At 71.9% G+C, this 448259-nt stretch carries 426 protein-coding genes, 17 tRNA genes, 1 other RNA gene and 1 riboswitch (2 of these 445 running past the window's edge); of the genes, 230 read left to right on the top strand and 214 right to left on the bottom strand.

The window, feature by feature from the left end; all coding sequences use genetic code 11:
- The 3 genes from gcvT to gcvP all read left to right on the top strand — a co-directional run.
- Window positions 1–155, top strand: partial view of a glycine cleavage system aminomethyltransferase GcvT gene (gene gcvT / locus M1D46_RS12600; protein WP_456285690.1) — the 3' end only. It extends 976 nt beyond the left edge of the window; 155 of the gene's 1131 nt are visible here — the last part of the coding sequence; the start codon falls outside the window, past its left edge; the stop codon is at window positions 153–155.
- A complete protein-coding gene (gene gcvH, locus M1D46_RS12595; protein ID WP_271173689.1) occupies window positions 152–532 on the top strand; it encodes a glycine cleavage system protein GcvH in 381 nt (126 codons plus the stop codon). The genes gcvT and gcvH overlap by 4 nt, the downstream gene beginning before the upstream one ends.
- 65 nt (window positions 533–597) lie before the next feature.
- Window positions 598–3378, top strand: a complete 2781-nt coding sequence (gcvP, locus tag M1D46_RS12590; protein WP_456287168.1) for an aminomethyl-transferring glycine dehydrogenase — start codon at window positions 598–600, stop codon at window positions 3376–3378.
- Between the two features lie 119 nt (window positions 3379–3497).
- On the opposite strand, the gene M1D46_RS12585 is transcribed toward gcvP, so the two are convergent.
- The gene (locus M1D46_RS12585) at window positions 3498–3977 is read right to left on the bottom strand and encodes an NUDIX hydrolase (RefSeq protein ID WP_271172171.1); all 480 of its coding nucleotides are present in this window, start codon (window positions 3975–3977) and stop codon (window positions 3498–3500) included.
- Between the two features lie 49 nt (window positions 3978–4026).
- Between M1D46_RS12585 and M1D46_RS12580 the strand changes: the two genes are divergently transcribed.
- From M1D46_RS12580 to M1D46_RS12565, 4 genes are all read left to right on the top strand, one after another.
- Entirely contained in the window at window positions 4027–4635 is a 609-nt protein-coding gene (locus tag M1D46_RS12580; RefSeq protein WP_456285689.1) for a GNAT family N-acetyltransferase, read from the top strand.
- Window positions 4632–5099 carry a GNAT family N-acetyltransferase gene (locus tag M1D46_RS12575; protein WP_456285688.1) on the top strand — a complete coding sequence of 156 codons (468 nt, stop codon included), beginning with the start codon at window positions 4632–4634 and terminating at the stop codon, window positions 5097–5099. The genes M1D46_RS12580 and M1D46_RS12575 overlap by 4 nt, the downstream gene beginning before the upstream one ends.
- Entirely contained in the window at window positions 5096–5515 is a 420-nt protein-coding gene (locus M1D46_RS12570) for a GNAT family acetyltransferase (protein WP_456283436.1), read from the top strand. The genes M1D46_RS12575 and M1D46_RS12570 overlap by 4 nt, the downstream gene beginning before the upstream one ends.
- 212 nt (window positions 5516–5727) lie before the next feature.
- Entirely contained in the window at window positions 5728–6567 is an 840-nt protein-coding gene (locus tag M1D46_RS12565; protein ID WP_456285687.1) for a hypothetical protein, read from the top strand.
- A 23-nt stretch (window positions 6568–6590) separates the two neighbouring features.
- On the opposite strand, the gene M1D46_RS12560 is transcribed toward M1D46_RS12565, so the two are convergent.
- Complete coding sequence (locus tag M1D46_RS12560) at window positions 6591–7352, bottom strand: CPBP family intramembrane glutamic endopeptidase (protein WP_456285686.1); 762 nt, start codon at window positions 7350–7352, stop codon at window positions 6591–6593.
- A 243-nt stretch (window positions 7353–7595) separates the two neighbouring features.
- Here M1D46_RS12560 and M1D46_RS12555 point away from each other — a divergent pair, with 243 nt between their 5' ends.
- The 11 genes from M1D46_RS12555 to M1D46_RS12505 all read left to right on the top strand — a co-directional run bounded on the left by M1D46_RS12555 (window position 7596) and on the right by M1D46_RS12505 (window position 19412).
- The gene (locus tag M1D46_RS12555; protein ID WP_421074504.1) at window positions 7596–9218 is read left to right on the top strand and encodes an ABC transporter substrate-binding protein; all 1623 of its coding nucleotides are present in this window, start codon (window positions 7596–7598) and stop codon (window positions 9216–9218) included.
- 185 nt (window positions 9219–9403) lie between these two features.
- Window positions 9404–10333: an ABC transporter permease gene (locus M1D46_RS12550; protein ID WP_421074505.1), complete on the top strand. Its 930-nt coding sequence runs from the start codon at window positions 9404–9406 to the stop codon at window positions 10331–10333.
- Entirely contained in the window at window positions 10323–11276 is a 954-nt protein-coding gene (locus M1D46_RS12545) for an ABC transporter permease (protein WP_421074506.1), read from the top strand. Before M1D46_RS12550 ends, M1D46_RS12545 begins: the two co-directional genes overlap by 11 nt.
- A gap of 23 nt (window positions 11277–11299) precedes the next feature.
- Entirely contained in the window at window positions 11300–12958 is a 1659-nt protein-coding gene (locus M1D46_RS12540) for a dipeptide ABC transporter ATP-binding protein (RefSeq protein WP_456285685.1), read from the top strand.
- A complete protein-coding gene (locus tag M1D46_RS12535) occupies window positions 12955–13500 on the top strand; it encodes a PH domain-containing protein (RefSeq protein ID WP_456285684.1) in 546 nt (181 codons plus the stop codon). The genes M1D46_RS12540 and M1D46_RS12535 overlap by 4 nt, the downstream gene beginning before the upstream one ends.
- Window positions 13497–14045 (top strand): PH domain-containing protein, encoded by a 549-nt coding sequence (locus tag M1D46_RS12530; RefSeq protein WP_456285683.1) that lies wholly within the window; start codon window positions 13497–13499, stop codon window positions 14043–14045. Before M1D46_RS12535 ends, M1D46_RS12530 begins: the two co-directional genes overlap by 4 nt.
- A 100-nt stretch (window positions 14046–14145) precedes the next feature.
- Complete coding sequence (gene typA, locus M1D46_RS12525) at window positions 14146–16050, top strand: translational GTPase TypA (RefSeq protein WP_282978040.1); 1905 nt, start codon at window positions 14146–14148, stop codon at window positions 16048–16050.
- A gap of 2 nt (window positions 16051–16052) precedes the next feature.
- Window positions 16053–16451 carry a histidinol dehydrogenase gene (locus M1D46_RS12520; protein WP_282978038.1) on the top strand — a complete coding sequence of 133 codons (399 nt, stop codon included), beginning with the start codon at window positions 16053–16055 and terminating at the stop codon, window positions 16449–16451.
- A 47-nt stretch (window positions 16452–16498) separates the two neighbouring features.
- A complete protein-coding gene (gene fdxA / locus M1D46_RS12515; RefSeq protein ID WP_271172157.1) occupies window positions 16499–16819 on the top strand; it encodes a ferredoxin in 321 nt (106 codons plus the stop codon).
- 4 nt (window positions 16820–16823) lie between these two features.
- Window positions 16824–17936 (top strand): succinyldiaminopimelate transaminase, encoded by a 1113-nt coding sequence (gene dapC / locus M1D46_RS12510; protein WP_324014485.1) that lies wholly within the window; start codon window positions 16824–16826, stop codon window positions 17934–17936.
- Window positions 17937–18116: 180 nt separating this feature from the next.
- Entirely contained in the window at window positions 18117–19412 is a 1296-nt protein-coding gene (locus tag M1D46_RS12505; RefSeq protein WP_271172155.1) for a citrate synthase, read from the top strand.
- A gap of 66 nt (window positions 19413–19478) precedes the next feature.
- Here the strand turns inward: M1D46_RS12505 and dapD are convergent, their stop codons facing one another.
- Window positions 19479–20432 carry a 2,3,4,5-tetrahydropyridine-2,6-dicarboxylate N-succinyltransferase gene (gene dapD / locus M1D46_RS12500; protein ID WP_421074510.1) on the bottom strand — a complete coding sequence of 318 codons (954 nt, stop codon included), beginning with the start codon at window positions 20430–20432 and terminating at the stop codon, window positions 19479–19481.
- 79 nt (window positions 20433–20511) lie between these two features.
- Between dapD and dapE the strand changes: the two genes are divergently transcribed.
- The 3 genes from dapE to M1D46_RS12485 all read left to right on the top strand — a co-directional run bounded on the left by dapE (window position 20512) and on the right by M1D46_RS12485 (window position 23077).
- Complete coding sequence (gene dapE, locus M1D46_RS12495; protein ID WP_282978035.1) at window positions 20512–21588, top strand: succinyl-diaminopimelate desuccinylase; 1077 nt, start codon at window positions 20512–20514, stop codon at window positions 21586–21588.
- Window positions 21585–22811, top strand: a complete 1227-nt coding sequence (locus M1D46_RS12490; protein ID WP_456285682.1) for a hypothetical protein — start codon at window positions 21585–21587, stop codon at window positions 22809–22811. The genes dapE and M1D46_RS12490 overlap by 4 nt, the downstream gene beginning before the upstream one ends.
- 95 nt (window positions 22812–22906) lie before the next feature.
- The gene (locus M1D46_RS12485) at window positions 22907–23077 is read left to right on the top strand and encodes a DUF3117 domain-containing protein (RefSeq protein ID WP_156240919.1); all 171 of its coding nucleotides are present in this window, start codon (window positions 22907–22909) and stop codon (window positions 23075–23077) included.
- A 77-nt stretch (window positions 23078–23154) separates the two neighbouring features.
- Here the strand turns inward: M1D46_RS12485 and M1D46_RS12480 are convergent, their stop codons facing one another.
- Window positions 23155–23790: an O-methyltransferase gene (locus tag M1D46_RS12480; RefSeq protein ID WP_324014492.1), complete on the bottom strand. Its 636-nt coding sequence runs from the start codon at window positions 23788–23790 to the stop codon at window positions 23155–23157.
- A 79-nt stretch (window positions 23791–23869) separates the two neighbouring features.
- On the opposite strand from M1D46_RS12480, the gene M1D46_RS12475 reads away from it, so the two are divergent.
- On the top strand, window positions 23870–24265 hold the full coding sequence (locus M1D46_RS12475; protein ID WP_271172150.1) for a Sec-independent protein translocase family protein: 396 nt from the start codon (window positions 23870–23872) through the stop codon (window positions 24263–24265).
- Between the two features lie 6 nt (window positions 24266–24271).
- On the opposite strand, the gene M1D46_RS12470 is transcribed toward M1D46_RS12475, so the two are convergent.
- Genes M1D46_RS12470 through M1D46_RS12460 form a run of 3 tightly spaced genes read right to left on the bottom strand, consistent with a single transcriptional unit; the run spans window position 24272 to window position 27242 of the window.
- Complete coding sequence (locus tag M1D46_RS12470; RefSeq protein WP_324014495.1) at window positions 24272–25414, bottom strand: Mrp/NBP35 family ATP-binding protein; 1143 nt, start codon at window positions 25412–25414, stop codon at window positions 24272–24274.
- Complete coding sequence (locus M1D46_RS12465) at window positions 25411–25953, bottom strand: DUF1003 domain-containing protein (protein WP_374727773.1); 543 nt, start codon at window positions 25951–25953, stop codon at window positions 25411–25413. The genes M1D46_RS12470 and M1D46_RS12465 overlap by 4 nt, the downstream gene beginning before the upstream one ends.
- Window positions 25953–27242 carry a magnesium transporter gene (locus M1D46_RS12460; RefSeq protein ID WP_271172148.1) on the bottom strand — a complete coding sequence of 430 codons (1290 nt, stop codon included), beginning with the start codon at window positions 27240–27242 and terminating at the stop codon, window positions 25953–25955. The genes M1D46_RS12465 and M1D46_RS12460 overlap by 1 nt, the downstream gene beginning before the upstream one ends.
- A 131-nt stretch (window positions 27243–27373) precedes the next feature.
- Here M1D46_RS12460 and M1D46_RS12455 point away from each other — a divergent pair, with 131 nt between their 5' ends.
- Window positions 27374–28057 carry a general stress protein gene (locus M1D46_RS12455; protein ID WP_456285681.1) on the top strand — a complete coding sequence of 228 codons (684 nt, stop codon included), beginning with the start codon at window positions 27374–27376 and terminating at the stop codon, window positions 28055–28057.
- Complete coding sequence (locus M1D46_RS12450; RefSeq protein WP_456285680.1) at window positions 28054–28734, top strand: alpha/beta hydrolase family protein; 681 nt, start codon at window positions 28054–28056, stop codon at window positions 28732–28734. The genes M1D46_RS12455 and M1D46_RS12450 overlap by 4 nt, the downstream gene beginning before the upstream one ends.
- A 9-nt stretch (window positions 28735–28743) precedes the next feature.
- Here M1D46_RS12450 and M1D46_RS12445 read toward each other — a convergent pair whose 3' ends face one another.
- Window positions 28744–30156 (bottom strand): aminopeptidase P family protein, encoded by a 1413-nt coding sequence (locus M1D46_RS12445; protein WP_456285679.1) that lies wholly within the window; start codon window positions 30154–30156, stop codon window positions 28744–28746.
- 53 nt (window positions 30157–30209) lie between these two features.
- Between M1D46_RS12445 and M1D46_RS12440 the strand changes: the two genes are divergently transcribed.
- The gene (locus tag M1D46_RS12440; protein ID WP_456285678.1) at window positions 30210–30605 is read left to right on the top strand and encodes a DUF3054 domain-containing protein; all 396 of its coding nucleotides are present in this window, start codon (window positions 30210–30212) and stop codon (window positions 30603–30605) included.
- 1 nt (window position 30606) lies between these two features.
- Here M1D46_RS12440 and M1D46_RS12435 read toward each other — a convergent pair whose 3' ends face one another.
- Entirely contained in the window at window positions 30607–31635 is a 1029-nt protein-coding gene (locus M1D46_RS12435; protein ID WP_271172143.1) for an endonuclease/exonuclease/phosphatase family protein, read from the bottom strand.
- 94 nt (window positions 31636–31729) lie between these two features.
- Between M1D46_RS12435 and M1D46_RS12430 the strand changes: the two genes are divergently transcribed.
- Window positions 31730–32605, top strand: coding sequence for a PHP domain-containing protein (locus tag M1D46_RS12430; RefSeq protein WP_324014501.1), 876 nt, complete (start codon window positions 31730–31732; stop codon window positions 32603–32605).
- A 4-nt stretch (window positions 32606–32609) separates the two neighbouring features.
- On the opposite strand, the gene M1D46_RS12425 is transcribed toward M1D46_RS12430, so the two are convergent.
- Window positions 32610–34028 carry a DEAD/DEAH box helicase gene (locus M1D46_RS12425; protein ID WP_324014503.1) on the bottom strand — a complete coding sequence of 473 codons (1419 nt, stop codon included), beginning with the start codon at window positions 34026–34028 and terminating at the stop codon, window positions 32610–32612.
- A 201-nt stretch (window positions 34029–34229) separates the two neighbouring features.
- On the opposite strand from M1D46_RS12425, the gene M1D46_RS12420 reads away from it, so the two are divergent.
- Window positions 34230–34964, top strand: coding sequence for a ferritin-like fold-containing protein (locus M1D46_RS12420; RefSeq protein WP_271172140.1), 735 nt, complete (start codon window positions 34230–34232; stop codon window positions 34962–34964).
- Between the two features lie 22 nt (window positions 34965–34986).
- Here M1D46_RS12420 and M1D46_RS12415 read toward each other — a convergent pair whose 3' ends face one another.
- Both M1D46_RS12415 and M1D46_RS12410 read right to left on the bottom strand, forming a co-directional pair.
- Entirely contained in the window at window positions 34987–35277 is a 291-nt protein-coding gene (locus tag M1D46_RS12415; protein WP_271172139.1) for a hypothetical protein, read from the bottom strand.
- 17 nt (window positions 35278–35294) lie between these two features.
- The gene (locus M1D46_RS12410) at window positions 35295–35519 is read right to left on the bottom strand and encodes a DUF3107 domain-containing protein (protein WP_271172138.1); all 225 of its coding nucleotides are present in this window, start codon (window positions 35517–35519) and stop codon (window positions 35295–35297) included.
- Between the two features lie 137 nt (window positions 35520–35656).
- Between M1D46_RS12410 and M1D46_RS12405 the strand changes: the two genes are divergently transcribed.
- Window positions 35657–38890: an ATP-dependent helicase gene (locus M1D46_RS12405; protein WP_456285677.1), complete on the top strand. Its 3234-nt coding sequence runs from the start codon at window positions 35657–35659 to the stop codon at window positions 38888–38890.
- 2 nt (window positions 38891–38892) lie between these two features.
- Window positions 38893–42387 carry a UvrD-helicase domain-containing protein gene (locus M1D46_RS12400; protein ID WP_456287167.1) on the top strand — a complete coding sequence of 1165 codons (3495 nt, stop codon included), beginning with the start codon at window positions 38893–38895 and terminating at the stop codon, window positions 42385–42387.
- 6 nt (window positions 42388–42393) lie between these two features.
- On the opposite strand, the gene M1D46_RS12395 is transcribed toward M1D46_RS12400, so the two are convergent.
- Window positions 42394–43641: a phosphotransferase gene (locus M1D46_RS12395; protein WP_456285676.1), complete on the bottom strand. Its 1248-nt coding sequence runs from the start codon at window positions 43639–43641 to the stop codon at window positions 42394–42396.
- 64 nt (window positions 43642–43705) lie between these two features.
- On the opposite strand from M1D46_RS12395, the gene nudC reads away from it, so the two are divergent.
- Together nudC and M1D46_RS12385 are read left to right on the top strand one after the other, a co-directional pair.
- The gene (nudC, locus tag M1D46_RS12390; protein ID WP_282978012.1) at window positions 43706–44596 is read left to right on the top strand and encodes an NAD(+) diphosphatase; all 891 of its coding nucleotides are present in this window, start codon (window positions 43706–43708) and stop codon (window positions 44594–44596) included.
- Window positions 44593–46302 carry an ATP-dependent helicase gene (locus M1D46_RS12385; RefSeq protein ID WP_456283412.1) on the top strand — a complete coding sequence of 570 codons (1710 nt, stop codon included), beginning with the start codon at window positions 44593–44595 and terminating at the stop codon, window positions 46300–46302. Before nudC ends, M1D46_RS12385 begins: the two co-directional genes overlap by 4 nt.
- Before the next feature lie 788 nt (window positions 46303–47090).
- On the opposite strand, the gene M1D46_RS12380 is transcribed toward M1D46_RS12385, so the two are convergent.
- Entirely contained in the window at window positions 47091–48506 is a 1416-nt protein-coding gene (locus M1D46_RS12380; RefSeq protein WP_271172132.1) for a zinc-dependent metalloprotease, read from the bottom strand.
- A gap of 121 nt (window positions 48507–48627) precedes the next feature.
- Between M1D46_RS12380 and M1D46_RS12375 the strand changes: the two genes are divergently transcribed.
- Window positions 48628–49755, top strand: a complete 1128-nt coding sequence (locus M1D46_RS12375) for a YlbL family protein (RefSeq protein ID WP_374727735.1) — start codon at window positions 48628–48630, stop codon at window positions 49753–49755.
- A gap of 49 nt (window positions 49756–49804) precedes the next feature.
- Window positions 49805–52747 carry a UPF0182 family membrane protein gene (locus tag M1D46_RS12370; RefSeq protein WP_324014512.1) on the top strand — a complete coding sequence of 981 codons (2943 nt, stop codon included), beginning with the start codon at window positions 49805–49807 and terminating at the stop codon, window positions 52745–52747.
- Between the two features lie 244 nt (window positions 52748–52991).
- On the opposite strand, the gene M1D46_RS12365 is transcribed toward M1D46_RS12370, so the two are convergent.
- Window positions 52992–53068, bottom strand: a tRNA-Met gene (locus tag M1D46_RS12365).
- Between the two features lie 89 nt (window positions 53069–53157).
- On the opposite strand from M1D46_RS12365, the gene M1D46_RS12360 reads away from it, so the two are divergent.
- Both M1D46_RS12360 and M1D46_RS12355 read left to right on the top strand, forming a co-directional pair.
- On the top strand, window positions 53158–53697 hold the full coding sequence (locus tag M1D46_RS12360) for a DUF6328 family protein (protein WP_282978004.1): 540 nt from the start codon (window positions 53158–53160) through the stop codon (window positions 53695–53697).
- Window positions 53698–53706: 9 nt separating this feature from the next.
- Window positions 53707–54513, top strand: coding sequence for a carbon-nitrogen hydrolase family protein (locus M1D46_RS12355; RefSeq protein WP_324014517.1), 807 nt, complete (start codon window positions 53707–53709; stop codon window positions 54511–54513).
- A 3-nt stretch (window positions 54514–54516) separates the two neighbouring features.
- Here M1D46_RS12355 and M1D46_RS12350 read toward each other — a convergent pair whose 3' ends face one another.
- A complete protein-coding gene (locus M1D46_RS12350) occupies window positions 54517–55719 on the bottom strand; it encodes an aminotransferase class I/II-fold pyridoxal phosphate-dependent enzyme (RefSeq protein WP_456285675.1) in 1203 nt (400 codons plus the stop codon).
- Window positions 55720–55826: 107 nt separating this feature from the next.
- Here M1D46_RS12350 and M1D46_RS12345 point away from each other — a divergent pair, with 107 nt between their 5' ends.
- The 3 genes from M1D46_RS12345 to M1D46_RS12335 all read left to right on the top strand — a co-directional run bounded on the left by M1D46_RS12345 (window position 55827) and on the right by M1D46_RS12335 (window position 60073).
- Complete coding sequence (locus M1D46_RS12345; protein ID WP_456285674.1) at window positions 55827–57320, top strand: S1C family serine protease; 1494 nt, start codon at window positions 55827–55829, stop codon at window positions 57318–57320.
- A 63-nt stretch (window positions 57321–57383) separates the two neighbouring features.
- Complete coding sequence (locus tag M1D46_RS12340) at window positions 57384–58646, top strand: CDP-glycerol glycerophosphotransferase family protein (RefSeq protein ID WP_456285673.1); 1263 nt, start codon at window positions 57384–57386, stop codon at window positions 58644–58646.
- Window positions 58643–60073: a CDP-glycerol glycerophosphotransferase family protein gene (locus M1D46_RS12335; protein ID WP_456285672.1), complete on the top strand. Its 1431-nt coding sequence runs from the start codon at window positions 58643–58645 to the stop codon at window positions 60071–60073. The genes M1D46_RS12340 and M1D46_RS12335 overlap by 4 nt, the downstream gene beginning before the upstream one ends.
- A 4-nt stretch (window positions 60074–60077) precedes the next feature.
- Here the strand turns inward: M1D46_RS12335 and M1D46_RS12330 are convergent, their stop codons facing one another.
- The gene (locus M1D46_RS12330) at window positions 60078–61109 is read right to left on the bottom strand and encodes a glycosyltransferase family 2 protein (protein ID WP_456287166.1); all 1032 of its coding nucleotides are present in this window, start codon (window positions 61107–61109) and stop codon (window positions 60078–60080) included.
- 136 nt (window positions 61110–61245) lie between these two features.
- Between M1D46_RS12330 and M1D46_RS12325 the strand changes: the two genes are divergently transcribed.
- Window positions 61246–62475 carry a CDP-glycerol glycerophosphotransferase family protein gene (locus tag M1D46_RS12325; RefSeq protein ID WP_282977997.1) on the top strand — a complete coding sequence of 410 codons (1230 nt, stop codon included), beginning with the start codon at window positions 61246–61248 and terminating at the stop codon, window positions 62473–62475.
- A 3-nt stretch (window positions 62476–62478) separates the two neighbouring features.
- Here the strand turns inward: M1D46_RS12325 and M1D46_RS12320 are convergent, their stop codons facing one another.
- Window positions 62479–63249 carry a 3'-5' exonuclease gene (locus M1D46_RS12320; protein WP_324014529.1) on the bottom strand — a complete coding sequence of 257 codons (771 nt, stop codon included), beginning with the start codon at window positions 63247–63249 and terminating at the stop codon, window positions 62479–62481.
- Between the two features lie 67 nt (window positions 63250–63316).
- Here M1D46_RS12320 and M1D46_RS12315 point away from each other — a divergent pair, with 67 nt between their 5' ends.
- The gene (locus tag M1D46_RS12315) at window positions 63317–64192 is read left to right on the top strand and encodes an alpha/beta fold hydrolase (protein ID WP_456285671.1); all 876 of its coding nucleotides are present in this window, start codon (window positions 63317–63319) and stop codon (window positions 64190–64192) included.
- A 7-nt stretch (window positions 64193–64199) separates the two neighbouring features.
- On the opposite strand, the gene M1D46_RS12310 is transcribed toward M1D46_RS12315, so the two are convergent.
- Window positions 64200–64673 (bottom strand): Lrp/AsnC family transcriptional regulator, encoded by a 474-nt coding sequence (locus tag M1D46_RS12310; protein ID WP_271172121.1) that lies wholly within the window; start codon window positions 64671–64673, stop codon window positions 64200–64202.
- 135 nt (window positions 64674–64808) lie between these two features.
- Here M1D46_RS12310 and M1D46_RS12305 point away from each other — a divergent pair, with 135 nt between their 5' ends.
- Window positions 64809–65918, top strand: a complete 1110-nt coding sequence (locus M1D46_RS12305; protein ID WP_456285670.1) for a polysaccharide deacetylase family protein — start codon at window positions 64809–64811, stop codon at window positions 65916–65918.
- A 46-nt stretch (window positions 65919–65964) separates the two neighbouring features.
- Here M1D46_RS12305 and M1D46_RS12300 read toward each other — a convergent pair whose 3' ends face one another.
- Window positions 65965–66540 (bottom strand): histidine phosphatase family protein, encoded by a 576-nt coding sequence (locus M1D46_RS12300; RefSeq protein ID WP_456285669.1) that lies wholly within the window; start codon window positions 66538–66540, stop codon window positions 65965–65967.
- A 24-nt stretch (window positions 66541–66564) separates the two neighbouring features.
- A complete protein-coding gene (locus M1D46_RS12295; protein ID WP_271172118.1) occupies window positions 66565–67431 on the bottom strand; it encodes a Sir2 family NAD-dependent protein deacetylase in 867 nt (288 codons plus the stop codon).
- Between the two features lie 88 nt (window positions 67432–67519).
- Here M1D46_RS12295 and M1D46_RS12290 point away from each other — a divergent pair, with 88 nt between their 5' ends.
- Window positions 67520–68347, top strand: a complete 828-nt coding sequence (locus M1D46_RS12290; protein ID WP_324014539.1) for a TrmH family RNA methyltransferase — start codon at window positions 67520–67522, stop codon at window positions 68345–68347.
- Window positions 68348–68350: 3 nt separating this feature from the next.
- Here M1D46_RS12290 and M1D46_RS12285 read toward each other — a convergent pair whose 3' ends face one another.
- Window positions 68351–69175 carry an SGNH/GDSL hydrolase family protein gene (locus M1D46_RS12285; protein ID WP_282977987.1) on the bottom strand — a complete coding sequence of 275 codons (825 nt, stop codon included), beginning with the start codon at window positions 69173–69175 and terminating at the stop codon, window positions 68351–68353.
- Between the two features lie 138 nt (window positions 69176–69313).
- Between M1D46_RS12285 and M1D46_RS12280 the strand changes: the two genes are divergently transcribed.
- From M1D46_RS12280 to M1D46_RS12255, 6 genes are all read left to right on the top strand, one after another.
- Window positions 69314–71071, top strand: coding sequence for a DEAD/DEAH box helicase (locus M1D46_RS12280; RefSeq protein WP_374727734.1), 1758 nt, complete (start codon window positions 69314–69316; stop codon window positions 71069–71071).
- A 112-nt stretch (window positions 71072–71183) separates the two neighbouring features.
- Window positions 71184–72272, top strand: coding sequence for a VIT1/CCC1 transporter family protein (locus tag M1D46_RS12275; protein ID WP_456285668.1), 1089 nt, complete (start codon window positions 71184–71186; stop codon window positions 72270–72272).
- Window positions 72273–72379: 107 nt separating this feature from the next.
- Window positions 72380–72465, top strand: a tRNA-Leu gene (locus tag M1D46_RS12270).
- 60 nt (window positions 72466–72525) lie between these two features.
- The gene (locus M1D46_RS12265; RefSeq protein WP_456285667.1) at window positions 72526–73821 is read left to right on the top strand and encodes a M20/M25/M40 family metallo-hydrolase; all 1296 of its coding nucleotides are present in this window, start codon (window positions 72526–72528) and stop codon (window positions 73819–73821) included.
- Between the two features lie 62 nt (window positions 73822–73883).
- Window positions 73884–74996 carry an AAA family ATPase gene (locus tag M1D46_RS12260; protein WP_456285666.1) on the top strand — a complete coding sequence of 371 codons (1113 nt, stop codon included), beginning with the start codon at window positions 73884–73886 and terminating at the stop codon, window positions 74994–74996.
- A gap of 74 nt (window positions 74997–75070) precedes the next feature.
- Complete coding sequence (locus M1D46_RS12255) at window positions 75071–75904, top strand: undecaprenyl-diphosphate phosphatase (protein WP_271172112.1); 834 nt, start codon at window positions 75071–75073, stop codon at window positions 75902–75904.
- A 36-nt stretch (window positions 75905–75940) separates the two neighbouring features.
- Here the strand turns inward: M1D46_RS12255 and M1D46_RS12250 are convergent, their stop codons facing one another.
- On the bottom strand, window positions 75941–76792 hold the full coding sequence (locus M1D46_RS12250) for a PAC2 family protein (protein WP_271172111.1): 852 nt from the start codon (window positions 76790–76792) through the stop codon (window positions 75941–75943).
- A 108-nt stretch (window positions 76793–76900) separates the two neighbouring features.
- Between M1D46_RS12250 and M1D46_RS12245 the strand changes: the two genes are divergently transcribed.
- The 12 genes from M1D46_RS12245 (at window position 76901) to M1D46_RS12190 (ending at window position 91484) form a co-directional block, all read left to right on the top strand.
- Window positions 76901–77533, top strand: coding sequence for an HAD family hydrolase (locus M1D46_RS12245; protein ID WP_456287165.1), 633 nt, complete (start codon window positions 76901–76903; stop codon window positions 77531–77533).
- A gap of 23 nt (window positions 77534–77556) precedes the next feature.
- Entirely contained in the window at window positions 77557–78564 is a 1008-nt protein-coding gene (locus M1D46_RS12240) for a tRNA (adenine-N1)-methyltransferase (protein WP_456285665.1), read from the top strand.
- A 10-nt stretch (window positions 78565–78574) separates the two neighbouring features.
- Complete coding sequence (locus tag M1D46_RS12235; RefSeq protein WP_456285664.1) at window positions 78575–79558, top strand: FKBP-type peptidyl-prolyl cis-trans isomerase; 984 nt, start codon at window positions 78575–78577, stop codon at window positions 79556–79558.
- A gap of 34 nt (window positions 79559–79592) precedes the next feature.
- On the top strand, window positions 79593–80582 hold the full coding sequence (locus M1D46_RS12230) for a helix-turn-helix transcriptional regulator (RefSeq protein WP_374727732.1): 990 nt from the start codon (window positions 79593–79595) through the stop codon (window positions 80580–80582).
- The gene (locus M1D46_RS12225) at window positions 80579–81553 is read left to right on the top strand and encodes a helix-turn-helix transcriptional regulator (protein WP_456285663.1); all 975 of its coding nucleotides are present in this window, start codon (window positions 80579–80581) and stop codon (window positions 81551–81553) included. Before M1D46_RS12230 ends, M1D46_RS12225 begins: the two co-directional genes overlap by 4 nt.
- A gap of 106 nt (window positions 81554–81659) precedes the next feature.
- Window positions 81660–81920: a Sec-independent protein translocase subunit TatA gene (tatA, locus tag M1D46_RS12220; RefSeq protein WP_271172106.1), complete on the top strand. Its 261-nt coding sequence runs from the start codon at window positions 81660–81662 to the stop codon at window positions 81918–81920.
- Between the two features lie 6 nt (window positions 81921–81926).
- Window positions 81927–82742, top strand: a complete 816-nt coding sequence (gene tatC, locus M1D46_RS12215; protein ID WP_271172105.1) for a twin-arginine translocase subunit TatC — start codon at window positions 81927–81929, stop codon at window positions 82740–82742.
- Window positions 82743–82778: 36 nt separating this feature from the next.
- Complete coding sequence (locus tag M1D46_RS12210) at window positions 82779–85220, top strand: DEAD/DEAH box helicase (protein ID WP_456285662.1); 2442 nt, start codon at window positions 82779–82781, stop codon at window positions 85218–85220.
- A gap of 57 nt (window positions 85221–85277) precedes the next feature.
- Window positions 85278–86840 (top strand): apolipoprotein N-acyltransferase, encoded by a 1563-nt coding sequence (lnt, locus tag M1D46_RS12205; protein WP_456285661.1) that lies wholly within the window; start codon window positions 85278–85280, stop codon window positions 86838–86840.
- 9 nt (window positions 86841–86849) lie between these two features.
- The gene (locus M1D46_RS12200) at window positions 86850–87077 is read left to right on the top strand and encodes an SPOR domain-containing protein (protein ID WP_271172102.1); all 228 of its coding nucleotides are present in this window, start codon (window positions 86850–86852) and stop codon (window positions 87075–87077) included.
- 48 nt (window positions 87078–87125) lie between these two features.
- Window positions 87126–88463 (top strand): glutamine synthetase family protein, encoded by a 1338-nt coding sequence (locus M1D46_RS12195; RefSeq protein ID WP_271172101.1) that lies wholly within the window; start codon window positions 87126–87128, stop codon window positions 88461–88463.
- Between the two features lie 15 nt (window positions 88464–88478).
- Entirely contained in the window at window positions 88479–91484 is a 3006-nt protein-coding gene (locus tag M1D46_RS12190) for a bifunctional [glutamine synthetase] adenylyltransferase/[glutamine synthetase]-adenylyl-L-tyrosine phosphorylase (RefSeq protein ID WP_456285660.1), read from the top strand.
- Window positions 91485–91506: 22 nt separating this feature from the next.
- Here the strand turns inward: M1D46_RS12190 and M1D46_RS12185 are convergent, their stop codons facing one another.
- Together M1D46_RS12185 and glnA are read right to left on the bottom strand one after the other, a co-directional pair.
- On the bottom strand, window positions 91507–92250 hold the full coding sequence (locus M1D46_RS12185) for a ParA family protein (RefSeq protein ID WP_456285659.1): 744 nt from the start codon (window positions 92248–92250) through the stop codon (window positions 91507–91509).
- Between the two features lie 78 nt (window positions 92251–92328).
- On the bottom strand, window positions 92329–93753 hold the full coding sequence (glnA, locus tag M1D46_RS12180; protein WP_324014568.1) for a type I glutamate--ammonia ligase: 1425 nt from the start codon (window positions 93751–93753) through the stop codon (window positions 92329–92331).
- A gap of 138 nt (window positions 93754–93891) precedes the next feature.
- Between glnA and M1D46_RS12175 the strand changes: the two genes are divergently transcribed.
- Window positions 93892–94323: an RDD family protein gene (locus M1D46_RS12175; protein ID WP_282977963.1), complete on the top strand. Its 432-nt coding sequence runs from the start codon at window positions 93892–93894 to the stop codon at window positions 94321–94323.
- A gap of 57 nt (window positions 94324–94380) precedes the next feature.
- Here M1D46_RS12175 and M1D46_RS12170 read toward each other — a convergent pair whose 3' ends face one another.
- Window positions 94381–95085, bottom strand: a complete 705-nt coding sequence (locus M1D46_RS12170; protein ID WP_271172096.1) for a DUF4191 family protein — start codon at window positions 95083–95085, stop codon at window positions 94381–94383.
- 143 nt (window positions 95086–95228) lie between these two features.
- On the opposite strand from M1D46_RS12170, the gene M1D46_RS12165 reads away from it, so the two are divergent.
- Window positions 95229–96479, top strand: coding sequence for a hypothetical protein (locus M1D46_RS12165; protein WP_456285658.1), 1251 nt, complete (start codon window positions 95229–95231; stop codon window positions 96477–96479).
- A 45-nt stretch (window positions 96480–96524) separates the two neighbouring features.
- Here the strand turns inward: M1D46_RS12165 and sucB are convergent, their stop codons facing one another.
- The 3 genes from sucB to M1D46_RS12150 form a co-directional block, all read right to left on the bottom strand.
- Complete coding sequence (sucB, locus tag M1D46_RS12160) at window positions 96525–98273, bottom strand: 2-oxoglutarate dehydrogenase, E2 component, dihydrolipoamide succinyltransferase (RefSeq protein ID WP_456285657.1); 1749 nt, start codon at window positions 98271–98273, stop codon at window positions 96525–96527.
- Between the two features lie 67 nt (window positions 98274–98340).
- Window positions 98341–99714, bottom strand: coding sequence for a dihydrolipoyl dehydrogenase (gene lpdA, locus M1D46_RS12155; RefSeq protein ID WP_324014572.1), 1374 nt, complete (start codon window positions 99712–99714; stop codon window positions 98341–98343).
- Window positions 99711–101204, bottom strand: coding sequence for a leucyl aminopeptidase (locus M1D46_RS12150; RefSeq protein ID WP_456285656.1), 1494 nt, complete (start codon window positions 101202–101204; stop codon window positions 99711–99713). Before M1D46_RS12150 ends, lpdA begins: the two co-directional genes overlap by 4 nt.
- Before the next feature lie 75 nt (window positions 101205–101279).
- On the opposite strand from M1D46_RS12150, the gene M1D46_RS12145 reads away from it, so the two are divergent.
- From M1D46_RS12145 to M1D46_RS12135, 3 genes are all read left to right on the top strand, one after another.
- Window positions 101280–102215 carry a proteasome assembly chaperone family protein gene (locus M1D46_RS12145; RefSeq protein WP_456285655.1) on the top strand — a complete coding sequence of 312 codons (936 nt, stop codon included), beginning with the start codon at window positions 101280–101282 and terminating at the stop codon, window positions 102213–102215.
- Between the two features lie 210 nt (window positions 102216–102425).
- Window positions 102426–103733, top strand: a complete 1308-nt coding sequence (locus M1D46_RS12140; RefSeq protein WP_282977951.1) for an RNA polymerase sigma factor — start codon at window positions 102426–102428, stop codon at window positions 103731–103733.
- The gene (locus M1D46_RS12135; protein WP_271172089.1) at window positions 103733–104446 is read left to right on the top strand and encodes a coenzyme F420-0:L-glutamate ligase; all 714 of its coding nucleotides are present in this window, start codon (window positions 103733–103735) and stop codon (window positions 104444–104446) included. Before M1D46_RS12140 ends, M1D46_RS12135 begins: the two co-directional genes overlap by 1 nt.
- Before the next feature lie 55 nt (window positions 104447–104501).
- Here the strand turns inward: M1D46_RS12135 and M1D46_RS12130 are convergent, their stop codons facing one another.
- Complete coding sequence (locus tag M1D46_RS12130) at window positions 104502–105524, bottom strand: sugar-transfer associated ATP-grasp domain-containing protein (RefSeq protein ID WP_324014577.1); 1023 nt, start codon at window positions 105522–105524, stop codon at window positions 104502–104504.
- A gap of 49 nt (window positions 105525–105573) precedes the next feature.
- Between M1D46_RS12130 and M1D46_RS12125 the strand changes: the two genes are divergently transcribed.
- The gene (locus M1D46_RS12125) at window positions 105574–106257 is read left to right on the top strand and encodes an alanine racemase (RefSeq protein WP_455970174.1); all 684 of its coding nucleotides are present in this window, start codon (window positions 105574–105576) and stop codon (window positions 106255–106257) included.
- Window positions 106254–107288: an alanine racemase gene (locus M1D46_RS12120; RefSeq protein ID WP_456285654.1), complete on the top strand. Its 1035-nt coding sequence runs from the start codon at window positions 106254–106256 to the stop codon at window positions 107286–107288. Before M1D46_RS12125 ends, M1D46_RS12120 begins: the two co-directional genes overlap by 4 nt.
- A gap of 60 nt (window positions 107289–107348) precedes the next feature.
- Here M1D46_RS12120 and M1D46_RS12115 read toward each other — a convergent pair whose 3' ends face one another.
- A complete protein-coding gene (locus tag M1D46_RS12115; RefSeq protein WP_271172085.1) occupies window positions 107349–107564 on the bottom strand; it encodes a DUF7455 domain-containing protein in 216 nt (71 codons plus the stop codon).
- Between the two features lie 214 nt (window positions 107565–107778).
- On the opposite strand from M1D46_RS12115, the gene M1D46_RS12110 reads away from it, so the two are divergent.
- The gene (locus tag M1D46_RS12110; protein ID WP_421076221.1) at window positions 107779–109860 is read left to right on the top strand and encodes a DNA gyrase/topoisomerase IV subunit B; all 2082 of its coding nucleotides are present in this window, start codon (window positions 107779–107781) and stop codon (window positions 109858–109860) included.
- Between the two features lie 26 nt (window positions 109861–109886).
- Here the strand turns inward: M1D46_RS12110 and M1D46_RS12105 are convergent, their stop codons facing one another.
- Complete coding sequence (locus M1D46_RS12105; protein ID WP_456285653.1) at window positions 109887–112334, bottom strand: DNA gyrase/topoisomerase IV subunit A; 2448 nt, start codon at window positions 112332–112334, stop codon at window positions 109887–109889.
- Between the two features lie 99 nt (window positions 112335–112433).
- On the opposite strand from M1D46_RS12105, the gene M1D46_RS12100 reads away from it, so the two are divergent.
- Window positions 112434–113558 carry an alkaline phosphatase family protein gene (locus M1D46_RS12100; protein ID WP_324014583.1) on the top strand — a complete coding sequence of 375 codons (1125 nt, stop codon included), beginning with the start codon at window positions 112434–112436 and terminating at the stop codon, window positions 113556–113558.
- A 3-nt stretch (window positions 113559–113561) separates the two neighbouring features.
- On the opposite strand, the gene sepH is transcribed toward M1D46_RS12100, so the two are convergent.
- Window positions 113562–114599 (bottom strand): septation protein SepH, encoded by a 1038-nt coding sequence (sepH, locus tag M1D46_RS12095; RefSeq protein ID WP_324014585.1) that lies wholly within the window; start codon window positions 114597–114599, stop codon window positions 113562–113564.
- A 231-nt stretch (window positions 114600–114830) separates the two neighbouring features.
- Here sepH and M1D46_RS12090 point away from each other — a divergent pair, with 231 nt between their 5' ends.
- A complete protein-coding gene (locus M1D46_RS12090; protein ID WP_271172080.1) occupies window positions 114831–115124 on the top strand; it encodes a DUF4193 domain-containing protein in 294 nt (97 codons plus the stop codon).
- Here the strand turns inward: M1D46_RS12090 and M1D46_RS12085 are convergent.
- A complete protein-coding gene (locus tag M1D46_RS12085) occupies window positions 115099–115608 on the bottom strand; it encodes a DUF3093 family protein (RefSeq protein WP_271172079.1) in 510 nt (169 codons plus the stop codon). The two genes, M1D46_RS12090 and M1D46_RS12085, sit on opposite strands and share 26 nt — an antisense overlap.
- Before the next feature lie 12 nt (window positions 115609–115620).
- Between M1D46_RS12085 and dut the strand changes: the two genes are divergently transcribed.
- The 5 genes from dut (at window position 115621) to dxs (ending at window position 122546) form a co-directional block, all read left to right on the top strand.
- Window positions 115621–116070 (top strand): dUTP diphosphatase, encoded by a 450-nt coding sequence (gene dut, locus M1D46_RS12080; protein WP_282977938.1) that lies wholly within the window; start codon window positions 115621–115623, stop codon window positions 116068–116070.
- Entirely contained in the window at window positions 116067–116690 is a 624-nt protein-coding gene (locus tag M1D46_RS12075) for a DUF3710 domain-containing protein (protein ID WP_271172077.1), read from the top strand. Before dut ends, M1D46_RS12075 begins: the two co-directional genes overlap by 4 nt.
- On the top strand, window positions 116687–117412 hold the full coding sequence (locus tag M1D46_RS12070; RefSeq protein ID WP_456285652.1) for a DUF3159 domain-containing protein: 726 nt from the start codon (window positions 116687–116689) through the stop codon (window positions 117410–117412). The genes M1D46_RS12075 and M1D46_RS12070 overlap by 4 nt, the downstream gene beginning before the upstream one ends.
- Window positions 117413–117595: 183 nt before the next feature.
- Window positions 117596–120478 carry an aconitate hydratase gene (locus M1D46_RS12065; RefSeq protein WP_271172075.1) on the top strand — a complete coding sequence of 961 codons (2883 nt, stop codon included), beginning with the start codon at window positions 117596–117598 and terminating at the stop codon, window positions 120476–120478.
- Window positions 120479–120584: 106 nt separating this feature from the next.
- The gene (dxs, locus tag M1D46_RS12060) at window positions 120585–122546 is read left to right on the top strand and encodes a 1-deoxy-D-xylulose-5-phosphate synthase (RefSeq protein WP_324014590.1); all 1962 of its coding nucleotides are present in this window, start codon (window positions 120585–120587) and stop codon (window positions 122544–122546) included.
- A 60-nt stretch (window positions 122547–122606) separates the two neighbouring features.
- On the opposite strand, the gene M1D46_RS12055 is transcribed toward dxs, so the two are convergent.
- The 4 genes from M1D46_RS12055 to M1D46_RS12040 all read right to left on the bottom strand — a co-directional run bounded on the left by M1D46_RS12055 (window position 122607) and on the right by M1D46_RS12040 (window position 127819).
- Complete coding sequence (locus M1D46_RS12055; RefSeq protein ID WP_324014862.1) at window positions 122607–124745, bottom strand: 3-hydroxyacyl-CoA dehydrogenase NAD-binding domain-containing protein; 2139 nt, start codon at window positions 124743–124745, stop codon at window positions 122607–122609.
- A 5-nt stretch (window positions 124746–124750) separates the two neighbouring features.
- Window positions 124751–125959 (bottom strand): thiolase family protein, encoded by a 1209-nt coding sequence (locus M1D46_RS12050; RefSeq protein WP_271172073.1) that lies wholly within the window; start codon window positions 125957–125959, stop codon window positions 124751–124753.
- 73 nt (window positions 125960–126032) lie between these two features.
- Complete coding sequence (locus M1D46_RS12045; protein WP_456285651.1) at window positions 126033–127247, bottom strand: ribonuclease D; 1215 nt, start codon at window positions 127245–127247, stop codon at window positions 126033–126035.
- Window positions 127244–127819 carry a DUF3000 domain-containing protein gene (locus M1D46_RS12040; protein ID WP_456285650.1) on the bottom strand — a complete coding sequence of 192 codons (576 nt, stop codon included), beginning with the start codon at window positions 127817–127819 and terminating at the stop codon, window positions 127244–127246. Before M1D46_RS12040 ends, M1D46_RS12045 begins: the two co-directional genes overlap by 4 nt.
- A 25-nt stretch (window positions 127820–127844) precedes the next feature.
- Here M1D46_RS12040 and M1D46_RS12035 point away from each other — a divergent pair, with 25 nt between their 5' ends.
- The gene (locus M1D46_RS12035; protein WP_456285649.1) at window positions 127845–129050 is read left to right on the top strand and encodes an alpha/beta hydrolase family protein; all 1206 of its coding nucleotides are present in this window, start codon (window positions 127845–127847) and stop codon (window positions 129048–129050) included.
- A 6-nt stretch (window positions 129051–129056) separates the two neighbouring features.
- Here M1D46_RS12035 and M1D46_RS12030 read toward each other — a convergent pair whose 3' ends face one another.
- Both M1D46_RS12030 and M1D46_RS12025 read right to left on the bottom strand, forming a co-directional pair.
- Window positions 129057–129494 (bottom strand): SufE family protein, encoded by a 438-nt coding sequence (locus tag M1D46_RS12030; RefSeq protein ID WP_271172069.1) that lies wholly within the window; start codon window positions 129492–129494, stop codon window positions 129057–129059.
- A 10-nt stretch (window positions 129495–129504) separates the two neighbouring features.
- Window positions 129505–130410, bottom strand: a complete 906-nt coding sequence (locus M1D46_RS12025) for a sulfurtransferase (RefSeq protein ID WP_456285648.1) — start codon at window positions 130408–130410, stop codon at window positions 129505–129507.
- Between the two features lie 111 nt (window positions 130411–130521).
- Here M1D46_RS12025 and zapE point away from each other — a divergent pair, with 111 nt between their 5' ends.
- The 3 genes from zapE (at window position 130522) to M1D46_RS12010 (ending at window position 133682) form a co-directional block, all read left to right on the top strand.
- Entirely contained in the window at window positions 130522–131544 is a 1023-nt protein-coding gene (gene zapE / locus M1D46_RS12020; RefSeq protein ID WP_324014597.1) for a cell division protein ZapE, read from the top strand.
- A gap of 192 nt (window positions 131545–131736) precedes the next feature.
- The gene (locus M1D46_RS12015) at window positions 131737–132999 is read left to right on the top strand and encodes an ammonium transporter (RefSeq protein ID WP_324014598.1); all 1263 of its coding nucleotides are present in this window, start codon (window positions 131737–131739) and stop codon (window positions 132997–132999) included.
- A gap of 77 nt (window positions 133000–133076) precedes the next feature.
- Entirely contained in the window at window positions 133077–133682 is a 606-nt protein-coding gene (locus tag M1D46_RS12010; RefSeq protein WP_456285647.1) for a type II toxin-antitoxin system PemK/MazF family toxin, read from the top strand.
- Here the strand turns inward: M1D46_RS12010 and M1D46_RS12005 are convergent.
- From M1D46_RS12005 to M1D46_RS11995, 3 genes are all read right to left on the bottom strand, one after another.
- Window positions 133658–133861, bottom strand: coding sequence for a DUF2180 family protein (locus M1D46_RS12005; protein WP_419775752.1), 204 nt, complete (start codon window positions 133859–133861; stop codon window positions 133658–133660). The genes M1D46_RS12010 and M1D46_RS12005 overlap by 25 nt on opposite strands.
- The gene (locus M1D46_RS12000; protein ID WP_456285646.1) at window positions 133848–134507 is read right to left on the bottom strand and encodes a sugar O-acetyltransferase; all 660 of its coding nucleotides are present in this window, start codon (window positions 134505–134507) and stop codon (window positions 133848–133850) included. The genes M1D46_RS12005 and M1D46_RS12000 overlap by 14 nt, the downstream gene beginning before the upstream one ends.
- 166 nt (window positions 134508–134673) lie before the next feature.
- Window positions 134674–134749: transfer RNA gene (locus M1D46_RS11995), tRNA-Val, on the bottom strand.
- 197 nt (window positions 134750–134946) lie between these two features.
- Here M1D46_RS11995 and M1D46_RS11990 point away from each other — a divergent pair.
- From M1D46_RS11990 to M1D46_RS11960, 7 genes are all read left to right on the top strand, one after another.
- Window positions 134947–135019 (top strand) — tRNA-Gly (locus M1D46_RS11990).
- 50 nt (window positions 135020–135069) lie between these two features.
- Window positions 135070–135140 (top strand) — tRNA-Cys (locus M1D46_RS11985).
- Window positions 135141–135168: 28 nt separating this feature from the next.
- Window positions 135169–135240, top strand: a tRNA-Val gene (locus M1D46_RS11980).
- Window position 135241: 1 nt separating this feature from the next.
- A tRNA-Gly gene (locus M1D46_RS11975) sits at window positions 135242–135314 on the top strand.
- A 36-nt stretch (window positions 135315–135350) separates the two neighbouring features.
- Window positions 135351–135422: transfer RNA gene (locus tag M1D46_RS11970), tRNA-Val, on the top strand.
- Between the two features lie 135 nt (window positions 135423–135557).
- A complete protein-coding gene (gene thrS / locus M1D46_RS11965; protein WP_271172192.1) occupies window positions 135558–137486 on the top strand; it encodes a threonine--tRNA ligase in 1929 nt (642 codons plus the stop codon).
- A 1-nt stretch (window position 137487) separates the two neighbouring features.
- Window positions 137488–138060: an HIT family protein gene (locus M1D46_RS11960; RefSeq protein ID WP_271172064.1), complete on the top strand. Its 573-nt coding sequence runs from the start codon at window positions 137488–137490 to the stop codon at window positions 138058–138060.
- 381 nt (window positions 138061–138441) lie between these two features.
- Here the strand turns inward: M1D46_RS11960 and M1D46_RS11955 are convergent, their stop codons facing one another.
- Complete coding sequence (locus tag M1D46_RS11955) at window positions 138442–139770, bottom strand: aminotransferase class I/II-fold pyridoxal phosphate-dependent enzyme (RefSeq protein ID WP_282977925.1); 1329 nt, start codon at window positions 139768–139770, stop codon at window positions 138442–138444.
- A 102-nt stretch (window positions 139771–139872) separates the two neighbouring features.
- On the opposite strand from M1D46_RS11955, the gene pdxS reads away from it, so the two are divergent.
- Both pdxS and pdxT read left to right on the top strand, forming a co-directional pair.
- Complete coding sequence (gene pdxS / locus M1D46_RS11950; RefSeq protein ID WP_271172062.1) at window positions 139873–140763, top strand: pyridoxal 5'-phosphate synthase lyase subunit PdxS; 891 nt, start codon at window positions 139873–139875, stop codon at window positions 140761–140763.
- Window positions 140764–140765: 2 nt separating this feature from the next.
- The gene (pdxT, locus tag M1D46_RS11945; protein WP_456285645.1) at window positions 140766–141362 is read left to right on the top strand and encodes a pyridoxal 5'-phosphate synthase glutaminase subunit PdxT; all 597 of its coding nucleotides are present in this window, start codon (window positions 140766–140768) and stop codon (window positions 141360–141362) included.
- A 40-nt stretch (window positions 141363–141402) separates the two neighbouring features.
- Here the strand turns inward: pdxT and pdxY are convergent, their stop codons facing one another.
- On the bottom strand, window positions 141403–142254 hold the full coding sequence (gene pdxY, locus M1D46_RS11940; protein WP_456285644.1) for a pyridoxal kinase PdxY: 852 nt from the start codon (window positions 142252–142254) through the stop codon (window positions 141403–141405).
- A 72-nt stretch (window positions 142255–142326) separates the two neighbouring features.
- On the opposite strand from pdxY, the gene M1D46_RS11935 reads away from it, so the two are divergent.
- From M1D46_RS11935 to M1D46_RS11910, 6 genes are all read left to right on the top strand, one after another.
- Entirely contained in the window at window positions 142327–143229 is a 903-nt protein-coding gene (locus M1D46_RS11935) for a L,D-transpeptidase (protein WP_456285643.1), read from the top strand.
- A gap of 102 nt (window positions 143230–143331) precedes the next feature.
- Window positions 143332–144093 (top strand): YebC/PmpR family DNA-binding transcriptional regulator, encoded by a 762-nt coding sequence (locus M1D46_RS11930; RefSeq protein WP_271172058.1) that lies wholly within the window; start codon window positions 143332–143334, stop codon window positions 144091–144093.
- 92 nt (window positions 144094–144185) lie between these two features.
- The gene (dinB, locus tag M1D46_RS11925; RefSeq protein WP_456285642.1) at window positions 144186–145448 is read left to right on the top strand and encodes a DNA polymerase IV; all 1263 of its coding nucleotides are present in this window, start codon (window positions 144186–144188) and stop codon (window positions 145446–145448) included.
- Between the two features lie 32 nt (window positions 145449–145480).
- A complete protein-coding gene (locus tag M1D46_RS11920) occupies window positions 145481–145801 on the top strand; it encodes a hypothetical protein (protein ID WP_456285641.1) in 321 nt (106 codons plus the stop codon).
- Window positions 145785–146354: a hypothetical protein gene (locus tag M1D46_RS11915; RefSeq protein ID WP_456285640.1), complete on the top strand. Its 570-nt coding sequence runs from the start codon at window positions 145785–145787 to the stop codon at window positions 146352–146354. The genes M1D46_RS11920 and M1D46_RS11915 overlap by 17 nt, the downstream gene beginning before the upstream one ends.
- 54 nt (window positions 146355–146408) lie before the next feature.
- On the top strand, window positions 146409–147959 hold the full coding sequence (locus M1D46_RS11910; RefSeq protein ID WP_456285639.1) for a DUF222 domain-containing protein: 1551 nt from the start codon (window positions 146409–146411) through the stop codon (window positions 147957–147959).
- A 66-nt stretch (window positions 147960–148025) separates the two neighbouring features.
- On the opposite strand, the gene M1D46_RS11905 is transcribed toward M1D46_RS11910, so the two are convergent.
- From M1D46_RS11905 to M1D46_RS11880, 6 genes are all read right to left on the bottom strand, one after another.
- Window positions 148026–148502 carry a DUF2017 family protein gene (locus M1D46_RS11905; protein ID WP_324014618.1) on the bottom strand — a complete coding sequence of 159 codons (477 nt, stop codon included), beginning with the start codon at window positions 148500–148502 and terminating at the stop codon, window positions 148026–148028.
- A 14-nt stretch (window positions 148503–148516) separates the two neighbouring features.
- On the bottom strand, window positions 148517–148828 hold the full coding sequence (gene clpS / locus M1D46_RS11900) for an ATP-dependent Clp protease adapter ClpS (protein WP_282977914.1): 312 nt from the start codon (window positions 148826–148828) through the stop codon (window positions 148517–148519).
- Window positions 148825–149172, bottom strand: a complete 348-nt coding sequence (locus M1D46_RS11895; protein ID WP_271172052.1) for a metallopeptidase family protein — start codon at window positions 149170–149172, stop codon at window positions 148825–148827. The genes clpS and M1D46_RS11895 overlap by 4 nt, the downstream gene beginning before the upstream one ends.
- Before the next feature lie 101 nt (window positions 149173–149273).
- Window positions 149274–149349: transfer RNA gene (locus M1D46_RS11890), tRNA-His, on the bottom strand.
- Between the two features lie 39 nt (window positions 149350–149388).
- The gene (gene orn, locus M1D46_RS11885) at window positions 149389–150015 is read right to left on the bottom strand and encodes an oligoribonuclease (protein WP_456285638.1); all 627 of its coding nucleotides are present in this window, start codon (window positions 150013–150015) and stop codon (window positions 149389–149391) included.
- Between the two features lie 40 nt (window positions 150016–150055).
- Window positions 150056–150128, bottom strand: a tRNA-Arg gene (locus M1D46_RS11880).
- A 145-nt stretch (window positions 150129–150273) separates the two neighbouring features.
- Here M1D46_RS11880 and M1D46_RS11875 point away from each other — a divergent pair.
- The gene (locus M1D46_RS11875) at window positions 150274–150477 is read left to right on the top strand and encodes a methyltransferase (RefSeq protein WP_309299956.1); all 204 of its coding nucleotides are present in this window, start codon (window positions 150274–150276) and stop codon (window positions 150475–150477) included.
- Between the two features lie 9 nt (window positions 150478–150486).
- Here the strand turns inward: M1D46_RS11875 and yczE are convergent, their stop codons facing one another.
- Complete coding sequence (yczE, locus tag M1D46_RS11870) at window positions 150487–151137, bottom strand: membrane protein YczE (RefSeq protein WP_456285637.1); 651 nt, start codon at window positions 151135–151137, stop codon at window positions 150487–150489.
- A 66-nt stretch (window positions 151138–151203) separates the two neighbouring features.
- Here yczE and yczR point away from each other — a divergent pair, with 66 nt between their 5' ends.
- Window positions 151204–152637: a MocR-like transcription factor YczR gene (gene yczR, locus M1D46_RS11865; RefSeq protein WP_456287164.1), complete on the top strand. Its 1434-nt coding sequence runs from the start codon at window positions 151204–151206 to the stop codon at window positions 152635–152637.
- Window positions 152638–152640: 3 nt separating this feature from the next.
- Here yczR and M1D46_RS11860 read toward each other — a convergent pair whose 3' ends face one another.
- The gene (locus M1D46_RS11860; protein WP_271172049.1) at window positions 152641–152907 is read right to left on the bottom strand and encodes a hypothetical protein; all 267 of its coding nucleotides are present in this window, start codon (window positions 152905–152907) and stop codon (window positions 152641–152643) included.
- A 67-nt stretch (window positions 152908–152974) separates the two neighbouring features.
- On the opposite strand from M1D46_RS11860, the gene msrA reads away from it, so the two are divergent.
- A complete protein-coding gene (msrA, locus tag M1D46_RS11855) occupies window positions 152975–153520 on the top strand; it encodes a peptide-methionine (S)-S-oxide reductase MsrA (RefSeq protein ID WP_271172048.1) in 546 nt (181 codons plus the stop codon).
- A gap of 145 nt (window positions 153521–153665) precedes the next feature.
- On the top strand, window positions 153666–154148 hold the full coding sequence (gene ssb, locus M1D46_RS11850; RefSeq protein WP_324014625.1) for a single-stranded DNA-binding protein: 483 nt from the start codon (window positions 153666–153668) through the stop codon (window positions 154146–154148).
- A 3-nt stretch (window positions 154149–154151) separates the two neighbouring features.
- Here the strand turns inward: ssb and M1D46_RS11845 are convergent, their stop codons facing one another.
- On the bottom strand, window positions 154152–155015 hold the full coding sequence (locus M1D46_RS11845; RefSeq protein WP_456285636.1) for a hypothetical protein: 864 nt from the start codon (window positions 155013–155015) through the stop codon (window positions 154152–154154).
- A 127-nt stretch (window positions 155016–155142) separates the two neighbouring features.
- Here M1D46_RS11845 and ettA point away from each other — a divergent pair, with 127 nt between their 5' ends.
- Window positions 155143–156822 carry an energy-dependent translational throttle protein EttA gene (ettA, locus tag M1D46_RS11840; protein ID WP_456285635.1) on the top strand — a complete coding sequence of 560 codons (1680 nt, stop codon included), beginning with the start codon at window positions 155143–155145 and terminating at the stop codon, window positions 156820–156822.
- Between the two features lie 67 nt (window positions 156823–156889).
- On the opposite strand, the gene M1D46_RS11835 is transcribed toward ettA, so the two are convergent.
- The 3 genes from M1D46_RS11835 to M1D46_RS11825 form a co-directional block, all read right to left on the bottom strand.
- Window positions 156890–157798 carry a glycine betaine ABC transporter substrate-binding protein gene (locus tag M1D46_RS11835; RefSeq protein WP_282977909.1) on the bottom strand — a complete coding sequence of 303 codons (909 nt, stop codon included), beginning with the start codon at window positions 157796–157798 and terminating at the stop codon, window positions 156890–156892.
- A gap of 65 nt (window positions 157799–157863) precedes the next feature.
- A complete protein-coding gene (locus M1D46_RS11830; RefSeq protein WP_456285634.1) occupies window positions 157864–158811 on the bottom strand; it encodes an ABC transporter permease in 948 nt (315 codons plus the stop codon).
- Complete coding sequence (locus M1D46_RS11825; RefSeq protein WP_324014629.1) at window positions 158811–160118, bottom strand: quaternary amine ABC transporter ATP-binding protein; 1308 nt, start codon at window positions 160116–160118, stop codon at window positions 158811–158813. Before M1D46_RS11825 ends, M1D46_RS11830 begins: the two co-directional genes overlap by 1 nt.
- A 420-nt stretch (window positions 160119–160538) precedes the next feature.
- Between M1D46_RS11825 and M1D46_RS11820 the strand changes: the two genes are divergently transcribed.
- From M1D46_RS11820 to sufU, 3 genes are all read left to right on the top strand, one after another.
- On the top strand, window positions 160539–161021 hold the full coding sequence (locus tag M1D46_RS11820) for an acyl-CoA thioesterase (RefSeq protein ID WP_271172041.1): 483 nt from the start codon (window positions 160539–160541) through the stop codon (window positions 161019–161021).
- A gap of 68 nt (window positions 161022–161089) precedes the next feature.
- Entirely contained in the window at window positions 161090–162355 is a 1266-nt protein-coding gene (locus M1D46_RS11815) for a SufS family cysteine desulfurase (protein WP_456285633.1), read from the top strand.
- Window positions 162352–162789 (top strand): Fe-S cluster assembly sulfur transfer protein SufU, encoded by a 438-nt coding sequence (gene sufU, locus M1D46_RS11810; protein ID WP_324014633.1) that lies wholly within the window; start codon window positions 162352–162354, stop codon window positions 162787–162789. The genes M1D46_RS11815 and sufU overlap by 4 nt, the downstream gene beginning before the upstream one ends.
- Here the strand turns inward: sufU and M1D46_RS11805 are convergent.
- Window positions 162773–163633, bottom strand: a complete 861-nt coding sequence (locus tag M1D46_RS11805; protein ID WP_456285224.1) for an acyl-CoA thioesterase — start codon at window positions 163631–163633, stop codon at window positions 162773–162775. The two genes, sufU and M1D46_RS11805, sit on opposite strands and share 17 nt — an antisense overlap.
- 121 nt (window positions 163634–163754) lie before the next feature.
- Between M1D46_RS11805 and M1D46_RS11800 the strand changes: the two genes are divergently transcribed.
- Window positions 163755–164417, top strand: a complete 663-nt coding sequence (locus M1D46_RS11800) for a hypothetical protein (protein ID WP_456285632.1) — start codon at window positions 163755–163757, stop codon at window positions 164415–164417.
- 18 nt (window positions 164418–164435) lie between these two features.
- Here the strand turns inward: M1D46_RS11800 and M1D46_RS11795 are convergent, their stop codons facing one another.
- The 3 genes from M1D46_RS11795 to pepN all read right to left on the bottom strand — a co-directional run bounded on the left by M1D46_RS11795 (window position 164436) and on the right by pepN (window position 168559).
- On the bottom strand, window positions 164436–164858 hold the full coding sequence (locus M1D46_RS11795; protein ID WP_456285631.1) for a globin: 423 nt from the start codon (window positions 164856–164858) through the stop codon (window positions 164436–164438).
- Window positions 164855–165940, bottom strand: a complete 1086-nt coding sequence (locus tag M1D46_RS11790; RefSeq protein WP_324014636.1) for a mechanosensitive ion channel family protein — start codon at window positions 165938–165940, stop codon at window positions 164855–164857. The genes M1D46_RS11795 and M1D46_RS11790 overlap by 4 nt, the downstream gene beginning before the upstream one ends.
- A 69-nt stretch (window positions 165941–166009) precedes the next feature.
- Window positions 166010–168559 carry an aminopeptidase N gene (pepN, locus tag M1D46_RS11785; protein WP_324014637.1) on the bottom strand — a complete coding sequence of 850 codons (2550 nt, stop codon included), beginning with the start codon at window positions 168557–168559 and terminating at the stop codon, window positions 166010–166012.
- A 183-nt stretch (window positions 168560–168742) separates the two neighbouring features.
- Between pepN and M1D46_RS11780 the strand changes: the two genes are divergently transcribed.
- The 4 genes from M1D46_RS11780 to M1D46_RS11765 are packed head-to-tail and all read left to right on the top strand — an operon-like array spanning window position 168743 to window position 173012.
- Complete coding sequence (locus tag M1D46_RS11780) at window positions 168743–169945, top strand: ferrochelatase (RefSeq protein ID WP_456285630.1); 1203 nt, start codon at window positions 168743–168745, stop codon at window positions 169943–169945.
- A gap of 41 nt (window positions 169946–169986) precedes the next feature.
- Window positions 169987–170484 carry a ribose-5-phosphate isomerase gene (locus M1D46_RS11775; protein ID WP_271172033.1) on the top strand — a complete coding sequence of 166 codons (498 nt, stop codon included), beginning with the start codon at window positions 169987–169989 and terminating at the stop codon, window positions 170482–170484.
- 3 nt (window positions 170485–170487) lie between these two features.
- The gene (locus M1D46_RS11770) at window positions 170488–171510 is read left to right on the top strand and encodes an Fpg/Nei family DNA glycosylase (protein WP_456285629.1); all 1023 of its coding nucleotides are present in this window, start codon (window positions 170488–170490) and stop codon (window positions 171508–171510) included.
- Window positions 171498–173012 (top strand): amidohydrolase, encoded by a 1515-nt coding sequence (locus M1D46_RS11765; RefSeq protein ID WP_456287163.1) that lies wholly within the window; start codon window positions 171498–171500, stop codon window positions 173010–173012. Before M1D46_RS11770 ends, M1D46_RS11765 begins: the two co-directional genes overlap by 13 nt.
- 82 nt (window positions 173013–173094) lie before the next feature.
- Here M1D46_RS11765 and M1D46_RS11760 read toward each other — a convergent pair whose 3' ends face one another.
- Complete coding sequence (locus tag M1D46_RS11760; protein WP_271172031.1) at window positions 173095–173580, bottom strand: Dps family protein; 486 nt, start codon at window positions 173578–173580, stop codon at window positions 173095–173097.
- A 183-nt stretch (window positions 173581–173763) separates the two neighbouring features.
- Between M1D46_RS11760 and M1D46_RS11755 the strand changes: the two genes are divergently transcribed.
- Window positions 173764–174303: a gamma carbonic anhydrase family protein gene (locus tag M1D46_RS11755; RefSeq protein ID WP_456285628.1), complete on the top strand. Its 540-nt coding sequence runs from the start codon at window positions 173764–173766 to the stop codon at window positions 174301–174303.
- Here the strand turns inward: M1D46_RS11755 and M1D46_RS11750 are convergent, their stop codons facing one another.
- Together M1D46_RS11750 and M1D46_RS11745 are read right to left on the bottom strand one after the other, a co-directional pair.
- A complete protein-coding gene (locus tag M1D46_RS11750) occupies window positions 174304–177168 on the bottom strand; it encodes a helix-turn-helix transcriptional regulator (RefSeq protein WP_456285627.1) in 2865 nt (954 codons plus the stop codon).
- A 47-nt stretch (window positions 177169–177215) separates the two neighbouring features.
- Window positions 177216–177398, bottom strand: a complete 183-nt coding sequence (locus tag M1D46_RS11745; protein ID WP_271172028.1) for a hypothetical protein — start codon at window positions 177396–177398, stop codon at window positions 177216–177218.
- Window positions 177399–177551: 153 nt separating this feature from the next.
- Between M1D46_RS11745 and M1D46_RS11740 the strand changes: the two genes are divergently transcribed.
- The 3 genes from M1D46_RS11740 to tig all read left to right on the top strand — a co-directional run bounded on the left by M1D46_RS11740 (window position 177552) and on the right by tig (window position 179315).
- Window positions 177552–177625: transfer RNA gene (locus M1D46_RS11740), tRNA-Gly, on the top strand.
- Window positions 177626–177719: 94 nt separating this feature from the next.
- Window positions 177720–177796: transfer RNA gene (locus tag M1D46_RS11735), tRNA-Pro, on the top strand.
- A gap of 70 nt (window positions 177797–177866) precedes the next feature.
- On the top strand, window positions 177867–179315 hold the full coding sequence (gene tig / locus M1D46_RS11730; RefSeq protein ID WP_456285626.1) for a trigger factor: 1449 nt from the start codon (window positions 177867–177869) through the stop codon (window positions 179313–179315).
- Between the two features lie 60 nt (window positions 179316–179375).
- On the opposite strand, the gene treZ is transcribed toward tig, so the two are convergent.
- From treZ to glgX, 3 genes are read right to left on the bottom strand one after another with little or no spacing between them, the layout of a single operon-like run.
- Window positions 179376–181100, bottom strand: coding sequence for a malto-oligosyltrehalose trehalohydrolase (treZ, locus tag M1D46_RS11725; protein ID WP_456285625.1), 1725 nt, complete (start codon window positions 181098–181100; stop codon window positions 179376–179378).
- Window positions 181097–183400, bottom strand: a complete 2304-nt coding sequence (treY, locus tag M1D46_RS11720; RefSeq protein WP_456285624.1) for a malto-oligosyltrehalose synthase — start codon at window positions 183398–183400, stop codon at window positions 181097–181099. Before treY ends, treZ begins: the two co-directional genes overlap by 4 nt.
- A complete protein-coding gene (gene glgX / locus M1D46_RS11715) occupies window positions 183397–185580 on the bottom strand; it encodes a glycogen debranching protein GlgX (RefSeq protein ID WP_324014653.1) in 2184 nt (727 codons plus the stop codon). The genes treY and glgX overlap by 4 nt, the downstream gene beginning before the upstream one ends.
- Before the next feature lie 222 nt (window positions 185581–185802).
- Here glgX and M1D46_RS11710 point away from each other — a divergent pair, with 222 nt between their 5' ends.
- From M1D46_RS11710 to clpX, 3 genes are all read left to right on the top strand, one after another.
- Entirely contained in the window at window positions 185803–186396 is a 594-nt protein-coding gene (locus tag M1D46_RS11710; protein ID WP_271172023.1) for an ATP-dependent Clp protease proteolytic subunit, read from the top strand.
- 23 nt (window positions 186397–186419) lie between these two features.
- Window positions 186420–187085: an ATP-dependent Clp protease proteolytic subunit gene (locus M1D46_RS11705; protein WP_271172022.1), complete on the top strand. Its 666-nt coding sequence runs from the start codon at window positions 186420–186422 to the stop codon at window positions 187083–187085.
- Between the two features lie 147 nt (window positions 187086–187232).
- Complete coding sequence (gene clpX / locus M1D46_RS11700) at window positions 187233–188504, top strand: ATP-dependent Clp protease ATP-binding subunit ClpX (protein ID WP_271172021.1); 1272 nt, start codon at window positions 187233–187235, stop codon at window positions 188502–188504.
- A gap of 51 nt (window positions 188505–188555) precedes the next feature.
- Here the strand turns inward: clpX and M1D46_RS11695 are convergent, their stop codons facing one another.
- The gene (locus M1D46_RS11695; RefSeq protein WP_456285222.1) at window positions 188556–190370 is read right to left on the bottom strand and encodes an amino acid transporter; all 1815 of its coding nucleotides are present in this window, start codon (window positions 190368–190370) and stop codon (window positions 188556–188558) included.
- 238 nt (window positions 190371–190608) lie between these two features.
- On the opposite strand from M1D46_RS11695, the gene M1D46_RS11690 reads away from it, so the two are divergent.
- Entirely contained in the window at window positions 190609–191697 is a 1089-nt protein-coding gene (locus tag M1D46_RS11690; RefSeq protein ID WP_456283320.1) for a sensor histidine kinase, read from the top strand.
- Window positions 191694–192368 carry a response regulator gene (locus tag M1D46_RS11685; RefSeq protein WP_282977890.1) on the top strand — a complete coding sequence of 225 codons (675 nt, stop codon included), beginning with the start codon at window positions 191694–191696 and terminating at the stop codon, window positions 192366–192368. Before M1D46_RS11690 ends, M1D46_RS11685 begins: the two co-directional genes overlap by 4 nt.
- Window positions 192369–192372: 4 nt before the next feature.
- On the opposite strand, the gene M1D46_RS11680 is transcribed toward M1D46_RS11685, so the two are convergent.
- Window positions 192373–194433: a M3 family metallopeptidase gene (locus M1D46_RS11680; RefSeq protein ID WP_456285623.1), complete on the bottom strand. Its 2061-nt coding sequence runs from the start codon at window positions 194431–194433 to the stop codon at window positions 192373–192375.
- Window positions 194434–194532: 99 nt separating this feature from the next.
- Here M1D46_RS11680 and M1D46_RS11675 point away from each other — a divergent pair, with 99 nt between their 5' ends.
- A complete protein-coding gene (locus tag M1D46_RS11675; protein WP_271172017.1) occupies window positions 194533–195141 on the top strand; it encodes a winged helix-turn-helix domain-containing protein in 609 nt (202 codons plus the stop codon).
- On the top strand, window positions 195138–195383 hold the full coding sequence (locus tag M1D46_RS11670; protein ID WP_421076326.1) for a hypothetical protein: 246 nt from the start codon (window positions 195138–195140) through the stop codon (window positions 195381–195383). The genes M1D46_RS11675 and M1D46_RS11670 overlap by 4 nt, the downstream gene beginning before the upstream one ends.
- A 29-nt stretch (window positions 195384–195412) precedes the next feature.
- On the opposite strand, the gene M1D46_RS11665 is transcribed toward M1D46_RS11670, so the two are convergent.
- A complete protein-coding gene (locus M1D46_RS11665) occupies window positions 195413–195640 on the bottom strand; it encodes a hypothetical protein (protein ID WP_271172015.1) in 228 nt (75 codons plus the stop codon).
- Window positions 195640–198204: a valine--tRNA ligase gene (gene valS, locus M1D46_RS11660; protein WP_456285622.1), complete on the bottom strand. Its 2565-nt coding sequence runs from the start codon at window positions 198202–198204 to the stop codon at window positions 195640–195642. The genes M1D46_RS11665 and valS overlap by 1 nt, the downstream gene beginning before the upstream one ends.
- A gap of 474 nt (window positions 198205–198678) precedes the next feature.
- Here valS and M1D46_RS11655 point away from each other — a divergent pair, with 474 nt between their 5' ends.
- The gene (locus M1D46_RS11655; RefSeq protein WP_456285621.1) at window positions 198679–199509 is read left to right on the top strand and encodes a DUF559 domain-containing protein; all 831 of its coding nucleotides are present in this window, start codon (window positions 198679–198681) and stop codon (window positions 199507–199509) included.
- 20 nt (window positions 199510–199529) lie between these two features.
- Here the strand turns inward: M1D46_RS11655 and M1D46_RS11650 are convergent, their stop codons facing one another.
- On the bottom strand, window positions 199530–200186 hold the full coding sequence (locus M1D46_RS11650) for a pentapeptide repeat-containing protein (RefSeq protein WP_456285620.1): 657 nt from the start codon (window positions 200184–200186) through the stop codon (window positions 199530–199532).
- Window positions 200187–200455: 269 nt separating this feature from the next.
- Here M1D46_RS11650 and ileS point away from each other — a divergent pair, with 269 nt between their 5' ends.
- Genes ileS through ndk form a run of 4 tightly spaced genes read left to right on the top strand, consistent with a single transcriptional unit; the run spans window position 200456 to window position 205989 of the window.
- The gene (gene ileS / locus M1D46_RS11645) at window positions 200456–203782 is read left to right on the top strand and encodes an isoleucine--tRNA ligase (protein WP_456285619.1); all 3327 of its coding nucleotides are present in this window, start codon (window positions 200456–200458) and stop codon (window positions 203780–203782) included.
- On the top strand, window positions 203779–205137 hold the full coding sequence (locus tag M1D46_RS11640; protein ID WP_456283306.1) for a bifunctional folylpolyglutamate synthase/dihydrofolate synthase: 1359 nt from the start codon (window positions 203779–203781) through the stop codon (window positions 205135–205137). The genes ileS and M1D46_RS11640 overlap by 4 nt, the downstream gene beginning before the upstream one ends.
- Complete coding sequence (locus tag M1D46_RS11635; protein WP_456285618.1) at window positions 205113–205535, top strand: DUF4233 domain-containing protein; 423 nt, start codon at window positions 205113–205115, stop codon at window positions 205533–205535. The genes M1D46_RS11640 and M1D46_RS11635 overlap by 25 nt, the downstream gene beginning before the upstream one ends.
- Before the next feature lie 40 nt (window positions 205536–205575).
- Window positions 205576–205989: a nucleoside-diphosphate kinase gene (gene ndk, locus M1D46_RS11630; protein WP_271172008.1), complete on the top strand. Its 414-nt coding sequence runs from the start codon at window positions 205576–205578 to the stop codon at window positions 205987–205989.
- 126 nt (window positions 205990–206115) lie between these two features.
- On the opposite strand, the gene M1D46_RS11625 is transcribed toward ndk, so the two are convergent.
- Window positions 206116–206712 carry a vitamin K epoxide reductase family protein gene (locus M1D46_RS11625; RefSeq protein WP_271172007.1) on the bottom strand — a complete coding sequence of 199 codons (597 nt, stop codon included), beginning with the start codon at window positions 206710–206712 and terminating at the stop codon, window positions 206116–206118.
- A 285-nt stretch (window positions 206713–206997) separates the two neighbouring features.
- Here M1D46_RS11625 and M1D46_RS11620 point away from each other — a divergent pair, with 285 nt between their 5' ends.
- Window positions 206998–209436, top strand: coding sequence for an Rne/Rng family ribonuclease (locus M1D46_RS11620; RefSeq protein WP_456285617.1), 2439 nt, complete (start codon window positions 206998–207000; stop codon window positions 209434–209436).
- Window positions 209437–209456: 20 nt separating this feature from the next.
- Here the strand turns inward: M1D46_RS11620 and M1D46_RS11615 are convergent, their stop codons facing one another.
- Window positions 209457–209723 (bottom strand): DUF4031 domain-containing protein, encoded by a 267-nt coding sequence (locus tag M1D46_RS11615; RefSeq protein ID WP_456285616.1) that lies wholly within the window; start codon window positions 209721–209723, stop codon window positions 209457–209459.
- 235 nt (window positions 209724–209958) lie between these two features.
- On the opposite strand from M1D46_RS11615, the gene rplU reads away from it, so the two are divergent.
- The 10 genes from rplU to M1D46_RS11565 all read left to right on the top strand — a co-directional run bounded on the left by rplU (window position 209959) and on the right by M1D46_RS11565 (window position 216827).
- The gene (gene rplU, locus M1D46_RS11610; protein ID WP_271172186.1) at window positions 209959–210267 is read left to right on the top strand and encodes a 50S ribosomal protein L21; all 309 of its coding nucleotides are present in this window, start codon (window positions 209959–209961) and stop codon (window positions 210265–210267) included.
- 18 nt (window positions 210268–210285) lie between these two features.
- Window positions 210286–210540, top strand: coding sequence for a 50S ribosomal protein L27 (gene rpmA / locus M1D46_RS11605; RefSeq protein WP_271172004.1), 255 nt, complete (start codon window positions 210286–210288; stop codon window positions 210538–210540).
- Window positions 210541–210643: 103 nt separating this feature from the next.
- Complete coding sequence (gene obgE / locus M1D46_RS11600) at window positions 210644–212152, top strand: GTPase ObgE (protein WP_456285615.1); 1509 nt, start codon at window positions 210644–210646, stop codon at window positions 212150–212152.
- Window positions 212149–212973 (top strand): glutamate 5-kinase, encoded by an 825-nt coding sequence (proB, locus tag M1D46_RS11595; protein ID WP_271172002.1) that lies wholly within the window; start codon window positions 212149–212151, stop codon window positions 212971–212973. Before obgE ends, proB begins: the two co-directional genes overlap by 4 nt.
- Window positions 212970–214256, top strand: coding sequence for a glutamate-5-semialdehyde dehydrogenase (locus tag M1D46_RS11590; RefSeq protein ID WP_271172001.1), 1287 nt, complete (start codon window positions 212970–212972; stop codon window positions 214254–214256). Before proB ends, M1D46_RS11590 begins: the two co-directional genes overlap by 4 nt.
- A gap of 43 nt (window positions 214257–214299) precedes the next feature.
- Window positions 214300–214500: a hypothetical protein gene (locus M1D46_RS11585; protein WP_271172000.1), complete on the top strand. Its 201-nt coding sequence runs from the start codon at window positions 214300–214302 to the stop codon at window positions 214498–214500.
- A 46-nt stretch (window positions 214501–214546) separates the two neighbouring features.
- Window positions 214547–215110 (top strand): nicotinate-nucleotide adenylyltransferase, encoded by a 564-nt coding sequence (nadD, locus tag M1D46_RS11580; protein ID WP_456285221.1) that lies wholly within the window; start codon window positions 214547–214549, stop codon window positions 215108–215110.
- Window positions 215107–216306 carry a hypothetical protein gene (locus tag M1D46_RS11575; protein WP_456285614.1) on the top strand — a complete coding sequence of 400 codons (1200 nt, stop codon included), beginning with the start codon at window positions 215107–215109 and terminating at the stop codon, window positions 216304–216306. The genes nadD and M1D46_RS11575 overlap by 4 nt, the downstream gene beginning before the upstream one ends.
- A complete protein-coding gene (rsfS, locus tag M1D46_RS11570; RefSeq protein WP_374727730.1) occupies window positions 216306–216680 on the top strand; it encodes a ribosome silencing factor in 375 nt (124 codons plus the stop codon). Before M1D46_RS11575 ends, rsfS begins: the two co-directional genes overlap by 1 nt.
- Before the next feature lie 71 nt (window positions 216681–216751).
- Window positions 216752–216827: transfer RNA gene (locus tag M1D46_RS11565), tRNA-Ala, on the top strand.
- Between the two features lie 62 nt (window positions 216828–216889).
- Here M1D46_RS11565 and M1D46_RS11560 read toward each other — a convergent pair.
- Window positions 216890–218455: an MFS transporter gene (locus M1D46_RS11560; RefSeq protein ID WP_456285613.1), complete on the bottom strand. Its 1566-nt coding sequence runs from the start codon at window positions 218453–218455 to the stop codon at window positions 216890–216892.
- A gap of 18 nt (window positions 218456–218473) precedes the next feature.
- A complete protein-coding gene (locus M1D46_RS11555; protein WP_456285612.1) occupies window positions 218474–219094 on the bottom strand; it encodes a class I SAM-dependent methyltransferase in 621 nt (206 codons plus the stop codon).
- A 100-nt stretch (window positions 219095–219194) separates the two neighbouring features.
- On the opposite strand from M1D46_RS11555, the gene M1D46_RS11550 reads away from it, so the two are divergent.
- From M1D46_RS11550 to M1D46_RS11535, 4 genes are all read left to right on the top strand, one after another.
- Window positions 219195–219782, top strand: coding sequence for a helix-turn-helix domain-containing protein (locus tag M1D46_RS11550; RefSeq protein ID WP_456285611.1), 588 nt, complete (start codon window positions 219195–219197; stop codon window positions 219780–219782).
- Window positions 219783–219812: 30 nt separating this feature from the next.
- Window positions 219813–220100 (top strand): SelT/SelW/SelH family protein, encoded by a 288-nt coding sequence (locus M1D46_RS11545; protein ID WP_271171994.1) that lies wholly within the window; start codon window positions 219813–219815, stop codon window positions 220098–220100.
- A gap of 94 nt (window positions 220101–220194) precedes the next feature.
- Complete coding sequence (gene msuE / locus M1D46_RS11540) at window positions 220195–220776, top strand: FMN reductase (RefSeq protein ID WP_456285610.1); 582 nt, start codon at window positions 220195–220197, stop codon at window positions 220774–220776.
- Window positions 220777–220855: 79 nt separating this feature from the next.
- On the top strand, window positions 220856–221734 hold the full coding sequence (locus tag M1D46_RS11535) for a sulfurtransferase (protein WP_282977869.1): 879 nt from the start codon (window positions 220856–220858) through the stop codon (window positions 221732–221734).
- A 1-nt stretch (window position 221735) separates the two neighbouring features.
- On the opposite strand, the gene M1D46_RS11530 is transcribed toward M1D46_RS11535, so the two are convergent.
- Entirely contained in the window at window positions 221736–222653 is a 918-nt protein-coding gene (locus M1D46_RS11530; protein ID WP_456285609.1) for a LysR family transcriptional regulator, read from the bottom strand.
- Between the two features lie 88 nt (window positions 222654–222741).
- Here M1D46_RS11530 and M1D46_RS11525 point away from each other — a divergent pair, with 88 nt between their 5' ends.
- A complete protein-coding gene (locus M1D46_RS11525; RefSeq protein ID WP_456285608.1) occupies window positions 222742–223758 on the top strand; it encodes a YeiH family protein in 1017 nt (338 codons plus the stop codon).
- Between the two features lie 63 nt (window positions 223759–223821).
- Here M1D46_RS11525 and M1D46_RS11520 read toward each other — a convergent pair whose 3' ends face one another.
- The 3 genes from M1D46_RS11520 to M1D46_RS11510 form a co-directional block, all read right to left on the bottom strand.
- The gene (locus tag M1D46_RS11520; RefSeq protein ID WP_271171989.1) at window positions 223822–224121 is read right to left on the bottom strand and encodes a hypothetical protein; all 300 of its coding nucleotides are present in this window, start codon (window positions 224119–224121) and stop codon (window positions 223822–223824) included.
- Window positions 224122–224240: 119 nt separating this feature from the next.
- Window positions 224241–224972, bottom strand: a complete 732-nt coding sequence (locus M1D46_RS11515; protein ID WP_456285607.1) for a ThuA domain-containing protein — start codon at window positions 224970–224972, stop codon at window positions 224241–224243.
- Window positions 224969–226096 (bottom strand): Gfo/Idh/MocA family protein, encoded by a 1128-nt coding sequence (locus tag M1D46_RS11510; RefSeq protein WP_456285606.1) that lies wholly within the window; start codon window positions 226094–226096, stop codon window positions 224969–224971. The genes M1D46_RS11515 and M1D46_RS11510 overlap by 4 nt, the downstream gene beginning before the upstream one ends.
- Window positions 226097–226295: 199 nt before the next feature.
- On the opposite strand from M1D46_RS11510, the gene M1D46_RS11505 reads away from it, so the two are divergent.
- Together M1D46_RS11505 and M1D46_RS11500 are read left to right on the top strand one after the other, a co-directional pair.
- Complete coding sequence (locus M1D46_RS11505; RefSeq protein WP_456285605.1) at window positions 226296–227021, top strand: B3/B4 domain-containing protein; 726 nt, start codon at window positions 226296–226298, stop codon at window positions 227019–227021.
- Window positions 227022–227129: 108 nt separating this feature from the next.
- Window positions 227130–227414: a DUF2188 domain-containing protein gene (locus tag M1D46_RS11500; protein ID WP_456285604.1), complete on the top strand. Its 285-nt coding sequence runs from the start codon at window positions 227130–227132 to the stop codon at window positions 227412–227414.
- A 31-nt stretch (window positions 227415–227445) separates the two neighbouring features.
- Here M1D46_RS11500 and M1D46_RS11495 read toward each other — a convergent pair whose 3' ends face one another.
- The 7 genes from M1D46_RS11495 to M1D46_RS11465 form a co-directional block, all read right to left on the bottom strand.
- The gene (locus M1D46_RS11495; protein ID WP_456285603.1) at window positions 227446–228414 is read right to left on the bottom strand and encodes a TIGR03557 family F420-dependent LLM class oxidoreductase; all 969 of its coding nucleotides are present in this window, start codon (window positions 228412–228414) and stop codon (window positions 227446–227448) included.
- A 103-nt stretch (window positions 228415–228517) separates the two neighbouring features.
- Window positions 228518–228928 carry an arsenate reductase ArsC gene (locus tag M1D46_RS11490; protein WP_456285602.1) on the bottom strand — a complete coding sequence of 137 codons (411 nt, stop codon included), beginning with the start codon at window positions 228926–228928 and terminating at the stop codon, window positions 228518–228520.
- A 41-nt stretch (window positions 228929–228969) separates the two neighbouring features.
- Window positions 228970–229854, bottom strand: coding sequence for a metalloregulator ArsR/SmtB family transcription factor (locus M1D46_RS11485; RefSeq protein ID WP_456285601.1), 885 nt, complete (start codon window positions 229852–229854; stop codon window positions 228970–228972).
- Window positions 229855–229923: 69 nt separating this feature from the next.
- Complete coding sequence (locus M1D46_RS11480) at window positions 229924–230094, bottom strand: DUF2795 domain-containing protein (RefSeq protein WP_282978073.1); 171 nt, start codon at window positions 230092–230094, stop codon at window positions 229924–229926.
- Window positions 230012–231034 (bottom strand): glycosyltransferase family A protein, encoded by a 1023-nt coding sequence (locus M1D46_RS11475; RefSeq protein WP_456285600.1) that lies wholly within the window; start codon window positions 231032–231034, stop codon window positions 230012–230014. The genes M1D46_RS11480 and M1D46_RS11475 overlap by 83 nt, the downstream gene beginning before the upstream one ends.
- The gene (gene rfaE2 / locus M1D46_RS11470) at window positions 231034–232515 is read right to left on the bottom strand and encodes a D-glycero-beta-D-manno-heptose 1-phosphate adenylyltransferase (RefSeq protein ID WP_456285599.1); all 1482 of its coding nucleotides are present in this window, start codon (window positions 232513–232515) and stop codon (window positions 231034–231036) included. Before rfaE2 (M1D46_RS11470) ends, M1D46_RS11475 begins: the two co-directional genes overlap by 1 nt.
- Window positions 232512–233888 carry an aldehyde dehydrogenase family protein gene (locus tag M1D46_RS11465; protein WP_456285598.1) on the bottom strand — a complete coding sequence of 459 codons (1377 nt, stop codon included), beginning with the start codon at window positions 233886–233888 and terminating at the stop codon, window positions 232512–232514. The genes rfaE2 (M1D46_RS11470) and M1D46_RS11465 overlap by 4 nt, the downstream gene beginning before the upstream one ends.
- 147 nt (window positions 233889–234035) lie before the next feature.
- Here M1D46_RS11465 and M1D46_RS11460 point away from each other — a divergent pair, with 147 nt between their 5' ends.
- Complete coding sequence (locus M1D46_RS11460; protein ID WP_456285597.1) at window positions 234036–235205, top strand: glycosyltransferase family 9 protein; 1170 nt, start codon at window positions 234036–234038, stop codon at window positions 235203–235205.
- A gap of 48 nt (window positions 235206–235253) precedes the next feature.
- On the opposite strand, the gene M1D46_RS11455 is transcribed toward M1D46_RS11460, so the two are convergent.
- The 7 genes from M1D46_RS11455 to M1D46_RS11425 are packed head-to-tail and all read right to left on the bottom strand — an operon-like array spanning window position 235254 to window position 241875.
- Window positions 235254–235961, bottom strand: a complete 708-nt coding sequence (locus M1D46_RS11455; RefSeq protein ID WP_456285596.1) for an SDR family oxidoreductase — start codon at window positions 235959–235961, stop codon at window positions 235254–235256.
- Window positions 235962–236003: 42 nt separating this feature from the next.
- Window positions 236004–237344, bottom strand: a complete 1341-nt coding sequence (rfaE2, locus tag M1D46_RS11450) for a D-glycero-beta-D-manno-heptose 1-phosphate adenylyltransferase (protein ID WP_456285595.1) — start codon at window positions 237342–237344, stop codon at window positions 236004–236006.
- On the bottom strand, window positions 237341–237970 hold the full coding sequence (locus tag M1D46_RS11445; protein ID WP_282977846.1) for a D-sedoheptulose-7-phosphate isomerase: 630 nt from the start codon (window positions 237968–237970) through the stop codon (window positions 237341–237343). Before M1D46_RS11445 ends, rfaE2 (M1D46_RS11450) begins: the two co-directional genes overlap by 4 nt.
- Complete coding sequence (locus M1D46_RS11440; RefSeq protein ID WP_456285594.1) at window positions 237967–239217, bottom strand: glycosyltransferase; 1251 nt, start codon at window positions 239215–239217, stop codon at window positions 237967–237969. Before M1D46_RS11440 ends, M1D46_RS11445 begins: the two co-directional genes overlap by 4 nt.
- Window positions 239214–240248, bottom strand: a complete 1035-nt coding sequence (locus M1D46_RS11435) for a glycosyltransferase (protein WP_456285593.1) — start codon at window positions 240246–240248, stop codon at window positions 239214–239216. Before M1D46_RS11435 ends, M1D46_RS11440 begins: the two co-directional genes overlap by 4 nt.
- Entirely contained in the window at window positions 240245–241321 is a 1077-nt protein-coding gene (locus M1D46_RS11430; RefSeq protein ID WP_456285592.1) for a glycosyltransferase family 9 protein, read from the bottom strand. Before M1D46_RS11430 ends, M1D46_RS11435 begins: the two co-directional genes overlap by 4 nt.
- A complete protein-coding gene (locus M1D46_RS11425) occupies window positions 241318–241875 on the bottom strand; it encodes a D-glycero-alpha-D-manno-heptose-1,7-bisphosphate 7-phosphatase (protein WP_456285591.1) in 558 nt (185 codons plus the stop codon). Before M1D46_RS11425 ends, M1D46_RS11430 begins: the two co-directional genes overlap by 4 nt.
- 108 nt (window positions 241876–241983) lie before the next feature.
- Between M1D46_RS11425 and M1D46_RS11420 the strand changes: the two genes are divergently transcribed.
- Entirely contained in the window at window positions 241984–242961 is a 978-nt protein-coding gene (locus M1D46_RS11420; protein WP_456285590.1) for a glycosyltransferase family 9 protein, read from the top strand.
- 35 nt (window positions 242962–242996) lie between these two features.
- Here M1D46_RS11420 and M1D46_RS11415 read toward each other — a convergent pair whose 3' ends face one another.
- Window positions 242997–243821 (bottom strand): sigma-70 family RNA polymerase sigma factor, encoded by an 825-nt coding sequence (locus tag M1D46_RS11415; RefSeq protein WP_456285589.1) that lies wholly within the window; start codon window positions 243819–243821, stop codon window positions 242997–242999.
- 319 nt (window positions 243822–244140) lie between these two features.
- Here M1D46_RS11415 and M1D46_RS11410 point away from each other — a divergent pair, with 319 nt between their 5' ends.
- A complete protein-coding gene (locus M1D46_RS11410; RefSeq protein ID WP_271171968.1) occupies window positions 244141–245022 on the top strand; it encodes a manganese catalase family protein in 882 nt (293 codons plus the stop codon).
- Window positions 245023–245026: 4 nt separating this feature from the next.
- Here the strand turns inward: M1D46_RS11410 and M1D46_RS11405 are convergent, their stop codons facing one another.
- Both M1D46_RS11405 and M1D46_RS11400 read right to left on the bottom strand, forming a co-directional pair.
- Window positions 245027–245707 carry an esterase/lipase family protein gene (locus M1D46_RS11405; RefSeq protein WP_271171967.1) on the bottom strand — a complete coding sequence of 227 codons (681 nt, stop codon included), beginning with the start codon at window positions 245705–245707 and terminating at the stop codon, window positions 245027–245029.
- Window positions 245704–246486: an alpha/beta fold hydrolase gene (locus tag M1D46_RS11400; RefSeq protein ID WP_456285588.1), complete on the bottom strand. Its 783-nt coding sequence runs from the start codon at window positions 246484–246486 to the stop codon at window positions 245704–245706. Before M1D46_RS11400 ends, M1D46_RS11405 begins: the two co-directional genes overlap by 4 nt.
- Before the next feature lie 191 nt (window positions 246487–246677).
- Between M1D46_RS11400 and M1D46_RS11395 the strand changes: the two genes are divergently transcribed.
- The 3 genes from M1D46_RS11395 to M1D46_RS11385 are packed head-to-tail and all read left to right on the top strand — an operon-like array spanning window position 246678 to window position 248432.
- Entirely contained in the window at window positions 246678–247463 is a 786-nt protein-coding gene (locus M1D46_RS11395) for a hypothetical protein (protein ID WP_456285587.1), read from the top strand.
- The gene (locus tag M1D46_RS11390) at window positions 247453–247872 is read left to right on the top strand and encodes a phage holin family protein (protein WP_456285586.1); all 420 of its coding nucleotides are present in this window, start codon (window positions 247453–247455) and stop codon (window positions 247870–247872) included. Before M1D46_RS11395 ends, M1D46_RS11390 begins: the two co-directional genes overlap by 11 nt.
- On the top strand, window positions 247869–248432 hold the full coding sequence (locus M1D46_RS11385; RefSeq protein ID WP_456285585.1) for a DUF3618 domain-containing protein: 564 nt from the start codon (window positions 247869–247871) through the stop codon (window positions 248430–248432). Before M1D46_RS11390 ends, M1D46_RS11385 begins: the two co-directional genes overlap by 4 nt.
- Window positions 248433–248482: 50 nt before the next feature.
- Here the strand turns inward: M1D46_RS11385 and M1D46_RS11380 are convergent, their stop codons facing one another.
- Entirely contained in the window at window positions 248483–249118 is a 636-nt protein-coding gene (locus tag M1D46_RS11380) for a hypothetical protein (protein WP_455968391.1), read from the bottom strand.
- Between the two features lie 165 nt (window positions 249119–249283).
- Here M1D46_RS11380 and M1D46_RS11375 point away from each other — a divergent pair, with 165 nt between their 5' ends.
- A complete protein-coding gene (locus M1D46_RS11375; protein WP_271171961.1) occupies window positions 249284–249736 on the top strand; it encodes an SRPBCC family protein in 453 nt (150 codons plus the stop codon).
- A 59-nt stretch (window positions 249737–249795) separates the two neighbouring features.
- Here M1D46_RS11375 and M1D46_RS11370 read toward each other — a convergent pair whose 3' ends face one another.
- Window positions 249796–250113, bottom strand: coding sequence for a DUF7882 family protein (locus M1D46_RS11370; RefSeq protein ID WP_282977830.1), 318 nt, complete (start codon window positions 250111–250113; stop codon window positions 249796–249798).
- Between the two features lie 291 nt (window positions 250114–250404).
- Between M1D46_RS11370 and M1D46_RS11365 the strand changes: the two genes are divergently transcribed.
- The gene (locus tag M1D46_RS11365; protein ID WP_456285584.1) at window positions 250405–251211 is read left to right on the top strand and encodes a helix-turn-helix domain-containing protein; all 807 of its coding nucleotides are present in this window, start codon (window positions 250405–250407) and stop codon (window positions 251209–251211) included.
- On the opposite strand, the gene M1D46_RS11360 is transcribed toward M1D46_RS11365, so the two are convergent.
- Together M1D46_RS11360 and M1D46_RS11355 are read right to left on the bottom strand one after the other, a co-directional pair.
- The gene (locus M1D46_RS11360) at window positions 251198–251956 is read right to left on the bottom strand and encodes a helix-turn-helix domain-containing protein (protein WP_271171958.1); all 759 of its coding nucleotides are present in this window, start codon (window positions 251954–251956) and stop codon (window positions 251198–251200) included. The two genes, M1D46_RS11365 and M1D46_RS11360, sit on opposite strands and share 14 nt — an antisense overlap.
- A gap of 40 nt (window positions 251957–251996) precedes the next feature.
- Window positions 251997–252524, bottom strand: coding sequence for a MarR family winged helix-turn-helix transcriptional regulator (locus M1D46_RS11355; RefSeq protein WP_271171957.1), 528 nt, complete (start codon window positions 252522–252524; stop codon window positions 251997–251999).
- 164 nt (window positions 252525–252688) lie between these two features.
- Here M1D46_RS11355 and nagE point away from each other — a divergent pair, with 164 nt between their 5' ends.
- The 5 genes from nagE (at window position 252689) to M1D46_RS11330 (ending at window position 258533) form a co-directional block, all read left to right on the top strand.
- Window positions 252689–254611 (top strand): N-acetylglucosamine-specific PTS transporter subunit IIBC, encoded by a 1923-nt coding sequence (gene nagE, locus M1D46_RS11350; protein WP_421075860.1) that lies wholly within the window; start codon window positions 252689–252691, stop codon window positions 254609–254611.
- A gap of 232 nt (window positions 254612–254843) precedes the next feature.
- A complete protein-coding gene (locus tag M1D46_RS11345) occupies window positions 254844–256133 on the top strand; it encodes an ABC transporter substrate-binding protein (protein ID WP_271171955.1) in 1290 nt (429 codons plus the stop codon).
- Between the two features lie 2 nt (window positions 256134–256135).
- A complete protein-coding gene (locus M1D46_RS11340) occupies window positions 256136–257107 on the top strand; it encodes a carbohydrate ABC transporter permease (protein WP_456285583.1) in 972 nt (323 codons plus the stop codon).
- Window positions 257104–258018 (top strand): carbohydrate ABC transporter permease, encoded by a 915-nt coding sequence (locus M1D46_RS11335; protein ID WP_282977825.1) that lies wholly within the window; start codon window positions 257104–257106, stop codon window positions 258016–258018. Before M1D46_RS11340 ends, M1D46_RS11335 begins: the two co-directional genes overlap by 4 nt.
- Window positions 258019–258122: 104 nt before the next feature.
- Window positions 258123–258533 carry a hypothetical protein gene (locus M1D46_RS11330; RefSeq protein ID WP_456285582.1) on the top strand — a complete coding sequence of 137 codons (411 nt, stop codon included), beginning with the start codon at window positions 258123–258125 and terminating at the stop codon, window positions 258531–258533.
- Between the two features lie 31 nt (window positions 258534–258564).
- Here the strand turns inward: M1D46_RS11330 and M1D46_RS11325 are convergent, their stop codons facing one another.
- Window positions 258565–258906, bottom strand: coding sequence for a hypothetical protein (locus tag M1D46_RS11325; protein WP_456285581.1), 342 nt, complete (start codon window positions 258904–258906; stop codon window positions 258565–258567).
- A gap of 110 nt (window positions 258907–259016) precedes the next feature.
- On the opposite strand from M1D46_RS11325, the gene M1D46_RS11320 reads away from it, so the two are divergent.
- The 5 genes from M1D46_RS11320 to M1D46_RS11300 all read left to right on the top strand — a co-directional run bounded on the left by M1D46_RS11320 (window position 259017) and on the right by M1D46_RS11300 (window position 263907).
- Complete coding sequence (locus M1D46_RS11320; RefSeq protein ID WP_456285580.1) at window positions 259017–261320, top strand: FdhF/YdeP family oxidoreductase; 2304 nt, start codon at window positions 259017–259019, stop codon at window positions 261318–261320.
- A gap of 2 nt (window positions 261321–261322) precedes the next feature.
- Complete coding sequence (gene fdhD / locus M1D46_RS11315; protein WP_456285579.1) at window positions 261323–262219, top strand: formate dehydrogenase accessory sulfurtransferase FdhD; 897 nt, start codon at window positions 261323–261325, stop codon at window positions 262217–262219.
- Window positions 262220–262300: 81 nt separating this feature from the next.
- Window positions 262301–262747, top strand: coding sequence for a hypothetical protein (locus tag M1D46_RS11310; protein WP_456285578.1), 447 nt, complete (start codon window positions 262301–262303; stop codon window positions 262745–262747).
- 108 nt (window positions 262748–262855) lie between these two features.
- Window positions 262856–263503 carry an SDR family oxidoreductase gene (locus M1D46_RS11305; protein WP_456285577.1) on the top strand — a complete coding sequence of 216 codons (648 nt, stop codon included), beginning with the start codon at window positions 262856–262858 and terminating at the stop codon, window positions 263501–263503.
- Window positions 263500–263907, top strand: a complete 408-nt coding sequence (locus tag M1D46_RS11300; RefSeq protein WP_456285576.1) for a ribosomal maturation YjgA family protein — start codon at window positions 263500–263502, stop codon at window positions 263905–263907. The genes M1D46_RS11305 and M1D46_RS11300 overlap by 4 nt, the downstream gene beginning before the upstream one ends.
- Here M1D46_RS11300 and M1D46_RS11295 read toward each other — a convergent pair.
- From M1D46_RS11295 to M1D46_RS11280, 4 genes are read right to left on the bottom strand one after another with little or no spacing between them, the layout of a single operon-like run.
- The gene (locus tag M1D46_RS11295) at window positions 263861–265420 is read right to left on the bottom strand and encodes a deoxyguanosinetriphosphate triphosphohydrolase family protein (protein WP_271171945.1); all 1560 of its coding nucleotides are present in this window, start codon (window positions 265418–265420) and stop codon (window positions 263861–263863) included. The two genes, M1D46_RS11300 and M1D46_RS11295, sit on opposite strands and share 47 nt — an antisense overlap.
- A 30-nt stretch (window positions 265421–265450) precedes the next feature.
- Window positions 265451–266044: a DnaJ family domain-containing protein gene (locus M1D46_RS11290; RefSeq protein ID WP_456285575.1), complete on the bottom strand. Its 594-nt coding sequence runs from the start codon at window positions 266042–266044 to the stop codon at window positions 265451–265453.
- Between the two features lie 52 nt (window positions 266045–266096).
- The gene (locus tag M1D46_RS11285; RefSeq protein ID WP_456285574.1) at window positions 266097–266930 is read right to left on the bottom strand and encodes a hypothetical protein; all 834 of its coding nucleotides are present in this window, start codon (window positions 266928–266930) and stop codon (window positions 266097–266099) included.
- A 25-nt stretch (window positions 266931–266955) separates the two neighbouring features.
- Window positions 266956–267678 carry an NUDIX hydrolase gene (locus M1D46_RS11280; RefSeq protein WP_456285573.1) on the bottom strand — a complete coding sequence of 241 codons (723 nt, stop codon included), beginning with the start codon at window positions 267676–267678 and terminating at the stop codon, window positions 266956–266958.
- A 47-nt stretch (window positions 267679–267725) separates the two neighbouring features.
- On the opposite strand from M1D46_RS11280, the gene M1D46_RS11275 reads away from it, so the two are divergent.
- Both M1D46_RS11275 and M1D46_RS11270 read left to right on the top strand, forming a co-directional pair.
- Window positions 267726–268220: a MogA/MoaB family molybdenum cofactor biosynthesis protein gene (locus tag M1D46_RS11275; RefSeq protein WP_271171941.1), complete on the top strand. Its 495-nt coding sequence runs from the start codon at window positions 267726–267728 to the stop codon at window positions 268218–268220.
- Window positions 268217–268654, top strand: a complete 438-nt coding sequence (locus M1D46_RS11270) for a molybdenum cofactor biosynthesis protein MoaE (RefSeq protein ID WP_324014752.1) — start codon at window positions 268217–268219, stop codon at window positions 268652–268654. The genes M1D46_RS11275 and M1D46_RS11270 overlap by 4 nt, the downstream gene beginning before the upstream one ends.
- A 3-nt stretch (window positions 268655–268657) precedes the next feature.
- Here M1D46_RS11270 and M1D46_RS11265 read toward each other — a convergent pair whose 3' ends face one another.
- The 4 genes from M1D46_RS11265 to M1D46_RS11250 are packed head-to-tail and all read right to left on the bottom strand — an operon-like array spanning window position 268658 to window position 271747.
- On the bottom strand, window positions 268658–268891 hold the full coding sequence (locus tag M1D46_RS11265) for a MoaD/ThiS family protein (RefSeq protein WP_282977811.1): 234 nt from the start codon (window positions 268889–268891) through the stop codon (window positions 268658–268660).
- On the bottom strand, window positions 268888–269370 hold the full coding sequence (moaC, locus tag M1D46_RS11260) for a cyclic pyranopterin monophosphate synthase MoaC (protein WP_271171938.1): 483 nt from the start codon (window positions 269368–269370) through the stop codon (window positions 268888–268890). Before moaC ends, M1D46_RS11265 begins: the two co-directional genes overlap by 4 nt.
- Complete coding sequence (locus M1D46_RS11255) at window positions 269367–270605, bottom strand: molybdopterin molybdotransferase MoeA (RefSeq protein WP_456285572.1); 1239 nt, start codon at window positions 270603–270605, stop codon at window positions 269367–269369. The genes moaC and M1D46_RS11255 overlap by 4 nt, the downstream gene beginning before the upstream one ends.
- Entirely contained in the window at window positions 270602–271747 is a 1146-nt protein-coding gene (locus tag M1D46_RS11250; protein ID WP_456285571.1) for a ThiF family adenylyltransferase, read from the bottom strand. Before M1D46_RS11250 ends, M1D46_RS11255 begins: the two co-directional genes overlap by 4 nt.
- 97 nt (window positions 271748–271844) lie before the next feature.
- On the opposite strand from M1D46_RS11250, the gene M1D46_RS11245 reads away from it, so the two are divergent.
- Entirely contained in the window at window positions 271845–273023 is a 1179-nt protein-coding gene (locus M1D46_RS11245) for an ATP-binding cassette domain-containing protein (RefSeq protein WP_456285570.1), read from the top strand.
- A gap of 47 nt (window positions 273024–273070) precedes the next feature.
- Entirely contained in the window at window positions 273071–274087 is a 1017-nt protein-coding gene (moaA, locus tag M1D46_RS11240; RefSeq protein WP_282977804.1) for a GTP 3',8-cyclase MoaA, read from the top strand.
- A 39-nt stretch (window positions 274088–274126) separates the two neighbouring features.
- Here moaA and M1D46_RS11235 read toward each other — a convergent pair whose 3' ends face one another.
- The 4 genes from M1D46_RS11235 to M1D46_RS11220 all read right to left on the bottom strand — a co-directional run bounded on the left by M1D46_RS11235 (window position 274127) and on the right by M1D46_RS11220 (window position 279520).
- Complete coding sequence (locus M1D46_RS11235; protein WP_324014759.1) at window positions 274127–275776, bottom strand: ABC transporter ATP-binding protein; 1650 nt, start codon at window positions 275774–275776, stop codon at window positions 274127–274129.
- A complete protein-coding gene (locus M1D46_RS11230) occupies window positions 275773–276735 on the bottom strand; it encodes an ABC transporter permease (RefSeq protein WP_456285569.1) in 963 nt (320 codons plus the stop codon). Before M1D46_RS11230 ends, M1D46_RS11235 begins: the two co-directional genes overlap by 4 nt.
- Before the next feature lies 1 nt (window position 276736).
- Complete coding sequence (locus M1D46_RS11225) at window positions 276737–277819, bottom strand: ABC transporter permease (protein WP_282977801.1); 1083 nt, start codon at window positions 277817–277819, stop codon at window positions 276737–276739.
- A gap of 66 nt (window positions 277820–277885) precedes the next feature.
- Entirely contained in the window at window positions 277886–279520 is a 1635-nt protein-coding gene (locus tag M1D46_RS11220; RefSeq protein WP_421075844.1) for an ABC transporter substrate-binding protein, read from the bottom strand.
- 173 nt (window positions 279521–279693) lie between these two features.
- On the opposite strand from M1D46_RS11220, the gene M1D46_RS11215 reads away from it, so the two are divergent.
- The gene (locus tag M1D46_RS11215; protein WP_456285568.1) at window positions 279694–281049 is read left to right on the top strand and encodes a glycoside hydrolase family 3 N-terminal domain-containing protein; all 1356 of its coding nucleotides are present in this window, start codon (window positions 279694–279696) and stop codon (window positions 281047–281049) included.
- Here the strand turns inward: M1D46_RS11215 and M1D46_RS11210 are convergent.
- Genes M1D46_RS11210 through M1D46_RS11190 form a run of 5 tightly spaced genes read right to left on the bottom strand, consistent with a single transcriptional unit; the run spans window position 281040 to window position 285723 of the window.
- Window positions 281040–281939: a 3-methyladenine DNA glycosylase gene (locus M1D46_RS11210; RefSeq protein ID WP_456285567.1), complete on the bottom strand. Its 900-nt coding sequence runs from the start codon at window positions 281937–281939 to the stop codon at window positions 281040–281042. The two genes, M1D46_RS11215 and M1D46_RS11210, sit on opposite strands and share 10 nt — an antisense overlap.
- A gap of 1 nt (window position 281940) precedes the next feature.
- A complete protein-coding gene (locus tag M1D46_RS11205) occupies window positions 281941–283221 on the bottom strand; it encodes a M18 family aminopeptidase (protein ID WP_456285566.1) in 1281 nt (426 codons plus the stop codon).
- A 37-nt stretch (window positions 283222–283258) separates the two neighbouring features.
- The gene (locus tag M1D46_RS11200; RefSeq protein WP_282977794.1) at window positions 283259–283969 is read right to left on the bottom strand and encodes an SOS response-associated peptidase; all 711 of its coding nucleotides are present in this window, start codon (window positions 283967–283969) and stop codon (window positions 283259–283261) included.
- Window positions 283970–283978: 9 nt separating this feature from the next.
- A complete protein-coding gene (locus tag M1D46_RS11195) occupies window positions 283979–285010 on the bottom strand; it encodes an App1 family protein (RefSeq protein ID WP_271171925.1) in 1032 nt (343 codons plus the stop codon).
- A gap of 5 nt (window positions 285011–285015) precedes the next feature.
- Complete coding sequence (locus M1D46_RS11190) at window positions 285016–285723, bottom strand: DedA family protein (protein ID WP_456287162.1); 708 nt, start codon at window positions 285721–285723, stop codon at window positions 285016–285018.
- Window positions 285724–285833: 110 nt separating this feature from the next.
- On the opposite strand from M1D46_RS11190, the gene leuS reads away from it, so the two are divergent.
- From leuS to M1D46_RS11170, 4 genes are all read left to right on the top strand, one after another.
- A complete protein-coding gene (leuS, locus tag M1D46_RS11185; RefSeq protein WP_456285565.1) occupies window positions 285834–288386 on the top strand; it encodes a leucine--tRNA ligase in 2553 nt (850 codons plus the stop codon).
- 135 nt (window positions 288387–288521) lie between these two features.
- Window positions 288522–289136: a helix-hairpin-helix domain-containing protein gene (locus tag M1D46_RS11180; RefSeq protein ID WP_456285564.1), complete on the top strand. Its 615-nt coding sequence runs from the start codon at window positions 288522–288524 to the stop codon at window positions 289134–289136.
- A complete protein-coding gene (locus M1D46_RS11175; protein ID WP_456285563.1) occupies window positions 289133–291508 on the top strand; it encodes a ComEC/Rec2 family competence protein in 2376 nt (791 codons plus the stop codon). Before M1D46_RS11180 ends, M1D46_RS11175 begins: the two co-directional genes overlap by 4 nt.
- Complete coding sequence (locus tag M1D46_RS11170; RefSeq protein ID WP_456285562.1) at window positions 291508–292167, top strand: NUDIX hydrolase; 660 nt, start codon at window positions 291508–291510, stop codon at window positions 292165–292167. Before M1D46_RS11175 ends, M1D46_RS11170 begins: the two co-directional genes overlap by 1 nt.
- A gap of 18 nt (window positions 292168–292185) precedes the next feature.
- Here M1D46_RS11170 and M1D46_RS11165 read toward each other — a convergent pair whose 3' ends face one another.
- Both M1D46_RS11165 and M1D46_RS11160 read right to left on the bottom strand, forming a co-directional pair.
- Entirely contained in the window at window positions 292186–292521 is a 336-nt protein-coding gene (locus M1D46_RS11165; protein ID WP_456285561.1) for a hypothetical protein, read from the bottom strand.
- A gap of 96 nt (window positions 292522–292617) precedes the next feature.
- The gene (locus M1D46_RS11160; protein WP_271171919.1) at window positions 292618–293034 is read right to left on the bottom strand and encodes a YccF domain-containing protein; all 417 of its coding nucleotides are present in this window, start codon (window positions 293032–293034) and stop codon (window positions 292618–292620) included.
- 75 nt (window positions 293035–293109) lie between these two features.
- Between M1D46_RS11160 and M1D46_RS11155 the strand changes: the two genes are divergently transcribed.
- Both M1D46_RS11155 and holA read left to right on the top strand, forming a co-directional pair.
- The gene (locus M1D46_RS11155) at window positions 293110–293982 is read left to right on the top strand and encodes a transposase (RefSeq protein ID WP_456285560.1); all 873 of its coding nucleotides are present in this window, start codon (window positions 293110–293112) and stop codon (window positions 293980–293982) included.
- 46 nt (window positions 293983–294028) lie between these two features.
- Window positions 294029–295069, top strand: coding sequence for a DNA polymerase III subunit delta (gene holA, locus M1D46_RS11150; protein WP_456285559.1), 1041 nt, complete (start codon window positions 294029–294031; stop codon window positions 295067–295069).
- A gap of 69 nt (window positions 295070–295138) precedes the next feature.
- On the opposite strand, the gene rpsT is transcribed toward holA, so the two are convergent.
- The 7 genes from rpsT to M1D46_RS11115 all read right to left on the bottom strand — a co-directional run bounded on the left by rpsT (window position 295139) and on the right by M1D46_RS11115 (window position 305162).
- Entirely contained in the window at window positions 295139–295399 is a 261-nt protein-coding gene (gene rpsT / locus M1D46_RS11145) for a 30S ribosomal protein S20 (RefSeq protein WP_271171916.1), read from the bottom strand.
- 145 nt (window positions 295400–295544) lie between these two features.
- Entirely contained in the window at window positions 295545–296279 is a 735-nt protein-coding gene (locus M1D46_RS11140; RefSeq protein WP_456285558.1) for an alpha/beta fold hydrolase, read from the bottom strand.
- A gap of 78 nt (window positions 296280–296357) precedes the next feature.
- Window positions 296358–298085 carry an ABC transporter family substrate-binding protein gene (locus M1D46_RS11135; protein WP_324014784.1) on the bottom strand — a complete coding sequence of 576 codons (1728 nt, stop codon included), beginning with the start codon at window positions 298083–298085 and terminating at the stop codon, window positions 296358–296360.
- 173 nt (window positions 298086–298258) lie between these two features.
- Window positions 298259–300184, bottom strand: coding sequence for an ABC transporter ATP-binding protein (locus M1D46_RS11130; protein ID WP_456285557.1), 1926 nt, complete (start codon window positions 300182–300184; stop codon window positions 298259–298261).
- Window positions 300181–301125, bottom strand: a complete 945-nt coding sequence (locus M1D46_RS11125; RefSeq protein WP_456285556.1) for an ABC transporter permease — start codon at window positions 301123–301125, stop codon at window positions 300181–300183. The genes M1D46_RS11130 and M1D46_RS11125 overlap by 4 nt, the downstream gene beginning before the upstream one ends.
- 1 nt (window position 301126) lies before the next feature.
- Complete coding sequence (locus tag M1D46_RS11120) at window positions 301127–302110, bottom strand: ABC transporter permease (protein WP_271171911.1); 984 nt, start codon at window positions 302108–302110, stop codon at window positions 301127–301129.
- Window positions 302111–302351: 241 nt separating this feature from the next.
- A complete protein-coding gene (locus M1D46_RS11115) occupies window positions 302352–305162 on the bottom strand; it encodes an ExeM/NucH family extracellular endonuclease (protein ID WP_456285555.1) in 2811 nt (936 codons plus the stop codon).
- Between the two features lie 171 nt (window positions 305163–305333).
- Between M1D46_RS11115 and lepA the strand changes: the two genes are divergently transcribed.
- The 11 genes from lepA (at window position 305334) to era (ending at window position 316388) form a co-directional block, all read left to right on the top strand.
- On the top strand, window positions 305334–307184 hold the full coding sequence (lepA, locus tag M1D46_RS11110; RefSeq protein WP_282977780.1) for a translation elongation factor 4: 1851 nt from the start codon (window positions 305334–305336) through the stop codon (window positions 307182–307184).
- Window positions 307185–307211: 27 nt separating this feature from the next.
- A complete protein-coding gene (locus M1D46_RS11105; RefSeq protein ID WP_324014789.1) occupies window positions 307212–307862 on the top strand; it encodes a DUF1990 family protein in 651 nt (216 codons plus the stop codon).
- Entirely contained in the window at window positions 307862–309079 is a 1218-nt protein-coding gene (gene hemW, locus M1D46_RS11100) for a radical SAM family heme chaperone HemW (RefSeq protein WP_456285554.1), read from the top strand. The genes M1D46_RS11105 and hemW overlap by 1 nt, the downstream gene beginning before the upstream one ends.
- 102 nt (window positions 309080–309181) lie before the next feature.
- Window positions 309182–310222, top strand: coding sequence for a heat-inducible transcriptional repressor HrcA (gene hrcA / locus M1D46_RS11095; RefSeq protein WP_271171906.1), 1041 nt, complete (start codon window positions 309182–309184; stop codon window positions 310220–310222).
- Window positions 310223–310276: 54 nt separating this feature from the next.
- Window positions 310277–311383, top strand: coding sequence for a molecular chaperone DnaJ (gene dnaJ, locus M1D46_RS11090; RefSeq protein WP_324014794.1), 1107 nt, complete (start codon window positions 310277–310279; stop codon window positions 311381–311383).
- 5 nt (window positions 311384–311388) lie between these two features.
- Entirely contained in the window at window positions 311389–312120 is a 732-nt protein-coding gene (locus M1D46_RS11085; protein ID WP_421075832.1) for a 16S rRNA (uracil(1498)-N(3))-methyltransferase, read from the top strand.
- A 23-nt stretch (window positions 312121–312143) separates the two neighbouring features.
- Window positions 312144–312494 carry an HIT domain-containing protein gene (locus M1D46_RS11080; RefSeq protein WP_271171903.1) on the top strand — a complete coding sequence of 117 codons (351 nt, stop codon included), beginning with the start codon at window positions 312144–312146 and terminating at the stop codon, window positions 312492–312494.
- 4 nt (window positions 312495–312498) lie between these two features.
- Window positions 312499–313587, top strand: coding sequence for a PhoH family protein (locus M1D46_RS11075; RefSeq protein WP_271172182.1), 1089 nt, complete (start codon window positions 312499–312501; stop codon window positions 313585–313587).
- A complete protein-coding gene (gene ybeY / locus M1D46_RS11070) occupies window positions 313584–314051 on the top strand; it encodes an rRNA maturation RNase YbeY (RefSeq protein WP_271171902.1) in 468 nt (155 codons plus the stop codon). The genes M1D46_RS11075 and ybeY overlap by 4 nt, the downstream gene beginning before the upstream one ends.
- Entirely contained in the window at window positions 314048–315484 is a 1437-nt protein-coding gene (locus M1D46_RS11065; protein WP_456285553.1) for a hemolysin family protein, read from the top strand. Before ybeY ends, M1D46_RS11065 begins: the two co-directional genes overlap by 4 nt.
- Entirely contained in the window at window positions 315477–316388 is a 912-nt protein-coding gene (era, locus tag M1D46_RS11060; protein WP_456285552.1) for a GTPase Era, read from the top strand. The genes M1D46_RS11065 and era overlap by 8 nt, the downstream gene beginning before the upstream one ends.
- An 8-nt stretch (window positions 316389–316396) precedes the next feature.
- On the opposite strand, the gene M1D46_RS11055 is transcribed toward era, so the two are convergent.
- Together M1D46_RS11055 and M1D46_RS11050 are read right to left on the bottom strand one after the other, a co-directional pair.
- The gene (locus M1D46_RS11055) at window positions 316397–317035 is read right to left on the bottom strand and encodes a response regulator (RefSeq protein ID WP_456285550.1); all 639 of its coding nucleotides are present in this window, start codon (window positions 317033–317035) and stop codon (window positions 316397–316399) included.
- Entirely contained in the window at window positions 317032–318231 is a 1200-nt protein-coding gene (locus tag M1D46_RS11050; protein WP_456285549.1) for a sensor histidine kinase, read from the bottom strand. Before M1D46_RS11050 ends, M1D46_RS11055 begins: the two co-directional genes overlap by 4 nt.
- 117 nt (window positions 318232–318348) lie before the next feature.
- On the opposite strand from M1D46_RS11050, the gene M1D46_RS11045 reads away from it, so the two are divergent.
- Together M1D46_RS11045 and leuA are read left to right on the top strand one after the other, a co-directional pair.
- Window positions 318349–319086, top strand: a complete 738-nt coding sequence (locus M1D46_RS11045; RefSeq protein ID WP_456285548.1) for a GAP family protein — start codon at window positions 318349–318351, stop codon at window positions 319084–319086.
- Between the two features lie 225 nt (window positions 319087–319311).
- Window positions 319312–321066, top strand: a complete 1755-nt coding sequence (gene leuA, locus M1D46_RS11040) for a 2-isopropylmalate synthase (RefSeq protein ID WP_456285547.1) — start codon at window positions 319312–319314, stop codon at window positions 321064–321066.
- A gap of 60 nt (window positions 321067–321126) precedes the next feature.
- On the opposite strand, the gene M1D46_RS11035 is transcribed toward leuA, so the two are convergent.
- Window positions 321127–321897: a trimeric intracellular cation channel family protein gene (locus tag M1D46_RS11035; protein WP_271171895.1), complete on the bottom strand. Its 771-nt coding sequence runs from the start codon at window positions 321895–321897 to the stop codon at window positions 321127–321129.
- A gap of 36 nt (window positions 321898–321933) precedes the next feature.
- On the opposite strand from M1D46_RS11035, the gene recO reads away from it, so the two are divergent.
- From recO to M1D46_RS11020, 3 genes are read left to right on the top strand one after another with little or no spacing between them, the layout of a single operon-like run.
- Window positions 321934–322662: a DNA repair protein RecO gene (gene recO, locus M1D46_RS11030; protein WP_271171894.1), complete on the top strand. Its 729-nt coding sequence runs from the start codon at window positions 321934–321936 to the stop codon at window positions 322660–322662.
- Window positions 322663–322681: 19 nt separating this feature from the next.
- Complete coding sequence (locus M1D46_RS11025; RefSeq protein WP_282977770.1) at window positions 322682–323482, top strand: isoprenyl transferase; 801 nt, start codon at window positions 322682–322684, stop codon at window positions 323480–323482.
- Between the two features lie 37 nt (window positions 323483–323519).
- Window positions 323520–324200 (top strand): DsbA family oxidoreductase, encoded by a 681-nt coding sequence (locus M1D46_RS11020; RefSeq protein WP_456285546.1) that lies wholly within the window; start codon window positions 323520–323522, stop codon window positions 324198–324200.
- On the opposite strand, the gene M1D46_RS11015 is transcribed toward M1D46_RS11020, so the two are convergent.
- Entirely contained in the window at window positions 324201–324698 is a 498-nt protein-coding gene (locus tag M1D46_RS11015; protein ID WP_324014813.1) for a glutathione peroxidase, read from the bottom strand.
- Between the two features lie 66 nt (window positions 324699–324764).
- On the opposite strand from M1D46_RS11015, the gene dusB reads away from it, so the two are divergent.
- From dusB to M1D46_RS10980, 7 genes are all read left to right on the top strand, one after another.
- Window positions 324765–326033: a tRNA dihydrouridine synthase DusB gene (gene dusB, locus M1D46_RS11010; protein ID WP_456285545.1), complete on the top strand. Its 1269-nt coding sequence runs from the start codon at window positions 324765–324767 to the stop codon at window positions 326031–326033.
- Window positions 326023–327399: a deoxyguanosinetriphosphate triphosphohydrolase gene (locus M1D46_RS11005; protein ID WP_271171889.1), complete on the top strand. Its 1377-nt coding sequence runs from the start codon at window positions 326023–326025 to the stop codon at window positions 327397–327399. Before dusB ends, M1D46_RS11005 begins: the two co-directional genes overlap by 11 nt.
- Window positions 327399–329264 (top strand): DNA primase, encoded by a 1866-nt coding sequence (dnaG, locus tag M1D46_RS11000; protein ID WP_456285544.1) that lies wholly within the window; start codon window positions 327399–327401, stop codon window positions 329262–329264. Before M1D46_RS11005 ends, dnaG begins: the two co-directional genes overlap by 1 nt.
- A gap of 21 nt (window positions 329265–329285) precedes the next feature.
- The gene (locus M1D46_RS10995; protein ID WP_456285543.1) at window positions 329286–330068 is read left to right on the top strand and encodes an ATP-binding cassette domain-containing protein; all 783 of its coding nucleotides are present in this window, start codon (window positions 329286–329288) and stop codon (window positions 330066–330068) included.
- 86 nt (window positions 330069–330154) lie between these two features.
- Window positions 330155–330227 (top strand) — tRNA-Asn (locus M1D46_RS10990).
- A 359-nt stretch (window positions 330228–330586) separates the two neighbouring features.
- Window positions 330587–333067, top strand: coding sequence for a family 43 glycosylhydrolase (locus M1D46_RS10985; protein ID WP_456285542.1), 2481 nt, complete (start codon window positions 330587–330589; stop codon window positions 333065–333067).
- Between the two features lie 247 nt (window positions 333068–333314).
- Window positions 333315–334679, top strand: coding sequence for a glucose-6-phosphate dehydrogenase (locus M1D46_RS10980; RefSeq protein WP_456285541.1), 1365 nt, complete (start codon window positions 333315–333317; stop codon window positions 334677–334679).
- Window positions 334680–334683: 4 nt separating this feature from the next.
- On the opposite strand, the gene M1D46_RS10975 is transcribed toward M1D46_RS10980, so the two are convergent.
- From M1D46_RS10975 to def, 3 genes are all read right to left on the bottom strand, one after another.
- Window positions 334684–336636, bottom strand: coding sequence for a glycoside hydrolase family 15 protein (locus M1D46_RS10975; protein WP_456285540.1), 1953 nt, complete (start codon window positions 336634–336636; stop codon window positions 334684–334686).
- Window positions 336637–336683: 47 nt separating this feature from the next.
- Window positions 336684–337205, bottom strand: coding sequence for a septum formation family protein (locus tag M1D46_RS10970; RefSeq protein WP_271171883.1), 522 nt, complete (start codon window positions 337203–337205; stop codon window positions 336684–336686).
- Between the two features lie 133 nt (window positions 337206–337338).
- Window positions 337339–337905 (bottom strand): peptide deformylase, encoded by a 567-nt coding sequence (def, locus tag M1D46_RS10965; protein ID WP_456285539.1) that lies wholly within the window; start codon window positions 337903–337905, stop codon window positions 337339–337341.
- A 66-nt stretch (window positions 337906–337971) separates the two neighbouring features.
- Between def and M1D46_RS10960 the strand changes: the two genes are divergently transcribed.
- Entirely contained in the window at window positions 337972–339075 is a 1104-nt protein-coding gene (locus M1D46_RS10960; protein ID WP_271172181.1) for a DMT family transporter, read from the top strand.
- A gap of 15 nt (window positions 339076–339090) precedes the next feature.
- Window positions 339091–339164: transfer RNA gene (locus tag M1D46_RS10955), tRNA-Ile, on the top strand.
- A gap of 52 nt (window positions 339165–339216) precedes the next feature.
- Here M1D46_RS10955 and M1D46_RS10950 read toward each other — a convergent pair.
- A complete protein-coding gene (locus M1D46_RS10950; RefSeq protein WP_456285537.1) occupies window positions 339217–340419 on the bottom strand; it encodes an NAD(P)/FAD-dependent oxidoreductase in 1203 nt (400 codons plus the stop codon).
- A gap of 108 nt (window positions 340420–340527) precedes the next feature.
- Here M1D46_RS10950 and M1D46_RS10945 point away from each other — a divergent pair, with 108 nt between their 5' ends.
- Window positions 340528–341028: a low molecular weight protein-tyrosine-phosphatase gene (locus M1D46_RS10945; RefSeq protein WP_456285536.1), complete on the top strand. Its 501-nt coding sequence runs from the start codon at window positions 340528–340530 to the stop codon at window positions 341026–341028.
- Here the strand turns inward: M1D46_RS10945 and M1D46_RS10940 are convergent, their stop codons facing one another.
- On the bottom strand, window positions 341029–342375 hold the full coding sequence (locus M1D46_RS10940) for a pyridoxal phosphate-dependent decarboxylase family protein (protein WP_456287161.1): 1347 nt from the start codon (window positions 342373–342375) through the stop codon (window positions 341029–341031).
- A 77-nt stretch (window positions 342376–342452) separates the two neighbouring features.
- On the opposite strand from M1D46_RS10940, the gene M1D46_RS10935 reads away from it, so the two are divergent.
- A complete protein-coding gene (locus M1D46_RS10935) occupies window positions 342453–343058 on the top strand; it encodes a helix-turn-helix domain-containing protein (protein ID WP_282977759.1) in 606 nt (201 codons plus the stop codon).
- A 1-nt stretch (window position 343059) separates the two neighbouring features.
- Here the strand turns inward: M1D46_RS10935 and M1D46_RS10930 are convergent, their stop codons facing one another.
- Entirely contained in the window at window positions 343060–344577 is a 1518-nt protein-coding gene (locus M1D46_RS10930) for an APC family permease (RefSeq protein WP_456285535.1), read from the bottom strand.
- 237 nt (window positions 344578–344814) lie between these two features.
- Here M1D46_RS10930 and M1D46_RS10925 point away from each other — a divergent pair, with 237 nt between their 5' ends.
- Entirely contained in the window at window positions 344815–345318 is a 504-nt protein-coding gene (locus M1D46_RS10925) for a DUF3145 domain-containing protein (protein ID WP_455968499.1), read from the top strand.
- An 88-nt stretch (window positions 345319–345406) separates the two neighbouring features.
- Here the strand turns inward: M1D46_RS10925 and M1D46_RS10920 are convergent, their stop codons facing one another.
- The 6 genes from M1D46_RS10920 to aceE form a co-directional block, all read right to left on the bottom strand.
- Complete coding sequence (locus tag M1D46_RS10920) at window positions 345407–346648, bottom strand: beta-ketoacyl-[acyl-carrier-protein] synthase family protein (RefSeq protein WP_456285534.1); 1242 nt, start codon at window positions 346646–346648, stop codon at window positions 345407–345409.
- An 84-nt stretch (window positions 346649–346732) separates the two neighbouring features.
- Window positions 346733–346978, bottom strand: a complete 246-nt coding sequence (locus M1D46_RS10915; RefSeq protein ID WP_271171876.1) for an acyl carrier protein — start codon at window positions 346976–346978, stop codon at window positions 346733–346735.
- Window positions 346979–347068: 90 nt separating this feature from the next.
- Entirely contained in the window at window positions 347069–348073 is a 1005-nt protein-coding gene (locus M1D46_RS10910) for a beta-ketoacyl-ACP synthase III (protein ID WP_324011240.1), read from the bottom strand.
- A gap of 20 nt (window positions 348074–348093) precedes the next feature.
- Entirely contained in the window at window positions 348094–349002 is a 909-nt protein-coding gene (locus M1D46_RS10905; protein WP_271171874.1) for an ACP S-malonyltransferase, read from the bottom strand.
- Between the two features lie 91 nt (window positions 349003–349093).
- A complete protein-coding gene (locus M1D46_RS10900) occupies window positions 349094–350299 on the bottom strand; it encodes a PucR family transcriptional regulator (RefSeq protein ID WP_271171873.1) in 1206 nt (401 codons plus the stop codon).
- Between the two features lie 80 nt (window positions 350300–350379).
- The gene (aceE, locus tag M1D46_RS10895; protein ID WP_282977756.1) at window positions 350380–353106 is read right to left on the bottom strand and encodes a pyruvate dehydrogenase (acetyl-transferring), homodimeric type; all 2727 of its coding nucleotides are present in this window, start codon (window positions 353104–353106) and stop codon (window positions 350380–350382) included.
- 200 nt (window positions 353107–353306) lie between these two features.
- Between aceE and M1D46_RS10890 the strand changes: the two genes are divergently transcribed.
- Entirely contained in the window at window positions 353307–354107 is an 801-nt protein-coding gene (locus M1D46_RS10890; protein ID WP_456285533.1) for an MOSC domain-containing protein, read from the top strand.
- An 18-nt stretch (window positions 354108–354125) separates the two neighbouring features.
- Here M1D46_RS10890 and M1D46_RS10885 read toward each other — a convergent pair whose 3' ends face one another.
- From M1D46_RS10885 to M1D46_RS10870, 4 genes are all read right to left on the bottom strand, one after another.
- Window positions 354126–354401, bottom strand: coding sequence for a hypothetical protein (locus M1D46_RS10885; RefSeq protein WP_271171870.1), 276 nt, complete (start codon window positions 354399–354401; stop codon window positions 354126–354128).
- A gap of 66 nt (window positions 354402–354467) precedes the next feature.
- Window positions 354468–354650 (bottom strand): hypothetical protein, encoded by a 183-nt coding sequence (locus M1D46_RS10880; RefSeq protein WP_324011246.1) that lies wholly within the window; start codon window positions 354648–354650, stop codon window positions 354468–354470.
- A gap of 86 nt (window positions 354651–354736) precedes the next feature.
- Window positions 354737–355108 carry an HNH endonuclease gene (locus M1D46_RS10875; protein WP_456285532.1) on the bottom strand — a complete coding sequence of 124 codons (372 nt, stop codon included), beginning with the start codon at window positions 355106–355108 and terminating at the stop codon, window positions 354737–354739.
- 48 nt (window positions 355109–355156) lie between these two features.
- Window positions 355157–355229: transfer RNA gene (locus M1D46_RS10870), tRNA-Val, on the bottom strand.
- Between the two features lie 54 nt (window positions 355230–355283).
- On the opposite strand from M1D46_RS10870, the gene M1D46_RS10865 reads away from it, so the two are divergent.
- The 3 genes from M1D46_RS10865 (at window position 355284) to rnpB (ending at window position 358126) form a co-directional block, all read left to right on the top strand.
- Window positions 355284–356018 (top strand): zinc ribbon domain-containing protein, encoded by a 735-nt coding sequence (locus M1D46_RS10865; RefSeq protein ID WP_282977753.1) that lies wholly within the window; start codon window positions 355284–355286, stop codon window positions 356016–356018.
- Complete coding sequence (locus M1D46_RS10860; RefSeq protein ID WP_456285531.1) at window positions 355976–357724, top strand: bifunctional 3'-5' exonuclease/DNA polymerase; 1749 nt, start codon at window positions 355976–355978, stop codon at window positions 357722–357724. Before M1D46_RS10865 ends, M1D46_RS10860 begins: the two co-directional genes overlap by 43 nt.
- Window positions 357725–357757: 33 nt before the next feature.
- Window positions 357758–358126: RNase P RNA component class A (rnpB, locus tag M1D46_RS10855), an RNA gene on the top strand.
- A 58-nt stretch (window positions 358127–358184) separates the two neighbouring features.
- Here the strand turns inward: rnpB and ppgK are convergent.
- From ppgK to M1D46_RS10830, 5 genes are all read right to left on the bottom strand, one after another.
- On the bottom strand, window positions 358185–358940 hold the full coding sequence (gene ppgK / locus M1D46_RS10850) for a polyphosphate--glucose phosphotransferase (RefSeq protein ID WP_271171866.1): 756 nt from the start codon (window positions 358938–358940) through the stop codon (window positions 358185–358187).
- Window positions 358941–359026: 86 nt separating this feature from the next.
- The gene (locus M1D46_RS10845) at window positions 359027–359407 is read right to left on the bottom strand and encodes an RNA polymerase-binding protein RbpA (protein WP_271171865.1); all 381 of its coding nucleotides are present in this window, start codon (window positions 359405–359407) and stop codon (window positions 359027–359029) included.
- Window positions 359408–359501: 94 nt separating this feature from the next.
- Window positions 359502–360269, bottom strand: a complete 768-nt coding sequence (locus M1D46_RS10840; RefSeq protein WP_456285530.1) for a glycerophosphodiester phosphodiesterase family protein — start codon at window positions 360267–360269, stop codon at window positions 359502–359504.
- Window positions 360266–361195, bottom strand: coding sequence for an SPFH domain-containing protein (locus M1D46_RS10835; RefSeq protein ID WP_271171863.1), 930 nt, complete (start codon window positions 361193–361195; stop codon window positions 360266–360268). Before M1D46_RS10835 ends, M1D46_RS10840 begins: the two co-directional genes overlap by 4 nt.
- Window position 361196: 1 nt before the next feature.
- A complete protein-coding gene (locus M1D46_RS10830; RefSeq protein WP_271171862.1) occupies window positions 361197–361658 on the bottom strand; it encodes an NfeD family protein in 462 nt (153 codons plus the stop codon).
- A gap of 145 nt (window positions 361659–361803) precedes the next feature.
- Between M1D46_RS10830 and M1D46_RS10825 the strand changes: the two genes are divergently transcribed.
- From M1D46_RS10825 to M1D46_RS10810, 4 genes are all read left to right on the top strand, one after another.
- On the top strand, window positions 361804–362571 hold the full coding sequence (locus M1D46_RS10825; RefSeq protein WP_456285529.1) for an SDR family oxidoreductase: 768 nt from the start codon (window positions 361804–361806) through the stop codon (window positions 362569–362571).
- Window positions 362568–363746, top strand: a complete 1179-nt coding sequence (locus tag M1D46_RS10820; RefSeq protein WP_456285528.1) for a sensor histidine kinase — start codon at window positions 362568–362570, stop codon at window positions 363744–363746. The genes M1D46_RS10825 and M1D46_RS10820 overlap by 4 nt, the downstream gene beginning before the upstream one ends.
- The gene (locus M1D46_RS10815; RefSeq protein ID WP_271171859.1) at window positions 363743–364411 is read left to right on the top strand and encodes a response regulator; all 669 of its coding nucleotides are present in this window, start codon (window positions 363743–363745) and stop codon (window positions 364409–364411) included. The genes M1D46_RS10820 and M1D46_RS10815 overlap by 4 nt, the downstream gene beginning before the upstream one ends.
- A gap of 117 nt (window positions 364412–364528) precedes the next feature.
- On the top strand, window positions 364529–365917 hold the full coding sequence (locus M1D46_RS10810; RefSeq protein ID WP_456285527.1) for an acyltransferase family protein: 1389 nt from the start codon (window positions 364529–364531) through the stop codon (window positions 365915–365917).
- Here M1D46_RS10810 and M1D46_RS10805 read toward each other — a convergent pair.
- Window positions 365820–366155 carry a MerR family transcriptional regulator gene (locus M1D46_RS10805; protein WP_271171857.1) on the bottom strand — a complete coding sequence of 112 codons (336 nt, stop codon included), beginning with the start codon at window positions 366153–366155 and terminating at the stop codon, window positions 365820–365822. The two genes, M1D46_RS10810 and M1D46_RS10805, sit on opposite strands and share 98 nt — an antisense overlap.
- Entirely contained in the window at window positions 366152–368323 is a 2172-nt protein-coding gene (locus M1D46_RS10800) for an amylo-alpha-1,6-glucosidase (protein ID WP_456285526.1), read from the bottom strand. Before M1D46_RS10800 ends, M1D46_RS10805 begins: the two co-directional genes overlap by 4 nt.
- Window positions 368324–368462: 139 nt before the next feature.
- Between M1D46_RS10800 and M1D46_RS10795 the strand changes: the two genes are divergently transcribed.
- Together M1D46_RS10795 and M1D46_RS10790 are read left to right on the top strand one after the other, a co-directional pair.
- Complete coding sequence (locus M1D46_RS10795; RefSeq protein WP_456285525.1) at window positions 368463–369581, top strand: glycosyltransferase family 4 protein; 1119 nt, start codon at window positions 368463–368465, stop codon at window positions 369579–369581.
- A gap of 149 nt (window positions 369582–369730) precedes the next feature.
- Entirely contained in the window at window positions 369731–370390 is a 660-nt protein-coding gene (locus M1D46_RS10790; RefSeq protein WP_456285524.1) for a DedA family protein, read from the top strand.
- On the opposite strand, the gene M1D46_RS10785 is transcribed toward M1D46_RS10790, so the two are convergent.
- Window positions 370335–371255: an AEC family transporter gene (locus tag M1D46_RS10785; protein WP_282977739.1), complete on the bottom strand. Its 921-nt coding sequence runs from the start codon at window positions 371253–371255 to the stop codon at window positions 370335–370337. The genes M1D46_RS10790 and M1D46_RS10785 overlap by 56 nt on opposite strands.
- Window positions 371256–371327: 72 nt before the next feature.
- On the opposite strand from M1D46_RS10785, the gene M1D46_RS10780 reads away from it, so the two are divergent.
- Genes M1D46_RS10780 through M1D46_RS10760 form a run of 5 tightly spaced genes read left to right on the top strand, consistent with a single transcriptional unit; the run spans window position 371328 to window position 375713 of the window.
- Window positions 371328–371918: an LOG family protein gene (locus M1D46_RS10780; protein ID WP_456285523.1), complete on the top strand. Its 591-nt coding sequence runs from the start codon at window positions 371328–371330 to the stop codon at window positions 371916–371918.
- Window positions 371919–371955: 37 nt separating this feature from the next.
- Complete coding sequence (locus M1D46_RS10775) at window positions 371956–372405, top strand: helix-turn-helix transcriptional regulator (protein ID WP_282977737.1); 450 nt, start codon at window positions 371956–371958, stop codon at window positions 372403–372405.
- Window positions 372406–372410: 5 nt separating this feature from the next.
- Window positions 372411–372821, top strand: a complete 411-nt coding sequence (locus tag M1D46_RS10770; RefSeq protein ID WP_416383266.1) for a VOC family protein — start codon at window positions 372411–372413, stop codon at window positions 372819–372821.
- Window positions 372822–372856: 35 nt separating this feature from the next.
- Window positions 372857–375250, top strand: coding sequence for an ATP-binding cassette domain-containing protein (locus M1D46_RS10765; protein WP_456285522.1), 2394 nt, complete (start codon window positions 372857–372859; stop codon window positions 375248–375250).
- A 4-nt stretch (window positions 375251–375254) separates the two neighbouring features.
- Window positions 375255–375713, top strand: coding sequence for a pyridoxamine 5'-phosphate oxidase family protein (locus tag M1D46_RS10760; protein WP_282977734.1), 459 nt, complete (start codon window positions 375255–375257; stop codon window positions 375711–375713).
- 92 nt (window positions 375714–375805) lie between these two features.
- Here the strand turns inward: M1D46_RS10760 and M1D46_RS10755 are convergent, their stop codons facing one another.
- Together M1D46_RS10755 and M1D46_RS10750 are read right to left on the bottom strand one after the other, a co-directional pair.
- Window positions 375806–376462, bottom strand: a complete 657-nt coding sequence (locus M1D46_RS10755) for a response regulator (RefSeq protein WP_456285521.1) — start codon at window positions 376460–376462, stop codon at window positions 375806–375808.
- Window positions 376459–377856: a histidine kinase gene (locus M1D46_RS10750; RefSeq protein ID WP_456285520.1), complete on the bottom strand. Its 1398-nt coding sequence runs from the start codon at window positions 377854–377856 to the stop codon at window positions 376459–376461. Before M1D46_RS10750 ends, M1D46_RS10755 begins: the two co-directional genes overlap by 4 nt.
- A 107-nt stretch (window positions 377857–377963) precedes the next feature.
- Between M1D46_RS10750 and M1D46_RS10745 the strand changes: the two genes are divergently transcribed.
- From M1D46_RS10745 to M1D46_RS10725, 5 genes are all read left to right on the top strand, one after another.
- On the top strand, window positions 377964–378623 hold the full coding sequence (locus M1D46_RS10745; RefSeq protein ID WP_456285519.1) for a DedA family protein: 660 nt from the start codon (window positions 377964–377966) through the stop codon (window positions 378621–378623).
- Window positions 378624–378729: 106 nt separating this feature from the next.
- Window positions 378730–379074: a VOC family protein gene (locus M1D46_RS10740; protein WP_456285518.1), complete on the top strand. Its 345-nt coding sequence runs from the start codon at window positions 378730–378732 to the stop codon at window positions 379072–379074.
- A 33-nt stretch (window positions 379075–379107) separates the two neighbouring features.
- Window positions 379108–379614 (top strand): HIT family protein, encoded by a 507-nt coding sequence (locus M1D46_RS10735; RefSeq protein ID WP_456285517.1) that lies wholly within the window; start codon window positions 379108–379110, stop codon window positions 379612–379614.
- Window positions 379615–379627: 13 nt separating this feature from the next.
- Window positions 379628–380245, top strand: a complete 618-nt coding sequence (locus M1D46_RS10730) for a dihydrofolate reductase family protein (protein WP_456285178.1) — start codon at window positions 379628–379630, stop codon at window positions 380243–380245.
- Window positions 380246–380373: 128 nt separating this feature from the next.
- Entirely contained in the window at window positions 380374–381963 is a 1590-nt protein-coding gene (locus M1D46_RS10725; protein WP_456285516.1) for a DUF222 domain-containing protein, read from the top strand.
- A 52-nt stretch (window positions 381964–382015) separates the two neighbouring features.
- Here the strand turns inward: M1D46_RS10725 and M1D46_RS10720 are convergent, their stop codons facing one another.
- The 3 genes from M1D46_RS10720 to M1D46_RS10710 are packed head-to-tail and all read right to left on the bottom strand — an operon-like array spanning window position 382016 to window position 383889.
- Entirely contained in the window at window positions 382016–383098 is a 1083-nt protein-coding gene (locus M1D46_RS10720; RefSeq protein ID WP_456285515.1) for a DNA polymerase IV, read from the bottom strand.
- Window positions 383099–383129: 31 nt separating this feature from the next.
- Window positions 383130–383639: a GNAT family N-acetyltransferase gene (locus M1D46_RS10715; RefSeq protein ID WP_421075523.1), complete on the bottom strand. Its 510-nt coding sequence runs from the start codon at window positions 383637–383639 to the stop codon at window positions 383130–383132.
- Between the two features lie 16 nt (window positions 383640–383655).
- Entirely contained in the window at window positions 383656–383889 is a 234-nt protein-coding gene (locus tag M1D46_RS10710) for a PLDc N-terminal domain-containing protein (protein ID WP_456285514.1), read from the bottom strand.
- Between the two features lie 60 nt (window positions 383890–383949).
- Between M1D46_RS10710 and M1D46_RS10705 the strand changes: the two genes are divergently transcribed.
- Window positions 383950–384471: an RES domain-containing protein gene (locus tag M1D46_RS10705; RefSeq protein WP_456285513.1), complete on the top strand. Its 522-nt coding sequence runs from the start codon at window positions 383950–383952 to the stop codon at window positions 384469–384471.
- Window positions 384472–384495: 24 nt separating this feature from the next.
- On the opposite strand, the gene M1D46_RS10700 is transcribed toward M1D46_RS10705, so the two are convergent.
- Complete coding sequence (locus M1D46_RS10700) at window positions 384496–385161, bottom strand: HAD family hydrolase (RefSeq protein ID WP_455969655.1); 666 nt, start codon at window positions 385159–385161, stop codon at window positions 384496–384498.
- Between the two features lie 114 nt (window positions 385162–385275).
- Here M1D46_RS10700 and M1D46_RS10695 point away from each other — a divergent pair, with 114 nt between their 5' ends.
- Both M1D46_RS10695 and M1D46_RS10690 read left to right on the top strand, forming a co-directional pair.
- On the top strand, window positions 385276–386028 hold the full coding sequence (locus M1D46_RS10695) for a class I SAM-dependent methyltransferase (RefSeq protein WP_456285512.1): 753 nt from the start codon (window positions 385276–385278) through the stop codon (window positions 386026–386028).
- Complete coding sequence (locus M1D46_RS10690) at window positions 386025–386780, top strand: phosphotransferase (RefSeq protein ID WP_456285511.1); 756 nt, start codon at window positions 386025–386027, stop codon at window positions 386778–386780. Before M1D46_RS10695 ends, M1D46_RS10690 begins: the two co-directional genes overlap by 4 nt.
- A 50-nt stretch (window positions 386781–386830) precedes the next feature.
- Here the strand turns inward: M1D46_RS10690 and M1D46_RS10685 are convergent, their stop codons facing one another.
- Both M1D46_RS10685 and M1D46_RS10680 read right to left on the bottom strand, forming a co-directional pair.
- The gene (locus tag M1D46_RS10685; RefSeq protein WP_456285510.1) at window positions 386831–387544 is read right to left on the bottom strand and encodes a transglycosylase family protein; all 714 of its coding nucleotides are present in this window, start codon (window positions 387542–387544) and stop codon (window positions 386831–386833) included.
- 232 nt (window positions 387545–387776) lie between these two features.
- The gene (locus M1D46_RS10680) at window positions 387777–388253 is read right to left on the bottom strand and encodes a GNAT family N-acetyltransferase (protein ID WP_456285509.1); all 477 of its coding nucleotides are present in this window, start codon (window positions 388251–388253) and stop codon (window positions 387777–387779) included.
- Between the two features lie 62 nt (window positions 388254–388315).
- On the opposite strand from M1D46_RS10680, the gene M1D46_RS10675 reads away from it, so the two are divergent.
- Window positions 388316–388783, top strand: a complete 468-nt coding sequence (locus tag M1D46_RS10675) for an ASCH domain-containing protein (protein ID WP_456285508.1) — start codon at window positions 388316–388318, stop codon at window positions 388781–388783.
- 3 nt (window positions 388784–388786) lie between these two features.
- On the opposite strand, the gene M1D46_RS10670 is transcribed toward M1D46_RS10675, so the two are convergent.
- Window positions 388787–389362, bottom strand: coding sequence for a TetR/AcrR family transcriptional regulator (locus M1D46_RS10670; RefSeq protein ID WP_456285507.1), 576 nt, complete (start codon window positions 389360–389362; stop codon window positions 388787–388789).
- A 73-nt stretch (window positions 389363–389435) separates the two neighbouring features.
- Between M1D46_RS10670 and M1D46_RS10665 the strand changes: the two genes are divergently transcribed.
- The gene (locus M1D46_RS10665) at window positions 389436–389834 is read left to right on the top strand and encodes a VOC family protein (RefSeq protein ID WP_456285506.1); all 399 of its coding nucleotides are present in this window, start codon (window positions 389436–389438) and stop codon (window positions 389832–389834) included.
- Window positions 389835–389845: 11 nt separating this feature from the next.
- Here M1D46_RS10665 and M1D46_RS10660 read toward each other — a convergent pair whose 3' ends face one another.
- Window positions 389846–390682 carry a phosphotransferase gene (locus tag M1D46_RS10660; protein WP_456285505.1) on the bottom strand — a complete coding sequence of 279 codons (837 nt, stop codon included), beginning with the start codon at window positions 390680–390682 and terminating at the stop codon, window positions 389846–389848.
- A 162-nt stretch (window positions 390683–390844) separates the two neighbouring features.
- On the opposite strand from M1D46_RS10660, the gene M1D46_RS10655 reads away from it, so the two are divergent.
- Both M1D46_RS10655 and M1D46_RS10650 read left to right on the top strand, forming a co-directional pair.
- A complete protein-coding gene (locus tag M1D46_RS10655; protein ID WP_456285504.1) occupies window positions 390845–391408 on the top strand; it encodes a dihydrofolate reductase family protein in 564 nt (187 codons plus the stop codon).
- A gap of 32 nt (window positions 391409–391440) precedes the next feature.
- On the top strand, window positions 391441–392352 hold the full coding sequence (locus tag M1D46_RS10650) for a hypothetical protein (RefSeq protein WP_456285503.1): 912 nt from the start codon (window positions 391441–391443) through the stop codon (window positions 392350–392352).
- 2 nt (window positions 392353–392354) lie between these two features.
- Here M1D46_RS10650 and M1D46_RS10645 read toward each other — a convergent pair whose 3' ends face one another.
- Both M1D46_RS10645 and M1D46_RS10640 read right to left on the bottom strand, forming a co-directional pair.
- Window positions 392355–393083: a formylglycine-generating enzyme family protein gene (locus M1D46_RS10645; protein ID WP_456287160.1), complete on the bottom strand. Its 729-nt coding sequence runs from the start codon at window positions 393081–393083 to the stop codon at window positions 392355–392357.
- A 40-nt stretch (window positions 393084–393123) separates the two neighbouring features.
- The gene (locus M1D46_RS10640) at window positions 393124–393798 is read right to left on the bottom strand and encodes a GOLPH3/VPS74 family protein (protein ID WP_456285502.1); all 675 of its coding nucleotides are present in this window, start codon (window positions 393796–393798) and stop codon (window positions 393124–393126) included.
- Between the two features lie 111 nt (window positions 393799–393909).
- A riboswitch (guanidine-III (ykkC-III) riboswitch) is annotated at window positions 393910–393974 on the top strand.
- A gap of 10 nt (window positions 393975–393984) precedes the next feature.
- On the opposite strand from M1D46_RS10640, the gene M1D46_RS10635 reads away from it, so the two are divergent.
- From M1D46_RS10635 to M1D46_RS10625, 3 genes are read left to right on the top strand one after another with little or no spacing between them, the layout of a single operon-like run.
- A complete protein-coding gene (locus tag M1D46_RS10635; RefSeq protein WP_456285164.1) occupies window positions 393985–394299 on the top strand; it encodes a DMT family transporter in 315 nt (104 codons plus the stop codon).
- A 1-nt stretch (window position 394300) separates the two neighbouring features.
- Window positions 394301–394642 carry a DMT family transporter gene (locus tag M1D46_RS10630; RefSeq protein WP_456285501.1) on the top strand — a complete coding sequence of 114 codons (342 nt, stop codon included), beginning with the start codon at window positions 394301–394303 and terminating at the stop codon, window positions 394640–394642.
- Window positions 394643–394652: 10 nt separating this feature from the next.
- Window positions 394653–395381, top strand: coding sequence for an SDR family NAD(P)-dependent oxidoreductase (locus tag M1D46_RS10625; protein WP_456285500.1), 729 nt, complete (start codon window positions 394653–394655; stop codon window positions 395379–395381).
- A 3-nt stretch (window positions 395382–395384) separates the two neighbouring features.
- On the opposite strand, the gene M1D46_RS10620 is transcribed toward M1D46_RS10625, so the two are convergent.
- From M1D46_RS10620 to M1D46_RS10605, 4 genes are read right to left on the bottom strand one after another with little or no spacing between them, the layout of a single operon-like run.
- The gene (locus M1D46_RS10620) at window positions 395385–395672 is read right to left on the bottom strand and encodes a hypothetical protein (protein ID WP_271171823.1); all 288 of its coding nucleotides are present in this window, start codon (window positions 395670–395672) and stop codon (window positions 395385–395387) included.
- Between the two features lie 19 nt (window positions 395673–395691).
- Window positions 395692–396714, bottom strand: a complete 1023-nt coding sequence (locus tag M1D46_RS10615) for an LLM class flavin-dependent oxidoreductase (RefSeq protein ID WP_456285499.1) — start codon at window positions 396712–396714, stop codon at window positions 395692–395694.
- A 47-nt stretch (window positions 396715–396761) separates the two neighbouring features.
- On the bottom strand, window positions 396762–397517 hold the full coding sequence (locus M1D46_RS10610) for an SGNH/GDSL hydrolase family protein (RefSeq protein WP_271171821.1): 756 nt from the start codon (window positions 397515–397517) through the stop codon (window positions 396762–396764).
- A 9-nt stretch (window positions 397518–397526) separates the two neighbouring features.
- Entirely contained in the window at window positions 397527–398876 is a 1350-nt protein-coding gene (locus M1D46_RS10605) for an MFS transporter (RefSeq protein WP_324011312.1), read from the bottom strand.
- Window positions 398877–398998: 122 nt separating this feature from the next.
- Between M1D46_RS10605 and M1D46_RS10600 the strand changes: the two genes are divergently transcribed.
- Entirely contained in the window at window positions 398999–400282 is a 1284-nt protein-coding gene (locus M1D46_RS10600) for an MFS transporter (protein WP_324014881.1), read from the top strand.
- A gap of 3 nt (window positions 400283–400285) precedes the next feature.
- On the opposite strand, the gene M1D46_RS10595 is transcribed toward M1D46_RS10600, so the two are convergent.
- Genes M1D46_RS10595 through polA form a run of 3 tightly spaced genes read right to left on the bottom strand, consistent with a single transcriptional unit; the run spans window position 400286 to window position 405695 of the window.
- Window positions 400286–401320, bottom strand: coding sequence for an LLM class flavin-dependent oxidoreductase (locus M1D46_RS10595; RefSeq protein WP_456285498.1), 1035 nt, complete (start codon window positions 401318–401320; stop codon window positions 400286–400288).
- Between the two features lie 54 nt (window positions 401321–401374).
- Window positions 401375–403048, bottom strand: coding sequence for a DUF885 domain-containing protein (locus M1D46_RS10590; RefSeq protein WP_456285497.1), 1674 nt, complete (start codon window positions 403046–403048; stop codon window positions 401375–401377).
- A 16-nt stretch (window positions 403049–403064) separates the two neighbouring features.
- On the bottom strand, window positions 403065–405695 hold the full coding sequence (gene polA, locus M1D46_RS10585; protein WP_456285496.1) for a DNA polymerase I: 2631 nt from the start codon (window positions 405693–405695) through the stop codon (window positions 403065–403067).
- A 47-nt stretch (window positions 405696–405742) separates the two neighbouring features.
- On the opposite strand from polA, the gene M1D46_RS10580 reads away from it, so the two are divergent.
- The gene (locus M1D46_RS10580) at window positions 405743–406153 is read left to right on the top strand and encodes a hotdog fold thioesterase (RefSeq protein WP_271171816.1); all 411 of its coding nucleotides are present in this window, start codon (window positions 405743–405745) and stop codon (window positions 406151–406153) included.
- A gap of 134 nt (window positions 406154–406287) precedes the next feature.
- Here the strand turns inward: M1D46_RS10580 and M1D46_RS10575 are convergent, their stop codons facing one another.
- From M1D46_RS10575 to M1D46_RS10385, 39 genes are all read right to left on the bottom strand, one after another.
- A complete protein-coding gene (locus tag M1D46_RS10575) occupies window positions 406288–406905 on the bottom strand; it encodes an ANTAR domain-containing response regulator (RefSeq protein WP_271171815.1) in 618 nt (205 codons plus the stop codon).
- Between the two features lie 35 nt (window positions 406906–406940).
- A tRNA-Leu gene (locus tag M1D46_RS10570) sits at window positions 406941–407023 on the bottom strand.
- A gap of 67 nt (window positions 407024–407090) precedes the next feature.
- Entirely contained in the window at window positions 407091–408536 is a 1446-nt protein-coding gene (pyk, locus tag M1D46_RS10565; RefSeq protein WP_271171814.1) for a pyruvate kinase, read from the bottom strand.
- A gap of 201 nt (window positions 408537–408737) precedes the next feature.
- Window positions 408738–410195, bottom strand: coding sequence for a glutamate synthase subunit beta (locus M1D46_RS10560; protein WP_282977696.1), 1458 nt, complete (start codon window positions 410193–410195; stop codon window positions 408738–408740).
- The gene (gene gltB, locus M1D46_RS10555; RefSeq protein ID WP_324011323.1) at window positions 410188–414762 is read right to left on the bottom strand and encodes a glutamate synthase large subunit; all 4575 of its coding nucleotides are present in this window, start codon (window positions 414760–414762) and stop codon (window positions 410188–410190) included. The genes M1D46_RS10560 and gltB overlap by 8 nt, the downstream gene beginning before the upstream one ends.
- 123 nt (window positions 414763–414885) lie before the next feature.
- Window positions 414886–415860, bottom strand: a complete 975-nt coding sequence (lgt, locus tag M1D46_RS10550; protein WP_271171811.1) for a prolipoprotein diacylglyceryl transferase — start codon at window positions 415858–415860, stop codon at window positions 414886–414888.
- A gap of 10 nt (window positions 415861–415870) precedes the next feature.
- Entirely contained in the window at window positions 415871–416677 is an 807-nt protein-coding gene (trpA, locus tag M1D46_RS10545; protein WP_421075502.1) for a tryptophan synthase subunit alpha, read from the bottom strand.
- Window positions 416674–417882, bottom strand: a complete 1209-nt coding sequence (gene trpB / locus M1D46_RS10540) for a tryptophan synthase subunit beta (protein ID WP_282977692.1) — start codon at window positions 417880–417882, stop codon at window positions 416674–416676. The genes trpA and trpB overlap by 4 nt, the downstream gene beginning before the upstream one ends.
- Window positions 417879–418685, bottom strand: a complete 807-nt coding sequence (trpC, locus tag M1D46_RS10535) for an indole-3-glycerol phosphate synthase TrpC (protein WP_324011326.1) — start codon at window positions 418683–418685, stop codon at window positions 417879–417881. The genes trpB and trpC overlap by 4 nt, the downstream gene beginning before the upstream one ends.
- Entirely contained in the window at window positions 418685–418915 is a 231-nt protein-coding gene (locus M1D46_RS10530; RefSeq protein WP_271171807.1) for a DUF6704 family protein, read from the bottom strand. Before M1D46_RS10530 ends, trpC begins: the two co-directional genes overlap by 1 nt.
- A 71-nt stretch (window positions 418916–418986) precedes the next feature.
- On the bottom strand, window positions 418987–419610 hold the full coding sequence (locus M1D46_RS10525; protein WP_282977690.1) for a Trp biosynthesis-associated membrane protein: 624 nt from the start codon (window positions 419608–419610) through the stop codon (window positions 418987–418989).
- Window positions 419607–419981 carry a phosphoribosyl-AMP cyclohydrolase gene (hisI, locus tag M1D46_RS10520; RefSeq protein WP_271171805.1) on the bottom strand — a complete coding sequence of 125 codons (375 nt, stop codon included), beginning with the start codon at window positions 419979–419981 and terminating at the stop codon, window positions 419607–419609. Before hisI ends, M1D46_RS10525 begins: the two co-directional genes overlap by 4 nt.
- Window positions 419978–420739, bottom strand: a complete 762-nt coding sequence (gene hisF / locus M1D46_RS10515) for an imidazole glycerol phosphate synthase subunit HisF (protein WP_456285495.1) — start codon at window positions 420737–420739, stop codon at window positions 419978–419980. The genes hisI and hisF overlap by 4 nt, the downstream gene beginning before the upstream one ends.
- Window positions 420739–421578: an ATP phosphoribosyltransferase gene (gene hisG, locus M1D46_RS10510; protein ID WP_271171803.1), complete on the bottom strand. Its 840-nt coding sequence runs from the start codon at window positions 421576–421578 to the stop codon at window positions 420739–420741. Before hisG ends, hisF begins: the two co-directional genes overlap by 1 nt.
- A 44-nt stretch (window positions 421579–421622) precedes the next feature.
- A complete protein-coding gene (locus M1D46_RS10505) occupies window positions 421623–421886 on the bottom strand; it encodes a phosphoribosyl-ATP diphosphatase (RefSeq protein ID WP_271171802.1) in 264 nt (87 codons plus the stop codon).
- Between the two features lie 9 nt (window positions 421887–421895).
- Window positions 421896–422519, bottom strand: a complete 624-nt coding sequence (gene rpe / locus M1D46_RS10500) for a ribulose-phosphate 3-epimerase (RefSeq protein WP_456287159.1) — start codon at window positions 422517–422519, stop codon at window positions 421896–421898.
- Window positions 422520–422606: 87 nt separating this feature from the next.
- Window positions 422607–424007, bottom strand: coding sequence for an RsmB/NOP family class I SAM-dependent RNA methyltransferase (locus M1D46_RS10495; RefSeq protein WP_324011332.1), 1401 nt, complete (start codon window positions 424005–424007; stop codon window positions 422607–422609).
- On the bottom strand, window positions 424004–424939 hold the full coding sequence (gene fmt / locus M1D46_RS10490) for a methionyl-tRNA formyltransferase (protein ID WP_456285494.1): 936 nt from the start codon (window positions 424937–424939) through the stop codon (window positions 424004–424006). The genes M1D46_RS10495 and fmt overlap by 4 nt, the downstream gene beginning before the upstream one ends.
- 13 nt (window positions 424940–424952) lie before the next feature.
- Window positions 424953–426929, bottom strand: coding sequence for a primosomal protein N' family DNA-binding protein (locus M1D46_RS10485; protein ID WP_456285493.1), 1977 nt, complete (start codon window positions 426927–426929; stop codon window positions 424953–424955).
- 16 nt (window positions 426930–426945) lie between these two features.
- Entirely contained in the window at window positions 426946–428136 is a 1191-nt protein-coding gene (gene metK / locus M1D46_RS10480; RefSeq protein WP_271171797.1) for a methionine adenosyltransferase, read from the bottom strand.
- Window positions 428137–428253: 117 nt separating this feature from the next.
- The gene (gene rpoZ, locus M1D46_RS10475; protein WP_156241330.1) at window positions 428254–428508 is read right to left on the bottom strand and encodes a DNA-directed RNA polymerase subunit omega; all 255 of its coding nucleotides are present in this window, start codon (window positions 428506–428508) and stop codon (window positions 428254–428256) included.
- A gap of 64 nt (window positions 428509–428572) precedes the next feature.
- Entirely contained in the window at window positions 428573–429496 is a 924-nt protein-coding gene (gene gmk, locus M1D46_RS10470) for a guanylate kinase (protein ID WP_271171796.1), read from the bottom strand.
- Window positions 429489–430340 (bottom strand): orotidine-5'-phosphate decarboxylase, encoded by an 852-nt coding sequence (gene pyrF / locus M1D46_RS10465; protein ID WP_421075496.1) that lies wholly within the window; start codon window positions 430338–430340, stop codon window positions 429489–429491. Before pyrF ends, gmk begins: the two co-directional genes overlap by 8 nt.
- Complete coding sequence (gene carB, locus M1D46_RS10460) at window positions 430340–433642, bottom strand: carbamoyl-phosphate synthase large subunit (protein WP_456285492.1); 3303 nt, start codon at window positions 433640–433642, stop codon at window positions 430340–430342. The genes pyrF and carB overlap by 1 nt, the downstream gene beginning before the upstream one ends.
- A complete protein-coding gene (carA, locus tag M1D46_RS10455) occupies window positions 433635–434816 on the bottom strand; it encodes a glutamine-hydrolyzing carbamoyl-phosphate synthase small subunit (RefSeq protein WP_282977680.1) in 1182 nt (393 codons plus the stop codon). Before carA ends, carB begins: the two co-directional genes overlap by 8 nt.
- Window positions 434813–435322 carry a PH-like domain-containing protein gene (locus M1D46_RS10450; protein ID WP_282977679.1) on the bottom strand — a complete coding sequence of 170 codons (510 nt, stop codon included), beginning with the start codon at window positions 435320–435322 and terminating at the stop codon, window positions 434813–434815. The genes carA and M1D46_RS10450 overlap by 4 nt, the downstream gene beginning before the upstream one ends.
- Complete coding sequence (locus M1D46_RS10445) at window positions 435319–436629, bottom strand: dihydroorotase (protein WP_282977678.1); 1311 nt, start codon at window positions 436627–436629, stop codon at window positions 435319–435321. Before M1D46_RS10445 ends, M1D46_RS10450 begins: the two co-directional genes overlap by 4 nt.
- Window positions 436626–437585, bottom strand: a complete 960-nt coding sequence (locus M1D46_RS10440) for an aspartate carbamoyltransferase catalytic subunit (protein ID WP_271171790.1) — start codon at window positions 437583–437585, stop codon at window positions 436626–436628. Before M1D46_RS10440 ends, M1D46_RS10445 begins: the two co-directional genes overlap by 4 nt.
- Window positions 437585–438121, bottom strand: a complete 537-nt coding sequence (pyrR, locus tag M1D46_RS10435) for a bifunctional pyr operon transcriptional regulator/uracil phosphoribosyltransferase PyrR (RefSeq protein WP_456285491.1) — start codon at window positions 438119–438121, stop codon at window positions 437585–437587. The genes M1D46_RS10440 and pyrR overlap by 1 nt, the downstream gene beginning before the upstream one ends.
- Before the next feature lie 70 nt (window positions 438122–438191).
- A complete protein-coding gene (locus M1D46_RS10430; protein WP_456285490.1) occupies window positions 438192–441479 on the bottom strand; it encodes a DEAD/DEAH box helicase in 3288 nt (1095 codons plus the stop codon).
- A 16-nt stretch (window positions 441480–441495) separates the two neighbouring features.
- Window positions 441496–441906: a transcription antitermination factor NusB gene (gene nusB / locus M1D46_RS10425; RefSeq protein ID WP_271171787.1), complete on the bottom strand. Its 411-nt coding sequence runs from the start codon at window positions 441904–441906 to the stop codon at window positions 441496–441498.
- A gap of 10 nt (window positions 441907–441916) precedes the next feature.
- A complete protein-coding gene (gene efp, locus M1D46_RS10420) occupies window positions 441917–442477 on the bottom strand; it encodes an elongation factor P (protein ID WP_271171786.1) in 561 nt (186 codons plus the stop codon).
- A gap of 71 nt (window positions 442478–442548) precedes the next feature.
- Window positions 442549–443328 carry an amino acid ABC transporter ATP-binding protein gene (locus tag M1D46_RS10415; protein ID WP_456285489.1) on the bottom strand — a complete coding sequence of 260 codons (780 nt, stop codon included), beginning with the start codon at window positions 443326–443328 and terminating at the stop codon, window positions 442549–442551.
- Window positions 443329–443345: 17 nt separating this feature from the next.
- Complete coding sequence (locus M1D46_RS10410; RefSeq protein WP_324011349.1) at window positions 443346–444140, bottom strand: amino acid ABC transporter permease; 795 nt, start codon at window positions 444138–444140, stop codon at window positions 443346–443348.
- A gap of 12 nt (window positions 444141–444152) precedes the next feature.
- A complete protein-coding gene (locus M1D46_RS10405) occupies window positions 444153–444944 on the bottom strand; it encodes an ABC transporter substrate-binding protein (RefSeq protein ID WP_309299952.1) in 792 nt (263 codons plus the stop codon).
- 55 nt (window positions 444945–444999) lie between these two features.
- Window positions 445000–446121, bottom strand: coding sequence for a 3-dehydroquinate synthase (gene aroB, locus M1D46_RS10400; protein ID WP_456285488.1), 1122 nt, complete (start codon window positions 446119–446121; stop codon window positions 445000–445002).
- Entirely contained in the window at window positions 446118–446699 is a 582-nt protein-coding gene (locus M1D46_RS10395) for a shikimate kinase (protein ID WP_324011354.1), read from the bottom strand. Before M1D46_RS10395 ends, aroB begins: the two co-directional genes overlap by 4 nt.
- Window positions 446683–447894, bottom strand: a complete 1212-nt coding sequence (gene aroC, locus M1D46_RS10390; RefSeq protein WP_282977672.1) for a chorismate synthase — start codon at window positions 447892–447894, stop codon at window positions 446683–446685. Before aroC ends, M1D46_RS10395 begins: the two co-directional genes overlap by 17 nt.
- Window positions 447895–447899: 5 nt before the next feature.
- Window positions 447900–448259, bottom strand: partial view of a shikimate dehydrogenase family protein gene (locus tag M1D46_RS10385; RefSeq protein ID WP_456285487.1) — the 3' portion only. The gene runs 498 nt beyond the window's last position; the window shows 360 of its 858 coding nt (coding positions 499–858); its start codon lies beyond the right edge, outside the window; the stop codon is at window positions 447900–447902.

Raw genomic sequence — 448259 nt, 5'->3', positions numbered from 1 at the left:
CGAGCGGCGCGCTCAGCCCGACCCTCGGCCATCCGATCGCCCTCGCGTACGTCGACCAGGAGGCCAGGGACGCCGACGACCTGACCGTCGACGTCCGCGGCACCCGCATCCCCGCCACCCCGACCACCCCGCCCTTCTACCGGAGGAAGAAATGACCGACCTCAACGCGCTGCTCTACACCGCCGAGCACGAGTGGATCCGCATCGACGGCGACATCGCCACGATCGGCGTCACCGACTACGCCGCCGAGCAGCTCGGCGACGTCGTCTTCGTTGACCTGCCCGCCGCCGACGCGTCCGTCGCCTCGGGCCAGGTCATGGGCGAGATCGAGTCCACCAAGTCCGTGTCCGAGCTGTACGCGCCCGTCGACGGGACGGTCGTCGAGGTCAACAGCGCGGTCGACGAGAACCCCGGGCTCGTGAACGAGTCGCCGTTCGAGGACGCGTGGCTCGTCCGCGTCCGCGTGACCGGCGACGTCGACGGCCTCCTCGATCGCGCCGCCTACGCCGCGCTCACGGGTGCCGAGGCGTGAGCGCCGCAGGCTTCGGAGCGTATGCCGCGCGCCACATCGGCACGACCGGCGCCGACCAGGAGCGGATGGCGGAGGTCATCGGCTTCGACGGCAGGGTCGACGCCGTCCTGTCGGCGGCCGTGCCCGCGGTCATCCGCGATCTCGGCTCCGCGGGCTCGGCCATCCCGCGCGAGGGCGTGTCGGAGGCGGCGGCGCTCGCCGAGCTCCGCTCGCTCGCCGCGCGCAACCGGGTGCTGGCCCCCATGATCGGGCTCGGCTACAGCGACACCCTCACGCCGTCGGTCATCCAGCGGAACGTGCTCGAGAACCCGTCCTGGTACACGGCGTACACGCCCTACCAGCCCGAGATCTCGCAGGGGCGCCTCGAGGCGCTGCTCAACTTCCAGACGATGGTCGCCGACCTCGCGGGGCTCCCGGTCGCGAACGCGTCGATGCTCGACGAGGCGACCGCCGCCGTCGAGGGCATGCTCGTGGCGCGCCGCGCGGTGCGCGGCGGCTCCGACGTGTTCGTCGTCGACGCCGACGCGCTCCCGCAGACGAAGGACGTGCTCCGCGTGCGCGCCGAGGCCGTGGGCATCGAGCTCGTGGAGCTCGACCTCGCGGGCGGCGCGGCGCTGCCCGAGTCGGTCTTCGGCGCCCTCATTCAGTACCCGGGCGCGTCGGGTCGCATCTGGAACCCGCAGGGCGTCATCGACGCCGTGCACGTCGCGGGCGGCCAGGCCGTCGTCGCGGCCGACCTGCTCGCGCTCACCCTCATCGCGTCGCCGGGCTCGCTCGGCGCCGACATCGTCGTGGGGTCGTCGCAGCGCTTCGGCGTGCCGCTCGGGTTCGGCGGCCCGCACGCAGGATTCATGGTCGTGCGCCAGGGCCTCGAGCGCCAGCTCCCTGGCCGGCTCGTGGGCGTCTCGAAGGACGCGGACGGGCAGCTCGCGTACCGGCTCGCCCTCCAGACGCGCGAGCAGCACATCCGCCGTGAGAAGGCGACGAGCAACATCTGCACCGCGCAGGTGCTCCTCGCCGTCATGGCGGCGATGTACGCCGTCTACCACGGGCCTGACGGCCTCCGGGAGATCGCGACCCGCGTGCATGAGAAGGCCGCCCAGCTGCGCGGATGGCTCGAGGACGCGGGCGCCGACGTGGTCGACGGCGCGTTCTTCGACACGCTCCGCGTGCGCGTGCCGGGCCGCGCGGACGCCGTCGTGGCGGCGGCGCACGACGCCGGCGTGCTCCTGCACCGCGTCGACGCCGACACCGTCGGCATCTCGGTCGGCGAGGCGACGACGTCGACGGAGCTCGCCGCGGTCGCGGGCGCCTTCGGGGGCGCGCGCGGCGAGGGGGCGGGCGCCGTCGCGATCCCGCAGGAGCTCGTCCGGACGGAGCCGTTCCTCACGCACCCCGTGTTCTCGAGCCACCGCTCCGAGACGGCGATGATGCGCTACCTCAAGCGCCTCGCCGACAAGGACTACGCGCTCGACCGCGGCATGATCCCGCTCGGCTCGTGCACGATGAAGCTCAATGCCGCGACCGCCATGGCCGCGATCACGTGGCCGGAGTTCGGGCGCATCCACCCGTTCGCGCCGCGGGAGGACGTGACCGGCTACCTCGAGCTCATCGATCAGCTCGAGGGCTGGCTCGCCGATCTCACCGGGTACGACGCCGTCTCGCTCCAGCCGAACGCCGGGTCCCAGGGCGAGCTCGCCGGCCTCCTCGCCATCCGCGGGTACCACCGCTCGCGTGGCGATGTGCACCGCGACGTGTGCCTCATCCCGTCCTCCGCGCACGGCACGAACGCGGCGTCCGCCGTGCTCGCGGGCATGCGCGTGGTCGTCGTCGCGTGCGACGAGGCCGGCAACGTCGACCTCGACGACCTGCGCGCGAAGATCGCGCAGCACGCCGATGCGCTCGCCGCGCTCATGATCACGTACCCGTCGACGCACGGGGTGTACGAGCACGACGTGCTCGAGATCACCGCGGCCGTCCACGATGCGGGCGGCCAGGTCTACATCGACGGCGCGAACCTGAACGCGCTGCTCGGGCACGCGCGGTTCGGCGACCTCGGCGGCGACGTCTCGCACCTCAACCTGCACAAGACGTTCGCGATCCCGCACGGCGGCGGCGGGCCGGGCGTCGGCCCGGTCGCGGCGAAGGCGCATCTCGCGCCGTTCCTGCCCTCGCACGCCCTCGCGCAGGGCGACGGCGACACCGAGGGGATCGGCCCCGTGTCGGCCGCGCCGTACGGGTCGGCCGGCATCCTGCCGATCTCGTGGGCGTACGTGCGCATGATGGGCCTCGAGGGGCTCACGCAGGCCACCGACGCGGCGGTCGTGGCGGCGAACTACGTCGCCGCGCGCCTCGCCGACCACTATCCCGTGCTCTACACGGGCGAGCAGGGCCGCGTCGCGCACGAGTGCATCCTCGACCTCCGGCCGCTCAAGGCCGAGACCGGGGTGAGCGTGGACGACGTGGCCAAGCGCCTCATCGACTACGGCTTCCATGCGCCCACCATGTCGTTCCCGGTGGCGGGCACGCTCATGGTCGAGCCGACCGAGTCGGAGGACCTCGCCGAGCTCGACCGCTTCGTCGACGCGATGATCGCGATCCGCGCCGAGGCGCAGCGCGTGGGCGCGGGGGAGTGGCCCGTGGAGGACAACCCGCTCGTGAACGCCCCGCACACCGCCGCGGCCGCGATCGCCGGCGAGTGGGACCATCCGTACACGCGTGAGACCGCGGTCTACCCCGCGGGAGTCGGCTCGGCGAAGTACTGGCCGCCCGTGCGCCGCATCGACCAGGCCTACGGCGACCGCAACCTCGTGTGCGCGTGCCCGCCGATCGAGGCGTTCGCCTAGGAGCACCGGTCGTCGAGACTAGTGCCCGTCGTCGAGGCTAGCGCTCCCCGCGCCGGTCTCGACGACGGGCGCTAGTCCGACGGATGGGACGGGACGGGGCGGGCCAGGGCGGGGCGGGATCAGGTCTCGAAGCGCGCGTGGGGATGGCCGGCGGCGGCCATCCGGATCCGCTCGCGCATCTCGGCGTCGACGTCGCCCAGATCGTCGAGTCGGCGCCACATCGCCTCGGTGTTCTCGCCGTCTTCCGGGTGCGGCTCGCCGGAGACGTAGCGGCAGCGGAAGACGAGGTCGAGGTACTGCGCCTGGTCGCCGTTCGCGTACGTCATCGGCCGCGTCGCGTGGACCCACGCGAGCGACTCGGCCTCGGCGACGACGGCGGCCTCCTCGAGCACCTCGCGCACGGCCGACACCGCGGGCTCCTCCCCGGGATCGACGATGCCCGTGACCGGCGTGAGGCGCGCGTTGTCCGCGCGCCGGACGAGCAGCACCTCGCGCTCTGCGCCGTCGCCGCGCAGCACGACCGCGGTCACGCCCGTGAGCCACAGGGGGTCGGTCCCGATCCTCTCGCGCAGTCGCAGGATGAAGTCGGGGGTCGCCATGAGGCGATCCTATGCGGGCGGATGTCGCGGCGACCGATAGCGTGGATCGGTGGACTTCGCTGCGAACCCCGTGCTCGAGAACGACATCGTCCGTCTGGAGCCGCTGAGCTCCGCGCATCACGACGACCTGACGGCGGCTGTCGCGGAGGGCGACCTCTGGCGGACCTGGTACACGCGCATCCCCTCGCCCGACGGGGTCGCCGCGGAGATCGACCGGCGGCTCGGGGAGCAGGCGGCCGGGCGGATGGCGCCCTGGGCCGTCGTGGATGCCCGGACGGGGCGCGCGCTCGGCATGACGACCTACTGCAACATCGACGCGCCGAACCGCCGCGTCGAGATCGGGTACACGTGGCTCGCGCGCTCGGCGCAGGGGACCGGCGTGAATCCAGCCGCGAAGCTGCTGCTGCTCGAGCGCGCGTTCGACGAGCTCGACTGCGTGTGCGTGCAGTTCTGCACCCACTGGCACAACCAGCAGTCGCGCGCCGCCATCGCCCGTCTCGGCGCCCGCCAGGACGGCGTGCTGCGGGCCCACGCGATCTTCCCCGACGGGCACGTGCGCGACACCGTGGTCTTCTCGATCCTGCCGCACGAGTGGGCGGCCGTGCGGCTCGGCCTCGAGGCGCGACTCGAGCGGCACCGGGAGGCGGCTCGCGCATGACCGCTCTCGTCCCGATGGCGGCCGCCGACTCGGGCGACGTCGAGGCGTTCCTGCGCCTGGTCGACCTCACGACGAGCGGCCTCGACGCTCCGTCGGTGCGCCTCTGGTTGCGTCGCGACGCCGCCGGCCGCATCGTCGAGACGACCGGCTACGAGGCGAGCGCCGACGGCCGCCACGCGCTCATCCGCAGCGTCGCCGTGCATCCGGATGGCCGCGCGGCCGGCACGGGGACGTCTCTCGCGCGCTTCGCGCTCGCGCGGGCGGCGGAGGCGGGTGCCACGACGGCGTGGCTGTTCTCCCGCCGGTCCGGGCCGTTCTGGCGGAAGCTCGGGTTCGTCCCGGCCGATCGGGAGGAGCTGGCAGCGGCCCTTGCCGACACGCACCAGGTGCGCCTCTTCCGCGAGACGGGGCAGCTCGATCGCGAGGTGGCCTGGTCGCGGTCGCTCGCGGAGCTCGCATCGTGAGCATCGCCATCCGCCCGCTCGTGGATGCGGACGTCGAGCCGGTCGTGGCGCTGTGGACGGCGGCCGGGCTCACTCGGCCCTGGAACGACCCGCGCAAGGACATCCGCCGCGCTCGGGAGGTCTGGCCGGAGCTGCTTCTCGTGGCAGACGACGACGGCGCGGTCGTCGGCACGGTGATGGCGGGCTACGACGGGCACCGCGGCTGGCTCTCGTACCTCGCGAGCGCCCGTCGCGGCGAGGGGATCGGCCGCGCGCTCGTGGCGGAGGCCGAGCGACGGCTCCTCGCGCTCGGATGCCCCAAGGTCATGCTGATGGTCCGTGCGGAGAACCGCGGCGTCATCGACTACTACGCGGAGCTCGAGTACGCCCGCGACGACGTCGCCGTCCTCGGCAAGCGCCTGATCCCGGACGTGTAGCGGCGCCCGGCGCGTCCCCTCACTCGTGAGACTAGCTCTCGTCGCCCAGACTGCTGCCCGGAGCACCGGTCTCGACGACCGGCGCTAGTCCCAAGGCGGCAGGGGGGCGGAGCGCGGCGACGGTGCGTGCACAGGCCGACCTGTTCCGCGTGTCTGCTCCAGAAGACGATCGACGTCGCACGCTCGTGGAGCCGCTTCGCGAGGCTGGAGCCATGGCCGACCGCGACGAGCTGCATAGGACTGGGCGCGACGCCAGCCTGCGGGCACTGCGCCGGCAGGTGGGGCAGACCGTGCCGATGCGACGCGGGCTGCACGTCGCGGCCGACGACTGGACGCGGCTCGCCCCGTATGAGCGGTATGCGCGGAGGGTCAGCGCGGCCGTCTCGGCGTTGCGCGATCCCGTGCTGTGCTTCGAGTCGGCTGCCGTGCGACATGCCCTCCCTGTGTTCGGCGAGCCGCGCGACATCCATCTGCTGCATATGGGCCGAGGGCATTCGTATCGACGGGGAGACGTTCTCGCCCACACGAGCATGGCGGAGCGGGAGATCGTCCGGGTCGACGGCGTGCGGATGACGTCGAAGCTCGAGACCGCGATCGACCTCGCGCGCGTGCTGCCTCTCGCGTTCGGCGTTGCGGTCGTCGACGCCGCGCTACGGTCAGGACTGACGTCGGACGACCTCGAGCGGCGCATCCGCGAGCTGCCGAACCGGCGCGGCGCTCGCCTCGGCCGCGCTGCCCTGAAGGCGGCCGACGCGAGATCGGAGTCGGTCCTCGAGAGCGTCAGCCGCGTGGTCCTGGAGCTCCTCGGGTTCGAGTCGCCCGAACCGCAGGTCGAGTTCGTCGTCAACGGGAGAGTTCGCCGGGTCGACGCGTGGTGGAGGTCCGTCCGGGTCATCGGCGAAGCCGACGGGCGCGCGAAGTACGCGCAGCCGACGGACTCGTCGACCGCGCTCGTGCTGCGTGAGGAACGGCGCCGGGAGAACGCGCTCCAGATCGCGGCAGGGCGGGTGATCCGATGGGAATGGTCAGACGTCGTGCGCGACGGGCACTAGTCTCACCGAGGCCGGGTGGGCACCTACGGGAGGTACGGGGCGACGAGCGGATAGCCGACGAACGCGATGACGTCGATGAGCGCGTGCGCGATGACGAGGGGCATGACCCGCCCCCAGCGGCGGTAGCACCAGACGAACACGACGCCCATCGCGAAGTTCCCGACGATCCCGCCGAACCCCTGATAGGCGTGGTAGGCAGCGCGCAGGCCCGCCACGGCGAGGATGACCGACCAGGGACGCCAGCCCAGGCGCGCGAGCCGGTCGACGAGATATCCGTTCAGGATGACCTCCTCGAGGAGCCCCGCGCGCACCGCGGACAGTACGAGGATCGGCACGAGCCATCCCTCGACGCCCGACGACGCCTGCACGTCGACGTTGAGGCCGAGCGCGCGGGCGCCGAGATAGAGCGCGAGGCCCGGCACGCCGATGACCACGAGCAGGATGGCTGCACGGCCGAGATCCCGGGGGATGGCGCGCAGATCGAGCCCGATGCGCCGCAGGGCGCTCCGCCCCGGCTCCCAGAGCAGGTACACCACCAGGGCGACGAGGGCGAGGTCGAAGAAGACGTCGAGGATCCGGTAGACCGCGTCCCACAGCGGCTCCTCGGCGCGCGCGGGATTCAGAGCCGCCGACTGGTCGGCGAGCGCGACCGGCCGCAGGAGAGCGCGCACGAGCGAGAGCACCGAGTAGAGCGCCGACTGCCCGAGGGTCAGGGCGAGGACGATCGCGACCTCCCAGGCGAGGCGACGTCGCGAAGGCCGCGCGGCGAGGAGGGAAGCGCTCATACCACGAGACTCGCACAGCGCGGGGATGCGACCGTGCGAAACGCCGTCGATGCATGTGCATGAAGTCGACGGCGCGTTGGCGCAGATTGCCAAATCGAGAGCCCCTCCAGTAAAGGGTCTGTAACGGTTCCGCTGAAGGTTTGTCACAGACCGCATCCGAGCCTAGATTTCACTCATCGCATTCACGGAGACTCCCGAGGCTTCGTGAAGGCACCTACAACCCCTTCCATCGGAGGAAACACTGTGAAGCGCAACAAGATCGCCCTCGCGGGGCTCGCGCTGCTCTCGGTCGGCGGCATCACGCTCGCCGGCTGCAGCTCGAGCGCGCCCACGGGCGAGGAGACGTCGGCGAGCTCGGACCTCGAGTTCGGAATCGCATACAACGCCGACGGCGGCCACCAGGCCTGGGCCGACGCCGTTGCCAACTCCCTGTCGAACACGCTCGGCATCAACGCGGTCGGCGTCCCGTATCCCGACTTCGCCACGCTGCGCGAAGAGGTCACCAACCGCACGATCAAGAGCGCGTTCCGGACGGGCTGGCAGGCCGACTACCCCGGGCTCTACAACTTCCTCGGCCCGCTCTACGCGACGGGCGCCGGCTCCAACGACGGCGACTACTCGAGCGAGGAGTTCGACTCGCTGCTCGCCGAGGGCATCAGCGAGACCGACCCCGAGGCAGCGAACGCCCTCTTCCAGCAGGCGCAGGAGGTTCTCCTCCAGGACCTGCCGGCGATCCCGCTCTGGTACTCGAACGTCGTCGGCGGCTGGAGCGAGAACGTCGAGAACGTCCAGTTCGACTGGCACTCGGTGCCGATCTTCCACGAGATCACGAAGGCCGATGACACGGTCGTCACGGTCAACGGATCCGAGCCTCAGAACCCGCTCATCCCGACGAATACGAACGAGACCGGCGGCGGCAAGATCCTCGACGCGATCTTCGCGGGACTCATCCACTACCAGGCGGATGGCTCGGTCGAGAATGACGTCGCGGAGTCGATCACGGTCGACTCGCCCACGCAGCTGACCGTCAAGATCCGCCCGGGTCTCACGTTCACGAACGGCGAAGAGGTCACCGCCGACAACTTCATCAAGGCGTGGAACTACGGCGCGAAGCTCTCCAACGAGCAGCTCTCCAGCTACTTCTTCGAGGACATCGAGGGCTTCAGCTGGGACGAGGACTCGGAGCTCACCGGCCTCAAGCAGATCGACGACCACACGTTCACGATCACGCTCAACAAGCCGGCCGCCGACTTCGCTCAGCGTCTGGGCTACTCGGCCTACTACCCGCTCCCGGACGTGGCGTTCGAGGACATGGAGGCCTTCGGCGAGAACCCGATCGGCAACGGCCCGTACAAGCTCGCGAGCGAGGGCGCGTGGCAGCACGACGTCCAGATCGACCTCGCGGTGAACGAGGACTACGACGGTCCGCGCACGCCGCAGAACTCGGGACTCTCGATCATCTTCTACGCCACGCAGGACGCGGCGTACTCGGACCTGCTCGCGAACGAGCTCGACGTGCTCGACGCGATCCCGGACTCGGCGTTCGAGACCTACCAGGATGAGCTCGGCGACCGCTGGGTCAACGACCCCGCGGCGATCTTCCAGTCCTTCACGATCGGCCAGTACCAGGAGCACTTCGACGGTGAGGAGGGCGCTCTGCGCCGCGCCGCGATCTCGATGGCGATCAACCGCGAGGAGATCACCGACGTGATCTTCCAGGGGACTCGCACGCCGGCGAGCGACTTCACCTCGCCCGTCATCGACGGCTGGAGTGACTCGCTCGAGGGCGCTGACGTGCTCGAGTACAACCCGGAGCGCGCGGTCGAGCTCTGGGAGCAGGCCAACGAGATCAGCCCCTGGGAGTGATCCTTCACGACTGACCTCTGATCGCGAGGCGGTGGCTCACGTCACCGCCTCGCGACGTGTCCTGCCCCGGGGCTGCTGTCAGCTGCATGCGTGAGAATGCACGGCGGCCCTGTGCGGCGGGCCTCTGCGCGCGTCAACCCGAATCGCGCCCGCTCAGTCTTCGACCTCCTGAAGGGAAGTGAACCGTGGGGAGCTACATCCTCAGACGGATCCTGCAGGTCATCCCGGTGTTCTTCGGCGCCACCCTGCTGATCTACTACATGGTCTTCGCCATGCCCGGCGACCCGATCGCCGCGCTCTTCGGCGATCGACCGCCGAACCCCGCTCTGCTCGAGCAGATCCGGGCGCAGTATCACCTCGACGAGCCGTTCGTCGTGCAGTACTTCCACTACATCGTCGGTGTCCTGCAGTTCGACTTCGGCACGAGCTTCTCCGGGCAGCCGGTCGGCGAGGTGCTCGTCCGCACCTTCCCGGTCACGCTGCGACTGGCGATCCTCGCGATCGCGATGTCCTTCGTCCTCGCGATCGGCATCGGCCTCTTCTCGGCGCTGTTCAAGGGCAAGCTGTTCGACCAGCTGTCCCTCATCGTGTCGCTCATCTTCGTCTCCGTTCCCGTCTTCGTCGTGTGCTTCATCGCGCAGTTCTTCCTGGGCGTGCAGCTCGGATGGTTCAGCCCGACCGTCGGATCCGACAACGACTGGGGTGGGCTCCTCCTGCCAGCGATGACGCTGGCTGTGAGCATCTACGCGACGAGCATGCGTCTCACCCGCTCGTCGACCATCGAGACGCTGGGCCAGGACTGGGTCCGCACGGCGTACGGGAAGGGCCTCTCGCGAGGCCGAGTGATCCCGGTACACGTCCTGCGCAACTCGCTCATCCCGATGGTCACCGACTCGGCGACGAACTTCGGCATCCTCATGGTCGGCGCGACCGTGACGGAGGGCATCTTCAACGTGCCCGGCGTCGGGAACACGCTGTACCAGGCGATCATCCGGCACGAGGCCCCCACCGTGGTCTCGTTCGTGACCGTCTTCGTCGTGGTGTACGTGTTCGTGAACCTGTTCATCGACCTGCTCTACGGTCTGCTCGACCCGAGGATCCGCTATGTCAAGTAATGTCCCGTCGCGCAAGCACTACGTCGCGCCCGTCACGAGCGCCCAGGTCACGGTCGACGCCATCCGGATCGACGAGAAGCCGAGCAACCTGTGGCTGGACGCATGGCGCGATCTCCGTCGTCGTCCGATGTTCTGGATCTCGTCGGCATTCGTCGTGCTGCTGGTCGTCGTCGCGGTCGCGCCGACCCTGTTCTCGTCCTTCCCTCCGGCCGGACCGCAGGCCTGCAACCTGTCGCTCAGCAACGCGGGCCCCCAGCCCGGACACCCGCTCGGCTTCACGCGTCAGGGCTGCGACGTCTGGTCGCGCATCGTGTGGGGAACCCGCACGTCGCTCACCGTCGGCCTGCTCGCGACGGCGATCGGAACCGTGATCGGTGTGATCATGGGCGCTCTCGCCGCCTTCTACGGTGGATGGCTCGACTCGCTGCTGTCGCGGATCGGCGACATCTTCTTCACGATCCCGTACATCATCGCGGCGGTCGTGGTCATGACGGTGCTCAGCGACTTCCGAAACGAGCTGACACTCGCTTTCGCGATCGGCGGGTTCTCGTGGGCGTCGACGGCGCGCATCATGCGCGCGGAGGTGCTCCGCGTGAAGCAGGCGGACTATGTGATGGGCTCCATCGCGCTCGGCCTGTCGCGGTTCAAGACGCTCGTCGTGCACGTCCTCCCGAACGCGATGGCCCCGGTGATCGTCGTCTCGACCATCGCCCTCGGCCTCGCCATCGTCGCGGAGGCGACGCTGTCGTTCCTCGGCGTCGGACTGGGATCGAGCGTCATGTCGTGGGGCAACGACATCAGCCAGGCGCAGACGACGATCCGCACGGCTCCGCTCACGCTCATCTATCCCTCGATCGCGCTCACCGTCACGGTGCTCGCGTTCATCACGCTCGGCGAGCTGCTGCGCGACGCGCTCGACCCGAAGGCGAGGGCGCAGCGATGACCGATCTCACGAAGGGCACACCCATGACCGAGCCTCTCCTGCGCGTGCGCGGGCTGAAGGTCGCGTTCGGCACCGGAAAGAAGCAGCGCGAGGTCGTCCACGGCGTGGATCTCGACATCCACCGCGGCGAGACCGTCGCGATCGTGGGCGAGTCGGGGTCGGGCAAGTCGACGACCGCGACGGCGATCATCGACCTCCTCCCCGGCACCGGGAAGGTCACCGCCGGCTCGATCGAGCTGGAGGGCGTCGACCTCGCCAAGGTCGGGCGCCGCGAGATGGAGGACATCCGCGGACGCCGCATCGGCTACGTCCCGCAGGACCCGATGTCGAACCTCAACCCGGTCTGGTCGATCGGCTTCCAGGTGAAGGAGGCGATCCGCGCGAACGGCATCGCCACCGGCCGCAAGGAGGTCGAGCAGCGCGCGATCGAGGTGCTGAAGCAGGCGGGACTCGCGGACGCCGAGCGGCGCCTGCACCAGTTCCCGCATCAGTTCTCGGGCGGCATGCGCCAGCGAGCGCTCATCGGAATCGGCCTCGCGGCCGACCCCGCGCTCCTCATCGCCGATGAGCCGACGAGCGCGCTCGACGTCACGGTGCAGCGGGTCATCCTCGACCACCTCGCCTCGCTCACGCGCGAGAAGGGGACCTCGGTCCTCTTCATCACGCACGACCTCGGCCTCGCCGCCGATCGCGCCGACACCATCGTCGTGATGAACCAGGGCGAGATCGTCGAGTCGGGGCCGAGCCGCGAGATCCTCGAGGACCCGCAGCACCCGTACACGCAGCGTCTCGTCGCCGCGGCTCCGAGCCTCGCGTCGCAGCGCATCCAGGCGAGCGTCGAGGACCGGGGCATCGAGACGACGACCCAGGTGCTGCACGCCGCGGCGCCCGTCGTCGAGGTGCGCGATCTCGTGAAGGACTACCGCATCCGGCGCGGCGGCTTCCGCAGCGAGCCGTTCCGGGCCGTCGACAGCGTCTCGTTCCAGATCCCCAAGGGGAAGACGCTCGCCCTCGTCGGCGAGTCGGGATCGGGCAAGTCGACCGTCGCCAAGATGGTGCTCCAGCTCGAGCAGGCGACGAGCGGGCACATCCTCATCGACGGGGTGGACGCGACGACGCTGTCCTCGCGCGAGATCTTCTCGCTGCGCGGCCGGATGCAGCCGGTGTTCCAGGACCCGTATGGGTCGCTCGACCCCCTGCGCTCGATCGGCGCGCTCATCTCTGAGCCGCTGAGCGTGCACAAGGTGGGCGACGCCGCGTCGCGCAGGGACCGCGTGTTCGAGCTGCTCGAGCAGGTCGCCCTGCCGCGCGAGCTCGCATGGCGGTACCCCAACGAGCTGTCCGGCGGCCAGCGTCAGCGTGTCGCGATCGCGCGCGCCCTCGCGCTCAAGCCCGACATCGTCGTGCTCGACGAGGCGGTCTCGGCGCTCGACGTGCTCGTGCAGGATCAGATCCTGAAGCTGCTCGCCGAGTTGCAGTCGGAGCTGGGGCTCACGTACCTGTTCATCACCCACGACCTCGCGGTCGTGCGCGTGGCGGCCGATCTCGTGTGCGTCATGGAGCACGGGCGGGTCGTCGAGCAGGGCGCCGTGGACCAGATCTTCGCCGACCCGCAGCAGGAGTACACGCGTCGCCTCCTCGACGCGATCCCCGGCCAGACCGTCGAGCTCGGCGGCCGATGACGCCTCCCGAGCAGAGGAGCCGGACGATCCGCGGCAGCGCCGGGATCGTCTGGCTCCTCGCCACGTCGGCGGTGGTCGTGTTCCTGCTGGGCGACGTCGTCGTCCGCGGGAGCGCGGTCGACGCCGTGCTCATCGCGCCCTGGCTGCTCCTGCCGGTCTGGTTCGTCTGGACGTTCCTCTTCGCGCCGAGCGTCCACGCCGACGAGGACGGCGTCGTCGTGCGCAACCCGCTGCGCACGACGCGCGCGCCCTGGAGCGCGGTGCGCGACATCGTGCTGCGCTGGCAGATCGCGTTCGTCCTCGCGGATGGCCGCGACCTGCAGGCGTGGGCAGCCGCCGCGAAGCGCCCGAGCGGCAGGGCCCACACCCCGCAGCCCGCCGAGCGCGAGCTCGAGATCCTCCGCGAGCTGCGCGAGACCGCGGCGGATGGCGCGGCGCCGGCAGACGGGGGAGACGTGCGCACCTCCTGGAACGCGCGCGAGATCGGCCTGCTCGCGGCCATCCTCATCTGGGCGGCCGTGTCGGTCGCGGTGACCCGATGAGCGGCTCGAGCGACTCGGAGTACCGCGTCTCGTTCCGGCGCCCGTCGGGCTGGGTCGCCTTCGCGTGCGCCGCCCTGCTGACGGTGCTCCTCCTCGGCGACGCGGTCCTGCGGGGGCGGCCCTTCGACGCGCTCCTCGTGGCGCCGTGGCTCCTCGCGCTCTGCTGGGGCGTCTACGTGCTCCTCGCCGCCCCGAGCGTCACCGCGACCGACGATCTCCTTCGCGTGCGCGGCGGCCTGAGGGTGGTCGAGATCCCGTGGTCGCGCGTACGGGACATCCGGATGCGCTGGCAGCTCGAGATCGCGCTCGACGACGGAACGGTCGTCGCGGCGACCGGCGCGGCCAGCCGCCACCTGCACATCAACCGCCGCGAGCAGCCCGGCGACGACCAGGCCGCGACGCTCGAGCTCTTCCGGGAGCGGGCGCGGCTGACCGATCTCCCTGTCCGCCGCGGATGGCACATCCCGACGCTGCTGATCCTCGCCGGGATCGCGGCGTGGGCGGCCTGGTCGCTCAGCGTCACGGGCGGGATCGTCACCGGCTGACAGGCCGCCTCCGAGCAGCCTGAGCGCCCGCTCGCGAGCGCGCTATAGGATGGAACGCCCCGCTTTCGGGGCGGAACCCCCACATCAGAAGGATCCCTTCATGGCGCTCGCCCACCGTTCCGATCTCCGCAACGTCGCGATCGTCGCGCACGTCGACCACGGCAAGACGACCCTCGTGGACGCCATGCTGCGCCAGACCGGCTCGTTCGGCGAGCACGCGCACGTGGAAGAGCGCGCGATGGACTCGAACGACCTCGAGCGCGAGAAGGGCATCACGATCCTCGCCAAGAACACGGCGATCACCTACAACGGGGCGCACACCGACGTGCCCGTGACGATCAACGTCATCGACACCCCGGGCCACGCCGACTTCGGCGGCGAGGTCGAGCGCGGCCTGTCGATGGTCGACGGCGTCGTCCTCCTCGTCGACGCGTCGGAGGGTCCCCTTCCGCAGACCCGCTTCGTGCTGCGGAAGGCGCTCGAGGCGAAGCTCCCCGTCATCCTCCTCGTGAACAAGACCGACCGCCCCGACGCGCGCATCGCGGCGGTCGAGGAGGAGGCGCACGACCTCCTGCTCGGGCTCGCGAGCGACCTCCAGGACGACGTCCCCGACCTCGACGTCGACGCGCTCCTCGATGTCCCGGTCGTCTACGCCTCGGGCCGTGCCGGCGCCGCGTCGCGCAACCGCCCCGCCGACGGCTCGCTGCCCGACAACGCCGACCTCGAGCCGCTGTTCGAGGCGATCCTCGAGCACGTGCCGGCTCCGTCGTACGACGACGAGGCGCCCCTGCAGGCGTGGGTCACGAACCTCGACTCGTCGGCGTTCCTCGGCCGCCTCGCGCTGCTGCGCGTGTTCAACGGCACCCTCAAGAAGGGCCAGACCGTCGCCTGGGTGCGCCAGGACGGCACGACGCAGAACGCGCGCATCACCGAGCTGCTCATGACGAAGGCCCTCGACCGGTACCCGGCCGAGGAGGCCGGCCCCGGCGACATCGCGGTCATCGCGGGCTTCCCCGACATCATGATCGGCGAGACGATCGCCGACCCGGAGGACGTGCGCCCGCTGCCGCAGATCACGGTCGACGAGCCCTCGATCTCGATGACCATCGGCACGAACACCTCGCCGCTCGTCGGCAAGGTCAAGGGCCACAAGCTCACCGCGCGCATGGTCAAGGACCGCCTGGACCGCGAGCTCATCGGCAACGTGTCGATCCGCGTGCTCGACATCGGCAAGCCCGACGCCTGGGAGGTGCAGGGCCGCGGCGAGCTGCAGCTCGCCATCCTCGTCGAGAACATGCGCCGCGAGGGCTTCGAGCTCACGGTCGGCAAGCCCCAGGTCGTCACGCGCAAGGGCGCGGACGGCAAGGTCGAGGAGCCCTACGAGCACCTCACGATCGACGTCCCCGAAGAGCACCTCGGCGCCGTGACGCAGCTCATGGCGAACCGCAAGGGCCGCATGGACAACATGATCAACCACGGCACCGGCTGGATCCGCATGGAGTTCATCGTGCCGTCGCGCGGCCTCATCGGCTTCCGCACCGAGTTCCTCTCGATCACCCGTGGAACCGGCATCGCCAACGCGATCTCGCACGGCTACGGCGAATGGGCCGGGCAGATCGTCGCGCGTCAGAACGGCTCGATCGTGGCCGACCGCGCGGGTGTCGCGACGCCGTTCGCGATGATCGCGCTGCAGGAGCGCATGACGTTCTTCGTCAAGCCGACCGATGAGGTGTACGAGGGCATGGTCGTGGGCGAGAACTCGCGCGCCGACGACATGGACGTGAACATCACCAAGGAGAAGAAGCTCACCAACATGCGCTCCTCCACGGCCGACTCGTTCGAGTCCATGACGCCCCCGCGTCTGCTCTCGCTCGAGGAGTCGCTCGAGTTCGCGCGCGAGGACGAGTGCGTCGAGGTGACGCCCGAGGCCGTCCGCATCCGCAAGGTGATCCTCGACGCCACCGAGCGCGCCCGCGCCGCCTCGCGCCTCAAGCGCCAGGGCTGAGCATGAGGGGCGATCGTCTCGCGCACGTCGTCACGTGGCTCGTCGCGCTCTGCGCGGGCGCGGTGTTCGGCGTCGCGAGCACGATCGCCCATTCCTTCACGTGGGGCGCCGTGCCCGTCGGGATGGTGCTGGCCGCGATCGCGTGCGGCGGGCTGCTCACGTCGCTGCGGCTCCTGACGGATGATCGGTGGTCGGCTCTCGCGGCGGGCATCGGCATGCTCGGAGCGCTCACGATCTACTCGGGGCGAGGCCCCGGCGGCTCCGTCGTCGTCCCGATGCCGGCGGAGGGGGAGTTCCCCTTCGGCTATGTGTGGACCTTCCTCCTCGCCGGGATCGTCCTCGTCGCTGTCGCGTGGCCCGACATGGCGAAGCTGCGCCGGATGGCGTCCGGCTCGGCTTAGGCTCGCCTTCCGGGCGACGGGCCTCGCGCGCGCGTAGGATTGAGGGCGTGACTTACGTGATCGCCCTTCCCTGCGTGGACGTCAAGGACCGCGCCTGCATCGATGAGTGCCCGGTCGACTGCATCTACGAGGGCGAGCGGTCGCTGTACATCCATCCGGACGAGTGCGTCGACTGCGGTGCGTGCGAGCCGGTGTGCCCGGTCGAGGCGATCTACTACGAGGACGACCTGCCCGATGAGTGGCAGGACTACTACAAGGCGAACGTGGAGTTCTTCGACGACATCGGGTCGCCCGGCGGCGCGTCGAAGGTCGGCGTGATCGAGAAGGACCACCCGCTCATCGCCGCCCTCCCGCCCCAGGGCGAGTAAGCGGATGGGCGTCCGCGACCTCGACGACTACCCCTGGGACGCCGTGGTCCCGTATCGTGAGCGGGCTGCCGCTCACCCCGACGGGCTCGTCGACCTCTCGATCGGCTCGCCCGTCGACCCGACCCCCGCGATCGTCCGCGACGCGCTCGCGGAGGCCACCGATGCGCACGCGTACCCGCAGACCGTGGGCACCCCCGCGCTGCGCGAGGCGATCGTCGAGTGGTACGCGCGCCGCCGCGGCGTGCCCGACCTCGCACCCCGCAACGTCCTGCCGACGATCGGGTCGAAGGAGCTCGTGGCGCTCCTGCCGACGCTGCTCGGCCTCGGCGAGGGCGACATCGTCGTGCATCCGCGCGCCGCGTACCCGACGTACGAGGTCGGCGCGCGCGTCGCGAACGCGACGCCGGTCGCCGTCGACGACCCCGCCGAATGGCCGGAGGGCGCGAAGCTCATCTGGATCAACACCCCGGGCAACCCCGACGGGCGCACGTGGACCGTGGACGAGCTCGCGGCTGCCGTGCGTCGCGCCCGCGAGATCGGCGCCGTGCTCGCGAGCGACGAGTGCTACGCCGAGCTCGGCTGGGACGGCCCGTGGGCGAGCGAGCCCGTGCCGTCGGTCCTCGACCCCCGGGTCACGGGCGGCAGCCGCGCCGGTCTGCTCAGCGTGTACTCGCTGAGCAAGCAGTCGAACCTCGCCGGCTACCGCGCGGCCTTCATCGCCGGGTGCGGGCGCATCGTGGGCGAGCTCCTCACCGCGCGCAAGCACCTCGGGCTGATGCCGCCCGCGCCTGTGCAGCACGCGATGGCCGTCGCGCTCCGCGACGACGCGCACGTCGAGGAGCAGAAGGCGCGCTACCGCTCCCGTCGCGACATCCTCCGCCCCGCCGTCGAGGCGGCCGGCTTCCGGATCGACCGCAGCGAGGCCGGGCTCTACCTCTGGGCGACCGAGGGGCGCGACGCGTGGGAGTCGATCGGCCGGCTGGCGGATCTCGGCATCCTCGCGGGCCCCGGCGTCTTCTACGGCCCGCACTTCCCGCAGCACGTCCGGTTCTCGCTCACGGCGAGCGACGAGCGCATCGCCGCCGCGGCGCGTCGTCTCACCCGCGCGTCTTCGTAGGAATCCTCCACGCATCGCCCGGCCGTTTGGGAGTTTTCACAGGTAGGCGGGACGACCGATAGGCTGTAGAAGCACAGGGCTCGCGCACTCGACCGAGCATGTGCCGTGCCGCCTGACCGGCGGCCGACCGAGATCCAAGGCGACCGAAGAAGTCGCGAAGACGATCCGCCAGGAGGCGCTGTGAGCGACGCGGGAATCCCGGCCGACAAGGCCACCCTCACGATCGGTGACAAGACGGCGGAGTTCCCGGTCCTGCAGGGCAGGTCCGGACTCCCGAGCATCGACATCTCGACGCTCATGCGTCAGACGGGACACACGACCCTCGACTACGGGTTCGTCAACACCGCCTCGACCGCGTCTGCCATCACGTACATCGACGGAGACCAGGGGATCCTGCGCTACCGGGGCTACCCGATCGAGCAGATCGCGAAGAACTCGAGCTTCCTCGAGGTGGCCTGGCTGCTCATCTACGGCGAGCTGCCGTCGGCGTCCGAGCTGGCCGACTTCGACGACCGCATCCGCCGTCACACGCTCCTCCACGAGGACCTCAAGCGCTTCTTCTCGGCGCTGCCCGACGGCGCCCACCCGATGGCCGTCCTCTCGTCGGCGGTCTCGGCCCTCTCGACCTACTACGAGCACCAGTCCGACCCGGCGAACCCCGAGCACGTCGAGCTCAACATCATCCGCCTGCTCGCGAAGCTCCCCGTCATCGCGGCCTACGCGCACAAGAAGTCGATCGGGCAGGCGTTCCTGTACCCGGACAACTCGCTGAGCTTCGTCGACAACTTCCTCCGTCTGAACTTCGGCGTCATGAGCGAGCCGTACGAGGTGAACCCGGTCATGTCGCGGGCTCTCGAGCGCCTGCTCATCCTGCACGAGGACCACGAGCAGAACGCGTCGACGTCGACCGTGCGCCTGGTCGGCTCGACGGGCGCCGACCAGTTCGCGTCGGTGTCGGCCGGCATCCACGCCCTCTCGGGGCCGCTCCACGGCGGCGCGAACGAGGCCGTGCTCAAGATGCTCGCGCAGATCCGCGACTCCGGTCAGAGCGTGCAGCGCTTCGTCGAGCGCGTCAAGAACAAGGAAGACGGCGTGAAGCTCATGGGCTTCGGTCACCGCGTCTACAAGAACTACGACCCGCGCGCGAAGCTCGTCAAGGAGTCGGCGGACGAGGTCCTCACGGCGCTGGGCGTGACCGATCCGCTCCTCGACCTCGCGAAGGAGCTCGAGGAGATCGCCCTCAACGACGACTACTTCAAGGAGCGCCGCCTCTACCCGAACGTCGACTTCTACACCGGCGTCATCTACAAGGCGATGGGCTTCCCGACGCGGATGTTCACGGTGCTGTTCGCGATCGGGCGACTGCCGGGCTGGCTCGCCCACTGGCGCGAGCTCACGCTCGACCCGAAGACGAAGATCGGCCGCCCCCAGCAGCTCTTCACGGGCTCGCCCGAGCGGCAGTACCCGACCGCGTAGCGGAACGCGAAGAGGGCCGGACGTCGTGCGACGTCCGGCCCTCTTCGCGTTCCGGCGAGGCCCCGCTCAGGCGTGCAGGGCCTCGTTGAGCGTCACGCCGACGCCCTTGCGACGTCGGGCCTCGATCGCCCCGGTCGTCGAGTTCCGGAGGAAGAGGATGCCGTCGGCTCCGTGCAGCGTCGCGGCCTTCACGACACGGGGCGTGCCGTCGGCGGCGGGCGGCTCGTCGACGAGCAGCACCTTCGTGCCCGCCGTGACGTAGAGGCCCGCCTCGACGACGCAGTCGTCGCCGAGCGAGATGCCGATGCCGGCGTTCGCGCCGAGCAGCGTGCGCCGGCCGATCGACACGCGGTGCGTGCCTCCGCCCGACAGCGTCCCCATGATCGAGGAGCCGCCGCCGACGTCGCTGCCGTCGCCGACCACGACACCCTGGGAGATGCGGCCCTCCACCATCGAGGCGCCGAGCGTGCCGGCGTTGAAGTTCACGAATCCCTCGTGCATCACCGTCGTCCCCGGCGACAGGTGCGCGCCGAGGCGCACGCGCGAGGTGTCCGCGATGCGCACGCCGGGCGGGAGGACGTAGTCGGTCAGACGCGGGAACTTGTCGAGGGACTGCACCTGGATGGCCGCGCGCTGGAGCGCGGGACGCAGCCGGGTGAGGTCGTCCGGATGCATGGGGCCTGCGGTCGTCCATGCGACGTTCGGGAGGTGCGCGAAGATCCCGTCGAGGTTCAGCTCGTTGGGCTTCACGAGGCGGTGAGAGAGGGCGTGCAGGCGGAGGTACGCGTCCGATGTGGACGCGGGCGCCTCGTCGAGGTCGATCTCGACGCGCACGGCGTCGACGGTCACGTTGCGGCGCTCGTCGGGGCCCGCCGAGGCGGCCACGCGCTCGAGGGCGGTCGCGACCGCGGCCTCGTCGGCCGCGCCCGTGCCCAGCTCGCCGTACCAGGTGTCCAGAACCGTGCCATCGCCGGCGGTGGTCGCGAGGCCGACGCCCCAGACCTTTCGTTCATCGCTCATGCACACCAGGCTATCGGGCGAGCGGGACCGGCCTCCCCGGACGGAGGGCCGCGCGGACGCGCTCGATAGACTCGACGGCATGCCGACGCTCGACCTGTCCCTGTCCGCCGCCGACATCACCCGCGCGATCTGCGACATCCCGAGCGTCTCCGACGACGAGCGCATGCTCGCCGACGCGATCGAGGCCGCCATCCGCCCGCTCCCGCACCTCGAGGTGCATCGCGACGGCGACACGATCGTCGCGCGCACGGCGCTCGGGCGCGCGCAGCGCGTCGTGATCGCGGGCCACATCGACACGGTCCCGCTCAACGGCAACCTCCCCACGCGCGACATCGAGATCGACGGCGAGCCCTTCATCTGGGGGCGGGGAACGGTGGACATGAAGGCGGGCACGGCGGTGCAGCTGAAGCTCGCCGCCGAGCTGTCGGACCCGGTCGTCGACATCACGTGGATCTGGTACGACCACGAGGAGGTGGAGGCGTCGCGCAGCGGGCTCACGCGCCTCGCCGCGACTCGGCCCGATCTCTTCGAGGGCGACTTCGCGATCCTCGGAGAGCCGTCCAACGGGCAGGTGGAGGGCGGCTGCAACGGGACGCTCCGGGCAGTCGTCCGCACGCACGGCCGGCGCTCGCACTCCGCACGCGCGTGGATGGGTGTCAACGCGATCCACGCCGCGGCGCCCGTGCTCGCCCGCCTCGCGGCGTACGAGCCCCAGGAGATCGTCGTCGACGGCCTCGCCTACCGCGAGGGCCTGAACGCGGTGCGGGTCTCGGGCGGAGTCGCGGGCAACGTCATCCCCGACCTGTGCGAGGTCGAGGTCAACTTCCGGTTCGCGCCGAGCCGATCCGCCGCCGAGGCCGCCGATCACGTGCGCGAGGTCTTCGACGGCTTCGAGGTCGAGGTGACCGACCTCGCGCAGGGCGCGCGCCCCGGGCTCGACTCGCCGATCGCCCAGGACTTCGTGCGGGCGGTGGGCGCGGTCCCGCAGCCGAAGTACGGATGGACCGACGTGGCTCGCTTCTCGGCGCTCGGGGTTCCTGCGGTCAACTACGGGCCGGGCGACCCGAGCCTCGCGCACCACGACGAGGAGCGCGTCGCGGTCGCCCAGATCGAGAGCTGCGAGCGGAGCCTGCGCGCATGGCTCACGGCGGGGTGACCGAAACCGCCCCCGCGGCAGGCTGGCGCGCATGGCCCGCACCCGCGCGGGTGGCCGCGGTCTATCTCGCGGCGCGGCTCGTGACGACGGCGCTCATGCTGCTGACGGCGCAGCAGTCGCCGTCCTCCTCGCGGCACGGGCCCGACCCGACGCTCGTCGACTACATCCTCGGATGGGACGCCCAGTGGTACTGGACGGTCGCCGTGAGCGGCTACCCGGCGGAGCTGCCGCTCACCGAGACCGGTGAGGTCGCGCAGAACGCGTGGGCGTTCATGCCGGTCTACGCCCACCTCGCGCGCCTGGCCGGCAACGTCTTCGGGGCGGGAGCCTGGTGGGTGGGCGCCCTCCTCGTCTCGCTCGCCGCGGGATACGGCGCGTGCGTCGCGCTCCACACGCTCCTCAGGGAGCGCCTCGACGAGGATCAGGCGATGTGGGGCGTCGTCCTGCTCGCCTCCGGCCCGCTCGCCGCGCTGTTCCAGGTCGGCTACGCCGAGTCGCTGTTCCTCCTGCTCCTCATCGCCTCGCTGCTGTGCGTCGTCCGGCGGCAGTGGCGCGGCCTGTACCTGCTCGTGCCGCTGATGGGGTTCACGCGCCCCGGCGTCCTCGCCTTCGCGCTGTTCCTCGGCCTCTACGGCCTCTGGCGACTCGCGCCCGAGCGGCGGCGCACGCTCGGGGGACCGACGCGCTGGGAGGTCGTGCACATCATCGCCCTGGGGGCGATCGCGACCGCGGTCGGCTTCTCCTGGCAGCACATCGCGGGCGTCGTGACGGGCGACCCGGGCGCGTACCTCGCGACCGAGCTCGCGTGGCGACGGTCGTGGACGGGGGACTCCGGCGGGTTCATCCCGTTCGAGGGGTGGCCGCAGGCCGCGGCCGTGTGGGCGGGCATCTGGGGGATCCCGGCCTGGGCCGGCTACGCCCTGCTCGTCGTCCTCGTCGTGGGCGCCGTCGCGGCCATCCTGCTCGCGCCGCAGGCGCGCCGCGCGGGCGGCGAGCTGCAGCTGTGGGCGCTCAGCTACCTCGTCTACCTCCTCGCGGTGTTCTTCCCGCAGTCGAGCGTCTTCCGCCTGCTCCTGCCGCTTGCACCGCTCGCCTGCGCGGCGCTGGCGGTTCCGCGCGGCCGCGGGTACCGGTTCGCCTCCCTCGCGCTCTGCCTCGCGGGGCAGTGGGCCTGGATCCACGGCATGTACGGCCTCGGGAACACCTTCTGGCTCATCCCGTGACGCGATCTGCGCGCGACATCGCGCGTCTCGCGTGTCGGTGGGCGTGCAGTCGACCGATAAACTGGACATCTGACCACAACGGAAAGGATGCCGCGATGGCAGCGATGAAGCCGAGAACCGGAGACGGACCCATGGAGGCCGTGAAGGAGGGGCGCCTCATCATCGTGCGCGTGCCGCTCGAGGGGGGCGGGCGCCTGGTCGTCTCCGTCAATGACGAGGAGGCTCGGGAGCTGTACGGCGTCCTGGGCGACGTCGTGAACGCCTAGCGATCACGACCGTCACAGAGCGGATGGTCGGAGTCGGTAACGACTCCGGCCATCCGCTCTTCTCATGTGCGGACGCGTCAGAGGCGAGGTGAGACGTGCAGCTGCAGGAGGCCCTCGTTCACGGTCGAGAGGGCGGCGATCACGGCGTTCGACGCCTGCGTCTCCTGGAGGAGCGTGCGGTACGTGCGCGTGATCTCGTCGCGCTGCACGGGGTCGGCGACCCTGCCGCCGTGGAGCACGCGCGGCACGAGCACGGTCCCGCCCGGTCGGGCGAGGCGCAGGCCGTGCTCGACGTAGTCGATGACGCCCTTCGCGTCGGCGTCGATGAGGACGATGTCGTATGCCGCATCGTTCATACGGGGCAGGACATCGGCCGCCCGCCCCGTGATGAGGCGCGTGCGGGCGACGGGGAGCCGCGCGCTCTGGAAGGCGGTGCGCGCGGCGGAGAGGTGCTCGGGCTCGCTGTCGATCGTGGTCAGGGTCGCGTGCGGGGCGCCGTGCAGGAGCCACAGGGCGGACACGCCGGCCCCGGTGCCGATCTCGATGATCGACCGGGCGCCCGTCGCGGCCGCGATGACGGCGCACTGCGCTCCGATCGAGGGACTGATCGGAGCGGCGCCGAGCTCGAGGGCGTGCTGACGGGCGCGAGCGATGTGATCGGGTTCGACGACGGTCTCTCGGGCGAAGCGCGCGACGGCGTCCAGTTCGCTCATGGGTTCCTCCTGACGATCTCTCCAGCCTAAGCCGCCGCCCGTGCCGGGACCGCACGACGAGGCCCGGTACCCTGAGATCATGTTCTTCGGCCTGACGATCGAGAAGGTGATGCTGATCGGCGTCATCGCGGCGCTCATCATCGGGCCCGAGCGCCTTCCGCGCTACGCCGAGACCCTCGCGCAGTTCACGCGCCGCACCCGCGAGTGGGTGCAGGGGGCGCGCACGCGCATGAAGGAGGAGATGGGCGACGAGCTCGACGACGTCGACTGGCGCAAGCTCGACCCGCGGCAGTACGACCCGCGCCGGATCATCCGCGAGGCCCTCCTCGAGGACGCGCCCGTCGCGCCGGCGTCACCCGCACCATCCGCGTCGTCGGCTCCGCAGGCGCCCGTCCGGCAGCCGCGGACGACGCCGCTCGCGCGCCGCACCTTCACGGCGGAGACGCCGCCCCCGTTCGACTCCGAGGCGACCTGACCCGCGTCAGGCCAGCGAGACCGGCAGCTTCCGCCCCGCGAGGCGGCGCGGCTCGGTCGCGAGGCGGGCAGCGACCGCTGCGATCGCGTGCGCCGCGGGATCCTCGGGGTGCGACACCACGACCGGGTCGCCGGCATCGCCGCCCGCGCGCAGGGCGGGGCTGAGCGGCACCGACGCGAGCAGCGGCACCTCGTGCCCATCTGCCGACAGCGCCGCGGCCACCGCGGCGCCGCCGCCTTCGCCGAAGAGCGCGAGCGACGTTCCGTCGGGCAGGGTCAGGGCGGCCATGTTCTCGATCACGCCGATGACCCGCTGCCCGGTCTGCCGTGCGACGAGGCCGCTGCGCACGGCGACGTCGGAGGCCGCGGCCTGCGGCGTCGTCACGACGAGGACGTCGGCGTGGGGGAGCAGCTGGCCCACCGAGATCGCGATGTCGCCCGTGCCGGGCGGCATGTCGATGAGGAGGACGTCGAGGTCGCCGAAGAACACGTCGGTGAGGAACTGCTGCACCGTGCGGTGGAGCATGGGCCCCCGCCACGCGACGACCTCCTCGCCGCTGCGCAGGAACATCCCGATCGAGATCGCCTTCACGCCGTGCGCGACGGGCGGCAGGATGAGGTCGCCCACCTGGGTGGGGGACGGCGCGACGCCGCCCTCGACGAGCCCCAGGAGCGCGGGGATCGAGAAGCCGTGCACGTCGGCATCGATCAGGCCGACCTTGAGCCCTCGGGCGGCGAGAGCCACCGCGAGGTTGGCCGTGACGGTCGACTTGCCGACGCCGCCCTTGCCGCTCGTCACGGCGATCACGCGCGTGAGCGAGTCGGGGCCGAACGGCATGACGCGGGCCGCTCCGCCGCGCAGGCGCTCCGTGAGGGCCTTGCGCTGGGCGGGCGACATCACGCCGATCTCGAGCACGATGGCGGCGCCCTGCGCTGCGCTCTCGGCCGCCCGCCGCACGTCGCGCTCGATGCGGTCGGCCGCGGGGCATCCGACGATCGTGAGGTCGATCTCGACGCGCACGGCATCGCCGTCGGCACGCACGTCGCGCACCATGTCGAGGTCGGCGAGCGGCCGCCGCAGCTCGGGGTCGCTGACGGCGCCGACGGCCGAGCGGACCGCGTCGACGACCTCGGCGGGCAGGCCGGTCATGCGTCGCCCGCCGTCGCTCGCGGCTCGCCGCCGCGCTCGCCGCCGCGCTCGGCGTCGCGCTCGTCGAGGCGCTCGAGCAGGGCCCGCAGCTCCTCGCGCAGGGCGTCGCGGGAGACGATCCGCTCCTCGACCTCGGTCAGCGCCATCCGGAGTGCGACGATCTCGCGTGCGAGGTACTCGGTGTCGGCGAGGTTTCGCTCGGCGCGCTGGCGGTCCTGCTCCATCGCGACGCGGTCGCGGTCGTCCTGGCGGTTCTGCGCGAGGAGGATGAGCGGGGCCGCGTACGAGGCCTGCAGCGACAGCATGAGGGTGAGCGCCGTGAACCCGAGGGCGGCGGAGTCGAAGCGCCACTGCTCGGGCATGAGCGAGTTCCATGCCATCCACGCGACGCAGAACAGCGTGAGCCCGATGAGGAACCACGGCGTCCCCATGGCACGCGCGATCCACTCGGTCGCGCGCCCGAACCGGTCGCGATCGCGCGCCCCGCCCGCGGTGTCCATCCGCGGCCGCCGACCGCGCAGCTCCGAGGCGCGGGCCATCATCCGCGCACCGTCCGGATCGCGCCCGTCGTGGGATCGCGCGGGATCTCCTCATCCGCGTCCTGCGAGCGCCAGTCCTCGGGGAGCAGGTAGTCGAGCACGTCGTCGATCGTCACGGCGCCGACGAGACGGTGCGCCGCGTCGGTCACGGGCAGGGCGACGAGGTCGTAGCTCGCGAGCCGGCGCGCCACCTCCGAGGCCGAGCCCGTCACGGGGACCGGCTCGATGGTCTCGTCGATGATCGCGCCGATCCGCTCGTGGGGCGGGTAGCGCAGCATGCGCTGGAAGTGCACGGCGCCGAGGAAGCGGCCCGTGGGCGTCTCGTAGGGCGGCAGCGTCACGTACACGCTCGCGGCGAGGGCGGGATGCAGCTCGTGCCGGCGGATGAGCGCGAGCGCCTCCGCGATCGTCGCGTCGGCGGGGAGGATGATCGGCTCGGTGGTCATCAGGCCGCCCGCCGTGTCGGCGCCGTAGCGGAGGAGCATGCGGACGTCCTCGGCCTCCTCGGGCTCCATGAGGTCGAGGAGCTCCTCGCTGCGCTGCGGCGCGAGCTCGGCGAGGAGGTCGGCGGCGTCGTCGGGATCCATCGCGTCGAGGACGTCCGCCGCTCGCTCGTCGCCCAGGCGCTCGAGGATGTGGACCTGGTCCTCTTCGGGCATCTCCTCGAGGGCGTCGGCGAGGCGGTCGTCGGAGAGCTCGCCGGCGACCTGGATCATCCGCTCCTCCGGGAGGTCGAGGAGCGTGTTCGCGAGGTCGGCCGCGCGCAGCTCGGCGTAGCTCGCGGCGAGGTGCTCGGCCGACTGCGCCTCGCCCGGAGCGCGGTGCTCGCGCACCTGGCTCCAGGTCGCGAACGTCGTCGGCCCCTTCGCGAAGGGGGAGGCGCTCGTCTTCGGCTTGCGGAGGAACAGCTGCCCGACGGCCCACTCGCCGATGCGGTTCGGCTCGATCGCGACGTCCTCGATCACGGCCGACCCGGAGCCGTCCTTGAAGTCGACGCGGCGCCCGACGAGCTCGGCCATGACGCGCACCTCGTCGGCGCGGGGCTGGAAGCGGCGCACGTTGATGAGACCGGTCGTGATGACCTGGCCCTGGGCGATCGAGGTGATGCGTCCGATCGCGACGAACACGTGGCGACGGCCCGGGATCTCGCAGACGAGGCCGATGACGCGCGGGGCCGCGGTACTTCGGTACACGACGACGACGTCGCGGACCCTGCCGAGACGGTCGCCCGTGGGGTCGAACACGGGGCAGCCGGCCAGGCGCGCCACGAAAACCCTCTGCGTACTCACCCACCCAGCGTAATGCGCGCGCTCCTCCCGCGACGCGGGCGTCACGCGATGTTCAGGGGAGCCGCGCCCTCACAGGCGGCGCATCGCCAGGGCACAGGCTGAGGCGCGCGGCCGCATGGGAGAATGCCGACATGAGCATGTGGAGCGGGCGGGGCCGAGCCCCCGAGGTCGGCGAGACGGTCGCGAGCTTCCGCGACTACGACGGCGCGCTGAAGGCGGTGTCGAAGCTGATCGCCGCGGAGGTCCCGGCGCGCGACATCGCGATCGTCGGCACGGCGCTGCGCTCGATCGAGAAGGTCACGGGTCGACTCGGCTGGGCGCAGGCCGCGTGGGCCGGCGCCCTCAACGGCGTGCTCCTCGGCCTGCTCCTCGGGGCGATGGTCGTCATCTGGACGCCGGCCCTCCCGATGGGCGCGTTCGTCGGCATGCTCCTGCTCGGCGTCGCGATGGGCATGGTCTTCGGCCTCGTCAACTACATGATCGTGCGCCGCCGCCGCGACTTCGCGAGCGTCATGCAGGTGACCGCCGACCACTACGAGGTCGCGGTCGAGCGCGCGAGCGTCGCGAAGGCGCGCCAGGTGCTCGGCACCGCGCCGACGCGGACCGAGCGGATCGACCCGGTCTCGCTCACGGAGCCGCCGCGGTTCGGCGTCCGCATCGACCCGCGCACGGGCGCGCCGGTCGCGCCGGCATCCGCCGACGCCGCGTCGCCCGCGCCGGCCTCCGCCGAGCCGGCGCCGCCGGCTGATGCGGCGTCCTCCGAGCCGCAGAGCGCGGAGCCGGACCGGCCCGCGCATCCCGACGAGCGCGCGTGACCGAGGAGCGCGCCGCCGCCATCCGCGTCGAGCTGCCCGCGGGGGCCGTCGAGCTGCCCGCCGCCGTCGGCGCCCTCGACGGAGCCTGGGCGACGCTCGCGATCGCGCACGGCGCCGGAGCGGGCAAGGACCATCCGTTCCTCGTCGGATTCGCCGCCGCGGTCCGCGACGCCGGCATCGCCACCGTGCGGTTCGACTTCCCGTACATCGTCGCGGGTCGGCGGATGCCAGGGCCCGCCGCCCACGCGATCGCCGCGTGGCGCGCCGTGGCGGGCTTCGCCGCGGCGAGCCTGCCCGCGCCCCTGTGGGCCTGCGGCAAGTCGTACGGCGGGCGGATGGCGTCGATGGCGGCCGCGGAGGGCGCGTTCGACGTCGCGGGGCTCGTGTACCTCGCGTACCCGCTCCACCCGCCGGGCAGGCCCGAGAAGCCGCGCGCGGAGCATCTGCCCGCTGTCGCACCGCCGCAGCTGTTCGTCGAGGGCGAGAACGACCCGTTCATCCAGCCCCGCGCGCAGTTCGACGACGCCGTCGCCTCCTGTCAGGACGCGGCCGTGGAGTGGATCGCGGGCGGCACCCACGCCTTCGAGGTCAAGGGCCGGCGGCGGCCCGCCGACGAGATCGGCGCATCGCTCGCCGACCCCGTCGTGCGGTTCATCCGGCAGCGCTCGCGCGGCTGACCGCTCGGCTCAGCCGCGCAGACGCGCGATCCAGGCCTCGACCTCGTCGGCGGTGCGGGGGATGCCCGCCGAGAGGTTGACCGGGCCGTCCTCGGTCATGAGGATGTCGTCCTCGATCCGCACGCCGATCCCGCGGTACTCCTCCGGCACCGTGAGGTCGTCGATCTGGAAGTAGAGCCCGGGCTCGATCGTGAACACCATGCCCGGTGCGAGCTCTCCGTCGTAGTACATCTCGCGGCGCGCGTGCGCGCAGTCGTGCACGTCGATGCCCAGGTGGTGGCTCGTGCCGTGCACCATGTAGCGGCGCTGCTGGCCGCCGCGGTCGGCGTCGAGCGCCTCCTCCGCCGACACCGGCAGCAGCCCCCACTCGGCCGTGCGCGCGGCGATGACCTCCATCGCGGCCTCGTGCACGGCGCGGAAGCGCACGCCGGGGCGCGCGGCCGCGAACGCCGCGTCGGCCGCCTCGCGCACGGCCTCGTAGATCTTCCGCTGGATGTCGGTGAACGTCCCGCTCACGGGCAGAGTGCGCGTGATGTCGGCGGTGTAGAGGCTGTCGACCTCGACCCCCGCGTCGATGAGGATGAGATCTCCCGGGACGACCGCGCCGTCGTTGCGCGTCCAGTGCAGGTAGCAGGCGTGCGGGCCCGACGCCGCGATGGTGTCGTAGCCCTCCCAGTTGCCGTCGCTGCGGGCGCGCTGGTGGAAGACGCCCTCGACCACGCGCTCCCCGCGCGGGTGCTCGACGATGCGGGGCAGCTCCCGGACGATGTCGTCGAATCCCGCGGCCGTCACCTCGACCGCGAGTCGCATCTGATCGATCTCGTACGCGTCCTTCACGAGGCGCAGCTCGGAGACGAAGCGCGTGAGCTCCTCGTCCTCCTCGAGCACGAGGTCCTCGTCGGAGCGCGCGAACGCGTCGACGTGGGCGGTGCGGATGCCGAGGTCGGCGGACACCTGCGCGAGCGAGGGGCGCGGACCCACCCAGAACTCGCCGATCGTCGCGTCCCGGTAGAACTCGGGCGTCTCCCGCGTGGCACGATCGCGGAGGTAGAGCGTGACGTCGTGGCCGTCGCCCGCCGGCTCGAACACGAGCACGGAGTCGGGCACGGCGTCCACCGCCCAGCCCGTGAGGTGCGCGAAGGCCGAGTGCGCACGGAACGGGTAGTCGGTGTCGTTGCTGCGCTGCTTGAACGAGCCGGCGGGGATGACGAGGCGCTTCCCGGGGAACGCGGCCGAGACGGCGTCGCGCCGTCGCGCCGCGAACGGCGCCTGGGCGCGCGGCTCCGGCAGGGGCTCGGGGCGCTCGGCCCATCCGCTCGAGATCACGTCGAGGAAGCCCTGGGGGTAGGGCTGGCGACGGTTGGTGTTGGAGTCGGCGGCCTTCTGGGCCTCTGCCTGGGTGTTCGTCTCGCCGGTGGTCATGGCACCAGTCTCTCACCGCGGCTCGGCGGAGGAGGCCCGTAGGGTGGATGACCATGGCCCGCTCGACGTCCTCCTCCGCCCCTGCCGCCCTCGCCGCCGACATCGTGCTCGTGATCGTGTTCGCGGCGCTCGGGCTGGCCAGCCACGAGGGCGCCGTGGACCCCGCCGGCCTCGTGCGCGTCGCGTGGCCGTTCGCGGTCGCGCTCCTCGCCGGATGGCTCGCGCTGCGCGTCTGGACGGATCCCTCTGCTCCCATGCGGAAGGGCCTCCCGCTGTGGGCGACGACGGCGCTCGGCGGCCTCGCGCTGCGCGTGATCACAGGCGGCGGCGCGGCGATCCCGTTCGTCGTCGTGACGGCGATCGTGCTGCTCGTCTTCCTCGTCGGCTGGCGCCTCGCCGTGCACGCCCTGCGCTCGGCGCGCGCCCGGAGGCGCCCGTCAGCGCAGTGAGTCAGCCGGCGGGCTCGAGCTGCACGACGAGCGGCCGGTGATCGCTGCCGGCGTCGTCGAGGTTCGTGAGCACGAGGGAGCCGGTCGCCTTCCAGGACGCCGAGTGCATGACGTGGTCGATCGGCGCGGACAGGAGGGCCGGGATGTCGGTCGGCCACGTGCCCACCGCGCCGTTCCCGGTGGTCGCCGCGGCGTCTGAGCAGTAGCCCAGGTCGGCGCCGTCGACCCCGAGCGAGGCCATGTGGTCGATCGTGGCGTTGAAGTCGCCCGCGAGGATGACGTTGCCGTCGACGCACTGGTCAGAGACCCAGCGCAGGTCGTCGGCCCACTCGTCCATGTACTCCGGCTGCGGAGACACGGCGTGCACGGCGACGACGATCGGGCCCTGGCCGTCGACGGGCATCGCGACGACGCTCGGCACGACCTCGGTGTTGCTCGTGAGGTCGCTCGACGCCTCGATCACGGAGTAGTCGCCGAGCTCGGGCGAGATGAGCAGCGTGGTCTGCCACGCCTGCGGCCCGTCCTCGACGTCGGGCCGCAGCGCGACGTGATGCACCCACATGGGGCTGCCGAGGTCGCGCATCGCGACGGCGACCTCCTCGCCGACGAAGTCCGCGGTCTCGGGGAGCGCCACGATGTCGACGCCCATGGCAACGGCGGTCTCCGCGATCTCGTCGGCGCCCATGGCGTTGCCCGCCGTGTTCCAGGTCATCACGCGCACGCTCGTGTCGGTCGCCGCGGGGAGGGCGTCCGTGCCGTAGCCGCGCATGCCGAGGACGACGCCGCCCGAGATCGCGCCGATGGCTGAGACGAGCGCCATCGAGAGCGCGAAACCGCGCATCGGGCGGATGAAGGCGACGAGCAGGAAGAGGATCGTGATGATCGCGAGAGCGACGACGACGAGCCCCCGGAGGGCGGCGAGCTGAGCGATCGGGAAGGTCTGCTCGAGGCGGAAGAAGCCGGGCCACGTGAGGACGGCCGTCGCGATCGCGAACAGCACGGTCACGAGGATCCCGAGCAAGCGCAGCACGGATCCGACCCTAGGCGCACCCGCTGGGAAAGCGTCGCGAGCACGCGCCGTGGGGGCCGAGAGCGACCTCCGTGCACGCCGTACGATGAGGTCCATGGATGTCTCGGGTGCGCGCCGCGTGGAGGAGCCGGCCGACCTGCACCTCCACTCGAACCGATCGGATGGGACGGAGCCGCCCGCCGAGGTCGTCCGCTCGGCGCACGCGCACGGCGTGCGCACTCTCGCGCTGACCGACCACGACACGACGGCGGGGTGGGCCGAGGCGGCCGACGCGGCGGTGTCGCTCGGGATGACGTTCCTGCCGGGAGCCGAGCTCTCCACGCGCCTCGACTGGCGCAGCGTGCACCTGCTCGCCTACCTCTTCGATCCCGACGACCCGGCGCTGCGGGCGCAGATGGAGGAGGTGCGCGGCGATCGCATGGGCCGTGCCGAGCGGATCGTCGCGAACATCTCGCGCGACTACGACCTCGTCTGGGACGACGTCGTCGCGCAGACCCAGACGGGCGCGACGGTCGGGCGCCCGCACATCGCCGACGCGCTCGTCGCCCGGGGGATCGTGGCCGACCGCGGAGAGGCCTTCGACGGCATCCTCCACCCGCGCGAGGGCTACTACGTTCCGCACTACGCGCCCGACACGTTCCGCGCGATCGAGATCGTGCGCGCGGCCGGCGGCGTCCCCGTGATCGCGCACCCCGCGACATCCGGGCGGTCGGGGATGATCCCCCTGCGCACGCTGCACGATCTCGTCGACGCCGGGCTCGCCGGCTTCGAGGTGGACCACCGCGAGAACACCGCCGACGGCAGGGAGGTGCTCCAGCGGCTCGTGGCCGAGCGCGACCTCATCGCGACGGGCTCGAGCGACTACCACGGGCTCGGCAAGCCCAACCTCCCTGGCGAGAACACGACGCCGGCCGCGATGGTCGAGCGGATCATCGCGGCCGGCGTCGGCTCCCGTCCTGTGCGGGCCTGAGCGCTCAGGCTCCCTGCTGCGGCTGACCTGACGCGCGGCGTCGGCGACGGCGGCGCGCAGGAGCGGGCTTGCCGTCGTGATGCTCCTTGCCGGCTCCGTCGTGCGTGCCGCGACCCTCGCCGGCCTCGTGCGCCGCGCCCTCGCGCGGTGCGTCGCCCTCGGCGCGCCGGCGGCGACGCGGGCGCGATGCGCCCTCGCCGTCGGCCTTGGCGGTGCGGACGGCGCCCGTGGCGGGCGCCTTCGTCAGGCGGCCCTTCGTGCCGGCGGGGATGTCGAGGTCCGTGTAGAGGTGCGGGCTCGACGAGTACGTCTCGGTGGGCTCGGGCTGCCCGAAGTCGAGTGCCCGGTTGATGAGCGCCCACTTGTGCAGGTCGTCCCAGTCGACGAACGTCACAGCGATGCCCGTGCGGCCGGCGCGGCCTGTGCGCCCCACGCGGTGGAGATAGGCCTTCTCGTCCTCGGGGATCGTGTGGTTGATCACGTGCGTGACGTCGTCGACGTCGATGCCGCGCGCGGCGACATCCGTCGCGATGAGCACGTCCTTCTTGCCCGTCTTGAACGAGGCCATCGAGCGCTCGCGCTGCTCCTGCCCCATGTCGCCGTGGACGGCCGCGGCGTTGAAGCCGCGGTCGTTCAGCTCGTCGACGAGCTTCTGCGCCGCGCGCTTCGTGCGGGTGAAGATGACGGTCTTGCCGCGCCCTTCGGCCTGCAGGATGCGCGCGACGATCTCGACCTTGTCCAGCGCGTGCGCGCGGTAGACGATGTGGCGGATGTTGGCCTGCGTGAGGCCCTCGTCGGGGTCGGTCGCGCGGATGTGGATGGGGTTCACCATGAAGCGGCGCGCGAGCGCGATGATCGGGCCCGGCATCGTCGCGCTGAAGAGCTGCGTGTGGCGCTTGGCCGGCACGCGCTGGAAGATCTTCTCGATGTCGGGGAGGAAGCCGAGGTCGAGCATCTTGTCGGCCTCGTCGAGCACGACCTCGGTCGCGTGCGAGAGGTCGAGCAGGCGCTGCCCCGCGAGGTCGATGAGGCGGCCCGGCGTGCCGACGACGATCTGCGCGCCCGCCTTGAGCTGCTCGATCTGGCCCTCGTAGGCCTTTCCGCCGTAGATCGCGACGACGTTCGTGGAGCGGCCGGACGTGAGCAGGTCCATGTCCTCGTAGACCTGCACGGCGAGCTCGCGCGTCGGCACGACGATGAGGGCCTTGACTCCGGGCTCGGGGTCGAGGCCCAGCCGCTGGACGACGGGGATCCCGAAGCCGAAGGTCTTGCCCGTTCCCGTCTTGGCCTGGCCGATCACGTCCTGACCCGGGAGGGACAGGGGGATCGTCTGCTCCTGGATGGGGAAGGTGTCGACGATGCCCTTGGCGGCCAGCGCGTCGACGATGTCCTGGTCGATGCCGAGTTCGGCGAATGACGTCATGGAGTTGTGTGCCTGTCTCGGCGGGCCGGTCGGCGGATGCCGGACGGGGCCGCGCCGCTGGATGCGTCCACGCCCTTCTCAGCCACAGGCGCGGTGCCCCGAGCCGTCGTCGGGGCCGTCTCCACCTTAGCGCCAGCGGCTCCGCGGCGCGTGGAGGCGAGGATGGCGGCGGGGCAGGGGAGCAGGACGTAGGCTTTCGGCGTGGTGAACTGGCAGTTCTGGAAGCGGCCCACGCCCGCGCGGATCCTCCGCCTGCGACCGCGCGGAGAGCTCTCCGACGCGGTGCGCGTCGACTTCCAGGAGCTGGCGCCCGATGTGCGCACGTTCCTCGGCCAGGCGGCCTACCTCCAGCTCGGCTACTTCGAGACGCTCACGCGGCTCATCCGGGCGACGCCCGATCTGCACGAGAAGGAGGCGCTCTCGCTGGCCGCGGGCGCGGCGCTGCGCAAGCACCTCGGCCTCGTCGACATCATCCGAGAGGGCGGCGACGACCCCACCGCGCTCATGGCGCCGTTCCAGGAGCCTCTCGACGCCTTCCGGCGCGAGACGCTCGGGGCCCGGCCTCGCGAGACCATGCTGACCGTGCACATCACCGCCGGCATGCTCGACGACTTCTACCTCGCGCTCGCCTCGAGCTACGGCGAGCGCGGGCGCAGGGTCGCGAAGGTGCTCCGCGCCGACCACGACCGCCAGCAGATCGCCGAGCTCCTCGTGCGCACGATCGAGAGCGACGACGAGTGGCGGGCTCTGCTGTCGATGTGGGCGCGCCGCCTCGTCGGCGACACGCTGCTCGTGGCCCGGAGTGCGCTGCGGGGCGGGATGGCCGACGCGCAGGCCCGCGGGGGCGAGGACGTCGAGAAGGTCGTCGAGCCCGTCTTCACCGCGCTCATGGCCGCGCACGCGCGGCGCATGGACGCGCTGGGCCTCGCGGCCTGAGCGGGAGTGCCGCGGCGCGCGGTCAGCGGATCCCGGCTGCCGCGGCAGCCGCCGCGTCGGACCGGGCGCGGATGCGCGTGGATGCGAGCGCCGTCGCGACGGCGGCGACCGCCCCGGCCGCGAGCACGGCGATCCACAGCCAGGGGCTGGCCTCGCCGGGCCCGGCCCAGGTCAGGATCGCGTAGAGAGCGGCGGCGACGGCCGTTCCCACCGCCGGGACCAGCGCGACGCCGCGCAGCTCCCGGTGCGGGAGCGCGTAGTGCGCCGCGACGCCGATCGCCGCGGCGGCGATGATCGCGAGCAGGATGTACACGGCCGTCCCGCCCGGGCTCAGCCGACGAAGCCGACGCGACGCGTCTCGCCGGTGCCGATCTCCACGAACGCGAGGTTCGCCGACGGGACGAAGTACGAGTTGCCCTTGACGTCGGTGAAGGAGAGGTGGCTCGCGCCCTCGTCGAGGGCCGCGGCGACGGCCGACTTCACGGCGTCCGCGCTCTCGGTCGTCTCGAAGGTCAGCTCGCGGCCGGAATTCGTGATGCCGATTCGGATCTCCACGGTGACTGCCTTTCGTCTGCGGTTCGTTGCATCGAAAGCCTACGGCACGGCGGGATGCGCCCGGCCGCGCGAACGCTCAGGGCGAACGCCCGCGCCTCCGACCGGGGATGTCGGCGGCGCTGGGTACCGTGGAGTCCATGCCGAGCACGGGATGGGATGACGCGCAGCGCGCTGTCGTGGAGCTGCCCCACGGCGCATCGGGCACGGTCGTCGGGGCGCCCGGCACCGGCAAGACGGCGGTGCTCGTCGGCAGGGTCGCCGCCCTCGTCGCGGCCGGCGTCGCGCCGGACGAGCTCGTCGTCCTGACGCCCACGCGCGCGTCGGCGACGCGTCTGCGGGACGAGCTCGGGCTCCGCGTCGACGTCGCGAGCCCCGGGCCGCTCGCGCGCTCGGTGGGATCGTTCGCGTACCAGGTCGTCAGAGCCGACGCCGTGCGGCGGGGCGGGGAGCCGCCCAAGCTCCTCACCGGCGCCGACCAGGACCGCATCATCGCCGACATCCTGCTCGGCGACGAGGAGGACGAGCGCGACGGAGCATCGCGGTGGCCCGCGCATCTCGGCGCGCCCGTGCGCGCGACGAAGGGGTTCCGCTCGGAGCTGCGCGCGTTCATCGCCGAGATGACCGAACTCGGGACGACGCCCGCCGAGCTGGCGCGGCTCGGCGTCGATGCGTGGACGGCGGTGGCCGGGTTCCTCCGCGACTACCGGGCTGTCCTCGATCGCATGCGCTCTCCGCATCGCGACGTCTCGGAGCTGTACGCGGAGGCCGCGGCCGCCGTGCGCGACGGCGCGCGCGTGCCCGGGCTCGAGCGCCTGCGGGTCGTCCTGGTCGACGACGCGCAGGAGCTCACGCGCGGCGGCGTCGCCCTCGTCGAGGCCCTGCACGCGCAGGGCGCAGCGGTGCTCGCGTTCGGCGATCCCGATATCGGCTCCGGGGCGTTCCGCGGCGCGACGCCCGAGCTGTTCGCGCGCCTCGCGGCGTCGCTGGGCCCGCGTCACGTCCTCGACGAGGCGCATCGGGGCACGACGGCGCTGACGCGGCTCGCGCGCAGCGTGACCCAGGCCATCGGGGCGGCCGGCGTGATCGACCACCGCAGGCCGCCCGGCCCCGAGGAGCCGTCCGGCGGGACGGTGGAGACCTGCCATGCGGCGTCGCCGTACGAGGAGGCCGACCGCATCGCGCGTGCGCTGCGGGAGTGGCACCTCGTCGAGGGCGTGCCGTGGGAGCGGATGGCCGTCATCGCGCATGACACGCGGCAGATCACGTCGCTCGAGGCCGAGCTCGCGGCGCGCGAGGTGCCCACGCGCGCGGCCGGGGTGCAGCGCCCGCTCGGCGCCGAGGCGGTCGTCCGCGACATCGTCGAGATCGTCCGCCTCGGCCTGCAGGAGGCGCAGGACCGCGATGATGACAAGCTGCTCGAGGCGCTGCGCTCGCCGTTCGGCGGTCTCGACGGCGTGGGGCTGCGTCGGCTGCGCGCGCGTCTGCGTCACGCCGAGCTCTCGGAGGGGGGCAGTCGGCCGGCGCGCGTTCTCCTGCGGGAGGCACTCGCGCAGCCCGTGCTGCTCGACCTCCTCGACACCCCGGAGGGGCGCACCGCCGCCCGCTTCGCGCGCACGCTCTCGATCGTGCACGACGAGGGCGCGCGCGGCGCGACCGTGCACGAGCTCCTGTGGACCGTGTGGGACCGCGCGCGCACGGGCGACGGACGCCGGCTCGACCGCGCGTGGCGCGACGTCGCGCTCGGACAGGGCCCTCTCGCGGCGGAGGCGGGGCGCGCGCTCGACGGCCTCGTCGCGCTGTTCGACGCGGCCAAGCGGGCGATCGAGCGCAACCCGCAGGAGGGGCCGCTGCCCTTCATCCGCGAGATCCTCGACAGCGACGTCCCGGAGGACACCCTCTCGGCCCCCGAGCGCGACGACGCCGTCACCCTGCTCACGCCGGCGAACGCGCTCGGCGCAGAGTTCGACGCGGTCGTGGTGGCGGGCGTCCAGGACGGGGTGTGGCCGAACGTGCGGCTGCGCGGCGGGCTCCTCGACACGTGGCGGCTGGCGGAGGCGGTCGAGGCGCACCGCGCCGGGCGCGCCCGCGCGGATGCGCTCGGGGTGCTCGACCGGCGGCGCGCGGCACTGCACGACGAGCTGCGCCTGTTCGTCCGCGCGATCTCGCGCGCCCGGCGTCGTCTGCTCATGACCGCCGTCGACGACGACGATACGGGGCCGAGCGCGCTGTTCTCCTTCCTCCCTCCGCCGCGCGACGACGACGGCGAGCGCGCGGAGCACCCGCTCACGCTGAGGGGTCTCGTCGCCCGGCATCGGCGGACGCTCACCGACGATGCCGACGAGGCCGCCCGCGCGGCGGCGGCCGGGCAGCTCAGGGTGCTCGCGGAAGCCGGCGTCCCGGGCGCCGACCCGCACGAGTGGTACGGCATGCTCGCCCCCTCGACGGATGCGCCGCTGCGCGATCTCGCGGCCGGCCCCGCGCGGGTCTCGCCCTCGCGCGTCGAGGCGTTCGAGGAGTGCGGTCTCGGCTGGGTGATCGCGGCCCTCGGCGGCGACACCGTCGCGCCCCCGTCGGCGGGCATCGGGACGATCCTGCACGAGGCGATGGAGCGCGCGCCCGACGGCGACCTCGCCGTGCTGCGCGCCGTCGTCGAGGAGCACTGGCCCGAGCTCGACTTCGAGACCCCCTGGATTGCGGCGAAGGAGCGGCGCCGTGCCGACCTCTACGTGGACCGCCTCCACGCCTACCTGCGCGGGGTGCGCGCGGACGGGGGAGACGTCATCGCGTCCGAGGCCCCGTTCCGCTTCGCGGTCGAGACGTCGCCGCGCGCGGCGGACGACGCGCCCGCCGTGCACGTGGGCGAGGACATCGCGGCGCCGCATCGCGCGGTCGTGAGCGGCGTCATCGACCGTGTGGAGTCCTACCCGCCCGGAGCGGGCGAGCATGCCCCGGCGCGCGCCCGAGGCTGGGAGCCCATGCGCCAGGCCGCGTCCGAGCGCAGCGTCGTCGTGGTCGATCTCAAGACCGGCAAGAGCGAGAAGCCGTCGGACTCGGCTGTCGTGGAGCACGCGCAGCTCGCGGCCTACCAGATCGCGGTGCAGGAGGGGCTCGTCGACGGCGCCCCTGCGGACGCCCTCGGCGGAGCTCGGCTCGTGATCGTGTCCCAGACGCTCGCGAAGAGTGACTACCGGGTCGCGCATCAGCACGCACTGGGACCCGAGACGCGCGCGGCGTTCCTCCGCCGGGTCGCCGAGGCGGCGCGCGGCATGTCGGCCGCGAGCTTCACCGCCCAGGTCGAGGCGCACTGCGCCGATACCCAGCAGCGCGTGCATCCGTGCCGCATCCACACGATCGAGGCGGTGAGCTCATGACGATGGGCGTCGAGACCCTGCACGCCGACGACACCCGCCGGGCCGGCGGATGGCCGGGCGGGCACGGCATCAGCGCGACCGACATCGCGGCGGCGCTCGGACAGCCGACGCCGACGCCGGCCCAGCAGCGGGTCATCGAGGCGCCGCAGACGCCGGCGCTCGTCGTCGCAGGCGCGGGCAGCGGCAAGACCGAGACGATGGCCGCGCGCGTGGTCTGGCTCGTCGCGAACGGCCACGTGCGCCGCGACGAGATCCTCGGGCTCACCTTCACGCGGAAGGCGGCCGGCGAGCTGGCGGAGCGGATCGCGGCGCGCCTGGCCGTGATCGACGAGTTCGGCCGCAGGGGGCTGCTGCCGCACCTGCCGCGCATCGTCGCCGAGGGAGCGCTCGCGCGCGTCGAGACGGCCGTCGCGCCGCGCCAGCGCGAGACGATCCGGCGGCAGGTGCTCGACGAGCTCGCGGCGCGCTTCGCCACCGGCTGGGATCCGTCCGCGCCCCGCACGGCGGACGACCTCATGATCCGGCCCCGGGTCGCGACGTACAACGCGTTCGCCGACTCCATCGTCCGCGAGCACGCCGCGCGCATCGGCCGCGATCCCGACGCCGCGATGCTCAGCCAGTCGGCGTCGTGGCTCATCGCGCGGGCGGTCGTGCTGCGTGCCGACATCGGCGGCCTCGAGGACATCGACAAGGCGCTCTCGACGCTCATCGACGCCGTGCAGCGCCTCGCCGCCGACGTGCTCGACCACCGGGTCGATCTCGACGAGCTCGAGCGCATGTGCGCGGCGGAGGAGGCGGCGATCGCGCCGTACGTCGACGACGCGAAGGACCGCGACATCGAGAAGGCGTGGCGGCATCTGCACGCCATGCCCGTGCTCGTGCAGCTCGTCAGGGCGTACATGGCCGAGAAGACGCGCCGAGGCGTGCTGGACTTCGCCGACCAGGTGGGCGGTGCGTACGACATCGTCGAGGGAGCCCCCGACGTGCGCGCGCAGCTGCGCGAGCAGTACCGCGTCGTCCTCCTCGACGAGTACCAGGACACCTCGGTCATCCAGACCCGGTTCCTCGCCGAGCTCTTCCGCGACACCGCGGTGATGGCCGTCGGCGACCCGCACCAGTCGATCTACGGATGGCGCGGCGCGAGCGCGGACAACCTGTACGCGTTCGCGCGCGCGTTCGCGCGCGAGAGCGCGGCCACGTCGTACAGCCTCATGACGAGCTGGCGCAACGACCGTCGCATCCTCGACGCCGCGAACCGCGTGCTCCGCCCGCTGCAGGGCGCAAGGGCGTTCGCGGTGCCGGCGCTCGAGGCGCGGCCCGGTGCCGGTGAGGGCCGCGTCGGCGTGCGGTTCGCCCAGACCGTCGACGACGAGGCCGACGAGGTGGCCGCCTGGTTCGACGCGGTGCGCGCCGAGCACGCCGCGTCGGGAGCAGATCGCCCGCACACGGGGGCCATCCTCTTCCGGTCCAAGCGGCACATGCAGACGTTCGCGTCCGCGCTGGGCCGTCGCGGCATCCCGCACCGCATCCTCGGGCTCGGCGGACTGCTGTCCACACCGGAGGTCACCGACGTCGTCTCGGTGCTGCGGGTCATCCACGACCCGACATCGGGCTCCCCGCTCATCCGGCTGCTCGTCGGCCCGCGCTTCGCGGTCGGCGTCGCCGACATGGCGGCGCTCCACGACCTCGCGACCGCGCTCGCGCAGCGGGACGGCTCGCTGAATCCGCTGCCGGACGACGTCCGCGATCGGCTTCGGGCGTCGCGCGGGGCCGACGAGGCGGTGTCGATCGTCGACGCGGTCGAGTTCATCCGCACGGCCCGCGACGACTACCGCCTGCTCGAGGGCATCAGCCCCGAAGGGCGCGCGCGGCTCCGCGCGGCCGGGGAGATGCTCGAGCGACTCCGTCGCGCCGCGGGCCAGCCGATCCCCGAGCTCATCCGCCTCATCGAGCTCGAGCTGCGTCTCGACATCGAGCTCGCCGCGAACGAGTCGCGCGGACCGGCGCGCGTCGCGGCCACCCAGCTGCGCGCCTTCGGCGACGAGGTGCGCGCGTTCCTCTCCGCCGACGAGCGGGGCACGATCGGGAGCCTTCTCGCCTGGCTCGACAAGGCCGAGCGCACGGACGAGCTCGTGCCGCGGCCGGAGCCGCCAGAGCCCGGGGTCGTGCAGCTGCTGACGATCCACGGCTCGAAGGGTCTCGAGTGGGACGCGGTGGCCGTCGTGCGCCTCGTGAAGGACGAGCTGCCCAGCCGCGTGACCGACGCCTCCGGATGGCTCGGCTTCGGCGTGCTGCCGTTCGCCCTGCGCGGCGACCGGACGGCGCTTCCGCAGCTCGCCTGGGATCCTCAGGCCGCGATGGAGTCAGCGGGCGACGACCCCGCCAAGCGGTTCAGGGCCGCCGAGAAGGCGCTCGCGACGGCGATCACCGCGTTCAAGAGAGCCAACGGAGACTATCAGCGCGAGGAGGAGCGGCGCCTGGCGTACGTGGCGATCACGCGCGCACGCGGCGACCTGCTGCTGACCGGCTCGCACTGGGCGGGTCAGAAGACGCCGCGGACGCCGAGCGACTACCTGCTCGAGATCATCGACGAGCAGGGCCTCGACCCGATCGGCGACGTCGATCCGGACGACAACCCGTACGAGGGCGCGTCGATGACCAGGACCTGGCCCATGGATCCGCTCGGCTCGCGGAGGGGACGGGTCGCGGCGGCCGCGGCGGCCGTGGCCGCGGCGACGAGCGCCGAGCCCTCGGACGAGCTCGCCCTGCTGCTGGCCGAGCGCGCCGAGCGGGAGCGCGGGCGCCGGTTCGGCGTGCCCACGCGCGTGCCGGCGTCGCGGTTCAAGGACTACGTGTCCGATTTCTCGGGGACGGTGTCGCAGATCGCGCGGCCCATGCCCGAGCGGCCGTACCAGCAGACCCGCATCGGGACGCTGTTCCATCAGTGGGTCGAGGCGCGCTCCGGTGCGGCCGGCGCCGGATCGTCCGTCGACGACGCCCTCTGGGAGAGCGACGAGGAGCTGTGGAGCGATCACGACGCGGTGGGCACCGAGGTGTCCGCCGAGGACGAGGCGGCGCTCGAGCGACTCCGGGAGACGTTCCTGCGCAGCGAGTGGGCGTCGCTGCGCCCCCTCGAGGTCGAGACGGAGATCGACTTCCCCCTTCCCGCCCTCGGCACCGCGCCGCAGCACATCGTGATCTGCAAGCTCGACGCGGTCTACCGCCGGGAGGATCGCGGGGGGCGGATCGAGATCGTCGACTGGAAGACCGGACGAGCCCCGCAGACGGCGGCCGAGCGCGACGAGCGGATGCTGCAGCTCGCGCTCTACCGGCTCGCCTACCACCGGCGGCACGGAGTGCCCCTGGAGGAGATCGACGTGGCGCTGTACTACGTCGCCGACGACCTCGTCCTGCGGGGCGACCGCGTGTACACCGCCGAGGAGCTCGCGGCCCGCTGGCAGGAGACTCAAAGGCGCACGGCGGCGCGCGTCGGCTAGCGCTGGTCAGTCGCCGCGCTGCTCGCGCTCCTGGGCGATATACGCCTCCATGTCGAGCGGCACCGTCGCGCCCGACGGATCGTCCGCCGGCTGCGCCGTCGGGAGGCGCACCTCGGGGACGGTGTCGGTCGTGATCCGGGCGTCGGCGGCGTCCGCGTCGTCCCACCGCTCGCCCCAGTGGCCGTCTCCGTCGAGGGAGAGCTGAGCGGGGTCGTACGCGTCGGTCTGCATCGAGGTGTCGACCGCCGCCGGGGTCGTCTCGGGCACTCGGCCGATCGCCGCGAGGGCGTCGTCGACGTCCGACGAGGCGGCGCCGAGGCCCGCGAGCAGGCGGTCGTCGCGCACGCCGTCCGACAGCGACTCGAGCAGGGCCGCCGCGTCGTCGACGACGTCCGGACGGTGCGCCTCGAGGCCGTGCACGAGCCATCGGGCGAACTCGAGCTCGGCGTGCAGTCGGGCGCGCACCCGCAGCGCGGCGTCGGGCGCGCGGTGCGCGGCCGCCGCGTACGCCTCGTGGATGTCCTCGGCGGCGTCGGGCGCGGACGCCACCCAGCGCAGGTCGACGGCGGGGTCGTCGATCGACAGTCCGTGCCAGTCGAGCACGCCTGCGACGCGCGGGACGCCCGCGACGTCGTCGGTCAGCACGAACGAGGTGGACTGCGTTCCGCCGAGGCACACGGACGACTCGAACGCCCAGAGCCGGTCGTCCTCGACCGCCTCGCGCCAGCGCACCATGAGGCGGACGGGCACGCGCCCGCTCGCGCCCGCGGCGTCGAGCACCCGCTCGATGTCGGCGCGCGACTGGTCCGGCGTGCGCACCGGGAGCCCGGCCGACCGGACGACCGAGCCGGGCAGCGCGTGCAGGACGGCCATCGCGCGGCCGAGCGACTCCGCGACCCCGCGCCCGGGCGGGATCTCGCTCGCCTCGACCTGGTAGCCGCGCACGTAGCCCGTGACCACCGCGCTCGTCCCGTCGAACGGCACGGCGCCGTGGAACTCGGGGGCGTCGAAGGCGAGGAGCTCGCGCACGCCAGACGTGAGCGCGCGCAGCGCCACGATCTCGGCCGAGATCTCGCGCTCGGCCGCCTCGTCGACGGGCACGCGGACGACGAGCTCGCGCCCGTCGGCGAGCGTCGCGACCGCCGCGTCGAAGCGGCCGGCGCCGCCGGCCGTGAGGGACCTGACGCCCGTGACCTCCGCACCGGGCACGGCGGCCGTCGCGGCCGCGGCTAGAGTGAGGAGTGAGCGTGGCATGGGTACCAGGTTAGGTCGCCGCCGTGCTCGTCCCACCGCGCCACGCCCGCGAGAGAGGTACCGGATGCCCGTCCATTCCGCCCCTGCGAGGATCGACAGGAGCGCGGAGGAGCGCGACGCGCCCGGCCTGCTCGAGACGGCGATCGCCGATCCCGCGACGCGCGTCCTCGCCGTCCGCGGCGACGCGGCCCCGGTCGCGGCGGACCCCGCGCCTGCGCTCGCGCTCGTCGAGCCGGGCGACGTCCGCGACGGCGCGACCTGGGCCTTCCTCGGGCGCGATGCGTCGGGCGCGGCGGTGCTCCTGGCCGCGTTCCCGCAGGACGCTGACGCCCTGCTCGTGGACGCGGAGTGGAGCACCATCCGGACGTCCGGCGCGCTCCTTCCCGCCGGGCAGCTCGACGTCCTCGTCGTCGCGGTCGCCCTCGGCCGCTGGCTCGTGGACGCGCCGTTCTGCCCGGCCTGCGGCTCGCGCACGGAGGTGCGTCAGGCCGGATGGTCGCGGCTGTGCCCCGGCTGCGGCCGCGAGCACTTCCCGCGCACCGACCCCGCGGTGATCGTCGCGATCACGAGCGCCGACGGAGAGCGCCTCCTGCTCGGCGCGAACGCCTCGTGGCAGGGGCGGATGTACTCCTGCTTCGCGGGGTTCGTCGAGGCGGGGGAGTCGCTCGAGACGACGATCCACCGGGAGATCCGCGAGGAGGCCGGCGTCCGCGTCGACGGCATCCGCTACCTCGGCTCGCAGCCGTGGCCGTATCCGCGCTCCCTCATGCTCGGGTTCCACGCGGCCGCCGTCGATGACGCCGAGGCGCGCGCCGACGGCACCGAGATCCTCGATGTCCGCTGGTTCACCCGCGAGGAGATCGGCGAGGGCCTGGCCGGGCGCGGCCCCGTCGCTCTGCCCGGCGCGGTCTCGATCGCGCACCGCCTCATCCGAGCCTGGTACGAGGCCGCGTGAGCGCACTCGACGCCCTCGACGAGCAGCAGCGCAGGGCAGCGTCGATCCTGCGCGGCCCCGTCGCCGTGCTCGCAGGAGCCGGCGCCGGGAAGACGCGCGTCATCACGCACCGGATCGCGCACGGGGTCGACACGGGCGCGTACACGCCGCAGCGCGTCATGGCGCTCACCTTCACGGCCAAGGCGGCCGGCGAGCTGCGCGGGCGGCTGCGGGCGCTCGGCGTCGAGGGCGTGCAGGCCAAAACCTTCCACGCGGCGGCGCTCGCGCAGCTGAACTTCTTCTGGCCCACCGTGACGGGCGACGTCGCCCCGACCATCGTGGACAACAAGGTGCGCCTGCTCGCGCACGCCGCCGACGAGCTGCGCCTGCGTCCGGACAAGGCGACGCTGCGCGACATCGCGGCGCAGATCGAGTGGCGCAAGGTCACGATGCGCTCGATCGAGCAGTACGCGACCCTGCAGCGCTCCGTCGGCAGCATCCGCCCGTCGGCACTCGTCGACCTCATGCGCGCGTATGAGAAGCTCAAGGACTCCCGGCGGCAGCTCGACTTCGAGGACGTCCTGCTCGCGTGCGCGGGCATGCTCGAGGCGGAGCCGCAGGTGACGCGGGCCGTGCGGGAGCAGTACCGCCACTTCACGGTCGACGAGTACCAGGACGTGTCGCCGCTGCAGAACCGGCTCCTCGAACTGTGGCTCGGCGATCGCCGCGACATCTGCGTCGTGGGCGACGCGAGCCAGACGATCTACTCGTTCACGGGCGCCGAGGCGCGCTTCCTGCTCGACTTCGAGCGCCGGTACCCGGATGCGACGGTCGTGCGGCTCGAGCGCAACTACCGCTCGACGCCGGCGATCGTGGATGTCGCGAACGCGCTCATGCGCGGTCGTCCCGGTGCGCTCCGGCTCGAGGCGTCCGCCGCGGCGACATCCGGTGAGATGCCGGTCGTCACGGGCTACCACGACGAGCACTTCGAGGCCGAGGGCGTGGCCGACGCCATCGCCCGTCAGCTCGAGTCGGTGCCGCCGGCCGACATCGCCGTGCTCTACCGCTCGCACGCCCAGTCCGCCGAGATCCAGGACGCGCTCGCGCGGCGGGGGATCCCGACGACCGTCCTCGGCGGGCGGCGGTTCTTCGACATGCCCGAGGTGCGCCAGGCGCTGCTCGCCCTCCGCGGGGCGTCGGTCGCGCCGACCGATCAGGGCTTCGCCGACCTCGTGCGCGACGTGCTGCGCAGCCTCGGCCACGCCGAGGAGCCGCCGGCCGCGGGCGGTGCCCTGCGCGACGCGTGGGAGGCGCGCGCCGCCATCCTGCGCCTCGCCGAGGAGGCCCCGCCGGGCACGACCCTCCGCGCGTTCACGGAGGGGCTTCTCGCCCGCGCGAAGGACCAGCACGAGCCCACGCTGCAGACGGTGACCCTCTCGACCCTGCACGCCGCCAAGGGCCTGGAGTGGCCGCACGTGCATCTCCTGGGACTCGCCGAGGGGCTCCTGCCGATCTCGTACGCGACGTCGCTCGACGGGGTCGACGAGGAGAGGCGCCTCGCGTACGTCGGCATCACGCGCGCAGGGCGATCGCTGTCGCTGTCGTGGCCTCGCGCGTCGGCGTCGGGTCGGCTGCAGCGAGAGCCGTCGCGCTTCCTCGCGGAGATCGGCACAGGCACTCTGCGTGGTGCCGGTGGCTCCGCCACTGCCGGCGCCCGTCGCCGCTGACGCGCGCGGACCGCGCGGCGTCGTCGCCCGCCGGGGCGCGCAGGAGCTCGGTCAGGAGCGTCGCCGTCGCCGCGACGAGGGGCGACGGCGTCTCGGGCGGGCGGCGCGCGAGCAGCTGCAGCGCGAGCACGGGCCAGGCCGGGTCGCGCTCGCGCTCATGCGCTGCGAGGCAGCCGAGGCAGGGCGTCGCGCCGGGGCGGACGAGCGGCCCCACCTCGGCGCTCTCGCGGGCGAAGACGATCGGCGCATGGACGACGTCGTCGCGCACGAGCGGCACCCACGCACTTGGCGCGACGGCGTGATGCGCGACGAGCGCGACGGGGACGTGCGCGCTCACGGCCGCGAGCGTGACCCACTCCGGCGCCCATCCGCACGCGGCGAGGGCGTCGCACAGCGCCGTGATCGTCGCCGCGGAGACGCCGTCGGCGGTGAGGATGTGCAGGAGCCCGGGGTCCTCCTCGCGCCGCAGCGCGGGGGCGATGTGCGCGAGGAACGTCCGCAGGCGCACCTCGTCGACGCCGACCGCACCCGCGAGGTCGTCGTGCTCGTCGACGCCGTCCGCGAGCCGGACGAGGAGGCGCTCCTGCCAGGGCGCCGGCTCGCGGATGCGGACGCCGCCGTCGAGTCCGAGCTGGATCGTCGCGGCGTCGCGCCAGAGCGGGAGCCGCGCGGGGTCGAGGCTGAGGTGCGCCATAGCGCGATTCTGCTCCGCGCGACGCCGGCGCGAGCGGACTGTCCACAGGCGGCCCGACCCGCGCGCGCAGGTCGGGCCGCCTGTGGAGGAGACGTCACACGGGCTGGTCGCCCTCGGGCCGCGGATGGCCCTCGTCGTCGTCGGACGGCGACGCCGGCGCATCGCGGTCGGCCTCGCCCTCGGTGCGCTCGGCCTCCTCGGCGAGCAGGCGCGCGAGCGCGTCGTCCATGTCGTCGGCCTCCGGCTGCTCGCCGCGGGCCTGCGCCTCGAGCCTCGCGATGAGACCGGCCGGATCGTCGATGTCCTCCGAGGTGGGCATGAGGTCGGGGTAGTCCCACAGGCTGTCGCGCGCGGCGATGCCCACGGCGTCCCCGACGGCGCGCCACATGGCGGCCGCCTCGCGCAGTCGCCGGGGACGCAGGCGCAGCCCGACGAGCGCGCCGAGCGCGTCCTCGGCCGGCCCGCCCTCGGCGCGGCGGCGGCGGATGGCCTCGGCGATGCGCTCGAGATGCGGCACGCGCGCGGTCGCGTCGGCGGTCACGACGTCGATCCAGCCCTCGACGAGCGCGAGGAGGTTCTCGAGGCGGGCGAGGGCGAGCTTCTGCGCCTCGGACTGCTGGGGGAGCAGAGCGCCGCTCTCGAGCGCCTGGCGGAGCTCCTCCGGATTCGAGGGATCCAGGCGCGACGCCATCTCCTCGAGCGCGTCCGTGTCGACGCTGATGCCGCGCGCGTAGTCGTCGATCTGGGAGAGGATGTGCAGGCGCAGCCACTTCGCGTGCCGGAACAGGCGCGCCGAGGCGAGCTCTCGGGCCGCGATGTAGAGCGCGAGCTGATCCTCCGGGATCTCGAGGCCGGCCCCCAGCTCCGCGAAGTTCTGCGGAAGGAGCACGGCGCTGCCGGCCGGGATCACCGGGATCCCCACATCCGCGCCACTCACGACCTCGAGGGAGAGCTTGCCGACGACCTGGCCGAGCTGCGTCGCGAACAGCGTGCCGCCGACCCCGCGCATGAGGCGCCCCGCGCTCTGCACGATGTCCTGCATCTCCTCGGGCACCTGCGAGCGCAGGGCCTCCGTGAGCGCGTCCGCGATGCTCGTCGCGACCGGCTCCGCCACCTCCTGCCACACGGGCAGCGTCTGCTCGACCCACTGGCCGCGCGTGATCGCGCGCGGCAGCTCGGCGGTCGGCGAGAGGGTCGTCACCTCGCTGAGCCACAGCCCGGCGAGAGCGAAGGCCTGGTCGAGGTCGGTGCGCTGCCCGTCCGTCACGCCGAGACCGTCCTGGTTGGCGATGTGGAGCGCCTGGCGCTTCGTCGCGTCCCACGAGATCGAGCCGTCCTGCGCGCCGGCGAACATGCCCTGGAACTGCTGCATCATCTGCGACAGCGTCGCCGGGTCGACGGGCATGCCCGCCATGCGCGACAGCTGCTCGGGGTCGATCGCGCCGCCGTTCATGAGGCGGCGCAGGAGCTCCTGCAGGTCGTCGTCGGGAGTCCTGTCGTCGTCAGCCACGTCAGCCGCCTTTCAGCCGGTCTCGGTCCGTGCGATCTAGGCTAATCGCGCCGGTCCGTGCTCCTCCCGCAGTGAGGCGGATGCGCTTACGCCACCCGCGAACGACGGCGGAAGGATCCCCGTGACACTCATCGACGCCCCGCACTCCCGGTCTGCCCGCACGCCGTCCTCGCCCGCGTCGCGGCGCACCGTCGCGGGCATCTGGGCGCTCGTGGTCGCCCTCGTCGCCCTCGTCGCGATCACGTTCCTGCCGACGTCGTACGTCATCCAGCAGCCGGGGCCCGTGTACGACACGATCGGGACGGCGCCCGACCACGACGGCGAGGAGAAGCCGCTCATCTCGGTCGAGGGGGCGCAGACGTACGAGACGTCGGGATCGCTCGACCTCACGACCGTGCAGGTCGTCGGCAACCGCGAGCGCACGCCGTCGTGGTTCGAGCTCGCACTCGCGTGGCTCGACGGGTCGCGCGCCGTGGTGCCGATCGACGCGGTGTTCCCCGAGGGGCAGACGAGCGAGCAGCGCGAGGAGCAGAACGCCGCGCTCATGGTCGACTCGCAGGCCGAGGCGACGGCCGCCGCGCTCTCGCAGTTGGGCTACGACGTCGGCGCCCGCCTCGAGGTCGTGCGGCCCACGAGCGACGACTCGCCCGCGAGCGGCGTCGTCGAGGAGGGCGACGTGATCGTCGCCGCGAACGGCGAGGACGTGGCCGACATCGATCGGCTCAAGGAGATCGTCGCGGAGGGCGAGGGCGCTCCCGTGACGCTCACCGTCCAGCGCGACGGCGCGGAGGAGGACCTCGAGATCACGCCGGAGGAGGGCGAGGTCGACGGCCGGACGACGTGGCTGATCGGCGTCTACCTCACGACGACGTTCGACTTCCCGATCGACGTCACGATCCAGCTCGACGACGTCGGCGGCCCGAGCGCCGGCACGATGTTCGCGCTGGGCATCATCGACACCCTCACGCCCGGCTCGCTGACCGGCGGCGAGGAGATCGCCGGCACCGGCACGATCGACGCGGCGGGGACGGTCGGCCCGATCGGCGGGATCCGGCAGAAGCTCTACGGGGCGCGCGGCGCGGGCGCCGACTTCTTCCTCGCGCCGGCGTCGAACTGCGACGAGGTCGTGGGACATGTCCCGGCGGGTCTCGAGGTCTTCTCGATCGAGACGCTCGACGACGCCATGACGGCCGTCGAGGCGATCGCGCAGGGGGAGACGGGCGACCTGCCCACGTGCACGGCCGGCTGAGCATTCCCCATGACCGGGCGATGCGCGTGATGCGCATGCCTAGGATGGAATGGTGACCTCGACCTCAGCGCCGACTCCGGCCACGACCCCGTCTCCGTTCCGAAGAATCGTCACGATCTCGCTCGCGGTCATCGCTGCGCTCGTCGTCGCCTTCTTCGTGTTCGCATCGCTCTACACCGACTTCCTCTGGTTCGATCAGCTCGGCTTCGAGTCGGTGCTGCTGACGCAGTGGACGGCTCGGGTCGTGATGTTCGTCGTGGGCTTCGCGGGGATGGCGGTGCCGGTCTGGCTCGCGATCTTCCTCGCCTACCGCCTGCGCCCGGTCTATGCGCGCCTGAGCTCGCAGCTCGACCGGTACCAGGAGGTCGTCGAGCCGCTCCGCCGCCTCGCGATGTGGGGCATCCCGGTGTTCTTCGGCTTCTTCGCGGGCTTCGCGGCCTCGTCGCAGTGGGAGACCGCCTGGCTGTGGGCCAACGGCACGCCGACGAGCGACGCCGACCCGCTGTTCGGGCTCGACACGGGCTTCTACATGTTCGCGATGCCGTTCTACGCCGGCGTCGTCGGGTTCGCATCGGCGACCGTCCTCATCAGCCTCCTCGTCACCGCGCTCGTGGCCTACCTCTACGGGTCGGTCCGCATCGGGCAGGGCGAGCTGCGCATCTCGAAGCCCGCGCGGATCCAGCTCGCGATCACGGCCGGCGTCTACCTCCTCGTGCAGGCGGCCAGCCTCTGGCTCGACCGCTACTTCACGATGGTCGAGCAGGGCAGCCGCATCACGGGCCCGGGCTACGCGGGCGTCAACGCCGTGATCCCCGCGCAGACGATCCTCTCGATCGTCGCGGCGCTCGTGGCCATCCTCTTCTTCGTGACCGCGGTCATCGGCCGCTGGCGCTACCCGCTCATCGCGACCGCCCTGCTCATCGTGACCTCGCTCGTGATCGGCGTCGGCTACCCGTGGGCCGTGACGACCTTCCAGGTCCGCCCCAACGAGCAGGCGCTCGAGATGGACTACTACCAGCGCAACGTCGACGCCACCCGCGCCGCGTACGGCCTCGACGGCATCGAGAAGGTGCCGTTCGCGGCCGAGACCGACGCGGCCGCCGGTCAGCTGCGCGACGACGCAGACACGACGGCGTCCATCCGCCTCATGGACCCGGCGATCATCGGCCCGACCGTCCAGCAGCTGCAGCAGTACCGCGCGTACTACGGCTTCGAGGACACGCTCGATGTCGACCGCTACGAGGTCGACGGCGAGACGCAGGACACCGTGGTCGCGGTGCGCGAGCTCGACATGGACGAGCTCGACGCCGACGCGCGCACCTGGAACAACACGACCCTCGTCTACACGCACGGCTACGGCATGGTCGCCGCCAAGGGCAACGAGCGCACGAACGAGGGCGAGCCGGTCTTCATCGAGGGCGGCATCCCGTCCAGCGGCGCGCTGAGCGACCTCGAGTACGAGCCGCGCGTGTACTTCGGCGAGAACAACCCGGAGTACTCGATCGTCGGAGCGCCCGAGGGCGCCGACCCCGTCGAGCTCGACTACCCCGCCGGCGAGGAGGGCGCGTCGCAGACGAACACGACGTTCTCCGGCGACGGCGGCCCGAGCGTCGGCAGCTTCTTCAACCGCGTGCTGTACGCGCTCAAGTTCCAGTCCGAGCAGATCCTCTTCTCGGACTACGTGAACGAGGAGTCGCAGATCCTCTACGACCGCGATCCGCTCACGCGCGTGCAGAAGGCCGCGCCGTACCTCACCCTCGACAACGACCCGTACCCGAGCGTCGTCGACGGCCGGATCGTGTGGATCGTGGACGGCTACACGACGAGCGCGACATACCCCTACTCGTCGCAGGTCAGCCTGTCGCAGGCGATCAGCGACTCGACCAACCCGACGCCGAACCTGCTGATCGACGAGATCAACTACATCCGCAACTCGGTCAAGGCCACGGTCGACGCCTACGACGGCAGCGTCACGCTGTACGCGTGGGACGAGGAGGACCCAGTCCTCGAGACCTGGCAGAAGATCTACCCGAACACGATCAAGCCGATCGACGAGATGTCGGGCGAGCTCATGAGCCACGTGCGCTACCCGACGGACCTCTTCAAGGTCCAGCGCGCGATGCTCGGCACGTACCACGTCGACAACGCCCGGGCGTTCTACCAGCGCGACAACGCCTGGACGACGCCGAACGACCCGACCAGCGACCAGCAGCTGCAGCCGCCGTACTACCTGTCGATGCGGATGCCGGGGCAGGACGAGGCCACGTTCTCGATGTTCACGACGTTCATCCCCGACGGCGGCACGCGCAACGTGCTCATGGGCTACCTCGCGGTCGACTCCGACGCGGGCGCCGACGCCGGCAGCGTACGCGAGGACTACGGCAAGCTGACGATGCTCGAGATCTCGGCCGACACGACCGTGCCGGGGCCGGGTCAGGTGCAGAACTCGTTCAACTCGGACTCGCAGATCGCGAACGAGATGAACATCCTCACCATCGGCGCGTCGGATGTGAGCCTCGGCAACCTGCTGACACTGCCCGTCGGCGGCGGCTTGCTCTACGTGCAGCCCGTCTACGTGCAGTCGACCGGCGGCACGTCGTACCCGTTGCTGCGCAAGGTGCTCGTCGCGTTCGGCGACCAGCTCGCCTTCGAGGACACCCTCGCCGAGGCGCTCGACGAGCTGTTCGGCGGCGACTCGGGTGCCGACACGGGCGATGAGGATGTCACGCCCGTCGACCCGGAGACCGAGCAGCCGACCGAGCCCGAGCCCGAGCAGCCGGAGGAGCCGACGCAGCCGACGCCCCCGTCGAGCGACACCTACGAGCAGGCTCTCGCCGATGCGCAGACGGCGATCGAGGCCAAGAAGGCCGCGCTCGAGGAGGGCGACATGGTCGCGTACGCGGAGGCCGACGCCGACCTCACCGAGGCCGTCGAGCGCCTGCTCGCGTTCCTCGATGACACGGGTGCGGCCGAGGAGGCCCCGGCCGAGTAAGCCGGCGCAGCGCGCACGCACGCGGCCCCGCAGGAGCGATCCTGCGGGGCCGCTCCGCGTCTCCGGTCGTGTGCGCCGCCCGCAGCAGGAGAATCGGATGGCTGCAGGACGGCGGCGGGGATCGGCGTCCTGCAGCGGGCGGATCCTCCTGCGCTCGCGTGACGAGAAGGATGGCCAGCGCCGGGCAGGCAGCGTATGCAGAAAAGGCAGAAGGCCCGGATCCTCTCGGATCCGGGCCTTCACTTGGTTGCGGGGGCAGGATTTGAACCTACGACCTCTGGGTTATGAGCCCAGCGAGCTACCGAACTGCTCCACCCCGCGGCACATGAACAGCCTAACACGGCGTCGCGGAGAGGGCGAATCGAGCGGCCCCCTTTGCGCGGCCCGGGCGTGGCGCGAATGATGGGGGCATGACGGCTGACACGGCACGGGCGGCGGGACTGCGTCCGGGGGAGAGCGCGGCGGAGCGCTTCGACCGCAACTGGAACGAGGTGCTCCAGGAACTGCGCGTCCTGCAGACCGGCACCCAGATCATCACGGGCTTCCTCCTCGCCCTCGCGTTCCAGCCGGCCTTCGCCGACCTCACCGGCGGCCAGCGGGTGTTCTACCTCGTGCTCGTCGTGCTCTCCGCGGTGAGCGCCGTGATCGCGCTGGCGCCCGTCGCGCTGCACCGCGTGCTCTTCCGCGAGGGGAGGAAGGGGCTCACCGTGCGCTTCGGGCACATCGCGCTCCTGTCGGCGCTCGTCGTCGTCTCCGTCCTCCTCGTCGGCGTGGTCGGCTTCATCTTCGACGTCGTCGTGAGCGATCAGGCCGCCTGGCTCGCGGGAGGGATCCTCGGCGGCGTGATGCTGGTCCTCTGGGTCGCGCTGCCGCTCCTGCTGCGCACGCGCCCTCCGCGACCGGGGGAGAGCGGCGCACCCGCCGACGCCGCCCCGCGACCGGCGCAATAGGCTGGCGGCATGTCGGAGCACGCCGTCGGAGTCGCCGTCGCCCAGTTCTCGCCGGGCGCCGAGCCCCGCGCCAACCGCGAGGACATCGCGGCGCTCGCCGAGCGCGCCGCCGAGCGAGGGGCGAGAGTGGTCCTCTTCCCCGAGTATGCGAGCAGCTTCATCCACCCCTTCGACGAGACGCTCGTCGAGCGCGCGGAGACGCTCGACGGCCCGTTCGCGCAGCACCTCGCCCGCGTCGCCGCCGACCACGGCCTCGTGATCGTGGCGGGGCTCCTCGAGCGCGCCGACGACCCGCGTCGCGTGCGCAACACGGTCGTCGCGGTCGACGCGGATGGCGTGCGCGCGACGTACCGCAAGGCCCACCTCTACGACGCGTTCGGTCAGCGCGAGTCCGACTGGGTGGAGCCGGGCGCGCTGACGGAGCCCGAGACGTTCGAGGTCGACGGCCTCGTGTGCGGCCTCATGACCTGCTATGACCTGCGCTTCCCCGAGTCGGCGCGCGTCCTCGCGGATGCGGGTGTCGACGTCGCGCTCGTTCCCGCGCAGTGGGTGCGCGGTCCGCTCAAGGAGCATCACTGGCGGACGCTCGTCACCGCGCGCGCGATCGAGAACACGATGTACGTCGCCGCGGCCGACCACACGCCTCCGCTCGCGGTCGGCAGCTCGCTCATCGTCGACCCGCAGGGGACGGCGGTCGCGAGCGTGGGCACGACGACCGACGTCGCGGTGGCATTCGCCGAGCGATCGGCGATCGACAACGTGCGGCGGGTCAACCCGGCGCTCGCGCTCCGGCGCTACCGCGTGGCCCCGCGCTGAGCCTCAGCTCCGCAGCGCGCTCAGGCGGGTCGCCGCGTCCTGGAGGACCTCGTCCCGCTTGCAGGCGGCGAAGCGCACGAGCGTGCGGTACTCGTCGCGCCGCTCCCGCGTCGCGAACGCGGTGAGGGGGATCGCGACGACGCCCGCGCGCTCGGGGAGCGCTCGGCAGAACTCCGCCGCGTCGCTCGCGCCCAGAGCCGCGGCATCCGCGACGGTGAAGTACGAGCCGGCCGGGGTCGAGACGTCGAAGCCCGCCGCGCGCAGCCCTTCGCCGAGGATCTCGCTCTTGCGTCGCATGTCGGCGGACACCCCGCGGAAGAACGCGTCGGGCAGGCCGAGCCCGACCGCGATGGCGGGCTGGAACGGCGAGCCGTTGACGTACGTGAGGAACTGCTTGACGGCGAGAACCGCGTCCACGAGCTCGGCCGGCCCCGAGACCCAGCCGATCTTCCACCCGGTCGTCCGGAAGGTCTTGCCCGCAGACGAGATGGTGAGCGTGCGCGCTGCGGCGCCGGGCAGCGTCGCGATGGGCACATGCGGACCGCGGTGCACGAGGTGCTCGTACACCTCGTCGGTGACGATGACGGCGTCATGGCGGTCCGCCAGCGCCACGATCCGCTCGAGTGCCTCCCGCGAGAACACCGCCCCCGTGGGGTTGTGCGGATCGTTCACGAGGATGATCCGGGTGCGGTCGGTGACGGCCGCCTCGAGCTCGTCGAGGTCCGGCTGGAAGTCGGGCCAGCGCAGCGGCACGGTGCGCAGGCGGGCTCCGGACAGCGCGACGCACGCGGCGTAGGAGTCGTAGTGCGGCTCGAAGACGACGACCTCGTCGTCGGGCCCGTCCACGAGCGCCAGCAGCGTCGCGGCGAGCGCCTCGGTCGCGCCCGCCGTCACGAGCACCTCCCGCGCGGGATCGAGCTCCAGCCCGTAGAAGCGGCGCTGGTGCTCGGCGATCGCCTCGAGCAGCTCGGGCACGCCGCGCCCCGGCGGGTACTGGTTGCGGCCTCCGGCGATGGCCGCGCGCGCCGCGTCGAGCACCTCGGCGGGTCCATCCTCGTCGGGGAAGCCCTGCCCGAGGTTGAGGGCGCCCGTGGCGGTCGCGAGCGCCGACATCTCGGCGAAGATCGTGGGGGCGGGCGAGCCGTCGGCTCCGAGCAGCCCGGCTCCTGCGGCGGTGCGCCTCCAGGCGCCGCTGACGTGTCGCATCCGCTCAGGCTACCCGCGCGCGAAGTCACGCCCGCGGCATACGCGCATCATAGGAAGCACACAGACTGCGGGATCACCCTGAAGAGGACGTGGAAGAAGGAGCACCCATGGACGAGCAGCGTTCCGAAGACACCCCTCTGAACATCCCGCCGCGGCCGGCGCCGCCGACGGGCTACGGGCGGCCGCAGGAGGCTCCCGCGCAGCCGACGCCGCCGCACGCCGCCCCGCCGCACGCCGCTCCCGGTCACCCGGGGGCTCCCTACCGCGCGCAGAGCGCGTACGAGGCGCATCGCGAGGGCCAGGGCGCGGCGTTCGGCGCGACGCAGCCCACGCAGCCGCTTCCGCACGACGGCGCGCCGCAGGCCGTGTGGGCGCCGCAGCCGCGCGCGGAGGAGCGGAAGTCGAAGGGCGGCGGCCGCGTGGCCGCGGCCATCCTCGTGGCCGCTCTCGTCGGCGGCGGCGCGGGCTTCGGCGGCGGCTGGGTCTCGAACTCCCTGACGGCCGGCGGCGGATCGGTCGCGGAGTCGGGCAGCGCGCCGTCGAACATCACGGTGAACAACCCCGGGTCGGTCAACGAGGCCACGGCGGTCGCGACCGAGGTGCTGCCGAGCGTCGTCACGATCGAGGTGGCCGGCGGGCAGTCGTCGGGCAGCGGATCGGGCGTCGTCATCAGCGAGGACGGCTACGTCGTCACGAACACGCACGTCGTGACCCTCGGCGGCACGGCGGCCGACGCGACCGTGCGTGTCACGGCGAGCGACGGCCGCATCTACGACGCCACGATCGTCGGCACCGACCCGACGTACGACCTCGCGGTGATCAAGCTCGAGGGCGCGTCCGGTCTCACGCCGATCGAGTTCGCCGACTCGTCGAAGCTCAACGTGGGCGCCACGACGGTCGCCGTCGGCGCGCCCCTCGGACTCGCCAACACGGTCACCACCGGCATCGTGAGCGCGCTCAACCGCAGCATCGAGATCGCGTCGGCCGCGGCGCCCGAGGGCGACAGCGTCGAGGGCGAGGACGAGGGGCAGGGAGAGGGATCGAGTCCCTGGTTCTTCGACATCCCCGGCCAGGAGGACCAGCAGGCGCAGGCGAGCGAGTCCATCGCGATCTCGGTCATCCAGACCGACGCCGCGATCAACCCTGGCAACTCCGGCGGCGCGCTCGTCGACAGCGAGGGCAAGCTCATCGGCGTGAACGTCGCGATCGCGACGGCCGATCAGAGCTCGTCGGAGTCCGGATCGATCGGCGTCGGCTTCGCGATCCCGTCGAACGTCGTCGAGCGGGTGGCGAACGAGATCATCGACAACGGCACCGCGACGCACGGCCTCCTCGGCGCGAGCGTGCAGCCCTCGAGCCAGGTCGAGGGCGCGACCATCACGGGCGCGTACATCGCCGAGGTCGTCGAGGGCGGTGCCGCCGAGGCCGCCGGACTGCAGGAGGGCGACATCGTCACGCGGTTCAACGGCGCCAAGATCAACGACGCCGTCGACCTCACCGCCCAGGTCCGCGCGGCCGCCGGCGGCAGCGAGGCAGAGGTGGTCTACGTCCGCGACGGCGAGGAGCACACCGCGACGGTCGAGCTCGGCACCCTCGAGTGACGACCCCGCGCCCGTGAGAGCGGGCTGACCGGAAGGACGCCGCCCCACCAGTACGCTCGTGGGGTGGCGTCCTTCTCGTTCGGTGCGGGCAACGCGGCGAAGCTCCTGCGCCTGCCCCTGTATGCGCTGGGGAGGATCGCGACGCTCGCGATCCCGCGCGGCGACCGCTGGGTCTTCGGATGCGGCGCGGGCGTCGGCGACGGGCCGCTCGCGCTGTGGGAGGTGGCGGCCGCCGAGGGTCACCGTGCCGTGTGGCTGACGTCGGACTCGCGCGAGGCGGAGGAGGCGGCCGCGCGGGGCATCCCGACCCTCCCGAAGCTCTCCTGGCGCGGGTTCTGGGCGACCGCGCGTGGCGGCGTCCTCGTCGTGTCGTACGGCACGGGCGATGTGAACCCGTATGCCGTGTCGGGCGGATTCCTCGTGCAGCTCTGGCACGGCATCCCGCTCAAGCGCATCGGCCTCGACTCGCCCGAGACAGTCCGCTCGGCGCTGCTGCCCGACTCGACGCTCGTCCGCGGGCTGCTGGCCCGGCTGTACCGGGGAGCGCAGCGCCGGATCCGGCTGCTCCCTGCCGCGTCGCACCTCGTGCGGGGGCGCCTCGAGTCGGCGTTCGCGCTGCCGGATGACCGGGTGGCGGTGACGGGGGAGCCCCGGGTCGACGTGCTGAGCACGGGCACCGCGCACGAGCGCAGGGCTCGCGCGCGGCAGCTCCTGCGTGCGGCGGTCGGCGATCTTCCCGACGGCGCGCGTCTCGTGCTCTACGCCCCGACCTGGCGCGACGGCGAGCCCGACCCGGCCGTTCCCACGGCTGAGGAGTGGCGCGAGATCGTGGACGCGCTCGCCGCGGCCGACCTCGTGCTGCTCGTCCGCTCGCACCGCCTGGGGGCGGGCGCGTACGTGCCGCCTTTCCCGACGGACCGGGTGCGCGACCTCGGCTCCGATCGGCTGCGCGACGTCACCGCGGCGCTCCCCGGACTGGATCTCCTCGTGACGGACTACTCGTCGCTCGCGTACGACGCGGGCCTCGTGCCCCTGCCCGTGCTGTACCTTGCCCCCGATCTGGAGGCATACCGCGCGCGCCGGGGCTTCTACGGCCGATACGAGGACGTCGCCGGCGAGGACTACGCGACCGGCTGGCCCGGCCTCGTCGCGCAGCTGACGGAGGTCGCCTCCGACCCCGCGGCGCTCGCAGATCGCACCGCGCGGTCTGCGAGACTGAGCGAGCGCGTGCACGCGTTCCGCGACGGCGGCAGCGCTCGCCGTGTGCACGATGCGATCGTCGCTCGACGCGCGCGGGCCAGGGGCCCGAGGAGAGGAAACCGATGACGACCGCCCGGTTCGAGCAGGACGGCCCCGCCCTCGTCGTCGAGGGAGAGGGCGACGCGCCCGCCTCGGCGCGCCTCGAGGGCTCGCGCGCGGCGGTCGAGGGCGCGGTCTCCGCGAGCGGGGGCGGATGGTCGGTGCGCTTCGCGCTCGTCGCTGCACGCTGGGGCGGGCCCGAGCGACCGCTCCCGTCCGGACGCTATCGCGTGGCCGTCGCCGGCGCCGAGCTCGATGCGACGCTGCCGGTCGAGATGCTGGGCACGCTGCGCGCGCAGCTCGACGGCGACACGGTGCTCGTCGGCCCGCCCGTCGACCCCGTGTACGACGGCGGAGAGGCGCAGGGCTCGCTCGAGCGCCGCTACCTCTCGCACACCGCGCCGCTCGAGGACGCGGTCTTCTTCGAGAGCTTCTACGGGCGCAGCGCGAGCTGCAACCCGCTCGCGCTCGACCGGGAGATCGCGCTCCGCGCCCCGGGGGTCACCCGCTACTGGAGCGTGGTCGATCTCTCCGTGGCGGTCCCGGATGGCGCGGTCGCGGTCGTCGAGGGGAGCCCCGAGTGGTGGCGCGCCCGGAGCGTCGCGAAGCTCGTGATCGTCAACGACTGGCTCCGCCGCGCGTTCGCCCGCCGTGATGGCCAGCGCGTGCTGCAGACCTGGCACGGCACGCCGCTCAAGCGCCTCGCCCTCCACCGCAAGGGGTTCGCGCCGCGCCGATGGGGAGCGGTCATCAAGGAGTCGCGCCGGTGGGACGTGCTCCTCGCGCAGAATCCGTACGCCGCGAGGATCCTCGCGCGCGCCTACGCCTTCTTCCGCAAGCCCGTCTGGGTCGAGGGCTACCCGCGCAACGACGCGCTCGTCACGGGCGACCCGCTCGCCGTGCGCGAGCGCCTCGGCATCGAGCCGGGGGAGCGCGTGCTGCTGTACGCGCCGACCTGGCGCGACGACCGCGACGAGATCGTGGCGTTCATCGACCCGGCGCGACTCGCGGTCGAGGCGGACGCCGTCGTGCTCGTCCGCGGGCACTCGCGCACCCTCATCCCCGGGCGCGACGTCGCGGGTCCGCGTGTCGTCGACGTCACGGCGTACCCCGACACGTCAGAGCTCCTCCTCGCCGCCGATGCGCTCATCACCGACTACTCGTCGGTGATGTTCGACTTCAGCGTCACGGGGAAGCCCATGTACTTCCTCGTGCCCGATCTCGCCCACTACCGGGGCGCTCTGCGCGGGTTCTACTTCGACCTCGCCGCGCGCGCCCCCGGCCCGCTCGTGCAGGAAATGGACGGCCTCCTCGCCGCGCTCGCGGCGGATCCCGCGGAGTACGCCGAGCGCTACGCGGCGTGGCGACGCGCCTTCAATGCGCGCGAGGACGGCCGTGCCGCCGAGCGCGTGGTCGCGCGCCTCATCGACCAGGGGCTCCTGCCGGTCGGCTGACCCGCTACGGCAGCGGCGTGTTGCGCCCGGAGAGGCGCGAGGTGTCGACGGTGTCGTGCGCGCCGCGCACGGCGCCCGTGAGGAACCCCGTTCCCCACGACAGGTGCATGGTCGGCAGCACCGCGAGCAGCCATGCCCGCTCCCGCCATCCGAACGGCCCGGGCGCCCGCGCGCCGATCGCGACCGCCGCGACGAGCGCGGCGTAGGCGACGAGCGGTGCGCACAGGGCCCACGTCGCGACGGCGAGACCGGGAACGGGCACGCCGGCGAGCTGCAGCGCCCCGCTGATCGCGGCGAGCGCCACGAGGATCACGAGCGCGGGCGGCGCGAAGTACTTGAGCGAGTTGCGGCGTCCGTAGCGGCGGAAGAGCTCACCGCGCCAGCGGCCGGTGGCGAGGAACTGCTGCGCGAGGCGCGTCCACCGCTCGCGCGGCCAGTAGGTCACCGACAGCGCGGGATCGAACCAGACGCGGTAGTCCGCCGTGCGGATGCGCAGATTGAGCTCCCAGTCCTCGCCGCGGCGGATGGTCTCGTCGAAGAGCCCGACCTCCTCGAGAACGGCGCGTCGCATGACGCCGAGGTACGCCGACTCGGCCTCGCCCTCGCGCGACCCTCCGTGGTACGCGCCGCCGCCGAGCCCCACGGGGGAGTTGTACGCCCAGGCGGCTGCGCGCTGGAACGGCGTCCGTCCGTCTGCCCGCATGACGCCGCCGACGTTGCCCGCGCGGGTGCGAGCGAGCGTCTCCAGAGCGCGGGCCGCGTAGCCCGGCGTGAGCTCCGAGTGGGCGTCGACGCGGATGATCGTGGGGTGCGTGCTCGCGCGGATGGCCGCGTTGAGCCCGACCGGGATGTCGGCGGCGGGGTTGTCGACGAGGACGATGCGCTCATCCTCCTCCGCGAGAGCGCGCGCGAGCTCGGTCGTGCCGTCGGACGAGGGTCCGAGCGCGAGGACGAGCTCGACGGGCCCGGGGATCTCCTGCGCGAGGGTCGACTCGACCGCGCGGCGCAGGTACGGGGCCTCGTTGAGAACCGGCATCACGAACGACACACCCGCGTCGAGCGGGACCGACGGCGCGTCCCTCCGAGGCGCGCGGGGGCCCGGCAGGGGATCGTTACGCATTCGACGATCATCCCATGACGGCCGCCGGGAAAGCCCCCGGTAGCCTGGTCGGGTGGGTGTGACGCGCGATGTGAAGAAGGCGATCAAGCTCCTCCGGAAGGCCGTCGCGACGCGGAACGCACACAGGACGGTGCGCCGCACGCTCGCCACGCGGCCCCCGCTCACCCCGCGGAGGTTCCGGATCGCGGTGTACTTCGCCGACGGCGCGGTCAACATGTACCAGATGCGCCAGTGGTACCGACCGCTGCAGGAGCTCGCCGAGCGCTGGCCGGTCGTCGTCATGGCGCGCAACTCGCTCGGGGCGCAGGCGCTTCTCGACGACGGCGCGCTGCCGGTGGCGTTCACCCCGAGCGTGACGAGCATCGAGCGGTTCCTCGAGGCGCAGGACATCCGCATCGTGCTCTACGTGAACCAGAACACGCGCAACTTCCAGATGTTCCGGTACGGCGAGCGCTGGCACGTGTTCATCAACCACGGCGAGTCCGACAAGATGTACATGACGACCAATCAGTACAAGGCCTACGACCGTGCTCTCGTCGCGGGCCAGGCCGCGCGCGACCGCCTCTCCCGCGTGCTGTGGGACTACGACGTCGATGCGCGCACGATCGAGATCGGCCGCCCGCAGGCCGATCACTACTCGGGCGAGCTGCCCTACACGCCCGACGAGCGCACGGTCGTGCTCTACGCGCCGACCTGGGAGGGCGACCGCCCCGCCGCGCGCTACGGCTCGGTGGCGTCGCACGGGGAGGCGCTCGTCGCGGCGCTGCTCGCGACCGGCCGCCACCGCGTCATCTACCGTCCGCATCCGCGCAGCGGTGTCGTGAACGCGGCGTTCGGGGAGGCGAACGAGCGGATCATCCAGGCCATCCGCGCGGCCAACCAGAAGGACCCGTCCGCGCAGCACGTCTACGACGATCGGCCGGAGCTCGGATGGCAGCTCGCGGCGGCCGATGTCGCGATCGTCGACATCTCGGCGATGGTCTACGACCGGCTCGCGGTCGGCAAGCCCCTGCTCATCACGAGGCCCGCCGACCCCGCTGCGGAGATCGACGAGGGCGGCTACCTGTCGGCGTGCGAATGGCTCGAGCCGGCCGACGCCCCGGACATCGTCGCGCACGTCGAGCGCGTGCGCGAGGACCCTGAGGCAGCACAGCGCCTCGCGCACTGGGTCGCTCACTACTTCGGCGACACGACGCCGGGGGTCGCCACGGCTAAGTTCCACGCCGCCATCGAGCAGCTCATGGCGAGCTGGGAGGAGTGGCGCGCGCGCTCGTCGTCCTGATCCTCAGCGGATCGGCCAGCTGCCGTCGAGCGCGTCGGCGGGGTCGAGCCGGCCGATCTTCACGAAGTACTCGGTGAGACTCTCCGCCTGCTCGCGCGCCCAGCCGATCTGCCGGTCGTGCAGCTCCGCGACATCCTCCGGGAGCATCCCCGCGTAGCGCTCGACGAGCGCGAAGGCGAGCCGCCCCGCGGCCACGGCGTCGGCCGACGCGTCGTGCGCGGCCTCGAGGACCACATCGTAGTGCGCCGCGACGGTCGCGAGCGTGCGCTTGCCGCGGCGATACCGGTCGCACGTCTTGTCGACGACGAGCGGATCGAGCACGGGGGTGGGCGACGCGATCGGCTCGACGCCGTGGCGCAGGGCCTCGTGCTTGAGCAGGGAGAAGTCGAAGGGCGCGTTGTACGCGACGATCGGCACGCCCTCGGCGAAGATCGCGCGGAGCGCCGACACGACCTCGGCGACGACCTCGGCTGCCGGCCGCCCCTCCGCGCGCGCCCGCTCGGTCGTGATGCCGTGGACCGCGGTCGCTCCCTCGGGGATGTCGATGCCCGGGTCGGCCATCCAGTGACGCGACCGCAGGACCGTGCCGTCGGCCGAGAGGAGTCCGACGTAGGCCGTGACGATGCGGTCGGACTCGACGTCGACGCCCGTCGTCTCGAGGTCGAACACCCCGAGGCGATCCAGGCGCCCGCCGGGCGCGGCGAACCAGGTGGGGCGCTCGCCCGCGTCGTCGAGCTCGAACAGGGGCGGCGGATCCGGCCATGATGTCGCCATAGGGAGAATGTAGGGCGCAGCGGGGACAAACCCGCGTATGCCACCCCGGCGAACGTAGACTCGTGCGGTGCCCGTCGCCTCCCCGTACGCGTCCCGCCTCGCCCGCATCCCCGTCCGCCGCGCGGAGGTCGAGATCCTGGGCACGCGGACGGCCTACTGGGTGTACGGGCCCGACGACGCCGAGACGAGCATCCTGGCGGTGCACGGGTTCCGCGGAGACCACCACGGGCTCGAGCCGGTCGTCGCGCATCTGCCCGGCGTGCGCGTCGTCATGCCCGACCTGCCGGGCTTCGGCGAGACGCCGCCCGTGCCGGGCCGGCCCCTCGACCTGGATGCGTTCGTCGCGTGGCTCACCGCCTTCGCCGCCGAGGTCGCGCCGGGCGCCGTCGTGCTCGGGCACTCGTTCGGATCGATCGTCGCGTCCGCGGCCGTCGCCCGCGGACTGCCGACACCGCGGCTCATCCTCGTGAACCCGATCGGCGCGCCCGCGCTCGAGGGGCCCCGGGGCGTGCTGACGCGCCTGGCGGTGCTCTACTACGCGGCGGGCGCTCGGCTGCCCGATCCCGTCGGCACGTGGCTCCTGCGCTGGCCGGTGATCGTGCGGATCATGAGCATCGCGATGGCGAAGACGCGCGACAGGGCCCTGCGCCGCTGGATCCACGACCAGCATGATCGCTTCTTCTCGGGGTTCTCCGACCGGCAGGCGCTGCGCGAGGCGTTCGTCACGAGCGTGTCGCACGATGTGCGCGCGTTCGCCCCGCGCATCGCCCAGCCCACGCTGCTCATCGCCGCCGACCGCGACGACATCACGCCGATCGAGGCCGAGCGCGCGCTGCGCGGGCTGTTCCCCGATGCGCGGCTCGTCGAGCTGGCCGACGTCGGCCACCTCATCCACTACGAGAGGCCCGCGGAAGCGGCCGAGGCCATCCGCTCGTTCGTGTGAGGCGCGCTCAGCGCTCGCGGCGCGCGAGCTCCATGAGGCCGCTCACACGGTAGGGGATGGCCTCGCTCATCACGAGGGACGTCTCGGTGCGCTCGACACCCGAGACGGACAGGATGCGGGCGTCGACGTCGAAGAGGTGGCGCGCGTCGCGGCACGCCACGAGCGCGAGCAGGTCGACCTGCCCGCTCACGCCGTAGACCTGGATGACCTCGGGGATGCGCCGCAGCTCGTCCGTGATCGCAGGGAGCTCGGGCTGGCGCACGCCGATCGACAGGAACGCCTGGAGCGGGAAGCCCAGGCCCTCGGTCGAGATCGCGCGCTCGAACGAGTGGAACACGCCCGCGCGCTCGAGGCGCGCCATGCGGGCCTGGACGGTGTTGCGGGAGAGGCGAAGGCGCTCCGCGAGCGCGACGACCGTCGCCCGCGGGTCCTCGGAGAGCGCGGCGAGGAGCTCGAGATCGACGTGATCGAGGGAGGCCATAGAGAGAGACGGTAGCACCCAGGCCGTCGCGCGATTGCGCATCCTGCTCAGTCGTTATCGGATCGATTGCGCGTGCTGGTCCGGAACCCCGGCCGACACGGCCGTGACTGCGCGAGCGGCTATCCTGACCGGGATATGAGAGCTTCCCGCCGCCGCCTCCTCGCGCTTCCCGTCGTCGCCGCGGCAGCGGTCCTCGTGCTCTCGTGCGCGCCATCCGCGCCGTCCTCGTCCTCGCCATCCGCGCTCGGTGCATCCGCCCCCGGTGCATCGGCACCGTCGAGCCCGACCGCAGCGCCCGATGCGGCCGCCGCGCTGCTCGAGGAGGCCGGCGACCCTGCCGCGTGCGCTGTCACCTTCGCGGGGGAGGGCATCGCGCTCGATCCCGTTCTCGCCACCGAGGGCGCGCACGTCGCCGAGCTGCCGCTGCCGGAGCGCGAGGGCGCGGTGTTCGCCGGCTGGTACCTCGACGCCGAGGCGGCGGCGGCCCTCGACGTCGCGCAGCGCGTGAACATCGCCGACGTCGTCTCATGCGACGAGGACCGGAGGCTCCCGCTGCACGCCGCGTGGACGACCCCCGAGGAGACGGCAGCCGCCGACGTCGGGGTGCCGATCCTCATGTACCACCAGTTCACCGCCGACCCCGCCGGCGTCGACGACCCCCTCCGGCTCAACTGGGCGTATGCGGGCGACTTCGAGCAGCACATGGCCTATCTCGCCGACGAGGGCTACTACCTGCCGAGCTGGCGCGAGCTGTCGGCGTTCATCGACGGGCGGCTGCGGCTGCCCGAGCGCTCGGTCATCGTCACGGACGACGATGCGCACGCGTCGTGGTTCGACCTCGCGGTGCCCGTGCTCGACGAGCACGGCGTGCTCGCGACGTCGTTCGTCATCACGAAGTGGCGTTCGGAGCCGACGCCGTCGCCGTACGTGCTGCAGCGCTCGCACACGCACGACATGCACGATCCGGGTGCGGACGGGCGCGGACGGATGGTCAACTGGACCCCCGAGGAGATCGCCGCGGATCTGCGCACGTCGGCGGACATCCTCGGGGCGGCGGAGGTCGTCGCCTACCCGTTCGGCCATTACGACGAGCGGAGCAAGCAGGGCGTCGCCGACGCGGGCTTCGAGATGGCGGCGACGATCGAGCCGGGGTTCGTCCGTCCCGGCGCCGACAAGCTCGCCCTCCCGCGCGTGCGGATCGACTACGGGATGGGGCTCGAGGCCTTCATCGACGCCGTGAGCTGAGACACCAGATCGGCGTGTCTCGGTTGGCGCGGGAGAGACGCGTGCGTCAGTCGGCAGGGACAGCGGAGTACGACAGGAGCGAGAGGCCCTCGTCGTCCAGGCGGAACGCGTGCTGCGACCCGTTCTCGACGCGCTCGCCGGGGCGGGGGAACTCGCCGTCCGAAGCGAGGGCGATGAGAACTCGGATGAGCGACCCGTGCGCGACCGCGATGAGCGGTCCGTCGACATCCGCGTGCGCCGCAGCGGCGTCGCGCAGCGCGGCCACGGCCCTGGTCGCAACCGCCTCGTCGCTCTCGGCGTCAGGACCCATGGCGCGGCGCTGGAGCTTCCAGAGGTCCTCCGAGGTCATGCCCTCGGCCGAGGCGTAGTCGCGCTCGACGAGCCCGTCGTACAGGGCGGGCCCCGGCACCCCCAGGACGCCGGCGATGATCTCGGCGGTCTCTCGTGCGCGGCTCAGCGGGCTCGACACGACCGCTGCGTATCCGCCGTGGCGCAGCGCCTCAGCGGCCTCGCGCGCCTGAGCGCGTCCGGTGTCGTTGAGCGGGATGTCGGTGCGGCCCTGCACGCGGCCGAGCATGTTCCAGTCGGTCTGCCCATGGCGGACGAGGGTGATGACGGTCACCCCTCGAGCCTAGGGGCACGTGCCTCAGAGAGCGCCGGATCCTCGAAGGGCCGGCAGCTCGTCGGCCAGCGCGGCGAGCACCTCGCTCGTGCCCGCGTCGACCTTCACCGTCGCGCGCCGGTCGGCGCGGGTCTCCCCGCGGTTGACGATCACGACGGGGATCCGACGACGCCGTGCGCGCTCGACGAGACGGATGCCCGAGTTCACGACGAGCGAGGAGCCCGCCACGAGCAGGGCCCCGCTCGTGGCCACGAGCTGCTCGGCCTCCCGGAACTTCTCCGCGGGGATGAACTCGCCGAAGAACACGACCTCGGGCTTCAGGACGCCTCCGCACACCGTGCAGTCCGGGACGACGAAGCCCTCCGACGACGCGGGGAGGACATCGCCGTCCGGCCCGAGCTGCACGCGGTCCGGCACCGTGATCCACGGGTTCTCCCGTTCGAGGCGCTCGCCGACGTCGCGGCGGTCGAACACCTGCCCGCAGTGCGTGCAGAGAACCCGGCGCATCGTGCCGTGCAGCTCGACGACCCTGCGCGATCCCGCGCGCAGGTGGAGCCCGTCGACGTTCTGGGTGACGACGCCCGTGGCGACGCCCGTGCGCTCGAGGGCGGCGATCGCGGCGTGCCCCGCGTTGGGCTCGGCGGCCGCGAACGCCTTCCAGCCGAGGTGCGATCCGACCCAGTAGCGCCGCCGCGCCGCCTCGTCGGAGAGGAACGTCTGCGCCGTCATCGGCGTGCGGCGGGGCGCACCCTCGCCTCGGTAGTCGGGGATGCCGGAGTCCGTCGACACGCCGGCACCGGTCAGCACGGCGATGCGGCGCCCCGCGAGCACCTCGATCGCCTGCCGGACGCCGGCGGCCGCGCCCGCGTCGATCCGCTCGGTGAGAACCATGGAGCCTCCTCGTGGCCGAGTCTAGGCGCGCTGTCTTTCGCGGAGGTTACGGACGGCTCATCCCGCGCCCGGATGGGACGATGGACGGATGATCCTGCACCCGATCGACGACCCCGCCGACGAGCGCCTCGCCGACTACCGCGACCTCACCGACGTGGCGCTGCGCCGCGTCAGCGAGCCCGAGCGCGGCCTCTACATGGCCGAGTCCGCGAAGGTGCTCGGCCGTGCGCTCGCCGCGGGCCACGCGCCGCGGTCGGTGCTCACGGCGCGCAAGTGGCTTCCGGACGTCGAGCGGCTCGTGGGCGATCGGGATGTCCCGGTGTACGTCGTCCCCGACGAGGTCGCCGAGCAGGTGACGGGGTTCGCGGTGCACCGGGGCATGCTCGCGGCCATGCAGCGTCCTGAGCCGCCCGCGGTCGCGGACGTGCTCGCTCACGCGAGGACAGTGCTCGTGCTCGAGGACATCGTCGACCACACCAACGTGGGCGCCGCCTTCCGCGCGGCCGCGGGTCTCGGCGCGGACGCCGTGCTCGTGACGCCGCGGTGCGCGGACCCCCTCTACCGTCGCAGCGTGCGGGTGAGCATGGGAACGGTGTTCCAGGTGCCCTGGACGCGGCTGCCGGAGTGGGCGCCTCGGGAGGGCGTGGGCGCGCGCGAGCTGCTCACCGCGTCGGGCTTCCACCTGGCCGCCATGGCGCTCGCCGACGACGCGGTGCCGCTCGATGCCTTCGCCGCCCGCCGCCCGGAGCGGGTCGCGTTCGCGATGGGCTCCGAGGGCGACGGGCTCAGCCGTCGCGCGCTCGCCGCGGCCGACACCGTCGTGACGATCCCCATGGCGGGCGGCGTCGACTCGCTCAACGTCGCGTCGGCGGCCGCGGTGGCGCTGTGGGCGCTGCAGCACCCGCCCGCAGGCTGACGGTCAGTCCTCCGCGATCGAGACCGGGCCCGGCTGCGGGCGCTTCGCCGAGACGAAGTCTCCCGAGGACTGATGGCGGAGCCGCCGCAGCACCCACGGGACGAGGTGGCTGCGGGCCCACACGAGATCGTTCTGCCGCGCAGCCCGCCAGGAGGTCGCGGGCCGCGGGTCGGGCTGGAGCGGCTGCAGATCGTTCGGGACGTTGAGCGCGCGCAGCACCATGCGGGCGACCTCGTGGTGCCCGAGCGGGTTCATGTGCAGCCGGTCGGCCGCGAAGAAGCGCGGATCCTGGATCTCCTTGAGCGCCCACTGGTCGGCGACGACGCAGTCGTGGCGGTCGGCGATCGCCCGGATGTTCTCGTTGTAGATCGCGATCTTGCCGCGGAACGGGCGGAAGACCGGCGTCCAGGCGACGTCGATCCCGGTGAAGACGACGATCGTCGCGCCCTGAGAGCCCAGGCGCTCGACGGCTGCCTCGAACTGGGCGGCGATCGCGTCGGGATCGGTGCCGGGGCGGATGACGTCGTTGCCGCCCGCGCAGAACGTCACGAGGTCGGGGCGCAGCGCGATCGCCGGCTCGACCTGCTCGTCGACGATCTGGCCGATGAGGCGCCCGCGCACGGCGAGGTTGGCGTAGGCGAAGTCGTCGACCTGCGTCGCGAGCACCTCGGCGACGCGATCCGCCCATCCGCGATGGCCGCCCGGCGCCGCAGGATCCGGGTCGCCGATCCCCTCGGTGAACGAGTCGCCGAGAGCGACATAGCGCCGCCAGGGGTGGACTCCCTCGTTGTCGGCCGCCGCCATCCGCGTCTCGTCGCCCGTCGCCATGGTCCCTCGCCTCCGTGCCTCGTCCGCGCCTATCGAGACTAGTCCCGGTCGTCGAGACCAGCGCACCCCGCACCGGTTTCGGCGCCCGGGGCTAGTCTCGACGAACGCTGGAGATCGTGTCCGCGGCACCGTCTAGGGTTGATCCCCGTGCTGAGTCCGTCCTATCCGCAGAGAGCTCCCTGGGGGACGGCGGGCAAGCTGCGCGCGTGGCAGCAGGAGGCGCTCGACATCTACTTCGCGCAGCCCGACCGCCGTGACTTCCTCGTCGCCGCCACCCCCGGCGCCGGCAAGACGACCTTCGCGCTGACCCTCGCGAACGAGCTGCGCCATCGCGGCGAGGTCGATCGGATCATCGTCGTGTGCCCGACCGAGCACCTCAAGACGCAGTGGGCCGACGCCGCGGCGCGCGTGAGCATCCGCCTCGATCCCGAGTTCAAGAACAGCCACTGGCAGCCCGCGCGCCACTATCACGGGGTCGTCGTGACCTATGCGCAGGTCGCGATGAAGCCCGAGGTGCATCGCGAGCTCACGAAGAGCGCGCGCACGCTCGTCATCCTCGACGAGGTGCATCACGGCGGTGACGCTCTCAGCTGGGGCGACGGCATCCGCGAGGCGTACACGCCCGCGGTCCGGCGCCTCTCCCTCAGCGGAACGCCGTTCCGCAGCGACGAGGCGCCCATCCCGTTCGTCGAGTACGCGCCCGACGCGCAGGGCCTGCGCACCTCGATCACCGACTACAGCTACGGATACGGCCGCGCGCTCGCCGACGGCGTCGTGCGCCCCGTGCTCTTCCACGTCTACTCGGGCCACATGACCTGGCGCACGAAAGCCGGAGACGAGCTCGAGGCGCACCTGGGCCAGGACAACACGAAGGACATCACGTCGCAGGCGTGGCGGACGGCGCTCGATCCGAACGGCGACTGGATGCCCGCTGTCCTGCGCTCCGCGGACAAGCGGCTCACCGAGATCCGGCACCACGTGCCCGATGCCGGCGGCCTCGTCATCGCCACCGACCAGACGAACGCCCGCGCGTACGCGAAGATCCTGCACGAGATCACGGGCCAGCGCCCGACGGTCGTGCTCTCCGACGAGGCCGAGGCATCGAGCCGCATCGAGCAGTTCTCCGCGAACACCACGCGCTGGATGGTCGCGGTCCGGATGGTGTCGGAGGGCGTCGACGTGCCGCGGCTCGCGGTCGGGGTCTACGCGACGTCGTCGTCGACCCCGCTGTTCTTCGCGCAGGCGATCGGGCGCTTCGTGCGCGCTCGCCGCAGGGGGGAGGCCGCGAGCGTCTTCCTGCCGAACATCCCCGTGCTCATGGCCCTCGCGACCGAGATGGAGCGGCAGCGCGACCACGTCCTCGATCGCGGCGAGAAGGACGAGGACGGGCTCGACGACGCGCTGCTCGAGGCGGCGGAGCGCGGCGACAAGGCGTCCGACGCGCTCACGCAGGAGTTCGAGTTCCAGTCGCTCGGCTCCGTCGCGCACTTCGACAGCGTCGTGTTCGAGGGGCAGCAGTTCGGCCAGCTCGCGGAACCGGGAACCGACGAGGAGCTCGAGTTCATCGGGCTGCCCGGGCTGCTCGAGCCCGAGCACGTGCACGAGCTGCTCATGCAGCGGCAGAGCCGCCAGTCGAAGCACCGGGAGGCGCGCGAGGCGCGCACGCAGTCGACGGGGGAGGAGACGACCCTCCCCGCTCCGCTGCACCGCACCCTCAAGGAGCAGCGCCAGCTGCTGAACAGCCTCGTGGGCGTCTACGCGCGTCAGTCCGGCGAGCCGCATGGCGCGATCCACGCCTGGCTCCGGAAGACGTGCGGGGGTCCGGCCGTCGCGCAGGCGACCGTCGCGCAGCTGCAGAAGCGCATCGACACGCTCCGCCGGCGCGTGCACAGCTGAGGCTCGTTCGGCGCTCCGAAATGCTGTCAATCCGCGTCCTGACGCGGTGACGCGGCGGGCCGCGGACTAGCGTGGAGGCATCCCCCTCACCTCTCCACGAAGGAGCCCGACGTTGGCCGTGCCCTCCGACCATCCGCTCGCCCCGACCCCCGCAGACCGCCGCAGGTGGGCGCAGTACCTCGTCGACGAGCGTGCGGAGGCCGCCGTCTACGAGCAGCTCGCGCGGCGGCGCTCGGGTGAGGAGAGGGAGATCCTCCTCGCCCTCGCGGAGGCCGAGGGGCGCCATGAGGCGCACTGGGTCGAGCTGCTGGGCGGCGAGCCGGCGAAGCTGCCGTCCGCGAGCGTGCGCACGCGCCTGCTCGGGTGGATGGCCGGGCGCTTCGGCTCGGTGTTCGTCCTCGCCCTCGCGCAGAACGCCGAGGCGCGCTCGCCCTACGACAGCGAGCCGTCGGCGACCGCGGCGATGCGCGCCGACGAGAAGATCCACCACGAGGTCGTGCGCGGCCTCGCCGCGAAGGGGCGCCGTCGGCTGTCCGGCACGTTCCGCGCGGCCGTCTTCGGCGCCAACGACGGGCTCGTCAGCAACTTCGCCCTGGTCCTCGGCATCGGAGCGGCAGGGGTCGCCCCCGAGTTCGTGCTGCTGAGCGGCATCGCGGGGCTCCTCGCGGGGGCGCTCTCGATGGGCGCCGGCGAGTTCGTGTCGGTCCGCTCGCAGCGCGAGCTGCTCGAGTCGACGGAGCCGAGCGGCTACGCCGACGGAGGGCTGCCCGATCTCGACCTCGAGGCGAACGAGCTCGCGCTCGTCTACCGGGCGCGCGGCCTCGGGGAGCAGGAGGCGCTCGAGCGCGCGCGCACCGTCATCGAGGATGCGAAGCGCGGCAGCATGCCCGCCCGCGCGCGGCACGGCGACGCCCACGAGGTCGTCGGCGGCGCGTGGCGGGCCGCGCTCTCGAGCTTCCTCTTCTTCGCGTCGGGTGCGATCGTCCCGGTCCTGCCGTGGCTGCTCGGGCTCGGCGGACTGCCCGCGGTGCTGCTCGCCCTCGTGCTCGTCGGGATCGCGCTCATGCTGACCGGTGCGACGGTCGGCCTGCTGTCCGGGGGATCGCCGCTGCGGCGCGGCCTGCGGCAGCTCGGCATCGGCTTCGGGGCTGCCGCCGTGACGTATCTGCTCGGTCTCCTGTTCGGCGTGTCGCTCGGGTGACGCGCCCGGGGTGCACCCCGGTTCGTCGGGGTCCCGGAGGGGTGGTAATGTTGTCTCTCGGTTCGGGAAACGGAATGAGAAGCTCCGGAGAACGGATCACACCCAATGCGCGGGTGGCGGAATAGGTAGACGCGCTAGCTTGAGGTGCTAGTGCCCGTATTAGGGCGTGGGGGTTCAAGTCCCCCCTCGCGCACAGCGGAAGGCCCCGGTCGAGAGACCGGGGCCTTCGCCGTTTCCGGGTAGCGTGGAGCGCATGCCCGAAGCCGAGATCCCCGAAGTCGCCCGCATCGCCGCCGATCTCATCCGGATCGACACGACGAACTTCGGCGGCGGCGACGCGAGGGGCGAGCGCGAGGCGGCCGAGTACGTGGGCGCCTACCTCGAGGGCCTCGGCCTCGAGACCGCGTACCACGAGCCGATCCCGCGCCGCACGAACGTCTGCGCGCGCGTGCGGGGGCGCAATCCCGACAAGCCGGCGCTCGTGCTGCACGGGCACCTCGACGTCGTGCCGGCGATGGCCGACGACTGGTCGGTCGATCCGTTCGCGGGCGAGATCCGCGACGGCATGCTCTGGGGTCGCGGCGCGGTCGACATGAAGAACATGGACGCGATGATCCTCACGTCGGTCGCCGAGCTGCTGCGCGCGGGGGAGCAGCCCGAGCGCGACCTCGTGCTCGCGTTCTTCGCCGACGAGGAGAACGGCGGCGTCGAGGGGTCCCAGCTCGTCGTGCGCGACCGCCCCGAGTGGTTCGACGGCGCCACGGAGGCGATCAGCGAGGTCGGCGGGTACTCGATCCCCGTGGGTGACCGCAGCGCCTATCTCCTGCAGGTCGGCGAGAAGGCCCTCATGTGGGTCACGCTGGTCGCCCGCGGACGCGCAGGGCACGGCAGCAGGTTCCACCCCGAGAACGCCGTCACGCGGCTGGCCGAGGCCGTCGCGGCCCTCGGGGCGCGCACCTGGCCGGTCGAGCTCACCGAGACGACCCGCCGCCTGCTCGAGGGGATCGGGGAGATCACGGGCGACCCCACGCGCGACCCCGACGCGCTCGCTGCGCACACAGGGCCGGCCGAGGCCTTCGTGAAGTCGACGTTCCGCACGGTCGCCAACCCCACGGGGCTCACCGCCGGGTACAAGCACAACGTGATCCCCGACGCGGCCTCCGCGACCGTGGACATCCGCGTCCTCCCCGGATCGGAGGACGCCGTCCTCGCGGAGGTCCAGCGCATCGTCGGCCCCGACATCGAGATCCGGATGTTCCTGCGCGACATCGGCATGGAGATCCCGTTCGAGGGCCCCCTCGTCGAGGCCATGGTCGGCGCCCTCGGGCGGCACGATCCCGGCGTCCCCGTGCTGCCGTACCTGCTCGGCGCGGGCACGGACAACAAGGCGCTCTCGACGATCGGCATCGCCGGCTACGGCTTCGCCCCGCTGCGGCTGCCGCGCGACCTCGACTTCACGGGGATGTTCCACGGGGTCGACGAGCGCGTCCCGGTCGACGCCCTGGAGTTTGGCCAGCGGGTGCTGACCGACCTCATCCGCACGTACTAGCCCGTGCTCCGTCGCCACCGGTGGTCCTCCAGCCGTCGGTCTGACCTGCTAGCTTCGCCGATATGCTTCCGCTGCTCTGGCTGTGCGGCACATCGGGTGTCGGGAAGTCCACTGTCGGATGGCTTCTCCAACGAGCACTGCGTCAGCGGGGGATCGACGCTGCGTTCATCGACGCCGACCAGCTGCGCAACGCGTCGGGAGTCGACGCAACCGAGGACGACTTCATCGCGGACGGGCTCCGCTCCGTGGAACCCGGGTTCCTGGCTGCGGGAGCATCCCTCCTCATCGTCGCCGGTGTCGTCGACGACCCGGAGCACCTCGAGCGCCTTCTTCCAGGACGGGAGCGCCGGCAGGCCCGCGTCGTGTATCTCCGCGCGTCGGACGGGGAGGTCCTCTCGCGCGTGGAGCGACGCGGGTGGAATGTCGAGCTCGGCCCGGAGTCCGTCGCATACGCTCGTCGGTTCGACACACGCTGGGTCGAAGCCGTCGTGGACACGACGAGCCGAGACGCGGCCGACGTCGCGGAGGAGCTCGCAGGCATGGACCTCATCGCGGCTCCGCCCCCGGAGACGGATGGCCGGAGCCCGCGCGAGGCGGGCGAGCCGCCGCGGATGACCGTGCTCACCGGTCCCGGCGGCGTCGGCCTCTCGACGAGCGGGTTCCTCGCCTACCTGAGACTCGCATGGGCAGGCGCCGCCGTCGGGTACATCGACAGCCATCAGCTCGGCTTCCTCGGCGAGAGCGCGCATCCGCCCGCCGGGTCGGCGCTGCGTGCGACGAACGCGGTGCGGCTTGCGTCGTCGATGGCGCGGCGAGGGATCCGCCACGTCGTGATGACCGCTGATCCGCGGACTGCCCACGAGGTGGCCGCCCTGACCTCGGGAGTGCGGGTCGTCTGGCTCGATGCCTCCGACCGGGCTCTCGCGTCGCGGCATCACGCGCGGGCGCGTGGGGAAGGGCCTCCTCTGGTGGGTGATCATCGCCGCGGACTGGGCGCCGCAGCGATCCGGGATGGCGTGGAGAGGGCGATCCGCGAATCGCGCGATCCGTCGGCGAGGCCGGCGGGAGCGGAGATGATCGACACGACCGAGCTTCGGGCCGAGGAGGTCGCCGACCGGATCGCCGACCTCATCCGCACGGAGGAGCCCGCGCTCCCCGGTCATCCGGGAGTCTGACGCGATCATCAGCAGCCGTCGCCTAAAGTCGTGACGTCGCGCGCTCCGCCGCGGCATCGCGAGAGAAAGACCCCATGTCGTTCATCGAAGCCATCATCCTCGGGCTCGTGCAGGGCCTGACCGAGTTCCTCCCGATCTCCTCGAGCGCGCACATCCGCGTCGTCGGCGAGTTCCTGCCGTCCGCATCGGACCCGGGAGCGACCTTCACCGCGATCACCCAGATCGGCACCGAGCTCGCGGTGCTCGTGTACTTCTGGAAGAAGATCGTCCACATCGTGAAGCAGTGGGCCCTGTCCCTGTCCGGACGCGTGCCGCGCAACGACCCGGACGCGCGGATGGGATGGCTCGTCATCATCGGCACGCTCCCGATCGGCGTGCTCGGCTTCCTCTTCCAGGACGTCATCCGCGACGTCTTCCGCAACCTCTGGCTCGTCGCGACCGTGCTCATCGTCTTCGGCATCATCCTCGGTCTCGCCGACCGCTACGGGCGTCGCGAGCGCGACATGGCGCACATCACCTATCCGCACGGGCTCACGCTCGGCGTCGCGCAGGCGCTCGCGCTCATCCCCGGCGTGTCGCGTTCGGGGGCCACGACGACCGCCGCTCGCGCGCTCGGCTACAACCGCACGGCGGCCGCCGAGTTCTCCTTCCTGCTCGCCGTCCCCGCGGTCTTCGGCAGCGGCCTCTACGAGCTCATGCACGCGCTCACCGAGCCCGGCGAGCAGGGCTACGGGATGGCCGAGACGCTCGTCGCGACGGTGATCGCGTTCGTCGTGGGCTGGATCGTCATCGCGTACCTCATGCGGTACCTCAAGCGCGGCAGCTTCCTGCCGTTCGTGCTGTACCGCGTGGGCCTCGGCCTCGTGCTGTTCGCCCTGCTCGCGACCGGCGTCCTCACCGCGTACTGATCGGGAAGGGGCGCCCAGGTGCAGCGCCCCTTCCGCTCAGCGGCGGCCGTCGCGTCCGTCGCGCGGGTCGTCGCGGTGGAGGTACCGCTCGAACGCCTTCGCGATCGCGTCGCCCGATGCGTCGGGCGAGTCCACGGTGTCGCGCGTCTGCTCGAGCTGGCGGATGTACTCGCTCATCTCCTCGTCGTCCGCGGCCGCCGCGTCGATCGTGGCCTCCCAGGCGGCGGCGTCGGTCGCGAGGGTCCCCTTGGGGACGATCGCGCCCGTGAGCTCCTCGAGTCGCGTGAGCAGTGCGAGCGTCGCCTTGGGCGACGGCGTCGCGCCCGCGACGTAGTGCGGCACGCTCGCCCACAGCGACAGCGTCGGGATGCCCGCGCGCTCGGCGGCGTCGCCGAGCACGGTCAGAATGCCGACCGGCCCCTCGTACGTCGAGCGCTCGAGGCCCAGCTGCGCCCGGACCTCGGCGTTCTCGCTGCTCGCGAACACCGAGATCGGCCGCGTGTGCGGCACATCCGACATCATCGATCCGAGCGTCACGAGGCCCGTGATGCCCTCCGTGAGCGCGCGGTCGACGAACTCGCTCGCGAACGAGCGCCACGCGCGGGCCGGCTCGCTTCCCGTGATCGTCCAGAACCACACGTCGCCGGTGCCCTGCTCGGGGCGGTGCAGCGTCGCCTCGGGCCAGCGGAGGCTGCGGCCGCCCTCCCCGTCGGACTCGATCTGCGGCCGCGTGTACTGGTAGTCGAAGTAGAGCTCGGGGTCGACCGAGAACGCGGGTCTGAGGTCGGCCTCCTCGCGCAGCTGCCGCACGGCTCCCGTGGCGGCTTCTCCGGCGTCGTTCCAGCCGTCGAAGGCGGCGACGATGATCCTGCGTCCGAGTGTCTGCACCGGGTTCCCTCCTCCCGCAGCGCGGGTGTCCGTCCAGGTTAGTCCCGGATGCCGCCCCAGTAGGCTGAACCGGTGACAGTGAAGCAGCCCCACGCCGTGCTCTGGGACATGGATGGCACCCTCATCGACTCCGAGCCGTACTGGATGGCCGCGGAGACGCCGCTCGTGGAGAGCTTCGGCGGCACCTGGGACCACGAGCAGGCTCTGCAGCTCGTGGGCCTCGGCCTGCACGACGCCGCGCGCGTCCTGCAGGGAGCGGGCGTGCGGATGGACGTCGACGCGATCGTCGAGCACCTCACCGACGACGTGCTGCGCCAGATGGGCGAGCTCGGCGTCCCGTTCCGCCCTGGCGCGCAGGAGCTCCTGCGCGAGCTGCGCGCGGCCGGTGTGAAGACCGCGCTCGTCACGATGTCGATGCACCGCATGGCGGCCGCGATCGTCGAGCTGCTTGAGTTCGACGCCTTCGACCTCGTGCTCGGCGGAGACGACGTGCCGATGCCGAAGCCGCACCCCGACCCGTACCTGCGCGCCGCCGAGCTGCTCGACGTCGACATCGCCCACACGGTCGCGATCGAGGACTCGCCGAACGGCCTGCGCGCCGCCGTCTCGTCGGGCGCCGTGTCGCTCGGCGTGCCGCACTTCGTCGGTCTCGACGGCGTCGGCGCACACGAGCTGTGGCCGACCCTCGAGGGCCGCGGCATCGCCGACATCACCGCGCTGTACAGCGCCCACCGCTCCTGACCCCCATCTCCCGGAGGACACCCATGACCGCGCCTCGCGGCCCCTTCCGCTTCGGCGACCGTGTGCAGCTCACCGGCCCGAAGGGCAAGATGCACACCATCACGCTCCGCGAACGCGGCGAGCTCCACACCCATCACGGCGTGCTCCGGCACGAGCAGCTCGTCGGCCAGCCCGACGGCTCGGTCGTGGAGAACTCGAGCGGACACGAGTACCTCGCGCTGCGGCCCCTGCTCCGCGACTTCGTGATGTCGATGCCGCGCGGCGCCGCGATCGTCTACCCCAAGGACGCGGCGGCGATCGTCGCGCAGGCCGACATCTTCCCCGGCGCGGTCGTCGTCGAGGCCGGCGTCGGCTCGGGAGCGCTGTCGCTGTCGCTGCTGCGTGCGGTGGGAGCGTCCGGACGGCTCATCTCGTTCGAACGGCGCATGGAGTTCGCCGAGGTCGCGATGGCGAACGTCGAGACCTTCTTCGGCGAGCGCCCTGCGCACTGGTCGGTCGTCGAGGGCGATCTCGCCGAGGCGCTCCCCGGCGCGGTCGAGCCGGGCAGCGTCGACCGCGTCGTGCTCGACATGCTCGCACCGTGGGAGGTGCTCGAGCCGGTCGCCGACGCGCTCGCTCCCGGCGGCGTCGTCATCTGCTACGTCGCGACCGCGACGCAGCTGTCGCGCGTGGCCGAGTTCCTGCGCGTGCTGGGCTGCTTCACGGAGCCGGAGGCGAGCGAGACGATGGTGCGCGGATGGCACGTCGACGGGCTCGCGGTGCGACCGGATCACCGCATGGTCGCGCACACGGGCTTCCTCATCACGGCGCGCCGCCTCGCCCCGGGCGTCGTGCCCCCCGAGGTGAAGCGCAGGGCGTCGAAGAAGAGCTACACCGACGAGGACCTCGAGATCTGGACCCCCGGCGCCGTCGGGGACCGCGACATCACCGACAAGAACCTCCGCAAGCGGGTGCGCGAGGCGCAGCGCGCGGCGGAGGGCGCTCGCCTCGCGGCCGGTGCGGTGTCGGGGGAGGGCGAGCAGGGTGCTTAGACTGATGCCCGTGCGCAAGACCCCCGCTCTCCTCTCCGTCGCCGCCCTGACCACGCTCGCCCTGGCCGGCTGCAGCCCCGTCGGAGGATCCGGCGCATCGTCGTGCGACCGTGCAGAGGGCGCCGACCCGACGCTTCCCGACCTCGTCCAGGTCGACGGAGCACTCGACGAGGCGCCGCAGGTCGACATGCGGTCGCCGTTCCACGTCGACGAGACGGCATATGCCGACGTCGAGGTGGGCGACGGCCCCGCCATCGCGACGATGGACCAGGCCGGTGTGCTCGACATGACCCTCTACGACGGCACGACCGGCGAGATGATCATCGGCACGTCGTACTCGGGCGACCTCTCGAGCGTCGGCGCCCTGTCGCAGTGGACCACGCAGTTCCCGGGCCTCGAGGACGCGCTCGAATGCGCGACCGAGGGCTCGCGCGTGATCGCCGCGCTCGCCGAGGACGACGTGGCCCCCGAGGCGCGGCAGACGTACGCCCAGGCGGGCTTCCCGCAGGAGGGCTCGATCGTCGCGGTGGTCGACGTGCGCAAGGTCTACCCGGCAGCCGCCTCGGGGACGCTCCAGTACAACGACGGGTTCGGCCTGCCGAGCGTCGTGCGCGATCCCGACGGACGCCCGGGCATCGTCGTCCCCGACGCGCCCGCGCCCGAGGAGCTCGTCGTCCAGGCGCTCATCAAGGGCGACGGCGAGAAGCTGACCGCCGACGACACGCCGCTCGTGCACTACACGGGCGTCCTGTGGGACGAGAAGACGGTCTTCGACTCGTCGTGGGAGAACGGATCGCCCGTCCCGTTCCCGCTCGACGGCGTCATCGAGGGCTTCACGAAGGGCCTCGTGGGCCAGACGATCGGCTCGCAGGTCATGATCGTCGTGCCCCCGGAGCTCGGATACGGCGACGAGGGCCAGGGCACGATCCCCGGCGGCGCGACGCTCGTGTTCGTCGTGGACATCCTCGGCGTGCAGGACGCGCCCACCCCGTAGCGGGTGCGCCCCTCGCCCCGCGGGGATCCCTAGGATGGCTCTCGTGGCCGAGCGGATCCCAGCGGAAGAGCGACTGATGAATCTCGTGGTCGCCCTCGTGGCGACTGAGATCGGCCTCACGAAGCAGCAGATCCTCGACAGCGTGTCGGGGTACCGGCAGCGCGCTGGCGCGCGGTCCGACGCGCTCGACAAGATGTTCGAGCGCGACAAGGACGACCTCCGCGCGCTCGGGGTGCCCCTCGAGACCATCCCCTCGAGCACCGACCCGAACGACCTCCGCGACGCCCGGTACCGCATCCCGAAGTCGGAGTACCACCTCCCCGAGGACATCTCGTTCTCGCCGTCGGAGCTCGCCGTGCTGAGCCTCGCCGGCGAGGTGTGGAGCTCGGGATCGCTGTCGGCGGAGGCGCGCTCCGGGCTGCGGAAGATCCGCGCGCTCGGCATCGACGTGGATGAGCCGATCCTCGGCTTCGCGCCACGGCTCACGGCGCACGAGCCGGCGTTCGCGCCGCTCCAGTCGGCCATCGAGGCATCCCGCGTCGTGACGTTCGCGTACCTCAAGCCGGGGGAGGAGCGCGCACGCCGTCGGCGGCTGGCACCCCTCGCGCTCGTCGAGTACGAGGGGCGCTGGCACGTCTACGGCCGCGACCTCGACGCGGACGCGGACCGGACGTTCCTCCTCAGCCGCATCACGGGCGACGTCGAGACGACGGCGGAGACCTTCGACCGATCCGCACGCGAGGGAGCGGGCGAGCGCGCCCTGTCCGGGCTCGAGGAGGTCGCGGCGAGGCAGCGCGCTCTCGTCGAGGTCACGCCGGGCAGCGAGGGCGCCCTCCGCCTGCTGCGCCGCGCGGAGCCCGCCGTGCAGGGCTACCGCGTCCCCTACGTCGACCGGCACATCTTCGCCGACGAGCTCGCCTCGTACGGTCCCGAGGTGCGCGTCGTGGAGCCCGCGGACCTGCGCGAGGCCGTCATCGAGCGCCTGCGCGCGGTCGCCGCGCTGCACGAGGGGGAGGCACGATGACCGTCCAGCGACCGAACCTCCTCGCGAGCGACCAGGTCCGCATCCTCCTGACGCTCGTGCCGTTCCTGTTCGAGCGCGGCGAGGTGTCCGTCGACGACGCGGCGGCCGAGTTCGACGTGACGCCGGCGCAGATGCGCCGGCTCGTGCGGCGCCTGCCGCTCATCGGACTCCCCGGCGAGGACGGCTGGTACCAGATGCCGAACGAGATGTTCGACATCGACTGGGACCTCCTCGAGGAGCACGACGTCATCCTCATCAAGGAGAAGGTCGCCCTCGACCGCGCGCCGCGGCTCACCGCGCGCGAGGCCGCCGCGCTGCTCGCGGGTCTGCAGCTCGCTCGCGGCATCCCCGGGGTCGCCGACACCGAGGTGTACGCCCGCCTCGTCGAGAAGCTCGCGCGCGGTGCGTCGGGAGCGCCCGCCGAGCTCGTCGTCGCGCCCGAGCCGGTCGACGAGGTGCGATCGCTCGTCTCGCGCGCGCTCACGGCGCGGGTCGCGCTGTCGTTCACCTACCGCGCACCCGACGCCGGGCCGACGACGCGCACCGTCGACCCCATGAGCGTCCTCATCACGAACGGGCAGTGGTACCTCCAGGGGTGGTGCCACCTGCGGCGCGCGGTGCGGACGTTCCATCTCGACCGGGTGAGCGAGGCGCGCCTGACCGACATCCCGATCGAGCATCGCGACGAGCGCGCGGGGGAGGCGGGCTTCGGGCAGGTCGACGGCGAACAGATCGCGGTCGTGCGATACCCCGCGGATGCCGCTGCGCTCCTCGGCGACTACCTCAGGCACGCCGAGGTGTCCGAGGAGGGCGGCACCGCGACCGCCCGCATCCGCATCGCGGACGCGCAGACGCTGCGCCGACTCGCCGCCCGGCTCGGCGGGCGGCTCGAGATCGTGTCGCCGCCGCAGGCGCGCCGCGCGGCGGCCGAGTGGGCCCGCGCGGGGCTCGCGCTGTACGAAGTCAGCTGAGCGTCCTCGAGGAAAACAGTTTCCGATCGCCGGGCCGACCTCGGCGCGTCGGGTCGACGGGCTAGAATCGCCTCGAACCCAGACTTCCGATCGATGGAGACCCCTCATGCTCGGCAATCTCAACGGCTGGCACCTGCTCATCCTGCTGGCCGTCATCCTCCTCCTCTTCGGCGCGGCACGTCTCCCTGCCCTCGCCAAGAGCGTCGGCCAGTCGGCGCGCGTCTTCAAGGGCGAGATGAAGCAGATGAAGGAGGAGAGCGGGGAGGACGACACGAAGAAGGCCGCCGAGCCGGGGTACACGCTGAACGGCGAGACCGTCGAGCGGCCGAAGGCGGATGGCTCCGCCGGCAGCACGCCGCAGAGCTAGCCGCGCATGGCGACGACCGACACGGAGGTCGCCATGCCGGAGGACGGGCCGTACCGCGACCGCAAGATGACCCTCGCGGCGCATCTGCTCGAGCTGCGCAAGCGGCTCATGATCGCGGCCGCCGCGCTCGTCGTCGGCATGGTGGTGGCCTTCCTCATCACCGATCCCGTCATCCACCTCCTCACACAGCCGATCGCGCTGGTCGCCGAGAGGCGGGGAGACGACTTCGCGCAGCTGAACTTCGACTCCGTCACGGCGGGGTTCGACATGCGCATGCGCATCGCGTTCGCGCTCGGTCTGCTCATGTCGGCGCCGGTCTGGCTGTGGCAGATCTGGGCGTTCATCATGCCGGGCCTCACGCGCAAGGAGGTCCGCTACACGGTCGGCTTCATGGCCACGGCGATCCCGCTCTTCTTCGCGGGCTGCTACGTGGGCCTCGTCATCATGCCCCACATCATCGAGCTGATGGCGTCGTTCGTGCCCGAGGCGGGTGCGCAGTTCTACAAGTACGACTACTACTACGACTTCGTCTTCAAGCTCCTGCTCGTCCTGGGCGTCGCGTTCGTGAGCCCCGTGTTCCTCGTGGCGCTCAATCTCGCGGGCATCATCACGGGCAAGGCCATCCTCAAGGGATGGCGGGTCGCGGTGGTCGTGGCGACCGCGTTCGCCGCGATCTCGACGCCCGCGGCCGACATCACGTCCATGCTCCTGCTCGCGGGCATCCTCATCGTCCTGTACGTGCTCGCGGGGCTCCTGTCGATGCTGTTCGACCGGCGCAAGCGCAAGCGCCATCCGGAGATGTTCGTCGACCCCGAGGTGTGAGCGGCGCCGGCCGCATGCGCGCGATAGTCTTCGAGCATGAGCGGCCTGAGCCCATCCGAAAGCTACGCCGCAGCCCGCGAGAGCCGTCGGCACCCGATCACGACGGCCTTCGCCGAGGCGCAGCGCTTCGAGCTCGACCCGTTCCAGGTGGCGGGCTGCCAGGCGCTCGAAGACGGGCGCAGCGTGCTGGTCGCCGCGCCCACGGGCGCGGGCAAGACCATCGTCGGCGAGTTCGCCGTGCACCTCGCGATGCGGACGCCGGGGGAGAAGGCCTTCTACACGACGCCCATGAAGGCGCTGTCGAACCAGAAGTTCCGCGAGCTGCAGCAGGTCTACGGCGAGGACGAGGTCGGCCTGCTCACGGGCGACACGAACATCAACGCGCACGCGCGCGTGGTCGTGATGACGACCGAGGTGCTCCGCAACATGATCTACGCCGGCTCCTCGGCGCTGCGCGGGCTCCGCTACGTCGTGATGGACGAGGTGCACTACCTCGCCGACCGGTTCCGCGGCGCGGTGTGGGAGGAGGTCATCATCCACCTCCCGCAGGGCGTGCGACTCGTCTCCCTCAGCGCGACCGTGTCGAACGCCGAGGAGTTCGGCGACTGGCTCGACACCGTGCGCGGCGACACCGAGGTCATCGTGTCCGAGACGCGGCCCGTTCCGCTCGAGCAGCACGTCCTCGTGCGCGGCGACCTCCTGCCGCTGTTCGACGAGAGGGCGGGTGCCGCGGCCGCGCAGGTCAACCAGGAGCTCATGCGGGTGCGCTCGTCGTTCGCGCAGAGCCATCGGGCCAACGAGGACTTCTTCGACAAGCGGCGCCGCGGTCGGCGGCCGTCGTACCGGCGGCCGGGGCCCGCCGGGCGCATGGAGCGGATCGACCGGCCGCAGGTGATCGAGCTGCTCGGGCGCCAGAACCTGCTCCCCGCCATCTTCTTCATCTTCAGCCGGATGGGCTGCGACCAGGCGGTGCAGCAGGTGCGCCGATCGGGCGTGCGGCTCACGACGCAGGACGAGCGCGCCGAGATCCGGCGCATCGTGGACAAGCGGATGGCCAGCCTGCCCGACGAGGACCTCGGGGTCCTCGGGTTCTGGGAGTGGCGCGAGGATCTCGAGCGCGGGGTCGCGGCGCACCACGCGGGCCTCCTGCCGGCCTTCAAGGAGGTCGTCGAGGAGCTCTTCCAGCGCAAGCTCGTGAAGGCCGTCTTCGCGACGGAGACGCTCGCGCTCGGCATCAACATGCCCGCGCGCACGGTCGTGCTCGAGAAGCTCGAGAAGTTCAACGGCGAGGCCCGCGTGCCGATCACGTCGGGGGAGTACACCCAGCTGACGGGCAGGGCGGGCCGCCGCGGGATCGATGTGGAGGGCCACGCGGTCGTGCAGTGGACCGACGGACTCGACCCGCAGGCGGTGGCGTCGCTCGCGTCGCGGCGCACGTATCCGCTTAACTCGAGCTTCCGCCCCACGTACAACATGGCGGTCAACCTCATCGACCAGTTCGGCAAGGAGCGCGCACGGGAGATCCTGGAGTCGTCCTTCGCTCAGTTCCAGGCCGACCGCGCCGTCGTGGGCCTCGCACGGCAGGTCAAGGAGGCCGAGGAGTCCCTCGCCGGATACGAGAAGGCCATGGCGTGCGATCGCGGCGACTTCGCCGAGTACGCGGGGATCCGGCGCGAGCTCAGCGACCTCGAGAAGGCCGACCGCAAGGACGTGAGCGCGTCGCGCGCTCGGCGTCAGCAGCGCCTGGACCGCATCCAGAGTCTGCGCAAGCGCATGCAGCGGCACCCCTGCCACCAGTGCCCCGACCGGGAGAAGCACGCGCGCTGGGGCGAGCGGTTCTGGCGACTGCGTCGCGACGTCACGAAGCTCCGTCGTCAGATCGAGGGGCGCACGGGGAGCGTCGCGCGCCAGTTCGACCGCATCCTCGACGTGCTCGCGGAGCTCGAGTACGTCGAGCCGGGCGAGACCGGCCTCGCGCTGACCGCCGCCGGCCGCAGGATGCGGCGGATCTACGGCGAGCGCGACCTGCTCGTGGCGGAGTCGCTCCGGCAGGGGCTCTGGAGCCGGCTCGACGCCGCGGGCCTCGCGTCCCTCGCCTGTGCGCTCGTCTACGAGCCGCGGCGCGACGAGGCGCCCGAGGCGCACGGCCTGCCACGGGGAGCCTTCCGGGAGGCCCTCGCCGCGACCGAGGAGCTCTGGAGCCGCCTCGACGACCTCGAGCGCGATCACGGGCTGCCGGGATCGAACCCGCCCGCGACCGCGCTTGCTACCGCCATGCACATGTGGGCGCGCGGCCAGGCCCTCGATCGGGTGCTGACGGCCGCCGACATGGCGGCAGGCGACTTCGTGCGCTGGGCCAAGCAGACGATCGACCTGCTCGACCAGCTGTCGATCGTCGCGGAGGGCGATCTCGCGCGCACTGCGCGGACCGCGCTCGACGCCGTGCGACGGGGCATCGTGGCCTACAGCTCCGTGTGAGCGCGGGAGGCGCCTCGTCCAGGCAGTCGCCGAGGCGCGGGCAATAGGCTGTCGCCTATGCCCGAACGCCCCCTGCTGCCGCTGTGGGCGGCGGCCGTCGCGGCGGCCGCGGGCGGGCTCACCCTCGACGCCGCCTTCCCCGCGCTCGGGATCTGGCCGCTCGCGTTCCCCGCCGTCGCCCTGTCGCTCGCGTCCCTCGTCGGACGCCGCATCGCCTCGGCGCTGCTCGTGGGCTTCGTCTTCGCGCTCGCGTTCTACCTGCCGCACGTCTCGTGGGCCGCGGGGTTCCTCGGCGACAACCCGTTCGCCTGGGTGCCGTGGGTCGCGCTCGCCGTCGTGGAGGCCGCGCTCATGGCGATCGGCGCCATCCCGCTCGCCCTCGCCTACCGGTGGCTCCCGCGCGCGTCGCGCGCCGGGGCCGTCCGCCTCGTCGTGCTGCCCGTCGCCGTCGCCATGCTGTGGACGTGGCGCGAGGCGACCCTCGGCTCGTGGCCGTACGGGGGATTCGCGTGGGGGCGCGTCGGCATGAGCCAGTCCGAGAGCCCGCTCGCGCCGCTGTCGTCGTGGATCGGCGTGAGCGGGATCACCTTCGTCATCGTCCTCGTGTGCGCCCTCGCGATCGAGGCCGTGCGGATGGCGCGCTCGGCTCATCGCGCGGGCCGGCGCGTGCTGGCCCTCGTCGCGCCCGCTGCGCTGCTCGGTGTGCTCATGCTCGTCCCGCCGTTCCCGACCGCGCCCGCGGGGGAGATCTCGGTCGGGGCCGTGCAGGGGAACGGCCCGGCCGCCTATCTCGACGCACGGGAGCCGTATGACGTGCTGAACGCGCAGATCACGGCGTCGGAGCCGCTGCGGGACGCCGATGTCGACGTCGTGCTGTGGCCCGAGGGCGGCGTCGACAGCGACCCCCTCTACAACGAGACGACCGCGCTCTATCTCGACACCGTCGTGGGTGCGCTCGATGCGCCGCTGCTCATGAACGCCGCGTCGGCCCGCGGGGGAGATCCCACCTCGGGCGACGACCCGATCTACAACACGTCGATGCTGTGGACCGAGGATGGCGCGACGCAGCTACACTCCAAGCGCCATCCGGTGCCGTTCGGGGAGTACGTGCCCGACCGACCGCTCTTCGAGGCCCTCGCCCCCGACCTCATCGGGCTCATCCAGCGGGAGTACACCCCCGGTGACGACTCGCCGGTGTTCGACGTCGGCGGCGTGGGCATCGGCCTCGCGATCTGCTTCGACGTGATCTCGGACTCCCTCATCGCGGAGGGCATCGCAGACGGCGCCGAGGTGTTCATGTTCCAGACGAACAACGCCGACTTCCGGGGGACCGACGAGAATCTGCAGCAGCTCGCGTTCGCGCGCATGCGCGCGATCGAGACGGGCCGGAGCGTCGTGAACCTGTCGACGACGGGCACGAGCCAGATCATCGCGGCCGACGGCTCGGTGGTCGACGCGCTGCCGATCGACGAGGCGGGGGCGATGATCGCCGATGTCGAGCTGCGCGAGGGCACGACGGCCGGCGTCGTCGTGGGGCCGTGGGTCCAGGGCGCCATGGCGTTCGGGCTCGTCCTCGTCGCCGCGGCCGGGCTCCTGGCCCGCCGTCGCCGACGTGCCTAGGATCGGGACATGAGCTTCGACGACGACCCCGAGAAGAAGTACTGGTACAACCTGCGCACGGGCGAGGTGGAGTTCGGCCTCGTCTCGCCGGCCGTCGACCGGGCAGGCCCGTTCGACACCGCCGAGGAGGCAGCGAAGGCTCCCGAGGTGCTCGAAGCGCGCTCGCGCGCATGGGCCGAGGAGGACGCGCGCGAGGACGACTGGTCGGCGCGTCGAGACGGCTCGGCGGACCAGTAGTCTGAGAACGCGCCGCGCGAGCGGACGTCAGGTCGCAGAGAGGATCCGATGGACAAGCAGAGGGACTTCGTGCTCCGCACGATCGAGGAGCGCGGCGTCAAGTTCGTGCGCCTGTGGTTCACCGATGTGCTCGGCACCCTGAAGTCGGTCGCGATCGCGCCGGCCGAGGTGGAGGGCGCCTTCCGGGAGGGCATCGGCTTCGACGGCTCCGCGATCGAGGGCCTGACCCGCTCGTACGAGTCGGATCTCCTCGCGTTCCCGGATCCGTCGACGTTCCAGATCCTGCCGTGGCGCGGCGAGGTCGACCCGACGGCGCGCATGTTCTGCGACATCACGACGCCCGACGGCCAGCCCGCTCCCGCTGAGCCGCGCAACGTCCTGAAGCGCACGCTCGCGAAGGCGGCCGATGCGGGCTTCACGTTCTACACGCACCCGGAGATCGAGTTCTACCTCCTCAAGTCGAGCAGCTTCGGCGCCGAGGGCCCCGAGCCCGTCGACCGGGCCGGCTACTTCGACAACGTGCCCGGCGGCACGGCGCACGACTTCCGCCGCCGTGCGGTGCGCATGCTCGAGGACCTCGGGATCTCGGTCGAGTACAGCCACCACGAGGTCGGCCCCGGGCAGAACGAGATCGACCTGCGCTACGCCGACGCGCTGACGATGGCGGACAACATCATGACCTTCCGCACGGTCGTCAAGGAGGTCGCGATCGAGGAGGGCGTGCACGCGACCTTCATGCCCAAGCCGCTCGCGGGCGAGCCGGGCAGCGGCATGCACACCCACATGTCGCTCTTCGAGGGCGACGTGAACGCGTTCTTCGAGGAGGGCGCGCAGTACCAGCTCTCCCGGGTCGGGCGACAGTTCATCGCGGGTCTCATGCGCCACGCGAACGAGATCGCTCTCGTCACGAACCAGTTCGTCAACTCGTACAAGCGCCTGTGGGGCGGGGACGAGGCGCCGAGCTACGTCACGTGGGGGCACAACAACCGGTCGGCGCTCATCCGCGTGCCGCTCTACAAGCCCGGCAAGGGCGGCTCGGCGCGCGTCGAGTACCGCGCGATCGACTCCGCGGCGAACCCGTACCTCGCGTACTCGCTCATGCTCGCCGCGGGCCTCAAGGGCATCCAGGAGGAGTACGAGCTCGCTCCCGAGGCCGAGGACAACGTGGGCGCGCTCTCGAGCGCCGAGCGCCGCGCCCTCGGGTACCAGTCGCTCCCGACGAGCATGTACGACGCGATCAAGCTCATGGAGGACAGCGAGCTCGTCGCGGAGACGCTCGGCGAGCAGGTGTTCCGCTACGTGCTCGCGAACAAGCGCCGCGAGTACGACGCGTACCGCGCGCAGGTGACGCAGTACGAGCTGAAGTCGACGCTCGACGTCATCTGACGCGGGCGCATCGCGATGACGACGGGCAGCCGCGCCACCGGTCTGACCGGGCTCGCGCGGATGGGGTTCAGCCGTCTCGAGCGCGCCGACGCGGAGATCTCGGAGCTGTCGCAGCTCGCAGGCCTGCCGCGTGAGGCGCTGCTCGAGCACGCGGGCGGCGCAGCCGATCCGGACGAGGCGCTGGACGGCCTCCTCCGGATCGCCCGTCGAGCACCCGAGGAGGTCGCCGCCACGCTCGCGGATCCGCGCGGCAGGGCCGTCGCGTGGCGTCTGCTCGGGGCGTCCCGCGGCTTCGCCGACTTCTACCTGCGACGGCCCGGATCGTTCCCGGCGCTCGTCGACGCGGGCGACGTGCTCCCGGACGATGCCGCGCTGCGCGGCGCCCTGCTCGGCGCGGTCGGCGCGGAGGACGGCTTCGCCGCGACCGCCGACGAGTCGGCGTGGGTGGCGCTGCGCGTCGCCTACCGCGAGCAGCTCGCGCGCATCGCGGCCTACGATCTGCTCTCCGAGGACCCGGTCGACGCCGTGAGGGATGTCTCGGCGGCGCTCGCCGACGCCGCGGGCGCCGCTCTCGAGGCGTCTCTCGCGGTCGCGCGTGCGCGCGCGGCGACGGGCGCGGCCGGGGCAGGTCTCTTCCCGCGCGGCGAGGTCGCGCAGACGCGCCTGGCCGTGATCGGGATGGGGAAGGCGGGGGCGCGCGAGCTCAACTACGTCTCCGACGTCGACGTCATCTTCGTCGGGGGAGTCGCCGACGACGCCGAGATCACGGAGGCGCGAGCCCTCGACATCGCGCACCGCCTCGCGGTCCAGACGATGCGCGGGATCTCGGAGATGGAGGTCGAGCCCCCGCTGTGGGAGGTCGACGCGAATCTCCGCCCCGAGGGCAAGCAGGGCGCGCTCGTGCGCAGCCTCGCCTCGCACCTCGCCTACTACGACCGATGGGCGCACTCGTGGGAGTTCCAGGCCCTCCTCAAGGCGCGGCCGCTCGCGGGAGACCGCGACCTGGGCGCCGCGTACGTCGCGGGGACGCAGCCCAAGGTCTGGGCGAGCGCGGGGCGGGAGAACTTCGTCGACAGCGTGCAGGGGATGCGCGAGCGCGTCATGGAGCACATCCCGCCCGCTGACGTCCCCTACCAGCTGAAGCTCGGCCCCGGCGGCATCCGGGACGTCGAGTTCACGGTCCAGCTCATCCAGCTCGTCCACGGTGTCGCCGACACGACGATCCGCATCGCGGGAACGCTCGACGCCCTCGACGCGCTGGTCGCCGAGGGGTACATCGGGCGACAGGACGCCGCGACGTTCGCGCGCGACTACCGCATGCTCCGGCTGCTCGAGCACCGCCTCCAGCTGATCGGCCTCACGCGCACGCACCTCATGCCGCGCACGGACGAGGGCCTGCGCGTGCTCGCGCGCGCGAGCGGACTCGCCGACACGGGGGAGGGGGTCCAGCGCCTCTGGGAGCGCATCAAGCGCGAGGTGCGCGACGTGCACGTGCGCCTGTTCTACCGCCCGCTGCTGTCCGCGGTCGCGGCGCTCCCCGAGGATCAGCGCAGCCTCACGGCCGACGAGGCGCACGCCCGCCTCGCCGCGATCGGCCTCCGCGACCCGGGCGGCGCGCTGCGGCACATCCGCGCGCTCACCGCGGGTCTCAGCCGGAAGGCGACCATCCAGCGCCACCTCATGCCGGTCATGCTCCGCTGGTTCGCGGACGGCGTCGACCCCGACCACGGCCTCGTCTCGTACCGGCGCATCAGCGAGCGCCTCGGCGACACCCCGTGGTTCCTGCGCATGCTCCGCGACTCGACGGGTGCCGCCGAGGGGCTCACGAAGATGCTGTCGGGGTCGCGGTACATCGGCGATCTCATGGAGTGGATCCCCGAGTCGGTCGCGTGGCTCGACGATCAGGAGCGCCTCCGCCCGCGAGCCGGCGACGTCCTGCGGGCGGAGGCGCGCGCCATCCAGGACCGTCATGCGGGGCTCGAGGAGGCGATGGCCGCCGTGCGCGCCCTCCGCCGTCGCGAGATGCTGCGAACCGCCATGGGCGCGGTGCTCGGCGCGATCACGATCGAGGAGCTGGGCGACGCGCTGACCACCATCACGGAGGTCACGATCCAGGCGACGCTGCGTGCCGTGCGGCGGGACGTCGTGCCGCCGGAGGACGACTCGCTCGACTTCGCGATCATCGGGATGGGCCGCTTCGGCGGAGCCGAGCTCGGGTTCGGATCGGACGCGGACGTGCTCTACGTGTACCGGCCTGAGCAGGTCGATCCCACGCGCGCGCACGACCTCGCCGCGCGGATCGTGTCGGAGCTGCGTCGCGTGTCGGAGGACTTCCGGCTGCCGCTCGATCTCGACGCGGAGCTGCGCCCCGAGGGCAGGAGCGGCCCCATCGTGCGCTCGCTCGACGCGTACGCCGAGTACTACCGGCGCTGGTCGCTCTCGTGGGAGGCGCAGGCGCTGCTCCGCGCGCGCGGCGTGGCCGGCTCAGCGAAGCTCATCGGCGACTTCATGGCGATGGCCGACGAGATCCGGTACCCCGAGCGCATCGACCTCGCCTCGACGCGGGAGATCAAGCGGATCAAGGCCCGTGTCGAGAACGAGCGCATGCCGCAGCGGATCGACCGCACCCGGCACCTCAAGCTCGGTCCGGGCGGCCTGAGCGACGTCGAGTGGCTGGTCCAGCTGCTGCAGCTCGAGCACGGCCACGCGCGCCCCGAGCTGCGGACGACGTCCACGATCGCGGGGCTCACGGCGGCCAGGGAGGCAGGCCTCGTGTCGGAGGCCGACGCCTCGCAGCTGGCGGCGGCGTGGCGGCTCGCCGCCCGCCTGCGCTCGGCGAACACGCTGTACTCCGGCAACACGAGCGACGTGCTGCCGACGGACCGTCGCGCGCTCGACGGCATCGGACGCATCCTCGAGTACCCGCCGTACTCGGCGAACGACGTCGAGGAGGACTGGCTGCGCGCGTCGCGACGGTCGCGGAAGGTGTTCGAGCGCCTCTTCTACGGCGATCCCGCCTAGCGGCCGAGGGGCGGAGGGCCCGTCACGCGCGCGCGACCCGGTGCCACAGCGCCGCGTAGGCCTTCGCGGCCTCTGAGCGCGGAGCGAAGGCGCCGATCGCCGCGTGCTTCTCGCCCATGCGCTCCGCGACGACCGTGAACGGCACGACGATGTCGGTGATCTCGGCGACGCGCGACGGCAGCTCGTCAGCGGCGTCGCGATGGCTGCGCTTGCGCCGGTCGACCATCGTGAGGAACGCCACGAGCGCGGCGTCGCGCCCGTCCTCGGCGAGCAGGTCGCGCACCTGGTCGAAGGACCGTAGCGAGAGCAGCGACGGCGCGAGCGGCGCGAGCACGACGTCGGCCGCACGCAGGGCGTTCTCGGCGACGAGCGATGCGCCTGGCGGGCAGTCGAGGATCACGACGTCGTAGTCGTCGCGCAGCGGCTTCAGGACGCGCGCGAGGCGCGACCCCGACTTCTTCGTCGCGTCCAGGGCGATGTCGAGGTCGCGGTAGGAGGCGTCGGCGGGCAGGACGTCCACCCCCTCGACCGACGTCTCCCGGATGGCCTTGGCGGCCGAGCGCTCGCCCGAGAGGACCGCCTCCGCGCCGCCGCGCAGCTTCTGGCGCACACCGAGCAGCCACGTCGCGGCCGCCTGCGGATCGAGGTCCCACAGGAGGACGCGATGCCCGTCCGCTGTGGCCTGCCAGGCGAGGTTCACGGCGGTCGTCGTCTTCCCGACGCCGCCCTTCGTGCTGAAGACGGCGATCACGCGCGAGTCGCTCATGGCGCCATCCTTCCACGGACGCGGGAGCGCCCCGGGGAACAGGTCCCCGGGGCGCTCCTCAGCATCGCTGTGCGCGGCTCAGACGCCGAAGTACAGCTCGTACTCGAAGGGGTGAGGACGCTGCGCGAGCGGCTTGATCTCGTTCTCCTCCTTGTACTCGATCCAGGTGTCGATGAGCTCCTGCGTGAACACGCCGCCCTCGAGGAGGAACGCGTGGTCCTCGCGGAGCGCGTCGAGCGAGTCCTGCAGCGAGTTCGGGACCTGGGGGATGCCCTTGGCCTCCTCGGCGGGGAGCTCGTACAGGTCCTTGTCGACCGGCTCGTGCGGCTCGATGCGGTTCTTGATGCCGTCGAGGCCGGCCATGAGCTGCGCGGCGAACGCGAGGTACGGGTTGCCCGACGCGTCGGGGGCGCGGAACTCGATGCGCTTGGCCTTCGGGTTCGAGCCGGTGATCGGGATGCGGATGGCCGCGGAGCGGTTGCCGGCGGAGTAGACGAGGTTCACGGGAGCCTCGAAGCCCTTGACGAGACGGTGGTAGCTGTTCAGCGTCGGGTTCGTGAACGCGAGGACCGCGGGAGCGTGCGCGAGGATGCCGCCGATGTACCAGCGGGCGATGTCGCTCAGGCCGCCGTAGCCGGTCTCGTCGTAGAAGAGGGGCTTGCCGTCGGCCCACAGCGACTGGTGCGTGTGCATGCCGGAGCCGTTGTCGCCGAAGAGCGGCTTGGGCATGAAGGTCGCGACCTTGCCCCACTCCTCGGCCGTGTTCTTGACGATGTACTTGAACTTCAGGATGTCGTCGGCCGCGTGCACCATGGTGTCGAAGCGGTAGTTGATCTCCTGCTGGCCGCCCGTGCCCACCTCGTGGTGCGCGCGCTCGAGCTCGAGGCCGGCCTCGATGAGCTTGAGGCTGATGTCGTCGCGGAGGTCAGCCGTCTTGTCGACGGGGGACACCGGGAAGTAGCCGCCCTTGTACGGGGTCTTGTTGGCCAGGTTGCCGCCCTCTTCGGCGCGGCCCGTGTTCCACGCGCCCTCCTCGGAGTCCACCGAGTAGAAGCTCGCGTTCTGCTTCACCTCGTAGCGCACGTCGTCGAAGATGTAGAACTCGGCCTCGGGAGCGAAGTACGCGGTGTCGGCGATGCCGGTGGAGGCGAGGTACTTCTCGGCCTTCTTGGCGACCTGGCGCGGGTCCTTCGCGTAGATCTCGCCGTTGCGCGGGTTGTAGATGTCGAAGACCATCACGAGCGTCTTCGCCTCGCGGAACGGGTCGAGGTATGCCGTCGACACGTCGGGGATGAGCTGCATGTCCGACTCGTGGATGTTCGCGAACCCGCGGATCGAGGAGCCGTCGAAGAGCTGGCCGACCGTGAAGAACTCCTCGTCCACGGTGGAAGCCGGGATGTTGAAGTGCTGCTGGACGCCGGGAAGGTCCGTGAAGCGGATGTCGAGGAACTTGACGTCCTCGTCCTTGATGAACTTCAGGACCTCGGAGGAATCTTTGAACATTGAGGCTCCAGTTGTGGGATCTCGGGTGGGGCAATCCGTGGAACGGACGACGCGGCAAACCTACGGCTCCGGCGTTGCCTCGTCATGTCCCTTATGTTTCCGGCATGTTACACAGCCCGGTTCCTCTAGGCTCGTCGGGTGACATCCCCCACCCACGCCGACCACCCGGGGGCCAGCCTGGGCCTGCCGGCATCGGGCGCCGGCTCGATCGCCCGTCCTGGCCGCCGCATCGCCGCGCTCGCGATCGACTACGCGGCGGCGACCCTCATCGCATCCGCCTTCTTCGGGTACGACCAGTTCGCTCTGCCCAGCGAGGCCGGTCTCACGATGTTCACGCCGCTCATGGTGTTCGCGGCGCTGCAGGTGCTCTTCATCCCCATGCTCGGCGGGAGCCCAGGGCACCGGCTCGTCGGGATGCGCCTGGTCCGAGCGGATGGCGCGTGGACGGGCGTCTGGCGGCCGATCGTGCGCACCGCGCTCCTCATGCTCGTGATCCCGGCCGTCGTGTGGGACCAGGACCAGCGGGGCCTGCATGACAAGGCCGCCGGGACGGTCCTCCTGCGCGCGTGACGCCTCTGACATGACGATGCCCTCGCCGCGCGGCGAGGGCATCGTCATGTCAGAGGATCAGCGCGGCCGCTGCGAGCGGACCTTCGTCGGGTCGATGCCCTTCGGGATGGGCAGCGACGTGATCGACTGCGACACCGACTCGATGCGCTGCAGCACGGCGCCCATCGTGGCGCGGTCGATCGCCTTCGGCAGGGCCTTGATCGTCTTCGCGAGCTGGTCGATCGGCACCTCGCCCTCGCCGTGGCCGACGTAGAACTCGTGGACCGGGACCCCCGACGCCACACGCTGGGCGCGCATCCGCTCGTCGCGCATGAGGCGCGTGAGCCGGCCCTTGGAGCCCTCTCCGACGACGACGATGCCGCCGCGGCCCACGGCGCGGTAGACCGCCTCCTGCGTCTTGGGGTTGATGCCGACCGGCATCTCCTCGCCGCGCCAGTTGCGGCCGAGCATGTTCGAGAGGACGTGGCCGCTGGCGCCGGGCATGCCGTCGAGCTTGCGGTACATCGCGCGCGTCGAGAAGCGCGTCATGGTCATCATGGCAGCGAGCGCGCCCACCATGAGTCCGGTGATGCCCCAGAGGAGGATGCCCCACCACTGCGGCTGCAGCAGGAAGCCGACGACGACGCCGAGGGCGACGCCGAGCACCACGATCCCGGCGAGCAGCCAGCCGAGCCAGGGGAAGGCCTCACGGGTGAACGTGAACAGTGACCTGATCTGCGAGAAGAAGCCGGGTCGCTTCTCGGCGGAAGTGCTGCGTGCCATGGGACAAGCCTACCGGCGCGCGGGTGCGCCCGAGTGCCGCTGAGCGGCCGACGACGCGTGCACAGGCGCCTCCGGACGGCGCGTCGGGCGCGTCGGCGCGATCCGCCGCGCGGCTCCCGGCTCCTGCGGGCGAGAGTGGGCGCATGGGGTGGGACGACGTGATCTCGGGGGAGCCGGGCATCTCCGAGGGGACAGGCGCGTATCGGCTGATCCGACACGTGGCTCCACCCGGTGCGCCGCTCGCGGGCGAGCTCGCGGCTGCGGGCGACGATGTGGTCCAGCTCGTGCGGACCGAAGCGGCGGAAGGATGGGACGGATGGCGTGCCGCCGGCGCGCAGCACGTGCTCGCTCCCGTCGACATCGTGAGGCTTCCGGATGGCCACGCGCTCGCGCTGCCGTGGTGCGTCGCGCGCCTGGAGACCTGGCTCGCCGGACGGCTCGCACGCGGGCCGGCGCTCGCGGGCGGGGAGATCGTGACGCTTGCGGTGAGCGTCCTCCGCGGCGTGCAGGAGGCCTGGGCGGGCCGCGCGGGGGACGAGCACGGGCCGAGCGGCGAGTGGTGGCTCACCGACGAGGCGCGCCCGGTGCTCGCTCTCGGGGCCGGGGATGCCGCCGAGGCCTCCGCACGGCGCGTGCTGGCGACCGTGAGCGAGGCATCGGGCGACCGCGTCGTGCGGCGCGCGCTCGACGAGTGCGCGACCGCGCTCGAGCGCCCGCGCGGGCTCCACCGCGCGCTCCCCGAGCTCGAGTCGCGGCTCTTCGACGCCTGCGCGCCGCGACCTCTGCTCCGAGCGGACGACGGCGCCGAGAGCTCGGACGCGGCAGCGACGCCCGAACGGCGTCAGGGCGCGGACCAGCCGGACCGCGCGGCGATGCCAGCCTGGAGCGACTGGATCGACCGGCACGTCGATGCGGGCGTGGGGATGCTGGCGACGCGTGCGTGGGAGGGGCTGCGCGAGGGGGCGGCGCTCATCCGAGCCCGTCTGCGGCCGCGCGGCGCGCGCACGGGCTCGCGTCGCGCTCCGCTTCTCGTCGGAGGCGCATGCGCGGCCGCGGTCCTCCTCGCCGGAGCCCTGTGGCCGTCGGACGCGTCGCCCGGCGCGGGCGCCGCAGAGGAGCCGGCCGCGGCTGCCGAGCCGGCGGATGCCGCGGGCGCGCCCGAGAGCGAGCACGGCCCCGAGGCGGAAGGGGCCGACGACGAGACGCCCGAGCAGGCGACGGCGCGGCTCGTCGAGGGGGCGGATGACGCCACCGTGGCCCTTCTCGACGACTTCGGGGATGTCGCCGTCACCCGCGCCGTGGTGGACGGCGAGACCCGGCACGTCGTGCTCGAGCGGGTCGACGGCGCATGGCGCCTGCGCCAGGTCTACGACACGGCGAAGGGGGCCGGATGAACGCGGTGCGTCCAGCCGGCCCCCTTCGCGCGGGGCGCGTCGACCTCAGATGCCGAGGTCGCCCGCGAAGTCCGCCGCCTCGAGGCGCGCCTTGACCGCCGACAGGAAGCGGGCGGCGTCCGCGCCGTCGATCGTGCGGTGGTCGTACGAGAGCGCGAGGTACACGTACGAGCGGATGCCGATGGCCTCGACCCCGTCGACCTTCACGACGCCGGGGCGCTTGAAGACGACGCCCGTGCCGAGGATCGCCGACTGCGGCAGGAACACGACCGGCGTGTCGAACAGCGCGCCGCGCGATCCGGTGTTCGTCAGGGTGAAGGTGCCGCCCGAGAGCTCGTCCGGCTTCAGCTTGTTGTCGCGCGTGCGCGCGGCGAGGTCGGCGATCTCGTGGGCGATCTGCGCGAGATTCTTCGACCCGGCGTCGCGGACGACCGGGGTGAGGAGACCGCGCTCGGTGTCGACCGCGATGGAGAGGTTCTCCGTCGGCGGGTAGACGATGTTGTTCTCGCCGTCGACCGTCGCGTTGACGATCGGGTACGCCTGCAGCGCCTCGGCGGCGGCGAGGGCGAAGAACGGCAGGAACGACAGCTTGTCGCCGGTCTTCTCGAGGAACGTGCCCTTGACCTCGTCGCGGAAGGCGGCGAGCTTCGTGACGTCGACCTCGACGACCGTGGTCAGCTGAGCGGTCTTCTGCATCGACTCGACGGCGCGCGACGCCAGCACCTTGCGCAGGCGCGACATCGGGGCGGTCGTGCCGCGCAGCGGCGACGGCTCGGGCTTGACCGCCGCAGCGGCTGCCGGCGCGGCTGCCGGAGCGGCGGCAGCGCCCTCCGCGGCCTTGAGGACGTCCTCCTTGCGGATGCGGCCGCCGACGCCCGTGCCCTTGACCGTGGACAGGTCGACGTTGTTCTGCGCCGCGAGACGGCGCACGAGCGGCGTCACGTAGAGCTTCTCGTCCTCGCCGGCGGGCGCGGCCGGCGCCGCAGGGGCGGCGGGAGCAGCCGGAGCAGCCGGGGCGGCGGGCGCAGCGGCCGGAGCGGGAGCAGCCGGGGCGGCGGGAGCAGCCGGGGCCGCAGCAGCCGGCGCCGGAGCGGCGGGGGCGGGGGCCGCGGGCGCCTCGGCCTCGGCGGGGGCCGCGGGGGCGGCAGCCGGGGCGGCGGGTGCAGCCGGGGCTCCGCTGCCGACGCGAGCGAGCACCGACCCGACCTCGACCGTCTCGTCCTCCTGGACGAGGATCTCCTGGACCGTGCCGGCGACCGGCGACGGGATCTCGGTGTCGACCTTGTCCGTGGAGATCTCCAGCAGCGGCTCGTCGACCTCGACGGAGTCGCCGACCTGCTTGAGCCAGCGGGTGACGGTGCCCTCGGTCACGCTCTCGCCCAGCTCGGGGAGCACGACGTCGGAGGAGTCGCCGCTCGCGGCGGGCGCGGCCGCGGGAGCCTCCGCGGCAGGCGCAGCCTGGGCGGCGGGAGCCTCCGCGGGGGCAGCCTGGGCGGGGGCGGCCTCGGCGGGCGCCGCCTCGGCGGCCGGTGCCGCGGGAGCCTCGGCCGCGCCGGAGCCGTCGCCGACACGGGCGAGCTCAGCACCGACCTCGACCGTCTCGTCCTCCTGCACGAGGATGGTCTCCAGGACGCCGCTCACCGGCGAGGGGATCTCGGTGTCGACCTTGTCGGTCGACACCTCGAGAAGCGGCTCGTCCGCTGCGACGGTGTCACCGACCTGCTTCAGCCAGCGGGTGACCGTACCCTCGGTCACGCTCTCTCCGAGAGCGGGGAGGACGACGGAAGTGCTCATGTCAGGAGTCTCCTTCGGAATGTCGAATTCTTGTCTAGCTTAGTGTTGTTGGGGTCCGGGGGCGGCGTCACAGCGCGTGGAGCGGCTTGCCCGCGAGCGCCAGGAAGGCCTCGCCGAGCGCTTCGCTCTGCGTCGGATGCGCATGGATGAGGGGCGCCAGGTCGTCGGGGTGGGCTTCCCACGCGACGGCCAGCTGGCCCTCCGTGATGAGCTCGCCGACGCGGTCGCCGATGAGGTGCACGCCGAGGACGGGGCCGTCCTTGCGGCGCACGACCTTCACGAGTCCGCCGGTCCCGATGATCTCGCTCTTCGCGTTGCCCGCGAGATTGAACTCGGCGGTCTCGATCCCGTCGACGCCGTGCTGCGCGATCGCCTGCGCCTCGGTCGCGCCGACCGAGGCGAGCTCGGGGTGGGAGTAGGTCACGCGGGGGAGCTGGGCATCGGGAACCGGGGCGCTCGCGAGACCCGCGATGCGCTCGGCGACGGCGATGCCCTGCTGGAAGCTGCGGTGCGCGAGCTGCAGGCCCGGCACGATGTCGCCCACGGCCCACACGCCGCGTGCGCTCGTGCGCAGCTCGTCGTCGACGACGACGAAGCCGCGATCCCGCCGGACGCCGGCCTCGTCGAGACCGAGGCCGTCGGTCGCGGGGCCGCGACCGACGGCCACGAGCAGCACATCGGCCGTGTGCGTCTCGCCGTTCTCGAGCGTCACGGTGACGGCGTCGGCGGTCTGCGACGCCGACGCGAAGCGGACGCCGAGCGAGGTGCGGATGCCGCGACGGCGGTAGGCGCGCTCGAGACCCTTGCTGAGCGCGATGTCCTCGTTGGGCGCGAGATGCTCGAGGGCCTCCACGATCGTCACTTCGGCGCCGAAAGACCGCCAGACGCTCGCGAACTCGACGCCGATCACCCCGCCGCCGAGGATGATCGCGCTCGACGGGATCTCATCCAGGGCGAGGGCGCCCTCGCTCGCCATGATCCTGCCCCCGAGCTCGAGCCCGGGCAGCGTCCGGCTGTACGAGCCCGTCGCGAGGACGACGTCCTGCGCACGCAGGAGATCGTCGCCGACGCGGACGGCCGGGCCCGCCTCGAGACGCCCCTCGCCGGCGACGACCGTGATGCCGCGCGCCTTGATGAGGCCCTCGAGGCCCTTGTGCTTCTTCGCCACGATGCCGTCGCGGTAGGCAGCCACCTGCGCGGCGTCGATGCCCGAGAGCTCGGCGGTCACGCCGAACTCGGCCGCGCCGCGCACGGTGTCGGCGACCTCCGCCGCGTGCAGCAGCGCCTTCGTGGGGATGCACCCCCGATGCAGGCACGTGCCGCCGACCTTGTCCTTCTCCACGATCGCCACGCGCTTGCCGAGCTCGGCGGCGCGCAGCGCGGCGGCGTAGCCGCCGCTGCCGCCGCCGAGGACGACGACGTCGAAGACCTGCTCGGTCATCGCACCTCACCGCCCGCCGCGACGAAGTCGATGAGCGCGCGGACGGTGGCGCCGGTCGGACCCTTGTCCGTGAAGCCGAAGGCGCTGCCGGTGCTCATCGACGAGCCCGCGATGTCGAGGTGCACCCACGGGATGCGCGGGGCGTCGTCTCCCTCGCCGGTCCGGCCCACGAAGCGCTGCAGGAACAGCCCCGCGAAGAGCGCGCCGCCCGCGCGGTTCCCGACGTTCGCGTTGCGCATGTCGGCCACACGCGAGTCGAGCTCCTCGGCGATGTGCTCGGGCAGGGGGAGCGCCCACGCGAGCTCGCCGGTCCGATCGGCGGAGCGGAGGAACGCGTCGACCGCGTCGCCGTGCCCCATCACGCCCGTGTGGCGCGTGCCGAGCGCGACGATCATCGCCCCGGTGAGGGTCGCGACGTCGACGATGACATCGGGGTTCTCCCTGCTCGCGGCGATGAGGCCGTCGGCGAGCACGAGCCGCCCCTCCGCGTCGGTGTTGGTCACCTCGACGGTCGTGCCGTCGGCCATCACGAGCACGTCGCCGGGGCGTGTCGCGCGACCGGACGGCATGTTGTCCGCGATGCACATCCACGCCGTCACCCGCACGGGAAGCTCGAGCTGGGCGGCGGCGCGGACGACCGCGAGCACCTCGGCGGCGCCCGTCATGTCCTCCTGCATGCCGACCATCGACGCCGCGGGCTTGAGCGAGAGCCCGCCCGTGTCGAAGGTGATGCCCTTGCCGACGAGCGCGATGTGGCGCTCCGCGCCGGCCGGGGCGTAGTCGAGGCGGACGAGGCGCGGCGGCCGGTCGGATCCCTTCCCGACGCCGAGGATGCCGCCGAAGCCGGCCTCCGCGAGAGCGCTCTCGTCCCACACGGTGACGTCGATCGGCAGACCCTGCGTCGTCTCGACCGCCGTGTCGGCCAGCTGCGCCGGGCTCTGCCACTCGGCGGGCGTCGACACGAGGTCCTTCACGAGGGCGACGGCCTCGGCTCCTGCGCGCACCGCGGCGAGGGCCGCGTCGTCCGCGCCTTCCGGCGCGTGCACGACGACGCGCGACGCCCGACGGCGCTTGTCCTTCTTGTCCTGCGAGTCGGACTTGTATCCCGCGAACGCGTATCCGCCGAGCGCCGCGCCCTCGGCGGCCGCGCGCCATCCGTCCTCCACCTCGGCGGCGACGGAGACGGCGATCGTGTCGAAGCCCGTGAGCGAGCGGATGGCCGTCCCCACGGCGTCGCGGACGGCGTCCGCATCGGGGCGCCGTCCGAGGCCGACCACCGCGAGCGGGGCATCCGAGAAGCCCGGCGCGTAGACCCGCGCGAACGCGTTGCGGGCCCCCGTGAAGCCGATGGCATCGAGCGCGGGGAGGAGGTCGGCGAGCCCGGCCGGCCCCGGCCCTTCGCCCGTCAGATCGGGGATCGCGATCACGAGGGCATCGGCGCCCTCTGCGGGGAACGTGGCTGCGGACAGCTCGATCTCGGGGTGAGGCATTCCTCCATCCTAGGTTCGCGCTCGCCCGACCCCGACGACCGCCCGCGCGGGCCGTGCGACTCGTAGCATGGAGGAATGCCCGCTCATCGAGATCTCTTCGAACGACTCGCCGACGCCCCCGTGGTTCCCGGTGGCCTGCCGCTCGTCGTGCTCCTGACCGGGTTCACCGACGCCGGCGGCGCCGTGTCGGGCGCGATCGACTACATGCGGGAGGACCTCGATCCGTACGTCATCGCGGTGTTCTCGAACGACGTGCTCCTCGACTACCGGGCGCGTCGCCCGATCGTCACCTTCGACAAGGACCACCTGACCGAGTTCCGCCCGCCGCGCCTCGAGCTCTCCCTCGTCCACGACGCGCTCGGCCAGCCCTTCCTCCTCCTGTCCGGGTACGAGCCCGACTTCGTGTGGGACGCGTTCGCCGAGACGGTGATCGCCTTCGCGCGGGAGTTCGACGTGTCGGGGCTCACCTGGGTGCACGCGATCGCGATGCCGGTCCCGCACACCCGCGAGCTGGGCGTCACCGTGAGCGGCAACCGCACCGAGCTGATCGCCGCGCAGTCGATCTGGCAGCCCCGCACGCAGGTGCCGGCGACCGCGGGGCACCTCCTGGAGTACCGCGCGTCGGCCGCCGGGCTGCTCGTGGCCGGGTTCGTCCTCCTCGTGCCGCACTACCTCGCCGAGACCGACTACCCTGCGGCGACGCTGTCGGCGATCGACCGGATCGCGTCGTCGACGGGGCGCGTGTTCGATCTCGACGGACTCCGCGACGACAACCTCGAGTACCTCGCGAAGGTCGAGGAGCAGATCCACGGCAACGACGAGCTCGCGCGGATGGTGACGGGGCTCGAGGAGCGATACGACGCCTACATGGCCAATCTGTCGGACGGCGGAGCGCCGAGCTCGGCCGGCCTCATCCACGAGAGCGACATCCCGAGCGCCGACGAGCTCGCCGCCGAGCTCGAGCGGTACCTCGCCTCCCGTCCGAACGGCGACGAGGACAAGCCGAACTGACCCCGCCGGGAATGTGGGCGGGGGCCGGGCTGTTTCCCTCATCGGAGCGGATCGAGCCGCGGCGGAGGACGCGGCTCAGGTATGAGAGAATGAGTGCACGACCCGTTGTCGAGTCCGTGCTGTCGAGGCGCGGGACTTGACAAGGGTCTTACTAGTGCCCGAAGACACCCGGGGGCGACGCGCGCAGCGCCGTCGGTGAAAGGCGAGAACGTGACAACTGCCACGAAGGCTTCGCGGAGTACCGCGAAGAAGGACGAAGCCGCCGCGGAAGAGGTCGTCGAGGAGACGGCTCAGGGCTCCACGGCGAAGAAGACGACCAAGAAGACCGCAGCGAAGACCGCGTCGACGAAGAAGACGAAGGCGGCCAAGAGCACAGCGAAGAAGGGGTCCGACGAGGACGCCGAGATCGAGGAGGACGTCGACGTCGAGGACATCGACGTGGACGCCGACGCGGAGACCGACGCCGACGAGGTGAAGGACGACGCCAAGGGCGACGAGAAGGACGAGAAGAAGCCGGCCGTCGAGCCGCTTCCGACCGGCGCGATCGTCATCAGCTCGAGCGACGAGGAGGACGTTCCCGTCTACTCGACGCAGATCACCGGCGCGACGGCCGACCCCGTCAAGGACTACCTGAAGCAGATCGGCAAGGTGCCCCTCCTCAACGCGGCGGAGGAGGTCGACCTCGCGATGCGCATCGAGGCCGGTCTGTTCGCCGAGGAGAAGCTCTCCAAGATGTCGGCCGCCGAGAAGTCGAGCCAGCTCGGCCTCGACCTCCAGTGGGTCGCGCGCGACGGCCAGCGGGCGAAGAGCCACCTGCTCGGCGCCAACCTGCGCCTCGTCGTCTCGCTCGCGAAGCGCTACACGGGCCGCGGCATGCAGTTCCTGGACCTCATCCAGGAGGGCAACCTCGGTCTCATCCGCGCGGTCGAGAAGTTCGACTACACCAAGGGCTTCAAGTTCTCGACCTACGCGACGTGGTGGATCCGCCAGGCGATCACGCGCGCGATGGCCGACCAGGCGCGCACCATCCGCATCCCGGTCCACATGGTCGAGGTCATCAACAAGCTCGCCCGCGTCCAGCGGCAGATGCTGCAGGACCTCGGTCGCGAGCCCACGCCCGAGGAGCTCTCCAAGGAGCTCGACATGACCCCCGAGAAGGTCATCGAGGTCCAGAAGTACGGTCGCGAGCCCATCTCGCTGCACACGCCCCTCGGCGAGGACGGCGACAGCGAGTTCGGCGACCTCATCGAGGACACCGAGGCCGTGGTCCCCGCGGACGCGGTGGGCTTCACGATGCTGCAGCGTCAGCTCGAGAGCCTGCTCGACTCGCTCTCCGAGCGCGAGGCGGGCGTCATCCGCATGCGCTTCGGTCTCGGCGACGGGCAGCCCAAGACGCTCGACCAGATCGGCGACACCTTCGGCGTGACGCGCGAGCGCATCCGCCAGATCGAGTCGAAGACCATGGCGAAGCTGCGCCACCCGAGCCGCTCGCAGTCGCTCCGGGACTACCTCGAGTGATGGCGGAGGCGAACGAGGGCAAGCACCTCGAGGTCGAGGTCGACGGCGTCCGCTACGCGCGCATCCCCCTGCGCACGAAGGTGGTCATGCCGGATGACGAGATCGACGCGATCATCGCGGAGTACGCGAAGGACGCCGTCGAGCCGGGAGACCTCCTGTTCGTGACGGAGAAGATCGTCGCGATCACGCAGGGCCGCTCGTACATGATGGACGAGATCCGGCCGCGGAAGCTGGCGACCTTCCTCTCGAAGTACGTCACGAAGACCGCGTACGGCATCGGCCTGGGCATCCCCGAGACGATGGAGATGGCGCTGCGCGAGGTCGGCACGCCGCGCATCCTCTTCGCGGCCGCCGTGTCGGCCGTGACGAAGCTCCTCGGCCGCCGCGGCGACTTCTACCGCATCGCGGGAGACAAGGCGCGCGCGATCGACGGGCCGACCCCCGGCACGATCCCGCCGTACAACCGGGCGGTCGTGCTCGGCCCCGAGCGTCCGCGCGAGGTCGCCGAGCACGTGCGCTCGCTGCTCGGGGTGGACGCCGACGTCGCCGTGGTCGACATCAACGACATCGGCGGGAACATCCTCGGCTCGACGCTCGACAAGGCCGGCGAGAAGCGCCTCGTGCGCATCCTCGGCGACAACCCGCTGGGGCAGGGCCACCAGTCGACCCCGCTCGGCATCATCCGGAAGGTCACCGCGCCGGCCGGTCGCTGATCAGACGCGCGAGAACGGGCCGGACCCCTCGGGGTCCGGCCCGTTCTGCGTTCCGTCAGAAGCCGATCGCCGCGCGGTAGCGGGGCTTGTGCCCCGTGCGGATGCCCGTCACGGACGGCTTGTTCTCGTAGACGCCGGCGCCCCAGTTGCCCTCGACGAGCACGGGGCCGTCGGGGGAGACGACGACGTCCCAGCCCACGTACTGCACCTGCGGCACGATGCGCGCGACCTGGTCGATGAACGCGCGCACCTCCTCCATGAACGGCAGCTGGAACTGCGCGATCGGGAAGCCCGTGTCGGGGTGCTTCTCGTGGACGTGGCCGTGGGAGTCGTACCCCGCGCCGATCGCGTGCCCCGCGTCGTCGAGCATCGTGTAGAAGCCGCCGAACGACATCTGGTCGCTCACCGCTCCGCGGCCGAACTTCTGCGCGATCGCGAGGATGTGCACGTCGCTTCCGTCGTTGAACGCCGTGATGCGCGTCGTGTTGACCGTTCCGGGGCAGACAGCGGCGAGGTCGGGATGCTGCACGATGACCTCCTCGAGGAGGATCTCGTCGCGCTCGAGGAGACCGCGGTGGAACGCGGCCCAGTCCTGTACCTCCTCGGCGTGGTAGCGGTGCACTCCGAGCCCCATGTGGCTCACGGGCACCTTGGCGACGATCGTGCCGTGCTTCTCGACGAACGCGCGGACCGCGTCCGCGTTCCCCGCCTCGACGACGAGCCACTCGCGCCGCAGGAAGCGGTCGAAGCGCCGGTTGAACTCGATCTTGTTCTCGAAGAGGACGCGGTGGTCGGGGTGCGCGTACTTCGCGGCGAGCTGCATCGACACCGGGTGGGTCATGAACGTCGCCCGCTCCTCGCGCGTGAGGATCGCGAAGTCGTAGTCGACGTAGTCCTGGAACGCGACGTCGCGCCGTGCGGCGGACCACAGCATGTCGGCGACGACGAGCGGGACCGCCTTGCCGTGCTGCTCGTGCACCTCCTTGGCGCGTTCGATCACCGACCCGACGTCGATGCGGCGCGCGCGCTCCACGAGGTAGCGGAGCTTGGGGCCGAGGCTCAGGCCGGTCGAGGGCATACGGGCGTCCTCCAGGTCGCTTGCGATGGGCCTGGCTAGTCTAGATCGGGTGACTTCGCAGCGCCTTCGGACGTCCGCGCCCCGCGCGCGCGTGTCGGCAGCGGCCCTGGCCGCGAACCTGCGTGACACGCCGCCCGACGCGATCGGCGACGTCCGGCGCGATGCGTGGGGCCACGGCCTCGTGACCGTGGCGCGCGCCCTGCACGCGGCGGGTGTCCGGGCGGTGCGCGCGGACGCGCCGGATGTCGCGATCGTCGAGGATCTCGGCCTCGTCGCGACCGCCGACGAGCCGACGCTGCCCATGGCCCGCGTCCTGGGCCTTCCCGGCTCCGGCGGACAGCCGGTCCTGTCGCTCGCATCGCGCGTCCTGTCGACGAAGCCGCTCCTCGCGGGCGAGGGCGTGTCGTACGGCTTCGTCCACCGCGCGCCCGCCGACACGCAGATCGCGCTCGTCCCCGGCGGGTACGCGCAGGGCGTCGTGCGCGCGCTCGGCAGCCGCGCGCACGTCGACATCCGCGGACGCCGCTGCGCGATCGTCGGGCGCGTCGCGATGGACGTGTGCGTCGTGGACGTCGGCGGGGCGGATGGCGCGGAGCCGGGCGACGAGGTCGTCTTCTTCGGATCGGGCGCCGTGCGCGACGAGATCGCCGAGTGGACGACGGTGACGGGTCTGACGGCCGCCGAGCTGGTGGCGCGGGTCGGCCTCGGCGTGGAGAGGGAGGTCGTCGCGTGAGCGCCCTGCGGATCGATCTGGGCCGGTTCCGGGAGAACGTGCGCGCCGTCAGGGCCCGCGTCGCGCCGGCCGACCTCATGGTCGTCGTCAAGGACGACGCCTACGCCCACGGCGTGGAGGCCATCGCGGACGCGGCCGCCGCGGAGGGCGTGCGCTGGCTCGGCGCATTCGACATCGCGACCGGCATGCGCGCCAAGGCCGTGACCGGCGACCGCGCGCGGGTGTTCTCGTGGCTGACCGTCGACGAGGGCGAGATCGCGGAGGCTCTCGAGGCGGGCGTCGAGCTCGGCGTGGGCGACGCGGGCTATCTCGAGCGCGTCGGCCGCGTGGCCGCCGCCCGCGGCGAGACCGCGGTCGTCCACCTCAAGATCGACACGGGCCTGCACCGCAACGGCGTGCGCGTCGAGGCGTGGCCGGCGTTCGCGGCCCGCGCGGCCGCGCTCGAGGCGGAGAACGCGGTGCGGGTCGCCGGGATCTGGAGCCACATCGCCGAGGCGAGCGACGAGGAGGACGACGCCGCGCGCGCTCTCTTCGACGAGGCGGTCGCGGCGGCGCGAGCGGCCGGCCTGCGGCCCGAGGTGCGCCACCTCGCGGCCAGCGCGGCCGCGTGGCATCGCGCGGAGTTCCGGTGCGACCTCGTCCGGGTCGGCGCCTTCTGCTACGGCATCCGCTCGGCCGAGGGGCCGGAGATCCCCGGCACCGCGCCATCCGCCTCCCTCGTGAGCGAGGTGACCGCCGTGCACGGCGACACGGTCGAGGTGGGCATCGGCTCGCTCGACGGCCTGTTCTCCACGCTCGCCGGGCGGATGTCGGTGGGCACGCCCGCGGGCGCGCGTCGGCTGCGCGCGGTGCGCGAGACGACGTCGACGATCGACGGGTGGGACGGCGCGGCTGTCGGCGACGAGGTCGTGCTGTTCGGCGCGGGCGATCGCGGCGAGAGCACGTCGACGACCATCGCCGAGGCGATCGGCACGGTCGGCGAGGAGCCCCTCCTGCGCGTGTCGCCCCTCATCCCGCGCGTGTACGTCTGAGGAGCGGGAACGGCGAAGCGCCCGCCCCCTCGCGGGGACGGGCGCCTCGGAAGCCTGGTGTCAGTCCGTCTCGGCGAGACGGGCCGTCTCGTCGAGCCACGAGGTCGCCACGGCGCGCAGCTTCTCCTCGTACTTGCGACCGTGGTGGGCGCAGTAGAGCAGCTGGCTGCCGTTGACCTCGGCGGCGATGTACGCCTGCGCCCCGCAGCTGTCGCAGCGGTCGGCCGCGGTGAGACGGTACGAGACAGGGGCTTCGGGTGTGGATGTCGCGGTCATGGTCTGCCTCCCTGTTCGAACCTGTCGATCTCGGTCTCGACTCTTCCGATTCACTGTATGAAACCACGGGGACCTCGGAATCATGCCCGCATGGCCGCATGTTTCGCTCTGCGCGTACGGGCTGGACGCGAGCGCGCCGGATGTCCTCGTGGGAGCGCGCATCGGGGGAGTGTCGCAGGCTCTTCCGGGCACGTCGAAAGTATGATCGAAGATCGTGACCTCCGAGTACTCCGCTCATCATCTCCAGGTGCTGGAAGGCCTCGAGGCCGTCCGCAAGCGCCCCGGCATGTACATCGGGTCGAACGGATCGCCCGGCCTCATGCACTGCCTGTGGGAGATCATCGACAACGCCGTGGACGAGGCGGTCGCCGGCAACGGCACGCGCATCGACGTCATCCTGCACGGCGACGGCAGCGTCGAGGTCCAGGACCGCGGCCGCGGCGTGCCGGTCGACGTCGAGCCCCGCACGGGCCTGTCCGGCGTCGAGGTCGTCTACACGAAGCTCCACGCGGGCGGGAAGTTCGGCGGCGGCTCGTACGCCGCCTCCGGCGGGCTCCACGGCGTCGGCGCGTCGGTCGTGAACGCCCTGTCCGAGCGCCTCGACGTCGAGGTCGACCGCGACGGCAAGACCTGGGCGATGTCGTTCCACCGCGGCGAGCCCGGGCGCTTCGCGGACACCGGCGAGCCGACGCCCGAGGCGCCGTTCACGCCCTTCGAGGAGCGCAGCGAGCTGCGCGTCGTCGGCAAGGTCGCCAAGGGCGTCACCGGCACGCGTGTGCGGTACTGGGCCGACCGGCAGATCTTCACGAAGGATGCGGCGTTCCAGGTCGACGAGCTCGTCACGCGCGCGCGGCAGACGGCGTTCCTCGTGCCGGGGCTCGAGATCGTGATCCGCGACGAGCGCGGAGACGAGCCGACGGAGACGTCGTACCGCTTCGACGGCGGCATCTCCGAGTTCGTGCACTTCCTCGCGACCGACGCGCCCGTGACCGACGACTGGCGCTTCCAGGGCTCCGGCACGTACACCGAGACGGTGCCGATGCTGCAGCCCGACGGATCGATGCGATCCACGGATGTCCAGCGCGAGTGCAGCGTCGACATCGCGCTGCGCTGGGGCACGGGGTACGACACGATCATCCGCTCGTTCGTCAACATCATCTCCACGCCCAAGGGCGGCACGCACCAGCAGGGCTTCGAGCAGGAGCTGCTCAAGCAGCTGCGCGCGGAGGTCGAGAAGAACGCACGGCGTCTCAAGGTCGGCCAGAACGACCGCATCGAGAAGGACGACGTGCTGGCCGGTCTCACGGCGGTCCTCACGGTGTCGGTGCCGGAGCCGCAGTTCGAGGGCCAGACGAAGGAGGTGCTCGGGACGCCCGCCGTCCGCGCGATCGTCGCGAAGGTCGTCCGCGAGGGCCTCAAGGAGCGCTTCACCTCGACGCGCCGCGACGACAAGAACCAGACGTCGATGCTCCTCGACAAGGTCGTCGCCGAGATGAAGGCGCGCGTGTCGGCGCGCGCCCACAAGGAGACGCAGCGCCGCAAGAACGCGCTCGAGAGCTCGTCGCTCCCGGCCAAGCTCATCGACTGCCGCTCGAGCGACGTGTCGAACTCCGAGCTGTTCATCGTCGAGGGCGATTCGGCGCTCGGCACGGCCCGCCGCGCTCGCGACAGCGAGTTCCAGGCCCTTCTGCCCATCCGCGGGAAGATCCTCAACACGCAGAAGGCCTCGATCGGCGACATGCTCTCGAACGCCGAGTGCGCCTCGATCATCCAGGTCGTGGGCGCAGGCTCCGGGCGGACGTTCGACATCGACGCCGCGCGTTACGGCAAGGTCATCATGATGAGCGACGCCGACGTCGACGGCGCGCACATCCGCACCCTGCTGCTGACCCTCTTCTACCGGTACCTCCGGCCCCTCATCGAGCACGGCAGGGTGTACGCGGCCGTTCCGCCGCTGCACCGCGTGATCGTCATGAACCCGGGCTCGAAGCCCAACGAGACGATCTACACCTACAGCGACGCCGAGCTCACGCGCCTCCTCGCGCGGCTGCAGAAGCAGGGCAAGCGCTGGCAGGAGCCCATCCAGCGCTACAAGGGACTCGGCGAGATGGACGCGGACCAGCTCGCGGAGACGACGATGCAGCGCGACGGCCGACTCCTGCGCCGCGTGCGCATGGAGGACGCCGAGGCCGCGGGCCGCGTGTTCGAGATGCTCATGGGCAACGAGGTCGCCCCGCGCCGCGAGTTCATCATCGACTCCGCCGACCGCCTGGACCGCGAGTCGATCGACGTCTAGGACGGGCGCTCGGCCGAGCGCCCGTCCTAGACGAGCGTCCGGCCGATCGAGGCGACGACGGATTCGAGCGGCTGCCCCGACGCGTCGCGCTTCGAGAGGGTCTGCGGGAGCTTCCGCACCGACCCGTTCGCGTCCACCGCGAGGGCGGGGTCGGGGCCGACCCACGCGAGCGTCAGCCGGTCCTCGCCCCGGAGGAAGGCGTGCGCGCGGACGCCGCCCGTCGCGCGGCCCTTGCCGGGGAACTCCGAGAAGTCCGAGATCTTCGCCCGCCCCGTGTCGGCGCCCGCGAGCATCCCCTCGGCGCCCGACACCGTGACGACGACCGTGTCGTCGCCGGTCGCCGCGCCGAAGAAGAGCACGGCGCCCTTCGCGCTGAGCTTGATCCCGGCCATGCCGCCTGCCGCGGCCCCCTGGGGGCGCACCGAGGAGGCGGCGAAGCGCAGCAGCTGCGCGTCGGTCGTGATGAAGACGAGCTCGGCGTCGTCGGGTGCCGACGCCGCGCCCACGACCTCGTCGCCGGGCTTGAGCGCGATGACCTCGAGCTCGGGCTTCGCCGGCAGCGCGGACGGGACGATCCGCTTCACGACGCCCTGCGCGGTGCCGATGGCGACCGGAGCGTCGTCGTCGAGCTTCACGAGCGCGAGGATCCGCTCGCTCCGGTCGGCGAGCCCGATGTAGTCGTGCAGCTTGACGCCCACGCCCAGCTGCACCGCGTTCGGCGGCACCGACGGCAGGTCGACGGGGTGGAACCGCACGATGCGCCCGCGGTTCGTGAGCGCTCCGGCCTCGCCGCGGACGGTCGTCTGGACCGTCGAGAGGATCGCATCGTGCTTGCTCCGCCTCGACGGCGCCGCGAGCTGCTGGCCCTCCGGGACCTCGACGCGCACCGCGCGCCCCGTCGTCGACAGCGCCACGAGCGTGGGGCCATCCGCGATCTGGAGGTCGACATCCGAGGTCTGCCGCGTGCGCGCCGCGGCGGGCTTCGCGTTCATGAGGAGCGTGCGCCGCGGCGTGCCGTACTTGTCGACGACCGCGTCCAGCTCCGCCGCCACCTGCCTGCGCAGCAGCGCATCGGAGCCCAGGAGCTCCTCGAGGTGCGCGATCTCGGCGAGCAGCTCGTCGCGCTCCTTCTCGAGCTCGATGCGCGAGAACTTCGTGAGGCGGCGCAGGCGCAGCTCGAGGATGTACTCGGCCTGCACGTCGTCGAGATCGAACACCTGGCACAGGCGCGTGCGGGCCTGCTCGGAGTCGTCGGACGTGCGGATGACCTGGATGACCTCGTCGATGTCGAGGATGGCCACGAGTAGGCCGCGCACGAGGTGCAGGCGCTCCTGACGCCGCGCGAGGCGGAAGCGGCTGCGGCGCGTGACCACCTGCAGGCGGTGTTCGACGTAGACCCGCAGGAGCTCGACGAGGCCGAGCGTGTGCGGCCGCCCGCCGACGAGGGCGACGTTGTTGAAGTTGAAGGAGTCCTCGAGCGGTGTGAGGCGGTAGAGCCGCTCGAGCACGGCCTGCGGGTCGAAGCCCGTCTTCACCCCGATGACGATGCGCAGCCCGTTGTTGCGGTCGGTGAGGTCGGTGACATCGCTGATGCCCTGGAGCTTCTTGGACTGGACGGCGTCCTTGAGCTTCTCGATCACGCGCTCGGGCCCGACCATGTAGGGCAGCTCCGTGACGACGATGCCCGTGCGGCGCGGGCCGATCTGCTCGATCGACACCTTCCCCCGCACCTTGATCGCGCCGCGGCCCGTCTCGTACGCGTCTCGGATCCCGTCGAGGCCGACGACGATGCCGCCCGAGGGGAAGTCCGGCCCCGGGACGAACTCCATGAGCTGGTCGAGGGTCGCGTCGGGGTTCTCGAGGAGGAAGTTGGCGGCCGCGACGACCTCGGTGAGGTTGTGCGGCGCCATGTTCGTCGCCATGCCGACGGCGATCCCCGTCGTGCCGTTCACGAGGAGGTTCGGGTAGGCGGCCGGCAGGACGTCGGGCTGCTGGAACTGCCCGTCGTAGTTGGGGATGAAGTCGACGACATCCTCGTCGAGGTTCTCGGTCATCGCCATGGCGGCGGCCGCGAGGCGCGCCTCGGTGTACCGGGCCGCCGCGGGGCCGTCGTCGAGCGAGCCGAAGTTGCCGTGCCCGTCGACGAGCGGCACGCGCAGCGCGAAGTCCTGCGCGAGGCGCACGAGGGCGTCGTAGATGGCGGTGTCGCCGTGCGGGTGGAGCTTTCCCATCACCTCGCCGACGACGCGCGCGCTCTTCACATGGCCGCGGTCGGGGCGCAGCCCCATCTCGGCCATCTGGTAGAGGATGCGGCGCTGCACGGGCTTGAGGCCGTCGCGCGCATCCGGCAGGGCGCGCGAGTAGATGACGGAGTAGGCGTACTCGAGGTACGACCCCTGCATCTCCGACTCGAGGTCGATGTCCTCGATGCGCTCCTCGACCGGCGTGGCGTCGGATGCCTGCTTGCGCGCCATTCAGCCCTCTCCTCGGGTGGGACGGATCCCGGGCCGTGCGGCGCGCGCCCGCGGGCGGAGGGCGACGGCGCGCAGCTCCGCTGTGGGAGACTGGCCCGGATGTCCCTCATCGTACCGGCGGGCCCCCTGAACGCCCGGAGCCTCACCGAGGTCGCGCAGGAGTCCCTGCGATCGCTCGACGGAGGAGGGGAGTGGCTGCCCGCCGCGACCTCCGCGGTCATCGTCGTCGTCGACGGCCTCGGATCGATCCAGCTGCGCGCCCATGCCGGGCACGCGCGACGTCTCGCGGGCGCCATGGCCAAGAAGGATGTCGCGCGCAGCGTGTTCCCGTCGACGACGGCCGCGGCGCTCACGAGCACGCTCACCGGCGCCTGGCCGGGAGAGCACGGACTCGTCGGCTACCGCGTCCTCGACCCCGCGCAGGGAGTGCTCGCCAACCAGCTGAACGGCTACGAGCGCGACGGCCTCGACCCCGTCACGTGGCAGCGCGCGACGACCGTCTTCGAGCGCGCGCACGCCGACGGCCGCGCGGCGTTCGCGGTCGGGCTCGCCGAGTTCGCGGGCAGCGGCTTCACCGCGGCCGTCCTGCGCGGCGCGCGCTACATCGCGGAGGACGGCGTCCGGGCGCGCCTCGCGACCGCGTACGGGCTCGCGAGCGCTCACCCCGGCTCGGTCGTCTACTGCTACCTGCCCGAGGTCGACAAGGCCGGCCACCGGCACGGCGTCGCCTCGGACGCGTGGGTCGCCGCCCTGGAGGACGTCGACGCCGCGTTCGCCGCGCCCGTCCCCGCGGGCGTCGGCGTCGTCGTGACCGCCGACCACGGGATGATCGACGTGCCCCGGCACCGGCACATCCTCCTCCGCGACGGAGACCCGCGACTCGACGGGGTGGCGCTCGTCGGCGGCGAGCCGCGGCTGCTGCATCTCTACCTCGAGGACGACGCGCGGGCCGACGAGGTCGCGGACGTCTGGCGCCGCGCAGACGAGGGGACCGCCGACATCGCCACGCGCGCGGAGGCGATCGCCTCCGGTCTCTTCGGCGACGTCCATCCGGATGTCGAGGCGCGCATCGGCGACGTGCTCGTCGCGGCGCGCGGGACGTGGGCGTTCTACGACGACCGCCTGGACGACAAGCGTCCGCAGGACATGGTGGGTCAGCACGGGTCGACGACCCCCGAGGAGATGACCGTGCCGCTGATCCGCCTCGGCTCCTACGCGCGCTGAGGCTCAGTCGTCCGCACGGGCTCCGAAGACGATCTCGTCCCACGAGGGCATGGACGCGCGCCCTCGACGACGCGGGGTCTCCGGCTCGGGCTGCGGTGCGGGCTGCTCCGGCTCCGACTCCGAGCGGTAGCCCGGCTCGAGCGCATCGAAGAGCGCGACGGGAGCGGGCCCGTGATCCTCGCCATCGGCCTCGGCCGGCGGCGTCTCCTCCATCTCGAGGACGGGAGCGCTCTCGCGCTGGCCCCGACGGCGGCGCAGCGCCTCGAGGAGGTCGGCGGTCTCGGAGCTCGGCCCCTCCGCGCTGGGCGCGCGCTTCGTCGCGGCCTCGCGCACTGACGGGATCGACCGGGTCATGCCGTCGGTCGCCGCGTCCTGCTCGGGGAGCCTGCGAGGCCCGAAGGCGCCGGAGTCGAAGCGATCCTCGTCGGCCGTCTCGACGACCTCGAGCGCGCGCAGGCGGGGGATGAGCCCCTCCGGCAGCGGGCCCTGACGCGAGAGCTGCGTGGCGTCGCCGTTGAGGGGAGCGAGGGCGCTGCGCCGCGGGTCGAAGCTCCACCGGGCGTCGTGGTCGACCTCCGCGGCCGAGAACTCGAGCTTGACGATCCAGCCGGTCTCGTCCTTCCAGCTCGTCCAGCGCTCGCCCGAGGCGTCGAGGTCCGCGAGCTTCGAGCGGATGGCCTCGCCGAAGGTCGGATTCTGGTCGCCGGCGAGGTCGACCCCCATGAGCACGGGAACGGCGAGGGCACGGCCAACGATGTGCTCGCGCTCGGCGAGCACGGGGCCCTCGAAGCGGCGGACGTCCTCGACGCGCGCGCCGAGGAGATCCGCGACCTGCTCGGCCGTGAGTCCCGCGCGGATGTGCTGCTGGATGTCGCGAGGGCTCGCGGTCGGCGCGTGGGACTCCTCGCGATGCGCCGCGCGGTCGATCCGGCGCAGCTCGGAACGCAGCAGGTCGTCCACGGGGAGCGTGAAGCGCTGCCCCGACTCGTTCGCCAGGACGAGCTTGCCGTCCTCGGTCCCCACGATCGTGAGCTGATCCATGCTCTTGCTCCTCACACGATGACAATCGGTGTCCCGACATGGTTTCACGCGCGGTGGCTCGCAGGCGGGAATACCGCGGGCGCGCCGCGAGTTTCATCGCGAGCACGGACGGACGCCCGACGGCGACGCGCTGAGCATTTGCGAAAGCCGCGGGCGTCGTGCAAACTATCGCCGCCCCGCCCGATGGCGGGGATGTGCAACACCCGATGACGAAAGAAGTGACGCCCTCCGATGGCAACCGACTACGACGCCCCACGCAAGAGCGAAGACGACAACAACGAGTCGATCGAGGCGCTCAAGGCGCGCCGCCCCGATAACGCGGGATCCATCGACTCGGAGGACGCGGACAACCCGTCGAGCTTCGACCTGCCGGGCGCCGACCTGTCCAATGTCGAGCTCGATGTCGTCGTGCTCCCGCCGCAGGAGGATGAGTTCACCTGCATGAGCTGCTTCCTCGTGAAGCACCGCTCGCAGCTCGACCACGACGGCGCCGACGGGCCTATCTGCCGCGACTGCGCTGCGTGATCTGCGCGCGCACCACGGCCGCCGCGAGGCGGTCGGGGGTGCGCGTGGAGATCGTCCACGACGAGACGGGATCGTCCGGGTCGATGACCGGGACCACGACGACCGGGTCGATCCCGCCTCGCACGAGATACCACCCGCGCGGGTCGAGCCCGGCTCCCCGCGCCGCCTTCGCCTCGTCGCCCGTGAGCGCCGCCGGCTCGCCGAGGAGCTCCACTTCGATGCGCGCCCGTCCTGCGCGCAGCATGCCGTCGCGCACCTCCACGACGGGCGACGATGCGATGAGCAGGGCGATGACGCCGACGGCCACGATCGCCCCCAGTGCGAGGGCGATCGACGGATCGAGGCGCACGAAGACGAGCGACACCATGGGCGCGGCGATCGCGGCCGACGCGAGCAGCCAGAGCGACGGGGAGAGCCGCTCGCGGTAGACGGCGGCGGCGCCCGCGGCCGACGCGCTGTTCGGGGACGACACTGTGTTCTGCATTACCCTCGTTGCGTGACCGATATCGTTGACGTCCCCATTGTCGCATCAGAGGCTCCCGCGTACGCGCACCCCGGCGACGCCGGGGCGGACCTCGTCGCGAGCGAGTCGGTGCTCCTCGAGCCGGGAGAGCGTGCGCTCGTCGGCACCGGCGTGCGCATCGCGCTGCCCGAGGGCTACGCCGCGTTCGTCGTCCCGCGCAGCGGGCTCGCGGCCAAGCACGGCATCACGATCGTGAACGCGCCGGGCACGATCGATGCGGGCTACCGGGGCGAGATCAAGGTCGCCCTCCTGAACACCGACGCCCGAGAGGCGTACCAGATCACCGCGGGGGACCGCATCGCTCAGCTCATCCTGATGCCCGTCCCGCGCGCCCGATTCATCCCGGTCGACGAGCTGCCCGACTCCGTGCGCGGGGTCGGCGGATTCGGCTCGACCGGCTACGAGACACGAGGAGTGGCATGAGCGACGAGAGCGCGCCGCAGAACGACGAGATCGCCGTCCCCGAGGGCGAGGCCGCGCCCGCGACGACCCGCAATCGCGCCGAGGAGGGGCCGTTCGACGAGAGCGAGGCCAACCCGGTCCGCCCGTACATCGATCTCGGCGGCATCAAGATCCTGCCGCGCGAGGGCCTCAACCTCCGGCTCGAGGTCGAGGAGCAGTCCAAGCGCATCGTCGCGGTCGGGCTCGACTACGCCGAGTCCACGCTCCAGGTCCAGCCGTTCGCGGCGCCGCGGTCCAGCGGACTGTGGGATGAGACGCGAGACCAGATCCGCGACCAGGTGCGTCAGCAGGGCGGGCGGGTCGAGGAGCGCGAGGGACCCCTCGGCCCCGAGCTCCTCGCCGAGGTGCCGGTCGTCGCGGGTGGCGGCAGCGCGGAGAAGCGCCTCGCCCGCTTCATCGGAGTGGACGGCCCGCGCTGGTTCCTGCGCGGCGTCGTGGGCGGGCGCGCGACGAGCGACCCCGAGGCGGCGGAGCGGATCGAGGACCTCTTCCGCTCGATCGTCGTCGTGCGCGGCGGCGCTCCCATGCCGCCGCGCGACCTCATCCCGCTCAAGATGCCGCAGACGCCGGGCGCGGCGTGACCGGACAGGACGACCGGGGGGACGAGACGCCCCTCGAGCCGCCGCGCGCGTCCGACGCACTCGGAGCGGCACTCGGCGACGCCGCGCGCCGCATGGGGCTGGACCCCGCTGAGGAGCGGAGCACCGGCCACGTCGTCTGGAAGGCGATGGGCGGCTGGCGCGGCGTGCTCGAGTCGGTGCTGCCGAGCCTCGCCTTCGTCGTCCTCTTCACGCTGCGGCCCGACGCCCTCGCTCTCGCGCTCGGGGTCTCGGTCGGCGTCGCGGCGGTGTTCACGGTCGTGCGTCTCGTCCAGAAGTCGCCCCCTTCCGCCGCGATCGGAGGCCTCGTCGCGGCCGCCGCCGCGGCGGCGCTCGCGCTGTGGACGGGGCGCGGCGAGGACAACTTCGTCCCGGGGTTCCTGACGAACGGCCTCTACGGCACGGCGCTGCTCGTCTCGGCGCTCGTCGGCTGGTCGCTCATCGGCCTCGCGGCCGGCTTCCTGATGGGCGAGGGGACGGCGTGGCGCGCCGACCGGCGCAAGCGGCGGGTGTTCTTCTGGCTGGGCATCGCATGGGCCGCGCTCTTCTTCGCGCGGCTCGCCGTGCAGCTGCCGCTCTACTTCGCGGGCGACGTCACGGCCCTCGGCACCCTCAAGATCGTCATGGGGCTGCCGCTGTTCGCGCCCATGGTCGCCGTCACCTGGCTCGCCGTGCGCGCGCTGTACGGCCGAAGCGAAGGCTGAGCGCGGCGCGACGGGGACCGGCCGCGGGCGCGTGGTAGATTTATCTTGACATCGAGATAAATTGCGCACTTCGGGGAACCTGTCGCCCGGCCGCGGCCGGTAAGGTCCGCCTTCCTAGCCGACGCGCTCAGCGGCGAGCATGATGGGGGCGTAAGTGCGCGGTCGACCAGGAGGAGACAGCCCGTGTCCACGGTGAACAGCTTCGGTGCGAAGAGCACCCTGACGGTCGGCAGCACCGACTACGAGATCTTCCGCCTCGACGCGGTCGCCGGCTTCGAGAAGCTCCCCTTCAGCCTCAAGGTCCTCCTCGAGAACCTGCTTCGCACCGAGGACGGCGCGAACATCACCAAGGAGCAGATCAGCGCCCTGGGCTCGTGGGACCCGAATGCCGAGCCGAACACGGAGATCCAGTTCACGCCGGCTCGCGTCGTGATGCAGGACTTCACGGGCGTGCCCTGCATCGTCGACCTCGCGACCATGCGCGAGGCCGTCACGGCCCTCGGTGGCGACCCCGACAGGATCAACCCGCTCTCGCCCGCCGAGATGGTCATCGACCACTCGGTCATCGCCGACCTCTTCGGCACCGAGAACGCCCTCGAGCGCAACGTCGAGATCGAGTACGAGCGCAACGGCGAGCGCTACCAGTTCCTCCGCTGGGGCCAGACCGCGTTCCAGGACTTCAAGGTCGTTCCCCCCGGCACCGGCATCGTGCACCAGGTGAACATCGAGCACCTGGCGAAGGTCGTCTACGACCGCACCGTCGACGGCGTGCTGCGCGCGTACCCCGACACCTGCGTCGGCACCGACTCGCACACGACCATGGTCAACGGCCTCGGCGTGCTGGGCTGGGGCGTCGGCGGCATCGAGGCCGAGGCCGCCATGCTCGGCCAGCCGGTGTCGATGCTCATCCCGCGCGTCGTGGGCTTCAAGCTCACGGGCGACATCCCCGCCGGCGTGACCGCGACCGACGTCGTGCTCACGATCACCGACATGCTGCGCAAGCACGGCGTGGTGGGCAAGTTCGTCGAGTTCTACGGCGAGGGCGTCGCCTCCGTGCCGCTGGCCAACCGCGCCACCATCGGCAACATGAGCCCCGAGTTCGGCTCGACGGCGGCCATGTTCCCGATCGACGACGTCACGCTCGACTACCTGCGCCTCACCGGGCGCGACGAGCAGACGGTCGCCCTGGTCGAGGCGTACGCCAAGGAGCAGCACCTCTGGCACGACCCGTCGCGCGAGCTCGTCTTCAGCGAGTACATGGAGCTCGACCTCGGCACCGTCGTGCCCTCGATCGCGGGTCCGAAGCGCCCGCAGGACCGCATCCTGCTGTCGGAGGCCAAGCCGCAGTTCCAGAAGGACATCCTCAACTACGCCTCGCTCCCCGAGGACACGGTCGAGGTCGAGGGCACCTTCCCGGCGTCCGACCCCGGCAGCACCCCCGGCGTGGAGCACGAGCACGTGCCCGCCAACGGCGTGTCGCACCAGCACGAGGAGCAGCACGCGGCGCACGCCGAGCACGCGGCGGCGGGCCTGCTCGCGAGCGGCGAGCGGCACGCGGCGTCGCAGCCCGTGAAGGTGACCACGCCCGAGGGCGAGTCGTACCTCCTCGACAACGGCGCGGTCACCCTGGCCGCCATCACGTCGTGCACCAACACCTCGAACCCGTCGGTCATGATCGCCGCAGGCCTCCTCGCCCGCAAGGCGCGCGAGAAGGGCCTCACCCGCAAGCCGTGGGTGAAGACGACGCTGGGCCCCGGCTCGAAGGTCGTGACGGACTACTACGAGAAGTCGGGCCTCGACAAGGACCTCGAGGGCCTCGGCTTCTACACCGTCGGCTACGGCTGCACGATCTGCATCGGCAACTCGGGACCGCTCATCGAGGAGGTCTCCGCGGCGATCAACGAGAACGACCTGGCCGTCACGGCCGTCCTCTCGGGCAACCGCAACTTCGAGGGCCGCATCAGCCCCGACGTGAAGATGAACTACCTCGCGAGCCCGCCGCTCGTGGTGGCCTACGCTCTGGCCGGCTCGATGAACTTCGACTTCGAGACCGACCCGCTCGGCAAGGACGAGAACGGCGACGACGTCTTCCTCAAGGACGTGTGGCCCTCGCCCGACGAGGTGCAGGAGATCATCGACTCGTCGATCTCCCGCGAGCAGTTCATCAAGCAGTACGCCACCGTGTTCGACGGCGACGAGCGCTGGAAGAACCTGCCCACTCCGACCGGCCCGGTCTTCGAGTGGGACGAGAGCTCGACGTACGTGCGCAAGGCTCCGTACTTCGACGGCATGACGATGGAGCTCACGCCGGTCGAGGACATCACCGGCGCTCGCGTGCTCGCGACGCTCGGCGACTCCGTGACGACCGACCACATCAGCCCCGCGGGCAACATCAAGGCCGGCACGCCGGCCGCGCAGTACCTGACCGAGCACGGCGTCGCGCAGCGCGACTTCAACTCGTACGGCTCGCGCCGTGGCAACCACGAGGTGATGATCCGCGGCACGTTCGCGAACATCCGCCTGAAGAACGCGCTCGTGAAGGCGGTCAACGACGGCCAGCAGATCGAGGGCGGCTACACGCGCGACTTCACGCAGCCCGAGGGCCCGCAGTCGTTCATCTACGACGCGAGCCAGAACTACCAGGCCCAGGGCACGCCGCTGGTCATCTTCGGCGGCAAGGAGTACGGCTCCGGGTCGTCGCGCGACTGGGCGGCCAAGGGCACGCGCCTGCTCGGCGTGAAGGCCGTGATCACGGAGAGCTTCGAGCGCATCCACCGCTCGAACCTCATCGGCATGGGTGTCGTCCCGCTGCAGTTCCCCGCCGGCGAGAGCTGGGAGTCGCTCGGCCTCGACGGCACCGAGATCGTCTCGATCGAGGGCCTCGAGCAGCTCAACGAGGGCGTCACGCCGAAGACCGTGAAGGTCACCGCCGCGCCGAGCGAGCACTCCGCTCCCGGCAAGGAGACCGTGGAGTTCGACGCGGTCGTCCGCATCGACACCCCCGGTGAGGCCGACTACTACCGCAACGGCGGCATCCTGCAGTACGTGCTGCGCAGCCTCGTCTGACGCATCGCGTCGCGCGCATCGACGGCCCCGGGAGCGATCCCGGGGCCGTCGTCGTCGCCGGGCCCGTCGCGCGCCGTCTCCCAGGTGCCCGGCGTAGGCTCGGAGCATGACTCTGCTCGACCGCATCCGGGGGCCCCGCGACCTCGACGCGCTCTCGCACGATGAGCTCGCGACGCTCGCGGAGGAGGTGCGCGCGTTCCTCATCGAGAACGTCGCGCGCACCGGCGGCCACCTCGGACCGAACCTCGGCGTCGTGGAGCTGACGATCGCGCTGCACCGCGTCTTCGACTCCCCGAGCGACCCGATCATCTGGGACACGGGGCACCAGTCCTACGTGCACAAGCTCCTGACCGGTCGGCAGGACTTCTCCGGCCTCCGCTCCCGAGGCGGCCTCGCGGGCTACCCGCAGCGCTCGGAGAGCGAGCACGACGTCGTCGAGTCCTCCCACGCGTCGAGCTCGCTGAGCTGGGCGGACGGCATCTCCCGCGCGTTCCAGCGCACGGGCCGCAGCGACCGGCATGTCGTGGCCGTCGTCGGCGACGGCGCGCTCACGGGCGGCATGACCTGGGAGGCGCTCAACAACATCACCGACGACAACGAGCGCAACCTCGTCATCGTCGTGAACGACAACGGCCGGTCGTATGCGCCGACCATCGGCGGCATGGCCCGCTACCTGAACCGCGTGCGCACGGGCGAGGTGTACCGCGACCTCGGCGAGAAGTCCGGTCGGCTCGCGGGCAAGTTCGGCGCGGCCGGCCGCGCACTGTATCGCGGCGTGCGCGGGGGGACCCACGGCTTCCTGTCGCGTCTCACGAACAACAGTCAGCTGTACTCGCAGCTCGACATCAAGTACCTCGGCCCGGTCGACGGCCATGACCTGCCTGCGCTCATCGAGACGCTCGAGCTCGCGAAGGCGTTCGGCGCGCCCGTCATCGTGCACGCGATCACGGAGAAGGGGCGCGGGTACCAGCCCGCCCTCGACGACGAGGCCGACCAGTTCCATGCCGTCGGGCGCATCGACCCCGCCACGGGCGACCCGATCGGCGCCTCGGCTGGCCGCGGCTGGACCGAGGTGTTCGCCGACGAGCTCGTGCAGGTGGGCGAGGAGCGCCCCGAGGTGATCGCGATCACAGCCGCGATGCTGCGGCCCACGGGACTCGCTCCGTTCGCCGAGCGGTTCCCCGATCGCGTGTACGACGTCGGGATCGCCGAGCAGCACGCGGTCGCGTCAGCCGCGGGGCTCGCCTACGGCGGCCTGCACCCCGTCGTCGCCCTGTATTCGACCTTCGTGAACCGCGCGTTCGACCAGGTCCTCATGGACGTCGCCCTGCACCGCGCCGGGGTGACGTTCGTCCTCGACCGCGCAGGCGTCACCGGCCCCGACGGGCCGAGCCACCACGGCATGTGGGACCTCGCGCTCCTGCACATCGTCCCGCACATCCGCCTCGCCGCGCCCCGCGACGGGGAGCGGCTGCGCGAGGAGCTGCGCGAGGCCGTCGCGGTCGATGACGCGCCCACCGTGGTCCGCTTCCCGAAGGGGGCGGTCGGCGAGGAGATCCCCGCGATCGAGCGCCTTGCCGACGGCGTGGACGTGCTCGCGCGCGGTGACGAGGAGGACGTCCTCATCGTCGCGATCGGCACCTTCGCCGAGACCGCGCTCGACGTCGCACGGCGGCTCAGGGCCCAGGGCATCGGCGCGACCGTCGTCGACCCGCGGTGGGTCGTCCCGGTTCCCGCGTCGATCGTCGAGCTCGCCTCGCGTCACCGACTGGTCATCACCCTCGAGGACGGCATCCGCGTCGGCGGAATCGGGACGCGCGTGCGCCAGGTGCTGCGCGAGGCGGGCGTCGACACCGCGGTGGACGAGCTGGGGCTTCCCGACGCCTTCATCGACCACGCCTCGCGCGATCAGGTGCTCGCGGATGCGGGGCTCACCCCCGCGAAGATCGCCCAGGACGTCGTCGCGCAGGTGCTCGGCACCCGCGTGCCCGTCGCGCGGCCGGAGAAGGACGGCCGCGGCGTGCCGACCGTGACCGGTCAGATCGGCCGCATCGCGAACAGCTCCTGAGGCGCGACAGCGGGGCGCACCGTGTCGGTGCGCCCCGCTGTCGTCGCCTCGATCGCCGTCTCAGGCGTCGACGCCGCGGATCACGGGATCGTGGAACGTGCCGCCGAACACGCGCTCGGATGCGCCGACGCGGTCGAGGTAGACCGAGGCGCCGCCGTCGATGAACGGCCATCCGGCGCCCAGGATGAGCGCGAGGTCGATGTCCTCGACCTCGGGGACGACGCCCTCGTCGAGCATGATCCGGATCTCGCGGGCGAGCTCGTCCTCGACTCGACGGAGGATCTCCTGCTCGGAGACGGGGGAGGAGCCGACCGAGAGCGCCTTCTGCGCGTCCTTCGTCCAGCCGGTGACCCGACCGGACCTGTCCTTCTCGACCGCCTGGGGCAGGTCGGCGAGAGCGTGCAGGTTCGCCGAGGCGTGGAAGCGGTCGGGGAAGTGCGACACCATCGTGTCCTGCACGTGGGCTGCGACCTTCCAGCCCACGAGGTCGATGAGCTGGAACGGCGTCATCGGAAGGCCGAGGGGCGCGAAGGCGCGCTCGACCGTCATCAGCGGCGTGCCCTCGTCGATCGCGCGTGCAGCCTCGCCCATGACCTTCGCGAGCAGGCGGTTGACGATGAAGCCCGGAGCGTCCGCCGAGCCGATCGCGTTCTTGCGGAGGTCCTTCGCGACCGCGTATGCCGTCGCAAGCGCCTCCACGCTCGCCTGCGGCGTGCGGACGACCTCGATGAGCGGCATGACCGCGACCGGGTTGAAGAAGTGGAAGCCGACGAGGCGCTCGGGGTGCGCGAGCACCGAGCCGATCTCCTCGACCGAGAGCGACGACGTGTTCGTCGCGAGGATCGCCTCCGGCGAGACGATCCGCTCGATCTCGGCGAAGACGTCCTGCTTGACCTTCGTCTCCTCGAACACGGCCTCGATGACGAAGTCGCAGTCCGCGTACTCGGCCTTGTCGATCGTGCCGTGCACGAGCGCGCGGAGGCGATTCGCGGCGTCGCCGTCCAGCCTCCCCTTCTGCTCGAGCTTCGCGATCTCCTCGTGGATGTACGCGAGACCCTTGTCGACACGCGCCTGATCGACGTCGGTGATGAGCACGGGCACCTCGAGCCGACGCAGGAACAGGAGTGCGAACTGGCTCGCCATGAGGCCCGCGCCGATGACGCCGACCTTCGTGACCTTGCGGGCGAGCGAGCGGTCGGGGGCGCCCACGGGCCGCTTCGCGCGCTTCTGCACGAGGTCGAACGCGTACATCGAGGCGGCGAACTGATCGCCCGCGATGAGGTCGGCGAGCGCCTCGTCCTCGCGCGCGAATCCCTCGGCGCGGGTGCCGGAGCGCGCCTTGTCGAGCAGATCGAGCGCGCGGTAGGGCGCGCGGGGGACCGTGCCGATGCGGCTCTCGAGCATCCCGCGCGCGACCTTGATCGCGACGGGCCACTTCGTCAGGCGCTCGATCTTTCCCGGGGCGTTCCTGCGCTCGACCTTGATCGTCCCGGCGAGCACGCCGTCGGCCCAGGCGAGAGAGTCCTCGAGGTAGTTCGCGGGCGGGAAGATCGCGTCGAAGATGCCGAGCTCGAACGCCTGCTGCGGCTTGAGCGTGCGGTTCTGCTTGAGCGGGTTCGAGATGACCACCTCGAGCGCGTTCTCGATCCCGATGAGGTTCGGGAGGAGATAGGCGCCGCCCCAGCCGGGGACGAGCCCGAGGAACACCTCGGGCAGCGCGATCGCGGCGGCCGACGAGTCGACGGTCCGGTAGGTGGAGTTGAGGGCGATCTCCGTCCCGCCGCCGAGCGCCAGCCCGTTCACGAACGCGAACGACGGCACGCCGAGGTCCGACAGCTTGCCGAGGACGTGGTGGCCCTGCTGCGCGATGAGCAGCGCGTCCTTCCGCTCGCGCAGAGCGCTGATCTGCGACAGGTCGGCCCCTGCGGCGAAGATGTACGGCTTGCCCGTGATCGCCACCGCATCGATCTCGCCGGCCGCGGCGCGTGCCCGCAGCGTCTCGAGCACGCCGTCGAGCTCCGCGAGCGTGCGCGGGCCGATCGTGTTCGGCCGCTTGTGGTCGCGCCCGTTGTGGAGCGTGATGAGCGCGATCGTGCGACCCCCGCGCGTGCGGATGTCGCTGACGAGGGAGTGCGTGACGACCTCGTCGGCCGTGAGCGCCTCGAGCCCGGAGAAGTCGATGGAGGAGTAGTCGGTCATCGTGCTCACTTCCGCTTCTTCTTGCCGGTGTAGTGCGGGTTCTCCCACACGACGCTGCCGCCCTGACCGAGCCCGACGCACATCGCGGTGAGGCCGTAGCGCACCTCGGGGTGCTCGGCGAATTGCGCAGCGAGCTGGATCATAAGGCGCACGCCGGATGCCGCGAGGGGATGCCCGACCGCGATGGCGCCGCCCCAGGGGTTGACCCGCGGGTCGTCGTCGGCGATCCCGAAGTGGTCGAGGAAGGAGAGCACCTGGATCGCGAAGGCCTCGTTGAGCTCGAACAGGCCGATGTCGTCGATCGTGAGCCCCGCCTTCGCGAGGGCCTTCTCGGTCGAGGGGATGGGGCCGATGCCCATGATCTCCGGCTGGACGCCCGCGAACGCGAAGGAGACCATCCGCATCTTGGGCGCGAGGCCGAGCTCCTTGACCGCGGCCGACCCGGCGAGCAGGCTCACGGTCGCGCCGTCGGTGAGCGGCGACGACGTCCCCGCGGTGACGCGCCCGTGCGGCCGGAACGGCGTCTTGAGCGAGGCGAGGCCCTCCATCGTCGTCTCGGGGCGGCGTCCCTCGTCCTCGGTGGCGAGCGCCCACGCTCCGTCAGGGCGCGCCACCGCGACCGGGACGAGATCGGGCTGGATGCGCCCGGCGTCGTAGGCCGCCTGAACCTTCTGCTGGCTCAGCATGCCGAAGCGGTCGGCGCGCTCCTTCGTGAGGTGCGGGAACCGGTCGTGGATGCGCTCGGCGGTGACGCCCATGTTGAGCGCGCCGGGATCGACGAGCTTCTCGGCGACGAAGCGCGGATTCGGATCGGCGTTCGACCCGATGGGGTGCCGGCCCATGTGCTCGACTCCGCCCGCGATGGCGAGGTCGTACATGCCGACGCCGATCGACGCGCCCATCGTGGTGACCGCCGTCATCGCGCCCGCGCACATCCGCTCGATCGCGAGGCCCGGCACGGTCTGCGGGAGTCCCGCGAGGATGGCCGCGGTGCGGCCGAGGGTCAGGCCCTGGTCTCCTGTCTGCGACGTGGCCGCGATGGCGACGTCGTCGATCCTGTCGGCGGGGACGCCGCCGTTGCGCTCCATGAGCCCGATCATCGCCTTGACGACGAGGTCGTCGGCTCGGGTGTTGGCGTACATGCCCTTCTCGCCGGCGCGCCCGAACGGGGTCCGCACGCCATCGACGAAGTAGACATCCGAAAGCTCGGCCACTCTGCCTCCCTGTGTCAGTTGACCTCAGCCTAGGCACGGGCGGGCGCGCGTCTCCGCATCGATTGGGATGAACCTACGAAGCCGGATCGCCCTGCTCTCCGGGCGTTTGCGCGGCGCGCACAAACGCGGCGGCGATGAGGTCGGCGGTGGCCTCGATCTGCCAGGGGCGGGCTCCCTGCGCGCGGAGGGCGTCGCTGACCGTGGCGGCATCCACGACGGCGGGCGGCTCCCACGCCACCCGGCGCAGCGTCTCGGGGGTGAGGAGGTTCTCCGTGGGCATCGACAGCTCGGCGGCCTTCGCCTCGACGTCGGGCCGAGCCTGCTTGAGCCGCTGGTCGGCCTCGGGGTTGCGGTCGGCCCATGCCCGATGGGGCGGCAGCGCATCGCTCGGGACCCGCTCGGCAGGGAGGTCGTCGCTCTCGCGTCCGGCGACGATCGCGTTCCACCAGCGGTCGAGCTCGGTCCGGCTCGCGCGGCCGGTGAACTCGCGGATGCCGGCGAGGGCCTGCTTCGTGCGCGGCATGGCCAGCACCGCGGCGACGAGCGCGCGATCGGGCACGAGTCGACCGGGCGAGACGTCCTGAGCCTGCGCGAGCTCCTCGCGCGCGCGCCACAGCTCGCGAGCGACCGCGAGATTGCGACGGCCGCGCACCTTGTGCAGTCCGCTCAGGCGCCGCCACGGGTCGGGGCGCGGCGCCTTCGGCTCGCGCGCGAGCGTCGCCTCGAACTCCTGACGGGCGAACTCGGCCTTGCCCGACGCCTCGAGCTCTGCCTCCAGCCGGTCGCGCACGTCGACGAGGTGGAGGACGTCGAGCGCCGCGTACTCGAGCCACGCGCGCGGGAGGGGCCGGGTCGACCAGTCGGCGGCCGAGTGCGCCTTCGCGAGCTCGATCCCGAGCGCGGCCTCGACGACGGCGCCGAGGCCGACGCGCTCCCAGCCGAGGAGGCGGGCGGCGAGCTCCGTGTCGAAGATGCGTCGAGGGTCGAGCCCCAGCTCGCGGAGGGAGGGCAGGTCCTGGCTCGCCGCGTGGAACACCCATTCCTCGTCGCCCAGGAGGCGCTGGATGGCCGTCACGTCGGGAACCGCGATCGGGTCGACGAGCAGGACGCCGCCGTCGCGACGGTAGAGCTGCACGAGGTAGGCGCGCTGCGAGTAGCGGAAACCGGAGGCGCGCTCGACGTCGACGGCCACGGGGCCGGTGCCCGCGGCCAGGCGCTCGACAGCCTCGGCGAAGACCGCGGGGTCGTCGATCACGGGGAAGTCCGCTGCCGGCTGCTGGTCGGTCATCTGGGCCTCCGGGCGCCGAACACGGCGATGTCCTCCGACCCCGGCGGGAGGCCGGCGAGCATGCAGACGAGCTCGGCCCAGGCCTCGACGTGGGAGCGGAACGATCCGACGGGCGACCACGAGGCGCGCAGCTCGATCTGCGCGCCGTCGCCCTCGGCGGCGAGTGCCCCGAACCCTTTCGACAGGATCTTCGTCGCGGTGCCGGAGGGGGAGTGGTACGGCGCCCCGCGGGTCTCCAGCGCGTCGACGAGCCACGACCAGGTGACATCCGCGAGGAGCGGATCGGTCCCGATCTCGGGTTCGAGGGGAGCCTGGGCGAACGTCACGATGCGCCAGCTGCCGCCCCATGACTCCTGCCCCTCGGGGTCGTGGAGCAGGATGAGCCGGCCGGTCCCGTACGGCGAGTCGCCGTGGTCGTCGGGTCGGACATCGGCGGCGAGGGCGATGCTGAAGGGCGCCAGACCCTGCGGCGACGGGATGTCGCGCACGGTGAGATCGCCCCGGAACGTCGCCGAGCGCACGGCCGCCTCCGCCTCCGCGAAGGCGTCTGAGCGCGCCCGATCTCCCGTCACGTCGACAGATTAGAGTGAGGGTGCCATGAACACCCCCAGGCGCGCCGCATCCCCGGTCCTCATCGGTCTCCGCTCCGCTCTCACCGTGCTCGCCGCCATGCTCGCCGGCGTGGCGGGCGCCGTCGCCTACGTCTCGCTGCGGATCGCGCGCAAGGCGGTCACGCCCGGCCCGCGCGTGGCCGACGTCGCCGTCCACGGGTTCGACACCGGCGCGCAGACGATCACGCTCTCGCGCACGCCCGATACAGTCCTCCCCGGGCGCTACGGGCTCTTCACGGGCGGATCGGAGCACTACCTGAAGCTCGGCGCGGTCCTCGCGGAGGACGGACAGCGCGTGCGGAGGAAGCTGCTCACACAGGTCGACTCGAGCTCGCAGATCGGGCCGTACGCGGCCTTCAGCGGCTGGTACTGGGAGCGCGCCGAGGAGCTCCACCTCCCGTTCACGACCGAGTTCATCGGCGCCCCGGTCGGGCCGTGCCCCGCGTGGTACTTCCCGGCCGAGGATCCCGATGCGGACACGTGGGTCGTCGCGGTCCACGGGCGCGGGACGACCCGCGCCGAGGTGCTCCGCGCGGTTCCCGTCCTCCATGAGGAGGGGCTCCCCGTGCTGTGCGTCTCGTACCGGAACGACGGCGAGGCGCCGCGCAGCCGATCGGGCCGGTACGGTCTCGGCGCGACCGAGTGGCGCGACGTCGACGCCGCCGTCGCGTGGGCGCTGCGGCGCGGAGCCCGCCGGATCGTCCTGATGGGGTGGTCGATGGGCGGGGCGATCGTCCTCCAGGTCGCGCTCAACTCGGCGCACGCCGACGCGATCGCGGGCGTCATGCTGGAGTCGCCGGTCGTGGACTGGCGGCTCGTGCTGGGATTCCAGGCGCGCGAGCTGCGCGTCCCGTCGCCCTTCACCCGCCTCGCGATGGGCGCGCTCGGACAGGAGTGGACGTCGCGGGTCGTGCGCCACGGCGACCCGATCTCGCTCGACGACCTCGACATCGTCTCCCGCGCGGAGGAGCTGCGGCATCCGATCCTGCTCCTGCACAGCGACGACGACGGGTTCGTGCCGTCCGACGCCTCGCACCGGCTCGCGTCCGAGCGCCCCGACCTCGTGACGCTCGAGCGCTTCCACACGGCGCGCCACACGAAGCTGTGGAACTTCGACGAGCACCGCTGGAACAGCGCGATCCGCTCCTGGCTGCGCACGCAGGCGCTCGTGCCCGGCGTCGGCGGGGCCTGAGCCGCCTCAGACGAGACGCGAGCGGATCTGCCGCTTGGCGCGCAGGAGCATCCCGGTCATTCCTGAGATCCGCAGCGGCGACACGACGCGGGTGAGGCCGAGGGTCTGCGGGAAGTCATCGGGCACCGCGAGGGCCTCGTCGGCGGTGAGGCCCGTGAGCCCCTGAGCGAGGATGCTCGCGAAGCCGCGCGTCGTGGGCGCCTCTGCGGGCGCGGTGGCGTGCATCGCGACGCGGCGATCGGCGTCGACCTCGAGCACGATGAACACGGGCGACTGGCATTCCGCGACGCGCTCGGTGAGCTCCGGGTGATCGGCGTAGCGCGCGGGGATCTCCGGGAGCTCGTTCGCGAACTCGAGGAGGAGCTGGAGACGCTCGGGCTCATCGAGCGCGAGGAACTCGTCGCGGATCTCCGCGAGGGCGTCGGGGAGCGCGTGGTCGGTCATCCGCCCCAGACTACTGCGCGGGGAGCGCCCCTGGCTCGCCGCCGGTCGCGATCGGCACCCGGACGGCGCTGCCCCACTCGGTCCAGGATCCGTCGTAGTTGCGGACCTTCGGGAAGCCGAGGAGGTGCTTGAGGACGAACCACGTGTGGCTCGAGCGCTCGCCGATGCGGCAGTACGCGACGATGTCGTCGTCGTCCTGCAGGCCGATCTCGTCGCGGTAGATCGCCTCGAGCTCGGCGCGCGGGCGGAAGCCGCCGTCCTCCGCGACGGCGCGCCCCCACGGCACGCTGCGGGCCGTGGGGATGTGGCCGGCGCGGAGCGCTCCCTCCTCGGGGTACGCGGGAGCGGTCGTGCGCTCGCCGGTGTACTCCTCGGGGGACCGCACGTCGACGAGCGGACCCGCGCCGAGATGCGCGAGGACGTCGTCCTTGAACGCGCGCAGGGTGGCGTCGTCGCGCTCGACGACGGGGTACTCGACGGCCGCGCGCACCGTGCGCTCCGTCGTGAGCTCACGGCCCTCGGCGATCCAGCGATCGCGCCCTCCGTCGAGGAGGCGGACGTCCTCGTGCCCGAAGAGCGAGAACACCCAGAGGGCGTAGGCGGCCCACCAGTTGCTCTTGTCGCCGTAGATCACCACCGTGTCGTCGCGGGAGATGCCCTTGCGGCCGAGGAGCTCGGCGAAGCCCGCGCCGTCGAGGTAGTCGCGCACGACCGGGTCGTTCAGCTCCGTGTGCCAGTCGATCTTGACGGCGCCCGGGATGTGGCCGGTCTCGTAGAGGAGGACGTCCTCGTCCGACTCGACGACCACGAGACCCGGCTCGCCGCGGTGCTGTTCGAGCCATTGCGTCGAGACCAGCCGCCACGGCTCGGCGTACGCGGCGAACTTCTCCTGCGACTCATCCGGTGCGACGGCCATGGCTGCTCCTCGTTATCGTTGTGGGGACCCGTCTTCGAGCCTACGGCCCGCGAGCACGGTGCGGCTCGGCCTGTCGGCCGGGGCGCGTAACCGACAGACATCTGAGGACCCATGACCTCCACCGCGACCGAGATCGTCCACCTCGCCGACCGCCATCCGCAGCTGTCCGGCGAGGAGATGCTCGCCAGCCTCGTGCCGCCGCGGCAGTTCGACGACGCGACATTCGCGTCGTACCGCGTCGACCCCGACTATCCCTCGCAGCAGGAGGCGAAGGAGGAGCTCGAGCGGTTCGCGACGGGGGCCCAGCCCGCGCGGCGCGGCGGGCTCTTCTCGCGCAGGCCCAAGCTCCCGGAGACCAAGCCCGGCGTGTACCTCGACGGCGGGTTCGGCGTCGGCAAGACGCACCTGCTCGCGGCGATCTACCACGCGGTCCCCGCCCGGCGGAAGCACTTCGGCTCGTTCATCGAGTACACCGCCCTCGTCGGCGCGCTGGGCTACAAGAACACGGTCGAGCTGCTGCGCGGATCGGCGCTGCTGTGCATCGACGAGTTCGAGCTCGACGACCCGGGCGACACGATGGTGATGACGCGGCTCCTCGGCGAGCTCGTGGCGTCGGGGACGCGTCTGGCGGCGACGAGCAACACCCCGCCGAACGCGCTCGGCGAGGGGCGCTTCGCCGCGCAGGACTTCCTCCGCGAGATCCACGCGATGTCCGACAGCTTCCGCACCCTGAGGATCGACGGCGTCGACTTCCGCCAGCGATCCCTCGACGGGCACGCCGTCGTCCTCGACGACGCGGAGTACGACGCGGCGCTCGCGGGCGCGGGCGGCTCGGCCTCCGACGACGGCTTCGATGCGCTCATCTCGCACCTCGCCCGCGTCCACCCGTCGCGCTACATCCGCCTCATCGACGGCCTCAGCGCCGTGGGCCTGCGCGACGTGCGCCAGCTCACCGACCAGTCGGAGGCGCTGCGCTTCGTCGCGTTCGTCGACCGCGTCTACGACGCCGAGCTGCCGATCCGCGCCACGGGCGCACCGCTCGAGGACGTGTTCGGCGCCGACATGCTCGCGGGGGGCTACCGCAAGAAGTACCTCCGCGCGATCTCGCGTCTCGTCGCGTCGACGCACGCGTGACGCGCTGCCGCCCGAGGTCCTCCCCAGGGCGGCGAAACACGATGTTTACGGAACGCCGATCCTCGTAACACATCGGAAACACCAGCCGCACCAGACGGGTAACGCGCTGTCGGGACACTGAGTCCACCCGGTCGAGCGAACCTCTCGACCCGACGGCTCGCCGGGGTCCCCACACTCGATCTGGAGAAGCACATGGATCAAGGCAACACAGCGTTCATGCTGATCGCCGCGGCGTTCGTCCTGCTGATGACGCCCGGGCTGGCGTTCTTCTACGGCGGACTCGTGAAGGCCAAGAGCGTCATCAGCATGATGATGCTGAGCATCGGGGCGATGGGCCTCATCGGGGTCCTCTGGGTGCTCTACGGCTATGCCGTGGCGTTCCCCGGCGCCGAGGGCCTCGTCGCACCGTGGTCGATCGACTGGACGGCGCTCGGCCTCGACAGCCTGCTCGAGACGCCCGAGGACGCGGCGTACCCGCCGCTCGCGTTCGTCGCGTTCCAGGCGACGTTCGCGATCCTCACGGTCGCCCTCGTGTCCGGCGCGATCGCCGACCGCGCGAAGTTCGGCGCGTGGATGACGTTCGCGGGCATCTGGGCCACCGTCGTCTACTTCCCGGTCGCGAGCTGGGTCTTCAACTTCGGTCTCGCCGACGACGGCTCGTTCGCATACGGCGGATGGATCACCTACGGCATGCAGGAGGTGTTCGGCGTCGGCGCGATCGACTTCGCGGGCGGCACCGCCGTGCACATCAACGCGGGCGCCGCGGCCCTCGCGCTCTCGCTCGTGCTCGGCAAGCGCGTCGGCTTCCAGAAGGGCGCGCACGTTCCGCACAACCCGCCGTTCGTGCTGCTCGGCGCCGGGCTGCTGTGGTTCGGCTGGTTCGGCTTCAACGCCGGCTCCGAGCTCGCCGCGGACGGCACCGCCGCCCTCGCCTTCGTCAACACGATCGCCGCACCCGCCGCCGCGCTCCTGGCCTGGCTCGTCGTCGAGAAGATCAAGGAGGGCAAGGCGACCTCGGTCGGCGCTGCCTCGGGCGCCGTCGCGGGCCTCGTCGCGATCACGCCGGCCTGCGCGTCGGTCCACCCGATCTGGGCCATCCTGCTCGGCCTCATCTCGGGCGCGGTGTGCGCGCTCGCGATCGAGCTGAAGTACCGCTGGGGCTTCGACGACTCGCTCGACGTCGTGGGCATCCACCTCGTGGGCGGCCTCATCGGAACCATCTACCTCGGCTTCTTCGCGAACGAGACCGGCCTGTTCATGGGCGGCAACGGCGCGCAGCTGCTCGTCCAGGTGATCGCGGCGGTCGCCGTCCTCATCTACTCCTTCGTGCTCGCCTACATCATCGGCTTCGCGATCGAGAAGACGATCGGCTTCCGCGTGAAGAACGAGGACGAGGTCGCCGGCATCGACACCGTTCTGCACGGCGAGGAGGGGTACGTCCTCGACGTGCGCTGATCCCATCTCCTCTCCAGGACGCCCCGGCCGAATGGTCGGGGCGTCCTCGTGCGCGTCGGCACCGGTAGGGTGACGGCGTGGCAAGACAGGGATTCCTCGGCATGCTGGCCGGCATCGCGCTCGACGTCCTCGCGCAGGCGACGAAGCCTCAGCGGAAGGCAGGGTCCGCGCGGAAGCGCGACGATGACCGCCCCTCGGCCCCTCGCGCGCCGCGTCCCGCGCGCGAGGCGGCGCGCGAGGTCCCGCCGCAGGCGGCCGACGCGCGCTCCGGCGTGCAGACGGTCGAGGTGGATCCGAGCGACGTCCGAGACCTCGTCCTCAGCTACGCTCCCGATCGCGACGGCGCGCCCGACGGCGGCGAGATCATCTGGACCTGGGTGCCGTACGCCGAGAACGACGGGAGAGGCAAGGACCGGCCCGTCCTCGTCCTCGGCCGGCACACGTCCGATCGCTCGTACGCCGTGAAGCTCACGAGCAAGTCGCACGACGGCGACCGCGAGTACGTCTCGATCGGCTCGGGGGAGTGGGATGCCCAGGGCCGCGAGTCGTGGGTCGATCTCGATCAGCTCTACAGCGTCCACGTCGACGGGATGCGGCGCGAGGCGGCGGAGCTCGACCGTCGACGGTTCGAGCGCGTCGCTCAGGAGCTCGTGCGCCGCTACGGCTGGCGCACGGGGGAGTAGGCGCACGCGCCGCACCGGAGCCGGCGCACCGTGCGCACCGTCGGGTTCCCCAGGGTCAGGGCCTGCACCTCGGTGGTGAGCTCGTGCGCGTGGGCCGAGCACAGGCCCGCGCCGCATTCGGTGCAGACCGCGAGTGCCACCCTCTCGACGCCGACGGCGTCGCAGTCATGACAGCGCATCGGCCGTCTCCTGAGCTGAGCCGGGCGCACTCCGGGCGGTCGTGATCTCGCGAACCGGGCGACACGGATTCCCGACGGCGAGGACGCCGGCGGGGATATCGCGGGTGACGACCGATCCCGCCCCGACGATGGCGTCGTCCCCGATCGTGACGCCAGGGGTGATCGTGACGGAGCCTCCGAGCCACACCCTGCTGCCGATCGTCACGGGCTCTGGCAGCTCCCACCCCTCGACCCTGCTCGCGATGTCCTCCGCGTGGTTGGGGGTGTAGATCGCGCAGCGGGGGCCGATCAGCGTGTCCTCGCCGATCGTGACGAGCCCGCCTCCGACGACGAGGAAGTCCGCGTTGATGAACGTGCGGTCGCCGATCACGAGCCGCTCGCCGTAGTCGATGCTCAGCGGCGGCCGGAAGTCGATCCCGTCTCCGGCGCCCGGCACGAGCTCGCGGAACAGACGGCGAGCCTCGTCGAGATCGTCGTGGTAGATCCGTCCGATCCGCGCGCACAGCGCGTGCGCTCTCCACGAGAGGTCCTGGAGGGCGGGTGAGGTCCGATACCGGATCCACCCGCCCGAGAGCAGACTGCGCACGTCCTCGTCCTGCGCGGCGAGCACGGTCATCGTGGGCGGCGGTTCGGCGATGCGGTCCATGGGAGGCCTCCTATTGGTTGGGAGTGCCAACATATAGCATGCTCCGGAGGGAGGGCAATGGTCTCTCATGCGATGCCGGTCACCGCACGGCCCTGCTCGCGTGCCGCGCGGGCGGGGAACGGGCGGGGAAAACGACGAAGCCCCCGGCGGGACCGGGGGCTTCTCATGGTGGGCGATACCAGACTCGAACTGATGACCTCTTCCGTGTGAAGGAAGCGCGCTACCAACTGCGCCAATCGCCCATGTGGAGTTGTCGTGCCTCAGCGGCACAGGTGTCGAGCATACCGGATCGGCTCGGCCCAGGCGAACCCGGTCGCCCGTCTCGCGTGTCGCACGTGAACGGTCGGTGACACGCCCGGATCCGGGTCGTGGTTTGGCCGGTCGTGGAACGTGGGCTAAAGTGGTGCAAGTGCCCGGAGCGAGACTCCGGGGGCGAAATGCGGATGTAGCGCAGTTGGTAGCGCATCACCTTGCCAAGGTGAGGGTCGCGAGTTCGAGTCTCGTCATCCGCTCGAGTGCAGGGGTTCCGAAAGGGATCCAGGCACGTGGGTTCGATCCCCGCGGTGGCGTGGCCGAGAGGCGAGGCACCGGCCTGCAAAGCCGTTTACACGGGTTCGAATCCCGTCGCCACCTCGCTCGACAACTGAATAGCTCTTGATGAGCGCGATTGGCGCAGCGGTAGCGCGCTTCCCTGACACGGAAGAGGTCACTGGTTCGATCCCAGTATCGCGCACGCGGATGTAGCGCAGTTGGTAGCGCATCACCTTGCCAAGGTGAGGGTCGCGAGTTCGAGTCTCGTCATCCGCTCGCGCACAGGGCCCCCTCGTGGGGCCCTGTTCCTTTGGGCGATTGGCGCAGCGGTAGCGCGCTTCCCTGACACGGAAGAGGTCACTGGTTCGATCCCAGTATCGCCCACCCGAGAACCCCCGCTTCGGCGGGGGTTTCGTCGTTCTCGCGGGTGCGCGCGGTGCGAGCCCACAGAGGCGGCGCAACTAGGATGGTCGAGTGACCACCGGATTCGACCTGTACCCCGAGAAGAACGTCGTCGCCATGCGCGTCGACGGTGAGCTGAAGGACCTCGCAGCCGAGGTCGCGGAGACGCAGACGACGGAGCCGGTGACGATCGACAGCCCCGACGGGCTGAACATCCTGCGCCACTCCACCGCGCACGTGCTCGCGCAGGCGGTGCAGAAGATCAACCCCGCCGCGAAGCTCGGCATCGGACCGTTCATCGCCGACGGCTTCTACTACGACTTCGGCGTCGACGAGCCGTTCACGCCCGACGACCTCAAGGCGATCAAGAAGGAGATGCAGCGCATCGTCAAGGAGGGCCAGCGGTTCGTCCGCCGGGTCGTCACGGACGAGGAGGCGCAGGCCGAGCTCGCCGACGAGCCGTTCAAGCTCGAGCTCATCGGGCTCAAGGGCGGCAAGAAGGAGGCCGCGGAGGGGGCGAGCGTCGAGGTCGGCGCCGGCGAGCTGACCATCTACGACAACGTCGATGCGAAGAGCGGCGAGACGCAGTGGAAGGACCTCTGCCGCGGCCCTCACGTGCCCTCCACGCGCCTGCTCGGCAACGGCTGGGACATCGTGCGGGTCGCCGGCGCGTACTGGCGCGGCAGCGAGAAGAACCCGCAGCTCCAGCGCATCTACGGCACGGCGTGGCCCACCAAGGATGACCTGAAGGCCTATCAGGACCGCCTCGCGGAGGCAGCGCGTCGCGACCACCGCAAGCTCGGCAAGGAGCTCGACCTCTTCTCGTTCCCCGACGAGATCGGGTCGGGCCTGTCGGTCTGGCACCCGCGCGGAGGGATCGTGCGCGGCGAGATGGAGCAGCACGCGCGTCGACGTCACATCGAGGGCGGCTACACCTACGTCTACACGCCGCACATCTCGAAGGAGGACCTGTTCCTCACCTCGAACCACCTCGTCACGTACAAGGACGGGATGTTCCCGCCGATCGTCATGGACGAGGAGCGCGACGAGGACGGCAACATCACGAAGCAGGGCCAGGACTACTACCTGAAGCCCATGAACTGCCCGATGCACATCCTCATCTACAAGGAGCGCGCGCGCAGCTACCGCGACCTCCCGCTGCGGTTCGCGGAGAACGGGACGGTCTACCGCAACGAGCTGTCCGGCGCGCTGCACGGCCTCACGCGCGTGCGCGGCTTCACGCAGGACGACTCCCACCTCTTCGTGACGCCCGAGCAGCTCGAGGCCGAGGTGACGAAGGTGCTCGAGTTCATCATCTCGATGCTGCGCGACTTCGGCCTCGACGACTTCGAGCTCGAGCTGTCGATGCGCGATGACGAGAAGGCCAAGTGGATCGGCTCGGACGAGTTCTGGGAGTACTCGACGAACGCCCTGCGCAATGTCGCGGTCGCGAGCGGGCTCAAGCTCACCGAGGTCCCCGGAGAGGCCGCGTTCTACGGTCCCAAGATCGACCTCAAGACGCGCGACGCGATCGGCCGTGTGTGGCAGCTGTCGACCGTCCAGGTCGACCCGAACCTCCCGGAGCGCTTCGACCTCGAGTACACCGCGGCGGATGGGTCGAAGCAGCGGCCGATCATGATCCACCGAGCCCTGTTCGGCTCGATCGAGCGCTTCTTCGCGATCCTCCTCGAGCACTACGCGGGCGACTTCCCGGTCTGGCTCGCGCCGCAGCAGGTCGTGGCCGTGCCCGTGGCCGATGAGTTCGCGCCCTACCTCGAGGACGTCGCCCAGCGCCTGCGGGTCGAGGGCGTGCGCGTGGAGGTCGATCGGTCCGACGACCGCATGCAGAAGAAGATCCGGACGCACTCGACCGGCAAGGTTCCGCTCATCCTCATCGCGGGGGAGCAGGACCGCTCGGCCGGCACGGTGTCGTTCCGCTTCCGCGACGGATCGCAGCGCAACGGCGTCCCGATCGACGAGGCGGTGCGCCTCGTCACGGGCGCGATCGCCGAGAAGAAGCTCATCCTGACGGACGAGGACCTCTGACATGACCGAGGAGCACGAGGCGCGCGAGGAGTTCGCGCGCCTCGAGCCGTCGTCTGACTTCCCGTCGTCGGCCGATGCGTTCCAGCGACTCTGGACGCCGCACCGGATGGCGTACATCAACGCGGGCGCGGACGCGAACCGCGGCACGGGCTGCCCGTTCTGCGCGGCGCCGGGCAAGAGCGACGAGGACGCCCTCATCGTGCACAGGGGAGAACACGCCTTCGTGCTGCTCAACCTCTTCCCGTACAACTCGGGGCACCTGCTCGTGTGCCCGTATCGCCACATCGGCCTGTACGACGAGGCGGACCCGCACGAGACGGCCGAGATCGCCTATCTCACGCAGACGGCGATGCGCGTGCTCCGCTCCGTGTCCCGGTGCGACGGGTTCAACATCGGGATGAACCAGGGCCACGTCGCGGGCGCGGGCGTCGAGGAGCACCTCCACCAGCACGTGGTGCCACGCTGGGCCAGCGACGCGAACTTCTTCCCGATCATCGCGAAGACGAAGGCGCTCCCGCAGCTCCTCGGCGAGGTCCGCTCGGCCATCGCCGGCGCCTGGCCCGAGTACCACTGAGACTCAGCGAGCGCAGCGAGCCGCCCCGGTCGTTGAGCGACGAGCGCCAGCGAGGAGTCGAAACGAGACTCAGCGAGCGCAGCGAGCCGCCCCCGGTCGTTGAGCGAGCGGAGCGAGTCGAAACGCGACTCAGCGAGCGCAGCGAGCCGCCCCCGGTCGTTGAGCGAGCGGAGCGAGTCGAAACGCGACTCAGCGAGCGCAGCGAGCCGCCCCCGGTCGTTGAGCGACGAGCGCCAGCGAGGAGTCGAAACGCGACTCAGCGCGCCACCCCCGGTCGCTGAGCGACGAGCGCCAGCGAGGAGTCGAAACGAGACTCAGCGAGCGCAGCGAGCCGCCCTCGGTCGTTGAGCGAGCGGAGCGAGTCGAAACGCAAGCGCCCGGTCAGCGCGCCGCCCGGCACGCGGCGGCAAGGTCTCGGGCGAGCGCCTCGGCATCGTCGTCGGCGAGGCCGTGCACCGTCAGACGAAGGTGGTGTGACGGCGTCGCGGCGTCGTCGAGCACGAAGTCGTCACCCGTCCGCGCCAGCCAGCCGCGGCGCATGAGCTGCTCGGAGACGGCGCGGGCCGGCGCGGGGAGCGGCACCCAGAGGCTCAGCCCATCACCGGGGTCGACCTCGATGCCGTGGCGCGACAGGCGCCGCGCGAACGCCGCGTTCCGCTCGGCGTAGTGCGCGCCGGCGCGCTCGATGGTCGCGAGCGCGACCGGGTCGGTGAGGAGCGCGACGGTCAGCCGCTGCAGGAGATGGCTGACCCACGTCGTCCCGGGGCTCAGCCGCAGCGCGAGACGGTCCGCCGTCTCGGGGTCGGACGCGGTCACCGCGAGGCACATGTCGGGCCCGAGGAACTTGGAGACCGAGCGCACGAGCGCCCAGCGCCGGTGCGCGGGGCCGATGATCGAGTGGTACGGCCTGCGCGACAGGAGAGAGAAGTGGTCGTCCTCGATCACGAGGACGTACGGATGGTCGGACAGCACGGCGCGGAGGTCTGCTGCGCGCGCGGGTGACAGTCCGGCACCGGTCGGGTTCTGCGCGCGCGGGGTGCAGACGATCGCACGCACCCCCTGCTCGAGCGCGTGACGCAGTCCGTCGACCGTCATCCCCTCGGCGTCGACCGGCACGGGCACCGCGCGGTAGCCGCCGAGTCGGACGGTCTGGATGCTCGCGAGGAAGCACGGGTCCTCGAGGGCGACCGCGTCGTCGCGCATGAGGGCCTGTGCGAGGAGGCGCTCGACCGCGTCGACGGCGCCGCTCGTGATCGTGAGACGCGGAGGGCCTGCCGGTGCGAGGTCCTGGCTCATCCACGCGCGGGCGCGCTCCTCGAGCTCTCGGTCGATGACGGGCTCTCCGTAGAGCACCGGGCGGCCGGCGAGCGAGGCGAGCGCGTGCGACATGTCGGGGATCAGAGCGGGATCGGGATTGCCCGTCCCGACGTCGCGCAGCACGCTGTCGGTCGCATAGCCCTCCTGAGCGACGGGGGAGCGGTCGGCGATCCGCGTGCCCGCCCGCCCCTGCGTGAGGACGATCCCCGCCTGGGCGAGCTGGCGGTACGCGGCGACGGCGGTGTTGCGGTTCACGCCGAGATGCTCGGCGAGCGAGCGGACCGGGGGAAGCGCGTCGCCGGGCCGGAGCCGGCCGCGTTCGAGGAGGGCGCGCACGCTGTCGGCGATGTCCGACGCGGACCGGCCCGTGATCTCGATGACGCCCTGTTCCATTCCGCCGAGTCTACGGCCCGCACCATGCTACGGTTTGACCTAGGTCAAAAGCCCGAATGTACCCGACCGTCGCCGGACGGCGACGACGTGAAAGGAAGCACCGTGGCCACTGCCACCACTGGAACCGGGCGCGTCAAGCGCGGACTCGCCGAGATGCTCAAGGGCGGCGTCATCATGGACGTCGTGACGGCCGAGCAGGCGCGCATCGCCGAGGACGCGGGAGCGGTCGCCGTCATGGCGCTCGAGCGCGTGCCCGCAGACATCCGCGCGCAGGGCGGCGTCGCCCGCATGAGCGACCCCGACCTCATCGACGAGATCATCGCGTCCGTCTCGATCCCGGTGATGGCCAAGGCGCGCATCGGGCACTTCGTCGAGGCGCAGGTGCTGCAGGAGCTCGGCGTCGACTACATCGACGAGTCCGAGGTGCTCTCGCCGGCCGACTACGTCAACCACATCGACAAGTGGGGATTCACCGTGCCGTTCGTGTGCGGCGCGACGAACCTCGGCGAGGCACTGCGCCGCATCACCGAGGGCGCGGCGATGATCCGCTCGAAGGGCGAGGCCGGCACGGGCGACGTCTCCGAGGCGACCAAGCACATCCGCCGGATCACGAGCGACATCAACGTGCTCCGCTCGAAGACCAAGGACGAGCTCTACGTCGCGGCCAAGGAGCTGCAGGCGCCCTACGAGCTCGTCGCGGAGATCGCGGAGACGGGCAAGCTGCCGGTCGTGCTCTTCACGGCCGGCGGTGTGGCGACCCCCGCCGACGCGGCCCTCATGATGCAGCTCGGCGCGGACGGCGTCTTCGTCGGCTCCGGCATCTTCAAGTCGGGCGAGCCGGCCAAGCGCGCGGCGGCGATCGTCAAGGCCACGACGTTCTACGACGACCCCAAGGTGGTCGCCGAGGCGTCGCGCGGCCTCGGCGAGGCCATGGTCGGCATCAACGTCTCCGACCTGCCGGCGCCGCATCGCCTCGCCGAGCGCGGCTGGTAGCCGTGCCCACCGCACCGCGCGTCGGCGTGCTCGCGCTGCAGGGGGATGTGCGCGAGCACGTCGCCGTGCTCGAGCACCTCGGCGCGCACGTCGTGCGCGTGCGTCGGCCCGAGCAGCTCGACGAGATCGACGGCATCGTCCTCCCCGGTGGCGAGTCGAGCGTGATCGACAAGCTCGCGCGCGCCTTCGACGTCCGCGAGCCGCTCGTGGCGGCCATCCGCGCGGGGATGCCCGCATTCGGGACGTGCGCGGGGCTCATCCTGCTCGCCGACCGGATCAGCGACGGCATCGAGGGTCAGCAGACGTTCGGCGGGCTCGACGTCACCGTGCGCAGGAACGCGTTCGGCGGACAGGTCGAGTCGTTCGAGACGGAGCTGTCGATGCCGGTCCTCGGCGCCCCTCCCGTGCACGCGACGTTCATCCGCGCGCCGGTGGTCGAGCAGGTCGGCGCGCGCGCCGAGGCGATCGCTGCGCTCCCGGACGGCCGCGTGGTCGCGGTGGAGCAGGATGGCCTCCTCGGCATCTCCTTCCACCCGGAGGTCTCGGGGGAGGAGCGGCTGCACCGCCGCTTCCTCGCTCGCGTGCAGCGCGCGGCCTGAGCGCGGCAGGGTCCGCGCGGCGGGCCCTGCCGCTGCGGCGTCAGCGCACCTGGCGAACGGCGAACTCGAGTCGCGGATGCGCGAAGTGCTCCTGCGCCTGCACGAGCTGGAGCTCGCGGTCGCCCACGGCGAGCGTCTGCTCGAGAAGGCCGAAGACGCTCGACGCGGTGCGCGCGAGCGCATCGGGCGCGGACCGCGTCGCGAGATAGTGCGAGGTGAAGAGGGCGGCCGTCACGTCGCCGGAGCCGTTCGCCTTCATGGGGAGGTGCGGCGTCTGCACGACCCACGCGCCGTCGTCGTCGACCACCATCATCTCGATCGTGCCCTCGGGCCGGTCGGGGCGCTCGACCGAGGTGACGAGCACCGTGCGGGGGCCCATGTCGCGCGCGGCGTCGGCCGCTGCGACCGTGGACTCGAGCGTGTCGGGCGCCGTGCCGGTCAGGAAGCCCAGCTCGAACTGATTGGGCGTGATGATGTCGGCGACGGGCACGACCTTCTCGCGCAGGAGGTCGGGGATCGCCGGGGCGACGAAGCAGCCCGACTTCGCGTTGCCCATGACGGGGTCGCACGCGTAGACGGCGGCGGGATTGGCCTCCTTGACGCGTGCCACGGCGTCGACGATCACATCGGCGATGCCCTCGCTGCCCTGGTATCCCGAGAGCACCGCGTCCAGCGACGCGAAGGCGCCGCGCTCCTCGACGCCGCGGATGACCTCGGCCACGTCGGCCGGCGGGATGAGCGGGCCCCGCCACGCGCCGTAGCCGGTGTGGTTGGAGAAGTTGACCGTGTAGACGGGGAGCACCTCGACGCCGATGCGCTGCATGGGGAAGACGGCGGCGGAGTTGCCGGCGTGCCCGTACGCGACGGCCGACTGGATCGAGAGGATCTTCATCCTGAGATCATCTCATCGCCGCCCGCGCGTCCGATCGGCGTGGTGGAATGGACGCGGACGAGGGGGGAAGCCGTGGACGGGCGTCGACGCGGGGTCGCGATCGCGTGGAGCGCGATCGGGCTCGTGGTGCTGGGCCTCGTGGCGGTGTTCCTCTGGTCCGTCCTGCAGCCGCAGGCCGAGCCGGCCGCCCAGCCGACGCCATCCGCGTCGGTCTCGACGACGCCCACGCCCACGCCGACTCCGACTCCGACGCCCACGGGGCATCCGGCGAACACCGAGGAGTACGACCTCGGGGCGCTGCCGGCGCTCGACGTCTTCGCGGTGATCCCCGAGCTCCCGCTGGACGACGACCCCGACGGCGAGACCGCGTCGCTGTCCGCTCGTCCGCTCGGCGAGGGCGCCCCGGTCTTCGCGGACCCCGAGGGCGAGCCGGTCGCGGCGCTCGCGCGCGAGCTGCCCTTCGAAGGCACGGTCGTCCCGGTCGTCGAGCGAGAGGAGCACTGGGTCAAGGTGCTCCTCGTCGGGCGTCAGAGCACGCCGTCGCAGGGCGACGCGCGCCAGGTCGCGGGATGGCTGCGGATGGCCGACGTCGAGCTGAGCGCGAACGCCGCGCGCGTCGAGGTCGACCTCGGCGACCGCACGATCGACATCGTCACGCCGGATGGGGCCGAGCGCGTCGCGACGGACTTCGCGTCGGGGACGACGGCGACGCCCACGCCTCTCGGGCGCTCCTTCATCATGCTCACGCGGGCCGTGCCGGAGCTGGCGTACACGGCGGGGCTGCCGATCGTCTACCTGTCGGCGCAGTCGCCGACGCTCGACGGGTTCGACGGGCAGAGCGTCGCCGTGACCGCGTTCCACTACCACGACGCGCGGTCGGGGCCCATCTCGAACGGATGCATCCGCCTGGGCGGCGAGGCGATCGCGCGCCTGGCCGAGCTGCCCGCGGGGACTCCCGTCTACATCCACGAGTGAGCGCCGTGCGCCGCCCGCACGAGCAGTTCGGCGCGAGCGAATAGAATCGTCCTGGACGGCGCGCGCAGCGCGCAGTCGCGCAGTCAGACGAGCGGGAGATCTATGTCCGGGCATTCCAAGTGGGCCACGACCAAGCACAAGAAGGCGGTCATCGACGCCAAGCGTGCCAAGTCGTGGGCCAAGCTGATCAAGAACATCGAGGTCGCGGCCAAGCTCGGCGGCCCCGACCTGCAGGGCAACCCGACCCTCTTCGACGCCGTCCTCAAGGCGAAGAAGACGTCGGTCCCGAAGGACAACATCGACCGCGCGATCAAGCGCGGCGCCGGCATCGGCGGCGAGGCGGTCGAGTACACGTCGATCATGTACGAGGGCTACGCGCCCGGCGGCATCGCGATGCTCATCGAGTGCCTCACCGACAACAAGAACCGCGCGGCCGCCGAGGTGCGCACGGCGATGACGCGCAACGGCGGCAACATGGCCGACCCCGGCAGCGTCGCGTACAACTTCGAGCGCAAGGGCGTCATCGTCGCCTCCTCGGAGGGCGTCAGCGAGGACGACGTCATGCTGGCCGCGCTCGAGGCCGGCGCGCAGGAGATCGAGCCGCACCCCGCCGGATTCGAGATCATCACCGAGGCGAGCGACATGGTCGCCGTCCGCACCGCGCTGCAGGAGGCGGGCATCGAGTACGAGTCGGCCGATGCCGAGTTCGTGCCGAACCTCAAGGTCGAGGTCGACGCGGAGACCGCGCGCAAGGTGTTCCGCCTCATCGACGCGCTCGAGGACAGCGACGACGTGCAGAACGTCTTCACGAACATGGACCTGACGCCCGAGGTGCAGGCCGAGCTCGAGGAAGACGACGAGTGACGACCGGATCCCGGTGAGCGAGGGCGGAGGCGCGAGCCTCCGCCCTCGCTCCGTCCGGGGCGGATGTCGGCGGTGACGGGGAGGATGGACGCATGGGGCGGGCAGACGGCACGGGCAGGCTCGTGTCGGCCGACGGGGCAGACGACAGCGGCACCGGGATCCTGCACGTCGACATGGACGCGTTCTACGCGGCGGTCGAGGTGCTCGACGACCGGACCCTGGCGGGCAAGCCGATCATCATCGGCGCTCCGGATGGCCGCTCGGTCGTCTCGAGCGCGTCGTACGAGGCGCGCCGCTACGGGGTGAGGTCCGCGATGCCCGTGAGCCAGGCCATCCGCCTGTGCCCGCACGCGCTCATCGTGCCACCCCATTTCGACCGCTATCGGGCCGTCTCGGCCCAGGTGATGGAGATCTTCCGCAGCTTCACGCCGCTCGTGGAGCAGCTCTCGATCGACGAGGCGTTCCTCGACGTGCGCGGCGCCCGCCGGCTCTGGGGGAGCCCGGGGCGCATCGCGCAGCTCATCCGCGCGCGCGTCAAGGACGAGGCGGGCATCACGTGCAGCGTCGGCGTCGCCGCGACCAAGCACGTCGCGAAGATGGCATCGACGATCTCGAAGCCCGACGGGATGCTCGTCGTCCCCGGGCACCGGACCCTCGAGTTCCTCGGGGCGCGGCCCGTGCGCGCGATGTGGGGCGTGGGGCCGAAGGCGGCCGAGATGCTGGAAGGGCGCGGCATCCGGACGATCGCCGATCTGCGCGACACGCCGCTGCCCGTCCTCGCGCGCGCCCTCGGGCAGGCGTCCGCCCACAGGCTGCACGCGCTCGCACGCGGCGAGGACGCACGAGAGGTCGAGACGACGCGCGTCGAGAAGAGCATCTCGCATGAGGAGACGTTCCACACCGACGTCTCCGACGTCGAGCTGCTCCGAGCCGAGCTGCTGCGCCTCGCCGATCGGGTCGCCGTGCGGCTGCGCCGTGGCGGCGTGGAGGCGGGCGGCGTCGCGATCAAGGTGCGCTTCGCCGACTTCGCGACGATCACGCGCTCCCAGGCGCTGGCCGAGCCGACCGCGCTCGGCCAGCGGATCGGCGAGGTCGCGCGCGAGCTGCTCGGGTCGGTCGAGCTGCGCCAGGCCGTGCGTCTCATCGGCGTCCGCGCCGAGCGCCTCCGCGAGGCGGGCTCGTCGGCCCTCGCCCTGTGGGATGAGGACGCCGACTGGAAGCGCGTGGAGGGCACGCTCGACGACGCCGTGAGCCGTTTCGGCGACGGCGCTGTGACCCGCGCGGCCTTCCTCGGGCGTGCGGAGCGGCATCCGGAGGTGCCGCGCACGCCGCGCCCGCCAGAGGATTCCGACTGACAGGCGCGGCTCGCCCCGGTAGCGTGGGGGACATGCCCAACATCGCCCTCGAAATCGGCAAGATCTCCGCGAACCTCGGCGTCACCGCCGCCTACGGCGAGCCCCAGGAGCTCGACGGCGAGCGCTTCGTCCCCGTCGCGGCGACGTGGACCGGCTTCGGCGGCGGCTCCGACGAGGCCGGCAACGGCGGAGGCGGAGGCGGCGGCTTCTCGGCGCCCGTGGGCGCGTACGTGCGACGCGACGGCGAGCTGCGCTTCGAGCCGAACCTCATCGCGACGCTCGCGGTCGCGATCCCGCTCGTGTGGGTCGCCGGCCGCGTGCTCGCCAAGCTCATCCGTGCCCTCAAGAAGTAGCGAGCGCGCCGAGGTCGCGATCTCGGAGGCGGCGCACCGGGTGCGCGCGCTCGTCGACGCGAGGGCGGCGCGGAGGGTCGTCGTCGACGGCCGCAGCGGCGCCGGGAAGACGACGCTCGCGCGGCTCGTCGTGGAGGCGTGGCCGGGAGCGCAGCTCGTCTCGCTCGACGAGCTCTACCCCGGATGGGGCGGGTTGCGGGAGGGCGCGGCGCTCGCGTGCGCCCTCGTGCTGGCTCCGCACGCCGCCGGCTCCGTCGGACGGTACCGGCGCTTCGACTGGACCCTCGGCACGTTCGCGGGCGCCGAGGTCCGTGTCGATCCGGATCGGCCCCTCGTCGTGGAGGGATGCGGCGCGCTCACACCCGCCTCCGCAGAGGTCGCGGATGCGAGCGTCTGGCTCGATGCCGAGGCCGCGCTGCGTCGCGAGCGCGCTCTCGCGCGCGACGGCGACGGCTTCGCGCCCTACTGGGACATGTGGGCCGCGCAGGAGGACGCGCACATCGCGAGCGAGGCGCCCGAGGCGCGCGCGGACCTCGCCCTCCTGACCCGCTGATCAGCGGCACGCGCATCCCGTTCGGATGTCGGTGGTGGGGTTGATGATGGGGGTGTGACGAGCAGGAAGCCGCGGTTTGTGGATCCGCTGTCGTGGGATGCGACGGTGGAGGAGCGGTGGGTGCTGTCGAATGTGCGGGAGACGTTGACGGGTTTCCGGCGGGCGGTGGCGTCGGCTGCGGCGGCGGAGGTGCAGGCGTTCGCGGTGGCGGCGCGGGTGGCGCGGGCGCAGATGGAGCGGTCGGGGTCGGATTCGGAGTTCGCGTTCCCGTGGCGGGCGGTCGCGGCTGAGCTCGCGGTGGCGTTGCATGTGCCGGTGGGGGAGGTGGAGGCGCGGATGGCGGAGGCGGAGCTGCTGGAGGCGCGGTTGCCTCAGGTGCGGGCGGCGCTGTCGGCGGGGCGGATCACGCGCAAGCATGCGGATGTGATCCGGGAGGTCGCGCAGGGGCTGCCGGATGCGGTGCTGGGGGAGTTCCTGCGGCGGGTGCTGGGGTTCGCGGAGGAGGCCACGCCGCGGCAGCTGCGGGTGTTCGCGAACGAGCTGGCGGCGGTGCTGCATCCGGTTCCGGTGGCGGAGGGTCAGGCGGCGGTGCGGGAGAAGCGGGGAACGTGGACGCGGGCTCTGCCGGGTGGGCTGGGTGAGTTCGTGATGCGGGACGAGGCGTCGGTGATCGCGGCGGTCGCGGACCGGCTGGATCAGATGGCGCGTCTGGTCGAGGCCGATGAGCGCCGCGCGGACCGGGAAGCGCAGGCGGCGCGGCTGGCGCGGGATGCGGCGGATGCGGCGGTGGGGGTGACGAGGGACGGGTTGGGGTTCCGGGTGGATCGGGAGGGGAACCGGATCGACCAGGGCGCGGTGCGGGTGCCTGGCGGTGCCCCCGACCCGGCGGTCGATCCGGAGCGGGCGGTGCGGGATGCGGGGCTGTTCCCGGGGCGGTGCGCGCCGGGGGAGCGGGAGGGGGCTCGGGAGGCGGAGCGGGTGCGGGTGACGCGCACGCAGCGGCGGGCGGATCTGGCGGGGAACCTGCTGCTGACGGGGGCGCCGACGGGGTATCCGATCGACGGGGATCCGGACCGGCTGGCGGGGGTGCGCGGGACGGTCGCGGTGACGGTGCCGGTGACGAGTCTGGTCGGGCTGGATGACGGGCCGGCGATGCTGGCGGGGTACGGGCCGGTCCCGGCGGAGACCGCCCGCCGGCTCGCGCGGTATGCGCCGGGGTGGGAGCGGATCTTCCAGAACCCCGACACCGGTGCTCTGCTGACCGTTGATCACTACCAGCCGACCGCGGCGATCCGTCGTCTGGTCGAGCTGCGCGACGAGAGCTGCCGGTTCCCGGGCTGCTCGCGCCCCGCCCCGGGGTGCGAGAAGGACCACGTCCGGGAGTACTCCCGCGGCGGGCCCACGAACGCGGAGAACCTCGAGGCCCTGTGCCGACCGCACCACTACCTGCGGCACCACACGCGATGGTCTCCGCGGGCGCTCGAGGACGGCGGCATCGAGTGGACCAGCCCGCTCGGGCACGTGTACGTCACCGAGCCCGAACCCCGAAAACGACACCACGCCATCCACGACCCCCAGCCCCCACCCGAACCCCCACCCTTCTGAGACAACCCAGCCCCCACCATCCGCCACGCGCGCTTTCGCGCAGGCGGTGCGGGTGAGGGTGCCTGGTCAGGCGCCGTCGGCGGCCTGGAGCAGTCCGTCGAGACGGTAGCCGAGCCAGTCGTAGAGGGCGAAGCGCGGGTCCTCGTCGTCGTGATCCTCCGCGCTCTCGATGCCGAGTCGGCTCGCGAGCACGAGGCGCACGGCGGCGAGCGTCCGCAGCCATGCCTCGAGCGCGTCGCCGGCGATGGAGACGTCGACGGGGGAGAGCGCGTCTTCGAGCGGCGCCTCCTCGATCGCGGAGAGGTCGCGCAGAACGGTCGCCGCGTCCTGTGAGCGGCGGCCGAGGAGGTCTCCGCGCGTGACGCTGCGGAAGTCGTCCGCCGCGTCGGGGTCGTCCGGGTACGCGTCGGGGGTGAGGCGCTCGAGCGCCGGGTCCGCCGCCGTCGGCGTGCTCTCGACGAGGGTCGCGAACTGCGTCACGAGGTCGCGGAGATGCGCGGCCTCGATGCGCGTCAGGGTGAGGATCACGAGTCGTTCGGTCATGGGGTGCGGTGTCCTCACATCGGCGCTCTGCGGACGGTCGCCCACAGTCCGTAGTCGTGCATGGCCTGGGCGTGCAGCTCCATCTGCTCGCGCGCGCCCTCGGCGACGACGGCGTGCCCCTCGTTGTGGACGGCGAGCATGAGACGCGTGGCGTGCTCCTCGTCGTAGCCGAAGTACTCGCGGAAGACGCGGACGACGTAGCTCATGAGATTGACGGGGTCGTCCCACACGACGGTCTGCCATGGGGTCGCGTGCGCGGGTGCCTCGACGCGGTCCAGCTCCTCCTCGACCGCAGTCGACGCGAAGACCGTGTGCGCGGTGGTCATGCCCACCCCAGCTCATGGAGACGCTCATCGTCGATGCCGTAGAAGTGCGCGATCTCGTGCACGAGGGTCGTGTGGACCTCGTCGCGCAGCTCGCTCTCGGTCTCGCATCGCGCGAGATGGGATTCCCGGTACACGATGATGCGGTCGGGCAGCTCGCCCATGCCGTACCGGCCGCGCTCGGTGAGGGCGAGGCCGTCGTACAGCCCGAGGAGGTCCTCACCGTCCTCGGAGCGGTCCTCGACGACGAAGATCACGTTGTCGAGGCCGTCGACCATCTCATCGGGGAGCTGATCGAGCTCATCCACGACGAGCGCCTCGAAGGCGTCGGCATCCATGTCCATCATCGGCTTCCGAGTCTAGTCGCGTGCGCATCGCGGTCGGACGGCCGCGGAAAGGCACGAGGCCCGGCAGCTCCCCTTGCGGGAACCCCGGGCCTCGTGCGGGCTGGGGTGGCTAACCGGGCTTGAACCGGCGACCCCCTGGACCACAACCAGGTGCTCTACCAACTGAGCTATAGCCACCATGTCTCCCCGGCCTGCCGGGGCAACTTCTCTATTCTGTCATACGTTCGGAGCGAATGACGACACGACGCGGGTCGCGATGTCGCGCGCCTCGTCGGAGGTGGGTCCGGGCTCGGCGACGAAGACCGCACGACGGTAGTACTCGAGCTCGCGGATCGACTCGAGGATGTCGGCCAGCGCGCGGTGCCCGCCGTCCTTCCCCGGCGCCTGGAAGTAGGCGCGGGGGTACCAGCGTCGCGAGAGCTCCTTGACGCTGGACACATCGACGTTGCGGTAGTGCAGGTGGCTGTCGACGCTCGGCATGTACCGGGCCAGGAACATCCGGTCCGTCCCGATCGTGTTGCCCGCGAGGGGCGCCTTCCGCTCGAGCGGCACGAACCGGCGGATGTACTCGAGGGACTGCCGCTCCGCCTCCTCGAGGGAGACGCCGTGGGGGATCTCGTCGAGCAGGCCGGAGTTGCGGTGCATCTCCGTCACGAAGTCGCCCATGTGGTCGAGGGCGGCCTGCGAGGGCTTGATGACGACCTGGAATCCCGGGTCGAGGATGCGGAGCTCGAAGTCGGTCACGACGATCGCGATCTCCACGAGCTCGTCGACCGTGAGGTCGAGACCCGTCATCTCGCAGTCGATCCAGACGAGCCGGTCGTTCTCGGAGGCGCCTACCATCCCCCCAGCCTATCGAGGGGGTGGGACGTCGCCGTATCGGTCCCCCAGGCACGACTCGAACGTGCGACCTGCGAATTAGAAGTTCGTTGCTCTATCCACTGAGCTACTGGGGGCGGTGCCCTCAGGTTACCGGGTTCGCCTCGGCGGATCATCTCGAGCCCCACCAGCCGCGGGTGGCCCTGTCAAGGTCTGGCTTCTCGGCGGCGGGCGACGTACCGTCGTCGACAGGGGGACCAGCGGAGGGAGTCGAGGATGACGATGACGCAGACGAGTCGCCTGTGGGTGGCGCACGGCGCCGTGGGAGCGGTCGGTTCGATCAGGGAGGTCGACGGCAGCTTCGAGGTCCGGATGGTCGGAGTCGACGAGCCCGTCGGCACGTACCCGGAGCTGGAGATCGCCAAGCGCGCGCTGCACGCTCACCTCAAGCCGGGCGCCGAGCGCCCGGAGTTCCGGCGCCACTGACGCGCCGGGTCACCGCGCCGCCCGCGCGGCCGGGACGCTCTCGACCGCGCGGGAGCCGCTCTCGCGCGCGCCCGGAGCGAGGAGGCGCATCGCGAGATGCACGGCGGGGCCGATGCCGAGCGCGAAGACGATCGTGCCCACGCCGACCGTGCCGCCCAGCACCCATCCGAGCGCGAGCACCGTCAGCTCGACGCTGGCGCGGGACCGCCAGACCGGCCATCCGGTCCGCCGGCTGAGTCCCGTCATGAGGCCGTCGCGCGGGCCGGCGCCGAGAGCGGCGCCGAGGTAGATGCCGGACGCGATCGCCACGAGGACGATGCCCGCGAGAAGGGCGAGCACGCGCAGGAGCGCTTGGTCGATGGGCGGGAGCAGATCGAGGGTGATCTGCATGCTCGTGCCCACGAGGAGCACGTTGAGCACGGTTCCGATGCCGGGACGCTGGCGCAGCGGGATCCACGCGAGGAGGATCAGCGCGCCGAGCGCGTTCGTCACCCACCCGACGCCGAGGCCCGTGCGCAGCGAGATCCCCTCCGCGAGCACGGTCCAGGGGTCCACGCCCAGGCCGGCGGCGACGGTGAGGGCGCATCCGACCCCGTAAAGAGGCAGGCCCACGAGAAGTCGGACGAGGCGGAGGGTGAGACGGTGGCGTGCGGGTGGCATGCCCTCCATGCCACCCGAGAAGTGGACTGCTTGCAAGATGCCAATCCTGCTACGGTGGTCCGCATGATGGACTCACGGCTCAGCGCGAGGGCGCTGAGCGACCGCCTCGGGCCGTGGCGGACGCGCGAGCCCGCTTACGAGGCACTCGCCGACGCCATCCGCCTGCTCTGCCTCGACAACCGGATCGCGCCGCGGACGGCCCTGCCGGCCGAGCGCGAGCTCGCGGCACGTCTCGGGGTCAGCCGGACCACGGTCGCGGCGGCGTACCGCAGTCTGCGAGAGAGCCGGCACATCGAGAGCATCCGCGGCTCCGGCAGTGTGACCCTGGCGCTCGGGCGGCGGGATCTGGGCCGTGCGAGCGACGTCGATGGTGCGCTCGATCTGCAGCAGGCGAGCCCTGCCGCGTGGCCGGGGCTGCCCGCGGTGTACGCCGAGGCCGCCGCCGACGCCCCGCGCCTCGTCGCACGCTCGGGCTACGAGATGCACGGCCTGCGGAGTCTCCGTGCCGCGCTCGCGGATCGGTACACCGCGCGCGGGCTCCCCACCTCCGCCGAGCAGATCATGGTGGTCAACGGCGCGCAGAGCGCGATCGCCCTCACCGCCCGGCTGCTCGTGTCGCGCGGCGACCGCGTGATCATCGAGACGCCCACCTACCCGCACGCCGCCGAATGCTATGCCGCCGCGGGAGCGCGGCTGGTGGGCATTCCCGTGACGCCGGGTTCCGGCTGGGACCTCGATCGGGCCGAGGACGCGTTCCGCCGTGCCGCCCCCGTCATGGCGTATCTGATGCCCGACTTCCACAACCCCACGGGCGAGTCGATGTCGCGCGACGAGATCGCCCACATCGCCGGCGTGGCACGGGATTCGGGAACCGTGCTCGTCATCGACGAGACGACGGCGGAGCTCGACATCGATCGGGGCGGGGCTGCCGTGCCGTTCGCCGCTGCCGCTCCGTCGGGCGCGGAGATCATCACCGTCGGGTCGACCGGCAAGACGGTGTGGGGAGGACTGCGCGTCGGCTGGATCCGAGCGGACGAGGACACGATCCGTCGCCTTCTCGCGGCGCGCCCCGTCGGCGACCTGGGCACCCCCGACTTCGAGCAGTCCGTCGTCGAACGGCTCATCCCGCTCATGCCCGAGATCGTCGCTCAGCGCGCGGAGTCGCTTCGCGCAGGGCGCGACGCGCTCGTCGCCGCGCTCTCCGAGCGGCTCCCGGAGTGGCGCGTGCACGCCGCACAGGGCGGTGTCGCCCTGTGGGTCGAGCTCGGGCTCGCGCGCAGCTCCGCGCTCGTGCTCGCCGCGCGCCGTCGCGGACTGCTTCTCTCGGCGGGCCCGCGCTTCTCGGTGGGCGGCGGTCACGAGCGTCATCTGCGCATCCCCTTCACGGCCGCGCCGGAGGTGCTCGAGCGGGGTGCGGGCATCCTCGAGGAGGCGTGGGCGGAGGTCGTCGACGAGCCGACCGCGGCGCTCGCCGATCGGATGTCGGACGCGCTCGTGTGACGCTCACCGAGACAGCAGGAGCGTCTCCACGGCCTCATCGGGCGTCCAGAACTCGCCGATCGGGAGCAGGGCGCCCGACGCCGGGTGGAAGCGCTCGGCGCGGTACCGCATTCCGAGCTCCGACTCGACCGCACGCAGGTGGCCTGCGACCCGCTCGTCGAGGCCGACGACACGCCAGAGGGATGCTCCCGCTCGCGTGAGGCGCGCCCGTGCACGCGCCAGGCGCGGCGTCGCGAGGGGAATGGCGATGAGTGCGGCGGCGTTCGACATCAGTGCTCCTTCCGTGTCCTCTGCGACGATAGGAGGGGGGCACCGACATCCGTTCTGAGGAGTGCACATGACAGAGACGTTCGTCGTCGCGGGAGGCTGCTTCTGGTGCCTCGACGCCGCATATCGCGCCCTGAGGGGCGTCGAGTCCGTGGTGTCGGGCTACACGGGAGGGCAGCGTCCGCACCCGACCTACGAGCAGGTGTGCACGGGCGCGACCGGTCACGCCGAGGCGGTGAAGATCTCGTTCGATCCCGAGGTGATCGCGCCCGACGTCATCCTGGACGCGTTCTTCACGATGCACGACCCCCGCCAGCTGAACCATCAGGGCGCCGATCGCGGCACGCAGTACCGCAGCGCGATGTTCTACGCCGACGAGGAGCAGAAGGCCCTCTTCGCGGCCGCGCGGGAGCGGGCCGCCGAGATCTGGGATGCTCCCATCGGGGAGGAGGAGGGCACGATCGTGACCCGCCTCGAGCCCCTGGGCGAGTTCTACGACGCCGAGGACTACCACCAGGACTTCTTCGCGAAGAACCCGACGCAGGGGTACTGCCTCGCGGTCGCCGTTCCGAAGGTGAACAAGGTGCGCGCGCGCTTCGCGGAGTACGCCGTCTGACGCCGAGCCCCTCCGACGCCGTGTGCACAGCGGCGCGGAGGGGCTCTGCGCATCCACAGATGCGCTGGTCCTGCTCCGCCGGAAGGAGGGAGCCGCTGTCCTGGTGAGATCACGCCGGGGACAGCCCCCGGCAGGAGGGATCGCCATGAAGGACCAGATCGCCGTCGTCGGGAACATCGCGACCGACCCGACGTCGAGCACGCTGCCATCCGGGACCGCTGCCCTGAGCTTCCGGCTCGCGACGAATCATCGGCGCTTCGACCGGGAGAAGGACGCGTACGTCGAGGAGGCGGCGAACTTCTACTCGGTGAGCGCGTATCGGTCGCTCGCCGCCAACGGCGCCCTGTCGCTCGCGAAGGGCATGCGGGTGGTCGTCTGCGGCCGGCTGCGCGTCCGCTCCTGGGAGAACGACAGAGGCAAGGGCACGGGGATCGAGATCATCGCCGACGCGATCGGCATCGACCTCCAGTTCGCGACGGCCAGCGTGTCGCGCAACAGCTTCGCGGGCAGCGACAGCCGCGGACAGCGGGACACACGCGACGACAGCGCCGCCGATGAGGCCTCGTCCGATGCCGCCTGGGAGGTCGTCACCGTTCCGGAGGGAGAGCCCGCGGCGACGCCGTTCTGAGCGTCAGCCCGCGGTGTCGACAGGCTCGAGGGTCTGCGCGGGAACGACCCCCACGTCGACGATGTCGCGGTCGCCGAGGGGCGCGTCCAGCTCGAGCGCGAACGGGGTGGCCGGGTTGCTCTGACAGGTCCAGGCGTCGGCGGTCTCATCCGGTCGGACTCCGATGACGATCTCGACCGACTCGTCCGTCTCGATGAGGCTCGCGAGCTCGACGCGGCCCTCGGCGTCATCGCCGCCGTGGCAGGCGAGCTCCGTCACGAGCAGGTGCACGGTCGTGTCCGAGGGGGCCGGCGGCTGCTCGGGGTCCAGAGCGATGGCGGCCGCGTTCAGCTCGCCCGCGTCTGCGCGCGGCGCGCACGGGCCCGACGATGCGACGGTCCAGTCGGCGGGCCGGTCGGATCCCGCCTCGTGCCAGAGCAGGGTGACCTGCTCGAAGGCGGGTGCCGAGCCCTCGGCATCGGAACGGGGATGGAGAAGCGCGATCTGACGGTCGTCCGCGCTCGCGACCAGCCAGGTCTCGGGCGCCTCGGCCGCAGCGACCGGCATGCCCGCATCGTCGGCCGCGGATTCCACGGCCTCGCGGACGCGCTCATCGGCGCGGGAGAGGGGGACGGGCTTCACCAGCGCGTCGGACGAGAACGCGAGGCCACCGCAGCGGAGCGTCTGGCCCGGCTCGACCTCGTAGGCCGGGATGGTCGCCGACGGCGACAGGCCGCCGTCCGCATCGGGACCCGGCCGCGCTCCCGGCGTCGCGCAGCCGGAGAGGAGGACGGCGCACGCGACCGCCGCGGCCCATCCGCCGGCCGTGCGGCCTCCTCGGCGGCGGGGAATCCCCATGGTCGTCAACTCGCGGTCGGGGGTGCGCATGTCGGCCTCCAGCATCGTCGTCGGCGTGCAACTCTCACTGTCGGGTGTCCGCGAACCGGAGGATCGTCTCAGAACCCGTGCGAGGCTCTCGGTCCGCCGCGGGAGCGGCCCCTAGACTGGATGCCAAATGGCTGAATACATCTATCAAATGGTGCGCGCCCGCAAGTCGGTGGGCGACAAGCTCATCCTCGACGACGTCACGATGGCGTTCCTGCCCGGTGCCAAGATCGGCATGGTGGGCCCCAACGGCGCCGGCAAGTCGACGATCCTCAAGATCATGGCGGGGCTCGATCAGCCGTCGAACGGCGACGCGACCCTGACCCCCGGGTACTCCGTCGGCATCCTCATGCAGGAGCCCGAGCTCGACGAGTCGAAGACCGTGATCGAGAACATCCAGGACGGCATCGCGATCAAGGCGAAGCTCGACCGGTTCAACGAGATCTCGGGCCTCATGGCCGAGCCCGACGCCGACTTCGACGCGCTTCTCGCCGAGATGGGCGCGCTGCAGGAGGAGATCGACGCCGCCGACGGCTGGGACCTCGACTCCCAGCTCGAGCAGGCCATGGACGCTCTCCGCACGCCGCCTGCGGATGCCGCGATCGCGCCGCTCTCCGGCGGTGAGAAGCGCCGCGTCGCGCTCGCCAAGCTCCTGCTGCAGAAGCCCGACCTCCTGCTCCTCGACGAGCCCACGAACCACCTCGACGCCGAGAGCGTGCTGTGGCTCGAGCAGCACCTGCAGTCCTACAAGGGCGCCGTGATCGCGATCACCCACGACCGGTACTTCCTCGACCATGTCGCGGAGTGGATCGCCGAGGTCGACCGCGGGCGTCTCTATCCGTACGAGGGCAACTACTCCACCTACCTCGAGAAGAAGGCAGAGCGCCTCGAGGTGCAGGGCAAGAAGGACGCGAAGCTCCAGAAGCGCCTCAAGGAGGAGCTGGAGTGGGTCCGCTCGAACGCGAAGGGCCGCCAGGCGAAGTCGAAGGCGCGTCTCGCGCGCTACGAGGAGATGGCGAACGAGGCCGAGCGCACGCGGAAGCTCGACTTCGAGGAGATCCAGATCCCCGCCGGCCCGCGTCTGGGCAACGTCGTGATCGAGGCGAAGAACCTGCAGAAGGGCTTCGACGGGCGCACGCTCATCGACGGCCTCAGCTTCAGCCTCCCGCCGAACGGCATCGTCGGCGTCATCGGCCCGAACGGCGTCGGCAAGACGACGCTCTTCAAGACGATCGTGGGCCTCGAGCCGCTCGACGGCGGTGACCTCAAGATCGGCGAGACGGTGAAGATCAGCTACGTCGACCAGTCGCGCGCGAACATCGACCCGGAGAAGACGCTCTGGGAGGTCGTCTCGGATGGGCTCGACTACATCACGGTCGGCAAGACCGAGATCCCCTCGCGCGCCTACGTGTCGAAGTTCGGCTTCAAGGGCCCCGACCAGCAGAAGAAGGCCGGCGTCCTCTCGGGCGGCGAGCGGAACCGACTCAACCTCGCGCTCACGCTCAAGGAGGGCGGCAACCTGCTCCTCATCGACGAGCCGACGAACGACCTCGACGTCGAGACCCTCGGCTCGCTCGAGAACGCGCTGCTCGAGTTCCCCGGCTGCGCCGTCGTGATCACCCACGACCGGTGGTTCCTCGACCGCATCGCGACGCACATCCTCGCCTACGAGGGCACCGACGAGAACCCGGCCAACTGGCACTGGTTCGAGGGTAACTTCGAGGCGTACGAGGCGAACAAGATCGATCGGCTCGGTCCGGACGCCGCGCGCCCGCACCGCACGACGCACCGCAAGCTCACGCGCGACTGAGCGGCGTCGCGCCGACACGACGAAGCCGCCCCGGGTTCTCCCGGGGCGGCTTCGTCGTGGGCGTCCGTCAGTCGGCGACGATCGTGTCGAAGGCGTCGGGGTGCTCCTCGAGCCATGCGTCGACGGCCTCCGCCTCCTTGCCCTCGCCGAACTCGTTCACGACGAGGTCCTCGAGCGAGCCGTATTCGGCGTCGTCGAGCTGGATGCCGGCGATGAGCTCCGCCGCCTCGGGGAACTCCTCCGCGAAGCCGGCGGTGCCGAGGAAGTGCAGCGCCTCGGGGTCGCCCATCGCGCCCTTCGGGTCCTCGAGATCCTTGATGTCGTAGGCGTCGTTCGCCCAGAACGGACGCCACAGCGTGACCGCGATGTCCTCCTGCGCGTCGATGGCGCTGCCGAGCTCGGTCAGCATGGCCGCGGTCGACGACGTCACGAGCTCGTAGTCGGCATCGAGGCCGTACTCGGGCATCATGACCTCCTGCGTCTGCTTGGTCAGGCCCGCGCCGGGCTCGATGCCGTAGATCTTGCCGTCGAAGCGGTCGGCCTGACCCGCGAGGTCCTCGATCGAGTTCACGTCGTCCATGTAGGTCGGCACCGCGATCGTGAGCTTCGCGTTGTCGTAGTAGGCGCCGAGATCCTCGATGTCGTCGCCGTACTGCTCCATGTAGTCGCGGTGCGTGAGCTCGGGCCAGGCGGAGGGGTAGATGTCGACGTCGCCCTGCGCGAGTCCGGCGTACAGCGGGCCGGCCTCGGTGAGCGTCTGCATCTCGACCGTGTAGCCGAGCTTCTCGAGCTGATCCTGGAGCAGGTAGGCCGTGCTGAGGCCATCCGTCCAGGCGGGCAGGAACCCGAGCGTGATCGTGCCCTTGTCTCCCTCGCCTGCGCCGGCGGCGTCGCCGTCGCCGCTCGCACAGCCCGCGAGGGCCAGGGCCGTGGTGGCGCCGAGGGCCAGGATGGCCGTGATGCGTCGCTTCGTCATGTTCGCGTTCCTTCTCTCGTTGCGTGTGATGTCGTGCGTTTCGGATGGTCGATGGGTGCGGATGGTCATGGCGTGGGCACGGCGGTGCGGGCGTCGGGGGCATGTGCGATCGCGGCGTCGTCCGATGTCGCCGCGCGCTGCGCCGCGCGTCGGCGCGACAGGAGGCCCAGAAGCGAGGACGGGTACTCGCTCGGCGTGCCGAGGGCCGCGGTGAAGCGATCGAGGAAGACGGCGAGCAGGACGACGCCGAGCCCGGCCTCGACTCCCTGACCGGTGTTCACGGTGGAGATCGCCTGCACGACCATCTTCCCGAGGCCGTCGGCTCCCGCCATCCCGGCGATCACGGCCATCGAGAGCGCGAGCATGATCACCTGGTTGACCCCGGCCATGATGGTCGGCATCGCGAGCGGGAGCTGGACGCCTCGCAGGATCTGCCCGGGTGTCGCGCCGAACGCGTGCCCGGCCTCGACCGTCTCGGCGTCGACGCCGCGGATGCCGAGCTCGGTGAGGCGCACGCCGGGAGGGAGAGCGAAGATCACGGTCGCGACGAGGCCGGGGACGACGCCGATGCTGAAGAAGACGATCGCGGGGATGAGGTACACCATCGCCGGCATCGTCTGCATGAAGTCGAGCACGGGCTTGAGGACGGCGCGCACGGCATCGCTGCGCGCCGACCAGATGCCGAGCGGCACGCCGATCAGGACCGCCACGAACGCGGCGACGACCACGAGCGCGAGCGTCTGCATCGCGGGCTCCCAGAGGTCCATGCCGACGATCACGGCGAACGAGATCGCCGTGCCGACCGCGAGCTGCCACGAGCGGACGAGCCACGCGAGGAGCGCGGCGACCGCGATCGTGACGGGGAACGGCGTCGCGACGAGCGCGTCGGTGAGGCCGTCCACGAGGGTGCGCACGACGAGCGCGACGACGTCGAGGAGGCCCTCGAGGTTGTCCTTGGCCCAGTCGACGGCGGCGGAGACCGCGTCGCCGATCGGGAGGCGGAACCCGTCCATCAGCGCACCTCCTCGGAGTCGGCGGCGGCCGCCGCGGCGGCATCGGCCTCCGCGAGCACCTGATCGATCACGGCCGAGGGGATGGGCGGCTGGAGCACGGTGATCTCCTCGGTGGATCCGGGGCCGGGCCCGAGGGCGGCGAGCAGGGTGACACGGGGGATGACGCCCACGAGGCGACCCGTGTCATCGGTCACGGCGAGCGGGAGCGGCGACTCGACGGCGGGCACGAAGAGGTCCATCAGGACGTCGTCCTGGCTCACGGCCTGCGGAACCGGCTTCAGGATCGACGCGAGCGCGCTCTCGCCGCGGCGGATGAGCTTCATCGCGTCGCGGTCGGTGATCATCCCGGCGAGGCGACGATCGCGGCCCACGACGTAGGCCGCCGACATGTAGGCGTCGCGCATCGTGCGCAGCGCCGTGCGCGGGCCGGCGCCCTCCGCGACGACGGGGCGAGGGCGCTCCATGACATTGCCGGCGGTCAGCACGCGGGCACGATCGACGTCCTGGACGAACTGCTCGACGTAGTCGTTCGCGGGGTCGGTGAGGATGTCCTCGGGTGTGCCGATCTGGACGATGCGGCCGTCGCGCATCACCGCGATGCGGTCGCCCAGGTACATGGCCTCATTGAGATCGTGCGTGATGAAGACGATCGTCTTCTGCAGGCGCTGCTGCAGCTCGATGAGCTGGTCCTGCATCTCCCGGCGGATGAGCGGGTCCAGGGCGCTGAACGCCTCGTCCATGAGCAGGATGTCGGTGTCGGCGGCCAGAGCGCGCGCGATGCCGACCCGCTGCTGCATGCCTCCGGAGAGCTCGGCGGGGAGTTTGTCGCCCCATCCCTCGAGGCCCACCATGGCGAGGATCTCGGTCGCCTTCGCCTCGCGAGAGCGGCGGTCGACGCCCTTGAGCTCGAGCGGGTAGGCGACGTTCGCGGCCACCGTGCGGTGGGGGAGCAGGGCGAAGTGCTGGAACACCATCGAGACGTGCTCGCGCCGGGTCGCGCGCAGCCGACTCGCCGGGATCCCCGCGATCGGCTCCCCGTTCACGGTGATCGTCCCGGCGGTGATGTCGTGCAGGCCGTTGAGCATGCGGATGAGCGTCGACTTGCCGGAGCCGGAGAGCCCCATCACGACGAAGATCTCGCCGCGGCGGACCTCGAAGGAGGCGTCGATCACGGCGGCCGTGGCGCCGTCGAGCTCATCGCGCGGGGTTCCGGCGCGCAGCCGCTCGACGGCGTCGTGCGGTCGGCGCCCGAAGACCTTGTAGAGGCCCTCCGCGCGCAGGGCGATGGAAGTGTCGTTCTCGGTCACGTGTCCCCTGTGCCGAGCGCGGAGACTCAGGGCAGCGCGATCCGCGTTCGGTCATCGGTTGCGGTCCGGGCAGGCGACGGGCCGGGCACGAGGCTCCTGGCGCAGTCGTCCGGGTTGACGACTGGATCGTCTGCCATACGCATGCCGCGACGTGGCGGCATCCGCGGTCCTGGGCGGAACACCCCGGTCGTGTCGGACGCGTCGCCGGCGGTGTGAGGCGCGTCCCGCGCTGCGGCAGGACGACCTCGGTCACCCTAGCAAGCCGGTCGACGGCGCCGCGGGCGCGCTCCCACGTCGACCGCTCCGCCGCGATCCGCGTGATCACGCGGAAGGACGGGGTATCGTCGGACGAGGATGACCGGTCGCGACCGTGACCGTATCGTTACCGGCCGCGGTCCGTCCGGGCCGGAGAGGAGCCCCATGACCCGCGTGCACGTGCCCATCCAGCTGCGCTGGGGCGACCTCGATGCCTTCGGCCATGTCAACAACGCCTCGATGCTGCGCCTGCTCGAGGAAGCCCGGTGCCGCGCGTTCTTCCGCGCTGAGGACTCCGACGACGACATCCCGCCGACCGCCGTGTTCGATCCCGAGGTCCTCGGGTCGCCCACGGGGGTCGTGACGCTGATCGCGCGGCAGAGCATCGAGTACCTGCGGCCCGTGCCGTACCGTCACCGCCCGCTCGACGTGCAGCTCTGGCTCGGGCGCATCGGCGGGTCGAGCATCGACGTCTGCTACGAGGTGCACAGCGCGGTCGGCGAGGAGGAGCGCGTCGTGTACGCGCGAGCCGACGCCGTCGTTGTGCTCGTCGACATCGCGACCGGCCGACCGGTCCGGCTCACCCCCGAGATGCGCGCCGCATGGGAGCCGTTCCTGGAGGAGCCGGTGGCCTTCACCCGTCGGTGACGGAGACGACCGGCCCTGCGGATGAGAGACTGGAAGACGCCCTCCTCCACCCCTGCAGGGAGCCATCCATGCCAGACGTCACGCCCGCACCCGTCCGCGAGGACGTCCGCGCGGACTTCCCCGGGATCTCGGGACGCCCCGACCGCGTGTACCTCGACTCGGCCGCGACGTCGCAGCGTCCGGAGGCCGTGATCTCCGCCGAGGCCGACTTCGCGCGCCACGACTACGCGGCCGTGCACCGGGGATCGAGCCTCGCGACCGGCGAGGCGACGTTCGCCTTCGAGACCGCGCGCGAGCGCGTCGCGGCGTTCGTCGGCGCGGGGGAGCGCGAGGTCGTCTGGACCGAGAACGCCACCGACGCGCTCAACATGGTCGCGCTCGGGATCGCGGACGCGTCGGCCGGCCTCGGCGGAGAGCGCTTCGCGCTGCGCGCCGGCGACGAGATCCTCGTCACCGAGGCCGAGCACCATGCCGACCTCATCCCGTGGCAGCGGCTCGCGCGCCGGACGGGCGCGATGCTGCGCTGGGTGCCGGTCGACGACCGCGGCCTCTGGACGATCGACGACCTGCGCGCGCAGCTGACCGCGCGGACCAGGGTCGTCGCGTTCGCGCACGTGTCGAACGTCACCGGGATGATCGCGCCGGCGGCCGAGATCGCGTCGCTCGCGCGTGACGTCGGCGCGCTCAGCGTGCTCGACGCGTGCCAGTCGGCGCCGCATCTGCCGCTCGACCTGGGCGCGCTCGGAGTCGACTTCGCGGCGTTCTCGGGGCACAAGATGCTCGGCCCGAACGGCATCGGGGTGCTGTACGGGCGTGCTGAGCTCCTCGACGAGCTGCCCCCCGCGCGCACGGGCGGCTCCACGATCACGACCGTCACGATGGAGGACGCCGAGTTCCTTCCCGCACCGCAGCGCTTCGAGGCCGGCACCCAGCCCGTCACGCAGGTCGTGGGCCTGGGAGCAGCCGTCGACTACCTCGCGGGCATCGGGATGGGCGCCGTGCACGCGCATGAGGCGCAGCTCGCCGGCGAGCTCGTCGACGCCGTCGCTTCGGTTCCCGGCGTGCGGCTCGTCGGCCCCGAGCCCGGAGCCGAGCGCGCCGCGCTCGCGAGCTTCATCGTCGACGGCGTGCACGCGCACGACGTCGGCCAGTTCCTCGACGACCGCGGCATCACGGTGCGGACGGGGCACCACTGCGCCCAGCCGCTGCACCGTCGTCTCGGGGTCGCGGCGACGACGCGCGCGAGCGCCTATCTCTACACGACGTCGGACGAGATCGCGGCGCTGCGAGACGCGCTGCGCGAGGTCCGCGGATTCTTCGGAGCGGACCGATGAGCGCAGACCTGCAGAGCCTGTACCAGGAGCTGATCCTGGACCACGCGCGCGATCCCGAGGGCAAGGGCGACCCGACGCCGCTCGACTACACGCACCACGAGCTCAACCCGTCGTGCGGAGACGAGATCACGGTCGGCGTGAGCCTCGACGACGACGACGCGATCGCCTCGATCGTGTGGGATGGCCACGGCTGCTCGATCTCGATGGCCTCGGCGTCGATCATGACGGGGCTGCTCGAGCACGCCACGCGCGAGGAGGCGCTCGCGCGCATCGACGAGTTCCGGACCATGCTGCGCTCGCGCGGGTCGATCGCGCCGTCCGAGGCGCTCGGCGACGCCGCGGCCCTGCAGGGCGTCGCGAAGTACGTCATGCGCATCAAGTGCGCCATGCTCGGCTGGGTCGCCCTCGAAGCCGATCTCAGGCAGGCGGGCTGACTGCGTCGGACGCCGGCACGCGGAGCATGATCTCCTGCGCGACCGACGCGACGAGCGCGCCGTCGCGCGTGTAGAGGCGGCCGAACGCGAGACCGCGGCCGCCCTGCGCTCCCGGTGACTCCTGCACGTAGAGCAGCCAGTCGTCGGCGCGCGCCGGCCGATGCCACCACATCGCGTGGTCGAGGCTCGCGACCTTCAGCCCGGGCGTCGACCACGCGACGCCCGCGCCGCGCATCGACGGCTCCTGGATCGTGTAGTCGCTGAGATAGGCGAGCGCCGCCTGATGGAGCAGGCGGCTGTCGCCGATCGGGCGCCGCACGCGCGTCCAGACGGCCTGCGTCGGTCGAGCGCCGCCCGTCGGCTCCACGAGGAGGCTTCCCTCGACGTGCCGCACCTCGATCGGATTCGCCGCGAGAAGACGCTGCGAGTGCGGATGGCGGTCGAGCTCCCGGAGCGGATCGGGCAGGTCCTCGGGCGCGGGGACCTCGGGCATCGGCAGCTGGTGCTCTACCCCTTCGTCCTCGTCCTGGAAGGAGAGGATGCCCGAGAAGATCGGCACGCCGTCCTGATATCCCTGCACGCGCCGGCGGGCGAAGGATCGTCCGTCGTGGATGCGGTCGACGCCGAAGGTGATGTCCTTGCGCATGTCGCCCGGCCGCAGGAAGTAGCCGTGGAGCGAGTGCACGTGGCGGTCGTCGGCGATCGTGCGCGCGGCGGCGGACACCACCTGCGAGAGCACCTGGCCACCGAACACGCGCCCGCTCGGCATGAAGTGCGAGCGGCCGAGGAAGATGTCCTCGTGCGTGCGGGCCTCCATCCGCTCGAGCTCGATCACGTCGAGCATCGTCTGGACGGGGTCGTCGGTCCGTGCGTCGATGGTCACTCGGGTCTCCGTTCGCCGCTCCGCCCGCGCCTCGTGAGCGCGAGCGCACGCAGCCGAGGCGTGCCTTGCTAGTTTAGAGCGGGTGACCGCTCGCCTCGTGCTCGCCGACGACCAGACCGCCCGCGATGCGCTGACCTTCGCCGGTCGCGCTTCCCGCATCGGGGACGAGGGCGTGCGGCTGCAGGCGTCGGAGGGCGTCCTCGTCATGTCCTCGGCCGCGCTGGCGCCTCAGGGACTGCTCGACCGCACGCCGACCGTCCTCGCGTTGCGGGTCCTGCGAGCCGACCCCGAGCTGCAGTGCGACCTCACCGTGGCGTCGCTCACGGAGACCGAGGACCCCCGCGCCCTCGCGCTGCCCGACACCGCGCTCGCGCCCGCGTGGGCAGGGGTGTCGCCGCCTCGCGGCGGCTGGACCCGCACGGGCGGCATCGCCGCCGCGTCGCTCGCGAGCCGCGCGCAGTGGGGCATCGCCGCGGTCGCGCACGCGCTCCCGGACCAGCCGGGGGAGGACGTCGTCCGCCAGGTGCGCGGCAGCGTCTGGGGCGAGCCGGACGAGGAGCTCGGCGGTCTGCCGCGGGGCGTCGCGTTCGCCGCGTTCTCGTTCGGGTTCATCGGCGGCGAGGAGGAGGCGCGCGTGTCGACCGCGGGCCGCTGGACCCGCGTGACGCTCGAGCGGGGTCACATCCTCACCCGCGGGCCCGCGGCGGTCGGCCTCACGCCGGTCCGGGAGACGGGCGCGCGCTGAGCCGGGAGCGCTGACCCGTCAGCGTCCGGGCTGGGGCTCGAACGTGTTCACCATGGCGTGCGCGGCGCGCTCGAGGTAGTCCCAGAGCGTCGCCTCGTGGACAGGCGACAGGCCGAGCTCGTCGACGGCTGCGCGCATGTGGGCCAGCCATCGGTCGCGCGCCTCGGGGTCGATGTGGAACCCGACGTGCCGCATGCGCAGGCGCGGGTGGCCCCGGGTCTCGCTGTACGTCGTCGGACCGCCCCAGTACTGCTCGAGGAAGAGCAGCAGGCGCTCCTTGGCGGGGCCCAGGTCCTCCTCGGGGTACATCGGCTTCAGCACCTCGTCGTCCGCGACGCCGCGGTAGAAGGCGGCGACGAGCCTCTGGAATGTCGGGCGCCCGCCGACCTGCTCGTAGAACGTCCCCACGCCGAGGGGGCGCAGGCTCTTCGGCTCGCTCACGTGTCGGCTCCCTCTTCCTCGTCCTGCCCGCCCTCCTGGCGCCCCGCGGGCGCCGTCGGGCTCTTCTCGTCGCGCGGTCGCGGTCGCCACGTCGGCCTCTCGGGGAGCTCGCTCGTGATCGTCGGCGGGTTCGCCCCGCGCACGCGGAGGGCGCCCTCCGCGCCCTCGAGCGTCGCGCGGGCGATGCCCGTGACGTCGATGCCCTCGGTGAGGAGGACCGCGCGCAGGCGCTCGCGCAGCTCGCGCGCGACGTCGTCCTTCGCGGTCGGCTTGGCCTTGATCACGAGGCGGACGACGAGGGTCTCGCCCTCGAGCGACTCGAGGCCCCAGACCTCCGGCTCGCCGATGACGCGCGAGCGCCAGCGCGGATCGTGCGCGAGTCCGAGCGAGGTGTCGGCGATGAGGCTCTCGACATCCTCGATCACGATGTCCTTCGGGAGGGTCAGGTCGAGGACGACCCGCGACCATCCCTGGGTCATGTTGCCGATGCGCGTGATCTCGCCGTTGCGGACGTACCAGAGCACCCCGTTGACGTCGCGGACGTGCGTGATGCGCACGCTGACGAACTCCACGACACCGGTCGCGAGGCCGAGGTCGACGACGTCGCCGATGCCGATCTGGTCCTCCGCGACGATGAAGATGCCGTTGAGGACGTCCTTGACGATGTTCTGCGCGCCGAAGCCGAGGCCCGCGCCGACGGCGGCGGTGAGCAGCGAGAGCGACGCCAGCACGTCCGGCACGAGGATCGAGGCGACGAGGACGAGCGCGACGACGACCATCGCGATGTTGACGACGTTCGTGAGGATCGAGCCGAGCGTGCGCGTGCGCTGCACGACGCGCACGGATGCGAGCGGCGACCGCTCGAGCGCGCGCGTGTCGTCGACCTTCGCCTTGCTCTTCGCGCCCTCGACGATGCGCTTCACGACGCGTCGGATGACGAGGCGGAGGATCCACGCGACGATCACGCACGCCAGGACGGCGATGGCGGCCTGCACGAGGAGCCAGCCGAACTGCCCCAGCTCGACGAGGCGATCCTGCCACCAGCTGAGGTCGGTAGGGTCCGCTGTCTCGGTCTTCATCATCACCTCGATCGTACGGCGCGAGCCCCGGTGGATCCTCTGGATCGCACCGGGGCTCGCTGTGAGCGGGGGCTACTCGGCGTCGCGCTCCTGCGCGGCGATCGCGCGCTCGACGCCGGCGAGGTTCTCGGCGACGATCCGGCGCAGCGCGGCGGGCGCATCGGCGTGCTCGCCGAGCCACGCGCGCGTCGCCTTGCGCAGGTCGGCGTTCGCGAGCGGCGCGGGGTACAGCAGCTCGATGAGGTACGACGCGATCTGGAACGTGCGGGACTCCCACACGGGGATCAGCATCTCGAAGTACTTCTCGACGAACGGCTCGAGCTGGTCGCGCGTCGCGGGGTGGACGAACCCGAGCGCCGCCGAGCGGATGACGGTGTTGGGAAGCGCGTCGCTGTCGATGAGCGACGCCCACGCGGCGGCCTTCCCCTCGGCAGTCGGGAGCGCGGCGCGCGCCTGGGCGGCGGACTCGGCGCCCTTGGCCGTGTTGTCGGCGGCCAGTGCCGCGTCGATCGCCGCGTCGTCGGCGCGGCCGCCGGCCGCGAGCGAGACGAGCAGCTGCCACGAGAGGTCGGTGTCGATCTCGAGCCCCTCGAGCACGATCTCGCCGTCGCGCAGCGCGCGGACCCGATCCCAGTGCGCGGGCTCGGAGGCGGCGGAGGCGAAGGCCGTCGTCAGCTGCAGCTGGAGGTCGCTGCCGGGCTCGGCGTCCTGCAGGAGCGCCCACAGGCCGTCGGCGACCTTGCGGCGCGTCTCGGTGCGCGACTCGGGCGCGACGTAGCTGTTCGCCGCGAGCTGGAGCTGGGCGAGGGTCGTGCGGATGGTCGTCGACTCGGTCTCGCGGCCGATGTTGCGCAGGACGAGGTCGACGTAGTCGCTCGCTGCGGTCTCGGCGTCGCGCGTCTGATCCCACGCGGCGCCCCAGACGAGCGAGCGGGCGAGCGGGTCCGCGATGTCGGCGAGGTGGTCGATCGCCGTCGCGAGGCTGCGGTCGTCGAGGCGGATCTTCGCGTAGGCGAGGTCTCCGTCGTTGAGGAGGACGAGGGCGGGGCGGCGCATGCCCTTGAGCTGCGGCACCTCGGTGAGGTCGCCGTCCACGTCGATCTCGACGCTGTGCGTGCGCGTCAGGGCGCCGTCCTGCAGGTCGTAGAACCCGATGCCGAGGCGGTGCGGGCGGATGGTCGGGTAGTCCGCCGGGGCCGTCTGCGTGATCGCGAAGCGCGTGATGCGGCCGTCGTGGTCGTCGTCGACGACGGGGGAGAGCGTGTTGACGCCTGCCGTCTCGAGCCACTTGCGAGACCACGGGGCGAGGTCGCGGCCGCTCGTCTTCTCGAGCTCGACGAGGAGGTCGGAGAGGGTGGTGTTCCCGTACGCGTGCTTCTGGAAGTAGGCGCCGACGCCCTGGAAGAACGCGTCGATGCCGACCCACGCGGCCAGCTGCTTGAGGACGGAGCCGCCCTTGGCGTACGTGATCCCGTCGAAGTTGACCTGGACATCCTCGAGGTCGTTGATCTCGGCGACGATCGGGTGCGTCGAGGGGAGCTGGTCCTGGCGGTACGCCCAGGTCTTCTCCATCGCGTTGAACGTCGTCCACGCCTCGGTCCACTCGGTGGCCTCGGCCGTGGCGATCGTCGACGCCCACTCGGCGAACGACTCGTTGAGCCACAGGTCGTTCCACCACTTCATGGTCACGAGGTCGCCGAACCACATGTGGGCCAGCTCGTGCAGGATCGTGACGACGCGACGCTCCCTCACGGCGTCGGTGACCTTGCTGCGGAACACGTACGTCTCGGTGAAGGTGACCGCTCCCGCGTTCTCCATCGCGCCCGCGTTGAACTCGGGGACGAAGAGCTGGTCGTACTTCGCGAACGGGTACGGGTACCCGAACTTCTCCTCGAAGTACGCGAAGCCCTGACGGGTCTTCTCGAAGACGTAGTCGGCGTCCATGTGCTGCCACAGGCTCTTGCGGGCGAAGATGCCCAGCGGGATGACGCGGCCGGACGCCGACGTCAGCTCCGAGCGGGTCTCCTCGTACGGGCCCGCGATGAGCGCCGTGATGTAGGACGAGATGCGCGGGGTGGGCTCGAAGCCCCACGTCGCGTTGACGCCGTCGTCGTGCGGGATGGGCTCGGGCGTGGGCTGATTCGACACGACCTTCCACGACGCCGGCGCGGTCACCGTGAACTGGAACGTCGCCTTGAGGTCGGGCTGCTCGAACACCGCGAAGACGCGCCGCGAGTCCGGCACCTCGAACTGGGAGTAGAGGTACACCTCGCCGTCGACGGGGTCGACGAAGCGGTGGAGGCCCTCGCCCGTGTTCGTGTACAGGCAGTCGGCGTCGACGACGAGCTCGTTCTCGGCCTCCAGGTCGTCGAGTCGGATGCGCGCGTCGGCGTAGGCGGATGACGGGTCGATCTCGCGGCCGTTCAGGGTGATCTCCCGCACGTCGCGCGCGATGAGGTCGATGAAGGTGCTCGCTCCCGGCGTCGCGGCGAATCGCACCACGCTGCGCGATCCGAACACCTCTGCGCCCTTGGTCAGGTCGAGCGCGATCTCGTACGTCTGCGTCTCGACGATCGCGCGGCGCTCCTGCGCCTCGACGCGGGTGAGGTTCTCTCCAGGCACTGTTTCACTCCCATGGGGTAGGGGACGAAAGATCTCCGGGCGCGCGGGTGACGCCTGCGGCAACCTGAACAGCCTACGTGCTCGACGGGCTCCGCTCGCGGGAATCGCGGCGGGACCGCCCGTGACGGGACCCTGAACGCCGCCTGAACACCCTGATTTCTACGCGGGTGCGAAGATGGAGGGGTGACGACGAGCAGCACCCCGACGCAGTCAGCGGTCCCCTTCGCCTCCCCGGCCGCGGCCGGGGGAGGCCCGTTCGTCGAGGTCCCCGTCGCCTACGACGCGATCGTGCTCTCGAGCTTCGGCGGCCCCGAGGGGCAGGACGACGTCATCCCCTTCCTGCGCAACGTGACGCACGGCAGGGGGATCCCCGACGAGCGTCTCGAGGAGGTCGCGCACCACTATCGCCACTTCGGCGGCGTGAGCCCGATCAACGCCCAGAACCGCGCGCTCAAGGCCGCGCTGGAGGCCGAGATCGCCCGGCGGGGCCTCGACCTGCCGGTGTACTGGGGCAACCGCAACTGGGCGCCGTACCTCGATGACGCCGTTCGGGCCGCTCACGCCGACGGACACCGCACCCTGCTCGCGATCGCCACGAGCGCCTACAGCTCGTACTCGAGCGACCGTCAGTACCGCGAGGACTACGCACGCGTCCTCGCCGAGACGGGCCTGGGAACGGGGGACGACCCCGTGACGATCGACAAGGTGCGCCTGTTCTTCGACCACCCCGGCTTCGTCGAGCCCTTCTACGAGGGTGTGCGCGACGCGGTCGCCGGGTTCCTCGCGGACGGCGTGGGCGCCGGGGCGGTGCGCGTGCTGTTCTCGACGCACTCGATCCCGACGGCCGACGCCGACCGCTCCGGTCCGCGCGACCGCTCCTGGCCCGAGGGGGGAGCGTACGCGGCGCAGCACCGGGCCGTGGCGGCGCACATCATGCAGCGCCTCGCCGACGAGATCCCGGCCGCAGCGAGGACCGGATGGGACCTCGTCTTCCAGTCGCGATCGGGCCCCGCGTCGCAGCCGTGGCTCGAGCCCGACGTCAACGACGTGATCGCCGGGCTGCCCGCGCAGGGTGTCGAGGCTGTCGCGATCGTGCCGCTCGGCTTCGTGAGCGACCACATGGAGGTCCTCTGGGACCTCGACAACGAGGCGATGGCGTCGGCCGCGGAGGCCGGCATCCGCGCGGTCCGCACCCGCACGCCCGGCACGCATCCGGCGTTCGTGGCGGGTCTCGTCGACCTCGTGGAGGAGCGCCTGCACGGAACGCCCGCGAGCGAGCGGCCGCACCTGACCGACCTGGGGCCCTGGTACGACGTGGCGCGCCCCGGCGACTGCGAGAACGCGCGGCTGGGCTTCCTGCCGGCCGCGGCGGGCGTCGCGCCCTGACCGTGCACGGGCACCCCCGCAGGTAGGGGAGAATCGTCTCCATGCGCATCCACATCGCGACCGATCACGCGGGTCTCGAGTTCTCGACCCAGCTGCAGCACCACCTCGCCTCCCAGGGCCACGAGGTCATCGACCACGGGCCGGTCGAGTACGACCCGCTCGACGACTACCCCGCGTTCTGCATCCGCGCGGCGCAGGCGGTCGTCGACGACCAGCGCGCCGGCGTCCCCGCGCTCGGCGTCGTCTTCGGCGGCTCGGGCAACGGCGAGCAGATCGCGGCGAACAAGGTCGAGGGCATCCGCGCGGCGCTCGTGTGGAACCTCTCGACCGCCGAGCTCGCGCGCGAGCACAACGACGCGAACGTCATCGCCATCGGCGCGCGCCAGCACACGTTCGAGGACGTCACGCGCTTCATCGACCGCTTCATCCAGACGCCGTTCTCGAACGACGAGCGTCACGTCCGCCGGATCGCGCAGATCGGCGCCTACGAGCGCGACGGCGCCCTCGTCGACGGGCCCGCTCCGCGCACGATGTCCTAGCGGATGCCCGAGGGTCATTCCGTCCACCGGATCGCGCGGCAGTTCGCGCGCAACTTCGTCGGCCGCCCGGTCGGGGCGACGAGCCCGCAGGGGCGCTTCGCGGAGGGCGCGGCCATCCTCGACGGCCGCACGATGACGCGCGCCGAGGCGGTCGGCAAGCAGATGTTCCTCGAGTTCGACGAGGATGTCTGGCTGCGCGTGCACCTCGGCCTGTACGGAGCGTGGGACTTCGCCGGCGAGATCCTCGTCGACCCGACGATCGCGTCCGCGAACGGGCGGATGGGGCAGACGAATCAGCGCGGCACCGACCTCTCCGACGCCGACCGCGTGTTCGACGACGCCGGCGAGAACTCCCTCGCGTCGATCGGCGCCCCGCGTCGCACGCGCGTGCACGTGCGGATGTCCGAGCAGACGCGAGGGCTCGACGAGCCGGACGGCCTGGCCGCCTCCGACGCCGAGTGGCCGCCGCCCGTCGTCGGCCAGGTGCGCGTCCGCCTGCTCACGGAGACGACCTGCGCGGACCTCCGTGGACCCACCGCATGCGTCGTGCAGCGGCCGGACGAGATCGCCCGCGTGATCGCCAAGCTCGGCCCCGATCCGCTCGTCGGCGACGTCGGTGAGGGCGAGGAGCGCTTCCTCGCGGCGGTCCGCCGCCGGAATGTCGCGATCGGCCAGCTGCTCATGGACCAGTCGGTCGTGAGCGGCATCGGCAACGTCTACCGCGCTGAGATGCTCTTCCGCGCGGGGCTCGACCCGCACACGCCGGGGAAGGACATCCCCGAGGAGACGGTGCGCGGGCTGTGGCGCGACTGGGTCGTGCTCCTGCGCATCGGCGTCGAGACGGGGCAGATGATGACCATGGACGGGCTCGAGGGCGACGCCTGGCGTCGCGCGATGGCGAGCAGGGACGACCGCCACTGGGTCTACCACCGCGCGGGCCTGCCCTGCCGGGTCTGCGGCACGGAGATCGTGCTCGAGGAGATGCAGGCGCGCAAGCTCTACTGGTGCCCGACATGCCAGCGCTGAGCCGAGGCGACCGGGTCGACGTCATTGCAGATGTCCGCATCGGGGGCGAGGGGCGCGAGCTGCTCGCCCACCCCGAGTACGACGTCGACGGCGTGTACGACGTGTGGCTCGCGGACGGACGGATCGCCGACATCGCGCCCGCTGGCGCGATCCGCCGAAGCGGCGCGGTGCTCGACGGCGCGGGCGGATGGCTCGTCCCAGGCCTCTGGGACCATCACGTGCACACGCTCGAGTGCGCGCTCGCGCAGGGCACGCCGTCGGTCGAGCACGCCGCGTCCGCCGAGGAGGCCGCGCGCGCGGCCGCGGCCGCCCCGGTCCGAGCAGACGGGCGCCGGGTCGTCGCGCGCCTGCGTGACGGCCTCTGGACGGATGCCGCCGACCTGGGCCTCCTCGACGAGGTGACCGGCGACATCCCGACCTATCTCGTGAGCTCCGATCTCCACGGCGTCTGGCTGAACTCGGCCGCCGCGCGGCGTGAGGGCCTCGCGGCCGACGCCGCGGGTCTCGTGCGCGAGGGCGCCGCCTTCCTCGTCGAGCAGCGTCTCAAGCAGCTCGCCCCGGAGGACGAGGACGCCGCGCTGGACCGGATGCTCGCGGCCGCCGCCGCGAGAGGCGTCGTCGGCGTGCAGGACCTCGAGATCGGCTGGAACACCGATCGGTGGCGACGGCGGATGGCGCGGGGTGACGAGCGCGTCCGCGTGCGCTTCGACGTGTATCCCGACGACCTGGACCGGGCGATCGCGGAGGGACTGTCGACCGGCGAGGCGCTCGACGGGTCGGACCGCGTGTCCTTCGGGATGCTCAAGGTCATCTCCGACGGGTCGCTCGGCACGCGGACCGCCGCGACGAGCGCCCCGTACGCCGACGGCGTCAGCCGCGGGCGCCTGAACGTCGAGCCGCGCGCGCTCATCGAGCTCGTGGCGCGCGCCGCGAGCGCGGGCATCGCGACGACGATCCACGCGATCGGAGACGTCGCGGCCCGGCACGCGCTCGACGCGTTCGCGGCCGCCGACGTGCCCGGGCGCATCGAGCACGTCCAGCTCGTCGCGCGCACCGACATCGCGCGGTTCGCCCGCCTCGGCGTCGAGGCCAGCGTGCAGCCCGAGCATGCCCTCGACGATCGCGAGCTCGCCGGCGTCGAGTGGGCTGCGCAGACGGCGGTCGCCTATCCGCTCCGCGAGCTGGTCGAGGCCGGAGCCTGCCTGTTGCTCGGGTCCGACGCGCCGGTCTCGCCCCTCGACCCGTGGGTCCAGATGGCGGCCGCGGTCTTCCGCACCCGCGACGCGAGCGAGCCCTGGCGGGTCGATCAGGCTCTCGACGCCCGCACGGCTCTCGCCGCCTCGACCGACGGCGGCACGGCGGATCCGGCGCGGGTCCTGCCCGGCGAGCCGGCTGACCTGGCACTCGTCGGGCACGACCCGCTGACGGCGGGAGCCGACGCGCTGCGTGCCATGCCGGTGCACGCGACCCTCGTCGACGGGCGCCTCACGCACCTCGGCTAGGGAGCCGCGCGCCCACCGCGCCGTGACACGTCGAAGGCCTCGCTCCGAGCGGAGCGAGGCCTTCTGACGAGGAGAGCGAGGGTCACTCGGCGATGTGCGCCACGAGGAACCAGCGGTCCTTCTCGAGGCCCGCCTTGATCTCGATGGCGACGTCCTGGCTCGTGAGGTCGACCTCGTCGAGACCGTCGATGGCGGCCTGGAGGTCGGCCAGAACGGCGTCGATGTCGGAGACGATGCCGCGGATGACGGCGTCCGACTGGGCGAAGCCCGCGGGCGCGCCGGTCGTCGGGACCTTGCCGGCGACGGCGGCGAGGCGCGCGTCGATGGGGAGGCCCAGGGCCACGATGCGCTCGGCGGCGAGGTCCGCCCACTCCTGCACGTGGTCGACGAGCGTGTCGAGGAACTCGTGCACGCCGATGAAGTTGGCGCCGCGCACGTGCCAGTGCGCCTGCTTGCCGTTGACGCCGAGAGCCTGGAGGCCGAGGACGACGGGAGAGAGGAACTGGGCCGAGCCGGCGGCGACGGTCGGGTCGGCGGCGGTCGCGGAGATGGTCTGTGCGTCGCTCATGAGGATTCTCCTTCGTCTTGCCGGGCGCGTGTCGCGCCCTGTCGCTGAAGACAACGCTACTCGTCGGCTGGCATTCCGCAAGCAAGCAGAGGCTCGGCTAAATCGCAGATGATCGGGCGAAAGTTAGGCTTGCCGAACCTGGCATCGAATGCGAGAGGGCGCGCGCGGACGTATCGTCGGACCATGAGCGTCTCGCCCCGTGCCACGGTCCTGCCTCTCGACGGCGTGCGGCCGGTCGTCCCGCCCGATGCGTTCCTCGCCGACGGAGCGCGCGTCGTCGGCGACGTCGCGCTCGGCCCTCAGACGAGCGTCTGGTACAACGCTGTCCTCCGGGGCGACACCGGCGCCATCCGCGTGGGCGCGCGCAGCAACCTCCAGGACAGCGTCTCGGTGCACGTCGGCGCCGGCTTCGACACCGAGATCGGCGACGACGTGTCGGTCGGGCACAACGCCGTGGTGCACGGCTGCCGCATCGGCGACCGGTCGCTCATCGGCATGGGCGCCGTCGTGCTGCAGGGCGCCGAGATCGGGGCCGAGTGCCTCGTCGCCGGGGGAGCGGTCGTGCTCGAGGGCACGGTCGTGCCGCCGCGGAGTCTTGTCGCGGGAGTGCCCGCGAAGGTCCGCCGCGCACTCACGGACGAGGAGGTCGCCGGACTCCTCCGAAACGCCGAGAACTACCTCGCGCACGCGGCGCGCCACGAGGCGGCGCTCCGCGAGCGCTGATCAGGGCGCGGTCGCGCCGAGGAGGTCGGCCGCCCGGTGTGCGGCCTCCGTGCGCGTCGCCGCTCCGAGCTTGCGGAGGATCGCGGACACGTGCACGCTGACGGTCTTCGTGCTGATGAACAGGCGCTGCCCGATCTGGCCGTTGCTGAGGCCCTCGGCGACGAGCTCGAGGACCTGGAGCTCGCGCGCCGTGAGCACCGGATCGGCGTGCCCGTCGCGTCCCTGGAGACCGGCCTCGTCGGCCAGTGCATCCAGGTCGCGCAGGACGCCGAGGACGCCGCGTTCGCGCGCGGCCGCGCGTGCGGACGGAACGAGAGCCCGGGCGCCCGCGCGGTCTCCGGCCTCGACCCGTGCCCGCACCTGCTGGGCGAGCGCGTAGGGCAGCAGCCCGACCGGCGCCTCGCGGCCCTCCGCTGCTGCCGCGGCCGCGCGCCATGACGGCTCGTCGTCGGCGAGCTCGGCGCGGGTGAGCGCACTCCACACGCCGTGCGTCGGCCAGCCCGCGAACTGGTCGATCAGGCGCTCGGCGAGCCGGCCAGCCTCCTGCCCGAACGCGTGTCCGCCGCGCCTCCCGGCCAGGCGCGCGACGCGGGCGAACGACCAGGCCAGGGGCACCGCGTTGCCCGAGTTCAGCGCGAGTCGCTCCACGGGCACGGCCCGCACGCCCGCGGCCGCGTCCCACGCGACCTCGGGCCGCCCGTCCGCGAGCGCGAGCTCCATGTCGACGCGCGCCACGGTGAGGAGGGCCTGGATCTCGTTCTCGGCGGTCGAGCGGAGCACGGCTCGGTGCGGTTCGAGCGTCGCGGCCGCGGCGGCGAGATCGCCCCGCCAGACGAGGGACCACGCGCGGACGACCGCGAGGTACGTCACGTTGACCGACGGGGGCGAGGCGGCCAGAGCGCGGTCGATGAGGGCGTCGACCTCGTCCCACCGGCCGAGGCTCGCGAGCGGGTCGGCGGCGTTCGACGCGAGGACGGTGCCCGAGGTGCGCTCGAGGCCGTAGGCCTGAGCCTCGGCCATCCCGAGCCGGGCGAGTTCGAGCGCGCGCTCCGGGTCTCCGGCCCGCTGCGCGAGATCCGACGCGTTGACCCAGTACCGCAGGCGCGCGGCGCGATCGTCGCCTGCCAGTTGCCGTGCCTGCTCGAGCTCCGCCCACCCCGCTGCGAGGTCGCCGCCGTGCGCGAGGCAGAGCCCGGCGACGTTCATCGCGTTCGAGACGAGCGCGGTCGCTCCGAGCCGCTCCGCGACGGCGGCGCCCTCGAGAGCCAGGCGGCGGGCATCGGCGCGCTCGCCGGCCAGCATGAGCCGCCCCGCGAGGGAGATGAGCAGATCGACGCGCAGCTCCTCGTGCCCGCCGATCCGCTCGACGGTCGCGAGGGCGTCGCGATACGCCTCGATGGAGCCCGGACGGGCGGCGTTGGAGAGGGCGCGCGCGAGATTGCGCGTGAGGCGGACGTGGTGGATGGAGTCGGGAGGGCACGCGGCCAGCGCGGAGCGCGACACGGCGATGCTGCGCTCGGTCTCGCCGGCGTTGCGGAGGTAGGTCGCGGCCCTCCCCATGAGCTCGAGCCACGGCATCCCGGCCGTGCTCTCGGGGTCGGGCACGGCATCCCACATCGCGAGCGCCTGCTCGGCGTGCTGCGCGGCGGACGCGTAGGCGGAGCTCGCCCGCGCCTCCTGCATCGCGCGGATCGAGGCGGGGAACGCCCGCGCGGCGTCTCGCGTCGACGCCAGGTGGTGCGCGACGGCCGCTGCCACGCGCGCGCCGGATGAGGCGCGCTCCTCGAGCGCCTCGGCGTATCGCTCGTGGAGGCGCTCGCGCTCGCCGGGAAGGGCGTCCTCGAGGATGGCCTCGCGCACGAGCGCGTGCCGGAACGCGTAGCCGTCGTCCGTGAGGACGAGGAGGCCCGCGTCGAGGGCCTCGCGGAGGGCGGCGTCGCGCGCGGTCGCGTCGAGGCCGTCGACCCTCTCGAGGAGCGCGTGCGCGACGGACAGTCCGCCGACCGAGAGAGCGCGCGCAAGGGCTCGTGCCGGATCGGACAGCCGCTCGTACCGCGCGAGCAGCAGGCTCCGCAGGCCGCCGGGGAGGGCGCGCTCGTCGTCGCAGCCCTCCACGGCGACGAGCTCCTCGAGATAGAAGGGCACGCCGTCGCTGCGGGCGGCGATCGCGTCGAGCTGCGGCCCCGCGACCGCCGTGCCGGTCAGCTCGCCGACGAGCGCGCGGACGTCCTCGCGGTCCAGGCGGCCCAGCTCGACGCGCGTCGTGGCGCGGCTGCGCGCCAGCTCGCCGAGCAGATCGCGCGCGGGGTGCGTGCGGCCGATGTCCTCGGGCCGGTACGTGGCCACGACGAGCAGACGGGCGTCGAGCGAGACCCGCGCGAGGTAGGCGAGCACGCCGAGGCTCGCCCTGTCCATCCAGTGCACGTCCTCGAGGACGAGCACGACCGGCTGCTCGCGGCTCGCCGTCTCGAGCAGATGGGCGAGCGCCTCGTAGGGCTGCTGGCCGGTCGGCTCCGCCTCGCTCGCGAGCGCGGGCGCCATGCCCGAGAGGGCGGCGGCCCCGGGGCCCGCCAGCTCGCGCACGCGGTCGACGCCGAGGTCGGCGATGAGCACCCGCAGCGCGGCGGTGAAGGGCGTGTACGCCTCGCCGACGCGACCGAGGTCGACGCAGTGGCCCACGAGGACGCGCGCGCGGCCGCCGACCGCGGCCGCGAGATCGGAGACGAGCCGCGACTTGCCGATGCCGGCCTCGCCCGAGACGAGCGCGAGCGCGGGCTCGCCGCGCTCGGCGGCCTCGAAGAGCGCGACGAGCTGGGCGTGCTCGCTCTCGCGCCCGACCGTGCGCGGACTGGTCCTGATCGTCACCGCGTCATCATCACACGGACCGTCGACATCGCGGCGGACGGCGGATGTCACGACGAGAGGCGCGGGAGGAGCCGACGCGCCCGGGATGCGCGCCGAGTCGGGATCCGATCGCCCTGTGCGGCGTCGGCCTCGAGTCGCTCGCGGATCGAGCGCTCGCGAGCCGCACGGCGCTCGGCCTCCTCGATCTCGGCGCGGTGGACGGAGAGGCTGTGGAGAGGATCGATGAACATGACTCCACGGTCGTCCCTGAGGCGGCGCCCGAGCATCGGCAGAACGCCGTATTCCCGGGGCCGGACGAGCCGGATGAGGTACCTCAGACCGTGCCGTGTCGGAAGCAGGTGCGCGCGTGGGATAGGATCGTTCACGCTGCCGGACGCAGTTCCGGGGATGTAGCTCAATGGTAGAGCCCCAGTCTTCCAAACTGGTCACGCGGGTTCGATTCCCGTCATCCCCTCCATCTCCTCTCTCGCCGTCCCGGGTGGCGAGTCCCGCCCGATCGGTCGGCTAGACTTTCCGAGGCCGTTTCGTGTTCCCGTGCGCGGGGATATCCGCGGGGCGTAGCTCAGCTTGGTAGAGCGCCCGCTTTGGGAGCGGGAGGCCGCAGGTTCAAATCCTGTCGCCCCGACCAACGGCCCATCCAGACCTCAGCCCGCGTCGCGACCGGCGTGCGGGTCCGTCACAAGGAGAAACGAACCAGCATGGTGAACAGCACCGTCGAGAAGCTCAGCCCGACGCGGGTGAAGCTTCACATCACGGTCAGCCCCGAAGACCTCAAGCCGAGCATCCAGCACGCGTACGAGCACATCGCGCGCGACGTGCAGGTCCCCGGCTTCCGCAAGGGCAAGGTTCCCGCTCCGATCATCGACCAGCGCGTCGGCCGCGGCGCGGTCATCGAGCACGCCGTCAACGAGGGCCTCGACGGGTTCTTCCGCGCCGCCGTCGCCGAGAACGACGTGAAGATCCTCGGGCGCCCGCAGGCGGACATCGTCGAGTGGCCGAGCGACAAGGACTTCTCGGGCGACCTCGTCGTCGACGTCGAGGTCGACGTGCGCCCCGAGTTCGAGATCCCCGCCTACGAGGGCCTCACCGTCACGGTCGACGCCGTCGAGATCGACGACGCGAAGATCGACGAGGAGCTCGACAGCCTGCGCGCCCGCTTCGGCACGCTCGTGCCCGTGGACCGCCCGGCCGCGAAGGGCGACTTCGTCGAGCTCGACCTCGTCGCCAAGATCGACGACCAGGAGATCGACCGCGCCGAGGGCGTGTCGTACGAGGTCGGCTCGGGCGAGCTGCTCGACGGCATCGACGAGGCCGTCGAGTCGCTCACCGCCGGCGAGGAGACCACGTTCCGCTCCAAGCTCGTGGGCGGAGACCACGCGGGCGAGGAGGCCGAGGTCGCCGTGACCGTCAAGGCCGTCAAGGAGCGCGAGCTCCCCGAGGCCGACGACGACTTCGCGCAGATGGCGAGCGAGTTCGACACGATCGCCGAGCTGCGCGAGTCGCTCAAGGAGACGGCCGCGACGCGCGGAGCGTTCTCGCAGGGCTCCGCCGCGCGCGACAAGCTCGTCGAGACGCTGCTCGAGGCGGTCGAGATCCCGGTTCCCGCGAGCCTCATCGAGGACGAGGTGCACCGTCACCTCGAGCAGGAGAACCGCCTCGAGGACGACGAGCACCGCGCCGAGGTGACCGAGGCGAGCGAGAAGCAGTTCCGCACGCAGATCCTCTTCGACGCGATCGCCGAGAAGCTCGACGTGCAGGTCTCGCAGGACGAGTTCACGCAGTACCTCATCCAGGCGTCGGGCCAGTACGGCATGTCGCCGCAGGACTTCGTGCAGGCGCTCCAGCAGGGCAACCAGCTGCCGGCTCTCATGGGCGACGTCGCGCGCAACAAGGCGATCGCGATCGTCCTCGGCAAGGTGTCCGTCGTCGACACCGCGGGCAACCCGGTCGACGTGAGCGACTTCGCGGCCGTCGACGACGAGCCCGAGGCCGAAGAGGCTGCTGCGGAGGAGGCTCCGGCCGACGAGGCTGGTGCGACCGAGGAGGCTCCCGCTGCGGAGGAGGCTCCGGCCGAGGAGGCTCCCGCGGCCGAGAAGAAGCCCAAGCGCACGCGCAAGACCGCGAAGGCGGCCGACGAGGCCGAGTGATCTCAGCGGATCCCGAGGAGGGCGGGTGCTTCGGCACCCGCCCTCCTCGCGTCTGCCGACTCAGATCCGCACGACGGCTCCCGCGCGTGGCGGCACGAGCATCGCGCCGTCGTCGTCATCGAGCGGCGCCGTCGCGAAGACGACGTCCGCGGCCGGCCGGATGCGCAGCGGCGCGTCCGCCAGGTTGACGACGATCTCCAGGCCGCCCCGTCGGAGCCGGATCCAGCGCTCGTCCTCGCTCCACTCCGCCGACACCCGCTCGAGGCGCGGATCGACGAGGTCGGGCTCCGCCCTGCGCAGGCGCGCGAGCGCGCGATGGACGGCGAGGATGCGCGTGTGCCGCGTCGGAGCGCCATCCGCGGGATAGGGCTCGCTCCAGTCGAGCCGCGAGCGCGCGAACGTCGCCGGGTCCTGCGGGTCGGGCACGGTCTCGCGCTCCCATCCCATCCGCGCGAACTCCTCCCTGCGCCCCTCCCTGGTTGCCTCCCCGAGCTGCGGATCGGGATGCGACGTGAAGAACTGCCAGGGCGTGGACGCTGCCCACTCCTCGCCCATGAAGAGCATCGGCGTGAACGGCGACGCGAGGCAGAGGAGCGCCGCGACGGCGAGCAGGTCCTCGTCGAGCGCGGCGGCCAGGCGATCGCCCGTCGCGCGGTTGCCGATCTGGTCGTGATTCTGCGTGTAGGTGACGAGCCGCCACGCGGGAGTGCCGGGCGGAAGGGGGCGGCCGTGGGCGCGTCCGCGGAAGGACGACCACGTGCCGTCGTGGAAGAACCCGCGGGTCGCCGCCTTCGCGAGGGCCGACAGCGGAGCGAAGTCGGCGTAGTAGCCGTGCGTCTCGCCCGTGAGCGCGACGTGGACAGCGTGGTGGTAGTCGTCGCTCCACTGCGCGTGCACGCCGTACCCGCCCGCCTCTCGGGGCGAGATGAGGGTCGGATCGTTGAGGTCCGATTCGGCGATGAGCGTGAGCGGCCGACGCAGGTGCGCGCTGAGCGCGTCGACCTCCTCGGCGAGCTCCTGGAGGATGTGCGTCGGGCTGTCGTCGACGAGCGCGTGGACGGCGTCGAGCCGGAGGGCGTCGACATGGTGGTCCCGCAGCCACATGAGCGCGTTCTCGACGATATGCGCGCGCACGGCGGGCAGGCGCAGGTCGACGCCTGCGCCCCACGTGTTCTCGTCGTCCTCGCGCAGGTACGGCCCGAACCGGGGGAGGTGGTTGCCGCTCGGCCCGAGGTGGTTGTAGACGACGTCCTGGATCACGCCGACGCCCGCGGCGTGGCAGGCATCGACGAACCGCTGGTAGGCGTCCGGGCCGCCGTAGCTCTCGTCGACCGCGTACCAGAGGACGCCGTCGTAGCCCCAGTTGCGCGGGCCGTCGAAGGCGTTCACGGGCAGGAGCTCGACGAAGTCGACGCCGAGGTCGACGAGGTGTGGCAGACGCGCCGCGGCGGCGTCGAGCGTCCCCTCGGGCGTGAACGTGCCCACGTGGAGCTCGTAGATGAGGCCGCCCGCGAGCTGCCGGCCCGTCCATCCGCTGTCCTGCCACGCGTGTGCCGACGGGTCGTGCACGCGGCTGAGCCCGTCGACCCCGTCGGGCTGCCAGCGCGAGCGCGGATCGGGCAGGGGCGTGTCGTCGTCGTCGAGCAGGTAGCCGTAGGCGGCGCCGTGCCGCGGCTCGGCATCGGACGTCCACCATCCGTCGGGCGCTGCTCGCATCGCGAGCCGCGATCCGTCGAGCAGGAGCGTCGCGGTCCGCGCGTGCGGTGCCCACACCTCGAAGCTCACGGCGCCTGCCTCAGGAGCAGGGCGACGGGGTAGGTGCGCAGAAGCTCGGCGAGGAGGACGGCACCGCCCTCGGTCTCGGCGCCGGTGAGGGCGTCCGCGTATCGGCCGGGAGGCAGGAGCACGGATGCGCTGCCCCATCCGCCGGCGCGGGCGAGGCCGATCGGGAGGCGGGTCGCGATCGCGACGGCCCCGCCGCGGTCGAAAGCGATCGCGTGCCGCCCCGTGTCGCCGATCACGGTCAGCGGCGCGTAGCGCGTGAAGAGCTCGGGTCGATCGCGTCGCGCCCTCAGCGCGCGCGAGGTGACGAGCAGCTTCGCCGCGCCGCTCTCGTCGAGGGGCGGCGGCGGCCCGGCATCGAGCTGCGCGAGCAGGGCGCGCCGCTCGCCGAAGTCGACGGGGCGCCGGTTGTCGGGATCGACCAGCGAGCGGTTCCAGAGCTCCGCGCCCTGGTACACGTCGGGCACGCCGGGCATCGCGAGCTGCAGCAGCTTCGCGGAGAGGCCGTTCGACCAGCCGGCCGGGCGGATGGCGTCCACGAGGCCCTCGAGGGCGGCGGCCGCCTCGGGGTCGTCGAATGCCGCGTCGACGAGGGCGTGGAGCCGCCCCTCGAAGTCCGCGTCGGGAGAGCGCCACGATGTGCCGGTCGCGGCCTCCCGTGCGGCCTTCTCCGCGTAGGCGTGAGCGCGTTCGCGGGAGACGGGCCACGCGCCCGCGAGCGTGCTCCACAGGAGCGCCGCGAGCGGGGCGTCGCCCAGGGGAGCGCGCGCGAGAAGCGTCGCGAGGGTCGTGCGCCAGAGCTCCGGCACCTCGGCGAGCGCATCGATCCGCGCGCGGGTGTCCTCGCCCCGCTTCGTGTCGTGCGTCGAGAGCGTCGTGAGCGATGCGGGCGTGCGCGCCTGACGCTCGATCTGGCGCCGGTGGAACTCGGCGACGTCGATCGCGAACTCCGAGGGATCGCCGCCCACCTCCGCAAGCGAGGCGAGTCGCGCGACGCGGTAGAACACGGTGTCCTCGACGCCCTTGGCCATCACGGCGCCCGAGGTCTGCTGGAGGCGCGCCGCGGCGGGCTCCGCGGGGTCGGAGAGGACCGGGAGGAGCGCCTCGACGGCCGCCACCAGGTCGGGCCGTCTCCGCGCCGCCTCGGCGACGGCGGCGTGGAGGTGCTCGGCTCCGGCGGGCAGATATGACCGGTACACGGGGAAGCAGGCGAGGATCTCGGCGAGCGCGTCGGCGGCGTCCGCGCCACCGGGCAGGGCCCGGTCCGGCAGGAGCCGCACGAGCCGACGCACCTCGGACGCGAGGATGCCGTCGGCCGCGGCGCGCTTGCCGTCGTGGACGAGGTCGTCCCACGCGGCGCGCGAGCCGCGCAGCTCCTCCTCGAGCGCGTCGAGCTGGGCGCGGCCGGCCGGGTCGACGAGCACGCGATCGACGTCTCCGAGCGCCTCGTACCCGGTCGTGCCGGCCGTCGCCCAGTGCGCGGGCAGGTGCTCTCCGGCCTCGAGGATCTTCTCGACGACGACGTAGCGGCCCCCGGTCGCGTCCGCGAGGCGCGCGAGGTACCCTCCCGGGTCGGCGAGGCCGTCCGGATGGTCGATGCGGAGCCCGTCCACGAGGCCGTCGCGGAGCCAGCGGAGGATCTCGGCGTGCGATGCGTCGAACACCCACGGCTCCTCGACGCGGATCGCCGCGAGCGAGGAGACCGCGAAGAACCGGCGGTAGTTCAGCTCCGCGTCGCCGCGCCGCCAGTCGACGAGCTCGTAGTGCTGGCGGCCGTGCACGGTCTCCGGATCGGCGCCGTCGTCGGCCGATCCCGGGGCGAGGGGGAATCTCTGATCGCCGCAGCGCAGCTCGCCGTCCTCGATCCGAAGCGGAGGGCTGTCGTCCCCGAGCACGGGCAGGCGCACGCGTCCGCCGCCCGCGGCCCAGTCGATGTCGAACGCATCCGCCCACCGGGACGCCCGGCCGTGCGCGAGGACATCCCACCACCAGGGGTTGTTCGCCGGCGTCGCGACGCCCATGTGGTTCGGGACGACGTCGACGAGCACGCCGAGCCCGGCCTCCCGTGCGGCCGCGGAGAGACGGGCGAGCCCGTCGGCTCCGCCGCGCAGCGGGTCCACGCGCGTGTGGTCGACGACGTCGTAGCCGTGGTTCGAGCCGGGTTCCGCCGCGAGCAGGGGCGAGAGGTAGAGCCAGTCTGACCCGAGTGCGCGCACATACGCGACGGCACCCGCCGCGTCATCGAGGTCGAAGTCCGCGCTGATCTGCAGGCGGTACGTCGAGCGCGGCGTTCGCGGGGTCACGCGCCGTCCTCTTCCGCGGCGCGCTCGAGCCGGAGCCGCACCGATGCGGCGGGGGAGTGATCGGGCGACTCCTCCGGTGCACGGTGCTCGCGGAGCACGAGCATCGAGCGGGCCGTCACGGCGAGCGACGACCCCGCCGCGCGCGGCGTCGGATCTGCGCCGTCCGCGGTGTCGAGCACGATCTCCCACTGGGGGCAGTACTCGTCGGGCGGCAGCGTGAACTCCACCTCGCTGTCATGCGCGTTGAAGCAGATGAGGAAGTGCACGTCGACGATCCGCTCGCCGCGCGGGCCGCGGCCGCCGATGCCCTGCCCGTTCAGGAAGACGCCGAGCGAGCGCGCGTACGCGGTCTCCCAGTCCTCGGGCTCCATGGGGTCGCCGCCGGGGCGCAGCCACACGATGTCGGGCAGGGGGTCGCCCTTGCCGCGGCGGACGGGCCGCCCGTCGAAGAACCGCAGTCGTCGGAACGCCGGGTGCCGCCGGCGCAGGCGCGACACGGCGGCCGTGAACTCGATGAGCGGGCCGTCCGCCTCGTCCCAGTGCACCCACGTGAGCTCGCTGTCCTGCGCGTAGCCGTTGTTGTTGCCGCGCTGCGTGCGTCCGAGCTCGTCCCCGTGGGGAAGCATGGGAACGCCCTGCGAGAGCAGGAGGGTCGCGAGGAAGTTCCGCTGCTGGCGCGCGCGCAGCTCGAGGACAGCGGGGTCGTCGGTCGGTCCCTCGACTCCCAGGTTGTACGAGCGGTTGTGGGACTCGCCGTCGCGCCCGCCCTCCCCGTTGGCCTCGTTGTGCTTCTCGTTGTACGACACGAGGTCGTTGAGCGTGAACCCGTCGTGCGCCGTGACGAAGTTGATCGAGGCCGACGGGAGCCGTGCCGATGTCTCGTAGAGGTCGGCCGACCCGGTGATGCGCGACGCGAACTCGCCGAGCGTCGCGGGCTCGCCGCGCCAGAAGTCGCGCACGGTGTCGCGGTACTTGCCGTTCCACTCCGTCCACTGCGGAGGGAAGTTGCCGACCTGGTAGCCGCCGGGTCCGACGTCCCAGGGCTCGGCGATGAGCTTGACCTGCGAGACGACCGGGTCCTGCTGCACGAGGTCGAAGAAGCTCGACAGCCGGTCGACGTCGTAGAACTCGCGCGCGAGCGTCGCCGCGAGGTCGAAGCGGAAGCCGTCGACGTGCATCTCGGTGACCCAGTACCGGAGCGAGTCCATGAGGAGCTGGAGCGCGTGCGGGTTGCGCACGTTGAGGCTGTTGCCCGTGCCGGTGTAGTCCATGTAGAAGGACGGGTCGTCGTCGACGAGCCGGTAGTACGCGCGGTTGTCGATCCCGCGGAACGACAGGGTCGGGCCGAGGTGGTTGCCCTCCGCGGTGTGGTTGTAGACGACGTCGAGGATGACCTCGATGCCGGCCGCGTGCAGTGCGCGGACCATCCCCTTGAACTCCTGGACCTGCGCGCCGGCGTCGCCCGATGAGGAGTACTCGTTGTGCGGCGCGAAGAAGCCGAGGGTGTTGTACCCCCAGTAGTTGCGCAGGCCCCGCTCGATCAGATGGCCGTCGTGCACGAACTGATGGACCGGCATGAGCTCGATCGCGGTCACGCCGAGCTTGCGCAGGTGGGCGATGACGCTCGGATGGGCGATGCCCGCGTAGGTGCCGCGCTGCGCCTCGGGGACGTCGGGGTGCAGCGCCGTGAGGCCCTTCACATGCGCCTCGTAGATGAGCGTGCGGTCGTACGGGACGGACGGCGGCCGGTCGTCCCGCCAGTCGAAGTACGGGTTGACGACGACCGCGAGCAGCGTGTGGCCCGCGGAATCGGCCTCGTTCGGCTTCTCCGGGTCGTCGAAGTCGTAGTCGTAGAGCGACGCGTCCCAGTCGACCGCACCGGAGAGCGCCTTCGCGTACGGGTCGACGAGCAGCTTGTGCGGGTTGCACCGGAGCCCCTGGGCGGGGTCGCGCGGCCCGTGCACGCGGTAGCCGTAGCGCTGGCCGGGGCCGACATCCGGGAGGTACGCATGCCAGACGAACGCGTCGACCTCGGTGAGCTCGACGCGGGTCTCGGCCCCCGCATCGTCGAAGAGGCAGAGCTCGACGCGCTCGGCGACCTCGCTGAAGAGGGCGAAGTTCGTCCCGTCGCCGTCGTACGACGCTCCGAGGGGGTAGGGGTTTCCGGGCCAGGTGTTCATGCGCGCCTTCCTCGCGGTCCGGAGGCTCCCGGGGCGGACCCCTCCGTTGATCCGCGCCGATGCCGCCACGCTAACGGGCGCGACGTGCCGGAGGGAAGGGCTTGCGGAAGGGCGGTCCGACAGGGCATGCGACACCCGATATGCCCAGGGCGAACACGACCGGACCGCTGAAACGGCGCCGGTAGGGTCGATCTCGACGCATCACCGAAATGGAGTGATTTCATGGCCGAACCGCTGATGGCACAGAGTGTCTTCGACAGGCTTCTCAAGGACCGCATCATCTGGCTGGGCTCGGAGGTGCGCGACGAGAACGCGAACGAGATCTGCGCGAAGATCCTCCTTCTCGCCGCGGAGGACTCCGAGAAGGACATCTACCTCTACATCAACTCGCCCGGCGGCTCGATCACGGCCGGCATGGCGATCTACGACACCATGCAGTTCGTGCCCAACGACATCGTCACGGTGGGCATCGGCATGGCCGCCTCGATGGGGCAGCTCCTGCTCACGAGCGGGACGAAGGGCAAGCGGTACATCACGCCCAACGCACGCGTCCTGCTGCACCAGCCGCACGGCGGCTTCGGCGGCACCGCGAGCGACATCCAGACGCAGGCCGAGCTCATCGTCTCGATGAAGAACCGCCTCGCCGAGATCACCGCGGCGCAGACCGGGAAGACCGTCGAGCAGATCAACGAGGACGGCGACCGCGACCGCTGGTTCACCGCCGACGAGGCGCTCGAGTACGGGTTCGTGGACCACATCCGCGAGCATGCGGCGGACGTGACGGGCGCGGGCGGCACCGACCGCGACGCGCAGTGAGCCGAGAGACGAGGACGCACACGATGAACACCCCCTACACCGGCGCGGCGACGCCGCAGGGCTTCCAGCTCCCGAGCAGCCGCTACATCCTGCCGCAGTTCGAGGAGCGCACGGCATACGGCTACAAGCGCCAGGACCCGTACAACAAGCTCTTCGAGGACCGCGTCATCTTCCTGGGCGTCCAGGTCGACGACGCGTCGGCGGACGACGTCATGGCGCAGCTGCTCGTGCTCGAGAGCCAGGACCCCGACCGCGACATCATCATGTACATCAACTCGCCCGGCGGCTCGTTCACGGCCATGACGGCGATCTACGACACGATGCAGTACATCTCGCCCCAGATCCAGACCGTCGTGCTGGGTCAGGCCGCCTCGGCGGCGGCCGTGCTGCTCGCGGCCGGCGCGCCGGGCAAGCGCCTCGCGCTGCCCAACGCGCGGATCCTCATCCACCAGCCCGCGGTCGGCGAGTCCGGCCACGGGCAGGCGTCGGACATCGAGATCCAGGCGGCCGAGATCCTGCGCATGCGCACGTGGCTCGAGGAGACGCTCGCGAAGCACTCGAACAAGTCGCAGGCCGAGGTCCACAAGGACATCGACCGCGACAAGATCCTGGGTGGCACCGAGGCGGTCGAGTACGGCCTCGTCGACCAGGTCCTCACGTCGCGCAAGCGCACGCCGCTGACGAAGTAGGACGAGCAGGATCCTGCAGGATGCCCCGGTCGCGCGCTCGCACGGCCGGGGCATCCCGCATCCATGCCGCGTCGGACGGCGTCGGTGTCGGCGGCAGCGGTTAGGCTCGAAGAAGACCCCCTTCCGGGACCCAGGAGGAGAAGGACCATGGCTCGCATCGGTGAGAGTGCCGACCTGTTCAAGTGCTCCTTCTGCGGGAAGAGCCAGAAGCAGGTCCAGCAGCTGATCGCCGGACCCGGCGTCTACATCTGCGACGAATGCGTCGAGCTCTGCAACGAGATCATCGAAGAGCGGATGGCCGAGTCCAACGCCGACGGCGGGGTCGCGGAGTTCGACCTGCCGAAGCCGCGGGAGATCTTCGGGTTCCTCGAGGAGTACGTCGTCGGCCAGGAGCCCGCCAAGCGCGCGCTCGCGGTGGCGGTGTACAACCACTACAAGCGCGTCCGCGCGCGCGGCGAGATCAAGACGGCCGAGCAGAAGGCCGAGGACGTCGACATCGCCAAGAGCAACATCCTCATGCTCGGGCCGACCGGGTCGGGCAAGACCTACCTCGCGCAGACGCTCGCGAAGCGGCTCAACGTCCCGTTCGCCGTCGCCGACGCGACGGCCCTCACCGAGGCGGGCTACGTGGGCGAGGACGTCGAGAACATCCTCCTCAAGCTCCTCCAGGCCGCCGACTTCGACGTCAAGCGCGCCGAGACCGGCATCATCTACATCGACGAGGTCGACAAGATCGCCCGCAAGGCGGAGAACCCGTCGATCACGCGCGATGTGTCGGGCGAGGGCGTGCAGCAGGCGCTCCTGAAGATCCTCGAGGGCACGGTGGCGTCCGTCCCTCCGCAGGGCGGGCGCAAGCACCCGCATCAGGAGTTCATCCAGATCGACACGACGAACGTGCTGTTCATCGTGGCCGGCGCGTTCGCCGGGCTCGAGGACATCATCTCGGCGCGCGTCGGGCGCCACGGCGTCGGGTTCGGCGCCCCGCTCCAGGACAAGCGCGACGACGGCGGGCTCTATGCGGAGGTGCTCCCGGAGGACCTCCACAAGTTCGGGCTCATCCCGGAGTTCATCGGCCGCCTTCCCGTCATCGCGTCGGTCGGCGCGCTCGACCAGGAGGCGCTCATGGAGATCCTCACCGTCCCGCGGAACGCGCTCGTGAAGCAGTACCAGCGGATGTTCGAGCTCGACGGCGTCGCGCTCGACTTCGAGGAGGACGCGCTGCGCGCGATCGCCGACCTCGCCGTCGGGCGCAAGACGGGAGCCCGCGGGCTGCGTGCCATCCTCGAGGAGGTGCTCGGGCCGATCATGTTCGAGATCCCGTCCACTGACGACGTCGCCAAGGTCATCGTCACCCGCGCCGCCGTCGAGGAGGGCGCGCCCCCCACGGTCGTGCTGCGGCAGCGCAAGAAGAGCGCGTAGCCGAGCGGACGCCTCCGGGCCGGGGATCGAGGATCCTCGGCCCGGAGCCGCTCAGCCCACGTGGACGTCGGGGCGGAGCCGCCGCTTGGGCTCCACGCGCCGCAGCACCTCGCGCGTGACCGGCGCGATCTCGCCCGTCCCGAAGACGAGGAAGCGCAGCATGTTCGACGCCGGATTGCCTTCGCTCCACTCGAAGTAGACGTCGGGGACGACGCCGGTCTCGTCCCGGATGGCGAGGAGCACCGCGGCGATCGCGTTCGGCACGCTCGTGGCATGGACGCTGAGGATGCGGTGCCCCGCGTGCTCCTCGCCGCGGACGACGAGGTCGTCCTCGAAGTCCGACGAGTCGCCGAGGATGACCTGCAGGAACACCACCTGCGCCGAGCGGGGGATGCCGTTGAAGCGCCGCTCGTTGCGGAGCTTGTCGGCGAACTCGGCCGCCGTCCCGGAGCCCGGCTCCTTGGGCACGACGCGGATCGCACCGTGGTGCTCCGCGTCGTGACGGACGAACGCGAGGGCCGCCTCGTCGAAGACGACCGAGCGCGCGCGGAGCTGGAACGACCGCGGGATGCGCGACAGCACGGACACCGTCACGATGCCGAGGATGAACAGGGCGGCGATCTTGACCCCGTCGGGCCGCTCGACGACGTTGACCGCGGTCGTGGCGAGGAACACGGCGGCGATGACCGCGTAGCCGGCGGCCGCGCGCGGGTGCCGCCGCCGACGCGCGGACAGCGCCACCGCGATCGACGCCGAGGTGATGAGCACGAGCACGCCGGTCGCGTAGGCGCCGCTCTGGGCGTCGACGTCGGCCTCGAAGGCGAGCGTGACGGCGAACGCGATCGCGGTGAACACGATGACGAGGGGGCGCGTGGCGGCCGCCCAGCGCGGGGCCATGCCGTAGCGCGGCAGGTAGCGGGGCACGAGGTTCAGCAGGCCCGCCATCGCCGACGCGCCCGCGAACCAGAGGATGAGCACGGTCGCGATGTCGTAGGCGGTGCCGAAGCCCTCCCCGAGCAGGCCGTGGGCCAGATACGCGAGCGCCCGGCCGTTCGCCGAGCCGCCGGGCGCGAACTCCTCCTGGGGGATGAGCAGCGTCGTGACGACGCTCGAGCCGAGCAGGAACGCGCTCATCGTGAGCGCGGCGGCCGTGAGCAGCTTGCGGGCCCCGCGGATGCGGCCGACCGGCCGCGCCTCCGTGTCGCCGCGGATGCCGCGGATCTGCGGCATCACGGCGACGCCCGTCTCGAAGCCGGAGAGGCCGAGCGCGAGCTGCGGGAAGACGAGGAGCGCCACGGCGATGGCCGCGAGCGGGCTCCCGTGCGCGGTGGTGAGCGCGGCCGTCCAGTCGCCGACAACCTCGGGACGTGCGGCCACCTCGGCGAAGGACACGAGCACGACCACCGCGTTCAGCGCGAGGAAGACCCCGACGAGCGCCACCGCGATCGAGATCGCGCCGCGGAAGCCCTTGAGGAACACCGCCCCCAGGAGCGCCACGAGGAACAGGGTGATCGGGATCTCCATCCCCTCCCATTCGTCCGGGGCGAACGGGTTCTCGACGATGTGCGCCGTCGCGTCGGCGGCCGACAGGGTGATGGTGATCATGAAGTCGGTGGCGGCGAAGCCGAGCAGGACGAGCACGAGGAGCTTCCCGCCCCACCAGGGAAGGAGGCGCTCGAGCATGGCGATCGACCCCTCGCCGTGCGGGCTCTCCTTCGCCACGCGCCGATAGACCGGCAGGGCGCCCAGCAGCGTGACGAGGATGAGCACGAGCGTCGCGATGGGGGAGAGAAGGCCCGCGGCGAGGGCTGCGATCGCCGGCTGGTAGCCGAGGGTCGAGAAGTAGTCGACGCCCGTGAGGCACATGACGCGCCACCACGGCGCGCCCCTCCCGGAGTCGATCTCCGATGTGGACTCCCCGGTGACGTCCGGGGGCACTGCGCTCTCGACGAGCATCTCTTCTCCGCCTCTCGATCTGGACACCGGACGACGCTAGTCCCGTCGCGGCTCGCGGGACCCGCCTTCGCGTCAGGATTCCGTCAGGATTTCCGCCGCCCGCGCGCGCCGCCCTCGTCAGCCCGACCGGAGCCGCGAGACTTCCTCTGTGCAGCGGTTCGCGATGCTCCCCGTGCGACGGCAGCTCGCCGCCGCGGCCGTGGTCACGGCGGCGCTCGTGGGAGCGACGGCGGCGGTCGCCGCTTCGGTCGACGCGCAGGACCTCGTCGTCGCGGCGCTCCTGTACCTGCTCATCGTCGTCGTGGGCGCCGTGCTGGGTGGGATCGTCGTCGCCCTCGTCGCGTCGATCGCTGCGGGGCCGCTCCTCATCTACTTCTTCGCGGAGCCCGTGCACACCCTGCACGTGACCGACGGCGCGCAGCTCGTCGCGATCGGCGTGTTCGTCGCGGCGGGCGTGATCGTGAGCCTCGTCGTCGGGCAGTCGGAGGCGCGCCTCCTGCTCGCGCGTCAGGCGCTCGAGGCGCAGAGCCGAGCCGACGCCGCGCAGGAGGCGGACCGGCTGCGCAGCGCCCTCCTCGCGGCCGTTGGGCACGACCTCCGCACTCCGCTCGCCGCCGCATCGGCCGCGGCGACGAGCCTCGCCAGCTCCGACGTCGTCTGGACCCCCGACCAGCGGGGCGAGCTCCTCGGCACGACGATCGCCTCGCTCGCTCGCCTCGAGCGGCTGCTCGACGACCTGCTCGACTCGTCGCGGCTCGACGCGGGCGTGCTGCCGGTCTCGATCGAGCCCATGCGGGTCGAGGACGCCGTCGCGCTCGCGCTGGATGAGCTGGGCGACGAGGGCGCCGTCGCCGTCACGGTGGCGCCCGGGGTGCCGGACGCGCTGGCCGATCCCGTGCTCGTGCAGCGGATCGTCGCGAACCTCGTGGGCAACGCCCTCCGCCACGGCGGCGGCGACGTCGCGGTGAGGATCCGCACGGCCGGGGCGCGCGTGGAGCTCGCGGTCGTCGACCACGGCCCGGGGATCCCGGCCGCGTCGCGCGAGGAGGCGTTCCGCGCATTCCGTCGCCTCGACGACAGCGGGTCCGGCGCGGGGCTCGGTCTCTCCCTCTCGCGCGGGTTCGCGGAGGCGATGGGCGGCACGCTCGAGCTGCGCCCGTCGGAGGGCGGAGGGCTCACGTGCGTGCTCGAGCTGCCCATCGCCCCTGTCGCGCCGCGGGATGGGGGCGTCGCATGACCATCCTCATCGTCGAGGACGATGCGGCGATCCGCCGCACGCTCGCCCTCAACCTCGAGGCGCGCGGGTACGAGGTGCGCGAGGCGGCGGACGGCGCCGAAGCGGTCAGGGAGATCGCTCGGAACGAGCCCGCTCTCGTCATCCTCGACCTGGGGCTGCCCGCGCTCGACGGCGTGGGGGTCATCACCACGGTGCGCGGCGCGCACCGGATGCCCATCCTCGTGCTCAGCGGACGGTCGCAGACGGCGGAGAAGGTCGCGGCGCTCGACGCGGGCGCCAACGACTACGTCACGAAGCCGTTCGCGGTCGATGAGCTGCTCGCGCGCGTGCGCGCCCTCCTGCGGACCGCGCCCGCGCCATCCGAGGAGGCCGATCGGCATGCGATCGGCCCCTCCCAGATCGACCTCGTGGCGCACACGGCCACGCGCGACGGTGAGCCGGTGCACCTCACCGCGACCGAGTGGTCGATGCTCGAGGTGCTGCTGCGCAACGTGGGCCGCCTCGTCGGGAAGCGCGAGCTCCTCACGGCCGTCTGGGGCCCGGCGTACACGGGGGAGGACGCCTACCTCCGCCTCTACATGAGCCAGCTGCGGCGCAAGCTCGAGGCGGACCCGGCCCGGCCGCGCCATCTGCTGACGGAGCCGGGGCTCGGGTACCGCTACCGGCCCTGAGGCGTCACGCGTCGAGGCCGCGGCGCTTCAGCAGCGGGGCGATCTCGGCGTCGCGCCCGCGGAAGTCGCGGTATGCCTCGAGCGGATCCTTCGCACCGCCCACGCCGAGCAGCCGCGCGCGGAAGCGGTCGCCGCCCGCGCGCGAGAGCCCGCCGTTCTCACGGAACCACTCGACGGTGTCGGCATCGAGCACCTCGGCCCAGATGTAGGAGTAGTACCCCGCGCTGTACCCGCCCGCGAAGACGTGCTGGAAGTAGGTCGAGGAGTACCGCGTCGGCACGGTCGGCTCGTCCAGGCCGATGTCGGCGAGCGCGGCGGCCTCGAAGGCCGCCACGTCGGTCACCGCCGCCGCCTCCGACGGCGACAGCGCGTGCCACGCCTGATCGAGCCAGGCGGCCGCGAGGTACTCGCTCGTCTCGAAGCCCTGGTTGAACGTCTCGCTCGCGCGGAGCCGTTCGACGACGTCCGCGGGGAGGGGCTCGCCGGTCTCGTGGTGGACGGCGTAGTTCGCGAGCACCTCGGGCCAGAGGATCCACATCTCGTTCACCTGGCTGGGGAACTCGACGAAGTCCCGGTGGACGGCCGTGCCCGCGAAGTGCGGGTACGTCACGCGCGCGAAGAGCCCGTGCAGGGCGTGGCCGAACTCGTGGAAGAGGGTCGTCACGTTGTCGAGCGTGAGGAGGGTCGGCTCGCCGGCGGCCGGCTTGACGACGTTGAGGTTGTTCACGACGACCGGCTTCGTGCCGCGGAGCGCGGACTGCGCGACGAGCGAGTTCATCCAGGCGCCGCCGCGCTTCGTGTCGCGCGCGTAGAGGTCGAGCAGGTAGAGGCCGAGGGGCGTGCCGTCGGCATCGAGGACCTCGAAGGCGCGCACGTCCGGGTGGTAGCTCGGGAGGTCGGCGCGCTCGCGGAAGGAGAGCCCGTAGAGCTCGTGCGCCGCGTGGAACACGCCGTCGCGGAGGACGCGCTCGGCTTCGAACCAGGGCCGCAGAGCCGCCGTGTCGATGTCGTACTCGGCCTGACGCACCTTCTCCGTGTAGAAGGCCCAGTCGTGCGCTGCGAGCGGGAAGGGCTCGGGCTCCGTCTCGTCGACGATGCGCTGGAGCGCGGCCTTCTCACGCTGCGCGTTGCGCGCCGCCGGCCCGGCGAGGCGACGCAGCAGAGCGCGCACGGCCTCGGGAGATCCGGCGGTCTCGTCGGAGGTCACGTACGCCGCGTGCGAGGGGTACCCGAGCAGCGCGGCGCGCTCGGCGCGGAGCCGCACGATCTCGCGGACGACCTCGGAGCTGTCGTTCGCGTTGCCTCGCGACGCCCGGGCGCGGGAGGCGGCGAGGATGCGCTCGCGCGCGTCTCTGCGGACCAGCGACGACAGGTGCGGATGGCCCGTGAAGAGCGTGAGGGTGACCGCATAGCGCCCATCGAGCCCTCGCTCGCGGGCGGCCTCGGCCGCGGCGGACAGCTCGCCCGGCGCGAGGCCCTCGAGCTCCTCTGCGCTGTCGAAGACGACCGCGAGGTCGTTCGTGTCGGCGAGGAGGTTCTTCTCGAATCGCGTGGTGAGGGTCGACAGGCGCGCGTTGAGCTCGGTGAGCCGCTCCTTGGCCGTGTCGTCGAGGGAGGCGCCGGCGCGCGTCATCTCGGTGTGGCGTCGCTCGACGAGGCGGCGCTGCTCCGCGGTGAGGTCGAGCTCGTCGAGCCGGTCGCGGACGGACCCGATCCGCGCGTACAGCGCCGCGTCGAGCTCGATCGCGTCGGAGTGCGCCGACATGAGCGGTGCGAGCTGCTCGTCGATCTCCTGGATCTCCGCCGTCGCGTGCGCCGAGTTCACGGTGTAGAACGCACGCGAGACCGCGTCGAGAAGCGCGCCGGAGCGTTCGAGCGGCTCGAGCGTGTTCTCGAAGGTCGGGGCGTCCGGGTTGGCCGTGATCGCGTCGATCTCGGCGCGGTGCTCGGCGAAGGCGCGCTCGAACGCGGGCAGGTAGTGACCGGGCTCGATGGCCGCGTAGTCGGGCAGTCCGTAGGGGAGGGGCGAGGGCGCGAGCAGGGGGTTGAACACGGGCGCGGTCATCCCGTCAGCCTATCCAGGGCCGTCGTGCTGGGCGCGGCACGCGCCGCGTGATGCAAAGAGATGGTTGCAAAGAGCCGTTTGCAAAGATATCTTTGCGTTATGACCGACGAACAGGCGAAGGTGTCCGAGGAGCGCGAGACGCGCGTGCTCGACACGGCGGCGCTGCGTGCGCTCGCACATCCGCTGCGGGTGCGCATCCTCGACCTGCTGAGTAGGGAGGGCCCGCAGACCGCGAGCTCGCTCGCCGCGCTCACGGGCGAGTCATCCGGCTCGACGAGCTACCACCTGCGGATGCTCGCGCGCCACGATCTCGTCCGCGAGGTCGCGGGGCGCGGCGGCCGGGAGCGGTGGTGGGAGCGGCCCCGCGGCCGGATCGCCTTCGGCAGCGAGTCGGTCGGCGACTCGCCGGCCGGCAGGGCCGTGCTCCAGGTGGCCGTCGCCGAGTACCACCGGGCGCGCTTCCAGGAGATGTTCGACTACTTCACGGGCGGGTACGACGACGAGCCCGAGGAGTGGCGCGACGCGAGCGTCTCGACGACGTCGACCGCCCATCTCACGGCGGCGCAGCTCAAGGAGCTCGCCGAGCGCGCGGACGCGCTGTTCAGCGAGTACGTCGACCGCTACCGCGGGCAGGAGGGCGAGGGCGTGCGGAGCGTGTCTCTGCGCGCCGACCTCTTCCCCCTTCCGCAGAGAGGAGCAGGATCATGACCACGCTCACCGTGACGCTGTCGGTCACGATGCCCGACGCGGCGCCGCCGCTCGCGCTCGGCGCGGGGGAGCGGCTGGCGCTGCGCGTCGCCGAGGGCCTCCAGGCGCGCGTGCATCGGCGCGCGGCCGCGCGGACGGCGCGCATCGCGGCGGATCTCGCCCGCGAGGGGCTCATCGCCGAGTCGCGGCGCGCCGGCGATCGCGCCGCGGCCGCGAACGGCGTCGGAGCGCTGCGCTGGTGAGGCGCCGCCGACGACGTCGGCGGCGCCTCTCAGTCGGAGAACGGGCGCGAGATCGCGACCCCGTCGGGGCCGATGACGACCTCGATCCCCGTGTCGAGCTCGGCGATCGGCCGTCCCTCCAGCCACGTGAGCGTCCACGACGGCCGCGGAGCGTCATCCGGCAGCTCCGCCTCGACGCGCGAGATCTCCGCGCGCAGCGAGGCGGGCACGCTGGCCGGCGGCTCCGAGCCGGCCGACCAGCGCGTTCCGAGCTGCATCAGGCCTCCTCGGCCAGCTGGATGTCGGTGACCGCGAACGCGTCGGCGTCCTCGATCTCGAGCGCGGCGATCCGGCCGACGGCCCTGAGGTCGTCGGCGGCGAGCCGCAGGGCGGCCGCGCGCTCGGCGGGAGCCGCGACGACTGCGCGGGCGACGGGCGTCTTCTGCGAGGCCTTCGCCTCGGTCTTCGCGCGGCGGATGCCGATCAGGGCCTCGCTCGCGGCGGCGAGCACGGCCGTGTCGCCGCCGAGCCCGGTCGGCTCGGGCCAGGCTGCGCGATGCACGGAGCCGGTCTCGAACCAGGACCACGCCTCCTCCGCGGCGAAGACGACGACGGGCGCGAGCAGGCGCAGGAGCGTCGAGAGCGCGGTGCGCAGCGCGACGGCCGCCGAGGCGCCCGCGTCGCCGCCCGCGTACGCGCGCTCCTTCACGAGCTCGAGGTAGTCGTCGCAGAACGTCCAGAAGAACGACTCCGAGAGCTCGAGGGCGCGGGCGTGGTCGTACGCGTCGAGCGCGGCCGTCGCCTGCACCACGACGTCGTCGAGCGCGGCGAGCATCGACAGATCGAGCGGCTCGGTGACCGAGGCGCCCTCGGGCGCCTCGAAGCCCAGCACGAACTTCGCGGCGTTGAGGACCTTGATCGCGAGGCGGCGTCCGATCTTGATCTGCGTCGGGTTCTGCGGGTCGAACGCGGCATCCGTCCCGAGGCGGCTCGACGCCGCCCAGTACCGGACGGCGTCGGACCCGTGCTTCTCGAGGATGTCGGCGGGCGTGACGACGTTGCCCTTCGACTTCGACATCTTCTTGCGGTCCGGGTCCACGATGAAGCCGGAGATCGCGGCGTGCGCCCACGGCGCACGGTCGTCCTCGAGAGCGCTGCGCAGCAGGGTCGAGAAGAGCCACGTGCGGATGATGTCCTGGCCCTGCGGGCGCAGGTCGAACGGCGCCACGAGGCTCCACAGATCCTCGTCGCGCTGCCATCCGCCCGCGAGCTGCGGGGTCAGCGACGACGTCGCCCACGTGTCGAAGACGTCGGTCTCCGCCTCGAATCCGCCCGGCACGCCGCGCTGGTCCTCGGTGTAGCCCGGCGGGACGTCGCTCGACGGGTCGACCGGGAGGCTCGCGGCGTCGGGCACGAGGACGCGCGCGTAGTCGCGCTCGCCGTTCTCGTCGAGGCCGTACCAGACCGGGATCGGCACGCCGAAGAAGCGCTGACGCGACACGAGCCAGTCGCCGGTGAGGCCGTTCACCCAGTTCTCGTAGCGGACCCGCATGAACTCCGGGTGCCACTCGATCTCCTGGCCGAGCGCGAGGAGCCGCTCGCGCAGCTCGGCCTCGCGCGCTCCGTTGCGGATGTACCACTGGCGCGTCGAGACGATCTCGAGCGGTCGGTCGCCCTTCTCGAAGAACTTCACGGGATGCGTGAACGGGGCCGACACGCTCGTGAGCTCGCCGGACTCCTCCAGCAGCTCGACCATCCGCTTCTTGGCGCTGAAGACCGTCTTGCCGGCGATCTCCGCGAACGCGGCCCTGCCGCCATCCGACGTGATCGCCTCGGGCGCGTCGGCGACGACGCGGCCGTCCTTGCCGATGATGGTCCGGTTGGGGAGGTCGAGCTCCCGCCACCAGATGATGTCGGTCACGTCGCCGAACGTGCAGATCATCGCGATGCCCGAGCCCTTGTCGGGCTGCGCGAGCGGGTGCGCGAGGACGGGGACCTCGACGCCGAACACGGGCGTCGTCACGGTCGAGCCGAAGACGGGCTGGTAGCGCTCGTCGTCGGGGTGGGCGACGAGGGCGACGCACGCCGCGAGCAGCTCGGGACGCGTCGTCTCGATATGGATGTCGCCCGAGCCATCCGTCCGGTGGAACGCGAGGCGGTGGTAGGCGGCCTGCTGGTCGCGATCCTCGAGCTCCGCCTGCGCGATCGCGGAGCGGAAGTCGACGTCCCACAGGGTGGGAGCGAGGTCCTGGTAGGCCTCGCCCCGCTCGAGGTTCTTCAGGAACGCGAGCTGGCTCGTGCGGATGGTGTCGTCGGAGATCGTCCGGTAGGTCTGCGTCCAGTCGACCGAGAGCCCGAGGGTGCGCCACAGGTCCTCGAAGGTCTTCTCGTCCTCGACCGTGAGCTTCTCGCACAGCTCGATGAAGTTGCGGCGGCTCACCGGGATCTGGTCGGCGGCCTTGATCGTCTTCGTCGTCCCCTCGAACGGCGGCGTGAAGTCGGGGTCGTAGGGGAGCGACGGGTCGCAGCGCACGCCGTAGTAGTTCTGCACGCGGCGCTCGGTGGGCAGGCCGTTGTCGTCCCAGCCGATCGGGTAGAACACCGTCTTGCCGCGCATGCGCTCGTAGCGGGTCTTCACGTCGGTGTGCGTGTACGAGAACACGTGGCCGATGTGGAGGCTGCCGCTCGCGGTGGGCGGCGGGGTGTCGACCGAGAAGACGCCGGCGCGCCCCTTCGCGCGGGCGGCGTCGCGGTCGAAGAGGTAGGTGCCCTGCTGCTCCCAGGACTCACCCCACTTCGCTTCGAGACCCTCGAGTGCGGGCTTGTCGGGAATGGCGGCCATGGGATCTCCTCGCGCGCTATGTACGGCACGGTGTCTGCGTGCCTGAGTGTGGGTGCGCGACCAGTGTACCGGGGCGGGGAGGAGTGGCCCGGGAGGGCCGGGCGGGGTGGGGCGGGGGCCTGGGCCGGCGGGGTGGGGGCCTGGGCCGGGGGGGGCCGGGGCGGGGCAGGCACCCGTGTCGCAGCGCGAAGCCAGGAGGATGGCGCTTTCCCAGGACGATATGACGGGAATCGCCCTGGGAAAGCGTCATCCTCCTGGCGACGGCGACGGCGACGGCGTCGATGCCCGCCCTTGCGCCGACACGGGACGCCGCGCCCGCACGGTCAAGGCGCCGTCCCGCCGGACCCCGACCCGGACGCCGCGCCCCGGCCCGGGTGCCCGTCGTCGCGTGCACAGGCGGCTTCGATCGGCGCGTCCCGCACGATCGGCAGTGCCTCGCCCCCATGACGACGGCCATCCGTCGATGCTCGGAGGATGGACCTGCACGAGGCACTGGCGCGGCACGGCGGCATCGCGCGCTCGGCATCGCTCGTCGCCGAGGGTGTGCCGCGATCGCGGATACGTCGCGCCGTGGCCGCAGGAGAGGTGCAGTCGCCCCGACGGGGGTGGATCGCCCAGAAGGGGGTGGATCCGGCGCTGATCGCCGCAGCGCGGATCGGAGTGGTCGTCTCGTGCGTCTCGCAAGCGAGGCGTCTCGAGCTCTGGACGCATCCCTCGAGCCGGTGGCATGTCGCGGCGGCGCCGCACACCGCGCTGCTTCAGCAGACCGACGCGCACGTGCACTGGTCGACGCCGCTCGTACCGCGACCGCCCGGCGTGTTCGAGGACTCGATCGAGAACGTCCTCGCGCTCGTCGCCGCGTGCCAGCCTCGCGAGCACGCCCTGGCGATCTGGGAATCAGCCCTCAGCAGGGGCCTGGTCGACCGCGAGACGATGTCGGGCTACCCACTCCGCCCCGCGGCGCGCGAGCTGTGCGAGCTCATGATGCCGTTCGCCGATTCGGGCCTCGAGACGATCGTCATCCCGCGCCTGCGATGGCTGAGGCTCCCGATGCGCCGTCAGATCTGGATCGCCGGTCACCGCGTCGACCTGCTCATCGGGGAGCGACTCGTCCTGCAGATCGACGGCGGAACCCACGTCGACGCGCAGCGGATGATCGACAACGAGCACGATGCGGCGTTGCGGCTCATGGGCTACCACGTGATCCGCGTCGGGCGAAGGCAGATCCTCGACGACTGGGCGACCGTGCAGGACCTCGTCATGCGCGCCGTCGCCCAGGGACTCCATCGCGCGCCGCGGGGATGACGAGAACCCGCCGCCGCGCCTCAGCCCTTCACGTCGATGCCCGCGGCCGCCGCGAACGCGGGAGCGAGCATCCGCACCTGGTCGTCCGTGAGCGTGGCGCCGCGCAGGGCGAGCACGTCGAGGTAGGACAGCGCGTCGAGCCCGCGCAGGTCGAGGTCGGCGGCGCGCATGCCGCGCGGGTCGACCTCGTCGGCCCGACAGCCCTCGAACGCCACCCGCGTCAGGCGCGCCTGCGGCAGATCGATCGCGCGGATGGTGCTGTCGACGATGCGCACATCCTCCAGTCGTGCGCCCGCGAACGAGAGGTAGTCCACGCGCACGTCGCGCAGCTCGAGCTCCGCGACGCCCGCGTCCGCGAGGTCGAGCGTCCCGATGCGTCCGCCCGCGATGCGCAGCCGACGGATGGTCGCGTCGCGGGCGACGACGGAGACGGCGCGGATGTCGGAGATCTCGACGTCGATGAGCGTCGCGCCGCGCAGGGCGAGGGTCTCGACCGACGGAGCGGCGATGACGCACTCCTCGAGCGACGCGTGCTCGAGGTCGACGTCGCCCGCGAGACCCGCCAGGCGCGACCGCTGCAGGTCCGCGTATCGCCGAGGGACGGCGTCCTCGAGGGCGTCCGGCAGATCCGGTGCGCTCACGCGCGGGGCGATCGGGCGATCCTGCTTCCTGGCCATCCGTCGACCCTACGCGCCCGCGCCGACACGCCGTGCGCACCGGCGCCCGGCGGCGGTAGGATGGGGGCATCGGCACCGATCCGGCCATCACCGGGGAGCTCGCGGAAGAACGGGAACGCAAGGACCTCAGTAGAACCGCGCGGGGCAGGCCCGTCACAGCCGCAGTGAGAGCGGCGTCGCATGCGGCGCAACGCGGGGTGGTACCGCGGCTCCTGCCGTCTCGTCGGCGGAGGTCGTCCTCGCAGTCCCCTAGGAACTGCTGGAGTGAGATGACCTACCCGAAGTCCTCGTTCGGCCCCGCCGCCGACAAGAGCACCGTCGTGCCGAGCCCCCGCTTCCCCGAGATCGAGCGCGAGATCCTCGACTTCTGGGCCGCGGACGACACCTTCCGTGCGTCGATCGCGCAGCGCGAGGGCGCCGAGGAGTGGGTCTTCTACGACGGGCCGCCGTTCGCGAACGGCCTGCCGCACTACGGGCACCTCCTCACCGGGTACGCGAAGGACCTCTTCCCGCGCTTCCAGACGATGCGCGGGCGCAAGGTCGACCGCGTGTTCGGCTGGGACACCCACGGGCTCCCCGCCGAGCTCGAGGCGATGAAGCAGCTGGGCATCACCGAGAAGCACGAGATCCTCGAGATGGGGATCGACGCGTTCAACGCCAAGGCCCGCGACTCCGTGCTCGCCTACACGCGCGAGTGGGAGGACTACGTCACCCGCCAGGCGCGCTGGGTGGACTTCGAGCGGGGCTACAAGACGCTCGACACGACGTACATGGAGAGCGTCCTCTGGGCGTTCAAGACGCTGTTCGACAAGGGCCTCGCCTACGAGGGCTACCGCGTGCTCCCGTACTGCTGGCGCGACCAGACGCCGCTGTCGAACCACGAGCTGCGCATGGACGACGACGTCTACAAGATGCGGCAAGACCCGTCGGTCACGGTGACCTTCCCGCTCGTCGGCGAGAAGGCCGCGGCGCTGGGCATCGAGGGCGCGCGCGCCCTGGCCTGGACGACGACCCCGTGGACGCTGCCGACGAACATGTCCCTCGCGGTCGGCCCGGAGATCGTCTACGCGGTCGTCCCGGTCGGTCCGAACGGGGCAGGCGAGGCGGCGGATGGCGCGGAGTTCCTGCTCGCGGAGGACCTCCTCGGCGGCTACGCCAAGGACCTCGGCTACGACGACGCCGCCGCTGCGCGCGAGGCCGTGCGCGTCCGCGTCACGGGTGAGCAGCTCCGCGACGTCGCCTATGAGCGGCTGTGGGACTACTTCGCCGACGCCGAGACCTGGGGCACGCAGCGCGCGTGGCGGATCCTCGTCGACGACTACGTCACCACCGGCGACGGCACGGGCATCGTCCACCAGGCTCCCGCCTACGGTGAGGACGACAAGCGCCTCAACGACGCGGCGGGCATCCCCACCATCGTGTCGCTCGGCGACGACGGCCGGTTCCTCGACATCGTCCCGGACGTCGCCGGCGAGCTCTGGCTCGACGCGAACACCCCGCTCGTGCGCCTGCTGCGCCAGGGCGGGCGGCTCCTGCGCCTGCAGTCGTACGAGCACTCGTACCCGCACTGCTGGCGATGCCGGAACCCGCTCATCTACAAGGCCGTGTCGAGCTGGTTCATCCGGGTGACCGACTTCCGCGACCGCCTCGTCGAGCTCAACGAGCAGATCACGTGGGCGCCCGAGAACGTCAAGCACGGCCAGTTCGGGAAGTGGGTCGAGGGCGCGCGCGACTGGTCGATCAGCCGCAACCGCTTCTGGGGCTCGCCGATCCCCGTGTGGAAGTCGGATGACCCGAATCACCCCCGCGTGGACGCCTACGGCTCGCTCGAGGAGCTCGAGCGCGACTTCGGCCGCCTCCCGCGCAACGAGAAGGGCGAGGTCGACCTGCACCGCCCGTACATCGACGAGCTCACGCGCCCGAACCCCGACGACCCGACGGGGAAGAGCACGATGCGCCGGATCGAGGACGTCTTCGACGTCTGGTTCGACTCGGGCTCGATGCCGTTCGCGCAGGTGCACTACCCGTTCGAGAACAAGGACTGGTTCGAGACGCACGCCCCGGCCGACTTCATCGTCGAGTACATCGGGCAGACGCGCGGCTGGTTCTACGTCATGCACGTGCTGTCGGGCGCGCTGTTCGACCGGCCCGCCTTCACGGGCGTCTCGTGCCACGGCATCGTGCTCGGCAACGACGGCCAGAAGATGTCGAAGTCGCTGCGGAACTACCCCGACGTGTCGGAGGTCTTCGACCGCGACGGGTCGGATGCCATGCGCTGGTTCCTCATGTCGTCGAGCGTGCTGCGCGGCGGCAACCTCGTCGTGACCGAGGAGGGAATCCGCTCGGGCGTGCGCGAGTTCCTCCTCCCGCTGTGGAACTCGTGGTACTTCTTCGCGACGTACGCGAACGCCGCAGCGGGCCCGGATGGCGCGGGCTACGAGGCCACGCGGCGCGCGGACTCGACGGATGTGCTCGACCGCTACATCCTCGCGCTCACGGGCGACCTCGTGCGCGACGTCGCGGCCGACCTCGACCAGCTCGACTCCACGACGGCCTCGGCGCGGCTGCGCGACTTCGCCGAGGTCCTCACGAACTGGTACATCCGCCGCTCGCGGGATCGCTTCTGGCTCGGCGTCACGGACGACCCGCGCAGCCGCGAGGCCTTCGACACGCTCTACACCGTGCTCGAGACGCTCACGCGCGTCGCGGCGCCGCTCATCCCGCTCGTGAGCGAGCGCGTGTGGCAGGGACTCACGGGCGGACGCAGCGTGCACCTCGAGGACTGGCCCGATGCCGCCGAGTTCGCCGATGCGGCCGACATCCGGACGGCCATGGACGCCGTGCGCGAGGCCTCGAGCCTCGCGAACGCGCTCCGCAAGAAGGAGGGGCTGCGCGTGCGCCTTCCGCTCGCCAAGCTGACCGTGGTGACCGCGAACGCAGAGGCGCTCGCGCAGTTCGACGACATCCTGCGCGACGAGCTCAACGTGAAGGCCGTCGAGCTCGTGGAGCTCGGCGACGACACGGCGGCCCAGTACGGCATCTCGCACCGCCTCACGGTCAACGCGCGTGCCGCGGGACCGCGTCTGGGCAAGCAGGTGCAGCAGGTCATCCGCGCCGCGAAGTCGGGCGCCTGGACCGAGCAGGACGGCGTCGTGACCGCCGACGGCATCGCCCTCGAGCCGGGGGAGTACGAGCTCGCACTCGACACGTCGGGCCGGCCGGATGGCGAGGCGATCGCGACCCTGCCGTCGGGCGGCTTCGTGCTGCTCGACACGACGACGACGCCGGAGCTCGAGGCCGAGGGCCTCGCCCGCGACGTCGTGCGCGCCGTGCAGGACACGCGCAAGGCCGCGGGCTTCGAGGTGAGCGACCGCATCCGCCTGCAGCTCGCGTTCGCGTCGGCCGACGACGCCGCTGCCGTGCGCCGCGCGTGGGATGTCGCCGACGTCGCGGGGGAGACCCTCGCCGTCGAGCACGCGGTCGTCGAGGGCTCGACGACCGACGCCGCCGAGCACACGGCGACCGTGCCCGCGGGAACCTACGCGAACGCGGGCGACTTCGCCGTCGCCGTCTCGCGAGTGGGGAGCGCCGCGTGAGCGCGAACGACCGGGCCAGGGCCGACGCCGTCTACGACGCGCTGCTGGCGAGGGCGGGGGAGCAGTGGGTGCAGCCGCGTGTCGAGCGCGTCGGCCGCATCCTCGAGCTCCTGGACGACCCGCAGCGCACCTACCGGGTCGTGCACATCACGGGGACGAACGGGAAGACCTCGACGGCACGCATCATCGAGAGCCTCATCCGCGCGCACGGCCTCCGCACGGGGCTGTTCACGAGCCCGCATCTCACCCGATTCACCGAGCGGATCCTCATCGACGGCGAGCCGATCGCGGATGCGGCGATCGCCGACGCCTGGGACGAGATCGAGCCCTTCGTCGGGATCGTCGACGCCGAGCTCGAGGCCCGCGGCGACGCGCGCCTGACGTTCTTCGAGCTCCTCACCGTGCTCGCGTTCGTCGCGTGCGCGGACGCGCCCGTCGACGTGCTCGTGCTCGAGGTGGGGATGGGCGGCAGCTGGGACTCCACGAACACGGCCGACGGCGACGTCGCGGTGCTCACGCCCATCGACATCGACCACGTGAGCCGCCTGGGATCGACCGTGGAGGAGATCGCCGAGGTCAAGGCCGGCATCATCAAGGACGGCGCGTCGGTCGTCTCCGCCGTCCAGCGTCCCGAGGCCGAGGCCGTCATCCGCCGGGTCGCCGCGCAGAGGAACGCGACCGTCGCGTTCGAGGGGCAGGACTTCGCCCTCGTCGACGACCGGCTCGCGGTCGGCGGCCAGCTCATCTCCGTCAAGGGCCTCGCCGGCTCGTACGACGAGGAGTACCTCCCGCTCTACGGGCGTCATCAGGGGCAGAACGCCGCGGTCGCGATCGCGGCGGTCGAGGCGCTGATCGGCGCGGGCAGCCAGGCGATCGCGTCGGGCGTGCTCACCGACGGGCTCCAGCAGGCGACCTCGCCGGGTCGGCTCCAGCTCGTCGGCATCGAGCCGACCGTCGTCGTGGACGCCGCGCACAACCCGCACGGCGCGCGCGCCCTCGCGGCCGCGCTGAAGGAGTCGTTCGACTTCGACGAGTGGGGCGTCGTCCTCGGCGTCCTCGACGACAAGGACGCCGCGGGCATCGTGGCCGCGCTCGCCCCGGTCGCCGCGCACGTCTTCGCCACGGTTCCGTCGTCGGACCGCGCGAGCGACGCGGATCGACTCGCCGACATCGCGGAGGCCGCGGGCCTCCGCGTCACGGTGCACTCCGGCGTCTACGACGCGGCAGAGGCGGCTCGCGCGTGGGCGCAGGAGGCGCCGCGGCGCGCGGTCGCGATCGCGGGCTCGGTCGTGCTCGCGGGAGAGGCCGTCCTGCTCGCGCAGGAGGAGGAGTGGAAGCCGGTGAGCGGAGCGTGACGGGCGCCGCGCGCCGGGCGCCGCGCTACCGCGCCCTGCCCGAGAAGATCGGCTCGATCGTCCTCGTGTTCGAGGCGGTCGTCGTGTTCCTCGCCGGCCTGTCGATCTATGGGCTCCGCGCGCTTCCCGAGCCGATCGCCCCGTGGTGGGGGATCGTCGCGGGCGCCGTCGTCGCCGTCCTGATGGTGCTCACGAGCGGCCTGCTCCGGCACCGCTGGGCGTTCGCCGTCGGATGGGCGCTCCAGGTCGCGACCGCCCTGGGCGCGCTCTTCGTGCCCGCGATCCTGCTCGTCACGCTCGTGTTCGGCGGCATGTGGGCGTATGCGACGATCGGAGGGGCGCGGATCGAGCGGCGCGTCTCCGCGCAGCGCGCCGCGGCCGAGTCCGAGACCGACTGACCGGCACCCGCACCACCCGTTCCACGAGAAAGGCACTCCCATGGCCACCGAAGAGACCCTCGTCCTCGTCAAGCCCGATGGCGTCGCCCGCGGCCTCACCGGCGAGATCCTCCGCCGCATCGAGGCGAAGGGCTACTCGCTCGTCGACATCAAGCTCGTCGAGCCGAGCCGCGACCTGCTCGCCCGGCACTACGCCGAGCACGAGGGCAAGCCGTTCTACGAGCCGCTCCTCGAGTTCATGCTGTCGGGCCCCGTCGTCGCGATCCGCGTCGCCGGGAACCGCGTGATCGAGGGCTTCCGCGCGCTCGCCGGCACGACCGACCCGACGACCGCCGCCCCGGGCACCATCCGCGGCGACCTCGGCCGCGACTGGGGCCTCGCCGTGCAGCAGAACCTCGTGCACGGCTCGGACAGCCCCGAGTCCGCCGCCCGCGAGCTCGAGATCTGGTTCTAAACACTCAGCGAGCGGAGCGAGCCGCCCCCGGTCGTTGAGCGAGCGGAGCGAGTCGAAACGCACTCCGCGAGCGGAGCGAGCCGGCATCGGGAACGCTCCCGATGCCGGCTCTCTGCGTGCGTCGGCCTAGAACAGCATCCCGAGAACGTCGAGGCGCAGCTGGGCCATGACCGCGATGGCGACGTAGCTCAGCACGGCGAGGAGCGGCAGCCAGCCGATGAGCGCGTCGGCGCCCCTGCGCACGGGACGCGGGAGGGGGATCGCCCCGATCCGGATGGCGTGGAGCAGCACCGCGTAGAACGAGGGGATGGTGACGACCCACGTCACCATGCACCACGGGCACAGCGTCCCGATGACGAAGATGCTCTGGCCGATGAGCCAGCACACGAAGCCGAACGCGAACGCCATCCCGAGCGTGAACAGGGCCCAGAACCAGCGGGAGAAGCGCGCGCCGGCGAGCAGCGCCATCCCGACGACGACCGGGGCGACCCATCCGGTGACCCCGAGCAGCGGGTTCGGGAAGCCGAACACGGAGCCCTGCCAGGCGTCGAGGTTCGCCGCGCACTGGACGAGCACGTTGAAGTCGCAGCCGAGCGCCGCACTCGGGTTCTCCAGCAGGTGGAACTTCTCGACCGTGAGCGAGAACGCCGCCCACCAGCCGATGACGCCGGCGACGACGAGCCAGATGGCCAGAGCGGTGGGGCGCGTGCGAGTCTCGGGCATGGTCGGATTATCGCATCGCGGACTGCGCGCGCCGTCCGTGCGGCGCGCCCGGGCACCCTCCCTCGCGCCTCAGGGTGCGGGTGAACAGCAGGTAGTGAGATAATGGTCCCGACGTGCACCCCGGCGAGGTCGGGGAGCCGTCGAGTGACAAGACTTCGGGGCAACGGCTGCCCCGCGCGACCAGAGCGAAGTGCCGGTCGCATGCCGATGGAGTTCGCGGCCGCGCGATGCGGGGCCGCACGAGATTCTCGGGCGGACCTCCGCCCCGCAGGGAGTACGCCAGCGATGGCTGAAGTGAACAACGACACAGACGGAACCTTCGACGCGAACGGAGGCGACGAGGCGGCTGTCGAGCCCACGACGCAGCCCGACGCGCAGCGCGAGAGCGCCGCGGACGAGACGCCGGACGCGCCCGACGCACCGCAGGTCGACAAGGCCGAGCAGGCATCGGATGGCGCGGAGCCGGCCGCCGAGACCGACGCGCCCGAGGGCGAGAGCTCGGAAGCCGGATCCGCGGACTCCGAGGACTCCGACGCGCCGGCGGAGGACGAGGTGCCGGTGGAGGACGAGGTGCCGGCGGAGGAGCCTGAGCCCGAGCCGGTCACCGCGGTGAGCCTCGGCCTCCTCCCGGCCGACTTCGTCTCGCGCGTCACGACGGACCTGCACTTCTACGCGCCCGACATCACGCCGCTGCCCGCGCTCCCCGAGCCCGAGCCCGAGGAGCAGCAGGGCGGGCGCTCGTCGCGCCGTCGGCGCCGTCGCGGCGGATCCGACGGGGTCGACGAGGCGCCGCAGGACGAGCCGCGCCGCCGGCAGCGCGTCGTCGAGGTGATCACCGAGCCGCAGCGCATCAAGGGCTCGACGCGCCTCGAGGCGAAGAAGCAGCGCCGTCGGGACGGCCGGGAGGCGGGCCGCCGTCGTCCCGTCGTGACCGAGGCCGAGTTCCTCGCCCGCCGCGAGGCGGTGGACCGCCAGATGATCGTCCGCTCGAAGAACGGACGCATCCAGATCGCCGTGCTCGAGGACAACGTGCTCGTCGAGCACTACGTGGCGCGCAACCAGGACGCATCGCTCATCGGCAACGTGTACCTCGGCCGCGTGCAGAACGTGCTGCCCAGCATGGAGGCCGCGTTCGTCGACATCGGCCGCGGCCGCAACGCCGTGCTGTACTCGGGCGAGGTCGACTGGGATGCCGTCGAGACCGGCAACCAGCCGCGTCGCATCGAGCTCGCGCTCAAGCAGGGCGACCGCGTCCTCGTGCAGGTCACGAAGGACCCCGTGGGCCACAAGGGCGCGCGTCTGACCAGCCAGATCTCGCTCCCGGGCCGCTACCTCGTGTACGTGCCGGGCGGCGCCATGAACGGCATCTCGCGCAAGCTGCCCGACACCGAGCGGGCGCGCCTCAAGAAGATCCTCAAGGAGGTGCTCCCCGAGTCGTCGGGCGTCATCGTCCGCACCGCCGCGGAGGGGGCCACCGAGGAGCAGCTGACCCGCGACGTCAACCGCCTCACCTCGCAGTGGGCGCACATCAACGAGCTCGTGCAGAAGGGCAACGCGCCCGCGCTGCTGCACAGCGAGCCCGACCTGCTCGTCAAGATCATCCGCGATGTCTTCAATGAGGACTTCACGAAGCTCCTCATCCAGGGCGCGGAGGCGCAGCGGACGATCGTCGACTACCTCACGGGCGTCGCGCCCGACCTGCTCGACCGTGTCGAGCACTACGAGGGCGACCGCGACCCCTTCGACGAGTACCGCATCACGGAGCAGATCGAGAAGGCGCTCGACCGCAAGGTCTGGCTGCCGTCCGGCGGCTCGCTCGTCATCGACCGCACCGAGGCGATGACGGTCGTCGACGTGAACACGGGCAAGTTCGTCGGCTCGGGGGGCAACCTCGAGGAGACCGTCACGAAGAACAACCTCGAGGCGGCCGAGGAGATCGTCCGCCAGCTCCGGCTGCGCGACATCGGCGGCATCATCGTCGTCGACTTCATCGACATGGTGCTCGAGTCCAACCGCGACCTCGTCCTGCGGCGCCTCATCGAGTGCCTGAGCCGGGACCGGACGAAGCACCAGGTCGCCGAGGTCACCTCGCTCGGCCTCGTGCAGATGACCCGCAAGAAGCTCGGCCTGGGCCTGCTCGAGACGTTCAGCGAGCCGTGCGAGGTGTGCGCCGGCCGCGGCGTCATCGTCCATCACGACCCGGTGGTCAAGCACCGCTCGAACGGCGCAGGCTCGAACGGCTCCAACGGCTCCGGCCGTCGCTCGCGCGGCGGACAGTCGTCCCAGAGCGCCGCGCCCGCGCAGCCGTCGTCGGCCGCGCACGTCATCACGGACGGCGTGAAGTCGGCGCTCGCGCAGATCGCCGCGTCGACGATCGCGAAGCCGGAGACCGAGGCGTCGGAGCCGCAGCGCCCCGAGCAGCCCGCGCGCGCGGAGCAGCCGGCCGACCTTGCCTCACTCGGCATCGAGCTCCCCGAGGGGCCGCGCGGCGGCGCCCAGAGCGAGGAGCGCGAGCGCCCGCGGCGACCGCGCAAGAAGCGCTCGGTCGAGAAGCCCCCGTCGGTCGCGCCGACGTCGGAGGCCGCCCAGCTGCTCGACTCCGTGCTCGAGGCGCTGCCCGAGCCGAAGGCGCCCGGCCAGGGCCGTGCCCGCCGTCGTGTCACGACGGCCGCGCTGCTCGGCACAGCGGTCACCGTCAACCCCGCGACCCGCGACGGGGAGTGACGTCACGCGCGCTCGGGGCCTCAGCGGCGGTCCCGAGCGCGCACCCGCAGGCCGGAGGCGATGAGGGCGCGCGTGAGCTCGTGCGCCGAGACCGCCGTGGCGCCCGCCGCGACGAGCCGGGGGAGCGCATCCTCCGGCACGTCGTAGTGGTCGCGGTCGAACGCCCGCCGCGGGATGTCGTTCGCCGCTGCGAAGGCATGCAGCTCGGCGAGGCTCTCGTCGCTCACGAGATGGGCCCACAGGCGCCCGTGCGCGGGCCACATCGCCTTGTCGACGAGAACGGTCATGGCCATCCAGCCTACGGACATCCGCGCCCGACGCGCCGCGTTGCCGCTTTTGGCCGAACCGCCCGACATCGGGTAAAGTATTCCTTTGGTGCGTCCCCTGTCGCGCGCTCTCCCACTGGCGGCGCGACGAAAGTCTTGCCCGAGACGCACCTCGCACATCCGGTGCGACCCGCAAGCGAAGTCTTCCCGTGAGATTCGGAAGCCGCACGGCTTCCCCAATGAAACAGGTATGAACGTGGTTTACGCAGTTGTTCGCGCCGGTGGCCGGCAGGAGAAGGTCGAGGTCGGGACCATCGTGACGCTCGACCGCCTCAAGGCTGCCGAGGGTGAGACGATCGAGCTGCCCGCCGTCCTCTTCGTCGACGGCGACACCGTGACGACCGACGCCAAGAAGCTGGCGAAGGTCAAGGTCACCGCCGAGGTCCTCGGCGACCTGCGCGGCCCCAAGATCGTCATCCAGAAGTACAAGAACAAGACCGGCTACAAGAAGCGCCAGGGTCACCGTCAGGACCTGACGCGCGTCAAGGTCACCGGCATCAAGTAAGCGGAAGAGGCTCCAGAGATGGCACATAAGAAGGGCGCAAGCTCCACCCGCAACGGCCGCGACTCGAACGCGCAGCGCCTCGGCGTCAAGCGCTTCGGCGGCCAGACCGTCAACGCGGGCGAGATCCTCGTCCGTCAGCGCGGCACGCACTTCCACCCGGGCGCCAACGTGGGCCGCGGCGGCGACGACACGCTCTTCGCGCTCGCTGCCGGTGCCGTGGAGTTCGGCACCAAGGGCGGCCGCAAGGTCGTCAACATCGTCGCGGGCGAGTAATCACCGCAGACGCACATGCATCTGGACGGGGCGGGCTTCGGCCCGCCCCGTTCTCTTTCCCCCGGTTCGTCCGGGACGCTCCCGCGAGAGGTCAGGAACCGACATGGTCACGTTCGTCGACGAGGTGACGCTGCACCTGCGCGCAGGCAAGGGCGGCAACGGCTGCGTCTCGGTGCACCGTGAGAAGTTCAAGCCGCTCGGCGGGCCCGACGGCGGCAACGGCGGAGACGGCGGCGACATCGTGCTCGTCGCCGATCCGCAGACGACCACCCTCCTGAGCTACCACCACTCGCCGCATCGCTCGGCGGGCAACGGCGGCTTCGGGATGGGCGACCACCGATCGGGCGCGCAGGGCGAGGACCTCGAGCTGCCGGTTCCGGTCGGCACGGTCGTGAAGTCACCCGACGGCGAGGTGCTCGTCGACCTCATCGAGCCGGGGATGCGCATCATCGCGGCCCCCGGCGGCCGCGGCGGGCTGGGCAACGCGGCGCTCGCATCGCCCAAGCGGAAGGCGCCGGGGTTCGCGCTCCTCGGCACCCCCGGCTGGGAGGGCGACGTCGTCCTCGAGCTGAAGACCGTCGCCGACGTCGCGCTCGTCGGGTTCCCGTCGGCGGGCAAGTCGAGCCTCATCGCGGCGATCTCCGCCGCGCGGCCCAAGATCGCCGACTACCCCTTCACGACGCTGCACCCGAATCTCGGCGTCGTCCAGGCCGGCGACATCCGCTACACGGTCGCCGACGTGCCCGGCCTCATCGAGGGCGCGAGCGAGGGGCGCGGGCTCGGCCTGGAGTTCCTCCGCCACGTCGAGCGGTGCACCGCGCTCGTCCACGTGCTCGACTGCGCCACGCTCGAGCCCGGACGCGACCCGATCACCGACCTCGAGACCATCCGCCAGGAGCTCGCGAACTACCCGGTGGCGGACGGCCAGGTGCCGCTCCTCGAGCGCCCGCAGATCGTCGTGCTCAACAAGGTCGACGTGCCCGAGGCGCATGAGCTCGCCGAGTTCGTGCGGCCCGACCTCGAGGCGCTCGGCTACCGCGTGTTCGAGATCTCGACGGTCGCGCGGCGCGGGCTCCGCGAGCTGACCTTCGCCCTCGGCGAGATCATCGACGAGCACCGGAAGGCCGCGCCGGTCGAGCCTCCGCGGGAACGGGTCGTCATCCGCCCCAAGGGCTCCGAGAAGGAGTTCACGGTGCGCGTCGAGGGCGGAACGTACGGGAACGTGTACCACGTGCTCGGCGAGAAGCCCCTGCGCTGGGTGCAGCAGACCGACTTCCAGAACGAGGAGGCCGTGGGCTTCCTCGCCGACCGCCTCGAGAAGCTGGGCGTCGAGGACGAGCTGTTCCGGCTCGGCGCCGTGCCCGGCTCCACGGTCGTGATCGGCGGGGACGCCGGCATCGTGTTCGACTGGGAGCCGTCGATCGCGTCGGCGGCGGAGCTCATCCAGGCGCCGCGCGGCCTCGATCCGCGTCTGGACCCGAACCGCCGGCGCACGACGGCCGAGCGGCGCGAGCAGTACTACGCCCGTCAGGATGCCCGCACGCTCGAGCGGGCGATGGAGGAGGAGCGCCGCCGGGCGCGTCGCGACGACGAGGAGGACGACACCGAATGACGGTGCGGCACAGGAGCGAGCTGGCGACCGCGGGTCGCATCGTCGTGAAGGTCGGCTCGTCGTCGATCAGCGGCGAGGCCGCGTGGCGGATCCCGGTCCTCGTCGAGGCTCTCGCGGCCGCGCACGCGCGCGGCGCCGAGGTGCTCCTCGTCTCGTCCGGGGCGATCGCGACGGGGATGCCGTTCCTCGACCTGGAGTCCCGCCCGCACGACCTCGCGACGCAGCAGGCGGCCGCCGCCGTCGGCCAGAACGTCCTCGTGTACCGCTACCTCGAGGCACTGCGGCCCTTCGACATCATGGCGGGGCAGGTGCTGCTCACCGCCCACGACATGGAGGACCCGACGCACCGCAGCAACGCGCGCCGCGCGATCGAGCGCCTGCTCGGACTGCGCATCCTCCCGATCATCAACGAGAACGACACGGTCGCCACGCACGAGATCCGGTTCGGCGACAACGACCGCCTGGCCGCCCTCGTCGCGCGTCTCGTCGGAGCCGACGCGCTCGTTCTCCTGAGCGACATCACGGCGCTGTACACGCGCCCGCCGGGGGAGCCGGGGGCCGAGCCGATCCACGTCATCGAGCCGGACGACGATCTGTCGTCGTACGCCTTCGGCTCGAAGGTCGTCAACAGCGTCGGCACCGGGGGAGCGGCGACCAAGGCCTCGGCCGCGCGTCTCGCCTCGAGCGCCGGCATCGGCGTGCTCGTCACGAGCGCCGACCAGGTCGCCGACGCCCTCGCCGGCGCGCCCGTCGGCACGTGGTTCGCGCCGTCCGACGGAGGGGCCGTCGCGACCGGCCCGCTCGCTAGAATGGGCGGATGACGACAGACGCACTCATCGCCCCCGAGCACACCGCGGTCGAGGTCCCCGAGGACCGCCTGCGGCGCGCGAAGGAGGCGTCGCGCGCGGTGGCGCGTCTGACGAGCGACGAGAAGAAGGCCGCGCTGCATGCGATCGCCGATGCGCTCATCGCGCACCGCGCCGAGATCATCGCCGCGAACGCCGAGGATCTGCGCCGCGGCGAGGAGCAGCAGATCGGCGCATCGCTCCTGGACCGCCTGCGCCTCGACGAGGCGCGCATCGACGCGCTCGCGGCCGCCGTGCGCCAGGTCGCCGCGCTGCCCGACCCCGTGGGCGAGCTCGTCCGGGGGCAGCGGATGTACAACGGGGTGCTGCTCGAGCAGCGCCGTGTGCCGTTCGGCGTCGTCGGCGTGATCTACGAGGCGCGCCCCAACGTCACCGTCGACATCGCGGCGCTCGCGCTGCAGTCGGGGAACGCCGTCGTCCTGCGCGGCGGCAGCGCCGCCCGGTCGTCGAACACGGTCCTCGTCGACGTGATGCGCCGCGCTCTCGAGGCACAGGGCGTCGTGGGCGACGCGGTGCAGACGGTCGACGACTTCGGGCGCGACGGCGCGCGCGCCCTCATGCGCGGCCGCGGGCTGGTCGACGTCCTCGTCCCGCGCGGGAGCGCAGGTCTCATCGAGACGGTCGTCACGGAGTCGATCGTGCCGGTGATCGAGACCGGAGCGGGCAACGTGCACGTCGTGCTCGATGCGTCGGCCCCGGAGGACTGGGCCCGCGACATCGTCGTGAACGCCAAGGTGCAGCGGCCGAGCGTGTGCAACGCGGCGGAGACCGTGCTCGTCGTCCGCGAGGCGGCCGACCGGCTCATCCCCTCGGTCGTCGCGGCGCTGCAGGCGGAGGGCGTGACCGTCCACGGCGACGAGGCCGTCGCGGCGCTCGCGTCCGGCATCGTCCCCGCGACGGAGGAGGACTGGGAGACCGAGTACCTGAGCCTCGACATCGCGATGCGCGTGGTCGACACGCTCGACGACGCGATCGCGCACATCCGCCGGTACAGCACGGGCCACACGGAGTCGATCGTCACGGCCGACGTGCGCAACGCCGAGCGCTTCCTCGACGAGGTCGACTCGGCGGCCGTCTTCGCGAACGCGTCGACGCGCTTCACGGACGGCGGCGAGTTCGGGTTCGGCGCCGAGGTCGGCATCTCGACGCAGAAGCTGCACGCGCGGGGGCCGATGGGCCTTCCCGAGCTGACCAGCACCAAGTGGGTCGGGCGTGGCTCCGGCCAGGTGCGGGGCTGACGGTAAGCTGGAAGGGTCCGCCCGACCGTAGAACGGAACATCTATGCACTTCGCCACCGCGATCGCGACCCTCGCCGCAGAATCCGAGCACGGCAACGTCGCCCTGGAGACCCTGCCCTTCGGACTCGTCGCCTTCGGGATCTTCGGCGTCCTCGCGCTCGTGGCCGCGTCGTACCGCAACGTCGCCAACCGCCACGCCGACGCGAGCGAGCACGTCGACGGCGAAGCAGGGCACGGCCACTAGGCCTCGGAAGGTGACGACCACGACGCGTGCTCCTCGGATCGGGGTGATGGGCGGGACGTTCGATCCCATCCACCACGGTCACCTCGTCGCCGCGAGCGAGGTCGCGACGTCGTTCGACCTCGACGAGGTCGTCTTCGTGCCGACGGGGCAGCCGTGGCAGAAGGAGAAGGTGTCGCCCGCGCAGGCGCGGTACGAGATGACGGTCATCGCGACCGCGTCGAACCCGCGCTTCACGGTCAGCCGCGTCGACATCGACCGCGGAGGGCTCACCTACACGGTCGACACGCTGCGCGACCTGAAGGCCGAGCGCCCCGATGCCGAGCTGTTCTTCATCTCCGGCGCCGATGCCGTGGCGCAGATTCTCAGCTGGCGGGACCATCATGAGCTGTGGGAGCTCGCCCACTTCGTCGCCGTCTCGCGTCCCGGTCACGTGCTCAGCACGGATGGACTGCCCGACGACGGCGTGAGTCGCCTGGAGATCCCCGCACTGGCGATCTCCTCCACCGATTGCCGGGACCGCGTGAGACGCGATCTTCCCGTCTGGTACCTCGTGCCGGATGGCGTGGTGCAGTACATCGCGAAGCATCATCTGTATCGGAGCAAGTCATGAGCACATCAGACGGTCGTCCCCTCACACGACGTCAGCTGCGTGAGCTGCGCCAGACCGGACAGACGCCGATCCTCACCGAGGACGACATCGCGGCCGACCGCGACGCGAGAGCCGTCGAGGAGGAGGCGGCAGCGCCCGCGATCGACGAGCCGTCCGACGAGAACCCCGCCCCCGCGTCGGACGACGGCGAGGCGACCGACGAGGTCGAGGAGCTCGAGGTCGTGCCGGCCGTCGCCGAGGAGGAGCGCGAGGAGGCGCAGACCGCGGACGCCGAGCCCGCTGAGCCCGTGGACGAGCCCGCTGAGCCCGTGGACGGTGAGCCCACTGCGTCGGCGACGCCCGACGACCGGACATCGTCCGAGGGGGAGAGCGCCCCGTCGCCCGCTCCCGCTCACCCGGTCCTGACGCGCCGTCAGCTGCGCGAGCAGGAGCGTCTGCGCACCAACGCGACCCCCACGGTGAACGCCGAGCAGGCCGAGCCGGAGACGCAGGCCGAGCCGGAGACGATCGAGGCCACCATCGTCACCGACCAGGTGCCGCAGACGGCGGCGCCCGCCACGGTCGACGTCGAGCTCGTGGAGCAGACTCCGGAAGCGCCCGTCGAGGAAGCGCCCGTCGAGGATGAGGCCCCTGCCGCGTCGCCGACCCCGCGCGCGTCGTCCGAGGCGCCGACCGCGGAGGACGCGGGGGAGCAGCAGGCCACGCTCCGCCCGGACTTCGGAGAGGGCGTCGAGGTCGAGGCGATCACGCACTCGCCGGCGTCGTTCGACGAGCTCCTCACCCAGCCGCAGGAGACGAGCGGCTCCAGCTCGGCCCCGAGCACCCTCGTCCTCGATGAGATCCCGGCGACCGCGGCGCTCAGCGCGCCGATCACGGCGACCGGCGAGCTGCTCATCACGAGCTCGCACAAGCTCCCCGAGGGCTTCGGCTCGAGCGGCGCCGCGAAGGGCACGACCGACGGCCGCGAGGTCGACGCGGTGCTCATCGACGGCGAGATCCCGCTCTCCTCGTCCCCGACGCCGATCGCCGCGAGCGACGCGGTGTCGACCTCGAAGAGCCCGGGAGAGGTCATCCGCCCTCCCGCGCCCGAGAAGAACCACAAGCTCATCTTGACGCTCGGCATCACCGCAGGAGGCCTCGGCATCGCCGTCGTCGCGGCCGTCGTCATCGCCTACGCGACAGGAGTATTCGGCTGATGGCAACACAGTCGTCCATCGACATGCTGCAGATCGCCGCCGCCGCGGCGGATTCCAAGGGCGCAGAGGATCTCGTCGCGCTCGACGTCTCGCAGCCCCTTCCGCTCGTGGACATCTTCCTCCTGGCGACGGGGCGCAGCGAGCGCAATGTCGCGGCCATCGCCGACGAGATCGAGGACAAGCTCCTCGAGGCGGGCCACAAGTGCCTGCGCCGCGAGGGCCGCTCGGAGGCGCGCTGGGTGCTCCTCGACTTCGGCGACCTCGTGGCGCACATCTTCCACCAGGAGGAGCGGTCGTTCTATGCGCTCGAGCGCCTCTGGAAGGACTGCCCCGTGGTGCCGATCGACCTCCCCGCGACGCGCCCGGCGGACTGAGCGGATTTCACCGCGCGGAAACCGTCATGTAAGCTAAAGGAGTTGTCCGGGGCTTCTACCGGACAGCGTCTGGGCCTGTGGCGCAGCTGGTAGCGCACCTGCATGGCATGCAGGGGGTCAGGGGTTCGAGTCCCCTCAGGTCCACCAGAAGAGCGAGAGCGCCCCGTCGGAAGACGGGGCGCTCTCGCGTTGTGAGGCGAGGTCCCGGCTCAGCTCGCGTCCGCGGACGGCGAGCGGTCGACGGCGGATACCGGTCCGCGCACGAGGATGGCGATGGCGACCGCGCCCAGGACCGCGGCGCCCGCCCACATCGTCTGCTGCCAGCCCACGACGAACGCGACGCGGGCGGCATCGAGGATCTGCGCCGCATGGGGACCGGCCTCCGTCGCGATCGCGGCGGCGGTCGCGATGCCCTCGCTCGCGGCGCCGGCCCACTCCGCCGGGACGCCGTCCAGCCGCACCGAGATCGCGTCGCGGTAGCCGGCGACGAGGAGCCCGCCGAGCAGGGCGATGCCGAGGGCCGCGCCGAGCTCGCGTGCGAGGTCGTTGACGGCGGACGCGACTCCCTGACGCTCCTTGGGAAGCGACGAGGTGATCGCCTCGGTCGACGGGGTCATCGCGAGCCCTGCGCCGACGCCCAGGACGACGAGGCCCGGCAGAACGCTGAGGTAGCCTCCGTCCGCGGACACGAGACCGGCCATGAGCGCGAGACCCGCCGCCGACATCCCGAGGCCCGCGACCATCGCTGTCCGTGTGCCGACGCGCGCAGCGAACCGCGGAGCGAGGCCGGACGCGAGCATCATCATGAGCGCCAGCGGCATCAGGCCGAGCGTGGCGAGGAGGCCGCTCCACCCGAGCGCGACCTGGAGGAACGGATAGAGCATCAGCGAGACGCCGCCCTGCACGCCGAACAGCACGAGGAGGATCGCGGACCCGGAGGAGAGGCCGCGCCGGCGGAAGAACCGCAGGTCGAGCAGGGGGTCGTCCGCGCGGAGCTCCCACACCGCGAACGCGACGGCGGCGAGCGCGGCCGCCGCGAGTGCGACGAGCACGACCGGATCGGTCCAGCCGTGCGTCGGAGCCTCGTGCAGCGCGAACGTGAACCCCACGGCGGCGACGACCGAGGTCACGGCGCCGACGAGGTCGAAACGGCCGCTCGCGACCTCGCGCGAGTCCGGCACCGCTCGGATGGCGACGAGGAGCGCCGCGATCGTCAGTGCGATGGGCAGCGCGAAGAGCCATCGCCACGAGGCGAGGTCGACGAGGAGGGCCGAGAGGTACATGCCGAGGAGGCCGCCGCTCGCCGCGACCGCGCTCCAGATGCCGATCGCGCGCGAGCGCTCGCCCTCGGGGAAGGTGGCGGTGATGACCGCGAGCGTCACGGGCATGATCATCGCGGCGCCGACCCCCGCCAGGAGCCGCGCGGCGAGCATCGCCTCGAGCACGGGCGCGAGAGCGCCGGCGATGTTGGCGAGCCCGAAGAGGGCGAGCCCGAGCAGGAGCACGCGGCGTCGTCCCAGTCGGTCTCCTGCGGCGCCGAGAGGAAGCAGGAGAGCCGCGAGCGTGAGCGTGTAGGTGTTGATGATCCAGAGCACGTCGCCCTGCGACGCGTCGAACGCGCTCGCGAGCTGCGGCTGCGCGACGTTGAGCCCGGAGACCGACGCGACGACGGCCATGAGCGCGATGCCGACAGCCCAGAGGATCGCGCGGCGTCGCAGCGGATCGTCGACGACGAGGGATGGCGGATGGACGCGGACGGGGGAGGTCGAGGTCATGGAGCGGGCCTTTCCGGTTCAGTGGACACGATGAGCGCGCACGACGACGTCGCGGAGATGCTGCCGGTGGGTGCCGATCGTCAGTGCCCGGGACGACGTGTACCGGCTGTCGACCTGCCATTCGGGCGCGGTCAGCAGCGACGCGATGTCGCCGGGGGAGGCGGTCGCGTGCGCGGGATGCGGGACGGTGCCATGCCCGTGGGCGGGCGAAGGCGCGTGGGCGACGACGAGGAGCGTGCCGCCCGGTGCGACCTGTGACGCGAGGAGGCGGAAGAGGTCGAGCTGGCCGATGTCGGCGTGCGCGTAGCTCGTCAGGACGAGGCTCCACGTCCGCCTCGGTCGCCATCGTGCGATGTCCGCCTCGACCCAGTCGATCCGGTCCGCGACCCCCGCAGCGGCGGCGCGACGCGCGGCCGCTGCCAGTGCGTTCGCGGAGAGGTCGACGCCGGTGACCTGCCATCCTCGTTCGGCGAGCCAGACCGCCTCGGCCCCGGTCCCGCACCCTGCGTCGAGCGCCGTGCCGGGCGCGAGGCCGCCGATCTCCCTGTCCAGGTACGGGTGGGGTGCGTCGAGCCCGGGATCCGAAGGGGCGTGGGCGGACCAGTGATCCTCCCAGAAGGCCTTGTCGAAGTCGTGCATGCTCATCTCCTTCTCCCCGACCGTGCGCGGGGTGCGGGAAGAGCGTCCCATCCCGGAGCTCACGGTGGCAAATATTCTTGCCGAATGGCAAACTGGTGCCATGCGAACATCTGCAGACCAGACTCTCGACGCGGTCGGGCCGAGGCTCAAGCACCTTCGGCTGCGGCGCGACATCACGCTCACGGCGCTCGCGGAGGCGACCGGGATCTCCGTCAGCACGCTGTCGCGGCTCGAGGCCGGTCTGCGCCGGCCCACCCTCGAGCAGCTCCTGCCCCTCGCCCGGTACTACGGCGTCACGATCGACTCCCTCGTCGACGCCCCGCGCACGGCCGACCCGCGGGTGGACCTGCGCCCGATCTCCTGCGGCGACGGCTCGGTCATCATCCCGCTCACCCGGCGCCCCGGTGGGGTGCAGGCGTTCAAGTTCGTGCTGCCGGCCGACCGGGACGACCGAGCTCCCGATCTCCGCTCGCATGAGGGGCACGACTGGGCGTACGTCCTCAACGGGACGCTCCGGCTCGTCCTCGGCGACCAGGACCTCCTTCTCCACGCGGGCGAGGCGGTGGAGTTCGACACGCGCACCCCGCACTGGTTCGGTGCGACGAGCGCGGGAGCCGTCGAGTACCTGAGCCTCGTCGGCCGTCATGGGCAGCGCGCGCACGTGCACGGGGGCGCCGCGACGCCGTAGCCTCCTCCGACGAGTCGATACCGTGGGTGCATGGCCTCCCCTCGCATCGTCATCACCTACTGCACCCAGTGCCGCTGGCTGCTGCGCGCCCAGTGGTACGCGGGTGAGCTCCTCCAGTCGTTCGAGGACGAGATCGGCGAGGTCGCGCTCGTGCCGGCGACGGGCGGCGTGTTCCGGATCGACGTCGGCGAGGTGCACGTGTGGAACCGGAAGCGCGACGGCGGCTTCCCGGAGATCGCTGACCTGAAGCGGCGCGTGCGCGACCTCATCGCGCCGGGCAAGTCGCTCGGGCACGCGGATCGCGCCGCGGGGGACTGAGCCGCGACGTGCGCCGGTGACGTCGTGTTACCGAGTTCGTCGCCCGGCTACGCGCTCGGCCCCGACGACGCGGATGCGCTCGTAGCGTGCTCGCATGGTCACCGTCTCCCTCGTCGCCGTCTCCGGCAGCCTCCAGTCGCCCTCGCGCACGAGCGTTCTCGCGCGCGACATCCTCACCGCGTATGCCGACGCCCTCGGCGACGAGCATCTCGTCACGACCGACGTGATCGAGCTCAGCGACCTCGGTCGCGAGTTCAGCGGCGCGCTGCGCCGCGATGAGCTGTCGGTGCGAGCGGAAGAGGCCCTGCGCCGCATCGAGAGCGCGTCCCTCCTCGTCGTCGCGAGCCCCGTCTACCGCGCCTCGTTCACGGGGCTGTTCAAGCACGTGTTCGACTTCGTCGACCAGTACGCCCTCGTCGACACGCCCGTGCAGCTCGCGGCGACCGGCGGGAGCGATCGGCATGCGCTCGCGCTCGAGCATCAGTTCCGCCCGCTCTTCGCGTTCTTCCAGTCCCTCACGCTCCCGCTCGCGGTCTACGCGCGGGACACGGACTTCACGGACGGTCGCATCGCCTCGGCGGCTCTGCGCGACCGGCTCGAGCTCACGGTGCGTCGGGGGCTGCCGTCGGTGCGCGCGGCTCTCGCCACGTCGTCCCCGGTGGCCGCGGGCGTGTAGGACCCGGGCCGACGACGCACGACGTCATATTCCCTATCGGAATGATCGGGAATGCCGTGCGCGGGGTGAGGATGGCCTCATGTCGCCTCTCATCTCCGCTGCCGACCTGCACGAAAGGCTCTCCGGCGGCGCACGCGTGAGCCTTCTCGACGTCCGCTGGCGCCTCGACCTCCCGGAGGGCCGACCCGCCTACCTCTCGGGTCACCTCCCCGGCGCGGTGTACGTCGACCTCGAGACCGAGCTCGCCCGTCGCGGGCATCCGGAGGAGGGCCGGCATCCGCGTCCGGCCCACCGCGATCTCGAGCGCGCGGCCATCCGATGGGGCGTGCGCCGCGGCGACCTCGTGGTCGTCTACGACGACAATGACTCGGTCGCCGCCGCGCGGGCGTGGTGGCTGCTCCGGCGCACCGGGCTCGAGGTCCGCGTCCTCGACGGAGGCCTGCGCGCGTGGATCGCCGCCGGACATCTCCTCGACACGGGCGACGTCGCTCCGCCCCGTGGTGACGCGACGCTGCGCGACGTCGATCCCGGGGAGCTGCCGATCGACGAGGCGGCGACCCTGCCGAGCCGCGGCGTGCTCGTCGATGTGCGGTCCCCTGAGCGATACCGCGGTGCGCACGCGGGAGCCGATCCGACCGCAGGCCACATCCCGGGCGCCGTCAGCCTCCCCGCCGTGACGCACATCCGACCGGACGGCACGCTGCGCACGCCGGCCGAGATCCTCACGGCCTTCGCGCGGATCGGGGCTCGACCGGGCCGTGAGATCGGGCTGTACTGCGCGTCGGGCGTCGCATCCGCCCACAGTGCTCTCGCCCTCGCGACAGCCGGGATCGAGGCGCGGGTCTTCTCGGGCTCGTGGAGCCGGTGGGTGCAGAGCCCGGGGCGGCCCATCGCCGTCGGCCCGACGCCGGCCGGGCGGGTCGTCGGGCACCTGCGGAGCTCTGCGCTCGCCCGGTGACTCAGGTCGGGATGCCGCGCCGAACCGCGGCGTCGAGCAGGTCGCGGCTCGTCGGTGCGAGGTCGCGCGGTGTGCCGCGCCAGAGCGCCGTGATCGGGCGCGAGATGGCGGGCCCGGCGATCGCGATCCGCCGCAGACGCGCCAGGCGCACATCGTCCGCCACGACGAGGTCGCTCAGAACGGCGGGGGCGATGCCCTCGGCGACCGCAGACCGGATGGCCGCCGAGGTGGACAGGACCATGGCCGGCGCGACCGGCGTGCGTCCGAGCCGCTTGCGGACCGCGGACTCCCACGCCCTCCGCGTGCCGCTGCCGTCCTCGCGCGCGATGAGCGCGGTGTCGGCGACGTCGTCGAGCGACACGCTCCCGTGGTCGGTCCACGGGTGCGAGGGCGCCGTGACGAGGACGAGCACATCGTCCGCGACCGTCGAGCTCGACAGGTCGTCCGGGATGTCCGGGCTCTCGACGAACCCGAGGTCCGCCCTGCCCGTGCGCACGAGCTCGGCCGTCTCGTCGCTGTTCGCCGTCACGAGGCGAACGGAGGTCGGCTCCCTCCCGTCCTCGAGCTGCGCGGCGCGCAGGGCGAGGAGCCACGCGGGCAGCACGTGCGCGGCGACCGTCTGACTCGCGGCGACGACGAGCGCGCGCGTGCTCTCCCCGCGCAGCCGCTCGACGCCCGCGCGGAACCGCTCAGCGGCCGCGAGCAGGTCGTCGGTCCAGGTCAGCACCCGGCGTCCGCTCGCGGTGAGTGCCACGCCGTGCGGGGAGCGCGTCACGAGCTCGAGGCCGAGCGTGCGCTCGAGCGAGCGGATGCGCGCTGACGCGGACTGCTGCGTGCAGCCGGTCTCGCGGGCCGCGGCCGAGATCGAGCCGTGGTGCGCGACGGCGCTCAGGAGCTCGAGGGCGTCGATCGAGGGCACGTGTCGCATGGTCCCTACAGTCTGGCCCTGTACCCCCACGCACGCCAGCCGGATACCGCGCGCCCCGTGATCCGGCGACCGTGGGAGCATGCCCCAGCTCCTTCTGCACCGCACGATGCGGGCGGCCCCCGGTCTCGCGGCCTGCGGCGCGATCGCCCTCGTCTCCCTCGTGATCGGCCGCGCAGCCCCCGCGGTCGGCAGCGCGGCGCCCGCGATCGCCCTCGGCGTCGGCTGCGCGGTGCTCCGCGCTCCGGGGCCTGCGCTGCACCCCGGGATGGCGTGGGCGAGCGGCCCGGGCCTGCGGGTCGCCATCGTGCTCCTCGGCGCGGGCCTCCCGATCCAGAGCGTCGTCGCGGCCGGTGCCGAGGCGCTTCCGGTCATGGCCGCCACGCTCGGAGCGTGCGCGCTCGCGACGGTCGTCGTCGGCAGGGTGCTCGGCGTGGGGCGGCGGCTGCGGACCCTCGTCGGCGCGGGCACCGGGATCTGCGGCGCGTCCGCCATCGCCGCGATCGCCCCCGTGATCGGCGCCTCGAGCGCCGAGATCGCCTACGCGATGTCGACGATCTTCCTCTTCAACCTCCTCGCTGTCGTCGTGTTCCCCGTGCTCGGGCACGCGCTGGGGCTCGACGCGCACGCGTTCGGGGTGCTCGCGGGCACCGCCGTGAACGATACGAGCTCAGTCATCGCGGCGGCGGGGGTGTTCGGCGGAGGCGCACTCGCCGTGGCGGTCGCCGTCAAGCTCGTCCGCACCCTCGCGATCATCCCGCTGAGCATCGCGCTCTCGATCGGCGAGAGCCGACGGGGCGGGGGAGGGAGCCCGCTGACCCCGAGCCGCGCGGCGACGCTCGTGCCGTGGTTCCTCATCGGGTTCGCGCTCCTCGCGCTCGCCCGGTCGGCCGGATGGATCCCGGCCGGGATGCAGGACGCGGTCTCGCAGGTGAGCGGGTTCCTCATCGCGGCCGCGCTCGCGGGTGTGGGCCTCTCGGCCGACATCCGAGCCGTGCTCCGAGCCGGGTGGCGCCCGCTGGGGCTCGGCGCGATCCTCTCCGCGGTCGTGGCGGGCACCGCGCTGGCCGTGATGTCCGCGTTCGGCGCTCTCGCCTGAGGGTCTGCACAGACGAGGAGGCGCCGCCCGGCGATCCGGGCGGCGCCTCCTCGTCGCGATCGGTCACACGGCCGTGAGACCGTGCGGGATGTCGGTCACGAGATCGCGGATGGCGACAGTGAGGCTCGCGCGGGTCCCGATCGAGCGCGCGTCGGCCATGTGCGCGCCAGCGAAGCACTCCCACTCGCGTCCCTTGACGCAGATGTACCCCTTCACCTGGTCTGCGAGCGCCACCTGATAGCACGTGAGGCTGATGGGGATGAGGACGGCTTCCGGCGCGCGTCCGAGGCTCGGGTGACCGGTCCTCATGGTCGACGCGGTGCGTGCGGGGGCCTGCGGGGCTGTCTCTGCGATCAGCGACATCTGTCCTCCGTTCTCGGGGCCGCGGGGTGCGGCGATAGAAGATGTCTACCGACCGCGCCGCCTCCTCTCCAAGACGGGGCTCGAGGCTTGACACGGTCGCCGCGATCGGGCAGACGGCGTCAGGACCACGTCCTCCGCGCGGGGTTGCTCACCTCCGGCTGTCGGCGCTCGCCCGGCGTCGGGGCCGTCCAGCGGACGGCGTTCGCGAGCACGCGGCGCACCTGAGGGTGGAAGTAGACGGGGTATTCCTGATCGCCGGGGCTGAAGTAGAAGATCCGCCCGCGGCCGCGCGTGAAGGTCACGCCCGAGCGGAACACCTCGCCGCCCTCGAACGAGCTGATGAACACCTGGTCGTCGGGGTTCGGGATGTCGAAGTGCTCGCCGTACATCTCCTGTCGCTCGATGACGATCGGATTCTCGACGCCCTCCGCGATCGGATGCCCGGGCGCGGTCGTCCAGACCAGCTCGCGCTCTCCGTCGTTGCGCCAGGCGAGGGAGCACGTCGTGCCGAGCAGTCGCGTGAAGATCTTCGAGAAGTGGCCGGAATGCAGCACGATGAGGCCCATCCCGCCGAGGACATGGCGCTGCACGCGCGCCACGACCTCGTCCGCCACCTGATCATGCGCGATGTGGCCCCACCACAGGAGCACGTCCGCGGCCGCGAGGGCATCTTCCGTCAGGCCGTGCTCGGGCTCCGCGAGCGTCGCCGTGCGCACCGCGACGTCGTCGCCGAGCAGATCGGCGAGGCCCTGCGCGATCGCGCCGTGGATCCCGTCGGGATAGATGGCGCGGATGTCGTCCTGCGTCGTCTCGTGGACGTTCTCGTTCCAGACGAGGGCGCGGATGCTCATGCTGTTCCTCCGATGATGTTGAGGTCGGTGTCGAGGGCGATCTCGCGCCCGGCGGCGGCCGACGCGTAGCAGGCGTCGACGAGGCGCGCGCGGCTGAGCCCGACGCTCCCGTCGTGTTCGGCCCACGTGGCGGGATCGGCGATGTGGTCGAGGAACGTCTCCACGACGGCGGCGTGACCGCGACCTGCGGGCGCCTGGATCGGGGTGTCCTGGCGCGACGCGCCATCGCCCGTGAAGATCGTCAGCTCGCCCGACGGGGCGTAGTCCACGACGGAGAGGTCGGCGCCGCCGTCGGTGCCGTACAGCGCGATGCCGAACTGATCGGGGGTCGAGCGGTGCGACGCCCAGCTCGTCTCCAGCACGATCGACCCGCCGCCCTCGAGGCGCAGGAGCGCGGTGGCGAGGTCCTCGACCTCGTACGCGTGACCGGTCCCGTGCTTGACGCCTCCCGAGCCGCCCAGGCCGCGCGGGCCGAGCTCGGAGTGCGTGACGGCGGACACCGCGGTCACGCGGGGCTCTCCCATGAGGTGGAGCGTCCAGTCGAGCACATGCACACCGAGGTCGACGAGCGGCCCGCCGCCCGACATCTCGGCGTTCGTGAACCAGCTCCCGAGAGCCGGGATGCCCGAGCGCCGCAGCCACATGGCGCGCGCGTGGTAGGGGCGACCGATCGTGCCGTCGTCGACGGCCGCGCGGATCGCCTCGATGTCGCCGCGGCGGCGGTGGTTGAAGGTGATCTCGAGGATGCGCCCGGCCTCGCGCGCGGCGTCGACCATGCTCTGGCCCTCGTCGCCCGTGCGGGCGATCGGCTTCTCGCACAGGACGTGCGCGCCGGCGCGCAGCGCCGCGATGCTGATCGGCGCGTGGAGGAAGGTCGGCACCGCGACGCTGACGACGTCGAGGTCGCCGCGGCCGATCATCTCCTCCCAGTCGGCGTACGTCTCGTCGATGCCGTAGGTCTCCGCGAGCTGCGCGCGGACGTCGTCTTCCTTCCCGGCGATCGCGACGAGGTCGACCTCCGGGCGGGCGGCGTACGCCGCCATGTGCTGCTGGCCGGCCCATCCGATTCCGACGACGCCTGCACGGATGCGACGAGCGGGAGTGGGGGAGGACTGCTGTGTCACTGTTCCTCGTTCTCTCTCCGGGCATCGACGCCCGGATGATTGAGTATCTAAATATATGCGTGTCTCGACCGTAGGAGACATCTCCCGGAGAGTCAATCACCCGCCTGCGGGCGCGTCGATACCGGTTTCTCGGAGCTGGGCCATTCAGTGCAGTTTCGTGCACTATGCTCGGGGGGAACGGGAGACCGAGGAGGAGCTCATGGCGGGAACGACGCGGATCGACAGGATCCTCGAGGACAGCTTCGTCCACGAGGAGGTGTTCGCCATCCGCCCCGACTACCGGGCGATGCTCGTCGTGATCGAGGGGATCGCTCCGGCGGCAGGCGACGCGGAGAGCGAGGCGCTGCTCGTCCGCGCCGAGGAGCACGCCCGGCGCGTGGCCGCCGCCGGGCCGATCGAGGATGAGCCGCACATCGCGTCGTGGCGCGAGGCCTATCGCGCGTTCGGGGCGAAGCCGCAGCGCACGCGCAACAGCCTCGAAGCGCTCACCCGCCGTGCGGCGGATGCGCTGCCGCGAGTGAATCGCCTCACCGACGTGTACAACGCCGTCTCGGTCCTCCATGGGCTCCCGCTCGGCGGTGAGGATCTCGACCGGTACGTGGGTGCGCCGCGCCTCATGCGCGCGACCGGGACGGAGCCCTTCGACACGGTGGCCGGCGGAGACCCGGTCGTCGAGCACCCCGACCCGGGTGAGGTCGTCTGGTGCGACGGCGAGGGCGTGACGTGCCGCCGATGGAACTGGCGTCAGGGCCGCCGCACGCGGCTGACCGACGGCACGCGCACGGCCCTGTTCATCCTCGACGCTCTCGCGCCGACGTCGGATGCCGAGCTGGAGGCCGCCGCGGACGCGCTCGTCGAGCACCTCGGCGCGGGCGCGACGGTCGCGCGACGCCTGCTCGCAGGGTCGGACTCCGCTCTCGGCTGACGCTGCTCGCGCACGGCGTGGGCCGCACCGGGCCAGGGCGCAACCCCCTGTCGTCATCCCGGCGCCCGTCGTAGCGTCGCTCCCGACATCGACGAGGGAGGACGCAGCATGACCGGAACGCACGTGGAGACGTTCGCCAAGCGCGGGCAGTGGATCAGTCGGGTCGAGGGCGACAGCGAGCTCTCGCAGAGCTCGGCGAGCAGGGAGGAGGCCATCGAGGCCGGGCGCGCGCTCGCCGAGCGCCTCGGGGTGCCGCACCGGGTCGTCGACAGCGAGCCGACGGGGGTCGCGAGCGACGAGCAGAGCGGGGCCGACGCGGCCGAGGTGGCCGACGAGATGCTGCCGGACACCACCGACGAGCGGGGGATGCCGCTCGACAACCCGTCCGGCTGATCCGCGCCGGCCCCGCGCTGCCGGGGAACCGTCAGAGTGCGCGGAGTCGCTCGAGCAGCGGCTCCGCGACCTCGGCGAGGAAGCGCTCCTGCTGAGCGTCTCCCACCTGGACGATCGCGACATCCGTGAAGCCGGCGTCGACGAACGGGCGCACGCTCTCCGCGAGGGCGTCGAGGTCGGGTCCGCACGCGATCGAGGCCGCGACGTCCTCGGGGCGCACATACGCGCTGGCCCCCTCGAAGCCGGCGGGCGTGGGCAGGTCGGCGTTCACGGCCCAGCCGCCCGCGAACCAGCGGAACTGCTCGTGCGCTCGCGCGACGGCCGCGTCTCGGTCGGGGTCCCAGGAGATCGGGATCTGCCCGATCTTGCGGGATGCGCGGCTTCCCCGAGCCTCGTCCCAGGAGGCGAGGAGGTCGGCGTCGGGAGCGGTCGTGATGAGGTGGTCGGCGAGAGGTGCGAACTGCGCGACCGAGCTGTCTCCGGACACCGCGACGCCGATCGGCACGCCGCCGTCCGGGGCGTCCCACACGCGTGCGGAGTCGACGCGGAACCACTCGCCCTCGTAGGTCACGAGGTCGCCCGTGTGCAGCGCGCGGATGATCTCGATCGCCTCCGCGAGCATGTCCTGGCGCGCGTGCACAGCAGGCCATCCCTCGCCCACGACGTGCTCGTTGAGGTTCTCGCCCGATCCCAGTCCGAGCGTGAACCGCCCGTCCGAGAGCACCTGCATCGTCGCGGCCTTCTGCGCGACCACGGCGGGGTGGTACCGCATCGTGGGGCACGTCACATACGTCATGAGCTCGACGCGCGACGTGGCCTGGGCGACCGCGCCGAGCACCGTCCACGCGTAGGGGGCGTGGCCCTGGCTCACGAGCCACGGGGAGTAGTGGTCGCTGCACGCGAGGTAGTCGTACCCCGCCGCCTCCGCGGTCTGCGCGTAGGCGACGAGCTCTCGCGGGCCGCTCTGCTCGGTCATCAGCGTGTATCCGAAGCGCGTCATGTGGACCTCCTGTGTCGTCGGCGTTCCCCCGCACACTAGGCGCGGGGGAACACCGCGAACAGGGGGTTGCCGCGGGCCGGGAGGTCCTCGATGATGCCCGCTCTCAGGCGGGCGCGATCTCCGCGACGAGGCTCTCGACGCGCGCCCGGATCTCGTCCCGGATCGGCCGGACCGCCTCGATGCCCTGCCCGGCCGGGTCGTCGAGCTGCCAGTCCTCGTAGCGCTTCCCCGGGAAGATCGGGCAGGCGTCGCCGCAGCCCATCGTGATGACGACGTCGGACTCCCGGACGGCGTCGACGGTCAGCACCTTCGGGGTGGCCGCCGAGATGTCGATGCCCTCCTCGGCCATGGCGGCGACGGCCACCGGATTGATCTCGTCCTTGGGCTCCGAGCCCGCGCAGAGCACGTCGATGCGGTCGCCCGCGAGCGCCTGCAGATAGCCCGCGGCCATCTGCGAGCGGCCCGCGTTGTGCACGCAGACGAAGAGGACGGCGGGGCGGGTGGTCTCGGTCATGGCTCCTCCGGGTCGGGTCGCCTCAAAGCATAGACCGTTGTCTATGTGATGGGAAGGAGATCCCCGAGAAGACTGCGCACGCGGCGCTCGATCTCGTCGCGGATGGCCCGGACGCGCGGGAGCGGCTGGTCGGCGGGATCGTCGAGCGGCCAGTCGAGGTAGGTCTTGCCCGGGAGCACGGGGCACGCGTCGCCGCACCCCATCGTGACGACGACGTCGGCCGCGCGCAGGGCCTCCGCGGTCAGCGGCTTGGGGAACTCGTCTCCCAGCGGCACGCCGATCTCGTCGAGCACCGCGACGACGTGCGCCTTGACCTCCTCGGCCGGCTCGGAGCCGGCCGTGCGGGCGCGGACCCGGTCGCCGGCGAGATGCCGCAGGATCGCCGCGGCGAGCTGCGAGCGGCCCGCGTTGCGCACGCAGACGAAGAGCACCTCGGGCACGCCGCGGTCGACGGATCGGGAGCGCGTGAGCGCGTCGAGGCGCTCGACGGCCAGGGCCGACACCCGCGAGGCGAGGCGGGCCGGCGTGCGCTCCTGTCGGCGGAGGAGCTCATGGCTCGTCCGCACGAAGAGCGACACGGTCTCGGCGCCGTGCACGCCCTGGTACCGCTCGGTGAGGTCCGCGGCGATGCGCTCGAGGTCCGGGCCGGCGGCGGGGGCATGGCCCACGAGGCCGATCACCTCATCGGCGCGACCCGGTGCGAGCGAGAACCACGCGCGGCGTCCCTCCTGCCGCCGCTCGACGACGCCCGCCGACGCGAGCGCGCGCATGTGGTGGCTGACGGTCGGCTGGCGCAGTCCGAGCTCGACGGCGAGCTCGGTCACGCTCACGCGGCCCTCGGGGGAGTCGAGGATGAGCCGGATGATCCGGGCGCGCGTCGGGTCGGCGACCGTCGCGAGGAGAGCGGGGGAGGTCGCGGCGGGCATAGATCGCAGTCTATGCCTCATGGGGCCGAGCGGAGAGGGGGCGCCGGCGTCGGCCGGCGCCCCCTCTCGTCACTCCGCGTCGCTCACGGCCGAGCTGACAGCCGTCGGCGCGTCGTACTCGCGATCGGGGATGCGGCCGAGCGCATCGAGCACGGCGTCATCCGCGCCCGCGTCCCGCGCCGATGCGAGGATGTCCTCCTTGCTCGCGGGATAGTCGATGCCGCCCAGGAACTTCTGCACCTGGATGGGGCCTGGCGTCTCGCTCATCCTTCTCTCTCCTCTCTCGTTCGGGCCCGGCGGGGCCCTGCTGCGCCGACTCGCCCGCGAAGACGATCTCGCTCGCCTCCGTCCCGCGGTCGACGACGGTGGTGGGGGCCTCGAGGTGGACGGCCCCGCTCGGCAGCACGCCGGCGCCGCCCGCACGCTCCATGACGCGCCACTGCGCCACGACGTCCTCGCCCGCGTGCGCCGCCGGCAGGTCGCGCCAGAAGCGGAACCCGCCGGCGGCGAGCAGCTCCGCGCGCTCGAAGAGCACGCACCCGCCGACCCACGCGATGCGGTAGGCCAGCCGCGCCTCGTCGTCGAGTCCGCGGTCGGCGGCCTCGTGCGCCATGTTCGCGGCGTTGTGCAGACGCCACCGCTCGAAGCCCGGTGCGCCGCGGCGCATCCGCTCGGGCCGCACGCCCGCCGGCCCCCACGGCTCGAACGCCTCGCGCTCGTGCGGGCGCACGTCGTCGAGATGCGACAGTCCCTGCACCGCGTACCCCGCGAAGCCGCCGCCCGACTCGGTCAGCGCGGCGTCGAGCCGCTCCAGCGCGCCCGGCTCGAGCCATACGTCGTCGTCGAGGAAGAGCACCCGCGGCGCGCGGGACGCGTCGAGCAGGAACTGGCGCTGCTCTGCCATCCCGCGGCGGGGGAGGTGACGAAGCAGCACGACCTCGCGCCCCTGGGCCCGGAGGACGCGGAACATCGCGCGCACGGCGGGGTCTGCGTCGACAGGCGCGGAGGGCGACTGGTCGCTCACGATCACCCGGAAGGCCGGGTCGTCCTGCGCGGCGAGGCCGGCGAGCGTCACGGCGAGCGCCGATGTGCGGCCTGCGGTGGGGACCAGCACGTCGACGGCCGGCGGCGCGGCCTGCGAGGCGAGGGCCCACCGCGCCGCGCCGCGTCTGCTCCGCATCAGCGCCGCCCCTCGCGAGCCAGATCCGCCGGCGCGGGGCGGGACCGGATCCGCCCGATGATCTCGGTCGTCGAGTGATCGGAGACGTAGTCGAGGATCGCGACCTCTCCGCCGACCGCGTGCACGTCGGCGGTCTCGGCCAGCATCTCCGGTGTGTAGTCGCCGCCCTTCGCGTACACGTCCGGGCGCAGACGCCGGATGAGCGCGGCGGGCGTGTCCTCGTCGAAGACCGTCACGTAGTCGACGCACTCGAGCGCGGCGAGGACGTTCGCACGGTCCGAGGCGCTGTTGACCGGGCGGCCGGGCCCCTTGAGCCGTCGCACGGACGCGTCGCCGTTCACCGCCACGACGAGCACGTCGCCGAGGCGCCTGGCCTGGCGGAGGTAGCTCGTGTGGCCGCGGTGCAGGACGTCGAAGCACCCGTTGGTGAAGACGACCCGCTCGCCGGCTCGCCGGTGCGCCGCGATGCGCTCGGCGAGCTCGTCGGCATCGAGAGCCGCATCCGACGGGCGGCCCGCCCAGGCCGCGAGCTCGTCGAGGGAGCACACGCAGGTCCCGGGCTTCCTCACCGCGACGTCGGCCGCGGCCTGCGCGAGCTCCGTCGCGACGGGCAGGGGCGCTCCCGAGGCCACAGCGACCGTGAGCGCGGCCACGAACACGTCGCCTGCGCCCGACGCCTGCTTCTCCGGCGTCGGGTGCGCGCGCGTGCGGACGGGCGGATGGCCGGGGCGCAGGAGCACCGTCCCGCTGCGGTCGAGCGTGACGACAGCGGCGCCCGCGCCCGCCGCCGCGCGCAGCCGGTCGGCCACGGCGGCGGCCCGCTCGACCCGCTCCTCGCCCGTGCCGAGCTCGGCTCCGACGAGGCGCTCGGCCTCCGCCGCGTTGGGCGTGATCACGTCCGGTTCGGCTCGCCGCCAGCGCGCCGCATCGTGCGCGTCGACGACGCGCAGAGGCGGCCGCGGCAGCCGAGCCAGCGCCTCGACGACCTCGTCGGCGAGGAGGGTCGACGCGTAGTCGCAGATGAGCTGCGCGTCCGCGCTCGCGTGGCGCGCGTCCTCGACGAGACGAGCGAGGGCATCCGCCGGCCACGGTGAATCCTGGGTCTCGTCGAGACGCAGCATCACCTGATCGCCCGACACGACGCGGATCTTCGTCGTCGTCCGCGCATCGGCCACCTCGCGCAGTCGCGCCGTGTCGATGCCGGCCGCGGCGAGCCGCTCGCGCAGCAGCCGCCCTGCGTGGTCAGCGCCGATGAGCCCCACGGCGCTCACGCGGGCGCCGAGCGCGGCGAGGTTCATCGCGGTGTTGGCGGCGCCGCCGGGCGCCCAGGCGCGCTCGGCGACCTCGACGACCGGGGCCGGCGCTTCGCGGGCGAGGCGGGAGATGCCGCCGCTCCACCAGCCGTCGAGGAGGAAGTCGCCGATGACCGTCACGCGCGGCGCACGGTCGCGGATCGCCGCGAGGGCGTCGAGCGCGCTCACCGCGTCACCGCCGGTGCCATGTGGACGACCTTGACGCTCGTCATCTCGTCGAGGAGCTCCGGTCCGTACCCGAAGCCGGAGCCGCTGCGGCCGCGCGGCTGGGCGGAGCCGCCCGGAGCTCCGCCGAAGACGGCGTTGATCTTCACGGTGCCGACCGGCAGCGCGTCGATCGCGCGATGCGCGTGCGCGATGTCGCCCGTGAGCACGGTCGCGGCCAGACCGTACGCGTCCTGCACGGCGTGGCGCAGAGCCGAGTCGAAGTCGTCCACGACCGTGACCGGGGCGACCGGGCCGAAGGTCTCCTGGCGGAAGACCGCGGTGTCGGGCGTGCAGCCGACGAGGACGGTCGCGGGGTAGCGGAAGCCCGGGCCGTCCGGCATCGTCCCGCCGGTGAGGGCCCGGGCGCCGTCGGCGAGCGACGCCGTCACCTGCGCATGCACCTCGTCGCGCATCCGCGCGTCGACGAGCGGCGCGAGGGTCCGGCTCTCCGCCTCCGCCACGAGAGCGCTCGTGAACTCCTGCGCGACCGCACGGTGCACGAAGATGCGCTCGACGGCCGTGCAGATCTGGCCGCTGTTCGCGAACGCCCCGAGTGCCGCCTGGGCCGCCGCCCAGCGCGGGTCGACGTCGGCGTCGACGATGAGCGCGTCGTTGCCGCCGTTCTCGCGCACGAGGTGCGCGCCCGTCAGCGCCGTCATGCGCGCGATGCGCTCGCCCGCAGCCGTCGACCCGACATGCGCCACGACGTCGACCCCGGGCGAGCTGACCAGCGCCTCGCCCACGTCGGCGCCCCCGAGCACGGTCACGAGCACATCCGGGGGAAGGGCGGCGGCGAGGATCTCGCCGAGCAGGCGCCCGGCGTGCGGGCAGCGCTCGCTCGGCTTGTGGACGACGGTGTTGCCCGTCGCGACGGCGGCGCCGATGAGGCCGGCGGCCACGGCGATGGGATCGTTCCACGGCGTGACGGCGGCCACCACGCCGCGCGGCTCCGCGCGCGTGAGGTCGAGCGCGTCGGGGGCGCCGCGGAGGCTGCGGCCGCGGTGCAGCGGAGCGCTCTCGGCATACTGCAGGAGCGTGTCCACGGCCGCCGCGATGCCGCCGTCGGCATCGGCGCGCAGACGCCCGTTGTCGCGCTGCTCGACCTCCGCGAGCTCCGCGCCGCGTTCAGCGAGCGCGTGCGCGGCGGCCCGCAGCGCTCGACCTCGCTCGGCGGCCGGGGTCGCACGCCAGGCGGGCTGCGCGGCCCTCGCCCTCGCGACGGCGGCACGGACCTCCGCGACATCGGCGACGGGCACCGACCCGGTCACCGTTCCGTCGCGCGGATCCCTGATCACGATCTCGTCTCGCGTCCGGATGGCTGTGTCGCCGCTCATCGTCCTGCTCCTTCCGCTCGCGTGCTCCTCCTCCCCACGTACCCACTGCGCCGCGCGTTCACACACCGCGCTCGCCGGGGTTTGCCGTGCGCGGCGCGGGGGAACGGAAGGAGGAGAGGAACCCTGCCGCACGAGAAGGAGCCGCACATGACGCCGGAGACAGCGCTTGCCGATCCGCTGGGCACCCGCCCCGCGGCACCCGCTCCGGCGGTCGCGCCGCCGCGCGACCGATTCGCCGGCGTGCGGCGCATCGCCGTGCTGCGCGCGGGCGGCCTCGGCGACCTCCTCTTCGCCGTGCCGGCGATGCAGGCGCTCATGGCGTCGTATCCCGAAGCCGAGGTGACGCTGCTCGGCGCGCCCGTCGCGCGCGCCCTCCTGCCGGGGCGCGACGGCGCGCCGCATCGCGTGCGCGTCCTCCCGGCGATCCCGGGCGTGGGCGCGGCGCCCGACGCCGCGGCGGACGTCCGGGAGATCGAGCGGTTCGCGGCCGAGCAGCGGGAGGAAGGGTGGGATCTGGCCGTCCAGCTGCACGGGGGAGGGCGCTTCTCCAACCCGTTCCTGCTGTCGCTCGGAGCGCGGCACACGGTCGGCACGCGCACGGATGATGCCGCGCCCCTCGAGCGCACGATCGACTACGTCTACTACCAGCACGAGATGCTCCGCGGCCTCGAGGTCGCCGGCCTCGCCGGCGCCGCGCCGGTCGCTCTCGAGCCGCGCCTCGGCACGTCCGCGCGCGAGCGCGCCCACGCCGCGGAGCGGTGCGGAGCGGATCGCCCCGTCGCCGTGATCCATCCCGGCGCGACGGACCCACGACGCCGATGGCCCGCCGAGCGCTTCGCCGCGGTCGCCGCCGCGCTCGTGGGCGCGGGAGCCCGCGTGGTCCTCGTCGGCGATGGCGAGGACGCCCATCTGTGCGGCCGCATCGCCGCCGCGGTCGACGCGCCGTCCGACCGCGTGCGGGACCTGTCCGGCGCGCTCGATCTCGGCGCGCTCGCCGGCGTCCTCGCCCACGCCGCGGTCGTGATCGGGAACGACAGCGGCCCGCGCCACCTCGCGCAGGCGGTCGGCGCCCGGACCGCCGCGGTGTACTGGTTCGGCAACGTCGTGAACGCGGGGCCCCTCGGCCGGGGACGTCACCGCGTGCAGCTGGGGTGGACGACGCACTGCCCCGTGTGCGGGCGGGACGCGACACAGGTCGGATGGACCGCCGAGCGGTGCGCGCACGATGTCTCGTTCGTCGCCGATGTGCCGGTGGCCGCCGTGCGCGACGACGCGCTGCGCCTCCTCGAGGACGCCGCGGCGGAGCGCGCGCGGTGAGACCCGCCGGGCCCCGCCGGTCAGCGGGGCCCGGCGGGTCTCACCGGATCACGGCCACGACGGCTCCTCCTCGGGGCAGACGACGAGCTCGCGGACCTCGCAGCCCCGCGGCTGCTGCAGCGCGAAGACCACCGTGCGCGCCACCTCGGCGGGGTCGTTGAGCTGCGCGTCGGGACCCGGCCGATACTGCTCGTCGCGGTCGTCGAAGAAGCGCGTGCGCATCCCCGCCGGGATGAGCGTCGTGACCCCGATGCGACCGCGCGTCTCCGCGGCGAGCGCCCGGGAGAACCCCAGCACGCCGAACTTCGATGCGCAGTACGCCGTGGCATCGGGGAGCGCCCGCAGCGCGAGCGACGACGCCACCGTCACGACGCGTCCGTGGGCCCGCTCGATGTGCGGCAGCGCGGCGCGGACCACGGAGACCGTGCCGAGCAGATTGACGCCGATCACGCGCTCCCACTCCTCGGCGGCGACGGCGTCGAGGCGTCCGCAGCGGTCGATTCCCGCGGCCGTCACGACCGCGTCGATGCCGCCGAGCTCCTCGGCGATCTCCGCGACCGCGCTCTCGACCGCGAGCCGGTCCGAGACATCCGCCTGCCGGGTCGTGATCGCGCCGACGATCCCCGAGACATCCCGGTCGATGACGGCCGGCGTTCCGCCGCCGTCGGCGACGGCGCGGACGACGGCCTCGCCGAGGCCCGAGCCGCCTCCGGTCACGAGCACGCGGCCGAGGGGGCGCGGATAGGTGTCCTGCATGTGGTTCCTCCTTCTCCGGCTGACGCCGGCGATCGGGATGGCTCAGCCGACCTTCGCGAGCGCCGAGGCGAGCGCGGTGGTCGAACGGCCGAGGTGGTACGGGAGCGTGAGAGCGCGGCCGCCCCAGCGCTCGAGGATGCGCGCCTCGGGAAGGCTCTCGGCGCTGTAGTCGCCGCCCTTGACCCAGAGGTCGGGCCGGATGCCCTCGATCGCGCGCTCGGGACCGTCCTCGTCGAACACGACGACGGCATCGACGCACGCCAGGGCGCTGAGCAGCTCGACGCGGTCGCTCTCGCCGATGATCGGGCGCTGCGGACCCTTGAGTCGGCGGACGGAGGCGTCGGAGTTGAGGCAGACGATGAGGCAGTCGCCCAGGGCGCGCGCCGCTTCGAGGGTCCGCACGTGGCCCGCGTGGACGAGGTCGAAGCAGCCGCCCGTCGCGACCACGGTGCCGCCTCGGCTCCGCACCGCTTCGGCGACCGCGCGCGCGTCGCGTCGGCCGTCGGGAAGACGGGAGAGGGCGGCCTCGTCCAGCGTCGACACGCCGCCCGCCGCGAGGAAGGCCCCCGCCGCGTCGACCGCCGCGCGGACGGCCGTGCGCTCATCGTCGCCGCGGGCGAGGGCCACGGCTGCCGTCGCGGCGAACCGGTCGCCCGCTCCGCACGGATCGCTCGTCACCACGGGCAGCGCGGGCAGCCGGATCGCGCCGTCGCCCGTCGCGAGCACAGCGCCCCGCTCACCCGCCGTCACGGCGACGGCCGCGCATCCCCAGAGATCGCGGAGTCGGCGTGCCGCGTCCTCGGGATCGCCCTCGCCCGATGCGCTCGTCGCCTCGGCGAGGTTCGGCGTGACGAGGCGGGCCTGCGCCACGGGCTGCGCGCCGCGCGGATGCGGGTCCCACACGAGCGGCGCGTGCGCGGCGCGGCGCGCGAGCGCGCTCCGCAGCGGCGCGCGCGCCGCGAGCCCCCTGCCGTAGTCGGCCACCACGATCGCATCCGCCTCCGCGATCGCCGTGAGCATCTCGTCGGTGACCTCGGGCTCCGGGGCCGGCCCGCAGCCGTCGTCGAGCCGCCCGATCGGATGGCCGTTGGCGCGGATGCGGGACTTCACGGGTGTCGGCGCGTGCGAGGCGCCCGCGACGATCCGGACACCCGCGAGGCACGCGCGCACGCGGTCGGCGGAGGGGTCGTCGGACAGCGCCGTGACGAGGGCGACGTCGTGCCCGTCGCGCGCGAGCAGCGTCGCGACGAGTCCTGCCCCGCCGGCCCGCTGCGTGCGCGACGCGACGTCGATCACCGGCACCGGGGCGTCCGGCGACATCCGAGTCGACGCGCCGTCGACGTCCTCGTCGAGGAGCACGTCCCCGACCACGACGATGTTCATGAGCTGCGTCCTTCCTCATCCATGACGATCGCGTCGAACACGCGGCACACCGCGTGGATCGCGGCGAGCTGGCACTCCTGGACGTGCGGCGACGGTCCATCGAGGCAGACGGCCTCGTCGCACACCTCCGCGAGCGGGTTCGGGCCGGGGCCGGTGAGCGCCCAGGTGGCCGCGCCGGCGAGGCGACCCGCGCGGGCGGCGTGGAGCAGGTTCGGGCTCGCGCCGCTCGTGGACAGCAGGAGCACGATGTCGCCTGCGCGGGCGTGCGCGCGCACCTGCCGCGCGAACACCTCGTCGAACCCGTAGTCGTTGCCGATCGCCGTCACGCTCGAGGTCTCGGCGTTGAGGGCGATCGCGGAGTACGCCGGACGCTCCTCGCGGTAGCGGCCGACGAGCTCGGCGGTCAGATGCTGCGCCTCGGCGGCGGAGCCGCCGTTGCCCGCCACGAGCACGCGCTGGCCGCGCCGCAGTCGGGCGGCGAGCTCGACGCCCCAGGCCTCGAGCTGCTCGGCATGACGCTCCGCCGACGCGAGGGCCGCGCCGAGGCCGCGGAGGTGGTCGCGGACGGGGTCGACACGCGCGGGGGCGCCCACGCGCGCCGCGCCTCGGGTCTCGGCGATGGTCACAGCGCCGCTCCTTCCAGTCGGCCGCCTGCTCGGCGGGCGCGGGACAGTGTGCTCGCATAGATGCGCTCGGTCTGCGCGGCGACCCGATCCCACGAGTAGCGCGCCTCGACGCGCTCGCGCCCCGCCGTGCCGAACGCGCGGAGGAGGTCGCGGTCGGGCAGCAGGCGCCGGAGCGCGGCGGCGATCGCGTCGGCATCGCGCGGCGGCACGTGCAGCCCGGTCGCGCCGTCGACGACCGTGTCGATGAGTCCGCCGACGGACGCCGCGATGACGGGGGTGCCGCACGCCATCGCCTCGAGCGGCACGATGCCGAACGGCTCGTACCAGGGCGCGCACACGACGACGTCGGACGAGCGCAGGAGGGCCGGCATGTCGTCGCGGCTCACCTGGCCTCGGAACACGATGCGGTCGGCGACGCCCAGGTCGGCCGCGAGCGCCCGCAGTCGGGCCGCCTCGGGATCGGCGGCGCCTGCCGCGCCGTCGGAGCCGACGACGACGAGCTCGACGTCGTCGACCCCCTCGGCGCGGAGGCGGGCGATCGCCCGCACCACGAGGTCGACGCCCTTGCGGGGCACGAGCCGCCCGACGCTGAGCACGCGATGGCGGGCTCCGCGCTCGTCGACCGAGCCCTGCGGCCGGAAGAGGTCGAGGTCGACGCCGCAGGGCGCGATCGAGATGCGTCGCGACGGGACGCCCAGCGCGCGGAGCTCGAACGCCTCATCCGAGCAGGTGGCCACGACCATGTCGACCTCGCGGCCGACCCGGGGCTCGAGCCATTCCCGCTCGGGCGGGCTCGTATCGGCGGCGCCCTGGTGGCGGCGCTTCACCACCCCGAGGGCGTGGAAGGTGTGCAGCACGGGCGGCGGAGCAGCTGCGCCGCGGAGGGCGGCGACGCCGTCGAGCGCGGCGAGCCCCGACATCCAGAAGTGGCTGTGGACGACGTCGGGGCGGTCGTCCCGCCATTCCTCGGCGAGGCCGGCGGCGAGCTCGCCCATGAACGGCAGGAGATCGTCCTTCGCGACGTGCTCGGCCGGGCCCGCGTCGATGTGGACGACCTCGACGCCGTCATCGAGCCGGACCCGATGGGGCAGGGAGGGGTCGTCGCGGCGCGTGCAGACCGTCACGGTGTGCCCGCGCCGCGCGAGCGCTCGCGAGAGCGCGGCGACGTGGACGTTCTGTCCGCCCGCGTCCACGCTTCCCGGCGCGGCCAGAGGACTCGCGTGCTCGGAGACCATCGAGATCTTCATCGGTCCGTTCCTTCCATGATCGAGACGAGCGCGGGCTGCGTGGCACCCGCGAGCGAGCGCGCTCGTCTGCGTCGCGCCGCGGCGTGCGCCGCGACGTGCTCCTCGAGCAGCGCGTCCCAGTCCTGCAGGAAGCGCTCGAGGCCGTAGTGCGCGCGGGCGAACGCGCGTGCGGCGAGCCCGCGGCGGCGCGCCTCGTCCGGATCGTCCATGAGCGTCCGCGCGGCAGCGCGCAGGTCGTCCGGATCCGACGAGATCGCACCCGCCTCGGGCGGCACGGCGCGGACCGCCTCGGTGGTCGCGAGGACGAGCACGGGCATCCCGAGGCTCATCGCCTCGAGGAGGGAGAGGCCGAGCGACGTCCACCGCAGCGGGTGGAGGTACGCGCGCCGCCGCGCGAGCTCGCCGTGCAGGAGGGGCGTCGGCAGGTCGCCGACGACTTGCAGCCGGTCTGGACCGAGGCCCAGCGCGCCTGGGAGGAGGTCCGTGTCGATGCCGAACGCGTGCAGCGGCGCGATCTCGGCGAAGGCCGGCAGCAGATCCGTCCCGGTGACCCTCCCGCGCCGCACGGGCTCGTTGACCACCACGCCGAACGCGGGGAGGGTGCCCGTGTAGAGGGCACCGGGATCGGGCACGCCGTGTTCGATGACCGCCGTGGGCGCGTCGCCGCTGTCCCAGACGAGCCGGTTGAAGTGCGTGACGTGCACGATCGGGATGGCGCGCTGCTCCGCGAGCGGGTGACGCTGGTCGATCGGCCGCTCCTTCGGCGTGTTGTGCTCGACGAAGACCGCGGGCACGTCGCGGCCGGGGACGCGCCCGAGGAGGCGCTCGACGGCCTCCAGCTCCTCGAGACGCTGCAGCACGACGAGGTCGACCTCCTCACCGCGCAGCGCCGATTCGGCCACGGCCCGCGCGCGCTCCGGCAGGTGCGGAGGCGTCGCCTCGTCGTCTGGGCGGGGCACAACGTACTCGTGCGTCCCGCGGAGGAAGGCGTTCATCCATCCGCCGTGCACGTGCCAGACCAGGATCCTCATCTGATCGCTCCGTCCTTCGTGTCGATCGGGTGCGCTTCGATCGGGTGGGCCTCGCGAGCGTCGGCGAGGCGGATGGCCGCAGTCGCGACCTCCGCGGGGGCGACGCCGGCGAGGCACGGGTGGCCGGGCACGGGGCAGTCGCGGGCGCGCGTCCCGCGACAGGGCGCGTCCTGATTGCCCAGCAGCGCGACGGGCACGCCGTACGGCGCCCAGCGGACGGCCGGCACGACGGGCGAGAACAGGCTCACCACCGGCGTCCCCACCGCTGCGGCGAGGTGAGCGGGCCCGGTGTTCCCGACGACGACGGCATCGGCGCCGGCGAGCACGCCGGCCAGCAGCCGCAGGTCGCAGGCTCCCGCGAGGTCGACGGCGTGCGGCCCGGCCGTCCTCGCGACGAGCGCCGTGAGGTCGCGCTCGCCCTCCGCGCCGGTCACGACGACCCGGCGCCCTGACTCGGCCAGGAGCCGCGCCGCTCCGGCGAACCCCTCGACCGGCCAGCGGCGCGCGCTCACGGCCGCTCCCGGATGGAGGACGATGTAGCGCCCGTCGCCGACGAGGGCGGACGCGTCGGCCACGTCGCGCACGCGCAGGCGCCGGTCGGCCTCGGCCGGGAAGCCGGCGGCCTCGGCGATCGCGCACGCGCGGTCCACCTCGGGGATGTCCTCGGGAAGGTCCTCTCCGGGGTGCAGGCGGACGTCGAGGAGGGAGCCCGGGTAGTCGACGGAGGCCCCCGCGATCCGGTCCACGCCCGCGAGCCGGAGGAGAAGGGCAAGGGGGAGCGGAGACTGATGGAACGACGTGAGGATCACGGCCTCGTCGATGCGCGCGGTGCGCAGACGGTGGATGAGCTGGTCGATGCGTCCACCGGTCACCGCGGGCGCCGGATCGGAGATCCACGGGGCGTCCCAGACCATGACGTCGCGCACACCCGGCAGAAGCGCTCCCGCCGCGGCGCCCCGGGGCCCGCACAGCATGATGACCTCGGCCTCGCGCGCGACGGCGCGGACGGCCGGCCCCGCCAGCAGGACGTCGCCCATGCTGTCGAGCCGCGCGACGAGGACGCGCCGCCTCATGAGGCCGCCCTCCCTGCGGGCACCGGCTCCCCGAGCAGGAGTGCGACCGCCGCGGCCAGATCCGGCGCGACCCGCGGCGCCGCGGCGATCTCGTCGGGCAGCGTGCGGGCGGTCGGCACGAGCACCGCACGCGCCCCGGCGGCAGCGGCGGCGCCCATGTCGGCGCCGATGTCGCCGATCACCGCGAGCTGGGCCGGCGCGAAGCCGAGCGCGTCGGCCGCGGACAGGACGAGGCCCGGCCGCGGCTTCCGGCACGCGCAGCCGTCGTCCGGCCCGTGCGGGCAGAACCGCCAGACGTCGAAGGGGCCGAGCACCTCGTCCACGCGCGCGTTGACCCGGCGCACGTCGTCGGCGGACAGGATGCCGCGGGCGATGCCGGACTGATTGCTGACGACCCCCGTGCGCAGGCCGCGGGCGCGCACGAGCCGCAGCGCCTCGGCCGCGGTCGGCATGGGGGAGACCCGGTCGGGGTCGCCGTTGTACGGCACGTCGACGACGAGCGTGTCGTCGCGATCGAAGAGGATCGCGCGGAGCGGTCGGTCACGGTCGTCCATACGAGAAGCACTTCCCCCGCGCACCGCGAGGCAAACGCCCCCGTGCGAACTTCTCCTCGCGTCCCGCGCTCCTGCCATCCGCCCTGGCCGCGGCGCAAGGGGGTTCGGATGGCGTGCGAGCCGGTTCACGATGGGTTGGTGCGCATCTTCACCGAGCCGTCCGATCGCCCCATCGTCCTCGCGCTGCGGGCCCTCAAGCTGGGCGACCTGCTCGTCGCGGTGCCCGCGCTGCACGGTCTGCGGCGTGCGCACCCCGACCACGAGGTCGTGCTCGCCGCTCCCGGGTGGCTGGCGCCGGTCGCCGCGCTCGTCGGCAGCGTCGATGCGCTGCTGCCGACGCCGGGCCTCGACGACCCCCTGCCGCTCGACGCGGGAGTCGTCGACGTGGCCGCGAACCTCCATGGCAACGGCCCGGAATCGCGGGCGCTGATCGACGCGCTGGGCGCCCGTGTCCGGATCGTGCACCGCTCGCCGAGCGACCCGGACGGCCCCGAGTGGCTCGACGGGATCCTGGAACGGCGCCGCTGGGCGCGACTCGTCTCGGCGTACGGAGCGACCGCCGATGAGGACGACGTCGCCATCGCCCTCCCGACGACGGCATCGCCCGCCCCGGGCGCCGCGGTGCTGCACGTGGGCGCGTTCTACGGATCGCGGCAGTGGCCCGTCGATCGGTTCGCCGCGGTCGCGCGCGCACTCCGGTCGGACGGCCTCCGGATCGTGCTGACCGGCGGCGCGGCCGACCGCGAGCGCGCGGAGGCCGTCGCGTCGGCCGCGGGTCTCGACGAGGACGCGGTGCTCGCGGACCGGACGCGCCTCGATGAGCTCGCGGCCCTCGTGGCCGACGCGTCGGTCGTCGTGTCCGCCGACACCGGCGCGGCGCATCTCGCCTCCGCATACCGCACGCCGTCGGTCGTCGTGTTCGGGCCGGCTCCGGTCGAGGAATGGGGGCCGCCGGATGGGCCGCACATCGCCCTCACCGATCCGGCGGTCCGCCGAGGCGACGCGTTCGCGGCGACCCCCGACCCTGCGCTGCTCGCGGTCCAGGCAGACGAGGTGATCGCCGCGGCCCGCTCGGTGAGTCGCTGAGGGGAAGGGGAGTCCGGCCGCCATCCGCGCTCTCCTCAGGCCGCGAGGAGGTCGGGGGTCAGCTGCCCGCGCAGGGTCGAGAGGATCTTGGTCAGAAGGCGCGAGATCTGCATCTGCGTGACCCCGCACTCCCGCGCGATCTCCGCCTGCGTCTGCTCGTGGAAGAAGCGCAGGTAGAGGATCCTCCGCTCGCGCGGGCTCAGGGTGCGGCAGGCGGCGGCGAGCGCGGCGCTCACCTCCGCGCGGGCGAAGTCGGCGCCGCTCGCGTGCAGCGTGTCGCCCAGGGTGAGCGACCCGTCCGGGGTCGCGGCGTGCGGCGCGTCGAGCGAGGCCGGCTGGCGGCCCTGTCCGCAGTCGATCGCCTCGACGACGTGCTCGACCGCGAACCCCGTCTCCGCGGCGATCTCGGCGGGAGACGGGTCGTGCCCGAGCTGCTGGGCGATGCGGGGGACGGCCGTGCGGAGCTCTGCGTGCAGCTCCTGGAGCTGCCGGGGCGGGCGCACCACCCAGCTCGTGTCGCGCAGATGCCGTTTGATCTCACCCGCGATCGTCGGGACGGCGAAGGACACGATGTCCGCGCCGCGGTCGGGCGCGAAGCGCTGGACCGCCTTCGTGAGGCCGAGATACGCGACCTGCCGCACGTCGCCCGCGTCCTGCGGTCGCGAGACGTACCGGCTCGCGACCGCGTCGGCGACGTCGAGGTACTCCACGACCACCTGCTGCTGGAGCCGCGTCCGCTCGGCCGCGGGCGCGGACCGCGCGCGTTCGAGGAGCGCGACCGCACGGGCGTTGCGATCCTCCTGCGCTCGCGGGGCGCGGCGGGCGGGAGCCGGTGTCGGAGCGATGGCGGAGACGGGCATGGGGCACCTCTTTCGAAGCGTTGCGAGGGCGCGCTCGGGCACCGCGTCTGCACGCGTGCGGCCCGTGGCGCGGGCGGTGTCTGCGGCTCCGGAGCAGTGCTCGCGGAGAGGTCTGGCTCCCACTGAAGCGAAGGAGGGGCGCCCGTCAGAAGTGGCTTGCGGAGAAGGAGAAGGAGGAGTAGAAGCAGCGCGCGCGAGGCCGCCCCTCCGAGCGGAGCGTGATTGTGTCACGTGGCCGGGCCATCCGGAACCCCGTGTCGCCGACGGTGCGCGCGAGCTTGACTGGCGCCCGAAACCGACGACACACGGAAGGCGATCCATGTTTCTCCACAGGCAGGAACTCCAGCACGCAGCCAAGCCAGACGCTCCCGACGCGGTGTACGCGCGGAAACTGCAGGAGGTGCTCGGCGGGCAGTACGGCGAGATCACCGTCGCCCTGCAGTACCAGTTCCAGGGATGGAACATGCACATGCCCGGCAAGTACCGCGATCTCGTCTTCGGCATCGGCGCGGAGGAGATGGGCCATGTCGAGATGCTCGCGGTGATGATCGCGCAGCTCCTCGAGAAGTCGCCGCTCGGGATCACGGAGGACGCCGTGCAGAGCGACCCGACGGTGGCGGCGGTGGTCGGCGGCACCGACGTCCAGCAGGGCATCGTCGCCGGCGCCGGCGCGCGCCCCGTCGACAGCAACGGCAACCCGTGGTCGGGCTCGTACATCACCGCGAGCGGCAACCTGCTCGCCGACTTCACGGCCAACGCCAACGCCGAGATGCAGGGCAGGCTGCAGGTCGCGCGGCTGTACCACATGACGGATGACCACGGCGTGCGGGACCTGCTCGCGTTCCTCCTCGCGCGCGACACGATGCACCAGAACCAGTGGCTCGCGGCGGCGGAGGAGCTGAAGTCGGAGGGGATCGAGGAGCTTCCCGTGCCGAGCAACTTCCCGCTGGCGAAGGAGGACCGCGAGGTCTCCTACCAGTACCTGAACTTCAGCGACGGCGCGGCCGCCCGCGACGGATCGTGGGCGTCGGGCCCGACGCCCGACGGGAAGGGCGAGTTCACCTACCACGACGGGCCCACGACGACGGCTCCGATGCCGGCGCCCACGCACCCGGACGCGCGCTTCTACGGCACGACGGACGTCCCGAACACGGTCGAGCGGATCGCGGGCGCGGCGCAGGACAGGCTGCACCGCGAGTAGGCGCTCATCGATCCGCCGTCTCGGCGAGGGCGGCCACCTCCGCGATGACCCGCGGATGCGCGAGCACCCGGAAGTGGCCGCCCGTCTCGAGCACGACGTTGCGCGCACCGAGGAGCTCGCTGCCCTCGGGGATGTGCGGGTCGAAGCGCGCGTACACCGACACGATCCGCGCGTTGACCTCGGTCGCCTGCGCGAGCGCACGGAGGGCCGCGTCGCGCGGCGAGAATGCGCGGAGAGTGGGGGCGGCGAGGAAGCGCGCATAGCGCGAGCCGCCGAACGGCGTCGCGACCGCGACCATCCCGTGCACGCGCCGGGCGGCGGCCGGAAGCGACATCGCGCGCTTCCCGATGAGCCCGCCCTTGCTGTGCGCGACGAGGACGACGTCGCGCAGCTCGCGCGTCTCGAGGAGCTCGGCGACGAGGTCCGCTCCGGCCGAGAACGGCATGCGGTTGTGCCGGAGCGGCTCGACGACGTGCACGGGATGGCCGCGTGCGTGCAGGGCGACGACGAGCGGGGTGAGGAATCGCCACGACTCGTACACCCCGGGGATCACGACCACGGGTGCGAGCGAGCCCGAGCGGAACTCGGCCGCCGAGCGACGCCGCGTGAGGGCGCGCAGCTGAGCGAGGGCCGCGTAGGCGTAGTCGGCCGCCCACCAGGCGAGCCGCCGCAGCGGCCCGATCACGGGCCCTCCGCGTCCCCCGCGCGCGACGGCTCCCGGTCGGCGGCGAGGAACGGCCGCAGCACGGCGGCGACGGCGCGGGGTGCGGTGTGCTGCACGAGGTGGGGCTGGCCGGCGATCTCGACGAGCCTGCCGTCCTGCGCGGCGTCGCGCAGGCGCACGCACCACGCCCGTCGGGCGACCGGGTCGCGCTCTCCGCGCACGATGAGCAGCGGCCGACGGAGAGCGGTCACGCGCTCCTCCGGCCGGTACGCGAGCATGTGCGGGAGCTGGCGGAAGTACCAGCGCGGCCCGCAGCGCACGTAGTCGCTCAGCACGATCGCGTTCGCGGAGACGGTCTCGCGCAGGCAGTCGTGGGCGAGAGCCAGGGCCTGCCGCGGGGCGGAGCGACGCCGCTCGTCGACGACCGGCCCGATCGCGACGACGCGCGACACGAGGCCGGGGTGCCGGCAGGCGAGCTCGATCGCCCACTGCGTGCCCATCGAGTTGCCGACGACCGCGAACGGGCCGTCGCCGAGGCCAGCGACCACGTCGGCGAGCAGCTCGGCCATCGCGGGCACGTCGGGGGAGTGCGCGGGACGCGGCACGTCGCCGAAGCCCGGCATATCGAGGACGTGCACGACGTCGTCTGCGGCGAGCACCTCGGCGAGCCGGGAGAAGGCGCGGTGCGAGATGCCGATCCCGTGCACGAGCACGATCGGCGGATGGCCGGAGCCGGGCCGCCCGCGCGTGCGCACGCGGAACGTCGCATCGGCCACGCGCACGAGTCGGTCGGTCGTCATGGAACCAGTCTCCCGTTCCGGGCGGAAGGTGTCTCGGGGTTGACGCGGGCGGCCGGAGGCGGCGACCTCTCGATCGCGCGCCGCGCGTGCCACACGCGGAGGGGGTCCGTCAACCCTCGCGAAATCGGACGCGGGACGGTGTTGCATCGCCGGTGAATCCATCCGCAGCGGTAACGGAAAGGAAGTCCCCCATGTCTCAGTTCTCTGGTCAGGTGCCGACCGAGGCGGACAGCCGCCCCACGGGTGCCGTCGACACGGCGCGACAGGAGGCCGCCGACGTCACGGAGACGGCCAGGGCCGAGGCCGGCCACGTCGTCGACACCGCCAAGCAGGAGGCGTCGCATGTCGCCCACGAGGCGAAGGCGCAGCTCAAGGACGTCTACAGCCAGACGCAGCGCGAGCTGCGGGATCAGGCCGCCGCGCAGCAGCGGCGCGTCGCCGAGGGGCTCCGCTCGGTCGGCGACGAGCTCGAGTCGCTCGCAGCGGGCTCGGAGAATCCCGGCGTCGCGACGGACATCGTGCGCCAGGCCTCGACCCGTCTGAAGGGCGCGTCCACCTGGCTCGACGACCGCGACCCCGGCTCGCTCATGCACGAGGTCACCTCGTTCGCCCGCCGTCGCCCCGGCGTGTTCATCGCGGGCGCGCTGCTCGCGGGGCTCGCCGCCGGGCGCCTCACGCGCGCGCTCGCGGAGAGCGGTGCGGAGAGCGCGCAGGGCGCGTCGGCCGAGCGCGCGGCAGACGTCGCCGCGGCTCCGACAGCTCCCGCCGTGCCGGCCGCCGCACCGACGACGACCGCGGGCGACGGCACGCCGTCGGCGGCAGCCCCGGGCGGATACGGCGAGCCGGGCGCGCCGGTGTCGGACCCGCTCGCCACGCCGTCGGACCTTCCGCCGTCGCGCGAGGAGGGCACGCCCGTCTACGACCGCTCGCGCGCCGAGCGCGCGCGCCCGGGGGAGGGGATCGGGAATGACCTCTGACCAGCCGACCCCGTCGGAGCACAAGGCGGCGACGACCTCGCTCGGCGACCTCCTGTCCGAGGTGACGAGCGACATGTCCCTGCTGATGAGGCAGGAGCTCGAGCTCGCCAAGGCGGAGCTGCGGGAGTCGGCGACCCGCGCGGGGAAGGGCGCCGGCCTGCTGAGCGGCGCAGCGTACTCCGCGCTCATGGCGGTGTTCTTCCTGTCCGTGGCGCTGTGGTGGGCCATCGGCCTGCTCACGGGCCTCGGATGGTCGGCCGTCATCGTCGCCGTCCTCTGGGCGATCGCCGCGGCCGTGATGTTCGCGATCGGCCGCAAGGACCTGAAGAACGTGAAGGGCGCTCCGCAGACCGTGGAGTCGCTCAAGAAGATCCCCGGCGCTCTGGGGAGAGATGAGGAGAACCGATGACCGATTCACCCGATGCCATCCGCGCCGACATCGAGCGCACGCGCCGCGAGCTGGGCCGCGATGCCGACGCCCTCGTCGACAAGGTGACGCCTTCGAAGATCATGGACAGGCAGACGAGCAGGCTCAAGGGGGCCTTCGGATCGCTGCGCGAGCGCGTGATGGGAGCAGCCGACGACGCCGGCTCGAGCCTGCACGACGCCGGTGAGACGGTCGCCGACGCGACGCACCGCGCCGCGGCGAAGGCCGAGGGCAAGCCCATGGCTGTCGGCCTCATCGCCTTCGGCGTGGGGCTGCTCGCCTCGTCGCTCATCCCCGCGTCCGGCAGGGAGAAGCGGATCGCGCAGGATGTCAGGGAGCAGGCTCAGCCGCTCGTCGACGAGGTCAAGGACGTCGCACAGGAGGTCGGCGCGCACCTCCGGGAGCCGGCCCAGCAGGCGGCGGAGTCGATCAGGGACACCGCGACCGAGGCCGCCGAGCACGTGAAGTCGGAGGCTCAGGGCTCGGCCGATGCCGTGGCCGGGCGCGCCCAGGAGGCGCGCGACAACGTGCAGGGAAGCTGACGCCGGCAGGACAGCGGGCGGGCTCCGCGGAGCCCGCCCGCTGTCCTGCGTCAGCCCGCGCCGAAGAGGAGCCCGATGAGGCTCCAGGCGCCGTACACGGCCAGCGAGGCGCCGCCGATCACCGCTGCGGCGGCGGCCGACCCCGCGACGATGAGCCACGTCCGCACGCGGGAGCGCGCGGGTGCGCGGCCGCGCTGCGCGATCGCGTCGGCCGACGACTCGGCGAGCGCTGCCGCCTTCGCGCTGCGCAGCTCGACCGGCGCGAGCGGCGAGCCCGTCCACTTCTCGACGCCCCACGCGGTCGCCCTCGCGGTCTGGTTCCTGAGGGTCGCACCCCAGCCGCCGGTCGGCGCGACGGCGGTGGCGCGCAGCCGCTGCGCCGCTGCCCGCGCGTGCTCGGCGTCGCGCAGCCCCGCCTGGGCGAGATCCGCCGCGAGGGCCTGCAGGCGCCGCCGCGCCCCCTTGCGGAGGCCCGCGTCGGAGGCGCGTGCCGCGATGCGGTGCATCGAGGTGCGCACGCCGTCGAGCGTCCGATGCGCGTCCGCGAGGTAGCGGGCCGCCTGGCGGTCGGGGCCGACGGACAGGAACGCCGACTCCTCGGCGAGAGCGTCGACGGCCTGGTCGAATGCGAAGACCGCGCGGCGCGCATCCTCGTCGCGGGGCCCGATCCGGTCGGGAAGCGCCATGCGTCCTCACCCTCCTCGAGACGTGCGTCCTGCCGACAGCTTACGAGGGCCCGTGCGCGGCGGGACGCCCGATACCCGAGGCCTCGCGATGTGGCAACCCCCGTGACGCGTCATCCGAGCGCGGCACACGATGGAGCCCAACCCAACGATCGGAAGGACACCCCCATGGCTCGCATCACGGAGAGCATCGATGTCGACGTCGACGTCACGACGGCGTACGACCAGTGGACGCAGTTCGAGACGTTCCCGCAGTTCCTGAGCTTCGTCGAGTCGATCCGGCAGATCGACGATGAGACGCTCGCCTGGAAGGTGAACATCGGCGGCGCCGAGCGCGAGTTCACCGCCAAGATCACCGAGCAGCACCCCGACGAGCGCGTCGCGTGGACGAGCGTCGCGGGTGAGGCGGATCACGCCGGCGTCGTGACCTTCCACCGGCTCGGCGACGCGAGCACGCGCGTGACCGTGCAGCTCGACTGGGAGCCGACGGACCTCACCGAGAAGGTCGGCGCCGCCCTCGGCATCGACGACCACGCCGTCAAGAAGGACCTGCGGAAGTTCAAGGAGTTCATCGAGTCCCGCGGCACCGAGACCGGTGCGTGGCGCGGCGACATCGACTGATCCGCGCAGATCGGCCCCCGCCGCTCCGGTGATCGGAGTGCGGGGGCCGTGTCGCGCCGTCAGTGCTTCTCGGGCGTCCGGATGTGCTCCTCGACGAGCTGGATGCCGCCGAGGGCGTTCGCGGAGACCGCGAGCTCCTCGAGCCACTCGCGGTTGAGCGTCGGAGCATCGGCCTCGTCGAACTCGAAGCGCAGCGGGATCGCGGGGTGGATCCAGATCGTGCTGCGGCCGCCCTCGCCCTCGTCGGGGTGTCGCCACGAGACCGAGAAGCTCTCGTCACGGCGCAGCTTGCTGATGATGACGACCTTGATGTGCGCGAGCGCACGGTCGTCGATGTGGATGGCGGAGGCGTTCGCGCCGTAGTAGAGCACTCCCATGGCGGTCACGCTAGACCGGGCCGTCGCGCACCGCTCGGCCCGCGCGGCCGCGCGGCAGACCGGTGGATAGGGCGCGCTCCCGCTCGTGGCGCGGGGGACGACCGCGACACACCGACGCGGGAGGCGCGCGCTTTTCCGACGATCGTCGGAAAAGCGCCGTCGCGGACCGCGAGGACGCCGGGGTGGGTGCGTCAAGGGCACGCGCCGAGCCGTCGCGTCGTCCTACCGTCGAGGGGAAGGACAGCGCCGCGTGCGCGCGGCGTGAGGTGAGCAGGACATGGCGGAGTGGCAGTGACGTCTCAGACGCGAGGATCGCGCGAAGGCATCGAGCACATCTCAGGGGACGCGACGTCAGGCGCTCGCGTCCACGTCTTCCGGAGGCTCCTCGACGACGAGCGCGCCGTGCGCGTGCGCGCGCTCGCCCAGGCGGCCGATCGCCGCTGGCTCGACCGCTCGGAGGGCCTCGTCGTCGCGCTCCTCGACACCGTCGGATCGGACGACGAGCGGCGCCGTCTCGCGACGGCGATCCAGTCCGACGGGCGCGGCGCGACGTGGCACGTCGGCGATCTGGCCGACCATCCGGTCCTCGTCGTCTCCCGGAGCAGGCTCGACGGCGACGTCGAGGACGTCCTCGCGTCGGCAGCTCACCGCCATGGCCATCCGGCCGCGCGCTTCGCGACCGCGGCCGTCGCGCCGGACGAGGACGACATCCGGCCCGCCGTGCGGGAGGCGCGGCTTCTCCTCGAAGACCCCGAACACGTCACGCCGGCGGGCATCCGGGCGCTCCTGGACGAGCTCCCCGTGCCGATCGACCTCATCCGGCGCGCGTCGCCCGGTGCATTCGCGCTGTGGCGTGCGGGGGATCGCCAGCAGCTCGACACGGTCGAGGCGTATCTCGACGCGGGTGCGCGCGTCTCCGAGGCCTGCCGGCGGCTGCACCTCCATCGCACGACGCTCTACTACCGTCTCGAGAACCTGCCAGAGCCGGTCCGCGCGGAGCTCGCGGACGGCGTGCGCAGGAGCGTGCTCCACGTCGCGCTCAAGCTGCTTCGACGGCGCTCGGGGCCGGCCGAGGCCGCGCGCGTCACGGATGGATGATCGTCAGCAGCGAGTCGGGGTGATCCGGCACGATGAGGGTCTGCCAGGTCGCGCGCTGCCAGCCGTGCTCGGCGTCGTAGAAGAGGCTCGTGCCGAACGTGAGCTTCCGCGCCCGCTGGCGTGACCACAGCTCCCGGAAGGCGGGGTACCGGCGCCGCAGGAGCGCGAGCAGCTCCTGGAACCGCGGTTCGTCGGGCGCGGTGTGGAAGCGCATCGAGTCGACGAGGCGCGTCGCCGTCGCGCGCCATTCCTCGGCGGACGGCGCCTCGTGCTCGTGCTCGAAGACCTCGATCAGGAGGTTCCGCCCCTCGTCCAGGAATCCCTTCGCGATGCCCGCGCACGAGCGGTTCACGACGAGCACGTCGTGGACGCCGTTCGTGATGTACGCCGGGTGGGGCTCGACGAGGCGCAGGATGGCGAACGCGCCGGCCGGGAGGCCCTCGCGCGTCGACAGGGCGCGCGTCGCGCTCGTCTGCGCGAGCTGCTGGAAGTACTCGGTGGTGTCGGGATCCAGCTGCAGGGCGCGAGAGAGCGCCGAGACGACCTGAGGCGACGGGAGGTGCCCGTGCGCCTGCTCGAGGCGGATGTAGTAGTCGCGATTGATCCCGGCGAGCTCGGCGACCTCCTCACGGCGGAGGCCCGGAACGCGGCGGCCGTCGCCGCGGGGGATCCCGACGTCCTCGGGCTGCAGCTCTGCCCGGCGGCCGCGCAGCAGCTCGGCGATGAGGGCGTGGCGAAGGCTCATGGTGTCAGCATCCTCCCGCGGACGGTCCGGCGCGAGCGCGTCACGGTCGCGCGTCGCGCTCGGCGGAGGCGCCGATCGTGCGCAGCGCGTCGATGAGCGCCGCGACCTGGTTCCAGGAGAGGCCCTCGAGCAGGCGCGCCTCGGCCGCGACGAGGGTGCGCATGGCCGACTCGACGCGCTCGCGACCCGCGGGGAGGAGAGTGACGATGCGGCTGCGCTGGTCGGCAGGGTTGTCGGTGCGCGCGACGTAGCCGCGCTCCTCGAGGCGCTCGATCCGGTACGTGATCGTGCCGCTCGTCGCCGTCGTCCACGCGGCGAGCTGCGACGGCGTCATGGACAGGTCGTCGGGGGAGCGGCGGAGGAGGGAGAGGATGTCGAACTCCCATGCGCGCAGACCCGACGCGGAGAAGGCGGATTCGCGGACGCGCTGCAGATCGCGCGCCACGCGTCGCAGGCGCGACATCACGTCGAGAGGGGAGAGGTCCACGTCGGGGAGGATCGTCGACCACGCGTCGATGATGAGGTCCACCTCGTCATCGCCGGACTGTGAGATCTCCGTGCCTGCCACCTCCCACAGCATAGGACCGCGCGCCCTCCGATCCGCATCACGACGCCCCGCGCGGATTTGTAAGGGATTTTAACGATTAGCTTGGCGCGGCATCCGCGAGCGTGTACCGTCATGCGCATCACAGCACGCGCACGCCCGAAGTGCGCCCCTTCCAGGAGGTACCGATGAAGTTCTTCCAGAGGCTCGGCAGGTCGTTCATGCTGCCGGTCGCCGTCCTCCCGATCGCCGCGATCCTGATGGGCGTCGGGTACTGGATCCAGAACGTCGCAGGCGACAACATCGCCGTGACGTTCCTCAACGGCGCGGGCGGTGCGCTGCTCGGCAACATGCCGATCCTCTTCGCGATCGGCGTCTCACTCGGCATGGCGACGAAGACCGACGGCACGTCGGCGCTCGCGGGGCTCGTCTCGTGGCTCACGATCACGACGCTCCTGAGCACCGACACCGTCGCCCTCTTCCAGGGGGTCGAGGCCGCTGAGGTCAACCCGGCCTTCGGCGTCATCAACAACGTCTTCGTCGGCATCATCGCGGGCCTCATCGGCGCGTTCGCGTACAACCGCTTCAAGGATGTCAAGCTGCCCGACGCCCTGGCCTTCTTCTCGGGCAAGCGCTCGGTCGCGATCGTCGCCGCCGGCATCTCGCTCCTCGTCGTGATCCTCCTCTTCTTCATCTGGCCGTTCGTCTACAGCGGTCTCGTCGCCTTCGGCGAGTTCATCGCGACGCTCGGCCCGGTGGGCGCGGGCATCTACGGCTTCATGAACCGCCTGCTCATCCCGCTCGGGCTGCACCACGCGCTGAACTCGGTGTTCTGGTTCGACGTGGCCGGCATCAACGACCTCAACAACTTCCTCTCGGGCACGGGCGAGTACGGCGTCACCGGCCAGTACATGACCGGTTTCTTCCCCGTGATGATGTTCGGCCTCCCCGGTGCGGCGCTCGCGATGTACGTCACCGCGAAGAGCACGCGCAAGAAGGTCGCCGCGGGTCTGCTCCTCTCCGGCGCGATCTCGTCGTTCGTCGTCGGCGTGACCGAGCCCCTCGAGTTCGCGTTCATGTTCCTCGCCCCGGTCCTCTATCTCATCCACGCCGTCTTCATGGGCATCTCGCTCGCCGTCAGCGCGATCCTCCCGGTCCGGATGGGCTTCGGCTTCTCCGGCGGCGGGATCGACCTGCTCCTGGGATGGGTGAACCCGATGGCGCAGAACCCGTGGCTCATCCTCGTCATGGGCGTGTTCTGGTTCGTCGTCTACTTCCTCGTGTTCCGATTCGTCATCCTGCGGTTCAACCTGAAGACGCCGGGCCGCGAGGACGACGACGTCGCGCTCGACGGGGCCGACGCGACGACGGCCGACGGGGGCTACCTCGCGACGGCCGCGCGCTTCATCGACGCGCTCGGCGGGCGCGACAACATCGTGGAGCTCGAGAACTGCGCGACCCGGCTCCGGATGGAGCTGGGTGACGTCGCGAAGGCCGACGAGGCCGCGCTCAAGCGCGCGGGCGCGGCGGGCGTGATGAAGCCCGGCGGGCGCTCGTACCAGGTGATCTACGGCCTCAACGTGCAGTTCGTGAAGGACGCCATGGAGCAGATCATGTCGGGGCGCGCCGAGGCGCCGGCGCCGTCCGCGCCGACCGCCGAGCCGGTCGCGGCCCCTCCGCAGACGGCGACCGCGGTCGCCGCTCCCGCGACGGTGCGGCTGCGTCAGCCGATCGAGGGTGCCGTCGTGCCGCTCTCGTCGGTGCCCGACGCCACGTTCGCCGAGGGCATCATGGGCCCGGGCGTCGCGATCGAGCCGACCGGTGACACGGTCGTCGCCCCGGTCGACGCGACCGTCGGGCACGTCTTCGAGACGGGGCACGCGATCGCCCTCGTGCTCGACGACGGAACGGAGCTGCTCATCCACGTCGGCATCGACACCGTCGCGATGAAGGGCGAGGGCTTCCAGACCCTCGTCGAGGCCGGGGCGCGTGTGACCGCGGGGACCCCGCTGCTGCGCGTCGACCTCGACCGCATCCGCGCGGCCGGCCATCCCACCGTGACGCCCGTGATCGTCCTCAACAACGAGAGCGCCGTGATCGAGCTCATCTGACCGCGACGCGCGCGAGGCGCCCCGCAGGCACGCCTGCGGGGCGCCTCGCCGTCTGCGCGCGCCTCGTGTTCCCACGTTGCAAAGCAGGTGGTCCACAGGCAGGATGACCCGGGCGCCCGTCGTGCTTGACACGACCCCCGAGAGTGCGCCTATGATGCCAGAAACCGGTTTCTCCGGTTCTCGTCCTCGCAACGACGCGAAAGGGAAGACAGTGAGCGCATCACGTGTGGAGATGAGCCGTCGGACACTCCTCGGTCTCGGACTGGGCGCCACGGCGCTCATGCTGGCCGGCTGCAACCGCTTCGGCATCAGCACCGAGCCGTCGACGGCGGCGTCCACGCTCAACATGATCTGGTGGGGCGACGCGGCCCGCGCCGAGGCGACGGAGGCGATGCTCGCGGTCTTCACGAAGGAGCACGACGGCCTCACGATCAAGACCGAGTACCAGGACTCTGGCCCCTACGCCGACAAGATGGCGACCCGCTTCGCGGCCGGCGACATCCCCGATCTGTTCAACCAGCGCCGCGACAGCCTGCGCGAGTACGCCGACCGCGGCGCGCTGCTCGACCTCAACCAGCACCTCGACGTGCTGAACCTCGACGACGTCCCCAAGACGGCGCCGCTCGGCGTCGTGGGCGACGCGCTCTACGGCATCCCCGCGGGCCTCAACGCGGTCGGCTTCGTCATCAACCGGAACCTCACCGACCAGTACGGCGTCGAGATCCCCGACGGCGACACGTGGTCGTGGGACGACCTCTGGGCGTTCAGCAAGGCGGTCACCGACGCGTCGGGCGGTCAGGTCTACGGCGTCGACATGGCCTTCGACACCGTGCAGAACCTCGTCGTCTTCGTGCGTCAGACGGGTGAGGAGCTCTACAACGAGGACGGCTCGTTCGGCGCGAGCGAGAAGACGCTCACGGACTGGTTCGCGATGTCGGTCGAGCAGCGCGCGGCCGGCGCGCTCGCCCCGGCCGGGCACATCGAGACGGTCGGCAGCTCGGCCGAGCAGTCGCCGCTCGCCGCCGGTCTCGTCGCGGGGCAGGTCATCCCGACGAACAACCTCAAGGCCTACAACGACGCGTCGGGCGGCGCGCTCGAGCTGCTGCGCATGCCGGGCGAGGTCCAGGGCGCTCGGCGCGGCATGTCGATTGACACGTCGATGTACTGGTCGATCGGCCAGGAGTCGCCGAATCAGGAGATGGCGCTCGAGCTGCTCGACTTCATCGTCAACAGCGTCGAGGGCAACGAGGCCGTCGGCGCGACCCGCGGCCTTCCGGCGAGCACGGTCGTGGCGGAGGCGATCGCGGACTCCCTCACCCCCGAGGACCAGCGCTCGATCGCGTACATCACGGCCCTCGCCGAGGAGGAGCTGCCGGACTCGCGCCCCGACCCCATCGGAGGCCAGGCCGTGCAGGATGCGCTGACCGACATCGCGACCGAGGTCACCTTCGGCCGCATCACGGCTCAGGAGGCCGCGAAGCAGGTCATGGCCGCGGCGAGCGAAGCCCTCGGGCAGGCCTGACGATGGTCGCCACCGTGGATGCGCCGCCCCGCGGCGAGCGCACCCTTCCGCCGACGGCGCCGGTCGTGCGCCGTCGGCGGAAGCCGACGAGGGCCGGCCGGATCGACTGGTCCGGCTACCTCTTCCTCATCCCGTGGTACGGCGGGATGCTCCTCACGATCATCCCGTTCGGCGCCTCGCTGTACCTCGCTTTCACCGACTACAACCTCCTGAACGCCCCCGTCTTCGTGGGCTTCGAGAACTTCGCCGAGATGCTCTCGGATCCCCGGGTCGGGCAGTCGCTCATCGTGACCTTCGTCCACACGATCGTGTCGGTTCCGCTGTCGCTCGTCGCGGCGCTCGGCGTCGCGATGGCGCTCAACCAGGGTCTGCGCGGCCTCTCGTTCTACCGCGCGATCTACTACCTGCCCTCCTTGCTGGGGTCGAGCGTCGCGATCGTGATGCTGTGGCGCGAGCTGTTCGGCACGCGCGGCGTCGTGAACACGGCGCTCGGCTGGCTCGGGATCGACGGCCCCGCCTGGGTGTCCGATCCCGACACCGCACTCAGCGTGCTCATCATGCTGAACATCTGGACGTTCGGGTCGCCCATGGTGATCTTCCTCGCGGCGCTCCGGCAGGTGCCCGCCATGTACTACGAGGCCGCGGCGGTCGACGGAGCGACGAAGTGGTGGCAGTTCCGCTACATCACCGTGCCGCTCATCAGCCCGATCATCTTCTTCAACCTCGTCCTGTCGATCATCGGGTCGCTGCAGACCTTCACGCAGGGCTACGTCATGAGCAACGGGTCGGGCGGCCCGGCCGGATCGACGCTCTTCTTCAATCTCAACCTCTACATCGAGGGATTCGGACGCTTCAACATGGGATACGCGTCGGCGCTCGCGTGGCTGCTGCTGCTCATCATCGCCGCGCTCACCGCGGTCAACTTCATCGCCCAGAAGCACTGGGTGTTCTACGAGGACGCGGAGGAGCGATGACCGTCACCGAGGTCCAGACCGTCGTCCGGCCCCGTCGCTGGAGCCGGCCCCCGCAGGATGTCCGCGCGGTCGGCCGCCGTCGCGCGACGGCCCGCTCGCGCTTCCTCCGGCACGTCGTGATCGCGGGGGTGGGGCTCTTCATGCTCTACCCGCTGCTGTGGATGCTCTCGAGCTCCTTCAAGCCCGACGACAGGATCTTCACCGAGCAGGGCCTGTGGCCCGCCGAGTGGGATCTCGCGAACTACACGGACGGCTGGAACGCCCTCGAGCATCCGTTCGACGTGTACCTCGTGAACTCGCTCATCATCGTGGTCCTCAGCATCATCGGCACCCTCGTGTCCACCGCGCTCGCGGCGTTCGCGTTCGCCCGGCTGAACTTCCCGGGGCGGCGCCTCATGTTCGCGCTCACGCTGGGAACGCTCATGCTCCCTGGCCACGTGCTGCTCATCCCGCAGTACATCATCTTCGCCGAGCTCGGATGGGTGAACACGTACCTGCCGCTCGTCGTGCCGCACTTCCTCGCATCGAACGCGTTCTACACGTTCCTCATGGTGCAGTTCATGCGCGCGCTGCCGCGGGAGCTCGACGACGCCGCGCGCATCGACGGATGCGGGACCTTCGGCATCTTCTGGCGGATCATCCTCCCGCTGTGCACGCCCGCGTTCGCGACGACGGCGATCTTCACCTTCATCGCGACCTGGAACGACTTCTTCTCGCCGCTCATCTACATCACGGACACCGACCTGTACCCGGTGCCGCTCGCGCTGCGCCAGTTCATGGACTCGGAGGGCCAGGCGTCGTGGGGGCCGATGTTCGCGATGTCGGTCGTGTCGCTCCTGCCGATCGTCGGGTTCTTCATCGCGGGTCAGAAGTACCTCGTCCAGGGCATCGCGACGACCGGGCTCAAGTGAGCATCGACACGGCGCGGGAGCGGTCGTAGCATCGCCCACAAGGAGGCGCTTCGCGTCCACCGGGTCGGCCGTCGGCTCGCGCGAAGCGCAGGGAGCGAGCTGACATGGACATGAAGACCATGACCGAGATGATGGCCGATTCGGACACGATGATGCCGATGGACCACGACGTCATGCAGGCCTGCATGGAGGCGTGCATGGCGTGCGAGCAGGCGTGCACGATGGCCGCCGACATGGAGTCGGGCGCCGAGATGTCGATGTGCCGCAGCATGTGCATGAGCTGCGCCGACATGTGCCACACGATGATGCGCATGATGCTCCGCCCCATGGGCATGCACATGGGCGCGATGATGGCCATGCACGAGGCGATGAAGACCATGGCGATGGCGTGCTACGACGAGTGCATGAAGCACGCCGAGACGAGCGAGGCGATGCGGATGTGCGCTCAGGCGTGCATGGACTGCGCGAACGCGTGCGACGCCATGATGAAGAGCATGAGCTCGGCCTCGATGTGAGGCGCGGCGGGCCGGATGCGACGGGCGCGGCTCAGCCGCGCTCGTCGCGCACGTTCAGCCACGTGCCCGCTGCCGAGAGCACGTGGTAGCCGGCGTGCAGGGCGACGGGCTCGCCGGGTGCCACGATCGACGCCAGCGGCGCGTGGTGCCACACGCGCGTGAGCGCGCGCCCCTCGAGATCGCGCAGCTCGAGCCATCCGTCGGCGTCCACGGCGCCCGCGATCGCGTCGATCCAGCGGCTCGGGGTCGCGGCGACGATGCGTCGCTGGATGAGGTGCATGTCGTGACCCGGTCCGACCTCGGCGCAGAGGGCGCCGGCCTCGTGCAGGCACACGACGGTGTGCTCGGCGGAGACGCGGAGGGGGCTGGTCACGGGATGCTCCTGTCGACGGGTGCGGTCGGGCGTTTCGACCACGGTACGGTCCCTCGCCGCGCCCGTCACGCCGCCGTGTAACGCAGGGAAACCCGCCGTAGCATGGCGGAATGGCGAAGAGGGCACCCCGGGCGGACATCGACGAGACGCGGCTGGTCGTCGGGGAGCGGGAGACCTCCGCGGTCGGCGTGCCGGGCGTGTACCACGCGATGAAGACGTCGCTCGAGCAGATGGGCGTCGTCCGGAGCGCGCGGACGCTCCTGCGCGTGAATCAGAAGGACGGCTTCGACTGCCCCGGCTGCGCATGGCCCGAGGAGGACAGGCGCCATGTCGCGGAGTTCTGCGAGAACGGCGCGAAGGCGGTGGCCGAGGAGGCGACGCTGCGCCGCGTCGAGCCGTCGTTCTTCGCCGCGCACTCCGTCGACGCGCTCCGCGGCCACGATGACTGGTGGCTCGGCCAGCAGGGCCGCCTGACGACCCCGATGGTGCTCGACGAGGGCGCGACGCACTACCGGGAGGCGGGGTGGGACGAGGCCCTCGATCTCGTCGCGGGCGCGCTGACGAGCCTGGACGACCCGGACGAGGCGGTCTTCTACACCTCGGGGCGCACATCGAACGAGGCGGCCTTCCTCTATCAGCTGCTCGTGCGGGGGCTCGGCACGAACAACCTCCCCGACTGCTCGAACATGTGCCACGAGTCCAGTGGGTCGGCGCTCACGGAGACCATCGGCATCGGCAAGGGGACCGTCTCGATCGAGGACATCCACGAGGCCGACCTGCTCATCGTGGCGGGGCAGAACCCCGGCACGAACCACCCCCGGATGCTGTCGGCACTCGAGAAGGCGAAGCGGCGCGGCGCGACGATCATCGCCGTCAACCCGCTGCCCGAGGCCGGGCTCATCCGGTTCCGCAATCCGCAGACCCCGCACGGGCTCGTGCTCGGCGGCACGCGCATCGCCGACGAGTTCCTGCAGATCCGGCTCGGCGGCGACCAGGCGCTGTTCCAGGGCATCGGCAAGCACCTGCTCGAGTGCGAGGCGGAGGAAGGCGGCGTCCTCGACCGGGCCTTCATCGAGGGCTTCACCACGGGCTTCGACGCGTACGCCGCGGCGGTCGCGGAGGTCGGCTGGCCGCAGATCGAGGAGGCGACGGGGCTCGACGAGCGGACGATCCGGGCGACGGCGGAGCGCGTGCGGCGCTCGCGCGGCACGATCGTCTGCTGGGCGATGGGCCTCACGCAGCACAAGCACTCCGTCGCGACGCTGCGCGACGTCGTCAACGTGCTGCTCCTGCGCGGCGACATCGGGCGTCCCGGAGCGGGCGTCTGCCCCGTGCGCGGCCACTCGAACGTGCAGGGCGACCGGACGATGGGCATCTACGAGAAGCCGTCCGAGACGTTCCTCGCGGCGCTCGACGCTGAGTTCGGGTTCCGCGCCCCGCGCGCGCACGGGCACGACACGGTGGCGGCGATCCGCGCGATGCGGGACGGACGCGTGCGGGTGTTCCTCGGGATGGGCGGCAACTTCGTCTCGGCGACGCCCGACACCGCCGTCGTCGAGGCGGCGATGTCGCGCGTCGACCTCACCGTGCACGTGTCCACCAAGCTCAACCGGTCGCACGTCGTGCACGGCCGCCGGGCAGTCATCCTGCCGACGCTCGGCCGCACCGACCGCGACCGCCGCGGGCGCGGCGAGCAGCGCGTGACCGTCGAGGACTCGATGGGCGCCGTGCACGCCTCGCGCGGACGCCTGGCCCCGCCGAGCGGCGACCTGCTCAGCGAGGTCGCGATCATCGCGCGCCTCGCGGAGCGCGTGTTCGCGGACCGGCCGAACGCGCCTCGTGCCGACTGGCGCGCGCTCGAGGACGACTACGCGCGCGTGCGCGCGCACATCGCGCGCGTCGTGCCCGGGTTCGACGACTACGAGCGCCGCATCGAGAAGGGCCGCACCTTCCTGCTGCCGAACGGGCCGCGCGACGCGCGCCGCTTCGACACCCCGACGGGGCGGGCGGTGTTCACGGCGAATGCGCTCGAGCACCCGCGCATCCCGGAGGGGCGGCTGCTGCTGCAGACCCTCCGCTCGCACGATCAGTACAACACCACGGTCTACGGCCACGACGACCGCTATCGCGGCATCCGCGGCGGGCGTCGCGTCGTCTTCGCGCACGCCGACGACATCCGCGCGCTCGGGTTCGCGGAGGGAGACATCGTCGATCTCGTCTCGGAGTGGGATGGCCCGCTCGGCCGCGAGGAGCGTCGCGCCGAGGCGTTCCGACTCGTCGCCTACGACACGCCGCGCGGCAATGCGGCCGCGTACTACCCCGAGACGAACGTCCTCGTGCCGCTCGACTCGGTCGCCGACACGAGCGGGACCCCCACGTCGAAGGCCGTCGTCGTGCGGCTCGAGGCGCGCTGAGCATGGGCCGCCTCACGGCGCACCGCCCGGTCGTCCGCGTCCGTCTCGGGGACGACGGCGCGTCGGCCGCGCGACGACCCGACGCGCTCGCCGTCGAGGAGCCCCTCGAGATCCGCGTCGCGGGCGAGCCGGTCGCCGTCACGATGCGGACCCCGGGCCATGATGTCGAGCTCACCTCCGGCTTCCTCGTCTCGGAGGGGGTCGTGCATGCGCCGGACGACGTGCGCGCGGCCATCCACTGCGGAGGGCCAGGGACCGGCGGCACCGAGAACACCTACAACGTGCTCGATGTCGCCCTCGCGCCCGGGATCCGTCCTCCCGTCGCACGCGGCTTCTACACGACGAGCTCGTGCGGCGTGTGCGGCAAGGCCTCGATCGAGGCCGTCGAGACCGTGTCGGCGTTCGACATCCGCTCGGACCCGACGCGCGTCGCGGCACCGGTTCTCGCGACCCTGCCCGACCGCCTCCGATCCGCGCAGGCGCTCTTCGACCGGACAGGCGGCCTGCACGCGGCGGCGCTGTTCCCCGCCGAGGGCGGCGAGCCCCTCGTCGTGCGCGAGGACGTCGGGCGCCACAACGCGGTCGACAAGGTCGTCGGATGGGCGCTCGCGCGGGGGATGCTGCCGCTGCGCGGCACCGTGCTCATGGTGTCGGGGCGCGCGAGCTTCGAGCTCGTGCAGAAGGCCGCGATGGCCGGCGTCCCCCTGCTCGCGGCCGTGTCGGCGCCGTCGTCGCTCGCGGTCGAGCTCGCCGCGAGCCGGGGCATCGGGCTCGTCGGGTTCCTCCGAGGCGACACGATGAACGTCTACGCAGGGGCGGAGCGCGTCGATCTCGACGGGGGAGTTGTCCCCACGCCCGGGCGTCCGGGCGACTCCCGCGGCGCCGACCGCGTCCGATAGGGTCGATCGCGGGGGTCGCCGGCATCGTGCTCGGCGTGGTGTCGTCTGCGCGGCTCGCCGCACACGACGACAGGAGCACTCATGGCCATCCGCCGCACCACCAAGACCGTCCTCGCCGCAGCCGCCGCGCTCGCCCTCCTTCCCGGCCTGGCCGCCTGCGGCGCCGGCGGGCAGTCGGTCGCCGACGCGTGCGAGCTCATCACCTCGGGCACCTCGGACATGAACTCGAGCATGAGCGAGCTCTCCACCGCGATGACGAGCGGCGACACCGAGGCGCTCAGCGAGCAGGTCTCGGCCATCAACGACGAGGTCGCCGCGATCGGCGAGAAGGTCACCAACGAGGAGGTCGCCCCGGTCTACGAGAAGTTCGCGGGCGCCTTCGGCGACCTCACGACGCAGATCGAGGGCATGGGCGAGCTCGACATCACCGACACCGAGGCGATGACCAAGGTGAGCGAGGACATGACGGCCGCGTCGACCGCGCTCACCGAGGCGCAGTCCGAGCTCACCGAGCTCTGCGGCGCCTGAGCCGCCGCTTCGCGAGAGCCCGTGCCGACCGGCACGGGCTCTCGGCGTCTCCGCGCCTGCGGCCCCGCGCGACCGTAGGGTGGGAGGACGCGAACGGAAGGGGATCCCATGGCCCGCATCCTGATCTTCGGAGGGCACGGCAAGGTCGCGCTCCTGCTGGCGCCGCTCCTCGCGGGCCGCGGAGACGAGGTGACGAGCGTGATCCGCAATCCCGCGCACGCCGACGAGGTCGCAGCGACCGGCGCGGAGCCCCGCGTGGCCGACGTCGAGACGCTCGACGTCGATGCGCTCGCGCAGCTCGTGCGCGGCCACGACGCGATCGTGTGGTCGGCGGGAGCCGGCGGCGGGAATCCGGCCCGGACCTACGCCGTGGACCGCGACGCGGCCATCCGCTCGATGGACGCCGCACGTGCGGCGGGCGTCGACCGCTACGTCATGGTGTCGTATCTCGGCTCACGACCCGATCACGGCGTTCCGCGCGACGAGCCGTTCTTCGCGTATGCGGAGTCGAAGGCCGCCGCCGACGAGCATCTGCGCGCGAGCGGGCTCGCGTACACGATCCTCCAGCCTGGGCCCCTCACGCTCGACGAGCCGACCGGTCTCATCGAGACGGCGGAGCCGGGCACGGGGCGCGTGACGCGAGGCGACGTCGCGGCGGTCGCCGCGGCCGTGCTGAGCGATGACGCGACGGCGGGGCGCTCCATCCCGTTCGGCAACGGAGGGACGCCCATCGACGAGGCCCTCGCGGCGCGGTGAGGCGCGTCGCGCTCGCCGTCGCGGGGGCGCTCACGGTCGCGGCGGGGCTCCTCGTGCACACGGCTCTGCCCGAGACCGCGGCGTCCGACGCGGCGGGCGACGCGCTCTACGCGGTGCTCGTGTACCTGCTCGCGGCGTTCGCGGCTCCGCGGGCGCGCCTGCTCGTCGTCGCGGCAGCGGCTCTCGCCTGGTGCACGGCCGTCGAACTGCTGCAGCTGACCGGGCTCCCCGCGCGCTGGGGCGCGGCCTTCCCGCCCCTCCTGCTCGTGCTCGGCACGGTGTTCTCGGCCGCAGACCTCGCCTGGTATGCGGCCGGCGTCGCGATCGCCGCGGGCGCGGACGCCGCGCTGCGGGTGCTCAGAGCCCCTGGCCGGCGTCCCACAGGCGCTCGGGGGAGCCGTTGATGAGCGCGTCGATGTGCATGGCCTGGGCGTCGGTGAGCGACGCGACGTAGTCGACGATCCCGCGTCCGGTGGCGCGCCGCCGGAGCTCGGCGCCATCCGACGCGTCGGCGAGCTCCGGCGCCTCGCGGCGCACCCGCGCGTAGTCCTCCGCTGCGAGATCGACGAGATCGAGCAGACGGCGCGGCGCCCGGCGCACGTCGCGCGGATCGTCGAGCCACGCGGCGAAGCCGTCGACGAGCCGCTCGAGCACGCTCGCCTGTCCGCGCTGGTACAGCGCGAGATCGGGCCGCTCGAGGATGAACCGCTGGTGCAGGAACTTCAGCACAGCGACCTCATGCCACGCCGTGCGGTCGAGGCTCACGTGACCCGAGCGGATGGGCGGGGTCGCGGTGACCGCGATCGAGTGCTGCAGGCGCGCGATCCACGCGGCCGTGAACTGCGAGAGCGTGCGCTCGGTCAGCATCGAGCCGTCGAAGGGGACCGCGAGCAGGCCGTCGATGACCTCGTCGTTCACGCGCGCGACCGCATCCGCGAACGCGTCCTCGTCGGCGATCCACGGATCCTTCGCGGCGAGACGGCGCCACAGGAGCTCGAGGGCGCGGCCCGGAGCACGCTGGGAGAGCACGAGATCGCCCTGCTCGGCGGCGTGCAGCTCGGCGCGCTCACGGCGCCATGCCCGGAACTCGGCCGAGATCGTGGACTGGTTGAGCAGACCGGCACGGTAGAAGTCGTCGAGGTCGTGGAGCGAGTAGGCGATGTCGTCGGCGATGTCCATGACCGAGCACTCGACGGTCTGCTGGAGGGGTGCGATCTCGGGGTACGCCGCGCGGGCCTCGTGCATCTCGTGCACGTCGAGCGCGAAGGCCGAGAACTTGTACGCGCCCGTGCCGGGGCTCGCGGGCGTGATCCCGCGCGGAGCCTCGTCGCGGCCGAACCAGTCGTCGCCCTCGCCCCGCAGCCACGGGTACTTCAGCACGGCCGCGCGCACGGCCGCCGTGAGATTGAGCCCCGCGCCCGCCCGGTCGTACTCGTCGAGGCGCGTGATGATGCGGAACGTCTGGGCGTTGCCCTCGAAGCCCTCGCGGAGGCCGAAGCGGTCCTTCGCGAGCCGGTCGAGGGTCTGCTCGCCGAGGTGCCCGAAGGGCGGATGGCCGAGGTCGTGGGCCGCAGCGGCGGCCTGCACCACGACCGGGTCGCATCCGCCGAGCCGATCGACGAGCGCGGCATGCTCGCCGTTCGCGAGCTGCACGGCGATGCCGCGGGCGACGGCGGCCACCTTGACCGAGTGCGTCAGCCGGTTGTGCACCGCGAGGCCGGCGCCGGCCTGTGCGATGACCTGCGTCACGGCCGACAGCCGCGAGTAGTAGGGCGAGAAGCGGATCCGCTCGACGTCGACGCGGTACTCCGGGTTCCGCTCGCGCTGCTGGTACGCGTCGAGCGCCTCGGGCACGCGCCGGGCGGTGCGGGGGTCGTGTGCGCCGGCCGTGGGGCCGCCGGAAGGTGCATCGGTCATCGGGACGATGCTACGAGACCGGAGGAGGAGTCAGGTGCGGCGACGGCGGAGGAAGCCCCGGCGCGGGGGCTCCTCGGGTGCTGCCGGACGCGCGGCGGCGCGCCGACGCTCGTCGCGGCGCTCCGCCCACGCCGCGACCTCGGCGTCGATGTCGACCATGGGCGTGACGACGGGAGGCCCGCCGAGCAGCTGCATGCGGGCGAGCCTGACGCGGCGGTTGAAGTCGTCGAGATGCGCGCGCACGTCGGCCTCGCGCGAGAAGCCGTCGAGGGTCTCGTGCAATGCCGCATGCTCGGTGCGCAGCTGGAGAGCGGGCGGGCCGATCCCGGTGAGCCCCTCGCGCTCGATCTTGCGGCGGATCCACCAGTCCGGGTCGTGCGACGTCCCGAGTCCCTCGATCGGGCGGCCCGCTCCCGGCAGGTCGTCGAACTCGCCGCGGCGCATCGCCTGCTGGATGACCATCTCGACGTAGACATGCCGATCGGCCGGGGTCGTGGAGCCCGCCGTGCTGCGGCGCTCGTCCTCATCCGCCGGCTCGCCGAGCTCCTCGCGGATGCGGTCGATCCGGTACTGGGCGGCCGCGAGCCGCGGGTCGTCGGGCTGCTCGCGCTCGCGTGCTGCCATCGCCATCACCTCCGCGTCACCAGGCTACGTCGCGCGGGGAGCAGAGGGGCCGTCAGGCGCCGAGGTCGCCGCGCAGGCGCGTGAGGTGCGCGGCGGTCAGGTCGTCCTCGGCGCGCTCCGCGGTCGGGATGTCGCGGATGACCTCGAACCCGACGGCGGGGACGCCGCCCGCAGGGCGCACGTCGAGGTGCACGACCTCGTCGCCCCGCGCGTGCAGCCAGGCGGCCATGTCGTAGTCGCTCGGGGAGTCTCCCGCCGTGAACCAGCGGCGCGGCGCGACCATCCGCTCCTCGATGAGGCCGAGCGCGCGCTCGGCGCCGAGGGCCTTGCCCGCCGTCACATGCTCGATGTCGACCGAGATGATCGTCGGGACGATGTGGAAGTCGGCGGCGAGCCCCAGCTCGTCGATCACGGCCTGGCAGGCCGCGACGAACGCGGGCTGCGCCGCGAGGTAGTCCGCGTTGGGCGTGTCGACGTTCTGCTCGATGGAGATCATCGTCCGCTTGGTGTCGTCCCAGAACATGAGGTCGCGCTCGCGCTCGGCGAGCGCGCGGATGGCGTCGAGCAGCTCCTGCGGCGGCCGCAGCGCCTCGTCGGCGTGCACCTGCCCGGCGCGCGGCGTCTCGGCCGACGCGTCGAGCGCGAACCACGTCGCGCCCTTCTCTCCGACGCCCCAGACCGGGGCGTCGGCGCGGAGCCCCGCATCCGCGAGCGCCGGGATGACCCGCTCCACGAGGAAGGCGTGCGAGCGCCCGGTGTTGAACACCACGGGCGCACCCGCATGCGCGAGGGCGACGAGGTCGGGCGCGATCGATGGCACGCGCAGGGTGCGGGTGACGGTGCTCGCGAGCGGGCCGTCGACGTCGAGGAGGAGTCCGAGGGTCACCGCTCCATCCTCCCCGATCGCGGGGTCACACCGGCACGTCGATGATCCGGCCCTCGTCCCACGGCTCGGTCCAGCCGAGCCGATCGAACATCGCGTCGAGCACACCCGCCGTGAAGCCCCACACGATGCGCTCCTCGCCCGTGCGCGGATCCGCGAGCACGAACGCGGGGCCGCGCCACTCGCGCCCGCCGCGGCGGGTGAGGGAGGTGCGGCGGTTCTCAGGGGCGAGGAGATCCGCGACCGGAGCGCGGAACACGGACGACGACTCGGCCGCGTCGACCGCGCGAACCGGCGAGGGGCGCCGCCACCAGGCGAGCACGGGGGTCACGAGGTGGCCCGAGACCGGCACGGGGATCTCGCGGAGCGCGCCGAGAACGTCGACGCCGGCGGGGTCGAGCCCCGTCTCCTCGCGCGCCTCCCGCAGAGCGGCCGCGACGATGTCGCGGTCACCGGGCTCCACGCGGCCGCCCGGGAAGGCGATCTGCCCTGCATGGGAGCGCAGCGTGGTCGCGCGCGCGAGCAGCAGCACGTCGAGGTCGCTCGAGACCGCGCAGCGATCGTGCCCGGCGGATGCGGGGAGCGCGTCGAGGACGCCGAACAGCACGAGCACGGCCGCGGGCCGAGTGGCGCCCGCCATGAGCTGCGCCCGCTCGCGCGCCCACGGGCCTTCGAAAGCCGGGTCGGCCGCGAGCGCCTCGAGCTGCGCGCGCGCCGTCGACGCCGGGAGCTGCGCGTGCGCGGACGACATGGCCACGAGCGTATCGCGCCGCATCGCGCCCTAGGCTGGTCGCTGTGATGTCGGACGAGAAGACGCCGCCGCTCGCGGTCGTCGTGACCGTGAGCGACCGCTCGGCGGCGGGGGAGCGCGAGGACGCCGCGGGCCCGCGGGCCGTCGACGCCCTGCGTGCCGCGGGATGGCGTTGCGAGCCCGCGCGGGTCGTCCCGGATGGCGAGGCCTCCGTCTCGGCGGCCCTGCGGCAGGCGGTCGCAGACGGCGCGCGCCTCGTCGTGACGACGGGCGGCACGGGCGTCGGGCCGCGCGATCGGACGCCCGAGGGCACGCGCGCGGTGCTCGATCGGGAGGTGCCCGGGATCGCCGAGGAGCTGCGCCGTCGCGGCGCGCAGGAGAAGCCGGCCGGCATGCTGACCCGCGGCCTCGCGGGCATCGCCGGGGCGGCGCTCGTCGTGAACCTGCCCGGTGCGCCGCGAGCCGTGGACAGCGGGATGCCGGTCGTGCTCTCGGTCGCCGGGCACGTCGTGTCGCAGCTCGACGGCGGAGACCACGCGTGACCGGCGCCGGTCGGGTCGCGATCGCGCGCATCAGCGCCGAGCCGCTCGACGTCGCCGCGCACCTCGCGGCCGTCGACGATCCGCGCGCAGGCGCGGAGACGTCGTTCGTCGGCCGTGTGCGCGACCACGACCCGGACGCCGGGGGAGCGGTCGTGGCGCTCGAGTACACCGCGCATCCGGACGCCGAGCGCGTGCTCGCATCGCTCGCCGAGCGGGCCGCCGCGGACCACGGCGCGACGGTCGCCGTGAGCCACCGCGTCGGGCGCCTGGGCGTGGGCGACGCGGCGGTGGTCATCGCGGCCGCGTCGGCGCACCGAGCCGAGGCGTTCGCGGCGTGCCGTCAGCTCATCGAGGACATCAAGCGCGAGCTCCCCGTGTGGAAGCGCCAGGTCGAGGCCGACGGCACGGCCGCCTGGAAGGGCATCGGGGGCTGAGGCTCACCCGCCCGCGAACGGCGGCAGCACGTCCACGTGCACGGCGCCCGCGAGCGGAGCGTCGTCGTCGCGGCGCTCGCCGTCGACGAGGACGGCGCAGCGCGGCAGCACGGACCCGAGGGCCGGGTGGTCGGCGACGAGCGCCGCGCGGAGCGCGTCGAGCGTCGCCTCCGTGCGCTCCTCCTCGGCGACGCCCGCGGCCTCCTCGGCGGCGGCGAAGTAGCGCACACGCGTCATGCCGGCGCCTCGCCGTCGCGGATCCAGTCGCCGGAGCGCCCGCCGGACTTCGCGACGATGCGCGCGCTCTCGATCGCCGCGGATCGATCGATGCCCTTGATCATGTCGACGACAGCGAGCGCCGCCACCGTCACGGCCGTGAGGGCCTCCATCTCGACGCCCGTCCGGTCGGCGGTGCGGACCTCCGCCTCGATCGCGACGCCCTCGTCCTCCACGGCGAGGTCGACGCGTGCACCGTGCACGCCGATCACGTGCGCGAGCGGCAGGAGCTCGGCGCAGCGCTTGGCTCCCTGAATCCCCGCGATGCGCGCGACAGCTAGGACGTCGCCCTTCGGCACGGCGCCGTCGCGCAGGGCGTCGGCCGTCGCGCGTGCACAGCGCACGAAGCCGCGCGCTGTCGCCGAGCGGACCGTGGGCTGCTTGGCCGTGACGTCGACCATGCGGGCGTGGCCCGCGGCATCCAGGTGCGTGAAGGTCATGACAACAGCATGACATCCACGGGGTCGCCCGCCGCGACAGCGTCGACCTCCGCGGGCACGACCGCGTACGCCGTCGCGGCGGCGAGGCTCCCCGCGAGATGAGAGCCCGATCCGCCCGGTGCGGCCGGGCGCACCGACCAGCGCGCGGGGTCCGATGTGTCCACGATCGCCGGCAGGTACTGGCGTCGCCCGGCGGGCGTGCGCCATCCGACCGCGGCGGGCAGCCGGAGGACGGGGCGAGCGGTGTCCCGGATGCCCTGCATCGCGCGCAGCGCGGGGCGCACGAACACCTCGAACGACACCGCGGCGCTCACGGGATTGCCCGGGAGCCCGAACAGCAGCGGGCCGTCGGCGAGCCGGCCGAAGGCCTGCGGCTTGCCGGGCTGCATCGCGACCTTGACGAAGGCGACCCGCCCCGCGAGCGCGTTCTTCACGACCTCGTACGCGCCCGCGCTGACCCCACCGGAGGTGATCACCGCATCCGCGTCGTGTGCCGCGTGCAGGAGCTCGGCGAACGCCTGCTCATCGTCGGACGACACGGCCACGCGCGCGATCTCGGCCCCTGCCGCGGCGGCGAGCCCCGCGAGCAGGGTCGAGTTGGACTCGGGGATCTGGCCGCGGGCCAGGGGCTCGCCCGCCGGCACGAGCTCACTGCCGGTGGAGAGGACCACGAGTCGAGGGCGGCGGTGCACCCGCACCGCACCGCCGATGCCGGCGGCGGCCGCGGCGCCGAGGGCATGGGCAGTGAGCACGGTCCCGGCCGGGAGCACCTCGTCGCCCGCGCGGAGGTCCTCGCCCCGTCTCCGGATGTGAGCGCCGCGGCGGCGCGGCGCCCGGAGCACCGCGATCTCGCCGAGCGACGCAGCGAGGCCGTCGCGCGTGTCCTCGAACGGCACGATCGCGTCGGCAGCCGTCGGCACGGGCGCCCCGGTCATGATGCGGATGGCCTCCCCTGCGCCGAGCGCCGGGTCGGCAGGGTCGCCGGCGGGCAGATCGGCGACGACGCGCAGGGTGACGGCGCGCTCCGGGCTCGCGTCGGCGACGTCGTCGAAGCGGACCGCGAAGCCGTCCATCGCGGAGTTGTCGAACACCGGGATGTCGACGCGCGCCCGCAGCGCCTCGGCGAGCACGCGCCCGCCCGCTGCGGCGAGCGGGACCTCGACCGGGTCGAGGGCGCGGACCTCCGCGAGGACGGCCGCGAGATGCTCCTCCACGGTGCGCAGGCGGCCGCTCACCGCGCGTCCTCCCTCTCGCGCCATGCCGCGTAGCCGCCATCGAGCACCCTCGCTCGCGTGAAGGGGGCGAGGGCCGTCGCCGCCCTCCGCGCTCGGCCCCCGATCTGGCACACGATGAGCACGGGGCGGTCGCCGACCTCGCGGGCGACGCGCTCGGGCGCGTCGAGCAGATCGGCGAGGGGGATGTGACGCGAGCCGGGCACGATGCCCGCCTCGAGCTCCTCGGCCTCGCGCACGTCGATCACGATCGGGGCGGCGGGGCCCGCGAGCTCGGCAGCCGCGGCGTCGACCGGCACGATCTCGATCGGGTGCGCGGGAGAGCCGGACGCGGTCACCGTGCGCGGTCGGCTGGTCGCCCCGCCCTCGCGCGACTGCGCCGCGCCGCGCAGCGGGATCTCGCGGAAGCGCGTGCCGAGCGCGTCGATGAGCAGCAGGCGGCCGACGAGCGGGTCGCCGACGCCCGCGAGGAGCGCGATCGCCTGCGTCGCCATGAGGGCTCCGAGCTGCAGGCAGAGGGGCCCGAGCACGCCCACGGCGGTGCACGTGGGCGGCTCGCCGACGCGATCAGCCGGGTAGAGGTCGTCGAGCACGACGGGCGCGACGCCCGCGGGAGGGCGCGACCAGAAGACCGTGAGCTGCGCGTCGGTCTCCTGGACGGTGCCCCAGACGAGCGGCGTGCCCGATGTCGCGCAGGCCGCCGCGACGGCCGAGCGCGTCGAGAAGAGGTCGGAGCCGTCGAGCACGACGTCGGCGCCCTCGAGGAGGCGCGCCGCGCTGTCGTCCGTGAGGCGCTCCCGGACGGCCCGCACCCGCACCTCCGGTGCGATCTCGCCCGCGACGCGCACGGCGCTGTCGACCTTCGGCGCCCCGACGTCGGAGAGGCGGTGGATGACCTGCCGCTGCAGGTTGGTCAGCTCCACGTCGTCGTCGTCGATCACCGTGAGCGTCCCGACACCGGCGGCGGCGAGGGAGAGCACGGCCGGGGAGCCGAGCCCGCCCGCGCCGACGATCGCGACGTGCCCCGCAGCGAGCCGGCGCTGCCCGTCATCGCCGAGCGCAGCGAGCGAGCGGTGGCGGGCCGTGCGCCGCTGCTCGGCGGCGCTCAGCGCGGGGACGGGCTCGACGAGCGGCGGGAACGGCATGGGATCAGGGTACGGCGTCCGCGTCGCCCGCGTTTCTCGGGCGATCCATTCCCTTCCGGGCATCGCCGAGGCAGGATCGGAAGGGGGGAGGGGGCTCATGGGGGAATCGGTCCGGATGCGCAGGGGCGCGCACACCGTGCCGGTCGACACCGGCGCTCTGCGGCTGAGCCCGCCCGTGCTCCGCGCGGATGTGCGCGTCGACCGGAGCCGCGCGCTCGCGCTCAACGCGCGGATCGAGCTGCACCACGGCGAGGTCGTCGCGGTGATGGGACCCCGCGGCTCGGGCGCCTCGACGCTCCTCGCCGCGCTCGCCGGGACCATCCGCCTGTCCGACGGGTCGATCGAGCTCGATGCGGGCATCCGGATCGACCGCCGTCGGCACCTCCGCCCCGCGCGGCGGGGCATCGCGCTCGTCGCCGGCGCGCCGGACCTGCCCGAGCACCTCCGCCTCCGGGACATCGTCGCCGACGGGCTGCGGCATCGGGGGGTCCCGCGCGGTCTCGCTCGCCAGGAGGCGGACGAGTGGCTGTGGCACGTCGGGCTCCCCGGAGCAGGCGACCATCACCCGCGCGAGCTCTCGGCCGGCGGCCGGGTGCGGGTCGCGGTGGCGCGCGCCCTCGCGGCGGCACCGCGGGTGCTCCTCCTCGACGACCCGCTCGCTCGGCTCGACGCACGCGAGGCGGACGACGTGCGCCAGATGCTCCGCGAGCAGCTCGCGGCGACCCTGACGACCGCGCTCGTCGTCACGCGCGAACTCGTCGACGCCGTCGCGCTCGCGCAGCGGATGGTCGTCCTCGAGCGGGGGCGCGTGACGCAGTCGGACCGGATCCCCGCCGTGCTCGCGGCGCCCGCGACCGCCTACGTCGCGGAGATCGCGGGACTCAACCGGCTCGAGGGCGTGTTCGCGGACGGCCACTGGACGCCGCGCGAATCCGCCCCCGGGCCGCGTCTCGCGTCGTCCCACCGCACGCATGTCGCCGAGGGCGCTCCGGCCGCGGCGATCTTCCCGATGCGGTCGGTCCGCGTCGAGCACACGGCAGAGCGCACCTGGACCGGCGCGGTGCGCGTGGCGGGGGACAGCCCGGCGTCGCCCGGCCGCTGGCTCTCGCGCGTCGCGCGGATCGAGCCCCTGCCCGCGGGCGGCCGCGTGCGCACGAGCGCTCCCGAGATCGCGGTCGACCTGACATCCGCCCGCCTCGCGGAGCTGCGCCTGCAGCGCGACGACCCGATCTGGCTCTCGGTCGACCCGTCCGACGTCCGCGTGCGGCCGGCCTGACGGCGGCGGCGCGCCCCCGCGCGCCGCAGCGGGCCTACGCTGGACGGATGCGCAGCTCACCACCTCTCGTCGACACGCACGGCCGTGTCCACCGGGACCTGCGCATCTCGCTGACCGACCGCTGCTCGCTGCGCTGCACGTACTGCATGCCCGAACAGGGAAACGAGTGGCTCGCGCGCACGAGCATCCTCTCCCTCGACGAGATCGAGCGCGTGGCGGCGGTGGCCGCGGCCGCGGGCATCACCACGTTCCGCCTTACGGGCGGGGAGCCCCTGCTGCGTTCCGACATCGTCGAGGTCGTGCGGCGGCTCGCACGGCTCGAAGGCCCGGACGGCCCCGTGCAGATCGCGATGACGACGAACGGCATCCGCCTCCCGGAGTTCCTGCCCGGTCTCGTCGCGGCGGGGCTGAGCCGCCTGAACATCTCGATCGACACGCTCGACCGCGAGCGGTTCCGGGAGCTCACGCGCCGGGATCGCCTCGGCGACGTGCTCGAGGGGATCGCGGCGGCCGCGGCGTCGCCGCTGCGTCCGCTCAAGCTGAACGCCGTCGCGATGCGCGACGTCAACGTCGACGAGCTCGTCGACCTCGTCGCGTTCGCGGTCGGCCACGGCGCGCAGATGCGGTTCATCGAGCAGATGCCGCTCGACGCGGGCCACACGTGGTCGCGCGAGCGGATGGTCACGCGCGAGGAGATCCTCGACGCGCTGTCCGCGCGATGGGAGCTCACGCCCGTGCCCGGGCGCGGGGGCGCACCGGCGGAGACCTGGCTGCTCGACGGCGGGCCGCACTCGGTCGGCGTCATCGCCTCGGTCACGGCGCCGTTCTGCGGCACCTGCGACCGGCTTCGGCTCACGGCCGACGGCCAGCTGCGCAACTGCCTCTTCTCGACGACCGAGTTCGACCTGCTGCCGATCCTGCGCGCGGGGCACGCGCCGGGCGTCGAGGAGCAGCACCTCGACGCGATGCTGCGCGGCTGCATCATCCGCAAGCTGCCCGGCCACGCGATCGACGATCCGTCGTTCCTGCAGCCCGCACGCGGGATGAACGCGATCGGCGGCTGAGTCCCGGTCGCCGAGCCGGAGCCCGGCGACCGGGAGCGGTCAGCCCGCTGCCGCGACGCGCTCCCACTCCGCGCGCCGCTGCGCCTGCAGCACGGGGTCGGGCACGGGCAGCGACGCGATGAGCCGGCGCGTGTACGGATCCTGCGGCGCGCCCAGCACGTCGGCGGTGCGGCCCTGCTCGGCGATGCGGCCCCTGTGGAGCACGACGACGCGATGCGCGAGCAGGTCGACCACGGCGAGGTCGTGCGTGATGAACAGGGCAGCGAAGCCGAATCGCTCCTGCAGCTCCGTGAAGAGCTCGAGCACGCGCGCCTGGACCGAGACGTCGAGCGCGCTCGTCGGCTCGTCGGCGATCACGAGCTTGGGCTCGAGCACGAGCGCCCGCGCGAGGCTCGCGCGCTGCCGCTGGCCGCCAGAGAGCTCGTGCGGGAACCGCCGTGCGACCTCGGGTGGCAGGTGCACCGCCTCGAGCAGCTCGGCGACGCGGTCGTCGGCCTCGCTCTGCCCGACGCCGTGCACGCGCAGCGGCTCGGCGACGCAGGCGCCGATCGTGAGCAGCGGGTTGAAGCTCGACGCCGGGTCCTGGAAGACGAAGCCGATCTCCCTCCGACGCGCCCGGAAGTCCCGTTCGCGGATACCGTTGAGCTCCGCCCCGAGCACGCGCAGCGAGCCGCCCGTGACGGGAGCGAGCGCGGCCATCGCCCGGCCGATCGTCGTCTTGCCCGATCCCGACTCCCCGACGAGCCCGAGCACCTCGCCCGGGCGGATGTCGAAGCTCACGCCGTCGACCGCGCGGAAGCCGCGCGCCCCGAAGCGGCCGGGGTACTCGATCTCGAGTCCCTCGGCGCGGACGACGGGCTCGGCGTCGGCGTCGCCCGTGTACGGGCGATCGGCGATGGCGAGCCGCGGCACGGCCGCGAGCAGGCGCTGCGTGTACGCGTGCTGAGGTCGGGCGAACAGGTCGACCGCGCGCGCGGTCTCGACGATGTCGCCGCGGTACATGACGGCGACCCGGTCGGCGAGATCGGCCACGACCCCCATGTTGTGGGTGATGAGGACGATCGCGGTGCCGAACTCGTCGCGGGCCCGGCGCAGGAGGTCGAGGATCTCGGCCTGCACGGTCACGTCGAGAGCCGTCGTCGGCTCGTCGGCGATGATCACCTTCGGGCCCAGGACGAGGGCCTGCGCGATCACGATGCGCTGCTTCTGCCCGCCCGAGAACTGGTGAGGGTAGTCGTCGACGCGGCGCTCGGGGTCGGGGATGCCGACCTTGCGCAGGATCTCGACGGCTCGCTCGCGCGCCTCCTTCTTCCCGATGCGCTCGTGGGCCCTGATGCCCTCGGCGATCTGCCATCCCACCGTGAAGACGGGATTGAGCGCGGTCATCGGCTCCTGGAAGATCATCGCCGCCTCGGTGCCGCGCACCGCGCGCAGGCGATCGGGCGACAGCGCCACGACATCCTGCCCCGACAGCACGACGGCGCCGTCGACGCGCGCGGTCTCGGGCAGGAGCCCGAGGATCGCGCGCGCCGTGACGGTTTTGCCGCTGCCCGACTCGCCGACGACGGCGAGCACCTCGCCGGAGCGGACGTCGAGGTCGATGCCGTGCACCGCGTGGACGTCGCCGCCATCGGTCGCGAACGTGACGTCGAGACCCTGGATGCGGACCGCGGACTGCTCCTGCGTCATGCGCTCACTCCTCCTTCGGCCGCCACGGCGGCCCTCTTCGCGACCGCACGGCGCGTGCGCAGTCGCGGGTCGGCGAGGTCGTTGAGGCTCTCGCCGACGAGCGTGATGCCGAGCACCACGAGCACGATGGCGACGCCGGGGAAGATCGACGTCCACCACACGCCGCTCGTGACGTCCTCGATCGAGCGGTTGAGGTCGTAGCCCCACTCGGCCGCCGCTGTCGGCTCGATGCCGAACCCGAGGAAGCCCAGCCCCGCGAGCGTGAGGATGGCCTCCGACGCGTTGAGCGTGAAGATGAGCGGCAGCGTGCGGGTCGCGTTGCGCAGCACGTGGCGCATCATGATCCGCCACGGCGACGCGCCGATGACCTTCGCCGACTCGACGAACGCCTCCGACTTGATGCGCACGGTCTCCGCTCGGACGACGCGGAAGTACTGCGGGATGAACACGACCGTGATCGAGATGGCGGCGGCGAAGACGCCGCCGACGAGGCTCGACTGACCGCCCGAGATGACGATCGCCGCGACGATCGCGAGCAGGAGCGTGGGGAACGCGTAGATCGCGTCGCAGATCACGACGAGCACGCGGTCGAGCCAGCCGCCGAGATAGCCGGAGACCACGCCGAGCAGGATGCCGATGAAGATCGACATCGCGACCGAGACGACGATCGCGAACAGCGCGGTCTGCGTGCCCCAGATGACGCGGGACAGCACATCGAAGCCGCCGGCGGTCGTTCCGAGGACGTGCTCCGCGCTCGGCGCCTGTCGCGCGCCGAAAGTGCCGTCGGCATCCGACAGCTGCGAGAAGCCGTACGGGGCGAGCACCGGCGCGAGGATCGCCGTGAGGAGGAACACCGCGCAGATCGCGAGGCCCGCGGTGAGCATGCCCCGCTGGAGACCCACCGACTGCCGGTACGAGCGGACGACGGGGAGACGCGCGAAGAGGGATTCCTTCGCCATGTCAGTACCTCACCCTCGGGTCGATGAACGCCGCGATGATGTCGACGATGAAGTTGGACAGCGCGACGATGACGGCCAGCAGGGCGACGATGCCCTGCACCGCGACGAAGTCGCGTGCCCGGAGGAACTCGGCGAGCTGGAAGCCCAGGCCCGTCCACTCGAACGTCGTCTCGGTGAGCACGGCGCCGCCGAGGAGCATCGCGATCTGGAGGCCGATGACCGTCACGATCGGGATGAGCGCAGGACGATACGCGTGCGTCGCGACGAGGCGCCGCTCGCGGACGCCGCGGGAGCGCGCCGCGTCGATGTACGGCATCGACAGCGTGCCGATGACGTTCGTCCGCACGAGGCGGAGGAACACGCCCGCGGTGAGGAGCCCGAGCGCCAGGCCCGGCAGCACCGCGTGCGAGAGCACGTCGGAGATGTAGGCGGGGTTGCCGCTGCGGATGGCGTCGATCGTGTAGATCCCGGTCGCGCCGTCGAGGCGGTTGAGCCCGATCTCCACGCGCGGGGACGCGCGACCCGAGGTCGGCAGGACGCCGAGCCAGACCGAGAAGACGAGCTTGAGCAGGATCCCCGCGAAGAACACGGGCGTCGCGTAGCAGAGGATCGCGAACACGCGCAGCACGGCGTCGCCCCAGCGGTCGCGGACGGCCGCCGCGATCATGCCGAGCGGGATGCCGACCGCGAACGCCACGATGAGCGCATAGACCGCGAGCTCGAGCGTCGCGCCGCCGTAGCGGAGCAGCACGTCGCCGACGGGCTGGTTGTCGAGAGTCGTGCCGAAGTCGCCCACCGCGATGCGGCCGAGGTACTCGAGGTACTGCACGAGGATGGGCCGGTCGTAGCCGGCCGCCTCGATGCGCTCCTGGAGCTGCGCGGGCGTGAGCTGACCGCCGAGCGCGGCGGTGATCGGATCGCCGGTCGCGCGCATGAGCACGAACACGGTCGTCACGAGGATGAGGACGGTCGGGAAGATGAGCAGGAAGCGGACGAGCACGTAGCGCCAGAGGCCGTGCCCTCCGCTCGCACGCCGGACGAGCGACGCTGTGGTCGCCTCCGGCGGAGTGAGGGTGTCGGTCACAGGAGGTTCTCCATCATGCCGGAGAGGGCGGGCCGGAGGTCGTCCGGCCCGCCCTCTCCTCGGCGGTCAGCGCGTCAGGGGTGCGAAGCGCAGCTTGAACGAGGCGTCGAGGAGCACGCCCTCGATGTCGGACGCGCTGACGAGGGTCTGCGCGCCCTGGAGGTACGGCACGGTCGAGAGATCCTCGGCGACCATCGCCTGGATCTGCTCGATGAGCGCCGTGCGCTCGCCCTCGTCGGGCGTGACGGCCTGCTGGAGGATGAGGTCGTTGACCTCGGGGTTCTCGTAGTGGTTCACGAGGAAGTTCTCCGTGAGGAAGAACGGCGTGAGGTAGTTGTCGGCGTCCGAGTAGTCGGGGAACCATCCCAGCTGGTACGCGGGGTACACGTCGGCGACGCGGTCCTCCGAGTACTGCGTCCACTCGGTCGAGTTCAGCGAGACGTCGAAGAGGCCGTCCGCCTCGAGCTGCTTCTCGATGAGGGCGTACTCGTCGCCCGAGTTCGGCCCGTAGTGATCGGGGCTGTACTGCAGGCTCAGCGCGACGGGCGTCTCCACCCCTGCGTCGGAGAGGATCTGCTCGGCGCTCGCCGCGTCGGGGCCGCCGTCGCCGTCGCCGTAGAGGTCCTTCAGGACCTCGGTCGCGCCGATGAATCCCTCGGGAACGTACGAGTAGAGGGGCGTGTACGTGCCGTTGTAGACCTGCTCGCTCAGCTCGTCGCGGTCGATGAGCGACGCGACCGCCTGCCGCACGGCGAGCGCCTTGGCCTCGTCGGCGTCCTCCGTCTCCGAGCCGTAGGGCTGCGTGTGGAAGTTGAACACGATGTAGCGGATCTCGCCGCCCGGGCCCTCGTGGACCGTGAGCGCGTCGTCGCCCGAGAGATCGGCGACGTCGGCGGGGGACAGGCTGCGGTACGCCACGTCCACATCGCCCTGCTGCACCGCGAGCTTGAGGTTCGACGACTCGGCGTAGTAGTTCAGGATGACGCCGTCGTTCGCGGGCGCGTCGATGAGGCCCTGGTAGGCCTCGTTCGGCGTGAACTCGATGATCTCGTTGAACGTGTAGGACGTGATCGAGTACGGTCCCGCGAACGCCTCGGCCTCGACGATGTCCTCGTCGGGCGTGAGCGCGTCGGCGGCGAAGACGTCCTCGTCGACGATCGCGCCGGGGAAGCTCGTGAGGATGTACGGGAACACCTGGTCGTTCTCTGTCTTCAGGTTGAAGACCACGGTCGTCTCGTCGGGGGTGTCGATCGAGTCCAGGTTGTAGAGCAGCGACGAGGCGCCGTTCGGGTCGGCGATCGCGATCTGGCGCTCGAACGAGAACTTCACGTCGCTCGAGGTGAGCGGGTTGCCGTTGGCGAACTCGAGGCCCTCGGGCAGGGTCACCGTGTACTGCGTCGGCGACGTGAACTCGGCGCTCTCGGCGAGGTCGGGCACGACCTCCGTGCTGCCGGGTGCGGTGTTCACGAGGTACGGGAACACCTGCGTCTGGACCGCGAGCGACCCGTTGTCGTAGGAGCCTGCCGGGTCGAGCGTCGTGACCTTGTCGGTCGTGCCGACGAGGATCTGGTTCTCGCCCGCTGCGGGCTCCTCGCCGCCGCCGCCCTGGCCGCCCGCGCAGCCCGCGAGGGCGATCGCCGCGACGGCGGGGACCGCCGTGATCCAGGCCCGACGTCGGACGCCGTTGTGGACAGTCGTCATGGAACTTTCCTCTTTCCTGATGCTTCGCACATCGAAAGGAGCGCCGAACGGGTTCGTCGGCGCTGACCCGAGAATCCTCGCACAGGGTTTTCACAGCGCCGGGACCTGGGAAGTGAGCCGCCGCGGGTGTTTACAAGACCGTCACAAACCGCGCCCCGGCTTAGCATTGCGCTATGGGGATGGCACACGGCGGGCGCGGCGGGATTCAGGGGCTCACGAGAGCGGCGGCCGCCATCGCCCTCACCGCGATCCTGCTCGGCGCGGCGCCCGCGACCGCAGCGCCCTCGGCCGCGCCGACGCCGACGCCGACGGCGTCGCCGACCGGCACCGCGGCGCCGTCGGAAACCGACGCGCCCGCCGAAGAGGGCGCGACCCCCGCGCCCTCGGAGAGCCCGAGCGAAGCGCCCACCGAGGCACCGGAGCCACCCGCGGAGCAGACCGTCCGCGTCGAGGCGGCCGATGCCGACGCGTACACCCAGCGAGCGGCGCAGATCGTCGCGGACATGACCCCCGAGCAGCGCGCCGGCACGGTGGTGATGGGCCACATCCCCTCGCGCGACGCCGACACCGTGCGCGCCTATCTCGCCGACAGCGATCTCGGCGGGTTCCTGCTCATGGGCGCGAACGTCGGCTGGGAGGAGCAGGTCCGCTCGCTCACCGACGCCATGGTCGTCGACCCCGCTCTGCCGCCGCTCATCGCCGTCGACCAGGAGGGCGGCTCCGTGTCGCGGCTCTACTGGGATCGCGCCGACTCCGCGCGGGCGCTGCGCGACGAGTCGCCGGGCGCGACCGAGGATGCGTTCGCGACGCGAGGCGCCCTCGTGGCGCGTGCCGGCATCGGCGTGAACTTCGGCATCGTCGCCGACACGACGTCCGACACGGGGTCGTTCATCTGGCGCCGTGTGCTCGGCGAGACGCCGAGCGACGCGACCTCACGTGTGGCCGCCGCGGTGACGGGCGAGGCCCCGTATGCGCTCTCGGCGCTCAAGCACTTCCCGGGTCACGGGGCCGTCCGCGAGGACTCGCACTTCACCATCCCCACGACCGACACGACGCTGTCGCAGTGGCGCTCGCGCGACGCGCGTCCGTTCTCCGCGGGCATCTCGGCGCAGGTGCCGCTCGTGATGACCGGGCATCTCGCCTACACGGCGGTCGACGCGGCGCCCGCGTCGCTCTCGCCGGAGTGGTACCGCATCCTCCGCGAGGAGCTCGGCTTCGAGGGCGTCGCGGTGACCGATGACCTGGGGATGCTCGTCCAGAGCCGCGTCCCCGCGTACCAGGACCCCGTGCAGAACGCGGTCACCGCGATCTCCGCCGGGGCCGACCTCGTCCTCAGCGTCGCGAGCTCGAACGCGCAGACCGCTCCGGACATGGCTGCGGGCATCGCCGCGGCGGTGGCGGCGGGAACGCTCCCCGAGGAGCGGCTCGCCGAGGCGGCCACGCGCGTCGTCGCACTGCGCCTGCAGGTCGCCGGCTCCGGGCGGTCGTTCCTGCCGTGCGAGGGGGAGTGCGCGGCGCCTCAGAGCTGATCGGATGACGGAGGCGCGCCCTGCCACGCCTCCAGGATCCGGCGGCGCAGCGCGTTCCCGCGCTCCGCGAACGCGCGCTGGCGTCGCACGTACTCCGCCTTGCCCTCGGGCGTCTCGATCGGCACCGGCTCGAAGCCCCAGTCCGCGAGGTCGTACGGTGACGCCTCCATGTCGAGACGCCGGATGTCTCTGGCGAGCTCGAAGGCGTCGAGCAGGAGCTCGCCGGGCACGAGCGGGCCGAGCTTGATCGCCCACTTGTAGACGTCCATCCCCGCGTGCAGGCAGCCGGGCTGCTCGCGCTCGGGCTGCCCGTCGCGCGTGAGGGCCTCGCGGTTGCGCGGAACGGCCTCGGGAGTGAAGAACCGGAACGCGTCGAAGTGCGTGCAGCGCAGCTCGTGCGCGTCGACGACGGCGTCGGTGCCGTCCTGGCCGAGCCGGAGGGGCTGCGGATGCCGGTGCGCACCCTGCCGGTAGACCATCGCCCACTCGTGGAGGCCGAAGCAGCCGAACTGCCCGGAGCGCGCCGCGGTGCGGCGCAGGATCGCGTCGATGAGCCCGACGAGCTGCGGCTTGGTCGCCTCGAACCCCGCGCGGTCGACGACGAGCCCGCCCGGATGCGCCCCCGCGGCGTACCAGCGCCACTGCGCGCGCTCGTCGGCGGCCGCGTCGTCGAGCTCGACACCCGCGCCGGGGTGCCAGCGCCTCAGCACAGCGGGCTTGTACGAGTAGTACGTGAAGAGGAAGTCCCACACGGGGTGCTTCTCTCCGCGGACCGCGCGCTCGCGGTGCCCGGCGGTGAGGGCGTCGGCGCGCTCCCGATGCGCCTCCTCTCGCGCGCGCCACTGCGCGCGCGAGAGGCGCGCGGGTGCGGCGGTCGCGACGGCGGGCATGTCAGCGCGCGAGGACGGCGGCCATGCCGCGGGAGAGGTACCAGGGATCGACGACTGCGGTGAGCTCGCGGGCCGAGTGCATCGAGAGGATGGGCACGCCGACGTCGACCGTGCGGATGCCCAGTCGGGTCGCCGAGATGGGCCCGATGGTCGAGCCGCAGGGGATGGCATTGTTCGAGACGAACTCCTGCGTCGGGATGCCCGCGGCGCGGCACGCGGCGGCCCAGGCCGCGGCGCCGTGCGCGTCGGTCGCGTAGCGCTGGTTCGCGTTGATCTTCAGGATGGGGCCGCCGCCGACCACGGGCTGGTTCGCGGGGTCGTGGCGCTCGGCGTAGTTGGGGTGCACGGCGTGACCCACGTCGCTCGACACGTGCAGCGACGCCGCGTAGGCGCGCGCCCTCTCCTCGGGGCCGGCCCCGAGCGCGGTCGAGATGCGCACGAGGACCTCCTCGTGGAACGGGCCGGCCGCTCCCGAGCGGGAGGCGCTGCCGATCTCCTCGTGGTCGAACGCGGCGAGCATCGCGATCGCGGAGACGGGGCGGGCGTCGCGGATGGCCGTGACGGCGGCGTGCGCCGAGAGCAGGTTGTCGAGACGGCCCGACGCGAACAGCCGGCCGTCGGCGCCGAACACGCGCGGCTCCTGGGTGTCGGCGACGACGAGGTCGTACCCGTCGATGCGGTCGGGCGCCGTGCCGGCGAGCGACGCGAGCGCTGCGAGGATGTCGGCGCTCTCGCGGTCGCCGAAGCCCCACACGGGCTGGGTGTGGCGCTGCTTGTCGAGGGCGAGGCCCTCGTTCACCGAGCGGTCGAGGTGCACGGCCAGCTGGGGGATGCGCAGGAGCGCGCCGGTGCGCACGAGGTGCTCGTCGCCATCCGACGTCACGACCCGCCCCGCGAGCTCGAGCTCGCGGTCGAGCCAGGAGTTGAGGAGCGGCCCGCCGTAGACCTCGACGCCGAGCTGCCACCATCCGCCCGGTCCGAAGGTCGTGGGCTTCGGCTTGAGCTTGAAGCCGGGGGAGTCCGTGTGGGCGCCCACGATCGCGAACGGCGTCGTGGCGCCGGCGGCCTCGGGCACCGCGAACGCGATCGCGGAGCCGTCCCGCACGACGACATACCGCCCGCCGGGCGCGATGTCCCACGCATCCGTCTCCGCGAGTCGAGCGAACCCGCTTGCGACGAGGCGGCGGGCGATCTCCTCGGCCGCGTGATACGACGACGGCGAAGCCGTGACGAAGGCGGCGAGATCCTCGATGTGGGCGCGTGCGGCGGCGGGGACGGTCATCCCTCCAGGGTATCGACCGGTTCGACGACGGCGGTCGTCAGTCGACCGGCTCGATGAGCTCGGGCGAGTCGTTGCGCACGTTGCCCACGGCCGCGCTCACGCGGTGGAAGGAGAGTCCTTCTGCGACGCGCGGCGCGTCGTCGAGCGCCGCGTCGAGGATGTCGAGGGGGTAGTCCACGTCGGTGTCGAGCCACGCGTCGGCGTGGTCGGCGTCGAGGAAGACGGGCATCCGCTGGTGGACGGAGCCGAGCTGGCCGATCGCGTCGCGCGTGAGGATCGTGAAGCTCAGCATCCAGCGGGCGGGGTCGTCGTCCGCCTTCGACGGATCCTTCCACCACTCGTAGAGGCCGGCGAGCAGCAGGGCCTCATCGTCCGACGGGTGGATGAAGAGCGGGATCTTGCCGTCCTCCGTGACCTGCCACTCGTAGTAGCCGCTCACCGGGACGACCGCGCGCCGCTTCTGGAGCGCGGGAGCGAACATCCGCTTCTCCTCGAGCTCCTCGGCGCGCGCGTTGAAGGCGCGCGAGCCGATCGACGGGTCCTTGGCCCAGGAGGGCACGAGGCCCCAGCGCGCCGGCTCAAGTCTCCGCGTCGGCGGGTCGGTCTTCGCGGAGTCGAGGACGATCGCGGCGCGCGCCGTGGGCGCCACGTTGAAGGAGGGCGCCGGCAGGTCGTCGGACACGAGGTCCACGCGCAGCTGGCCGACCAGTTCCGAGCCCACCCGGGCCACCACGAAGCGTCCGCACACGCTGGCAGGCTACGCCTTCAGGATGCCGACGGCCTCGAGCCGCTCGGCGAGCCCCGCACCGTCGTCGGCCGTCACCCACGGCACGCCGGCCGCGCTGTGGTCGTCGACGACCGTGCGGCCGCCGGCGAGCACCGCCTGAGCGGGCGAGAGCCGGCGGATGGCCACGGCCGAGACCGACGATGGATGCTCGCGCGTGAACTCGGTGTAGATCTCGTCGTCGTGCTGCCCGTCGTCGCCGATGAGCAGCCACGCGATGTCGGGGAACTCGTCGGCGAGCCGGCGCAGGTTCGTGCGCTTGTGGTCGGTGCCGCTGCGGAACCACCTGTCGTGCGTCGGCCCCCAGTCGGTGAGGAGCATCGCGCCGGGCGGGAAGAGATGACGCGACAGGAAGCCCGTCAGTGTGGGGGCGACGTTCCACGCGCCCGTCGAGAGGTAGAGCATGGGGGAGCCCGGGTTCTCGCGCACGATGCGCTCGAGCAGCACCGCCATGCCGGGCACGGGCTGGCGCGCGTGCGTGTGCAGGACGAACGAGTTCCACGCCGCGAGCAGGGGGCGCGGCAGCGCCGTGACCATGACGGTGTCGTCGATGTCGGACACGATCCCGAAGCGGACAGCGGGGTCGACGACGAAGACCCTGCCCGGGGTGGGCGTGCCGCCCTCGACCGACATGTGGAAGGTCTGCCATCCCGACGGGAGGTCGGCGGGGATGACCGCGTCGACGACGCCGCCGCGGTCGGCGACCACCTCGTGCGTCTCGCCGCCCACGGTCACCGTCACCTGCGCGAACGCGATGGGGATGCCCGCGAACGAGCGCCAGCCGCGCACGCTCGCCGCCTCGCCCTCGGGCGTGTGCTTGGGCGCGGGGACGATGAGCACGCGGCCGACGACCCGGATCCATCCCTCCCCGCCGTAGCCGGAGAACGGGACAGCGGTCGGCGTGCGGCCCTTCCGGCGCGCGACGCGCTCGCGCCACGCATGGAAGCGGCGCTCGAGGCGGGCGACCCAGTGGATCTTGCCTGGGGCGGGCGTCGTGGAGGGCATCGCCCTCAGTCTTCCATGCGCCCGGGTGCTCCGTCGGCGCCGGGCCCGGCGTGGTCCCCGGATGGGTCGTCGTCGCCCGCGTGGAGGTGGCGGTGCTCGAGGCGCGCGATGATCCGCTTCCCGAGGAGCACGAGCAGGAGGAACACCGCGATCGCGCCGACGAAGAGGTAGCCCGCGTAGTGGGCCTGGTCGGCGATCTCGCGGAAGCCGGTCGCGGCGCCCGCCGCGATCGAGACGTAGAGCGACGACCACAGGACGCAGGCGGGCAGCGTCCACGCGATGAAGCGCCGGTAGCCGTAGCCGCTCATCCCGACCGTGAGGGGGACGAGCGAGTGCAGGACGGGCAGGAACCGCGAGAGGAAGATCGCGATCCCGCCGCGCCGGCGCAGATAGCGCTCCGACCGCTGCCAGTTGCGCTCGCCGATGCGCCGGCCGAGCCAGGAGTGCCGGATGCGCGGCCCGAGCCAGCGCCCGAGAGCGAAGCCGATGCTCTCGCCGATGAGCGCGCCGAGCACGACGGCGGCGCCGAGGATGACCCCCTCGACGGGCGAGGCGACCGCGGTCGCGGCGACGATGACGACGGTGTCGCCGGGGACGACGAGCCCGACGAGGACGCTCGTCTCGAGCATGATCGCGAGCCCCGCGAGCGCGGTTCTCAGGACGGGGTCGACCGACCCCACGACGTCCAGGATCCACAGGAGGATCTCGTTGATCACGTGCCGAGCATACGAGACGACGGCGCGCGCTAACCTGGAGTCTCCCGATCTCCCGCCGCGCGGCTCCCCGCGCGGCGCGTTTCGATTCCGATTGGCTTCATCGCACCGTGTCGCAGAACCCCGCAGAGCATCCCGAGAACGACATCCACGCCGTCCAGGCGAAGTGGCAGCGCTACTGGAACGACCACGGGACGTTCCTCGCCGGCGGGGACGCCGACACCCGTCCGCGCAAGTACGTGCTCGCGATGTTCCCGTACCCCTCGGGCGACCTGCACATGGGGCACGCCGAGAACTACCTCTACAGCGACATCGTCGCGCGCTTCTGGCGTCACCGCGGCTACAACGTCCTGCAGCCGATCGGCTGGGACTCGTTCGGCCTGCCCGCCGAGAACGCGGCCATCCAGCGCGGGGCGGACCCGAGCCGCTGGACGTACGACAACATCGCGCAGCAGCGCGACAGCCTGAAGGCGTACGGCGTCTCGTTCGACTGGAGCCGCGTGCTCCACACGAGCGACGAGGACTACTACCGCTGGAACCAGTGGCTGTTCCTGCAGCTGCACGAGCGCGGCCTGGCCTACCGCAAGGAGAGCCCGGTCAACTGGTGCCCCAACGACCAGACGGTGCTCGCGAACGAGCAGGTCGTCGACGGCCACTGCGAGCGCTGCGGCGCCGAGGTCGTGAAGAAGAAGCTCACGCAGTGGTACTTCAAGATCACGGAGTACGCCGATCGCCTGCTGGACGACCTGAACCAGCTCGAGGGATTCTGGCCGCACAAGGTGCTGCAGATGCAGCGCAACTGGATCGGCCGCTCGGTCGGCGCCGACATCGACTTCGAGATCGAGGGCCGTGACGAGAAGGTGACGGTCTTCTCGACGCGCCCCGACACGCTGCACGGCGCCACCTTCATGGTCGTCGCGCCCGACAGCGACCTCGCCGCCGAGCTCGCGGCCGGCTCGTCGCCCGAGGTGCGGATGGCCTTCCAGGACTACCTCGACCAGGTGCGCAAGCAGACCGAGATCGAGCGTCAGAACACCGACCGGCCGAAGACGGGCCTTTTCCTCGACCGCTACGCGATCAACCCCGTCAACGGCGAGCGCCTGCCGATCTGGGCCGCCGACTACGTGCTGGCCGACTACGGGCACGGCGCCGTCATGGCCGTGCCCGCGCACGACCAGCGCGACCTCGACTTCGCGATCGCCTTCGACCTGCCCGTGCGCGTGGTCGTCGACACCACGGCGCCCGTGACCGGCGCGATCCCCGTGATCGAGGTCGACGAGGACGGCGTGCCGATCGACCCCATGCCGCTCGACGACCCCAAGGAGACGGGCGTCGCGCTCACGGGCGAGGGCCGTCTCATCAACTCGGGCGCGCTCGACGGCCTGTCGAAGCGCAACGCGATCACGCGCGTCATCGAGCAGCTCGAAGCCGCGGGAACGGGGCGCGCGGCCAAGCAGTACCGCCTGCGCGACTGGCTGATCTCGCGTCAGCGGTACTGGGGCACGCCCATCCCGATGCTGCACACGGAGGACGGCCGCGTCGTGCCGGTGCCCGAGGACCAGCTGCCGGTGCGCCTGCCGAGCGCCGAGGGCCTCGACCTCAAGCCGAAGGGCAAGTCGCCGCTCGGCGCCGCGACCGAGTGGGTGACGACGACCGAGCCCGAGACGGGCGCGCCCGCGCTCCGCGACCCCGACACGATGGACACGTTCGTCGACAGCTCGTGGTACTTCCTGCGGTTCCTGTCGCCGGGTCTGCAGGACGCTCCGTTCGCCCCGCAGGACGCCGACCGCTGGGCGCCCGTGGACGCCTACATCGGCGGCGTCGAGCACGCCATCCTGCACCTGCTGTACGCACGCTTCATCACGAAGGTGCTGTTCGACATGGGCAGGGTCGACTTCACCGAGCCGTTCTCGTCGCTCATCAACCAGGGCATGGTCATCCTCGACGGCGCCAAGATGTCGAAGTCGAAGGGCAACCTCGTGCTCTTCAGCGACGAGCTCGCCGCGCACGGCGCCGACGTCCTGCGCGTCGCGCTGGCGTTCGCGGGCCCGGTCGAGGACGACAAGGACTGGAAGGACGTCTCGACGACCGGCGCGCACAAGTTCCTGCAGCGCGCGCTGCGCATCGCGCATGAGGTGTCGAGCCCGACCGACGTCGTCTGGGCCGAGGGCGACGTCGCGCTGCGCCGGGTCACGCACCGCCTGCTCGCGGAGGCGCCGACGCTCGTCGAGCAGACGAAGTTCAACGTCGTCGTCGCGCGCCTCATGGAGCTCGTCAACGCCATCCGCAAGACGATCGACTCGGGTGCCGGCGCGGCCGACCCGGCCGTCCGCGAGGCCGCCGAGGTCACGGCGATGGTCCTCGACCTCTTCGCTCCGCACACGGCGGAGGAGATGTGGGAGATCCTCGGCTACGAGCCCTCGGTGGGACTCGTCACGTGGCGGAACGCCGACCCGACGCTCCTCGTCGAGGACAAGGTCACCGCGGTCGTGCAGATCGACGGCAAGGTGCGCGCGACGCTCGAGGTGCCGGCCAAGATCGACGGGCCGTCGCTCGAGCACCTCGCACGCTCGGACGAGCGCATCACGCGCGCGCTCGGCGACCGCGCCATCACGCGCGCGATCGTCCGTCCGCCGAAGGTCGTGAGCTTCTCGACGAAGTAGGACGCGTTCGACGAGGCCGGCATCCCACGCGGGGCGCCGGCCTCGCCGTGTGCACAGGGTCGTGCGTGCGGCGCGTCGCGGCAGGAGGCGCCGGTCGCCCCGCGAACGCCGAATCGGCCGCCGTAGCGTGGCGGAGTGACGGCAGAGACGGGCTTCCGCTCGCCGCGCGCCCGTCTCGGCGCCGGCGCGGTCGTCCTGCTCGTGCTGGGCGCTCTCGGGGTGACGGTCGCGCTCGGCGTGTGGCGCGGCGCGGCCTCGCCCGTCGAGGAGGTCGTCGTCACCCCCGCTCCGAGCGCGAGCGCGGTCGCGGTCGAGCCCGGGCAGCTGTACGTGCATGTGCACGGCGCGGTCGCCGAACCCGGCCTGTACGTGCTCGCGGCGGGGGCGCGCGTCGTCGATGCGATCTCCGCCGCGGGCGGCTTCGCCGACGATGCGGACTCGGGGGCGGTGAACCTCGCGCGTCCGCTCGCCGACGGCGAGCAGCTCGCGGTGCCCGTCGTCGGCGAGGCCCCTCCCGCGCCGCCGCCCGGAGGCACGGCCGCCCCGGGCGGCACAGACGCGCTCGTCTCGCTCAACAGCGCGGACCAGGCCGCGCTCGAGACGCTGCCGCGCATCGGCCCTGCGCTCGCCGAGCGCATCATCGCGTGGCGCGACGAGAACGGCCCGTTCACGGCGATCGAGGACCTGCTCGCGGTGCCGGGGATCGGCGACAAGATGCTCGAGACGCTGCGACCGCTGGTGACGCTGTGACCGGCGTGCGCGACGTGCGGCTCCTCGTGATCGCCGGGGCCGTGTGGGGTGCCGCGTTCGCGAGCGTGCTGTGGCCCGACGCCGCGACCGCGATCGCGGTCGGGCTCTGGTGCGTGTCGGCCACGGCATGCGGATGGCTGTGCGCGGCTCGCGGACGAAGGGCGCGTCGCGCGGCGGTGCCCCTGCTCGCGATCGCTCTCGGCCTGGGAGCCGCCGTCTCGACGCACGTCGGGTTCGCGGCCCCCGCCCGCGGCGAGCTGACCGCTCTCGTCGCGCGCGCGGGCCGCGTCGTGGAGATCGACGGTGTCGTGTCGAGCAAGGTCCGGCCCCTGCGGGACACGCTGTGGTTCGAGGTCGAGACCACCGCCATCCGCGTGGGCAGGGAGCAGCGCGCGGCGGCCGCCACCGTGACGGTCTCGGTCGAGCGCGACGCGCTCGCGGGTGCTGCGCTCGATCTGGGGTCGACCGTCGCGCTGCGGGGAGGCGCTCGGGCCGCCGACCCGGGCGACCGGGCCGTGCTCGTCCTGTTCGCCGACCGCGGCTCCGTCGTGCGCGGCCCGCCGCACGTGCTCGGGGTGATGAGCGACCTGCGCGACGGCTTCGTCCACGACGTCGCGGCGGGGCTTCCCGAGCCGGGCGCCGGGCTGCTCCCCGGCCTCGCGGTCGGCGACACCCGCGCGGTGTCGGCCGACCTCGACGCCGCGATGAAGGCCTCGTCGCTCACGCATCTGACCGCGGTCAGCGGGGCGAACTGCGCGATCGTGACCGGGCTCGCGTTCGCACTCGCGGCGCTGATCCGATTGCCTCGGTGGGCTCGCGTCGGGGCGGCGCTCGCCGCGCTGGGCGGGTTCGTGCTGCTCGTGACGCCCGAGCCGAGCGTGGTGCGGGCGGCGACGATGGCCGTGATCGCGATGCTCGGGCTGCTCCTGGGCCGCGCGGGCGCGGGCGCCGCGGCACTGGGAGGCGCCGCGATCGTCCTGCTGCTTCTCGACCCGTGGCTCGCGACGTCGTTCGGGTTCGTGCTCTCGGCGCTCGCGACGGGTGCGCTGCTGCTGCTCGCGGGGCCGCTCGCACGCGGGCTCGAGCGCTGGCTGCCTCGCGCGCTCGCCCTGGGGATCGCGGTGCCGCTCGCCGCGCAGATCGCATGCGCACCCGTGATCGTCCTGCTCGCGCCCGCGGTGCCCGTGTACGGCGTCGTGGCGAACATGATCGCGGCGCCAGCGGCCCCGCTTGCGACGGTGGTCGGGATGCTCGCGTGCGTCCTGCAGGGTATGCCGGTGGTCGCCGACGGGCTCGCCGCGATCGCCTGGGTGCCTTCCGCCTGGATCGCGCAGACCGCGGTGCTGTTCTCGGGCCTGCCGACGGCCTCCGTGCCATGGTGGGGCGGCGCTGCCGGCTTCGCCTCGCTCGCGCTGGTCGGCGCGTGCGTGGTCATCGTGCTCGTGCGTCCCGAGACTGTTCCCGCGCGACTGCGGCGCGCTGCCGGCGCATCGCTCGCGGTCGTCGTGGGCGTCGTGTCCGGCTCGACGGCGCTCACGGGCGTCGCCGGGCCGCTCACAGCGCCGACGAGCTGGAGTGTCGCCCTGTGCGACATCGGCCAGGGCGACGCCGTGCTGCTGCACTCGGAGGGGGCCGTTGCGCTCGTCGACACCGGGCCCGAACCCGAGCGTCTCGCCTCGTGCCTGAACCGTCTGGGCGTCGGGCGGATCGACCTGCTCGTCGTCACGCACTTCGATCTCGATCACGTCGGCGGGATCGCGGCCGTGAGCGGGCGCGTGGACACGGCCCTTCACGGCCCGCTCGGAGCGGATGGGGCGCAGTGGCTCGCGCACGTGGATGAAGCGCGCCTCGTCGACGCATCGAACGGGATGAGCGGCGTGCTCGGCGGCGCCGCATGGCGGGTGCTCTGGCCTCAGCCCGAGAGCCGCGCGTTCCCCGAGGGGAACGATGCGAGCGTGGTGCTCGAGATCGCGGGAGGCGGCATCCCGCGATCGCTTCTGCTCGGCGATCTCGGCGCGTCGTCGCAGTCGGCGCTGCGGGCGACCGGCGGCGTGTCGGGGAGGTACGACGTCGTGAAGGTCGCGCACCACGGCAGCGCGGATCAGGACGCCGAGCTCTATCGGATCGCGCGTCCCGCGCTCGCGCTCATCGGCGTGGGCGCGGACAACGACTACGGCCATCCGGCCGCGAGCATCCTCGCGGAGCTGCGGGCCGTCGGCGCCACCGTAGCGCGCACGGACGAGGACGGTCTCGTTCTCGTCGGCCAGAGCGAGGACGGCGTGCCCTGGCTATGGCGGGAACGGCCGCGCGAGTCGGAGCCCGCGGAACCCCTGGACGATGATGTCAGTGCACGTTCTCGCGAGAGAAGATGATGAACCGCGCAGAGGAAGTCGAGGCGGCGATGACGGAGCACGAGCCGGAGCGGGTCGGGGAATGGACGCTCGTCGCGACCCGTCGCGCGTACGACGGATTCACGAAGGTCGACCGGCGCACCTACGAACTCCCGGATGGCCGCGTGTCGGACTGGGACGTCGTCGTGAGCCCCGACTCGGTCGCGGTCCTGGCGCTCACGGCGGAGCTGCGGGTCGTGGTCTTCGAGCAGTTCCGGGTCGGTGCAGGCGTCGTCCTCGACGAGGTTCCGGGGGGCTACGTCGATGAGGGCGAGTCGCCCCTGGACGCTGCACGGCGTGAGCTCCTCGAGGAGACGGGCTATCTGGCCGAGAGGCTCGTGTACCTGGGCTCCGAGTGGCTTGCAGCGAACGCGAACCGCAGGAAGCACCTGGTGCTCGCGCTGTCGGCTCGACGGGACGGCGCAACAAGCCGCGAGCCCGAGGAGCTCGGTCGTGTCCGCGAAGTGCCTGTCGGGGAGTTCCTGCGGAAGGTCGTGGAAGGCGACTCCACCGACGCAGGCACGCTCTCACGGGGCCTGCTGTCTGTTCTCATCGCGACGGATGGCGGTGCCGCCGTCATCGACGTCCTGAATCGCGGCGTGCGCGAGCCCGCGGCGGCCGAGGGCATGACGTCGAACTGAGCTGCGGCCTCAGATGCCTCAGCTCGCGAGGAATCGCACGGGCAGGTCGGCGATGGCCAGGCCCGCGGCGCGGAGGGCCCTTTCGATCTCTCCCCGGTCGTCAGTGGGAGCTGCGATCTGCACTCGCTCGACGCCGTCGACCCGCGTGCCGCTGTCATCCGCCCAGAAGCTCGTGACCGAATGGTCCCCGACGAGCTCTCTCAGGAGCGCGACGTACTCGTCGCTCTCCCCGTCGGCGATCGTCACGGCCAGGAAGGGGGAGTTGACCTCGATGCTCTCGGCGCGGTCAATCCACGAGTACAGGGTGACGCCCGCGGCGACAACGGCGATGGCCGACAGGAGAAGGGCCGACACTCGAATGACCCTGGCGGCCGATGACCGCCGCGTCGTGGGCTGGGTGCGCGGTTCCACGTCGGCTCGCAGGGCGCAGGGCCAGGTCCGGTCGCTTGCTCAGATCCGCATCGAGCCGAGCGTCGCGAAGGCCTGGTCGCTCGGCACGATGCGCTTGCCGAGAGGCGTGAGCGTCACGGGGATGATCTTGATCTCCGCGATCGCGAGCGGGATGCCGATGATCGTCACGGCGAGCGCTGCGGCGCTCAGGATGTGCCCGATGACGAGCCAGATGCCCGCGACGAGGATCCAGATCACGTTGCCGATCGTCGACGCGACACCGGCCGTGGGGCGATCGATGACCGTGCGCCCGAACGGCCACAGCACGTAGTTCGCGATGCGGAACGAGGCGATGCCCCACGGGATCGTCACGATGAGGATGCAGCAGAGGATGCCCGCGAGGAAGTAGCCGATCGCGAGCGGCAGGCCCGCGAGCACGAGCCAGATGACGTTGAGGATCACGCGAAGCAGGGCCATGGCCCCATCATGACAGAGGCGCCCCCGGCCGCGGCCGTCCGGCGTCCGGCGTCCGGCGTCCGGCACAATGGCTCCATGCCCGCGGACTCCGACGCGACCCTCAACGCGATCGCGGCCGAGCTCTCGGTCGTCCCGCCGCGGGATTTCGTCTCCGCGCGCGCGGCCCGGGCGAAGCAGATCGACGACCGGGCGCTCGCGTCCGAGGTGAAGGCGCTGCGCAAGCCCGTTCTCGCTGCGTGGGCGGTCAACGTGCTCGCTCAGGAGCGGCGTGCGGAGCTCGACCGGCTTCTCGAGGTGGCTTCGGCGCTCCGCGACGCGCAATCGGCTCTGGACGCCCGCCGGCTGGCGGAGCTCGGACGGGAGCGCCGGAGCGTCGTCGCGAAGTTGACGGAGCTCGTCTCGCAGCTGGCGGAGGCCCGCGGGGAGCGGCTCTCACCGAGCACGGTCGAGGCCGTGCGCGAGACGCTCAACGCGGCGGTGTTCGACGCGGATGCCGCGGCCGCCGTCGCGTCGGGACGGCTGACGCGCCCGCTCGAGGCGTCGGGTGGGTTCTCCGTCGACCTCGAGGGAGCGATCGCGGGTGGGGCAGCGGACGCGCCCGTCTCGCCGCCGCGGAAGGACTCGCCGCGCTCCGCGAAGGAGAGCGCCGCCGTCGCGCGGTCGCGGGCGAAGGCCGAGCGGGCCGTCCGTGCGGCCGAGAAGGACGCCGCGGCGTCAGCTCGGTCTCTCGCCGAGGCCACCGAGCGACGCGAGCGCGCGCACGAGAAGGCAGAAGCGCTCGAGGAGCGCGTGGAGAAGCTGCGCCAAGACCTCGCAGCGGCGGAGCGGGATCTGGCCGAGGTACTCGAGCGGATCGACGACCTCGACGCCCAGGTGGCGGACGCCGAGAAGCGCGACGCAGAGGCTCAGGCCGCGGTCGACGCGGCCCGTGCCGACCTCCCCGAGTAGCGGTCGCTCCCGGGTCGGTGTCGGCACACGCCGGTAGGCTGGATGAATGGCCGCTGCACCCCGCAAGACTCCCGCGAAGGCGACGAAGACGGCCATCCCGCAGCTGCCGTGGCGGCGTCCGGAGCCCGCGCCGATCGTGCTCGTGTCCGGCCCCGAGGAGGTCTGCGCCGAGCGCGCGATCGCGGGTGTGCGGGACTACCTCAAGGCCGAGGATCCGTCACTCGAGATCACCGACATCGTCGCGTCGGACTACACGTCCGGCATGCTGCTCGCGGTCACCTCGCCCTCGCTCTTCGGCGAGCCGCGCCTCGTGCGGGTGTCCGGCGTCGAGAAGTGCAGCGACGCGTTCCTCACCGAGGCGCTCGCGTACATCGAGGCGCCGCAGGAGGGCGCGACGCTCATCCTGCGCCACAACGGCGCGACCGTCCGCGGCAAGAAGCTGCTCGACGCCATCCGCTCGGGCGTCGGGGGCGGGGTCGAGGTTCCGTGCCCGGCCGTCAAGCGCGACGCCGACCGGTTCGACTTCGCGGCGGGGGAGTTCAAGGCCGCCGAACGGCGCATCGCCCCGAAGGCCCTCCAGGCGCTCACGCAGGCGTTCACGGGCGAGCTGGCCGAGCTCGCGGCCGCGTGCCAGCAGCTCATCTCGGACGTCGAGGGCGACATCACCGAGGACGTCGTGTCGCGCTACTACGGGGGACGCGTCGAGACGAACGCCTTCACGGTCGCCGACACCGCGATCGCCGGACGCTACGGAGAGGCGCTCGTCGCGCTGCGGCACGCCCTCGACTCCGGGGCGGATCCCGTGCCGCTCGTCGCCGCGTTCGCGATGAAGGTGCGCACGATGGCGCGCGTCGCGGGCTCGCGCGAGCCGTCGCGGCAGCTCGCGAACCGGCTCGGGATGAAGGACTGGCAGGTCGACCGCGCGCGCCGCGATCTCCAGTCGGGCTGGAACGACCGCGCGCTCGCGCTGGCCATCCAGGCGATCGCGCGGGCCGATGCCGAGGTCAAGGGCGCGTCGCGCGACCCCTTCTTCGCCCTCGAGCGGATGGTCACGGTCGTGGCGACGCGCGCTCCGTTCGGGCGCTGAGGCAGAACGCCGCGGACAGCAGAAGGCCCGCCCCGCTGACGCGGGACGGGCCTTCGACATGCACGCGGCTCAGAGCGACGAGACCTGCTTCGCGATGCCCGACTTGCGGTTCGCGGCCTGGTTCTTGTGGATGACGCCCTTGCTCACGGCCTTGTCGAGCTTCTTCGACGCCTTGGCGAGGGCGGCCTCGGCGGCGGCCTTGTCGCCGGCGGCGATGGCCTCGCGCGTCTTGCGGACGAGCGACTTCAGCTCGCTCTTGACGGCCTTGTTGCGCTCGCGCGCCTTCTCGTTGGTCTTGATGCGCTTGATCTGCGACTTGATGTTTGCCACGTCGAATGACTTTCGTTCGGAGTGATTCGGATGGTCGTATGACGGCCATCCGAGTGTGCTTCTTCAGTTGCCGCGTGACGAGAGAGGGGCGTCGTACGGCTGTGTGGGTGGCCCCACACGCAAGCCAAGGGTCAATGCTACCAGGTCATGCCTGGGCGGCCGTGCTCTCGACGACCGCGATCGCGAGATCCAGCACGGCCGAGAAGGCCGCGGGGCGCATCGTCGTCACGAGGTGCGTCGACCGCGGGACGACGATGAGCTCCGCATGGGGCACGAGGCGCGTGAACAGTCGCTCGTGCAGGCGGAGCTGATCCCATTCGCCGTTGACGAACCACACGGGCATCGTCAGGCGCGTGAGCGCGGTGCGGATGTCCAGGGTCGCGAGGCTCGCGAGGGCCGCGTCCTCGGAGCGGAGGGCATAGCCGCCCGCGCCGAGGTCGGTTCGCGTCTCCTCGGGGAGCGTCGCGCGGAGGATCCGCTGCACGAGCCACATGCCGTTGCCGGGCATCCGCTGCATGCCGCGCAGGAGCATCCGGTACAGCGCGAGCCCGGCGCCGCGGGGGAGCGCGGTCGCGCCCACGGCGACGAAGGCGGCGACGGGAGCGGCGTCGTCTCGCGCGAGATACGCCGTCGAGAGGATGCCGCCCATGGAATGCCCGACGAGCAGGACCGGGCCCGCCTCGCCGGCCGAGCGGAGGGCGCGATCGAGCGTCGCGAAGGCCTCCTCGAGCGACCATTCCTCGTCCATGCGCGAGCCGTGGCCGGGCAGGTCCAGCGCGTGCACGTCGACGCCGCGCCCCTGCAGATGGAGGACCTGCGTGCGCCACATGGTCGCGGATGTCCGGATGCCGTGAACGAGGACGACCTGGACACCGCTCATGCGCGCCATCGTATCCGGACAGGCGAAGGGGCCGACGGCGTCGAAAGCCGCCGGCCCCTTCGGGTCAGAGAGGGAGGATCACTCCTTCTCCCAGCCCACGTTCTCCACCGGCTGGAGGCCGAAGAGGTCGAGGCCCGTGTAGGTCTCGGGGGTCAGGTTCGCCAGACCCTCCTTGACCGTCATGATCTGCGGGCCGGCGTAGAGCGGGAACACGCCCCATGTCTCGGCCATGATCTCGGCCTCGAGCTTCATGCCCGCCTCGGTCTGCTCCTCCGCCGTCGGCAGCGCCGAGACCTCGTTCGCGATGCGCTCGTCGATCTCGGGCGTGCTCGTGGACGAGAGGTTGAGGCCGCTGTCCGAGCAGTAGACCTGGCACATGTACGCGACGCCGTACGGGTCGCTCGACGAGAAGCCGAGCATGACGAGGTCCCAGTTCTTCGTCGTGAGGTCGTTCGAGAAGTCGGACGACGGGCGCACCTCGGGGGTGATCGCGGCGCCCACCTCGGCGAGCTGCGTCTGGACGATGCGACCGCGCGCCTCGACGATCGGGTCGTCGCCGAAGAGCGGGAGCACGCCCTCGAGCCGGACGCCGTCCTTCTCGCGCACCCCGTCCTCGCCCATGACCCAGCCGGCCTCGTCGAGGATCGCGTTCGCCTCGTCGACGTTGTACTCCCAGCCCGCCTCGGTCAGCGCGTCGGTGTAGCCCTCCTGGAACGGGAAGAGCATCAGCGATCCGGCGTCGGGCTCGGTGTAGTCGAGACCGTTCCAGACGACCTCCTTGATCTGCTCGCGGTCGATCGCCATGAAGAGCGCCTTGCGCACCTCCAGGTCGGCGAACTGCTCACGCTCCGCGTTGATCTGGATGAGGTTCGTCGCGGTCCGCTGCGCGCGGTAGGTGACGACACCCTCCATGTCGGCGACCTGAGCGAGGCGGTCCTCGGTGTTGGTCAGCGCCATGTCGATCTCGCCATTGCGGAACGCGTTGATCTCGGCCGTGTCGTCGAGCACGCGGAAGGTCACCTTGTCGAGGAGGGGCTCGTCGCCCCACCAGTTCTCGTTCGGGACGAACGTGATCGTGCCGCCGTTCGCATCGAACTCGTCGACCGTGTACGGGCCCGCGCCCCACTCGGGGTGCACCTGGTTGACGTACGCCTCGTTGAAGAGCTCGGGCGTGTTGATCGCCGGGTTGACGAGGTGCCAGAAGAGGCCGTCCGTCCAGGGGTAGACCTGCTTGAAGGTCACGACCGCCTGGCGCTCGTCCTCACCCTGCTCGACGGACTCGATGAGCGAGTAGCCGTCGGTCGAGTTGGGGATGTAGCCCTCGTCGAGCGAGCGGTTGGCGATCCAGGTCTGGTTGTAGGCCTCCCACGTGATCGGGGTGCCGTCGTTCCAGACCGCGTCGGGGTTGATGGTGTAGGTGACGACCGTCTTGCCGTCGACCTCCTCGGTCGTCCAGTCGGTGAGGTAGTTGGGGTTGGCGTACGCCTCGCCCTCGGGCGTCATGAGGATCGTCTGGGGGTTGTACCACTCCCACAGGGTCGCCGTGTCGACCGAGCCGTCCGAGTGGTTCGCGTTCAGCTGCTCGGGGATCTCCGTGATCGGGAAGACCGCCTCGCCGCCCTGCTGGAGGTTCTCGCGGGGCTGCGGGTTGTAGTCGGCACCGGTGATCTCGGTGGCGCCCTCGTTGCCTCCGCCGGACCCGCCGCCGTTGCCGCCGTCGTTGCCGCCACCGGCACAGCCCGCGAGGACGAGGGCGAGCGCGCCGGCTGCGGCCGCCGCCCCGATCCACTTCTGCTGCTTCTTCATGGTGCTCCTTTCGCGCCTTGTAGGCGTCGGGATATGGGAGAGATGAGATCGAGGCTAACCGCGGGCCGCGCGCGCTTGTGAGAACGTGAGCGAGCCGTGACCTGCGGGTCTCGTCCCGAGCGGGGCGCGGCGCGCCGTCGTCTTCGCACGACGCGCCGTGACCCCACGATGGATCAGCCGGTGGACATCTGCCCGCGGCTGAGGAGGTCGTGGTCGAGCTCGACGCGCGTCCGGCCGCGCTCCACCTTCGGATCGGGGATCGGGATGGCCGACAGCAGCGCCTGCGTGTACGGGTGCTGCGGGGTGTCGAACACGTCGTCGACGTCGCCGAACTCGACGAAGTCGCCGCGGTACATGACCGCCACGCGGTCGGCGAGGTGCCGGACCACCGAGAGATCGTGCGCGACGAACAGGTAGCTGATGCCGAGTCGCATCTTCAGCTCGTCGAGCAGGTTCAGCACACCGGCCTGGATCGACACGTCGAGCGCCGAGACCGGCTCATCGAGCACCACGAGCTTCGGCTCGGTCGCGAGCGCGCGGGCGATGCCGATGCGCTGGCGCTGACCGCCCGAGAACGCCTGCGGGAAGCGGTCGCTGTGGGCGGGGTTCAGCCCGACGAGCCCCATGAGCTCGTCGACGCGCTCGTGTGTGCGCTCCTTCGAGGTGCCGATCGTCTGCAGCGGCTCCGCGATGATGTCGAACACCGTCATGCGCGGGTCGAGGGCGCCCATCGGGTCCTGGAAGACGATCTGGATGTCGCGGCGGGCCGCGCGCTCACGATGGCGCCCCTTGAGCTCGCGCACGCTCGTTCCGTTGATCCGGATGTCGCCGCCCTCGGGCGCCGCGAACTCCATGATCTCGAGGAGCGTCGTGGTCTTGCCCGAGCCCGACTCGCCGACGATCGCGAGGGTCTCGCCCTCCTTGATGTCGAACGAGATGTCCTTGACGGCCTGCACCTCGCCGACCTTGCGCTTGAGGATGCCCTTGAGGATCGGGAACGTCTTCGACAGGTGCGACACCTCGAGGACCGTCTTGCGCTCCTCTCGGGGCGTGCGCACCAGGTCGCTCTCGGGGATCACCGGCACGGGGTACACGGGGCGACCGCCGATCAGCCCCGCATGGATCTCGTCGGCACGGATGCACGCGGCGCGGTGGTCCGCGTCGCCGCTGACCTGGAGAAGCTCGGGCTCGCCGACGCGGCACGCATCGAGCACGATCGGGCAGCGGTCGGCGAAGGGGCACGCATCCGGCAGGTCGATGAGCAGCGGCGGATTGCCCTTGATCGCGACGAGCGGCTGCTTCTCCTTCTTGTCGACGCGCGGGATCGCGCCGAGGAGGCCGATCGAGTACGGCATGCGCGTGTCGTCGAAGAGGTCGACGGCCGACGCCTGCTCGATCGGCTTGCCCGCGTACATGACGAGCACGTCGTCGGCGATGTTCGCGACGACGCCCATGTCGTGGGTGATCATGATCACAGCGGCCCCGGTCTCGCGCTGCGCCGTGCGGATCAGATCGAGGATCTGCGCCTGGATCGTCACATCGAGAGCCGTCGTGGGCTCGTCGGCGATGATGAGCTTCGGGTTGTTCGCCATGGCGATCGCGATGACGACGCGCTGGCGCATGCCGCCCGAGAACTCGTGGGGGAAGGCCTTCATGCGGCGCTCGGGATCGGTGATCCCGACGAGCGTGAGGAGCTCGATGCCGCGCTCCCACGCGCGCTTGCGGCCCATCCCCGCGTTGTGCACGACGAGCGCCTCGACGAGCTGGTCGCCGATCGTGTAGACGGGCGTGAGCGACGTGAGCGGGTCCTGGAAGATCATCGCCAGGCCGTTGCCGCGGATGGCGGACATCTGCTTGTCGGTCTTGCCGATGAGCTCGTCACCCTGGAAGACGATCGATCCGGTGACGTGAGCGGTCTCGGCGAGGAGGCCCATGATCGCGAGCGAGGTCACGGACTTGCCCGAGCCGGACTCGCCGACGATGCCGAGGGTCTGGCCGGGGAGGAGGTCGAAGGAGACGCCGCGCACGGCGTCGACCCTTCCCGCCTCGGAGGCGAAGCTGACCCGGAGGTCGCGGACGGAGAGAACGGGTTCGGTCATGCGCGGCCTCCAGCCGCCGAAGTCGGGTCGAGGGCGTCGCGCAGTCCGTCGGCGACGAGCGCCATGGAGACGGTCAGCAGCGTGAGGGCGCCGGCGGGGAAGTAGAACATCCAGGGTGCGCTCGTGATGATCCCCGAGCCGGTTCCGATGAGGGAGCCGAGCGAGACATCGGGGAGCTTCACGCCGAAGCCGAGGAACGACAGGCCGGTCTCGAGCATCACGGCGCTCACGACGCCGAGGGTGAAGTTGATGACGAGGAGCGAGCCGATGTTCGGGATCATGTGGCGCAGCACGATGCGGAATCCGCTGACGCCCATGTAGCGGGCCGCCTGGATGTACTCGCGCTCGCGCAGCGAGAGGGAGAGCGTCCAGATCGTTCGGGCCGCGATGAACCAGTTCGTCAGGATGAGGATGATCGTGATCATCCTCCAGTCGCCACCCGAGTCGTTCGAGATCATCGCGATGATGAGGAACGTCGGCACGGCCATGAGGAAGTGGATGACGGCGAGCGCCCCGCGCTCGTACCAGCCGCCGAAGTAGGCGGCGGTGGCGCCGACGAGCGCCGAGATGACCGTCGTGCCGATCGACACGAGCACGGCGATCATCAGCGAGCGCTGGAGGCCGACGACGACCATCGCGTAGAGATCGTTGCCCGAGTTGTTCGTGCCGAACCAGTGCTCGGTGCTCGGCGGATCGGACAGCGCCAGGAAGTCGAGCTCGATGTGGTCGTACTGCTGGAACACCGGCCCGACGACCGCGAACAGCGCGAGGAGCACGAAGATCACGAGGCCGCCCACGGCGGGCCTGTTGCGCATGAAGCGCCGCGTGTAGAGGGCGGACTTCCGCATCGGCTTGCTGCGGCCTGCGGTCAGCACCGTCTCGCTCGGCGGCGGGTTGTCGCCGTGCTCGAGCGGGTCGCGCATATCGGTCTGCATCGTCATGTCAGCTCACCCGCACTCGAGGGTCGAGGGCGACGACCGCGACATCCGCGAGCATCGCGCCGATGAAGGTCATGAAGGCGCCGAACGCGGCCGTCGCCACGGTCCCGTGGATGTCGTTCGTCGCGATCGTCTGGGAGAAGTACTGCCCCATGCCGCTCCAGCCGAAGATCGTCTCGGTCAGGATCGCGCCCGTGAAGGCGGCGGGGATGTTGAACGCGACCTGCGTCGTCACGGGGATGAGCGACGTCCGCAGCGCGTGCCGGCGGATGGCCTGCGACTTCGTCAGGCCCTTCGCGCGCGCCGTGCGGACGTAGTCGGCGCTGATGTTGTCGAGCAGCAGGGAGCGCTGCAGGAAGTGGTAGCCCGCGTAGCCGGTCAGCACGAGGCCGAGGGTCGGCAGCGTGAGGTGCTGGACGACGTCGACGAGCATCGGGAAGAAGCCCTCGACGCCGAGGCTCGCCGAGCCGGTGACATAGAACACGCGCGTGCCGACGGCCTGGTTGATCGAGATCGCGAGGAGCACGATGCCGAGCGCCGCGACGACCACGGGGATGTTCATCGTGATGATCGACGTCGCCTGGCCGATCCGGTCCGCGAGCTTGTACTGCCGGGATGCCGTGTACACGCCGATCGCGATGCCGACGACCGCGGTGAGGATCGTCGCACCGAGCACGAGCTCCGCGGAGATCCACATCCGGTACGCGACCTGCTCGTTCACCGAGCCGCCCGTCGGGCTCACGCCCCAGTCCCAGCGCGTGATGATCGCGGAGAGCCAGGTCCACCACCTCTCGACGAGCGGGACGGTGTCGCTGAGGTTGCGCGGCTCGAGCAGGGCGACGATCTGCTGCTCGGACAGCGGCGGGCGGCGGCCGACGTAGTTGCTGCGCGGGTCGAGGTAGAGCCACGCGAGGAAGTACGTCAGGTTCGTCGCCACGGCGATGATGAGCAGCCACCCCAGGATGCGGCGGAGCAGGTATCGGATCAAGGTCGTGGATTTCCTTCTTCGGACTGCGATCGCGCGCTTCTGGCGCGGTCATCGCACACGTTGAGCGTCGACTCTACCCCCGGTTGACTCAAGTCGACCATCCCGGGCGCACCGTGCCGAAAAGCGTTATCGATCTGTGCTGGTCTTGGCGGAAGTTGCGTCAGGATTTCTGGACGATGGGCAGAATGCCAAGGAGGGGCGGACCGCGGTCCGCCCCTCCTGGCCATCCTGCGCAGTCGCGTCAGCGCAGGACGAGCGTGCGCTCCCCGCTCTCCGAGGGAAGCATGCTCGCGGAATCCGGCGCGAAGACGGCGACGACGCGGTGGTTGCCGCGGGCCAGGTCGGCGGGCACCTCGAGCACGGCAGCGCCGCCATCGAGCACAGCCGCGCCCACGGAAGCGCCGTCGATGAGGAACTCGACTTCGCCGGTCGCCGCAGCGCCGTCGATCGTCCGGACGATGGCGGTGAGCAGGTTCGGCGCGCCCTTCTTCGCCTGGCCGGGAGGCGTCGTGCGCAGCGTCGTGACGGTCTCCGCCGCGGGTGCGTCGGCGACGGCATCGAGCCCGACGATGACCGGGTCGTGGTCGCTCGAGCGGTAGGCGTCGGGCGCGTAGAAGAGCGTGCCGTGGCTGTTGTAGCGGCTGTACTCGAGCGCGACGGCCTCGCCGCTGTTGATCGACCAGATGTCCGCACCGGTCGCGAGCTCGGCGGCCGCCGGGTTGAGGAGCACGTGGTCCAGGGAGCCCGAGAGCGCCTGGTACACGTAGCTGCTCTCGGTCGACCCGAACGCGCTCTCGGCGTCGACGTAGCCCGCGTCGTAGAGCACCTGCATCGGGTCCTCCTGCGTGTAGGAGTTGAAGTCGCCCACGAGCAGCGCGGCCTCGGCGCCCGTTCCCGTCGGGTCGCCGGCCATCCAGTCCGCGAGGGCCTGCGCCTGATAGACGCGCGACTGCGTGGATGCGCCCTGTCCGTCGCCCTGGTCCGCGTCCCCTGGCCAGGGCCCTGCAGACCCCTTCGACTTGAAGTGGTTCACGACGACCGTGAAGGGCTCGCCGCCCGCGGCCGGAGCGAAGGTCTGCGCGATGGGCTCGCGCGCGTTCTGGAACGCGTCGATCTCGTCGTCGCTCGTGTCGAGCGCGGCGGAGGCGCCGACCGGGGAGACGAGGGCAGGCTGGTAGATGATCGCCGACGTGATCACGTCCTGCTCGCTCGCGTCGGGCAGGTTCGCGGGCGAGGGCACGAACGCCCACTTCTCGGTGCCCGCGGCCTCGTTCAGCGCAGCGACGAGCGTGGCGAGCGCCTCATCGGCGGGCTCGCCCAGACGCGCGGAGTTCTCGATCTCCATGAGCCCGACGACGCTCGCGTCGAGCCCTTCGATCGCGGCGACGATGCGGGCCTCCTGGCGGCCGAAGTCCTCCGCGTCCCACGCGCCGCGCTGATCGCAGCCCTCGTCGACCGTGACGCCGTCGCCCGCGCGGTCGCGGTACGGCACGCACGACGGGTCCTCGATCCCGAGGGTCGTGAAGTAGTTCAGGACGTTGAACGAGGCCACCGACACGTCGCCGCCCACCGGCTCGGGGGCGGCGGTCCGGGTGTTCTCGAACACGACGCCGTCGACACCCGATCCATCGGCGACGATCGGCGCCGTGGGGTTCAGTTTCCATGCGTCGTTGCGGAAGTCGACGATGTGGGGCTCCGCGAACGTGACGGACGCACCGACCCGGATGGGCTCGACGAGCGAGATGTACGCGGGCGTGAGGTCGCGGTTGCGCGAGAAGCTCGCGGTCGATCCATCGTCGAGGGCGACGCGCCGCGCGGCGTTGTCGGCCGCGACGGCCTCTGCCTCGGGCGAGCCGGGGCGTGCGACGTCGGTCGGCTGGCGCAGGGGATCCGGGCCCGCGGCGAGCACGACCTCCCCGAACGTGTTCGTCGCGTAGGTGTCGGAGACGGTGAACTCGCCCGCAGGCGCGACGAGCATCGACTCCAGGCGCTCGCGCTCCGCGTCGGTCGCGGGCCAGCCCACGACGGCGGGCTCGACCGGCGCGGCGTCGGCGACGATCTCGGCGCCTCCCGCGCCGACGACGAGCTCGGTCAGGCCGTAGTGCTCCTTGACCTCGCCGGTGACCCGCACGGTGTCGCCGATCGCGACCGCGCCCACGGTGGCGGCCGAGTAGACGAAGATCGCGTCCGACGCGACATGCGCGGCCGGGTCGAGCTCGCCGCCGGTGCCGGGGGTCTGGAGGACGTATCCGTCGAACCCGCCCGTCGGGTAGTGGGCCGTGACGACGCCCGTCGTCGTCACCGTCTGGCCGACGAGGGGCGAGGCGTCGCCGGTGCCCTGGATCTCCGCGATCTCGACGGGCTCCCCGGGCGTCGGAGTGGGAGTGGGAGTGGGAGTGGGAGTGGGCGTCGTGTCGCCGCCGAGCGGCTCGGGCGTGGGCGCATCCGTGACGAAGTCCGCGCCGTTGTCGGCCGTGTTCGCGCCTCCCGTGCGGGAGATCGCCGTCGCGTTCGTCGTGGCGGGCGCTGCGGAGCCGGCGAAGTCGGTCGCGCCGCCCCAGCCCACGTAGTCCACGACGGGCGCCGCCGTCGCGAGGCCGGTCGCGCCCGACAGCGGCGTCACCTGCGAGACGAGCGCCACCTTGCCCTGGGATCCGCTCATCGCGATGCCGCCGTCGACATCCGACTCCACGTCCGGGAGGGCGGTGTTCGAGCCGTAGGCCTGCCCGACCACGAGCGTCTCGTCGGGCGGCAGCACGACATCGCCGAGCGGCGTGACCTGCCACGTCGCGCCCGTCGCCGAGGCGTACTGGACGCTCCAGCCGGCGAGGCTCTGCGGGGCGTCGGTCGTGTTCACGATCTCGACGAAGTCCCGGCTGAATGCGGCGCCGCTGTTGCCGCCGCCGCCGTACACCTCGTTGATGAGGACGCCGTCGCCGGGAGAGACGGCGGCATGAGCCGCGACGGGAGCGAGCAGCGCGGCCGCGACCGATGCGGTCGCTGCCGCGGCGCACAGGCGCCGGGCGCGGCGCGGGGGAGAGGACTGCTGCACGATGGTCTCCTTCGGATGTGCAGGAGGGCGCGGCGGTCGCCGCACGGGAGGATGTCAGGCAATCGTCGTCGCATGAACGGCCGGTTACCGGGATCTCGCGCGGAAGCGGCGGCGCGTCGCGCGGCGACCCGGGCACGCGCGACGGCGCGCGGCCCGTAGAATCAGACGGATATGTCCCCTCGTGCCACGACTCCGCTCCCGCCTGCCGCGACACCGCCTGAGCGCATCCGCAACTTCTGCATCATCGCTCACATCGATCACGGCAAGTCGACGCTCGCCGACCGCATGCTGCAGCTCACCGGCGTCGTGTCCGACCGCGACATGCGCGCGCAGTACCTCGACCGGATGGACATCGAGCGCGAGCGCGGCATCACCGTCAAGAGCCAGGCGGTGCGCCTTCCGTGGCAGCTCGACGGCGACACCTATGCGCTGAACATGATCGACACGCCGGGGCACGTCGACTTCACCTACGAGGTCTCGCGCTCGCTCGCGGCGTGCGAGGGCGCCGTGCTGCTCGTCGACGCCGCGCAGGGGATCGAGGCGCAGACGCTCGCGAACCTCTACCTCGCGCTCGAGAACGACCTCACGATCATCCCCGTGCTCAACAAGATCGATCTCCCCGCGGCCGACCCCGACCGCTTCGCCAAGGAGCTCGCAGACCTCATCGGCGGCGACCCGGCCGACGTCCTGCGCGTGTCGGGCAAGACCGGTCAGGGCGTGGAGGAGCTGCTGGACCGCCTCGTCGCCGAGATCCCGGCACCCCGGGGCGACGCCGACGCACCCGCCCGCGCGATGATCTTCGACTCGGTCTACGACGCCTACCGCGGCGTCGTCACCTACGTGCGGATGGTCGACGGGCGCCTCTCTCCGCGCGAGCGCATCCAGATGATGTCGACGCGCGCGACGCACGAGCTCCTCGAGATCGGCGTCTCCAGCCCCGAGCCGACGCCCTCGAAGGGCCTCTCGGTCGGCGAGGTCGGGTACCTCATCACCGGCGTGAAGGACGTCCGCCAGTCGAAGGTCGGCGACACGGTCACCAACCAGCGCACGCCCGCGACCGAGCCGCTCCCCGGCTACACCGACCCGAAGCCGATGGTGTTCTCGGGGCTCTACCCGATCGACGCGAGCGACTACCCCGACCTCCGCGAGGCGCTCGACAAGCTCAAGCTCTCGGATGCCTCCCTCGCGTACGAGCCCGAGACATCCGTCGCCCTGGGCTTCGGCTTCCGATGCGGCTTCCTGGGGCTCCTGCACCTCGAGATCGTCACCGAGCGGCTCTCGCGCGAGTTCGGTCTCGACCTCATCACGACGGCGCCCAGCGTCGTCTACGAGGTCACGACCGAGACCGGCGAGAAGATCGTCGTCACGAACCCCAGCGAGTACCCCGACGGCAAGATCGGGGCGGTGTCCGAGCCGATCGTCAAGGCCTCGATCCTCGCGCCCAAGGAGTACGTCGGCACCGTGATGGAGCTGTGCCAGCAGCGCCGCGGCACGATGCTCGGCATGGACTACCTCTCCGAGGAGCGCGTCGAGCTGAAGTACACGATGCCGCTCGGCGAGATCGTGTTCGACTTCTTCGACCAGCTCAAGAGCCGCACGCAGGGCTACGCGAGCTTCGACTACGAGCCCGAGGGCCAGCAGGAGGCCGACCTCGTGAAGGTCGACATCCTGCTCCAGGGCGAGCGCGTGGACGCGTTCAGCGCGATCGTCCACCGCGAGAAGGCCTACTCCTACGGCACGACGATGACCGAGCGCCTGCGCAAGCTCATCCCGCGCCAGCAGTTCGAGGTGCCCATCCAGGCCGCCATCGGCGCGCGCGTGATCGCGCGCGAGAACATCCGCGCGATGCGCAAGGACGTCCTCGCGAAGTGCTACGGCGGCGACATCTCGCGCAAGCGGAAGCTGCTCGAGAAGCAGAAGGAGGGCAAGAAGCGCATGAAGATGGTCGGCCGGGTCGAGGTGCCCCAGGAGGCCTTCATCGCCGCGCTCTCCGGAGACGTCGAGTCGAAGGCCGGGAAGTAGCCAGGGGCTGAGGTTAGGGTGGACACCATGCGCCGGGAGACCTTCCGAGACGAGACGGTCGACTATGCCGCCGTCGGGGCGACGCAGGCTCCTGACCTGCTCCAGTACCCGCCGGAGCACAGCATCCCCGCGGCGTCCGCCTGGCGGATCGGCAGCGGCGAGGAGCGCTTCCGCACCGCGGTCGACGCCCTCCTGTCGTGGGGTGCGCTGAAGGGCGCGGGGCTCACGCTGAGCGACGTCCGGCCCGCTCCCGGCCCGACCTACACGGGCGTCAGCTTCGACGAGGCGGGCAACGCCGTCGCGCCGAGCCGATCGGATGCCGACCAGCGGTTCGACGCGGACGGAACGCCGTACGTCGGGGCGGGCACGACCGTCACCGTGCACGGCAAGGTGGGCGGCTCGCGCGCGGACGCCGAGCTGCGGGTCATCTTCGTGATCGAGGAGGCGCGTCGGGTGGGCTTCGCTCTCGGCACCGTCGGCGACTCGGTGGTGAGCGGCGAGGAGTCGTTCATGATCGAGTGGCGCGAGAACGACGAGGTGTGGTTCGAGGTGCGCGCGTTCGACCGCCCCATGACGTTCTGGAACCGCCTGTTCAAGACGCTCGTGCGCCGTCGTCGCAAGGCGCTCTTCGCGGGGTACCTCCGCGCGATCTCGCCGCTGTTCCACACCGGCTCCTGATGGCCGGCGCCCTCCCCGTCGGCGATCCCGCTCCCGCCGACGGCCGCCTCCCGCGCGATCTGCCGATCGATCCGGCGACGGATCTCGGCGTCTACCTGCACGTGCCGTTCTGCCGGGTGCGCTGCGGGTACTGCGACTTCAACACGTACACCTCCGAGGAGCTGCGCGGAGCCCGACAGGACGAGTACGCCGACGTCCTCCTGCGCGAGGTCGCGCTCGCGCGCGACGTGCTCGCCGAGGCGGGCGCGCTGCGTCCCGCGCAGACGGTGTTCTTCGGCGGCGGCACGCCGACGCTGCTGCCCGCCGGCGACCTCGCGCGCATGCTCGAGGGCGTGCGCGGCGCGTTCGGCATCGCGGACGACGCGGAGATCACCGTCGAGGCGAACCCCGACACGGTGACCCCCGCGGTCGCGGAGGAGCTCGCGCGGGCGGGGGTCACCCGCATGTCGGTGGGCATGCAGTCGGCCGTGCCGCACGTGCTCGCGGCGCTCGATCGCACGCACACGCCGTCGAACGTGCGGACGGCGGTCGAGGCAGGGCGCTCGGTCGGGCTCGACGTGAGCGTCGACCTCATCTACGGCGCCCCCGGCGAGTCGATCGACGACTGGCGCGCGTCGCTCGAGGCCGCGCTCGCGCTCGAACCCGACCACGTCTCGGCGTACGCGCTCATCATCGAGGACGGGACGAAGCTCGCGCGGCAGATCCGCCGCGGCGAGGTGCCCGCGCCCGACGACGACCTCCAGGCCGACATGTACGAGCTCGCCGACCGCATGCTCGCCGACGCGGGCTTCGCGTGGTACGAGGTGTCGAACTGGGCGCGCGGCGACGGCCGTCGCTCGCGCCACAACCTCGCGTACTGGCGCGGCGCCGACTGGTGGGGCTTCGGTCCGGGTGCGCACAGCCACGTCGCGGGTCTGCGCTGGTGGAACGTCAAGCATCCCGCCGCGTACGCGCAGCGGCTCGCCGCGGGGGAGTCGCCGGCCGCCGGTCGGGAGCGCCCCGACGCGGCCGCGCAGCAGCTCGAGCGCGTGCTGCTGCACAGCCGCATCCGCGAGGGGCTCGCGATCGACGCGCTGCCGGATGACGCGCGGCGTGCGGTGGCCGGCCTCATCGCCGACGGCCTCATCGAGCCGGGGGCGGCACTCCGCGGGCGGATCGTGCTCACCCTCCGCGGCCGCCTTCTCGCGGACGCCGTAGTGCGGGTACTCACGGACTGAGGTCGGCCGAGCCGCGCAGGCGGCCGGCGCGCATGCCGTTCCCGGCCTCGGGTCGGTAGACTGGCACTCCGAGACATCGAGTGCCAGGAGAGGAGCGCGCACATGGTCAGCGACCGCGGACTGCAGGTGCTCCGGGCCATCGTGCAGGACTACGTCGACACGCACGAGCCGGTCGGCAGCCGCTCCATCGTCGAGCGGCACTCCTTCGGCGTCTCGGCGGCGACCATCCGCAACGACATGGCGCTCCTCGAGGACGAGGAGCTCATCGCCCAGCCGCATACGTCGTCGGGCCGCGTTCCGACGGACAAGGGCTACCGCGTCTTCGTCGACCACCTCGCCGAGCTGCGCCCGCTGTCATCGGCCCAGCGGTCGGCGATCGCGTCGTTCCTGGGCGACCCGGCCGACCTCGACGACCTCCTCGCGCGCACCGTCCGCCTCCTCACGCAGCTCACCGGACAGGTCGCGCTCGTGCAGTACCCGTCCTTCGCCCGGGCGAGCGTGACGCACGTGCAGCTCGTGCCGCTCGACGGCCGCCGCGTGCTCGTCATCATCGTGACCGACACCGGTCGCGTGTCGCAGCGCATCACGGGCCTTGCCGACGAGCTCGACGCGGAGTCGATCGAGCGGGTCGCCGCGCGCCTCGTGCCCCTCCTCGCCGGCCGCTCCGTGGCCGACGCGGCCGAGCAGCTGCAGCGCGGCGCCGAGCTCGCTGCCGCTCCCGTCAGCGCCGTCGATCGCGCGCTGCACAGGATCGCGCAGGCGGCAGCCGAGGAGCTCGACGAGTTCCGCCAGAACCGCCTCGTGCTGGCGGGCTCGGCGACCCTCGCGAAGCGCGAGCAGGACTTCCGCGGCAGCATCCATCCGCTCCTCGAGGCGATCGAGGAGCAGGTGACGCTGCTGCGGCTCATGAGCGAGATGGTCGCCGACGAGCAGGGTCTCTCGGCGAGCATCGGCCGCGAGAACGCGGCCTTCGGGCTCTCCGAGGCGTCGATCGTCGCGAGCGAGTACGACTCGGCCGTCGGCGCGGCGCGCATCGGCATCATGGGGCCCACGCGCATGGACTACCCCCGCAACCTCGCTGCGGCGCGGGCGGTCGCCCGCTACCTGACGAGGCTGCTGGACGAGGACGAGGGCCGGCGCTGACGCGTCGCCCGACGGATCGGAGCACGGGCGCACGACGCCCGCAGGAAGGCTGATGTGGCTGATCACTACGAGACCCTCGGCGTGTCGAAGGACGCGTCGCAGGAGGACATCAAGAAGGCGTACCGCAAGCTCGCGCGTCGCCTGCACCCGGATGTGAACCCCGCGCCCGAGGCCGCGGAGGAGTTCAAGTCGGTCACGCACGCGTACGACGTGCTCAGCGACCCCGAGCAGCGCCGCCGCTACGACATGGGCGGCGACGAGTCGCCGTTCGGCGGCGCGGGCTTCGGCGGATTCGGCGACATCTTCGAGACGTTCTTCGGCGCCTCGGGCGGCGGTCGCGGCGGTCGGCCGCGCTCGCGCCGAGAGCGCGGACAGGACGCGCTCGTCCGCGTGACGCTCGAGCTCGGCGATGTCGTGTTCGGCACGCATCGCGACATCGAGGTCGACACGGCTGTGCTCTGCGAGACCTGCCAGGGGTCCTGCTGCCAGCCGGGGACGAGCCCCGCGACGTGCGACATCTGCGGCGGCACGGGCCACGTGCAGCGCCAGGTGCGCAGCCTCCTCGGCAACATGGTGACGTCGCAGCCCTGCGGCGCGTGCCAGGGCTACGGCACCGTCATCCCGCACCCGTGCGCGACCTGCGGCGGCCAGGGCCGCGTGCGCTCGCGCCGCACCGTGTCGCTCGACATCCCCGCGGGCGTCGAGACGGGCCTGCGTCTGCAGCTGCCGGGCTCGGGCGAGGTGGGCCCCGCCGGCGGCCCGAACGGCGACCTGTACGTCGAGGTCACGGTCGCCCCGCACCGGGTGTTCAGCCGCGACGGCGACGACCTGCTCGCGACCCTCGAGGTGTCGATGACCGATGCCATCCTCGGCACGACGACGACCATCGCCGGGCTCGACGGCGAGGTCGAGGTCGAGGTGCGCCCTGGTATCCAGTCGGGCGAGGTGCTGACGATCAAGGAGCGCGGGATCACCGGGCTGCGCACCTCGCGTCGCGGCGACCTGCGCGTGGGCGTCCAGGTCGTCACGCCGACGAAGGTCGATCACCGCACGCGTCAGCTCCTCGAGGAGCTCGCGCGGCGCACGAAGGCGCCCGCGCCGCGCCTGGCCGAGTTCCACCAGGGGCTGTTCTCGAAGCTCCGCGACCGGTTCCGCGGCTAGGGCCCATGGCGCTGCACTTCCACGACGAGCGCGCGGGGGCGGTCTCGCCCGGCGGCGAGCTCGAGCTCACGGGTGCGGAGGCGCACCACGCCGCATCCGTGCGCCGCGTGCGCGTCGGCGAGGAGGTCACGGTCACGGATGGCCGCGGCGCGTGGCTCGCGGGCACGTGCGAGAGCGTCTCGCCGCAGCGCGTCGTCGTGCGGATCGCCTCGCGCCAGGATCTGCCGCCCCAGTCCCCGCGGCTCGTGCTCGTGCAGGCGCTCGCGAAGGGCGACCGCGACGAGCTCGCGGTGCAGGCGGCGACCGAACTCGGCATCGACGAGGTCGTGCCGTGGCAGGCGGCGCGCAGCGTCTCGCGCTGGCAGGGGCCGAAGGCGGAGAAGGGCCGCGCCCGCTGGGCCTCGATCGTCCGCGAGGCCGCGAAGCAGGCGCACCGGGCGTGGATCGCGGAGGTCTCGCCGATCGCGACGACCGCGCAGGTCGCAGAGCGCGCGGCATCGGCGCGCGTGCTCGTGCTCGACCCGACCGCGCAGGCCGCCCTGACCTCGATCGACGTCGACGACGCCCGCGATCTCGTGCTCGTCGTCGGCCCCGAGGGCGGCATCGCGCCCGACGAGCTGGAGCGCCTCGCGGCCGCCGGCGCCGAGCGCGTGCGCCTCGGCGACACCATCCTGAGGACCTCGACCGCGGGCCCGGCGGCCCTCGCCGTCCTCAACGCGAAGCTCGGGCGCTGGTGACCGCGGTGGATAGACTCGACCGCATGAGCGAGCCGTCGATCTTCACGCGCATCCTGCAGGGCGAGATCCCGGGAACCATCGTCGCCGAGACCGAGCGCGTGTTCGTGCTGCAGGACATCAGCCCGCAGGCGCCCGTCCATCTCCTCGTCATCCCGAAGACGCAGGAGTACCGCGACGTCGTCGAGCTCGCGGCAGGCGACCCCTCGCTCCTCGCCGAGATGGTCCAGACCGCGAAGGCGGTCGCCGAGGACCACGCCGGCGGGCAGTTCCGTCTGATCTTCAACACCGGCGCAGACGCGGGCCAGACCGTGTTCCACGTGCACGCGCACGTGCTCGCCGGAGAACTCCAGGAGAAGAGCCTCGTTGGCCACTGACCCCATGGGCGCAGCCCAGCCGGACGACGACGTCGTCACCCAGACCATCCACGCCGACGGCGTCGCGATGGTGCAGCTCCTCGGACCGCAGGACCGCCTCCTGCGCATGGTCGAGCGCGAGCACCCCGCCGTCGACGTCCTCGTGCGCGGCAACGAGATCACCCTGCGCGGGTCGGCCTCCGCCGTGCGCGCCGCGCGCGCCCTCGTCGACGAGCTGCTGCAGCTCACGCGCGAGGGGCACGACCTCGGCCCCGCCGACATCGCGACGTCGAACCGCATCCTCGAGCAGGGCGGGCCGCGCCCGAGCGAGGTGCTCGGCGAGGCGATCCTGTCGACCCGCGGCAAGGTCATCCGCCCGAAGACCCTCGGCCAGAAGAAGTACGTCGACGCGATCGACGAGAACACGATCGTCTTCGGCATCGGCCCTGCGGGCACGGGGAAGACCTACCTCGCGATGGCGAAGGCCGTGCAGGCCCTGCAGCGCCGCGAGGTGAACCGCATCATCCTCACGCGCCCCGCGGTCGAGGCGGGGGAGCGGCTCGGCTTCCTGCCCGGAACGCTGACCGACAAGATCGACCCGTACCTCCGGCCGCTGTACGACGCGCTCAACGAGATGATGGACCCCGAGCTCGTGCCGAAGCTCATGGCAAGCGGGACGATCGAGGTCGCGCCGCTCGCGTACATGCGCGGGCGCACGCTCAACGACTCGTTCGTCGTCCTCGACGAGGCCCAGAACACGACCCCCGAGCAGATGAAGATGTTCCTCACGCGCCTCGGGTTCGGCACCCGGATGGTCGTCACGGGCGACATCACGCAGGTCGACCTGCCGGGTGGGACGTCGGGGCTGCGGCTCGTGACGCGCATCCTCGACGGCGTCGACGACATCCACTTCGCACGGCTCTCGAGCGATGACGTCGTGCGCCACACGCTCGTGGGCCGCATCGTCGACGCCTACAGCGAGTACGACGAGAAGCGCGCCGCGCACCGAGCAGAGCTGGACGAGGCGCGCGAATTCGCGAACCGCGCCGAGCGGCGCGGTGCGTCGCGCACGGGCGGTCCGCGCGACCGCAAGCCGAAGCGGGGGATCCGATGATCGACATCAACAACGAGTCCGCCATCGCGGTCGACGAGAGCGTCCTGCTGCGTCTGACGCAGCACAACCTCGCGCAGCTGCACGTCAGCCCCGACGCCGAGGTCGCGATCGTCCTCGTCGACGAGGGCGCCATGGAGGCGCTGCACGTGCAGTGGATGGACGAGCCCGGCCCGACCGACGTCCTGAGCTTCCCGATGGACGAGCTGCGACCGGGCACCGACGACATGCCGACGCCCGCGGGACTCCTGGGCGACATCGTGCTGTGCCCGCAGGTCGCGGAAGGCCAGGCCGAGAAGGCCGGCCACTCGCTCATGGACGAGCTCATCCTGCTCACGACCCACGGGCTGCTCCACCTGCTCGGGTACGACCACGCCGAGCCGGAGGAGCACCGCGTCATGTTCGGGCTCCAGGATCGGCTCATCGCGAGCTTCGCCGCCGAGGAACGCAGACGCCCGCGCACATGATCGAGACGCTGCTGCTGATCGGGGCCGTCGTGCTCGTCGCGGTCGGGGGCCTCATGTCCGCACTGGACGCCGCGCTGTCGGTCAGCTCGCGGGCCGACCTCGTCGACCTCGCGACCGAGGGCCGCAGCGCGCGGGCGCTCGCCCACATCGCCGACGACCCCGACAGCCACGCGAACGCGATCGGCTTCCTGAGGGTGCTCGCGGAGACCGGCGCCGCCGTGTTCGCGACGGTCGCGTTCATCCTGCTGTTCGACAGCGTCTGGTGGGCCGTGCTCGCGACGGTCGTCGTCATGACGGGCTTCTCGTTCGTCGCGGTCGCCTCGAGTCCGCGCTCCGCGGGGCGCCGGCATGCGGAGGCGCTGCTGTCCTGGTTCGCTCCGCTCGTGCGCGGTGTGCGCATCGTGCTCGGCCCCCTCGTGAAGGCGCTCGTCGTGGTCGGCAACGCGATCACGCCGGGCGGCGGCCGGCGCAGCTTCGAGTCAGAGGACCAGCTGCTGAGCATGGTCGACGAAGCCGCCTCGAACGACCTCATCGAGGCCGACGATCGCGACCTCATCCACTCGGTGTTCGACTTCACCGACCAGGTCGTGCGCGTCGTCATGGTGCCGCGCACCGAGATGGTCACGGTCGAGGCCGACGCCACCGCTCGCGAGGCCATGACGATCTTCCTCCAGCGCGGCATGTCGCGCCTGCCGGTGGTCGACGGGGAGATCGACGACGTCGTCGGGGTCCTGTATCTGAAGGACCTCGTCCTGCATGCGTTCCGCGAGGGCGCCGCGTGGCACGAGGGCACGACCGCGCGGGCCCTCGCGCGACCTGCCGTGTTCGTCCCGGAGCAGATGCGCGCCGAGACGCTCCTGCAGCAGATGAAGCGCGACGCCGTGCACGTCTGCATCGTCGTCGACGAGTACGGCGGCGTCGCGGGCCTCGTGACCCTCGAGGACCTCATCGAGGAGCTCGTCGGCGACATCTCCGACGAGTACGACCAGCCGTCGAAGGAGATCGTCGATCTCCCGGACGGCACCTTCCGGGTGAGCGCGAGCCTCGGGCTCGACGAGGTGGGCGAGCTGTTCGGCATCGAGCTCGAGGACGACGACGTCGACTCGATCGGCGGGCTCCTCGGCAAGCACATCGGCCGCGTGCCGCAGCCGGGCGACATGGCCGAGGTCGAGGGCCTCATCCTCACCGGCGGCACGTCGCGCGGCCGCGGACGGGGGATCGCGACCGTGTTCGTCGACCGGAGCCCTGCTCTGCGCGCTGTCGACGAGGTGCGCGGCCGTCACCCGCGCACGGGCGAGCTCGCGCTGCCGGTGACGGTGGAGGTGCCGACCGTGCGCGAGCCGGCGAAGAAGAGCGGCGGCCGGAAGTCCGCGGCGAAGAGGAACGGCGGCCGCTCGGACGACGCCGCGAGGAAGGACGAACCCCATGACTGATTCCCCGGAGCACACGAGCCGGAGTGGGTTCGTGACCTTCGTCGGCCGGCCGAACGTGGGCAAGTCGACGCTCATGAACGCGCTCGTCGGCGAGAAGGTCGCGATCACGAGCGAGAAGCCGCAGACCACGCGCCGCGCCATCCGCGGCATCCTGAACCGCCCCGGCGGTCAGCTCATCGTGGTCGACACACCGGGCATCCACCGCCCGCGCACGCTCCTCGGCCAGCGTCTGAACGACCTCGTCGAATCGGTGCTCGGCGACGTCGACGTCATCGCCTTCTGCGTGCCCGCGCAGGAGAAGGTCGGACCGGGCGACCGCCGGATCGCCGAATCGCTCGACGGCTATCCTCGCGCGAAGAAGGTCGCCATCGTCACGAAGACCGACGCGTCGTCGCACGAGCAGATCATGGAGCGCCTTCTCGAGGTCGACGCCCTCCGCGAGGACTGGGCCGCGGTCATCCCGCTGTCGTCGATCACCGGAGAGCGCCTCGACGTGCTGACGGATGGGCTGCTCGCCCTCATGCCCGAGGGCCCTGCGCTCTACCCCGACGGCGTCGTCACCGACGAGTCGACCGAGGACCGCGTCGCCGAGATCATCCGCGAGGCCGCGCTCGAGGGCGTGCGCGACGAGCTGCCGCATTCGATCGCCGTGACGATCTCCGACATCGCCCCGCGGGAGGACAATCCCGAGCTGACCGACGTCTGGGCCGACCTCGTGGTCGAGCGAGACAGTCAGAAGGCCATCATCATCGGCCGGAAGGGCACGCGCCTCAAGGAGGTGGGCTCGCGCGCGCGAGCGCAGCTCGAGCCGCTGCTCGGCACGCGGGTGTTCCTCTCGCTTCACGTGCGCGTCGCGAAGGAGTGGCAGCGCGACCCCAAGCAGCTGAGGCGCCTCGGCTTCTGAGGCGATCGCTATGCGAGCCCGGCGTCGCGCGCGATCACGGCCGCGGCCATCCGGGTCGCGACGCCCAGCTTCGCGAGCACGTGCGAGACATGGCTCTTGACGGTCGTCTCCGACACGTGCAGCTCGCGCGCGATCTCGGCGTTGGACCGGCCGGCGCCGAGCCCGACGAGCACCTCGCGCTCGCGCGGCGTGAGCAGGTCGAGCTCGGCGGGAGGCTCGGGCCGCTCCGGTGCGCGTCCGACGCTCCGGATGACCCGCAGCGTCACCTCGGGCGCGAGGACGCCCTCGCCGGCCGCCACGCGGCGGACGCCCGCGATGATCTCGTCCGCCTCCGCGGTCTTCAGGAGGTAGCCGGAGGCGCCGGCCGCGAGGGCGCCGTCGACGTAGGCGTCCACAGCGAACGTCGTGAGCACGAGCACGGGGAACCCGCGTGCGGTCAGCGCGGCGGTCGCCTCGATGCCGTCGATGCGCGGCATCCGCACGTCCATCAGTACGACGTCGGGCTCGAGCGCCGCGGCCTGCCGGACGGCCACCTGACCGTCGGCGGCCTCGCCGACGACCTCGATGTCGGAGGCGGCGGACAGGACGGCCGCGATGCCGGCGCGCACCGCTGCATGATCGTCGGCGACGAGGACGCGGATGGTCATGCGGGCGCCCCCGTCGTCCCGGCTGTCGCCGACAGCGGCGCCTCCACCCGCACCCGCCAGCGCGCGTCGACGGGGCCGGCCGAGCCGCGCGCGCCGATCGCCGACCAGCGCCTCTCCATCAGGTCGAGCCCGAGTCCGCGAGCACCCGTCGACGGCGCGCCGACGAGAGGGTTGTCGATCTCCAGCACGACGACGGAGCCGTCTGCGTGCAGCGACGCGTCGACGGGAGCGCCCGGCGCATGGCGGGCGGCGTTGACGATCGCCTCTCGGCCGATCTGCGCGAGCGCGGCCGAGACGTCGGGCGCGAGCGGCGGGCGGTCGGAGGCGACGCAGAGCGCGACGCCGAAGGCGTCGGCGGTGCGCTGAAGGGCGCGCACGGGGTCGTCGGCGGGCGGCAGCGCCGGCTCCTCGCGGTCGGCGGCGAGCAGGGAGATCAGCGCACGGAGCTCGGCGAGCGCCTCGCGGCTCGCGGCACGCACCGCGTCGACGGATGCCCCGGTGCGCGCGTCGAGGCCTCCCCGCGCGCCGAGCGCGCTCGTCTGGAGCGAGATCGCGCTGAGGCGCGCGGCGATCTCGTCATGCAGCGCGGCCGCGAGTCGGGCGCGCTCGGCGCGCACGGCCGCGGTCCGGTCGAGCTCGGCGGCGTGGGCGACGGCGTCGGCGCGCTCGCGCTCGAGGCGGACCAGCGCGTCGCGCTGGCGCACTGATGTGCCCCACGCGATCGGGAGGCCGAGCAGCGCGCCGTAGGTGAGGATGACCGCGACGAGGCCCTCGATCGGCGCGGCGATCGCCAGCGCGGCGAGGACAGCGACGGCGATCGCGAGGACGACGCGCATGCGACGCGCATCGAGCAGGAGCGCGGCCGCGTAGAGCGCGTCGAACATGGCGACGGTCGGCACGAAGGCGATCGATCCCGACACGAGGTGCACGCTGACGACGAGGATCGCGCCCGCCGTGGCGACGGAGACCGTCGGCAGACGCCGCTTGAGCAGGAGCGGGACGAGGCACGCGACGGCGAGCACCCACGGCATCCAGGGCTGGCCGAGCGGGCGGCCGCCGTCGCCGCCGGGGACGACGCCCGCCCAGGAGGCGACGGCGCCGAGCAGGAGGACGATGCCCGCGTTCGCGAGGTCGCCCGCCGTCGAGCGGTAGCGGACGAAGGGGAGGACCCACTCGTCGAAGGGAGCGCGCGCCATGCTCCCATCCCAGCATCGATCCGGCGGCTCGCCCTCCTCCGAAAGACGGAGACGGCGGCGCGGAGACCGCCACCTTCGGCCGATGCGCGCCTGCGGCCGTCACGCGACGCTGTCCACATGGACATCACGACGATCGGCACCCTCGCGCTGCTCGCCCTCGCCGACTCGACGAGCTTCGGCACGCTGCTCATCCCCCTCTGGCTGCTGCTCGCGAGCTCGCGGCCCCGCCCCTCGCGCATGCTCGCCTATCTCGCGACGGTGGCGGGGTTCTACCTGGCGATAGGCGTCCTGCTGTCGATCGGGGCCCGCCTCTTCCTCGACGGGATCCGGGACTGGCTCGCGTCGGACGGCGGCGCGATCGCGATGCTCGTCGTGGGCGGCGTGCTGCTCGCCGGCGCGATCCTCACGGGGACGAGGAAGGACGCCGGTCCGTCGCCGCGCCTGCTCGCCTGGCGCGAGCGCGCCGTCGGCGCGGAGGACGGGCCCATCCGCCCGCTCATCCTGCTCGCCCTCGCCGCGACGGCGATCGAGATCGCCACGCTGCTGCCGTACCTCATGGCGATCGGGATCATGGACGCCGCCCGGCTCCCGCCCGCCGCGCACCTCGGCCTGCTCGCCGCGTACTGCCTCGTCATGGTGGCTCCCGCGCTCGCGCTCCTCGTGCTGCGCGTTGTCGCGCACGCCGCGGTGGAGCCGCTCCTGCGTCGCGTGAACGCCTGGCTCACCCGGCAGGCAGGCGAGATGACCGCCTGGATCGTCGGGATCATCGGCTTCCTCCTCGTGCGCGCGGGCACGAGCCATTTCGGGGGCGTGAGCGACGTGTTCGAGCGCCTGCCCGACATCGTCGCGGGCTGAGCGCAGCAGCCTGCTCGGCAAGTGGCGTCGTGATAGATCAGAGTGCTCAGGCAAGAGGGGAAACCCGCGGCTCCGACTGTGCACTCTGCGTGTTACGGTAGATGCATGCGCTGTGGCGGTCTGCTTCTTCTTAGCTGCCGCGACGAGATCTCGATCTAGGGCCCCTCGTCGCGGAGCTTTCTGTCGGCCCGATCTCGTCTGCAGAACCCGGAAGAAGCATCGATCATGAAGAACAACCAGAAGCCCAGCGCCATGCCGATCCACCGCTATCGGCCCTTCCACGAGCAGATCGCCGTGGACCTCCCGGACCGCACGTGGCCGGGCAAGCGCATCGAGAAGGCGCCCCGGTGGTGCGCCGTCGACCTGCGCGACGGGAACCAGGCGCTCATCGATCCCATGAGCCCTGAGCGCAAGCGCGTGATGTTCGACCTCCTCGTCAAGATGGGATACAAGGAGATCGAGGTCGGCTTCCCGTCGGCCAGCCAGACCGACTTCGACTTCGTGCGCCAGCTCATCGAAGAGGATCTCATCCCCGACGATGTGACGATCCAGGTCCTCACGCAGGCGCGCGAGCACCTCATCGCCCGCACCTACGAGGCGATCAAGGGCGCGAAGCAGGCGATCGTGCACCTCTACAACTCGACGAGCGTGCTCCAACGCGAGGTCGTGTTCCGCACCGACAAGCAGGGCATCATCGACATCGCCCTGGCCGGCGCGCGCTGGTGCAAGCAGTACGAGGAGACCGTTCCCGAGACGACGGTCTACTACGAGTACTCGCCCGAGTCGTACACCGGCACCGAGCTCGAGTTCGCCGTCGAGATCTGCAACGAGGTCATGAAGGTGCTCGTGCCGACGCCCGAGCGCAAGATCATCCTCAACCTGCCGGCGACGGTAGAGATGACGACGCCGAACGTGTACGCCGACTCGATCGAGTGGATGAGCAGCCACCTCGACAACCGCGAGAACGTCATCCTGTCGCTGCACCCGCACAACGACCGCGGGACGGCCGTCGCCGCGGCGGAGCTGGGCTACCTGGCGGGCGCCGACCGCATCGAGGGCTGCCTGTTCGGCAACGGCGAGCGCACGGGCAACGTCGACCTCGTCGCACTGGGCATCAACATGTTCACGCAGGGGATCGACCCGCAGATCGACTTCAGCGACATCGACCAGGTCAAGCGCACGGTCGAGTACTGCAACCAGCTGCCGGTTCCCGAGCGCAGCCCGTGGGCCGGCGACCTCGTGTTCACCGCCTTCAGCGGATCGCACCAGGATGCGATCAAGAAGGGCTTCGAGGCCATGGACGCGCAGGCGAAGGCCCAGGGCGTCTCGGTCGACGAGATCGAGTGGGCCGTCCCGTACCTGCCGGTGGACCCGAAGGACCTGGGGCGCTCCTACGAGGCCGTCATCCGCGTCAACTCGCAGTCCGGCAAGGGCGGCGTCGCGTACCTCCTGAAGGCCGACCACGCGCTCGACCTGCCGCGCAAGCTGCAGATCGAGTTCTCCGGCGTCGTCCAGGCGAAGACCGATCAGGAGGGCGGCGAGGTCACGAGCGACCAGATCTGGGCGATCTTCCAGGACGAGTACCTGCCGTCGCCCGTCGACGAGCAGCGCTGGGGCCGGTTCGAGCTGCTCGGAACCCGCTCGAACCGCGACGCGTCGGGTGAGGGCACGCTCTCGGTGACGCTCCGCGACGGCGACGCGACGGTCGAGGCGTCTGCCGCAGGCAACGGACCCATCGCCGCGTTCCTCGAGATCGTGCGCGAGCAGGGCATCGACGTCACGCTCTACGACTACGTCGAGCACGCAATGAGCGCCTCGGCCGACGCGCAGGCGGCCGCCTACGTCGAGCTGCAGGTCGACGGCGAGCGCCTGTGGGGCGTCGGCATCGACGGCGACATCTCGACGGCATCGCTCAAGGCGATCATCTCGGCCGTCAACCGCTCGATCCGCGCCCGCGAGGGCGAGCTCGTCGGCGCCTGATCCGGCGACATCGGAGCGGGTCGGGTCCTTCGGGGCCCGACCCGCTCCGCATGTGCGGGATCAGTCGTCCTCGCGCGGCCTCGTGATGTCGTCGGGCAGGATGATCGCGCCGGTGTGCCCGAGATCGGCCGCCGCGGGGATGTCGCCGGCGGAGATGACGGGGATCTCGCGCGTCTCGAGAGCGACCCGGCGGCGGTTGAGGCGCCGCTGCTCCGGCAGCGACAGGTCGAACACCACCGCGAGCACGCGGATGATCGTCGTGAGCACGATGCCGAGGATCGCGGCGGCGACGATCGGCAGGCCGAGCGCGTACGAGACCGCGAGCGCGGCGTTGCCGACGACCGCGGCGACCGCGTAGAGCGACCCGACGTGCATGATCGCGACCGGGAGCCCCATCGCGATGTCGCGGATCACGCTGCCGCCGACCGCGGCGCACGCGCCGATGAAGATCGCGGGGATGAGCGGGATGCCGTTCGCGATCGCCTTCGCCGTGCCGAACGCGCCGAACATCCCGATCACGACCGCGTCGAGCATGACGATCACCTTGTTCAGGCGGTCGAAGATGCCCGCGAGCAGCATGCCGACGAGCGAGGCGCCCACGGCGGTCACGAGGTACCAGTTGTTCTGGAGGGTCGCGGGGGCGAGTCCGAGCAGGATGTCGCGGATGATCCCTCCGCCCATCCCGATCATCGTGCCGATGATCGCGACGCCGAGGAGGTCCAGTCGCGCGCGCCCGCGGAAGCCCGACGCGAACAGCGCGCCCTGGATGCCGCCGAGGCCGACGGCGAGGAGGTCGGCCCAGAGCGGGATGACGAAGAGCGGCTCGGTCACGCGTCCATCCTCGCGCACAGGCTCGATAATCGAACGGTGCCCACCTATCGAGACGAAGCCGTCGTGCTCCGCACCCACAAGCTGGGCGAGGCCGACCGCATCGTCACGCTGCTGACGAAGCAGCACGGGCGGGTGCGCGCCGTCGCGAAGGGCGTGCGCCGCACCTCGTCGAAGTTCGGTGCGCGCCTCGAGCCGTTCATGGTGGTCGACGCGCAGTTCTACATCGGCCGCAGCCTCGACATCGTGCAGCAGGCCGACTCGCTGGGCGCCTACGGTGCCGACATCGTCGCCGACTACGAGCGCTACACGGCCGCGAGCGCCATGGTCGAGGCGGCCGACCGCGTGAACGAGGCGGAGTCGACGCCGCAGCAGTTCTTCCTGCTCGTGGGCGCGCTGCGCTCGCTGTCGCGCGGCGAGCACGCTCCGAACGCGATCATGGACTCGTACCTGCTGCGCACGATGGCGCTCTCCGGATGGGCCCCCTCGTTCGAGGACTGCGCGCGCTGCGGCGCCGCGGGGCCGCACGACCGGTTCGTCGCGCAGCTGGGCGGCGTCGTGTGCGAGGCATGCGCGCCGGCCGGCAGCCCCCGCGTGAGCCGGGGCACCCTGAGCCTCCTCGCGGCGCTTCTCGAGGGCGACTGGGAGCGCGTGGACGCCACGCCCGCGGGCGAGCTGTCCGCGGCCTCCGGCCTCGTCGCGGCGTACGCGCAGTTCCACCTCGAGCGCGCCATCCGCTCGTTCAGCCACGTCGAGAAGCACCGTTGACGACCCCGCGAGAGAGCACATGAGCCCCAAGCCCTACACCCACCCCGACGCCGAGCCGTACAAGCCCCTCGACTGGACGGGACTCCAGCCGCCGGCGTTCGCCGGTCCCGTGCCGCACCATGTCGCGATCGTCATGGACGGCAACGGCCGCTGGGCGAACCGGCAGGGCCTGCCGCGCGTCGAGGGTCACCGACAGGGGATCGAGCAGCTGCTCGACGTCGTCGCGGGCGCGGTGCAGGCGGGGGTGAAGCACCTGTCGGTCTACGCGTTCTCCACCGAGAACTGGAAGCGCTCGCCCGAGGAGGTGCGCTTCCTCATGAACTTCAGCCGGATCGTGCTGCACCGCTACCGCGACCAGCTCAACGAGTGGGGTGTGCGCATCCGCTGGGCCGGGCGCAAGCCGCGACTGTGGGGCTCCGTCATCAAGGATCTGCAGGAAGCCGAGAAGCTCACGGCCTCCAACAAGACGATGACCTTCACGATGTGCGTGAACTACGGCGGCCGGTACGAGATCGTCGACGCCGTGCGCGAGCTCGCGGAGGAGGTCAGGGCCGGGCGGCTGAAGCCGTCGGCGATCTCGGAGAAGTCGATCGCGAAGCGGCTCTACGTGCCCGACATGCCGGACGTCGACCTCTTCGTGCGCTCGAGCGGAGAGCAGCGCACGTCGAACTTCATGCTCTGGGAGGCCGCGTACGCCGAGATGGTCTTCCTCGACCGCCTCTGGCCGGACTTCACGCGCGAGGACCTGTGGGAGGCCATCCGCATCTTCCACAGTCGCGACCGGCGGTATGGCGGGGCGGTCGACGCGCCGAAGGCGTGAGGGGAATGCCGAGGCGTCGCGGCCCGTTGCATCCGGTGTGACGGATGCGATCAAGATCGACGTGTGGAGCGACATCGCCTGCCCCTGGTGCTACATCGGCAAGCGGAACCTGGAGACCGGGCTCGCGGAGGTGGCCGGCGACGACGACGCGCCGCGCGTCGAGGTGACGTTCCACTCGTTCGAGCTCGCGCCCGACACCCCCGTGGACTTCGACGGCTCCGAGCTCGACTTCCTCGTCGGCCACAAGGGCATGGCGCGAGAGCAGGTCGAGCAGATGCTCGAGCGTGTGACGGATGTCGCGGCGGGCGCGGGGCTCGCGTACCGGTTCGACATCCTGCAGCACACGAACACGGTCAAGGCGCATGAGCTCATCCACCACGCGAAGGCGAACGGGCGGCAGCTCGAGGTGACCGAGCGCCTCATGCAGGCCTACTTCACCGAGGGGCGCCACGTCGGGCGCATCGACGACCTCGTCGGCATTGCGGCGGAGGCGGGGCTCGATCCGGATGGCGCGCGCGAGGCCCTCGAGTCGGGTCGTCACCTGCCCGACGTCCGTCGGGACCAGGAGCAGGCCCGCGCGTACGGCATCAACGGCGTGCCGTTCTTCGTGATCGACGGGAAGTACGGCGTGAGCGGCGCTCAGCCGCCGCAGGCGTTCGCGCAGGTCGCACGCCAGGTGTGGGCCGAGCGCCGTGCGGCGGGAGAGCCCGCCGCCTGATCAGCGGGGGAGCGCGGCCTCGATCGCCTCGACGATCTCGGGCGCGTCCGGCTTGACCGGCGGCCGGAAGCGGCGCACCTCTCCCGAGGGGAGCACGAGGAACTTCTCGAAGTTCCAGGCGACCGGCCCGGCCAGGCCCACGCCGTCGCGGGTCTTCTTGAGCGCCTTGTAGAGCGCAGCGGCATGCGCGCCGTTGACGTTCACCTTCTCGTGGATCGGGAAGCTGACGCCCCACGTCGTGGCGCAGTAGTCGAGGATCTCCTCGAGCGACCCCGGCTCCTGGCCGAGGAACTGATTGCACGGGAAGCCGAGCACCGTCAGGCCCCGGTCGCCGTAGGTCCGCTGGAGCGCCTCGAGCTGCTCGTACTGCGGCGTGAGGCCGCACTTCGACGCGACGTTGACGACGAGCAGGACACCGTCGCCGTAGTCGGCGAGCGTCTTCTCGACGCCGTCGGCGTCCCGGAACGGGATACGGCGGAGATCATCGGGGGCGGTCATGGACCCAGCCTAAGACGGCTGTGCACACTCGGCTCCGCCTCGGCTGGGGTCTGGAAGAATCGAGGGGTGACCACCGTCCTCACCCCTGCGCGCACGCTGCGGATCGGCCCGCTCGATATCGGCGTGCCCGTCGTGCTCGCCCCCATGGCCGGCATCACCAACACGGCGTTCCGCCGGCTGTGCCGCGAGTACGGCGGCGGCCTCTACGTCAGCGAGATGATCACGTCGCGCGCGCTCGTCGAGCGCAACGCCGCGACGATGCGCCTCATCCGGCACCACGAGTCCGAGAAGCCGCGCTCGATCCAGCTGTACGGCGTCGACCCCCAGACGATCGCGGCCGCCGCGCGGATCATCGCCGAGGAGGACAGGGCCGACCACATCGACCTGAACTTCGGCTGCCCGGTGCCCAAGGTCACGCGCAAGGGCGGCGGGTCCGCTCTGCCCTGGAAGCTCGGCCTGTTCCGCGACATCGTCGAGCAGGCGGTCGAGGCCGCCGGCCACATCCCGCTCACGGTGAAGATGCGCAAGGGCATCGACGCCGACCACCTCACGTATCTCGATGCGGGCCGCATCGCGGAGGACGCGGGCGCCGCCGCCGTGGCGCTGCACGCGCGGACGGCGTCGGAGTTCTACTCGGGCCACGCCGACTGGTCGGCGATCGCGAAGCTCAAGGAGGCCGTGACGAGCATCCCCGTGCTCGGCAACGGCGACATCTGGTCGGCCGACGACGCCGTGCGGATGATGGACGAGACCGGGTGCGACGGGGTCGTCGTCGGGCGCGGGTGCCTCGGGCGTCCGTGGCTGTTCGGCGACCTCGCGCGCGCGTTCGGGGCGCGAGGATACTCGGCGAGCGGAGCGAGCGGCCCCCGGTCGTTGAGCGAGCGCAGCGAGGCGAAGCACTCGGCGAGCGGAGCGAGCGGCCTCCGGTCGTTGAGCGAGCGCAGCGAGGCGAAACGCGAGGTCGACGCGACCCTCGGGTTCGTCGCGCAGGCCTTCCGCCGCCACGCGGAGCTGCTCGTCGAGTTCTTCGACGACGAGGATCGCGGATGCCGCGACATCCGCAAGCACGTCGCCTGGTACTTCAAGGGATACCCCGTGGGCGGCGACCTGCGTGCGCGACTGGCGACGGCGTCGAGTCTCGCCGAGATCGACGACCTGCTCGCCGAGCTCGACCACGACGCACCGTATCCGGGCGAGGCCGCGGAGGGCCAGCGCGGTCGCGCGGGCACGCCCAAGCGCCCCGTGCTGCCCGAGGGATGGCTCGACTCGCGCGAGCTGGGCGAGGCGGCGGGCTGCGAGCTGCGCGAAGCGGAGCTGGACACCAGTGGCGGCTGAGGGCACGGGCGCCGCGCCCCGCCCCGCCGGCTACACGGACGCCGATGCCGAGCGCTTCCACCGCGAGACGCATCGCTCGCAGCGCGATGACTTCGCGCGCGACCGTGCGCGCGTGCTGCACTCCGCCGCGCTGCGGCAGCTCGCCGCGAAGACGCAGGTCCTGAGCCCCGCGAGTCCCGCGGACTTCGCGCGCAACCGCCTCACCCATTCGCTCGAGGTCGCGCAGGTCGGGCGCGAGCTCGGCACCGCGCTCGGGCTCGCGGAGGACGTCGTGGACGCGGCATGCCTCAGCCACGACCTGGGTCATCCGCCCTTCGGGCACAACGGCGAGAAGGCGCTCAACGAATGGGCGTCCGAGATCGGCGGGTTCGAGGGCAATGCCCAGAGCCTGCGCATCCTCACCCGGCTCGAGTCGAAGGTGCTCGACGACGAGCGCTCGTACGGGCTCAACCTGACCCGCGCGACGCTCGACGCCGCGTGCAAGTACCCGTGGACGGTCGCCGACCCGGTGGCCGATCCGGGCGGGCGCCTGAAGTTCGGCGTGTACCCCGAGGACGAGGACGTGTTCCGCTGGCTGCGCGAGGGCGCCCCGGCCAAGGAGCGCTGCATCGAGGCGGAGGTGATGGACCTCTCCGACGACATCGCGTACTCCGTGCACGACTTCGAGGACGCGGTGGTGAACGGGTACCTCGATCTCGCCCACGTCAGCGATCCGGTCGCGCACCATCCGCTCATCGGCCAGGTGCAGCAGTGGGTCGGATACGACTACCCGCGCGACGAGCTCGCCGACGCCCTCTACCGCCTCACGCGCATCCCGATGTGGATGCGCGCCTTCGACCGCTCACGGCGCGACCTCGCCCGTCTGAAGAACCTCACGAGCGATCTCATCGGCCGGTTCGCCCGCGCCGCGGTGGACGCGACGCGTGCGGCGTACCCCGCGGCGTCGCTCACGCGATACGGCGGCCACGTCGTCGTTCCGCGCGAGATCGAGGTCGAGATCGCCGTGCTCAAGGGCCTCATGGGCGCGACGATCGTGACGATCGACGAGCGCCGGCACATCTACGCCGAGCAGCGGCGCGTGCTCAAGCGCATCGCAGACGCCCTGGTCTCGACGGACGCGCTGTGGTCGACCGGCGCCGACGCCCTCGAGCCGGCGTTCGCGGCCGACTTCCTCGCCGCCGACAGCGACGCCGCGCGCACCCGCGTGGTCGTGGACCAGGTCGCCTCCCTGACCGATCAGACCGCCGTCGCCTGGCACAACCGGCTCGTCGGCGAGGTCGACCCCGCCGAGGTCGGCATCTGGGCCCCTCGTCACGCGCGCCGCGGGGCGCCCTCGAAGGCCGCGCGCGCGTCGCAGGTGGCCTGATGCCGCGCATCCGGCAGGCCGACGTCGACGAGGTCAAGGCCCGGACGAACATCGCCGACATCATCGGGGAGCGGGTCGCGCTGAAGTCCGCGGGCGTGGGGTCGCTCAAGGGGCTCTGCCCCTTCCACGACGAGAAGAGCCCGAGCTTCCACGTGCGCCCTCAGGTGGGCTTCTACCACTGCTTCGGCTGCGGCGAGTCGGGCGACGTATACACCTTCCTGCGCGAGATGGACCACGTCTCGTTCACGGAGGCCGTGGAGAAGCTGGCCGCGCGCATCGGCTACACGCTGCACTATGAGGACGGCGGGCCCGCGCCCGAGACGAGCGGCCGCGCACGCCTGTTCGCCGCGAACGCCGCCGCTGCGGAGTTCTTCCGCGCGCAGCTCATGTCGCCCGAAGCGGATGCCGCGCGCCGCTTCCTCGGGGAGCGCGGGTTCGATGCGGGCGCGGCGGCGCACTTCGGCGTCGGATACGCACCCAAGGGCTGGGACCACATGCTCGACGCGCTCACGGCGAAGGGCTTCACGCGCGAGGAGCTGACGACGGCGGGGCTCGTCTCCACGAATCAGCGCGGAGGCGTCTACGACCGGTTCCGCGGGCGCGTGATCTGGCCCATCCGGGATGTGACCGGCCAGACCGTCGGGTTCGGCGCGCGCAAGCTCTACGACGACGACCAGGGCCCGAAGTACCTCAACACCCCCGAGACGCCCATCTACAAGAAGTCGCAGGTGCTCTACGGCCTGGACCTCGCGAAGCGCGACATCTCGCGCGGCGACCCTCGGCGGGTCGTGGTCGTCGAGGGCTACACCGACGTCATGGCGTGCCACCTCGCGGGCGTCACGACCGCGATCGCGACGTGCGGCACGGCCTTCGGGGCCGAGCACGTCACGGTGCTGCGCCGCGTCATGGGCGACTCCTCTGCCTCGGGCGAGGTGGTGTTCACCTTCGACGGCGACGCCGCTGGCCAGAAGGCCGCCATCCGCGCCTTCACCGACGCGAAGAGCTTCAACGCGCAGACCTTCGTCGCGGTCGCACCCGACGGGCTCGATCCGTGCGACCTGCGCCTGCAGAGGGGCGACGGGGCGGTGCGCAGTCTCGTTGACCACAAGGTCCCGATGTTCGAGTTCGTGATCGACCGCGCCGTCTCGCGGTTCGACCTCGGGACGGTGGAGGGGCGTGTCGGCGCCCTGCGCGCCGCAGCGCCCATCGTGGCCGAGATCCGCGACCGGCTTCTGCGCCCCGGCTACGAGCGCGTCCTCGCGCGGCGACTGGGCATGGACCCGACCGACGTCCACGGGGAGGTCGAGCGCGCCGCACGGCAGACGTCGGGCGACACGCCGCGCCGCCCGGAGCCGGCCCGGACAGAGGTGCCCGAGGGCGAGGCCGCGCCCGTGGTGCGCGTGTCGCTCGCGACGCTGCCGCGCGGCACCGACACGGCCATCGAGCGCGACGCGCTCACGGGCATCCTCCAGTACGGGCACCGTGTCGAGCCGAATCTCCTGCATCGCGCGCTCTCGCTGCCGTTCCGCACACCGGCTCTCGAGGCGGTGCGGGTGGCGGTCGAGGCCGTCGACCGCACGAAGATCGGATGGTCGGTCGCCGCGGTCGAGATGGTGCGGGAGCCCTACCGCTCGCTCGCGGCCGAGCTCATCACGCGCGACTTCCCGGCGCTCAACGAGGAGCGCGCTGTGCTCTCGGTGAACGATCTGTGCCGCCGGATCGTCCTGCGGGCGATCGATGCCGAGAAGAACGAGCTGCTCGGCGCGGTGCAGCGCGTGGCTCCCGAGTCCGATGAGGGCCGCGCCGTGCGCGTGCGGCTGCGCGATCTCGACATCGAGCGGCGCCAGCTGCTCGACGAGTCCTAGACGGCAAGGCAGGATGGAACAATGCGCGTGCCCGACGACACCGAGAACGCCGTCCGCTGTGTCGACCTGAGCGTGTCCCGCTCGGGCCGCGGCCAGGCCATCCGCGCCGTGGACGGCGTGACCGCGACGCTTCCCGTCGGCGGGACGCTGTGCGTCTCGGGCCCGACCGGATCGGGCAAGTCGAGCCTGGCGTCCGTCCTCGCCGGGACGCGCGACCGCTCGATCGCCGTGTCGGGAGGCGACGCGTTCGTCACGGGCATCTCCGTGCGCCGCCCCGGTCGCGTGCACCGCGTGCTGACGTATCGCACGGGCTACGTGCCGCAGGGCGGGGGAGCCGCCCTGCCCTCGCGCCTGACCGTCTCCGAGGTCATCACGGAGCCGATCACGTCACGCGACCGGCGCGTGAATCAGCGGGCCCTCGCGGTGCGCGTGGCGGCGCTGCTCGACGAGATGCACCTGCCGCTCGGCGCGGCGTCGAAGTTCCCGTACGAGCTGAGCGCTGGCATGCGCCAGCGCGTCGCGTTCGCGCGCGCGCTCATCCTCGATCCGCGGGTGCTCATCGCCGACGAGCCGCTCGCCAACATCGGGCTCGAGGTGCGGCACGTCATCTTCGACGCGATCATCCGCCGTCAGCAGGAGTGGGGGATGGCCGCGCTGCTCGTGACGAACGATGCGGACCTCGCGCGCGAGCTCGACGCCGATCGCCTCATCCTGCGCTCGGGGCACGTGGTGGCCGCCGGCGACGCGGAGCATCTGGACTGGACACCGGGCATGAAGAGCACCGAGACGCTGCTCATCGCGTGACGACACGCCCGCGTGCACGGCTCGGTTTCCGTGTGCGCTCGCGCGTTTGCTAAGCTAGGGGAGTTGCCCCGCGGGGCGGCGAGTGATCCTCGGTAGCTCAATTGGCAGAGCAGCCGGCTGTTAACCGGCAGGTTCTTGGTTCGAGTCCAAGCCGGGGAGCCGAGAAGGGCCCGTCCATCGGACGGGCCCTTTCCCTTTGCCCTCGGCGCTTCAGCATGTGACCCGCATCCCAGGGGAATCGGCGTCGCGGAGGCTTGCTCCGCGCGCACTGTTCGAGGCTTGCTCCCCGCGCATTGTTCCCGGTAACATCCAGGCAGGCGCCGGCGCGGTCGTGTGCACCTCGAGGAGGAGGGTGCAGAAGTGCCATCAACGAAAACGATATCGATCCGTCGCGAGGGTCACTACGGCGCCTGAACCGCTTGCGGGATCTCCGGATCCCGCTGCCTTCGTGCGCCTTCTCGGGCCATGCGCGAGGCACGACCCCCGTGACATCCACCATGGACAAAGGAGTGCAGCAAGTGAGATCACGACACATCCGTCCCCGCGGGCGGCGGCGCCGCGCAGCGGCGGCTCTCGGCATCGCGACGCTGATCGCGTCGTCGGTCACGCTGGCCGGCCAGGTCGCCTATGCGGCGCCGGAGGCCATCGCGGCGCCCGTCCCGGCGCAACTCGGCACCGCGCCGGAGCCGCCCGCCGTTCCCGGCAGCCTCCTGCCGGATGGGCGATTCGTGGAGGATGCTTCCGGCTGGACCAGCCAGCGCGGTGGCACGCTCGCCCTCAGCGACGACGCGGCGAGCGGCGCGCACTCCCTCTCGGTGACCGACCGTGAGAACACCCAGTCGGGTCCGTTCGCCGACGTCGCGGGGAAGCTCGAGCTCGGCGCGACGTACCGCATGACCGGGAAGCTCAAGTACGACGAGGGCGCCGCCGCACAGCAGTTCAACTTCACGTTCTGCCCGTCGAACTTCAACGGGTGCGTCGACTACGGGAACTCGTTCACCAAGGGCCAGTGGGGCACGTTCACGCGGGAGTTCACGGCCGAGGATCGTCACGTCGCAGCGTCGTGGTTCTTCGTCGAGACGCCGTGGGGGTCGTCGGCCCTTCAGGATTTCAAGGTCGACGAGCTCTCACTGGTGAAGATCGCCGACGCTCCTGAGGCGCCGGCGTACACGAACCTGGAGTCGGTCCAGACGAAGCCGATCGGCGACCACAACCCCCTCGTGGGGCACAAGTTCGGGGCCGATCCGCACCACCTGATCTACAACGGCCGGCTCTACATCTACTCCACGGACGACACCCAGCAGTACGAGGCGAACAGCAAGGACGCGAACGGACTCCCGACTCAGCCGAACGGCTACGGAGCGATCACCCGTCTGAACGTCATGTCGACCAGCGACATGGTCAACTGGGTCGACCACGGCAGCGTTCCGATCGCGCGCGAGGGAGGTGCGGCTCCGTGGGCGCGCAACTCGTGGGCGCCCGCCGCCATCGAGAAGGATGGCAAGGTCTACCTCTACTTCTGCGACAGCGGCACAGGGACCGCGGTCGTCGTCGGAGGGTCGCCGCTCGGCCCCTGGACGGACCCGGTGGGCAAGAAGATCATCCCCGACACGGTCTCACCGGAGTACATCGCGAACGGCGGCTTCCCCGCGGGCATGTGGCTGTTCGACCCCGAGGTGTTCATCGACGACGACGGTCAGGGGTACCTGTACTTCGGCGGCAACTCGGTCATCGGCACGAGCCCCAACCAGCAGGGGCCCCAGAACCCGAAGTCGACGCGCGTGGCCAAGCTGGAAGACGACATGGTGACGCTCGCCGGCGACCCCGTCGAGATCGATGCCCCGGGCATCTTCGAGGCCTCGAGCATGTTCAGGCACGATGGCCGGTACTACTACTCGTACTCGTCGAACTTCCAGGTGACGCCAGAGCCCGGCAAGTACCCCGAGCGCGGAGCGATCGCGTACATGATGACGGACGATCCGATGGACCTGTCTTCGGCGAAGTACGCGGGTGTGGCGTTCCAAAACCCCGCCGTGCACTTCGGCGCGGGCAACGGCGGCAACAACCACTCCGACATGTTCACGTTCAAGGGCGAGACGTACCTCACCTACCACGCCCAGACCCGCGGTGCCGCGTGGGCCGCGGCGCTCGGCACGCCGGGTGCCACCCAGGGATACCGCTCGGTTCACATCGACAAGCTCGAGTTCAACGAGGACGGCACGATCAAGCCGGTCCAGGGCACGCGCGCGGGCGTCGATCAGGTCGAGAGCTTCGATCCGTATCGCACGTTCGAGGCGGAGACGCTCGCGTGGCAGCTCGGCATCAGCACCGAGCAGGCCGACGCCCCGTCCGTGGAGTTCCCCGAGCACAACGGCGGCGGCAACATGCTGCTCGCCGACGTGAACGATGGCGACTTCGCCGCGGTCGCCGGCGTCGACTTCGGCGACGGGGCGAAGACGGTGTCCGCACGGGTCAAGCCGCTCGTCGAAGGCGCCAGCGTCCAGGTGCGTCTCGACGATGTCGACGGACAGGTCGTCGCTGAGATCCCCGTCGACGGCACGCTCGGGGAGTGGACGACGGTCGAGGCGCCGGTCACCGGCGCGACCGGCGAGCACGACGTGTTCTTCGTGTTCGCCGGGGCGGATGGCGCGGCAGCGGACGCGGATCTGCTGGAGGTGGACAACTGGGCGTTCGCGGCGGACGACGCGCTCGCCTTCTCCGTCGAGGTGCTCGACCGCTGCCTGGCCGGCAAGCAGATCATGCAGACCGTGCGGGTGGTGAACGAGGACGATGTCGCGGCGACCTTCGTCGTCGAGTCCCCGTTCGGACGGCGTGAGCTGGGCGCCGTCGATCCCGGTGCCGCGAGGTCGGCCGCGATCAACACGCGGCACTCGCACGTCGACGCGGGCTCGCTGACGGTCACGGCGACGGCGACCGTGGACGGAGAGCAGGTCGAGGTGCAGCGCGACATCCCGACCGAGGCCACCAGCTGCGGCTGACGTCGCGCGCGGATGCGGGGCCGGTCGGGAGTCTCCGGCCGGCCCCGTGCCGTCGCACCGAGCGCCGCACGCCCGCTCCATGTGCCGAACCCGCGCCGAGCGCCGCACCGCCGCCGCCCCTCCCGGCGCCAGCGAACACGCTCGGCGTCAGCCGACACGCTCGGCGTCAACGGACACGCTCGGCGTCAACCGACACGCTCATGCAACCCCTCGACGCGCGTGGCGCGCTCTCGATAGCGTCGCAGGCATGACCAAGACGAGTGCGAGCATCCTCATCCTCGGCGCAGGCGGCGATCTCACGAAGCGGCTCCTGCTGCCCGGGCTGGCGAGCCTTCTCACCCGACGCGAGTACGACGTCCAGGTGATCGGGGCGGGCCTCGACGACCGCAGCGATGTGTGGGACGAGATCGTCCGCACGAGCTTCGAGGCCGCCGACGTCGGAGCAGACCCCGACGCGCTCCTCGATTCCACCGAGTACATCCCCGCCGACGCGACGAGCGCCGAGGACCTGAAGCGGCTCCTCGATGCGTGCGCGCACACGCCCGTCATCTACTTCGCGCTGCCGCCCGCGGTGAGCGCCAAGGTCTGCGAGGCGCTGCGCGAGGTCGAGCTGCCCGAGGGCACGCGACTCGCTCTCGAGAAGCCGTTCGGCACCGACCTCGAGAGCGCGAGGCGACTCAATCGCCTGCTCACGCTGCTCGTCCCCGAGGAGCAGATCTTCCGCATCGACCACTTCCTCGGGATGTCGATGGTGCTGAACGTGCTGGGCATGCGGTTCGCGAATCGCGTGCTTGAGGGCGCATGGCGTGCCGAGCACGTCGAGCGCGTCGAAATCGTCTTCGACGAGACGCTCGCGCTCGAGGGCCGTGGCGGGTACTACGACAGCGCGGGCGCCCTCGTCGACATGCTCCAGAGCCACCTGCTCGAGGTGCTGTCGCTCGTCGCGCTGGAGCCGCTCCCGCGACTCGACCAGGCCGAGCTCCGCTCCAACATCGCGCAGGTGCTGCGCAGCACCCGCGTCTGGGACGACCCCGTCGCCGCGTCGAAGCGCGCGCGGTACACGGCCGGGCGCGTGGGGGAGAGGGACCTCCCGTCCTACGTCGACGAAGAGGGTGTCGACCCGGCTCGCGAGACCGAGACGCTCGCTCAGATCACGTGCGCCGTCGACACGCCGCGCTGGCGCGGGGTGCCCTTCGTCCTCCGGTCGGGAAAGGCCATCTCGGCCGATCGCACCACGGTGACCGTCCGCTTCAAGCCGGCGCCGGAGATCCCGGGCTTCATCGGCGAGCCGAAGAGCGACAGCATCGTGCTCGACCTGCTCTCGGGCGAGGTCGCCCTCGACCTCTCCATGAACGGGAGCGGCGATCCGTTCACCCTCGAGCAGACGCGCCTGTCCACCGACAAGGCCCCGGGCGACCTCCTCCCGTACGGGCAGGTGCTCGAGGGCATCCTCGACGGCGACCCGCTGCTCTCGGTCCGCGGAGACATCGCGGAGGAGTGCTGGCGCATCGTCGCCCCGGTTCTTGACGCGTGGCGCGAGGGTCGCGTGCCGCTCGAGGACTATGCGGCCGGCAGCGCGGGCCCTGACGGATGGGGGACCGCGGCGGGCTGACCCGTCACTCGACCGGGTCGCGAGCGGGCAGAGGCGTCCCCGAGCTCTCGCGCGCCTCGGCGGGCGTCGGCTCCTTCTCGCGCGTGCCGGTCGCCTCCGCATCGCCTTCGCTCTCGCCGCGCACGTGCGGGGCCAGGTCGTCGCGCCCGCGCCGCGCGATGTCGATCGCGTCCGCCGCGCGGACCAGCGCGAGGTGGGAGAGCGCCTGCGGGGTGTTGCCCATCTGCCGACGGCGCACGGGGTCGTACTCCTCGGCGAGCAGGCCCACGTCGTTGACGGCCTCCAGCGCTTGTGCCATGAGCGCCTCGGCGTCGTCGAGGCGCCCCGATCCCGCGTACTGCTCGACGAGCCAGAAGGAGCACGCGAGGAACGGATGCTCCTCGCCCGCGAGACCGTCGACCCCAGACGAGGTCCGATAGCGCAGCAGCAGTCCGTTAGCCATGAGGTCCTCTTCGATCGCGGCCACCGTGCCCGTCATGCGCTCGTCGTCCGGAGTGAGGAATCCGATCTGCGGCAGCTGGAGCAGCGCGGCGTCGACCTCGTCGGTGTCGTAGTGCTGGCGGAACGAGCCGCGCCGCTCGTCGAACCCCCGCGCGAGGATCTCCGCGCGGATGGTGTCGGCGAGCTCCTGCCACCGGTCCGCGTCACCGGGCAGGCCGAACTCGCGCACACCGCGCGCCCCGCGATCGAAGGCGGCCCAGACCATCGCGCGGGAGTGCGTGAAGTGCCGCTCGTCCCCGCGGATCTCCCAGATCCCGTGATCCGGCCGCTGCCAGTTGTCAGCGAGGAACGCCAGCAGTGCCCGCTGCAGCGGCCACGACGCGGCTGTCTCCTCAAGGCCTGCGACGCGGGCGCCGTGCAGCGCCACCATGACCTCGCCGAAGATGTCCCATTGACGCTGCCGGTAGGCGCCGTTGCCGATGCGCACCGGTCGAGCGCCGCCATGGCCGCGCAGTCCTTCGAGCTCGAACTCCGGCAGGCGGCGCTCGCCCCCGATCCCGTACATGATCTGGACATCCGCGGGATCCCCGGCGATGGCGCGCAGCAGCCATCCGCGCCATTCCTCCGCCTCCTCGCGGTAGCCGTGCGTCAGCAGCACGGCGATCGTGAGCGCCGCGTCGCGCAGCCAGACGTATCGGTAGTCCCAGTTGCGCACGCCGCCCTCGGTCTCGGGCAGGCTCGTCGTGGCGGCCGCCGAGATGCCGCCGGTGTCCTCGTCGGTGAGCGCCCGGAGCACGAGCAGCGAGCGTCGCACCTCCTGCGCGTACGGGGCGGGCGGCGCACTGCGTCGCGCCCACTCGCGCCACCAGTCGAGTGTCAGATCGAGCGCTGCGTCGACGTCGAGCGGCTTCGGCGGACGACGATGCGACGGGTACCACGTGAGCACGATGTCGATCGTCTGCCCCTGCGACACCGCGTGCTCACCGCGGTGCTCGAGCCCCTGAGCCCGCACACGCGGCCCGCACCGGATGATCGAGTCGGGCCCCGCTGTCGCGAGGATCGCGGGGCGGTCTCCGTACTCGATCTGACGGACCCAGGGAAGCGCGGCGCCGTAGTCGAATCGCACCGCGAACCGCTCCGAGAACGCGACCGAGCCGCGCAGCCCGCGGATGCGCCGCACGAGATTGGGCCGGCTGTCGCCGAGCGGCATGAAGTCGAGCACCTCGGCCTCGCCGTCGGGCGTCTGCCAGGTGGTCCGCAGAACGAAGGTGTCGTCGATGTACGAGCGTCTCGACGTCGCCGTCTCGTCGACAGGGCGGAGAGACCAGCGGCCCGCACGCTCGTCGTCCAGGAGCGCGGCGAACAGAGAGGAGGAGTCGAAGCGCGGCAGGCAGAGCCAGTCGATGCTGCCCGTCCGCGAGACGAGCGCCGCGGTGTGGAGGTCGCCGACGAGTGCGTAGTCCTCGATGAGGGCGGATGGTGCCGCCTGCGGTGGGCGCGGATGGTGCGAAGCCATGCGCCCCACCGTAGGCGGGCACGGGGGCGAGCGAAACGCCCTTGCGCTCAGCGGTTGGAGTCGCGCAGCGTTCCGGTGAGCTCCTCGCCGGGCATGTAGGCCATGCACTGGATGAGCCGGTCGGCGACGGAGGGGTCGCTCCACGTGTCCTCGAGCGGCGTGAGGTAGGTCACGTAGAGCTCGGACTGGTCGTAGGGGAGCCCGATGAAGGCCTCGAACGCCTCGCCCGTGCAGCCTTCCTCCGCCGCGGTGTCGACGGCGGCCTCGCCGGGCCACTCGCCGTCCTCCATCTCGAACTCGTGGTAGACCTCGGAGTCGTGCGGCTCGTCGCACGGGACGACCTCGATGTCGGTCACCTCGCCTTCGGCGGTGGCGCCGGTGCAGTCGCCGACCTCGAGCGAGAAGACGTCGACCGTGCCGCCCTCGGTGACCTCCTGCGTCTCCTCGTCGCGCGCGGCGGTCTCGCCGTTGAGCAGGTTGGCGATGCTCGAGCACCCGCCGAGCGAGAAGGCCAGGGCGACGGCGGCACCCGCGACGAGGACGCGACGGGTCGGGTTGGTGCGAATCATGGGGTCACTCTCCTGTGTGCGTAGGTCGGGGCACCAGAAGCCTCACGCCCGCACCCCACTCAGAACGCTACGCGTCGCCTCGATCCTCGCGCAAAGCGAGCGGGCTCAAAAGAGCCCTTCCGCGCGGCGGCGCTCAGGCGTCGAGGTCGTCGACGCCGGGCATCCAGCTCACGCCAGGACGGCCCCACCCGCGCTTCTTCGAGATCTTCTGCGCCGTCTTCCAGTCCCGCTCGGAGAGGCGGTCGACGTAGACGACGCCCTCGAGGTGGTCGAACTCGTGCTGCATGATGCGCGCGCGCCATCCGTCGACCTCGATGCGGACCGGAGCACCCTCGAGGTCGATCCCCGTGACGACGACCCGGTCGGAACGGCGCAGCGGGAAGCGCTCGCCGGGGAACGAGAGGCAGCCCTCCGACTCGAGGTCCTCGTCGGGGTCGCCCGGCTCGAGCGGCACCATCCAGAGCTCGGGGTTGATGATCTCGCCGCGCCAGGGGTTCCCGTCGTCGTCCTCGTACGTGTAGGTGTAGATGCGCAGGCCGACGCCGACCTGCGGCGCCGCGAGCCCGACACCAGGCGCGGCGTCCATGGTCTCGTACATATCGCGGACGAGCGTGCGGATCTCGTCGGAGATCTCGTCGACGGGCGAAGCGGGGGCGTGCAGGACGGGATCGCCCCAGATGCGAATCGGCAGAACGGCCATCCCTTCAGGGTAGTCGGCACGATCGGGCGTTAGTCTCGGTGGGTGACCTGGGGAACCTCGGAGGCCATGAGCCTGGCAGCGGCGGACATCGGCGAGCAGCTCGTCGGCGCATTCGAGAACCCCGGCCTGCTGCTCGGCATCCCGCTCGCGATCGCCGGTGCCGTCTTCATGTCGCTCGGCGCCCAGTACCAGAGCCGCGGCGTGAAGAAGGTCGAGCGGCTCGCCGGCGCCGAGGGCCGCGCAGGCCTCGGGGCCGCGCACCTCCTGCGCCTCATGTCCCGCCCGTCGTGGATCATCGGGACGATCCTGCTCGGCGTCGCGATCATCTGCCAGCTGAGTGCTCTCGCCGTCGCACCGCTCATCGTCGTGCAGCCGCTCGGAGCGATCTCCCTCGTCATCACGACCCTGCTGAACGCGCAGATCACGGGCCACATGCCGACCCGGAACTCGATCACCGCCATCGGCCTGTGCGTCGGCGGCATCCTCGTCTTCGTGCTCGTCGCGGCGCTCTTCGCGACCGAGCGCTCGATCACCGACTTCGAGCTGCTCGTGGTGCTCGCGATCCTGCTCGCCGTGATCATCCTTCTCGGCGCGGCTTGGCTCATCCTGCGCCGCCGGATCGGCGCGCTCTTCTACATCACGGCCGCCGGCGCGCTCTACGGGTTCGTCGCGACGCTCGCGAAGATCGTCATCAAGCGCTTCCAGGCGGGCGACGTGGACTGGACCGTCTGGCTCTGCATCGTCGCGCTCGTCGCGGCCGCTGCCGCGGGCGGGTACTTCGTGCAGACCGCGTACGCGTCGGGGCCGCCCGACCTCGTGATCGCCGGCCTCACGGTGATCGACCCGATCGTCGCGGTGCTCATCGGCGCGATCGTCCTCGGCGAGGCGGCGAACGCCCCGCTGTGGGCGCTCATCGTCTTCGTCGTGGTCGGAGCGGTCGCGTCGCTCGGCGTCTTCCTCCTCGCGCGGCACCATCCGCAGGTCGTCAGCGAGAGCCAGGAGCTGTCGATCCGACGCGGCTCGGATGGCGAGGACGGCGACCGAGCGGATGGCCAGAGCGGGTCGTCGGCGCTGGACGCGCTGCGCGCGGCGCGCGACCCCGAGGATCTCCTCTCGCGGCGCAACGGGCCGCGAGACGGCGACGAGGGCTCGGGCCTCGACGCGCGATAGGCTCTAGGGCTGTACGGGGCGGTGGCCAAGCTGGTTAAGGCAGTGGGCTCATAACCCAACGATCGTCGGTTCAAGTCCGACCCGCCCTACTCCCGCATGGCGTCGTGCGTGGGTCATGTGCCCCATCTCGACGGATGGCGCTCAGACTCTCCCGCGGACGATGCCGTGCCAGTACAGCTGGGGGAGCACCCACCGATCGAGTGCGAACCACCACGGGCGCGGCCGGAGCGGGTCGAGCAGCGGGATGGTCCGCATGACGCGGTGAGTGCGGCTGTCGTACTCGCCGAAGACGAGTGCGCGCCGCGACGTCGTGATGGGTGCGACGGTATAGCCGTCGTACTCGAGGAGCGGCCGACCGGAGCGGCGCCGAGGGATGTTCTCGACCACCGTCTTGACCTGGTGACGGAGTGCGCCGCCCGTGCGGGCATCGCCGAGGTCGGCCGCGTCGCCGAGTGCCCAGATGTGCGCATGGTCGCGGTGCTGCAGCGTGCGTGGGTCCACGTCGACGAATCCCTGCGTCTGCTCACCGGCGAGCCCCGATTCGCCGACGAAGGCGGGAGCGCGGTACGGCGGGAGCAGATGAATGAGGTCCGCTGCGATCCGAGCTGTTCCCTCGGGTCCGTCGACGGCCAGCGCGTCCTGTTCGATGCTCTCGACGCGCGTCGAGGCGAGGACCTCGACTCCGTAGTCGTCGATCGCCGTCCGGATGGCCGCAGCGATCTCATCGACGGGATGGAGGCGGTCGGCGTCGTGCACGAGCACGACCCGGAGGTCGCGGAGAACGCCCCGGCGTCGCCAGTGATCGCAGGCCAGGAAGAGAGGTTTCAGCGCGGTCTCCCGACCCGAGGCGGGCTGCCCGTGCAGCGTGAACACGGCCGTCCCGCGCTCGAGAGCGCGGATCCTGTCCCAGGTGCGTTCGACATGCTCGAGCTCGAACGATGTGCAAGCGATGCCGTCTCGAAGCGCCCGCCGCGCGCCCGGGAGCGACTCCCAGTCGGTCTCGGCGCCGCACGCGATGACGACATCCCCAGCGACGAGGATCGTGCCGTCCGCGAGCATGACCTCCCGGCGGCCCGCATCGACGCGCCGCGCCGCCGACGGATAGAGGCGGACGCCCTGGGGGACAAGCGAGGTCTGGGCCCGCACGAGTTCGTCACGCCGAGCGAGACCGCCCGCGACGTAGTTCTGCAGCGGTTTGTAGACATGGTGCGCCGACGGCTCGATGAGCGCGACGTCCGGGCATCCGCGCTTCCGCAGTCGCGCAGCGAGCGACATGCCCCCGTTTCCGCCGCCGATCACGATGACGTCGTGACGTCGCGGGCTCCGAGCAACCGTCTCTGCCATGTCTCGAGGGTCGAGGACACCGCGGGATGTGTCGATGGGGTTGACGTCTCCGCGCGGCGCGGCGAGCATCCGCGAACGGAGCCGCCGCGCATCCACTAGATTCGCGTCGTGAGCCGAGAGACAGTGAGTCGCATGATCCGCACGATCGTCGTCGTGTGCACGGGGAACATCTGCCGGTCGCCGATGGGGGAGGTCGTGCTGCGCGACCGCTTCGCATCCGCCGGGATCGACGTCACGCTCCGCTCAGCCGGCATCAGCGCGGAGGAGCTCGGAAACCCGATCGACCCGCGCGCGGCATCCGTCCTCGCCGAGAGCGGCTATCCGGTCCCGACCCGGACCGCGCAGGTCGTGAGCCATGACGACCTCGACGCCGACCTGCTGCTCGCGATGACGGAGCTTCACCGCGCGTCGCTTCTGCGCCAGGGCGCGGACCCCGCGCGCACCCGTCTGTGGATGGAGTTCGTCCCCGGTGCCGAGACTCGCGACGTCACGGACCCCTGGTACGGCGACCGCTCCGACTTCGAGGAGACGCTCTCGCTCATCGAAGCCGGAGCGCCGGCCATCCTGGATCTCGTCCGGGAGTCTCGCGCCGTCGCGCCGGCGGAGTGATCAGCCCGCCATCGAATCCAGGATGTCGCGCAGCGCCTCGTTGGTCGTGCGCGGGTTGATGATGGCGAAGCGGGCGTTCGTCCGCCCCTCATGCCCGCTCGGCGTGACGAAGGCCCGCTGCTCGTCGAGCAGACGAGCGGACCAGTCCTCGTAGTCATCCTTCGACCATCCGTCGCGCTCGAACACCACGACCGAGAGCTGCGGTCGGCGCAGGAGCGTGAGATACGGACGCCGCTCGATCTCGTCGGCGATCTCCTGCGCGAGCTCGAGGGACGCGGAGATCGCCGAGCGGTACGCGGCGGCGCCGTAGGAGGCGAGCGAGAACCAGAGCGGGAGCCCGCGCGGGCGGCGCGTCAGGTGGGCGGCGAAGTCCGACGGGCTCCAGTCGGCCTTCTCGGTGAGCGTGTCGAGGTACGCGGCGTGCTGAGTGTGCGCACGGCGCCCCTTCTCGGGGTCGCTGTAGATCAGCGCGCACGCGTCGAACGGCGCGAAGAGCCACTTGTGCGGGTCGACGATCACCGAATCCGCATGCTCGACGCCCGCGAAGAGGTGGCGATGGGATGGCGCGAGCATCGCCGAGAGACCGTACGCGCCATCGACGTGGAGCCAGATGCCCCGTGCGCGCGTCACCTCGGAGATCGACGCCACATCGTCGACGATGCCGAAGTTCGTCGAGCCCGTCGTGGCGACGACGGCGAACACGCTCTCGCCGTGCTCGTCGAGCGCCGCCCGCACGGCGTCGCCGCGCAGGACTCCGTCGGCATCGGGCGCGACACCCACGACGTCGACGTCCATCACCCGGGCCGCCGATGCGATCGAGGAGTGCGCCTCCTCGCTGCACACGACCTTCCAGCGGGCAACCGTGCGCCCCGCCGAGCGCGCAGACTCCCGCGCGGCGACGAGTGCCGAGAGGTTGCCGAGCGTGCCGCCCTGCACGAAGACCCCGCCGGCGGTCGCGGGCAGGCCGAACTCCGCTGCGAGCCACGACAGCACCTGGTTCTCGGCGTAGACGGCGCCGGCACCCTCGAGCCAGGACCCTCCGTAGAGCCCGCTCGCCGACACGACGACGTCGAATGCGGCGGCCGCCTTCGTCGGCGCACACGGGATGAAGGAGAGGTAGCTCGGGTCGTCTGTCGTGATGCACGCGGGCGCGAGCGTCTCCGTGAAGTGCGCGAGGGCCTGCTCGGCACCCAGGCCCTCCTCGCTGATCGTCTGTCCGACGAGGGCGTCGAGTGCCGCCTCGGTCTGCGGCTTGTCGAGGGGAGTGTCCTCCGCGAGGAGTCGCTCGCGGGAGTAGCTCAGCACGAGGTCGACGACCTTGCGGTTCTCGGCGGTGATCTCGTGCATGCGCGTCGCGGATGTCGAGGTGCTCAATGTGGCTCCTTGTCGAGGGAATGGGACTTCGGTGCAGTATGGTGCACGGTATGGATGTGACGACGACGGCCCTGTCTGCGGCGATCGGCGCGCGCGTGCGCCAGGAGCGGCAGGCCCGCCGCTGGACTCTGGACGCGCTCGCTGAGACCGCGGGCGTGAGCCGTCGCATGCTCGTGAACGTGGAGCAGGGCGCGACCAACCCCAGCGTCGGGATCCTGCTCCGGATCAGCCAGGCGCTCGGAATCGGGCTGCCCGCCCTCGTCGAGAATCCGCAGGTCGCCGCCGTGAAGGTCACGCGCAGGGGCGAGGGATCGATTCTCTGGCGCGGCGACAGGGGAGGGGTGGGTGTCCTCCTGTCGGGAACCGAGTCGCCCGACGTGCTCGAGCTCTGGGACTGGACGCTGCAGCCCGGAGAACGGCACGAGAGCGAGGAGCACGCGACCGGGACGAAGGAGCTCCTGCAGGTGCTCGACGGCGACATCGAGGTCACGGTCGGCGAGCAGACTCACCCGCTCGCCACCGGCGATGTCATCGCCTTCTCGGGCGACGCGCCGCATGCGTACGCCAACCCCGGCTCGGCCCCGGCGCGGTTCACGCTTTCCGTCTTCGAGCCGGGCGTCGGATCGCCGAAGGCCTCCGAGACGCACGGCGACTGACCTACCGGCGCGCACGGCGCTTGAGGGTGTACGTCGCCGCGGTCGCGCTCGAGGCGTACTCGTCCTGCGTGAGCAGGCCGACGCGCGAGTTCCGACGTCCGTATACGAGGTACAGCACGGCGCCGACGGCCAGCCAGGCGCCGAAGACGATCCAGGTGGTGAGCCCGAGGGTCACCATGAGCAGCAGGCAGAAGAGGAAGCCGAGGACGGGCACCACAGGGTAAAGCGGAACGCGGTACGTCCGCTGCAGGTCAGGGCGGTTGCGTCGAAGGTAGATCACCGAGAGGTTGACGAGCGCGAACGCGAAGAGCGTGCCGATGCTCGTCGCGTCCGCAAGCTGGCCGAGCGGAATGAGCGCGGCGGTCACGGCGATCGCGACGCCCACGATGAGCGTGTTCGCGACCGGTGTGCGCGTCCGCTCGGAGACGCGACCGAAGACGGATGGCACGAGGCCGTCGCGCGACATCGTCAGCAGGATGCGGGTCTGGCCATACAGGACGGTGAGCACGACGCTCATGATCGCGACGACCGCACCCACGGCGAAGAGAAGCGCGATCCACGGCTGGTGCGTGATGTCGACGAGGATGCCGACGAGCGTCGCCTCGGCATCGCTGAACTGCGTCCACGGCTTCGCGCCGATCGCGGCGATCGCGACGAGCATGTAGAGCCCGGTGACGATGACCATGGACATGATGATGGCCCGCGGAAGGTCACGCCGGGGGTCCTTCGCCTCGTCGCCCGCTGTCGAGGCCGCGTCGAACCCGATGTACGAGAAGAACAGCCGCGACGCGCCCGCCGCGATGCCGGCGGCGCCCATCGGCGCGAGGGGCTCGAAGTTGCCGCCCTGGAATGCGGTGAACGCCACGACGATGAAGAGCACGAGGATACCGATCTTGATGATGACCATGATCGTGTTGGCCCACGCGGCTTCCTTGGCGCCGCGCAGGAGGAGCACCGTCCCGAGCAGCACGACGACCGCGGCCGGCACGTTGAAGACCCCGCCCGCACCCGGAGGCTGCATCCACATGGCCGGTATCTCGATCCCGAACATCAGGAGGGTGTCGTTCACGTACTGGCCGGCTCCCACCGCGATCGCGGCGACCGACACGCCGTACTCGAGGACGAGGCACCAGCCGCAGACCCAGGCGATGCCCTCGCCCATGGTCGCGTAGGAATACGAATAGCTGGAGCCGGAAACCGGCACGGCCCCGGCCATCTCGGCGTACGACAGGGCGGAGAGGAACGCCGCGACGCCTGCGAGCAGGAAGGCGATCCACACGGCCGGCCCCGCCATGGGCACAGCCGTGCCTAGGACGACGAGGATGCCGGTGCCGAGCGTCGCTCCCACGCTGATCATCGTGAGCTGCCACACGCCGAGAGATCGGCGGAGCCTCTGACCCGGGTCGTGTCCCTCGCTGTCGGAGAGGATCGCGTCGATCGACTTCCGTCGCAGCAGCTGGGTGCCGAGCGGCAGCGCGGTCGTGGTGGTGGAGGGCGGCGTCGTCGCCTGATTCGTCATTGAACAGCTCCCTTCGAAAGCTCCGCCCACTATAGAGCACGGCAGTGCGCACTCCGCGCACAGCAGTGCATCATCGGATGCGCGTGGGGCCATCAGTGACAGCGAGGCGGGCGGATGGAACGACACGCTTGTGATTTGACGCGCGGGCGGGTCATAATGCAGGGAGAACTGAAGAGGAATCGCCGGATCGCCCGGTCAGGTCGTAGGGGAAGACGCACCTGACGAACGGAGAAGATCATGGCGACACCCATCGCGCGCGGAGTGGTCTATATCCACTCGGCGCCACGAGCGCTGTGTCCGCACCTGGAGTGGGCGGTCGGCCGATCTCTCGGCCGAGCCGTCAACTTCGAGTGGCAGGACCAGCCGGTGCTGCACGGCGCGCGTCGCACGGAGTACTACTGGGAGGGCCCCGCCGGCACCGGCGCCGCCCTCGCGACCGCCATCCGCGGATGGGAGCACCTCCGGTTCGAGGTCACGGAGGATCCCACTCCGCGCAGCGACGGCGGCCGCTGGATGCACACGCCCGATCTCGGCATCCACTACGCGCAGATGGACTCGGCGGGCAATGTCGTGATCCCCGAGGATCGCGTGCGCTACGCGATGGAGATCGCTGGCTCCGACCCGTTCGAGCTCCGTCGCGAGCTGGACGTCGCCCTCGGCAGCGCATGGGATCAGGAGCTCGAGGCCTTCCGCGCCGCCGGCGACGACTCGCCGGTCGTGTGGCTGCACCAGGTCGGCTGAGCCCGCGGCGGGAGCCGCGTCCCGCCGTCCACAGACTGCAGACGCCCCAGGAGAGAACTCCTGGGGCGTCTCGCTGTCCGCTGTGGGATCAGCCGTCGTACGAGGCGAACGCGATGACCGCGTTGTGTCCGCCGAAGCCGAACGAGTTGCTGATCGCGAGCTGGGGGCCGTCGCCGAGCGGCTGAGGCTCGCCGGACAGCCTGAACGGCACCTCGGGGTCCTGCTCGGTGATGTTGATCGTCGGCGGAGCGACGCGGTCGCGCAGCGCGAGCACCGTGTAGACCGCTTCGAGAGCGCCCGTGCCGCCGAGGAGGTGCCCGGTGGACGCCTTCGTGGCGGAGACGGGGATCTCGTCGATGCGGTCGCCGAACACGCGCTTGAGGGCGACGTACTCGTTCGGGTCGCCGACCGGCGTCGAGGTCGCGTGCGCGTTGATGTGGGTGACGTCGTCGGGCTGAGCGCCCGCGACCTCCAGAGCCTGCTGCACGGCGCGCGCCGCACCCCAGCCCTCGGGGTCGTTGCCCGTGATGTGATACGAGTCCGCGGTGACGCCGCCTCCCACGAGGTAGGCGTAGATCCGCGCAGCGCGGGCCTTCGCGTGCTCCTCGGTCTCGAGCACGAGCGCGGCCGCGCCCTCGCCCATGACGAAGCCGTCGCGGTCGATGCTGCCCGGACGCGATGCCGTTGCGGGATCGTCGTTCCGGCGCGAGAGAGCCTGCGCGGAGGCGAAGGAGGCCACCGTGATCGGGTGGATGGCCGACTCGGCGCCGCCGGCGATGACGACGTCGGCGAGCCCCTGCTGGAGGTGCTCGTAGGCGTTGTAGAGCGACTCCGTGCTCGATGCGCAGGCGCTCACGACCGTGCGCGCGTACGCCTTCGCGTTGAACTGCAGCGAGAGGTTGCCGGCAGCCGCGTTCGGCATGAGCATGGGCACCGTGAGCGGCATGACGCGGCGGGGGCCCTTCTCACGCAGGGTGTCCCATGCGTCCAGCAGCGTCCACACGCCGCCGATGCCGGTCGCGAAGTCGACGCCGAGGCGCTCGGGCGCGACCTCGGGCTCTCCGGCGTCCGCCCAGGCCTCGCGTGCCGCGATGAGCGCGAACTGCGTCGAGGGGTCGAGGCGCTTGGCCTCGTGGCGGGGGAGCACCTCCTCGGGCCGGACGATCGCCTCAGCGGCGAAAGTCACCGGGAGCTGGTACTTCTCGACCCAGTCGTGCTCGAGCGTGCGGGCGCCGGAGACGCCTGCGAGGAGATTGCGCCAGTTGTCCTCGACGTTGCCGCCGATGGCGGACGACGCGCCGAGGCCCGTGACGACGATGCGCTTGGTCATGGCTTGGTTCCCTGTGTTCCTCGGAAGTGCAGATCGGGCGTCACGCCGAGTCGGCGCGGCCGCGCGGCGTGACGCCCGGAAGCCTCACTGGTTGGCGGTGATGAAGTCGACGGCGTCCTTCACCGTCTTGAGGTTCTTGACCTCCTCGTCGGGGATGGTCACGCCGAACTTCTCCTCGGCGTTGACCACGATCGTCATCATCGAGATCGAGTCGATGTCGAGGTCGTCCGTGAACGACTTCTCGAGGGCGACCTCGGAAGCGTCGATGCCGGTCTCGTCGGTGATGAGCTCAGCCAGTCCGGCGAGGACCTCGTCGTTCGTGAATGCCATGGGTTTCTCTCTTTCAGGGTTGGGTGATCAGAATCCGGGTCGGGAACCGCCCATCAGTCTAGAGGCGGAGGCGGCCCGATCCGTGGAACGTCAGGGCAGGACGACGACCTGAGCGGCGAAGACGAGCCCCGCGCCGAAGCCGATCTGGAGCGCGAGACCGCCCGAGAGCTCGGGGTTCTCCTCGAGTAGGCGATGCGTCGCGAGCGGGATGGACGCGGCAGACGTGTTGCCCGTGTCGGCGATGTCACGAGCGATCGCGACCGTGTCGGGCAGCCCGAGCTGCTTGGCGAACTCGTCGACGATCCGCATGTTCGCCTGGTGGGGGATGAACGCCGCGAGGTCCGACGGCTCGACGCCTGCGGCCTCGAGCGTCTGCTTGGCGACCTTCGCCATCTCCCACACCGCCCAGCGGAAGACCGTCTGGCCCTCCTGGCGCAGCGTCGGCCACTCCGCCTCGCCGTCGCGGAACGCCGTGAGCGTCGCGTTCATGCGCACGGCCTCCGACTTCGACCCGTCGGAGCCCCACAGGGTCTGGGACACCCCGGGCGTCTCGCTCGGGCCGAGCAGAGCAGCACCCGCACCGTCGCCGAGGAGGAACGAGATCGAGCGATCAGTGGGATCGACGATGTCGCTGAGCTTCTCCGTGCCGATGACGAGCGCGTACCGCGCCGCGCCCGAGCGGATCAGCGCGTCGGCCTGCGCCACCGCGTAGCAGAAGCCCGCGCACGCGGCGTTGATGTCGTACGCCGCGGCCGGGTTCGCGCCGACGCGGTCGGCCACGATCGCCGAGACGGATGGCGTCTGCCGCGGGTTGCTGATCGTGGCGACGATGACGAGGTCGATCTCGGAGGGATCGACGCCCGAGCGCTGGATGGCCTCGGTCGCCGCGTCGGCCGCGAGCTCGACGGCCGTCGTCGCCTTGTCGGCGCGCACGCGCGTGATGATGCCGGTGCGCTGGCGGATCCACTCGTCGCTCGAGTCGATCGGCCCGACGAGGTCGTCGTTGGGCACGGCGTACTGGCCGCGCGCGGCGCCGTAGGCATAGATGCGCGAGTGGGCGCTGCCGGTGGCTTCCTTCAGCGTGGGGGTCGTCATCCTGCTCTTCTTCTCCTCACTCACGCGAGCAGCGCCGCTGCCGCGTCGAGATCATCCGGGGTCTTCACCGCGACCGTCGGCACGCCCTTGAGCCCGCGCTTCGCGAGCCCGACGAGAGCGCCCGCGGGCGCGAGCTCGATGAGCCCCGCGATCTCCGCGTCGGCGAACGATGTCATGCACAGGTCCCACCGCACCGGGTGGCTCACCTGGTGGACGATGAGCTCGAGCGCACGGCGCCCCGTCGCCACCGTCGTGCCGTCGCTGTTGGTCCAGAGCGGGAGCGCGGGATCGCCCACTTCGGCGATCCCCTCGACGGCCTCCTGCAGCGGGCCCGTGGCGGGAGCCATGTACGACGTGTGGAAGGCGCCGGCCACCTGAAGCGGGATGACTCGCGCTCCACGCGGAGCGGACGCGGCGAGGGCGGCGAGAGCGTCCGTCGCTCCGGCCGCGACGATCTGCCCGCCGCCGTTGTAGTTGGCGGGCTCGAGGCCCGCGTCGGCGATCGCCTGGAGCACCTGCTCCTCGACGCCGCCCACGACAGCGCTCATGCCCGTCTCCGCCTGGGCGGCCGCCTCGGCCATCGCGCGGCCGCGCAGGCCGACGAGCCGCATGCCGTCCTCGAATCCGATCACGCCGGCGGCGACGAGCGCGCCGATCTCGCCGACCGAGTGGCCGGCCACCCCGCCCGGGGCGGACGCGCGCGCCTGCAGGGCCTCGTACGAGACGAGGCTCGCTGCGACGATGAGCGGCTGAGCGACCCGCGTGTCGCGGATGCGGTCGGCGTCCCACTCCGTTCCGGCCGCGATGAGGTCGACCTGAGCGGCGTCGGAGGCGGCCTCGAGGCGCTCGCGCACCCCGTCGAGCTCGAGCCAGGGGCTGAGGAATCCGGGCGTCTGGGACCCCTGTCCGGGGAATGCGGCGACGATCACCTGACCATCATGCCAACCGGAACGGCGGCTCGCTGGCGAGATCGTCACAAGAATCCCCGGATCCGTTGTGCGTGGCGGACACCTCGGATGGTCATCGTCGCCCGTCGCGCGGACGGCGGACCGGGCGCCGGACGGCATCCTTGGGGCCGATCGAGCCGAGGATGAGCGCCGTCTGCAGGATGAGCGCCTCACGCGGGCCGGTCGCGTCCCAGCCGATCACGTCGCTCACGCGCTTGAGGCGGTAGCGCACGGTGTTCGGGTGCACGAACAGCTCCCGCGCGGTCGCCTCGAGCGAGCGCCCGTTGTCGAGGTAGCTCCACAGCGTCGTGACGAGGTCGGTCGAGTGCGCCTCGAGCGGGCGGAAGATCCGCTCGATGAGGGTCTGCTTCGCGAGCGGGTCGCCCGCGAGCGCGCGCTCCGGAAGGAGGTCATCCGCCTCGACCGGGCGCGGCGCATGACGCCACGCACGTGCGACGGCGAAGCCGGCGAGGGCTGCGCGAGCGCTGCGGCTCGCGTCGACGAGGGCCGGGACGGCCGGACCGAGGACGAGGTGCCCGGCGCCGAAGCAGGGCTCCAGCGCATCGGCGATCTCCACGAAGCTCAGCTCGCCGTTCGGCTCCGACTGCTCCTTGCCGGGGGCGTGCGCTCGGCCGAGCACGAGCACGAGGCGCGAGCCCTGCACGCCGATGAGCACGTCGACCCCGAGCTTGCGCGCGGTGCGCCGCACCTGGTCGACGTCGAACAGCGGGGGAGTGGTGCCCACGAGCACCGACACCTCGCCGTGTCCGTGCCAGCCGAGTGCCGCGATGCGGCTCGGGAGCTCCTCATCGGTCTCGCCCGTGAGGATCGAGTCCACCACGAGCGCCTCGAGTCGGGCATCCCAGAGTCCGCGCGACTCCGCGGCCCTGGCGTAGACGTCGGCCGCCGTGAACGCGACCTCCCGCGAATAGAGGAGGATCGACTCGCGCAGCTGCTCGCCGCGTCCGACGACGCGCTCTTCCATGACATCCACGGTCGCGCGGACGAGCTGCAGGGTCTGCTGAAGGCTGACGCTGCGCAGCAGCTCGCGCGGGGCCGCGTCGAAGATGTCCGCGGCGATCGAGGGTGTGCTCGTCGGATCCTCGTACCACTCGATGAACGAGCTGATCCCGGCCTGCGCGACGAGCCCGACGGCCGACCGACGGGCCGGAGGCATCTCGGTGTACCAGGGCAGCGACTCCTCGAGGCGCTGCAGCACGGCGGTGGCGACGTCGCCGGAGATGCGGCGCAGCCACGCCAGCGTCGCCGCCTTGTCCATCGTCGCCCTCTCCTCCGTCGACACAGGGGCGGGGCCCCGCCTGCTGGGGGCCCCGCCGTCTGCCGTTCCGCTCACGCGGTTCAGGAATCTCCGCCTGCGTTGCCGGACGTGCCGGCCGTCACATCGTGGATGCGGTACTTCTCGATCGCCTGCCCGATGACCGAGCGGTCGACGGCGCCCTGGTCGGCGAGCGACTGCAGCGCGCGCACGACCATCGACGGGCCGTCGATCTTGAAGAACCGGCGAGCCGCGGCGCGCGTGTCGGCGAAGCCGAAGCCGTCGGCGCCGAGCGTGTAGTACGGACCGGGGATCCACTGCCGGATCTGGTCCTGCACGGCGTGCATGTAGTCGCTCGTCGCGATGAACGGCCCCTCGGCGCCCTGCAGCTTCTGCGTGAGGTACGCCGTGCGCGGCTCCTCCTCGGGGTGGAGGAAGTTGTGCTCGTCGGCCGCGAGGCCGTCGCGGCGCAGCTCCGACCACGAGGTCACCGACCACACGTCGGCGACGACGCCCCAGTCGCTCTTGAGGAGCTCCTGAGCCTCGAGCGCCCACGGCACGCCCACGCCCGACGCGAGGAGCTGGACGCGCGGACCGTCTCCCGTGCCGACCGAGACGCGGTGGATGCCCTTGACGATGCCCTCTGCGTCGACGTCGGCCGGCTCGGCCGGCTGGCGCATCGGCTCGTTGTAGACCGTGATGTAGTACATGACGTCGGGGTCGGGGTGCGACCCGCCGTACATGCGCTCGACACCGGCCTGCACGATGTGCGACACCTCGTAGCCGAAGGCCGGGTCGTACGTGAGGGTCGCGGGGTTCGTCGACGCGAGGAGCGGCGAGTGGCCGTCCGCGTGCTGCGTGCCCTCGCCCGTGAGCGTCGTGCGGCCCGCGGTCGCGCCGATGATGAACCCGCGCGCGAGCTGGTCGCCGGCTGCCCAGAACGCGTCGCCCGTGCGCTGGTACCCGAACATCGAGTAGAAGATGTAGACCGGGATGAGCGGCTCGCCGTGCGTGGCGTAGGACGTTCCGGTCGCGGTGAAGGCCGCGGCAGCGCCGGCTTCGTTGATGCCGACGTGCATGATCTGGCCCTGCGGGCTCTCCTTGTAGGCCAGGAGCAGCTCGCGGTCGACCGAGGTGTAGTTCTGGCCGTTCGGGTTGTAGATCTTCGCCGACGGGAAGTACGAGTCCATGCCGAACGTGCGCGCCTCGTCGGGGATGATCGGCACGATGCGGTTGCCGAAGCCCTTGACCCGCATGAGGTCCTTGAGCATCCGGACGAACGCCATCGTCGTGGCGACCTCCTGGTTGCCCGACCCCTTCTTCGGGAACGCGTAGTCCTTGTCCTCGGGCATGTTGAGGGGGATGTGCGTGCTGCGGCGCTCGGGGAGGAAGCCGCCGAGCGCGCGGCGGCGCTCGAGCATGTACTGGATGGTCTCGTCCTGCGCACCCGGGTGGTAGTACGGCGGGCGGTACGGGTCGGCCTCGAGCTGAGCGTCGGACACCGGGATCTGCATCGTGTCGCGGAACAGCTTGAGGTCGTCCAGCGTCATCTTCTTCATCTGGTGCGTCGCGTTGCGCCCCTCGAAGTGCGGGCCGAGGCCGTAGCCCTTGACGGTCTTCGCGAGGATGACCGTCGGCTGGCCCTTGTGCTCCATGGCCGCCTTGTAGGCCGCGTACACCTTGCGGTAGTCGTGGCCGCCGCGGCGCAGGCGCCACACGTCGTCGTCGGAGAGGTCCTTGACGAGCTCGAGCGCGCGGGGGTCGCGGCCGAAGAAGTTCTCGCGCACGTAGGCGCCCGACTCGGCCTTGTAGGTCTGGAAGTCGCCGTCCGGCGTCACGTTCATGAGGTTCAGGAGCGCGCCGTCGGTGTCCCGCGCGAGCAGGTCGTCCCACTCGCGGCCCCACACGACCTTGATGACGTTCCAGCCGGCGCCGCGGAAGAAGCTCTCGAGCTCCTGGATGATCTTCCCGTTGCCGCGGACCGGGCCGTCGAGACGCTGGAGGTTGCAGTTGATCACGAACGTGAGGTTGTCGAGGCCCTCGTTCGCGGCGACCTGGAGCTGACCGCGCGACTCCACCTCGTCCATCTCGCCGTCGCCGAGGAAGGCCCAGACGTGCGAGTCCGAGACATCCTTGATCCCGCGGTTGGCGAGGTACTTGTTCGTCATCGCCTGGTAGATGGCGTTGATCGGGCCGAGGCCCATCGACACCGTGGGGAACTGCCAGAAGTCGCGCATCATGCGCGGGTGGGGGTACGACGGGATGCCGTTCGGCGCGCCCGACTTCTCCTGGCGGAACGCGTCGAGCTGCGCCTCGCTCATGCGGCCCTCGAGGTAGGCGCGCGCATAGGCGCCGGGCGAGGCGTGGCCCTGGTAGAAGATCTGGTCGCCGCCGGACGGGTGGTCCTGGCCGCGGAAGAAGTGGTTGAACCCGACCTCGTAGAGCGACGCCGCCGACGCGTACGTCGAGATGTGCCCGCCGACGCCGATGCCGGGGCGCTGCGCGCGGTGCACGGTGATCGCGGCGTTCCAGCGGATCCAGTGGCGGTACCGGCGCTCGAGCTCCTCGTCACCGGGGAACTCGGGCTCGTCCTCGGGCGCGATGGTGTTGACGTAGTCGGTCGTCGGCACCATGGGCACACCGAGACGCAGCTGCTTCGAGCGCTGGAGGAGGCTCAGCATGACCTCGCGGCCGCGCTGGTGGCCCTTGACGTCCACCAGCTCGTCGAGGGACTGCTGCCACTCGCTGGTCTCCTCCGGGTCGCTGTCGTGCGCACCCTGCGAGTACGGATCCTGGTCGTGAACAGCCACAGGTGACCTTTCGTCTGGCGGGCAGATCGTGCCGCGGAAACGGGACGAGGCGTGCCGGAGCCCGGTCGGGCCGATGCACGCGTATCGGGGACAGCCTAGTCCTTCCGAGGAGGGGCGGGCACGCGCGGCCAGGGTGGCGTCGACTCTCGGCAAGCGCTCTCCGGTCGCGTGCCCTCGTCCGGACGCGGCAGAATCAGGGAGTGCCCCACGTCTCCGCGCTCTACCGTCATCCCGTCAAGGGCTTCACCGCCGAGGAGCGCGACGCCCTCGTCGTCCAGGACGACGGCCGCATCGAGGGCGACCGCGTGCTGGCCTTCCGCTTCGCGGACGCGGCCACGCCCGAGGAGCATGACGGACTGGACTACTGGCCGAAGTCCAAGGGTCTCGCGCTCATGGACTTCCCCTCCCTCGCGCGCCTCCGCCTGCGCTTCGACGAGGACCTCGGCCGGCTCTCCGTCCGCCTGGATGACGAGCTCGTGCTCGAGACGACGCTGGATGCCGAGGGGCGACGCGAGGCCTCCGAGCGGATCGCGCGGTTCGTCCTGTCGACGCCCGACGGGCGGCGCCTGGAGCGCGGTGGCCGCCTGCCGCTCGCCCTCGTGGGGGATGGTCGGACGTCGCGCTTCCAGGATCGGCCGCGCGGCTTCGTGTCCCTGCACGGTCGCCCGTCGGTGCGCGCGGTCGACGAGGTCACTCCGGACGCCGTCGTCGACGACCGCCGCTTCCGCTCGAACATCGTCGTCGACGGTCTCGAGCCGTGGAGCGAGCTCGACTGGCGTGGCCGCGTGCGGATCGGGGAGGTGGTCTTCGCGGTGCAGCGCCCGATCATCCGCTGCCTCGCGATCCACGCCGACCCCGATTCGGGAGAGCGGGACGCCCCGCTCCTGAAGACCCTCACCCGCGTCTTCGGCCAGGCGGAGCCCACCCTCGGCATCCTGCTGCTGCCCGCCGAGGGAGGCGGCACCATCCGCCTCGGCGACAGCGTGGAGCTGCTCGACTGAGCTGCTCGACGTGACGGCTCAGAGCGCGGCGCGGATCGCCTGCTCGACCGTCGCGCCGCGGCCCACCTTCGCCGGGATGTCGCCGGGCTGCTCGGCGACGTGGATCGCGTACGAGCCGTCGCCCTCGGCGACGACCCAGCCCCACGGTCGCCGGTCGCGCTTCACGCGCAGGTCGGGGTACCAGATGGTGCTCTGGACCGGCGTCGGCTCGAACGAGTAGAGACTGCCGCCCACGGTCACGAGCTGCGTCGTCTGGATGGCGGCGTCGATGAAATCGCGGTCGAAGGCTCTCATATCCGCACTGTACTCAGGAGCGTCGACAGGCGGTAGACCCGGCCCCTGAGCGGGTCTGCGCGGTGCTCAGACCTCGTCGTCGACGTCGTCGTCGCCCGCCGCGAGACGGTCGGCGTCGGCGCTGTCGATGAGGTCGTCGTTCGCATCGGGGTCGAGCACCTCGTCGCCGTCGACCTCGGTCGTGGGCAGGTCGTCGCGGCTCTCGCCGTCGTCGGGCAGAGGGTACGGAGCGGGGTAGGGGTTCGACATGATCTCGTCCTTTCGCGTGAGGTGCTGCTCACGCTAGGGGCGGCGGGCGAGGCAGCCCAGGCGCTTGACCGAGAGCTCCGCTCTGGCTAGTCGCCGGCGAGCAGGGCGCGCACGACCTCCGCGTGGCGGAGCAGGAACGCGCGCTCGTCGAGCCGACGCCTCCTGAGCCATGCGGTGACCTCGGCATTGTGCTTGCTCGCGTTGCAGGACCCGCAGGCGGGCACGACGTTCTCGAGCGTGTATCGTCCGCCGCGCGAAATCGCGAGCACGCAGTCGCGCTGAAGCGGCACGTCCGCCGCTCCGCAGTAGGCGCAGCCGCCCCATGCGGCGCGCAGGTCGCTCCACTGCTGCGCGCTGAGGTCGTTGTCGACCCGCGCGAGGCGGCGCTGCCGCCGCCTCGCGTAGCGTGCCCGCGCCGCCGCGGCGCCGGGGGAGGAGATCTTGCGACCGCGGGCCATGCCGCGATGGTACCGAGCGGTCGGGGGATTCCGCGGGAGGCGCAACGGTGGGCCCTGCCGGGATCGAACCGACGACATCCACGGTGTAAACGTGGCGCTCTACCAGCTGAGCTAAAGGCCCCTCCCGACGATTCTAGGCGCACGGGATGTCGCCATCCGACCGTAGGCTGGAGAGGTGAACGCCAGCCCCGCCGACCAGCGCCTCCTCCTCGACCTCGCCGACCTCGACCGCCGACTTCGGCAGGCGGAGGCCGCGCGCCGCAACCCGCCGCAGGCAGCGCGGGTGCAGGAGCTCGTCGCACAGCGCACCGCGCAGAGCCATGAGCTCGCCGTGCGCGTCGGCGCGCGCGACGAGCTGCAGGCCGAGGTCTCGCGCATCGAGTCGGATGTCGCGCTCGCGCAGCAGCGGCGCGACCGCGACCGGGCGCGCCTCGAGGGCTCGGCGAACGCGAAGGACGCGCAGGCGCTCGAGCGCGAGATCGCCGCGCTCACCCAGCGGCTGAGCGCGCTCGAGGATGCCGAGCTCGAGCTCATGGAGCGCCTGGAGGCCGCAGAGGCGTCGGTCGCAGAGCAGCAGGCGATCCTGAACGAGACGACGGCCGAGGGCCAGCGGCTGAGCGCCGAGGGCAAGGCCCAGGTCGAGGCGGCCGGCCGCGAGATCGAGACGCTCACGCGCGACCGCGGCGCCGTCGCCGGGCGCATCCCCGACGCGCTCGTGTCCGCCTACGACCGCCTGGCGGCCCGGGGCATCGTCGCCGCCGCGCCGTTCACGCGCGGTGCGTGCGGAGGCTGCCACGTGATGCTCGCGCCGAGCGATCTGCAGGCGCTCCGCTCGGTGCCCGCCGATGCGGTGGCGAACTGCCCCGAGTGCGGGTGCATCCTCGTGCGCACCGAGGAGTCCGGGCTCTGACGCCATCCGTCGTCCTCGGCCGCGCGGGCGACGACATCGTCGCGGTCGCGCGTGACGCCGACGCGATCGCGGAGGGCGACGCCGAGCGCATCGCACGGGCGGGCGACGACGCCGCGCTCGCTCGGTGGGTCGCCGCACGCGAGGAGGCGGACGCCCCGCGCTGGGTCTGGTCGGACACCGCGGAGTGGTACCCGCGTCTGCTCGCGGAGGGCGTGCGGGTCGCGCGCTGCGACGACCTGCGCCTGCGTCACCGCATCCTCCATCACGCCGTCACCCCCGATGCTTCCGCCCACCCGTGGGACGCTGCACCGGCCGAGTCCGAAGTCGCGACGCAGCCGGCGCTGTTCGACGTCGAGCCGACGCGCGTCGCGGGGGAGTCGATGCACGACCTCGCCGCGACCGTCGCCGAGGCGCGCGCGCAGCACGGCCTCCTCGCGCGCGCGGAGGATCCGTCGCGCATGCGGCTCCTTCTCGCCGCGGAGTCGGCGGGCGCCCTCGTGGCCGCTGAGATGCGGGCGGCCGGCCTGCCCTGGGATGTCCGCCGGCACGACGCCATCCTCACGGAGGCGCTCGGCCCACGACGCGGCGGCGGCCTCCCTGCGCGCATGGAGGAGACCGCCGCGCGCGTCCGCGAGGCGCTGGGCGATCCGCGCGCGAGCCTCGACTCGCCGCCGCGTCTTCTGCGCGCGCTCCGCAATGCAGGCGTGCACGTCGACTCGACGAGCAAGTGGGAGCTGGCCGAGCACGATCATCCCGTCGTCGCACCGCTGCTCGAGTACAAGAGCATGGCGCGCCTCCTCACCGCCAACGGATGGTCCTGGCTCGACGAGTGGGTCCACGACGGCCGCTTCCGACCGGTCTATGTGCCGGGCGGCGTCGTCACCGGCCGGTGGGCGTCCTCCGGAGGAGGCGCTCTGCAGATCCCGCGCGCGCTGCGCGGCGCGGTCAGGGCCGACGCGGGGTGGCGCATCGTCTCCGCCGATGTCGCTCAGCTCGAGCCCCGCGTCCTCGCGGGGATGGCACGCGACGAGCGGATGGCCCGGGCCGCCGCGGGCGCGGACCTCTACGAGGGCATCGTGGCCAGCGGCGCGGTCGCGACCCGCGCGGAGGCCAAGATCGCCGTCCTCGGCGCGATGTACGGTGCGACGACGGGCGACGCGGGCCGCCTCGTGCCGCGGCTTCGCAAGGTGTTCCCGGCGGCGATGGCGCTCGTCGATGCCGCGGCGCGCACGGGCGAGGACGGGGGAGTGGTGCGCACGTGGCTGGGGCGCACCTCCCCGGCGCCGGATCCGGCGTGGGTGCAGCAGCAGGCCCGGGCGAGCGGTTCGGATGCCTCGGCCGCCGACGAGACGCGGGCGCGGCGCGCGGCACGCGACCGCGGGCGATTCACCCGCAACTTCGTCGTGCAGGGCACGGCGGCCGAGTGGTCGCTCGCGTGGCTCGCCGACCTGCGCCTGCGCCTCGCCGCGCTCGGAGCCGTCGGCGCCGACCGATCGGCTTCGGCGTCGGGCCCGGTGTTCTCCCGACGTCCGCACCTGGCGTTCTTCCTGCATGACGAGGTCCTCGTGCATGCGCCGGCCGATCTCGCCGACGACGTGGCGGCGGCCATCCGCTCCGCTGCGGATGCCGCGGGTCGGCTGCTGTTCGGGACGTTCCCCATCGACTTCCCGCTCGACGTGCGCATCGACGAGTCCGCCGCGAAGTGATCCCGCCCAGCCGCCGTAGAATGGAGGGGCGAATGGGTCGGCCGGACGGTCGCGTCGCGAGCGGTTCGCCGCCTCGCGCCGAGGAACGTCCGGGCTCCGCAGGGCAGGGCGGTGGGTAACACCCACCCGGAGCGATCCGCGAGACAGTGCCACAGAGAACAGACCGCCGGGATCCGTCCCGGTAAGGGTGAAACGGCGGTGTAAGAGACCACCGGGGGCCATGGCGACATGGCCCGCCAGGTAAACCTCGCCCGGAGCAAGGTCAGACAGAGGATGATGACGCGGCCCGCCGAGTCCTCGGGTAGACCGCTGGAGCGGCACGGCAACGTGTCGCCGAGAGAGATGGCCGTCGATGGGGCGCGAGCCCCGGAACAGAACCCGGCGTACAGGCCGGCCCATTCGCCTTGGACGAGAAGCGCCCCGGCTCCATGCGGAGCCGGGGCGCTGAGCGGTCGAGGGGTCAGGCGTTCGCGAGCGAGGCGGCGCCGATGATGCCCGCGTTGTTGCGGTGCACGGCAGTGACCATCTTGGCGCGCGTGGTGATGTACGGCATGAACTTCTCGGGGTTCTTCGAGACGCCGCCGCCCACGACGAGGAGGTCGGGGGAGAAGAGGAACTCGACGTGCGCGTAGAACTTCTGGAGGCGGTGGCCCCACTTCTCCCACGAGAGGCCCTCGCGCTCGCGCGCCGTCGCGGCGGCGTAGCGCTCGATCGACTCGCCCTTCCAGATGAGGTGGCCGAGCTCGGTGTTCGGGATGAGGACCCCGTCGTAGATGAACGCCGAGCCGATGCCCGTGCCGAGGGTCGTGAGGATCGTGAGGCCCTTCTGGCCCTTCGCGGCGCCGAAGCGCGCCTCCGAGAGGCCGGCGGCGTCGGCGTCGTTCACGAAGTGGATGTCGCGGCCGAGGCCGTCCTGGAAGAACTTCTCGGCCTCGAAGTCGATCCACTCGTCGGAGATGTTGGCCGCCGAGAGCGTGCGGCCGTCCTTGACGATGGCGGGGAAGCAGACGCCGAGGGGGAGCCCGGCCGCGTCCTCGCCGAGGAGCTCGAGCAGGTCGTGCGCGGTCTGGAGCACGTCCTTCGGGTGCGCGCCCTTGGGGGTGTCGATGCGCACCCGGTCACTCAGCAGCGTGCCCTCCGAGAGGTCGACGATGCCGGCCTTCATGCCGGTCCCGCCGATGTCGATTCCGACAGCACGATCCACAGTCTTCGCCATGCTGACAGCTTACTGGGAGCGCGCGGAGCCTCCGGACACGAAGAAGACGCCGGCCTCATCGAGACCGGCGTCTGCAGACGTGCGCGTTACGCGCTCTTGACCCGCGTCGGGTCCTGGCCCGCTCCGCGGCGCTCGCGGATGAACGCGAGGCGCTCGGCGAGGATCTCCTCGAGCTCCTCGATCGAACGGCGCTCCAGGAGCATGTCCCAGTGCGTGCGCGCGGCCTTGTCGCCGGAGTGGTCGACCTCGACCGTGCCCTTCTCGAGCTTGAGCAGCGCCTCGCCGCCGCACGTGCGGCACTCCCACGTCTCGGGAGCTTCGGCGTCCGCTGCGAACATGAGCGTCGTCTCGCGCCCGCAGGCAGCACAGACGTACGTCTGCTCCTTGCGCTCCATGAACACGACGCCCTCTTCGCTCTGAAGACTCTGGGCGCCGAGTCGGATACCACGAAGGCTGCGATCTGCCATGGTGAAGTCCTCTCGTCGGTCACCATTTGTAACGCGTCCGGCTGAGCGGATCATCCGAACGGACGGCGCCGGATGCGCTATTCCCAGGCGACGTTCAGGGCGTCAGAGCGGCCAGCGCCAGGTCGGCGCGATCCGTGACGATCCCGTCGACCCCGCGCCGCACGAGCGCCCTCATCCGCGCGGGATCGTCGACGGTCCAGATGTGCACCTCGACCCCCTCCTCATGCGCCCAGCGGACGAGCCGGCGGGTGAGCACGGGCACGATGCCGCGCCGCTCGGGGATCTGCAGGGCGTCGACTCCGGCGAGCAGCCGTCGTGCGCGCCGCCGTGCCCCGAGCGCGGCCGCGAGAACGAGGCGCGCGATGATCGCCGAGCTCGCGCTCGTGGCCGGCCGCGCAGGGAACGCAGCGGCCAAGGCCGCCACGCGCCGTGCCTCGTCGAAGCTCGTGAGGAGAACGCGGTCGGCGTGCTCGGCGGCGATGCGGCCGGCGTCCTCGGCGGCGGCCGCGGCCTTCACGTCGATGTTGAAGCGCGTCGACGGGAAGTCCCGGAGCACATCGGCGAGCTGCGCGAGGCCGCCGCGCGGCGCCATGATCTCGTCGAGCTCCCGCAGCGTCACGTCGGCGATCGCGCGCGGGTCTCCCGTCACGCGCTCGAGCGTGTCGTCGTGGAAGAGGACGACGACGTCATCCGCCGTGAGATGGCAGTCGGACTCGACGTACTCGATGCCCGCCGCCTGCGCGGCCGCGATCGCCGCGACCGAGTTCTCGACGATGCCGTCGGCGGCCATGTCGGCCGTCACGAGTCCGCGATGGGCGAGCACGCGCGGATGGCGCGTGCCCGCCAGGTACGGATGCGTCACGCGGGCGGCGGGGTGCGGTCGCCCAGCCCCGGGATCCGTCCGGCGAAACCGCCCGAGATGCCCTTGAGGGCCTCCGTCAGCTCGCTCGGGATGATCCAGAGCTTGCTCGCCTCGCCCTCCGCGATCTTCGGCAGGGTCTGCAGGTACTGGTAGGCGAGCAGCTTGTCGTCGGGGCGCCCCTCGTGGATCGCATGGAAGACCGTCGTGATCGCCTCCGACTCGCCCTGGGCGCGCAGGACCTGCGCCTGCTTGTCGCCCTCGGCCTTGAGGATCGCGGCCTGCCGCGCACCCTCGGCGACGAGCACCTGCGACTGCTTCTGGCCCTCGGCGGTGAGGATGGCCGCGCGACGGTCGCGCTCGGCGCGCATCTGCTTCTCCATCGCGTCCTGCAGCGTCGCGGGCGGATCGATCGCCTTGAGCTCGACGCGGCTCACCTTGATGCCCCACTGCCCGGTCGCCTCGTCGAGCACGGCGCTGAGCTTGCCGTTGATCACGTCGCGGCTCACGAGCGCCTCCTCGAGGTTGAGGCTTCCGACGACGTTCCTCAGCGTGGTGATGGTGAGCTGCTCCACCGCGCCGAGGTAGTTCGCGATCTCGTAGGTCGCCGAGCGCGGATCGGTGACGCGGAAGTAGACGACCGTGTCGACGGCCACCGAGAGGTTGTCCTCGGTGATGACCTGCTGCGGCGGGAAGGTCACGACCTGCTCGCGGAGGTCGACGCGCGTGCGTGCGCGGTCGATGAAGGGCACGATGAGGTGCGGCCCGCCGAACAGGGTGCGGTGGTACTTGCCGAGGCGCTCCACGATGACGGAGTCGCTCTGCGGCACGATCCGGATGGACCGGACCAGGATGGTGATCACGAAGATGACGACGGCGATCACCAGGATCCAGGTGAGCACCATCGCCATGACGTTGCTGTCGTCCATTTCAGCTCTCCTCGGGCGTGCGGGTCGTGACGAACGCGGTCGCGCCCTGGATGGACTCGACGGTGATCGGGGTCTGCGGGGCCAGCGACCGGTCGCCGCGCACGCGCGCGGACCACGAGTCGCCGTTGACGAGTTTGACGCGGCCGGACATCGCGGTGACCGTCTCGGTCACGACGCCGGACAGCCCCACGAGGGCGTCGACGTTGAACGCCTTCGGGTCGGCGCCGCGGCGCAGGCGCCGCAGAAGCGGCGGGCGCACGAAGACGAGCAGGGCGACGGCCGCGGCGGCCGCGACGATCACCTGGAGCCACAGCGGCGCGCCCAGAAGCCCCGATCCGAGGCCGAACACGCCGCCGAGGCCGAGCATGAGGAACGTAAGCTCGCCCGAGACCATCTCGACCGCGAGGAAGATCGCGATGAGCGCCAGCCATCCGATCCAGGCGAACTGCTCGATCGCTTCCATGGGACCTCCTCGGGGCGGGCTCTGCTCGGAACCTATCACGCACGCGCGACGTCTGATCCGCCCGGGATATCGCGTTGCGATTCCCGCGCGCAGACCGCACTTGGTAGGGTCGGACGGTTCCCGTCCCCACGCTCTCGGAGTCCTCGTGTCGCAGCCTCTCGCACCGCAGTCCCTCGCCGGCAAGACCGTCCTCGTGACGGGGTCGTCACGAGGGATCGGCGCCGACACCGTGCGCTACGCGGCGCAGGCGGGGGCGAACGTCGTCATCAACTTCCGCAACAAGGCCCCCCGCGCCGAGAAGCTCGCCGCCGAGGTGCGCGAGCTCGGCGTCAAGGCGCTCGTCGTCGGCGCGGACCTGACCGACCCGGGCTCGGTCTCGGCGATGATCGAGGCGGTCAAGGAGGAGTTCGGGTCGCTCGACGTGCTCGTGCTCAACGCCTCGGGCGGCATGGAGACGGGCGTCGGCGAGGACTACGCGCTCCGACTCAACCGCGATGCCCAGGTGAACGTCCTCGAGACCGCGCTGCCGATCATCCCCGCGGGCGGACGCGTCGTGTTCGTCACGAGCCACCAGGCGCACTTCATCCGCACGACGCCCACGATGGACGCGTACGAGCCCGTGGCCCTGTCGAAGCGCGCGGGCGAGGACGCGCTGCGCGAGCGCATCCCCGCCCTCACCGAGAAGGGCGTCGACTTCGTCGTGGTCTCGGGCGACATGATCGAGGGCACGATCACCGCGACGCTCCTGGAGCGCGTGAACCCCGGCGCGATCGCGGCGCGGCGCGAGGAGGCGGGTCGCCTCTACAACGTCTCGGAGTTCGCCGCCGAGATCGCGCAGGCGATCGTCGATCCGATCCCCGCGGACAACGAGCGCATCGTCGGCGACATCAGCGGGTTCCGCGGCACGGAGTGACCGACAGCGCGCGGGGGCTCTCGCCCGCCTGGTGGGTCGCCATCGGGTTCGCGAGCGCCGCTCTCGCGGCCGTCAGCGCGCCGTTCGAGGCCGCCGTGCACGGCGTCCCGCCGGGCTGGGCGCTCGCACTCGCCCTCCTGCAGGCCGGCGCGATCGCGGTGGCGCCGGTCGCGCCCTGGCCGGCCATCGTCGCGTTCACTGGCGCGTCCGCGGCACTCGCCCTGTGGGCGCCCCCGGTCGGCGTGCCGTGGCCCTGGTCGGTCACGGGCATCATCGGGTTCGCGCTGCTGTGCGGGCTCGTGGCTCTCCGCCGAGGCTGGCGCACGGGCGTCTGGGCGCTGGTGCTCCCCGGGGCGCTCGTGTCGTCGCACGTGCTCACGGCGCGCGGTGACGCGGTGCCGGCGAACGTGATCGTGGCGCTCTCGATCGGGGCCGGGGCACTGGGCGTCGCCGCCCTGCTCGGCGAGCGACGCGCGCTCGGCGCCGCCCTCGCCCGCGAGCGCGCGATCGCCGAGGACGAGCACGCCGCGCGCGTTCAGGTCGAGGAGCGTCAGCGGATCGCACGCGAGCTGCACGATGTCGTCGCGCACGGCCTGTCACTCATCCAGGTGCAGGCCGCGACCGCGCGCTTCCGGCTCCCCGAGCTCGACGACGCGGCCGCGGCGGAGTTCGAGGAGATCGGTGGTGCCGCACGCCGCTCCCTCGGCGAGATGCGCCGTCTGCTCGGCGTGCTGCGCTCAGGCGACGAGCAGGCGGCTCTCGCGCCCGTCGCGGGCCTCGCCGACATCCCCGCACTCGCGCGCGACGCGGTCGACGCCGGCGCGGCGGTCACGCTGCGCAGCGACGCGCACGCCGACGACCTGCCCGCCTCGCTGCAGCTCGCGGCCTACCGGATCGTGCAAGAGGCGCTGAGCAACGCGCTCCGCCACGCACCGGGGAGCGCGACCACCGTGACGGTGCGGGAGGATGGCGGCATGCTCGTGATCGAGGTCGAGAACTCGCCGCCGGCCGCCGCGGTCGAGGCGCCTCCAGGAGCCGGCCTCGGGCTCCGGGGGATGCGGGAGCGCGCCGCGCTCGTCGGCGGAACGGTCGACGCCCGCCCCACGGCAGAGGGCGGCTTCCGCGTGCACGCGGAGCTCCCGGTCGACGTCGCGGGGGAGAGGGGCGAGGCATGATCACGATCGCGGTCGTCGACGACCAGGCCATGGTGCGCGCAGGATTCGCGGCGATCCTCGCCGCTCAGCCCGACTTCCGCGTCGTCGGCCAGGCCGGGGACGGCGAGGAGGCCGTTCGGCTCGTCAACGAGACGCACCCCGACATCGTCCTCATGGACGTGCGGATGCCCGTGCAGAACGGGATCGAGGCGACGCGCGCGATCCTGCAGCCGCGGCACCCGCGGCCATCGCCGCCGCGCGTCATCATGCTCACGACGTTCGACATCGACGAGTACGTCTATGACGCGCTGAGCGCGGGGGCGAGCGGATTCCTCCTCAAGGACGCTCGGCCGGACGAGCTCGTCCAGGCGGTGCGCGTCGTCGCCGCTGGCGATGCACTGCTCGCGCCGAGCATCACGCGACGGCTCATCGAGGACGTCGTCACCCGGCGACCCGCCCCGCCCACGCGCGCACGGCTCGACCTCGCCGGGCTCACCGAGCGGGAGCGCGAGGTGCTCACGCTCATGGGCCGCGGTCTGTCGAACGGCGAGATCGCGAGCGCGCTCTTCATCGCCGAGCAGACCGTGAAGACGCACGTGCGGAGGGTCCTCCAGAAGCTCGGCGCGCGCGACCGCGTGCACGCGGTCATCTTCGCCTACGACGCGGGGCTTGTCACCCCGGCCTGACGCCCGCGCTCACCCCGAGGGAGGGCAGCGCCGCCGCGCAGATCGACCCCCGGGGTGATCCGCTGGGCGCGGTCGCCTCCGTACGGTTCCCCGACACCGACCGTCGAGGAGACCCGCATGTCCGCGCCTGCCGCCACCGCACCATCCGCCCCACCGCTTCACGGTCCCGATCGGGACCGCAGCATCGATCTCGCCCGCGCGGGCGCCCTCGTCGTCGTCGTGCTCCTGCACGCCACGATGGTCGGCATCGACGTCCAGGGCGGTCGCCCCGTGTTCTCGAACGCGCTCGACATCGACGGGTTCGCTCCCTGGAGCTGGCTCGTGCAGGTGATGCCCCTGTTCTTCGCGGCGGGGGGATTCACCGCTGCCCGCTCGTTCCGACGCTCGCGCGCTCGCGGGGCCTCCCGTGCGGCGTTCGCCGCCACCCGCGTGCGGCGTCTCCTGCGGCCCCTCCCGCTCGTCATGCTCGTCCTGGCGGCGGGCCTCTCGGCGCTGCTCGTCGCGGGGGTCCCGGGCGATCTCGTCGCGGTCGCGGGATTCCGGATGTCGCAGCCGCTGTGGTTCCTCGGGGTGTTCGTCTTCGCGCAGGCGCTCGTGCCCGCGCTGGTCGCCGCGCATGATCGCGCTCCCGTCGTCACGCTCGCCGTGCTCGCCGCGGCCGTGGTCGCCGGCGACGTCCTCCGGATGACGAGCGGCGTCGAGGCTCTCGGCCTGCTCGGTCTCGCCTCCGTGTGGCTCACGGTGCAGCAGCTCGGCTTCTGGATCGAGGATGGCCGCGCTGACGCGATCGCGGCGCGCGTGCGCTGGCGGATGGCCGCGGGCGCCGTCGGCGTCCTCCTCGTCCTCGTCGTGTCGGGCGCCTACGCGGCGGACATGTACGTGAACCTCAATCCGCCGACGGTCGCGCTCGCTCTGTTCGCCTTCGCGCAGGTGACCCTGTTCACGCTCGCGCGCCCGGCTCTGCGCCGATGGGCAGGGCAGCCGCCGATCGCACGAGCGGTGGATGCGATCGGCGGCCGCGCGATGACCGTCTACCTGTGGCACATGCCGGCGCTCGTGGCGCTCGCGGGAGCCGTCGCGGGGAGCGCCCTCGTCACCGGCGCCGACCTTCCGGCGCCCGCATCTCCCGCATGGTGGCTGGACCGCCCGGCGTGGCTCGTGCTCGGCGCAGTCGTCGTGGGCGCGGTGGCCTGGGCCGCGAGCCGCTTCGAGACGCGGCACGCGCGCTCGGGTGCGGAGCCGGTCACCGAGCAGGCAGGGCGCGCGGCCCTCGCGACCCTCACGGGGGCGGCCGCGGTGGCCGCGGTGCTCGCGCTCGGGCTCGGCCCCGCGACGGCCGTGCTCTCCGCGCTCCTCGCCGCGCTCGCCGTGCGGCTGTCGGCGGCCGGCCCGATCCTGCCCCGAGGCCTCACTCCGGCCGGCGCGCGCGGAGGTCGGCGATCTCCTCTTCGAGGGCCTCGACGCGGCGCCGGAGGGCGAGCACCTTCCGCACGCCGGGCAGGGTGACACCCTCCTCCGTCAGCGTCGCCACCTCGCGCAGTCGATCGACCTCGTTCCGCGAGTACCGGCGCTGGCCGCCCTCGGAGCGCTCGGGCGAGACGATGTCCTGGTCGTCGAGGCGACGCAGCGCAGCCTGCGGCATCCCGAGCAGCGACGAGACCTGCCCGATCGTGTAGAACGGCGCGGTCTGGTCGTCCAGGGGCGACGCAGGCTCGCCGTCGCTCGTCTCGGCGTCATCGCTCATGTCCCCATCCCTTCAGGCAGTCCGGAGACCTCGGTGCGGGTCTCATCTGCGCGGAGGTCGAGCCTCCACGGCCCGATCGGCAGGCCGGTGATCTCGACGCGGCCGATCGCGGGCGGCACGGATCGGATGTCGAGGCGGCCTTCGGGAACGTCGGCATCCAGCCCGAGGCAGATCCGGAGGATCTCGAACGGCGTCGCGGCGGCCCACGCCTGCGGGGAGCAGGACGTCGGGTAGGGGACCGGCAGGGGCTTGTCGTCGCGCGCGAAGCCGCAGAAGAGCTCGGGGAGACGCCCGTCGAACGCCTCGAGCGCATCGAGGAGACCGGTCGCGACCTCGACCGCGGCATCCCGGCGCCCGTACCGGGCCATGCCTGCGGCCGCGAGCACGGTGTCATGCGGCCAGACCGACCCGTTGTGGTAGCTCGCGGGGTTGAATCGCCGCGACCGCGACGAGAGGGTCCGGATGCCGAAGCCGGTGAAGAGATCGGGCTGCAGCAGGCGGTCGATCACCCGGTCGGCGACCTCGTCGGGCACGATGCCGGTCCAGAGGCAGTGCCCGACGTTCGAGGAGAGCACGCGCACCGGCTCCTTGCGCGCGTCGAGCGCGAGCGCGTAGAAGCCCTCGTCGGGCAGCCAGAACGCCTCGTGGAAGCGCGCCTGCAGATCAGCGGCCCGCGAGCGCTGCTCGGCCGCGTACGCCGCCTCGCCCAGCGTCTCCGCGATCTCGGCGGCCGCGAGCCGCGCCGCGTAGCAGTAGCCCTGGACCTCGGCGAGCGCGATCGGCGCCTGCGCGTCGGTGCCGTCGCGGTGGGCGATGGCATCCGAGCTGTCCTTCCATCCCTGGTTCGCGAGCCCGCGGTCGGTGCTGCGCTGGTACTCGACGAACCCATCGCCGTCGCGGTCGCCGAAGCGGTCGATCCACGCGATGGCGCGTCGCACATGCGGCCACAGCTCCTCGATGGCCTCGCGGGGAGCTCCCCAGCGCCGCGCCTGGCCGACGAGCATCGCGAAGAGCGGGGTCGAGTCGATCGATCCGTAGTAGACCCGATCGCCGCCGAGGGCGAGCGACAGGTCCGCTCCCAGCCGCACCTCATGGAGGATGCGCCCGGGCTGCTCCTCCGTCATCGCCGACTCGCGCGCGCCCTGCAGCCGAGCGAGGGCGCGCAGGGTCCCGAGTGCGAGACTCGGCGCGAAGGGCATCATCATCGCGCTGGTGAGCAGAGAGTCCCGGCCGAAGAGGGCCATGAACCACGGCGCTCCCGCCGCGACGACCTCGTCCTCGGGATGGGACGGGTCGACGATGCGGAGCGCACCGAGGTCACGCTCGCTTGTCGCGAGTGCGGCCGCCAGCACCGTGTTCGCCACCGAGATCGAGGGTGTCGCGTCGTGCCACCCACGCATGCGCAGCGCCGGCTGCGTGCCCTCCACCGGGTCGCCGAGCGGGAAGGACGCGGCCAGCTCGCTGCCGTCCACGGCCGGTCGAACCTCGATGCTGCCCCGCCACGTGCCGCCCGGCTCGACGACGATGCGGAAGGCGAGCGCTCCCGAGGCGGCCTGCGCTCCGGGCGCCGACACGCGCACGCCCCGCTGGGCCGTCCCCTCGCCCTCCAGGCGGAAGTGGAGTCCGTCCCGGTCGAACCCGCCCGTCACGCCCGCCGGCCGCTCGGCCCGGCGCTCCTTGACCTGGAAGAGGTCGGCGAAGTCCGCGTCGACGTGGAGGACGACGTCGAGACCCGCCGGCTCGCTCCCGTAGTTCGAGATCGCGAGGTCCTCGCGCATGCCGCTGCCGACGAGCCGGCGCCGCTCGACGATGATCGTCGGCTCGATGTTGCCGGGGCGGGCCGGAACGCGGCCGATGAAGCGCGTCTCGAAGGGCTCTGCCGGGATGATCCCGAGCGGCTCGACCGAATGGCCGTCGATGCGCAGCTCCCACTGAGACAGCACGCGGGTGTCCTGCACGAAGAGGCCATCGGCCTGACGAGGGACGATGTCGCCATCGGGGCGGGAGACGCAGAACGACGATCCCTCGACGAGGGTCACGGATGCCTGCGGCTGCTGCACGGTGCCGAGTCCTCGGGGCCGGGTGCGATCGTCGTCGATGGGCGGCCGGGAGGTCCGCGGCTCCACGTCGTCTGCGGTCTCGACGGGGGTCGACACGATGTCGGTCACGGTGCTCCTCTCTGACGGGCGCTCTGAAAACCTTCACTTGCAATCGTAGGTTTCCTCTCAATAACCTGACAAGCGACGGCTCAACGTCGAGCTCTTCACCCCACCTTGCGATAGCGCCGATGGAGGAGGAGGTACGCGCATGTCGCTGATCGTCGAACGAGAGGGCACACCGGAGGACGAGGTGGCCACGCGCCCGCTGCGGATCGGGATGATCGCGCCGCCGTGTTTCGAGCTCCCGCCCCGCGGCTACGGGGGAACCGAGGCCGTCGTCGCGGCCCTCGTGGACCAGCTCGTCGCCCGCGGACACGAGGTGACCCTCGTCGCCTCGGGGGAGCGCCGCACACGCGCGCAGCGCCACGTGCGGGTGTACGACGGGCCGCCCTCGCACCTGCTGGGGTCGAGCGTCATGCCCGAGGTCGTGCTCGCGGCCGAGGCGGCGCGCTCGCTCGACGAGCGCGAGCTCGACATCGTCCACGACAACTCCGCGGCGGGGCCCCTGCTCGCCCGCTCGCGCACCATCCCTACGCTCGTGACGATGCATGGGCCGGTGACGGGTGACAACGGCGACTACTACCGCCGGCTCGGGTCGAGCGTCGACCTCGTCGCGATCTCCGACGCCCAGCGCCGTCAGGCTCCTGATCTGAACTGGGTCGGGACGGTGCACAACGCGATCGACGTGCCGAGCTTTCCGTTCCGCCCGCACAAGGAGGATCACGTGCTCTGGATCGGGCGCTTCAGCCCCGACAAGGGGGCGCATCTCGCCATCGAGGCCGCGCGGCGTGCGGGGCGTCGCATCGTGCTCGCCGGCAAGCTCAACGAGACCGCCGAGCGCGAGTACTTCGCCGACGCCGTGCGCCCCCTGCTGGGCCGAGACGCCGAGTACGTGGGCGAGGCGGACGCGAGCGTGAAGCGCGAGCTGTTCGCGAGCGCCGCCTGCCTCGTCTTCCCGATCCAGTGGGAGGAGCCGTTCGGCATGGTGATGGCCGAAGCGCTCGCGTGCGGCACGCCCGTCGTCGCGACGCCGCGCGGCAGCGTGCCCGAGATCGTCCGGCACGGCGAGACCGGGTTCGTCGTCGACGGCCTCGACGCCCTCGCGCAGGCGATCCAGCGCGCGGGCGATCTCGATCCCGCGGCCTGCCGCCGCGATGCGGAGACGCGGTTCGATCTGCCGGTGATGGCCGAGGGGTACGAGCGGGTCTACCGCGTCCTCGCCGAGGGGAGCGAGACCATCCGCTCTCTCACGGCCGCCGCTGCCTGAGCCGAGCCCGTCCGGGACGGCCGCGCATCGCTCGCGCGGCCGTCCCGGACGGACACGAGTCATCCTCCAGGGGGATGGGAACGCACCCACGGGGTGACGACGCGCCACACGCCCCTCCGTAGCGTCGTAAGCGACCCGGAGGGATCCCCATGACCGCGTTCTTCGACCTCGTCGCCACGGTGCTGCTCGACACCGCGACCTCGCCCTGGATCTACCTCGTCGCGTTCGCCGTGTGCGCGGTCGACGGGCTGTTCCCGCCCGTCCCGAGCGAGACGGTGATCGCGTCGGCTGCGGCGATCGGCGCAGCGACGGGGGAGCCGGTGCCCTGGCTCATCGCGCTCCTCGCGGCGTGCGGCGCCTTCGTCGGCGACGGGCTCACCTACCTCCTGGGGCGCGCGATCGGGACGGAGCGCTTCGGATGGATGCGGATCGGGCGCGTGCGGCGGACGATCGAGTGGGCGCAGGCGGGCCTCGATCGGCGCGGCGCCTCGCTCATCCTCATCGCGCGCTACATCCCCGTGGGGCGCGTCGCCGTGAACCTGACCGCCGGCGCGACGCGCTATCCGCCCCGCCGCTTCGTGCCGCTCGCGCTCGTCGCGGCGGCCGCCTGGGCGGCGTACTCCGTCGGCATCGGCCTCATCGCCGGCACCTGGCTCCGCGAGCAGCCGCTCCTGGGCGCCGCGATCGGCGCAGGCATCGCGATCGTGCTCGGGATCGCGATCGATCGCGTGATCGCCCTGCGTCAGCGCTCGCTCAGCCCAGAAGCAGAGCGCACGCGAACAGAGCCGGCAGGCATCCCAGCGTCGTGAGGAACACGGTGTCGCGGGCGACCACCTCGCCGACCTCGTAGCGCTGCGCGTAGTTGAAGACGTTCTGCGCGCTGGGGAGCGCGGCGAGCACGACCACCGCGAGCAGCGCGTGGTCGTCGAGCTGGAAGGCGAATCGGCCGATGGCCCATGCCACGAGCGGCATGAGCGCGAGCTTGCAGACCGTCGCGAGGGCGATGTCGCGGCGCGTGCCGACCTGCGTGAGCACGCGCTGGCCGTAGAGCGACATGCCGAAGCTGATGAGGAGCACGGGCACGGCTCCGCCCGCGAGGAGCCGCAGCGGGTCCATGACGATGGGCGGGAGCTCGACGTCGAGGAGCGCCACGAGAACCCCGAGGGCCGCGCCGATGATCATGGGGTTGCGCAGCGTCCGCCGCGCGATCGCCCCGAAAGACGCTTCGCCCGACGACGAGCCGTCGAGGATGGCGAGCACGATCGGCGTGAACACGAGGAGCTGCAGGAGCAGGATGGGCGCGGCGTACGCGGCGTCGCCGAGCACGTAGGTGGCGATCGGGATGCCGATGTTGTTGCCGTTCACGTACCCGGCTCCCAGCGCGCCGACCGCCGTGACGCCCCAGCCGCGACGCCAGCCGAGCCGGGCGACGAGGCCGTAGAGGATGAAGATCGCCGCGGCCGCGAGCGCGGAGACGGGCAGCAGAGCCGAGAACAGCACGCCGAGATCGGCCTCTGCCAGCACGGTGAAGAGCAGGAACGGGTTCAGCACGAAGAAGCAGAGTCGGCTGAGCACGAATCGGCCCTGCGGCCCGAGGAGGTCGACGCGCCCGACGACGTAGCCGGTGAGGATCGCCACGCCGACGACCGCGAAGCCGGTGAGGACGTCGATCATGCGGGGGTCTCTCTCACCCCTCCAACCTACGCCCCGCGGCGATGCGCCCCGTGCGCTGGATAGGCTCGCGGGGTGAGCGGAATCGAGCGCGTGACGGTGTTCCTGGGGTCGGCGACGGGTGTGCGGCCGGACTACGCCGAGGCCGCGACCGCGTTCGGCCGTGCGCTCGCGGCGCGCGGCACGGGGCTCGTCTACGGCGGCGGGCGGGTCGGGCTCATGGGCACGGTCGCCGACGCCGCATCCGAGGCGGGCGGAGAGGCGATCGGGGTCATGCCCCAGGACCTTGTGGACGCCGAGATCTCGCACCCGGGGCTGACCGCTCTCGAGATCGTGCCCGACATGCACGCGCGCAAGCTGCGCATGGCCGAGCTCGGCGACGCCTTCGTGGCGCTGCCCGGGGGAGCGGGCACGCTCGAGGAGCTCTTCGAAGCGTGGACCTGGCTGCAGCTCGGGATCCACCGCAAGCCGGTCGCCCTCCTCGATGTCGCCGGCTTCTGGCGCCCGCTGCTCGATGCTCTCGACCACATAACGGCGGAGGGCTTCGTCCGCTCCGCGTTCCGCGACACCCTGATCGTGGCGGACGACGCGGGCACGCTGCTCGATGCCCTCGAGACCTGGGAGCCGCCGGCACCGAAGTGGGGGTCGCCCGCGCCGCGCCCCTGACCCGGCGACGTCGGCAGGGCATGGCAGGATCGCCTACGTGACGAGCCCACCCGCCCCCGCAGACCGGCTTCGGGACCTCGCCCTCCTCCGCCGGGTGCGCGACCGGATGGACCGCGAGTTCGCCCAGCCGCTCGACGTCGAGGCACTCGCGCGCGGCGTGGGCATGTCCGCTGGCCACCTCAGCCGGCAGTTCAAGCTCGCGTACGGGGAGTCTCCGTACTCCTACCTCATGACGCGGCGGATCGAGAGGGCGATGTCGCTCCTGCGACGCGGCGATCTGACCGTCACGGAGATCTGCTTCGAGGTCGGCTTCGGATCGCTCGGCACGTTCAGCACGCGCTTCGCCGAGCTCGTGGGAATGCCGCCGAGCGAGTACCGGCGGCGGTCCGAGGGCGATCTCGCGGGCGTTCCCACCCTCATCACCAAGCACGTGACGCGACCGATCAGGAATCGAGAAGCGCGACCATCCGACCCGCGGATAGCGTGAGCGACATGACCATCACGATCCACTCCAGCTTCCTGCCGCAGACCGACCCTGAAGCCGCTCTGGGCTTCTACCGCGACGCCCTCGGCTTCGAGGTGCGCAACGACGTGGGCTACGAGGGGCTGCGCTGGCTCACCGTGGGCCCGGCTGACCAGCCCGACACGAACATCGTGCTCTACCCGCCCGCCGTCGAGAGCGGGATCACCGATGACGAGCGCCGCACCATCCTCGAGATGATCGCGAAGGGCACGTATGCGAGCCTCCTGCTCGCGACGCCCGACGTCGACGCCGAGTTCGCGCGGCTCGAGGCCCTGGGCGTCGACGTCGTGCAGGAGCCCATGGACCAGCCGTACGGCGTTCGCGACGCGGCGTTCCGCGACCCGGCGGGCAATATGATCCGCCTGCAGCAGCGCCCCTGACCGCCCCGAGCCCCTTCTGCCGACCTGGAGAGACGATGACCGCAGCCTCCGACAGCCCCTCCGCTCACGTCGCCGACACGCACGACGTCATCCGCGTGCAGGGCGCGCGGGAGAACAACCTCAAGAACGTCAGCATCGAGATCTCGAAACGGCGGCTGACGGTGTTCACGGGCGTCTCTGGGTCGGGCAAGAGCTCGCTCGTGTTCGACACGATCGCCGCCGAGTCGCGCCGCCTCATCGACGAGACCTACAGCGCGTTCGTGCAGGGGTTCATGCCGTCGGTGCCGCGCCCCGACGTCGACGTCCTCGAGGGGCTCACGACGGCCATCCTCGTGGACCAGGAGCGGCTCGGAGCGAATCCGCGTTCGACTGTGGGCACCGTCACCGACGCGAACGCGATGCTGCGCATCCTCTTCAGCCGGCTGGGAGAGCCGCACATCGGCGGCCCGACCGCGTTCTCGTTCAACATCCCCACGCAGAAGGCGAGCGGCGTGATGACGTCGGCGACGGGGGAGAAGACCATCGTCAAGGACGTCGTGTACCTCGGCGGCATGTGCCCGCGGTGCGAGGGGAGGGGAGCGGTGTCCGACATCGACCTCTCGCAGGTCGTGGACGAGTCGAAGTCGCTCGATGAGGGCGCGATCATGGTGCCCGGCTACACGCCGGACGGATGGATGGTGAAGGGCTTCTCGCAGTCGGGGTTCTACCCGTCGGACAAGCCGATCGCCCAGTTCACCGAGAAGCAGCGGCACACGTTCCTCTACGGCGAGGTGACCAAGGTCAAGATCGCCGGCATCAACATGACGTACGAGGGGCTCATCCCCAAGATCACGAAGTCGATGCTCTCGAAGGACATCGACGCGCTGCAGCCGCACATCCGCGCCTTCGTGCAGCGCGTGGCGACCTTCGCGACGTGCCCGGAGTGCGACGGCACCCGTCTGACCGAGGCAGCGCGCGGTTCGAAGATCGACGGCGTGAGCATCGCCGACGCATGCCGCATGCAGGTGACGGACCTCGCCGAGTGGGTGCGCGGACTGGACAAGCCCGGCGCGGTCCCGCTCCTCGCGGCGCTCGGCGCGAACCTCGACGCGTTCGTGACCCTCGGCCTGGGCTATCTGAGCCTCGACCGGCCATCCGGCACGCTGTCGGGCGGCGAGGCGCAGCGCATCAAGATGCTGCGTCACCTCGGCTCCGCGCTGACCGATGTCACGTACGTGTTCGACGAGCCGACGATCGGCCTGCACCCGCACGACATCCAGCGCATGAACACGCTCCTGCTGCAGCTGCGCGACAAGGGGAACACGGTGCTCGTCGTGGAGCACAAGCCAGAGGCCATCGCGATCGCCGACCGCGTCGTCGATCTCGGGCCCGGCGCGGGCAGTGCCGGCGGAACGATCTGCTACGAGGGGACGGTCGACGGGCTGAAGGCCAGCGGAAGCCTGACCGGGAAGCACCTCGACGACCGCGCGCAGATCAAGCCGAGCGTTCGGGAGCCGAAGGGCGCCATCGAGGTGCGCGGTGCGAGCGAGAACAACCTGCAGGATGTCGACGTGGACGTCCCACTCGGCGTCCTCACGGTCGTCACGGGCGTCGCGGGGTCGGGCAAGAGCTCGCTGATCCACGGGTCGGTCGCGCGACGCGAGGGCGTCGTCTCGATCGACCAGGGTGCGATCCGCGGATCGCGGCGCAGCAATCCCGCCACCTACACAGGCCTCCTCGATCCCATCCGCAAGGCCTTCGCGAAGGCGAACGGCGTCAAGCCAGCGCTCTTCAGCGCGAACTCCGAGGGCGCGTGCCCGACATGCAAGGGCGCCGGCGTCATCGTCACCGAACTGGGGTTCATGGAGACCGTCGAGACGCCGTGCGAGGACTGCGGTGGCAAGCGGTTCCAGGCGGGCGTGCTCGAATACAAGCTCGGCGGGCGCGACATCACCGAGGTGCTCGACCTTCCCGTCGCGGAGGCACGCGCGTTCTTCTCCGAGGGCGAGGCGCGGATCCCCGCGGCCGCGGCCATCCTGGGCAGGCTCGAGGATGTCGGCCTCGGCTACCTGACGCTCGGCCAGCCGCTCTCGACGCTGTCGGGCGGCGAGCGTCAGCGGATCAAGCTCGCGAACGAGATGGGGGAGAAGGCCGAGGTCTACGTGCTCGACGAGCCGACGACGGGTCTCCACCTCGCCGACGTCGAGAACCTCCTCGGGCTGCTGGATCGGCTCGTCGACGCCGGCAAGACCGTGATCGTGATCGAGCACCACCAGGCGGTGATGGCTCATGCGGACTGGATCATCGATCTCGGGCCCGGGGCCGGCCACGACGGCGGGCGCATCGTCTTCGAGGGCACGCCGGCCGACCTCGTCGCCGCGAGGTCGACGCTCACCGGCGAGCATCTGGCGCAGTACGTCGGCGCGCCGGCTGTCACGGAAGCAGGCTGACGCGGTGAGTGGCTCCGCACCGCCGCGCGACCGCGCGACGCGCAAGGCCGATGCGCTCCGCCAGCTGACCGCACCTGCGGCGGACGGATGGGTGGCGACGGCGTCGCCGGACGGGCGACCCCATCTCGTGCCGCTGTCGATCGCGTGGGCGGACGATCGCATCATCGTCGCGCTCGAGGGCTCGTCTCTCACGGCGCGGAATATCGCGTCCTCGGGCGTCGCGCGGCTCGGTGTCGGCCAGACGAGAGATGTCGTCCTGATCGACGCGTCGCTCGACGCGACGCACGGCGTCGACGACGTCGAGAGCATCGGGCACGCGTATGCCGCGCAGGCGGACTGGGACCCACGCGGCCTCGCAGGCTACGTGTTCCTCGTGCTGCGCCCGACGCGCATCCAGTCCTGGCGCGAAGTGGACGAGTTCCCCGGACGGATGCTCATGTCGGATGGCGAGTGGCTGATCTGAGGGCGACGCCGCGCGATCGGGAACATCCGATAATGCACATTATGTCAGTTCGCGTTGAGGGATGGTCCGCGGCGAGATGCGCGCGGCTCCCCTCACTCGGCGGTGACCAGCCCCGCGCGATGCGCGATCACCGCGGCTTCGACACGATTGCGCGCGCCGAGCTTGCCGAGGATCGCGCTGACGTGGCCTTTGACTGTTCCCTCGACGAGATGCAGCTGCGCGCCGATCTCCGCATTCGACGCGCCCCCGCCGAGCAGCGCCAGCACCGCCTTCTCCCGCTCGGTCAATCCCGCAAGCGCCTCCCGCGCGGCCGCGTCGCGCATCCGCTCTCCTCCGCGGTAGGGCGCGATGACCCTTCGGGCGATCGTCGGCGACAGGTACGCTCCCCCGTCGGCGACGGCACGGACCCCCGCGATGAGCTCTCGCGGATCAGCGGCCTTGACGAGGAAGCCCAGCGCGCCCTCGCCCAGCGCGCGCTCGACGTACTCGTCCTCGCCGAAGGTCGTGAGGATCACGACCCTCGTGCTCGGTGCCGCCCGCGCGATCTCCGCGGCCGCGGTGAGCCCGTCCACGCCCGGCATGCGGATGTCGAGGATCGCGACGTCCGGACGATGCTGCCGCACGCCGTCGATCGCGCTCCGGCCATCCCCTGCCTCGAACACGACCTCGATTCCAGCGTCGGACTCGAGGATCGCCCGCGCCCCTGCCCGGATCATGGGCTCGTCGTCCGCAAGGAGGACGCGGATCACGACGCACCCAGGAGGGTCTTCTCGACGAGCACGCCGTCATCGAAGCAGAGGCGATACACCGCGTCGGTGAAGTGGAGCCACCCGTCGCGTGCCGCGAAGTACTCGCACCGAGCTCCGCTCGGTGGCGCGTCTTCCTCCACGACGATCGGCGGCGGCGCGGGGATGCCCGCGGGCAAGCGAGGTGCGAGCTCCGAACGGGAGACGCCCAGTTCGATCTGCTCGTAGACGCTCGACGGGATCGCCGTCTGAGTCACGGTGACCGCCTGCACGACGAGGATGCCGACGATGGCGAGCCCGAGGACGGACGCAGGAACCACAGCCGACTGCAGGATCCGTCGGCGGGTCTCCTGCGAGTTCGAGATCAGTGCCGCATCCCACACGCGGTCGTTCGTGTCCGTCCGCGGCTCAGGACGGAGGGGCGCCCGGAGCCGCAGCTCGAAGCCGTCTGCGACCGCTCCCGCCTCGACCGACGCGCCGAGCAGGGCCGCACGCCGCTGGAGACTGGGGATCCCGTGCCCACTCCCCTGCGTCCCCTGCCGGGATGGCGCGCCCGACCGCACCTTCAGGTCGAGGTGCTCAGCGCCATCCGCAACGAGCTCCACCTGGACGGCCGCTCCGGGTGCGTGGCGCGAGGCATTCGTGAGACCCTCACGCAGCGTGCGCGCCGTGAGTTCGATCATCAGGGGGTGCAGGCGGTCGAGCACGGCCGAGTCGAGGCGCGCCTCGACGGGAACGCCGGCCTGCTGCGCCCCATTCACGAGCGCCGCGATGTCGTCCTTGCCGAGCGGCTCGAGCCGACCACTGGAAGCGGGTCGCGTCATGCGGACGACGTCGTGAAGCCGGCTGCTCGCACGCACCGCCGCTTCCCGGAGCTCAGCGAATCGCTCCCGCTGCGCCTCGTCCAGTCCCCGGCCTAGCTCGAGCGCACCCGCCTGGACCGCGATGAGAGCGAGCTCATGGCCGATGGTGTCGTGCAGGTCATCCGCGATGCGAGCCCTCTCCTCGGCCTGCGCGCGCTCGGCCAGCACCCGCGCGTCGGACTCGCGCTGCTCGGCGCGCAGCCGCCGATATCGCCCGATCCACCAGGGACCGACCACGGTCAGGATGGTGATGAGCGACGCTGCCATCCAATCGCCGGCAGACCCTCCGGGCAGGATGATCGAGAGCGGCAAGAGCGCGACGAGCGTCACCGCGATGGTGAGGATGGCTGCCGCGAGCGATCGCATGCGACGACCGGCGAGGTACGCGCACACCGCGGCAGGCAGAAGGAGAAGCACGACGGCGGAATCGCCCCAGCGCGCCACCGGCAATGACGTCGCGACCGCCACGCCGAGGAGAGCGACCCCGAGTGCAGTCGGCCACGACTGTCGCACGTGATCCGTGATGCGCCGCATGCATTCATCGTAGGGAGCGGGTGTCGCGCGCAGACCTGACGAAAGTAAGGACTCCTCCTGCCGTTCGACCGATTCGCTCGCGAAAGCCGATCCATAGCGTCGCCTGCATGGACTTCATCGACCTCCTCACCACGCTGGTGACCGACCTCGCCGCATCGCCGTGGGTGTACCTCGTGGTGTTCGGCGTGTGCTTCATCGACGGCTTCTTCCCGCCCGTGCCCAGTGAGACGGTCGTCGTCGGCGCAGCGACGATCTCGGTCGCTTCCGGCGAGCCGCATCTGCTGCTTCTCATCGCGACTGCCGCACTCGGCGCGATCGCCGGCGACAACGTCGCGTATCAGCTGGGGCGAGCGATCGGCACGACACGCTTCCGATGGATGCGCACCCCTCGCGTCGCGGCCGCGATCGGATGGGCTCGCCGCGGCCTGCGGGATCGGGCGGCACTCCTCATCTTCGCGGCCCGCTACATCCCGGTCGGGCGCATCGCGGTGAACATGACCGCCGGAGCCACCGGCTATCCGGCGCGGCGCTTCGTGCCGCTCTCCGTCGCGGCCGGAACCGCGTGGGCCGCGTACTCAGCGCTCTTCGGCATCGTCGCGGGCCGATGGCTGCACGACCAGCCGCTCGTCGCCATCCTTCTGGCTGTGTGCGTCGCGACGGCGGTCGGTGCTGTCATCGATGCGATTCTCCGGCGCTTCCTCGCTCGCGACGCCGAGTCGCTGGACGAGAATCGTGCACAGCTGGAGGATCCGGTCGTCCAGGACTGATCCTGTGCGGGTCGCTCGCTCACCGGCGCACGTCGCTCCAGAGCCAGCGCAGGGCGTCGGGAAGAAGGACGCCGGCAACGCACCCCCGCCGCGATAGCCTCTCGCCATGGGCGTGCAAGCGATCGACATCCAGGTGGACGACGTCCCGGCGGCGACGAGACTGCTGTCCGAGGCATACGGATGGACCGTGCTCACGGACGGCCCGCACTTCGGCGAGCTCGACGCAGGAGGGCTCCGGGTCATGCTGTCCCGCGACGCGATGGTGCCCTGGGGCACGACGGATGGCGTCATCCTGCATCACTACGTCGAGGACGTGGCCGCAGTTACCTCGCGCGCTGTCGCCGCCGGAGCCGAGCTGCTGCGCGGCCCTCTGCTCACGGACTGGGGCACCGAGGCGGCGTACCTCCGCGGCCCCGGCGGCCTGATCGTCGATGTCTGCAGGGGCGCCTGACACGATGAGCCGTGTGCCTGCGCGGACCGGCGCATGAACGGACATCCTGCCCCGTCCCACGCGCCCGGCGGCTACGCGTGCCCGTTCTGTCGTCTCCAGCGGGGCATCGAGGACGAGCACAATCGGTCCTCCGACATCGTCGCGGTGACCGAGCGGGCCTATGCGCGCATTGCGCCCAAGTGGTGGCCGGGCAACGCGGGCTCTGCGCTCGTGATGCCGCGTGCACACGTCGAGAGCATCTACGCGCTCGCGCCAGAGGATGGCCGCGCCGTGTGGGATCTCACCCAGCAGGTGGCGACCGCGATCCGATTCGCCTACGGCGCCGAGGGCACCTCGATCCGGCAGCACAACGAACCCGCCGGCGACCAGGACGTGTGGCATCTGCATGTTCACGTCTTCCCCCGCTATGCCGGCGACGAGCTGTACCTCCGCCACCGAGATTCATCTTGGGTCGGCGACGACGCACGCGCTGCCTATGCGGCCACCCTGCGCGGGGCCCTGTCGCTCCCCGTGCGATTCGACGAGCGGCCGGGTCGGTGATCATGACGAGCGGATGGCCGCACATCGACAAGTGCGAATGGCTCTTGCCCACTCCTCGGCGCCATGGAACCCTTCAAGCATGCTGATCTACTCGATGGGCGTGTCGGTCGATGGGTTCATCGCCGACCGCTTCGGATCGTTCGACTGGTCGGTGCCGAGCGATGACCTGTTCCGATTCCACCTCGATCGGGTCAGCGAACTCGGCGCCACACTCCTCGGACGTCGCCTGTACGAGACGATGCGGGTCTGGGAGACCGATCCGTCGTTCCGCGACTCTCCTGATGCGAACGCCTTCGCCGACGTCTGGACCGCCCTTCCGAAGGTCGTGTTCAGCCACACGCTCGAGGGCGTCGAAGGGAACGCCCGACTCGCTGAGGGCACCTTGGCCGAGGAGGTCGCGGCGGTCACCGAATCCACACCCAAGGACGTGGAGATCGGCGGGGCGGATCTCGCCGCTCATGCCTTCGAACTCGACCTGATCGACGAGATCAGGATCTTCCGGTACCCCATCATCGTCGGCGGTGGTCCGCCGTTCCTTCCCCCGCTCGCCCAACCGCTCCCCCTCGACCTCATCGAGACGCGCACGTTCGACTCCCGCGTGATCTACGAGCGCTATCGCCGGACACGCTGACGCTCCCCTCCCCCAGCGCTTGCGCTCGGTCACACCAAGGCAGAGTCGTTATTGTTCTGTGACCTTTTCTGTGGCCGTCGGGATCGTAGGGGTCTTCGAATGTCCGTGGTGGGCGGGACACTGGTGTCATGAGCGATGGGGCTGTGTGGGGTGAAGGGGATGGTCCGTGCCCGACGGCTTCGGAGCGTGCGGCGGTGGAGTCGGCGATCGAGGCGATCCGGGCGGCGGACAGGGTGATCGCGCATGCGCAGGCGGCGCGTCAGATGGCGTTGGCGTCGGCGTCGCAGGTGGCGTGGGCGCAGCATGAGCGGCAGGTCGCGGCCGGGGGCTCGTCGCGGGCGTGGGCGCATCGGGCGATCGCGGAGGAGATCGCCGCGGCCACGCACACCCCGGGCCGGTCGGTGGAGCGGCAGATGAACGACGCGACGAACCTGGTGTCCCGGTTCCCGGTCGTGCGGGACCGGCTCGCGGCGGGGACGGTGTCGCTCCCGCACGCGCGCACGATCGTGCTGTGCGGGGACCGGCTCGATGACCCTGCCCTGCGGGCGACGTATGAGGTGCGGGTGCTGGAGCGGCTGGACCGGGTGCCGATGACCGCGGCGGCGTTGGCGGAGGTGGCGCGGAAGATCGCGCAGGAACTGGACCCGGTCTCGATCAGCGACCGCCACAAGGCCGCCAGGCGGAGGCGGCGGGTGGGGTTCCGTCCCGGGGAGGACGCGATGGGCGCGTTCGATGCGGAGGTCGCGAACGTGCTCGGGCTCGGGATGATGGACCGCATCGACCAGATGGCCAAGACCGTCATCACCGCCCGCGCCGCCGCCCGCCGCGCCGGCGACCCGGCCGCGCTCGCGGATGACCGCACCTTGGATGAGATCCGGGCGGACATCTTCACCGACCTCACCCTCACCGGCACCCCCACCGGCCACGACCACCTCTACGGCGCCACCTTCCCCCAGACGCCCGAGGGCGACCGTGCGGGCGAGGCGGACGCGAAGACCGGCGACGTCGGACTCGGCGCCACCGCGGACGGCACGGGCGGCGCGGCCGATGCGAAGGGCGGGGATGTCGGACTCGGCGCGCTGAGCGACACGGACACGGACACAGCCGACGGGGTGAACGAGAGCACGGCCGCGGGTTCAGCATTCGGCCCCGCCGCAGGGCCCGCACGGAAGCCGGCCATGAAGCCCGTCGGGCTCGGGGCGATTCGCGGGAGCGTGCACATCACCATCCCCGCCACGGCGCTCGCCGACCCCACGAACCGGACCGAGGGCGCCACCCTCGCCGGGGCAGGACCCATCCCGATCATCGACGCCAAGCAGATCGCCGCCGACGCCACCATCTGGAACCGCGCCTTCACCGACGCGCACACCGGGGTCCTCCTCACCGTCGACCAGAGATTCCCCACCACCGCGCAGCGGCGGTTCCTGAAGGCGCGAGATGAGCGGTGCCGGTTCCCCGGGTGCCGGCAGGCCATCCGGAAGCACTACGTCGACGTCGACCACACCCATCCCCACTCCCGGGGCGGCCCCACGAACGTGGCGAACCTCGAGTACTTGTGTGAAACGCATCACATGCTCGAGCAGATGACCGAATGGACCGTCACCCAGACAGAAGGCGGCGTGCTCGAATGGACCTCCCCCAACGGGCACGTCTACACCGACACCCCACCACCCGTCGCCCGCTTCACCCCACCCGACGACGAACCACCACCCTTCTGACCGCGGGCCGAGACGCCGACTTCAGGGGCAGGTTCGTGTGTGCCGGGACGGGTCAGATGCGACCGCGGACGGGAGTCCGCTCGACGGGGTCGCCTCCCTCGGGCATGACCATCTCAGCGCGCACGCCGAGAAGGCGCACCTCGCGCTCGTGGTCCAGCGTCTCACCGAGCGCAACCGCCGCGGCGACGACGACGTCGCGATCCAGCGTCGGCTCTGCCAGCTTCCGGCCGAACGTCTTCGTGATGAATGGCGCGTAGCGCACCTTCAGGTTCACACGGGTCACGGCGCGCCCTTCGGCCTCGCAGTCGGCGAACGCCTCGGCCGCGAGCTCGCGCAACGCCGACTCCACCTCGTCCGGCGTCGTCAGGTTGTGCTGATACGTCGTCTCCCGGCTGTGGCTGCGCGCGATCCAGGGCGTGTCATCGACCACCGCTGGACCGAGCCCCGACCCGAGCTCGTGATACCAGACGCCCATCTTCGGGCCGAACTCCGTCACGAGTTCCTGACGATCCGCATCGGCGAGCTGACGCACCGTCTCGATGCCGTGATCGGCGAGGCGCTTCTGCACCTTCGGTCCGACGCCCCAGAGGTCCCGGGTGGGCTTCTCCCCCATCACCTCGAACCAGTTCTCGGCCGTGAGGCGGAACATCCCGCGCGGTTTCCCGAACTCCGTTGCGATCTTCGCGCGCACCTTGTTGTCGCCGATACCTACCGAGCAGTGCAGCGATGTCGCCTCGAGCACCGCAGCCTGCGCCTCTCGAGCGACCCTCTCGGGGTCATCGCTCGTGACCCCGAGGAAGCACTCGTCCCATCCGATCACCTCGAGCACCACTCCCGGAAGGCCGCGAAGGGTGCTCATCACCTCCTCCGACGCCGCTTCATAGGCAGCGTGGTCGACGGGGAGGAAGACGGCGTCCTCGGGCGCCTTTCGCGCCGCGATCTTGAGCGGCATCCCCGACCCGATCCCGAACTTCCTTGCCTCGTACGAGGCCGTCGAGACGACGGCCCGCTCAGTCGGGTCGCCCCGCCCGCCGACGATGACCGGCTTTCCGGCGAGCTCCGGACGTCGCAGCACCTCGACCGCGGCGATGAACTGGTCCATGTCGACGTGCAGCACCCAGGGAACCGGAGTCATGGAACGAGTGTGTCGCGCCGCGACGAGGATGTCACCCCGTTGCGTCCCGCGACGCGCGGCGCATCCGCGCCTCGACGATCCCAGGAACGGCATCATCGGCCTGTTCCTGGCCATCGAACTCGAACCCGTTCTTGCGGTAGAACGCGATGGCTCGCGGGTTCTCCTTCGCCACCCACAGAACACACGCATCGTGGCCGACCGCGGCGTCGAAGAGCGCCTGCCCGATCCCTGCTCCGTGCCATCGAGAGCGCACGTAGAGCGTGTACAGCTGGCGTGAAGAGGAGTCGGTCCCGCTCTCGCTGCCCGGGCCGGCGGAGACGAAGCCGACGAGCTCATCCCCCAACGCGGCGGTGAGCACCGTCCATTCGGGTCGCGGGTTCGCGAGGATGCGCTCCCACATCGTCTGACGCATCTCCAGGTGCGCGTCACCGAAGAAGTCGCTTGGAAGCAGATGCCCGTACGTCTCGCGCCACGTGAGCACATGCAGTCGCGCGAGCGCGGGAGCGTCGGCAGGCAGCGGACGCCGGATCAGCATCTCCATGGCGTCATCATGGCAGTCACCGCTGAAGCATGTGCCGTCGTCGTCCCACGACGTACCACGCGATGGCTCCGAACACGGGCACGATGACGACGAGCGCACCCCACAGAAGATCCCCGTAGCCAGGGGCTCGTCGCCGCATCCGCGCGATCGACACCAGAGCGAGGATGGCCAGAACCACGGCGGCCGCGACGCATGAGGACCACGCGATGTCGGTCCAGGCCGGGATCAGCGGGTTCAGTTGTGGATCCACCTGGCCGAGCGTAGCAATGGGCGCAGCCGTACCAGTACCGGCCGATGGGATCATCAGGGGATGGGCGAGACGAGCGTTCTCATTGACGTACGCGGCATCTTCTACCGCGCGATCGACCGCCGATTCCGGGCTGCCGCGCTGGCCGGCTCTCGCGCTCCCGGTCGCTACTCACGATCCCACCAGCCGACGCTCTACCTCAGCGCTACCCGCGAAGGCGTCGAGGCCGCCATGATCGCGCACCGTGGCGCGCGGGCTGCACAACTCGACATCGTGGCCGTGGAGGTCACCGCTTCCCGCATCGCCGATCTCCGCAACACCTCTGCGATGGAATCACTCGGCATCGATCCGTCTGACGCGACAGCCCCATGGCAGGAGAAGGTCGAAGTCGGCGAGACGCCGCCGTCGTGGCACGTTCGAGACCGCCTCGTATCCGCCGGAGCGCAGGGACTCATCGACCCTTCACGAAAGCGGCCGCCTCTCTGGCACCTGGTTCTCTTCCGCTGGAATGTGCCAGACGGCCCGTCTGTTCAGCCCCTCGGTGCGGAGGACGGCTTCGATGGCCGAGGCGCTTCGCGCTCGTGAAGGCTGCCTGACGCCCGTCCTGCCTCAGGAGAACTCGAGCTCGGCGAGACTCGTCACCCTCCGGCACTCGGTCGTCGGCCGCGAGTTCTCACGATCGAGGTACACCGGGAACACCCCCGCGCCTCGTGCCCCGCAGACGTCGGCGTCCCAGTTGTCCCCCACCATCCACGCGTCACGAGCGTCGACGTCGATCGCCCCGAGCGCCGCATGGAACGCCCGTGGGTCAGGCTTGCCGGCCGGAAGCTCGCTGCTGAACACGGCCGCATCGATGGCCTCCGCGAGCCCGAACCGCTCGAGCTTCCGCATCTGCTGGGCCGCCTGGCCGTTCGACAGCACGACGATCCGCAATGAGGCCGCACGCGCTCTCTGCAGAGCGGGAAGGGCGTCCGCGTACCGCTGCCAGCCCGCTTCATACCGCTCGAGGTAGGTCGAGAACAGCTCGGACGCCTCGGCATCGGTCAGCTCCATCCCGAGGAACTCCCGGACGCGCTCGCGCCGCTGATCCTCGAACCCGATCTCACGCAGCTGGTACCGCCGGTAATGGCGCTCGGCGATGAGATGCCACCGCTCCGACACGTCCGCGGCGGTATGCCCCTGCTCCGTCGCCCAGGCGCGTGCGGCCGCGTCCTGCGCCGACCGCGTGTCGAGGAGCGTGCCGTCGAGGTCGAAGATCACGCCGCGCAAGGTCATCGCGGCATCAGCCCCTCGAGCGCGTGTCCCACCCGCTCGTCTCGCCCGTCGCTCACGCCCCGAGCCTATGCGGCACACTCCCCGCGCCGTGCATCCGCACCTAGCATGAGGAGCATGCAGCCGGAGCTCGCACGCACTTTCCTCGACATGGGCGCCGAATACGAGCGCTATCGCCCCGGGTTCCCGGACGACGCGGTCGCCGTGTTCGCCTCGGAGCGTCTCGGCGACATCCTCGACCTGGGCGCGGGGACAGGAAAGCTCACCCGCAAGCTCGTCCCGCTGGCCGATCGCGTCGTCGCCGTCGACCCCTCGGAGCCGATGCTCGACCAGCTGCGCATGATCCTGCCTGCCGTCGACGTCCGCGTCGGCACCGCCGAGGACATCCCCGCGCCCGATCGGAGTCAGGACCTCGTGACGGTCGCACAGGCGTTCCACTGGTTCGATGAGTCGCTCGCGTGCGCCGAGATCGCGCGCGTCCTCCGGCCGGGCGGTGCGCTGGCCCTCCTGTGGAACACCTACGACCCCGAGTGCGCATGGGATCGCGCCTGCGCCCGAGTGCTGCATCCAGGATGGTCCGACCAGATCTCCGAGCGGACCCTCCCGCCCGCGATGTCGCCCCTCCCCGGTTTCCGCCCCGTGACGTCCGCCTGGATCCCGTGGAGTGAGCGCATCACGCGTGACGACTACCTCGCCCGATGGATGACGGTCAGCACGGCACGCGCGGCCGATGAGGACACGCGCGCCGACATGCTCTCCCGCCTCGAGGAGATCCTCGACCACGACCCGGACACGCGCGGTCGAACGGACCTCGACCTGCACCAGGGCACCGAGGTGTACGTCTACCGGCACGACACCGGGATCGCATGACAGAGTGCACGGAGGTGCCGCTCACGGGCGGCAACGCAACCGGCGACGTCGTCCGCGTCGGAGACACGGTGCGCAAGCCCTGGACGCGGAACTCCGCACGCATCGCGACGTTCCTCTCCGCGCTCCGCGCGCAGGGTGTCGACGCGCCCCGGCCGCTCCCGCACGACGACCGGGGGCGGATGGTCCTGGAGTACATCGGAGGCACGACCGCGCTCGAAGGCGATCCGCTCACGCTCTCCGAGCTGGCTCGAGTCGGTCGCATGGTTCGCGAGATCCACGACGCGAGCGCGACCATCCCGATGGATGGCACGCACGACTGGGAAGTGCTCATCCCGGCAGCGGACGCGGATCTCCTCTGCCACAACGACCTCGCTCCCTGGAATCTCGTCATCGGCGAGCGATGGGTCTTCATCGACTGGGACGGCGCGGGTCCGAGCACGCGCCTGTGGGACCTCGCGTACTCGGCTCAGGCCTTCACGCTCAACGACGCCGCGCAGCCGCCGCTCGAGGCGGCCGCCTGCCTCCGCGCCTTCGTCGACGGGTACGGCGCCGACGCCGATCTGCGCGACGCGCTGCCCCAGGCGATGGCCGCTCGCGCTGCGGCCATGCACCGCCTCCTCGCCGAGGCGCACGCGGATGGGCGCGAGCCGTGGGCGACGATGCATGTCGAGGGCCACGGCCGGCATTGGCGAACCGTGACGTCCTTCGTCGAGGAGCACGTGGACATCTGGACGCGCGCGCTCGCCGTCTGAGCACGCCGGAGGCGCGCGGCCATCGGGCCGCGCGCCTCCGATAGGTCACCTCACTGCGCAGGCAGCACGAGCTCCTGGTCGACCTCGATGAGGTCCGGGTTCGAGAGGATGTCCTGGTTGACCGCGAAGATGCCGAGCCAGCCGCTCTCGATGCCGTTCGCCTCCGCGATCTCGAAGAGCGTGTCGCCGGCCTGAACCGTGTAGGTCTCGTCCGACGGCTCGACGTCCGGCAGATCGTACGTCGGCTCGGCGGGAGCGGCCGCTGCCGGCTCCTCCGCCGGCGCAGCAGTCTCGGCGGGGGCGGACTCCTCCGCTGGTGCAGAGTTCTCCGCCGGCGCGGTGTTCTCGGCCGGTGCCGCGGGCGCCGACTGCTCCGAGCCGCTCGCGTCGGCGCCGCCGGTCGCGCCGATCTGCGCCGAGCAGGTGGGCCAGGCGCCCCAGCCCTGCGTTGCGAGCACGTTCTCGGCGACCCGGATCTGCTCCTCGCGCGACGCAGCGGCCGGGTTGCCCGTGCCGCCGTTCGCCTGCCACGTCTCCATCGAGAACTGCAGGCCGCCGTAGTATCCGTTGCCGGTGTCGATCGCCCAGTTGCCGCCGGACTCGCACTGCGCGAGGGCGTCCCACGTGGCGCCGTCGGCCGCATTCGCGGCCGTCGGGATGAACGTCGCCGCCGCTGCCGCAGCGGCGACTCCCGCGACAGCGAAGCCACCCCGCAGGCGTCGGGTCGTGCGGGTGACGGGTCGGGTATTCCTGTTCGGGTGCACTCTGAACTCCGCGGCCCCGTCTCGCTGCGCGCACCTCGCGTGCAGCGACCGCCCGACCGGTGAATCTGTCGATTTCAGGGAACGAAGGACTCTCGGGGCGGACTCGACGGCCATCCTTCGCGGTTCAAGGTGGCCACCTTAGGCAGAGATCACGAACAGATAACAAACCGATCCAGCGTCTTGCCAGCGGGTTCTTGAGTTCCGTTCGAGTCGCGACCCTCCTCCGTCCCGGTCAGCCCAGCCGCTTTCGGAGGAAGACCTGGGCCGTCCCGTCGCCCTCGTCGATCCGCTCCGTCTCGCGGTATCCCTGCCGCTCGTAGAGCCGGATGTTCGCCTCGCTCAGCGAGCCCGTGAAGAGCTCCGCTTCACGAGCGCCGGCGGACGCTCCCCTGGCTTCGACGGCGTCGAGCAGCCGCGCCCCGATCCCATGTCCCTGCATGTCGGGCGCGATCGCGATCCGTCCGATGAGCAGGAGCTCGCCGTCGATCCGCGCGCGGAGCGCCCCGACCATCCGCCCGCCGTCCAGCGCGACGCAGCCGAGATTCTCCCGCAGCTCCCAGCGCACCTCGTCGAGGGTCTGGGTGAGCGGCGGCATGTCCGCGCTTCCGTAGATCTGCGCCTCCGAGACGAATGCCGCGCGCTGCAGGGTCATCACCTCTCCCGCGTCCTCTTCGCGGATCTCACGGATGTCCAGGTCGAGTTCGCCCATGCCGGTCACGCTATCGCGCGGGCGCGGAAGGATGGCGCGCCGACGGCGGATAGGGTCGGAGGATGAGCGCAGCGCCGACCGTCGAGGAGTTCTGGGAGCGGGCGAGAGGGGCGGTCGCGGATCTCCCCGCTGCTCCCACCGAGAGCTGGGCGTTCGGCGCGACGCCGGAGCATGCCGACGGCCTGCTCGCTCTCGTGCTGGCCGGCGTGAAGACGGGCACCGCCTCCGCGCTCTGGGACTACGAGGCGACCGGAGACCGCCTGCCGCAGGCGGGCGACCTCAGTGTCATCCTGGACGGCTCCGGGGCACCGCGCGCGGTCATCCGGACCACGAGCGTGCGCATCGTGCCCTTCGACGAGGTGGACGCGGAGCACGCGCACGCCGAGGGCGAGGGCGACCGCACCCTCGCCGCATGGCGCGCGATCCACGAGACATTCTGGTCCGAGCACGGAGAGAGCGGCCGCCCCTTCTCGCCCGACATGCCGGTGCTGTGCGAGCGCTTCGAGCTCGTGTTCGCCGCCGACGACTGAGCCTCACACGACGGCCGCGAGCAGGCGCTCGAGTGCGAGGTGGGCCTGCCGTCGGATCGCGGCGCCACCGCCCTGCTCCACGATCCACAGCGCCGCCTCGTTCATCGCACCGGAGAGCTGGCGCGCCAGCGCCTGGGCCTCCTGGCCGCGCAGCCCGCAGGCACGCAGGGCGTCGAGAAGGTGCACACCCGATGCCGCGTCGTCCTGCGCGCGCCACTGGCTCCATCCCATCGCGGCCGGCGCCTCGACGAGGAGCACCCGCGCAGCCTCACCCTCGGTGATCGCGTCGACGAAGGCGTGACTGCCGGCGACGAGCTGGGCGCGGGGGTCCTCCCCCGCGGCTTCGGCCGCCGTGATGACGGCAGCCGCGACGTCCTCCTGCAGCCGCGCCGCGGCCGCGTCGAACAGCCCGCGCTTCGAGGCGAAGTGGTGGTAGACCGCGCCGCGCGTCACGTCGGCGGAGCGGGCGATGTCGTCCACGGACGCGTCGGCGAACCCGTGCGTCGCGAAGGCCCGGGTCGCGACGGCGAGGATCCGCCGGGCGGTGGCGGCCGCGTCTGCGGCGGATGATCTCGGCATGGCCCTTCCTTTACGTACGTGGCGTATGTATCCTAGCCGCACAATACATACACACTGTACGTAAAGGACCATCATGACCGTGACGAGCTTCTATCCCGTGCTGATGACCACCGACGTCGCGACGACGATCGCGTTCTACCGGCGCATCCTCGGCTTCGAGGCGACGTTCGAATCCGACTGGTACGTCAGCCTCCGCCGCGGGGACGCAGAGCTTGCGATCCTCGATCACGCGCATGAGACGATCCCGCGTGGCTTCGGTCGTCCTCCCGCGGGCGTGATCCTGAACCTCGAGGTCACGGATGTCGACGCCGTGATGGCCGGGATGCCGTCCGACGTCCGCGTGGTGCTCCCCCTGCGCGACGAGGCGTTCGGCCAACGGCACGCCATCCTCGAGGGTCCGGACGGCGTGCTCATCGACGTCATCCAGCCGATCGAGCCCTCACCGGAGTTCGCACACGCGTACGCGGTCTGAGCGCTGTGCCGTCAACTCCAACGACGCGCAAGCCAGGCGAGCGCGGCGCGCGCTTCCCGCGCCTGAAACGAGCGGATCGTCGGCATGCCTGGCGGTGCCGGCTGACGCGCCTTGTCGAGGAACGCCCCGGCGAGACCTGCGAGCACCGCGTCGATGTCATCCGGAGCGACGTCGGCGAACAGCGGGTGGGAGCGCACGACCCCGTCGACATCGACATCGTGACGGTGCATCAGCACGTCGAGCAGGTAGGTGACGCCATCGAGCCATCCCGCACCGATGGTGGCCCAGGGCCAGTCCACGATCCACACGCCACCTGCGCCGTCGATGAGCACGTTGTCGGTGCGCAGGTCCAGGTGCACGATCTGCACTCCATCGACGGCGGCGGACAGGCGCGCCGACGCTCCCTGAAGCTCATCCAGGTGTGCCCGGGTCCAGGCGTCTATGCCCTCGAGCGCGTCGGCGTCGATCAGACGATCCCATCCGCCCTGTTCAGCCACGAGCTCGCTCGAGGTCCTCGGCAGGTCGCCTGCGAGCTGGGCCGAAGGCTCCGGAAGATCGACAAGGGCGCCGAGAACGCGATGGAGATCCTCTGACCTCGGGTGAACTCCCTCGACATCCTCGAGCAGGAGCGCGATCCATCCGCCGTCCTCGACCGCAGCCGAAAGGCGGGGCACGGGCGTCGCAGGCGGCAGCATTCGCATGATCTCCGCCTCACGGGCGTGCAGCGCATGACCGACGGCGTTCACGTCGCGATCGATCGCCTTGACGAACTGTCGCCGCCCATCGGCGAGGAGCACTCTGTCCGCACTCCCAGGCGAGAAACCCGAGGCCTGGCTCGACGCGGCCACGACCGAGGCGCCTGCAGCCTCCTCGATCGCCCGGCGCAGTGACGCCGGAAGTCTCTCCCAGGCGATTCGCGAGGTCATGCCCCGACCGTAGCCGATGCTGAGCGCCCGGCCGATGTCGGAGGTGGGCGGCAGGATGGCCTGACATCGACGCCGGGAGGACACATGACCAAGCTCGTCTACTACACAGCGACCACGCTCGACGGATTCCTCGCGGATCCGGACGACTCGCTGGACTGGCTGCTCCGGCAGCCGCTCGACAAGGGCGGGGCCAACGACTACGACGCCTTCATCGAGGGGATCGGCGCGATCGTCATGGGCTCGACGACCTACGAGTGGGTCGTGCGGCACCACCCCGGGCAATGGCTCTACACGATGCCCGCGTGGGTGATGACCTCGCGCACGCTCGCGCTGCCCGAGGTCGACGCCGCCGACATCCGGTTCCGCTCCGGCGGCGTCCGCGCGGTCTACGAGGAGATGGTCGACGCCGCGGAAGGGAAGGACCTGTGGGTCGTCGGCGGCGGCGATCTCGTCGGGCAGTTCGCCGACGAGGGTCTGCTCGACGAGATCATCCCGTCGATCGCTCCGGTGACCCTCGGCGCGGGGCGGCCGCTCCTTCCCCGCCGATACGACCTCGAACTGCTCGACGTCGCCCGCAACGGCGGCTTCATCATGGCGCGCCATCGCTTCGTCGGTCCCCTCCAGGAGGACCGAGAGCAGCGGCCCTGAGACGGACACGTCAGTGTGGGACACTCCCGAGTATGACCACCTTCGCTCGACGACTCGCGGTCGCTGTCGTCGCCACCAGCGCGGTGCTGTTCGCCGGATGCGCCACCGCGCCCACCGATCCGGTGACCTCGGAGACGCCGACGGCGACCCGACCTTCCGGGCTGCTGACGACGCGCGGTGCGGTCACGGTCATCGATCGCGGCGACGGAGCCCACCTCTGCCTCGACGGCGTCGCCGAGTCGCTGCCCCCGCAGTGCGCGGGTGTGCCGCTGGTCGAGTGGGACTGGAGCGCGCTCGACGGTGAATACGAGGAGCAGGGCGGCGTGCGGTGGGGCGACTTCGCCGTCACCGGCTCGTACGACGCCGATGCCGGGCAGTTCACGCCGGTCGAGGTCGTCCCGGCCGCGGAGATTCCCCAGCCGCCGGATTCCCCCTCGGACGAGCCCATCGGGACACCGTGCGCGGAGCCGGATGGCGGATGGCGGGTCGTCGACGAGTCGCGCGTCTCTCTCGACGACTTCCACGCCGCCACCGCGCACGCTTCCACGGTCGAGGGGTACGCGGCGACCTGGGTGGATATGTCCCGGAATCCGGCAGCGGGCGCGGATCCCCTGGACCCCGCAGTCGAGGCGCAGTTGAGCGACCCGCGTCATACGATCCTCAACGTCGCCATCGCGGGCGATCCGGCTGCCGCAGAGGCGTCCATCCGAGCCCTGTGGGGCGGGATGCTGTGCGTCACGCGTGCCGAGCGCACGGAGGCCGAGCTCGTGGCACTCCTCCAGGAGATCATCGACGGCCCCGGCGTTCTCGGCGGTGGTGTCGACGGGATCGCGGGCACGGTCGGCATCACCGTCGTCCACGACGACGGCAGCCTCCAGGAGGAGCTCGACGATCGCCACGGCGAGGGGCTGGTCATCGTGAGCTCCGCCCTCGTCCCCGCCTGACGTCAGCGACGCGGCGTCCAGCCGGATGGGAGGGGCCCATCCACGAGGGCCCGTTCGCGGTCCGCCGCGGCCGACCATCCCTGGGCAGCGTCCTCGCCGTCGTACGCGCCGCGTGCCAGGCGGAAGCCCACATCCTCGTGGTGCATGCGCGGGGCGCCGCCGCGCCGCACCGAGGCGCGCACGCTCCACGCGTCGTCGGCGAATCCGCCGCCGCGGAACACGCGGCAGTCGTCGTACCGCGCGGGGTCGAGCAGGTCCCAGCACCACTCCCAGACGTTGCCGAGCGTGTCGAACAGCCCGTTCAGGTTCGGCATCTTGCCGCCGACCTCCTGCGGGGCGGTCACCCCGTCCGCGGCGGTCCACGCGACGTCCGAGAGCTCGCCGTAGTGCGGGCCCTTCGAGCCGGCACGGCACGCGAACTCCCACTCGGCCTCCGTCGGCAGGCGATAGCCGTCGGCGCCGACGTCCCAGTGCACCTCTTCACCGTCGAATGTGTAGACGGGGTCGAGACCCTCCCACTCGGATGCCGCGTTGCAGAAGCGGACGGCGCGCTGCCAGCTCACATCCACGGCAGGCCGTCGCGGATGCGTCGCCGTCTCGCCGAGGAGCTCGGCGAGCTGCTCCTCGGTCACGGGATAGACCCCGATCCCGAACCGCTGGAGCGCGACCGTGCGGCGCTCCTTCCGGCGCGCATCGTGCAGGGAGACGGTGCCGGGCGCGATCGACGCCATCTCGAAGTCGACGGAGCTCACTCCCCCATTGTCGCCGCGTTCAGCTCGCGGCGCTCGCCCCGGCGATCATCGCGGGCATGATCGCCGCCGTCATGATCGCCGCGTTCATCGCCTGCACCGCCCGCTCGACTGCCGTGCCCGCCGGCGACGACTCCACGATCTCCCCGATGCGCGCCTTGAGCGCCCGCGGGCGCCGCCCACCCGCCTCGTCGGCGAGCACGTGCCGGGCCACGTCGAGCCCCTGGAGGATGGCGAGGATGGTCGTGTCCGCGACCCCGGGGTCCGCCGCGCCGTCGAGGACGGCCGCGAGCCGCGCCCGCAGGCTCGCCTCTGGCGCGCCGTCCCGTTCCGGCGTGCGCGGCTTGCCGAGCCCCCAGAAGGTGCGCTCGCCGACCTCGAGCACCCCGGCCTGCACGAGAGACGCGACCACCTCCCGCTCGGGATCGAGCTTCGACCAGGTGATGACCGACTCCAGCCGCGCGCCGTCCTTCGCCCGCAGGCGGATCATGGCCTCGTCGAGCACGGGATGGCCGGTGGGCGCGTCCGAGAGCACGCGGATCCGAGGCTTCTTCTCGTCCGTGAGGCTCACCCGCCCCGCGAGCACGAGATCCGTGATGAGCGCGGCCGCCTCTCCGTAGGCGCGCATCGTGCCCGGGCGCTCCTGGGTGCCGGCGGCGTTCGTGAGCAGCAGGTGGAGTTCCTCGACGATCAGCATGCTCCGACGCTACGTCGCGCCCTGTCGGCGGACATCCCTCTTCCGACGGATCTGCCCCCGCGGAGCATCCGCTGCCCAGCGGATGCTCGGACCCCGTCGATATCCTCGTTCGCGGGGCCGGCACCCGGCCCGCGGACGAGGGAGCCGTACCCGCACCACGACAAGACGGACTCAGAAGGGCCGAGAATGGCTTGGGTCATCCTCATCCTCTCGGGCGTCCTGGAGGCCGTATGGGCCTCGGCGCTCGCCGCATCGAAGGGCTTCCGGAGATGGAAGCCCACCCTGCTGTTCTTCGCGACCATGCTGCTCAGCCTCTGCGGCCTCGCGTGGGCGATGAACGAGCTGCCCACCGGCACCGCGTACGCGGTCTGGGTCGGCGTGGGCGCGACGCTGACGGTCGTCTGGGCGATCGTGACGAAGCAGGAGAAGGCGAGTGCCGCGCGCATCGCCCTGCTCGTGCTGCTCGTGGCCTGCATCGCGGGCCTCAAGGCGGTGAGCTGACATGGCGTGGCTCATCCTCATCGCGAGCGGCCTCCTCGAGGCCGTGTGGGCGACGGCGCTCGGCCTCTCCGAGGGCTTCACGCAGCCGCTCCCGACACTCGTCTTCGCCCTCGCCGCCGTCCTCAGCATGGTCGGCCTCGGCTGGGCCGTGAAGCGCATCCCGATCGGCACCGCCTACGCGGTCTGGACCGGCATCGGGGCGGCGCTCACCGTCGTGTGGGCCATGGCCACCGGGGTCGAGCCGGTGTCGCTGTGGAAGGTCGTCTTCCTCGCCGGCATCATCCTCGCGGTCGTGGGCCTCAAGCTCGTCCCGGATGGCCGTCCCGAACCCGCCGACGACTAACGTGAGAGGCGTGTCACGCCCTCTCACCCTGATCACCGGAGGCACGCGCGGGATCGGCGCCGCGGTCGCGCGACGCCTCGCATCCGACGGCCACGATCTCGTCCTCGGCTTCACGCGGGACGAGGGCGCCGCTGCGCGCACGCGCGCCGAGATGGAGGATCTCGGCGCGCAGTGCCGCGTGGTGCGGGCCGACGTGACCACCGACACCGGCATCGAGACGCTGTTCGCGGCCGCCGATCCCGCGCGCCTCACCGGCGTCGTCAACAACGCGGGCGCGACGCTCCACATCGGCCCTCTCGTCGACGCCCCGGTCGACGTCATCCGGACGGTCATCGACCTCAACCTCACCGCGGCGATCCTCGTCGCGCGCCGCGCCGTGTCCCAGCTGCCCGACGGCGGCGTCCTCGTGAACATCTCATCCGGGGCGGCGACGACCGGCTCGCCCGGCGAGTACGTCCACTACGCCGCCGCGAAGGCAGGAGTCGACGCCCTCACGAAGGGTCTCGCGATCGAGGCCGCCGCGCGAGGGATCCGCGTCATCGGCGTTGCGCCCGGAACGATCGAGACCGACATCCACGCCGATGCGGGCGACCCCGGGCGCCCGGCGCGCGTCGCGGCCGCGCATCCCCTGGGGCGCGCCGGCCGACCCGAGGAGGTCGCCGGAGTCGTCGCCTTCGCCCTCTCCCCCGACGCGTCCTACGCGGCCGGCGCGACCATCCGCGTCACCGGCGGGCGCTGATTCTCAGCCGTCGAGCCCGCGATGCCCGGCCCAGAGGCGTGCCGCCTCGCCGGCCGCGGCATCGATGAGCGCGTCGATCTCGGCGTCGCGCCGGACCGCGAAGGACACGTACGCCCCGCGGCCGCCGGCCGTGGGCCGACCGTACGCCTTCGCGGCGAGCGACCCGTCCGGCAGCAGCCGCACCGTGATGCTCTGCAGCTCGAACTCCTCGCCGCGCCGTTCGTCGCGCCAGCGCAGATGCTCGGGGATCGACACGTTGAAGGCGAGCGCATTGACCTCGGGACTCGTCATGATCCGAGACTACGGCCGCTCAGCGCCAGCCGAGGCCCGGAGCGACGTGACGGAGGATCGACTCGATCGCGTGCGCGTTGTACTCGACGCCGAGCTGGTTGGGCACCGTCAGGAGCAGCGTGTCGGCCTCGGCGATCGCCTCATCCCCCGCGAGCTCCTCGATCAGCTCGTCGGGCTCGCCCGCATACGAGCGCCCGAAGACCGAGCGCGTGCTGTCGATGTAGCCGAACTGGTCGTCGCGCTCGCCGCTGCCCAGGAAGTAGCGGCGATCTCGGTCGTCGACGATCGCGAAGATCGACCGTGAGACCGAGACGCGCGGCTCGAACCCGTGATCGTGACGCGCCCATTCCTCGCGGAACGCCCGGATCTGCGCGGCCTGCTGCACGTGGAAGGGCTCGCCGCTCTCGTCGTCCTTGAGCGTCGAGCTCATGAGGTTCATGCCGTGCTGGGCCGCCCACACCGCCGTCGCATTCGAGCCCGCACCCCACCAGATCCGCTGCCGGAGTCCCTCCGAGTGCGGCTCGAGCCGGAGCAGCCCCGGCGGGTTCGGGAACATCGGGCGCGGGTTCGGCTCGGCGAAGCCCTGGCCCTCGAGCAGCGTGAGCAGGAGCTCGGTCTTCTGGCGGGCGGCCTGCGCCCCCGACGGATCGTCCTCGGCCGCCTGGTAGCCGAAGTAGCGCCATCCGTCGACCACCTGCTCGGGTGACCCGCGCGAGATGCCGAGCTGCAGTCGGCCGCCCGAGATCAGGTCGGCGGCTCCGGCGTCCTCGACCATGTACATCGGGTTCTCGTACCGCATGTCGATCACGCCCGTGCCGAGCTCGATGCGGCTCGTCTTCGCGCCCGCGGCGGCGAGCAGCGGGAAGGGCGACGCGAGCTGCCGCGCGAAGTGGTGGACGCGGAAGTACGCGCCGTCGGCGCCGAGGTCCTCGGCCGCCTGTGCGAGCTCGATGGACTGCAGCAGCACGTCGGCCGCGCTGCGCGTCGCCGACTCGGGGTGCGGCGTCCAATGGCCGAAGGAGAGGAATCCGATGCGCTTCACGTCACCATGCAACCACGGGTGCTGCGCGTTTTATTCCATTGAATAGGTCAGGTCGCGGGGGCGATCGTCGTCCAGCTCGCGTACTTCGCCTGACGTCCGTCTCCCGACGAGCGGCGCGTCAAGCGGCGCTTCACCCACGGGAGAACGTGCTCGCGGTAGTACCGCGTGCGCTCGAGGTGCACGACGCCCTCGTGTGGGAGATCCCACCAGGTCTCGGGCGCGTCCGCGCCGAGCGCCGTGAGGACGCGCGCCGCGACACGGTGATGCCCGCGCACGTTCATGTGCAGCCGGTCGGCAGACCAGAACTCGGGCCGCGACAGCACGCGATCGGGCCAGTTGAGTGCCTGGATGACGTCGCCCCGCCCCTCGATCCGGCGGAGCACCGCCGCCGACAGCTCGTCGCCGCGTCGCTGGATAAGGCCCGACAGCGGCAGCCCGGCCGACGGATTCGCCCCCGACAGCAGGATGAGGCGCACGCCCTCCTCGTCGCAGCGCGCGAGCACGCGCGAGAAGGCGTCCGCGATGCTCTCGATCGCGACGCCCGGGCGCAGCATGTCGTTGCCGCCCCCGTTGAACGACAGGTGCGTGGGGCGCAGGGCGAGCGCCGGCTCGAGCTGCTCCTCGACGATCGGCCAGGCGAGCCGCCCGCGGATGGCCAGGTTCGCGTACTCGATCGGCTCGCCGAGGCTGTCGGCCCATCCCTGGGCGGCGATGTCGGCCCACCCGCGCGGGCGGCCATCCGGCAGCTCGTCTCCCACGCCCTCTGTGAACGAGTCGCCGATGGCGACGTAGCGGATCGTCATCCCCCCAGGCTATCGAGCGTCCGCGAGCGTGGCCTCGAGCACCTCCCCGCGCTTGTCGGCGAGCGGGATGGTCCCGAGCGCCGCGATCGCGAAGAACGCCGAGAACACCGTGAACACGAGGCCCGCGCCGCCGACGGTCAGCGCCCACGGAGTGAACAGCGGGGCGATGATGGATGCGATCCGCCCGGCGCCGGCCGCCCAGCCCGCGCCCGTCGCCCGCACGCTCGTCGGGTAGAGCTCGGGGGTCACCGCGTAGAGCGCACCCCACGCGCCGAGGTTGAAGAACGACAGCAGCGAGCCGTAGAGGAGGATCTGCCACAGCTCGCCCGACGTGCCGTAGAGGATGGCCGCGACCGCGGATCCGACGAGGAACGTCGAGAGCGTGATGCGGCGCCCCCAGACCTCGATGAGCCAGGCGGCGACCGCGTAGCCGGGCAGCTGCGCGAGGGTGATGAGCAGCGTGAACTCGAACGAGCGGACGAGGTCGTACCCCTGCTGCACGAGGATCGTCGGGATCCAGATGAACGCCCCGTAGTAGGAGAAGTTCACGCAGAACCACACGAGCCAGATCGCGCTCGTGCGCACGCGGAGCGCGGGCGACCACAGCGCGCCGACGGCCGATGCCCCCTGAAGCGGGGCCGCGGCGTACGGGGTCGGCTTCGGTGCGGGAGCAGCGCTCGGTGCCGGCCGCCGCGACGCGGCCTCGAAGCGCCGCACGATCGCATCAGCCTCGGCGTGCCGCCCCTTCGACTCGAGCCAGCGCGGGGACTCCGGCATCCCCCAGCGGATGACGAGCGCGTACGCCGCCGGGACGGCGCCGAGCAGGAACGCCCACCGCCATCCGTCGTCGGAGGCCCCGACGACGAACGTCCCGATGAGCGCCGCGAGCGTCCAGCCGACGGCCCAGAACGCCTCGAGCACGACCACGAGGCGCCCCCGGATGCGCGCGGGCGCGAACTCGGCGACGTACGTCGACGCGACGGGCAGCTCGGACCCGAGTCCGAGCCCCACGAAGAACCGCAGCACGATGAGCATCGCGACGCCGCCGACGAGCGCGCTGGCCCCGGTCGCGACGCCGTAGACGAGCAGGGTGAGCGCGAAGACCTGGCGGCGCCCCAGCTTGTCGGCGAGCAGGCCCCCGAGACTCGCGCCCACGGCCATGCCGACGAAGCCGACCGAGGTGATGAGCCCCGCCTCCGCGCCCGTGATCCCCCACTGCGCCGTGAGCGCGGCGATGATGAACGAGATGAGGCCGACGTCCATCGCGTCGAGCGCCCACCCGATGCCGGATCCCGTGAGGAGCCGCGCATGCTGCCGGTTGAACGGGAGGTCATCCAGACGCGCAGAGGGGTTCGCCATGCCTCCAGGTTAGTGTCACCTCGACATGAAGCGCGCGCGGCCAGGAGTAGCCTGAGAGGACGACTTCCCCAACACCCGGAGGACATGTGAGAGCCCGCATCGCGCCCCCGTCAGCCGCGTGGATGTGGACGATCTGGATCGTCGCGGTCCTCGCGTATGTGCTCTCGGTCGCGAACCGCACCTCGCTGTCCGCCGTCGGCGTCGATGCCGCCGAGCACTTCAGCGCCGACGCGTCGACGCTGTCGATGTTCGCGGTGCTGCAGCTCGGCGTGTACGGCCTCATGCAGATCCCGATCGGCCTCTGGCTCGACCGTTTCGGCGCGCGCCCGATCATGGCGATCGGGATGGCCGTGATGGCGGCCGGTCAGCTCATCATGGCGGTCTCCCCCAACGTGGGCGTCGCGATCTTCGCGCGCATGCTGCTGGGGGCCGGAGACGCCGCGATCTTCCCGAGCGCGCTCCGTCTCGTCGCGACGTGGTTCCCCGCCCAGCGCAACCCGATCATGGTGCAGCTCACGGGCATCGTCGGGCAGATGGGCCAGCTCGTGGCCATCCTCCCCCTCGCCGCGCTCCTGCATGCCACGTCGTGGTCGATCGCGTTCGGGAGCCTCGCCGGCCTCGCCGTGCTCTTCACGATCCTCATCGTGGCGCTCGTGCGGAACCACCCGCCCGAGCGCGAGGCCGATGTGTCCGTGGACACCGAGACGGGCGCGATCCGGGTCGTCACGAGCGCGATCGACACGCGCGTCGGCCTCCGCGCCGCCTGGGCGAACCCGGGCACGCGCCTGGCCTTCTGGTCGCACTTCACGACCCCGTTCGCGGGCACGGCGTTCGTCATGCTGTGGGGCTTCCCGTTCCTCACCTCGGGCGAGGGGCTCTCGGCCGCTCAGGCGTCGACGGTGCAGAGCGTCTTCGTGCTCATGGGCATCGTGTTCGGGCCGCTCATCGGCATCCTGTCCTCGCGCAACCCCACGCGCCGCTCGCACCTCCTCGTCCTGCCGATCGTCGCCATCCAGCTCATCGCATGGATCGCCGTGCTCGCGTGGCCCGGACCCGCCCCGTTCGCGGTGCTCCTCCTGCTCGCCGTCGCGCTCGCGCTCGGCGGCCCGGCGTCGATGATCGCGTTCGACCACGCGCGGACCTTCAACCCCTCGCACCAGCTGAGCACCGCGACGGGCATCACGAACGTCGGAGGCTTCCTCGCCGGCCTCCTCGCGATCCTGTTCATCGGCGTCGCCCTCGACCTGCAGGGCGCGAGCGACCCCTCGGCCTACTCGCTCGAGGCGTTCCGGATCGCGTTCCTCACGCAGATCCCGATCTGGCTCGTGGGCGCGGCGTTCATCATCCGCGAGCGCAAGCGCACGCGGATCCGGATGGGCCTCGACAAGCCGCGCGGGGAGCGCTGAGGGTCAGCCCGCCTCGGCCAGCAGCTCGCGCACGCGCGGGAGCACGCGGGTGCCGTAGAGCTCGATGCTCTTCATCATGAGCTCGTGAGGCATCGTGCCGGTGGCGTACTTCAGGTCGAAGCGCTGCACGCCCAGCGCGCGCACGGTGTCGGCGATCTTGCGGGCGACGGTCTCCGGCGACCCCGCGTACACGGCGCCTTCGGGCCCGACCTCGTGCTGGAACCGCATGCGGCTGTACGGCGGCCACCCGCGCTCGGCGCCGATCGTGTCGTGCATCGCCTGGAAGCCCGGGTACGCCTCCTCCCACGCCTGCTCGTCGGTCTCCGCGACATGCCCCGGGGAGTGCACGGCGACGGGCAGGTCGGGCTTCTCGAACGACGCGAGCGAACGGCGGTAGAGGTCGACGAACGGCGCGAACCGGCGCGGCGCACCGCCGATGATGGCGAGCATGAGCCGCGCGCCGTGCCGGGCCGCCCGCACGACCGACTCGGGCGACCCGCCCACGCCGACCCACAGCGGCATGCCGTGCTCGGTCTTGGGGAAGACGTCCGCGCTCTCGAGCGCGGGGCGCATCGTGCCGGTCCAGGTGACCGGCTCCTCGCGCAGCAGCCGGACGAGGAGGTCGAGCTTCTCCTCGAAGAGCGCCTCGTAGTCGCGCAGGTCGTAGCCGAACAGCGGGAACGACTCGACGAACGAGCCACGACCCGCGACGACCTCCGCCCGGCCGTTCGAGAGCGCGTCCAGCGTCGCGAACCGCTCGAACACCCGGACCGGGTCGTCGCTCGAGAGCACCGTGACGGCGCTGCCGATCCGGATCCGGGTCGTGGTCGCCGCGATCGCGGCGAGGACCGTCTCAGGACTCGAGACCGCGAAGTCGCGCCGATGGTGCTCGCCCACGCCGAAGAAGTGCAGCCCGACCTCGTCGGCGAGCTGCGCCTGCGCGACGACGTTGCGGATGGTCTGGGCGTGGGAGATCAGCTCGCCGTCGGCGCCGCGCGTGACGTCGCCGAAGGTGTCGAGCCCGAGTTCGATGTCCATGTCGGATCCTCTCTATTCATCCGCATGAACCGCGCGGACCGCGGCCGCATTCCCTCAGGCGAGCAGCGCGGTCTTGAGCGTGTCGAGGCCCACGCCGCCCATGTCGAGCGCGCGCCGGTGGAACTCCTTGATCGAGAACGCGTCGCCGCGCTGTGTGGCGTAGGCGTCGCGCACCTGCTCCCAGATGCGCTGGCCGACCTTGTACGCGGGCGCCTGGCCGGGCCAGCCGAGGTACCGGTTCACCTCGAACCGCACGAACTCGTCGGACATGTTGACGTTCTCGCGCAGGAACCCGAGCGCGAAATCGGCGTCCCACGTGCCCTCGCCGTCGGGACGCGGCTTGCCGAGGTGCACGCCGATGTCGAGCACGACCCGCGCCGCGCGCATGCGCTGGCCATCGAGCATCCCCAGGCGGTCAGCCGGATCGTCGAGGTAGCCCAGCTGCTCCATGAGCCGCTCGGCGTACAGCGCCCACCCCTCCGCGTGGCCCGAGGTGCCGGCCAGCAGTCGCCGCCAGCTGTTGAGCTCGGCGCGGTTGTGCACGGCCTGCCCGATCTGCAGGTGATGCCCCGGGACACCCTCGTGGTACACGGTCGTCAGCTCGCGCCACGTGTCGAACTCGGTGACGCCCTCCGGCACGGACCACCACATGCGCCCGGGCCGCGAGAAGTCGTCCGTCGGGCCCGTGTAGTAGATGCCGCCCTCCTGCGTGGGGGCGATCATGCACTCCAGCCGTCGGACGGGCTCGGGGATGTCGAAGTGCGAGCGGCCCAGCTCCGCGACCGCGCGATCGCTCGTCTCCTGCATCCACGCCCGCAGCGCCTCGGTCCCCACGAGCTTCCGCGACGGATCGGCCTCGAGGAATGCGACGGCCTCCGCGACGCTCGCTCCCGGCACGATCTCGCGCGCGATCGACTCCTGCTCAGCGACCATGCGGGCGAGCTCCTCGATGCCCCACTCGTACGTCTCGTCGAGGTCGATCGTCGCGCCCAGGAAGCGGCGCGAGTTGAGGGCGTAGAGCTCGCGCCCCACGGCGTCGTCCTCGCCGGCCGCTCCGGCGAGCTCCGCGGTCAGGAACCGCTCGAGGCGATCGTAGGCCTCGCGTGCGGCACGCGAGCCCCGCTCCAGGTCGGACGCGAGCGCGCCCGGCAGCTCGGCGCCGTCGGCCGTCGCGTCGGATGCGAGGCCCGCGAAGAACCCGTCGGCGGCCGTGTAGCGCGGGATCTGCGCTGCCACCTCGCGCACCTGCCGCACGGCCGGCACCACGCCCTGCGCGATGCCCTCGCGCAGCGTCGCGATGTACCCGTCGACAGCCGCGGGCACGGCGCCCAGGCGCCGCGCGATGACGGCCCACTCCTCGGCCGTGCCGGTCGGCATGAGGTCGTAGACCTGGCGGATGTCCTGGGGCGCGCTCGCGATGACATTGAGGTCGCGCAGGTGCCACCGCGCCTCGTGCAGCTCGAGGCCCAGTCGGAGCTCGCTCGAGAGGTCTGCCCGGGTGACCCGGTCGACGTCGTCGACGGGCTCGGCGGCTTCGAGAGCTGCGAGGGCCGAGCGAGCCGCTTCGGCGTGACGCTCCACGCCCTCGGGGCCGAAGTCGTCGTAGCGGTCGTTCGCCTCGTCGCGCCCGATGTACGTCGCGAGGATGGGCGACAGCTCGACGAGCGTGTCGACCCAGCCCTCCGCGATGCGGTCGATCTCGGTCTGCGGGCGCGCGTCGGGCGTCATGGCGTTCTCCTGCATGTCAGTGAGCTGCCTGGTTCCAGTCGGCGCCGAGGCCGATCTGCACGTCGAGCGGGACGGTGAGCTCGGCGGCTCCCGCCATCCGCTCGCGCACGATGCGCTCGACCTCGTCGCGCTCGCCCGGCGCGACCTCGACGACGATCTCATCGTGGATCTGCAGGAGCAGCCGCGAGCGGAGACCGAGGAGGTCCTGGTGCACGCGGAAGAGCGCGATCTTCATGATGTCGGCAGCGGAGCCCTGGATGGGGGCGTTGAGCGCGGCGCGCTCGGCGTTCTCCCGCAGCACGCGGTTCGGGCTCGTCAGGTCGGGGAACGGGCGACGACGGCCGAAGATCGTCTCGGTGTAGCCGTCGACCCGGGCCTTCTCGACCGACGAGCGGAGGTAGTCGCGGACCGCGCCGAACCGGGCGAAGTACTCGAGCATGAGGGTCTTCGCCTCGGACTGCTCGATGCGCAGCTGCTTGGACAGGCCGAATGCCGAGAGGCCGTACACGAGGCCGTACGACATTGCCTTGACCTTCGTGCGCATCTCGCTCGTGACCTCCTCGGGGGCGACGCCGAAGACGCGCGCGCCGACGAACCGGTGCAGGTCCTCCCCCGCGTTGAACGCCTCGATGAGACCGGGGTCGCCCGAGAGGTGCGCCATGATGCGCATCTCGATCTGCGAGTAGTCGGCCGTCAGCAGCGTGTCGAAGCCCTCGCCGACCTCGAAGGCCGAGCGGATGCGGCGCGACTCCTCGGTGCGCACCGGGATGTTCTGCAGGTTCGGGTCGGTGCTCGACAGGCGGCCGGTCTGCGACCCGGTCTGCACGTAGGTCGTGTGGACGCGGTGGTCGTCGCCGATCGCGAGGTCGAGTCCGTCGATGATCTGCTTGAGCTTGGTCGCCTCGCGGTGCGCGAGCAGGAGGCCGAGGAACGGGTGGTCGGCCTTCTCCTGCAGCTCCGCGAGCGCGCCGGCGTCGGTCGTGTACCCCGTCTTCGTCTTGCGGGTCTTCGGCAGGTCGAGCTCGACGAACAGCACCTCCTGCAGCTGCTTGGGCGACCCGAGATTCACCTCGTGCCCGATCGTGGCGTAGGCGTCCTGCGCGAGCTGCTGCGCGCGGGCGCCCAGCTCGCTCGAGAACGCCGACAGCTTCTCGTGCGAGACAGCCACCCCCGCGAGCTCCATGTCGGCGAGGGCGAGGAGGGTCGGCAGCTCGATGTCGGTGAGCACGGGGACGACCGACTCGGGCAGCGCCGCCCGCAGCGCCTGCGCCACGCGCACAGTGAACCACGAGCGCTGGCCGGGCGTCGCCCCCTCGTTCTCGGGCACGAGCTGCGAGGGGTCGGCTTCCGGCAGCTTCTCCTGCAGGTACGTGTCGACGAGGTTCGCGAGCGTCTTGTCGGGGAAGCTCGGCCTCAGGAGCCATCCGCCCAGCAGCACGTCGAAGGCCAGCCCCGCCACGTCGAGCCCCGCGCGCCGCAGCGCCTTGACCTGCGGCTTCGCATCGGCGAGCACCTTCGGCGCGTCGGACGCGAGCCATGGCGCGAGCGCGTCGCGCACCTCGTCGCTCCACTCGGCCTCGACGATCGAGGCCTCCGTCGCGAGGCCCACGTGCACGGGAAGGCCGCCCGCGATCACGAGCGTGACGCCGACCTCGCCGTCGGCCGCCGCGTCGACCCACGCGGCGAGCTCGGCCGCGGGGATCTCGGTCGGCGCGGGCACCTCGACAGCGGGCTCCGCCTCGACGCCGTCGGCCGGGGCGCCCGCGACCTGCAGCACGCGGCTCATGAGCGCGCGGAACTCGAGCCGCGCGAACACGTCGCGCAGGGCCTGCGCGTCGATGCCGTCGCGCTTCAGGTCGTCGAGCTCGACGGGCAGCTCGACGTCGCGCAGCAGGCGGTTGAGGCGCCGGTTGCGGCGCACGTCCTCGATGTGCTCGCGCAGATTGCCGCCGACGACGCCCTTGATCGAGTCGGCTCCCTCGAGCAGCGCGTCGAGCGAGCCGAACTGCGTGAGCCACTTGACGGCCGTCTTCTCGCCCACCTTGGGCACGCCGGGCAGGTTGTCGCTCGTCTCGCCGACGAGCGCCGCGATGTCGGGGTACATCTCTGGCGGCAGGCCGTACTTCTCGACGACCGCCGCGGGGTCGTACCGCTTGAGCTTCGACACGCCCTGCACCGAGGGGTACAGCAGGGTGATGTCGTCGTTCACGAGCTGGATGGTGTCGCGGTCTCCCGAGCAGACGAGCACGTTCCAGCCCGCCTCGGCGCCGCGCGTCGCGAGCGTCGCGAGGATGTCGTCCGCCTCGTAGTCGGGCTTCTCGAGGACGGTCACGTTCATGGCCCGCAGGCACTCCTGCAGGAGCGGGATCTGGCCCTTGAACTCGGCGGGCGTGTCGGCGCGCGTGCCCTTGTACTCCGCGTACTCCCGCGTGCGGAACGATTCGCGGGACACGTCGAAGGCGACCGCGACGTGGGTCGGATCCTCGTCGCGCAGGAGGTTGATGAACATCGACAGGAAGCCGTGGATGGCGTTCGTGTGCTGACCGTCGGATGTGGAGAAGTTCTCGACCGGGAGGGCGAAGAACGCCCGAAAGGCGAGCGAATGGCCGTCGACGACGAGCAGAGTAGGCTTCGTGGAGTCCGTCACCCGTCCAGCGTAACGAGGGGTGGCGACATCCGAACGACAGGAGCAGGATGACGGAGCTGATCGACGGGATGGCGTGGGCGAAGGCGCGCGGGATGGGCGCGCTCGCCGAGCGGATGGGGATCGAGTTCACGGAGTTCACCGTGGAGCGCGCGGTCGCGACGATGCCCGTCGAGGGCAACACCCAGCCGGTCGGCCTCCTGCACGGCGGCGCCTACGTCGTGCTCGGCGAGTCGCTCGGGTCGATGGCCGCCAACCTCTTCGCGGGCCCCGACAAGCTCGCCGTGGGCGTCGACATCAACGCGACCCACACCGCCTCGGCGACGAGCGGACGCGTGACGGGCGTGTGCACGCCGATCCACCTCGGGCGCACCCTCACCGTGCACGAGATCGTCGTCACGAACGAGGAGGGCCGGCGCTGCTCGACCGTCCGCATCACGAACATCATCAAGGACCGGTGAGCGAAGCGAACAGCCCCGGTCGTCGAGCGAGCGGAGCGAGACGAGACGTCGCGAGATGACGACGAAGCGCGCACGCGGAACGCGAACGGGCCGGACCTCCGAGGAGGTCCGGCCCGTCGTGCGTGTGCTGCTGCTCAGCTCTTCTTCGGAGCGAGCTGCTCGATGATGGCCTTCGCGACGTCCTGCATCGTGAGGCGGCGGTCCATGGAAGCCTTCTGGATCCAGCGGAACGCCTCGGGCTCGGACAGCCCCATCTTCTCGTTGAGGAGGCCCTTCGCGCGGTCGACGAGCTTGCGGGTCTCGAAGCGCTCGACCATGTCGCTCACCTCGGCCTCGAGCGTGATGATCTGGTCGTGACGGGCCAGCGCGATCTCGATCGCGGGGAGCAGGTCGTTGGGCGTGAACGGCTTCACGACGTACGCGAGGGCGCCGGCCTCGCTCGCGCGCTCGACGAGCTCCTTCTGGCTGAAGGCCGTGAGCAGGACGACGGGCGCGATGTGGTTCTTGCTGAGCTTCTCCGCGGCGCTGATGCCGTCGAGCTGGGGCATCTTGACGTCCATGATGACGAGGTCGGGCCGCAGCTCGGTCGCCAGCTGCACCGCGGTCTCGCCGTCGCCGGCCTCGCCCACGACGTCGTACCCGTTGTCGCGGAGGATCTCCACGATGTCGAGGCGGATGAGGGACTCGTCTTCGGCGACCACCACACGACGGGGCGCCGTCGCGGTGCTCTTCTCGGTCTGCTCTTCGGTCACCGTTCCATCCTAGAGGTCTCGTGGCTGGGAGTTCGTGCCGGTGGTGGGGGTCGAACCCACACGCCCTTTCGGACAGAGCATTTTGAGTGCTCCGCGTCTGCCATTCCGCCACACCGGCATGCATCCCCGACGATACGGCAAACGGGGTCCGGTGCTGAACCGGACCCCGTCGCTGGCGCGTCGCGCTAGGCGTTCTTGTAGACGGGCGCGGCGCCGTGCACCGCGTCGCCCACGCGGTGCACGCGCAGGTCGTTGGTCGAGCCCGAGATCCCGGGAGGGGATCCCGAGATGACGATGACCTTGTCGCCGACCTTCGCGAGGTCGTTCGCGAGCAGGTAGTCGTCGACCTGGAGGAACATCCGGTCGGTGTGCTCGACCTGCTCGACGAGAGCCGAGCGGATGCCCCACGTGAGCGCCATCCGGCGGCGGATGGCTTCGTCCTGCGTGAAGGCGATCATCGGCCGCGGGGAGCGCAGGCGCGACATGCGGCGCGCCGAGTCGCCCGACTGCGTGAACACGCACAGGAACTTCGCGTCGACGAAGTCGGCGACCTCGATCGCGGCCAGCGTGATGGCGCCGCCCTGCGTGCGGGGCTTGGCCGTGAGCGGCGCGATGCGCTCGAGACCGTGGTCCTCGGTCGACTCGATGATGCGCGCCATCGTCTGCACGGTGATCGCGGGGTACTCGCCCACGCTCGTCTCGCCCGAGAGCATGACCGCGTCGGCGCCGTCGAGGACCGCGTTCGCGACGTCGCTCGTCTCGGCGCGGGTCGGCACCGGGCTCGAGATCATGGACTCGAGCATCTGCGTCGCGACGATGACCGGCTTGGCCATCCGGCGCGCGAGCTCGACCGCGTGCTTCTGCACGATCGGCACGGCCTCGAGCGGCAGCTCTACGCCGAGGTCGCCGCGCGCGACCATGATGCCGTCGAACGCGTCGATGATCTCCTCGAGGTGGTCGACCGCCTGCGGCTTCTCGATCTTGGCGATGATCGGGACGCGGCGCCCCTCCTCCGCCATGATCACGTGCGCGCGCTGCACGTCCTTCGCGTTGCGCACGAACGAGAGGGCGATGATGTCGGCGCCGTTGCGGAGGCCGTAGCGGAGGTCCGCCTCGTCCTTCTCGCTGAGCGCGGGCACGTTCACCGCGACGCCGGGCAGGTTGATGCCCTTGTTGTTCGAGACCGCGCCGGCGACGACGACCTCGGTCGTCACGACCGTGCCGTCGGTCTCGAGGACCTTGACGCGGACCTTGCCGTCGTCGATGAGGAGGAAGTCGCCGGGCTTCACGTCGTTCGGGAGGCCCTTGAACGTCGTCCCGACGATCTCCTTGGTGCCGAGGATGTCCTCGGTCGTGATCTTGAAGATGTCGCCCTCGGCCAGCTCGTGCGGGCCGTTCTCGAACTTGCCGAGCCGGATCTTGGGTCCCTGCAGGTCGACGAGGATCGCGACCGGCTTGCCGAGCTCCTCGGCGGCCGCGCGCACGTTCGCGAAGTTGTTGTCGTGGACGGTGTAGTCACCGTGGCTGAGGTTGAAGCGCGCCACGTCGAGTCCGGCCTCGATGAGAGACTTCACGGTCTCCTTGGTCGAGGTGGCGGGTCCCAGCGTGGCGACGATCTTGGCACGTCTCAAAAGCTTGCCTTCCGCACTGCTTGCTTCTTCTGTTGTGGACGCATCCGCGTCCGTCGGGTCGATGGGCGCTCCGCACGAGGCCCATCGCGGTTCCACCGGATGCACACCCCACACTACGCGCACCCGGCCATCCGATTCACGCGCACACGACGGCGGCCGGGAGCATCGTGTGCTCCCGGCCGCTGTCCACGCGTGTCGGAGTCAGACGCCGATGGCGACGTCGGTCGGGCGGACCGGCGCCGGCAGCTGCGTCTCGCCCATGAGGAAGGCGTCGACCTCGGCGGCCACCGAGCGGCCCTCGGCGATCGCCCACACGATGAGCGACTGGCCGCGGCCGGCGTCGCCCGCGACGAACACGCCGGGCGCGGTCGCCTGGAACGACGCGTCGCGATCGACGTTCCCGCGCGAGGTGAACTGCGCCTGCAGCTGCGCCTCGAGGTGCTCGCGCTCGGGGCCCGTGAAGCCCATCGCGATGAGGACGAGGTCCGCGGGGATCTCGCGCTCGGTGCCGGGCTTGGGCACGCGGCGGCCGTCGACGAACTGCGTCTCCGCGACGACGAGGCCGCGGACCTCGCCCGCGTCGTTGGCCACGAACTCGACCGTCGAGGCCAGGTAGTGGCGCTCGCCGCCCTCCTCGTGCGCCGACGAGACCTCGAACACCTGCGGCATCATCGGCCACGGCTGGTGCTCCGGGCGGTCGTCGGACGGCCGCTTGCCGATCGCGAGGTTCGTCACGCTCAGGGCGCCCTGGCGGTGCGCCGTGCCGATGCAGTCCGCGCCGGTGTCGCCGCCGCCGATGACGACGACGTGCTTGCCCTCGGCCGAGATCTGGTTCGCGACCTGGTCGCCCGCGACGACCTTGTTCGACTCGACGAGGTACTCCATCGCGAAGTGCACGCCGTCGAGCTCGCGCCCCGGGATCGGCAGGTCGCGCGGCACCGTGGCACCCGTGGCGACCACGACGGCGTCGTAGCGCGCGCGGAGGTCGTCCCACGTGATGTCCACGCCGATCTCGACGCCCGCCCGGAAGCGCGTGCCCTCGTCCTGCATCTGGCGCAGGCGCGCCTCGAGGTGCCGCTTCTCCATCTTGAAGTCGGGGATGCCGTAGCGCAGGAGGCCGCCGATGCGGTCGTCGCGCTCGTACACGGCGACCGTGTGGCCCGCGCGCGTCAGCTGCTGCGCGGCCGCGAGCCCCGCGGGGCCCGAGCCGACCACCGCTACGGTCTTGCCGGTGAGGCGCGCCGGGGGCTTGGGCTCGACCCACCCGTTGGCGAACGCCTCGTCGATCGTCGAGACCTCGATCTGCTTGATCGTGACGGCCGGCTGGTTGATGCCGAGCACGCACGCGCTCTCGCAGGGCGCAGGGCACAGACGCCCGGTGAACTCCGGGAAGTTGTTCGTCGCGTGCAGGCGCTCGATCGCGGTGCGGCCCTCGCCGCGCCACATGAGGTCGTTCCACTCCGGGATGAGGTTGCCCAGCGGGCATCCCTGGTGGCAGAACGGCACGCCGCAGTCCATGCAGCGCCCGGCCTGGCGGCGGAGCACGGCCGAGTCGCCCGGCTCGTACACCTCCTTCCAGTCGAGGATGCGCACGGGCACCGGCCGGCGAGCGGGCAGCTCGCGCTCGGTGATCTTCAGAAAGCCCTTCGGGTCAGCCACCCGTCACCTCCATGATGCGGTTCCAGACGACGTCGCCGTCGGGGTCGAGTCCCTCGGCCTCGGCCGCCTGACGCGTCTCGAGCACGGCGGCGTAGTCGCGCGGGAGGACCCGCACGAACTCCTCGACGGCGTTCTCGAAGTCGTCGAGCATGCGCTGGGCCAGCTCGGACTCGGTCTCCGCGACGTGCTGCTGGAGCAGATCGCGCAGGATCTCGGCGTCGCCGGATCCGAGGGGGCCGAGCGTGAGCTCGCCCGATGCGAGAGCCTCGCGGTTCACGAGCTTCTCGTCGAGGCGGTGGACGTAGGCCGTCCCGCCCGACATGCCGGCGCCGAGGTTGCGCCCCGTGCGGCCCAGGATGACCGCGAGGCCGCCGGTCATGTACTCGAGCGCGTGGTCGCCCACGCCCTCGACGACCGCGGTCGCGCCGGAGTTCCGCACGAAGAAGCGCTCGCCGACCATGCCGCGCAGGAAGAGGGTCCCCTGCGTGGCGCCGTAGCCGATGACGTTGCCGGCGATGACGTTCTCGGAGGCGTCGAATGTCGCGCCGCGCGCGGGGCGCACGACGATCTGGCCGCCCGAGAGGCCCTTGCCGACGTAGTCGTTCGAGTCGCCCTCGAGGCGCAGCGTGATGCCGTTCGGCAGGAACGCCCCGAAGGACTGCCCGGCCGAGCCGGTCAGGTTGACGGTGATCGAGCCCGCCTTGAGACCGTGCTCCCCCTGCGCCTTCGTGACGTGGTGGCCGAGCAGCGTGCCGACCGCGCGCGCGGTGTTCCGCACCGGGAGGTCGATCGTGATCTCTCCCCCGTTCTCGATGACGTCGCGCGCGCGCTCGATGAGCTGCACATCGAAGTGCTCGTCCAGCTCGTGGTCCTGCGCGCGGGCGTGGCGGCGCGGCTCGTCGTCCGCGAACGCGGGCCCCTCGAGGACCGGCGACAGGTCGAGACCGTCGGCCTTCCAGTGGTCGATCGCGCGATCCACGTCGAGCACCTCGACGTGGCCGACCGCCTCGTCGATCGAGCGGAAGCCGAGCTCGGCGAGGTACTCGCGCACCTCCTGCGCGATGAACTGCATGAAGTTCACGACGTGCTCGGCCTTGCCCGTGAAGCGGCTGCGCAGCAGCGGGTTCTGGGTCGCGACGCCCACGGGGCACGTGTCCAGGTGGCAGACGCGCATCATGATGCAGCCGCTCACGACGAGCGGCGCCGTCGCGAACCCGAACTCCTCGGCACCCAGCAGGGCGCCGATGACGACGTCGCGGCCGGTCTTCATCTGGCCGTCGACCTGCACGACGACGCGGTCGCGCATGCCGTTGAGCATGAGCGTCTGCTGCGTCTCGGCGAGACCCAGCTCCCACGGCGTGCCGGCGTGCTTGAGCGAGTTGAGCGGGCTCGCGCCCGTCCCGCCGTCGTGGCCCGACACGAGGATGACGTCGCTGAGCGCCTTCGCGACGCCCGCGGCGACCGCGCCGATGCCCGACTGGCTCACGAGCTTCGTGTGGATGCGCGCCTCGGGGTTCGACCGCTTGAGGTCGAAGATGAGCTGCTTCAGGTCCTCGATCGAGTAGATGTCGTGGTGCGGGGGCGGCGAGATGAGGCCCACGCCCGCGGTCGCGTGCCGCGTGCGCGCGACCCACGGGTACACCTTGCCGGGCGGCAGCTGACCGCCCTCGCCGGGCTTGGCGCCCTGCGCGAGCTTGATCTGGATGTCGTCCGCGTGCGTGAGGTACATGCTCGTGACGCCGAAGCGGCCCGAGGCGACCTGCTTGATGGCGCTGCGGCGCTCGGGATCGAGGAGGCGGTCGACGTCCTCGCCGCCCTCGCCCGTGTTCGACTTCGCGCCGAGGCGGTTCATCGCGATCGCGAGGGTCTCGTGCGCCTCTCGCGAGATGGAGCCGTAGCTCATGGCGCCCGTCGAGAACCGCTTCACGATCTCGGAGACCGGCTCGACCTCGTCGATCGGCACCGGCGGGCGCACCCCCTTCTTGAACGCGAAGAGGCCGCGGAGCGTCTTGAGCTCCTCCGCCTGCTCGTCGACGAGGCGGGTGTACTCGCGGAAGATCTCGTAGCTGCCCGTGCGCGTGGAGTGCTGCAGGCGGAAGATCGTCTCGGGCGTGAAGAGGTGGGGCGATCCGTCGCGGCGCCACTGGTACTCGCCGCCGGTCCACAGGCGCTCGTGCGTGCGCACGGCCGGGTCCTCGGGGTACGCGAACGCGTGACGCTCGGCGTTCTCGCGCGCGATGTGCGAGAGCCCGATGCCTCCGATCTTCGACTCGGTCCCGGTGAAGTACTGGTCGACGAACGGCTGCGCGAGGCCCACGGCCTCGAACACCTGCGCGCCCGAGTACGACGACACGGTCGAGATGCCCATCTTGGACATGATCTTCAGCACGCCCTTGCCGAGCGCGTAGATGAGGTTCTTGACGGCCTTCTGCGGCGTGACGCCCGCGATCGCGCCAGAGCGGACGAGGTACTCCACCGTCTCCATCGCGAGGTACGGGTTCACGGCGGTCGCGCCGTAGCCGAGCAGCGTCGCGACGTGGTGCACCTCGCGCACGTCGCCCGCCTCGACCACGAGCCCGACCTTCATCCGGGTCTCGCGGCGGATGAGGTGGTGGTGCACGGCCGAGACCGCGAGCAGCGACGGGATGGGCGCGAGGTCCTGGTTCGAGTCGCGGTCGCTGATGACGATGAACTCCGCGCCGTCCTCGATCGCGCGGTCGGCCTCGGCGCACATCTGCTCGAGGCGCTTCTGCAGGCCCTTCTCGCCCGCCGACACGCGGTAGAGCGAGCGCAGCGTGACCGACGTGCGCCCGGGCAGGGCGCTGTCGATGTGCTGGATCTTCGCGAGCTCGTCGTTGTCGATGACCGGGAAGTCGAGGATGACGCTGCGCGCGTGCTCCGGCCCCCACGAGAGCAGGTTCGGCTCGGGGCCGAGGCCGAGCTTGAGGCTCGTCACGACCTCTTCGCGGATGGAGTCGAGCGGCGGGTTCGTGACCTGCGCGAACTGCTGCGTGAAGTAGTCGAACAGCAGGCGCGGGCGCTTGCTCAGCACGGCGATCGGCGTGTCCGACCCCATGGCGCCGAGGGGCTCGACGCCCGTCTGGCCCATGGGGCGCAGGAGGATCCGGACCTCCTCCTCGGTGTAGCCGAAGGTCCGCTGACGGCGCGTGATCGACGCGATCGGGTGCACGAGGTGCTCGCGCTCGGGGAGGTCGGCGAGGCGGACAGTGCCCTTGTCGAGCCACTCCTGCCAGGGCTCGAGCTTCGCGAGCTGGGCCTTGACCTCGTCGTCCGCGATGATGCGGCGCTCGGCGGTGTCGACGACGAACATCGTGCCGGGGCGCAGACGGCCGCGGCGCTCGATGCGCTCGGGGGCGAAGTCCAGGACGCCCGTCTCCGAGCCGATCACGACGAGGCCGTCCTTCGTCACGGTCCAGCGGCCGGGCCGCAGGCCGTTGCGGTCGAGCGTCGCGCACACGAGCGTGCCGTCGGTCGCGATGAGGGCGGCAGGGCCGTCCCACGGCTCCATCTGGCCCGCGTGGTACTCGTAGAACGCGCGGAGGTCGGGGTCGACGTACGCCTTCTTCTCGTAGGCCTCCGGCACCATCATGAGCATCGCGTGCGGAAGCGAGCGGCCCGTGAGCGTGAGCAGCTCGAGCACCTCGTCGAACGACGCCGAGTCGCTCTCGGTGTCGCTGCAGATCGGCAGGAGCGGGCGGATGTCGCCGAGCAGCTCGCTCTCGAGCTGCGACTGGCGCGCGCGCATCCAGTTGCGGTTGCCGCCGACGGTGTTGATCTCGCCGTTGTGCGCCATCATGCGCAGCGGCTGGGCGAGCGGCCACGACGGGAACGTGTTCGTCGAGTAGCGCGAGTGCACGACGGCGAGCTCGGTCGTGAAGCGCTCGTCCTGCAGGTCGAGGTAGAACGGCTCGAGCTGGAGCGTCGTGACCATGCCCTTGTAGCCGAGGGTGCGGCTCGAGAGCGACACGAAGTAGGCGTCGAGCTCGTGCTGGGCGCGCTTGCGGAGACGGTAGGCGCGGCGGTCGAGGTCGATCCCGGAGAGAGCGGGGCGGCCGTCGACGGGCGCGCTCGTGAGGAAGATCTGCTCGATCGCGGGGCGGGCCTCGCCGGCCAGGCGTCCGAGGTGCTCCGGGTCCACCGGCACCTCGCGCCAGCCGAGGATCGAGAGCCCCTCCTCCGCCGCGATGGCGGCGATGCCGTCCTTCTGCGCGGCGCGCGCCGCGTCGTCCGTCGGGAGGAACGAGAGGCCGGCCGCGTACTCGCCGACGACCGGGAGGTCGAAGTCGACGACCGCGCGGAGGAAGCCGTCGGGCATCTGCGTGAGGATGCCCGCGCCGTCGCCCGTGCCCGCATCGGAGCCGATGGCGCCGCGGTGCTCGAGGTTGCGCAGCGCCTCGAGAGCGAGGTCGACGATGTCGTGCCCCGCCTCGCCGCGCAGGGTCGCGACCATGGCCAGGCCGCAGGCGTCCTTCTCGAACGCCGGGTTGTACATCCCCTGCTTCGGGGGGTACGCGCCGGAGGCTCCGTAAGGGGGCTGGAAGTACATGTGTCTACCGTCCTCGGGGTCGGTTGCGTAGCGCGGGACGACGTTGGCCCAGTGGACGCCGTCTCGCGCGCTCGATCATCCTCGTGCCCTTTCCGAAAGGACAGCAGAGGGGCGGGATCATCGCTACGGTGCTTGTGGCGACGGCTTCAGAGCGGCTTCCGACGCGGGGGGTTCGCTGACATCGACGAAGTCGCCCTGCGATTGTAGCGCGTCCGCGTCGGCCCGCTCGCGGCCCGGTCGGTAGGGGCTGGGCTCGAGGCCCGTGTGCCGCGCCTGCACGACGAGGACGACGGCGCCCACGACGATCGCGGCGATCGCGCCCCAGACGTTCGTGCGCAGGCCGAGGATGATCTCGCTCGGGTCGATGCGGATGGTCTCCCAGACGACGCGGCCCGCGCCGTACCAGATGAGGTAGACCGCGAACAGCCGTCCCCACTGGAACGCGAGGCTCCGGCCGAGCCAGAAGAGCAGGACGACGCCGATGACGTTCCAGACGATCTCGTAGAGGAAGGTCGGGTGGAACAGCGTGTCGTCGGGCAGCCCCGGCGGGAAGGCGGGGTTGTCGGGCTCGATCTCGAGGCCCCAGGGGAGGTCGGTCGGCCAGCCGAACAGCTCGTGGTTGAACCAGTTGCCGAAGCGGCCGAGCGCCTGCGCGAGCAGGAGGCCGGGCGCGAGCGCGTCGGCGAACGTCCAGAACCGGATGCCGGTCCACCGGCAGCCGAGCCACGCGCCGAGCGCGCCGCCCAGCAGCGCGCCGAAGATCGCGATGCCGCCCTCCCAGATCGCCCACACCGAGCCGGGCTCGAGCGGGTTCCACGGGTTGGCGCCCTCGCCGAAGTAGAAGCCCCAGTGCGTGAGCACGTGGTAGGCGCGCGCGCCCACGATCGCGAGCGGCACCGCGAGGAGCGCGATGTCGATGACGACCCACGGCTCCGCCCCGCGCCGCGTGAGACGGCGGTTCGTGATGAGCGTCGCCACGACGATGCCCGTGATGATGCACAGGGCGTAGTAGTGGATTCGCAGCGGGCCGATCTCGAAGAACGACTCCGGGGGGCTGGGGATGCTCGCGACGACGCTCGTCAGGGCGGAGGACAGCATGATCGAGAGTCTAATTCCTCTCGGGTGCGGCTCCGTGACGCACGGTGCCCGCCGCGAGCTCGCGGGTCTTCTCGGCGAGGCCCTCGACCCCGCCGTCCCGCAGCGCGCGCACGAGGGCGGTGCCCACGATCGCGCCGTCGGCGTACTCCACGATGCTCGCGATGTGCTCGGCGCTCGAGACGCCGATGCCGACGCACGCGCGTGCGGCGCCGTGCGCGCGCAGGCGGCCCACGAGCGCCCTGGCGGCCTTGTCGAGCTCCGCGCGCTCCCCCGTGATGCCCATGGTCGAGACGGTGTAGACGAAGCCCGTCGTCGCGCCGACGATGAGATCGAGCCGGTCGTCGGTCGAGGTCGGCGCCGCGAGGAACACGCGGTCCAGTCCCGTGCGCTCGGACGCGGCGATCCAGTCGGCCGCGGCGTCCGGTGTGATGTCCGGCGTGATGAGCCCCGCGCCGCCCGCGGCGCGCACCTCGTCGGCGTAGCGGTCGACGCCGCGCTGGACGACGAGGTTCCAGTACGTCATGACGAGCACGGGCACATCGGTGCGCGCCGTGATCTCGCGCAGCGCCGTGAAGAGGTGCTCGGTGCGGAAGCCCGCCTCGAGCGCCGCGTTCGTCGCCTCCTGGATGATGGGGCCGTCCATCACGGGGTCGCTGTAGGGCGGGCCCAGCTCGATGATGTCGACGCCGTTCTCGGCGAGGGCGACGGCAGCGTCGATGCTCGTCTGCAGGTCGGGGAACCCCACAGGGAGGTAGCCGATGAAGGCTCCTCGTCCGTCGGCAGCGGCCCGGGCGATCGCGTCCTCGACACGGCTCACGCGTCGGCTCCCTCGTCGTAGAGGCCGAACCAGCGGGCGGCCGTGTCCATGTCCTTGTCGCCGCGGCCGGAGAGGCACACCGCGAGCACGGCGTCCGGCCCGAGCTCGCGCCCGATCCGCAGCGCGCCGGCGAGCGCATGGGCCGACTCGATCGCGGGGATGATGCCCTCGGTCCGGCTCAGCAGGCGCAGCGCGTCCATCGCCTCGGCGTCGGTCGCGGGGATGTACTCCGCGCGCCCGATCGAGGCGAGCCACGAGTGCTCGGGGCCGACGCCGGGATAGTCCAGACCGGCGGAGATCGAGTGCGATTCGACGGTCTGGCCGTCCTCGTCCTGCAGCACGAAGGTGCGCGCTCCGTGCAGGACGCCCGGACGACCGCGCTCGATCGACGCGGCGTGACGCGGGGTGTCGACGCCGTCGCCTGCCGCCTCGACGCCGAAGAGCCGCACGCCGGGGTCGTCGATGAACGCGTCGAACATGCCGATCGCGTTCGATCCGCCGCCGACGCACGCGAGGACGGCGTCGGGCAGGCGCCCGACGCGCTCGAGGAGCTGCGCGCGCGCCTCGTCGGAGATGATCTTCTGGAAGTCGCGGACCATCGCGGGGAACGGGTGCGGGCCCGCGGCCGTGCCGAAGATGTAGTTCGTCGTCTCGACGCTCGACACCCACTCGCGGTACGCCTCGTTGATCGCGTCCTTGAGGGTGCGCGAGCCGGTCTTGACGGCCACGACCTCGGCGCCCAGCAGGCGCATGCGCGCCACGTTGAGCGCCTGGCGCTCGGTGTCGACCTCGCCCATGTAGATGCGGCACTCGAGCCCGAAGAGCGCGGCCGCGGTCGCCGTGGCGACGCCGTGCTGGCCGGCGCCCGTCTCGGCGATCACGCGCGTCTTGCCGAGCCGCCTCGTGAGCAGCGCCTGGCCGAGGACGTTGTTGATCTTGTGGCTGCCCGTGTGGTTGAGATCCTCGCGCTTGAGGAAGATGCGGGCGCCGCCCGCATGCTCCGCGAAGCGCGGCACCTCCGTGAGGGCCGACGGGCGGCCGGCGTAGTCCGCGAGGAGCGCGTTCAGCTCTGCGTGGAAGGCGGGGTCGGCCATCGCCTCCTCGTGCGCGACCGCGAGCTCGTCGATCGCCGCGATGAGCGACTCGGGCATGTAGCGCCCGCCGAAGTCGCCGAAGAACGGGCCGGGCTGCTCGCGAAGGCTCATGCGCGCCTCTCCCCTGCTGCGAAGTCGCCGGCGGCGAGGAACGCGCCGAGCGTGGAAACCGGGTCGCCCGTGACGAGCGCTTCGCCGACGAGCACGACATCCGCGCCCGCCTCGCGGTAGTGCGCGACGTCATCGGGAGCGAGCACCGCCGACTCGGCGATGCGGATCGCGCCGGCGGGGAAGCCGTCGACGAGCCGCCCGAACAGGTCGCGGTCGAGCTCGAAGGTCGACAGGTCGCGTGCGTTCACGCCGATGAGATCGGCGCCCAGATCCGCGGCGCGCGCGACCTCCTCGGCGGAGTGGGCCTCGACGAGGGGCGTCATCCCGAGCTCGATCGTGAGCCGGTAGAGCTCCTCGAGCACGGGCTGCTCGAGCGCCGCCACGATGAGCAGCACGATGTCAGCGCCGGCCGCGCGGGCCTCGAGCACCTGGTACGGGGTCGCGATGAAGTCCTTGCGCAGCACCGGGAGCGAGACGCGGGCGCGCACCGCCGCGAGGTCGGCGAGACTGCCCTTGAACCGGCGCTGCTCGGTGAGCACCGAGATGGCCGACGCTCCGCCCTGCTCGTACAGCCCCGCCTGCAGCGCGGGGTCGGGGATCGCGGCGAGGTCGCCGCGCGAGGGGCTCGCGCGCTTCACCTCGGCGATGATCTTCACCCGGGCGTCGGGACGGAGCGCGGAGACGACGTCGAGCGCAGGCGCCTGTGCGGCGGCTGCGCTCTCGACGACGGCCGAGGGCCGCTCGGCCCTGCGCGCCTCGGCGTCCTCGACGGCCCCGGCCGTGAGCTCGGCCAGGAGCGACATCAGTGCGCCTTGGGCTGGTACTTGGATCCGCCTGCGCCGTAGCCCGCCTTCGTGAGGATGAAGCCCACGATGGGTCCGATCAGGAAGACCGCGGCCGAGGCGATGAGCAGCCACGGCACCCACAGGAACAGCGCGACCGCGGCGACGGAGAGCCCGAGGAGCATGATGAGCACAGCGCTCCAGGCGGCGGGCGAGTGTCCGTGTCCGGGGTCGTCGATCGAGTGGGTCATGTCGTGTCATCCTCCGTGCTGCTGGGAACGTCGTCCAGTCTATCGGGGCCGGGCGCTGGCCCCTGCCGCCGTCAGCGGGTGGGGTCGTCGCCGCGGGACAGGTCGTCCCACGAGTCGATCGCATCGAGCGGGGCGTCGTCGGCCGCGGCCGTGCGGGCGGAGCGCTTCTCGTAGCGGCGCCCCGCGCGCCGCCATGCGTGAGCGGTGCCGAGGGTCCACAGGCCCGCGAGCGCGATGAGCGCGCCCGCGACGATGGTCACCGCCGGCCACGGGGTGAGGGCCATCCCCTGCACGAGGTCCTCGATCGCCGACTCCCCGGCGATGCCGGTGTGCTCGGTGACGACGGCCGACGCCGCCGTCGCGCGCGGTGCCGCCACGAGCGCAGCGCTCAGCCACGCGATCCCCCCGCCGACCGCGACCGCGAGCGCCGCGAGGACGTAGCGGACGACCGGGCCCACGATCGCGAGCACGAGCGACAGCGCGAGGGCCGCGAGCGAGAGCGGCTGGAGCACCGAGACCGCCTCGGAGCCGGCGACCGGGAGCGTCGTGCCGGCGACCGAGGCGGTGAGCCACGTCTGCGTCGATCCGATCAGCGCGAGCGCCGCGCCCGAGAGCGCCGCGAGCACCGCGATCATCCGCCCGCGCCGCGCGAGCGCCCCCTCGCCGGGTGCCGCGCCCATCCGCCCGTCGGTCATCCGACCACCGGGTGGAGGTCGCGGTCGCCCACCTCGGGGCGGGAGGTGTCGCTGTCGAAGCACGTGCGCGTGTTCGTGTGGCACGCGGGCCCGATCTGGTCGATCTCGAGCAGGACGACGTCGCCGTCGCAGTCGAGCTTCGCGCCCTTCACGATCTGGATGTGCCCGGACGTGTCGCCCTTGCGCCAGTACTCGCGCCGCGACCTCGACCAGTAGGTCACCCGTCCCGAGGTCAGCGTGCGGCGCAGGGCCTCGGCGTCCATCCACGCGAGCATGAGCACCTCGCGCGTGTCCCACTGCTGCACGATCGCGGGGACGAGCCCGTCGGGGCCGAACGCCACGCGCGCGATGCGGTCGTCGACCTCGCTCATCGCGTCTCGATCCCGTCGGCGCGCAGCGCCTGCTTGACCTCGCCGATCGTCATCTGGCCCGAGTGGAAGACGCTCGCCGCGAGCACCGCGTCGGCGCCCGCGCGCACGGCGGGCGCGAAGTGCGACACGTCGCCTGCCCCGCCGGACGCGATCACGGGCACGCTCGCGAGCTCGCGCATGAGCCCCACGAGCTCGAGGTCGAAGCCGGCCTTCGTGCCGTCGGCGTCGATCGAGTTCACGAGCAGCTCGCCCGCGCCGCGCTCGATCGCCTCGCGTGCCCACGCGAGCGCGTCGAGGTCGGTCTCCTTCTTGCCGCCGTGCGTCGTCACGACGAACCCGGAGGGCGTTCGGGGCGAGCGCTTGACATCGAGCGAGAGGACGAGCGCCTGCGCGCCGAACCGGTCGGCGATCTCGTCCAGCAGGCCGGGGCGGGCGATCGCGGCCGAGTTGACGCCCACCTTGTCGGCGCCCACGCCCTGGAGCCGCGCGACGTCGCCGACCGAGCGGACGCCGCCGCCCACCGTGAGCGGGATGAAGACCTCCTCGGCCGTGCGCCGCACGACATCGTAGGTCGTGGCGCGCTCGTCGACCGTCGCCGTGACGTCGAGGAAGGTCAGCTCGTCGGCGCCCTGCTCGAAGTACCGGCGGGCGAGCTCGACGGGGTCGCCCATCTCGCGGAGGTTCTCGAAGTTGACGCCCTTGACGACGCGGCCGCCGGCCACGTCGAGGCACGGGATGACCCGGGTGACGACGCTCATCAGAGGCGCGCGTTGTGGATGGCCGTGACGAGGATCGCGCGCGCGCCGATGCCGTAGAGCTCGTCCATCACGCGGTTCACGCCGCGGCGCGGGACCATGACGCGCACGGCCACCCACTCGGGGTCGCGCAGCGGCGACACGGTGGGCGACTCGATGCCGGAGGCGATCTCCACGGCGCGGTCGACGAGCGCCGCGGGGAGGTCGTAGTCGAGCATGACGTACTGCCGGGCGACCATCACGCCGCGCAGGCGGCGCAGGAGCGTCTCGATGCCCGCGTGCTCGCGCGGGCCCTGGATGAGGACGGCCTCGGACTCGAGGATCACGGGCCCGAAGATGTCGAGTCCGGCCTGCCGGAGGGTCGTGCCGGTCTCGACGACGTCGGCGATCGCGTCGGCGACGCCGAGCTCGACGGCCGACTCCACGGCGCCGTCCAGCGGCACGAGGTCGGCGGCGACGCCGTGGCTGTCGAGGAACGAGTCGACGAGCCCGGGGTACGACGTCGCGATGCGCGCGCCGTCGAGATCGGCCACGCCCGCGAAGCGCCCGGGAGGGGCGGCGAAGCGGAACGTCGACGTCGCGAAGCCGAGCGTCTCGATCTCCCGGGCGGACATCCGCACGTCCAGGAGCAGGTCGCGGCCGGTGATGCCGACGTCGAGCGCACCGGCGGAGACGTACGTGGCGATGTCGCGCGGGCGCAGGTAGAAGAACTCGACGTCGTTGGCGGCGTCGATGAGGTGCAGCGACTTCGAGTCGCGGCGACCGGCGTAGCCGGCCTCCGCGAGCATCTCGGCGGCGGTCTCGGAGAGCGAGCCCTTGTTGGGAACGGCGATGCGGAGCATGCGAGGTCTTTCGATCGGGGTGTCAGACGGATGAGCGATGCGGCTCACAGATGTCGGTACACGTCCTCGAGGGTGAGGCCCTTCGCGAGCATGAGCACCTGGAGGTGGTACAGCAGCTGCGAGATCTCCTCCGCGGCCTCGGCGTCGGACTCGTACTCCGCGGCCATCCACACCTCGGCGGCCTCTTCCACGATCTTCTTGCCGATGAAGTGGATGCCGGCGTCGAGCTCCTTGACGGTCCCGGAGCCCTCCGGACGCGTCTGGGCCTTCTCAGCCAGCTCGGCGAACAGGTCGTCGAAGTTCTTCACCCGTCAAGGCTACCGGTTCGCGTGCACGTGCTCCGCGGCGAGGGCGCGGAGGTCGGCGATCGCGACGTCGATGTCCGCGGCGCCGAACACCGCGGAGCCCGCGACGAACGTGTCAGCGCCGGCCTCGGCGGCCTGCGCGATCGTGGACTCGGAGATGCCGCCGTCCACCTGGAACCACACCGGCGCCCCGACGCGACGCGCCTCCTCGGCGAGGGCGCGGAGCTTGGGCATCATCTCGGGCATGAAGGACTGGCCGCCGAACCCGGGCTCGACCGTCATCACGAGGATCTGGTCGAACTCGTGCAGGTGCTCGTAGAGGGCGTCGGCCGGCGTGCCGGGCTTGAGGGCGACACCGGCCCTCGCGCCGATGCCGCGCAGGCGGCGGGCGAGCGCGACCGGGTCGTGCGACGCCTCGAGGTGGAACGTCACCGACGCCGCCCCCAGCTCGGCGTAGCCCGGCGCCCACCGGTTCGCATCCGTGATCATGAGGTGGACGTCGAGCGGCACGGGGCTCGTCTCCTGGATGCGCTGCACCATCTGCGGCCCGAACGTGAGGTTCGGCACGAAGTGGTTGTCCATGACGTCCACATGCACGAAGTCGGCCGTCGCGATCCGCTCGAGGTCGGCCTGCATGTTGACGAAGTCGGCGGACAGGATGCTCGGGTTGATGCGCGGCGCGCCGGGGAGTGTCACCCCGCCATTATCGCGCGTCGCGGCGGGTCACCGCCTCCGCAGGAGCGCGAGGAACATCGCGTCGGTCCCGTGCCGATGCGGCCACAGCTGCGCGTGGCCCGACCCGTCGGCCGGGGCGGGGAGGTCGAGGGGCGTGCGGGCGACCGCCTGCAGCGCGGCGCGGGCGTCGAGCTCCTCGACGTCGGATCCGCGTCGCTCGACGATCTCGCGCACGATCGCCGACGTCTCCGCGAGATGCGGGGAGCACGTCACGTACGCGACCGTGCCGCCCGGCGCGAGCGCGGTGACCGCGGCGTCGAGCAGCTGTGCCTGGATGACGGCGAGCTCGGCGACATCGGACGGCTGCTTGCGCCACCGCGCCTCCGGCCGCCGACGGAGAGCGCCGAGCCCCGTGCACGGCGCGTCGACGAGGATCCGGTCGAACGAGCCGGGCTGGGCGGCCGCGAGCTCCCGCCCGTCCCTCTCGTGCACGACGACCTCGAGCGGCACAGGGGCGAGCGCCCTGCGCACGAGGCCGGCGCGCGCGGGCACGACCTCGTTCGCCTCGAGGCGCGCGCCGCCCGCGAGCGCCTCCGCGGCGAGGAGCGCGGTCTTGCCGCCCGGGCCCGCGCACAGGTCGAGCCACCGCTCGCCCGGCGCGACCGGTGCGAGGCGCGACAGCGCGAGCGCGACGAGCTGCGAGCCCTCGTCCTGCACGCGCAGGGCTCCGCCCGATGCGCGCACGAGGGGCTCGGGATCGCCGCCGCCGAGGCGGAAGCCCACCGGCGAGTGCGGCGTCGGCTCGCCCTGCGCCTCCGCGAGACCGGGAAGCGCCGCCATCGTCACCGACGGCGAGGCGTTGTCGGCCGCGAGCAGCGCGTCGAGCTCGCTCTCGCGCCCCTCGGCCGCGAGGGCGCGCCGCAGCGCGCGGATCACCCACACCGGGTGCGCCGACGCGATCGCGAGGCGCTCGTCGTCGGATCGGGCCGACGCGGCCGCGCGGTCGGTCCACGTGGCGAGATCGTCCTGGCCGACCCTCCGCAGCACGGCATTCGCGAAGCCCGCGGCGCGCGGCCCCGCCTCGTCGCGCACGAGCTGGACCGACTCGTTGACGGCGGCATGCGGCGCCACGCGCGTCGCGAGGAGCTGGTGCGCGCCGAGGCGCAGGGCATCGAGCACGGGCGCATCGATCGCATCCGGCTCGCGATCGGCTGCGAGCCGGATGATCGCGTCGTACGTCCCGAGACGGCGGAGCGTGCCGTACGCGAGCTCGGTCGCGAGGCCCGCGTCGGGTCCTGTGAGGCCCGCGCGCTCGATCTCGCGCGGCAGCAGGAGGTTCGCGTACGCGTCGGACGACGACACCGCGCGCAGCACGGCGAACGCGACCTGGCGGGCCGGCTGCACCCGGACGACGGTGCGGCGGTCGCCGCGGCGTGGTGCGGCGCTCATGCGCCCAGCCGCGCCGTCTCGCGCAGCCCGCGGAACCAGTCGGCCGCGGCCATCGCCCCCTTGCCCGCCGGCTGGACGCGGGTCAGCAGAAGCGGCTCGGTCCCGGTGCCGACGAGGACGCCGTCCTTCGCCGCCGCGGTCTCCCCCGGCGCGAGCGGCGCGCCCGCGCCCGCCCTCGCCATCCGCAGGACCTTGAAGCGCGCGCCGTCGAGCGTCGTGTGCGCGCCCGGCTCGGGCGTCACGCCCCGGTACCGCGCGAACACGCGGTCCGCGGGCTCGGTCCACTCGAGGAGGCCGTCGGCGAGCTCGAGCTTGGGTGCAGGGGTCGGGTCGCCCTCCTGCGGCCTCGCCTGCGCGTTCCCCGCGGCGATGGTCGACACGACGTCGACGAGCTGCGCCGCGCCGGCCTCGGCGAGGACCGCGAGGGCCTCCCCCGCCGTCGCGTCGTCGGGAAGCGGCACGGCCTCCTGCGCGTAGACGTCGCCCGCGTCGAGCTCGCGCACGAGCTGGAACACGGCGGTCCCGAGCTCGGCGTCGCCCGCGATGAGCGCGTGCTGCACGGGGGCGGCCCCGCGCCAGCGCGGCAGGAGCGAGAAGTGGAGGTTGATCCATCCGTGCCGCGGAGCCGACAGGAGGGGCTCGCGCACCAGGCCGCCGTAGGCGACGACGACGGCGAGCTCGGGGGCCAGAGCGGTGATCGCGTCGGTCGCATCGGCGTCGAGGCGCGCGGCCCTGATCACGCGCAGGCCGAGCTCGTCGGCCGCCTGCGCGACGGGCGACGGGGTGAGCACGCGCTTGCGGCCGAGCGGCGCGTCGGGGCGCGTGACGACGGCCGCGATGTCGTGACCCGCCGCGTGCAGGGCGCGCAGCGAGGGCACGGCGACGTCGGGGGTGCCGGCGAACACGAGCCGGAGCGGGCGAGGGGAGGTCATGACGGCTGGTCCTTCAGAGCTCGGGGTCGGCGATGTCGACGCGCACTGCGAGTGTATTGCGGGCCGCCTTGCGGCTTCGTGAGTCCTTCGCGCGGCCGCGGGCCTTCATGGCCGCCGCGACGACCGACGCGCGCAGCGACCGGGTCACCGCCGGTCCGCGGCCGTAGTCGAAGCGGATGAGCGCGCGCGAGCCCGGATACCCGTCGCGATCGATCGGCACCGGCCCGAGGATCGCGTCGAGCGGGAGCCCCGGCACGTCCTCCGCGAGCGAGCGGAGCGCCGCGTCGACGGCCGACGTGTCGCCCTCCAGCCGGGCCACGCGCGAGGCCGGCGGCATGCGCAGGGGCGCGCGCTCGCCGAGCTCCAGCCGGGCGTAGTGCGGCTGCGTCCAGCTCGCGAGGGCTCGGCCGACCGGCCCCGTCACTCCGACGAGATGCACGGGCGCGTCGGGCGCCGCGAGGGCCGCGGCGTTCGACCACCAGCGCAGGCAGTGCTCGCCGATCCTGAGGTCGGGCGCCTGGAGCATACGGTCGCCGTCCAGGAGGAGCACGGCGCGGTAGCCGCCCGGCGCGAGCGGCTCGGCGCCGCGCGTCGCGACGACGAGCGCCGGCCGGTCGTCGACCTCCCGGACGGGATGCGCGCCGTCGGCCACGACGACCCGCGCACCGGGGAACGCGCGACCGAGCTCGTCGGCCGTGCGCTCGCTGCCCGATGACGCGAGCCGGAGCCGCGTCGATGAGCACTGCGGGCAGGACCACGCATGAGCCGACCGCCCGCACCACGCGCACACGGGAGTCGCACCGCGCGCTCGCGCGTGGAGCGGTCCTCCGCAGTGGGCGCAGCGCGTCGGCGTGCGGCAGTCCGCGCACACGAGCGACGGCGCATAGCCCGGACGCGCGACCTGGACGAGCACGGGTCCCTCGGCGATCGCCTCGCGCACCGCGCGGAAGCTCGCCGACGGGATGCGCGCGGCGACCTGCTCGTGCTCGGGAGCCGTGCTGAGCACCACGCGCGGCGCGATCCGGCGCGGCGCCTGCACCTCCGCGACGAACCCGATCGACACGAGCCGCTCGACGTCGGTCGTCCGCGTGTGCCCGGCGAACAGGAGCGCGCAGCCGTCGATGCTCTGGCGCACGAGAGCGACGTCGCGCGCGTGGGCGTACGGCGCGAGCGGCTCCTCGAGCAGCGGGTCGCCGTCGTCCCAGATCGCGACGAGCCCCGCGTCGTTCACGGGTGCGTAGACGGCCGAGCGGTTGCCGATCACGATGCACGGCGCGGCCTCGAGCGTGCGCAGGTATCCCGCATAGCGCTCGGGGCCGGACTGACCCGCATCGTGGCGGACGATCGCCCCGTCCGGAACCAGCGGGAGGAGCTGCTCCTGCAGGAGGTCGAGATCTCGGTGGTCGGGGACCGCGACGATCGCCGAGCGTCCGGCGGCGAGCATCGTGGCGGCGGCGGCCGCGAGCAGGCGCGCCCAGGCCGGCCGGCCGTCGACGAGCCGCGGCGGCGCATCCACCGCGACGCGCTCCCCCGCGAGCAGCTGCTCGCGCAGCGTCGGGAACTCCTCGAGCACGGCCTCGGCCCGCCGTCTCTCCGCCGACAGCACCACCGGCGCCGTGCGCGCCTCTGACGCGAGCCACGCCTTCTCGGCCCTCACCATCCGCTTGGGCACGGCGAGGCGCAGGACGTCCGCGGCGGAGCCCGCCGCACGGTCGGCGACCGCGCGCGCGAGACGGTAGAGGCGCTCGGGCAGAACGGGGGCGCTCGAGACGACCTGGTCGATCTCCGACAGCGGCCGGTCGGCGTCGTCCTCGTCGTCGATCTCGACGACGAAGCCCTCGACGACCCGCCCGGCCGTCCGCAGGGGCACCTTCACCCGCACGCCCTGCGCGACGTCGTCGAGGAGCTCGCGCGGGATCGCGTAGTCGAAGAGCCGGTCGAGCTGCGGCAGCGGGGAGTCGAGCTGCACGCGCGCGATGCGGCGTGTCATCGCCCGCGTCCCGTCGTCAGAGCCCTGCGGCGCGCCGCAGCTCCTCGACGCGCGTGGTCTGCTCCCAGGTGAAGTCGGGCAGCTCGCGGCCGAAGTGGCCGTACGCGGCGGTCTGCGCGTAGATCGGGCGCAGCAGGTCGAGGTGCTCGATGATCGCCGCGGGGCGCAGGTCGAAGACCTGCTCGATCGCGCGGATGATCACGTCGTCCGAGACCTTGCCCGTCCCGAAGGACTCGACGTACAGGCCCACCGGGTTCGCCTTGCCGATCGCGTACGCGACCTGCACCTCGAGGCGATCGGCGAGTCCCGCCGCCACCGCGTTCTTCGCGACCCACCGCATGGCGTATGCGGCCGAGCGGTCGACCTTCGACGGGTCCTTGCCGCTGAAGGCGCCGCCGCCGTGGCGCGACGCGCCGCCGTACGTGTCGATGATGATCTTGCGCCCCGTGAGGCCCGCGTCGCCCTTCGGACCGCCCGTCACGAACGGCCCTGCGGGGTTGATGTAGAGCTTGACGCCCTCGGCGTCGAGCCCGGTCTGCTCGAGGACGGGGCGGATGACCGACCTCTCGACCTCGTCGCGGAGCTCCTCCTGCGTCATCTTCGGGTGGTGCTGCGTCGAGAGCACGACCGCGTCGATCGTCCGGGGGGTGAATCCCTCGTAGCCGAGCGTGACCTGGGTCTTGCCGTCGGGGCGCAGGAACGGCAGCTCGCCGCTGCGCCGCACCTCCGTGAGGCGCTCGGCGAGCCGGTGCGCCGTCCATGCCGCCATCGGCATGAGCTGCGGGGTCTCGTTCGTGGCGAAGCCGAACATGATGCCCTGGTCTCCCGCTCCGAGCACGTCGAAGCGGTCGATCGAGTCGCCCTCGCGCTGCTCGAGCGCCTTGTCGACGCCGTGCGCGATGTCGCTCGACTGCTCGCCGACCGAGACGCTCACGCCGCACGAGTCTCCGTCGAAGCCCATGTCGCTCGAGGTGTAGCCGATGCGGTTGATCACGCGCCGCACGATCGCGGGGATCTCGACGTAGCCGTCGGTGCGGATCTCGCCCGCGACGTGCACGAGCCCGGTCGTCACGAGCGTCTCGACGGCCACGCGGCTGTCGCGGTCGACCGCCAGGAGCCCGTCGAGGATGCTGTCCGAGATCTGGTCGCAGATCTTGTCGGGGTGTCCTTCGGTGACCGACTCGGACGTGAACAGACGCAGGCTCATGGCGGCTCCAGACGATCGGGCGGGCGCGGCGCCTGCGGGCACCGCGCCCTCCAGTATGACGAGGGCCCCCGACACGCGGTGACGGAGGCCCTGTCGGTGTGACGAGTTCTTACGCGGTCACTCCGCGGGGCGCAGGCGCAGCTTGTCCTGGTGGATCTCGTGCAGCGCGATCGTCAGCGGCTTGTCCTCGACCGACGAGTCGACGAGGGGCCCGACGTTGTCGAACAGGTTCCCCTCGTGGAGGTCCGTGTAGTAGTCGTTGATCTGACGCGCGCGCTTGGCGCCGTAGATCACCAGCTGGTACTTCGAGTCGACCTTGTCGAGAAGCTCGTCGATGGGCGGGTCGATGATGCCCTTGTGCTCACTGCTCATAGCAGTCCTCCTGTTCGGCGACGTCGGTCGCTCGTCGAGACCATGGCGGGATGGCGCGCGGGTGTCAGCGCGCGGACGCCTGCACCAAGTCTACGACCTGGCGCGCGGCCTCGGCGACCGACTCGTTCACGATGCGGAAATCGAACTCGTTCTGCGCGGCGAGCTCGGTGCGCGCCGTGCGCAGGCGACGGGCCCGCTCCTCCTCGTCCTCGGTGCCGCGCCCGACCAGCCGCGCGGTCAGCTCGTCCCAGCTCGGCGGGAGGAGGAAGACGAGCGTCGCCGACGGATCGGCCGCGCGCACCTGACGGGCGCCCTGCAGGTCGATCTCGAGCAGCACGGCGCGCCCCTCGGCGAGGGCCCGCTCGATCGGCTTGCGCGGCGTGCCGTAGCGGTGCCGGTTGTGCACGACCGCGTACTCGAGCAGCTCGCCGTCCGCGATGAGCCGATCGAACTCGGCGTCGTCGACGAAGTAGTAGTGCTGGCCGTCGACCTCCCCCGGCCGCGGCGCTCGCGTGGTCGCGGAGACCGAGATGAGGAGCTCCGGATGGTGCTCGCGGATGTGCGCCGCGACCGTTCCCTTGCCCACCGCGGTCGGCCCGGCGAGGACGATGAGCCGGCTCCGGCCGGGCCGCGCCTGCGGCTCGGGCATCCGACTGTCGAGCCAGCCGCGCAGAGCGTGCCGCTGCCGGCTGCCGAGGCCGCCCAGCCGCTTGACCGGCGAGATCGCCAGCTCCTCGAGCACGCGGTCGCGCTTGCCCTCGCCGATCGCGGGGAGCGCCATGAGGAACTCGGGCACGCGCATCGTGCCGGCCGCGGACTGCGGGTCGGCCTCGGCCCGGCGCAGGACCTCCTGCGGCGTGACGACGCGGGTCGCGAGGTCGCGCTTGAGACTCGCCCTCGCGCGCCGCGCGGCGACCGCCTTCCGCGATGCGGCGGCGCGGTCCACCTCGGGCGGCTTCGGACGGCCCGGTGCGGTGCTCTCAGACATCGGCTTCTCCCTCCGACGATCCCCGGTAGGCGGCCGCGGCGTCGGCGATCGCCTGGGCGAGGCCGTCCGGGCCGGCGGCGAGGATGCTGCGGCTCTCGGATGCGATGACGCACGGCGCCATCTCGCGGAAGACCTCGGGCAGCGCGGCCGCGGCGGCGCCCTGGAACCCGAACCCTGGCGCGAGGATGGGCGCGGGCGGAGCGAACGGCGCCAGCCCTGCCGCGTGCCAGTCCACCGTGGCGCCGATGACGAAGCCCGTGCTGCCCCACTCCCCCTCGCGCGCGACGCGCGCGTTGCGCGCCGACACCTCGGCCACGATCGCCGCCGCGACGCTCGAGCCGTCGGCGGTCGCACGCTGGAGGGCGGTCGCCTCGGGGTTGCTCGTGGCGGCGAGGACGAACGCGCCCTTGCCGTGCTCATCCGCGAGGGCCAGCGTGCCCTCGAGCGCGCCCACGCCCAGATACGGGCTCACCGTGAGCGCGTCGGCCTCGAGCGGCGACCCCGGCGTGAGCCATGCCGCGCCGTACGCGTCCATGGTCGATCCGATGTCGCCGCGCTTGGCGTCCGCGATCACCACGAGATCGGCCGCGCGCGCCGCCGCGAGCACGTCCTCGAGAGCGGCGATCCCCGCCGACCCGAAGCGCTCATAGAACGACACCTGCGGCTTGACGAAGCCCGCGCGCCCCGCGGCCGCCTCGACGACGCGCAGCCCGAACGCCCGCGCGCCCGCGGCATCCGCCTCGAGACCCCACTGCGCGAGCAGCGGAAGGTGCGGGTCGATCCCGACGCAGAGCGGGCCGCGCGCGTCGAGGACGGCGCGGACCCGCTCTCCGAACGACGGCACTACGCGCTCACCGCCGCCTCGCGCTGGACGCGGTCGGAGGCGTACTCCTGCAGGCTGCGCACGCCGAAGCCGCCGCCCATCGAGTCCATCGCGCTCACCGCGGCGCCGAGCACCGAGATGGTCGTGAAGAGCGCCTTGTCGGCGCCCACCGCCGCGGCGCGGATCTCGTAGCCGTCCGCGCGCGCCGACATCCCGCTGGGGGTGTTCACGATGATGTCCACGCGCCCCTCGTTGATGAGGTCGACGATGTTCGGCACGCCCGAGTCCTGCGTCTCGCTGTACTTGCGGACCACCTCGACCTCGATCCCGTTGCGCATGAGGATCTCGGCCGTGCCCTCGGTCGCGAGCAGGCGGAAGCCCAGCTGGCGCAGACGGTGCGCGGGCAGGATGACGTCGCGCTTGTCGCTGTCGGCCACCGAGATGAACACGGTGCCCGACAGCGGGATCCCGCCGTACGCGGCCGCCTGGCTCTTCGCGAACGCGGTCGGGAAGTCGCGGTCGATGCCCATGACCTCTCCCGTCGAGCGCATCTCCGGGCCGAGCACGGAGTCGACCACCGCGCCCTCGCGCGTGCGGAAGCGCTTGAACGGCAGCACGGCCTCCTTGACGGCGACGGGCGTGTCGAGCGAGACCCGCGAGCCGTCCTGCTCAGGCAGCATGCCCTCCGCCTTGAGCTCGGCGATCGTCGTGCCCGCCATGACCCGGCTCGCCGCCTTCGCGAGCGGGATGCCGAGCGCCTTCGACACGAACGGCACCGTGCGGCTCGCGCGGGGGTTCGCCTCGATCACGTAGAGCACGCCGGCGCTGATCGCGAACTGCACGTTCAGCAGCCCGCGCACGCCCACGCCCTGGGCGATCGCGAGGGTCGCCTCGCGCACGCGGTCGATCTCGGTGCGGCCGAGCGACATCGGCGGCAGCGTGCAGCTGGAGTCGCCGGAGTGGATGCCGGCCTCCTCGAGGTGCTCCATGATGCCGCCCACGTACAGCTCGTGCCCGTCGTAGAGCGCGTCGACGTCGATCTCCACGGCGTCGTCGAGGAAGCGGTCGACGAGGAGCGGCTGGCCGGGGCCGATGATGGCCTGGTCGGCGATGCGGACGAAGTAGTCGCGCAGGCTCGCCGTGTCGTACACGATCTCCATGCCGCGCCCGCCGAGCACGAAGCTCGGGCGCACGAGCACGGGGTAGCCGATCTCCTCGGCGATCGCGACGGCGCCCTCGACGTCGGTCGCGGTGCCGTTGCGGGGCGCGACGAGGGCGGCGCGCTCGAGGATCTCGGAGAACAGGCCGCGCTCCTCGGCGAGGTCGATCGCCGCGGGGCTCGTGCCGAGGATGCGGTAGCCCGCGTCCTCGATGCCCTTCGCGAGCCCGAGGGGCGTCTGCCCGCCGAGCTGGCAGATGACGCCGAAGATCTCGCCCGACTGGGCCTCGGCGTGGAGGACCTCGAGCACGTCCTCGAGCGTGAGCGGCTCGAAGTACAGGCGGTCGGAGGTGTCGTAGTCGGTCGAGACCGTCTCCGGGTTGCAGTTGACCATGACCGTCTCGAATCCGGCGTCGCTCATCGCGAACGAGGCGTGCACGCACGAGTAGTCGAACTCGACGCCCTGGCCGATGCGGTTCGGGCCCGAGCCGATGATGACGACCTTGCGGCGGTCGGACGGCGTGACCTCGGTCTCGGACTCGTAGCTCGAGTAGTGGTAGGGCGTCTGCGCGGGGAACTCGCCCGCGCACGTGTCGACCGTCTTGAACACGGGGCGGATGCCGAGGCCGTGGCGGATGCCGCGCACCTCCGCCTCGGACAGCCCGCGCAGCTGCGCGATCTGGACGTCCGAGAATCCATGGTCCTTGGCCAGGCGGATGGCCCGCTCGTCGAGCTCCGCGGCGTCGGCGACGGCCTGCGCGACCTCGTTGATGAGGACGATCTGGTCGAGGAACCACGGGTCGATGGCCGTCGACGCGAAGACCTGCTCGACCGTCGCGCCGAGGCGCAGCGCCTGCTGCACGTCGACGATGCGGCCGTCGGTGGGCGTCTTGATCGTCTCGAGGAGCTCCTCGACCGAGCGCATCTCCTCGCCCCAGTGGAAGCTCGAGCCGCGCTTCTCGACGGAGCGGAGCGCCTTCTGCAGGGCGGTCGTGTAGTTGCGGCCGATCGCCATGGCCTCGCCGACCGACTTCATGGTCGTGGTGAGCGTGGGGTCGGCGGCCGGGAACTTCTCGAACGCGAAGCGCGGGACCTTGACGACGACGTAGTCGAGCGTGGGCTCGAACGAGGCCGGCGTGACCTGCGTGATGTCGTTGGGCACCTCGTCGAGGCGGTAGCCCAGGGCCAGCTTGGCCGCGAGCTTGGCGATCGGGAAGCCCGTCGCCTTCGACGCGAGCGCCGACGAGCGGGAGACGCGCGGGTTCATCTCGATGACGATGATGCGCCCGTTCTCGGGGTTGATCGCGAACTGGATGTTGCAGCCGCCGGTGTCGACGCCCACGGCGCGGATGATGTCGATGCCGATGTCGCGCAGGCGCTGGTACTCGCGGTCGGTGAGCGTGAGCGATGGGGCGACCGTGATCGAGTCGCCCGTGTGCACGCCGACCGGGTCGACGTTCTCGATCGTGCAGACGACGACCGTGTTGTCGGCCGTGTCGCGCATGAGCTCGAGCTCGTACTCCTTCCAGCCGAGGATCGACTCCTCGAGGAGCACCTCGGTCGTGGACGACTCGTGCAGGCCCGCGCCCGCGATGCGGCGCAGGTCCGCCTCGTCGTAGGCGAAGCCCGACCCCAGGCCGCCCATCGTGAACGAGGGGCGCACGACGAGCGGGTAGCCGAGGTCCTCTGCCGCCTCGAGCACCTCCTCCATCGTGTGGGCGATGCGGCTGCGCGCGACCTCGGCGCCCGCCTCGACGACGAGCTCCTTGAACACCTGGCGGTCCTCGCCCTTGCGGATGGCGTCGACCTTGGCGCCGATGAGCTCGACGTCGTACTTCTCGAGGATGCCGCGCTCGTGCAGGGCCATCGCCGCGTTCAGCGCGGTCTGGCCGCCCAGGGTCGGCAGGATCGCGTCGGGCTTCTCCTTCGCGATGATCGTCTCGATGACCTCGGGCGTGATCGGCTCGATGTACGTCGCGTCGGCGAAGTCGGGGTCGGTCATGATCGTCGCGGGGTTCGAGTTCACGAGGATGACGCGGACGCCCTCCTCCCGGAGCACGCGGCACGCCTGGGTGCCGGAGTAGTCGAACTCGCAGGCCTGGCCGATCACGATCGGGCCCGACCCGATGACGAGCACGGACTGGATGTCGGGGCGCTTAGGCATTGTCTTCCTCGGACGTTGAGCGAGCGGAGCGAGCCGAGATGGTGTCGCGCACCATGTCGACGAAGCGGTCGAAGAGGTAGTTGGCGTCGTGCGGACCGCCCGCGGCCTCGGGGTGGTACTGCACGGAGAACGCCGGGATGTCGAGGGCGCGCAGGCCCTCCACGACGTCGTCGTTGAGGCCCACGTGGCTGACCTCGACGCGGCCGAACCCGGCGGGGCTCTCGAAGACCTCGTCGATCGGGGCGTCCACGGCGAACCCGTGGTTGTGCGCCGTGATCTCGACGCGGCCCGTGAGCTTGTCGCGCACCGGCTGGTTGATCCCGCGGTGGCCGAAGGGCAGCTTGTAGGTGCCGAGGCCGAGCGCGCGGCCGAGGAGCTGGTTGCCGAAGCAGATGCCGAAGAACGGCAGGCCGTCGCGCAGCACGCTCTGCAGGAGGGCGACGTGGGCGTCGCTCGCCGCGGGGTCGCCGGGGCCGTTCGAGTAGAACACCGCGACGGGGTCGATGGCCTTGAGCTCCTCGAAGGTCGTGCTCTGCGGCAGCACGTGCACCTCGAAGCCGCGTCGGGCGAGGTTCTCCACCGTCGCCTGCTTGATGCCGAGGTCGATGACGGCGAGGCTGCCGATGCGGTCGCCCTGCGCGGGCGTGACGGCGGCGACATCGACCGAGACCTCGGCCGAGAGGTTGCGGCCGGCCATCGCGGGCGCCTCGGTCACGATGCGCAGCTGCTCGTCGGCGGCGAGGCCGGCGGCCTCGCCCGAGAACACGCCGCCGCGCATCGAGCCGGCCGAGCGGATGTGACGGGTCACGGCGCGCGTGTCGATGCCGCTGATCCCGACGACGCCGTCGCGCTCGAGCGCCGCGTCGAGCGGCTCCTCCGCGCGCCAGTTCGACACGACCCGGCTGGGGTCGCGCACGATGTAGCCGGACACCCAGATGCGGCGGGACTCGGGGTCCTCGGTGTTGACGCCGGTGTTCCCGATGTGCGGCGCGGTCTGCAGCACGATCTGACCCGCGTACGAGGGGTCGGTGAGCGTCTCCTGGTAGCCGGTCATGCCGGTCGAGAAGACGACCTCGCCGAGGGTCGTGCCGCGCGCACCGTAGGCGTAACCGGCGAAGCGCGTGCCGTCTTCGAGGACGAGGACCGCGGGGTCGCGGTCGAGCAGAGAGGTCATGAGGTCGCTCCTGTGGGGGTCGGGGAGGTGCGCAGGTCTTCGATCGCCGCGACGAGCGCGTCGGGATCGCCGCCCTGAAGGCGCACATAGGAATCGCAGATGGTGCCGTCGGACGCGCGCCACGCGATGAGCACGAGGCCGTCCGTCTCGACGACGCGGTCGATGGTCCAGGTCGCGCGGCCCGCGCCGACGAGCTCGTCCGCGCGGAGGAAGATGCCGGGCGCCCCGGCGAGGTCGAGGGCGACGCCGCGGTCCGTCACCGTGACGCCCGCCTTCGCCCGGAACTCGAGGTGCCGCACGGCGAGCCGATCGAGCGGCTGGTCGTGGCGGGTCGTGGCCACGTAGAGGCCGTCGAAGCGGGCCGTCTCGGCGCCCTCCGCCGCGCGCACGGGCGCGGAGGTGCCGGCGTCCCGCCGGGATCGTCGGCGCCATCCCCACGCCATCGCGCCGAGGATGACCGCCGCGATCGCCGCCATCATGAGGAGGCCGGGGAGGTACGCGCTCATGCGCCCTCCCGCTCGACGAGCTCGCCGTCGGCGAGCGTGAGGGAGCCGCGGTGGATGGTCCACATCACGCGACCGGGCAGCTCGCGCCCGAGGTAGGGCGAGTTCGCGCTGCGTCCGCGCAGGTCGGCTGCGCCGAACGGAGCGGACGGCCGCGGGTCGTAGAGCGCGATCTCGGCCGGCTCGCCGGCCGCGATCGGCGTGCCGTGCCCCGCGAGCCGCCCGATCCGGGCGGGCGCCTTCGACAGGACCCGCGCGACGTCCTGCCATCCGATGAGGCCCGTCGCGACCATCGCCTCGTGCACGACGCGCAGCGCGCTCTCGAGGCCGACCATGCCGTTGGCCGCGGCCGCCCACTCGCAGCTCTTGCTCTCGGCGGGATGCGGCGCGTGGTCGGTGGCGACGATGTCGATCGTGCCGTCCGCGAGGCCCTCGCGCACGGCCAGGACGTCCTCCTCGCGCCGCAGCGGCGGATTGACCTTGAAGCGCGCGTCGTACCCGCGCACGAGCTCGTCCGTGAGGAGGAGGTGGTGCGGCGTCACCTCGGCGGTCACGTCGATGCCGCGCTTCTTCGCCCATCGGATGATGTCGACCGACCCCGCGGTCGACAGGTGGCAGACGTGAAGGCGCGAGCCCACGTGCTCGGCGAGGAGCACGTCGCGCGCGATGATCGACTCCTCGGCGACCGCCGGCCATCCCGCGAGCCCCAGCTCGGCCGAGACGACGCCCTCGTTCATCTGGGCGCCCTCCGTGAGGCGGGGGTCCTGCGCGTGCTGGGCGACGACGCCGTCGAACGCCTTCACGTACTCGAGCGCGCGGCGCATGATGAGCGGATCCCACACGCAGAACCCGTCGTCGCTGAAGACGCGCACGCGCGCACGCGAGTCGGCCATCGCGCCGAGCTCGGCGAGGCGCTCGCCCTTCTGGCCGACGGTCACGGCGCCGATCGGCTGCACGGTCGCGTAGCCCGCCGCCTCGCCGAGCGCGAGCTCCTGCTCGACGACGCCCGCGACATCCGCGACGGGAGAGGTGTTGGGCATCGCGAACACGGCCGTGAAGCCGCCGGCGGCCGCGGCACGGGTGCCGGTGAGGATGGTCTCGCTCGCCTCGTAGCCGGGCTCGCGCAGGTGGGTGTGGAGGTCGACCAGACCGGGCAGCGCGATGAGCCCTGCGGCGTCGATGATGCGGGCGCCGGCCCGGCTGAGGCCCGTGCCGACCTCCGCGATGCGGCCGTCCTCGACGAGGATGTCGGCTGTCTCGCCGCCCTCGATAGCGGCTCCTCGGATGAGAAGGGATGTCGACTCGGTCACTTCGTTCCCTCGCTCTCCCGCTCCCCCGCGAGCAGCAGGTAGAGCACGGCCATCCGCACCGACACGCCGGCTCGCACCTGCTCGAGCACGGTGGCCCGGGGCGAGTCGGCTGCGGCTGCGGAGATCTCCAGTCCCCGGTTCATGGGCCCGGGGTGCATGACAATCGTATCCTCCGGCAGCGTGGCGAAGCGCTCGGGGTCGAGGCCCCAGCGCCGCGAATACTCCCGCTCCGAGGGGAAATAGGCGGCGTTCATCCGCTCGAGCTGGATCCGCAGCATCATGAGCGCGTCGGGCCGCGCGGCGATGGCCTCGTCGAGGTCGTAGCGCACGGTCACGGGCCACTGCGACACGTCCTGCGGGAGGAGCGTCGGCGGCGCGACGAGCGTGACCTCGGCGCCGAGGGTGGCGAGGAGCCAGACGTTCGACCGCGCGACGCGCGAGTGCAGGATGTCACCGACGATCGCGACGCGGTAGCCCGCGAGGTCGCGACCGCGACTTGCCGCGCCGTACCGGCGCTTGCGCATCGTGAAGGCGTCCAGGAGCGCCTGCGTCGGGTGCTCGTGCGTCCCGTCGCCCGCGTTCACGACGCCGGCCGAGATCCAGCCGCTCGTCGCGAGCGTGCGCGGCGCTCCGGACGCGCCGTGCCGGATGACGACGGCGTCGGCGCCCATCGCCTGCAGGGTCTGCGCGGTGTCCTGGAGGCTCTCGCCCTTCGAGACGCTCGATCCCTTCGCCGAGAAGTTGATGACGTCGGCGGAGAGGCGCTTCGCGGCGGCCTCGAACGAGATGCGCGTGCGGGTCGAGTCCTCGAAGAAGAGGTTGACGACCGTTCGGCCGCGCAGGGTCGGCAGCTTCTTGACCTCGCGCTCCTGGGTGTCGGCCATGTCCTCCGCGACGTCGAGGATGCGGATGGCGTCAGCGCGGCCGAGCGTGCGGGTGTCGAGCAGGTGCCGCATCAGCCGGCCGTCTCGATCGACACGTGCTCTCCCCCGTCGACGTCGGCGAGGCGCACGTTCACGCGCTCGGCGCGCGAGGACGGGAGGTTCTTGCCGACGAAGTCGGGGCGGATCGGGAGCTCGCGGTGGCCGCGGTCGACGAGGATCGCGAGGCGCACGGCGGACGGGCGGCCGATGTCGTTGAGGGCGTCCAGCGCAGCGCGGATGCTGCGGCCCGAGAAGAGCACGTCGTCGACGAGCACGACGGTCCGGCCGTCGATGCCCCCGGGCGGGATCTCGGTCGGGCGCGGCGCGCGCGTGGGGTGCTTCGCGAGGTCGTCGCGGTACATCGTGACGTCGAGCGAGCCGACGGGCACGGGGCGGCCGCCGAAGCGCTCGACGAGCGCCCCGAGACGACGGGCGAGCGTGACGCCCCTGGTCGGGATGCCGAGGAGGACGAGGTCGTCGGGGCCCTTGTTGGACTCGAGGATCTCGTGGGCGATCCGCGTCAGGGCACGGGCGATGTCAGCGTCATGCAGCACGGTTCTCGTGCTCATCCGCCGCTCCCTTCTCCGCCTCACGGGACGGTGTTAAAGGTGCAGATGGCTCCAGTCTACCGGGTGCGCGTCAGGGCTCGAGCAGGCCACGGATGTCGTCGGCCGTGAGCGCCTGCGAGAAGAGCGCGTCGTCGTCCATGACCGCCGAGAACAGGCGCGCCTTGCGCTCCTGCAGGGCCATGACCTTCTCCTCGATCGTGTCGGCCGCGATCATCCGGTAGACCATCACCTGCTTGGTCTGCCCGATGCGATGCGCGCGGTCGACGGCCTGCGCCTCAGCCGCGGGGTTCCACCAGGGGTCGAGGAGGTACACGTAGTCGGCTTCCGTGAGCGTGAGCCCGAATCCGCCGGCCTTGAGGCTGATGAGGAAGACCGGCGCGTCGCCCGAGCGGAAGGACTCCACGACGGCGGGACGGTCACGGGTCGAGCCGTCGAGGTGCGCGTGCGCGACGCCCTCGCGATCGAGTCGCGCGGCGACGATGTCGAGGTACGACGTGAACTGGCTGAAGACGAGCGCCCTGTGCCCCTCGGCGATGACCTCGGACAGCTGCTCGACGAGCGCGTCGAGCTTGCTCGAGGGGATGTGCGCGTGCGCGGGATCGACGAGCTCGGGCGCGAGGCTCAGCAGGCGCAGGAGGGTGAGCGACCGGAACACGATGAAGCGATTGCGGTCGAGGTCGTCGAGCAGCCCGAGGACCTTCTGGCGCTCGCGCTGCAGCACGGTGTCGTACACCTCGCGGTGCGCGGCGCTCAGCTCGACGTGCAGCCTCTGCTCCTGCTTGGGCGGCAGGTCGTCCGCGACGAGCTCCTTCGTGCGCCGGAGCATGAGGGGGCGGATGCGGCGGCGCAGGCGGGCGAGGCGGCGCTCGCGGTAGTCGGCGCCCTCCTGGTTCTCGGGGACCTTCCCCTTCTCGATCGGCCCGATGTACTCCTCGCGGAACCGCCGTGCCGAGGGGAACAGCCCGGGGGCCGCGAGCGAGAGGAGCGCCCAGAGCTCGGAGAGCCCGTTCTCGAGCGGGGTGCCCGTCACGGCGAACGTCACGTCGGCTCGGAGATCGGCCGCCGCCCGGTGCACGCCCGTCTGCGGGTTCTTCGCGAACTGCGCCTCGTCGAGGATGAGGCCCGCCCACTCGACCCCCGCGTACTCCGCCGCGTCGAGCCGCAGCAGCGCATACGACGTCACGACGACGTCGGCCTCGGCCGCGGCGTCGGCGAGCGTGCCCGACCGCTTCGTGCGCGTCGCGTCGATCCGGTGGACGCGCAGCGATGGCGCGAAGCGCGCCGCCTCGTCGCGCCAGGTCGCGGTGACGGACGTGGGCGCGACGACGAGGAACGGGCGCCGCTCCCCCGCCTCGCGCGTGTGCAGGATGAGCGCGAGCATCTGGATCGTCTTGCCGAGCCCCATGTCGTCGGCGAGGATCCCGCCCAGGCGATGCCGCCACAGGAACGCGAGCCAGTCGAGACCCGCCTGCTGGTAGGGCCGCAGACGTGCTGCGAGCCCCGCGGGCGGCGGGGTCGGCTCGATCCGGTCGATGTCGCGCAGGCCCTCGGCCGTCGCGCGCCACGACGCCGCCGGCGCGGACTCGTCTGCGAGGTCCTCGAAGTCCGCCCAGAGCGCCGTCTGATAGCGGCTGATGCGCGGTCCGGCCTCCCACTCCGACAGTGTCGCGGCCTCGTCCACGAGATCGCGGAGCCGCTGCAGCGCCGGGTGCGCGAGCGAGAAGTAGTCGCCGTCGGCGAGCAGCAGCTTCTTGCGGCGCTGGCTGATCGCGGTGAAGAGCGGGGCGAACGGGATGCGGCGGCCGTCGATGGTCACGACGACGCCGAGATCGAACCAGTCGGCGTCGGTGCTCTCGACGGTCGAGACCGAGATCTCTGGCACGCCGGCGAGCTCGCGGTACCGCCGCCGCGAGCCGCTCGTCTCGACGCGGACGCCCTCCGCCTCGAGCGCGGGCAGGATGCGCTCCGAGAACTCCGCCGCGTCGACGTCGCGCAGCTCGCCCGACGGGGCGAACGGCACGTCGGCAGCGCCCTCCCACGCGCGCGCGATGCGCTCCGCGAGCGCCGCCTCGGCCGCGCCGTCCCGATCCGGGTCCGGCGAGGCCGGGCCGCCCGGCTCGCCCAGCGGATGGCGCGCGAGCCCCGCGTAGGCGCACGACAGCGCGTACGTCGTGCGGTCGCCGGGATGGAACGTCACGGCGATCACCGCCTGCGGAGCCGGCCGCTCCGGCACCTCGATGCCCTCGGGAGCGCGCACCTCGACCCGGCGCGCGATCACGGGCAGGGCGTCGCGGACGAACTCCTCCGCATCCTCGGCCGGCACGTCGAGCTCGCCCTGCGCGCCGACGAGGAGGGCGACCGGATCGGCCAGTGCGACCGGTGCGAGCGTGAGGGAGATGCGTCCGCCCTCAGAAGCGAACGCGTAGACGCCCGAGCGCGCGACAGGGCGGACCGAGGCGAGGTCGACCGGCGCGCCGTCGATCTCGATCTCCGCCCGCACGCTCAGCGCGCCATCGTCCGCCTCGTCGATGCGCACCCGCGCGGACGCCGACCGCGCGAGCCGCACGTCGAGGAGCTTCTGCGTCGGCACGAGGGGGATGCCGAGGCCGTCGGCCGCGCGCAGGTGCGTCCAGAGCAGGGCGGACGGGATCGAGTCGAGCGTGAGCCACTCCGATCCGTCGCCGAACGCGTCGAGCCGGAACACGTCGCGCGCGATGCTGTAGAGCTCGGCGAACCAGCGCGACTGCGCGTGCGGGAATCGGCTGCCGGGGCGTCGGACCGCGTCCCACGACGCGTCGCCCTTGATCCACGCGCCCGAGCGGTCGCTGCGCAGGAGCGGCCGCAGCCCCACGAACAGCTCGCCGGCCGTGCCGCGCTCGAGCTGACGCGGATGCGCGGCCTCGGCGCGCCGCGCCTGCCATCCTCCCGCCGAGCGCGCTGGCCGGTGCCGGAGCTCGACCCCGAGCGCGAGCGGGACCGTGTCGGGCGCCGCCGCGGTCTCGGCGGGCGTCACGAGGCTGCGCCACGAGGCGCCGGCTCCGTCGGGGCGCCGCCCCTGCGCGGCGTTCCGCTGCTGCGCGTTGCCCGCGAGCAGCGCCGCGACGACGTGCTTGCAGCGGCTGCGCAGGGGGCAGCTGCACTGCGATGCGACGATCGCCGACGTCCGCGCGTCGAACCGCACCCGCACGGTGTAGCTGCGCGCCGACGATCCGGCGACGCGCGCGGTCAGGGTGACGCCGTCGGTCATCCACCGCGCGTGCTCGACCGCGCCCTCCTGGAAGTACGCGAGCCCGCGCGCGTACGCTCCGTCGTCCGCCATCCTGCGGATGGCGTCGACGGGGACGTACGGCGCGGGCACGCGGAGCGGACCGAGGTCAGTTCGAGCGCGCGATGCGCGCGAGGACGCCGTGCACGAAGGCGCCGGACTCCTCGGTGGAGAGCTCCTTGGCGAGCTCCACGGCCTCGTCGATCGCGACGGCCGTCGGGACCTCGTCGTTGAAGAGGATCTCCCACGTGCCGATGCGCAGCAGCGCCCGGTCGACCGCGGGCATGCGCTCGAGTCTCCAGTCGCGGCTGTGCGTCGTGATCTGCTCGTCGATCTCGTCGCGGTGGTCGATCACGCCGTCGACGATGTCGCGCGCGTACAGCCACGACGCCTGTCGGGCGGGCTCCCCCGCCGCGCGCTTCGCCTCCGCGGCGAGCGTCACCTCGAGGGCGTCGCCGCGGACGTCCGAGGAGAAGAGGATGTCGAGGGCGCGCTTGCGCGCCTTGGTGCGTGCGCTCACTCGCGCGGCTTCAGTTCACGCGGCCGAGGTAGTCGCCCGTGCGGGTGTCGACCTTGACCTTCGTGCCGGTCTCGAGGAACAGCGGGACCTGGATCTCCGCGCCCGTCTCGACGGTCGCGGGCTTCGTGCCGGCCGACGAGCGGTCGCCCTGCAGGCCGGGCTCGGTGTACGTGATCTCGAGCACGACCGACGCCGGCATGTCGAGGTACAGCGGCTGGCCGTCGTGCAGCGCGATCGTGACGAGCTGGTTCTCGAGCAGGTAGTTCGACGCGTCGCCGACGACAGCGGCCGGCACGTTGATCTGGTCGTAGTCCGTCGCGTCCATGAAGACGAACGAGTCGCCGTCGTTGTAGAGGTACGTGAAGTCGCGGCGGTCGACGTTCTGGATGTCGACCTTGGCGCCCGCGTTGAACGTGCGGTCGACCACCTTGCCGGACACGACGTTCTTCAGCTTGGTGCGCACGAAGGCGCCGCCCTTGCCGGGCTTGACGTGCTGGAACTCCACCACGCTCCAGAGCTGTCCGTCGATGGCGAGGACGACGCCGTTCTTGATGTCTGCGGTGGATGCCATGTGCGTAAGTGATCCGTTCGTGTGGATTCGTCGAGAGAACTCAGGGCCCGCGGACGGGCCGAGAGAAGATCCTAGTTCAGATCGACGTGCGTCGGATGGATGACCCGCTTCAGGAAGTCCTGCATGCGCGGGGTCTGCGGGCTGCCGATCACCTGCGCCGCCGGGCCCTCCTCCACGACGACGCCGCCGTCCATGAAGACGACGCGGTCCGCGACGACCCGCGCGAACTCCATCTCGTGGGTGACCACGAGCATCGTCATGCCGTCGTCGGCCAGCTGCCGCATGATCGCGAGCACGTCGCCGACCGTCTCGGGATCGAGCGCCGAAGTCGGCTCGTCGAACAGCATGAGGTGGGGGTCCATCGAGAGCGACCGCGCGATCGCGACGCGCTGCTGCTGGCCGCCCGACAGCTGGTCGGGGTACCGTCCCGCGAGGGCGCCCAGCCCCACGCGGTCGAGGTTGGCCTGCGCGATGCGCTCGGCCTCCGCCTTCGGCCGCCGCAGGACCTTGAGCTGCGCGACCGTGCAGTTCTCGAGCACCGTGAGGTGCGGGAAGAGGTTGAACTGCTGGAACACCATCCCCACGTGGCGGCGCAGCTCGTCGATGTCGAGGTCGGGGTCGGTGACCTCGCGGCCGCCGACCTCGATCGCGCCGTCGGTCGGCTCCTCGAGGAGGTTGACGCAGCGCAGCAGCGTCGACTTGCCCGAGCCCGACGGCCCGATGAGGCACACGACCTCCCCGGGAGCGACCTCGAGGTCGATGCCCTTGAGCACCTCGTTCGAGCCGTACGACTTCCGCAGGCCGCGGATCACGACGCCGAACTGCGCGGCGTTCTCGGATGTGCCGGTCATGTCTCGTCCTCCGACGTCTATCGCCTGGTCCGCGCCGAGCGCGACTCGAAGCGCCGCGACAGCTGGCTGAGCGGCAGCGTGATGATGAGGTACATGGCGCCCGCGACGACGAGCGGGGTGATGCCGGCGCCGTACTGCAGGATGCCGTCGCGGCCGAGCTTGGTGAGCTCGAAGCTCTCGGCGGCGAGGCCGATCACGTAGATGAGCGACGTGTCCTTCGTGACGAGGATGAACTCGTTCGTCAGCGGGGGCAGCACCATCCGGAACGCCTGCGGGATGACGATCGTGAGCATCGCGCGCCATCCGGGCATCCCGAGCGACCGCGCGGCCTCGTACTGGCCGCGCGGGACGGCCTGCAGGCCCGCCCTGAGCGTCTCGGCGATGTACGCGGCGGCGACGATCCCGAGCGAGAGCATCACGACGAGGATCGTCGGCCAGCGCGTCCCCGGGAACGCGGCCGGCACGCCGAACCCGAAGGCGATGAACACGAGCAGCGCGGGGATGCCGCGGAAGAACTCGATGTACGCGGTCGCGATCCAGCGGTACGGCGCGAACGACGACAGCTTCATGAGCGCCAGGAGCATCCCGAGCGCGAGGCCGAGCGCGAAGGACACGATCGTGTAGACGATCGTGTTCTTGAGCCCGACGAGGATGATCCCGGGGAACATCCCCGCCACGGCCGGGAAGTCGAAGAACGAGTCGAGGATCCGCGGCCAGTCGATGACGATCGCCAGGACGACGATCAGCGCGACGAAGACCCCGGCCTGCGCGTACTGCGCCGTCCGCGCGCGCTGGCGTGCGGTGAGTGCCATCGGGCGCCCCGCCTAGGAGCCCTCGCCGAACCAGGTCGCCTTGAGCTCGTCGAGCTCGCCGGACTCGGTCAGGCGCTGCAGGGTGCCGTTCACGACCTCGAGCAGCGCCGTGTCGCCCTTCTCGACCGCGATGCCGAGCTTCTCGCCGGTCTCGAAGTCGGCCACGCGCTCGAAGCCCTCCTCGTCCTTCACGCCGTATGCGAGGACCGAGACGTTCCCGAGCACGGCGTCGACCGTCCCGGCCTTGAGCGCCTCGAGCTGGAGGCCGGCGTTCTCGAAGCCGATCGGCGAGATGCCGTTCTCCTGCGCGTACGCCTCGCCCGTCGTCCCCGACTGCACGCCGACCTGCTTGCCGACCGCCGACTCGAGGTCGGTGATGCCGGAGTCCGCGCTCGCGATGAGCGTGAGGTCGTCGTCCATGTAGGGCTCGGAGAAGTCCATGTTGCCCTTGCGCTCCTCGGTGATCGAGATCGAGGAGATCGCCGCGTCGCACTTGTCGAACGACAGGCCCGACTGGATGGACTCGAACGAGTCGACGATCACCTCGAGCTCGGCGTCCAGGTCGGCCGCGATCTCGTTGGCGATGTCGATGTCGAAGCCGACGGTGTCGCCGTTGTCGTCGATGAACTCGAACGGCTCGTAGGGGATGTCGGAGCAGACGGTGAACGTGCCGGGCTCGACGAGGGAGACGCCGCCCTCCTCGGCCGGCTCCTCGCCGGCGCCGGAGGCGCATCCTGCGAGGGCGAGGCCGGCCGTGCCGGTGACGAGCAGTGCGGTGATCGCACGGGAGCGGAGCTGCATCATCGCGACGCCTTCCTTCTGGGTGACGAGAGGGACTCTCGGGTGCTGTTGGGACATCCTAGTCACGGGGTCGGCCGGCCTGGAGGATGCGACCCGCGTCCTCCTCGCCGATCTCCTGGTATGCCGCGAAGAGGAGCGACTCGTCGGGCGCCTGCGCGACCGTCGGCTTCCCGATGTCGTCGAGGAGCACGAACCGCAGCATGCCCGCGCGCGCCTTCTTGTCGCGCTGCATGGTGGCCAGCAGCTGCGTCCACGCGCCCATCCGGTACGTCGTGGGCAGCCCGAGCGCGGTGAGGATGGCGCGGTGGCGGTCGACGGAGGCATCCGAGAGCCGGCCGGCGAGTCGCGACAGCTCGGCGGCGTACATCATGCCGATCGAGACGGCCGCGCCGTGCCGCCAGCGGTAGCGCTCCGCGTGCTCGATCGCGTGGCCCAGGGTGTGGCCGTAGTTGAGCGTCTCGCGCACGCCCGACTCGCGGAAGTCCTCCCCCACGACGTCGGCCTTCATCCGGATCGCGAGCTCGATGCAGCGGCGGAACTCGGGGGTCGACGGGTCGGTCGCACGGGCCGGATCGGCCTCGACGATGTCGAGGATCTCCGGGTACCGGATGAAGCCGGCCTTCACGACCTCGGCGAATCCCGCGACGGCCTCGTTCTGCGGCAGGGTCGCGAGGAGGTCGAGGTCGCACAGCACGGCGCGGGGCGCCCAGAACGCGCCGACGAGGTTCTTGCCCTCCGCGGTGTTGATGCCGGTCTTGCCGCCGACGGCCGCATCGACCATGCCGAGGACGGTCGTGGGGATCTGCACGACGTCGACGCCGCGCAGCCACGTGGCCGCGACGAAGCCCGCGAGGTCGGTCACGGCGCCACCGCCGAGCCCGACGACCGCGTCCGTGCGCGTGAAGTCGGCCTGGCCCATGATCTGCCAGCAGAACGCGGCGACCTCGACGCGCTTGGCCTGCTCCGCGTCGGGAACCTCGGCGAGGAGGACCTCGCGCCCCGTGTCGCCCATGAGGCTCTCGCGCAGCTCCTCCGCGCGCGCCCCGAGCGAGGGCTGGTGCACGACGAGCACCTTCTTCGCAGCCGGCGGGAGCACCTCGCCGAGGCGCGCGAGCACCCCGCTGCCGACGATGACGTCGTACCCTGGCGTGCCGGCCACGCTGATCACGGTGTCGCTCATGACTCCTCCTCCGTGCGCGCCGCGCGCGCTGTCGTCTCGTCGTCGGCCGGCTCGTCGCCGCGCAGCCACGCCACGATCCGCTCGACCGTGCGCTGGGTCGGGCCGCGCGACGTGTCGAACACGGCGTCCGCCACCTCGGCGTACAGGGGCTCGCGCTCGGCGCGGATGCGCGTCCACTCGGCCACCGGATCGACGTCGCCGTTGAGCAGCGGGCGCTTGTGCCCCCGGATGCGGTGGGCGATCGCGGTCTCGTCGACCGTCAGGAGCACGACGCGGTGCGCACGCAGGCGCTCGCGCGTCTCGGCGGAGAGGACGGCGCCTCCCCCGAGCGCGACGACGCCGCCCCCCTCGAGCGCCGTGCGCACGGCCTCGCGCTCGATCTCGCGGAACCGCGCCTCGCCCTCGCGCGCGAAGAGCTCGGCGATCGGGCCGTGCGCGCGCACGATCGCGGTGTCGGTGTCGGTGAACGGGAGACCGAGCGCGCGCGCGACGCGCTTGCCGAGGCTCGACTTGCCGGCGCCCATCGGGCCGACGAAGACGATCGCGCCTGCCGCGTGGCCGTCAGAGGACGGCGTCATGCGCGAGGGCGGCCGTGCGCTGCGTCTCGGGGATCGCGGCGAGGTAGGCCTCGAGGTTGCGGCGCGTCTCGGCGACCGAGTCGCCGCCGAACTTCTCGAGCACGGCCTCGGCCAGCACGATCGCCGTCATCGCCTCGGCGACGACGCCGGCGGCCGGCACGGCGCAGACGTCGGAGCGCTGGTGATGCGCCGACGCGGTGTCGCCGGTCGCGACGTCGATCGTCCGGAGCGCGTGCGGCACGGTCGCGATCGGCTTCATGCCGGCCCGCACGCGCAGGATCGTGCCCGTGGACATCCCGCCCTCGGTGCCGCCCGCGCGGTCGGAGCCGCGCACGATGCCGTCGTCGCCGGCGAACAGCTCGTCGTGCGCCTGCGACCCGCGGCGCCGGGTGGTCTCGAAGCCGTCGCCGACCTCGACGCCCTTGATCGCCTGGATGCTCATGAGCGCCTGCGCGAGCTTCGCGTCGAGGCGGCGGTCCCAGTGCACGTGCGAGCCGAGCCCCGGGGGCAGGCCGTACGCGAGCACCTCGACGATGCCGCCGAGCGTGTCGCCGTCCTTCTTGGCGGCATCGACCTCGGCGACCATCCGCGCGCTCGTGTCCGCGTCGAAGCAGCGCAGCGGATCCGCGTCGAGCGCGGCGACGTCGTCGGGCGCGGGGAGCGGCGCGTCCTCCGGCACGCGCACGGGGCCGATCGACAGCGTGTGGCTCACGAGGCGGATGCCCAGCTCGCCGAGGAAGCACCGCGCCACGGCGCCGAGTGCGACGCGGGCGGCGGTCTCGCGGGCGCTCGCGCGCTCGAGGATCGGCCGCGCCTCGTCGAAGCCGTACTTCTGCATGCCGACGAGGTCGGCGTGCCCGGGGCGCGGCCGGGTGAGCGGGGCACCGCGGCCGCGCGACTTCTCGGTGAGCTCGACGGGCTCCGCGCTCATCACCTCGGTCCACTTCGGCCACTCGGTGTTGCCGATGCGCAGGGCGATCGGGCTGCCCATGCTGAGGCCGTGGCGGATGCCGCCCGAGATCGACAGCTCGTCCTGCTCGAACTTCATGCGCGATCCGCGCCCGTAGCCCAGCTTGCGGCGCTGCAGGTCTTCCTGGATGGCGGAGGCCGTGACGGGGACGCCTGCGGGCAGTCCCTCCATGATGGCGATGAGTTCGGGGCCGTGCGATTCGCCGGCGGTCAGCACGCGGAGCATGGCCACTAGTCTCCCATGAGCGCGGAGCGCATCGCGGCCACGACCTCGTCCTCGCGGTCGAGGGGCGCCTCGGGGTCGCCCGTCGTGAAGATCCGCACCTGCAGAACGGCCTGGTGCAGCAGCATCCCGAGACCCGAGTGCGCATCGCCGTCCGCCCAGCGTCGGGCGAGCGCGGACGGCCACGGCGCGTACGCCACGTCGAAGAGCGGCCCTCCGGCCGCCGCGAGGCGGTCGGCCTGCGCACCGGGCAGCTCCGCCCCGCCGGGGAGCGTCGCGATCGTGAGGTCGACCGGCGCGTGCGGATGGTCGAACGACGACACCCGCACGTCGATCCCCGCGCGCTCGCCGATCGCCACGAGCGGCGC

The organism is Microbacterium sp. JZ70, assembly GCF_053903225.1.
This window is presented reverse-complemented; position numbering and strand designations above follow the sequence as displayed.

Bases quoted from the DNA above. Each gene is read 5' to 3' on its own strand.
- gcvH (WP_271173689.1), top strand. From the start codon at position 152: ATGACCGACCTCAACGCGCTGCTCTACACCGCCGAGCACGAGTGGATC.
- gcvP (WP_456287168.1), top strand. From the start codon at position 598: ATGGCGGAGGTCATCGGCTTCGACGGCAGGGTCGACGCCGTCCTGTCG.
- M1D46_RS12585 (WP_271172171.1), bottom strand. From the start codon at position 3,977: ATGGCGACCCCCGACTTCATCCTGCGACTGCGCGAGAGGATCGGGACC.
- M1D46_RS12575 (WP_456285688.1), top strand. From the start codon at position 4,632: ATGACCGCTCTCGTCCCGATGGCGGCCGCCGACTCGGGCGACGTCGAG.
- M1D46_RS12565 (WP_456285687.1), top strand. From the start codon at position 5,728: ATGGCCGACCGCGACGAGCTGCATAGGACTGGGCGCGACGCCAGCCTG.
- M1D46_RS12560 (WP_456285686.1), bottom strand. From the start codon at position 7,352: ATGAGCGCTTCCCTCCTCGCCGCGCGGCCTTCGCGACGTCGCCTCGCC.
- M1D46_RS12545 (WP_421074506.1), top strand. From the start codon at position 10,323: ATGTCAAGTAATGTCCCGTCGCGCAAGCACTACGTCGCGCCCGTCACG.
- M1D46_RS12540 (WP_456285685.1), top strand. From the start codon at position 11,300: ATGACCGAGCCTCTCCTGCGCGTGCGCGGGCTGAAGGTCGCGTTCGGC.
- M1D46_RS12535 (WP_456285684.1), top strand. From the start codon at position 12,955: ATGACGCCTCCCGAGCAGAGGAGCCGGACGATCCGCGGCAGCGCCGGG.
- M1D46_RS12530 (WP_456285683.1), top strand. From the start codon at position 13,497: ATGAGCGGCTCGAGCGACTCGGAGTACCGCGTCTCGTTCCGGCGCCCG.
- typA (WP_282978040.1), top strand. From the start codon at position 14,146: ATGGCGCTCGCCCACCGTTCCGATCTCCGCAACGTCGCGATCGTCGCG.
- M1D46_RS12520 (WP_282978038.1), top strand. From the start codon at position 16,053: ATGAGGGGCGATCGTCTCGCGCACGTCGTCACGTGGCTCGTCGCGCTC.
- dapC (WP_324014485.1), top strand. From the start codon at position 16,824: ATGGGCGTCCGCGACCTCGACGACTACCCCTGGGACGCCGTGGTCCCG.
- dapD (WP_421074510.1), bottom strand. From the start codon at position 20,432: ATGAGCGATGAACGAAAGGTCTGGGGCGTCGGCCTCGCGACCACCGCC.
- dapE (WP_282978035.1), top strand. From the start codon at position 20,512: ATGCCGACGCTCGACCTGTCCCTGTCCGCCGCCGACATCACCCGCGCG.
- M1D46_RS12485 (WP_156240919.1), top strand. From the start codon at position 22,907: ATGGCAGCGATGAAGCCGAGAACCGGAGACGGACCCATGGAGGCCGTG.
- M1D46_RS12480 (WP_324014492.1), bottom strand. From the start codon at position 23,790: ATGAGCGAACTGGACGCCGTCGCGCGCTTCGCCCGAGAGACCGTCGTC.
- M1D46_RS12475 (WP_271172150.1), top strand. From the start codon at position 23,870: ATGTTCTTCGGCCTGACGATCGAGAAGGTGATGCTGATCGGCGTCATC.
- M1D46_RS12470 (WP_324014495.1), bottom strand. From the start codon at position 25,414: ATGACCGGCCTGCCCGCCGAGGTCGTCGACGCGGTCCGCTCGGCCGTC.
- M1D46_RS12465 (WP_374727773.1), bottom strand. From the start codon at position 25,953: ATGGCCCGCGCCTCGGAGCTGCGCGGTCGGCGGCCGCGGATGGACACC.
- M1D46_RS12455 (WP_456285681.1), top strand. From the start codon at position 27,374: ATGAGCATGTGGAGCGGGCGGGGCCGAGCCCCCGAGGTCGGCGAGACG.
- M1D46_RS12445 (WP_456285679.1), bottom strand. From the start codon at position 30,156: ATGACCACCGGCGAGACGAACACCCAGGCAGAGGCCCAGAAGGCCGCC.
- M1D46_RS12440 (WP_456285678.1), top strand. From the start codon at position 30,210: ATGGCCCGCTCGACGTCCTCCTCCGCCCCTGCCGCCCTCGCCGCCGAC.
- M1D46_RS12430 (WP_324014501.1), top strand. From the start codon at position 31,730: ATGGATGTCTCGGGTGCGCGCCGCGTGGAGGAGCCGGCCGACCTGCAC.
- M1D46_RS12425 (WP_324014503.1), bottom strand. From the start codon at position 34,028: ATGACGTCATTCGCCGAACTCGGCATCGACCAGGACATCGTCGACGCG.
- M1D46_RS12405 (WP_456285677.1), top strand. From the start codon at position 35,657: ATGCCGAGCACGGGATGGGATGACGCGCAGCGCGCTGTCGTGGAGCTG.
- M1D46_RS12400 (WP_456287167.1), top strand. From the start codon at position 38,893: ATGGGCGTCGAGACCCTGCACGCCGACGACACCCGCCGGGCCGGCGGA.
- M1D46_RS12395 (WP_456285676.1), bottom strand. From the start codon at position 43,641: ATGCCACGCTCACTCCTCACTCTAGCCGCGGCCGCGACGGCCGCCGTG.
- nudC (WP_282978012.1), top strand. From the start codon at position 43,706: ATGCCCGTCCATTCCGCCCCTGCGAGGATCGACAGGAGCGCGGAGGAG.
- M1D46_RS12370 (WP_324014512.1), top strand. From the start codon at position 49,805: ATGGTGACCTCGACCTCAGCGCCGACTCCGGCCACGACCCCGTCTCCG.
- M1D46_RS12360 (WP_282978004.1), top strand. From the start codon at position 53,158: ATGACGGCTGACACGGCACGGGCGGCGGGACTGCGTCCGGGGGAGAGC.
- M1D46_RS12355 (WP_324014517.1), top strand. From the start codon at position 53,707: ATGTCGGAGCACGCCGTCGGAGTCGCCGTCGCCCAGTTCTCGCCGGGC.
- M1D46_RS12350 (WP_456285675.1), bottom strand. From the start codon at position 55,719: ATGCGACACGTCAGCGGCGCCTGGAGGCGCACCGCCGCAGGAGCCGGG.
- M1D46_RS12345 (WP_456285674.1), top strand. From the start codon at position 55,827: ATGGACGAGCAGCGTTCCGAAGACACCCCTCTGAACATCCCGCCGCGG.
- M1D46_RS12335 (WP_456285672.1), top strand. From the start codon at position 58,643: ATGACGACCGCCCGGTTCGAGCAGGACGGCCCCGCCCTCGTCGTCGAG.
- M1D46_RS12330 (WP_456287166.1), bottom strand. From the start codon at position 61,109: ATGCCGGTTCTCAACGAGGCCCCGTACCTGCGCCGCGCGGTCGAGTCG.
- M1D46_RS12320 (WP_324014529.1), bottom strand. From the start codon at position 63,249: ATGGCGACATCATGGCCGGATCCGCCGCCCCTGTTCGAGCTCGACGAC.
- M1D46_RS12310 (WP_271172121.1), bottom strand. From the start codon at position 64,673: ATGGCCTCCCTCGATCACGTCGATCTCGAGCTCCTCGCCGCGCTCTCC.
- M1D46_RS12305 (WP_456285670.1), top strand. From the start codon at position 64,809: ATGAGAGCTTCCCGCCGCCGCCTCCTCGCGCTTCCCGTCGTCGCCGCG.
- M1D46_RS12295 (WP_271172118.1), bottom strand. From the start codon at position 67,431: ATGGTTCTCACCGAGCGGATCGACGCGGGCGCGGCCGCCGGCGTCCGG.
- M1D46_RS12290 (WP_324014539.1), top strand. From the start codon at position 67,520: ATGATCCTGCACCCGATCGACGACCCCGCCGACGAGCGCCTCGCCGAC.
- M1D46_RS12285 (WP_282977987.1), bottom strand. From the start codon at position 69,175: ATGGCGACGGGCGACGAGACGCGGATGGCGGCGGCCGACAACGAGGGA.
- M1D46_RS12265 (WP_456285667.1), top strand. From the start codon at position 72,526: ATGCCCGAAGCCGAGATCCCCGAAGTCGCCCGCATCGCCGCCGATCTC.
- M1D46_RS12260 (WP_456285666.1), top strand. From the start codon at position 73,884: ATGCTTCCGCTGCTCTGGCTGTGCGGCACATCGGGTGTCGGGAAGTCC.
- M1D46_RS12255 (WP_271172112.1), top strand. From the start codon at position 75,071: ATGTCGTTCATCGAAGCCATCATCCTCGGGCTCGTGCAGGGCCTGACC.
- M1D46_RS12245 (WP_456287165.1), top strand. From the start codon at position 76,901: ATGGATGGCACCCTCATCGACTCCGAGCCGTACTGGATGGCCGCGGAG.
- M1D46_RS12240 (WP_456285665.1), top strand. From the start codon at position 77,557: ATGACCGCGCCTCGCGGCCCCTTCCGCTTCGGCGACCGTGTGCAGCTC.
- M1D46_RS12230 (WP_374727732.1), top strand. From the start codon at position 79,593: ATGGCTCTCGTGGCCGAGCGGATCCCAGCGGAAGAGCGACTGATGAAT.
- M1D46_RS12225 (WP_456285663.1), top strand. From the start codon at position 80,579: ATGACCGTCCAGCGACCGAACCTCCTCGCGAGCGACCAGGTCCGCATC.
- tatA (WP_271172106.1), top strand. From the start codon at position 81,660: ATGCTCGGCAATCTCAACGGCTGGCACCTGCTCATCCTGCTGGCCGTC.
- tatC (WP_271172105.1), top strand. From the start codon at position 81,927: ATGGCGACGACCGACACGGAGGTCGCCATGCCGGAGGACGGGCCGTAC.
- M1D46_RS12210 (WP_456285662.1), top strand. From the start codon at position 82,779: ATGAGCGGCCTGAGCCCATCCGAAAGCTACGCCGCAGCCCGCGAGAGC.
- lnt (WP_456285661.1), top strand. From the start codon at position 85,278: ATGCCCGAACGCCCCCTGCTGCCGCTGTGGGCGGCGGCCGTCGCGGCG.
- M1D46_RS12200 (WP_271172102.1), top strand. From the start codon at position 86,850: ATGAGCTTCGACGACGACCCCGAGAAGAAGTACTGGTACAACCTGCGC.
- M1D46_RS12195 (WP_271172101.1), top strand. From the start codon at position 87,126: ATGGACAAGCAGAGGGACTTCGTGCTCCGCACGATCGAGGAGCGCGGC.
- M1D46_RS12190 (WP_456285660.1), top strand. From the start codon at position 88,479: ATGACGACGGGCAGCCGCGCCACCGGTCTGACCGGGCTCGCGCGGATG.
- M1D46_RS12185 (WP_456285659.1), bottom strand. From the start codon at position 92,250: ATGAGCGACTCGCGCGTGATCGCCGTCTTCAGCACGAAGGGCGGCGTC.
- glnA (WP_324014568.1), bottom strand. From the start codon at position 93,753: ATGTTCAAAGATTCCTCCGAGGTCCTGAAGTTCATCAAGGACGAGGAC.
- M1D46_RS12170 (WP_271172096.1), bottom strand. From the start codon at position 95,085: ATGGCACGCAGCACTTCCGCCGAGAAGCGACCCGGCTTCTTCTCGCAG.
- M1D46_RS12165 (WP_456285658.1), top strand. From the start codon at position 95,229: ATGGGGTGGGACGACGTGATCTCGGGGGAGCCGGGCATCTCCGAGGGG.
- sucB (WP_456285657.1), bottom strand. From the start codon at position 98,273: ATGAGCACTTCCGTCGTCCTCCCCGCTCTCGGAGAGAGCGTGACCGAG.
- lpdA (WP_324014572.1), bottom strand. From the start codon at position 99,714: ATGACCGAGCAGGTCTTCGACGTCGTCGTCCTCGGCGGCGGCAGCGGC.
- M1D46_RS12150 (WP_456285656.1), bottom strand. From the start codon at position 101,204: ATGCCTCACCCCGAGATCGAGCTGTCCGCAGCCACGTTCCCCGCAGAG.
- M1D46_RS12145 (WP_456285655.1), top strand. From the start codon at position 101,280: ATGCCCGCTCATCGAGATCTCTTCGAACGACTCGCCGACGCCCCCGTG.
- M1D46_RS12135 (WP_271172089.1), top strand. From the start codon at position 103,733: ATGGCGGAGGCGAACGAGGGCAAGCACCTCGAGGTCGAGGTCGACGGC.
- M1D46_RS12130 (WP_324014577.1), bottom strand. From the start codon at position 105,524: ATGCCCTCGACCGGCCTGAGCCTCGGCCCCAAGCTCCGCTACCTCGTG.
- M1D46_RS12115 (WP_271172085.1), bottom strand. From the start codon at position 107,564: ATGACCGCGACATCCACACCCGAAGCCCCTGTCTCGTACCGTCTCACC.
- M1D46_RS12105 (WP_456285653.1), bottom strand. From the start codon at position 112,334: ATGGCGCGCAAGCAGGCATCCGACGCCACGCCGGTCGAGGAGCGCATC.
- M1D46_RS12100 (WP_324014583.1), top strand. From the start codon at position 112,434: ATGTCCCTCATCGTACCGGCGGGCCCCCTGAACGCCCGGAGCCTCACC.
- sepH (WP_324014585.1), bottom strand. From the start codon at position 114,599: ATGGATCAGCTCACGATCGTGGGGACCGAGGACGGCAAGCTCGTCCTG.
- M1D46_RS12090 (WP_271172080.1), top strand. From the start codon at position 114,831: ATGGCAACCGACTACGACGCCCCACGCAAGAGCGAAGACGACAACAAC.
- M1D46_RS12085 (WP_271172079.1), bottom strand. From the start codon at position 115,608: ATGCAGAACACAGTGTCGTCCCCGAACAGCGCGTCGGCCGCGGGCGCC.
- M1D46_RS12075 (WP_271172077.1), top strand. From the start codon at position 116,067: ATGAGCGACGAGAGCGCGCCGCAGAACGACGAGATCGCCGTCCCCGAG.
- dxs (WP_324014590.1), top strand. From the start codon at position 120,585: ATGACTCTGCTCGACCGCATCCGGGGGCCCCGCGACCTCGACGCGCTC.
- M1D46_RS12055 (WP_324014862.1), bottom strand. From the start codon at position 124,745: ATGACCGACTACTCCTCCATCGACTTCTCCGGGCTCGAGGCGCTCACG.
- M1D46_RS12045 (WP_456285651.1), bottom strand. From the start codon at position 127,247: ATGACCGACCAGCAGCCGGCAGCGGACTTCCCCGTGATCGACGACCCC.
- M1D46_RS12035 (WP_456285649.1), top strand. From the start codon at position 127,845: ATGAACACCCCCAGGCGCGCCGCATCCCCGGTCCTCATCGGTCTCCGC.
- M1D46_RS12030 (WP_271172069.1), bottom strand. From the start codon at position 129,494: ATGACCGACCACGCGCTCCCCGACGCCCTCGCGGAGATCCGCGACGAG.
- M1D46_RS12025 (WP_456285648.1), bottom strand. From the start codon at position 130,410: ATGGCCGTCGCACCGGATGAGTCGCAGGAGAAGTTCGCCGCGTACGCC.
- zapE (WP_324014597.1), top strand. From the start codon at position 130,522: ATGACCTCCACCGCGACCGAGATCGTCCACCTCGCCGACCGCCATCCG.
- M1D46_RS12015 (WP_324014598.1), top strand. From the start codon at position 131,737: ATGGATCAAGGCAACACAGCGTTCATGCTGATCGCCGCGGCGTTCGTC.
- M1D46_RS12005 (WP_419775752.1), bottom strand. From the start codon at position 133,861: ATGCGCTGTCATGACTGCGACGCCGTCGGCGTCGAGAGGGTGGCACTC.
- M1D46_RS12000 (WP_456285646.1), bottom strand. From the start codon at position 134,507: ATGGACCGCATCGCCGAACCGCCGCCCACGATGACCGTGCTCGCCGCG.
- thrS (WP_271172192.1), top strand. From the start codon at position 135,558: ATGCGCGTCGACGGTGAGCTGAAGGACCTCGCAGCCGAGGTCGCGGAG.
- M1D46_RS11960 (WP_271172064.1), top strand. From the start codon at position 137,488: ATGACCGAGGAGCACGAGGCGCGCGAGGAGTTCGCGCGCCTCGAGCCG.
- M1D46_RS11955 (WP_282977925.1), bottom strand. From the start codon at position 139,770: ATGGAACAGGGCGTCATCGAGATCACGGGCCGGTCCGCGTCGGACATC.
- pdxY (WP_456285644.1), bottom strand. From the start codon at position 142,254: ATGAAGATCCTCTCGATCCAGTCGGCCGTCGCGTACGGGCACGCCGGC.
- M1D46_RS11930 (WP_271172058.1), top strand. From the start codon at position 143,332: ATGTCCGGGCATTCCAAGTGGGCCACGACCAAGCACAAGAAGGCGGTC.
- dinB (WP_456285642.1), top strand. From the start codon at position 144,186: ATGGGGCGGGCAGACGGCACGGGCAGGCTCGTGTCGGCCGACGGGGCA.
- M1D46_RS11920 (WP_456285641.1), top strand. From the start codon at position 145,481: ATGCCCAACATCGCCCTCGAAATCGGCAAGATCTCCGCGAACCTCGGC.
- M1D46_RS11905 (WP_324014618.1), bottom strand. From the start codon at position 148,502: ATGACCGAACGACTCGTGATCCTCACCCTGACGCGCATCGAGGCCGCG.
- clpS (WP_282977914.1), bottom strand. From the start codon at position 148,828: ATGACCACCGCGCACACGGTCTTCGCGTCGACTGCGGTCGAGGAGGAG.
- M1D46_RS11895 (WP_271172052.1), bottom strand. From the start codon at position 149,172: ATGATGGACATGGATGCCGACGCCTTCGAGGCGCTCGTCGTGGATGAG.
- orn (WP_456285638.1), bottom strand. From the start codon at position 150,015: ATGGTAGGCGCCTCCGAGAACGACCGGCTCGTCTGGATCGACTGCGAG.
- M1D46_RS11875 (WP_309299956.1), top strand. From the start codon at position 150,274: ATGACGCAGACGAGTCGCCTGTGGGTGGCGCACGGCGCCGTGGGAGCG.
- yczE (WP_456285637.1), bottom strand. From the start codon at position 151,137: ATGCCACCCGCACGCCACCGTCTCACCCTCCGCCTCGTCCGACTTCTC.
- yczR (WP_456287164.1), top strand. From the start codon at position 151,204: ATGGACTCACGGCTCAGCGCGAGGGCGCTGAGCGACCGCCTCGGGCCG.
- M1D46_RS11860 (WP_271172049.1), bottom strand. From the start codon at position 152,907: ATGTCGAACGCCGCCGCACTCATCGCCATTCCCCTCGCGACGCCGCGC.
- msrA (WP_271172048.1), top strand. From the start codon at position 152,975: ATGACAGAGACGTTCGTCGTCGCGGGAGGCTGCTTCTGGTGCCTCGAC.
- ssb (WP_324014625.1), top strand. From the start codon at position 153,666: ATGAAGGACCAGATCGCCGTCGTCGGGAACATCGCGACCGACCCGACG.
- M1D46_RS11845 (WP_456285636.1), bottom strand. From the start codon at position 155,015: ATGCGCACCCCCGACCGCGAGTTGACGACCATGGGGATTCCCCGCCGC.
- ettA (WP_456285635.1), top strand. From the start codon at position 155,143: ATGGCTGAATACATCTATCAAATGGTGCGCGCCCGCAAGTCGGTGGGC.
- M1D46_RS11835 (WP_282977909.1), bottom strand. From the start codon at position 157,798: ATGACGAAGCGACGCATCACGGCCATCCTGGCCCTCGGCGCCACCACG.
- M1D46_RS11830 (WP_456285634.1), bottom strand. From the start codon at position 158,811: ATGGACGGGTTCCGCCTCCCGATCGGCGACGCGGTCTCCGCCGCCGTC.
- M1D46_RS11820 (WP_271172041.1), top strand. From the start codon at position 160,539: ATGACCCGCGTGCACGTGCCCATCCAGCTGCGCTGGGGCGACCTCGAT.
- M1D46_RS11815 (WP_456285633.1), top strand. From the start codon at position 161,090: ATGCCAGACGTCACGCCCGCACCCGTCCGCGAGGACGTCCGCGCGGAC.
- sufU (WP_324014633.1), top strand. From the start codon at position 162,352: ATGAGCGCAGACCTGCAGAGCCTGTACCAGGAGCTGATCCTGGACCAC.
- M1D46_RS11805 (WP_456285224.1), bottom strand. From the start codon at position 163,633: ATGCTCGACGTGATCGAGCTCGAGCGGATGGAGGCCCGCACGCACGAG.
- M1D46_RS11790 (WP_324014636.1), bottom strand. From the start codon at position 165,940: ATGATGAAGACCGAGACAGCGGACCCTACCGACCTCAGCTGGTGGCAG.
- M1D46_RS11775 (WP_271172033.1), top strand. From the start codon at position 169,987: ATGCGCATCCACATCGCGACCGATCACGCGGGTCTCGAGTTCTCGACC.
- M1D46_RS11770 (WP_456285629.1), top strand. From the start codon at position 170,488: ATGCCCGAGGGTCATTCCGTCCACCGGATCGCGCGGCAGTTCGCGCGC.
- M1D46_RS11765 (WP_456287163.1), top strand. From the start codon at position 171,498: ATGCCAGCGCTGAGCCGAGGCGACCGGGTCGACGTCATTGCAGATGTC.
- M1D46_RS11760 (WP_271172031.1), bottom strand. From the start codon at position 173,580: ATGAGCGACGCACAGACCATCTCCGCGACCGCCGCCGACCCGACCGTC.
- M1D46_RS11755 (WP_456285628.1), top strand. From the start codon at position 173,764: ATGAGCGTCTCGCCCCGTGCCACGGTCCTGCCTCTCGACGGCGTGCGG.
- M1D46_RS11745 (WP_271172028.1), bottom strand. From the start codon at position 177,398: ATGTTCATCGATCCTCTCCACAGCCTCTCCGTCCACCGCGCCGAGATC.
- tig (WP_456285626.1), top strand. From the start codon at position 177,867: ATGGTGAACAGCACCGTCGAGAAGCTCAGCCCGACGCGGGTGAAGCTT.
- glgX (WP_324014653.1), bottom strand. From the start codon at position 185,580: ATGAACACCTGGCCCGGAAACCCCTACCCCCTCGGAGCGTCGTACGAC.
- M1D46_RS11710 (WP_271172023.1), top strand. From the start codon at position 185,803: ATGGCCGAACCGCTGATGGCACAGAGTGTCTTCGACAGGCTTCTCAAG.
- M1D46_RS11705 (WP_271172022.1), top strand. From the start codon at position 186,420: ATGAACACCCCCTACACCGGCGCGGCGACGCCGCAGGGCTTCCAGCTC.
- clpX (WP_271172021.1), top strand. From the start codon at position 187,233: ATGGCTCGCATCGGTGAGAGTGCCGACCTGTTCAAGTGCTCCTTCTGC.
- M1D46_RS11695 (WP_456285222.1), bottom strand. From the start codon at position 190,370: ATGTGCCTCACGGGCGTCGACTACTTCTCGACCCTCGGCTACCAGCCG.
- M1D46_RS11685 (WP_282977890.1), top strand. From the start codon at position 191,694: ATGACCATCCTCATCGTCGAGGACGATGCGGCGATCCGCCGCACGCTC.
- M1D46_RS11680 (WP_456285623.1), bottom strand. From the start codon at position 194,433: ATGACCGCGCCCGTGTTCAACCCCCTGCTCGCGCCCTCGCCCCTCCCC.
- M1D46_RS11675 (WP_271172017.1), top strand. From the start codon at position 194,533: ATGACCGACGAACAGGCGAAGGTGTCCGAGGAGCGCGAGACGCGCGTG.
- M1D46_RS11670 (WP_421076326.1), top strand. From the start codon at position 195,138: ATGACCACGCTCACCGTGACGCTGTCGGTCACGATGCCCGACGCGGCG.
- M1D46_RS11665 (WP_271172015.1), bottom strand. From the start codon at position 195,640: ATGCAGCTCGGAACGCGCTGGTCGGCCGGCTCGGAGCCGCCGGCCAGC.
- valS (WP_456285622.1), bottom strand. From the start codon at position 198,204: ATGGCCGCCATTCCCGACAAGCCCGCACTCGAGGGTCTCGAAGCGAAG.
- M1D46_RS11655 (WP_456285621.1), top strand. From the start codon at position 198,679: ATGGACCTGCACGAGGCACTGGCGCGGCACGGCGGCATCGCGCGCTCG.
- M1D46_RS11650 (WP_456285620.1), bottom strand. From the start codon at position 200,186: ATGGCCAGGAAGCAGGATCGCCCGATCGCCCCGCGCGTGAGCGCACCG.
- ileS (WP_456285619.1), top strand. From the start codon at position 200,456: ATGACCTACCCGAAGTCCTCGTTCGGCCCCGCCGCCGACAAGAGCACC.
- ndk (WP_271172008.1), top strand. From the start codon at position 205,576: ATGGCCACCGAAGAGACCCTCGTCCTCGTCAAGCCCGATGGCGTCGCC.
- M1D46_RS11625 (WP_271172007.1), bottom strand. From the start codon at position 206,712: ATGCCCGAGACTCGCACGCGCCCCACCGCTCTGGCCATCTGGCTCGTC.
- M1D46_RS11620 (WP_456285617.1), top strand. From the start codon at position 206,998: ATGGCTGAAGTGAACAACGACACAGACGGAACCTTCGACGCGAACGGA.
- M1D46_RS11615 (WP_456285616.1), bottom strand. From the start codon at position 209,723: ATGACCGTTCTCGTCGACAAGGCGATGTGGCCCGCGCACGGGCGCCTG.
- rpmA (WP_271172004.1), top strand. From the start codon at position 210,286: ATGGCACATAAGAAGGGCGCAAGCTCCACCCGCAACGGCCGCGACTCG.
- obgE (WP_456285615.1), top strand. From the start codon at position 210,644: ATGGTCACGTTCGTCGACGAGGTGACGCTGCACCTGCGCGCAGGCAAG.
- proB (WP_271172002.1), top strand. From the start codon at position 212,149: ATGACGGTGCGGCACAGGAGCGAGCTGGCGACCGCGGGTCGCATCGTC.
- M1D46_RS11590 (WP_271172001.1), top strand. From the start codon at position 212,970: ATGACGACAGACGCACTCATCGCCCCCGAGCACACCGCGGTCGAGGTC.
- M1D46_RS11585 (WP_271172000.1), top strand. From the start codon at position 214,300: ATGCACTTCGCCACCGCGATCGCGACCCTCGCCGCAGAATCCGAGCAC.
- nadD (WP_456285221.1), top strand. From the start codon at position 214,547: ATGGGCGGGACGTTCGATCCCATCCACCACGGTCACCTCGTCGCCGCG.
- M1D46_RS11575 (WP_456285614.1), top strand. From the start codon at position 215,107: ATGAGCACATCAGACGGTCGTCCCCTCACACGACGTCAGCTGCGTGAG.
- rsfS (WP_374727730.1), top strand. From the start codon at position 216,306: ATGGCAACACAGTCGTCCATCGACATGCTGCAGATCGCCGCCGCCGCG.
- M1D46_RS11560 (WP_456285613.1), bottom strand. From the start codon at position 218,455: ATGACCTCGACCTCCCCCGTCCGCGTCCATCCGCCATCCCTCGTCGTC.
- M1D46_RS11555 (WP_456285612.1), bottom strand. From the start codon at position 219,094: ATGCACGACTTCGACAAGGCCTTCTGGGAGGATCACTGGTCCGCCCAC.
- M1D46_RS11550 (WP_456285611.1), top strand. From the start codon at position 219,195: ATGCGAACATCTGCAGACCAGACTCTCGACGCGGTCGGGCCGAGGCTC.
- M1D46_RS11545 (WP_271171994.1), top strand. From the start codon at position 219,813: ATGGCCTCCCCTCGCATCGTCATCACCTACTGCACCCAGTGCCGCTGG.
- msuE (WP_456285610.1), top strand. From the start codon at position 220,195: ATGGTCACCGTCTCCCTCGTCGCCGTCTCCGGCAGCCTCCAGTCGCCC.
- M1D46_RS11535 (WP_282977869.1), top strand. From the start codon at position 220,856: ATGTCGCCTCTCATCTCCGCTGCCGACCTGCACGAAAGGCTCTCCGGC.
- M1D46_RS11525 (WP_456285608.1), top strand. From the start codon at position 222,742: ATGCCCCAGCTCCTTCTGCACCGCACGATGCGGGCGGCCCCCGGTCTC.
- M1D46_RS11520 (WP_271171989.1), bottom strand. From the start codon at position 224,121: ATGTCGCTGATCGCAGAGACAGCCCCGCAGGCCCCCGCACGCACCGCG.
- M1D46_RS11515 (WP_456285607.1), bottom strand. From the start codon at position 224,972: ATGAGCATCCGCGCCCTCGTCTGGAACGAGAACGTCCACGAGACGACG.
- M1D46_RS11505 (WP_456285605.1), top strand. From the start codon at position 226,296: ATGGCGGGAACGACGCGGATCGACAGGATCCTCGAGGACAGCTTCGTC.
- M1D46_RS11500 (WP_456285604.1), top strand. From the start codon at position 227,130: ATGACCGGAACGCACGTGGAGACGTTCGCCAAGCGCGGGCAGTGGATC.
- M1D46_RS11495 (WP_456285603.1), bottom strand. From the start codon at position 228,414: ATGACGCGCTTCGGATACACGCTGATGACCGAGCAGAGCGGCCCGCGA.
- M1D46_RS11490 (WP_456285602.1), bottom strand. From the start codon at position 228,928: ATGACCGAGACCACCCGCCCCGCCGTCCTCTTCGTCTGCGTGCACAAC.
- M1D46_RS11485 (WP_456285601.1), bottom strand. From the start codon at position 229,854: ATGCCCGCCGCGACCTCCCCCGCTCTCCTCGCGACGGTCGCCGACCCG.
- M1D46_RS11475 (WP_456285600.1), bottom strand. From the start codon at position 231,034: ATGCGGAGCAGACGCGGCGCGGCGCGGTGGGCCCTCGCCTCGCAGGCC.
- M1D46_RS11465 (WP_456285598.1), bottom strand. From the start codon at position 233,888: ATGAGCGGCGACACAGCCATCCGGACGCGAGACGAGATCGTGATCAGG.
- M1D46_RS11460 (WP_456285597.1), top strand. From the start codon at position 234,036: ATGACGCCGGAGACAGCGCTTGCCGATCCGCTGGGCACCCGCCCCGCG.
- M1D46_RS11455 (WP_456285596.1), bottom strand. From the start codon at position 235,961: ATGCAGGACACCTATCCGCGCCCCCTCGGCCGCGTGCTCGTGACCGGA.
- rfaE2 (WP_456285595.1), bottom strand. From the start codon at position 237,344: ATGAACATCGTCGTGGTCGGGGACGTGCTCCTCGACGAGGACGTCGAC.
- M1D46_RS11440 (WP_456285594.1), bottom strand. From the start codon at position 239,217: ATGAAGATCTCGATGGTCTCCGAGCACGCGAGTCCTCTGGCCGCGCCG.
- M1D46_RS11435 (WP_456285593.1), bottom strand. From the start codon at position 240,248: ATGAGGATCCTGGTCTGGCACGTGCACGGCGGATGGATGAACGCCTTC.
- M1D46_RS11430 (WP_456285592.1), bottom strand. From the start codon at position 241,321: ATGAGGCGGCGCGTCCTCGTCGCGCGGCTCGACAGCATGGGCGACGTC.
- M1D46_RS11425 (WP_456285591.1), bottom strand. From the start codon at position 241,875: ATGGACGACCGTGACCGACCGCTCCGCGCGATCCTCTTCGATCGCGAC.
- M1D46_RS11420 (WP_456285590.1), top strand. From the start codon at position 241,984: ATGGCGTGCGAGCCGGTTCACGATGGGTTGGTGCGCATCTTCACCGAG.
- M1D46_RS11415 (WP_456285589.1), bottom strand. From the start codon at position 243,821: ATGCCCGTCTCCGCCATCGCTCCGACACCGGCTCCCGCCCGCCGCGCC.
- M1D46_RS11410 (WP_271171968.1), top strand. From the start codon at position 244,141: ATGTTTCTCCACAGGCAGGAACTCCAGCACGCAGCCAAGCCAGACGCT.
- M1D46_RS11400 (WP_456285588.1), bottom strand. From the start codon at position 246,486: ATGACGACCGACCGACTCGTGCGCGTGGCCGATGCGACGTTCCGCGTG.
- M1D46_RS11395 (WP_456285587.1), top strand. From the start codon at position 246,678: ATGTCTCAGTTCTCTGGTCAGGTGCCGACCGAGGCGGACAGCCGCCCC.
- M1D46_RS11390 (WP_456285586.1), top strand. From the start codon at position 247,453: ATGACCTCTGACCAGCCGACCCCGTCGGAGCACAAGGCGGCGACGACC.
- M1D46_RS11385 (WP_456285585.1), top strand. From the start codon at position 247,869: ATGACCGATTCACCCGATGCCATCCGCGCCGACATCGAGCGCACGCGC.
- M1D46_RS11380 (WP_455968391.1), bottom strand. From the start codon at position 249,118: ATGGCGCTTCCCGACCGGATCGGGCCCCGCGACGAGGATGCGCGCCGC.
- M1D46_RS11375 (WP_271171961.1), top strand. From the start codon at position 249,284: ATGGCTCGCATCACGGAGAGCATCGATGTCGACGTCGACGTCACGACG.
- M1D46_RS11370 (WP_282977830.1), bottom strand. From the start codon at position 250,113: ATGGGAGTGCTCTACTACGGCGCGAACGCCTCCGCCATCCACATCGAC.
- M1D46_RS11360 (WP_271171958.1), bottom strand. From the start codon at position 251,956: ATGAGCCTTCGCCACGCCCTCATCGCCGAGCTGCTGCGCGGCCGCCGG.
- nagE (WP_421075860.1), top strand. From the start codon at position 252,689: ATGAAGTTCTTCCAGAGGCTCGGCAGGTCGTTCATGCTGCCGGTCGCC.
- M1D46_RS11345 (WP_271171955.1), top strand. From the start codon at position 254,844: ATGAGCCGTCGGACACTCCTCGGTCTCGGACTGGGCGCCACGGCGCTC.
- M1D46_RS11340 (WP_456285583.1), top strand. From the start codon at position 256,136: ATGGTCGCCACCGTGGATGCGCCGCCCCGCGGCGAGCGCACCCTTCCG.
- M1D46_RS11335 (WP_282977825.1), top strand. From the start codon at position 257,104: ATGACCGTCACCGAGGTCCAGACCGTCGTCCGGCCCCGTCGCTGGAGC.
- M1D46_RS11330 (WP_456285582.1), top strand. From the start codon at position 258,123: ATGGACATGAAGACCATGACCGAGATGATGGCCGATTCGGACACGATG.
- M1D46_RS11320 (WP_456285580.1), top strand. From the start codon at position 259,017: ATGGCGAAGAGGGCACCCCGGGCGGACATCGACGAGACGCGGCTGGTC.
- fdhD (WP_456285579.1), top strand. From the start codon at position 261,323: ATGGGCCGCCTCACGGCGCACCGCCCGGTCGTCCGCGTCCGTCTCGGG.
- M1D46_RS11310 (WP_456285578.1), top strand. From the start codon at position 262,301: ATGGCCATCCGCCGCACCACCAAGACCGTCCTCGCCGCAGCCGCCGCG.
- M1D46_RS11305 (WP_456285577.1), top strand. From the start codon at position 262,856: ATGGCCCGCATCCTGATCTTCGGAGGGCACGGCAAGGTCGCGCTCCTG.
- M1D46_RS11295 (WP_271171945.1), bottom strand. From the start codon at position 265,420: ATGACCGATGCACCTTCCGGCGGCCCCACGGCCGGCGCACACGACCCC.
- M1D46_RS11290 (WP_456285575.1), bottom strand. From the start codon at position 266,044: ATGGCAGCACGCGAGCGCGAGCAGCCCGACGACCCGCGGCTCGCGGCC.
- M1D46_RS11280 (WP_456285573.1), bottom strand. From the start codon at position 267,678: ATGTCGTCCGCGCACGCGCAGCTCCCGGCGTCGACGGCGCGCGCGCAG.
- M1D46_RS11275 (WP_271171941.1), top strand. From the start codon at position 267,726: ATGTCGGACGAGAAGACGCCGCCGCTCGCGGTCGTCGTGACCGTGAGC.
- M1D46_RS11265 (WP_282977811.1), bottom strand. From the start codon at position 268,891: ATGACGCGTGTGCGCTACTTCGCCGCCGCCGAGGAGGCCGCGGGCGTC.
- moaC (WP_271171938.1), bottom strand. From the start codon at position 269,370: ATGACCTTCACGCACCTGGATGCCGCGGGCCACGCCCGCATGGTCGAC.
- M1D46_RS11250 (WP_456285571.1), bottom strand. From the start codon at position 271,747: ATGCCGTTCCCGCCGCTCGTCGAGCCCGTCCCCGCGCTGAGCGCCGCC.
- M1D46_RS11245 (WP_456285570.1), top strand. From the start codon at position 271,845: ATGGGGGAATCGGTCCGGATGCGCAGGGGCGCGCACACCGTGCCGGTC.
- moaA (WP_282977804.1), top strand. From the start codon at position 273,071: ATGCGCAGCTCACCACCTCTCGTCGACACGCACGGCCGTGTCCACCGG.
- M1D46_RS11235 (WP_324014759.1), bottom strand. From the start codon at position 275,776: ATGACGCAGGAGCAGTCCGCGGTCCGCATCCAGGGTCTCGACGTCACG.
- M1D46_RS11230 (WP_456285569.1), bottom strand. From the start codon at position 276,735: ATGGCGAAGGAATCCCTCTTCGCGCGTCTCCCCGTCGTCCGCTCGTAC.
- M1D46_RS11220 (WP_421075844.1), bottom strand. From the start codon at position 279,520: ATGACGACTGTCCACAACGGCGTCCGACGTCGGGCCTGGATCACGGCG.
- M1D46_RS11215 (WP_456285568.1), top strand. From the start codon at position 279,694: ATGGGGATGGCACACGGCGGGCGCGGCGGGATTCAGGGGCTCACGAGA.
- M1D46_RS11210 (WP_456285567.1), bottom strand. From the start codon at position 281,939: ATGCCCGCCGTCGCGACCGCCGCACCCGCGCGCCTCTCGCGCGCGCAG.
- M1D46_RS11205 (WP_456285566.1), bottom strand. From the start codon at position 283,221: ATGACCGTCCCCGCCGCCGCACGCGCCCACATCGAGGATCTCGCCGCC.
- M1D46_RS11195 (WP_271171925.1), bottom strand. From the start codon at position 285,010: ATGCCCTCCACGACGCCCGCCCCAGGCAAGATCCACTGGGTCGCCCGC.
- M1D46_RS11170 (WP_456285562.1), top strand. From the start codon at position 291,508: ATGAACCGCGCAGAGGAAGTCGAGGCGGCGATGACGGAGCACGAGCCG.
- M1D46_RS11160 (WP_271171919.1), bottom strand. From the start codon at position 293,034: ATGGCCCTGCTTCGCGTGATCCTCAACGTCATCTGGCTCGTGCTCGCG.
- M1D46_RS11155 (WP_456285560.1), top strand. From the start codon at position 293,110: ATGCCCGCGGACTCCGACGCGACCCTCAACGCGATCGCGGCCGAGCTC.
- holA (WP_456285559.1), top strand. From the start codon at position 294,029: ATGGCCGCTGCACCCCGCAAGACTCCCGCGAAGGCGACGAAGACGGCC.
- M1D46_RS11140 (WP_456285558.1), bottom strand. From the start codon at position 296,279: ATGAGCGGTGTCCAGGTCGTCCTCGTTCACGGCATCCGGACATCCGCG.
- M1D46_RS11135 (WP_324014784.1), bottom strand. From the start codon at position 298,085: ATGAAGAAGCAGCAGAAGTGGATCGGGGCGGCGGCCGCAGCCGGCGCG.
- M1D46_RS11130 (WP_456285557.1), bottom strand. From the start codon at position 300,184: ATGACCGAACCCGTTCTCTCCGTCCGCGACCTCCGGGTCAGCTTCGCC.
- M1D46_RS11125 (WP_456285556.1), bottom strand. From the start codon at position 301,125: ATGACGATGCAGACCGATATGCGCGACCCGCTCGAGCACGGCGACAAC.
- lepA (WP_282977780.1), top strand. From the start codon at position 305,334: ATGTCCCCTCGTGCCACGACTCCGCTCCCGCCTGCCGCGACACCGCCT.
- M1D46_RS11105 (WP_324014789.1), top strand. From the start codon at position 307,212: ATGCGCCGGGAGACCTTCCGAGACGAGACGGTCGACTATGCCGCCGTC.
- hemW (WP_456285554.1), top strand. From the start codon at position 307,862: ATGGCCGGCGCCCTCCCCGTCGGCGATCCCGCTCCCGCCGACGGCCGC.
- hrcA (WP_271171906.1), top strand. From the start codon at position 309,182: ATGGTCAGCGACCGCGGACTGCAGGTGCTCCGGGCCATCGTGCAGGAC.
- M1D46_RS11085 (WP_421075832.1), top strand. From the start codon at position 311,389: ATGGCGCTGCACTTCCACGACGAGCGCGCGGGGGCGGTCTCGCCCGGC.
- M1D46_RS11080 (WP_271171903.1), top strand. From the start codon at position 312,144: ATGAGCGAGCCGTCGATCTTCACGCGCATCCTGCAGGGCGAGATCCCG.
- M1D46_RS11075 (WP_271172182.1), top strand. From the start codon at position 312,499: ATGGGCGCAGCCCAGCCGGACGACGACGTCGTCACCCAGACCATCCAC.
- ybeY (WP_271171902.1), top strand. From the start codon at position 313,584: ATGATCGACATCAACAACGAGTCCGCCATCGCGGTCGACGAGAGCGTC.
- M1D46_RS11065 (WP_456285553.1), top strand. From the start codon at position 314,048: ATGATCGAGACGCTGCTGCTGATCGGGGCCGTCGTGCTCGTCGCGGTC.
- era (WP_456285552.1), top strand. From the start codon at position 315,477: ATGACTGATTCCCCGGAGCACACGAGCCGGAGTGGGTTCGTGACCTTC.
- M1D46_RS11055 (WP_456285550.1), bottom strand. From the start codon at position 317,035: ATGACCATCCGCGTCCTCGTCGCCGACGATCATGCAGCGGTGCGCGCC.
- M1D46_RS11050 (WP_456285549.1), bottom strand. From the start codon at position 318,231: ATGGCGCGCGCTCCCTTCGACGAGTGGGTCCTCCCCTTCGTCCGCTAC.
- M1D46_RS11045 (WP_456285548.1), top strand. From the start codon at position 318,349: ATGGACATCACGACGATCGGCACCCTCGCGCTGCTCGCCCTCGCCGAC.
- leuA (WP_456285547.1), top strand. From the start codon at position 319,312: ATGAAGAACAACCAGAAGCCCAGCGCCATGCCGATCCACCGCTATCGG.
- M1D46_RS11025 (WP_282977770.1), top strand. From the start codon at position 322,682: ATGAGCCCCAAGCCCTACACCCACCCCGACGCCGAGCCGTACAAGCCC.
- M1D46_RS11015 (WP_324014813.1), bottom strand. From the start codon at position 324,698: ATGACCGCCCCCGATGATCTCCGCCGTATCCCGTTCCGGGACGCCGAC.
- dnaG (WP_456285544.1), top strand. From the start codon at position 327,399: ATGCCGCGCATCCGGCAGGCCGACGTCGACGAGGTCAAGGCCCGGACG.
- M1D46_RS10995 (WP_456285543.1), top strand. From the start codon at position 329,286: ATGCGCGTGCCCGACGACACCGAGAACGCCGTCCGCTGTGTCGACCTG.
- M1D46_RS10980 (WP_456285541.1), top strand. From the start codon at position 333,315: ATGACCAAGACGAGTGCGAGCATCCTCATCCTCGGCGCAGGCGGCGAT.
- M1D46_RS10975 (WP_456285540.1), bottom strand. From the start codon at position 336,636: ATGGCTTCGCACCATCCGCGCCCACCGCAGGCGGCACCATCCGCCCTC.
- M1D46_RS10970 (WP_271171883.1), bottom strand. From the start codon at position 337,205: ATGATTCGCACCAACCCGACCCGTCGCGTCCTCGTCGCGGGTGCCGCC.
- def (WP_456285539.1), bottom strand. From the start codon at position 337,905: ATGGCCGTTCTGCCGATTCGCATCTGGGGCGATCCCGTCCTGCACGCC.
- M1D46_RS10960 (WP_271172181.1), top strand. From the start codon at position 337,972: ATGAGCCTGGCAGCGGCGGACATCGGCGAGCAGCTCGTCGGCGCATTC.
- M1D46_RS10950 (WP_456285537.1), bottom strand. From the start codon at position 340,419: ATGGCAGAGACGGTTGCTCGGAGCCCGCGACGTCACGACGTCATCGTG.
- M1D46_RS10940 (WP_456287161.1), bottom strand. From the start codon at position 342,375: ATGCACGAGATCACCGCCGAGAACCGCAAGGTCGTCGACCTCGTGCTG.
- M1D46_RS10935 (WP_282977759.1), top strand. From the start codon at position 342,453: ATGGATGTGACGACGACGGCCCTGTCTGCGGCGATCGGCGCGCGCGTG.
- M1D46_RS10930 (WP_456285535.1), bottom strand. From the start codon at position 344,577: ATGACGAATCAGGCGACGACGCCGCCCTCCACCACCACGACCGCGCTG.
- M1D46_RS10925 (WP_455968499.1), top strand. From the start codon at position 344,815: ATGGCGACACCCATCGCGCGCGGAGTGGTCTATATCCACTCGGCGCCA.
- M1D46_RS10920 (WP_456285534.1), bottom strand. From the start codon at position 346,648: ATGACCAAGCGCATCGTCGTCACGGGCCTCGGCGCGTCGTCCGCCATC.
- M1D46_RS10915 (WP_271171876.1), bottom strand. From the start codon at position 346,978: ATGGCATTCACGAACGACGAGGTCCTCGCCGGACTGGCTGAGCTCATC.
- M1D46_RS10910 (WP_324011240.1), bottom strand. From the start codon at position 348,073: ATGACGACCCCCACGCTGAAGGAAGCCACCGGCAGCGCCCACTCGCGC.
- M1D46_RS10900 (WP_271171873.1), bottom strand. From the start codon at position 350,299: ATGGACAAGGCGGCGACGCTGGCGTGGCTGCGCCGCATCTCCGGCGAC.
- M1D46_RS10885 (WP_271171870.1), bottom strand. From the start codon at position 354,401: ATGAGAGCCTTCGACCGCGATTTCATCGACGCCGCCATCCAGACGACG.
- M1D46_RS10880 (WP_324011246.1), bottom strand. From the start codon at position 354,650: ATGTCGAACCCCTACCCCGCTCCGTACCCTCTGCCCGACGACGGCGAG.
- M1D46_RS10875 (WP_456285532.1), bottom strand. From the start codon at position 355,108: ATGGCCCGCGGTCGCAAGATCTCCTCCCCCGGCGCCGCGGCGGCGCGG.
- ppgK (WP_271171866.1), bottom strand. From the start codon at position 358,940: ATGGCGAAGACTGTGGATCGTGCTGTCGGAATCGACATCGGCGGGACC.
- M1D46_RS10845 (WP_271171865.1), bottom strand. From the start codon at position 359,407: ATGGCAGATCGCAGCCTTCGTGGTATCCGACTCGGCGCCCAGAGTCTT.
- M1D46_RS10835 (WP_271171863.1), bottom strand. From the start codon at position 361,195: ATGGACGACAGCAACGTCATGGCGATGGTGCTCACCTGGATCCTGGTG.
- M1D46_RS10830 (WP_271171862.1), bottom strand. From the start codon at position 361,658: ATGGAAGCGATCGAGCAGTTCGCCTGGATCGGATGGCTGGCGCTCATC.
- M1D46_RS10815 (WP_271171859.1), top strand. From the start codon at position 363,743: ATGATCACGATCGCGGTCGTCGACGACCAGGCCATGGTGCGCGCAGGA.
- M1D46_RS10810 (WP_456285527.1), top strand. From the start codon at position 364,529: ATGTCCGCGCCTGCCGCCACCGCACCATCCGCCCCACCGCTTCACGGT.
- M1D46_RS10805 (WP_271171857.1), bottom strand. From the start codon at position 366,155: ATGAGCGATGACGCCGAGACGAGCGACGGCGAGCCTGCGTCGCCCCTG.
- M1D46_RS10795 (WP_456285525.1), top strand. From the start codon at position 368,463: ATGTCGCTGATCGTCGAACGAGAGGGCACACCGGAGGACGAGGTGGCC.
- M1D46_RS10790 (WP_456285524.1), top strand. From the start codon at position 369,731: ATGACCGCGTTCTTCGACCTCGTCGCCACGGTGCTGCTCGACACCGCG.
- M1D46_RS10785 (WP_282977739.1), bottom strand. From the start codon at position 371,255: ATGATCGACGTCCTCACCGGCTTCGCGGTCGTCGGCGTGGCGATCCTC.
- M1D46_RS10770 (WP_416383266.1), top strand. From the start codon at position 372,411: ATGACCATCACGATCCACTCCAGCTTCCTGCCGCAGACCGACCCTGAA.
- M1D46_RS10765 (WP_456285522.1), top strand. From the start codon at position 372,857: ATGACCGCAGCCTCCGACAGCCCCTCCGCTCACGTCGCCGACACGCAC.
- M1D46_RS10750 (WP_456285520.1), bottom strand. From the start codon at position 377,856: ATGCGGCGCATCACGGATCACGTGCGACAGTCGTGGCCGACTGCACTC.
- M1D46_RS10745 (WP_456285519.1), top strand. From the start codon at position 377,964: ATGGACTTCATCGACCTCCTCACCACGCTGGTGACCGACCTCGCCGCA.
- M1D46_RS10740 (WP_456285518.1), top strand. From the start codon at position 378,730: ATGGGCGTGCAAGCGATCGACATCCAGGTGGACGACGTCCCGGCGGCG.
- M1D46_RS10735 (WP_456285517.1), top strand. From the start codon at position 379,108: ATGAACGGACATCCTGCCCCGTCCCACGCGCCCGGCGGCTACGCGTGC.
- M1D46_RS10730 (WP_456285178.1), top strand. From the start codon at position 379,628: ATGGCCGCACATCGACAAGTGCGAATGGCTCTTGCCCACTCCTCGGCG.
- M1D46_RS10725 (WP_456285516.1), top strand. From the start codon at position 380,374: ATGAGCGATGGGGCTGTGTGGGGTGAAGGGGATGGTCCGTGCCCGACG.
- M1D46_RS10720 (WP_456285515.1), bottom strand. From the start codon at position 383,098: ATGACTCCGGTTCCCTGGGTGCTGCACGTCGACATGGACCAGTTCATC.
- M1D46_RS10715 (WP_421075523.1), bottom strand. From the start codon at position 383,639: ATGGAGATGCTGATCCGGCGTCCGCTGCCTGCCGACGCTCCCGCGCTC.
- M1D46_RS10705 (WP_456285513.1), top strand. From the start codon at position 383,950: ATGGGCGAGACGAGCGTTCTCATTGACGTACGCGGCATCTTCTACCGC.
- M1D46_RS10700 (WP_455969655.1), bottom strand. From the start codon at position 385,161: ATGACCTTGCGCGGCGTGATCTTCGACCTCGACGGCACGCTCCTCGAC.
- M1D46_RS10695 (WP_456285512.1), top strand. From the start codon at position 385,276: ATGCAGCCGGAGCTCGCACGCACTTTCCTCGACATGGGCGCCGAATAC.
- M1D46_RS10690 (WP_456285511.1), top strand. From the start codon at position 386,025: ATGACAGAGTGCACGGAGGTGCCGCTCACGGGCGGCAACGCAACCGGC.
- M1D46_RS10680 (WP_456285509.1), bottom strand. From the start codon at position 388,253: ATGGGCGAACTCGACCTGGACATCCGTGAGATCCGCGAAGAGGACGCG.
- M1D46_RS10675 (WP_456285508.1), top strand. From the start codon at position 388,316: ATGAGCGCAGCGCCGACCGTCGAGGAGTTCTGGGAGCGGGCGAGAGGG.
- M1D46_RS10670 (WP_456285507.1), bottom strand. From the start codon at position 389,362: ATGCCGAGATCATCCGCCGCAGACGCGGCCGCCACCGCCCGGCGGATC.
- M1D46_RS10665 (WP_456285506.1), top strand. From the start codon at position 389,436: ATGACCGTGACGAGCTTCTATCCCGTGCTGATGACCACCGACGTCGCG.
- M1D46_RS10655 (WP_456285504.1), top strand. From the start codon at position 390,845: ATGACCAAGCTCGTCTACTACACAGCGACCACGCTCGACGGATTCCTC.
- M1D46_RS10650 (WP_456285503.1), top strand. From the start codon at position 391,441: ATGACCACCTTCGCTCGACGACTCGCGGTCGCTGTCGTCGCCACCAGC.
- M1D46_RS10645 (WP_456287160.1), bottom strand. From the start codon at position 393,083: ATGGCGTCGATCGCGCCCGGCACCGTCTCCCTGCACGATGCGCGCCGG.
- M1D46_RS10640 (WP_456285502.1), bottom strand. From the start codon at position 393,798: ATGCTGATCGTCGAGGAACTCCACCTGCTGCTCACGAACGCCGCCGGC.
- M1D46_RS10635 (WP_456285164.1), top strand. From the start codon at position 393,985: ATGGCTTGGGTCATCCTCATCCTCTCGGGCGTCCTGGAGGCCGTATGG.
- M1D46_RS10630 (WP_456285501.1), top strand. From the start codon at position 394,301: ATGGCGTGGCTCATCCTCATCGCGAGCGGCCTCCTCGAGGCCGTGTGG.
- M1D46_RS10620 (WP_271171823.1), bottom strand. From the start codon at position 395,672: ATGACGAGTCCCGAGGTCAATGCGCTCGCCTTCAACGTGTCGATCCCC.
- M1D46_RS10610 (WP_271171821.1), bottom strand. From the start codon at position 397,517: ATGACGATCCGCTACGTCGCCATCGGCGACTCGTTCACAGAGGGCGTG.
- M1D46_RS10605 (WP_324011312.1), bottom strand. From the start codon at position 398,876: ATGGCGAACCCCTCTGCGCGTCTGGATGACCTCCCGTTCAACCGGCAG.
- M1D46_RS10600 (WP_324014881.1), top strand. From the start codon at position 398,999: ATGTGGACGATCTGGATCGTCGCGGTCCTCGCGTATGTGCTCTCGGTC.
- M1D46_RS10595 (WP_456285498.1), bottom strand. From the start codon at position 401,320: ATGGACATCGAACTCGGGCTCGACACCTTCGGCGACGTCACGCGCGGC.
- M1D46_RS10590 (WP_456285497.1), bottom strand. From the start codon at position 403,048: ATGACGCCCGACGCGCGCCCGCAGACCGAGATCGACCGCATCGCGGAG.
- M1D46_RS10580 (WP_271171816.1), top strand. From the start codon at position 405,743: ATGACGGAGCTGATCGACGGGATGGCGTGGGCGAAGGCGCGCGGGATG.
- gltB (WP_324011323.1), bottom strand. From the start codon at position 414,762: ATGTACTTCCAGCCCCCTTACGGAGCCTCCGGCGCGTACCCCCCGAAG.
- lgt (WP_271171811.1), bottom strand. From the start codon at position 415,860: ATGCTGTCCTCCGCCCTGACGAGCGTCGTCGCGAGCATCCCCAGCCCC.
- trpB (WP_282977692.1), bottom strand. From the start codon at position 417,882: ATGAGCCTTCGCGAGCAGCCCGGCCCGTTCTTCGGCGACTTCGGCGGG.
- trpC (WP_324011326.1), bottom strand. From the start codon at position 418,685: ATGTCGCTCCTGGCCGAGCTCACGGCCGGGGCCGTCGAGGACGCCGAG.
- M1D46_RS10530 (WP_271171807.1), bottom strand. From the start codon at position 418,915: ATGACCCACTCGATCGACGACCCCGGACACGGACACTCGCCCGCCGCC.
- M1D46_RS10525 (WP_282977690.1), bottom strand. From the start codon at position 419,610: ATGACCGACGGGCGGATGGGCGCGGCACCCGGCGAGGGGGCGCTCGCG.
- hisI (WP_271171805.1), bottom strand. From the start codon at position 419,981: ATGAGCGAGGTCGACGACCGCATCGCGCGCGTGGCGTTCGGCCCCGAC.
- hisF (WP_456285495.1), bottom strand. From the start codon at position 420,739: ATGAGCGTCGTCACCCGGGTCATCCCGTGCCTCGACGTGGCCGGCGGC.
- hisG (WP_271171803.1), bottom strand. From the start codon at position 421,578: ATGCTCCGCATCGCCGTTCCCAACAAGGGCTCGCTCTCCGAGACCGCC.
- rpe (WP_456287159.1), bottom strand. From the start codon at position 422,519: ATGCAGGCCGACCTCGAGCGGATCGCGACGGCCGACTTCGTGCATGTG.
- M1D46_RS10495 (WP_324011332.1), bottom strand. From the start codon at position 424,007: ATGAGCGCCGCACCACGCCGCGGCGACCGCCGCACCGTCGTCCGGGTG.
- fmt (WP_456285494.1), bottom strand. From the start codon at position 424,939: ATGACCTCCCCTCGCCCGCTCCGGCTCGTGTTCGCCGGCACCCCCGAC.
- M1D46_RS10485 (WP_456285493.1), bottom strand. From the start codon at position 426,929: ATGACACGCCGCATCGCGCGCGTGCAGCTCGACTCCCCGCTGCCGCAG.
- metK (WP_271171797.1), bottom strand. From the start codon at position 428,136: ATGAGCCTGCGTCTGTTCACGTCCGAGTCGGTCACCGAAGGACACCCC.
- rpoZ (WP_156241330.1), bottom strand. From the start codon at position 428,508: ATGAGCAGTGAGCACAAGGGCATCATCGACCCGCCCATCGACGAGCTT.
- gmk (WP_271171796.1), bottom strand. From the start codon at position 429,496: ATGTCTGAGAGCACCGCACCGGGCCGTCCGAAGCCGCCCGAGGTGGAC.
- carB (WP_456285492.1), bottom strand. From the start codon at position 433,642: ATGCCTAAGCGCCCCGACATCCAGTCCGTGCTCGTCATCGGGTCGGGC.
- carA (WP_282977680.1), bottom strand. From the start codon at position 434,816: ATGACCTCTCTGCTCGACCGCGACCCCGCGGTCCTCGTCCTCGAAGAC.
- M1D46_RS10450 (WP_282977679.1), bottom strand. From the start codon at position 435,322: ATGAGCGCGTACCTCCCCGGCCTCCTCATGATGGCGGCGATCGCGGCG.
- M1D46_RS10440 (WP_271171790.1), bottom strand. From the start codon at position 437,585: ATGCGGCACCTGCTCGACACCCGCACGCTCGGCCGCGCTGACGCCATC.
- pyrR (WP_456285491.1), bottom strand. From the start codon at position 438,121: ATGAGCACGAGAACCGTGCTGCATGACGCTGACATCGCCCGTGCCCTG.
- efp (WP_271171786.1), bottom strand. From the start codon at position 442,477: ATGGCATCCACCGCAGACATCAAGAACGGCGTCGTCCTCGCCATCGAC.
- M1D46_RS10415 (WP_456285489.1), bottom strand. From the start codon at position 443,328: ATGACCGGCACATCCGAGAACGCCGCGCAGTTCGGCGTCGTGATCCGC.
- M1D46_RS10410 (WP_324011349.1), bottom strand. From the start codon at position 444,140: ATGGCACTCACCGCACGCCAGCGCGCGCGGACGGCGCAGTACGCGCAG.
- M1D46_RS10405 (WP_309299952.1), bottom strand. From the start codon at position 444,944: ATGATGCAGCTCCGCTCCCGTGCGATCACCGCACTGCTCGTCACCGGC.
- aroB (WP_456285488.1), bottom strand. From the start codon at position 446,121: ATGAGCGACACCGTGATCAGCGTGGCCGGCACGCCAGGGTACGACGTC.
- M1D46_RS10395 (WP_324011354.1), bottom strand. From the start codon at position 446,699: ATGACGCCGTCCTCTGACGGCCACGCGGCAGGCGCGATCGTCTTCGTC.
- aroC (WP_282977672.1), bottom strand. From the start codon at position 447,894: ATGCTCCGCGTGCTGACCGCCGGCGAATCGCACGGCCCCGAACTCATC.